This window comes from Maribacter sp. Hel_I_7, from assembly GCF_000688315.1.
Taxonomy (GTDB): domain Bacteria; phylum Bacteroidota; class Bacteroidia; order Flavobacteriales; family Flavobacteriaceae; genus Maribacter; species Maribacter stanieri.
This window is the reverse complement of the sequence record NZ_JHZW01000002.1, coordinates 804,210-1,265,582: the sequence shown is the minus strand read 5'-3', so window position 1 is coordinate 1,265,582 and position 461,373 is coordinate 804,210. Positions and strand designations below refer to the sequence as shown.

Below are 461,373 nucleotides of genomic sequence, written 5' to 3'. Positions count from 1 at the left end.
ACACCAGAATTGATACGGGAAACAATCTATTCTGAAGACGTAGGTCTCATGGATGCTAAACTTGCACAAAAGAAAGACCAGGGCAATTCAACACCAAGTTTTTATAGAATTCAGCTTAAAGACAAATCGTTTAAATACTTTTTAGCATATTCAGAATTGGTTTATAATGAAAATAACGAGCCTATAACATACCGTGGTACGGCAATGGATATTACCAAAAGCGTATTAGCTGAAGAAGCCCTCAAAGAAAGTCAAGAGAAATTCTCAAAAGCCTTTCAAACAAATTTAATAGGTATGCTAATGTTAGATAGTGAAAGAAGAGTTATTGAAGCTAATGAAATGGCATACAATATTCTAAATACTACAAAAAGTAAGCTTATTGGTAAGACAATGCTTGAGAATGGAGATATTATTATTAATGAAAATGAGCGTGAAAGATTATGGAAAAAACTTAATAAAGAAGGCGAAATTGTAAATGAAGAATATAAAATTGAATTAGAATGTGGTACCAAAAAAACCCTTCTACTATCTATGACTCCTCTGTATCTTAATGGAAAGAGAAGTTATCTTGTAAATATTTTTGACGATTCTAAAAGAAGAGAAGCGGAGAGAAATTTAGAAAATCAATATTTTGAGCTTCAAAAAACCAACTCAGAACTTGATAGTTTTGTTTATAGTGCCTCTCATGAATTAAGGGCTCCATTATCTTCTGTTCTAGGTCTAATTCATTTAATACAAATGGAGGAAATAGACCCTAAACTTTTTCAGCATATGAACATGATGGAAAAATCAATTGAAAGGTTAGACAGCTTCATTAAAGATATAATTGAATATTCTCGAAATAAACATGTTCAGGTTAAGCTAGAATCCATAAATTTTACTAATTTAATTGAACAGTCGCTTGAAAGCTTCTGGTATTTAGAAAACACCAGTAAAATAAATATAGAAATTAGCGTAGTTGAAATCATCGAATTTGTATCGGATAGTAAACGAATTTCAATTTTATTAAATAATTTTATATCAAACGCTATTAAATATCATGATGTGAATAAGGTTTCACCTTCAATTTGGATTAATGTAAAAACGACCAAAAAAGAGGCAATCATTGAAATTAAGGATAATGGTGTTGGTATGGCCAAAGATCAATTAGAAAAGATTTTTAAAATGTTTTACAGAGTCTCTTCTAAAGTTATGGGATCTGGTATAGGGCTATATATTGTTAAAGAAGTAATTGTAAAATTAAATGGTAAAATAGAAGTAAAATCAAAGCTTGGAGAAGGTTCAACTTTTACTTTAAAAATACCAAATGAATCAGGTAGATTATAATATGACCAAGGATATAAATATTTTATTGATAGACGATTCCGATGTGGATAATTTCATAAATAAAGCCATTATTTCAAAAGAGGATAACATTTCTCAAATTACCACTATGACCTCTGGTCAAGATGCCTTAAAATATTTAACCGGTATAGTGGAAAATACCGAAGCTTACCCAGATGTAATTTTTCTTGATATTAAAATGCCAGGCATGAATGGGTTCGAATTTTTAGATGAATATCAAAAAATGCCCGATTCAATTACCAACCATTGTAAAATATATATTTTAAGTTCTTCTATAGATTCAATAGATTCAGACAAGGGAAAACAATACCCTGTCGTTAGAAAACATTTAACTAAACCATTGGCTCATCATCAAATAGGGAATTTACTTGCAGAAGACTAATTACTTTAATGTAATTTGACATTGAAGTCCACGTAGTCTTTTATCTTGTTAAATTCAGTTTAGTAAGTACAAAATTAAAATTGTCCTTATAATCTGATGGTTAAATGATAATATCTTCTTAATATTTCTAAGATTACATGCACTTTTATTATTTTGCCCTTTATGAAAATTTATCCCGTTGAAACCGGTAATTTTAAACTAGATGGTGGCGCTATGTTTGGCGTAGTTCCAAAGACCATTTGGCAAAGAACAAACCCCGCAGACGATAATAATTTAATTGATATTGCAGCTAGAAGTCTTTTAATTGAAGACGGTGATCGATTAATTTTAGTTGACACCGGAATGGGCAATAAACAATCTGACCAATTTTTTGGATACTACTACCGTTGGGGAGATTTCAATATTGACTCGTCATTAAAAAAGCACGGGTTTCATAGAGATGATATAACCGATGTTTTTTTAACTCACCTTCATTTCGATCATGTTGGTGGTGCCATTCAATGGAACAAGAATAGAACAGGGTATGAACCTGCTTTTAAAAATGCCAAATTCTGGACCAATGAAAAGCATTGGAAATGGGCTACAGAACCAAACCCACGCGAGAAAGCATCATTTTTAAAAGTAAATCTAATGCCAATGAAGGAAAGTGGTCAATTAAACTTTATTGATCACACCAATGAAAGTTTCTTAAAAAATAGCCTCCTCGGTTTTGATATTCGTTTTGTTGATGGCCATACAGAAAAACAAATGCTACCCCAATTTTCTTATCAAGGCAAGACAATAGCTTACGTAGCAGATCTTATACCTACAGTAGGTCATATTCCTTTGCCATATGTTATTGGTTATGACACAAGACCGTTAATCACTATGACAGAAAAAGAGCTGTTTCTAAACGAAGCTGTTGAAAATAACTATTATCTATTCTTTGAACATGACGCACATAATCAACTTTGTACTTTAAAACATACAGAAAGAGGTGTGCGGTTAGATCAAGTTTTTACATTTGATCAACTCTTCAATTAACATTACACTAATAAACACAAACTATAAACATTTACTAAAAGTTACCCTCATATGACAAACACATATTTTAAATCAATTTTTGCCCTTTCTATTGCAGCAATATTAACTGGATGCGGAAGTACAAAAACTGCAGGTGGAAGCGGCTTGGTACTTACCCCTGTTGAAAACATTGATACAACACCTCTAAAAATTTCCGACTTAACCACAAGCGAGAAAAACAACTGGGGACATTTAGATTTGGTTACCGACACTATACCGGGTATGAGTGTTGCTAAAGCATACTCAGAAATCATTAAAAACAAAAAAGGAACAAAAACTATTGTTGCTGTTTTGGATTCTGGTATTGATTTAAACCATGAAGACCTAGTAAATGTATTATGGACCAACACTAATGAAAAAGCGGGTAATGGTATTGATGATGACGGAAATGGCTTTATAGATGATATACATGGGTATAACTTCTTAGGTGAATCTTACAATGAGCAATTAGAATATGTTCGTATGCTTCGTTTAAATATTGGAGATGCAGCGACCTTGTCTAAAGCAAAAGCAAAACTAGACTCAAAATATAATGAAGCATTACAAGGTAAAGAACAGTATGAATCTATATACCAAGCTGTAAAAAATGCAGATGCAGACGTTCAAAAATATTTAAAGAAAGATGTTTATACCAAACAAGATTTGTCTAGCATAAAAGCAACAGATGAAGCTATGCAACGTAACGTTGCCATATTAAATCAAATGTTCGGAATTAAAGAAACTATTCCAGATGTACTTAAAGATTTAAAAAATGGCCTTACTTATTATACAGAACAACTTAATTATAATTTAAATAAAGATTTTAATGGTAGAGAGCCTGTAGGTGATGATGCCTATGATATTACCGATGTTAATTACGGAAATGGAAACCCTATGAACAGGGTTGATGATGAAAGTCATGGTACCCACGTAGCAGGTATTATCGCTGCAGAACGTAATAACGATAAGGGTGTAAATGGGGTTGCTAATAACGTTGCAATCATGAGTATAAGAGCTGTACCTAATGGTGATGAATACGATAAAGATATTGCAAGAGGTATTAGATATGCTGTGGATAATGGTGCTCGTGTAATAAATGGTAGTTTCGGAAAATCTTTTTCACCGAATGCAGAATGGGTTAATGATGCTATAAAATATGCAGCAGATAACAATGTGCTTTTTGTTCATGCGGCTGGTAATGATGGCGCTAATTTAGATGATCCTATCAATGCGAATTTTCCTAATGATCAAATAAATAACGGACCAGAAATTGCCGACAACGTAATAACAGTTGGTGCTTTAAATCCTAAATATGGTTCTGAATTGGTGGCTAGCTATTCTAACTACGGTAAAATAAATGTTGATGTTTTTGCCCCGGGTACAGATATCTATTCTACTTACCCAAATAATGAATATGAATATTCTCCTGGTACTTCTATGGCTGCTCCTGGTGTTGCCGGTATTGCCGCTTTAGTTATGTCTCAATACCCAAGCCTAACGGCTGCTCAGGTTAAAAAAATAATTCTACAATCTGGTTTACCTATAAAGTCAAAAGTTGTTTTAGGCTCAGCGGGTAACAAAAGCGATACATTAGATCAAATATCTACATCTGGTAAAATTGCAAACGCATACAATGCATTGGTTCTTGCAAGTAAAGTAGCTGCAGGACAGGTAAAATTATAATAATTACACAACTCACATGACTAAATCATTTTTTACATTATTTACGGTATTATTTACAGTTGGATTGTTTGCTCAGAATAAAACCGACTATTGGCAACAACATGTAGATTATACCATGGCTGTAGATATGGATGTTGACAATTTTCAATATACCGGTACACAGACCTTGGTCTATACCAATAATTCTCCCGACGAGTTAAATCGCGTGTATTTCCATTTGTACTTTAATGCTTTTCAGCCAGGTAGTGAAATGGATATTCGTTTACAAACTATTGCAGATCCAGACGGACGAATGATTACCGTAGACAAAAAAAGTAGAATCTCTTTACTTACCGAAAGTGAAATGGGTTACCTACATGCTACCTCATTAACACAAGATGGTAGTAAAGTTTCTTATTCAGAAGAAGGTACCATTTTGGTTGTTGATTTAGCTAAGCCTATACCTGCAGGAGGAAAGTCTACTTTTAATATGGAATTTAAAGGTCAAGTTCCGTTACAAATTAGACGTTCTGGTAGAAATAGTGAAGAAGGTGTTGCCTTATCAATGAGCCAGTGGTTTCCAAAATTGGCTGAATATGACTTTGAAGGTTGGCATGCAGATCCTTATATAGCTCGTGAGTTTCAAGGTGTATGGGGTGATTTTGATGTAAAATTGACTATCGATAAAAATTATACAGTTGGTGGAACAGGTTATTTACAAAACCCAAACGAAATTGGTCATGGCTATGAGACACCAGGTACTAAGGTTAAAAAGCAAAAAGGTAAAACGTTAACTTGGCATTTTAAAGCCCCAATGGTACATGATTTTATGTGGGCTGCAGATCCAGAATACATTCATGATATTCAACAAGTACCTAATGGACCTGTACTTCATTTTCTTTATAAGGACAATCCTAAAATCTTAGAAAACTGGAAAAATCTTCAGCCTAAAACAGTAGAGGCAATGGAGTTTTTCAATAAGAACATTGGTCAATACCCTTATGATCAATATTCGGTAATTCAAGGTGGTGACGGTGGTATGGAGTATGCCATGTCAACACTTATAACCGGTGATCGTAAATTTGGAAGTCTTGTTGGTGTAATGGCGCATGAAATGGCTCACTCATGGTTTCAACATATTTTAGCAACAAATGAAGCTAAACACGAGTGGATGGATGAAGGGTTTACTTCTTTTATCTCAAAGCTTTGCATGAGCGAAATAATGGACTACGAAAAAGAAAATCCTTTTGAGAGTACGTACAAAGGCTATAGAAACTTAGCTCTTTCAGGTAAAGAACAACCTCAAGGTACATATGCAGATCGTTACGCTCTTAATTTTGCATATGGCATTTCTGCATATAGCAAAGGTTCTATTTTTCTATCTCAACTAGGTTATGTTATTGGTCAAGATAAATTAATGGAAACTATTCGTAGGTATTACGATGAGTTTAAGTTTAAACATCCAGTACCAAATGACGTTAAACGTGTTGCGGAAAAAGTATCTGGCTTTGAATTAGATTGGTATTTAACAGATTGGACACAGACAACAAATACTATTGACTATGCAATTAAAGAAGTTGCAACATCAGAAAATACTACCAAAGTTACCTTAGAGCGTGTTGGTTTAATGCCAATGCCTATGGATATTTTGGTTGTTTACAATGATGATACAAGAGAAACTTTTTATGCGCCGTTACGTATGATGCGCGGAGAAAAAGCAAACCCATATGATGGTATTGAAAGAACGGTTATAGATGACTGGACCTGGGCTTACCCTACCTACGATTTTGTAATCAATAAACCAATGTCTTCCATAAAAGCAATTGTTTTAGATCCTTCTCAGTTAATGGCAGATGTGAATTTAGAAAATAATGTTTGGCAAGCAGAATAGTATCTTCTTCTAAAGTTTTAGATATTTATGCCCCCTTATTGGGGGCAAATTCTTTTTAATATTTATTTTATAATGGATAAATCCTTCGGAAAAAAGGAAAAACTTAAAAGCAAAACACTCATCACACAATTGTTTGAAGAGGGTAGCGGTATTTCTGTATATCCGTTGAAATTAATTTATCTATCCGTAGAGAATATTGAAGTACCAATTAAAACCGGGGTTACGGTTGCCAAACGTAATTTTAAAAGTGCAGTAGACAGAAACAAGATTAAACGTTTGCTTAGAGAGTCTTATAGACTTAATAAAGCACTGGTTTTTAACAATACAGATGCAAACTTTGCGTTTCTATTTTTATACCTTGGTAAGGATATGCCCACCTTTGAGCAGTTAGATCATAAAATGAAGCTCGTTTTAAACAAGTTTAAGCTACAGATTGATGAAAAAAATAATAAGTAAAAAAGTACTTGTACCCATAATTGCCATTGCCTTTCTATTTATTGGAAGTAGTTATAAAAGTGACTTTTTTGAAATAGCTAAACAGATTGAAATCTTTACCACCCTGTTCAAGGAATTGAACATGAATTATGTGGATGAAACTAACCCGGCAGAATTAATGGATACAGCCATTAAAAATATGCTAGAGGAATTAGATCCTTATACCAAATTTTTAAACGAACAAGACGTAGAGACTTACCGAATAAATAATGCGGGAGAATACTCTGGTATTGGCGCAATGGTACGTTCTTTTGACGATAAATTACTAATTATTGAACCACACCAAGGTTACCCGGCAGATAAAGCTGGTTTAAAGGCCGGTGACGAAATAATACAGATTGGAGATATCAAGGTAGCCGATTTTGAAAATAATGCCAGTGAGCTTTTAAAAGGGGCTAATGGCTCTACGGTCAATGTAACATACAAAAGACAAGGGAAAATTAATTCTACAAGTATTACCCGTGAAGGAATAGAGGTAGATGCAGTTCCTTTCTTTAAAATGATCGACAACAAAACCGGATACATTGTTTTGGCCAAGTTCAATGCCAAAGCTACAGAGCAAACAAAATCTGCCCTATTAGACTTAAAAGGAAAAGGTGCCGAGAAAATCATTTTAGATCTAAGAGGCAACCCTGGCGGATTATTATCTGAAGCTATAAATGTTACTAATCTTTTTGTTCCAAAAGGAGAGTTAGTGGTTACCACAAAATCTAAGGTCAAGAAATTTAATCGTGAGTATCATACCAACAATCAACCTGTAGATGAAGAAATTCCATTAGTTGTTTTAGTAAATGGTAGTAGTGCTTCTGCCAGTGAAATTGTTTCTGGTAGTTTGCAAGATTTAGATAGAGCAGTAATTATGGGTGCACGAAGTTTTGGAAAAGGCTTAGTACAACGCCCTCTTAAATTAACTTATGGTACACAATTAAAAGTTACTATTTCTAGATACTATACCTCCTCTGGTCGTTGCATACAATCGTTAGATTATTGGAACAGGGATGATAGTGGTAACGCCGTTCGCAATACTACTTTTAATGATTTTACAACCCGTAACGGTAGAAAAGTACAAGATGGTGGTGGTATTTTACCAGACATAGAAGTAGCAACTTCCAAAACCAACGACCTTACTTTAGCATTGCTACAGAACAATGTCATATTCGATTATGCTACCAATTATCATTATGCTCATAATTTAAATAACGTTTCAGATTTTAAATTCTCTGATTCTGATTTTAATGAATTTAAAAATTATGTAAAGCAAAGTAGTTTCTCTTTTGAAACCAAGGCAGAGCAGGCAATTAAAAAGGCACTTTCAGGGGATGAAAACGACTTTTTAGGTTCTGATGTAAAGGATAGTTACAAAACCTTGTTAGCGAACATTGAAAAAGGTAAAATAAATGCATTAGATAAGTACCAGAGCGAAATACAAAAGAATCTAGAAGATGAAATCGTAAAACGTTATTTCTACAGAGACGGTCTTTATCAATATTACTTAAATAATGACGACGCTATTCTAGCGGCTACAGAATTATTAAGCAACAATTCTAAGTATAGCGCTATTTTGAAATAGTTTACTTTACTTAATTCTTAAGTGACCAATCTAATTATAGGTACATGCTTTTGTATCTGAAACATGGTAATACTCCTTATAATTACTTGCTTTTGGATCAGTGCACCCCTTTAGATTCCTGATTTTAATATCTCTAAAATCAATTGGCTGACCTTCACTTTGTAATGCAATAAAACCTTCTTTCAAAAGCTTACCATCTTGTTTCATTTTAGGATCATAACCATTTGCTACTTCACCCCCAATTTGTGGTTTTGTGTATTCTAACACTGTTTTACCATTAATGATGTGCTTAACTAACGAATCGTGATAAACTACTAACTCTGCTGTTACCCACTGATTCCCATAATACGTATCAGAAGTTGAATTGATACAATGTCTAGGATCAATTTTACCTTCAAAAACTACATCGGTACCTGGTGAACACATATTACCTGTTGGGCGTTCTTTACCCTCTTCTATACCTGCTAAAAACTGTATTTCTACACTTATAGGCCAATCTTGTTCTTTCAACATTGTCCGTGGGTCTTGCGAATGAAACATTACACCGCTATTCAAAATGGTATACTCTGGTGCGCCAGTATATAATTCCCCAACAAATCTATATTGTACCGTAAAATGAAAATCTGAAAAGGGTTTATCATAGTATAAATGTGAAAACCTATTATTAAAATCTCCCTCATATTTATCATATCTCACTTTCACCATATCATCTTCAGCGCGAAAGGTATCTGCATAATTATCCCCAACTTCATAGTGGTGAACTTTTGTTGTCCATCCGTTTAAATCATTTCCGTTGTACATGGTTTCCCACCCATCATTTGTTTCTTGAGAATTGATAACTCCGCAACCTAGTAACAATAAAAGGGAGGCACCTAGTACTTGCGATTTAAGTTGTTGTTTATTCATGTTGATGGTGTTTAGTTGAATTATTAAGAAAGGGAACTGAGGTAAAAAATACATATATAAATATACTCAATGTCCTGATATCTTAGATGAGGCGATTATTAAGACGTATTCCAATCAATACCAGAATATCCGTTCATATATTATCATTACTTTTAAAAGTACAAACTAACAATACCATCAATACTTTTACTCAAAATGAGAAATCTACTATTATTAGCTACCAGCCTATTGTTTCTTCAATTTTCGCAAGCTCAAGAACCAAAAAAGGAAACTAAAAAGAAACCCATACCAGAAGCAAAATCTTTTATTACCAAGCACAAAGGTGTTTTTGGTGGTACAGCTATGGACTATACCACAACAGCTAAAGAAACTTTTTTAACTAATAAGGATGGCGATTCTATTGCTACATTTTGGTCTGTGGCGTATACAAAATCCAATATAGGAGATGTTACCAAAAGACCGGTCACGTTTGTATTTAATGGTGGTCCGGGTTCTGCATCAATGTGGTTACATATGGGATTTTTTGGACCTAAAATTGTAAAAGTAGATTCTGATGCTAAAAACGATGATGGTGCAGCACCTTACAATTTAGTAAACAATGAACATGGACTATTAGACATAACAGATTTGGTTTTTATAGATCCTGTAGGTACAGGCTATAGCAGATTAGTTGGCAAGGGTGAAGGAAAAGATTTTTACGGTTTAAAAGAAGATGTAGATTCATTTGCACAATTTATAAGAAAGTGGGTTACCGAAAACGAACGTTGGTTTTCTCCTAAATACTTAGCGGGTGAAAGTTATGGAACTACACGTGCTGCTGCACTTGGAAAAACCTTAGAGGGTTCTGGGCAAAATATGGCTTTAAATGGAATGATTTTAATTTCTCAAGCATTAGATTATGCCGGGTCTACTTCTGTAAAGAACAATATTACTTCATTCATTACTTATTTACCCAGCATGGCTGCTACTGCTTGGTATCATAAAAAAGCAGGTCAGGGCAAGTCTTTAGAAAGCTTTACACAAGAATGTAGAGATTTTACATACAACACCTATATACCTTCTTTGTATAAAGGCAATTCTTTAAGTGAAGCTGAAAAGAACACGATAGCAGAAAAACTATCTTATTTCACAGGGTTGGAAAAGAACTATATTCTACAATCTGATTTACGAATTTTAATGGGCCGTTTTCAAAAACAATTATTGTCTGACAAGGGTTTAGCCATTGGTAGATTAGATGGACGGTTTATGGGTGATGAAGCTGATAAACTATCAGAAAATCCTCATTTGGGCGATGCTGCAAGTTATCAAATAAGTGCTGCCTACACTGCTAGCTTAAATCATTATTTTGCTTCAGAATTAAAGATTAAAATGGATAGACCCTATATAACTTCTGGTGGTGGGTCTAATTGGAGATGGAGAACAGTACCCGATGGTAAATATTGGGAACCTATGCCTGTAAATACTGCTCCAGATTTAGGTGAAACTATGCGTAGAAATACTGCAATGAAAATAATGGTTGCAAGTGGATATTATGATTTAATTACTCCGTTTTTTGATGCAGAATATACTTTTGATAGAAATGGTATAGTAAAAGAACGTGTTGATATGAAATATTATGAAGCGGGCCATATGATGTATACACATGAGCCAGATTTAATAAAATTGAGCAAAGACATTCGTGAATTTATTGCTTCAGAATAGATAATTTAAAAAGGAATTATTACTGGTTTTTCTTTAGGATAACCGCCTGCTGCTCATTACACTTAAGATTGTAAAAGTTGACTATGTCCTTAACATGTTTTTTCTTAAACTCTTTGTTCTGAATCTTAGTTACTAAAACAGGACAATCAGAAAAATATTCTGATGCTGCATTTTTAAAATTTTTGCTAAAAAGTTGATTTGAGCCTAAATGCGTAATTTCTCCACTGTTTCCTTTACTAACATATAAATTGTTTATGTCGTAAAAGTTGCTGAGCATCATATTCATTTGACTGTTTGCACCACCCACATACATTGGTGCTGAATAACCTCTTTGTTCAAGAACATATAAACTTACAGGTCCTATTTCTAATTCTCTAACAACATTAAAAAAACCTTTGCGAATTTCTAAATAGATATACGTGGAAGGTTCTTCCCTATCGTTGATAACTACCTGTGCTAAATCTTCAAAATGATATCGTTGGGCTTTCTCTCCTTTTGCGTTTCTAAACTTTACTTGATCGCCATTTATAAGCTTGGCAAGACCATGAAGTTTCCTACCATCCTTAAAATATAATGTACCAACATCGTTTTGAGCAATAGTTGTAAATGATCCTAAAAAACAGCAGATTAAAACAAATAATAACGTTTTTTTCATAGCAAGTTATTGATAGTGAACTATCATAAAACGAGCTTAACATAACAATGTTATAATTTTTATCTTAAAAACGATGAACTACCAATTCTATAAACTTAGGTTAATCTTTTAGCGGTTTAGTGATATTTAAATTCTTTAGTAGCGGATCTTCTTGATTTAATAATCGTTGCGTTCTTAAATAACGTCCAACATTAAATTCATCGTAATTTGGAGAATCTTTATCAACACTACTTATACGTACCATTTCAGATGCATGTATAAACTGATTATCACCGATCCACATACCAACATGAACTACCTTCTCTGAAGTTGTTTCTGTTGCTTTTCTTCCAAAGAACAACAAATCGCCTTTTTCTAATTTACTAAAATCTGAAACTGAATCTATTGGCATACCAGCATGTACTTGTTGCGATGCGTCTCGTGGTATTACCATACCGTTTAAAAAGTAGATGGTTTTGGTATACCCACTACAATCAACTCCTTTGGTAGAAGTACCACCCCATAAATAAGGAACACCTATTAGTGTTCTTGAAGTTTCTATAAGTGAATCTGCTTGGTAATCTAAGTTTGATAACCAAGTGTTATATTCTAGAGCCTCTTCTTTAGAAACATAAGCTTTTCTACTATCTGGAAATTCTACTTCAAAAAAATTATCATCACTATTCAAAACTTTTAATAAGCTTCCTGCAACTAGATCAGACACTCTATTTTTAGCATCTATAGATGTAAATGCATGCCCATATGTATTAGTATAAATAATCTTTTCTGATGCTGTCCATTGCGCTACATCCTCTTCTGTCATCAACTGTATTCCACCTGGATCTACCCATGCTAAATACATATCTGGTGTTTGTATCAAATACCAATCTCCTTCTTTCTTTAAAACATTAACAACAGTCCCCAAAGTAGCTTGTGTTGCCAACTCTGCAGAGTGTTTTGGATTGCTTCTAAGGTTTGCTGCAGAAATGTTGATAATTGCTTTTGTCATACCTTCTAAATCATTAGCAGGTAATATTCTTACTTCATTCTTAGCATTTATACCTTTTTCTTTTAAAACAATTTTCAATGAATCTATTGCTTTCGGCAAGTTGGTTTCGCCAACCAAAGTAAAACCTGATGGACCATCTAATACTTCTATATTAAAAAGAGCCGTTCGTTTATCTGGTGCAAAAACATTCTTGACACCTTCAATTTCATTTGCCATCATTTTTTTTTCGTCCATATGTACGCCACATGCAGTATTTAAAGCAATCAAAATCAACACAAAAGTCTTCTGTAACAGTATTCTCTTCATCTCTAAAATAATTTCTAGTAGTATTTACCATGTGAAATTATGTAATTTTATCGCAAATGAAGAAACTAAAGGTCATAGAGCTTTTTGCAGGTGTTGGTGGATTTCGCTTAGGATTGGAGGATACTGATAGCTATGAGGTAGTTTGGAGCAATCAATGGGAACCCAGTACTAAAACACAGCATGCCTCAAAGGTTTATGAAGCTAGATTTGGACCCCAAAACCATCGCAATAAAGATATTTCTGAAGTGCCTACCAAGGATATTGCCGATGCAGATATTCTAGTTGGTGGTTTTCCCTGCCAAGATTACTCGGTTGCATCAACCCTAAATAATTCTAAAGGTCTTATTGGTAAAAAAGGGGTTTTATGGTGGAGTATTCATAGAATTTTATCGGAAAAAAAGAACCCACCAAAATACCTATTTCTTGAAAATGTAGATCGATTACTAAAATCTCCTTCTAATCAACGCGGTAGAGATTTTGCCATAATGCTTAAAAGTTTAGATGACTTAGGTTATGCAGTAGAATGGCGGGTTATTAATGCTGCAGATTACGGAATGCCGCAAAGAAGAAGACGTATTTTTTTCTTAGGATACCATAAATCTACTCCGCTTTATAAACAATTTAAAAAAGCTACAGCCGAAGAGTGGATTTTTGAAAAGGGAACTATAGCAACCGCTTTTCCGATAACAAGCACTTCTTCAAAAATGACTTCTTTCGATATCACCGATAACTTAGTATCGCTATCTGAAAATTTTAATTTGGGTGAAAAATTATCTCCCTTTCAAAATACCGGGGTTTTTATAAATGGTAAAATACACACTACAAAGACAACTGCTAACTATACTGGAAAGCGAACAGTACTAGCAGATATTTTGCAAAAAGAAAGCATACCAGAAGAATTTTATATTCCTATTGAGGAGCACGATAAGTGGCATTACTTAAAAGGAGCTAAAAAAGAAACCCGAACTTCTAAATCTGGTTTTGCTTATCATTATAATGAAGGTAATATGATTTTTCCTGATGCTCTAGACAATGCTTCAAGAACAATTATTACAGGGGAAGGTGGTAAAAGCGCATCAAGATTTAAACACGTTATCAATACTAAAAAAGGACTGCGTAGATTAACACCTGTTGAATTGGAACGCTTAAATATGTTCCCTGATAATCACACATTACTAGATGGTATTTCAAATACAAAAAGAGCATTTTTTATGGGTAATGCACTAGTAGTCGGTGTTGTAAAAAAAATTGGTGAAACCCTTGCCGAAAAAATTAAAACAACCTAGTTAATCTTCTTTCTTTTCTTGTTTTTTAGGATATACTTGTTTTTTAAAAAAACGTACTTCTTTTTAATTTTTAACCACAACATATTGTTAATCAACGTTTAAAATTAGGAATTGTCCTTTTTTTTGTTATTTTATTAGGTATGGTAAAAGTAGAAAAGTCAGAAAATATAGAATTTTTAGAAAAATCAATTCAACATCTAGAAGCCACTGGGTTCGAGAATATAAAAGCTGATATGGAGGGTTACGAAACTCCTAAATCTTATTCTAGAAAAGGAAAAGAGGATAATATTACACCAGACATAGTAGCTATTAAAAATGGTAGAAAATATTATTTTGATATTAGTCTTAAATCTCCTAAAACGAGATTACTTAAATCTAAATGGCTCTTTTTAGATACCTTAAGTAGAATGAACTCTAACAGATTTAGAATTATTACTACCAGGGGCCATTATAAATTTACAGATAGTATGTTAGAGGATATTAATCTAACCAACAAAACACCAATTAAAATTTAAATATTCTATTTCAATAAAACTTATAAAAAAGCCCGCAAGTTGCGGGCTTTTTTATTTTTTGATCATTGCTATATGAGGTATACCGTCTTCTAAATACTCTTCTCCTGTTGCATTAAATCCTAAATCAGTATAAAATTTGGTAAGGTATTTTTGAGCTGAAATTTTTATTTCATTTTCACTAAAACGTTCTTCTACAGCTTTAATAGAAGCTTCCATAATTACTTTACCATAACCAAACTTTCTATGTTGTTTATGTACAGCTACTCTACCAATACTAGCCATATCAAAATAGATACCCGATTTAAAAATACGTGTATAAGCAACTACCTCATTATCATTTAGTCCTATAACATGAAGGGCCCTATCATCTTTACCATCTATATCTTGATAAACACAATCTTGTTCCACTACAAAAATCTCACTTCGCAATTGTAGTACTTTGTAAAGCTCTTGAATATCTAATTCTTTAAATTCTTTAATCTTAATATCTAGCATTAATTTGTTTATTTAACCAGTTATGTTCATATCTATAAACTAATAACTATTTAAAAATGAAATAGTTAAATATCTAATTTCAGGTTATTAACAATGTTAACAACAGATTATTGTAGTGGAATCTTTTCAATTCTGCGTTCATGCCTACCACCTTCAAAAGAAGTATTTAAAAAAGTAGAAACCATTTCAAGTGCTTGAGGTAGTGCTATATATCTAGCTGGTAAACTTAAAACGTTAGCATCATTATGTTCTCTAGCTAATTTAGTTATCTCTTTTGTCCAACATAAAGCAGCTCTAACATTTTGTTGCTTGTTTGCGGTCATACAAGCTCCATTACCACTACCACAGATTAAAATACCAAAATCTGCGTTACCACTTTCAACATCTAATGCAACGGGGTGCGCAAAATCAGGATAATCAACACTATTAGTGCCATCGGTACCATAATTTATAACTTCAACCTGTTTAGATTTTAATAGACCTATAATAGCTAACTTATATTCTGTACCAGCGTGATCGTTTCCAATAGCTATTTTCATATGCGTAATATTTAAAGGTTAATTGTTCATGATTTATATCCAGTGGGGGTGGAACTAAACCATGCTAAAGGTACAATAATCAGCGTTTCACAACAAAATTAGAGGGGTTGACAACAATAGTTACCTTGTAAATAATAATAATTGTTAATTAGTATGTTATAAGCGAGATTACTCCCTGCATAAATTGTTTAGAAAAAGTTGCTTAAAAATTTGGTTATTAAAGTTGATATCTGCTTACACTTTTAATCTTCTTAACACGAATTTAAATATTATAAAGTGTTAGATGATTTTCATCAAATTAACAACCCTAGTTAACATTAAAATTACATTTAGTTATTAATAAATTCATGTTAATAGCAGTTATAAACCACGTTTAATAACTTCTCAAAATACTGATTCTCAATTGTAGATTATAAAAATAGATCGTCAACAAGTATTAGTATCTCATAATGTCAAGTAATATCCAAATAAGTTATTGCAGATATTAACAAGCTATAATAATCATTAATATTTAATTTAATTTAAAAGAAAAAATGACATTTATGATATATATGTTAATAACAACTTATTTACTTAACTTTTCAATAAGAAGTAGACTAACAGGTAGTGAATTATAATTCGTAATTTTCCAATAAATTAAAAGTTTAATGTCAAAAAGAAATAAGAAGGCGAATAATCATAAAAAGAACGAAATTACCAAGGGTATTTTTACCGTTCTAGAGAAGGACCCGAATAAAAGTTTCAACTATAAGCAGATTGCTGCTAAGATTAATATTACAGAAGCTCAAGATAGAAATACCCTGATTAAAAGATTAACGGAGCTTAAAGAGAAAAAAAGAATTCAAGAAGTAGAAAGAGGTCAGTATAAAGTTTTAGAAAATACAAAATCCTATTACGAAGGCACAGTAGATGTAACAGGTAAAGGAAATGCCTATATTGTTGTTGATGGTATGGATGATGATATATTTATCCCTGCCAATAAATTAAACAAAGCTTTTCATAAAGATAAAGTAGAAGTTTATATCTACCCGAGAAGTAAAAGTAAAAAGCTTGAAGGTGAGATAGTTAAAGTACTTGAAAGATACAAAACCACCTTTGTTGGTATTGTTGATATGCAAAAGACTTTTGCTTTTGTAAGACCTTCTGACTTTAGAATGTATACCGATATTTTTGTTTCTAAAGATAAATTAGGTGATGCAAAAGATGGTGAAAAAGTACTGGTAGAAATTACAGATTGGCCAGATGATGTTGATTCTCCTTTTGGTAAAGTAACAGAAGTCTTAGGTATACCTGGAGAACATGATACTGAAATTCATTCAATTCTGGCTGAATACGGTTTACCATATTCTTTTCCAGCAGATGTTCAGAATTTTGCTGATGGATTAGATACAAGTATAAAAGAGGAAGAGATTAAAAAACGTAGAGATGTACGTGATGTGCTCACATTTACTATAGATCCAAAAGATGCCAAGGATTTTGATGATGCATTATCTTTTCAAAAATTAGAAAATGGGAATTATGAGATAGGTATTCATATTGCCGATGTATCTCATTACTTACAAAAGGATACTATTTTAGATGATGAAGCTTATGAAAGAGCCACATCTGTATATTTAGTTGATCGTGTGGTACCTATGTTACCAGAGGTTCTTTCTAATAATGCATGTTCACTAAGACCTAATGAAGAGAAATATACCTTTTCGGCCATTTTTGAACTGGATACAAATGCAATAATAAGAAATCAATGGTTTGGTAGAACTGTAATTGATTCTAACGAACGTTTTGCCTATGAAGAGGCTCAATATATCATTGAGACCGGTAGCGGCGATATACCGCAAGATATATCTATAAGAGATGCTGCTTATACAGTTTCTAAAGATGTTGTTGAGGCAACTTTGGAAATGGATAGGTTAGCTAAAATTATGAGAGATAAACGTATGGATCAAGGAGCATTATCCTTTGATAAAGTTGAAGTACGTTTTAATTTAGATGAAAACAGTAATCCAATAGGTGTTTACTTCAAAGAATCTAAAGATGCTAATAAGCTTATAGAGGAGTTTATGCTGTTAGCAAATAGAAAGGTGGCAGAATTTATTGGAAAACAAAAACCTAAAAAGACTTTTGTTTATAGAATTCATGACGATCCAGACCCAGATAAATTAATGGCTTTGAATGGTATCGTCTCTAAATTTGGTCATAAATTAGATTTCAAGGATAAGAAATCTATAAGTTCTTCTTTAAACCAATTACTACAAGATGTAAAAGGTAAAAAAGAACAGAATATGGTAGATACGCTAACAATACGTAGTATGAGTAAAGCTATTTATACAATTGATAATATTGGGCATTATGGTTTAGCCTTTGATTATTATACTCATTTTACTTCTCCTATTCGTAGGTATCCAGATGTTATGGTGCATAGATTATTACAGCATTATTTAGATGGTGGTAGTTCTGCTAATGCAGAGGAGTTTGAAAAGAAATGTAAGCATTCTTCAGATATGGAGTACTTAGCTTCTAGCGCAGAGCGAGATTCTATTAAGTACATGCAGATTAAATTCATGCAAGATCATAAGGATGAAGAGTTCCGTGGTGTTATTAGTGGAGTTACAGAGTGGGGAATTTATGTGGAAATAATTGCTAACAAATGTGAGGGAATGATTCGTATTAGAGACATAAAAGGAGATTATTATATCTTTGATGAGAAGCAATATGCTATTATTGGTGAACGTACCAAAAAGAAATATACTTTAGGTGACGAGATAACTGTTATGGTTAAGAGTACCGATTTAGTTAAAAGGCATTTAGATTTTGCTTTGATTCCGGATAGTAATAAATAGTTTGGAATGGATTTTGGTATATGATGGCTGAATAGGAAAAACTATTGTTAAAAAAGTTTTTCTACAAAAATTACACGTAAAAGAATGAAACAAGTTTTAGTAATAATGTTTCTCTTAGGATGTCTTTTGGTTACTGGCCAGGATAATAAGATTACCCAAAGTTTAGAACCTTTTAAAGAATTGAAAGGATTTGATGGGTTATCCATTAACTTAATAAAGTCTACAGAAAATAAAGTAATCATATCAGGTGAAAATACTGATAAGGTAGCTATCGTTAATAACGAAGGTGTTTTAAAAATCCGAATGCAAATCGGTAAAATCTTTAGTGGATATAAAACCTTTGTAGATTTATATTATGCTGGCGATATTTTGGTGATAGATGTCAATGAGGATGCTAGAATTGCAACTGAAGATTTAATTCAACAAGATGTATTAGAGTTAAAAGCTCAAGAAGGTGGAGAATTAATAGTTAGTGCCAATGTTGAACAGATGTTAATAAAGTCCGTTTCTGGTGGAATAATAAGAACTACTGGTACTTCTAATCTACAAGATGTTCAAATAAACACTGGTGGTGTTTATGAAGGTAAAAATTTTGAAACGAATTTTTCAACTATCAATGTAAATGCAGGATCACGGGCAGAGATTTATGCTAGGGATTATGTGAAGGCTACAGTTAAAGCTGGTGGTGAGGTATTAGTATTTGGTAATCCAAAAAAGTTAGAAGAAAAAACAGTTTTTGGTGGTACAATTAAAAGAATGTAATAGTAGATGTTAGAAGATATTCAGGCAGCAATTCCCTTAGGTTTTTTCTTAAGTTTTATGGTAGGTCCTGTATTCTTTGTTCTTTTACAAACAAGTGCTGTTAAAGGATTTAGAGCTGCTATAACTTTTGATTTAGGTGTTTTATTAGCGGATATTCTCTTTATATTAGTTGCTTATTTTAGTAGTTTTCAACTTCTAGAAAACTTAAGTAACCAACCAGGTTTATATGTTTTTGGTGGTGTTATTCTATTGATTTACGGACTTTTTACTTTTTTTAAAGTTGATAAAAAGGTTATACCGGTGGAGTCTAAAAAAATTAGAAAATCTGATTTTTTTAGTCTTTTTATAAAAGGTTTTTTGCTGAACTTTATTAATATTGGAGTATTAGTATTTTGGTTAGGTATAATTATTATTGTTGGTCCCAGTTTAGATAATCAACCCAATCGTTTCTTTACTTTTTTCTCCACGGTACTTCTCTCCTATTTTGTAACTGATATTTTCAAAATACTCTTAGCAAAGCAATTAAAGCGTAAGTTAACTCCTGCTAGAATATTATTGGTTAAAAAAATTATTGGAATCATTCTTATTATATGCGGACTAGTTCTTGTTGTAAAAGGTTTTTTACCTAAGAATAAGTTTAATATTGAACATGAGTTGGAAAGATTTGAAACCAATATTATAGAATAAAAAAAAGCCGGCTATTAACTGGCTTCTTTTATTCTATATGTTTTCGTTATTTCTTGTATTTATCGTTAAGAAGCTTAACAATATCAGCTGTAAGGTCATTTGCCTCTGTACCGTAAAGTACACTACCACCATCTCCTCCACCTAAAATATAAGAGTATCCATTAGATTTTCCGTAAGCTTTAATTTCTTCTTTTACTTTAGAAACTATGCTGTCCATTTCAGTTTGACCTTCCATTTGTAATTGTTGGTCTTGCTGTTGAAGTTGTTGACCAATAATTTGTCCTTTCTGTTGCATAGCGGCATATTCCTCTTGAGCTTTTGATTGAGACATAGATTGTGCTTTTGTTTGGAATGCTTGCGCTTCCATTTGAAAAGCTTGAGATATACTATCTCTAGTTTTAGCTAAGGCATCTGCCTTTACTTTGAATTTGGATTCGACATCAATTTTTTGTTGATATTCATCCATCAATTTTACGTTATCTACGTAACCAATTTTTTCTTGTTGGCAAGAAGCTAATAATGCAATAGCTAAAATTACAATTAGGTTTTTCATTTTTTCATTTTTGTGAGTTGCAAAAGTAATAAAGGTTTTAGAATGTAATTGTTTTAAAATTGATAATAGTAATGTGATTTTTGATTAAATAAGATATTCTTATATTAAACATTATTATAATAAATAAATCTTATTTTAAGTAGCTAATTTAAGTTGTATTTAAAAGCTTTTTATAAAATTTATGATAGAGTGTATGATAATGAATTCAAACCTCCTTAAATCGCTTTAAAATGGCTTTTTATTTCTTTTTAAGGATGTATATAAGAGAAGAATACTCACCATTTGATTTTGCCTTAATATTTGACATTAAACCTCTGTAAAATGCTTTTAGATAGTTTGACTTTCCATTTTTGTATTTCTCGGATAAAAGAGAAACATAAAAAGAATCAAAATACATAGGTAGTGTTTTAGTTACTTTAAAATTATGTTTCTTAAATAGTATTTTAATTGCATCTTGTGAGAAGTGCCATAAATGTCTAGGCGTATCATATGCTGCCCAAAATTCTTTATAATGTTTTGCATCATAGGATTTATAATTTGGTACTGCTATAATTAAAGTTCCATTGTCATCTAACTTTGTTTTTATAAGAGATATTTTTTCGTTTAAATTAGGCAGGTGTTCTAGTACATGCCATAAACTTATTATATTAAATTGCCTGTTTGGTAAATCTTCTAAGCTCTTATATATTTTAAGGTTTTTATTTGATGCTTTATTTCTTGCATTCTGATTAACCTCTACCCCAACAGTATTCCAATTTTTATTTTTAGCATAAGCTAAAAATTCACCTGTACCACAACCAATATCTAAAAGGCTTTTCTCATCTAATGAATATTGGTCGATTAGTTTTACCTTTTTGTTTAAGGTTATTTTTTTTACTTGTTGATATACTTTTTCTATAAAACTATTTTTGTCATCAGAGTGAGAAATATAGTTTTTAGGGTCGTAATATTTTTCTAAATTTTTAGGTTGTGGTTCAGTTATTAGCATGTCGGATTCTTTATCAAAAATTAGATTGAAATTTTCCTGGCTTACTAAATAATCTTTTGTTTTGAATTTTATTTTTTTATCAAGCATATATTTGGCTTGGTTGATGGATTTGATATTTATTAAATTTTCAATGTTCCACGTGGAACAATTTGTCCTACCTTCCGAGATATACTAAAAGAACACTGATGTCGCTTGGTGTAACTCCGCTAATTCTTGATGCTTGTGAAATGGTAACAGGTTGAATTTTTGTCATTTTTTCTCTTGCCTCAAATGACAAAGATTTCAATTTCGAGTAATCAAAATTGGCTGGAATCTTTACAGCTTCTAGTCTATGTAGCTTGTCTGCATTTACTTTTTCCTTTGCTATATATCCTGAGTATTTAATTTGTACTTCTGCTTGTTCTAATATTTCGCTATCAAAATTGTTTTCTTTTACAAACGTCGAAACAACTTCTAGTTGTAACATGTGGTCCATGGTAACGTTAGGTCTTGAAAATGCTTTGTACATTTTATCTGATTGTTTTACTAAAGAAGAATCAACGCTTTCAAAAATGGGATTAATATCTTTAGGAAGAACACTAGTTTCTCTAAAGAAGTTAATTAATGCTTCAGATTGCTCTAATTTTTCTTCCATCCTTTTCATGCGGGTATCTGTGGCTAAACCTATAGAATGACTTAATGGTGTTAATCTTAAATCGGCATTATCTTGTCTTAACAATGTTCTATATTCTGCCCTAGAAGTAAACATTCTATATGGTTCTTCTGTGCCTTTGGTAATTAGGTCATCTATAAGAACACCAATGTAGGCTTCATCTCTTTTTAATATTAAAGCATCTTTTTCTTGCAGTTTTAAATGTGCATTTATCCCAGCCATTAATCCTTGAGAAGCTGCTTCTTCGTAACCTGTAGTTCCATTAATTTGACCAGCGAAATATAAATTTTCAACTAGCTTAGTTTCTAAGGTATGTTTCAACTGAGTTGGTGGAAAGTAATCATATTCTATTGCATAACCAGGTCTAAAGAATTTTACGTTTTCAAAGCCAACAACAGATCTTAATGCTTTAAACTGTACATCTTCCGGTAAAGAAGTTGAAAATCCGTTGACATAGACTTCGACAGTTTCCCATCCTTCTGGTTCAATAAACATTTGGTGACTGTCTTTATCTGCGAATCTGTTTATTTTATCTTCTATGGATGGACAATACCTTGGTCCTAAACTTTTAATTCTCCCATTGAACATGGGTGATCTATCAAATCCTTCTCTCAATAAATCATGAACCATTGCACTGGTATGTGTCATGTAACAATCTCGCTGATGAGCTAATGGTTTTGTTTTGGTATAAGAAAATTTTTCTGGGATGACGTCTCCTGGTTGTACAATCATTTTAGAATAATCTAATGATCTACCATCCACTCTTGGTGGTGTACCGGTTTTCATTCTCCCACTTTTAAATCCTAATTCAACTAGTTGTTCGGTTATTCCTGTAGCTGCTCTTTCACCTGCTCTACCTCCACCAAATTGTTTTTCACCAATATGTATCAATCCATTTAGGAATGTTCCGTTAGTTAAAACAACAGATTTTGATTTTATATTTATTCCTAAGGATGTTTTAACTCCAACAACTTTATTGTTTTCTATTAACAATCCAGATACCATTTCCTGATAAAAATCTACGTTTTCCGTTCTTTCTAACATTAAACGCCATTCTTCTGTAAATCGCATTCTGTCATTTTGGGTTCTTGGACTCCACATTGCAGGACCCTTAGATTTGTTTAGCATCTTAAATTGTATAGCAGATTTGTCTGATATAATTCCGCTATAACCTCCTAGAGCGTCAATCTCTCTAACAATTTGCCCTTTAGCAATTCCTCCCATGGCTGGGTTACATGACATTTGTCCAATATTTTGCAGATTCATGGTTACTAATAAGGTTTTTGAACCCAAGTTTGCAGCTGCTGCTGCCGCTTCTGCACCGGCGTGTCCTCCGCCAACTACAATTACATCATATTCTTCTCCAAACATATCTTCTATTGTTCCACGTGGAACAGCTTTATTTTTTCTTCTTCTTTAGCGCGCATTTCGGTAGTAGCTGTATCCGATTTATCCGAATAACCCATAAGATGTAAAACCCCATGGATCATTACGCGCTTTAATTCGTTCTCAAAAGTTACATTAAATTCTGTTGCGTTCTCTTTAACTCGATCAATGGAAATATATAAGTCTCCAGAAATATTTTTTCCAGATACATAGTCAAACGTAATAATGTCGGTTAAATAATCGTGTTGTAAGTAATCTTGGTTGATTTTAAGTAGATAATCATCGTCGCAAAAAATGTAATTCAATTCTTGAATTTTATATCCTTCCGTTTGGCAAGATGCTGTTATCCATAAATTGAATTTATCTTCTACTTCTAATTTAAAATCGCTTAGGTAATTATAATTAATCATTTGCTTTAAAATACTCTTTAACCTTTGTTTGAAAATTTTGCCGCAAAGGTAAGCTTTGCCTATTTAAAATTTCAACTTCATTATGATAATTATCTAATAATGAGGGTTTAGTAGTAATGGGATTTGTGAAATTTTTAGTATTTCTACTACTTTCTCTTTCAGATTTCTCCCCTTGTTTTAAAGCTGCGTTTTCTAATTTTAATAATTCGTATTGTATAGTGTTGACTTTGTTTATAGTACGTTGTGTAATTCCGTTTTCTAGCAAGTCGTTCTCAAAATCTTCCATTTGTTTAATAAGCTTTTGACCAAGTTTTTGATCACCGCTATTAATCATATTTTTTAATTGATTTTCTAATTCTTGTCTAATTTTTTGTTGACTTTGGTAGATTTCGTAAATTTCTCTTAACTCAGCTTCACTCATTGAACCTTGTCCCTCCCCACCATTTATACCGTTTTGTCCATTTCCTTTCCCATCACTTCCACCTTTTCCATCTTTGCCGCCTTTTCCATTACCTTTTCCTCCATTTTCACCTTCATTTTTTCCCTCGCCGGTTCCTTGCCCGCTCTTTCCATTAGCGCCTTGTTTACCGCCTTCGCCTTGTTTTCCACCATCTCCTTTCTCCCCATTTTCACCCTGTTTTCCTTCACCATTTTTTCCTTCCTTGCCTTCTTTTCCGGAATCACCTTGCTGACCCATTTTTTCTCCCAATTCCTGTTGACCTTTTATAATATCTGGTAATTGAAATCCACCTTCGCTTTGTCCAGAACCTTTTCCCATTTGCATACTTTCTTGCATATTATCCATAACTCCTGCTAGGAAATCCGCAAGACTATTTGCAGCTGTTAGAACATATTTTTGATGGGATATTCCTTGAAACATCTGTCCATCGGCCATTGTTTCTAATGATTTATCGATATTGTAATAGACTTCAGTAATTTGTTCGTTCACAAATTCAGAAAGTTCTGCCTGTCTAAGTGATAGCGCGAAAAGGCTGTCATCTACATGTTCAAAAAGACCCCTTAATTCATTTTGGTCACGAACTGTTTCTGAATATTGAGTAGCATCTTGGTCTTCTCGTGCAGTAAGTTTATCAAAGAGCGTCTCTTGTTTAAATGAAAATATGATAAGGTTATCAAGAATTTGTCGAAGCATTTCTGCATCTTCGGCAACAGATGAACCACCTCCACCTCCAGAAGAAGATTCTCCTAATTGTTCACTCATTACCTTCATTTTATCCGCAGCAGATTTTTGTTTTTTACTCGCGTCAGATTTTGATTTGGATTCTGAAGATTCTTCAGAATTTTTTTCTTTTTCTAGTTGTTTAAGCGCATCGTTTAGGTCTTCTTTTACTGCTTCTTTCTTAGCATTGTCTAATTTTAGATCAATCGGTTTTTTGAGCTTTTCATTGTCTCTTTTTAGGTCATTCAGTTCCTCTGAAATCTTTTGAAATTCATCATTTAATTTTTCTTGTTTTTCAGGAGTATTTTCTTCTTTATTTTTTTTAGATAATTCTTCTTCCTTCTTAGCAATCTCTTCTAAATCTCTTGCTAATTGCGAAGCTTTTTCAGTAACATAATACCGTTTGGTCAATTCTAATAATTGCTCTAAACTTCTTTCACTATTTTGTTGCTTTTTTCCCAGTTCTTCTAGGCGTTTAGTTAAATCTTCCTTTTTGATTTTATCAGCAACTTTATTTAATTCTTCTAGAAGTTTTTGATTCTTTTTGGCTTCTTGTTCTTGACGTTCTAATCGCTCTTGTAACAATTGGTTTAATTTGTTATCCTTATTTTCATTATTTAGATTTTCTTTTAATTCCCTACTAAATTTTTGCATCTGTTCTTCTTGACGCTCTTGCTTTTTTAAGTAGTCTTTTATTTGAGTTTTATCATTAAAATTTAGACTGGTTTTTTCTCTCTGATTTTGGTTAATTTCTTTCAAAGATTCTTTTTGTTCTTTTGAACGTTCTAGAGAATTATCTAAATCTTTAATTAATGATTTTTGAGACTCAAGTTCGTTGTTTTTAAGTTGATTTTCATCCAGCAATACTCGTTGGTATATTTGACTTTTTGTTTTCTTACCATTATGTATTGCATCATTGTCAGTTACTTGAAAATAGAAACCGTAATTTTTTCCGGCTTCGATTTCTAACCCAGATGGAAAGGTGTAATAAAATTGTTGGTAGTTATTATTTGGTTTGGTAAGACTAATTGATTTTGATTCGTTTTCATTTCCAACCTCAAAATAAATTACATCTATATTAGTTAATCCGTAATCATCAGTTGCACTTCCTACATAGTATGATACATTCGGATTTATAGAATCCAAAACCTGATTCACTTTAATTGTAGGATAGCTATCTTTAATAACTTTAAAATCATAAGATAGTCGCTCATAATCTTGTGCGTTTTGGTTGGTGGTGGTTAATTCATAATTAAGGTTATTGTATACACGTTTTTCAATTGAAAACGTGTTTCCATCCTTATTAAATGGAATTATAGTGTCATTGGTTACTAGATTAATCTTATCGGTATTTTCTCCTAATATTTTCCAAGTAATTTTTGTCCCTTCCGGTATTACTGCGTTTCCGGTGCTTTTTATAGTTTCGTTTTTCTTTTTTAAATAGGAAGGATATGTTAAATCCATAATGAAATCTACAATAGAAGGAGTTTCTAATGCTATAAGGGAGTATTCTCTTGATGTAACTTCATTTGCACTGAAATTAAAGTTTGTGGTAGTAAGTGGCGGTGAAAAAGTATACTCAAAAAATCCATTTTGTTGTTGTAATAAAATTGATTTTCCATCAATTACAATAAATACATTTTCTGGTTTTACACTTCCTTTTGTAGCAACTTGAATAGTAAAAGATTCGTCTTGTAAAGTGCTTAGGTTATTTGTTAAAATTTCAAACTGAAATGGTGCAGGTTTTTCGTAAGCCATTTCATAATTAACAACACGCTCATAGGTTCCAAAAAAGTTATTCCAATTCCCAGAGATATATAATACCCCAATAATAAGAAGTGGGATAATTGCATACTTCAAATATTTTAATGAATCCTTAAATTCTATGGCACTAGAAAAAGGAATGGTGTCCATTTGTTTGGAACGTTGAGCAATACTTGCCAATAAAAGTTCTGATTGTTGAGGATTTTCGGCTAGGTCTAATAAATTGGTAAGCTTATCTCCTACTTCTGGGAAGTGCTTGCCTAAAATTGTAGCGGCATCTTTTGGACCAATTCCCTTTTTTAATTTTAGAAGATAGAAAATAGGAGTAAGTATATATTTAAAGAGTAAAAAGAGTTCGACACCTATAAAAATGGCAAATAATACCAATCGGCCTGTTGTATTTAACCATAGGTAGTACTCTATGCCTAATATTATCAGAAAAAACAACAATCCAAATGCAAAAAACAATAATACTCCTTTTAAAAGTACTTGAGAATAATGCTTTTGAATGAACTGATTTAACCGGTCTAAAATGTGCTTATAGTCTTGCAATTGCGTTTTTTATACCAAGATAACGGATTAAAAGACTGATTAGTAGGAATTATTTGTTAAAAGGAATTTCTAATCACTAACTGTTTATAAGAAAAAGGTGCGATATATATTAAATATACATAGCACCTTTTGTAGAAAATAATAATTGATAATTCTATTTAGTTTCCAAAATAACTTCATAATTAAGTTGGTTATCTACACCATTATCTTCAATAAGAAAGTAACCTGTTTTATTAGCAGCTATTGCGTTGTAGTTTTCTTCACTTAGAACGCTACTTGATACTGAAGAATTATAAATACTGTAGTTAGTTATTTCATAATTTACCGCAACCCATTTGTCAATATCAAAATTGACTAATTCTTCTGAGTAAGTAACGTTTAATTGCCCTGGAAAATACTGACTGTCCTGTGTAATTAATTTTGCCTCCCATACTGTTATATCTCGGTGTACTGGGTAATCGTTAGTGGTAGTGAAGGAAGCTGTAGATTCTTTGGTAATATAAGTATTTTGTGCTCTTGCGGTAACTATGACTTCATAGTCAGTATTTCTTTCAAAATCTGTTGGTAACGGACATGGCTCTTGAAAAAATGTAATTTCTTCTTCTGTTTCTGCCCCGCTATAGCTAATAGCTATAACTTTAATAGTGTGTTCTTCGCCCTCAGTAACAACCATTATAAAACCTGTGGTTTCTGTTGTGTAAGAACCGTAGGTCTTATGATATTCACCGTCTGTAAAAAGTTTGTAATAATAATCAGAACCATCTTCAATAGTAGGTGTTTGCCAGTCAATACCAACTACGTCACAAGTAATAAAATCATAGGTAATAGGAAAAGCAGATGGTGGCGTACCCAAAGTATGAAGCTCCGATGTATTTATACTGTCTTCTGCATCTTCAGCGGTTTCAATCACCTTTACTGTATAATTTCTAATTCCTCAACATTGTATTCTATTTCGCTAAGAATTTCTGCTAGTAATTCATCATCTAGAAACAAACTGTAACTTACAGTACTATTATTAGATGCGGTAACTTTTGTCCACATAATTTTAGCACTAGTTTGTGATATGTCTTGAAACTCAATTTCTAAAGAAGTAGTGTAATTTCATCGCGTGTGTTATCTACCTCAGTCATAGAATCGTCAGTAGAATCTGAGCTACAGCCTGTAACTAATAGAATTTAAAACACATAAAGGAAGTTCAAATAATATTTCATTTTTCTTGGTTTAAGATTTTTAATTAACGTTGAACAAATTGTATTCGTATATGTTTTTACAATTTTATAAATCAGATATTTCATATCGTTTTTATCTAGAATTTTCACTTGGTTTTTGGGGTCAAATATTCTTTTTTAATTCTAATCTGTACTAGATTATTGAATACTAGAGTTGTAAAGGGAATTTGTAAATATTTTTGATTTTCAGAAATTAATTAATGGACCGTAGATATATGGCTAAAGGTGTTTTTTATACCTTTGCCAAATGACAAAGAAAGTTCGTGTTCGTTTTGCCCCTAGTCCTACAGGGCCTTTACATATTGGTGGTGTGCGCACTGCCCTATTTAATTATTTATTTGCCAAAAAACATGGTGGAGATTTTATTCTAAGAATAGAAGATACAGACCAAAATAGATATGTTGAAGGTGCCGAGCAGTATATTATTGATTCTTTGAATTGGTGCGGAATTCCTTTTGATGAAGGTATTGGTAAAGATGGCGGCTTTGGTCCGTATAGACAGAGCGAGCGTAAATCGTTGTATAAAAAATATGCAGATGATTTGGTTGATAGCGGTAATGCATATTATGCTTTTGATACTTCTGAAAGTCTAGATGGGCACAGAAAAGATCATGAAGAAAAAGGTAAAACCTTTATTTACAATTGGCATAATAGATTAAAGCTTGATAATTCATTGTCTTTAATGCCAGAAGAGGTTAAAGCCAAGTTAGACAATGGCGATGATTATGTAATTAGATTCTTAACACCGCCAGATGAAACCTTACACTTACAGGATTTAATTCGCGGCTCAATTAAAATCGATACCAACGTTTTAGACGATAAGGTTTTATTTAAGAGTGACGGTATGCCAACATACCATTTAGCAAATATTGTTGATGATCATTTAATGGAAATTAGCCATGTAATTCGTGGAGAAGAATGGTTGCCATCTATGGCGTTACACAAACAATTGTATGATGCATTTGGTTGGGATGCTCCAGAATTTGCGCATTTACCATTGATTATGAAACCTGTTGGAAAAGGTAAATTAAGTAAGAGAGATGGTGAAAAAATGGGCTTTCCGGTTTTCCCTCTTTCTTGGAACGAATCGGTTGGGTACAAAGAATCGGGTTACTTCCCAGAAGCAGTTATAAATTTCTTGGCTTTATTAGGATGGAATCCTGGCACGGAACAAGAATTATTTTCTTTAGATGAATTGGTAAAAACCTTTAGTTTAGACCGTGTTAATAAATCTGGAGCGCGTTTTGACCCAGAAAAGACTAAATGGTACAATCAGCATTATCTTCAAGAAACAGCTGACAATGAGCTAGCTAAGTTATTCTTACCGACAGTAAAGGAGAACATTTCTGATGATGATAAACTGAATTTAGATTATGTTACCAAAGTGGTTACGCTTATAAAAGAACGTGCGGTTTTCGTTTCTGACTTTTGGAATTTGAGCGATTATTTCTTTGTTGCTCCTACTGAATACAATGAGAAAGCAGCGAATAAACAATGGAAAGAAGATACCGCTTCAATCATGAACGATCTTATTTCAGTCCTAAAACCTATAGAAGATTTTTCTTCAGAAAACACGGAAAGTATAGTAAAAGCTTGGATTGGTGACAAGGAGTTATCTTTTGGAAAAGTAATGCCTCCTTTACGCCTATTCTTAGTTGGTGATATGAAAGGACCTCATATTTTCGATATTATGGCAATGATTGGAAAAGAGGAAAGTGTTTCTCGTATAAAAACAGCCCTAAATAAATTAGGTTAATTATTAATTTTCAAGGAAATAAGCAATTTTTATTTCCTTGAAAATTTACCTAAACCTTATTACTGTCTTATTCTATATTTTTAGATACAAAGATTTGATTAAGTTAATTTGCTGTAACTAGATTGTTGTTCTCTCTGTACTACTTTAAATATACGCTAAAGGAATTAGTGACACTTTAAAATCGGTTTCTGCTGTTGTAGGAACGATTTTGCGGGTTTAAAAAATAAAAATCGACCCTTCGGGTCTTTTAATAATTTAGAACGGCTTAAAACACGGCTATTTTAAATTTATTAACGCTATTATTTATTTTCCCAACGTTCATCTGCCCATACTTTCATTTCGTTTGGTGATAGAAAGGTCCAAGCAATTATTCTGCTCATTTTGTTTCCCTGTCCCATTGGTGTAGTCTTATGTTCTACAACGCCAACTTTTTCTAATCGGTCGTAGAATGAACGTAGATTTGATTGCTTAGACACCAATGTAGAAAACCAAGCGGAATTTTTTGAGAATTGTGCGCTTTCATTGATCATGTTTAAAACAAATCGTTTTTCTCCCCCATCTGTCCACAGTTCTCCACCTTGACCGCTAAAATTCAGTTCAGCTTTTTTAACCCTCTTTTTCTTTAGATTACTCAACTTACGTAAAGTACCCGCCTCGGCTTCTGCTTGCGTAGCATGAAATGGAGGGTTGCAAATCGTTAAATCAACCTTATCGGATTCATTTAAAATTCCAGAAAAAATATGCTCAGGTTTTGACTGTAATCTAAATGCTACTTTACCGTGAAGAGAAGGGTTAGAGGTTACAATTTTTTGTGCAGCTTCAATTGCCTTTGCGTCAATGTCTGAACCAATAAAGGACCAACCGTATTCGCTATTTCCAATGATAGGATACACACAATTTGCTCCTACCCCAATATCTAAACATTTTATGGCATCCCCTTTTACTAAAACCCCGTCATTACTAGTGGCTAAAATATCAGAAATGTGATGTATGTAATCTGCGCGCCCTGGAATTGGCGGACAAAGAAAACCATTTGGTATATTCCAAAAATCTAATCCGTATTGAGATATCAATAATGCTTTATTTAAAGCTTTTACCGCTTTCGGATTAAAGAAATCGACAGTAAAATTTCCGTATTTATTTTTGGTAACAAACTCCTTTAGTTCAGGATTTACCAGCTTTAATTGTTTTAGATCGTAACGACCGGGATGTTTGTTTCTAGGGTGTAAAGTTGGTTTTTCTAATTCCTCTTTCTTCTTTGAGTCTGCCATAATAATAATTGATTATTGAGACTTCAAAGCTAAAGCTAATTTTTAAGCAGTAGCTTTATTTCTTCGCATCCTCTTTGGTCCATACCAAAGCCAGAATCCAGTAATAGTAAAAACTAGAAGGGCCACACCCATAACCGTTGTGTAAAATACTTTTATTTGATTATTGCTAGTACCTAAATAATCATCTAAAATAGAACCATCGTGTATTTGTTCAATAAGATCAGAGTATCTTCTTTCTACATGTAATATTTTACCTGTGGTGCCATCCAATTGCATACTCCAAATATGGTCGGTATAAATAAATTTTACCATCCCTTTTTCTTTTCTTATATCTATTCGGTCAATTTCTGTAGATAAATCAGGTGAAATAGAATCTAAAAGATAAGTATTTGCAATGGTGTGTAATTGATCAACGGGCATCCAATCTTTTAAGTTAGTGGATACTCCCTCATATGATTTAGATAAAATGATTCCGCCGCTATGTTTTTTCCAACCTAAAAGAAGTCCGCTAATGGCAATAAAGAAAAAGAAGACAAATAATGCAGCTCCCGTAAGCCTGTGTGCTTTTCTAAAAAGACGCAACCATTTAGCTTGTTTCTGTCTTTTAGTATCTTTTCGCATTATTTTTGGTTGGTGAACAGGCAATATAATCAGATTTATAAAAGCTATATAAGAAGGAATTGTTAAAATAAAATGTTTAACATTTAAGGGCTCTTTATAACCGGTAATCCTATTATTTAGTTAATTTGAAATTTGTTTTTGTTCTATGGATTTGACCTCAAGTTCTTTCTCTGTTTTTTCGTCTTCGGTAGTAGACCACTCTTCTAAAACTTCATGGTTTTTTGCGATAGAATTTGTGTATAACAACGCGTTGAATAAAGCTCTATAGGTTCCCATAGATTGTCCTCGCCATTGGGGCTGAAATCCAAAAAGAATAACATGTCCATCTTTATACCGAACATCTACAGCCGCAGCTTTGTCATTCATATATTCTTCACCTACCAAATAACCAGATAGTAGAGGCGAACCTTTTTCTTGATATTTTGATAGTATTTCGCCATCAAAACCATCAAGTGTTTTAAAAACGGGACTACCAAAAACAAATACACCAGATTTTTCTGGCATACCCGCCATAATAGGATGTTGATTATTATTGGTCACTTCTAGTATTGAACCGCCCGTGAAAAATTGACTTTTTGTTAATTCTTGTACATTGTTTTCTATTGGTAAGTGAAGTTCTTTTATTGCAAAATTTGTGCTTTTATTTAGGCAAACTAATGTTCCGCCGGCACTTACAAACGAGTCAATGTTTCTAACGCCCAATCCTTTTAATCCTCCTGCATACTGTGGTGGAGCCATACCTTTTTGAAAGCCATTTTCTATGACACCCGGTCTTTCCGAAGCCATTAAAACAACGTCAAACCTATCATTTAGATTTCCGTTATTAATATCTGCATTTCTAATTATAACATATGGTATATTAAAATTATCTAAGAGCCACCTTGTCCAGCCCATATCCATACTAGCGGTCCACGGATCATAAACTGCTATTCTAGAGTGCGCCTTGGTTTTAGGTTTGGTTGATGTAAGTCTAGCATTTACCGCATAATCTTTCACCCATTTTTGCATTTGTAATCTTGATGCATTACTTATAGCATACGTTTGTTGTTTTGGGTTAAAACCAATAGCTAGATTTTGGTTCATTGCATCGCCAATAATTCGAAATGAATTGTTCTCTTTTGGGTCAATAACCATGGTACCACCACTACCCTTTAAAGTTCCTGGTAACGGCACTATTCCTGCAGCTACTTCATTAGTGTCAAAACCCGCTCCGCCTATAAAATCTGCTTTACTTAAATCTATACTGGTATCTGTGTTTTCCTCTAATGCTATTCCCTTAACCGGAATTAAAGATGAAGATATTGATTCTGTTAAAGGAGACATGGCTGCAACAACTTCTACTTCCATTTGATATGGTAATGTCCAACCTGCAGCATCATAGGGTTGTTCTAAAGGACCGTCTGGAGATTCCCTTAAATCTGGATATTCTTGAATGTCTATTAATTGTCTTGCCAACTCTCCAAATTCCTGAGCCATAGGTATAACCCATGTCCCTTTCGGATAGGTATTTCCTTCGAAAAATGTTTCAGAATCTAATTGAGAAATTTTAATTCCGTTAAAAGCTAGTCTTTTCAAGAATTCTACCGGGCGTACGGGATCGCGTTGTTTTTGTTTAATAAAATAGGCATAAGGTGGTTCTTGCTTATATTTTTCAATTGTGGATACGCCTGCCTGATACTTGTTGAAAAGTAGGGTTTCTTTATATTTTGCCGCATAATCTAGAACAGCTATAGATGCTGTTTGCATATATTGAACAGCGTCTCCTAGACGCCACCACCCACCTTTCCATGGGCTAGAGTACAGAGATTCAATACGTAAATCTGCTCTTTCTTTCGGAAAATCCTTAATGGTATAAAAGTGCGGAGTTGCAAATTTATAAAGGGATGTTTCTGTCCAGAACGATGGTATGTTCTGCATCGTTGGCATGTAATCAATATAACCAGGGTACCAAGCATCAAAACCTTTACCCATATGTACAGCGCCTGGCAAGCCTTCCGTTTCTAATTCTTGTGCCATAGCCATACCAATCATATTTACTTCTCTGGCCATTAATGGCGGAGTTTGGGGAGCAACTGGTTCTGCAAAAGGTGGCAGCCATATTCTAGTAGGAAATGGGGAAGATTGATGATGTACATGAATAATACTTGGTTCCCACTCACGCCAAGTGCTACCAACAACACGAGATTCAAGCTGATTTAGCATATAGGCATCACGATTATTATCGTGACCTACATATTTTTGATATAGCCACGGTGTAGGCGCAGTTTCATAAGGGGTACCCACATTTCCTAAATACCAATTGGCAATGATATCTTGTCCATCAGGGTTTAAAGAAGGCCATAGAATAAGTATTACATCTTCAAAAATGGCCTGGTACTTTTCTGTTTTGGCATTATTTACCAATTCATAGGCTAATGTTATAATGTGTTGTGCTCCTGCTACCTCCGAGGCGTGTAGACCTCCACTAATATCTACAATTGCTTTTCCTTCTTTTGCCAATGCTTTTGCCATCTCTCTTGTTAAGTTTTCAGGATGTGCTAATTGTTGTGAAATAGATTTATAGTGATCTATCTTTTGTAGATTTTCTGGTGTAGAGATTAATACATATTGCCATTTCCGTCCTTCAGATGTTTTTCCGGCATATCTCATCTCTACCATATCACTTGTGGCAGCTAGTTTTTCAAAATAATTAATTGACTGATCGTAAGTTGCTAAATTAAAATCCGAACCTATTTCAAAGCCTATTACCTCGGTTGGATTAGGAACTACTTGAGCATTCGATTGCTGTATGAAGGAAAGAATTAGGAATAAGGGTGATAATATCAGATGTATAAATGCCACTTTTATTTTTGTGAATTTTGATAATATACTTTTATCAAATGATTTCATGAGGTTTGAATGTTAGTTTGTCTTACTAAATTATTAATTATGAGATAGCTAGTGTTATAAACAGGCTATAAGTGATTATCTTTATGATATTCTAATATTTACGGTAATAATTAAGTCAGTTTGATAATCGAATTGGCGTAACGCAAAACAATTAAATATTACACAATAGATTTTATCTATTTAAAACGAAATATTGATAAGTAAAATATTTATAATTTTACTATTGAGTAGTAAAAACAACTTAAAATTTATATAATCATGAGTAGTACTAACGGAAAAGGTGAAGCTTGGGATGTAAATGATCCCGCTGCAGCAAATTGTCCATTTTTAAATGGTGAAATGCATCAGGCAGCTGGTGGTGGAACAACTAACAAAGATTGGTGGCCAAATATGTTGAATCTTAATATTTTAAGATTGCATTCTAAAATGGCAGATCCAATGGATGATGATTTTAATTATGCTGAAGAGTTTAATTCTCTAGATTTAGCCGCCGTTAAAAAAGATTTGACAGATTTAATGACGAATAGTCAAGATTGGTGGCCTGCAGATTATGGTCATTATGGACCATTCTTTATACGAATGGCTTGGCACAGTGCTGGAACGTACCGTATATCTGATGGTAGAGGTGGTGCGAGCGCAGGTAACCAACGTTTTGCCCCATTAAATAGTTGGCCGGATAACGCCAATTTAGATAAGGCCCGTTTATTATTATGGCCTATTAAGCAGAAATATGGAAAGAAAATTTCTTGGGCAGATTTATTGATACTTACTGGTAATGTTGCTCATGAAAGTATGGGATTGCCAATGTTCGGATTTGCCGGTGGTCGTGAAGATATATGGCAACCAGAAGAGGATATTTATTGGGGATCTGAAACAGAGTGGTTAGGAAACAAACAACGTTATGATGAAGATGGCAATGAGTTAGAAAACCCTCTAGGTGCTGCACATATGGGCTTAATTTATGTAAATCCAGAAGGGCATAATGCAAATCCTGATCCACTAGAAGCCGCTCATTATATTAGACAGACATTCAAAAGAATGGCAATGGATGATTATGAAACCGTTGCGCTTATTGCAGGTGGACATACATTCGGAAAAACACACGGTGCTGCAGATCCAGAAAAGTATGTAGGTTCAGAGCCAGCTGCTGCAGATATTACAGAACAAGGTTTAGGTTGGAAGAGTACTTATGGTACTGGATCTGGTGCAGATACTATAACAAGTGGTATAGAAGGCGCATGGTCACAAACACCTACAAAATGGAGTCATTATTTTTTTGAAAATCTATTTGGTTTTGAGTGGGAATTAACTAAGAGTCCGGCTGGAGCTTGGCAATATAAGCCAGTTGGCGATGCCGGTGCGGGTGAAATGCCTGATGCTCATATACCAGGTAAGACACATCAACCATTTATGTTGGTTACTGATATGTCGCTACGTTTAGATCCTGAATATGAAAAAATTTCAAGAAACTTTTTAGAGAATCCAGACGAGTTTAAAGATGCCTATGCAAGAGCTTGGTATAAACTAACTCACCGTGATATGGGACCTACTAATCGTTATTTAGGACCAGAAGTACCAAAAGAAGTGCAGATATGGCAAGATCCAGTACCTGCCGTTGATTTTGATTTGATTAATGATGCCGATATTGAAAATTTAAAGACATTAATTTTAGCTTCAGGACTTTCTACGGCAGAACTAGTTTCTACTGCATGGGCTTCTGCATCCACTTTTAGAGGGTCAGATAAGCGTGGTGGTGCTAATGGTGGTCGTGTGCGTTTAGCTCCTCAAAAAGGTTGGAAAGTTAACAACCCTACACAGTTGGCTAAGGTTACCGCTACTTTAGAAAGAATTCAGAAAGAATTTAATGATAATCAATCTGGTAACAAAAAGGTGTCTTTTGCCGATTTAGTTGTTCTTGCTGGTTCTGCTGCTGTTGAAAATGCCGCAAAGTTGGCTGGTTTTGATACCAAAGTTGCTTTTAACGCTGGTCGTACAGACGCAACTCAGGAGAGTACCGATATTGAATCTTTTGATGCGCTTGAACCTATGGCAGATGGGTTTAGAAATTACACAAAACAAAAACTATCTGTTCAGGCAGAAGAGTTGTTAATAGATAGAGCAAACCTATTAACCTTAACTGCACCAGAAATGACTGTTCTTGTTGGTGGTCTTCGTGTACTTGGCGCCAATTATGATGGTTCTGATTACGGAGTATTTACTGATAAACCAGGATTGCTTACAAATGATTTCTTTATCAATTTATTGGATATGGGAACTACTTGGAAAGCTGCTTCTGACAACGATACAGTATTTGAAGGTAGTGACCGTAAAACTGGTCATGTAAAATGGAAAGGGACTAGAGCAGATTTAATATTTGGTTCTAATTCTGAATTACGAGCATTGGCAGAAGTATATGGTACGGAAGATGCGAAACAGAAATTTGTTCGTGACTTCGCAAGAACTTGGACCAAGGTTATGAATTTAGATCGTTTTGATATTAAGTAAGTAAACTTAACACCATATAAAAAAGGCAACTCGTAAGAGTTGCCTTTTTATTTTTAAATACTTCCATGTTTTTAGCCCAATGATTCTCCAAATGTTAGTAAGTTACTATCAGGGTCTAATAGAGCAAACTCCTTTTGTCCCCATGGCTTAATCTCTAGGCTGCCATTTGGATGAATGGGCACATTGTTTTTTAATAACGATTGGTATAAGGTTTCTATATCGTTTGTGCGGATATATAGCTGACCGTAGTTTTCTTTAGGATTAAGGGCTTTAAAGAGAAAGAAATGAATTTGAATTTCATCCTTTTCTACCATTAAATAATCAGGATAATCTACTGCACCAAATTCTTTAAAACCTAAAGATTCTACATAATAGCTTTTAGTTTTGGCTTTATCTCTCATTGGTAATTTGGGGTTTATAGAAGTCAACATACCGTTCAGATTAATGATTTTATTAAATGTAATGAACTTGTAGATATTCATTGTCGTCAAATCCAAAATATTAGATTATAGAAACCTGGCATTGTAGTGTATAGAATGATTATAATATATTTATAAATGCTTTATTGTAACAAATCCGTAAGAAATGCTACTAATAACTAGAAGGCTTTTAGTATCTTCAAATATTAACTATAAAAGAAATAATTATGGGCTCATTTATTTGGATTCCGATTGCGTTTTTAGTGATTGCCACTATTCTCTCGGGTGTATTTATTGTAAAACAGCAAACAGCGGTATTGATTGAAACATTCGGAAAATTTACTAGTGTAAGACAGTCGGGTATTCAGTTTAAAGTTCCCTTTGTGCAACGAATTGCTGCTCGTATTGGTTTAAAGATTCAGCAATTAGATGTTATTATAGAAACTAAAACCTTAGATGATGTTTTTGTTAAACTAAAAGTATCGGTACAATATGTGGTGATTAAGGAAAAAGTTTATGAAGCATATTACCAATTGGAATATCCACACGAACAAATTACATCTTATGTATTTGATGTGGTTAGGGCAGAAGTACCTAAAATGAAATTGGATGATGTTTTTGTTAAAAAAGATGATATTGCAATAGCGGTAAAATCTGAACTGCAACAAGCAATGTTAGATTATGGATTTGACATTATTAAAACTTTGGTAACAGATATTGACCCAGATGCACAGGTAAAAGAAGCTATGAACCGGATTAATGCTTCTGAGCGTCAAAAAACTGCTGCGCAGTTTGAAGGAGATGCTGCCCGTATTTTAATTGTAGAGAAAGCAAAAGCTGAGGCTGAAAGCAAAAGATTACAAGGTCAAGGTATTGCTGATCAAAGAAGAGAAATTGCTCGTGGTCTTGAAGAGTCTGTAGAGGTATTAAACAAAGTAGGTATTAATTCTCAAGAAGCTTCTGCGTTAATTGTGGTAACACAACATTATGACACTTTACAGAGTATTGGTGAGGCTACTAATACGAATTTGATATTATTGCCTAATTCACCTCAAGCAGGTAGTGATATGCTGAATAATATGGTTGCTAGTTTTACGGCAAGTAATATGATTGGTGAAACAATGAAAAAGACTAATAAGCCTAAACTTAAAGAATAAGTATTTTTAGTTTATTTTTCTATTATGTAACCCGAGAACATTTGTTCTCGGGTTTTTTTATGTTTTTCAAACACTATTCTTGGTAATATACTAATTTAGTTATCGAGCTTTCTTAAAAGTCTATTTTAAAGCCATTAGCGCTTGTTTTTATTTGAATTAATACCAATTAGTCTAAAAAAAGAAAACCACCTGTAGACATAACGTCTACAGGTGGTTTTTTATAGTAAACCTTAATAAAACTGAGGTTTTACAATAAGATATACTTATACTAAGTTATCTATTGAATTTTTGCCCAAGAATCGCGTAAACCAACAGTTCTGTTAAATACTAAATTATCGGTAGTGGTATCTGGATCAACACAGAAATATCCAATACGTTGAAATTGAAAACGATCTCCTGGTTGGGCATCTTTTAATGCAGGTTCAACATATCCTGTAATAACAGATAAAGAATTAGGATTAATAAAATCCATGAAATCTTTGTCTTTATGTGTATCTGGACTTTCATCTGTAAAAAGACGATCGTATAATCTTATTTCTGTTTTTACAGCGTGTTCTATAGATACCCAATGTAATGTTCCTTTTACTCTACGTAAGCTTTCTTCGGTACCGCTACCACTTTTACTTTTTGGGTCGTACGTACATTGTACCTCTATTATATTCCCATCGGTATCTTTGGTACAACTTTCCGCTTTAATAATGTATCCGTTTTTAAGACGAACTTCATATCCAAGCTTTAGACGAAAGAACTTTTTATTTGCTGCTTCTCTAAAATCTTCTTGTTCTATATATAGTTCTCTTGAGAAGGGCACTTGTCTTGTACCGGCATTTTCATCTTCTGGAGAATTTTCTGCTTCTAACCATTCCGTTTCTCCTTCAGGATAATTAGTGATAACCAATTTCAAAGGATTTAAGACACCCATAACCCTATGAGTGGTTTTATTTAGATCTTCTCTGATATTAAATTCAAGTAAGGAAACATCTATAAGATTGTCTCTTTTGGCTATACCTATAGTATCTACAAAATTGCGGATTGAATCTGGAGTATATCCTCTTCTTCTTAAACCAGAAATAGTTGGCATTCTTGGGTCATCCCAACCATTTACAACTCCCTTTTCAACCAATTGTGCCAACTTCCGCTTACTAACTACGGTATGGCTTAAGTTACGACGAGCAAACTCTCGTTGCTTAGGCCTTACTTTAGTTTCATCATATACTTGATCTAAAAACCAATTATATAACTCACGGTGCATTGCGAATTCTAGCGTACAGAAAGAATGTGATACTTGCTCTATATAATCACTTTCACCATGTGTCCAATCATACATCGGATAAATACACCAATCGGTATTTGTTCTGTGGTGCGCTTTATGTAATATACGGTACATGATAGGGTCTCTCATCAACATGTTAGATGAGGTCATATCTATCTTAGCTCTTAATACGTGAGTTCCTTCTTTAAACTCTCCGTTTTTCATCTTTTCAAACAGCTCTAAATTTTCTTCTATAGATCTATTTCTATTTGGACTATCTGTACCCGGTTCAGTAGGAGTTCCTTTTTGGGCAGCCATTTCTTCAGAAGATTGATTGTCCACATATGCCTTTCCTTGTTTAACCAATTCTACCGCCCAATCATATAGTTGCTGAAAGTAATCAGACGCATACCGTTCGGTATCCCACTTAAAGCCTAACCATTCTACATCTTTTTTGATAGCATCTACAAATTCTTGCTCTTCTTTTGCAGGGTTTGTATCATCAAATCTCAGATTTACAGGTGCATTATACCTTAGACCTAAACCAAAGTTTAAACAAATAGAGCTTGCATGCCCAATATGTAAATAACCATTAGGTTCTGGAGGAAAACGAAAACGTAATTCGTCTTTGGTATAACCATTTACCAAGTCCTCTTCAACAATTTGTTCAATAAAATTCAAAGACTTTGATGTCTCGCTCATGTCATTATATTTCAAGCTACAAAAGTAGCAAAAATGGCTTAAAGGATAGGTTTAAATTGGATACACCTTACATAAAATGAGTTTCACAACATAAATCTTCCTTCCGACAACATAAAATTTCACTTCGTCGTATTAAATAACATATTTGTCTATGAAATGATGGTATAGTGAAATAATTTATTAACCAACTTTTCAACCGTAGTGGCCCCCATAACTACAAATACCTATGAGAACTTTGAACAAACTTACCGTAATTACAGCACTATCCATGCTATTCTGCGCTTTTCAATTATCTGCGCAAGCAATAGTAATTAATGCTCCAGAACCTGCAGACAATCCAAATCTGTCAGGAAGTACACCATGGTCTGCCGTTTGCGCAGGTAATGGTGGTTTTAACGAATACTATGTAAATGTTACATGGATTGGAACTGCGAACGCAGGTAACGAGTTTATTCTCGAATTATCTGACGCCAGCGGTAGTTTTGCCAATGCACAAACATTGCAAACTATTACCGATCAAAATGCCGTAAAGGATTTTGATACCAGTTTTGCCATACCTACAGATACACGTGGTGAAGGCTATAAGATGAGGGTTAGAAGTACTGACCCGGTAAAGATCGGTAGTGAATCTCCTGCATACAATATGTATTACATGGATGTAACTTCTAATCTTAATATTAGTGAAAAAGGTGATGGAGTTCCCCCAGGTACTGTTTGTAGTACAGGACCGATTACTTTACAAGTTGATAATATAGCTAACCCAGAAACCTATCAATATATCTGGTTTCGAAGTGGGACAGAATTAACGTCGGAAACCGGACATACTTTGAATGTAACCCAATCTGGTATGTACAATGTATATATTAATTATGGACCGCGTTGTACTGGGTCTGGTAATACAGATTCAAATATAGTTGATGTAACTATTGGAGGGTCTGGAACTGGTATTGCCGTTACCGCACCAAGCAGGACTTCTTTGTGTAGTACGGACACCGAAATTTTAAGTATAGACCAAACCAATGCTTCATGGAGCTACCAATGGTTTAAAGATGACGCTGCAATTTTAGGAGCGACTGGAACAACTTATACAGTAAATGCTGCAAATGTAGGTTTTGAAGGAGATTATGCAGTTGAAATATCTGGTACTGGTATCTGTAATGAAAGATCAGCAGTAGTTTCTATGAATAATGCAGAACTATATACTGTTACTGTAGAAAATGAAATTAATACGGTTTTATTACCTACACAAACTCAATTGTTAAGTGTTAGCACAACAGCGAACACTCCAACCTATAAGTGGTTTAGAAACAATGTTGAAATAAGCGGAGAAACAAGTAATTCAATAACGATATCTCAAGACGGTGAATATTACGCCGAGGTAACCCAAACCGGTGGTGCATGTGCTATCTCTTCAAAAAATTCGGAAACTACTACTGTAGTATCTCCTGCTTCTTTTGAGATGACTATAAATTATACTGATGCGTATACTTCGTGTGAATCAACAACAACAACTTTAGGTGTTGAGCAAATATATGCTGTTGCAACAGATGGTACAAAAACAGATGTTACAAGTGCTTTAGTTGATGGGTTTACCTATCAATGGAGTAAAGATGGTGCAGATGTAAATGGTGCAACAAGTAACGTTATTAGTTTAGCATCGAACTTAGAAAATGGGGACTATGAATTAAATGCGACCATTGATAGTTTTGATATAGATTCTAACTCGTTATCAATACAGCTTTTAACTAACGAAACTATTTCTATTACCAGTTCTGGAACTGTTTTTTGTAGTGGCGGAGAAACTATTTCACTTAGCACCACCAGCGATTTAAGTTCATCTACTTATGAATGGCAATTAGATGGTACTTCAATTAATACAACTGATGCTGTTTTGACGGTTTCTACAGCAGGTACCTATAGACTGACAATAGATAAGGATGGCTGTTCTTTGATCTCTAATGAGATTGTAGTTACACCGTTAGATGAGAATCTTATAACCCTTGACCCAGGTACTGAAGTTGTAATGCCAGAAGGCACTACTAAAACAGTAACTGCAAGTGGAGGTACTGCTTATAGATGGTTAGATGCAAATGCCGCTGAATTAAGCAATTCTGACAGCGTAACTTTTACAGATGCAGGTACGTATACCTTGATAGCATCTATAGATAACTGTGAGATTGTTAGACAGGTAGAAGTATCTTACTTAGATACATTTAAAGTACCTAATGTAATAACAGTTAATGGAGATGGTATTAATGACCAATGGGTTATTCCAAACTCTTACTCTAATAAGGCCGATGTAAATGTTATTATTTACAACGAACAAGGTCAAGAGATCGTAAACGAATTTGATTATAAAAATAATTGGCCGCAGTCTACTACTGCATTCACTAAACAAAATATGGTATTCTACTATAAAATTAGAAATGCCAGTGAAGTACTTAAACAAGGTACGATCACAGTAATACGTTAAGCTCACCATGCTAAAGAAAAGTGTTTTATATCTATTGTTATTTGTGTTAGCTATCATGAAGGTTAGCGGGCAAGAGGAGAATCCGTTTGTATCATACGACGTTCCTGCCCAGAATCTATTGAAGTATAACCGATTTTTAATCAACCCAACGTTTTCAACGGTTAGGGAAGACAAATCTTATATTAACTTGTTACACCGAAACCAATCGGTACAATTTGATGATAACAATCAGAACTATTTCTTAAGCTATAGTGGTCGTATTAGTGACAAAACAGGACTTGGATTAAGCTTGTACTCACAAAGGGAAGGTATACTTAGTAACTTTGGTGTACTGGCAAATTATGCCTATGGTATTAAACTGAACGATAAGAGTAATTTTACGTTCGGTGCAAATGTATCGTATTACCAAAGTGGCTTTGATAATGGTAGGGCTTCAACAGTAGAGGAAGATCCTTTTTTATCTGGATTGCAAGATCAGAACTTGTTATCGTTTCAGCCAGGTTTCAACCTTTCTTATGGTAAGTTTGATGTTGGTATGTTCGCAGAAAACCTTTTCGATTATAACTTAAAAACAAGTGAATCGGTAACGGAGTTTAAAGACAAAACATATTCAGGTCACCTACAATATACCCATCAGTTTGAAAATCAAACAGGAATTTTTGAAGAGGGTAGGTTGATGCCTTTGGCAAGAGTTAGAAAAGTAGGTGAAGAAGATGTAACCTTAGGCGGTAGTTTAATTCTTGATCTACCAAAATTAGGATGGATTCAAGGTGGTTACGATAGCTTTTATGGTGCAGCTGCCGGTGTTGGTTTTAACTTAAACCAAAGGATTTCTTTAGGCTATACCATGGAAAAAGGATTGTCTAATAACTTCGATAATTTTGGAGTTACACATGAAATATCATTTGCATACTCATTCTCGCCAAATCTTACTGAGGATAGGGTTATGTTAGAAGATGAATATGAAGATGATTTGGTACAGAATGATGAAGAGCCAGAGAATATTGCTACTAATGAGGAGATTGAAGAATTGAAGATGAAATTGGCAGAAAACGATGCCATTATTGAGGAGTTAATGTTCCGTCAAGATTCATTAGAGGCTATTCGCCAATCTGATTTAGAAAGACGTTTTGCCATGGTAATGCGTATGGTTAGAAATGAAACCAACGGTGAAAGACCAGATCTTGAGAATAAAGCAAAAGAGCTTTTTCTTGATGAGAATAGCAATACCGAAATTGCCTCTAACTATAACCCGAGTAATTCAGGTGAGGCAGTTACAAATAATCAAGCAGCTAGTCAAACGCAAAAAGATAGGGTAGCAATACTAACAAGCGAAAGAAAAGACCCTGTTGCAGAAAGACAAGAAGTTGTCGAGTCTAGTTCAGATGATAATACTTCAGTTGATAACAGGTTAAATGAACAAGTTCAGCCAAAAGATGCCGTAGTTGCAAATAGACCTCGAAATACCGCTAAACCTGTTGCAAAAACAACAAGAGAGGTTGCGCAAGATGCTGTTAAAAGTAGAAGATTTAAAGATTTACCTGATGTTAACGATGGGTATTATGTAGTTGCAAATGTGTACAAAGGTGGTCAGTATATGAATAACTTTATTAATGACCTTAATGAGAAGGGTATTAATGCTGATTATATTGATAACCCTAATACTGGTTTAAAGTATGTGTATTTGGACCGTTTTGAAACCTTTGAAGATGCTGTTGCCGCACATAATTCTAATCTAAATGGTAGATATGATGGTGCCATGTGGATTATGAATGTAGACAACAAATACACTAATGAAGCATATGCAAGTAATGTAAACAAGATTAAAGAAAAGAAATCTAAATATGATGCTGATGTGCTTACCTCAAATGTCATAGTTCGGGATAATGTTGCCTCTACAGATACTGATTCTAAGAATATAGTTATTGACGGAGCTGGATCTGGTTATTACTTAATTGCCAATGTATTTGCAAACCCAAACAATGCTAAGAAATTTGTAGCGCTATTAAATTCATTCGGTTTAAGCGCTAGTTATTTTATCAACCCCAAGAACAATTACAGATACGTATATCTAAAGAAGCACGACTCTTGGACCAATGCGTTAATCTCATATTACTCTAAGCTGAATGATGCTTATAATGATAAAATGTGGATTATGCGGGTTAATCAAGAACTCCTGGTATAGCGCGACTGTTAAGTAACTCAACGATTACACAAAGACCTTATCATCTCAGATGATAAGGTCTTTGTTGTTTCTACTGCATACAATTTCTAAGCTATACACAATTGTATTTTGTTTAAATATACTCTTCATTATATTTTAATTGTTGTTCAATATTGATTCACTAACATTCATCAATAAAATTGAGTTGAAAAAAATAGAATATGATACCAATAAGTATTTTTATATATCACTTTTATTTGATTGTACTTTAAACCTAGATTGCATTTCTGCTCAAAGCCAAAATACCTTAAGTTTAAATTTATCAATTTCATAATTGCTAAATGCCATATATCGATTGAATATTGATTTTTTGATGCATTACTTCTTACTAATTCTTATCAAATGAATCGCGTTCAAATTACTGAGATATTCATCTTCCAAATACCAACGTATCTCCTCTTCATTAGGTAGCTGAAACCTGTCACTATTTGAAGTAATCAATAGGCGCTGTTCTTCTTTAAATTTAAAAGTAGTCCCAATCATTTCGCTAAAGTCATTTTGTAGGCAAACTCCTGTTCTAGTAACTTGAACTTTTTCAATCTTCCATGTACCGATTAATTCTTTCTTCAGTATAATATCAGACGCAACTTGACTTTTAATTAGTATAAGAAGTATTATTAGTATTCCTTTCATAAGTTCAAGATGAATGAAATCACCTTAAGTTACTTGAGATTAAAATTGAGGACCAACTTTGAAATACTAACTTATCATATTGCTAATTTGAAAGTACTTGTACATCGGTTGGAACGGTTCTTGTTTTTACCAATTTATGAGAAAACCAATAATCTTGCTAATCCTCTTTTTTGCTCAATTATGTTTTGGTCAAGAGAAAGAAATATCTAAATCTTTTCTAATTGATCGTTGGAAGGTTGATAAGACTATAAAAGAAGGTGATACTGAAATTACAGTTTATAGGCGGAGTAGGACTTTGAAAATTGGTAACGAACTTCGTTTTTTGAGTACAGGCGAATATCGCATAACCTTTAATTCAGGAAGGAGAATAGGGCGTCGGTGCGGAAATGAAATTAGGACGGAAGTGGTTAATGGATATTATCGTTTTAATTCCCAAGAACAATCAGTAACCCTTAAAAGCTACAATACTGATCCAATTGTTAACTGGGGTCTTGTGTGGATTGATGAGAATTCATTTGGAGTAAAAAAAGCAAAAGATAACATCACTTATAATTGAGGAAGTCTTTTTACTGTAGGTATTTGCCAATCGATATTAAATAAAAATACCTTGCAAGTTACCGGAAACCAAATAGATTTCCGGTTGTTATTTGTTATATTAAATCTTGAAAATCAAGGTTATTGTTTTTCCCTTTTAAATTGAAATTCCTTTTTTGAAAATCAACCTAGCCGATATTTATTTTCAATATTATCTACGCATTTTGTTTACAACGCTATACTTACAAATGCTGTTTGCCTCATACCTAATTCTATGTTCAGATAATAGTTGTGCTATTATTTCTCTTGTTTCATCTTCATCCAGTTGAATTCTTTCTCCAAGATCTAGTTCATTTAATTGGCCGTTATTTTCAACCAGAGCTTTAATGAATCTTTTTTTATTTTCCATTTTTAGTTTTTTTTACTGCTATCATCATATGTGGACTAAAAGGTAAAATGTAGCTGTCGTTTTCTGTAATTTGAATAAGATCCATTAAATTTTTCTTCTTTTTATTATTTAGCATATTAGTGAAATAGTCTTTATCTAGCCAAGCAATTCCTTCAACGGCATAGGTATTTAGGTATGTTAATTCCTGATTTATAAATTCATTTTTTAATTGTTCGGGTTTGTGATAATAAGCCTCAGCTAAAAGCTAAGGAAAATCATCTGGGGGATTGTGAATTCCTGTCGTCAATTCACTCTTACACATTTCAAAGAATGACTTTTTATGAATAAGACCATTTAATAGACCAACTAAAGTTGATGCCGTATAATTTATAGCAAAACCCAAAATGATTCCGTTATTCTTTAAAACACGTTTAGCTTCTTTAATACTTATATCTCTATCTTCCTTTTTTTGTGGGTGATAAAGTGGTCCATGAAGAATTATGAGATCTGCAAATTTATTAGGAAAGTCTAATTTTTTAGATTCACCTGATTTAACTTGAAACTTATTCTTAAGTTTATTAGTTCTTTGTTTTGCTATTTGTAAATGTTTGAAAACAGGCTCAACCAAATAAACCTGATGTCCTTTTCGAGCTAGCCATTCTGAATATTTTCCTGTTCCTCCACCTATATCAATAATTTTTGAAGTTGTTGAAGGGATATACTTTTCAATGAGAGATTTAATTCTTTCAAATTCAATTATACCCATACCTTTTTCGAGTCTAGTTTCTTCAGATGCTTTATTATAAAAGTCTTCTATATTTCTACTTATTAACTGTTTACTTTTCATTTTTAATTCATTGTAAGATTATCACAATTTGAAGAATTTAATATCATTCAAAGTGATGATTCAACTGATTTTTAATCAATTGACTTTGTTTAAAATTTGATAATATAATTGGGTGTATTTACCTAGGCACTGGAAGATATCCATGCACTATTTACTCGATTGTCGAGATCGTCTTTTTAGAAAGACTCAGATAATATGTAGAATTAGTATAACAGATTTTAAAGATAGAAAATCTTAATTAATATTCCTGAATTGATTTACATAACAAGTAATTAAAATATAAAGGCAATGTGGTCTTATTGGTAGGTGAGATATCTCATAGTCGAACAGAATTTATTGCAATGTTTCTTCAAGCAGGCGATAATGTAACTACTATTGGTAGCCAAACTTCAGGTGCTGATGGAAGTGTTGGTCGATTTGAAATGTAGGTGGCTATAAAACCATGATAACTGGTGTAGGTATATTTTATCCGGATAATACCTAAACTCAAAGAAAAGTTGTCAAAATTGATATGGTGTGTAAACCAACTATCGATGGTATTGTAGCAAAAAAAATGAAGTCTTAGAATGTGCTTTGAACTATATTAATTACTAAATGCTGCCCATTTAAATTTAAAGGTTTTAGAAAATGATATTTGCTTACAACTACATTATGCATTACTCGTAATAGGATAGCGCAACACTGTTTTTAAGCCCAAGGAAGTGTGCTTTTACAATTTCCCGTAAGAATTCGCTCGAGTATATGAAAAGCCGCTAAAACGGCTTATTTTAACTCCTCAGGCTTTTTTTAATGAAATTTCTCGTTCAAAATACACTTCAAAAGTGCTTTGTTTGATATTCAATTAGGTGATAAAGTGTAAGCTTATTTGATTTCAAAAACATTTTATTTTTCATTTCCTCTATAAAAAGCAAAGCGATTTCGCTAAAAATATAGTGTATTTATATGAGTGTTTTGGCTGTTTAAAACAGTACTTTTCAAGTCAATACTATAATATTTATTACTAAAATAGAACAATAAAAAAGAGCGATTATTTTGAATAAAATTGTTCTAGAAAACATGAAAGTTTACAACTCTTCAAAATTATTTTCATGCTATATTTTTTTGATATTACCTCAAACGATTAAATATTAATATTGCGCTACTAGGTGTATTATCGTTGAAATGCACTGTTTTTTTAAAAAACAAACCCATTCAATTTGCTGTTTCACAACAGAAAACATAGTTACTACAACAATAAATTCTTCACGTAACTACTAAGGTTAATATTTGTTATTGGAGAATTCCGCGAGGAACGATATGAAATTAATATCGCTTGAATGGATTCTTCAGAAATTATAGAAGATGACCAAACTGACTAGTTTTTTAGAATTTACCAAATACATTTCTCTTATGGGAAAACATTACTCAAAATGTTTATTTTTCATTTTATTCTTGGCATTAGGTTTGCAAACTGCGGTATCGCAGGTTAAAGAGCCTTTTCAAGTGCGATATGAGGCTGATATTCGTGGAGAATTAACATTCATTGCAAACAACATTGTTAACAGATACATACCAGAAAGTACAGGTGGTAGGTGGGTTAGAAATGGAAGAAGATGGAGATATGAAACATTTACAATTCCAGAGGTTTCTCCCAATGATCCGCTTAATGATACCGGAAACTCTTCTGATTACAATGATAATTACGACATGCAATATATTGATGTCGATAGTGATAGCAGCACATTTAGTTCTAGTAGTGCATATTTAGAAATACCCGATGTTGATTGTTCATTGGTACGTTATGCAGGATTGTATTGGTCTGCGGTTTATGTAAATTCTGATAGAAGTAACATTGATGATATTAAGTTTAGAACTCCGGGTGGAGCCTATCAAGACATAACGGCAGATGAGGTTATTTTTGATGGTAATGGAGATGCAGATTTTGGTTATTATAGTCCATACGCAGCCTATAAAGATGTAACCTCTATAGTATCTGGATTAGCAGATCCAAATGGAGATTATTTTGTTGCCAATGTAAGAGCTAGTACAGGAAACAGTATTTCTGGTGGTATTTCTGGTGGTTGGAAAATGGTGGTTGTTTATGAGAACCCAAACCTACCAGGAGATAAATTTATTACCACTTTTGATGGTTATGCAGGTGTAAAATCAGGCGAGAGTATTGATATCCCAGTAAACGGATTTACTACTTTACCAGCTCCATTTCCGGTTTATGCAAACATGGGTGTTGCTGCTTTAGAGGGTGATAATAGAATTGGTGGTGACGCATTACAAATAAATGCAAACGGGTCATTTACAACATTATCAAACGGACAAAACCCAGGAAACAATTTCTTTAATTCTAGTATAACTCAATTTGATACGCAGTATACAACAAGAAACCCAAACAGTATAAATACATTAGGTTGGGATGTTGACCTTTTTGAGATACCTAATGGTGGTGCTAGCAATACAATTATTCCTAACGGTTCAACTAGTGCTATTTTAAGGGCTAGTTCTTCTCAAGATAAGTACGATATCTTTTTTACTTCTTTTGATGTGGATATTATTGCTCCCAATATTGTATTGGAAAAAAGAGTACAGACTCCAGGAGGTGTAGATATTACAGGGCAAGGTGTACATTTAGGGCAAACATTAGATTATATTTTAACTTTTGAAAATATTGGTAACGATGATGGTGTAAATTATACGATTAGAGATGTATTACCAGTAAACGTTTCTCCTCCAGATGGCAGAAGTTTTTTCAACGCTACAGATTTTACATTTCCCGCACCTATATGTGAAGGCTTTCCAAGAACTTGTCATGAGATTACATATACGTATGACCCAGCTACGAGGGAAATAGTATTCAATATTCCAGATGTTTATGTTGATGATGAAGATGGTGAATATTCAATTGGTTTTAGAGTTCAAGTAGCTGAAAACTGTTTTGATTTCATAAATGCCTGTTCAGATTTAATTGAAAATTTAGCGTATAGTTCGTATAGAGGAGAGAACAACTCTGCTCAAGTTACAGATGACCCAAGTGTTACTGATTTTAATACTTGTGGATTTGTTGTTCCAGGAGCTACCAACTTCCTTTTAGATGATCTTTCTGATTGTAATTTTGAAAGAACGATAGAACTATGTGGTACTAGTGCTATTTTAAATGCTGGTGATGGTTTCGATTCATATATATGGTATCGAGATACAAACAGTAATGGAGAAATAGATGCTACAGATATTGAAATTAATGATGGTGATCCAGATAATGATCCAAGTACACAGGTTGTAACACTTGTTGGTCAATATATAGTAGATAAAATTGTTGCTGATCCTTGTAAAGGATTTAAAGAAATTATTAATGTAGAGCCATTTGGTTCTGGTAATTTACCAAATCCGGTAACAGAGTATTTTAATGAGGTAAATGGAGATACTGACCCAAGTAACGATATTCCTGGTGAAATAGTTTTCTGTAGTGATGACAGCTCTTTTTTACCAAAAATATTTTTATGTGGTATTAACGATTCACAACCATTAGCAGTCAACATTGTTGATGCTCAAAGTGTTTCTTGGGAATTGTTAGATGAAGGTAGTTGTGGTATTAATGCTGTTGTAGGTGAAGATTGTGCCAACAAAGCACTTACATGTTCTTGGACAGAGGTAGGTACTGGTAGTAATTACTTATTGAATGCGCCTGGTGAGTACAGACTTTCTGTAGTTTACCAAAATGGGTGTACAAGCCGTTTCTATTTTAAAGGTTTCCAGAACAACCTAGATATTGAATTTAATAATAGAGACATCGTTTGTGATACTGACGGTAATATTACTATTACAAATCTTGGAAGTGGATATGGATATCAACTTGTTGATAATGATACCAACAATACAATAGTTCCTTTTAGTGCTAATAATGGTCCAAGTTTTGACTTTACTACTGGCGAAAATGGATCATATAGAGTAGAGGTTACTCAATTAGATACAAACGGTGATGTTATTGAAGATGCATGTATTTTTACAACTCCTGTTATAGGTATTCGTGAGCGTGCAATAACATATGATGTTAACGTTACGCCAGAAACTTGTTTTAGTTTAGGGACTATTAATCTTCAAATTACAGATGCAGATGCACCATATGCATTTGAAATTAGAAGTAATGATGGTACAAATGGCGGACTTGGAACTTTAATAGATAGCCAAAATGGTCATGGAGATAACAACTACACTTTTACAGATGTAAGTGCAGGTGATTATATCGCTTATATTTCTACCGATGATGGTTGTTCTTACAGTGAAGAAGTAACTATTGTTGACGAAAATGACTTGGAGCTATCTGCTAGGGTTTCTCAACATATTACTTGTAGAGAAGGTAATATTTTAATGGATTCAAATGGCGGAAGTACACCACATACTTATGCTATCTGGTCGTATGATGATGAATCTGGTAGTACTGTTACATCTTATCCTACCTATGCCGATATTCCAGCTACAAATTTTCAAACCAGTCAAATATTCGACATTTTAGATCCAGGAGACTATGTGTTTGTTGTGCTTGATAGAAACGGTTGTTATGCAGAGTCAAATACGGTTAGTATAGAATTTCAACCAGCAGCAGAATTCGCAGCAACTACAGTTAATGATGTCTCGTGTTTTGGTGAATCTACAGGTAGTATTCAGTTTAATCTGATAGATGATAATGGATATCAATTAACTTTCTCCCTTTTTGATTCTGACGACCAACCCTTAGGAGAAAATACAACAGGTGTTTTTCCAAACTTAACAGATGGTGATTACAGAGTTGTAATAAATCAAAGAAAAGGTAGCGCATCATGTGATTATGAAGAGAACTATTCCATTTCCGCACCTGCTACTGCAGTTAGTGGAACTTCGGTTCTAATTCAAGATTATAACTGTTTACAAGAGGGTATTATCGAGGCACAAAATGTTACCGGTGGTACTGCTCCATATGAATATAGCATAGATGGAATTAACTTTATTCCAGATACGATTGTAAATGCAAATCGTTTTGAAAATTTAACAGACGGTTCTTATACCCTTACCATAAGGGATGCTAACGATTGTACTTTTGTTACTAATCAAACTGTAATAGACAGACCAAATCCACCAACGGATTTAACTATTGTTGAGTCTCAAATTTCATGTCCGGCGCAAACTGCTAATTTAACGATGAATGCTATTAATGGTACTGCACCTTATGTGTATTCAATTATAGCTCCCGCTACAATTACACCAACTAGCACAACAGGAAATGAAGCTGCTTTCAATGATCTTGCTCCTGATACGTATACGGTTAGGGTAACAGATGCCGATGGTTGTTTTTATGATGAAAATTACACGATTAATGCTATTAATCCAATGTCGGCAAGTGGTCAAACAACGCAACCGATTAGCTGTTTTGGTGCTGCAGACGGTATTATAAGTTTTAATGTAAATTTCCAGGCGGGTCAAAATTTCACTTACACGGTTACTGGTCCAACAGGAATTGTTAGAACCGGAGGTACAGAAGCTGTTATTGATAATATTAATGGTTTAGTTGCAGGTAATTATATAATTGATATTGTAGACACTGATACCAACTGTACATATACAGCTACCCATGAATTAGAAGGTCCAACTTCGGCATTGGCAATTTCTAGTTTAACAGAAATACAGCCAAGTTGTACTTCTGCCGGTAGTGTAAGTGTTCTTGCAACAGGTGGATGGGGTAGTTATGTTTACGAATTAAACAATCCAGATACTACAGTATTTGGTTCTAATTCTACAGGTTCTTTTAATGGGTTATCCCAATTTGGAACATATAACGGTACTATTATCGATGCAAACAATTGTAGTATTCCGTTCACGTTTGACCTTAATCCTGCAACAGCACCAGTTCTAGTTATAACCCCTAATCAAGAATGTTTTGATGATGCTGTATTATTAACGCTGACCGCTAGTGTTTCTTCTGGTGGCGATGGTACTTTTGAATATAGCTTAAACGGCGGTGCTTTTAGTAGCAACGGTGAATTCTCAGGTCTTGTAGCTGGTACATATACTATAGAGGTTAGAGACGGAAACAATTGTACCGGTACAGAAAGTATAACAATAGATCCGGCTTTGACTGTTAACGCAAGCGCAAGTAATATTACCGCTTGTGGTACCGATACGGATATTACTATCGTTGGTGCCGGTGGTGATGGTAATTATGTTTTCGCTGTAGTTGCTGACGGAGTTACGCCAAACGCTGGTGATTTTAATGCAAATAGCACAGTTACGGTTACCGGAACAGGTGATTATGATGTTTATGTAAGAGATAATAGTGGTAATACGGATTATTGTGAATCTACATATGACATAACTATCGATGAAGATGCTCCTTTGTCTATTTCTATTTCAAATACGGATATACTTTGTAGTGGGGAGAATCAAGCTAATTTAACGATAGTTGCATCTGGTGGCGAGGCGCCATTTATGTACAGTATAAACGATGGTACGACATATCAATCCGAAAACACCTTTAACAACCTTGGCGCAGGATCTTACAATATAAAAGTAAGAGATGCAAACCTTTGTGAGGTAGAAGAAATTCATACAATTTCTGAACCTTTTACATTATCGGCATCTGCATTGGTTGCAGAATTAGTTGAATGTAACCCATTTGGAGCAGAAGTAAGAATAATTAATGCACGTGGTGGCACAGCTCCATATTCATATAGCTTTGATGGCGGTGCTACTTACTTACCAAGTAATATTAATTACCTGATGTCTGGCTTGCACACTGTGGTTATAAGGGATGCAAATAATTGTACTTATGAAATGGAGGTAACTGTTTTACCGCCTTTTACACCACCAGTGGTTACCGCAACAGTAGATTATTTTTGTGATGGCGACGGTACAATTACGGTTACTCCTGATAATTCAGATTACACATATACTTATGAATTAGATGCAGTACTTAATACACCGGCTAATTCTAATGTATTTACAGATATTGCACCAGGAGCACATGTTGTTACTGTAAATTATGTTATTACCGAAGTAATTCCACCCAGCACGTTGCTTTTTGAGGATTTTGGTTTCGGAACCAATACAAGCATTACACAAATAGATACCGCATATTGTTACGAACCCGGTGATGGTAGCACTACCGCTTGTAATATTGGAGACTCTCGTTTATTTGACGGGGAATATGTTGTTACTAATGCTCTAGCACCTCTTCACGGAACTTGGATTAGTCCAAACAACCATGCCGGACCTGCTAATGGACGTTATTTGGCCATTAATGTGGGAGGAGTAGTTGGTGTTGGTGGTGTAGTATACTCTAAAAGAGATGTTGAGGTTCTGCCAAATCAAGATATTACCATTTCTTTTTGGGCATTGAACTTGTTGCGTACAGGTACCTCTGGCGGGGACCCGAGTATGGAAATACAGCTTGTTGATGGTAGTGGAAATATCATTGAAAGTTCTACTACTGGAAATGTACCTAAAAATAATGGACCTGATGATTGGAGAAATTATTCGGTAACCTTAAACCCAGGAGCGAATACTACCTTGGATATTGTTTTTAGAACAAATTCTGCTGTTGAAGAAGGTAATGATATAGCAATAGATGATCTTTTGGCAACTCAACCACCAGCAAAATGTCCTGCATCTGTCGATCTTGATGTTATTGTCGAGCCCGGCAATGCTTTCGAGGCATCTGTGCTCACCTATGAGGATTTGGACTGTAATGCCGACAACTCTGGCTCGATTACCTTCGAAGCGGAGAATTTCGGTGCCGGCGGGTTCGAGTATAGCCTTGATAATTTTGCGAGCATACTGGGCAGTACGACGGTATCGCCACAGACGATTTCCGGGCTTTCCGCTGGTAATTATACTATTTATGTCAGGGACGTTGACAATCCGATCGCCGGTTGTTCGGTAACCCTTGTACAAACGATACTTGAGCCAACGTTGGTAGTCGCCGATGCGAGCATTACGCAACAACATACCTGTGACAATGGCGGTGCCACCATTACGGCGAGCGCCTTGGGCGGTACACCTGGTTACGAATACCAATTGGAGGACAATGTGGGTGGTGTGATCACGGCATATCAAGCCGGTACAACATTTGGCGGATTAACAGCTGGCGATTATATAGTACGGGTTATGGACGCAAATGGCTGTATAGACCCTATAGACAGTGCAATTACAATAAATGCCCCAGTAACCCCTGTTTTCACGTTGACCGAAACTATCTGTTATAGCGGTAGCAACGATGCTACGATACAAGTAGATGTAACTGCGGGTAACGGAAATTACCAGTTCAGGATAAACGGAGGATCTTATGTGATACCAAGTCCAGTGAATGCAACGACGCATACTTTCACGGGCTTATCCAATGGAACGTATACGATAGAGGTTACGGATCAGTTTGGATGTGATACCGCACCACAGACCGTAACAATAGAACAACAATTAACTTTATCGGCAATCGCAGGCAGTATTACCGCCTGTGGTACCGATACCGATATCGACATTACCGCTGCAGGTGGCGATGGCAATTATGTGTATGCGGTGGTTGCCGATGGTGCGACACCAACGGCAGGTGATTATGCTACGATCAATCCTGTGACGGTTACGGGCGCAGGTGATTATGATGTATATGTCCTTGACAATAATGGAGGAACGGATGCCTGTCCTGCAATGTATGATATTACGATTGTACAGGATACACCGGTCGCTGCAACACCAACAGTTGTAGACGTAACCTGTTTTGGAGGCAATAACGGTAGTATTTCTTTGGCACCTTCTGGTGGTGAGGCCCCATATACTTTCAGTATTGATGGCGGTACGACTTTTGGTTCTGTAAGTACATTCAACAATCTTACGGCCGGCACCTATGATGTTAGGGTAAGGGACGTTAATAATTGCGAACTAACATTATCTATTCCTGTTGACGAACTTCCAGAATTAATAGCCGAGAGTGTTCAGACAGAAGACTATACGTGTAATCAACTTGGAGAGATTACCGTTGGCAGTATAACCCCTACAACAGGTGGTTCAAATAGTTATCAGTATAGTTTAAACGGAGGGACTTGGACTGCAGCGACTGCAGCAGGAGCAGTTTTCGCCAATTTGACCGATGGTACATATACCGTTCAGGTAAGGGATGCCAATAATACAGCATGTACGTTAAGTCTTCCGAATATTATAATTGCGCCTTTACCTATAGAACCGGCTTTGAGTAGCAGCGTTGCTTACAATTGTGACGGATCAGGGAATATTACGATACTTCCGAACGATCCAACGTATACGTATAGTATCGATGGTAATATTCCACAACCGGGCAATGTATTCAACAATGCGATCGTAGGCCAACATACCATCACGGTAGATTATGGTAGTGAGTGTACTACAGATATTATTGTAGATGTTCAAGATGGTAATGCTTTTGATGCTGCAATTTTATCTTATGAAGATTTAGATTGTAATGCAGATGGTTCTGGTACTATAACTTTTGAAGTTGAGAATTTTGCAGCGGGAGGTTACGAATATAGCTATGATAGTGCTTTTGCTACTATCGAAGGTAGCGATACAGCACCTACCCATCAAATTTCCGGGCTTTCCGCTGGTAATTATACTATTTATGTCAGGGACGTTGACAATCCGATCGCCGGTTGTTCGGTAACCCTTGTACAAACGATACTTGAGCCAACGTTGGTAGTCGCCGATGCGAGCATTACGCAACAACATACCTGTGACAATGGCGGTGCCACCATTACGGCGAGCGCCTTGGGCGGTACACCTGGTTACGAATACCAATTGGAGGACAATGTGGGTGGTGTGATCACGGCATATCAAGCCGGTACAACATTTGGCGGATTAACAGCTGGCGATTATATAGTACGGGTTATGGACGCAAATGGCTGTATAGACCCTATAGACAGTGCAATTACAATAAATGCCCCAGTAACCCCTGTTTTCACGTTGACCGAAACTATCTGTTATAGCGGTAGCAACGATGCTACGATACAAGTAGATGTAACTGCGGGTAACGGAAATTACCAGTTCAGGATAAACGGAGGATCTTATGTGATACCAAGTCCAGTGAATGCAACGACGCATACTTTCACGGGCTTATCCAATGGAACGTATACGATAGAGGTTACGGATCAGTTTGGATGTGATACCGCACCACAGACCGTAACAATAGAACAACAATTAACTTTATCGGCAATCGCAGGCAGTATTACCGCCTGTGGTACCGATACCGATATCGACATTACCGCTGCAGGTGGCGATGGCAATTATGTGTATGCGGTGGTTGCCGATGGTGCGACACCAACGGCAGGTGATTATGCTACGATCAATCCTGTGACGGTTACGGGCGCAGGTGATTATGATGTATATGTCCTTGACAATAATGGAGGAACGGATGCCTGTCCTGCAATGTATGATATTACGATTGTACAGGATACACCGGTCGCTGCAACACCAACAGTTGTAGACGTAACCTGTTTTGGAGGCAATAACGGTAGTATTTCTTTGGCACCTTCTGGTGGTGAGGCCCCATATACTTTCAGTATTGATGGCGGTACGACTTTTGGTTCTGTAAGTACATTCAACAATCTTACGGCCGGCACCTATGATGTTAGGGTAAGGGACGTTAATAATTGCGAACTAACATTATCTATTCCTGTTGACGAACTTCCAGAATTAATAGCCGAGAGTGTTCAGACAGAAGACTATACGTGTAATCAACTTGGAGAGATTACCGTTGGCAGTATAACCCCTACAACAGGTGGTTCAAATAGTTATCAGTATAGTTTAAACGGAGGGACTTGGACTGCAGCGACTGCAGCAGGAGCAGTTTTCGCCAATTTGACCGATGGTACATATACCGTTCAGGTAAGGGATGCCAATAATACAGCATGTACGTTAAGTCTTCCGAATATTATAATTGCGCCTTTACCTATAGAACCGGCTTTGAGTAGCAGTGTTGCTTACAATTGTGACGGATCAGGGAATATTACGATACTTCCGAACGATCCAACGTATACGTATAGTATCGATGGTAATATTCCACAACCGGGCAATGTATTCAACAATGCGATCGTAGGCCAACATACCATCACGGTAGATTATGGTAGTGAGTGTACTACAGATATTATTGTAGATGTTCAAGATGGTAATGCTTTTGATGCTGCAATTTTATCTTATGAAGATTTAGATTGTAATGCAGATGGTTCTGGTACTATAACTTTTGAAGTTGATAATTTTGCAGCGGGAGGTTATGAATATAGCTATGATAGTGCTTTTGCTACTATCGAAGGTAGCGATACAGCACCTATCCATCAAATTTCCGGGCTTTCCGCTGGTAATTATACTATTTATATCAGGGACGTTGACAACCCGATCGCCGGTTGTTCGGTAACCCTTGTACAAACGATATCCGAGCCAAACATTATTTCTGTTAGTAACGTAGATTCTCAGCCTAGTTGTGTTGATGACGGTTCAGTTGTAATAACCGCTACAGGTGGCACAGGAACATTCTCATATGAAATTCAATTGCCTGATACTTCCACAACTGGTGTACAAGGCAGTAATTTGTTTACCGGTTTAAATCAATTAGGGTTACATACAATAACCGTTACTGATGCAAATGGATGTTCAGCTACCGATACGTTTACTTTGGTTGCGCCATCTTTACCTATAGCTAGTATTGACCCAACTTCTGATTTGTGTTACGATTCATCTAATCCTGGTTCAGCAACTGTTGTCATCGGAGCTTCCGGTGGGTTGGCGCCATATGTGTATAGAATGAATACTGGTGCATATAAGACATCGAATGATTTTGCAAATCTTACACCTGGCAATTATACATTCCAAATAAGAGACGCTAATGGTTGTACAGACGATTTAACATTTACTATTGAACCACAATTAACTGCTCATGTGGTTTTAACTAAAGATATCGATTGTTCGATTTCACCAGATGCAATCTTAGATTTGCAGGTAAATGGTGGGTATTCACCTTTTACTTATGAAATGCAGGTTGATGGAGGAAGTTATACCGCATACGCGGGCTCTTTTCCTTACTCGACGGGAACACCTGGTGTATATAGATTTAGAGTAACAGATGTTCAAGGTTGTAGTGCTGAATCAAATGAAATTACGGTTACAGCAACAGTCAATCCTTTTGCGACCGCTACAATAACTCAACCAACTTGTTTTGGAGATACTAATGGTATTGTTGAAATTAATATTGATCCTAGCTTTGGGTCATCACCATATGAAGTAAGTTTTGATGGCGGTCCATATTCAAATCAAAGAATATACCCAGGATTAGCCGCTGGATCTTATACTTATATAGTTAGAGACACCAAAAGTTGTACGTTTACCGACACAGCTGTAGTAATCAACCCAGTATTATTTGACGCAAACGTAGTTGCTACGGATGTTAGTTGTGGCGCTTCTGGAGATATACCTGGTAAAATAGATATTACTATTACCAGCGGAGGGGAGCCTAACTTCACGTATACCTTATACGATAACCAAAATAACGTTGTAGTAACTACCGGGCCAAATCCGATTGTAAATACATCTGCAACAACCGCAACTTTTGATGGTTTGACATTTGGAGATTATTACGTTAGAGTTTTAGATGCTAATGGCTGTGAATTTTATCAAAATCCAGTACGGGTTTTATCTAATCCGTATTTAAGTATCGATGCAGTTGTTCCTGCTGTAAGTTGTATTAGTGGTGGCACGGTTGACTTATTGGCAAGTGGTGGTTCTGGAAATTATGATTTTACTATATATGGTGCAGGCACTATTCCTGATTCTGAAACTACTGGTCCTGGAACCAATGAAGAAAGCGCTACCTATAATGGTTTAAACCCTGGTCAAACATATGTATTTCAAGTAATAGATACAGGAACTAATTGTTCAAGTTATGTTGAAGTGGATATTCCTAGTTTATCATCAATTGACGTTGTTGCCAATCCAATAATTTCAGATGTAGCTTGTTTTGGAGATACAAATGGATCGATTGCATTTCAAATTGAAGGATATGATTCTTCAGTAAATGATATATTTTATGAAATTAGAGAATCTATAACAAATATATCTTTAGGAGGCGCATATTCAAAGACCATAATAGGAGCACCAAACGGTCCTGGTCCAACAGCTGTAGAAACAGTTACTAATATTCCTCCAGGAGATTATGTATTATTTTTTAGAGAAGACTCTACTCCAGATTGTACGAATACTTTTGAGTTTAGAATATTGGAACCAAACCCTGTTACTTTAGCTATAGTTGATCAGAATAATGGGTATTGTACTGAAGATGCTAACGTAACAGTTATTGCCGGAGGTGGTAATGGTTCTTACACTTATGCGTTTGTTGAAGATGGGGTGTCACCTGTTTCAGGGGATTATGGCACAAGTAATTATGCCGAACTAGACCCTTCTGTGAATACAGATTGGGATGTTTATGTAATGGATGGAAATGGCTGTACAACACCTAATTTAAACATTACAATTGCAGAAGACCCCTCTCCTGTAATTTCAGCAGTAGTATCTAACCAATGTGCTGCAGATGAAGGTGAATTTATAATTGAAATAACATTAGACGGAGAAGGAATTCAACCATATACATTAAGTGTAAATGGAGGGTCTTATCAGTCTTCCACGTTAACTACATTAGGTACTACCCACCAGTTCACAAATTTAAGTTCAGGTAATTATACAATAGAAGTACGTGATTTTAATGGTTGTGGTAATATACAGACCTTAGAAATTTTTAAGCCTACTTCAATTACTGCTGAAGTAACCACACAACCCTCTTGTATAGGAGGAGATGGTGAGGCTTTAATAACTGCTTATGGAGGTTCAGGTGTTTATATGTACGAATTATTTGATGGCGGTGTAAGTGTAAACGGTTCACCTCAAGTTTCTCCAGTTTTTACAGGTTTAGAACCAAAGATGTATCAGGCATTTGTATACGATCAAATTCTAACAGGTTGTGACAAATCTGTAGATCTTGAATTAGAAGTGCCAACAGCTGTTTCATTTACTACTTCTACAACAGAAGTAAGTTGTTTTGGTGGTAATGATGGTAGTATTGTAGCTACACTTAACCCAACTATGGATAATCATCCATATACGTACCAATTATTTACAGATCCTACACCACTATTACCTTATGATTCACTAAGGATGTTACCTGAGGGGCTAGTACAGTCTACAAATATATTTTCTAATTTATCGGCTAACGATAATTATGTAGTTAGAGTTTATTCAGATAGAGGATGTTTCTTAGATGTATATGAGGTGGTTTCTGAGGCAAATGAAATTCTTAACGTAAACGCTTCGGTAGTAGAGTTCGGTTGTACTGCTGGTAATAACCCGAACAATGCTACAATTACTGTTGACGAGACTGCCATTACCGGTGGTAGTAATACTTATGTTATTTACGAATTCGTAGATAGTAGTTCGGCTATCGTACAATCTGGAGCATCGAATGTATTGACCGTTACAGATAGAACTGGCGAGACTTATACTATTAATGTTTATGACGACAAGGGGTGTTCAGGTAGCACAACTGCTACGGTATTACCTTATGATGAGATGACAGGTGCAACGGCTGCGGTAACCACTACAGTTACGTGTGCTCCAGGAAGTGATGGTGTAATTACGGTTACAGCAACATCTTCTGCTAGCGATAATACAAAATATGAATACAGTATAGATAACGGAACTACTTATGTTCCTACTAATGTCTTTGGCGGATTATCTGCTGGAAATTATAATTTCTTGATAAGACATATCGATACCGGTTGTGTTGTAACAGCTTCAGCTATAATTGAAGAACCAAATACGTTTACTATTGATGTTGTTAAGACAAGTGATGTAGTTTGTTTTGGAACAGATACTGGCGAAGTAACCTTTGAATTGGTTGACGCAACGTATAACACAGGATTCGATTGGGAAATTTTCCGAACTGATAATACTTCTGTTGATAGTGGTTCGGAACTGGCAAATGGTCCAACTCCAATTATTAACTTAGGTGCTGGTGAATACTATGTTTCTATTTCACAGGCTAATAATCCTTTCTGTACCAATGTTGAATATTTCAATATTGCAGGTCCCGATGCTGATATTACCGGAAACACTGTAGTAACTGATATTACTTGTGTGCCAGGAAACGATGGAACAATCACTATCACTGATGTTATTGGTGGTTGGGGTGGCTATACGTATTATGTTGACACGGTAGCACCAACATTGCCAACTGATTTCGTAGCCAACGCTACTTTTGATTCGTTACCTACAGGTACATACCAAGCTTGGGTACGTGATGCTGAGGGTTGTGAGAAACTTATTCAAGATAATATTGTACTTGATGTTCCGGATCCGATTGCGGCAACATTACAGGTAAACATAGAGAACTGTACAAACCTACAGGGAGAGATAGAAGTGAGTTTGCCAACAGGTGGACAAGGTAGTAACTATACCTACCAATTGGTAATGGATAATGCTAACTTCCGTGCACCACAGAACACCAGAGTATTTTCAGGATTAGGTGCTGGGGAATACGAAGTAATTGTTACGGATCAGTGGGGTTGTACATTTACTACGTTACCTGTAGAATTATACGAACAATTAAGCGCAACTACTTCTGTAGACAAAGCAATTGATTGTACGGGGACAATTGGTGGAACAATATCAATAAATGTTACTGGTGGTTCTACAAACCTTGAGTTTGTAATGACACCTCCAACAGGTGCTGATGTAACTCAGGCGAATAATCCAATTTTTACCGATCTTGTAGATGATGGTACCTATAGTTTCTTAATTAGAGATTTAGATACTACAAACCCTGTTTGTCAAATAACTGTAACGCAAGAATTAGCTCCGGCTATTCAGCCAATATTTGCTGATACCCATATAGATATTACCTGTTTTGGAGCCAATGACGGTTCAATTACACTGACACAAACTGAAAACGGAGTAAATCCGCTAACGTTTACTATTGCGCCTGCGGCTGGTACATTTAACGTTACTAATAATACGTTCGAGAATTTACCTCCAAATACGTATGTAGTAACTGCAACAGGAACCAATGATTGTAGTTCAGTATCAGGTAATATTGTAATTGATGAACCTGCCTTAATTTCGAACATCGATACTTCGGTAGTAGAGTTCGGTTGTACTGCTGGTAATAACCCGTACAATGCTACAATTACTGTTGACGAGACTGCCATTACCGGTGGTAGTAATACTTATGTTATTTACGAATTCGTAGATAGTAGTTCGGCTGTGGTACAATCTGGAGCATCTAACGTACTTACTGTTTCTAATAGAGCAGGAGATACATATACTATTAATGTTTATGATGATAAGGGGTGTTCAGGTAGCACAACTGCTACGGTATTACCTTATGATGAGATGACAGGTGCAACGGCTGCGGTAACCACTACAGTTACGTGTGCTCCAGGAAGTGATGGTGTAATTACGGTTACAGCAACATCTTCTGCTAGCGATAATACAAAATATGAATACAGTATAGATAACGGAACTACTTATGTTCCTACTAATGTCTTTGGCGGATTATCTGCTGGAAATTATAATTTCTTGATAAGACATATCGATACCGGTTGTGTTGTAACAGCTTCAGCTATAATTGAAGAACCAAATACGTTTACTATTGATGTTGTTAAGACAAGTGATGTAGTTTGTTTTGGAACAGATACTGGCGAAGTAACCTTTGAATTGGTTGACGCAACGTATAACACAGGATTCGATTGGGAAATTTTCCGAACTGATAATACTTCTGTTGATAGTGGTTCGGAACTGGCAAATGGTCCAACTCCAATTATTAACTTAGGTGCTGGTGAATACTATGTTTCTATTTCACAGGCTAATAATCCTTTCTGTACCAATGTTGAATATTTCAATATTGCAGGTCCCGATGCTGATATTACCGGAAACACTGTAGTAACTGATATTACTTGTGTGCCAGGAAACGATGGAACAATCACTATCACTGATGTTATTGGTGGTTGGGGTGGCTATACGTATTATGTTGACACGGTAGCACCAACATTGCCAACTGATTTCGTAGCCAACGCTACTTTTGATTCGTTACCTACAGGTACATACCAAGCTTGGGTACGTGATGCTGAGGGTTGTGAGAAACTTATTCAAGATAATATTGTACTTGATGTTCCGGATCCGATTGCGGCAACATTACAGGTAAACATAGAGAACTGTACAAACCTACAGGGAGAGATAGAAGTGAGTTTGCCAACAGGTGGACAAGGTAGTAACTATACCTACCAATTGGTAATGGATAATGCTAACTTCCGTGCACCACAGAACACCAGAGTATTTTCAGGATTAGGTGCTGGGGAATACGAAGTAATTGTTACGGATCAGTGGGGTTGTACATTTACTACGTTACCTGTAGAATTATACGAACAATTAAGCGCAACTACTTCTGTAGACAAAGCAATTGATTGTACGGGGACAATTGGTGGAACAATATCAATAAATGTTACTGGTGGTTCTACAAACCTTGAGTTTGTAATGACACCTCCAACAGGTGCTGATGTAACTCAGGCGAATAATCCAATTTTTACCGATCTTGTAGATGATGGTACCTATAGTTTCTTAATTAGAGATTTAGATACTACAAACCCTGTTTGTCAAATAACTGTAACGCAAGAATTAGCTCCGGCTATTCAGCCAATATTTGCTGATACCCATATAGATATTACCTGTTTTGGAGCCAATGACGGTTCAATTACACTGACACAAACTGAAAACGGAGTAAATCCGCTAACGTTTACTATTGCGCCTGCGGCTGGTACATTTAACGTTACTAATAATACGTTCGAGAATTTACCTCCAAATACGTATGTAGTAACTGCAACAGGAACCAATGATTGTAGTTCAGTATCAGGTAATATTGTAATTGATGAACCTGCCTTAATTTCGAACATCGATACTTCGGTAGTAGAGTTCGGTTGTACTGCTGGTAATAACCCGTACAATGCTACAATTACTGTTGACGAGACTGCCATTACCGGTGGTAGTAATACTTATGTTATTTACGAATTCGTAGATAGTAGTTCGGCTGTGGTACAATCTGGAGCATCTAACGTACTTACTGTTTCTAATAGAGCAGGAGATACATATACTATTAATGTTTATGATGATAAAGGCTGTTCAGGTAGTACAACGGCGACCGTACTTCCTTTTGATGCCATAATCGATGTAACTGCAGATGTAACGAATACCGTTACATGTGCGCCAGGAAATGACGGCGAATTGACAGTAACCGTGAATTCAACATTAAGTGACCCAACCAGGTTCGAATATAGTATTGATAATGGTACCAACTACCAAGCTTCTAATGTGTTCGGTAGTTTGTCTGCGGGATCGTATACGATATTGGCAAGACACATAGATACAGGTTGTATTGTTTCCGCAGCACAAACTATAGCAGAACCAAATACATTTACTATTAACATTGTTAAAACAAGTGATGTCATTTGTTATGGAACTGCTACTGGTGTGGTAAATTTTGAACTAGTAGATACAACATACTCTGGCGGATTTACTTGGACTATTTATGATACCAATGGAACTTTAGCGAATACGGCTGATGATACGGTTGTAATTTCTAATACAGAAGCTGCAAACGGTCCTACCGCAGATATCAATTTAAACGCAGGTAGTTACTACGTTTCTATAACCCAAGATAATAACCCATTCTGTACAAATACAGAAGCATTCACTATAAATGGACCAACAGCTGATATTAGTGGAAATACTGTAGTAACTGATATTACTTGTAATCCAGGTAATGACGGTTCAATAACTATTACCAACGTAGTTGGTGGTTGGGGTGGCTATACGTATTATGTAGGTGTAGGTGTTCCTGTAACTACAGATTTCGTAGCAGGTGCTACTTTCTCTCCTCTTTCTGCAGGTACATACCAAGCTTGGGCACGTGATGCTGAAGGTTGTGAAAGATTGATCCAAGATAATATTGTACTTGATGTTCCAGACCCTATAGCAGCAACATTAATTGTAAACATAGAAAACTGTACAAACTTACAAGGAGAAATTGAAGTGAGTATGCCAACTGGCGGACAAGGAAGTAACTATACATACCAATTGATCAAAGACGGTACAGATTTCCGTGCGCCTCAGAATACTAGAGTATTCTCTGGTTTAGGTGCTGGTAGTTATGAGGTATCAATTATTGATCAATGGGGTTGTCCTTTTACAACTAATGCGGTGGTGCTTTATGAGCAAATGGATGTTTCTACGACAGTAGATAAGTCTATTGACTGTTCAACTAACCCAGGTGGTGAGATTACGGTAAATGTTAGTGGTGGTTCAACAAACCTTGAGTTTGAAATGACAACGCCATTAGGTAGTATTGTAACGCAAACTACAGGTGTTTTTACAAACTTAACCGAGCCAGGAACATACACATTTGAGGTTAGAGACCTAGATACAACAAACCCTGTTTGTGAAAGAGAAGTGACCCAAACACTAGATGCACCGGTAGACCCAGTCTTATTGGATGCTACGATAGTAAATGTAAGTTGTTTTGGAGATACTGATGGTAGTATTAGAGCCAATATTGACCCAGCTACCGACGATAACCCTATTTATCAATATGAATTATATGAAATAGCCGATTTGGTAAATCCGATTGTTCCAGCTCAAAATGACCCATTATTTACAGGTTTAGCGGCAGGAGAATACCAAGTAAGAGTAATTTCTAGTAGAGGTTGTGAGGGTATCAAGAATGAAACTATTACTGAGCCAACACAATTAACGGTTAGTGCGGTGGCAACAGAATTTAGCTGTTCTCCAAGTAACAGTGTGAACGCTGCAACCATAACGGCAACAGCTGGTGCAGGTACTGGTACCGCTCCATACTTGTACAGTATTGATAATGTTATCTTCCAATCATCGAACACATTCAATGTTACAGATAATGGAAGTGTTCAAACCATAGATGTTTATGTAAAAGATGCCAATGGTTGTTCTGAGCCTACGACTGTTACGATTCAACCATTAAATACATTTACGGCGACTGTCGCTCAAAATGTAGCTATTAATTGTACGGTTGATGAAACGATAACGATTACCGTTGCTGATAATGGTTTGGCACATAACTACGGTTATGAGTTGTTACCAATTGGTAATACCACAGGTTCATTGGTAAGTACTACAGCAACTTCTGCAACCTACGATTTAAACACTGTTGGTTCTTATGTATTTAGAGTTACAGATTTAGATACGGGTTGTTTTGTAAATACAGCTAGTTATACGGTTGCTCCGTTCGATTTAATTACGGCTACTGCAACTGCTATTTCAGAAGTAACTTGTTTTGGTGATACTAATGGCAGTTTAGAAATTGATATCGATGGATATACTGGTAATTATAATTACGAAGTTTTCAATGCTGCTGGTGTTTCAGTAATAGCATCGACTGCAACTGACACTAGTATTAACCCAAGAACAATAACAGGATTATCTGGTGGTAGCTACTACGTAACTATTACAGAGACTGATATTCCTTTATGTTCTGAAGACACGAACATAATAACGATTATATCTCCAGATAGACCTTTAAGTGGTGTAGTTACTCCGCTGGCAGAAGCTACTTGTACAGATGATCAAGGAGAAATAAGAGTTGCCGTACAAGGTGGATATAAGCCTTATGATATTGTTGTAACGAATACTACAACTGGTGATATATATACAATGGATGATGTTAATGAAGGAATCTTCACGGAACTAGCTGCGGGTGATTTCACAGTAAGCATTACCGATGATGCCGGATGTGTAGTAAACTATACAGAAACATTGACTCCTGCTACTCCAATAATAGCTAATGCAACTCCGCTTGTTACGGACTTAGCTTGTTACGGTGACACAGGAGCTGTGGTTACAGCAAATGTAACAGGAGGCGGTAGTGGTACATATGGATATCAGTTAAATTATTATGATGCAACTGGTTCAACCATTATAACTACAACGGGAGTACAAACGAATCCTAATTTTAGAGATTTAGGGGCTGGATTCTACAGTGTTACTGTTGTTGACGGATGGAACTGTGATACCACAACAAATACTGTTGAGGTAAGAGAGCCAACGGAAGTACAGGCTAGCTTAATTAGAACCGATGCATTAACATGTGCCCAAGGTGCAGAATTTGAACTTACCGCAACAGGTGGTAGTGGAACGTATGAGTATAGTGTTGACAATATCAATTTCTTACCAATGCCTGCATTGGGGGTAGTTTACTTGCCAGAAACGGGTACGTATCAAGCTGGTAGATACCAATTCTATGTGCGTGATGCCATTAACGGTTGTGAATCTGCGATTTCTAATGCAATTACTGAAAGTGAGATTCCTCCTTTGGAATTAACGGTTGATAGAACAGCAGCTGTACTTAACTGTACAGGAGAAAGTACTGCAATCATTTATGCAAGTGCTGATGGCGGATTAGGAAACTACCAATATGAATTGTTTACCGATAGTTCTTTAAGCGTAGCTTCAAGAATTTCAGGTCCTCAATCACAGGGAGTATTTAGAGGTTTAGGAGCAGGTACATATTATGTAACAGTAACAAGTGAAGACTGTGAAACTACAGCTGAAGAGGTGATAATTGTTGACCCTATTCCATTATCTTATACTGAAAATGTGATAGATATTACATGTTCTGGTGAGAATGATGGTGAAATTACGGTAACGTTATCCGGTGGTGCAGGAGGTTATCAATATGCAATTTCTCCGAATTTAAATCAATTCTATACTGAAGGGGTATTTACGGAATTGGCTCCTGGAGAGTATACTGTTATCGCTCAAGACCAAAATGGTTGTTTCGAATATTTGACATACACTATTTCAGAACCGGCAAGTTTAGCGGTAACCGTAGATACGACACCAGAAATTTGTGTTGATAGTCAAGATGGTTCTATCATACTTGAAATTACAGGAGGTACGGCACCATACAGTACGGCATTGAATTCTAATGATGATGCAGATTTTGTATTGAACAGAACAGAATTCTTTGACATGGCTGCAGGTAATTACCTAATCGTAATTAAAGATGCAAATGGTTGCGATACCAATGTTGTGGTTGATATTGAAACAGGTGTTAATTTAAATGCTACTATAGTGCCAGTTTACGAATGTTCAGGTGCTACTCCAGATAATTATATAAATATCACTTTAGAAGATGAAAGTGTAATTGGCGATGTGCTGTATGCTATAGATTCTGTTGATCCAGCGGCTTTACAATTGAATCCTGATTTTAGAAATATAGCACCAGGTAACCATTACATTATCATAGCTCATGCTAATGGATGTATTCAAACAATTGATTTTGTAATTGAAGCATTTGAGCCATTGACTCTTGCTCTAGAGCAAAATAATATGAACGAAATAACTGCAGTTGTAGAAGGTGGTAGAGAAGGATACACCTACTATTTCGATGGTTATGATAATGGGGATGATAATACATTCTATATTACAAGAACAGACACCTATGAGGTTCGTGTTGTTGATGAGAACGGATGTTCTTCCATCGCTAATATATTTATGGAGTTCATAGACATTGAAGTGCCTAATTTCTTTACTCCTGACGGTGATGGGCAGAACGATTTATGGATGCCTAGAAACATAGAACAATACCCACAAATACTAATAAAAATATTTGATCGTTATGGTAGAGTGGTTTCAGAACAATCTGTTGATTCAGAAGGTTGGGATGGAACATATTTAGACAATGAATTGCCAACCGGAGACTACTGGTATGTAGTTAAACTGAATGGCGATAGAGACGAAAGAGAATTTGTTGGACACTTTACCCTATACCGTTAAAACTTAACCTAAAAATGATGATGCGGAACAGTTTATTGACATTGGTATTATTTATAAGCGTTTTCTCCCTTAGAGGGCAGGAGCTTACGATACCTCAATTATCTCAATACCTTGCTGATAACCCTTTTGTAATGTCACCTACATACGCAGGTATTGGTGACCACGTTAAAATAAGACTTAACGGACTTACACAATGGGTAGGTATAAAAGATGCACCTGATACCCAATCTCTAGCTGCAGATATGCGAATTGGAGAAAAATCTGGTATTGGTACGTTATTATATAATGATAGTAATGGTGAAACAAAGCAACAAGGAGCAAGGTTTTCTTTTGCGCACCACCTTACTTTAGACCGTTATGATGATGAATTTTTGTCTTTCGGTATTTCATATAACTTTAACCAGTTTAGAATTGATAATACAAATCCAGATTTAGTTGCCGATCCTTCTTATGTTGGTGATAAGGCTACAACAAACCATAACTTTGATTTAGGGGTGTTGTACAGGTATGATAAATTCTATTTCAGTGTTAATGCATCTAATATTTTAGATAAGGATTTAAGTAATTTCAACGCTTTATATGAGCCTAATAGATTAAGAAACTATTACGTTTATACGGGTTACAGATACATGAAGAAAAGAACCAGTAAGATGGAAATTGAGCCTTCTGTGTTATTTCAATTGTTTGAAAGTGATGGGCGTTCTGTTACCGATTTAAACTTGAAATTCAGATTCTACGATTTTGAAGATTATTTCTATGCAGGTATCAACTATCGTTTCTTAAATGACCAAATTGGTAATCCGCTTTATATTGCTCCAATAGCAGGTTTAAAGAAGAGTAATTTTTACTTCGGATATTCATATCAGGTAATTCTAAACGAACTACTTGGTTATAGTTCAGGTACCCACGTAATCACCTTAGGGGTAGATTTATTTCAAGGTATCAGTAATTGTCGTTGTACGTATTAATCCTTCATGGAGATTCATTAAGTTTGTTCTCCAGAAAATAGCAAATGGGTAAAGTACAATTAGAGAATATAAAAGCATATGCCCATCATGGGTGTTTGGCTGAAGAAACGAATATTGGCAGTGACTATTTAGTCAATGTTTCTGTAGATACAGATTTACTGACAGCTTCTGTCTCCGATCAATTAAAAGACACGGTAGATTACGTACATATCAATCGGATAGTAAAGCAAGAAATGGCAATACCATCTAAGTTGTTAGAGCACGTAGCCAAAAGAATCATTGATCGTATATTCATTGAACTTCCAACGGTAGATACCGCAACAGTTTCTGTTTCTAAAATTAATCCACCTATTAATGGGGATGTAGAAAAGGTAACTGTATCATTGAATTTACAAAGAGGACAAACAGTAAACTAAGGCGTTAGACCTTAAATATCATATTTCCTATAATTTCTTGGTTTTGAATGCAGCTTAGATTGGGATAATTGTTTATTTTTGCTCTCGCTTAAAAATGGCATCGTGGCCGAGTGGCTAGGCACAGCTCTGCAAAAGCTTGTACAGCGGTTCGAATCCGCTCGATGCCTCCAAAACCCTCCAATTAGGAGGGTTTTTTGTTTCTTATCATTTGTGAATAAAATGATTCCGCGAATTATTAAGTCAGTTTTCTGCTCTTGAAAAAAGAAGTTTCTAAGCTTGCAAAAGGAATACCAGTATAATGGTGGGTATAAAATATACTGCAATGGTTTTAGCACCTTCGTAATCTTTGGCAATTCTTTGCCCAAATAACAACATAAGTAATGTTATACTAGATAGAATTGCGCCATAGAATGCAAATTCCGTTGCTCCAGAACTTAGAATTTGATAGATTCCAACAACACAAAGTAAACCGGCTACAACCTCCGTAACCAATATTATGCCTACTAATAACGGAACAATATTTTTAAATGGTGTTTCAGAAAAATGTCCTTTTAACCAAGAAATATTGCCGTTCCAATCTGTAATTTTATCAAAGCCACTTTGTAAAAAAGTGATAATCAAAAACAATAATAATAATATTTCAGTGGCATTATTCAAAACTGCATTCATATTGGTGGTTTATTTAAGTTCAGATTTTTTTCTGTGAAGTAATCGTGTTAGTTTAATAGAAAGATCGGTAAAAATTATTTTTGAATTTCCATTTCTTTCTACATGATATATGGCATCCTCTAATTCTTTGGTGATATCTAAAATATTGTTTTCATGCACAAAAGGCGCAAACTTTTTTAATTGAAATCCTTCTGCGTGAATTTTTAGATATGCGAGTTCTTCTGCTCCATAATTAATCATTAGGGCTTGCCTCATGACAGTTATGCAATAGCTCAAGAAGTTCTTTTGTGTCTCTCTACCTGTTTTTGCAACTTCTTCGCTCCATAATAACAATTCATGAATAGCTGCCTTATTACCTTTTGCTTTGAATGCAGTGCGCACCCATTGCACAAACCAGTTTTCGAACACTAAATCTTCAGAATCGTTATTTAAAAGATCAAGAGCTTTGTTAAAGTTACCGTTAGCTTCATGCGCAAGACGCATTGCTTCTGGTTTAGCGGCACCTTTTTCAATTAAAGCATTTGCAATGGTGTCTTCTGCCAAAGGAGGAAAATGAACTACTTGACATCTAGATTTTATAGTTTGTATAATCTGCTCTTCATCTTCACACAACAGTAAGAAAATGGTTTTATCTGGCGGTTCTTCTATAAGTTTCAATAGTTTATTTGAAGCTGCTGTGTTCATTTTTTCAGCCATCCAGATCAACATCACCTTGTAACCACCTTCATATGATTTTAAAGACAGCTTCTTTACAATATCCTGTGCTTCATCAACACCAATTTGTCCTTGTTTTTTTTCTATTTCAATATGGCGATACCAGTCAAAAAGGTTTCCGTAAGGTTGTTCTAAGATAAACTCTCGCCATTCTTTCATGTAATGATTGCTAACGGCATGAGATTTTACTCTATCAGAATTAGATACTGGAAATGCAAAATGTACATCTGGATGTGCAAATGACTTGAATTTTAAATTGCAGGCTTCATTTCCACCATTGTTTTCTCCATTCGCGTTTTGGCAAATAACATATTGAGCGTAGGCCAAAGCCATAGGCAGAAGGCCACAGCCTTCTGGACCCACAAATAATTGCGCATGAGGTATTCTACCAGCATCTGCACTTGAAGATAAGTGGTTTTTAATATGAGAAAGTCCTAGAATATCATTGAATAACATAGATTCAAATATAGTTGTTTAAAGCACAACAAATTTAATGGTATTAGGTGTAAATTATCCTATTTAGCACTTTACCCCAAGCCTTTTAATCTTTACATTTGCTACTTAATAAAAGGAAAATCACATGAAAGTACTGAATGACTTTAATTTTGAAAATAAAAAGGCGTTAATAAGAGTGGACTTTAATGTTCCATTAAATGACAAATTTGAAGTAACGGATACAAATAGAATAGAGGCTGCTAAACCTACTATTATTAAAGTTCTGGAAGACGGTGGTAGCGCTGTACTTATGAGTCATTTAGGAAGACCAAAAGGAGAACGTAATCCAGATTTGTCCTTAAGTCACATTGTAGATGCTGTATCGGCAATAATAGGAGTAACCGTAAAGTTTGTTGGAGACTGTGTTGGTGAAGAAGCTGAAAAAGCAGTTGCCGAATTAAAGAACGGAGAGGTACTTTTATTAGAGAACCTTAGATATTATAGCGAAGAAGAAAAGGGTGATGAAGCTTTTGCTGAAAAGCTTTCAAAACTTGGAGACATATATGTTAATGATGCCTTTGGTACAGCACACCGTGCACACGCTTCTACTACTGTAGTAGCTAAGTTTTTCCCAGACGCTAAATGTTTTGGCTATTTACTAGCGAAGGAAATAGAAGCTATTGAAAAAGTAATGGCTACGGGAGACAAACCGGTTTTGGCAATATTAGGGGGTGCAAAAGTTTCTTCTAAAATTACCATAATTGAAAATATACTTGATAAAGTAGATGATTTGATTATTGGAGGAGGAATGACGTACACCTTTATTAAAGCTCAAGGTGGCAAAGTAGGGGATTCTATCTGTGAAGATGATAAGATGGAACTTGCTATGGAGATTCTTGAAAAAGCGAAGCAAAAAGGAGTGAACGTTCATATTCCTGTAGATGTAATTGCTGCTGATGCTTTTGATGCGAATGCAAACACACAAGTGGTAGATGTAGACAAAATACCAGATGGTTGGCAAGGTTTAGATGCTGGCCCAGATACTTTGCAGAATTTCAAAAAAGTAATTCTAGCTTCTAAAACAATTCTTTGGAACGGACCAATCGGAGTTTTTGAAATGGAAAAATTTGCTGCCGGAACTATAGCTGTAGGTAATTATATTGCAGAAGCTACTAAAGCAGGTTCTTTTTCATTAGTTGGTGGTGGAGATTCTGTTGCTGCCGTGAAACAATTTGGCTTCGAGGACAAAGTTAGTTATGTATCAACAGGCGGAGGTGCAATGTTAGAAAGTTTAGAAGGTAAAACCTTACCAGGTATCGCTGCAATATTAGCATAGTAAAGGCGTTATCGACAAACGGCATATAACGAAAATTTGTGCATTTTAAGAGAATATATTTTATTCTCATTAAAAAATGTACGATTTTCGTTTGTTCCGTTAACATATTTTCGCCCCATGATAAATAAAGTAACCTATAATTGTTTTTATTTTTTAGGATTAGCACTGGTTCCCATCTTAGGATCAGCTCAGCAGACGAATCCTATTGCTACTGTCTCAGATTCCTTAAATACCAATATTGTAGTTGTAAATGACTCACTAAACAGTGTAGTGCCATTAAATCAATTAGATGTTGTACAAGGTTCCAAAACTGAAAAATTAGTATTATTTAAAGAAACAGAGGCATCTTCCTATAATCTTCAGGATAATGAACTGGCAGCAAAGTTTGATAGTCTATGGATGAAAGAACTTGTTGATGCCGCACCTCTTTTTGATGAAATGTATCAAGAGGTAATGGAGTTAGACACAGCTTCTACTATCGTTTTTGATCTTCCGACAGATACATTAAAAATGCGTTTGGCAAAATTAAACGCAAAGACGCCATTTAATGTAGAATACAATAAATCTTTAGAAAGCGTTATTAAATCTTTTTTAACTAGAAAAAGAGGTTTAATGGAACGTATGCTCACCATTAGCCAATTTTACTTTCCTTTATTTGAACAAGAATTCGACAATAAGAATATTCCATTAGAAATGAAATATTTATCTATTGTTGAGTCGGCTTTGAACCCTAAGGCACGTTCTAGAGTAGGGGCAACGGGACTATGGCAATTTATGTATGGTACAGGTAAAGAGATGAAATTAAACATCAACAGCTATGTAGATGAGCGTAGTGACCCTATTAAATCTACTGCAGCAGCTGCTAACTACTTAAATAGATTACATAGAATATATAATGATTGGGATTTGGCATTGGCAGCTTATAATTCTGGACCTGGTAATGTAAACAAAGCTATTCGTAGAAGTGGCGGAAAAAGAAATTATTGGAATATTAGACACAACCTGCCTAGAGAAACAGCTGGTTATGTTCCAGCTTTTCAAGCAACAATGTATATTTTCGAATATGCAGAGGAACATGGTCTAAAAGCAAAAAAAGCAGATCGCGCTTATTTTGAAACAGATACCATTCACGTAAAGAGTCTTATTACATTTGATCAGATTTCTGAACTAACGGATATAGATAAGGAGGAACTTACAGTTTTAAATCCTCATTATAAGTTAGATGTAATCCCTTTTGTAGAGGGAAAAATACATGCATTAAGACTACCCGTTCATAAAATGGGGAAGTTTGTTGCCAATGAAGAGGCTATATATGCACATGTTGAAAAAGAATTAAAGAGTAAGGAAAGCCCTATTGCAGAAATAACAAAGCAAGCAAGCGAAAACAGTATTCGATATAGAGTAAAGGATGGTGATTTTCTTGGAAAAATTGCTGAGCGCTTTGGGGTACGTGTAAGCCAATTGAAACAATGGAATGGTTTACGTAGTAATAATTTACGTATTGGACAACGACTTACAGTATACCCAAGAAAGAATAATACTTCATCAGTAAAACCTAGGGAAACACCATCTAGGACTGCAGTTGCCAATAATTCAAAAACACACGAAGTAAGAAGTGGAGATTCATTATGGACTATTTCTAGAAAATATCCTGGTGTAAGTATTGAAAATTTACGAAAGTGGAACGGTATTAGTGGTAATAACTTAAAACCGGGCACAAAACTTAAATTGTGCGACTGTTCATCGTAAACCAAAATACCAATGAAAAAAAGAATTTTACTTTGTTTTTTAGCAATTTTAGGATTGTCAATTGCCTGTAAAGAAGAAGGCAAAGCAGATTATCTTCCAGAATCTGTAGGCGCTATGAATACTTTAACGGTAGTTATAGACAATGATCTTTGGAATAGTAGCGTAGGTGATGCCATTCGTGAGAATTACACGGCAGCAGCTCAAGGATTAACTTGGGATGAAGCGCTATTTAGTGTTACACAGATTCCGCAACAAATTTTTTCAGGATCTATTCGTAATACTAGTTCTGTTTTATATGTAATGGAAGACACTTTAAATGTGGCCCACATGAAGTCCAATATGTACTCCAAACCACAAAAGGTAGGTGTAATAAAGGGGCGAGATAAAGAAGAACTAATTACAAATATTAACAAAACTGCTCCTGAGTTTATTGCTGATTTTAAAGAATTAGAAATTGGAAAAGCTCAAAAGCGATTTGAAAAGTCTTTAAGTAAAGAAAAAGCATTTCAAAATAAATTTGATATTTCCATGAAAATCCCATCTATATATAGAGTGGGAAGAGAAGAAGATAACTTTGTGTGGATAGATCGTCAGATTCAAAAGGGAAACATGAATATTATCGCCTATACCATGCCATGGGATAGCTTTAAAAACGATTCTACCTTTGTACAAGACATTATTAGAATGCGAGATTCTATTGGTGAACTTTACATAGGTGGTGAAGATATACCTGGCAAGAAGAATCATATGGTTACCGAAAAGGCTTTTTCTCCATATGTCTTCCCTGCTGAGGTTTCAGGAAAAAAGGCAGCAGAGGCAAGGGGTATTTGGGAAATGTCCGCTTACCCTATGGCAGGTCCTTTTTTAACCTATATTATCAACGATAAAGAGAACAACCGTAAGTTAATTCTTGAAGGTTTTGTTTTTGCTCCAGCTACTAAAAAGAGAGATTACATGTTCGAGCTAGAAGCAATAATGAAGTCTGTTCGGTTCAATGTTGGGGAAAAAGAGAAATAACTTAATTAAAATATAGTAAATGTAAAAGGCTCAGGAAATTCCTGAGCCTTTTTTATGTGGATCGGTGTAGAATAACTTGGTACACCTTTATGTTTTATAATTACTTATAAATTACTGAATGAAAACCCTGTTGACACTCTATAGATTAATGCATATGCTGCAAAAGCAATTAACAAGAAACATGACCAAGAGAATATCTTAAAGTAATTTTCTAAAATAAAACTTTTCCAATTTTTAAAGGCTTCTGTATAAATTTCTTTGACTAGAGTAATTTTTTCCATTTTCAATAATTTAGTTGTTGCTTGGGGTAAAGTTGTTGATTATTAGTGCCTTTATTGAATAGATCAGTTAAAAGGATAATTTACTCTATAAAATGTACGTAGTTAAATTGAAATTCTATGAACGGTAAATTAGGCAGGTAAACTACAACGTAGGCTAATTTATGAAAGTCGATAAGTAGTTTATAATATAGGATTAACGGAAGCCGTATACATTGATCACCAGATACTTATAATGCTGTGCTATCTAGTTAGAATCATTGTAAGCATTAAAATCAGATTTATATAAAACAAAAAGACCCGCCAATTTGCGGGTCTTTTATGATACCTAATTTTTATATTACATATTTACAATAATGAATTCTGATCTACGGTTAAGGTAGTGCTGCTCTTCTGTACAACGTACTGTTCCATCACAGTTGTTAAGTAACTGTTCTTCTCCATATCCAATTGCACTTTCTATTCTAGATGGGTCTATACCCTGCGCTATAATATAGTCTCTAGTAGATTTAGCACGCTTGTCAGATAAATACTTGTTATAGACTGCATCACCCCTAGAATCCGTATGAGATTCAATTTTAATTACCATGTTTGGAGAGTCGTTCATTACAGCAACTAACTTATCAAGTTCTAAGGCTGCATCTGTTCGTATATAAGATTTATCGAAATTAAAGTGAATCATCTCTGTCTTAAGTTTCTTGATGCCATTTTCAACAGCAATCATATCATTAAGTTTTCTCATGGAAACATCTACATTAACAATCTCATTCTCCTTCGTGGCAGCTTCCCTAGTGTCATCAAAGTAAGATCCTTTAGTTGTTTTTAATACATACCTAGTATCTGCGTCTAAATCTTCGAAAATAAAGTTACCGTTCTCGTCGGTCTCCATTTCTTTAAGTTTAATGTTGTTCTCATCCAATAACTGTACTAAAGCGTTCGGCATTAAATCTCCAGTAATCAGTTCTGTTACTATACCAGATATGGCATTAATACTGGTCGGTATTTCTTCAACCTGTAATGTTTTAAAAGAGTAAATATCATCATCTCCTTTACCACCATCACGGTTAGAGGCAAAGTATCCTTTTTGAGTTTCTTCATTTACTATGAAAGAAAAATCATCTTTTTTACTATTTACAGGCTTACCTACATTACGTACTTCTAAAAAGCCATCTTCGTCATCAAAGGCAACTTCAAAGACATCTAATCCACCTAATCCTACATGACCGTCAGATGAAAAGTATAATTTTTTATCATTTATAAAAGGGAACATTTCTTTATGTTCCGTGTTTATTTCAGGACCAAGGTTTCTAGGAGAAGAGAATGAACCATCTTCTAGTACATCTACAACAAAAATATCTGTTTCACCTATACTACCTGGCATATCCGATACAAAGTATAACTGCTTACCATCTTTACTTAGTGCTGGGTGACCGGTTGAGTAATCATCACTATTAAATGATACTTCTTCTGCTTCTAACCACTCACCATTTACTTTTTTAGAGCGGTATATTTTAAGGTGGTTAATTCCGTTTTTATCACGTTTTAATTTTTTACCATAATTATTTCTGGTAAAATACATCGTCTCGTTATCTGGAGAAAACGCTACAGATGCTTCATGGTATTTTGTATTTATCTTTTTAGAAAATTTAATAGCATCTTTAAAGTCTTGAGATTCTTCATTTACTTTAGCAACGAATAAATCTAAGTAAGGCTGATTGTTCCATTTGTACTTTCTAGTTGTAAATATGGATGAATCTTTTGCAGATGCATAAACCACTTGGTCTCCATTATAATACATTGGAGAAAATTCAGAATATTTTGAGTTGATATTAATGTTCTTTATATCAAACTTTTCTTCCATTCGTAAAAGTCCGTCCAATACAATTTCATTTTGTTTTGTAACTGGCTCAATCTCTTCGCCAGCTAATTTCTTGTTGTATAACTTTAAAAGTCGCTTAGACCTTTTATAGTTTCCAATTCCTTTAAGAGAGTGTGCATACTTAAATAAGTAGTCAGAACTCATTTCAGATTCATATTTCGTATAAAGAGTGTTGTACCATTTATACGCATTTTCCATATCCGTATTAAAGTAGTGCGCATCGCCAGCTTTTTTTAATACATCATATGAATATGCTTTTTCTCCCTTAGACAAAGCTTGCTCATATAATTTTGCAGCTTCTGCATACCACATTTTATCAAAATATTCATCTGCTCTTTTTATCAGTTTGGTTTTCGCTTCTGGACTATTGTCTTTAGCTTCACTTAACATATTATAAGTAACATCTTCAACAGGTATTGCATTGGTGTCATCAACAGATTCGGTTTCAAAAACTGTCAAATTTGTATTTTCAATTGGTTCAGATTCAACAACTATTGAATTAATGTCTTCAACTATTTCGCTTTCGCCGTTTAACATTTTAAGAACCCAAACTTCATCTTCATAACGGTTGTCAAATTTTGTTGAACAATCGTTTAAAGCATCTTTCCAAGAAGTATAATGGTTTAGATATAAATAGTATAATTCGTTTTGAGGATTTTGAAAATATCCTGCATCGAATCCTTTTTTATTTAGTTTCTTTACTTGTGATTTTAAATTTCTGCTTTTAGAGAAGGTTCCGGCAATTACGTAATATCCATTTTCTGTGCTTTCAATATTTTGAAAAGCTCTGTATGGAATAGCAATAGATTCTGCCGCTTTTTGGAATTCCTTTTTATCGTTTTCTGCAAACTCAGAATCTAGAGACGTATCAGTATTGGTGGATACATCTGTCACAAATTCACCTTGAATGTTTTGAGCTTGGGCAAATATGATAAAGACCAGAAAAAATAAGTTTAATACACTTCTCATAGACATAATTCTAAGCTAAGCTTTACGCTCAACAGGGGTTTTAAGTATAATACCAACGGTTATTAATAGATTTTTAGTACTATATGTCTAACGAAATTAGCCGTAAAGCGATATTCTAAATACTTATTGTTGTGAAAGAGGGATTTTTTGTCGTGTAAGTATGATAATTAGTAGCCTCATTGTTCTAGATGGTACCGTTTAACGGATATTTTGAGAGTTTTGTAGAGAAGTAATTACCATAGAAAGTAAGATGTTGAATGTGGAAGAAGTATACGCATAAAAAAAGTCCTGAAATACAGGACTTTATAATTTTATAAGTAGAAAAATTGGATTTAATCCTTTTTCTTTTCTTCTAATTGTTCATCTTCTTTGGATGCGTCTTTAAATTCTTTAATCCCACTTCCTAAACCTCTCATAAGTTCAGGGATTTTTTTTCCTCCGAATAATAGTAGTATAACCACTACTACTAGAATTATTTGCGGGGCACCTATAGCTAAAAAAGTAGATAAAATTGTCATAAGACTATAATTTATGAATAGATTTCAAAGATACTAAAAAGTTATTAGTTTGGTGTTAATATTAAAGGCAAGTGAAATTTATTTAAAATTCTAAATCCGAACCTCTTTTATTACTGTAAAATGGGTATTAAGAGCCTGTGATTATTAACATAATACGTAATGGTATATTTTTTTATTTAAAGGAAACGAGTTGATTTAATTCACATAATATTAGATATTAATTGAAAACAAAGAAAAATCTCATGAGTTCCAGAGTGATAAGTACCTAAGTTGTTCGTTGTTAAATCATATACATGACCCAAATTGAATTGTGGATTTAATTGAAAACTTTTTTAATAACGAATAACCACTTGAGGTAAGGTCGTGATTGTTGGCTGTTTTGTTGTGGTGCTAATATTTAAGTAGGAGCATCTTTAATTTGTGAGCAATTGGAAGAATATTGTACATTATACCAATCACTTATTTATTGAAAGTAAATAAGATAACAACTTGCATTTCTCGATTTTATAAATAATATTCTCATCAAAGTTGAATACACTTTATTGTAATAATAATACTTGCATCAACATATTCGCTACATAGAGCCATAATTTATAATTGTGTGATAAGATTTAGTCTGTATTCTGAATAAGTTTACCGTTGAAAATAAAAAATGATGCAAGAAACGCTTTATGTGTTGTGATATTTGAGTTTCTCATTATAATTGTTGGCAACAAACCTGGACTTTATCATGATAGCTTTTTAGGATAAAATATAATTAATTTTACTGTAAACCAGAAAGCGTATAAAACTTAAGTTAAGAAAAATTGAACTAGTCTTTTTAATAATTACTTTTAAAGACTGTCATAATTAAATTCTAAGTTTATCTTTGTTAGGATGGCCAAGAAAAAAGTCAAAAAACGTAAAGAAATAAAACGAAAGTTACTTCATAAGTACCGTTTGGTAATATTGAATGAAAGTACTTTTGAAGAAAAGATATCATTTAAATTAAGCAGACTCAATGTTTTTGTAACTGGGTCTCTTTTTATGATTACTTTAATTGGCTTAACTACCTTGTTAATTGCTTTTACACCATTACGTGAATATATTCCGGGATATTCCTCAACGAGATTAAAAAGAGAAGCTACAGAGTTAACCTATAAAACAGACTCTCTAATTAGAACCTTAAATTATACCAATAAGTATTTAGATAACGTACGTATGGTTTTAAAGGGTGATATAGAAAATACGGTAGTAAATAGAGATTCTCTATTTCAACAATTTAAATTAGATCCGGCATCTGTAGACCTTACCCCTATAAAGGAAGATTCCTTATTAAGAGCTGAAGTTGCGCTTGAGGACAAGTACAATTTGTTTGAACGAACTATTGACAAGAAAAACCTGGTTCTATTTACACCCGTTTCTGGATCAATTTCAATGGATTTTAATCCAAATGAAAAACACTATGCTGTTGATATCACTGCTGTAACCGATAGTCCGGTAAAAGCAATTGCCAATGGTACAGTTATCTTTTCTGAATGGACAGCTGATACCGGTTATGTGATAATTATTGAGCATGAAGGTGGTTTACTAAGCGTATACAAACATAATGGCTCATTATCTAAATATCAAGGGAATATAGTTAGAGGAGGCGAAGTTATTGCCGCGGTAGGGAATACCGGTGAACTTACCACTGGACCACACCTTCATTTTGAAATTTGGGACAATGGAACACCTATAGATCCTGTAAATTATATTGATTTTAATTAAAATTAAATGTCTTTAAAGACCATTGCTGCTAAAATATTTGCGCATCGCATTGCCAAAAGAACGGTGAAGTGGGTGAGCAACCCTATTGAGACTCAAGAAAAAGTTTTTAAAGAACTTATTTCTAAAGGGAGTACGACCAAATTTGGTAAGGATCACAAGCTGAGTAAAATACGATCGCATAGTGATTTTATAGCCCAAGTTCCAATTAGGGATTATGAGGAACTTAAGGAATATGTAAGTTTAGCTGTCAAGGGAGAAGAAAATATTTTATGGCCAGGTAAGCCATTATATTTTGCAAAAACTTCTGGCACAACTTCTGGTGCTAAATTCATACCAATTACCGAGGGTAGTATCAAAGAACAAGTAAAAGCATCAAGAAATGCAATTTTAAATTATATACACGAAACTGGTAATGCAGATTTTGTATCTGGTAAAATGATTTTCTTGCAAGGCAGCCCTGTTTTACAAGAAAAAAACGGTGTCAAGCTTGGAAGACTTTCAGGAATTTCAGCACATTATGTTCCTAATTATTTGCAGAAAAATAGAATGCCAAGTTGGGAAACAAATTGTATAGAAGATTGGGAAACCAAAGTGAATGCTATAGTCGAAGAAACCAAGAATGAAGATATGACCGTAATTGCGGGCATACCTTCGTGGGTTCAGATGTATTTTGAGAAGCTGAAAGAAAATACGGGGGAGTATGTGGGTGATTTATTTAAAAACTTTGAACTTTTTATTTACGGAGGTGTTAATTATGAACCATATAGAAAGAAATTTGAAACACTAATTGGAAGAAAAGTTGCCAGTATAGAATTGTTTCCTGCAAGTGAAGGGTTTTTTGCATACCAAAATTCCCAAAAGGAAAACGGAATGTTACTGTTGTTAGATGCAGGAATATTTTATGAATTTGTGAAATCTGATGAGTTTTTTAGTGAGCACCCTAAAAGAATTACTTTAAAGGATGTAGAAATAGGGGTAGATTATGTTATGATAATAACTACCAATGCAGGGTTATGGGCGTATAATCTTGGTGATACCATTCGGTTTATTTCTGCTTATCCTTTTAAAATAGTAGTTTCAGGGCGTATAAAGCATTTCATTTCAGCATTTGGTGAACATGTTATAGCCAAAGAAGTAGAAGAGGCAATGTTAGTAGCAACCAGTGCAACTGATGCTAGTGTAAGTGAGTTTACCGTTGCACCACAAATTACGCCACAAGAAAATGAATTGCCTTTTCATGAATGGTTTATAGAGTTTGAAAAAGAACCTAGTAACATGGCCCTTTTTATTCAAGAATTGGACTTGGCGCTACAAAAGCAGAACAGTTATTATTATGATTTGATAGTGGGTAAAGTTTTACAAACGCTAAAGGTTACCCCAGTTAAAAGTGGAGGGTTTTTAGAATACATGAAATCAATTGGGAAGCTTGGAGGTCAGAACAAAGTTCAGCGATTATCTAATGACCGTAAAGTGGTTGATGGTCTATCTAAATTTAAGAAGCAAAACAGCTAGTTTTAAATAACTAATTATAAATCGTAATTTTGTTTGAAATCACCAATGGGAAAAGCAATTACTACAACTAGGGCACAAGAGTCTACAAATGCAATAGAACGCATGTATATTACTATGCGTCATCTTTTTAATAGAGGTTTTTATAAACCTAACGGAGTTTCTGGTGAAGCTTTAAAAAATGCATTGCTGCAATTGAGACCTGAAATATACGGTTCGGTTGGTGAGGAGAAGGCTGAATTAAATGGTCTTATTTATGTACTTGAAAGGTTACCAGAAGGTATAGAACAGTGTTCGTTTATAAACCTGACTTCTGATGAAGGTTACGGTATTTCTCATATTAATCCAATAATTCCACCTAAAAGAAGAAGAAACTGCTACCGTATAGACGAAGAGCAAATGAATATAGAAATCACTAGAGGTAGGTCTGATATCTATGATATTCTAACACACTTAACTTTTCTTTTTATTGAATCAGAAAAAATATGTAATCGTGTATTAATAACCGATACTAATAGAACCATTAGAGATTGGACCAAACTAGAAAGTGCAGTTCAAAAGGATGAATTGACTCAAGCGGAACGAGAAATTGCTCTAATACATACGGCAAACATTTTAGGAAGATCTTTTGAGGAAATTTTAGATGTCTATAAAAAATTCTCGACGAAGAATAATCCTGATCGTTTCTTAAATGTTATTTATTGGTTAGGTAAGTTGGCTTTAGATGAGGAAATCTCTGGAGAGAAAAGAGCCGTTACTTTTAGTGCATTACTAAGAGAAAGACTAGGTCACCATATTCATGGAGAAAGGTGGGCTAATAATATTAAAGAGGTTTTAACCAAAAACAATCTTTTACATAGGCCTATTCATATCATTTCGGCCAATATGCATAGTGTGATGAATTCATTGTTTGCCAAAGTTGCTTTAAAAAGTGAATTTCCAAATACAGATTCCTTAGAAATTTACGAGGCGCTAAGTAGTACTGGCAATGCTGCACTTAGAAAAAAGGTTACTGATTTGGCAGAGAAAAACGGTATGATTTCTATGGATGATACCTCTGGAACTAATATTGATGTTCAAATTTTTGACACCGCTAAAATAAAAGTTAACAATTGCTCATATGAGTTTTCTGAAAAGGAGCTTGATAAGAAACCTGTTATATTCGTAATGGATTATGCATTTGGTGAGCAAGCGTATGAAACCATAGATGAGTTGTTAAAACCATATATTACTAAAAAGAACGCACCGTCTCTAATAAATGTGGACTCTGTTTCAATAATGGGGAAAGCAGGTATTCTAGAAGGTGGGAAAGGAGATTTAATGATTCCTTCTGCACATATTTTTGAAGGTACAGCAGATAATTATCCTTTTAAAAATGAATTGTGTGCTAAAGACTTTGAAGGTTATGGTTTAGAGGTTTTCGAAGGTACTATGGTTACTGTTTTAGGAACATCACTTCAAAATAAAGATATTCTTAAGTTCTTTCATAAATCAACTTGGAATGTAATTGGTTTAGAAATGGAAGGTGTGCATTATCAGAAAGCAATACAGTCAGCTTCTAAAATAAGAAAGAGTATAGGTGAAGATGTAAAAGTGCGTTATGCATATTATGCATCGGATAACCCATTAGAAACAGGAAGTACTTTAGCGTCTGGCGGATTGGGTACAACAGGAGTAAAGCCAACATATCTTATTACAGATAAAATTTTAAAGCAAATATTTAATACATAAAATGAACGAGAATCAAATACCAGATAAACAGAATAGTTCCGACGAAATTGATTTGGGGCAATTGTTTCAATTAATAGGCAATGGTTTTAATGCCATTTTTAATTGGTTTTTAAGAGTATTTCTATATCTAAAAAGAAATTTATTATTACTTATTGTTTTAGTTGTTATTGGTTTAGCGATTGGGTATGGTCTAAATCAGATTATTTCGGAAAAGTATAAATCAGAGGTAATTGTTAAGCCTCAATTAGAAAGTAAAAACTATTTATATGACGTTGTAAATGAGATACAATCTAACATACAAGCAAAAGATACTTTATTTTTTAATACTATAGGAATTGATGATGTTGATTTTACAGGTTTGAAAATTGAAATAGGTAGGGTAGCAGAGGCAAGCAATTCTGAAAGTGATTTAAAATATTTGGAGCTGCTACAAAGTTTTGAAAATACGGATGCAATTGCAGATATAGTTAGAGAAGAATTACAAAACAAAAGCTCTTTTAACCATAGAATTACTTTTTATTACAACAACGCTGCATTTGGTAAGGAGTTTGCAAAAAAGGTCTTAGATTATATTAACTCCAATTCATATTTTAACGGGCTATTAAAAATTTATAGAAATAACGCTCAGAATCGAATTGAACAGGATGAGAAATTATTGAAACAAGTAGACGAAATTATAGTTAATTATACTAATGGTCTAGTTAAAAAAGGAAATAACACAGCAACAGATAAAATTATTCTTGATAACCAAGAGCAAGTAAATATAGCTGATATTTTTGAATACAAAACGGGATTGATAAGAGATATAGAAACTAAAAAACTAGAATTAGAAGAACGTACTGTGCCAGTAAGTGTAATTAACCTTGGAGAAACACAGGTAGAGCATAAATCCTTTTTTGGCAAGAGTATAGTTTTGATTCCTATTTTACTTGTTTTAGGGTTTTTCATATTCTCAGCACTCATTTATTTAAATAAGAAGGCAAAATCTTTAATGTAGTTTATGACAGACCAGCCATCTAACAACACAATTCTAATTACTGGTGGTGCTGGTTTTATAGGGAGCAATTTTATTGTTTACTTATTAGCGAAATATCCGAATATTAGAGTAGTTAACTTAGATAAACTAACCTATGCTGGAGACGTACACAATTTTAGTGAATTGAGGAGTAATCCTAATTACACTTTTATTGAAGGTGATATTTGCGATGCAACCTTAGTTTCAAAATTATTTCATAAGCATCAAATAAAGGGCGTAATCAATTTTGCCGCAGAGTCACATGTAGATAATTCAATTAGCTCTCCTGGGCAATTCATAAAGACCAATATCGAAGGTACTTTTATATTATTAGAGGCAGCTAGAAGCTATTGGAAAGGTAAAAATTATAGATTTCATCATATTAGCACAGATGAAGTTTATGGGTCTTTAGGTGAAAATGGGTTTTTTACCGAAGGGTCAAATTACCAGCCAAATAGTCCTTATAGTGCATCTAAGGCTTCATCTGATTTTTTGGTTAGAAGCTATCATCATACTTATAGTATGAACGTAGTGACCAGTAATTGTTCAAATAATTTTGGACCAAAACAGCATGATGAAAAATTAATTCCTACCATTATTAGATCAGCTATAAAAGGATTAAAAATTCCGATTTATGGCAATGGTAAGAATGTAAGGGATTGGTTGTTTGTAGAGGATCATTGCAAAGGAATAGATCTTATCTTTTTTAATGGCATAGCTGGTGAAACCTACCTTTTGGGAGGAAATAATGAATATGATAATTTAACGATAGCTGAAAAAATTTGTGAATTTATAGATACAAAAGTGCCCAAAAGCAATGGCAGTTACAGAGACCAAATTAAATTTGTTGATGATCGATTAGGTCATGATTTTAGGTATGCCATTGATGCATCTAAAATTAAAAAAGAACTAGGTTGGAATGCTTTAGAAAGCTTCCATACTGGTTTAGAGAAGACAGTTGACTGGTATTTAAAAAAGTATCAATCTAAATAATTATGAAAGGAATTTTACTTGCAGGTGGTACGGGATCGCGACTTTGGCCTTTGACAAAAGCATTAAGTAAACAGTTAATGCCAATTTACGATAAGCCAATGATTTATTACCCGTTATCTACGCTAATGATTGCTGGAATAAGGGAGATTTTAATAATAACGACACCAGATGATTTACCGTTATTCAAAAAACTACTGTCGGATGGTAAGCAATTGGGTTGTACATTTCAATATGCTATTCAGCCAGAACCAAAGGGTTTGGCCGAGGCTTTTATTATAGGTAAGGAGTTTATTGGAAATAGTAAGGTTGCTCTAATTTTAGGAGATAATATTTTTTATGGTAATGGTCTGGAAAAATTATTAAAAGAAAATTCTAAGCCAGAAGGCGGAATAATTTATGGATATCATGTAAATAACCCAAATAGATATGGTGTGGTTGAATTTGATGAATTTGGAAAAGCTATTTCAATTGTTGAAAAACCTCAAATTCCTAAATCTAATTACGCTATTCCGGGAATTTATTTTTATGATAATAATGTAGTAAAGATAGCAGAGCAAATAAAACCGAGCAATAGAGGAGAACTGGAAATCACAGATGTAAATATTGCTTACTTAAATAAAGGTAACTTGAAAGTAAGTGTTCTTGATAAAGGAATTGCTTGGTTAGATACGGGCACCTTTAGTTCTTTGATGAACGCATCTCAGTTTGTGCAAGTAATAGAAGAACGTCAAGGTTTAAAAATAGGTTGTATAGAAGAGATAGCATATACCCAGGGCTTTATTAAAGCAAAACAACTGGAAAAGTTAGCTGAGCCGTTATTAAAAAGTGGATACGGAGAATATTTAATGCGCCTGATTAAATGAAAATATTTGAATCAAAATTAAAAGGATGTTTAATCTTGGAACCCCAAATTTATCAGGATGAACGAGGGATGTTTTTTGAGGTATTCAGAAAAAATGAATTGGAGTTCTTTTTAGGTTATAATATTGATTTTGTTCAAGAGAATACCTCTATTTCTAAAAAAGGGGTTTTACGTGGGTTGCACTACCAAAAAGAACTAGGAGCCCAGGCTAAATTAGTTTCCGTCCAAAGAGGAGAAGTAATAGACGTGGTGGTTGATTTAAGACCAAGCAGTGAAACTTTTGGGCAGCATATTAAGGTAAATCTATCTGATCAAAACCGTAAAAGCCTTTTTATACCAAAAGGTATGGCTCATGGTTTTGTAACACTTTCCAACGAAGTAATTTTCACTTATTTATGTGATAGTTATTACGACCCAGAATTGGAATCGGGCATTTTATATAGTGATCCAGATTTAAGAATAGACTGGAGCTACCCGATTTCAAAACTAATTGTCTCAGAAAAAGATATGCTTCTACCTAGTTTCAAAGATTTCGAAAAATGAAAAAAGTATTAGTAACAGGAGCCAATGGCCAACTAGGTCAATGTTTGCAAAAAATAGCCCCTTCATATAAAGAATTGAATTTTAAATTTAACAGTTCCAAGGAGTTAGATATTACTGATATTTTAGAAATCGAAACAGCATTTGTAAAGGGCAATTTTGATTATTGTATCAACTGCGCCGCATATACTAATGTAGAACAAGCTGAGAAAACACCGGATATTGCTTACAAGGTAAATGTAGAAGGTGTTAAGAATTTAGCTAATGTTTGTAAAAGTTATAACACAACCTTAATACACATTTCTACCGATTATGTCTTTGATGGTGAAAAAGATGAACCGTATACTGTTAAAGATGTACCTAATCCAATTAATGAATATGGTAAATCTAAATTACTAGGTGAAAAGCATATTCAAGAGATAATGGACAATTATTGTATTATAAGAACATCTTGGTTGTATTCTGAATTTGGTAAGAATTTCTATACTACTATTTTAAAAAAGGCTAAAGCTGGAGAAAATCTTTCGGTTACCGATGAACAGTTGGGTTGTCCTACTAATGCTAATAATTTGGCATTGCATATAATAAGGAAGTTGATTCAGAATAATATCTGCGGTATTGAACACTTTACGGATGGATATTCCTGTACATGGTTTGATTTCGCCAGAGAGATATTAATTGAGCATGAATTACAGATGATGGTTCAATTACACAGAGATAAGAATTATCGTACTTTTGTTAAAAGACCAGTAAACAGTGTGCTGAAATAGCATTTAATAAATCTGAATTATGAAAATACTTAACCTTATTGGAAGGGAAAGGGAGTTATTTGAGAATGATATTGCCACCCATGAAAACGAATTAAGTGAAATAGTAGGTAATTCCTCGTTTCTTGTCATTGGTGGTGCGGGATCTATAGGGCAGGCTGTGACAAAAGAAATATTTAAACGAAATCCTAAAAAACTCCATGTCGTTGATATTAGCGAGAATAATATGGTGGAATTAGTTAGAGATATTCGTAGTTCATTTGGTTATATAGACGGTGATTTTCAAACTTTTGCTTTAGATATTGGTTCTAGAGAATATGATGCTTTTATAGAAGCAGATGGTAAGTATGATTATGTGCTTAACCTTTCGGCTTTAAAACACGTTAGGAGCGAGAAAGACCCTTTCACATTAATGCGTATGATAGAGGTCAATATATTTAATACCGATAAAACTATTAAACAGGCAATAGCAAAAGGGTCAAAAAAATATTTCTGTGTATCGACAGATAAAGCTGCAAACCCGGTAAATATGATGGGGGCTTCAAAACGCATTATGGAAATGTTCCTAATGAGAAACAGTGCAGAGATACCCATATCCACTGCCCGTTTTGCAAATGTGGCTTTTTCTGATGGGTCATTATTACATGGTTTTGATCAAAGAATTAAAAAAGGTCAACCCATTGTAGCGCCTAATGATATAAAAAGATATTTCGTTATACCTAAAGAAAGTGGTGAGCTCTGTTTAATGTCTTGTATTTTTGGCGATAATAGGGATATTTTTTTTCCAAAGCTAGATGAAGGGCTGCATTTAATATCGTTTGCAGACATTGCAGTAAAATATTTAAGATCGCTAGGTTATGAGCCTTACTTATGTGAAAATGAACAAGAAGCTAGAGATTTAGTAAAAGTACTTCCTAAAGAAGGAAAATGGCCATGTCTATTTACTGGTAGCGATACAACGGGGGAGAAGGATTTCGAAGAATTTTTTACAAATTCGGAAACTTTGGATATGAATCGATTCCAAAAATTAGGGGTCATAAAAAACAAACTTGAGGTCAATCATAAAAAGTTGGAATATTTTGAAAACACTATTGACCAAATAAAACAGCAACGAACTTGGTCAAAAGAGCCAATTGTAGATTTGTTCTTTGAAATGATACCTGCTTTTGGCCATAAAGAAACCGGTAAGTATTTAGATAGTAAAATGTAGCTTTAATGATTCAAGAAACAATAGATTTTATTAGGTCGCATTATGAGAGCGAAGACTTTATACCTCTTCACGAGCCTTATTTTGCCGGTAATGAAAAAAAGTATTTAAATGAATGTATTGATACAACATTTGTATCTAGTGTAGGTAAATTTGTCGACAAATTCGAAAAGGATATAGCAAATTTTACGGGTTCAAAGTTTGCGATAGCCACTGTAAACGGTACTTCAGCTTTACATATTGCATTACAACTTGCAGGTGTAGAAAGAGAAGATGAAGTGTTAACTCAGTCATTAACGTTTATAGCCACTTGTAATGCAATCAGTTATATAGGAGCTAACCCTGTTTTTATAGATGTTGATAAAAATACAATGGGGCTGTCCCCTGAAAAATTAAAGCAATTTTTATCAGAGGAAACAATCATTAAAGATGAGGTTTGTATCAATAAAAAGACCAAACGCAAAATAAAGGCGGTAATACCAATGCATACATTTGGAATGCCAATTAATATTGATGATTTAAAAGCTGTTTGTGAGCCATATAATATTAAAATTATAGAGGACGCAGCAGAATCGTTAGGAAGTTATGATAACCATGTTCATACAGGAACGAAAGGTTTGGCAGGTACATTGAGTTTTAATGGAAATAAAACCATTACTACTGGTGGTGGTGGAATGATCTTAACAAATGACGAACATCTAGCAAGAAAAGCCAAACATATAACAACTACCGCTAAAATTCCTCATCGTTGGGATTTTAAACATGACCAGATTGGTTATAATTATAGAATGCCGAATATTAATGCGGCACTTGGTTGTGCCCAGTTAGAAAAATTACCTGAAATTTTACAGAACAAACGAGATTTAGCCCAAAAATATGTAGGCTTTTTTAATAATAAATCGGCACGTTTTGTTACAGAACCTGACAATACATCTGCAAACTATTGGTTAAATTCCATTGTTCTTGAGAATCCTAATGTTAGAGATGAGTTTTTGTCGGCTACTAATGATGCAGGAGTGATGACCAGGCCTATTTGGAAGCTAATGTCTAGCTTGCCCATGTTTAAAAAAGCTCAAAAGGGAAATCTGGACAATTCTATTTGGCTAGAAGAACGTGTAATTAATATTCCAAGTAGTGTCAAAAAATAAGCAAATTTATTTTTTAGGATATTCTGGACATGCATATGTTGCAATGGATGTCGCTTACGATAATGGTTTTGACATTAAAGGTTATTTCGATCGGCAAGAAAATTTAGATAATCCATATAAAATTCAATATTTTGGAAGTGAAGCTAATATAGATTTAAAAGATTTTGTAAAAGATTGTTATGTATTTCCAGCTATGGGGTCGAATACCATAAGAAAAAGATTATATTCATTATTAAATCAATTAAACATTAAACAATTGGTATTAGCACACTCTACTGCCTTTGTCTCTGATACAGCAGTAATAGGAGAATCTACTTTAATAAATCCTAACGTTTCTATCAATGCTTTGGCAAAAATAGGAAAAGCATGTATTATCAATACTGGAAGCATAATAGAACATGAATGTCATATTGGTAATTTTTCACATATTGCACCGGGAGCCGTGTTAGCTGGTAACGTTAAAATAGGAGAAAATTGTTTTGTAGGAGCAAGGGCCGTTATCAAACAAGGGGTATCAATAGCCGATAATGTTATTGTTGGTGCAGGTTCAGTGGTTTTGAACAATATAGATGGGAAAGGGACATGGGTAGGAAATCCTGCTAAACAACTAATAAAATAATGAAAAACAGAGTACTGATAATTGCTGAAGCGGGTGTAAACCACAATGGGGATATTACTTTAGCAAAAAAATTAATAGATGCAGCAGCAGATGCAGGGGTAGATTACGTTAAGTTTCAGACATTTAACTCTAAAAAACTTGTTAGTAAATCAGCTCAAAAAGCCGATTACCAAAAACAAAATACCAATGATGAAGTAGAATCTCAGTTAAAGATGCTACAAAAACTTGAACTAAGTAAAAACGACCACCTTATATTAATCGATTATTGTAAAACCAAGAATATTAAGTTTTTATCAACCGCTTTTGACCTAGATAGTATTGATTTTTTAGAAGAACTTAAAATTGATTTGTGGAAAGTACCTTCTGGTGAAATTACAAATTTACCGTATTTAAGAAAACTAGGGGGCTTAGGAAAACCGGTGATAATCTCCACAGGTATGGCCGAGATGTCAGAAATTGAAGAAGCAATAAATGTTGTTACTTCATCTGGTACAGATATAAAAGATATTACTGTTTTGCATTGTAATACAGAATATCCAACACCCATGCAAGACGTGAACTTGACGGCGATGAACACTATAAAAGATGTGTTTAAAGTGCCTATAGGTTATTCTGACCATACTTTGGGGATTGAAATCCCTATAGCCGCCGTAGCTCTTGGAGCCACCGTTATCGAAAAACATTTTACCCTTGATAACAGCATGGATGGTCCTGATCATAAAGCCTCGTTAGAACCCCAGGAGCTTAAAAAAATGGTGACTGCAATAAGAAATATTGAACAAGCTATGGGTAATGGAATTAAAGTTCCAAGCCCAAGTGAAACCAAGAACAAACCAATTGCTCGTAAAAGTATCGTTGCCAATAGAGAGATTTTAAAGGGAGAGATTTTTGATGAAAAAAATTTAACTATTAAACGTCCTGGAACGGGTATTTCACCAATGAAATGGGATAAGGTTATAGGAAGTAGAGCTAAAAAAGATTATAAAGCTGACGATTTAATATGAGAAATATTGCCGTTGTTACCGGAACTAGAGCAGAGTATGGACTTTTAAAACCATTACTGTACGCAATTAAGGAGACAGAAGGTTTTAAGTTACAACTTCTGGTGACAGGTATGCATCTTATGTCTGAATTTGGAAACACTTACCAACAAATAGAGAAAGACGGATTTGAAATAGACGCAAAAGTTGAAGATGGCTTAGAAGGGGATGATGCCCTTGCTATTTCATCTGCAGTGGGCAGAGCAGTAATAGGTTTTGCAGAAGCGTATAATCGCTTAGAACCAAACTTGATTGTAGTACTTGGAGACCGAAGTGAAATTCTTGCTGCCGTGACTGCTGCCATAATAGCAAACATACCGGTTGCACATATTCATGGAGGGGAGACCACTGAAGGTGCTTATGATGAGTTTATACGGCACGCAATCACTAAAATGAGTCATCTGCACTTTGCAAGTTGTGAAATTTATAGAAAGAGGATAATTCAATTGGGAGAAAACCCCACTACAGTTTTTAATGTAGGGGCTATAGGAATTGATAGTATCAAAAAATTAGAATTATTGTCTATTGATGAATTTGAAAAAGCTATAAACTATAAACTTAATAAAACTAATGTTTTAATAACATTTCACCCAGTAACACTGGAAGATGATACAGCTGAATATCAATTTCAAGAATTAATTGATGCTTTAGACATTTTGTCTGAAGTAACACTAATATTCACTAAACCTAATTCTGATAAAGGAGGAGCATCTATTGTTAAAATAATAGATAATTACGTTACCAGAAACCCCAATAAGGCTATAAGTTTCAATTCTTTAGGACAGCTTAGGTATCTTTCAGCGTTACAGTATGTTGATTTTGTTATAGGAAATTCCTCAAGTGGGATATTAGAAGTTCCAATATTTAAAAAACCTACAATAAATATTGGAGATCGCCAAAAAGGTAGAGAAATGACCAAAAGTATCATTAATTGTAAACCGAATAAAAAAGATATATTTCAAGCTATTCAAAAAGCTTTAAATGCTCAATTTAATATCGAAATTCAAAATCAATCTAATCCGTATGGCAATGGCACAGCAACTAATCAAATAATGGATGTTTTAGTGAGAAGTCATTTAAAAAATACTAAAAAGTCATTTTACGATCTTTACAATGAATTATGAAAAATATAATAATACATAAGAATAAATCAATTTTAGAGGCCTTAGAGCAGCTAAATTCTATCCGAGATGTAAGTCGCTTAATTCTTTTCGTTTATGATGATAATGAATCTATAATTGGATCGTTAACGGACGGCGATATAAGAAGAGCGCTTGTTAGAAATAAAGATTTAAATCAAAAAGTTTCTTTGGTTTGCAATATTAATTTCAAATTTATTCATTCAGATTATGACTTTCTGAATTTAAATGAATACCGAAAAAAAGATTTAAAAATTCTGCCAGTATTATCAGCAGAAAAACAATTAATTAAGGTATTGGACTTAGAACGAATAAAATCAGTTCTTCCTTTAGAATGTATGATTATGGCTGGAGGTAGAGGAAAGCGATTGAGCCCGTTAACGGACAATACCCCAAAACCAATGCTAATTTTAGGAGATAAGCCAATAATAGAACATAATATAGATAGATTAATATCATATGGAGTTACTAAAATTTATATATCTGTTAAATACTTAGGTGAACAAATAAAGGAATATTTCGGGGACGGAAGTTCAAAAGGAATTTCCATAGAATATATTTGGGAAAATAAGCCGTTAGGAACTGCAGGGGCATTGACTTTAGTAGAAAAATTCAACTCCAGAAATGTTCTATTAATGAATAGTGATTTATTTACTAACGTTGACTTTGAAGATCTTTATCTATCCTTTTTGAAATCAGATGCCGAAATGGCAGTGTCGTCAACAGAATACAAAGTGGATGTGCCTTATGCTGTTTTTGAAACTAATGGTGATGAAGTAATAGATTTTAAGGAGAAGCCAACATTTTTTTATCAGTCAAATGCAGGAATTTACATTTTGAAGAAAGAATTAATAGACGAAATTCCTAAAAATCAATACTATGACATAACTGATTTAATGGAAAAAATAGTAAAAGAAAAGCGAAAACTAATTTACAACCCTATAACTGGATTTTGGATTGATATTGGAAAACCTGTAGATTATGATTACGCTAAGAATTTTATAAAACATTTAGATCATTAATGAATAATTTAGTTGTTATCCCAGCTAGGGGCGGGTCTAAAGGAATTCCTGGCAAGAACATTAAAATTTTTAAAGGAAAACCTCTGATATTACACGCTGTAGATGCAGCAAAGAAAATTTTTAACGATAATGAAATTATTGTTTCCACAGATGATATTAAAATAAAAGAGGTGGTCGAAGATAGTGGCTTAGTGGTTCCGTTCATCAGACCTTCAAATTTGGCTACTGATACTGCTGGTACATATGAAGTCTTATTACATGCTGTTGATTATTTTGAGAAAATCCATGGAGAAATAGAAACATTGGTATTATTACAACCTACATCACCATTTAGAACCTCTGAACATATAAGAGAGGCCTTAGAGTTATACAATTCTTATAGCAATATTGATATGGTTGTTTCAGTATCAGAGACAAAATCTAACCCATATTATGTTCTTTTTGAGGAAAATGATGAAGGTTTTTTGAATCATTCAAAAAAAGGAAATTTTATAAGAAGACAAGATTGCCCTAAAGTATGGGAGTATAATGGTGCAATTTATATTATTAATATTAAAGCTTTAAAGAAAACTAAACTATCAAGTTTTAAGAGAGTAGTAAAATATGTAATGGATGAGAAATCTTCACTAGATTTAGATTCGCAAATAGATTTGTTATTTGCAGAATATCTTTTAAAATTGGAAAATGACATTTAAAGCATCGTTTGTAATATTTATCATAGGATTATTTGTTGGAGATAATCCAGAAGTCAAAATAATGTTATCAAACATTGAAGGAAGAACCACGATATTGACACAAAAAGGTTCGTCAAGAGCAACAGCTTACATAGATTCGAATAAAATAATAGAAACTGAGGAACATGTTTTCACAACCTATTTAATATATGAAGATGGTAAACATTTTATAGCTTTAAAATCTTTCTCTAAAGAAAATAAAAAATGGTCAAAAGAGATTGTTTTGGATGAAGTAAATGATAATCATGGTGGCGGTTCATTATCAATTGATAGTCAGGGTTATTTACATATAGCTTATGGTCCACATGTGGGTCCCTTTGTATATAGGAAATCTGTTAATCCGAACGATATTGGATTTTTTGGCGATCCGATGTTCGTTGGTAACAACATGACTTACCCTTCTCTTGCAATTGATAATAATGATAAAATTTATCTACTTGGTAGGCATACGATAATTAAAGGAAAGTGGAGCCTAAGATTATTTCATAAAAATGCGGAAGATAAAAATTGGTCATCAGGAAAGGATATTTTGTACTCTAATTATGCTAACTGGCCAGATATAAAAGATATTAAAAAAGGTGATCCAAAGTACTTATATGTAAAAAATGGATATTCTAGATGGAACAAATCAATAGTAATTGATAAATTAAATAATCTACATATTACTTTTAAAAATTATGAATATTTACCAAGAAATGAAAAATATAGTTTTACTAATAACGGTAATGGAGGTTCTTATTTAATTGGTTATTTAAAATCTGAAGATGGGGGGATGACTTGGAAAAATAAAGACAAGTTAATTACAACCCCAGCTTATCCATCAGAAATAGAAATAATAGATGGTAACTCAGACCCCAAAAAAGTTGAATGTAATTATGGCATAAGTAATCTAATTTTAGATAAACATAATACTCCGCATGTAGCATTTTCAAAAGAATATGATTCAACATCAACTTTTTATTTAGCTTATAAAAAGGGGGATATTTGGGAACGTAAATTAATAAATCACGATAAAACTAATCAAAGCTTTATGTATTCGCCTTCTTCAATTAGTTATTTTGATAATCATTTTTATATTGTTGCAACTGCAATAAATAAAAGTAATTACGATAGGCAGGAACTATGGGGTAAAGAGCAAAGACATTCCTTCTTACAGATATTTAAATTAAATTCAAGATATAAAATTGTTAAAGTTTTTAGTAGTCAAGACTTAATGGTGAGTAATCCATCTTGGCTTCCAAGCTTAGGTCGAGGAAATGAATATCCACCTAAATTATTATTTACTCAAGGTGATAGTAAGTCTAATAGTACGGTTGTGCATTATACCGATTTGAATTAAATTATTTTTAATGAGTCAACTAAACCGTATTGAGAAAGAATTCAATATTGCTAACATTAAACATGATGGGGTCTGTATTTGGCCAATCATTAAAAGTTATTTAATTACATTAGAACCAACCAAAAGTGAAATACTTAAAAAGCCTAAAAGCATAATAAAATTATTGTTGAAAAATCTATTTCTAGATATCTTTTCAACTCATAAAATTTTCAAATCTAAAATATGGGTATTCACAAATTCTGAAAGAAGATATGCAATTAATAATTCATATTTTGATAGAGTAACATCTGGTTTGTTAGATTACTTTGATAATTATGTATTATTTGAAAATCCCATTCCTAAAGGGCGTTCTTCTAAAAACAAACTTCAAAAAGGTGAATTTTTAATTGGAATGTCTTGGATTTATTTAATTCAATTTTTAATTCTCAAATTCTCAAAAACACCAAGAATAGAAGCTTTTGTAGATTTAGAAAATTACTTAGAACAGGATTTAAGTAAAATAAAAGATATTTATCATCGATATCATGCTGGATATTTATTTTATAATTTCTTGTTCAAATTCATAAAGCCCAAGGGGGTGTTTTTGGTATGTTATTATTCTAATTTTGGCTTGGTAAAAGCCTGTAAAAAAAATAGAATACCTGTTTTGGAATTGCAACATGGAATTGTAACCAAAAATCATAGGGCATATAACTTTGCTAAAACTTTAAACGGACCGTTTACACCAGATTATTTTTTAAGTTATGGTCCCTATTTTAATAGTATTGTTAAAAATGGAAATTTGGTGTTAAAAAAAAATACTTTAAACTACGGGTACTCTTTTTTATATGAGGCAAACAAAAAATTGAGAAAGACCGATGAAATAGAAAAGCTTTTAACAAAATTTAATAAAGTTATATGTATAACTGGGCAATTAGAAAATACTGACCGTAAACTACTTAAGCTTGTAGGAAATGTTTCAGATGAGTTTGCGGATATTTGTTTTGTTTATAAGCCAAGGAATAAAAATAATATGGTAACATTTAAAGAAAAAAGTAATTTTATTAAATGGGAAGATATTAATACTTATTTATTAATGAAGTATTGTGACTATCATATTACAATATATTCTACCTGTGCTATTGAAAGTATTGCACTTGGTACTCCTAACATCGCAATCAATATTGACAACCTTTATTCAGCCCATTTAAAGGACATAATAGGAGATAATGAATACAACCATGTGGTTGACAGTGAAAAGGAGTTAAATAAGCTTCTATTACGTTTGTCTAATACTAATTATGATAATAAAAAGGTTGTTCAATCCATAAGTAATGTAATTTCTCCAATGATATCAAAAGAACTTTTCTCTAATTTTTTTAATAAAGTAATGAAAGAGAAATCTAACCATCATTAAAAAACTTTTTAATTTACTGTAGCCTAACACTTTATTATAAAAATTAAAATTGTATTTAAGTAAATCAATTTTGTTTGAGGAAATAGAATCTTCATGTTTACGATAAAATGAAAGAGCTAATGGCAAATTATAAGCAAATTCAGATTTTTCTATTATGTTGATAAAAAGACTCCAATCTTGTCTTTTACGAATATTGGCCATATATATTTTCCCCAATTTTTTAGCATTATAAATAACTGTGGATGTGAGTATATAATTATTTTTTAAAAGATCATTTCTTGAAACAACTTTTTTACATCTAATATTTTTTTTGTTTTTTGTATTGAACTGAACATAATCGGTAAATGTAAAAGTGTAACTTCCGTCTAACATGAATTCTACTTGTTTCTCAAGCTTTTTAGAGTCCCAATAATCATCGTTGTCTAAAAAAGCGATAAACTCTCCCGTTGCCTGTCTAATTGCATTATTTCTTGCGACTGCAGCGCCTTTATTCTCATTATGAATAACTGGAGAAATTATTCTGTCATCATTATAGTTGTTAATTAATTCAACACTATTGTCGCTTGAATTATCATCACAAATTATTAATTCCCAGTTTGTATAAGTTTGATTTAAAACAGAATTTATACAGTCTTCAATATATTTTGCGCCATTATAATTAGGAACAATTATAGAAACAAGAATATTGTTAATCATTTATGTTGGGGTTTAATATATTACTTTTTGATGTGTTTTCTAATAGTGCGAAAAATATAACAAACAACATTATTCCTCTTTGTCTATAAAGTATACATTCCATCATTAATAGTAATGTAAAACTTATCCAGAAAAAAGCTAAAGCATAATTTTGTTTTTCTATTGCTTGTTTTATAACTAAAATAAGTAATAATGAGAGGGTAATTAAGCCTGCGTAACCCCAATCAATATAATTATTAATAAACTGATTGTGAGTATTATAGGTTTTGGTTTTGAATGGAAATTCGTTTTTGAACTTTTTAGAATATGTATTTTTAATTTTCTCTTCTGCTATACCAGTACCTTGAATTCCTCCATTACCTTCATTAATTACAGATGCCCCCAGAATATAAATTTTAATTCTATTATTTATAGAGTAATTTCTTTCTAATATATTATCTCTTTTACCATACCATTCAAATACTTGTGAGTACCTATTAAAAAGAAGAGTTTCCTTAAAAACATAAGTAATTGAAAACAAGCTGGCAATGCAAAATATATAAATTAATAGATATTTGAGGTGTTTTTTTTTAATAATTGCTAGGATAAAAAGGTAAATTAAAGAACCAAATAAAATTGAAATAATCATAGCTCTAGAACCTATCATGAAAAGGTGAATAAAGAAATAGGTTAAAGTGATCCACTTTAGCCTACTTGTGGTCAACTTAAATTGATAAATTAGCATAGCAGAGAAGAAAGTGTACAAGCTTAAATATATATGATTAAAGTAATTTGGGTTGGTATACCTGGTATATAAAAAGCGATAATATTCACGACCTTCTTTAACTATAAACAATGATTGATTAGTAATCATATCAATAATTGCTGATATATCAAGAAAAACTAATAAAATTATGTTGCCTAAAACAAAACATTTTATAAATAACATGTTCTTATTTCTAAGATCTTGAAAAATATAGAATAGAAAAGGACTAAATAAAAATGGCAATAATCTTGTTAAGTAATTTTTTTTGGATTCTGGATTAATAATTACCCCTGTAACTCCAATGAGAAAATAAGCCACCATTAAAACTATTATTATTTTAGATGTTCTTTGTAGTATAATGTTCTTCTTCTTCTCTATGAAATTAACTAGGGAAAAAAAAATGAACCCTATGAATAAAATAGCACTAATATTCTCTTTTAAGAATAACCCGAATATAGTTATACAGCCTAGAATTACTAAACAATTTTTTAAATTAAGATTTTTCAATTGTGTTTAGTTTTAAGTAAGGAATAGTCAAAATTGCTATAAAATTAAATAGTGCAAGTAAAATTCTCAAACTACTGGAATATGAAATTTCCGCCATCCCTATTAGATAAAACAAAATGAATAAATTCCACCATAAATATAATCTTCTATCAGGCATATTATCTGTTCCTTTAATGATGGGAAATATAATTATTAAAAATACTATGTAGGAAACTATGGTAAACATGAAACCATACCTAACATGAAGATCACCAAGAAAAATAGTGGGTGCAGCACCCTTTTCATTATATCCAGGATATATTTCTTGAAATGTTTCCTTTTTAATTACTTGATATTCGTAAATATCTCCTTTATATAAATTCCTTCTTTTCATTGAGATTCTGGTGATAAATCCTGAACCTTGCGTGACAAAAAACCTTCTTGGTGGCGATTCTAATAAGTACATGAAAGTTTCTTTATTAAATTCTTTGCCCTTACTTATTGTGTAAATAACCAACATACCCGAGATGGCAAAAAATCCTATCAAAATATATTTGAAATTGAATTTGATACCAGAAAATAACAATGCAAATATTATAAAAAAGGTTACCAAACCCTTATGACCCCCTGATGTAAGTATAAACACCACTATAAGTAGCAATAGAATCTTTGATATATTACCTTTAATATGTTTAATAAAAAAGAAATAACCCGAAGGAATAAAAATCATAAAAAATGATGAAAACGTATAGAAGAGCTTAACAGAGTCGGATTGATCAAACCTTTCTGGTAAATTACCTGTTAAAATAAATTTGACCAATGGTAGTTGATTTATATATACTAAAAGATATAATCCAACAAGTATAAACCAAAATAAAAAATATAGAAACATTAATTTTTGATTTCTATCTCTGTAGTTTTGAAAGTATTTATTAAGTATTGATTTTTTGGTATGCGCTAAAATATATGAATAAAATATTGAGATGGTAAATATAATTGTTCCATATATTTCAAAAACTATAACGTCCGGCCACTCAAAGCTATTGGAATAGGATATATAGCCTAATTCATAATAAACCGCCGGTCCGATAAATATAATAAACAGAAAGAAAAAATGAATTATATAGGAACTTGCAAAAAGATTTTTCTTTTTGAAATAATAAACGTTTAGAAGAAAAACGAACAATAGTAAATAAATCATAACTAACTTAATTAAAAAATTTTGAATTAGTCATCTCGATTAACCATACGTTTCTATTTAAGGTTAAATTGTTCATAAACTTCTATTGTGAGTTTTTTTTTCATACATCTAAATTCGGTAAATAATTATTATTTAGGATGGCTTTAATGAAGAATTAATATTCTTTATTATAACTGGGAATGTAAAATTAAATTAATAAGAGTGATTTATACTGTGGACATTTTAATAAGCCTACATCTCTTATTGTTATAATGTCAAACTTTTATGTGCGAAGTTAAAACTCTCCAAATAAGTGACTAAAACAATTTATGTATGTATTTTAAATTGATTTACCGGGGTGTCTGTTTTATTTGCACATAGTTTTTACCATTTCTTAAATTTTATTTGAGATGAAATTCAAATCATTATTATAGTTTACATGTTTAAGTACACCAATTTTCTTTTGTCTTGTTTCTGTCCCATTTTGTTTTATTTTTTGTCCCAACATTACAAAGTACTTTAATATAGACGTTTTTTTGAGGTAAGTTCGATTTTTAATCCTTGTTGGCTAAAATTTTAAGATATTATAATTTGATTTTCATAATGTTAGCTATTTTATATTGGTTTAAAATTACTGTTAGTAAATCTGAATAAATCAGTATTCTTGATTTAAGAATATTTAAAGGTCTTCATTTAGAATTTTCGATAATAATAGCTCCAATATTGTGTAGAGTACTATATATGAAACTAAGGTGGCAAAAGCTGCACCAAATAATCCCCATTTAGGAATAAGATAAAAATTTAAAATGATATTGATTAAAGCGCTTATGAAAGATAGACTAGCTATCCAACCTGTTTTTTCTTCAAAAAATAGTTGATTTACTTTAAATCTATATAAACCTTGAAAAAAGTAGCCCGATAATAGAGCTAAATAAATAGTATTTTCAACTTTATAATCTTCTCCAACATAAAATTTGTAAATAAGGGGCATAATAAAATAAATAATTATACCAAATATTAAAATTGATAGTGAATAGTATTTAAATGTTTTGTTGAAAATTATCATGAATCCTTTTTTGTCTATCGCCATGTTTTTCATAAAATATGGAGTCCATGCCATTGAAAATGAAGTAATTAATAAACTCATTACCATGCATAGTTGATAAATGACAGAATATTTGCCTAATTGCGCTGTTCCAAGATAATCGTTTATGAAATAGCGATCTGCGTAATTTAAAATGTTATTGAAAAAAGTGTGTAAAATTAGCGGTGATGAATAAATCAATATTTTATTCACTAATTTTTTGTCTATTAAAAAAGTAATGCTCTTATCTTTTAATAAGAGATAGCCAATGAATAATGCTGATAAGAAAGAAGAAGAAAAAAGTGAAAATATCCTTACATTATAATTATTGTATAGTGACAAGAAAATGATTGATAATATAATATCTAAACCTGCCTTACTTAACCTTATTATAGCAAATTGTTTCAAGTTTTCTTCATTTCTTTTTAAAATTAAAAACCCTTCGATTATTAAGTTTAAGAATACATAAAAAACAATTAATATCACTAATTGTTTTTTATCGGTATTAAGGTCGAAAATATTGAATGTATATGTGCCGAGTATAGACAAGAGTGTTGATCCTACGCCTAGAATTAGAATACATGTGAAAACAACAGAAATGTATTTGTTTCTATTTTCTATGGTAAAGTATAATTTACTAATAGATTGAATAATACATAAACCAATAATAGGAGTAAGAAAAAAGGTAGATGTTGTGAATAAGTCAATTACTCCAATATCATTTGAACTCAAATTCCAAGTTAGTATTGGTAAAATTATAAATGGAGTGAGGGAGTTTAAAAGATTTATAATTGTGTAACCGCTAAAATTTAGAAATAAGCTCTTTTTTTTAAAGTTCATAAAAAATTAATGATTCTATATTTTCCCGAATTAATTATAGTTGAAAACAAATGTAATTTTTTTATGACCAGTATAGTGATATTAAATTGGATTAAATTCAATTAGCGTATTTGATATATGGATGTTTTTGTTCTTTTATAATTGCATATGAGAATTGCCAATACATGTGATTTTTTACATAATGATATTGCTTAAAACATTGGGAATATTAGTTATTGGAGTATTCGTTAATGCTATAATTGTTTAAAAGTTCAAATAACATAGTTGTTTCGAATCAAAATCATTTAATTTGTAAAGTAATTTTTAAAAATAATTTTTCGGCTTGAAATATAAAAAAGGTAGATGGTCTAAATTAATTAAGCCATTAATGTCATTAGTTGATTTGACAATATTAGTATTTGGCGTTTTTTTATTTGAAATTAAATTAGTCAACTATTATGTATTTATTGGGTATGTAATTATTGCTTGGATAATCATATCATTAAAAAATGAATTTTATAACGTTGAGAGACAAGCAAGAGTTATTCAGTTATTTTCCCTCTTAATAAGACAGATTTTATTGTTTATAATTGTCTTGTATGCATATATGGGCTTTTTTAAACAACCTGAGGTTGGAAGACTAGCATTAGCAAGTTATGTTGTTTATGTTACTGTTGTAGTTTTTCTCTTTAAATATTTGGTATTTTTTCTTTTAAAGAAATTTCGGGTTTTGTTAAAGGGCAATGGTAGAAGTGTTATTGTAATAGGTGATAATGCGAAAACAAGGCAGCTTATAAAGATTTTTCAGACAAAATTGGATTATGGGTTAAATTTTAAGGCTAAATTCTCTGTTAGAGATAAGGATTTTTCCTTGATGAAATGTTTGGAATATGTTGTTGAAAATAATATTGATGAAATTTATTTTTCTGTGGCTGAGTTATCTAATGATCAAATAACAAATCTTGTTAATTTTGCAGAAAACAACCTAAGAACGTTAAAGTTTATACCAGATAATAAAGATATTTTTGCAAGAAATTTAAAGTACGAGTATTACGATTATATTCCAATTCTATCCTTGAGAAAGATAGCTTTGCATGACCCGATTAATGCTTTTGTCAAAAGATTCTTTGACATCATCTTTTCTTCATTGGTTATATTATTAGTGTTGTCATGGTTAACGCCATTAATGGCTATCTTAATCAAATTGGAGTCTAAGGGTCCTACTTTGTTCTTACAAAAAAGGCATGGTTTGGATAATCGGGAGTTTTATTGTTTTAAATATAGGTCGATGGCAGTTAACCGTGGTAATGATGCACTGCATGTTACGAAGAACGATATGCGAGTTACCAAAATTGGAAAATTTATCAGAAAAACTAGTTTAGACGAAATGCCACAGTTTTACAACGTATTCTTTGGTCAGATGTCTGTTGTTGGACCTAGGCCTCATATGGTATCCCTCTCTGAAGTATATATGAAGAAAGCTAATAGGTATATGCTACGACATAGTGTTAAACCGGGTATAACTGGCTTGGCTCAAGTAAGTGGGTTTAGAGGAGAAATAGAAGCAGATACAGATATAATCAATAGAGTTAAATATGACATTTTCTACCTAGAAAACTGGTCTTTATTATTGGATTTAGGTATTATTATTCAAACTGTTACAAACCTATTTAAGGGAGAAGAAAAAGCCTACTAGAATTATTATGAAAAAAATATTAATTACAGGTGCCGCTGGCTTTTTAGGTTCTCATTTGTGTGATCGTTTTATAGATGAAGGTTTCCATGTCATTGCAATGGATAACTTGATTACAGGAGATTTAAATAATATCTCTCATTTATTTTCGCTTTCAAATTTTGAATTTCACCATCATGATGTAACAAAATTTGTACATGTATCTGGTAAACTTGATTATATTTTACATTTTGCATCGCCAGCAAGTCCGATTGATTATTTAAAAATTCCAATTAAAACCTTAAAAGTTGGATCCTTAGGCACACTAAACCTTCTAGGCTTGGCGAAAGAAAAAGGGGCTAGAATTTTGGTTGCTTCAACTTCCGAAGTTTATGGTGATCCATTAGTTCATCCTCAAAATGAGGAATATTTTGGTAATGTTAATCCTATTGGTCCTCGTGGGGTTTATGACGAGGCTAAACGCTTCATGGAGTCTATTACTATGGCGTATCATAGACATCATGGACTGGACACTCGAATTGTACGTATTTTTAACACATATGGCTCTAGAATGCGTTTAAATGACGGACGAGTAGTACCTGCATTTATGGGACAAGCTCTACGTGGTGAAGATTTAACGGTTTTTGGTGATGGTTTTCAAAGTAGATCTTTTTGTTATATAGATGATCAAATAGAAGGAATATACCGTTTATTATTTAGCGATTACACTGACCCTATTAATATTGGAAATCCACACGAAACAACAATTAAGGAATTTGCTGAGGAGATTATTGCTTTAACTGGGACTAAACAGAAGGTAATTTATAAACCGCTTCCGCAGGATGACCCTACACAACGTCAACCGGATATCACTAAAGCGAAGGAAATTTTAGGATGGGAGCCAAAAGTGCATAGAAATGAAGGATTAAAAATCGTATACGATTATTTCAAATCGTTGTCTCCAGAAGACTTACAGAAGAAAGAGCATAGAGATTTCTCTACTAAATAAAAATTTAAAAGAGCAAGAAGTATTTTTGTAAAAATTGATAAAATGAATATTTTAATTCTAGGATCAGGAGGTCGCGAGCATACTTTTGCTTGGAAATTGGCACAGAGTAATAAATTATCAAAACTTTTTGTGGCACCAGGAAATGCTGGTACAGAAAAAATCGCAACAAACATACCAATTGGTGTAAATGATTTTGATGCTATTAAAAAATTAGTGTTAGAAGAAAATATAGAACTTGTTTTTGTTGGACCAGAAGATCCTTTGGTAAATGGAATTCATGATTTCTTTTTGAATGATGAAGAATTAAAAACTATTGCAGTTATTGGTCCAGAAAAATTAGCAGCAACTCTAGAGGGGAGTAAAGAATTTGCAAAGGAGTTTATGATGAGACATCATATTCCTACAGCTCAATATAAAAGCTTCACATCTGAAACCGTAGAAGACGGATTTAAATTTTTGGAAGAACTTAATCCTCCATTTGTTTTAAAAGCTGATGGATTAGCTGCAGGTAAAGGTGTGGTAATTCTTAATGACCTTAATGAAGCAAAAATAGAGCTTAAGTCAATGTTGGTTGATGAAAAGTTTGGAGCTGCAAGTGCAACTGTAGTTATAGAAGAGTTTCTTGACGGTATAGAACTAAGTGTTTTTGTACTAACCGATGGTGATAGTTATAAAGTTTTACCAACGGCAAAGGATTATAAAAGAATAGGCGAAGGGGATACCGGACTCAATACAGGTGGTATGGGGGCTATTTCACCCGTTCCATTCGCTGATAAAGCTTTTATGGATAAGATAGAACAGAGAATCGTTAAACCTACCGTAGAGGGTCTTAAAAAGGATAATATGCCTTATAAAGGTTTTATTTTTATCGGATTGATTAAAGTAGGTGAAGATCCTAAAGTTATCGAGTATAATGTTAGAATGGGCGATCCAGAAACTGAAGTTGTACTTCCCCGTATTCAAAACGATATGGTTGAACTGCTACAAGCGGTGGCTAATCAAACATTATCTAATATTGATTTAAAGTTAGACGACAGGACGGCAACAACAGTAATGACCGTTTCTGGGGGTTATCCTGGGTCTTATGAAAAAGGAAAGGAAATAAAAGGAATTGAATCTATTAAAGATTCTTTAGTTTTTCACGCGGGCACAACTTTAAAAGATGGTAAAGTAGTAACTAACGGTGGTAGGGTAATGGCAATTACTTCTTTTGGTACGGATTTTAAATCGGCACTTGCGCAATCGTATATAAATGTAGAAAAACTTTCCTTTGAAGGAATGAATTATAGAAAAGACCTGGGATTTGATCTTTAGGTAAAATGAATCTTATCGACTTTAAAACTCTTAAAGTCGATAAGATTCAACTTTATAATTATAAGTATGAATGAGAAGTACTTGATTTATCTTCTACTCCTTCATCGTTATACTTCTTTAATTCAAGCATCCAATAAACGAATGCTACAGAACCAATTAACATAAATATCCAATTAAGGATATTTGCCAAAGCCCAGCTATCGGCAAAACGTAAAAAATCTAACGGTGCAAATAGAACATTTACGAACAAATCTGCAATTCCTTCAAAAAATGATTTCATCTTATTACTATATTTACCAGCAAAAATATAAAAAGCTTAGATGATTTCAAGCATTTTTGAGAAAACAAAACCGGTGAATTTCATCATTCTTCTGGTTTTTTTGTTTCTATTCTACTGGTCAGTTCAATTTTATCTACTAGATTCAACGTTTAGTGAGGTAGAATTAGTGCCTTCAATAGGTGTTTTAGCTATTCTTTTATTCAGTGTTTTTATCGTTGATTTTGTAGTTAAACGTAATAAACTAACTGGATCCAATTCATTTGCCATTCTTTATTTTACACTACTCTTTGTAGTTTTTCCGGAAACTTTAGGCGATAACAAAGCTATTTTTACAAGTTTCTTTTTGTTGCTTGCCATGAGGCGTTTGTTAAGTATTAAATCTCTAAAAAATATAAAACTTAAAATTTTTGATGCCGGTCTTTGGATCTGTATTTCAAGTATATTTTATGAATGGGCACTCCTTTATTTACTTTTAGTTTTTGCGGCTATTTATATTTACGAACCTAAAAACATTAGAAATTGGCTGGTAATTATATCTGTCGGGGTTTGTTTCATTTTAATACTATATGGTATATTAATATTGTTAGATAAACCATATTTCATACAAGAGCATTATGATTTTGCTATAAATTATGATGCTATATTCCCTATAAAATGGTGGTCTAGCTTAAAAATGTCATTGTTTGCTATATTAAATATGGCACTAGCATTTTCAACATTTATACATTTAAGTAAATCTGGGGTAGGCAAGGTCATTATAATGAGATTAATAGCTTTTTCTTTTGTAATTGGACTCGTAGTTAATATTCTAGTTACTTCAGATAATAACAATGCGGTTATGATTACATTTTTTCCTTCAGTGATTTTTATAGTTAATTATCTGGAGTCTATTAAAAAGCCTAAGTTTCTAGAACTAGTACTTATTTCTAGTATTGTTGTGCCAATTATAGTTTTTGTAACCAAACTATAGGTTTCCTCTTTAAACTTTATCTTTGTAAAAAAGGACTCTATGTTTAGCGAATTCGCATTTAATATATTTAATACTAGTATTGAAAAATATCACGTTAAAGATGATGTGTATCAAAGTTTTGAAAATCCTTATTATAAAGATGATATAGAACATCTGTTATACAGAAAGAATTGGATTGATACTGTACAATGGCATTATGAAGATATCATTAGAAATCCTGATATCAACCCTAATGATGCGTTAGTTCTTAAACGAAAGATTGATGCTAGTAATCAAGATAGAACAGATTTGGTAGAATTTATCGATAGTTATTTTCTAAATAAATATAAGTCGGTAGAGATAAAACCGTCAGCTACTATTAATACTGAAAGTCCTGCTTGGGCAATTGATCGCCTATCTATTTTGGCATTGAAGGTTTATCATATGAAAGAGGAGGCAACTAGAGTAGATGCTTCAATGGAGCATAAAGAGAAATGTCAGGCAAAGTTGAATATTCTATTGGAACAAAAAAAAGATCTTTCCTTGGCTATCGATCAATTACTTAGCGATATTGAAAATGGTACTAAGTATATGAAGGTTTATAAGCAAATGAAGATGTATAATGATGAGGAACTAAATCCCATCCTTCGTGGCAATAAATAATTCTACCCACATTCTGGTTATTAGATTATCCGCTATGGGTGATGTTGCAATGACTGTTCCTGTTATTATAGGTTTAATAAAGAAGTATCCGCAGATTAAGATTACCGTTCTAACAAAATCATTTACAGCACCAATATTTGCAGATATACCTAACGTTTCTGTTTTTAATGCTGATGTAAAAGGTAAGCACAAGGGTTTTAAGGGACTTTGGAGGCTCTATAGTGAATTGAAATCACTTGATGCTGATGTTGTTGCAGATTTACACAATGTATTGCGTAGTACTATCCTAAAACAGTTTTTCAGATTTTCATCAATTCCATTTATTCAAATTGATAAAGGAAGAGCTGAAAAGAAAGAATTGATTAATCCTAATAGAGTTTTATTACAACCACTTACATCTACTTTTGAACGTTATGCAGATGTATTTAATAAGTTAGGATATCCAATTGCTACTAATGAAATGGAAATTCTATCTTCTAAACCTATTCCTGAAACATTATTAGATTTAAATGTTACTAAGGGAAAGATGCTAATCGGAATTGCCCCTTTTGCTGCGTTTCAGGGTAAAATGTATCCGTTGCCATTAATGGAAAAGGTTATAAAGGCCTTAAACGATACTGATAAGTATAATATTGTTTTGTTTGGAGGTGGGAAAAAGGAAATAGAAGTACTTAATACGTGGGAACAGCAATATAATAATTGCCACAATGCAGCGGGAATATTATCATTTTCTGATGAACTTAGTTTAATTTCAAACTTAAAACTGATGTTGGCGATGGATAGTGGTAACGCTCATTTAGCGGCTATGTACGGAGTGCCAACCGTAACTATTTGGGGCATTACCCACCCCTATGCCGGTTTTTACCCCTTTAGTCAACCTAAAGAGAATGCGCTACTATCCGATAGAAATAAATATCCTGCGATACCTACATCCATTTACGGTAATAAATATCCTGAGGGTTATGAAAATGTCATGGAAACCATTACACCAGAATCTGTTGTTGCAAAGTTAATAGAAGTAATAAACAGCAATTTTTAAGATATAACTTTTGATTCTATACTCTTAAAGTACTGACGCAACTGAGACATAAATCGATATTTTTTAGCTGCTGGTGCAGCACTTGTCATTAAAGTTCTTACTCCAAAATAAGAGCTCATTAAAAAAGTAGCTGCTGCTTCGCAATCTACATGACGATCTAAATACCCATTGAACTTTCCTTTTTGTAATGCCGTAACCAGATTTACTTCCCAAACAGTAACAATTTCGTTTAATTGACGCATGATTACCTCATTCTTGCCATTAAATTCAGTTAAGAAGTTACTAAGGATACAACCATAATCAAGTTCATTATGAACGGCGGTTTCCATAGCATCGTCAAAACATTTTGTTATCAAGGTTAGTGGATTATCATGACCTTCAATAGGTTCTATTAAAGTGCTGTAAATTTTACGTGCCAATAAATTTTGAATGATCTGTATGAAAAAGTCTTCTTTAGAATCAAAATGATAATAAAATGCACCTTTAGATAATTCTAGTTTTTTTAGAATATCATCTACACTGGTATCGTAATACCCTTTGGCATAAAACAATTCTAATCCGGTAGTCTGTAAACGTTGCATGGTTGCCATGCGTTTTAGGCTCTTGTTCATAATATTGAGATTTGGGTAAATCCGACCATATGGTCTGTATATAGAACTTCCGATTTATAATAAGCTTTAATATTTCTAGACTAGATGCATTTTTTTTCGATAAACGTACATTTTATCGGTGTTTAACATCCTTTTTACACTACTTAACAAACTAAGTGGTCAGTTTGAGAATAGGTTTTTAATAAATTGTTTTTTTAAAATTAAGCCTTGATCAATTGTTGATGAGCATATTTTTTCACCCTTCAACATTTATTACTTTAAACAATTTTTCTTAGGCGGGTTTGTATTATTTAAGTTCAATTAAGAAAAATTAAAACATTTCACTTGAAGTAAAACACTTTTCTTAATTTCACTTTTTTCAAGAGATGTTATCTGTTACTTAGTTTTATAAGATTTTGTATTTCAGGGAATCATAATGGGTGAATTATGTATGATTTTTCATATCGACATTAGCAAATATGTATTAAGTAATCTTAAGATTTTAATGTAGTTGTTTTGTTATTAAATTTTGGTTTAAAAATTTTATTTTATGAAGAGAAAACTCTTAGTATTTGTTTTAGTCGCTGTTTTGTTTTTAATGAATGCCTGTCTTCAACAAAGTCAAAATAGGAAATTAGACACTTCAACGTATAAAATAAAAACAGAAATAGATACGGTAAATTTATTAACAGATGTTTCTCCCATTTTTGAAGATGGTGATGTAAATGCAATAATTGAAATTCCTGCTGGAACAGTGGATAAATGGGAACTTAATAAATCAAATGGAAAAATAGAATGGGAATTAGTTGACGATAAACCGCGGATAGTTGAATATTTAGGGTATCCAGGTAATTATGGAATGATTCCAAGAACCTTACTTTCAAAGGAGAATGGAGGTGATGGAGACCCCCTTGATATTATTGTTTTAGGGTCAAGCATTGAAAGAGCAAGTATTGTTAAGTGTAAGATAATAGGTGTATTGTATTTGTTAGATAGGGGAGAAAAAGATGATAAATTAATAGCAATAGCGGAAAATTCAACATTTTATAAGGTCAATAATATTGCTGAATTGGATGAAAAATATAACGGTATTACAGAAATTATAGAATTATGGTTTTCTAATTATAAAGGTCCAAATAAAATGATTTCAAATGGGTTTGGAGAAAAAAATAATGCCCTTGATATTTTGAAAATTGCAATAAATGAATATCAACTAAATAAGAATAAAGTTATTAAGAAGTAGTTTTGAGTTACCAATCTTTTAGAATGTCAGTTTTTTTTGAATTGATTTTAAAAAAGCATGAAAAGTTATATTATATCGGCATCAATAGCTTATTTAAAAAAATAATTACTTCGCTAGGTGTATATTTAGATTATTAAACATAAGCTGTTTCAAATGGAAAAATCGGGAATACTTTTAAATTTGTTTAACCAAATAATTTTAATACAGAAGTTTGTCTTGGATTTTTTATAAGTATACTAAAAAATAAGTTTTATTTATTCAGAGATTTGGATAAATAAAAAAGTTTTAATGCTAGTAACAAGAATATGATTAGATGCCCAAGTTTCACCCTTGGATAAATTTTCTTTCTTAGGTTTTAGAGGTTTAATGTTAAACCAATTTATAGGCTTTATGAAACAAGTCGACCTTGCACTTTGTAAATATATTCTTTCAAAACCATTAGTAAGTATTAACTTTGTAAATTAACTAACAACCAGATTCTATACAATTATGAATGAATTACTCAGTCAATTTGAATTAAACTCCCAAGAAAATTTTTCAATTCTCACTTTTTTATTAAATATTATAATTGCGATTATTCTACTTTTTATCCTTTCTAAATTATATGTAAAATACGGAAATTCTATTTCTAATAGAGAACAATTATCACGTGTTTTTATATTAGTTGGTGTAACCACCTTTATTATAATATCAATTGTAAAATCTTCCTTAGCCCTTTCGTTGGGTTTGGTAGGGGCTTTATCCATAGTTCGTTTTAGAACCGCTATAAAGGAACCTGAAGAATTGGGCTTTTTCTTTATTTCAATAGCTGTAGGTCTTGGAATGGGGGCTAATCAATTTTTACCAACATTTACTGGTTTTGTATTACTTGCTTTAGTTATAGTTTTAATGAAAAAAAATAAATTAAGTGATTCTATTTCTCAAAATTTAATTTTAAGCTTACCTACAACAGACAAAAACGGAAATGAAATTATAGATCAAATTAGCTCAGTTTTGTCTATGCATACTACACAGCTAGAAATGAAAAGACTTAATATTACCAAAGAAAATTTTGATGTTAATTTTTTAATTAATCTGTCAAATTTAGAAGGATTACAAGTTATAGCAAAAGAACTAAAAAATTTAGATGCGGATATTAATATTACTTTTATTGATAGTGGCATTTAAATATGAGAGAAAAATTAATGTCTTTCTACTTCCCTTATATAAATTTTAAAAAATTGCTATGAGAATACAAAATAATAGAAAATCTTTCAAATTTGCTATTCCATTATTACTCCTTATCCCATTAATTCTCTTTTCCTTACAATTAGCTTTTAATAAAGAAAAGGTAACGAAAAAGACTGAAAACAATGTAAGTGATTTTATGTCTCCTACTGTTTTAAAAGACGCATTCAGCATAAATAAGATTATAGTTAATGACATAAATAATATTCATAAAGATTCAATCTGTTCCATACATCTCATCCATGAATTTGGTAGTACCAATTTATATTATGTATATAATGCGCCACTGACAGCAAGACAATTAAGTGATAAATTTTTTCTACATATTTATCTAAAAGATAATAAGGAATGGGCAAAATCTGGGAAAGGTAAATTTATCAATTTGGATTTTTATACCAAACCAGTGGAAACAACTATAAACGGAAAGACTTATTTTGTATTCAAAAGATTATTTGAACATAAATTAATGACACTTGATAATATAGATTATATAAACACTGGGCGTTTCAAAAAAGGAATTTCCGGAAGGTCATATGGTTTGAGTAAACTTAAAATTAACAATATTCCATTATCAAATAGATTAAATAATCTAGAAAACATCGTATTAACATTAAAGGAGAAAGATTATGACAAATTAAGCGACAAAAGAAAATCTGCATTAGAAATAGGGATTTTAACTTCCGAAGATAGTGATTTTGTTAAAGCTACTATTTCCTCTAAACACATTGGTAGATTAAAATCTGAATTGCGTTTAAAAGGAGATTGGACAGATCATTTAACTGATTCTGTCAAATGGTCGTTTAAAGTTAAATTGGAAGATGAGAATACTTTTTTTGGAATGCGAAAATTCTCTATTCAGCAACCAAAGGCACGAAACTATGTGTGGGAGTGGTTATTTAATAAATCAATGAAGGATAATGATTTAGTTGGCTTGCGATATGATTTTATAAATGTTGATTTGAAAATAGCAAAAAAGAATACTACGGTCAATAAAATGATGGGTATAATGGCAATTGAAGAATCCTTTGATAAGTATTTAATTGAAAACAACAAAAGAAGAGAAGGTATAATTTTAAATTTTGATGAATCTTTATTGTGGGCAGATAGAAGTAAACAAAGAGAGTTAAATTTACCTAGTTCTACTATAGATTCAGATTTGTCTTTAATCGATAATGCTCCTATCTCTGTTTTTAATGAGTCAAAAGTACTTTCTTCCCCAATTTTAAGAAAACAATTTAATATTGCAAAAAATTTATTGAATGGTTTGAGAAAAGGAGAATTGAAAATTTCAGAGGTGTTTGATCTTGATAAGCTAACTTTCTATGTTGCTTTGTCAAATTTGTTTGGAGGTCATCATGGTTTAATTTGGCATAACTTAAGAATATATTATAACCCTGTTACAAATAAATTGGAACCAGTATCTTATGACTCTAATTCTGGAACTAAAATAGATTATATAAGAAATTATATTTTTTATGAAAATGATGACCTATATAAACAGAAATTAGTAGAAAAGTTAGAGTTGGTTAGCAGTAGTGAATTTATTAACAATTTACTTAATTCAAATTATAATGAGTTAAATTCATTAATAGTTAATCTAAACACTGAATTTGACATTAATTTTGATAGGTCTATACTAGAGCATAACAGCAACTTTATTAAAAAGCAGATTCACCCCTCAGATGCTGTGATTACGCATCTATACAATCACACTTCAAATGAGATGGTGTTAAGGGTTTATAATATTTCTAATTATCCAATTACCATCAATTCCTTAAAAACATTTAAAGGAACAATTCTCTCAAATCAAATTCAAAATAGTATTATTTTGCCAGATGAGAAGAAAATTGTTTCAATTCCATTGAAGAGTTCTTTTATAAATGCTTTTGTTTCTAAAAAGAATAAAAAAGGAGAATTTCGTTACCCAAAGGATGTTAGTAAAATACATTTGGATTTTAATATTCTTGGTTCAAAGCATAATGACTTCGTAAATATAATACCATATAAGGAAGAGGATGCTGATTTTGTAAAAAAGTATAATCAATTTTCGGACTTAAGTTTATTTGAATTTATCACTGTTAATGAAAATGAAAAAAATATAGTATTTAAATCGGGTACTTATAAAACAAATAAAATAATTCGTATTCCTTCTGGGTATACCGTTCAAATTGAGAAAGGCTTTAGTTTAGATTTGTCAAATAAAGCTTCATTATTATCTTATTCCCCTATGATTTGCAAAGGAACCAAGACTGATCCTATTACATTTAAATCTTCGGACGGTACAGGGAATGGGATTTTTGTTTCCAATTGTGACCAAATTTCTATTTTAGATTTTTGTCATTTTAGCAATCTTTCTAACCCAAATGTTATGGATTGGAGCCTATCTGGAGCAGTAAATTTTAATGAAGCGAATGTTCGAATTACAAATTCAACTTTTGAAAATAATAGGTGTGAGGATGGATTGAATATTATAAGATCAGATTTCTATTTAGGGTCGGTCAATTTTAAGAATACCTTTTCTGATGCCTTTGACGGTGATTTTGTTACAGGAAAACTAGAAAACTGTTCTTTTTTAAATAGTGGGAATGATGGTATTGATGTTTCAGGTTCTTCATTGGAAATTAAGAATGTAGTCGTTACAAATGCTTCTGATAAAGCCATAAGTATTGGAGAAGGTAGTAAATTGACTGGAGGACAAGTGAAAATTGTAGGTGGGGAAATTGGAGTGGTGAGTAAAGATTTGTCAATTATAGAACTTGATAACGTGAATATCACAGATTCAAAATTAGCGATTTCTAGCTTTCAAAAGAAAAGTGAATATGGACCTGGCACTATCAGTCTTACTAATTTAACTTTAATTGATAATACTTTAGATCATTTAATTGAAGAAAATTCTGAATTAAGCATAGAGGGTAAATTAGTAGAAACCAAATCTTCTAAAGTAATTGATAAAATGTATGGCAACGAGTATGGAAAAAGTAGTAAGTAATACCGCAAAATCGTCAATACTTTCAGAGGATAATCTAAGATATGAACGTAAATACATTTGTTCCAGTGCTTATTTGGAAGATTTAGTACAAGATCTTTTTTCCAATAGTTATGGTTTTGAAGAGATATTTGAAAAACGTAGAATCAACAATGTTTATTTCGATGACTGTAATTACAATTTTTACAAGCAAAACGTTTCAGGTATTGGTACACGAGAAAAATATAGATTAAGATGGTACGGAGATAATTTTTCACTAATAAAAAACCCCTCAATAGAAATTAAGAAAAAGTTTGGTGAGGTTGGTGATAAAATAACCCATAAACTAGGTGATTTAGTCTTAGATATAAAGTCTTTAAGTATTTATAATCTTATGGAAATAGTAACTAATGAGATTGAGGATAATCCCCTTTTAAAAAATAGATTGCAACAATTACAACCCGCTCTTTACAACTCTTACGAAAGAAGATATTTCTTGTCTGATTGTAAAAAATTTAGGATTACACTAGATTTTCATCAAAGATTTTATGATCCATATTACACTAATTACGTTGCTTCTGAAAGACGTATTGAAGATGATATTGTGGTATTGGAGTTAAAATATAATCTTAATGATGACGGAGAGGCTAGAGGGATTTCTCAAGAATTTGAATATAGGGTTTCACGAAATTCTAAATATGTTCAAGGAATAGATTTAATTAAAGGGTTGTCTTTTTAAAATACCTTTTTAGATAATTCTAATTTTTTTAGAATATCATCTACACTGGTATCGTAATACCCTTGGGCATAAAACAATTCTAATCCGGTAGTCTGTAAACGTTGCATGGTTGCCATGCGTTTTAGGATCTTGTTCATAATATTGAGATTTGGGTAAATCTGACCATATGGTCTGTATATAGAACTTCCGATTTATAATAAGCTTTAATATTTATAGACTAGATGCATTTTTTTTCGATAAACGTACTATATATCGGTGTATGGCAATGTTTTTTAAGCCGTTTACAAACTAAACGGTCAGTTACTATTTCGTTATTTTATTAAATTAGGAGGGTGTTTTAAATGGTGTTAAGCAACAGTACCTTGGCAGCTACTACCTGCACCTGCTGTACAGCCATAACAATGTTGGGATATAATAATATTTCTATCGTTTAATAAATCTTCATTGTAGTCTTTAATGTGTTTCACCTTGCTAGCTACTTTTAAGTCGAGCATTTGGTTAAAATCACAATCATACAACCATCCGTCCCAACTAATGGAAATAGTATTGGTACACATTACATTTGCTACTGCAGAGGGGTTATATGCTTCAACCAGCGCATACATATAATCTTCATAATTCTCTGAGGCTATCAAATAATCTAAGAAACGTGCAATAGGTAAATTGGTAATTGCAAAAAGACTGTGGAATTGAATATTAAAATCTTCCTTTAAGGCTTTTTTGAAATCTTTTTCCATTGCTACTTGGTCACCTGGTAAATAAGCGCCTGATGGGTTGTATACCAAATCCAACTTTAAATCGCTACCTGGCATACCATAGCCTCTTTCATTCAATTCTTGCAATGCCTTTATCGACTTATCAAAAACTCCGTCTCCTCTTTGTTTATCCGTTTTACCACGGGTATAGTGTGGCATTGAAGAGATTACATGAACATTATGTTTTTTAAAGAAATCTGGTAAGTGATAGTATTTCTTGTTTGCCCTAATAATAGTAAGGTTAGAACGAACAATAAAATCTTTGATTCCGGCTTTAGCAGCTTCTTCTACAAACCACTCAAAATCAGGATTCATTTCTGGTGCTCCACCAGTTAAATCTAAAGTGTGGGCTCCTGTATTTTTTATGACCTCTAAGCATTGTTGCATGGTTTCACGAGTCATAATCTCTTTACGATCGGGACCAGCATCTACATGGCAATGTTCGCAAACTTGATTACACATGTAACCTACATTAATTTGCAAAATTTCCAACTTTTTTGGACGTAAAGGAAAATGTCCTATCTCGGCAATTTTGTCCTTAAAATAAGGCAATTCGCCATCAGCAAAGATTCCTCCGTTTAGTATTTCTAATTGCTTATTGGAAACTGCTAAATCGTTTCCTTTCGCTTTTAATGATTTTGTAGCCATTTTTTTAGTTGTTTGTTGTTCGCTTTTTATTGTTAGCATTTTATACAATGCTTCAAACTTTGACTTCACAACATTTAATTTCCTTTTCTTAATAATAGATGTTCATGATGAACATTCCATTTGCAATATTTTTATAAACTAACTTTAATTTCAATGTATTGATTATTAAAGAAGGCCGCTACGAACAACCATCAACGAACAACCAACAACGAAATTTACATTGACAATTTATTATACTTATTCATCATTTGTACACCATGAACCAATGTTGCTCCACTTTCAATTGCAGCCCCAACATGTACAGCCTCCATCATTTCTTCTTTTGTTATTCCCTTTTGTAATCCGTCTTTGGTATAGGCATCAATACAGTACGGACATTTAACAACATGAGATACAGCTAGTGCAATTAGAGACTTTTCTCTAGCACTTAGTGCGCCTTCTTCGAAAACCTTACCATAATAATCGAAAAATTTTGTTCCCAGCTCTTCGCTCCACTCTGTAATTTTTCCGAATTTTCTTAAATCTGCTGGGTCGTAGTACGTATTTGCCATCTTTTTTTGTGTTTTTGGTTTTATTGAATCTTTTTGTTCTTGGTTAAAATGAATCGGAATTCCCTGCCCCATTTTTTCTATTTCTGGAAGAATTTCCATGTTATCCCAAATGCCAGAAGTAAGGGTGTCTCCATAAGCTTCGGGTAAATGATTTTTGTACATTAATTTTTGTGCTATTTCGGCATCGTATTCAAATGATTGATGTGTGAAGCTTACTTCGCCATTAATCGCATCCAAAAGCATATACCAAACTCTAGTTGTACCATCATTTGCTGGCATACCAATTACGCCAGGATTAAGCCATAGCTGATCTTTTATAGATTGATGAAATGGTAGCCCGCAATGGCCTGCTATGATGATATCACTTTTAGTCTCATCAAAACAACGTTCTTTACTTTCGGTGGCATTTGACTTGAATACGAATTCAGAAGTATTTCCATAGTTTCCATGGACTACGGTTACTTTTTTGTCAGCATAATCAAAACTGATGTACTCCGGAATTTCTTTCATCCAATCTAAAGATTGTTGCGATAAATGTCCTTTAGTATACGGAAACCACATTTTTGAAAAATCATCGCAACGGCTACCACTTTTAAAATCGCATCCACAGTCTTCACTGTCACTAGCTAGTTGTAGTTCTACGTTACCTGCAATGCTTAATGCACCCCATTTTTGAAACAATTGAATAGTTTCTTCAGGTTGTGCACAGTAACCAGTTAAATCGCCGGTACTTATACAGTTCTCTGGTTTTACCCCAGCCTCCTGAGCAATAGAAATTAATTTTTCCAATGCTTGTAGGTTGCTATAAACCCCTCCAAAAAGCAATAGCTTTCCTTCTTTTACACCAATATGTTTTATTTCTTTATCCATGTAGGTATTATATAAACGAATAGGCAACAGATGATGCCCCAAAAATTAATCCAGAGTAAACTGGCGTATTTGCCAGTAGTAAATATCATATTTTCTGGAAACCAATTAAAAATTAAAAGGAAGCCAAATAACAATCCGACAAAAACACTTAAATGAAAACTGATTTTAGGAGCTTTGTCTTTCCAAAATATAAAAATAGGGGTCAAGCCTATGACCATAGTTCCGCTAATGGTAGTAGCAGATAATATTTCTGCATCTAAAAAAACAGGAATTGTGCCTAACACTGCAATAGCAACCATAGACCAGCGACCAAATTTTAAAGTGTTTCCTAAGTTTAAGTCAAGAGCCAATAGTTTAGAGAAAGACGAGAATGTGGAATCTAATGTAGAGGCTGCGGAAGTAATCATAATAAAATTGATGACCAACAATATTATAGTTCCAAAGGCTTTTCCAACTTGTACGGCTGCCTGCCCCTGCATACCTTGAGTTTGTGCGTAAACACCAATAATACTAAATAGAATTATACAAATAGCACCCAATACGCTAGCCCATAAAAAACTCTTTAGGGTTACTTTTGGACTACTGAGAAAACCTCTGTCTGTTAGCACAGGGTCATGAAAGGGATAGCTGAAGGATTGTAGAAGTGCTGCGAACAGTAAATTAAGACCTGTTTCAAATGACCAAATCCCAGTATTTGCAACTTCAGTTACAGATAAATCTGTTCCCTTTCCAAAAATTGTGAACAATATTACCGCCAAAAGAATAGAAAAGAGCCCCATTTGGACAACATCGGTAAAAATTGAACTACTCATACCTCCTTTTAGAACATAAGCCAAGGTCAAGGCTGTAAACACTAATATTGACCAATAGTAGGCACTAGTACCCATATCCCCAAAATAAGATCCTATGACCATAGTGTTACTCCACACTTCATTGAATAACCTAAATGCTATTAGTATAGAAAAGATGGTAACTGCTGTTTTACCAAACTTAGACGATAGAAAATGATGTATACTGGTGTATTTACCATGTAGCCTCATTTTATAAATGACGATACCCGCAACTGCAAAAGACAAATAATACCCTGCATAAGCTACGCCACCAACGATACCAAAATCTAATCCTAAATTTGCAGCATTAGTAATGCTCTTTGCAAAAATCCAAGAGATGATTAAGCTACCCATCAACATAAATGTATTGGGCGCCTTCTTTTTTTGGACTGCCTTAAAAAACTGGTTAGTGTCTTTTGCCCATGGGGAAAGGAAAAACAACACCAAACTAGATGCTATTATTAATCCCCATTGCCATATTTTCACTTCAGTCATAATTATTTTATTTTCCTAACTCCTAACTCCTAACTCCTAACTCCTAACTCCTAACTCCTAACTCCTAACTCCTAACTCCTAACTCCTAACTATTGCTCATCCCACCAAACAGGCACATTTATACTATTACCTTCCGTATTATTTGAAGCAGTGGTATAATTGACACTATTTAATGCTTCTTCTTCAGAAGGATAGGGCATGCGAATCGGAATTAAATTGTTATTTAAACTAGCCGATATCGTTTTCAATTGAGGGAAACCGGTTCTTCTATATTCTACCCAACCTTCATAGCCGTTTATGCTATTGGCAATCCATTTCTGAGTGATGATGTTTTCTAATGCGTCACCATCTTCCAGTGCAGCATCAACGGTTAAATAATCCGCAGGTAGGTCAACTTGCCAGTAATCAAAAGCTTGAGTAACTCCTGTGTTATACAACGTTTCTGTATCGGCTGTTATAAGCCCTTTTTGTGCGGCTTCAGCCAAAAGGAAATGTGTTTCCATGCTTGTCATGAAATTGGCGTCTAACAATCCTGTATTCTCTCTAAAAATTGTTCCTAATAAGGAATAATCGGCTAAGGAAACTCCGGCAGAGGCATCTATTCCATTTAAGAGTCCGTTGTATCCGTTATCTGAACTATTTGCAAATGGGCGGTAAAGACGATTATTACGCGGGTCATTTAAGTCGGTCAATATTTCGTCCATTGTTTCAGAAAGTACGTAATTGTTGAAATCACCTATTCTTAATCTGGCTAACCTAAAATTATTTGGTTCTCCATCGGTAAAGTTGAAAATGGCATTTTCACTATTATCATCAATGAAATTACCTTCGGCAACTATGATTTGTAATTGGGCGGCAACATTTATTTTGCTCGAAACTCGCATTAGATATTTAATCTTTAGCGAATTTGCAAAACGAATCCATCCCTCTAAATCTCCATTGAATAGAATATCACCGTCTAGTGCAATTGTACCTGTATAGTTTTCTATAGCAGCAATACCTTTATCAAGGTTATCAAAAACACCATTTTCATCCATGTAAATAGATTCTTGAGAATCGTAGACCGGAGTAACGGTTTCTGTATCACCTTTAAATGCTTCTGAATAAGGAACATCCCCAAATAAATCTGTTAACCCTGCTGCCATGTAGGCTTTCATTATTCTTGCAGGACCTTCATAGACCGCAAAGGCAGTATTTTCTTGAGATAAATTCAATATGATCTCATTGTCTCTTAGATTTTGATAGAATATTGGCCAAGGATTACCTCCTAGTTGAGGTGATTTTAAATCATGTCTATCAAATAAATTAAAATCAAGAGCAGTGCTATATTGCCCTAGTAAATTACCGGCAGTAAAACCTTCATAAGACATTTGTTCCCCATAATCATAGATTACTTGCCTAAGCAATAAACTAGGTTGCACTGTTACCGGTGCGTTTGTATTCGTATTAATTTCTTCAAAGTCTTTTGTGCAGCTAATGACCAACATTAAGACTAGAACGGTGTATATATATCTCATCTTCTTTTTCTTAAAAATTAAATCCTGCTTTAAAACCTATACTTCTTGTTGTTGCATATGACATATCTTCTACGCCACTTATAAATCCTTGTCCTTGCACCGCTAATTGCTCTGGGTCAAAATGCGGATTCTCTGTAATGGCAAACAGATTCTTTCCTATTAAGGATAAATTCAAGGTTGCATTTTGATTGAATACACTAAGATTTTCAAAAGTGTAACCAATAGATACTTGACGTAGTTTTAAAAAGGAAGCATCATACGTATTGTTTTCCTCATGGTTTCTATCATAAAACTGGCGATAGTAACTTTCTGCAGAAACCGCTACTGTATTTGGTGTGTAAACAGGATTTTCTTGAGTACCTATATTTACAACGCCTTCGGGCACAATTCCTTCTTCTGGTCTAAAAGCTGTTTCTGCCAGCTGACCACCAACATTACCCAATGCCCTAGTTCTAGAAACTATGATTCCGCCTTGTCGCCAATCGAAAAGGAAACCCATGTTCCAATTCTTATAATTGAACTGATTATTAAAACCTAGCATAAAATCTGGATTGTAATTCCCTAATTTTTGTAGTTCATTATCTGGAATATATCTGCCTTCATCCGTCAGGATAAAATCACCATTATCATTTTTTAGATATCCTGTTCCATATAAATCACCTACACGACCACCTTCTTCTGCCTGTAAAAATACCGTTTGGTTTTGACTGTCGTATATTCTTGAATATGCTAGTGTTAACCTGCCTTCATCTTGTGGTAAGCTTTCTACGGTAGACCTGTTTGTGCTAAAATTTAAAGTACTATTCCATTTTAAATTCTGACTTATTACTGGTGAAATACCGAGAATAATCTCTACACCTTTTGAACGTACTTCACCACCATTGACTACTTGTTGGGTAAACCCTGATGAAATACCTATAGGCAATGAAATAATCTGGTCTTTCGTTAATGCGTTATAATACGAGATATCAAAACGAAGCTGATCGCCAAACAACCGTACATCTGCACCTACTTCAAAAGAAGAAGTTGATTCTGGTTGAAGATTTGCATTTGCGATGGTATTTGAATTGCTGAAAGTAGGTTGACCATTAAAAGGTGTCTGTGCCACAAAAGCTCCTGTTGTTTGGTACGGATTTGTATCATTACCAACCTGTGCCCAGCTTGCCCGTAATTTTGCAAAAGAAATTGTTTTAGGTAATTCAACTACTTCCGATAGAATAAAACTACTGGATACCGATGGATAAAAGAATGAGGTATTATCTACTGAAAATGGGGTTGCCAATGCGCTTGACCAATCGTTTCTTCCTGTAACATCTAAGAAAAGGAAATCTTTATATCCGAATTTTGCCAAGCCGTAAAAACTGTTGATACGTTTATTTGATTCAAACTCGAATACTTCTATAGGGGATGCGGCATTAGATAATCTAAAAATACCTGGTTGCGCTAAACTTGTTGTCTGCGATTGTGAGGTAAATGCTTTTTGGTCTAAACGATTTCCACCAAGTGAAACATCTACACTTATATCATTAAATTTATTTGCATAGTTTAATAGAAAATCTGTGTTTACCTCTCTGTAGAACACATCATGTTCGGCATATCCGCCATTTGAGAATCGATTAGAACTATAGGCTCTTTTTAATTGACGTAGTTCACTAGAATAATCCATTCCTGTTCTAATAGACGCTGTTAAATTCTCTGTGATATCGTAGCTAGCTGAAATATTTCCAAAAACCCTATCCCTGTTAAAAGAGTTGGTGTTTTCATTAAGGATAAAATAAGGATTGTCAAAAAACGTATAGTTATAAGAATACTGTTGTATGCCTTCTAAGCCAGGTTGCCAATACTTTTTTAAATTTTCAATATTCAAGGAACGTGGTCCCCATGCTACCAAAGAATAATTCGCGTTTTCTGATCCGTAGCCATTAGAAGGTCGGTTGTCACTACTCGAATTAATATAACTTATGGATGAATTGATGCGGATCTTATCAATAGGTTGAAAACTCAATCGTGTACTAATAGTTTGTCTATCTAAATTAACCCCTGGAATAATCGACTCACTACGTAAATCTGTAAACGAAAGTCGATAGTTGCCTTTGTCAAATCCGTTTGAAATAGCAATATTATTAATCAAGGTAGTTCCGGTTTCATAGAAGTTCTTCAAGTTATCAGGATTCGATTTAAACTCCGTCGGTGTAATCGTATTCCCATTATAAAGAGCTGTATCTCCACCGCGCACTACGGTTCCATCTGCTAGTGTTACCGGACTATCATATTGGGGAATTAAGTTACCAACATCTAAACGAGGTCCCCAACTGTAGGTAATCAAGTCATTGGTGCCACCACCTAATCCGTCTACAAAAGCAAACTCACCAGAATTACCTTGTCCGTATTCATTTTGAAAATCTGGTAGTTGAAAAGCGGAATCCACAAAAAAGCTGGTGTTGTAGCTTACTCCCAATCCTTTCGTGTTTTTACCACTTTTAGTTTCAATAATAATAACACCATTAGAAGCTCTTGTTCCGTATAGTGCCGCAGCACTTGGACCTTTTAAAACGGATACTTCGGCAATATCATCAGGGTTTACCTCCATAGCTCCGTTACCAAAATCAATTTCTTGAAAGCCGGCAGCAGCTTCACTGGTAAAATTAAAAACCGAGTTATTATTTATCGGTACTCCATCTACAATAAACAAGGGATTGTTATTAGAGAAAGAAGCTTCACCACGAATAGTAATTTTTGAGGAAGAACCAACTCCAGTTGCGCCTTGGTTAATGGTTACACCTGCTAATTTCCCAGAAAGGTTATCCAAGAAATTTACAGATTTTACCTCCGTAACTCCCTTGGCATCTAAACTTTGTACGACATAACCCAATTCTTTGGTTTCCCGTTTTAGTCCTAATGCGGTCAATACTACTTCGTCTAAAACTTCAGAAGAATCATTTAAAGTTATATTAATGGTTCGTCTATTGTTTATCGAAACTACTTGAGTTTCAAATCCTAAAACGGAAAATTCAATTTCGCCTGATAGGTTGGGTACATTTATAGTATAAAAACCATTTTCATTGGTAGTCGATCCAGTAACGGTGCCAGACAATAGAATGTTTACGTACGGTATTGTATTGCCATCGGTATCTGTAACAATACCTGTAATTGTTTCTTGAGCATTGACCATGTTTATCATAAACAATGTCAACACTAGTATTAAGTGTTTCATATATAGCTTTGAACTGAGTTTTCATTTACCCAATTATTGGATAAAGGGGGATTTAGATAAATGAAACTACAGGAGAGCCTTTATTGTAAAGAAAGCTATTAGGTAATAGAGTTGAGAAGTTCTGTTTAGCGTAGAATAGACTTCTGTTTCTTATTAATAAACCTATAATCAACAATAACAAAGTGGATGATAGACCAAAGGAAAACGATAGTATGGAATGTAAATCTCTTTCGTTATCCAAATCCTGTAGAACAGGTAATTTTATTAATTCAGACGATTCTACTTGTAACCACAATGAAATTTGGTGGTATAAGCTGAATCGTTGCCATGGTAAATTTTGAAATTCAGCAACATCGAAGTTAGATTTTTGTAAACCTAATAAATAGAAACCGCCATCAATAGAAGGACCAATTACAGTTTTACCTAAAGCTAATTGATTAGCAGTATGTTCAAGATGTTGTGTTTTTAAATGGGGAGTATCATTACCAATGGTAATTAAATTAGAAAATCCTTTATCAAAAACAGTAGCAATAGCATTAGTAAAACGTTCGCCAAAAGTAGCGCCAACTTGATCTTTATCTGAAAAATGAAAAACAGGTAAACCTGTGTTTTTTGCTTTTTTAAGAGTGGTTTTGGTTAGTACATCAAATAATTGCTCACCTTTAGGAATTGACTTATTCGCCAAGTCTTCTTTGGCGGAATTGGCAAATACCAAAATTGCAGTAGTACCCTGTGAATTCAATTAAATTTTCTTTCTCGTTGTTAAACTTACGTAAAAATAAAGCAAAGGTTTTCTAAGTATAACTAATTTGTATCATTAAAATAGACGAAATATCTTACTTTAAGTCAAAATGTCAGTTTTAGACCATGTGGTCGGTTTCAAACAATAAGGTTCATTATCTAACTTATATAATTACCTATAAACATGATATATAATAGGATAAAGTACTTCTTTTTGAGTATTTGCCCATGCTAATTTTATGCTTACAGACCACTTAGTCTAAAAAATCCCTTAAAATTTCAAAAAGTTTTAGATTTTTTTTAGCATTGACAGGCATAGACATGGCATAGCTATTGCCGTTAAGACATCAGAAGAATTTTAAAAATTAATTATATATGAAATCAGACACAAATACCAAAGGCGCTTGGAAGGTTTACCTCTTCTCAGCGGTTATTGCCCTTGCAGTTAGTTTAGGGGTAATACAATTGAACAAACAAAACGAAAAAGAAAACACAGGAGTAACGGTTGTTGAATCTGTTCCTGGTGCACATGCTTTGTATACAAAGGATAACGAAGGAAATATTAAACCGTTAGATTTTACCGATACTTCAGAGAAGGTTTTAGATGCTGTGGTGCATATTAAATCTACCCAAACGGGATCATCCTATCAAAATCAAGGAGCTAGGGAATTGCCAGATCCTTTTAAAGAGTTTTTTGGTGATATGTTTAAAGGACAATCTCCAGAAGGTACGCGTTCGCAACCTAGGGTTGGTACGGGATCAGGAGTGATCATTAACGACAAAGGTTATATAGTAACCAATAATCATGTAATTGACAATGCAGATGAGGTTGAGGTTACCTTATATAATAACCAATCTTACAAGGCTACCGTAATAGGTACTGATCCAACTACAGATTTAGCACTTTTACAGATTAAGGCTGACAATCTTAAAACTATGTCATTGGTAAATTCAGATGATGTTGAAGTGGGAGAATGGGTATTGGCAGTAGGTAATCCGCTTGGATTAAACTCAACAGTTACCGCAGGTATCGTTAGTGCCAAAGCGAGAAATATTCATATTAATGCCGATAAATTTGCTGTAGAAAGTTTTATACAGACAGATGCAGCTATTAACCCTGGTAACAGTGGTGGTGCGCTAGTGAATCTTGACGGTAATTTGGTCGGAATTAATACGGCTATTGCTAGTACAACCGGTACTTACACAGGTTACGGATTTGCAGTACCTAGTAATATAGTAACCAAAGTGGTTGAAGACCTTTTAAAATATGGTAACGTGCAACGTGGTATGCTAGGGGTAACCATTAGAACGATGGATAGTAACTTGGCCAAAGAGAAAGATGTTGATTTTACCAAAGGAGTTTGGGTAGAGCAAGTTGGTGAAGATAGTGGTGCAGATTTGGCAGGTATTGAATCTGGAGATATTATTATTAGTGTAAATGGTAAAGAAACAGCTACATCACCTAGACTTCAAGAAATTATTGCAGGTAAACGACCAGGTGATAAAGTGACTATTGTAGTAATTAGAAACGGTAAAGAAAAAGAGCTAGAAGTAGAGCTTCATAACTCTCAAGGTGGTACCAATATCATAAAGAAAGAAGATAAAGAAGTATTTAACCTTCTTGGAGCCGATTTTGAGAATGTCAATAAAGAGATAGGAAAGAAGTTTGGTTTAGACGGTGCTGTTCAGGTGACTAAATTATATCCTGGAAAAATCAAGAAAGAAACTCAAATGCGTGAAGGGTTTATTATTACGCATATTGACGGTAAACGTGTAAAAGATATTGATGATGTAGCATCTGCGCTAGAGGGTAAAAAAGGTGGAGTTATGTTAGAAGGTATTTATGAAGACGGAAGTAAATATTATTATGCCTTCGGATTAGATTCATAGTCCGCATTAATGATTAATTTTATGCCGAGCGGATAATAGTATTCGTTCGGCATTTTTTTTGAATTAATTCTAGATAGATGCAAATAGGTTCTAAGTCCATAGGTTTGGTGCTTTCCGGTGGGGGCATTAGAGGCATGGCACATATAGGTGTTATAAAGGCAATGCAAGAGTTTGGTCTAGAAGCCAATGTTGTATCTGGAAGTAGTATTGGTGCTTTAGTAGGCGCTTTGTACGCAGCAGATAAACCAGTTATTGATATGCTCCGTTTTTTTAAGGAGACTCCGCTTTTTAAATACAATTATTTCGCGGTCGCAAAACCGGGTTTATTGAACAGTGAAAGTTACATATCTTCTTTTAAACAGTATTTTCCAGAAGATAGTTTTGAAGCTTTAAACAGAGAACTTCATGTGGTAGCTACCAACTTGCAAAAAGGCGAAGAACTATTCATTGATAAAGGTGAATTGATAAAACCGTTATTGGCTTCTGCAGCATTACCGCCAGTTTTTAGTCCAGTAGAATATAACGGTGAACTATACGCAGATGGCGGAATCATGAATAATTTTCCTTCAGAACCGGTTTTGTCTAAAGTAGAATATGTTATAGGTAGCAACGTTTCTGTCGTTTCTAAATTAGAGAAGAAACACCTGAATAATTCTTTTCAATTAACGGGTCGTGTAACCGGATTGATGATTTACGCCATCAACAGACAAAAAATTAATAATTGTCACCTTATTCTTGAGTCACAAGAGTTAGAACATATCGGTTTATTAGACAGAAGGGGAATTGAAAAGGCATATGCAATAGGTTATGAAACTGCTGTAAATAAATTTAGGGCAATTTTCCCTGAATAATTTAAATGCTTAAAGCATGGCACTTAATAATAAGGTACCAACAATCCATAGCACAAGAGAAATAACTCCTCCTATAACCAGAAAGTGTTTAAACTTATAAATTCCCATACTGTAGATAAGTGCGTTAGTTTGGTAGCCTAATGGTGTAAAAAAACTAAAGTTTGCAGCGAACATTACACAGAGTATAAAAGGTTTTGGGTCTAAGCTTAGACCGCTGGCTAATGAAATACCTATAGGAGCCATAATAATGGCAGTGGCATTATTAGAAACTACACTGCTTAAAACCATGGTGGTTAAAAACAATAAACCAATAATAAATATTGGTTGTTGCCCAGCCATTAGCGCTAACAATTCCTCTGTAATCCACGTATCTGCTTTTGCATTACTCATGGCAATACCTAACGGTATCATTCCTGCCAATAAGAATATAATTTGCCAGTTTATCTTTTCATAAATACGATTCAATTCTACACATTTAAAAAGTAGCATAGCTAGCGTTCCAGTAATTACACTAGTCATTACTTCAAACACACCAGTTGCTGCCATGGTTATGGTAGCAATAATAATTAAGATGGATAAGTTTCTTTTAAATGGGGTAGCAGGTGTACGGCCTTCATATTGGTTCAATACAGCTAAATTATTACTGTTTTCAAAATTTGAAACATATTCAGGTTTGGTTTGAATCAATAGTCGGTCACCAACATGAAGTTTAGTAAATTCATGGTTACTTTGGTGTAATCGATTTTTAAGAATTCTTAGTTTTTTTCTTTTATTGACCGCTAATGGAATTGCCCTAGGGATCAACATAGTTTTTAGTTCAGATAGGTTTCTACCAAGAAACTTAGACCCAGGTAATAACAATAATTCTAATAGTAAGTTTTCGTCTTTTGTCTCGTTAGTGTCTTCATCTTTTTTATTGGAATCGCTTACCTTTTTTATTTGTGTGTTTTTGGTGGATTTGAAATGGTCTTTTTCTTCTAAATCAATTTCAAAATAACCTTCGCCACGCATTTTTTGAAGATTTTCTAAACTGCAATGCAAAAGAATAATATCGTTCGGCTTAATGAGTAAATCATGATTTAATAAGTTTTGGTCGTACCCATTACGTGTTAAACGCAAAACGGTGATATCCACTTCTTTGAACATGAAGCTTTCACCAATGGGTTTTTCTGCCAAAGGGGAATCGGGTTCTATGGTCAAAGTTAATAGGTATCGATCTAGGTCATAATTATCAGACAGTTCGCCGTTGTCTTTTGGTAAAAAGCGATAAAAGAGTGCAATGATACCCATTGAAATGCCTAAGAAAGTAATCCCAAATAAAGAGAATTCAAAAAAACCGAGTTTCTCGCCCGTGTATCTGGCAGCAATATTACTGACTAATAGGTTAGTTGAGGTACCCATTAAGGTACAGCTACCACCAAGAATACTAGCGAAGGAAATAGGTAGTAAAAGCTTACCTGGAGGCAATTGATACTTCTCTCGTAATTCTGCAACAATTTTTATAAATACAATGACTACAGCCGTTGAACTTACAAAGGCAGAAATACTACCGGCAATTAGCATAATGGCAACCATTGCTAATACTACGGGCCAGTTTTTTAAAATTTTTAATCCTTTGGCGAGATAGGATATTGCTCCGTTCTCTTCTAGACCTATTGCTAAAATCATTAAGCATAATATGGTAATGACCGCTTTGTTAGAGAATCCACTAACGGCTTCCTCCGGTGAAACCAACCCTGTAAGTAATAAAGCGGCAATAATGCAGAAGGATATTTTATCCATCGGGAAAATCTCAAAAGCAAATAAGATAATTACCGCTGCGATTATTATGAATACACCTATGATTTCTATGGACATAGCTAGTGAGCGTTGAAAATACTATCAAAGGTATTTTAACGTCCCAGATAGAATAACTCTATCGAATAAATTTTAGCTTTTAAAAGAGTAAATAGGAGGTAAAAAAAAACGTCTTTGCATGGTACGAGGCAATCTGATAGATAATAACAATTATTCAACAGATTGCCGCGTTCGCAAAGACGTTACAATTAAGTTTGTTTAGCGCTTATCTAAACATCATCATAATCTACCTTAATAGTAGGTGTAGTAGCGTGTGCTTGGCAGGTAAGAATAAATCCGTCTGCTATTTCCTTATCGGTTAGAATTTGGTTCATCATCATTTCTGCTTTTCCTTCAGTTACTTTGGCAATACAGCTACTACATACTCCGCCTTGGCATGAATATGGTGCATCAATATTTTCTTTTAAAACAGCATCAAGAATCACTGTTTTCTTGTCCATCGTAAACTGAAATTCTTCATCGTCAACAAGTACCGTTACAGAAGTTTGGCCATCTGCCTGAACAGGTAATTCTTCTTTTATTTCTGTTGGAGTAAAAAGTTCAAAATGAATTTTATCTTTTTCAACTTCATTCTCAACTAAAGTATCTTGAACCAATCGAATCATCTCTTCTGGTCCGCATAAATAGTAGCCATCAAAATCAACATCCTTATGCTTGTTCAATAGGGCATAATTGACGGTGGAAGTATCTATTCTACCGAATAAAGCCTTGTCTTCACGTGTTTGACTGTTGGTGAAATATACAAAAAACCGATTGGCATATTCTAGTTCTAGTTTTACCAAATCGGTGTAAAACATTGTCTCTTCGTATGATTTGTTTCCGTAAACCAAAACAAATTTGTTCTTTGGGTTACTATCTAAGACAGATTTTGCAATACTCATTATAGGGGTAATACCACTACCTGCTGCAAAAGCAGCTATGTTCTGAACATTTTTAGATGTTTTAAAAACGAAACGACCTTCTGGCTCCATAACTTCTAGCGTATCACCAACTTTTAATTGTGAATTTGCGTAGTTAGAGAATCCGCCATTATCCACTTTTTTAATGCCAATGGTGATTCCGTCTTTTTCAGGAGAAGAACTAATAGAATATGCTCTTCTAAGTTCTTTACCTTTAATTTCTTTTTTTATGGTGATGTACTGACCTGCCGTAAAAGTGAAAGTCTGTGCCAATTCTTTTGGAATTGAAAATGTAACGGCAACTGAAGTTGGCGTTAATTTTTTAATATGTTTTACCGTTAATGGGTGAAAATGCGACATATGTTGGTTTCTTTAAATCGAATTACAAAATTAAGCATTGCTTTTACGATATAGAATGACATTTGTCAAAAAATCTGAATCTCTAAGTTTTTCAATGATAATTTCATCTAAATATTCCTTAATTTTTCTCTTTCGAAAAAAAAGTTCTAAAAAATGTCCCTAATTTGATTTTGGTAACGTCATGGGGTAAACAATGAGAACTTAGAGTGGGTTCTATGTAAAATTAAAACAGTTAAATTATGAAAGATTTTATGATGATTTTCATCGGTGCAGATTACCAAGAATTAGGTTTATCACCAGAACAACTACAAACACGAATGGGTAAGTGGTTCGCTTGGAACGAAAAAATGCAAAAGCAAGGAATTGTTAAGGGAGGTGAAGCTTTAGTACCTAGTGTAAAAAGAGTTTCTGGACCTAAACGTACCGTAACTGATGCTCCTTTAATAGAAGGTAAAGAATTGATCGGTGGTTACTATATTGTACAGGCTGAAAATGCCGATGCAGTGGTTAAAATTGCCGAAGATTATCCAGATTATGATTTAGACGGAACTGTTGAAATCAGGGAAGTAATGGTTTTTGAACAATAATATATTATGGAACATAAAGTAGTAGACCATCTTTTTAGACATCATTACGGGAAGATGGTCGCTATTTTAACCCGTTTTTTCGGGTTGTCATATATAGAAACCATTGAAGATGCGGTACAGGATACCTTTATAAAAGCAGCTTCGCAATGGCGGACTAAAATACCCGATAATCCAGAGGGGTGGTTGAACCGCGTAGCCAAAAACAGAACCATTGATATTCTTCGAAGTATACAGGCAGAAAAGAATAGAAACCTTAGCATTACAACTGGAGCATCATCTTTACAAATTGAGGAACTGTTTTTAGATCATGAGGTTGCAGACAGTCAGTTGCGAATGATTTTTGTTGCCTGTCACCCAAGTTTACACCCCAGCGAACAAATAGCCTTTGCACTTAAAACCATTTCCGGTTTTAGCATTAAAGAAATAGCCGCTGCCTTATTGACCAAAGAGGAAACAATAGTCAAACGATTAACCCGTGCTAAGAAATCCATTAAAGAGAATAACATTCAATTTAAATACCCAGCTCCCGAAGCTATTCCTGAAAGAATGGTACGAGTTATGGAAGTAATCTATTTGACATTTAATGAAGGCTTCCATTCTACAAACAAAGAAAAATTAATAAAAGAAGATTTGTGTGGCGAAGCTATTCGCCTTTGTCAATTACTTTTAAAAAAGGAACAATTTAGAAGTGGCAGTTTGTACGCACTTTTTGCATTGCTTTGTTTTCATATGTCACGACTAGAAAGCAAAGTTTCCTCTGACAATCAAATAGTTAATTTGAAACATCAAGACCGTACCAAATGGTATTTTCCATTGATAAAGATGGGAAACAGCGCCATGCTTAAAGCTATGGATTATGATGACACGTCAGTTTATCATTATGAAGCTGCCATAGCCTCGGAACATTTAAATGCCAAAACATTTAAAGATACCAATTGGAAAAACATCTCTTATTGGTACGAACAATTATATACGTTTGAACCTAATATGTTTACGTTGTTAAATCATGCAACAGTATGTCTTCAGTTAACTGATTTTGAAAAAACACATCAATTATTAAAAATAATTGATGTTGCAGAACTTGGTCAAAGAGCCTATTTATATTACGGTTGTTATGCGGAATATTATATGAAAATAGGTGAGAAAGATTTGTCGATTTCTTTTTTGGATAAAGCATTGGCTGAAACTACGAACTCGCTCGAGAGAGATTTTTTGATGAAGAAGAGGGATGATATAACTTGTTGATAATGAGTAATAAATAATATAAGTGAGGTCTTGTTTAAAGATATATTCAATAAGTCTTGTAACAAACTCAAGATTTTTCTTACTTATATTCTGAATACTAAAACCAACCGAATGTTTAAACGTTTTTCTTCATTACAATGGAAATCCTTTTTTAGGTCTTCTAACCTTGGTAAAAGTCTGGGGATAAAAATAGTAATGGGCTTTTTTGGCGTATATATGCTTTTATCACTTGCTGCTACAGGTGCAGGAATGTACTTTATCTTAAAAGAAGTATTTCCAGATCAGAGCCCTATGTGGAGCATTAGTCAATATTTCATTTACTGGATTTTAATTGAATTATTTTTACGATACTTCATGCAGAAATTACCGGTGATGGATATAAAACCATTCTTGACTACACCGGTCAAGAAAAGCACCATCGCACATTATATATTGGGTAGATCGGCGGCATCTATCTATAACTTATTGACACTATTCTTTGTCGTACCCTTTGCAATTGTTTTATTGTTTAATGGTTACCCTGCAGTAAATGTTTTATTATGGATAGTGGGTATCATGGGTATTATACTAAGTATTAATTATATCAACCTGCTTATAAATAAGAATGATAAAGTTCTTATTGGGATAGGAAGTATTCTTGCCTTGGGTTACGGGTTGGATTATTTTGGAATGTTCTCTGTTAAAGAGTTTTTTGCACCTGTTTTTCATGCGCTCTATGCATATCCAATTACGGTATTGATTCCGATTGCTTTAGCAGGAATAATATATTATGTCAATTTTAAATACCTACGAGATAAGATTTATCTAGATGCTAAGCTTCAATCGAAATCAGTAGAGGCAAATACTTCAGATATGTCTTGGACAAAGCGTTTTGGAGAAATGGGGTCTTTCTTGCAGCTTGATTTAAAAATGATTTGGAGAAATAAACGAACCAAGTCTCAAGTATTTATTTCCTTACTTTTTGTTTTTTATGGCTTGGTGTTCTATACCGTGGAAGCCTATAGTAGTATGATGCCAATGAAAGCATTTGTTGGTGTATTTATGACAGGAATTTTCTTAAGTAATTTTGGTCAATTTATACCAGCTTGGGATAGTAGCTATTATAGTATGATGATGTCGCAAAACATACCAATGCGAAAGTATTTAGAATCTAAAGTTATTTTGATAACTGTAAGTGTTGTGGGTATGTTTTTATTGACGATACCTTATGTTTACTTTGGTTGGGAGGCTTTAGCTATTAATTTTGGTTGCGCACTGTATAACTTAGGTGTAAATATACCGGTCATTTTATATTTTGGTTCATTCAACAAAAAAAGAATCGAATTGGATCAGAGTCCGTTTGGTAACATGCAGGGCGCAAGTGCTACTCAGTTTTTGGTAATGCTTCCGGTAATGGTGGTTCCAATAATTATCTTTTCCATCTTTTATTACATCTTTAATATAGAAGTTGCAGTCGGAGTATTATCGGTTCTAGGCATCATTGGTTTTGCCATGAAGAACTATTTACTAGGTTTAATCACGGATCAGTACAAGAAAAAGAAATACGGAATGATTGCTGGTTTTAAAGAAAAGGCGAGTTAAGCTTTTTCAGTTTATAACATCACAATTCATCTCTAATAAATTAGAATAACAAGATTATGATTACAATAGAAAATTTATCAAAAATATACGGTTCACAAAAAGTCCTTAATATCGAATCTTTAAACATTCCAACAGGGCAAAGCTTCGGTTTAGTAGGTAACAACGGTGCAGGTAAGACAACATTGTTTAGTTTGCTGCTTGATCTAATACAACCTACTACTGGTCATATCATTAATAATGATGTTCAAGTAAACACCAGCGAAGATTGGAAACCGTTTACTTCATCCTTTATAGATGAAACGTTTTTAATTGGATACCTGACTCCCGAAGAGTATTTCTACTTTATAGGTGATCTTCGTGGTCAAAATAAAGCAGATGTAGATGCATTATTGGCACAGTATCAAGATTTTTTCCATGGCGAAATTTTAGGTCAAAAGAAGTACTTGAGAGATTTATCTAAAGGAAATCAAAAGAAAGCTGGTATTGTAGCTTCATTTATAGGGAACCCTAAAGTGGTTATTTTAGATGAGCCTTTTGCAAATTTGGATCCAACCACTCAAATTCGTTTAAAGCAAATTATTAAAGAATTGGCCGAACAAAAAGACGTAACCGTTTTAGTTTCTAGTCACGATCTAATTCACGTGACAGAAGTATGCGAACGTATTGTGGTGTTGAACAAAGGTGAGGTGGTTAAAGACATAGAAACATCTGCTGAAACATTAAAAGAACTAGAGGTATTCTTTGGTGCGGAAAGTGCACAGGTAGTTATGAAATAAATAGAGGATTATATGGCCTTTAGAGTGCAGTCTAGAACTCCTTGTAGTTGAAAAATCAATTAGATTTCGATTTTCCTAAATCAGACAAACTGCATTATACACAAAACTTACAAAACCGACTTGATGGTCGGTTTTTTATTTCTATCATTTTACCAGATGTATTTTAAATTCCGATAAAGATGTTATTCGCTAGATAAAGTGCAAGAAATTGAATTGCGCTTCACAATTTTGGCTCAGAACAAACTACTTGGTCGGTAAAATTTAATGGTATAAGTTTAGAAGTGATGCAAATGCTTAAAAATAAATATGCGGTTTACCGATGAACGGCATAATATTCTGGTTGTTTTTAAGTTAAACATACATACGTAGATCATCTATTTTGAATCTTAGAAACAAACTTATTTTATCCGGTGTTTTGGCGAGTATGCTTTTTAATGCATGTTCGACCAAGAAAGATGCTTTTATTAATCGTAATTGGCATGCGCTAAACACTAAGTACAACACATTATATAACGGTAATATTGCTTTTGAAGAAGGGCGCAATACCTTAAATGACACCTATCAAGATGACTATTTTGAAGTCTTGCCTATAGAGCGTTTAAAGGTTAGCGGCGAAATTAAACTAGATTCAGAAGACAACAATCCTAATTTTCTTATTGCGGAAGAGAAAGCTACAAAAGCTATTCAACGCCATAGTATGGATATTAAAGATGAGGAGCGTAACCCGCAAATAGATGAAGCTTTTCTATTATTAGGTAAAGCCCGTTATTTTGATGAACGCTACATTCCTGCATTAGAATCATTTAATTACATCTTAAACAAATACTCTCAAAGCGATAAGCTTAACGAAGCTAGTATTTGGAGAGAAAAGGTGAATATTAGATTAGAGAACGATGATCTTGCCATTAAGAATTTAAAACGCTTGATGAAGTATGAGCGTTTAAAGGATCAAGAGTATGCAGATGCAAGAGCAATGATGGCGCAAGCATTCATAAATCTTAATGCACCAGATACAGCTGTTCAAAACCTAAAAATTGCATCGCATTACACAAGTAAAAATCCAGAAAAAGGAAGATACTATTATATAATAGGACAGTTGTACAATCAGCTAGGTTATAAGGATAGTGCTAATTATGCTTTTGACAAGGTGATAGATTTAAATAGAAAATCGCCTAGGGTTTACATGATCAATGCGAAAATTGAAAAACTAAAGAATACTGAAATTACCGCTGAAAATAAAGAAGAGGTTTTGGAGTATTTGACTAAAATGGAATTGAACAGGGAGAACAGACCCTTTTTAGATAACATATATAGACAATTGGCTGAGTTTCATTTAGCGCAGGAGTCTGATAGTTTGGCATTGGTGTATTTCAACAAATCTTTGCGTGCATCTCAAAACAAGCCAAAACTAAATGCGCTTAATTATGAGAATTTAGCAGAGTATAACTTTTACGAAAGTGTTTATAAACCTGCAGGTGCATATTACGATAGTGTACTTACTAACTTAAATGAGAATACGAAGAAGTTTCGTGCTATTAAAAAGAAGAGAGACAATTTAGAGGATGTTATTAAGTACGAAGACATCGTACAATACGCAGATAGTGTAATTACAGTATATCAAATGCCAAAAGATGAGCAATTGGCATATTTTGGAAAGCATATAGAGGAGTTGCAAAAAGCTAAAGAAGCTGCTCAGAAAAAAGAAAAAGAAAGAATTACAGATGGCTTTGCCGCATTTTCAAATAGTAAAGGTGGAAAGGAAAATAAAGGAAAATTCTATTTCTATAATATTACCAGTTTAGGTTACGGTCAAAACGATTTTAAAAACCGCTGGGGTAATAGAGAATTAACCGATGATTGGCGTTGGTCTGACAAATCGGTTGTAAATACTGATAATTTAGCGTTACAAAACGCTGTGGGAGCAAATGATAGTTTAAGTGTGGTTAGTGATGATGAGAAATTCTCATTAGAATATTATATGGATCGTTTACCAACCGATGTTGCCGTAATTGACAGTTTAAAAACAGAACGTAATTTTGCTAACTATCAACTTGGGTTAATATATAAGGAGAAGTTTAATGAAAATCTTTTAGCGGCCGGTAAATTAGAGAATGTTTTGGCATCGAATTCAGAAGAACGATTGATTCTACCTTCTAAATACAATTTATATAAAATCTACGAAGAAGTAGATAGTCCGTTAAAAGAAGCTATGAAGGCCGATATTATTGCCAACCATGGAGATTCTAGATATGCAGAGATTCTATTGAATCCGCAGGCGGTATTGGCAAATAGTTCTGATAGTCCAGAAAAGCGATACGAGAGTTTATTTAAACAATATAAGGACCAACAGTATTTACAGGTCATTACAGGGGCAGAGGAAAACATCAATAGGTTTACAGGAGATCCTATTGTTCCTAAATTTGAAATGCTGAAAGCAAACGCAATTGGTAGACTACAAGGTTTTGAGTTATTTAAGGAAGCACTTAATTATGTGGCTTTGACCTACCCTAACAATCCGGAAGGTAAAAAGGCAGAACAGATGATTGCTGAACAGCTTCCAAAATTAGAACCAAAGGAGTTTTCACCAGAGACAGATTCTAAGGGAACATCAAATTGGAAAGTAGTTTTCCCTTTTAAAAGAAGTAATACAGAGAAGGCATTAAAGCTGATGGAAATGTTAGATAAATCTATTGAAGATCTTAAATACAAAAATGTAGTTTCTAGGGATATTTATAACCTCGAAGATCAATTTGTAGTGGTTCATGGCTTTAAGTCAAAAGAATTTGCACTTGGCTATGCAGAGCTACTAAAAAACAATAAGGATTACCGCGTTGCTGATGAGAATTTTGTAGTTTTATCGGAGAACTATAAGATTATTCAAGTGCACAAAAATATAATCGATTATAGAAATACGCTTTTAACCCCAAAACCGTGAACAATGTTTTCAGACAGACAAAAACCTAAGACTATGAGTGAAGTAGGAGGGCAACCTAATAGAATTGAAAAGAATACAAAGATTAAAGGAGATATAATTTCTGAAGCAGATTTTCGTATCGATGGTAAGCTAGATGGTAATGTAAAAACTTCTGGTAAAGTAGTAATCGGTAAAGACGGTTATATACATGGTAAAGTAGAATGTGTAAATGCCGATATAGAAGGTAGCTTTAATGGAGAACTTTTAGTGTCTGATTTATTATCTTTAAAAGCATCTGCAGTAATAGAAGGTGTAGTTTCCGTAAGTAAATTAGCTGTGGAGCCAGGCGCAACTTTCAATGCATCTTGTAATATGGGTGGTAAAAAAGGAGCTGCTAACAATGAAGGTCATAAATCATCTAATAGTAATGGATCCACAAAAGCCTCGTAATGATAATTCTGAGCTTTTAAGAAATGCCGCAAGCTTATCTGGTGTAGCTATACAAATGGGCGTCACTATTTTCTTGGGCAATCTTTTAGGGGAATGGTTAGATCAAAAATTTGAAAAAACGTTTTTAGAGGATACATTTACATTGCTTGCTGTATTTTTGTCTATCTATTTGGTCATAAAAAAAGTTATGGCATTAAATAAATAAGCGTTGTTAAAAAATATCATATTATATATAGTCGTGTTCACTGTTGTGGGCGCGACTTCTTATTTTCTGCAAAATTTCGTTTTATCTACTCCACCATCCTATTTTGGTCCGTTGTTGATAAAAGCCTATAGTTTTCATTACCTGTTTTCATTAACCTTGGTTATAGTGTTCTTAATTGCATCAAAAAACAAATCTTTTTTTGAACAGTTGGGTTTTATTTATATGGGCGTGCTCGTTTTTAAGTTAACACTCGTTGCAGCTATATTCTATCCGTACCTTTTGGGTGAATTGGTTATGCCTCAATTATATAGGGGTTTGCTAATGCTCCCAGCAATTATTTTTTTGTTTCTAGAAGTGTTTTTTATTTCTAAAATTATGGGGAATAAAAGACTCTAAATTTTAAAGCTTTAAAATTGGGTAGTTTATGCAATAATTAACTACTTTTGCGCAAAATTTCTAGGGGCTTAATTTTTGACAAATAACTAATGATGCAAGTTTCAAATACGTTTAAAACCTTATTACAACTTCTAATACTTTGTTTTTCAATGCAAAGTTTTGCGTTCTCCGATACGGAGCAAGAAGGCGCAGTAAGTACTAAGGAACAGGTAGATGAGTATATTTTACATCACCTTAAAGATTCTCATGACTTTCATTTATTCTCTTATTCTAATGATGCAGGAGAAAGAAAGCACGTTGGTTTTCCTTTACCGGTAATTTTATGGTCTAGTAACGGTTTGGCGACTTTTATGTCATCAGAATTCCATCATGACGATAATGGTCAGGTTATAGTTGAGAGAAACGGCTCAAAGTTTGTAAAACTTCACAGTAAAATTTACGAATTAGATAATGGCGCATCTTCGGTTAGTTTTGACGAAGAGCACCATGCAACCAATGCTCATAAAGTTTTAGATTTTTCTATTACTAAAAGTGTAGTTGGGGTTTTATTGGTAGGTCTATTAATGTTATTGGCATTTTCTTCATTGGCTAAGCAATATGCAAAGAAAAGTATCCCTACTGGGTTCGGTAGAGTATTGGAGCCTTTAGTACTTTATGTTAGAGATGAAATAGCTAGGCCTAATATTGGTGAAAAGCATTACAGAAAATTTACGGGGTACCTATTAACCGTGTTCTTTTTTATATGGATACTAAACTTAATGGGTCTTACTCCTTTTGGCTTTAATGTTACTGGTCAGATTGCGGTAACTGCATGTTTGGCAATATTCACCTTAGTTATCTATACAGTTAGTGGAAATAAAGATTATTGGATGCACATTTTGTGGATGCCAGGTGTACCGGTTTTTGTAAAACCTATTTTGGCTATTATAGAACTAGCAGGTGCTTTTATCATTAAACCTTTTTCATTATTAGTTCGTTTGTTCGCAAACATATCTGCTGGGCATATTGTTGTAATGAGTTTAATTGCAATCATGTTTACACTTAAGAAAAGTTTAGGTGTGGTAGGTGCTACAGGTTTATCTTTGGTATTGTCATTTTTCATCACTCTTATTGAGGTGTTGGTAGCCTTTTTACAGGCATATATATTTACGGCACTTTCAGCTCTATTTATAGGTATGGCGGTTGCAGAACATGATCACGATCATGAGCATGATTCTCATGGTCATGAAGTGGCGGATGTTGAGGATGTTAGAGGAGATTTTATTTAACAAGAGTTTTTTTAATTTAATTATATAAATCAATTGGTATGGTAACTTACAATTTAATTGGAGCAGGATTAATCGTAATCGGAGCAGGTTTAGGTCTTGGTCAAATCGGTGGTAAAGCAATGGAAGGTATTGCTCGTCAACCAGAAGCGGCAGGAAAAATTCAAACTGCAATGATTATTGTAGCTGCACTTTTAGAAGGTTTAGCATTCGGTGCTTTGTTCTTAGGAAAATAAGAACTCGAAAACCCAAAGACATCTTCCTGTAACGGTTGGTTACAGGAAATGTTTTTTAATTATTGATTTAGATTTTAAAGATTTAAGATATGGAAGTTTTATTGAACGATTTTTCACCTGGTTTGTTTGTAGTACAGACAATATTATTATTAGGTTTAATATTCTTAATGGTAAAATTTGCTTGGAAACCTATTTTGAATTCGTTGAACGAAAGAGAGAGTGGTATACAAGAAGCATTAGCTGCAGCTGAAAAAGCAAAGGCAGATATGCAGAACTTACAGGCTGATAATGAAAAAATGCTTCAAGAAGCTCGTTCTGAGCGTGAAGCTATGTTGAAAGAAGCACGTGAGATCAAAGAGAAAATGATTTCAGATTCTAAAGAGCAGGCTAAGATAGAAGGAGATAAGATGTTGAAGCAAGCGCAAGCTGCTATTGAAAGCGAGAAGAAAGCTGCTGTTGCAGATATTAAGAGTCAAGTTGCAGAATTGTCTGTAGCTATCGCAGAGAAAGTTATAAAAGAGGAGTTATCTAGCAACGAAAAGCAATTGAAGTTGGTTGATACAATGTTGAGCGACATAAAACTTAACTAAAAAAAATAATGAGCGAATCTAGAGCTGCATTACGTTACGCAAAGGCGATATTGGACATGGCCAAGGAGAATAAAGCCTTGGTTGCTGTTGAGAAAGATATGCGTTCAATCGTCGCTACTATTTCAGATAGTAAAGAATTAAAAGATGTATTGGCAAGTCCGGTTGTATCTGGTGCTTCCAAAAAGAATGCATTACTTGAAATTTTCAAAGGATGCGATTCAATTACTGAAGGTACTATTAGCATGTTGGTTGATAACAAGCGTGTAGGTATGCTAAATGAAGTTGCTTTAAAATACATTATTCTTAATGAGCAATTAAAAGGAAAAGGTGTAGCTTATGTTACTACTGCTGTTCCTTTAGATGCTGCTACAGAGAAAAAAGTACTTAAACATATTGCTACCATAACTTCTGATCAGGTAACTATTGAGAATAAAATCGACGAAAGTATTATTGGCGGTTTTATCTTAAGAGTTGGAGATTTACAGTACGATGCTAGTGTAAGCAATAAGCTTAACAATTTAAAAAGAGAATTTTCTAATAGTCTATAATAACTATATAAGGCAAAAGACGATTTGTCAATAGCCTAATATCTTATACTAATTAAAAATGGCAGGAGTAAAAGCCGCTGAAGTATCAGCAATTTTAAAGAAACAATTATCAGGATTTGATGCTACCGCTACTTTAGATGAAGTAGGTACTGTATTAACTGTAGGTGATGGTATTGCAAGAATCTACGGATTAGCCAATGCTCAATACGGAGAATTAGTTGAGTTCGAAGGTGGACTTGAAGGTATCGTTCTTAACCTGGAAGAAGATAACGTAGGTGTGGTTCTTTTAGGACCTTCTAAATCTGTTGGTGAAGGTGATACTGTAAAACGTACGCAACGAATCGCTTCTGTAAAAGTTGGTGAAGGAATTGTTGGTCGTGTGGTTGATACTCTAGGTAACCCAATCGATGGTAAAGGACCTATAACTGGTGATACTTATGAAATGCCATTAGAGCGTAAAGCTCCAGGTGTTATCTACAGAGAGCCTGTAACTGAGCCAATGCAATCAGGTATCAAAGCAATTGATGCGATGATCCCGGTTGGTAGAGGGCAGAGAGAGCTTGTTATTGGTGACCGTCAAACTGGTAAGACTACGGTTTGTATCGATACCATTTTGAACCAAAAAGAATTTTATGATGCTGGTGAGCCTGTTTACTGTATCTATGTTGCCATAGGTCAAAAAGCATCTACTGTTGCCGGTATTGCTCAAGTATTAGAAGATAAAGGTGCAATGGCATATACTACCATTGTAGCTGCTAACGCATCTGATCCAGCACCAATGCAAGTATATGCACCATTTACTGGAGCATCTATTGGTGAGTATTTCCGTGATACAGGTCGTCCTGCTTTAATTATATATGATGATTTATCAAAACAAGCGGTAGCTTACCGTGAGGTATCTCTTTTGTTAAGAAGACCACCGGGACGTGAGGCGTATCCAGGTGATGTTTTCTACCTTCACTCTAGATTATTAGAGCGTGCAGCAAAAGTTATCAATGATGATGACATCGCAAAAGAAATGAATGATTTGCCAGAGGTATTAAAGCCAATGGTAAAAGGTGGTGGTTCTTTAACGGCTTTGCCAATTATTGAAACACAAGCAGGTGATGTTTCTGCTTATATCCCAACTAACGTAATTTCTATTACTGACGGACAGATATTCTTAGAGCAAGATTTATTCAACCAAGGTGTTAGACCGGCAATTAACGTAGGTATTTCTGTATCTCGTGTTGGTGGTAACGCTCAGATTAAATCAATGAAAAAAGTTGCAGGTACATTGAAACTAGATCAAGCACAGTTCCGTGAATTGGAAGCTTTTGCTAAGTTTGGTTCAGATTTAGATGCTGCTACTTTAAACGTAATTGAAAAAGGACGTAGAAACGTTGAAATTTTGAAGCAAGCACAAAATGATCCTTTTACTGTTGAAGATCAGGTTGCAATTATCTATGCTGGTTCTAAGAACTTGTTAAGAGATGTACCTGTTGAGAAAGTAAAAGAATTTGAACGTGATTATTTAGAGTTTTTGAACGCTAAGCATAGAGGTGTTCTTGATACATTAAAGGCAGGTAAACTTACTGATGAAGTAACGGATACATTGACCTCTGTTTGTAAAGAGCTTTCTGCAAAATATAAGAAATAAATAAGTACTGAGTTAGAGGTACAAACTTTTACTTAGTTGGTATTGGTTTGTACTTTTTGCTAAACACTGAATATAATGGCAAATTTAAAGGAAATACGAAATAGGATTTCATCGGTTTCTTCAACGATGCAGATAACCAGTGCCATGAAAATGGTATCTGCTGCTAAACTGAAGAAAGCCCAAGATGCTATTACGGCAATGCGTCCATACTCAGATAAGCTAACTGAATTACTACAAAACTTAAGTTCTAGTTTAGAAGGTGATACAGGTAGTGTTTATGCCGATAATCGTGTTGTAAATAAAGTTTTAGTGGTTTCTATCACTTCTAATAGAGGTCTTTGTGGCGCTTTTAACACTAATATTTTAAAGCAGTCAGTTAACCTTGCAGAAAATGTTTATGCTGGTAAAGAAGTTGACTTTGTAGCTGTTGGAAAAAAGGCAAACGACTATTTAGGAAAACGTTATAATGTCATTGCAAACCATAGTGGCGTATATGACGATTTAACTTTTGATAAGGTAGCTGATATTGCTGAAGATTTAATGGAACTTTTTACTGCAGGCACATATGACCGTATTGAAATTATATATAATAAATTCAAGAATGCGGCTACTCAAATAGTGATGACAGAGCAGTTTTTACCAATTGTTCCATTACAGGAAGTTGAGGTAACTGCAAGTGCAGATTATACATTTGAGCCTACAAAGATTGAAATCATTGAAGAATTGATTCCTAAGTCTTTAAAGACACAATTGTATAAAGGTATTAGAGATTCATTTGCAAGTGAACATGGTGCTCGTATGACAGCTATGCATAAAGCAACAGATAATGCTACCGAAATGCGTGATCAGTTGAAATTAACATATAACAAAGCAAGGCAAGCAGCTATTACCAATGAAATTTTGGAAATTGTTGGTGGAGCAGAAGCTTTGAATAATTAATTGCAGTTGCTAACATAGGCAAGCAATTATATATTTATCATGATATTTAACACCCCACTGTACAGTGGGGTTTTTCATTTTATACATTTTAGAGTCCTTTTTTTATCCGACTTTTGTCTTGACCATGAAATCTAACAAAACAGCCTTACTTTTTATTTTTATTACTATTCTAGTAGATGTTATTGGTATTGGTATCATCTTACCAATTATACCTGACTTGATCATGGACTTGACAGGAGAAGGAAATCACATGGCTATTATATATGGCATGTGGCTTACGACCGCCTTTGCTGGTATGCAATTTTTGTTTTCTCCGGTACTAGGGGAAATATCCGATAGATTTGGTAGACGACCAATTTTACTTTTGGCACTTTTAGGTCTTAGTATAGACTACTTAATTCATGCTTGGGCGCCAACGATAACATGGTTATTCTTAGGTCGGTTTTTAGCAGGAATTACAGGAGCTAGTTTTACGGTTGCATCTGCCTACATCGCAGATGTAAGTACAAAAGAAAATAAGGCAAAAAACTTTGGGTTAATTGGTGCAGCATTCGGAATTGGATTTATAATCGGTCCCGGTATTGGCGGATTTTTCGGAGAGATTAATATTCGATTACCGTTTTACATTGCTGCAGGCTTAACATTTGCCAATTTCCTATTTGGTTATTTCTTTGTACCTGAGTCGTTGACAGTGGAGAATAGGCGACAAATTAACTTCACCAAGATGATTCCTGGGGTTTCTTTGTTTGCATTGCGAAATTATAAAGGCATCCTTTTGTTGATATCTGCATTCTTTTTAGCAAATCTGGCAGGTCAGGCATTACCATCAACTTGGTCTTATTATGGCATTGAACGATATGATTGGAATCCTAGACAAATTGGGTTGTCACTGATGGTAGTAGGCTTATTGGTCGCAATAGTTCAAGGTTTTTTAGTAGGTAAGTTGGTTACAAAATTTGGGAAGCGTAAAGTCATTATTTTCGGATTTCTTTTGTGGACGGTTGGTATGTTTCTATTCTCTTTCGCAAAAGAACCTTGGATGCTGTATGCTTTCCTAATTCCATATGCACTAGGTGGTATTGCCGGTCCAACAATACAAGGTGTAATATCAAATCAAGTCTCTGAAAAAGAACAAGGAATTTTACAAGGTTCTATAACAGGTCTTGTGAGTATTACCGCAATTTTAGGGCAATTCATATTCGCTCCCGTATTTTATTATTTTATACGACCAGAGGCATCTATTTATTTTCCTGGTGCTCCATATGCCCTAGCGGCTATATTTCTTTTAGCGGCGTTTGTATTAGCTTTTACGGCTATAAAACGTATGGATGTAGAGCCAGAATAATTTTTTTTGATTTTTCATGTAACATTTTTTAATAATTGAATCTAAAGGGCAAACAAACAAAAACTCTTACGATGAAAATTATTAAAAAATTACTATTCGCGTTTCTAATTCTTTGCACTCTTTCAATCACTGCTCAAGACAATCCTTTTAAGGTTGATGTTGTTGGAGCCGGCGAACCAATTCTTTTGTTTCCGGGATTTGCATGTACAGGTGATGTTTGGAATGATACTGTAAGCGAACTATCTAAAAATTATGAATGTCACGTTTTTACTTTTGCAGGTTTTGGAAATGTTCCGGCTGTTGAAAAACCATGGCTTCCAAAAATAAAAGAAGGTGTTCTTTCTTACATTTCAGAAAATAAACTGGAAAACCCAATTTTAATTGGTCACAGTCTAGGTGGTGCGTTAGCTTTATGGATGGCCACTGAAAGTAGTTCTTACAAAAAGTTGATTGTTGCAGATGCCTTACCGTCAACTGGTGCCTTAATGATGCCTGATTTTAAAAGTGAATATATGGTGTATGATTCTCCTTATAACAAACAGTTATTAGAGATGAACGATGCCGATTTCGAAAATATGGCAATTCAGATGGCAGGTAGTATGACTTCCAATAAATCAAAACAATTACAAATTAAAGACTGGATGCTTCAGGCAGATAGAGAAACTTATGTGTATGGTTATACCGATTTATTAAAGCTAGATTTACGTGAAGATCTTTCTAAAATAAATACACCAGTTACTATATTGGCTGCCACGGAGCCTTATGGACTTGAAATGGCTAAATCTACTTATGATACACAATATAAAGCTTTAAATGATTATACTGTTGAATTTGCTAATGGTTCATCGCATTTTATCATGTATGATCAACCAAAATGGTTCATAGAAAACCTTAAAAATGTTTTAAGCAACTAATGGCTTCTAAAGAGAATACATACAAGAATATTTATAAGGAAAACTATGCTAAGGTTATGCGTCTATGTATGGGTTATACGGTAGGTGATGAAGCTCTTGCTAAAGATTTAGCTCAAGAAACCTTTATAAAGGTTTGGCAAAATCTAGATGGTTTTAGAAATGAGAGTGGAATTGGAACGTGGATTTACAGGATATGTGTAAATACCTGTCTAGCTGAAATTCGAAAACAGCGTAAAAAAGATAGAAATTTATCACTTGATACCATTCAGGTAAGCGATTCTGATGAGAATCCTAACGAAAAAGAAGATATGCTGGTTCAATTATATAGCTGTATCGATAAATTAAGTAGTATCAATAAAGCTATTATTTTATTGGAGTTAGAAGGTTTACCCCAACTAGAAATTTCTAAAATTATGGGGATAAAACATGAAGCTATTCGAACTAGAGTGCATAGAATAAAACAACAACTTACAAAATGTGTCAACAATGAATAATTTTGAAGAATTACAAAATAAATGGCAGAACCAATCTGGAATGTCTGCTACCGACAATGGATTCGAAGCCTTATTAAAAAGTGTAAAATCTATCGAGAACAAGCAAAAAACAGGAAACATTGTTTTAACGATAACAATCCTTATTCTCTTGTCTTTTTTAATCTACGTTTCTGGATATAATAGCAACACATTTTTACTAGGAATCGGCTTAATGGTTGGGAGTTTAGTGGTTAGAATTGCTATTGAATTGTATAGTTTAAAGAAATTAAGGGGTATAAATTTCAGTAAAGATTCTAATACTTTCAAAAGTGATTTAACCAATTATTATAGTTTCAGAAAATATACCCATTATCTAATTACGCCTTTAGCCTTGGTGACTTACGCTATCGGATTTGTAATTCTATTGCCGCAATTTAAAGCGACTTTATCTCAAGGGTTTTATCTATATATACTATTCTCAGCAATAGTGTTTCTTTTAATTTTCTGTGTATTTATATACAAACAGATTAAAAACGAACTCAGTAAATTGAAACAATTACAAGTACAGGATTAATTGTTATATGTGATAGCAATGTTAAATGACTTATTAAACCCATATTACTTATTATCTTTATAAGAATAATATGGGTCTAATGAAATACGTACTTAGTTACTTTTTACTTTTCTGTCTTTGTTTAACCAGTTGCACCTCGCAGAAAAAACTACAAACGGAAACTCCGTTCGAAATCGGTAAAGCTAGTAGCCAACCCTATGTTGGAGGACGAGAAGAAAGCGGTTCTGGTACTGAATTACGTATTCCGGTTTCATTACTTGAAAATTCTGATATAGTAATAAATGAAGTTTATTTTCGTGGTAAGCAGGTTAAGGCATTAGTGAATACGGTAGATAATCAAAATATGATTGTAGTTAGAATACCCAATGATAGTCCAGAATCGTCAGAAACAAAGGATTTATTATTAAATTCAGATGAAGCAGTTATAAGTTATCTTGATAATGGTGAAACTAAATATGCTAAGGTAAAGGGTGTAAAACAAAAGCAGCCTTTAATTTATAAGGGCGCACCTAAAAACTAACTTTGTAACTAGGCTTTTAATAGGTACTTTTATCACCTGAATTTATAGTGTTTGAATCCACTCAAAAAACTTTTTAAACAAACGGCAATTTATGGCTTGGCAACTGTCTTGCCACGGATGATTTCGTTCTTGTTGGTGCCTATTTATACAGATGTAATGGCGCCTGGGAAGTATGGCGAAGTCACCCTCATTTTTTCTTGGTTTGCCATTTTTAATGTTTTTCTGGCATATGGAATGGAAACTGCCTTTTTTAGGTTTTATAAGGAATCGGAGAATAGAAAGAAAGTAGTTAGTACTTCATTATTGTCTATAATGGGCTCTACGGCATTGTTGGTTTTAATTGGTATTCTATTTAAAGAAAAATTATCTGCAGCATTAAATATTGATTTGCCTTTCATGAATTATGTGTTAGGAATATTAGCTTTAGATGCATTGGCAATAATACCATTTGCATGGCTAAGAGCTAACGAAAAACCAATGCGATATGCTATTGTAAAAATTCTAAATGTTTCGCTTAATCTAGGTCTTACATTATTTTTCTTAATTCTGTTACCTAAAATTGCTCAAGAAACGTCGACAGCGTTTTTACATTCTCTCTATAAAGTCGACTATGAAATTCCGTATATTTTAATTGCTAATTTAATTGCAAGTGCAATAACATTGTTATTAATGATAAGGGTTTATATACGTAGACCTTATGAGTTTGATAAGGAGCTTTGGAAAAGAATGGTGCGTTATGCAATGCCTGTTATGGTAGCTGGCGTAGCATTTACTATTAATGAGGTTTTTGACCGTTATTTACTTTCCGAATTGTTACCTGAAGATATCGCTAAAAGTGAAATGGGAAAATATTCGGCATGTTATAAATTGGCGCTTTTTATGACACTTTTTGCGACGGCTTTCCGTATGGGAATAGAACCTTTTTTCTTTAGTCATTCCGATACTAAGAACCCTCAAAAAGCATATGCGCAAATCACAAATTATTTTGTGGTTTTAGGGAGTATTATTTTATTGTCAGTTGTAGTTTTTTCTGATATTCTTAAGCAACTTTTGGTGCTTAATGAGGCGTATTGGGATGCTATGCCAATTGTACCTTTAATTGTTTTGGCTAGTTTTTTTCTAGGTATCTATCACAATCTATCTGTTTGGTACAAGGTGACGGACCGAACTAAATTTGGTGCGTATATTTCATTAATTGGGGCAGTATTGACTATAATCGTCAACTTGATTTTTATACCTTATTTTGGATATATGGCATCGGCAGTGGCGACACTATTAGCTTATGGAACGATGATGTTTCTTTCGTTTTACTTTGGAAGAATGTATTATCCAATTCCTTATAACTTCAGAAAAATTATATTTTATTTAGTAGTATCCATCTTGTTTTCTACTATTTCATTTTACATTTTTGATAGAAACCTTTTAGTAGGTATACCGTTATTATTACTATTCTTAGGCTTGGTGTATAAGTTGGAATTTGATAATCTTAAAAAATTATATTTAAATAGATGAACATAAAAATTATAAATAAATCGAATCACGATTTACCACATTACGAAACTGAAGCATCTGCTGGGATGGATTTAAGGGCAAACCTTACTGAGCCCGTTACATTGCAACCATTAGGTAGAGCTATTATACCAACTGGTCTTTTTATTGAATTACCAATAGGTCTAGAGGCTCAGGTAAGACCTAGAAGCGGATTGGCTGCTAAAAAAGGTGTTACTGTACTGAATGCGCCTGGCACAATTGATGCTGATTATAGAGGCGAAGTCGGAGTAATATTGATAAATCTTGGTAGTGAAGATTTTATCGTTGAAAACGGTGAACGTATAGCACAAATGGTCATTGCCAAACATGAACGTGCAGAGTGGAATGTTGTAGATAGTTTGTCTGAAACCGCAAGGGGTGAAGGCGGATTCGGTAGTACGGGTGTAAAGTAATAGCTTATAGAACTGTATGAAGAAGTTAATCTTTTTGGGTTTAGTCATTGGAGTTTTCAATTCTCCAATGTCAAGTTATGCTCAAGAAGATCAAGATATTGATGTGGAACAGAGTGCAGAAGTTTTTCTAGAAGAATACTCTGACACTTTTCAAGAGAATTTTTTTGAGGGGTTAAAGCAAAAAGGAATTAGAAATTACGACCGGGCTATTACCTATTTCTTAGAGTGTAAAAAGTTGCAACCACAAAATACGGTAGTTTCTTTTGAATTGGCTAAGTTTCACTTGTATGATAAGCAATTAATCGTAGCTCAAGAATATGCTTTAGAGGCACTCAACGGTGAGCCAGAAAATTATTGGTATGCGGAAACGCTGATTAATATAGTTGAAGCTAGAAAATCGGTAATTGAAGAAGTGAAAGAAGAATTGCCATGGAACAATACTATTTTAAGAGGAAACATCGCTGAAATATACTTTTTAAAAGGTAATTATCTAAATGCAAAATCTGTATTAAAAGGGGTTAAAATTTCTAAGAAATATGAACGTTTAGAAATGAAAATTACAGATTCTATCGCTAAACAGTCAAAGAAAATCAATCCTATTGTACAGTCACCAAAGCCGGTTTCTAGTCAAGATTTAGATAGTGTAGAAGATTATAAAATTCAGATTGAAACACTACTTGGCGCTACTACCGATAATGTAAAGCTATTTCAAACCACAGAAGAGGCAATAGAGAATTTTCCGTCTCAACCTTATTTTTATTATGCTAATGGGGCGGCTTTAAATAGGGCTCAGAAACATAAAGAAGCTATAGATATTTTAGAGACAGCATTAGATTACCTTATTGATGATGTTTCTCTGGAAAATGCTATTTATAAAGAATTGGTAAATGCCTATACAGCTACCAACAATACGTCTAAGGCAAATATGTACCTTAGTAAAATTAAATCTTGATTTTAGATGATGAAGTTTTTGAGAACGATTAAATCAAAGCAAATTTTTACTGCAGTCATGATAATTTTTATGGCGTCTTGTAAAAGTACAAAGGTGGTTTCTGGAGGTACTGTAGATGAGAAATTATCGTCTAAATCTGTTATAAAGGCACACTACCAAAATGAAGCTGGCTTTAAAACATTGAGTGGTAGGGTAAAAATTAGCTACTCAGATGGTGAATCTACTCAGAACGTATCTGTAAGCATACGAATGGAAAAGGACAAAGCCATTTGGATGAGTGCTCCACTTGGTATTGTAAAGGCATACATTACTCCTGATAGGGTATCATTTTATAACAAGTTACAGAATGAATATTTTGATGGTGATTTTTCTTATCTGAGTGAATTGCTAGGTACCGATGTAGATTTTTCCATTTTACAAAATCTATTAACGGGTCAAGCAATCGTAGATTTAAGACAGGAAAAATATGATATTGATATTTCTGATGATTCTTATAGGTTAACACCAAAACAGCAAGGAACTTTATATAAGACCTTATTTAAAGTGGAGCCTAAGAATTATAAAATGGCCTTACAACAGCTTTCCCAACCTACTGAGAAGCGATTACTAGAGATAACCTATCAGAACTATCAGATTTTAGATAAGGAAATTTTACCTAATGAAATTATGGTAAGGGCAATTAGTAAAGACCAAGTTAATAATATTGACCTTGAGTTTAAGAATTTGGAATTGAATGGTGCGGTTAACTTTCCTTATTCAATACCAAAAGGTTTTAATGAAATAGAGCTTTAAACAGATGTTGTTCAAATTAAGATATATTCTTTTTCTGATAGTATTGATCACTACGGTGTCTGTCTTTGGGCAAACTAGTGAGCAAAAGGCTTTGGAGGAAAAACGTGAACAACTTCAGTCAGAAATTCGCGATATAAACCGCTTACTTTTTGCAGAAAAAAAAGAAAAAGGTAATGTCTTAGATCAAATGGAAGCCCTTGATAAAAAGATTACTGTTCGCCAGCAATTAATACGGGTAACCAACCAACAATCTAATTTGTTGAATAGGCAGATCAATACTAATATTAGAAATATTGGTAAACTAAAAACTGAACTACAAGAGGTAAAGGATGAGTATGCTAAGATGATTCAAAAATCATATCAGAACAAATCCAAGCAAAACAGATTAATGTTCCTGTTGTCTTCTGAAAGTTTTTTTCAGGCATTTAAAAGGCTTCAATACATGAAGCAGTATACGGATTATAGAAAAGAGCAAGGAGCTCAGATTTTAGCTAAAACCGAAGAGCTTTCACGTCTAAATGCAGACCTAAACGAAGAGAGAAAGGTAAAAGAAGTATTATTAGCTCAAAATAAGAAAGCAAAAGACCAATTATTTGGCGAGATACAAACGCAAAAAGCATTGTTAGGTACTATTCGTAAGAACGAGAGTAAGTATGCCAGTGCCATAGATGCAAAAAAGAAGGAAGCTAGAAAGATTGATCAACAGATAGAGAAGCTTATTAGAAGTGCAATTGCAGCTTCAAATAAAAAATCTGGTAGTACTACTAAGAACACTAGTAAGTTTGTATTAACTCCTGAGGCTACTATTATCGCAAATAACTTTTCTGCAAACAAAGGGAAGTTGATATGGCCGGTGGAGAAAGGAATTAAAAGTCAAGCATTTGGAGTTTATGCAGATCCAGTATATCCAGGAATAAAGCATCAAAGTAATGGTGTTATTATAGCAACAGATGAAGGTTCAAAAGCTCGTGCTATTTTTGAAGGAGAGGTTATTGCTATTTTGGCTGTACCAGGCGGTAACAAAGGAGTACAGATTAAACATGGTAATTTCATTAGCACCTATTACAATCTGTCTGAGCTATATGTAAAAAAAGGGGATAAGGTAACTAGTAAAGAAGAACTCGGTGTTGTATATACCAATAGGAATAATGGTCAAACCCGATTAAAATTTTACTTATATCAAGATACCTCTCGTCTTAACCCAGAAGATTGGGTGTATCGTCTTTAAAACTTTATAAGCATGAGTCAACAACACACTATATCAGATATTAAAGGAAGCTTTAAATTACGTAACGAGGTAAAGATGCCGTACTTAGGTTTGGGAACTTACCAATCAGATAATGACCAAGAAGTTGTAGATGCGGTAAAGAGTGCACTTCAATTAGGGTATCGGCATATTGATACTGCGGCAGCCTATAAAAATGAAGAAGGTGTAGGGCAAGGTATACGCGAAAGTGGAATAGATAGAAGTGAAATATTTTTGGTGACCAAAGTTTGGAATGCTGACCAAGGATATGATGAAACACTAAAAGCTTTTGATGCTAGTTTAAATCGTTTGGGTGTCGACTACCTAGATTTATACCTTATTCATTGGCCAGTTGCAGGAAAGTACAAAGAAACCTGGAGAGCTTTAGAACATCTGTATGCTCAAAAGAAAATCAGGGCTATAGGAGTTAGTAATTTTCTAAAACATCACTTAGAAGATCTGATGAGCGAATGTAAGGTGGTGCCTATGGTCAACCAAATGGAGTTTCATCCGTACTTGGTGCAGCAAGACCTTATCGATTTTTGTACTTCGAACGGAATTCAATACGAGTCTTGGTCTCCTTTTATGCAGGGTAAGGTGTTTGAATTAGATATTTGTGCGGACTTAGCTAAAAAACACAATAAGAGTGTAGCACAGATTATTTTACGTTATAATCTGCAAAAAGGTATTGTTGCAATTCCAAAATCAGTACATGCAAAACGTATAGCATCTAATGCCGATATTTTTGATTTTGAGTTGTCTATAGCTGATATTACTTTTTTAGATCGATTGGAAACAGGAGAACGTTCAGGACCTGATCCCGATAACTTCAATTTTTAGCAGCTAATTTTATCAATACTATTTTTCTGTTATTTTAATAATATGATATCTTTAATTCTGAGTTATCATATTGATTTTCATGTTATTATGTAAGTGTTGGTTGATTAATTTTTCCGAATTTTACTGTATTAATTAGTAAAAGGGAACTATTATGAGCAACACGATCACTTTAAATTCAGAGTCTACTCAAAATCAATTAGAGAAGAAAACTAAATCACCAAGTTTTAATTTCAACTGGTCTCTAAAGCCAATTGTGGTATATGTCGCTTTCTTAGCTATATGTTTGACTTTAGCTTACGGTGGACTAATTGCATATTCTATCTCCTTTTTCATAATAGGAAGCATTGGTCTGGCTGCACTTTATATTTGGAATAATGCAAACAAAATTGAAATGGACCTTTCTTTTAAAGTTGATTTGAAACAATCGGAGTTGGAAAAAGATTTGTACCGAGAGGTGGCTTAATAGAATCTTTATTAAAATAAGTTATAATATAGTTGCATCTTCAGCCCCTATATTTTCCGCGAAAATAACTCGCTAAGCTACTTATATTTTATTATGCGTATTACTTCGTAAACAAAGCTTTAAGTTCGGTAGCGTCATCAGGCTTCATTTTACCTGCTAAAACCAAACTTAATTGTTTTCTACGTAGAGCACCTTCATAACGGGTAATTTCTAATGGAGTCTCTGGAACTAGTTCTGGTACTTCTGTAGGTTTACCTGTATCATCAACTGCAACAAACGTATAAATAGCTTCATTTGCCTTGGTGCGCTTACCGTTAAAACGGTCTTCGATCCAAACATCTATGTAGACCTCCATTGAGGTGTTATATGCTCTAGAAACGGCTGCTTCAACTGTAACTACACTTCCCAAGGGTATTGCTAAATTAAAGGCTACATGATTTACCGATGCGGTAACGGTAATTCTACGACTATGTCTACCGGCAGCAATACTTGCAGCACGATCCATACGGGCCAATAATTCTCCTCCAAATAGATTTTGAAGTGCGTTGGTCTCACTTGGGAGTACCATATCGGTCATTGTAGTACGAGATGCTGCTGGAGTTTTTGTTTCCATTAATTAGAAATTTTCCGCAAAGATACGGGCATCAACAGTAGTTATAAAATGTGTGCAGGTTTATTTTTCAGATAATAACCAAGCGTCTTTTGATTGTGTACGCTTAATTTCACGCAAAGCATTTAATGCATCGGTAGAATTTGTATAACTGTCAAAAGTAACCATGTGAAGACCGTGCGCGTTTGTACCGTAATAGCCTGCATTAAATCCATTAGCCTTAAGCTGCTCAATTTTTCTGTCTGCGTTACCTTTTACTCTAAAAGCACCTGCAACTATATAATGGGTTTCACTATTATCGTTGGCTAAAGAAGTGACATTTGAGATAGTAGAAGCATCAACAGTAACTGTAGGTAACTCTAAAGGAGATAAATCAAAAAACGTAGCTTCTTGAATTTGTTTGTTTACAAACTCTTGAGCATCTTGTCTTGCAACTTGCTCATTAGTACGTTGCTGTTGAAAAGCACGATAACCGGTTACACCAGTAGAAAAGGCTAACATTAGTATAGCAGCATATTTTAAATAAGGTCTAAAACCTTTATTTTCTCTGCGCTCAGGACTAATTGTAAACGGTACTTTTTCTTCTATTTGAACAACTTCTTCTTTTAAAACTTCTCTTGTAACAGGAATAGAATTAAAATTTGAAAGTCCAAAAGATGAGGTTAGATAGTTTGTTTCATTAGCTGGTTGAAACAATATCTTGTCTTCATTATTTTTTGATAAAGAACCTATATTTTTTAAGTGTAGCGATGTTTCTTGAGATAAAACATCTTGCCATGCTTTTACTTGATTTTCAATTTCTACCAATGCTGTTTCAAAAGAAACTTTTTCTGCATTTGACACATAAGAAACCAATAGCCCGTCATTTATAGCAAGTTGTTTGTTGAATACAATAGACTTATTGGGCGCGCTAAACGTATTGGTAACCACGTTTAATTTGGCAGAATTTTTTTGGGTAAGGAATGCACCAAAACCTGGGACAACAACACAGTTGTACCTATAAAGTAAATCGCTGATATAGTGTTCTAGAACCATAGTTGCACAAATATGAAAAAAATAAAGAGGTATAAAAACATCTTTGGTAACTTTTTATTAACATATTTTTTCCCCTAATTTGTGAACAGGAAATGAAAACTATACAACACACTGCTGATGAACTCATTGCAATACTTAGGTTGCAACATGTTCCAAATATTGGAGATATCCTTGCAAAGAAATTAATTTCGAATTGCGGGAGTCCAACTGCAATTTTTGAAGACAAAAAGGAAAATCTGCTTAAAATTGATGGAATTGGGACACATACTATCAGACATTTATTTGACTTGGAACATTTAGAAGCTGCAGAAGCAGAATATAATTATGTTTTAAAGAACAATATAACATGTACGTATTTTTTAGACGATTCATACCCTACTTATTTAAAACATTGTATTGACGGACCTATTCTTTTATTCCAAAAAGGGAATATTGATTTGCACCAACGTAAATTGATTAGTGTAGTAGGCACTAGAAATATTACTAGTTATGGCATGGCTTTTTGCGAGCAGTTTATTGAGGAAGTAGCTCCGCTTAATCCTGTTATTATTAGTGGCTTTGCTTACGGAGTAGATATTTGTATTCAAAGAGAAGCAATAAAACACGGTTTGCAAACTGTAGGATGCTTAGCACATGGGCTAAACCAAATTTATCCAAAAGTTCATGCCAAATATCAGGCAGATATACTAAAGAATGGTGGATTCTACACTGAATTTTGGAGCACGAGTAATCCAGAACGAGAAAATTTTTTAAAACGGAATAGGATAATAGCGGGTGTTAGTGAAGCTACTGTAGTGGTGGAATCTGCGGAAAAAGGAGGGAGCCTTGTAACTGCAGATATAGCCAATAGTTATAATAGAGATGTTTTTGCAGTGCCTGGTAGAACAACGGATAAGTATAGTTTGGGATGCAATAATCTCATTAAACAGCAAAAAGCGCATGTAATGACATCCGCTGCAGATTTGATCTATTTACTAGATTGGGATATAGAAGAAAAGAAAAATAACCCCATTCAAAAGCAACTTTTTATAGATCTTGACGAAACTGAGCAGGGTATTTATACCTATTTGCAAAATAATGGGAAACAGTTGTTGGATAGTATTGCGCTAGAGTGTAAAATTCCAATTTATAAAACATCTTCAACCTTGTTATCTATGGAAATGAAGGGAGTCATTCGACCTTTGCCAGGTAAATTGTTTGAGGCTATTTAGATTTTTACAGACTGGCTAGTTTGTTTCTTAATGAGTAGTGTGATTAATTTTAATTAATAATTCCTTTCATCGATATTTTGTCATTCCAAATCGGATAATGAAATAAGGTGGTAAGTATATTAAAAACAAAAAACCGACCATTTGGTCGGTTTCGTTGTAATATCAATTTTTAAAGAATTTATTAGTAACCGAGTTTTTCACGAACTCGTTCCAAAACACCATCCGCTACTTTTCTAGCTTTTTCCGCCCCTAAAGCTAAAGCATCATCAATTTCATTTAGGTTGTTCATGTAATAATTGAATTTTTCACGAGGCTCTTCAAACTTGTTAACTATGACTTCGTACAATGCTTGTTTAGCATGTCCGTAACCATAATTTCCAGCTAGGTAATTTGCACTCATTTCTTCAATTTGTGGTTGTGAAGCTAAAATTTTATATAAAGCAAATACGTTGTCATTGGTTGGGTCTTTTGGTTCCTCCATTGGAGTACTATCCGTTTGTATTCCCATAATTTGCTTTCTTAATTGCTTATCCGTTTGAAAAAGACTGATTAGGTTTCCTTTACTCTTGCTCATTTTAGCACCATCAGTACCTGGTATGTACATAGTTTCTTCTTGAACCTTTCCGTCAGGTAGAACAAAAGTTTCTCCTAATTGGGCATGAAAACGAGAAGCTACGTCACGTGTCATCTCAATATGTTGCATTTGATCTTTTCCAACAGGTACGATATTGGCATCGTATAGTAAAATATCCGCAGCCATTAACATTGGGTAGGTAAAAAGACCGGCATTTACATCATCAAGTCTATCCGCTTTATCTTTAAAGGAATGCGCAAGTGTTAACCGTTGGTATGGAAAAAAACAACTTAAGTACCAAGATAACTCTGTAGTTTGTGGTACATCACTTTGTCTATAAAATACAGTATTCTCAATATCTAACCCAAATGCAAGCCAAGTAGCAGCCACAGCATAGGTGTTATGGCGTAATTCTTCGCCATTTTTTATTTGAGTCAAGGAATGCATATCTGCAATGAAAAGAAAAGATTCATTAGCAGGGTTATTAGCCATTTCTATTGCAGGCTTTATTGCTCCTAGTATATTTCCTAAATGTGGTGTACCTGTACTTTGTATACCAGTTAAAATTCTTGCCATTATCTTTATTTCTAAGAAAGCAAAGGTAAAACAAATACAAAAAAACTATCGTAAATAACTACTTTTGATTTATGCTTAAATTGGTTAAACAAACCGGTCAAACTATATATCGAATTTGGTTTTATATTCTAGTGGCCGTTCCTATTCTACTCTTTTTTCCATTTCTTGTCATTTTTGCTTCAAGGGAAGCGTGGTATCCACAGTTTTTTTGGATGGCCAGAAACCTCTGGGCTAGATTTATACTATATGGTATGTTTTGCTTTCCTAAGGTAACTTATGAGCAGAAGTTAGTTAAAAATAAGAGCTATATGTTAGTGGCTAACCATACCAGTATGTTAGATATTATGCTAATGCTCGTGGTTAGTAGAAATCCTTTTGTATTTGTTGGTAAAAAGGAATTGGTTAAAATTCCATTGTTCGGATTCTTCTATAAACGGGTATGTATTATGGTAGATAGAGACAATACCCAAAGTAGAACTGGTGTATATAGAAGGGCGCAAAAAAGACTTCAACAAGGTTTAAGTATCTGTATTTTTCCAGAAGGAGGCGTACCAGAAGAGCATGTATTGCTTGATAAATTTAAGGATGGTGCCTTTAAAATGGCTATAGCCCATAAAATTCCTGTAGTACCTATGACTTTTTATGATAACAAGAAACGTTTTTCATTTACTTTTTTTAGTGGAGGTCCTGGTAAATGCAGGGCTAAAGTGCATTCATTTATAGAAACTAAGTCACTGGAGGCAGAGGATACCATAAAATTAAGAGAAGGGGTTCGGGAAACAATTCTTAATGATTTAGTTAAAAACGGTTAAAATCTGTAGCCAAGATTAATACCGCCTTTACCTATTAATGTAAAATCTCTATCGTTTTTAAATAGATTACGACCTATACCTGCATCTATTTCTACGATAAAACCTCTTTTAGTAAGTAGTTTAACACCTGTGCCAATACCTAAGGCAAAATCGACTACATTTTCTTCGTAGCCAGAATTGGAATAATATGAGTCAGTTGGTTCGTCGTAATATGAATCAAAGATGTAATCATCAACAGAGTTCAACATTCCAAAGGCTTCAACAAAGAAACCAGAAGCATATTTCTTTCCAAAATATTGACGGTAGTAAGGTGACACATAATAGTTGACATCAATAGTCTCGTCATCATAAGTAAATAGAACATCAACACCAATACCAGATTCTTCGTTAAGTAAATATTGATAATCTAACTCAATAGCGCCTAAGATTAAAAAAAGACCATTTATTTTTAATTCTTGATTTTTATCTGAAGTAATTATTTGGTCATCTACATGTTGAGAATAGATAGAAACACTTAAAAGACAGATGCAAAACAGAATTATTTTTTTCATGTTTAATTTTTAAAACTTAAAAGTAAGACCACTATAAACTCCGACGGAATAAGGTCTAAAAGTTCCGTTAATTTCTGAAAAGGTATTCAATTGATATTTGAATATTGGCTCAACATTAAAACGGATTTTTTGCGAAAAATTATAGTTAAGTCCAAGTCCCATATTGGCACTAAAATTTAGGTCGTTTATGTTGTTCGCCTCCCCAATTTCAGTGGTAAGCTCACCGGCTGTCAAAGAAACAGAGTTATTTATAAGAAGAAGAGAGCTTACGCCGCCAATTATATTTACACCAAATTTTTTATCAATAAGTGCGTAGTTCAATTCTACCGGTAACTCTAGGTAACCAAATTGTTGGGACATATAACCTTCTCTAGTTGGGCTTTTTGCCGTTACATCTAGCGCAAAGTTTGCCGTACTATATTTATCTGAAGTAACTATCTTACTAGAGATAGTTAATGTGTTGGATGTTTCTGCATAATCGATGGTTGCTAATTGTCCATTGCTAGATGCGAAACTTGAAGAAGAAGAGAAAGCAACATCTTCGGTATCATATCCATAATCTACTTTATTAATACCTGATCTAATGGTAAGTTTCTTTGTAACGGCATAGGCTACAGAAACACCATAACTCATGTTTACATTTCCTGATTTGGAATTAGGTGTAAAGATTGAATTTACAGGGGATCCCTCGCCAAGAGCACTAAAATATACTGGTGCAACATTCGGTCCTGCAGACCATCTGTTACTTGCAACTTTTTCCTTTTTTAATTCCTCCTGATTTTCAATTTCTTCAAATATCGATTTCTTATTTGTATCAGGCTCTTCTACTATTTCTTTGATTTCAGTGTTTTTCGCAATAGTACTTTCTGCTTCCATTTTTTTGAAGTCTATCGCTTCTTTAGAGTTTTCATCAATTTTGGCAATACTTTCTTTTTTGATAATACTGTTTTCTGATGAATCTATGCTGTTGTTATCTTTTTCTTGTAAAGCGCTATTCTCTGCTATTAAAGCATGAGATGTGCTATTGTTAGAATTAGTATCCCTTTCACTAAATTTAACTGACGGTGGCGATTTATGAGTATTGCTCTTGGTATTTTTATTTGCTATGTTATTTACAATAGCGGACTCATTTTGCCCTTTTGGTTTAGGGTTGTCAGAATTGTTAACATCATTCTTCTCAATGTTGCTTTGTTCAACTAGTTCATTGATGTTTAGATTTAATGAGTCTAGAAGTATATCTTCTGCTGAATTTGATGACTTCTCACTATCTTCCTTTATAGGATTCTCAGTGTCAACCAATATTTCATTCATCGGTTGGTCGCTTGAAACTGAATTGAATAGGATTAGACCTATGGCCAAAGCAGCTGCAATACCACTTAATTGCCACCAGATTGGTATAACTCGTCTTTTTTTCTTCTTATTTAATGACGCATCAATTGCCCGCCAGACTTTATTGTCTGGTGTTTGCTTGAAGTCCGATAGCTTGTCTCGGAAAAGTTCGTCTAAATTTTTCTTCTGCATCTAGTACTTTTTCTGTCTATAATCTAAAAGATTATAAAAAGTGTGTTGTTATTATTATGAGGACGCTAATAATTGATTGCGTCAGCTTAGTCTCTATTTTTTCTTTTAACAATGCTCTTGCCCTGGCAAGATTAGATTTGGAGGTGCCTACTGAGGTTCCTAACAACTCGCTAATCTCTTTATGGGTGTATCCATCCAAAACATATAAGTTGAATGTAGCACGATACTTATTTGGTAATTCTTGTATAAAACCTAAAAGGGTCTGTAAACTTATATCGCTAAAGGCATCATCTACGGTAACTTCTTCTTCTGTGTTCTCAGAAACCACATTTAAGTACTCTTCTTTTCTATATTTTTGTAAAGCAGTATTTACGGTAATTCTTTTCATCCAACCTTCAAAAGAACCTGTGTTTTTAAACTGACCTATTTTATCATAGATAGTCATGAAACTATCATGTAGGGTGTCTTCTGCCTGCGATTTAGATTTGGAGTATTTTAAACATATACCAAAGAGGGTAGTTGCATAGGCTCTATATAATAGTTCCTGTGCTTTACGGTCTCCTTTTTTACAATTATGTATGAGTTCTTCTAGACTCACAAATGGTTGGTTGTTTTAAGATTTATTTACAGGAACGACAATTTCCATATACTGGGCTTCTCCTTCAGTATTGTCTCCAATATAAAATTTAAATGTGTAAGGATCGGTATAGATTACTTGAAAGTTGAAAGATGCCGTTTCTTGAACAGACTCTTCCATGCAATTATCAATATCCGTTCTGGTTGCGCCTACAGCAACAATACTTCTTACGGTCAAGGAATCTTTAACAACATCAAAACCTTCGTAATACGTACAAGTATCAGGTTTTAGGTAATTTACAGAAATCTTATAGGTTTTATTTAAATCAAAAGATTCTGGTACTTCTGCATCGACAATTTCTAAAGCAGTAAAATGGAAATTGGCGTCATCATCATCAATAGAACAACCATTGCATATAAATACTACGATCATGGTCAATAGTATTAACTTATTTCTCATCATATAATAGTTTTATTTATAAGATGAAAATGAAGTGCAATGGTTGCGTTAATTCATTTATGTTAACTTAATAAAGCTGAACTTAAGCATTTAAGGCAGCAATGGCCTCTCTAATTTTGCCATCTAATTCCTCAAAAAGTTCAGGGTTATCTAAAAGTAGGTTTTTAACGGCATCACGACCTTGACCTAATTTTGTATCGCCGTAGCTAAACCATGACCCACTCTTTTTTACAATTTCGTATTCAACACCTAAGTCGATAACTTCACCAACTTTAGAAATACCTTCACCATACATAATATCGAATTCAGTTGTACGGAAAGGTGGTGCCACTTTGTTCTTTACAACTTTAACTCTGGTCTTGTTACCTTGAACATTACCGTCTGTATCTTTTATTTGTGTAGATCTTCTAATATCTAAACGAACAGATGCGTAAAACTTAAGGGCATTACCACCAGTAGTAGTTTCTGGGTTACCGAACATTACACCAATTTTTTCACGTAATTGGTTAATAAAAATAACGGTACAATTGGTTTTACTGATAGACCCTGTTAGTTTTCTTAATGCTTGTGACATTAAACGTGCATGAAGACCCATTTTAGAATCTCCCATTTCTCCTTCAATTTCACTTTTAGGAGTCAATGCTGCAACTGAATCTATTACTACAATATCTATAGCTCCTGAGCGAATTAGGTTATCAGCTATCTCTAAACCTTGCTCACCATTATCTGGTTGAGAAATAATTAAGTTGTCTATGTCTACACCTAATTTTTGAGCATAAAAACGATCAAAAGCATGCTCTGCATCTATAAATGCAGCAATACCGCCATTTTTCTGTGCTTCTGCAATTGCATGTAGGGTCAATGTTGTTTTACCTGAAGATTCTGGTCCGTATATTTCAATTACCCTACCTCTTGGGTAACCACCTACGCCTAATGCAATATCCAAACCTAATGAGCCAGAAGGTATCACTTCAACATCTGCAACAACACTATCACCCATTTTCATTACGGCGCCCTTACCGTAGGTCTTATCCATCTTGTCAAGGGTCAACTTTAATGCTTTTAATTTTGCTTCTTTTTCAGAACTCATTTTCTATTTTTTTTGGAAAGCTAAATTACCAAATCTTTTTTGATTTGAATAATATTGAACCGATTACGCAACCATTTTAGTCAATAACTATCTTTTAGAAAATAGAAGTTACTTCATTGGTTATAAATCGCTGTTTTAGTGAATGCGATTATAGGTGGCTATATCCTTTTTATATTCTTTTAAGAATGCTATGAAAAAGAAAAAATGGAATAGTCGATAAAGAGTCTTGTTACAAACAAGGCACTTTTTTTATACTTTAAAGTGGTTAACCTTAATAAAATAGGTGCTTTTTTCAATATTATAGTTATTTTTGTCATTCGAATTTTTTCTATAAACCTTCTGTCTATTGGCAGACTTAAATTATTAGTATAGCATGCAACTGTACAATACGTTAAGTGCAATAGAAAGAGCAGCTTTAATCGAAGAAGCGGGTAAGGAACGCCTTACTATCTCTTTCTATACTTATGCACATATTGGTAATACCAACATTTTTAGAAATCACCTTTTTATTAACTGGAACGAGATGGATGTTCTTGGGCGAATTTATGTTGCTCATGAGGGTATTAATGCCCAACTTTCTGTACCAGCTGAAAATTTCAATGTTTTTAAAGAACATTTAGATAGTATTTCTTTTTTAGAGAATGTGCGTCTAAATATTGCCATTGAGCAAGACAATCTTTCCTTTTTAAAATTGAAAGTGAAAGTGCGTAATAAGATTGTAGCCGACGGATTAGAAGATAATTCTTTTGATGTCACCAATAAAGGTATTCATGTGGGTGCAGAACAATTTAATGAACTCATTGAAGATCCAGATACGGTTCTCGTAGATATGCGTAATCATTACGAAAGTGAAATTGGTCATTTTAAAAATGCGATAACACCAGATGTAGATACGTTTAGAGATTCATTGGATATTATTGAGCGAGATTTAGCCGATCATAAAAAGGATAAAAAATTGGTCATGTATTGTACTGGTGGAATTCGTTGTGAAAAAGCTAGTGCCTATTATAAGCATAAAGGCTTTGAGCAAGTATACCAGTTAGAAGGCGGAATCATTGAGTATACACGACAGGTCGAAAAGAATAATCTTGAAAATAAATTCAAGGGAAAGAATTTTGTTTTTGATCATCGCAGAGGTGAGCGAATTAGCGACGATGTTATTGCTAACTGTCATCAATGTGGTGAACCTTGCGACGAGCATGTAAATTGTGCTAACGAAGCTTGCCATTTACTATTTATTCAATGTAAATCTTGTGCTGAAAAAATGAACAACTGTTGTTCGGATAAATGTAAAGAGGTTCATGAACTACCTTTTGAGGAGCAAAAAGCCTTAAGAAAAGGTAAAGTTGTTAGTAATAAGATATTTAAAAAGGGTCGTTCAGAGGTGTTGAAGTTTAAAAAATAGAGGCTAGAATTTGAAGTTGAATAGGGAGATAATACCTGGTTTTAATTTTTTAAAAATAACAGATTTAAGGTTGTTGAATCTTGTTTTTTCAACTATGCCAAATTAAGGGTAAAGTCACTATTTAAAATAGTTGCCGTTAACTTAGCTTTTATTTCACATTAAAAAAACTGTATCTTTACCTATAAGTTTTTTATGAACCTTTTTTGGTGAATTTTAAAAGATTCGACCAAGTCAATATATATAATATGGGTTGTAGTAGTTGTTCTACCGGTAAGGATGGACAACCAAAGGGATGCAAGAACAACGGTACTTGCGGTACAGATGGTTGCAATAAATTGACAGTCTTTGACTGGCTTTCAAATATGTCGCTCCCTAATGGGGAACGACCATTCGATTTTGTTGAAGTACGATTTAAAAATAGTAGAAAAGAATTTTTTCAAAACACAGAGAATCTTTCACTTTCCATTGGCGATATAGTTGCCACACAAGCACAATCAGGTCATGATATTGGTATGGTTACCTTAACAGGTGAACTTGTACGTGTGCAAATGAAGCGAAAGAAAGAATCTTTCACTGTTGAAGATGCTCCAAAAGTCTACAGAAAAGCTAGTCAGAAAGACATAGATATTTGGCAGAAATGTCGTGATCGAGAAGAAGAAATAAAGAAAAGAGCGCGTGAAATTGCTATTATCTTAAAGCTTCAAATGAAGATTTCTGATGTTGAATTTCAAGGAGATGGCTCTAAAGCTACGTTTTATTATACGGCAGATGAACGTGTAGATTTTCGTCAGCTTATAAAAGACATGGCTAAAGCATTCGGTATTCGTATAGAAATGCGTCAAATTGGGTATCGTCAAGAAGCTCAAAGACTTGGTGGTATAGGGTCTTGTGGTAGAGAATTATGTTGTTCTACATGGCTAACAGATTTTAGGTCTGTAAGTACGTCTGCAGCTCGTTATCAGCAGTTATCATTGAATCCGCAAAAACTTGCTGGTCAATGTGGAAAATTAAAATGTTGTCTTAATTATGAGCTAGATGTTTATTTAGATGCTCTAAAAGATTTCCCTTCTCAAGATACTAAGTTATTTACCGATAAAGGACTCGCTTTTTGTCAAAAGACCGATATTTTTAAAGAGATGCTTTGGTTTTCATATAAAGAGGATCCGGGTAATTGGCACGTTCTTTCTAAAGATCAAGTAAATGAGATCTTAGAGAAAAACAAGAAGAAAGAAAAGGTAGCTAGTTTAGAAATGTACGCAATGGAAATTGTCGTAGAAGAAAAAGTAGTTTTTGAAAATGTTGTTGGTCAAGATAGCTTAACACGTTTTGATAAACCTAAGGGTAGCGTCAATAGGAACAAAAATAAGAATCGGAATAGAAACCGAAATAAGAACAAGAACAAAAACCGTAACAAAAATCAGAAAAATGCGTAGCTTATCTTGTTGCTTTTTAGCCTTAGTGCTTTTTGCATCTTGTGATAGTAATATTATAAAATCTGAATATCAAAGCTTAGAAGATGGTGTTTGGAATAAAGATAATGTACTAGAATTTTCCCTTTCCGAAATGGATACCGTTTCTGGGCATGATATATTTATTAATGTTAGAAACGACAATACCTTTCCCTATAGTAACTTATTTATTATAGCTTCTATAACTACGCCAGAAGGTGAAGTGACTAAAGATACTTTAGAGTATGCTATGTCACTACCAGACGGTACTTGGTTAGGAAAAGGTAGTGGAAGTATCAAAGAAAATAAATTGTGGTATAAAGAAAACATCGTTTTTTCATCTTCTGGCGTATATACTATTGAGGTATCACAGGCGATGCGTAAAAATGGTAATGTTTCTGGTGTAATTGGACTAGAAGGTATTACCGATGTAGGTATAGAAGTAACAAAAAGCACCCCTTAAAAATGGCAAAAGCGGTAAAGAAAAAAACAACCAATAATTTCTCCAAATTCATTATGTGGTTTTGGATTTTATTTGCGTCAGGTATTGCCTTAGTCGCATTAATATTCTTGTCTGCCTCTTGGGGTCTGTTCGGTGAACTCCCACCTTATGAGTATTTAGAAAATCCGCAGACGAACTTAGCCTCTCAGATTATATCTTCTGATGGTAATTTGCTTGGTAAATTTTATTTAGACGATAACCGTACAGATGTAAAGTTTGATGATTTGCCAGAGAATTTGGTAAATGCATTGATTGCAACTGAAGATGCACGTTTTAAAGATCATTCCGGTATTGATGCAAGAGGTACATTTAGGGCATTTGCATATTTAGGGAGCAAAGGTGGCGCAAGTACAATATCTCAGCAATTGGCACGTCAACTATTTGTTGGGGTTCGTTCTAGAAGTAAGTTCGATGCTATAAAACAGAAAATAAAAGAATGGGTTTTAGCAATTAGATTAGAACGTAGTTATACCAAAGAAGAGATTATAAGTATGTATTTTAATATATACGATTTTGGTAATAATGCTGATGGTATTCGTTCGGCAGCTCGTATTTATTTTGGTAAAGAACCAAAAGATCTGAAGACAGAAGAGTCGGCAATGTTAGTGGGTATGTTTAAAAACTCATCACTTTTCAATCCACTTCGAAGAGAAGAAATGGTAAAGAATCGTAGAGATGTTGTTTTGGCTCAAATGGCAAAATATGACTTCATTACAGAAGTAGAAAAAGATTCGCTACAGGCTATGAAAATGGATATTAATTACAATCCAGAAACACATAGTGTTGGTTTGGCTACTTATTTTAGAATGTATCTACAGCGTTTTATGAAAGACTGGATAAACAAGAATCCGAAACCAGCTATTGGAGACGAATCTGACAGATATAATCTTTACTTAGACGGACTCAAAATTTACACGACCATTGATTCTAAAATGCAAGCTAATGCAGAAGAAGCTGTCAATGAACATATGACAAAATTACAAGCTGAGTTTTTTCATCAGAATACCCCTGATAGAAATAAGACAGCACCTTTCTTAGATATTACACCTGAAGAAACTAAAGGTATAATGGAACGTGCCATGAAATCTTCGCCTAGATGGAAAATCATGGAAAGTGCTGGTAAATCTGAAAAGGAAATTCGCGAGTCTTTTGATAAGAAGACCGAAATGACGGTTTTTGATTGGAAAAGTCCTACTAAAGAAAAAGATACTATTCTTACACCGAGAGATTCTATTCGTTATTACAAAGCTTTTTTAAGAACGGCAATGATGTCTATGGAGCCACAAACTGGTCATGTTAAAGCATGGGTAGGTGGTATCAATTACAAACATTTTCAGTACGACAATGTTATTCAAGGTGCAAGACAAGCGGGTTCTACATTTAAACCATTTGTATATGCTGCGGCAATTGATCAATTGCGATTGTCGCCTTGTGAGACTCGCCCAGATACGCAATATTGTATAGAGGCTGGTAAGCATGGTAACGTTGAGCCTTGGTGCCCAAGAAACTCCGATATGAAGTATTCAGGAACTAGTTATACCTTAAAAAGAGCTTTAGCAAATTCTGTGAATACAGTTACTGCTCAATTAATAGATGAGGTTGGTCCAAAATCTGTGGTAAGCATGGTTCGTAACTTAGGGTTATCTGGAGATATTTTAGAAGTGCCTTCTATTGCGTTAGGAGCTTTGGATGTAAATGTCTATGAAATGGTAGGTGCATATGGTGCTTTTGCCAACCAGGGGGTTTATGTAAAACCAGTTATGGTTACACGTATTGAAAATAAAGATGGAACGGTATTGTATGAATATGTGCCAGAAACTAAAGATGTATTGAGCAAAGACGTATCGTACGCTATTTTAGATTTAATGAAAGGCGTAACTCAAGGTGGTTCTGGTACACGCTTACGAACGACAAATGCTAATAAATGGAGACCTGAATATGATGAAATTATTACAGGTTACCCTTATGAATTAACTAACCCTATTGCTGGTAAAACAGGTACAACCCAAAATAATAGTGATGGTTGGTTTATGGGTATGGTTCCAAATTTGGTTACTGGTGTTTGGGTAGGTGGAGAGGAAAGAGCCGTTCACTTTAAAAGCATTACTTACGGTCAAGGAGCATCAATGGCTTTACCTATTTGGGGTCTTTACATGACAAAAAATTATGCTGATGAAGAGTTAGGTATTTCTAAAGAAGATTTTGAGAAACCAAGTAATATGTCTATCGAGATTGATTGCGATAAGTTTGCTGAAGGTATTAAGAAAGACAATGATATTGAAGACGATTTAGAAGATTTAGATTTTTAATAGAACACCAAAGCATATTTGAAAAGGTCTTAGCATTCGCTAAGACCTTTTTTTATTTTATCCCATTTATAATCGGTATTTTAGTAACAAGATAATTAAGAATAAAATGATACGTAAAACAGTAACGAATGTAACCGATGCATTAGCTGGAGTACAAGATGGAATGACCTTTATGTTAGGTGGTTTCGGTCTTTGTGGTATTCCTGAAAATGCTATTAGCGAGTTAGTAAGATTAGGTGTAAAGGATATTACTTGCATTTCTAATAATGCTGGAGTAGATGATTTTGGCTTGGGATTATTGTTGCATCAACATCAAATTAAAAAAATGGTGTCCTCATATGTAGGTGAGAATGATGAGTTTGAACGCCAAATGCTTAGTGGGGAATTGGAAGTAGAATTAACTCCACAAGGTACTTTGGCAGAGAAATGTAGAGCGGCACAGGCTGGTTTTCCTGCATTTTTTACTCCTGCAGGTTATGGTACCGAAGTTGCCGAAGGAAAAGAAGTTCGTGAGTTTGATGGAAAAATGTACATTTTAGAAGAGGCTTTTAAGGCAGATTTTGCATTTGTAAAGGCGTGGAAGGGCGATGCTGCCGGTAATTTGATTTTCAAGGGTACTGCAAGAAACTTTAATCCTTGTATGTGTGGTGCAGCGACTATTACTGTGGCTGAGGTTGAAGAGTTAGTTCCTGAAGGGGAATTAGATCCTAACCAAATACATATTCCCGGAATTTTTGTGCAACGCATTTTTCAAGGAAAAGATTACGAAAAAAGAATAGAACAAAGAACTGTACGTCAAAAATAAGCTCATGTTAGATAAAAACGGAATTGCAAAAAGAATTGCACAAGAAGTGGAAGACGGCTATTATGTAAACCTTGGTATAGGTATACCAACTTTGGTTGCAAATTATGTTCGGGATGATATAAGTGTAGAATTTCAAAGTGAAAATGGAATTTTGGGTATGGGTCCTTTTCCTATAGAAGGAGAGGAAGATGCAGATTTGATTAATGCAGGAAAACAAACCATTACCGCTTTACCTGGTGCATCTTATTTTGATTCTGCTACTAGTTTTGCCATGATCAGAGGAAAGCACGTAGACCTTACTATTTTGGGTGCTATGGAAGTTTCAGAGAATGGTGACATAGCCAATTGGAAGATTCCCGGTAAAATGGTAAAAGGTATGGGTGGTGCAATGGATTTGGTTGCGTCTGCAGAGAATATTATTGTAGCTATGATGCATACAAATAGAGCAGGTGAGTCTAAACTTTTAAAAAGATGTAGTTTGCCTTTAACAGGTGTTGGTTGCGTTAAAAAGATCGTTACAAATTTAGCGGTGTTAGAAGTAACGGAAGATGGATTCTTATTATTAGAAAGAGCTCCTGGTGTAACCGCAGAAGATATTAAAGCTGCTACAGAAGGTAATTTAATTGTTAAAGGGGATATTTTAGAGATGAATGTTTAGGTAAATCATCGGTAAATTGTGCTTTTCAATTTTTTCACAACATGTTATAATCACTACACAACAATTATTGTAAAAAACGAGGATAACCAATGTATCTTTAAAACTCAATTATACCCCATAACCTATTAATTACTTAACCATCATGAATTCTCAAATTAACCACACCGCTAACGAAAACAAAATTCAAGTTTATAGAAATGACTTTTTTAGTGGATTCTTAAGACTAACTAAAAAGTTATTTATGTTATAAATTACTTTTTACAATTTTAAAAGAGCGACTTATTTAAGTCGCTCTTTTTTTTTGCTCAATTTTCACCTTAGTAGCTGTAATGCTTAAAAGTATTCATTCTATTATTCTGTGTGAAAAGAATTTATCTTTTCTGTTGATGAACTAACTTTATAAGATTCACCACAGTTTTAATACATTTTACCACAAATATTATTTTGTAAGAAAAAGACTACATATATTTGGAGTGTAATAAAGAGTGAATCCCAAATCGCTTTTTGAAACTTAACCTAAAATGAAGTATTTATTAAGTTGTCTTGTCTTGTTGGTAGTAGCTACCTCATGTTCAAAAATCGAAGAAAATAATGATCCTATTATTGGTATTTGGCAACATACGGTAAAAACCGCTACCAATACAAATAAGATGGTAGTTGATAATGAAGAATGGATATTTAACGATGTCTATTTAGGAAGGTTTCATGGTTATAAGAACGGTCAAGTTGTATACCTAACAGATTTCAACTGGAGTGTAAATGGTTCTATTTATACTGTAAGTTACCCTGGTACAGATTTTCCAGATGATTTTGTAGAAATGCAGAAAACCGATGAAGGAGTACTGCTGATTAGAACAGAAGGTAAAATATTCGCAGAAAAACAGTAATAAGTTCGCAATTGAAAAATGCCCATGAACACTTGTATTGTACATAATTGACAATACACAGTATAATAAATTACCAAATCAACCTTTTTATAACATTTCCCCCGAATAGGAGCAAAGTAATTTGCTCCTTTTTTTATTTTAGTGGTATGGAACTTACATATACCCTATGTTCATTAGAGGATCTGCAGCTACTAAGACAAATTTCTGAAGAAACTTTCTCTATTGCCTTTGCAAAAGATAACAATCCTATTGATTTTAAAAATTATATTGAAAAAGCTTTTGCATTAGAAAGAATTAAGGAAGAATTGTTAAACCCTAATAGTGATTTCTTTTTCGCATATCATGATAATGAACTAGTAGCGTATTTTAAGGTTAATGTAGAAGAAGCTCAATCAGATGTTAAAAGAGATGATAGTTTAGAGCTTGAGCGTATTTATGTATTATCACAATTTCAAGGATTAGGTATAGGGGAGAAACTTCTCGATCACATAAAAAAATTGGCTTCTGAAAAAAACAAGAAAATGCTTTGGCTAGGAGTGTGGCAAGAGAATAAAAAAGCTGTAAAGTTCTATGAACGTCATGGATTTGAAAAATTTGATACCCATCCCTATTTTATAGGTTCAGATGAACAAACAGATTGGCTAATGCGTTTCAATTTAAGTACCTTGTAATATCAAACTAACTCATATGAAATTTAATTACCTCGTTTTCTTCGCGCTTTGCGGTTTCTTAAATCTAAGTGCCCAAGAATATTATTTTCCTAAAGCAAATGCAGATTGGGAACAAAAATCTCCTAAAACCTATAAAATTAAAGATGCTCCGTTACAAGAGGCGGTTGCCTTTGCTGAGGCGAACGAATATTCAGGTTCTAGAGACTTGCGTATTGCAATAGTAAAAGGTTTTGAGCGCGAACCATTTCATCAAATACTAGGTCGTACTAAAAAGCGTGGTGGACCTGCTGGTATGATTATTAAAAATGGCTATATAGTTGCACAATGGGGAGATACCAAAAGAGTAGATATGACCTTTAGTGTAACCAAAAGTTTTTTAAGTACTATGGCCGGGCTTGCCGAAGATGAGGGAAAAATAGCTGACACAAAAGATTTAGTTATCGATTATATCTGGGACGGCACTTTTGGTGGTGCACATAATTCTAAGATAACTTGGGAACATTTATTACAACAAAACTCAGCTTGGTCAGGTGAACTTTGGGGAGGAAAAGACTGGGCAGATAGACCGCCAAGTGATGGTGATATTGATGATTGGAAATTAGCACAGCCAAAAGAACCTGGAACGGTAATGGAATATAATGATGTTCGTGTAAACGTATTGGCATACTCACTTACGCATGTTTGGCGCAAACCAATGCCTTTAGTTTTGAAAGAGAAAGTTATGGATAAAATTGGTGCCTCTACAACATGGCGCTGGTTTGGATATGATAATGCTTGGACGGAAATTGACGGACTTCAGATGAAATCGGTTACTGGTGGTGGTCATTCTGGTGCCGGTATGTTTATTAATGCAGAAGATATGGCGCGCTTTGGGCTGTTGTTTTTAAATAATGGAAAATGGAAGAATGAACAGTTGATTTCAGAAAAATGGATTAAGAAAGCAACTACGCCCTCAACACCCAATGCTAACTACGGATATATGTGGTGGTTGAACCAAAAAGGAGATAGGCATTGGAAGGGATTATCTGAAAATATTTATTACGCTGCCGGTTTTGGCGGTAATTTTATTGTGATAGATAAAGAGCATGATTTGGTCGTGGTAACCCGTTGGCTAGAACCTAGTAAAGTTGGGGAATTTATGACAAAAGTAAATGCTGCTTTTTAAATTTCAATAATTATAATTCACAGAGAATTTGAACTGCTTGTTCTAATGTATCTTGCTTTTTTGCAAAGCAGAATCTTAGCATATGGTCATTTCTATGATTAACGTTAAATGATGAAATTGGTATAGCAGCCAACTTGTTTTCGGTGATTAATCGTTTGCCTATAATTTCATCCTGTTCCATTGAAATAGTAGAATAATCCAATAACTGGAAATAGGTGCCTTTTGATGGTTTGAATTTAAATTTGGACGATTTTATTCCTTCTAGAAAGAAATCTCGTTTTTGCTGGTAAAAATTGTTCAAATCTAAATAATGCGATGGATTTTTCAAATACTCTGCTAATGCTCGTTGCACAGGGTGGTCTACACAGAACACCGCAAATTGATGCACCTTTCTAAACTCTTTCATAAATTCTGCCGGTGCTACGCAGTAGCCAACTTTCCATCCCGTTACATGATACGTTTTTCCAAAAGAAGCACAGACAAAACTTCTATTGGCTAAATCTGGAAATCGAGAGGCACTTTCATGCACTTGTCCATCAAAAATTATATGCTCGTAGACTTCGTCACTTAACAGAAGTATGTTGGTTGGTTTTAAAATAGTTTCTAACTGTTCCATATCCCATTTAGATAAAATGGTGCCACTAGGATTGTGAGGTGTGTTTAAAATGACCATTTTGGTCTTATCCGTAATTTTTTGTTGAAATACAGACCAATCAATTTTGTAATCTGGAGCATTTAACTGAACATAAACCGGAATACCGCCATTTAAGATTATTGCTGGCTCATAACAATCGTAAGCGGGTTTTATGACAATTACTTCGTCTCCCTTATTAATAAACGCTGTAATAGCCGTAAAAATAGCCTCAGTTGCACCTACTGTAACAGTTACTTCATTCTCGGGGTCATATGTGCGATTATGAAGTTTTTCTATTTTTTCTGAGATAACCTCCCTAAGACCAAAATATCCTGGCATTGGTGCATACTGATTATGACCATTATTCAAAGCATCTGTAACCAATGATTTTAATTTATCATCGGCTTCAAAATTCGGAAACCCCTGTGAAAGATCAATAGCATTATGCGCTCTAGCAAGATTACCTACTGTTGCGAAAATAGTTGTTTTAACATCGGGTAGTTTAGATGCCTTTATAAGTGGTCTATAATCCATAGCAGTAAATGTATGAATTTTGAGAATGCTCATAAAAAAAGCCCAACCAGTTGGTTGGGCTTTTCAATTCCATTAAAATGAATTATGCGTGTTGCATTTCATGTTTTCCTTCTTTTATTTCCTCAATTAATTTGGAATTAAAAGCAGGTAAATCATCAGGATTTCTACTTGTTACAAATCCTTCATCTACAACAACCTCTTGGTCTACCCAATTAGCTCCTGCATTCACTAAATCATCTTTAATAGAATTAAATGATGTCATTTTTCTTCCTTCTACTACTCCTGCACTAATTAATGTCCATGGTGCATGGCAAATAGCCGCTACAGGTTTCTTTAATTTAAAGAAATCGCGTACAAAATTCAATACAATTTCTTCTCTCCTAAGTAAATCAGGATTAATTACTCCGCCTGGTAAAACAAGTGCATTATAGTCTTCTGCCTTTACTTCACTTAATGTTTTATCCACTTTATAGCTGTTAGACCAATTTCCATCAGCCCAACCTTTTATCTCTCCTTTTTCTAAACTTACTATTTCAACATTGAAGCCTTCTTTTTCCATGGCTTCTTTTGGAGATTTTAATTCACTTTCTTCAAATCCATTTGTAGCTAAAATTGCTATCCTCTTCATATTATATAGTTTTAAACGATTATTAATTTGTTTGATACTAAGTTACAAATCAGTTAGGGTGAAAGTCGTTAAGGCTATATTAAATAAGGGTTGGCAACGGTTAAACATTTATTAAATGAACTTTATAAATCTCATTTAGTGCTCATTTGCACGCTGTTTAAGTGTTCAATTGTTTTAGTAATACATTCTTCAAGATTTTTTTTCACTTCAGTTTCCCAGAATCTAATTACTGTGTAACCCAAACGAATTAGTTCCTTATTTACTTCAACATCTCGTTGAATATTTCGCTCAATCTTTGCAATCCAAAATTCTCTATTGGTTTTTACTTTGGGTTTTCGTTCTTCCCAATTTTTACCATGCCAATATTCTCCATCAATAAATATGACAGTTTTATATTTTGGTAAAGCGATATCTGGTTTGCCTATTAATTTTTTATAATCAATACGGTAACGAAAACCTTCTGCATATAAGGCTTTTCTAAAAGCAAGTTCTGGTTTGGTGTTCTTGCCCTTTATCTTACTCATTATTTTTGAGCGTTGTGGAGTGGTATAGAAACCAGATTCCTCATTGAATCTAGGCACCTTGATTCGTTCTTTTGAATAGTCTTCTGGCATATTATAAAAATAAAAAATCCCGAACCTTTACGGTCGGGATTTTAAAAACTTTATGATAGTAAGCTTAACCTTTAACGTTAGCGCTTAAAAATTCTCGGTTCATTCTTGCTATGTTTTCTAAAGAAATTCCTTTCGGACATTCCACTTCGCAAGCACCAGTATTGGTACAGTTACCAAAACCTTCCAAATCCATTTGTGCAACCATGTTTTGAACACGATCTACAGCCTCTATACGACCTTGTGGTAATAAAGCATATTGAGATACTTTTGCACCTACAAATAACATAGCTGATGCATTTTTACAACTTGCAACACAAGCTCCACAACCAATACAAGTTGCGGCATCCATAGCCTCATCGGCAGCATGCTTAGAAATAGGAATAGAATTGGCATCTTGAGTATTACCGGAAGTGTTTACAGATATATACCCACCAGCATGTTGAATACGGTCAAAAGAACTTCTATCAACAACTAAATCTTTTATTACAGGAAATGCCTTAGCTCTAAATGGTTCAATGGTAATTGTGTCCCCATCTTTGAACATACGCATGTGCAATTGACATGTTGTTACACCTCTATCCGGTCCGTGTGCCTCACCATTTATGAACATTGAACACATACCGCAGATACCTTCTCTACAATCGTGGTCAAAAGCTACTGGTTCTTCACCCTTGTTAATTAGTTGTTCGTTAAGAACATCCATCATTTCTAAGAACGACATATGTTCAGAAATCTCTGTCACTTTATAATCGACCATTTTACCCTTAGCTTGGGCATTTGATTGTCTCCAAATTTTTAATGTCAGATTCATATTTTAAGTATTGAGTAGTGAGTATTATGTAATGAAGTAAATCATTTGTAATAGCTCAATACTATTTATTTATAACTTCTTTGTTTTAATTCGATTTCGTTGAACTCTAATTGTTCTTTGTGTAAAACGGCATCACCAGGTTCTCCTTTATATTCCCATGCAGAAACGAATGCGAAATCAACATCGTTACGTTTAGCTTCACCTTCTTGTTCGCCACCTAACTCTACAGATTCTTCTCTAAAGTGACCTCCACAAGATTCTTCTCTTGCCAAAGCATCTTTAGCGAATAATTCGCCTAGTTCTAAGAAATCTGCTACACGACCAGCTTTCTCTAACTCGGCATTAAGTTCGGTTGCAGTACCAGGTACACTTACGTTTTTATAGAAATCTTCACGTAAAGCTTTAATTTCAGCCATTGCTTCTTTTAAACCTTCTGCGTTACGAGACATTCCACATTTATCCCACATAATTTTACCTAATCTCTTATGGTAATAATCAACAGAGTGTGAACCTTTATTGTTAATGAAGAAATCAATTTTGTCTTTAACTGATTTTTCCGCTTCATCAAATTCTGGAGTATCGGTAGCTATTTTTCCAGTACGAATTTCATGAGATAAATAGTCTCCTATAGTATATGGCAATACAAAATAACCATCAGCTAAACCTTGCATTAAAGCAGAAGCACCAAGTCTGTTTGCACCGTGATCAGAGAAGTTAGCTTCACCTATACAGTAAAGACCTTCAACTGTAGTCATTAAGTTATAATCTACCCAAACACCACCCATTGTATAATGTACCGCTGGGTAAATCATCATTGGAGTTTTATATGGATCTTGATCAACAATCTTCTCATACATTTGAAATAGGTTACCATACTTCGCTTTTACGATAGCAGCACCTAATTCATATATTTTATCTGCAGAAGCATTAGCTATATTATGAATTTTAGCTTGTTCAATTCCGTAACGTTCTATTGCAGAAGCAAAATCCAAATAAACAGCCTCACCAGTTGCATTAACACCATAACCAGCATCACAACGTTCTTTTGCAGCTCTCGAAGCAACGTCACGTGGAACCAAGTTACCAAATGCAGGGTATCTTCTTTCTAAGTAATAATCTCTTTCATCTTCAGACAAATCGGTTGGCTTTTTCTTGCCTTCACGTATTGCCATTACATCATCCATATTCTTAGGAACCCAAATACGACCATCGTTACGTAAAGATTCAGACATCAACGTAAGTTTAGACTGATAATCTCCTGAACGAGGAATACAAGTTGGGTGAATTTGTGTATAACAAGGGTTTGCAAAAAATGCTCCCTTTTTGTGTATTTTCCAAGCTGCAGTAGCATTAGACCCCATTGCATTGGTCGAAAGGAAATAAACGTTTCCGTATCCACCAGAAGCAATAACAACAGCATGTGCAGAGTGGCGTTCTATTTCTCCGGTAACTAAGTTACGAGCAATAATACCACGAGCCTTACCATTTACCTTTACAACATCTAACATTTCATGACGGTTGAACGGGGTAATTTTACCACGTGCAATTTGTCTGTTCATTGCAGAATAAGCTCCTAGCAATAATTGTTGTCCGGTTTGTCCTTTAGCATAGAATGTACGGGAAACTAATACACCACCGAAAGAACGGTTGTCTAATAGTCCGCCATAATCACGTGCAAATGGTACACCTTGAGCAACACATTGGTCAATGATGTTTGCAGATACTTCTGCTAATCTATATACGTTTGCTTCTCTTGAACGATAATCACCACCTTTTACGGTATCATAAAATAACCGGTACGTAGAATCACCATCTCCTTGATAGTTTTTTGCAGCGTTAATACCACCTTGTGCAGCAATAGAGTGTGCTCTTCTTGGAGAATCTTGGTAGCAAAATGTTTTTACATTATAGCCTAATTCTGCTAAAGTTGCAGCAGCAGAACCACCTGCTAATCCAGTACCAACTACTATAACATCTATATTACGTTTGTTGGCAGGGTTAACCAAATCAATATGGTTCTTATAATCGGTCCACTTCGTTTTCAACGGACCTTTAGGTACTTTAGAGTCTAATACAGACATAAGTAATAGGTGTTAATGATGATTAAAATGATGAAAAAGGGCGATTACTATGAATCCCAAAGGAATTGCAATAGCATACACTTTACCAAACAATTGTAATTTTTCTTTTCTCATACTAGATGCACCGGCAGACTGAAATGCAGAACTAAAACCGTGCATAAGGTGTAGTGATAAGAAAATAAAGGCGATTACATAAGCGCCAACGCGAAGTGGGTTTTCAAACTTATGGGCTAGTTCTTCAAAATATCTGAAGCCTTCACCATTAGGCAATAAACCGGTCATGTCGCCTTGAATATACTTCGTGTTAATTTCTGGAATCCAAAAATCAATAAAGTGAAGTACCAAGAAAGCCAAAATGGTTAAACCGCTGTAAATCATATTACGGCTCATCCAAGATGAATTTGCTGCACCATTGTTTTTAGCATATTTTTTTACCCTAGCACCTCTATTTCTTGCTTCTAAAATGAAACCCATTACAAAGTGATAGATTACACCGAAAATTAAGACAGGTTGCAAGACATATTGTACGGCCCAAAAAGTACCCATAAAATGCGAAGCTTCATTGAACGCATCTGGACTGAAAACCGATAACATGTTAATTGCAAAATGCTGAAGTAGAAAAAACATTAGAAAGAAAGCAGAAAGCGCCATTGCGTACTTTCTACCAATCGAAGATTTAAAAAATCCGCTCATTAGTTGTTAATTTTATATGCGAATTTACATCACAAGCAAGTTATTAACAAGAATTAATGGGTTTTAGTATGTCTATTTAGATTGATTTTAAAATCAATTTTCAAGATGTTTAAGATTTATCTTGAATTAAGGCTTCGGAATTGTGAATCTTTCAACAAAACTCAGACTAAGAAGGAACCGAGTCTGCTGGATTTTTAGAAATTTTTAATGCCCAGTCAACAGCTTTGTCCAAATCTGTAAATTCTTTAATTCTTTTTGGAAAAATTAAACGTTTTAACATCAAGCTTACTATGTTACCACTTAAAGGACCTACTGAAGCAATATACTGCATGTCAAAACGGTTTTTATGAAACTTGAACCAATCAAATGTAGCTACATTATATCTATTGATTCTATTGGCAATATATATTAATGGAATTGTATTATCGTAAATTTCTTGAGCCGCGTAGACAGCTTTTTTGGCATTATCCCATTTGAAACGAACTCCTTCATGCATTTCAGATATTACAATACCTCCTTTGAAAAAGTAGAACACACCAAATTCAAACTCCCTAATCTCCTTGATTTGATTAAATAATTCGAGTTCTCGAATTCGTTTCATGCCTGTATCTTAACGGGAGGCAAAAATACTGATTATTACCTTAATAGCTTATAAAAACATCGATAAACGGTATGCTTATTAGCTAGAATCAGTTTTTTAAAAAGTAAAATTACTTTTCCATATCCTTTAACTGTATTTCTAAGGCCTTTGTAGACAATTGTACTTCTATTAATGATAGTACTAAAGAGATCATTAACGCAAATAGGCTAATGCTAAATATTAAACTAGCCCAAAAAATTAAATCTGCATAAATAAGTGCCATAGTTATAACAGCCAATAGAAAACTAACAATCGCTGTAGCTTGCATGTTTTTTATGATTGTAAGGCGCTTGCGCAATTTTTGAACTTGTAGACCAACTGAAGGTGATGCAGTTTCCTGGTATTTTTGATGCAATTGACGTATTAATGCTGCAATGGCTAAATAACGCGCATTATAGGCTAGCATAGTCAATGAAATAGCTGGAAAAAGTAGTGCCGGTATTCCTAATGTTAATTCCATAATTATTTCTTCTTAATCTGTGGCTATGCCAAAATAGGTCCATGTAACATCTATTGAAAAAGGATTGCTCTGTCCGTGAATCTCACCTGGTTCTATGGTTATACAATTACCAGGACCAACTTCATAATCTTTTCCTGAGATTGTAAAAATCGCTTTTCCCGTTTGAATATGAAATACCTCGTACATAGTGTCGTGCTGGTGTAATTCCACTTGCTGACCAGGTTTAAAAACGGCGGTACCGTACATCATTAATTGTGGTATTTCTCCACGATTTATCAAAGTTCTCTTTTTGATCTCTGGGTTATGGCTAACTCCTAAATCGGGTAGTGCATTCCAATCGACTATCTTCATTAGACTATTCTATTTCAAAAGTGATTTTTTCAGTTGTACCGTTCCCTTTAATTTCTACCGTATATGACCCTTTAGGTAGATATGTACTTCCGTTATTTGCCTGCTTCAATTCTGTTTTATGTTTTTTAAGGTAATTCAGCTTTCCAATTTTGGAGAATGCTAAATCGTAAGATAAAATATTCAATCCCTTATTGGCTATTACTTCAGTCTCGCTAACTACAATATCATCAGAAGATTTAATTTTAGCTTGGTACACATCATCTCTATCAGAATAAAAGGTAACGTCTAAGCCTGGTGTGCTTGCTTTGGACCATGAGCTCCATGAATTTCCCCAACGACTAGAATGCTTTATGTTTTCTAGTGGATAGGTGTGTAATGCCTTTTTTAATACCTCAGGAGACATCGTTTGTAATGTTGAAATATCTGCTTTGTAAATGCTTCTTCCGTGTGTGCCTACTAATAAATGCTTGGCTTCTTTTTGAATTACCAAATCATGTACCGCCACATAAGGCATTCCGTTTTGAAAAGAATTCCATGATGCCCCACGATCTAAGCTTACGTATAAGCCATTGTCAGTACCAACAAATAATACATTCTCATTTTCGGTGTCTTCAATTATTACATTTACAGCAGATGTAGGTATATTGTTTGAAATATTTTTCCAAGTAGCACCTTTGTCTTCACTAACATATACATAAGGTGTAAAATCATCTGAACGATATCCATTTAAGGTTGCATAAACTCTATTCTTTTGATGTTTAGATGCGATTACTCTACTTACCCATAAATTCTGAGGTAGGGTTTTAGATATAACCTCCCAGCTTCCACCTCCATTATCTGTTCGTTGTATGAGACCGTCATCACTACCGGTGTATATTAATCCAAATTTAAAAGGGGATTCAGATATAGTAGCTAAGGTTCCAAAGGCTACATTACCTTTTTTTCCGCCTTGGGTTAAATCACCCGAAATAGCTTCCCAAGTATCACCTTGATTCAATGAGCGATGTAACTTATTGCTCCCCATATATAATATGTCTTGGTTATGTGGAGATAATAGAATAGGGGATTGCCAATTGAATCGATACGGAGTCTCGCCCAATTCATGTTTTGGCTGAATGTAATTTCTCTGGTTTTTTTCTAAATCGATTCTAAAATAATTACCAAATTGATAGCCTGTATAAACTATATTGGCATTTCTACTATCTACTTTAACTTGCATACCATCTCCACCTAATATAGATTTCCAAGGGTACTGTCCTGTCTGTTGCCATTTTGTATTTTCTTCGGCATTATGTGGTCCCATCCAAACACCATTATCTTGTAGGCCTCCGTAAACATTGTACGGTTCTTTATTATCTACCGCAATGGCATAGAATTGACCAACGGTTGGCGAGTTGTTTTTAAACCAATTTTTACCATCATCATAACTAGTATTCACTCCACCATCGTTACCATTGATTAAGTGCCCTGGTAAATTAGGGTTGACCCAAAGTGAATGGTGATCAGAATGTACATTATCGCCATTAATAGAAACATATGTTTTGCCGCCGTCTTTAGATGAAATAATGGGAACACCGGATAGATAAATGGCATCTACATTATTGGGGTCTACACTTATTTGGGCAAAATAATAACCGTAGCTATAGAAAAGATCATCTATATATTCTTCGTTTTGCTTTGACCATGATTTGCCGGCATCATTGCTTCTGTATACTTCAGCACCTATTACAGGTGTATCAAATAACATAGAATTCGCATCTTCTAAATACAGTGCTAGATCTGCGGGTTGTACAGAATTACTTCGTACCAATTGTTTTACGTTGGCAGCTCTATATTTTTCCTGAAAATTATTGGTCTTTAGAAACTCGTTCAGGTCCTTATCATTCAAGTCTAGAAATTGTGCTTTTGTGAGGGATTTGAAATCGTCTTTTGTTAAGCCAGCTTGCTTTTCTTTCTTCTCAATAGATTTATTTCTTCTAAATTGATTGTCATGAACAGCATAAACGGTATTGTCGTCAAAGACAGCTAAGCCTATTCTACCAACACCATTACCTGTTGGGAACCCACTAGTTGGCGTAGAAATTTTAGACCAAGTATTTCCTGCATCCGTACTTTTGTAAATACCAGACCCTTCACCGTTTCCAATAAAGTCCCAAGCTTTTCTATCTTTTTGCCAAGCTGCAGCATATTGAATGTTATAATTATTAGGTGAAACCGCTACGTCTATAATACCTGTTTCTTCATTAATGAACAATGTATTTTTCCAAGTTTTACCTCCATCTGTGGTTTTATAGATACCACGTTCCTTATTTGGTGAATATAAATGTCCGGTTACACCAATTGTTACTTCGTTTGGATTGTTGGGGTTAATGACAATTCGCCCAATATGATGTGAATCACTTAAGCCCATATTTTGCCACGTTTTGCCTTTATCGGTAGACTTTAAAATACCGATACCTGCGTATGAAGAACGAGAAGAATTATTCTCACCTGTACCAACCCAAATTGTTCCACTTTGCCAGTGTACCGCTATATCACCAAGATTTTGGGTTTGGGTATCATCCATTACAGGAGTAAAAGTATTTCCGTTATTATTGGTATACCACAAACCGCCAGAAGCATAAGCAACATAATATTCTGTAGGATTATCTTTGTTTACCGCTAAATCTACTACTCGACCGCTCATTACAGACGGACCAATATTTTTCAACGGAATATTTTTAACCAAAGAATTGGCGTCCATGGCTTTTTTAGCCATTAAAGATTCATCTATTTTTTGTGAAGTAGTAGGCTGTATTTGTGCCGATGCGATTGAAATACTGGAAAGTAATAGAAAGTAGAACTGTTTCATTTTCATGTTTTGTATAGCTAACGGTAAGTTAATGATAACTTTTTCTCTTGGCAAAACTTGTGCTTATACTGCTATTTTGTCTCGCGTAGAGATTTAGTAAATTCATTAGATTTAGTGGTAATATTTAAATGCGCTTTTTTAATAGCATCTGATACTGTATCGTCTGTTTTAGGCACTATATCTTTTACTGTTGAGATGGCTTTTTTATACCAATCTTCCCAGGCTTTCAAAATGATAATTTCATCTTCAATTTTCTTTCCCAATTTAATGGCCTTAAGACTTAATTGATGTTCCTCTTCTAAACGTTCAATTGCTCTTCGTTCTAAATTTGAGATTTGATTCAATGCAAAATCAAATTTTGCATTTACCAATTCTAAACCACTAACTAAAGCAGCTGTGCCTACATTTTTTAAAGTTTCTTGAGATACTTTATCTATGCGGTCATTATCGGTATGGTAAAATTGATCTGTAAAATGCCAAAGTAGTAGTCCGGGTATATTTGCTTTCAAAAAAGGAGTGTGATCACTACCTCCTTCAAAAGGATTGGTTTCTACCACCCAATTGGCGTGTTTGCCTTGTTTTTTGAAAGTGGACAGGATGAAATCATTCAGGTAGTGTGGTTTCATTTCGTCAATAGATAAAATTTCACCACCCCATTCACTATGTTTGTCTTTCCCCCGGGTCCATATAGCACTTGGGTCTGGCATTTTTTCGATTAAAAATGTGCCTCCTGTAACAGCGGTATTTTCACCCACCATATCTAAACTAATTCCCCACTTAATGCCTTTAGCACGTTTAGAGTTTTCTTCAATATACCTACGGGTAGATATAATCTCATCTCCCCATAAAAAAGTCATAGTTCTGTCAAACTCAATTTTTCCTTCAGCGAATAATTTGGCAGCTGTTTTAGCCATTTCTAATTGAGCACCTACACCAGTTGCGTTGTCATTAGCACCAGGCTCTTGAATATGTGCACTGTATACTAAGCGTTCATCAGGTAATACGCTACCTTTTATATTAGCAATAATCGTTAGTTCTTCTGATGGATATCTTTTGGTCTGAATATTCACAAGAACTTCTGTTTTGCCTTTTTGAAGCTGTGTTTTTAGTTTCTCTTTTGCTTCGTAGGATAATGCAATGCCCCAAAAATTCCCATTATCTTGAGAAGGAAGACTTCTAAACTGAATTGAGATTTTGTTTTTCTCTGGCTGTAAATAATCCGGATTATCATAAGTAATAATGCCAATAGCACCTTTTTCAACCACTAGTTTATACAATCGTCGAACACTCATTTCTGCAAAGACTATTTTATCTTTTACTGAAATGTCATTTAAGTCTTCAATAGATTTTATCCAAACTACTTCAGCTTTAATTCCTTCTGTTGGAGTAGAAACGGAATTTAAATAGGTCATGTTACGGTTGGTTTCCGAAAGTAACAAAGGTTTCTCTTCGCTCGCAATTTGCAATGACGCAGATATGGGTTCCCAAGTTTGGTTGTTCATAGCCCGTTTTTCTATACGATAGGTAAGTCGGTCTTCAACCTTGGCATTTTCTTCCAAAATATAACCGGCAGCCTGTAAACTATCTGCAATTAGGTAGATGGTTTTATTAAAGCCTGTGTTGCCAACAACACGCCAGTAATCTTCTACAAAATCTGTGGTCTCGTATGCGAGCTGACCTGTAAATTCTGGACGAACAATATCAAAATAATCCAGTGGTTTTTCATCAGTATGCTGAGAGCATCCTGTTAAAAAAGAAAGGCAGAGTAGTGTGGGTACAATACCCTGCCTTATGATAATCTTTTTAACTGCGGTTATTCCTCCCATTTCCATTCGTTACCAATAATCAATTTCTCCTTTAGGTCATTTTTAATCATGAACTCTTTGGTGGTTTCGCTATCCATTTTTGTTGCTGGTAATTTATCGGCATTTGCAACCGCATATAACATCATAGTACCAAAGCGAGCTGTGTTTTTCATGTGGTCTTCGTTTACCAAATTAAAATCATCACAATCAGAATGATAACAACCATAAATAGAGCGGTCTAAATTACTGTTTACAGATAAAATAGGAACACCTTCTAACATAAACGGTTGGTGATCACTATGTAAACCAGATTTGTTAGAAAAGGTATTTTGGTAGATAGAATCCTGTTGCTGAATTGCAGCACCTAAATCGGTAAAAAATTGTTCGTCATCTAGCTTTCCGCCAGCGTTCATACCAATTGGGTTACCAGACATATCTAAGTTCATCATGTATTTAATGTTCTCAATAGTCTTGTTTTCAATAGCCTGCTCAACTAAAAATTTAGAACCAAGTAATCCTTGTTCTTCACCCATGAACATTACGAATTTTACCGTACGTTTTGGTTGTAAGTTGTTTGCCTTAAAAGCTCTTGCAATATCTAAAACAGCAAAAGAGCCAATACCATTATCTATGGCGCCAGTTGCTAAATCCCAAGAATCTAAATGACCTCCAAGTACAATTTCTTCTTGCGGTATTTCAGTTCCAGGTAGTGTTGCAACAACATTTCTTGCTTTAATGACATCACTGGTGTTAGTCATATCAATTTTGGCAGTGGCTTTTTTAGATTTTAATGTCTCTTTTAATGCCATACCATCTTCTTTGCCAATACATACAGCAGGAATAGGAATCAATTCTCCGGTTACAGAAGCCGTACCGGTTAATAAAACACCGTTATCTACTTGATTAATGATGATGATGCCAATTGCACCATATTTAATGGCTAAAGCTGTTTTTTCACTTCGGTGTAAATTACTTAATCCTTCTTCGCTACCTGGTAAAATGGAAATATAAACCAAGGAGATTTTTCCTTTTACTGCATCTGGTTTAGCTGCGTAATCTGCATCTAGACCATTACCCATATCTATTATTTCCCCTGTAACATTTGCTTTAATAGGTGCGTGACCTAATGTTACAACTTTAATATCTTCGTCATTAATCTGTAATGAAACTTCGCCTCTTGCCCATGCTTCTACTTCAAAAGTTTGGTAGGCAACATCTTCAAAACCATATTCCTTGAATTTATTGAACGTGTATTCTTCTGCCTTGGCTCCGTTTGTAGATCCAGTTAATCTATGACCAATAGTTTCTGTAGCCTCTTTTAAGGTGCTATAACCTTTAGAATTTTGTTTGATTTCTGTATCAATACGCGCAAAAAGTTCAGATTGAGTTTCTTCTTTTTTTGTTTCTGAACATGCCTGTAGACATAGAGCGCCTATTAATAGGTAAGCGATTTTTTTCATGAGTTGTTTGTGTTTGGTTTAGGTATACAAGTTAGCTAATTTGTAGCTAAGAATAAGAAAAGGTGTTCTTGCAAATCTGATAATTCGATGCCGTATTTTCTGAGGAAACAACACATTATGCTTAATTTTATATCAAAATAAGAATTCATGAAATACGATCAAATACCTAACTCCTTATTTATAAAGAACCGTAAGAAGTTTATGGACCGCATGCAGCCTAAAAGTATTGCTGTATTTAACTCTAATGATATTTACCCTATAGGAGCCGATAGTGTTTTGCCTTTTGAGCAACATAGAGATATTTTCTATCTGTCTGGAGCTGATCAAGAGGAAACCATTTTAATACTTTTTCCTGATGCTATTAATAAAAAGCATCGCGAGGTTCTTTTTGTTCGTGAAACCAATGAACATATTGCTATTTGGGAAGGCGAAAAATTAACGAAAGAGAAGGCTACAGAGGTTTCAGGTATTGAAACTGTTTGTTGGTTACAAGATTTCGATAAAATTTTCTTCGACCTAATGACCGAAGCTGAAACTATTTACTTCAATACAAACGAGCATTATAGACAAGCGGTAGAAACACAGACACGCGAAGATAGATTCATAGAGAAATGCAAGCGTGAATATCCTGCACATAAAGTTGCTAAAAGTAATCCCATACTTCAGGAGATTAGAGGAATCAAAGAACCCGAAGAAATTGATATTATGCAAACTGCCTGTAATATCACAGAAAAGGGATTTCGTAGACTTCTTAGTTTTGTGAAACCAGGGGTGATGGAATATGAGATTGAAGCAGAATTATTGCATGAGTTTATACGAAATAGATCTAAAGGTTTTGCATACCAACCAATTATTGCTTCCGGTAACAATGCAAACGTACTACACTATTTAGAGAATAATAAGCCATGTAATGATGGCGATTTAATTTTGATGGATGTTGCAGCAGAGTATGCTAATTATTCTAGTGACTTAACCAGAACTATTCCTGTGAACGGTAAATTTACGAAGCGCCAGAAAGAGGTGTATAATGCCGTTTTACGCGTTAAAGATGATGCCACTAAAATGTTGGTGCCTGGTACACTTTGGGCAGAGTACCATAAAGAATGTGGTAAACTAATGACTTCTGAACTTTTAGGGTTAGGTTTATTGGATAAAGCCGATGTGCAAAATGAAAATCCTGAATGGCCTGCATATAAAAAATACTTTATGCATGGTACAAGTCATCATATTGGGTTAAATACGCATGATTATGGTGCGTTAAAAACTCCTATGAAAGCAAATATGGTATTTACTGTGGAGCCAGGAATTTATATTCCGGCAGAAAATATGGGTATTCGTTTAGAAGATGATGTGGTAATTCAAGAAATAGGAGAACCTTTTAACCTTATGGCCAATATTCCGATCAAAGCAGATGAGATTGAAGATTTAATGAACAAATAAGAGTAGATGATGAAATTAGTATCGTGGAACGTTAATGGCATTAGGGCTTCAGTTAAAAAAGGATTTGAGGATATCGTAAAAGATTTTGATGCAGATGTGTTTTGTGTTCAAGAGACAAAGGCGCAAGATGATCAGGTTGCTGAAGCATTGAAAGATATTGCCGATTACGAGCTCTTTAGTAATAGTGCAGAAAGAAAAGGTTATTCTGGTACCGGAATTCTGTCTAAACAGAAACCCGTGGCATTCAACAAGAATATGGGGATCGAAATTCATGATTTAGAAGGAAGGATTACCCATTCTGAATTTGAACACTTTCATTTGGTTAATGTCTATATTCCGAATAGTGGTAGTGGATTAAAAAGGTTGGATTACCGTGCCGGATGGGATAAAGATTTTACCAACTACCTTAAAGAATTGTCAAAAACCAAGCCTTTGATTATTACGGGCGACTTTAATGTAGCGCATACCGCTAACGATTTGGCGAACCCAAAAAGTAATTACAACAAAACATCAGGATTTACACAAGTTGAGATTGATGGATTTGACCATATGCTAAAGGAATTGAACTTGGTAGATAGTTTTAGAAAATTACACCCTACTACGTTCGATAAATATACGTTTTGGAGTGCGAGAGGTGGTGCAAGAGGTAGAAATGTAGGTTGGCGTTTAGATTACTTTTTGGTAAGTGAATCTATTTGGGATAAAGTAACATCGTCTGAGATACACGATCAAATAATGGGTAGTGATCATTGCCCAATTAGTTTAGAAATAGAATTTTAGAATATGAGGTTGTTTTTATTAATGCAAGATGCTTCTGAGATTGAAAAAAAGATTCAGGAAGCACCTGATAACTCATATGAAATAGGTGTGGCTATTGGAACCTATTTGCCTTTTATGGCAATGGTTTTAATAGCTTATGCCTTTTATTATTATTCTAAGAAGAGAAAAAACCGATAGTACTTTTTTTGAAATTTATTCTGGCTTATTTCTGTATATAATGTTAGTGGCGATAAACACAACAAAAGCAGGCAATATCCAACCCAAACTATATTGCTGAAGCGGAATCCATGAAAATGTTTCTGTTGCAGGAGACAATGCACTTATGCTACCTAAGAAATCTGGAATACTAAAAAGTATAGTGGTAATCGTTACCGCCTTAAAAACTATAGATGTTGCATATTTATTTGGTACTACATTCAATAAAATAAGGATTATAGTAATTGGATAGATAAACATTAGTGATGGTATGGCTACAGCAATAATGTAGGCAACATTAAATTGCCCTACCAATACCCCAAGTACACTTCCAAGAATTGCAGTTATTGTGTAGACTGATTTCGAATCATTGAATCTAGATGCTGCAAAATCTGCAGTTCCGGTAACAATACCCACTGCTGTGGTAAAACATGCTAATCCGACCAGAATACTCAGAAACAAATTACCAATGTTACCTAGGCTTTGTTTAGCTAAACCAGACAATATCTCAGTTCTAGTAGTTTCCGCACTAAAAGCGATATGTGACAATGCACCAGAAAGAATTAGTCCCATATAAATTAAGAACAATGCTAGTCCAGCAAACCATGCCGCATTTCTGATTAATGTTTTCTTATCCTCATAAGATGCATGATTGTATTTCAAATTGATAGAAATAATGATTACGCCGCCAACTACTACAGCGCCAATAGCATCAAATGTCTGGTAACCTTCTAGTATTCCGTTAGTAAAAGGACTAGCTATAGAAGTACTGCCGAAGTCGAATGGGAATGAAAAAATGGTTATTCCAATTATTAAAATCAGGATGATAATGATTGCAGGCGTTAAAATTTTGCCCAATATGTTCAATATTTTAGATCGGTTTAATGCGAATAGTAAAACCAAGGCAAAATAAATACTGCTAGTAAACCAAGAAGAGATGTCCCAATACGGCTGTATGGCCATTTCGTGCGTTACAGATGCTGTCCTTGGGCTTGGTAAGGCAATAGCTATAGCGTAAATGAAGAATGCATAGATTAAACTGAACGTTGGTGAAACTTTATTTCCAAAATCAATTAATGTGCCTTGCAACTTGGCATGTGCCAAAATACCAAGAACAGGAATGGCCACTGCCGATAATCCAAAACCTATAGTTACGATAAGCCATTGATTTCCAGAATTAAAACCTAATAATGGAGGTAAAATAAGGTTGCCAGCCCCAAAAAAAAGCGAGAACAAAGCAAAGGCTGTAACGAGAGTTTCCTTCTTTTTAAACATGGGTACAAATTAAGTGAAAGATTATTAAAAAACAGGTAAGCCAAGGTTTTTGATTTTCTGAAACAGCAAAATAAAGCACATTGACAACAGGTTATGTAAAACTCACAACAAATAGTGGTACAGGCCTTTAATATACAGTACTTTAACTAAAGGAAAATAAGCGTATGCATATTTCCTTGAGTTTCAACCTAAAATATTAATCGCATTTTCTCGATCACCCAAATCGGAATTTTTGCAAAAATACCTACAGCATGAAAAAAATATTCTGCAGCATTTTCGGACATCACTATTCTATTTCCAAAAAAGTAACCTCTCATATTAAAGAGTACAAATGTATTCACTGCCAAAAAGAGGTAACAACAGATGTAAGTGGTAACCTATCTATTTTAACTCCTGAATTACAAGATATCAATAGAACTTTAGAGCATATTTACCAAAGAAGACATACTGCTACGCAACAAGTAGCATAATTAGCTTTCTTTTAGTTAAAAGAATTCCAACCCTGTGCGGTCAATGGAATCTTAGTGTTGTTCCTGGAAACCAAGAATGCTCCTTCGTCTTTTCCCGTGGTATGCCCTATGACGGTTAAGTTTGGATTGCCTTTTATTTTCGGGAATTCTTTTTGGTCAATAGTGAATAACAGTTCATAATCCTCACCGCCACTTAGTGCAACAAGGGTACTGTCCATTTTAAACTCTTCACAAGCAGAAATAACCGTTGGGTCTAGTGGAATTTTATCCTCATAAAGATCAAAACCTATTCCGCTGCTTTTGCTTAAGTGTAAAATCTCAGATGAAAGTCCGTCACTTATATCGATCATCGATGTAGGGTGAACATCTAATGTTTTCAATAAATCGGTAATATCTTTTCTAGCTTCAGGCTTTAACTGTCGCTCTACTATATAAGAATACGGCTCTAAATCTGGTTGACTGTTCGGATTTACTTTAAAAACTTCTTTTTCGCGCTCTAAGACTTGTAGTCCCATGTAAGATGCGCCTAAATCTCCTGTTACTACTAACAGGTTATTCTCTTTTGCCCCTGATCTATAGGCAATATCTTCTTCATTAGCGACACCAATAGCGGTTACACTAATCATTAACCCAGTTTTTGATGAGGTAGTATCACCACCAACTAAATCTACGTTGTAACTTTTGCATGCTGTAGCTACACCTGCATAAAATTCTTCAAGCGCTTCTAAAGGAAATCTATTGGAAACGGCAATTGAAATAGTTACTTGTGTAGCAGTTGCATTCATGGCATAAATATCAGATAGATTTACCATTATAGACTTATAGCCCAAATGTTTAAGCGGCATATAAGCAAGATCAAAATGTACGCCCTCTATTAAGAGGTCTGTACTTATGACTGTTTTTTTATTTTTAAAATCTAAAACCGCAGCGTCATCACCAATCGCCTTGATGGTAGATTGTTGTTTGATTTTGAAATTTTTGGTAAGGTGTTCTATGAGTCCGAATTCACCTAATTTCTCTAACGAGGTTCTTTCTTGATCTTTATCTTCTAGCATATTGCAAAAATAAGAAGTAATACCAGATGTATGGCATAAAAAAAACCGAAGCTTTTCAACTTCGGTTTTAGTGTAAAATTTATGTTGTGTTTTTAAAGTCTATCCTACTGAATAACCATCTCTATAGGTACGTTTTACATATTTGTTTGCTGGCTCAAAATTGGTAATTTTCATATTTGCAGCATCCCACTGTAGGCGTTTTCTACCGTGATATTGTTTTCCACCACCCCAGAAACTCTGGTTTTCAACAGTTGGGTCTACTTCAAAATAAGATTTAAGTGCCAAATTACCGATGAGAATACTTTCTGTAAATGGTCCTGCGTAATCAAAAGAAGAACTGGTTTCTGCATTTCCGTAACCGGCCATACAGGCATTAACCCATTGTAAATAATGACCTTCTGGTACACGAGCAATCGTCTGTTCTACTTCAAACTGTTCGTTAAGTGTCAATGGTAATAAACGTGGATTGGCGCCATAGCAATCTGCCATTAGTTTCCCTTTTGTACCAATAAATAGTACGCCACCATCCCAGTTTCCTAGTGCTTCATCATCACCTAATTCTTCTGGTCTTTCCGGTAGTAATCCACCATCCATCCAAGTAACTTTTATTTTTCCTTTCCCGTCAGTTCTTGGGTAGCTTAAATGTATTTTACTTGAATTCGGGAAACTTTTTGGGTAATCTTTATATTGGAAATTACCACTGAAAGAATCGGAAACACTGCATTCTACAGTATCTGGATATAATATTGGCAATATTCTATATACAGGGTCCATAATATGGCAAGCCATATCGCCAAGTGCACCTGTTCCAAAATCTGACCAACCTCTCCAGTCAAAAGGTAAATAAGCATTATTGTAATCTCGCATCGCTGCAGTACCTAACCAAAGATCCCAATTTAATCCTTTTGGTACGCGGTCTTTTTTAGTAGGAGTTTGTAGTGCTTGTGGCCAAATTGCTCTGTTTGTCCAGCATTTTACGGTATGCACTTCACCAATAATCCCTGTATCATAAATTTCTTTCATGGTACGTACACCATCTCCAGAACCGCCTTGGTTACCCATCTGAGTAACTACTTGAAACTTTTTAGCTGCTTCTGTCAACATTCTTGCTTCCCAAATATCATGGGTCAACGGTTTTTGAACATAAACATGCTTGCCCATAGACATTGCCTGGTAAGCTGCAACGGCATGGTTGTGATCTGGTGTAGATACTGATACGGCATCAATATTTTTGCCTTCTTTATCTAACATCTCCCGAAAGTCATTGTAATAGCTTGCTTTAGGAAATGCCTCTCTGGAAGCAATTGCCTGTCTGTCATCAACATCGCATAAGGATACAATGTTTACATTAGGGCTCTCGGCAAAGGATGCAATATCGCTTTGACCTTTACCACCTGCACCAATACCGGCAATATTTAGTTTATCGCTTGGTGCAATATAACCGGTGCCGCCTAGTACGTGTCTTGGTACGATCATAAAACCGGCAGCGGCCATGCCAGTGTTTTTCATGAATTTTCTTCGAGTGTTGTTTTTGTCGTTTGATTTGTTGTTTGACATAGGTTGTTGTTGTTTGATTTAGTATTGAAGGTAATTTAATTCTTTGAATTTAAGGAAGGTTGATAGGATTAATGGATTCCTTATCATAACAATTTAAAACGTTAAGTTTTGAAAATTAATAATTTATATAATTATTTTGATTTGTCTTTTAACATTTTCTTTACTTTTTAAAATGTGTAGTCTGTGGCTTGCAAAAGCAAAATCAGGTATTCTTAGGAAGGTTTTAAGTTAATTATGATGGTTTTTTAGAAAGCAAATTGTTTGGATTACTAGTAATATGCAGGCAGAGCACTAGTAGTGGTTGTTGGGTAGTTTGGGTAATTCTTTCACTAATCAACATTAAAAGAAAACGTATAATTTATCCTATATAAATTATACTAATACCGCTCTTTTCAATTATAGTATTTCTCTATCAACTTATACTTTATATTAATGTTAGGTTCTATGGAAAAAACCTACTTATGACGTATATTTGTAAACTATTTAGATTAAATCTAGTTAATTATGATTCAAGTATCAGAAACGGCTAAACAGAAAGTTATCAACCTTATGACAGAAGAAGGTTTTGATGCTACAACGGATTTTGTTCGTGTGGGTGTCAAGAGTGGCGGATGTAGCGGATTGTCATACGAGTTAAACTTCGATAATAAGAAAGACGATGCAGATAAAGTGTTCGAAGACAACAATGTACGTATCATTGTAGATAAAAAAAGCTTTTTATATTTAGTGGGTACGGTTTTAGAATACTCTGGAGGTCTTAACGGAAAGGGTTTTGTATTCAACAACCCTAACGCACAAAGAACGTGTGGTTGTGGCGAGAGTTTTTCATTATAAGAATTGAAGTTTTAAATATGTAAAAGACTAGGTGGGTAATTTTTTGAACTCATTTGTTTTTACTTATTAACTATAATATATGGCATATACAGAAGAAGAATTAAAGAAAGAATTGGAAACCAAGGAGTATGAATATGGTTTCTATACAGATATAGAATCTGATACATTCCCTATTGGCTTAAACGAAGAAATTGTTATTGCTATTTCAAAGAAAAAGGAAGAACCGGAGTGGATGACGCAGTGGCGTTTAGAAGCTTTTCGAGTTTGGGAAAGTATGGAAGAGCCTAACTGGGCGAATGTACACTATGATAAACCAGATTTTCAGAATATTAGTTATTATTCTGCGCCAAAATCTGCTGATCCTAATAAAACCTTGGATGATGTAGATCCAGATTTGTTAGAAATGTATCGTAAGCTTGGTATTTCTGTTGATGAGCAAAAGAAATTACAGAATGTTGCAGTAGACATCGTGGTAGATTCTGTTTCTGTAGCAACAACTTTTAAAAAGACGTTGGCAGAAAAAGGAATTATTTTTATGCCAATTTCAGAGGCTATAAAAGAGCACCCGGAGTTGGTGAAGAAATATATGGGTACTGTTGTGCCACAAAAAGATAATTTTTATGCTGCTCTAAATTCTGCGGTATTTACCGATGGTTCATTTTGTTATATACCAAAAGGTGTTAGATGCCCAATGGAGCTATCTACGTACTTTAGAATTAATCAAGCAGGTACAGGTCAATTTGAGCGTACATTGCTTATTGCAGATGAAGATAGTTATGTAAGTTATTTAGAAGGTTGTACCGCTCCTTCAAGAGATGAAAATCAATTGCATGCAGCGGTTGTAGAGCTAATTGCTTTGGACGGTGCAGAAATAAAATATTCTACCGTTCAAAACTGGTTCCCTGGAAATAAGGAAGGTAAAGGGGGGGTTTACAACTTCGTAACTAAAAGAGCAATTTGTGAAAAGAACGCTAAAGTATCTTGGACACAAGTTGAAACAGGTTCGGCAGTTACATGGAAATATCCTTCTTGTATTTTAAAAGGAGACAATTCTATCGGTGAATTTTATTCTATAGCCGTAACCAATAATTACCAACAAGCAGATACAGGTACCAAAATGATTCATCTTGGTAAAAACACTAAGAGTACTATTATATCTAAAGGTATTTCTGCAGGTAAATCTCAGAATAGTTACCGCGGATTGGTACAGGTGAATAGTCGTGCCGATGGGGCTCGTAACTTCTCTCAATGCGATTCTTTGTTAATGGGTAACGAATGTGGTGCACATACCTTCCCGTATATTGAGGCAAAGAACAAAACTGCAATGATTGAGCATGAGGCTACTACTAGTAAAATTGGTGAAGACCAAATTTTCTATTGTAACCAAAGAGGTATAGATACAGAAAAAGCAATTGCATTGATCGTTAACGGATTTAGTAAAGAGGTACTGAATAAATTACCAATGGAATTTGCTGTAGAAGCACAAAAACTATTGGAAATTAGTTTAGAAGGTTCTGTAGGATAAAAAGCAATTAAGATTATAATAAAACGCCGTAGGCACGAGAATATTTAAAGTAACATATTATGTTGAAAATTAAAGATCTACATGCTAATGTAGAGGGTAAGGAAATATTAAGAGGAATTAACCTAGAGGTAAAAGCAGGTGAGGTACATGCCATAATGGGACCTAACGGTTCTGGTAAAAGTACATTAGCTTCTGTAATTGCTGGTAACGATAATTTTGAAGTTACTCAAGGTTCAGTTGAGTTAGAAGGAGAAGATTTAGAAGATGTTTCTCCAGAAGAAAGAGCGCATAAAGGTGTTTTTCTTTCTTTTCAGTATCCTGTTGAAATCCCTGGTGTTTCTGTAACCAACTTTATGAAAACGGCTATTAATGAGTCTCGTAAGGCGAAAGGTTTAGAAGATATGCCGGCAAAAGATATGTTGAAATTGATTCGTGAAAAATCTGAGTTATTAGAGATTGATCGTAAGTTCTTATCAAGATCTTTAAACGAAGGTTTCTCTGGTGGAGAAAAGAAGCGTAACGAGATTTTTCAAATGGCAATGTTAGAGCCGAAAGTGGCAATTTTGGATGAAACCGATTCAGGATTGGATATCGATGCATTACGTATTGTTGCTAGTGGTGTTAATAAATTGAAGAGTAAGGATAATGCAGTAATCTTAATTACGCACTACCAACGTTTGTTAGAATATATCGTACCTGATTTTGTTCACGTTTTACACAATGGAAAAATTGTAAAATCTGGAGGTAAAGAACTTGCCTTGGAGCTTGAAGAAAAAGGATACGATTGGTTAAAGCAAGAAACTGCGGTATAATTAAGTATACAGTAGCAGCGAACATTCTGTAGAATGATTTTCTGCCACTGCCAACTGGCAATTGAAAAAATATGGATTTAAAAGATAAATTAATTTCCTCTTTTATGGCGTTTGAGAACAACGTGGATGTGGAGCATCCCGTACATGATGTTCGTATGGCCGCCATTAAGAATTTTGAGGAAAAAGGATTTCCTTCTAAAAAGGAAGAGGCTTGGAAGTATACTTCATTAAATAATATTCAGAAAATAGATTTTAGCATTTTTCCTAAACAGGAAAATTCGTTGGAGTATAAAGATGTAAAACGCTATTTTATTCACGAAATTGATACTTATAAAATTGTTTTCGTAGATGGTATTTACAGTTCTTACTTGTCTGAAACAACTCATGATGGTGTAGATATCTGTTTAATGAGTGCAGCGCTTACAAAGCCAATGTATAAGCAGGTAATTGATGTGTATTTTAATAAAATTGCATCTAAAGACGAGTCTTTAACAACTTTGAATACAGCATTTAGTAGAGAAGGGGCTTACATATATATCCCTAAAAATAAGATGCCTAAAAAACCAATTGAGATTTTACATTTCTCAACAGGTAATGAGGCTTCTCTTTTGTTACAACCAAGAAATTTAATTGTAGTAGAAGAAAATGCCGAGGTTCAGATTATTGAGCGTCACCAGAGTTTAACTTCTAACGAAGTTCTTACTAACGCGGTAACCGAAATATTCGCTGCTAAAAGTGCTATCGTTGATTTATATAAAATACAGAACGATGTTGCTACGGCATCATTGATTGATAATACGTATGTAGATCAGAAAGATAAGAGTCTTGTAAAGATTCATACCTTCTCTTTTGGTGGTAAATTAACGCGTAACAATCTTAACTTTTATCAGAATGGGGAGTATATAGACTCTACAATGAAAGGGGTTACTATTTTAGGAGAAAAGCAACATGTTGATCACCATACATTAGTACATCACATTCAACCTAACTGTGAAAGTCACCAAGATTATAAAGGTATTTACGGAGATAGTTCTACAGGTGTTTTTAATGGTAAAATTATAGTAGATAAGATTGCTCAAAAAACAAACGCTTTTCAGAAGAATAATAATATTCTTATTAGTGATAAGGCAAGCATCAATTCAAAACCACAATTAGAGATTTTTGCAGATGATGTAAAATGTTCTCACGGTTGTACTATTGGTCAATTAGATAAAGATGCATTGTTCTACTTGCAATCTAGAGGAATTCCAGAAAAAGAAGCTAGAGCATTATTAATGTATGCTTTTGCAAATAACGTATTGTCTTCAGTTCGTATTCCTGAATTAAAAGCTAGAATCAATAAATTGATAGCGAAGAAGTTAGGGGTAAACCTTGGGTTCGATTTGTAGAGATATTCATTATTTATTTAATAAAAATTAACGGTTCGTTAGGTTGTTCTTAACGAACCGTTGTATTTTCCTACGCCAGTATAATCTATTTTAGCTTTGTTAATTCTCAACTAAACTAAATATGAACAAAGTTATTCTAGCCTCTTTTTTAGTTTTCGCTTCTTTTATAGTGCACGCTCAAGACCAGAAATGGAGTATTGAGGCTAATTACCCATTTACATTAAATGATGGAGCTTTTACTAATAATGATGGGGCAATTGATTTGGGAGTAAAGTACCGTTTCTTCAGAACAGACTTGGTTCGTTTGGGTATTGACCTTAACGGTGGTTTTGTATATGATAAAGCAGGGAAGAATAATGAAGATTCGTTCAAAGCTAAAACATATCTTTTTCAACCGAAGGTATTTGCGGAGTTTGATGTGCCGTTTGCACCAAAATTCCATCCTATGATAGGTTTAGGTTATTCAGTTGTGAGTAATAATTTTAGTGGAACAATTTCAGGTACAGATTTTTCAGATCGTAGTGGTGCGGACGGAGGTTTCAATTTTGATATTGGTATTGCTTACGACTTTTCAAAAAGACTCTTTTTACAATTAAAGTATGAAATGATATTACTTCAAGTTAAAGATGAGGTAGTATTTGATAATGAAAGAATTAGTATAGATTTTAGAGAAAACATAAATCGATTAAAAATAGGTTTAGGATTTAGATTCTAAAATTACATTTACGATACGCTTCATACCCAATATGTTTTCATTATCGGGTATCTTTGTATATAAGAAGATTGACTATGTTAGATATTAAAAAAATAAGAGAAGATTTTCCAATTCTTAAGCGAGAGGTAAATGGTAAGCCATTGGTCTATTTAGACAATGCCGCTACATCGCAAACTCCGCAACAGGTTATAAATGCGATTGTAGATTACTATCAAAACTACAACGCAAACATTCACCGTGGTGTACATACACTTTCTCAAGAAGCTACAGATAAGTATGAGCAAGCTAGATTAAAGATTCAAAAGCATTTTAATGCTGCGAAGTCTTATGAAATCATATTCACGTCGGGAACTACCCACAGTATAAATCTAGTTGCCAACGGATTCTCTGCCTTGATTAAAAAAGGAGATGAGGTTTTAGTTTCTGCAATGGAGCATCATTCTAACATTGTGCCATGGCAAATGTTATGCGAACGAACCGGAGCAATCTTAAAAGTAATTCCGATGAACCAAGAAGGGGAATTGCGAATGGATGTTTATGATGAATTACTTTCAGATAAAACAAAACTGGTTTTCTGTAACCATATTTCTAATGCGTTAGGAACCATTAACCCTATTGAAGAAATTACTGAAAAAGCTCATAAAGTTGGTGCTGCAGTTTTAATTGATGGCGCACAAGCTGCTCCCCATTTAGTTGCCGATGTACAAGCTTTAGATGTAGATTTCTATACTTGTTCTGCACATAAAATATGTGGACCAACCGGTGTTGGTATGTTATATGGTAAAGAAGAATGGTTAAATAAGTTACCGCCGTACCAAGGAGGTGGTGAAATGATAGCCGAGGTAACTTTTGAAAAAACAACTTATGCCGATTTACCGCATAAATTTGAAGCTGGTACACCTAATATCTGTGGTGGTATCGCTTTTGGTGCAGCATTAGATTATATGAATGCTATTGGCTTTGAAGAAATTGCCAAGTATGAGCATGAACTATTGGAATATGCTACACAAGAGCTATTAAAAATAGAAGGTTTAAAAATATACGGTACAGCAAAGAATAAAACATCTGTTATCTCTTTCAATATAGAAGGTGTTCACCCATATGATATGGGTAGTATTTTAGATAAACTAGGTATTGCAGTGCGTACAGGACACCATTGTGCACAACCTATAATGGATTTCTTTAAAATACCTGGAACGGTACGTGCAAGTTTTGCTTTTTATAATACAATAGAAGAAGTAGATATTCTTGTTGCGGGTATTACTAAAGCTAAAAGTATGTTGTTGTAAACCAAAGAGTCATAGATAATGTTAAGGTTTGAAATGCTTCAATTGTTATCGTATTTTTGCATAAAATAAAGCAATGGAAATTAAAGAGATACAGGAAGAGATTATAGATGAATTTTCTATGTTCGATGATTGGATGCAGCGATATGAGTACATGATCGATCTTGGCAAATCACTTCCATTAATTAACGAAGAGTTTAAGACAGACGATAACATTATTAAAGGTTGTCAAAGTAAGGTTTGGGTGCACGCCGAATTAGAAGATAATAAACTGATTTTCACTGCAGATAGTGATGCTATTATTACAAAAGGTATTATTGCCATTCTAATACGTGCATTTAGTAACCAAAAACCGCAAGATATCTTAGATGCCGATACGGATTTTATTGATGAAATTGGGTTGAAAGAGCATTTGTCGCCAACACGGGCAAATGGTTTGGTTAGTATGATCAAACAATTAAAATTATACGCAGTAGCGTATCAAACACAAATTGAAGATTAAGATTATGAGTGAAGAAAATATTGCTGAAGGCAGTGCAGATTTAGGGGAGAAAATCGTTAAGATTTTAAAAACCATATATGATCCAGAGATTCCTGTAGATATCTATGAATTAGGGTTAATTTATGATGTTTTGGTCAATGAGGATAATGAAGTTAAAATTCTAATGACGCTTACATCACCTAATTGTCCGGTTGCTGAGTCTTTACCTGCAGAGGTTGAGGAGAAGGTAAAATCGTTAGATGCGATAAAAGATGCGGAGGTAGAAATTACCTTTGATCCACCTTGGACACAAGATTTAATGAGCGAAGAGGCAAAATTAGAGTTAGGGCTACTTTAGGTTAGTGCTGATTTAAAAGAAGCTTATGCAAGATGAAATTGTAAATAAAGTTGCTCAAAGCAAACTGATTACTTTTAACCTAGAGGATTACTACCCTAAAGGAGACAGAATGGTATTGGATATCAAAGATTGGCTTTTTGAGGGTTTTATCTTAAAGGAGAAAGAATTTAGAGCTTTTGTAGAAGAACACGATTGGTCTCAATATGAAGGGGCTTATGTTGCTATGCATTGTTCTACTGATGCTATAGTACCTGGTTGGGCTTACATTTTATTAAGTGTTAAACTTAGCGGAATAGCCAAGAAAATTATCCAAGGTTCATTAGTAGATTTAGAGACTAGTATCTATCAATCTATCATAGAACATCTTGATATTTCTGAGTATCAAGATAAATTGATCATTATCAAAGGGTGCAGTAAAAAGCCTGTGCCCGCAAACGCATATCTGTTTCTTGCAGAGCGTTTAAAACCAGTGGCAAGGTCCATTATGTATGGCGAAGCATGCTCTTCAGTACCGTTATACAAAAGAAAATAACATAATCCTACTTATAGAAGTTGCGACTTATTATTACCTTTGCGCCACTATAAACTATAAACATTAATTATTATGAAGAAAATTGTATTAACACTAGCACTTGCATTTGTTGCAACCGTTGGTTTTTCTCAGACAGAAGAAGAACTTAAAGGTCAATTAGGTGCTGCTAAAGATTCAATAGCTGCTATTCAAGGAAGAGCTGATGCTATTCAAGGCGCTATAGATGCATTACCAGGATGGAAAAAAGGTGCATTTGGTACTATTGGTGCTAACTTAAGTAGCTTTAACAACTGGTACGGTCAAGGTACTCCAGATTTATCTTCTGGTAACATTGGTGTAACCGTAAATGCATTTGCTAATTTGAACCAAGAGAAATTCTTTTGGAGAAACTCTGGTAACATCAATTTAGGTTGGGTAAAGTTCGACGATAAGAATGACGATACTGACGATGACAGTTTCAAACAAGGTACTGATGTATTCAATATTAGTTCTCTTTACGGAAGAAAGCTTAACGAAAAATGGGCTATTTCTGGTTTAGGTGAGTACAGAACGACAATATTGAATAACTTTAACGATCCAGGATACCTTGATTTAGGTGTTGGTGCTACTTGGACTCCTATTGCTGATTTAGTTGTTGTAATTCACCCATTAAACTACAACTTTGTATTTAGTAATAACGATGCAGTTTTTGAATCTTCATTAGGTGCTAAGATTGTTGCTGATTACACGAGACAAATAGGTGCGGTTAACTTTAAGTCTAACCTTTCTATGTTTCAAAGCTATAAAAGCGGTGACCTTTCTAACTTAACTTGGATCAACTCTTTTGGTTACACGTTATGGAACGGTATCGGTTTAGGTTTTGAATTCGGTTTACGTGATAACAAGCAAGAAGCTTTAAATTTCGCATTAACTGATACGCCTACTGAAACGTTTGATACTGTTGACAACAAGTTACAGACATACTTCTTAGTTGGTCTAAACTACTCTTTGTAGTCTTAAAACGTATTTTAGAAAATAGTGTATAATAAAAAAGCCCTCTTTATAGAGGGCTTTTTTCGGTTAAGTAATTATCGTAAAATTTGGGATTTTACTTCGTAGTTTTCATAAGTTAAATATCGATTTGGGGTCAAGACTTATACTTATTTACACTGTAAAATTAATGCATAAGGTCTTGTTGAGAACAATTTATGTTGTGAACTGAACTCAAAATGTGGTGAGATTTACCAACGGTTTCATTTCATCGATAAAATACACGAAATCCATTAAAATCGGCATTTAATACTCGTCTAAATGTTCTGGATAAAGGAAGTTGTTATATGGGAAACGAGTAATGTGAATATCTCTTACCTCATCATAAACACGTTTTCTAAATTCATCTAGATTTTCCTTATTTAAGGCAGATATAAATATAGCACGGTCACCAACCTTTTCCATCCATGTTTGTTTCCAATCATTAATGGTAAAATGTTTACCGGTACGTTCTGTAATTAAATCATCATCATCAATGGTTTCATGCTCATATTGATCAATCTTATTAAAGACCATAATCATTTTCTTATCAGAACTTTTAATTTCTGAAAGAATTTGATTTACAGAGGCTATATGCTCTTCAAACTGAGGGTGGGAGATGTCTACTATATGTAATAGCAAATCTGCTTCACGCACTTCATCTAAAGTACTTTTAAAGCTTTCTACTAACTGTGTTGGTAGTTTTCTAATAAATCCTACCGTATCGCTTAAAAGAAAAGGCAGATTACCTATAACAACTTTTCTTACTGTGGTATCTAATGTTGCAAATAACTTATTCTCTGCAAATACTTCACTTTTGCTGACAACGTTCATAAGTGTAGATTTACCAACATTGGTATACCCTACCAAGGCAACTCTTACCAAAGCACCACGGTTACCTCTTTGGGTTTCCATTTGGCGATCTATCTTTAGAAGCTTCTTCTTTAATAAGGTAATACGGTCACGTACAATACGTCTATCCGTTTCAATTTCCGTTTCTCCAGGACCACGCATACCAATACCACCTTTTTGACGCTCAAGGTGCGTCCAAAGTCCGGTAAGTCTAGGTAATAAGTACTCGTACTGTGCAAGCTCTACTTGTGTTCTAGCATAACTTGTTTGTGCACGCTGTGCAAAGATGTCTAGTATTAAACTGGTACGGTCAATAATTTTACAACGCAATTGTTTTTCAATATTACGTTGTTGACCAGGCGTTAGCTCATCATCAAAAATTACAGATCCTATTTCATGCTCTTCTACATACTTCTCAATTTCTTCCATTTTCCCAGTTCCGATCATGGTTTTGGGGTTGGGTATATCCATTCGTTGGGTAAAGCGCTTGTACACTTCTCCACCAGCGGTATAGGTAAGGAACTCTAGTTCATCTAGATATTCTTTAACCTTTTCCTCATTCTGCTCCTTATTGATTATACCAATAAGAACCGCTTTTTCATAATCTACCTTCTTCTTTTCTATCATAATAATGTAAAGTGCAAAATTAAGCAATTACCGATAAGCTATTTCGTATTTTTATTGACTCGATAATCGAGATTTTATGCTCTGAAACTTATCGTGGCGTTTTAAATTAACTTTCCCCGATATTTTCTTTGCATCCTTGGTGCGAATTATTCATTAATATAATACATGCGATTTCCATTCTTCAAGAAAAAGACAAAAAAGCAGCGTTATACGGTTGCGTTCTACAATTTAGAAAATCTATTTGATCCAAAGCGTAATTCTAAAATTCTAGATAAGGATTATACGCCAGATGGTGCTAAAAAGTGGACTGTAGAGAGATATCAACGTAAATTGGCTAAACTCGCCAAAACAATTGTCAATATTGGTGAAAAGGATCATCCATATCCTCCTGCTTTAATCGGTGTTGCTGAGGCAGAAAATAATAGTGTTTTAACAGCACTATTACATACAGACCCGATGGATGATTTAGATTACGGATTTATTCATTTTGATTCGCCAGATGAACGCGGTATAGATACAGGGCTAATTTATAGAAAACGTTTTTTTAAAGTTTTACACTCAGAACCATTGGTTTTATTGGTAGATAACCCAGGGGGCGTTAGAGATACTACTAGAGATATACTATATGTAAAGGGAGAATTAAATAAAGAATTGGTTCATGTATTCGTAAATCATTGGCCTTCTAGAAGAGAAGGTGATGTAGCAACGGAGTATAAGCGGGTTATAGCTGCTAAAGAGATTGTTCTGAAAATAGAGCAAATTAGGTTAGAGGAATTAGATCCTAATATTATTGTTATGGGAGATTTTAATGATGACCCTTCTTCAAAAAGTCTACAAGATTTAAAAGAAGGTGCAGCGCTATTCAACCCAATGGAGACATTACATATTCCAGATAGCCAAGGTTCATCGGTTTATGGGAACAAGTGGAATATGTTCGATCAAATCTTGGTATCCAATTCCTTTTTCAACTATGAAAAGAATACACATAGTTTTGATTCTGCAGCTATCTATGATGACAAATCGTTGAAGGAGAAGAAAGGGAAGTATAAAGGGTCGCCCTACAGAACATTCGTTTCAGATAGATATATGGGTGGTTACAGCGATCATTTTCCGGTCTATGCTATGTTTACATTTAATTCTTGATAGGTTTTAAAATAGAAAGAAAAATCTTACACAACAGAAATTGACGTTTTCACAACAAGGTCAACGTAATGTCTAGGTAATTCATCGAATAAAAGTGTTCATTCACCGAACACAGCATATGGTTTTTATATTTGTAGTCCAAATCCTACAATCTTAACCTAACGATGAATACCTCTAATTTCACCTACCGTACAAGTAGTATTCTAATACTACTATTTTTAGTGTTTTCTGCAGCGAATATCGTTAATGGACAAACTTCTAAGCAACGATTAAGCATCGCAGCAAATGATAAGAAGACCGAATTGGCAAATTTCAAATCTAACTTAGTTTCTGAGTATACTCTTGAAAAGACGCATCTTCATGAGGTTGCAAAGCAAAACAATTGGAAATTAAAGGAAACACTTGCAAGCGGTAAAAAAATTGAATTGCAAGGTATTGGTACAGATGGTAGTCCTTTATACTATGAAACGTATTCAGATGAAGCTGGTTTGGTTTCTAGAGCAAGCACATTAAATACAGATGGTATGATGGGATTGCATTTAGATGGTGACGGAATGAAAGTTGGTGTTTGGGATGCTGGTGTTGCTTTAAATAACCATATTGAATATACTTCTAGATTAACAATAGGTGATGAAAATGCTGATGTAGATGCACATGCTACAAGAGTTTCTGGTAGTATTATCTCAACCGGACTTAAAAAAGATGCTAAAGGTGTTGCTAGTATGGCTAAAATTGTTTCTCATGATTGGACAAGAGATAAAATAGAAGTTGCCGATGCTGCTGCCGATGGTCTTCTTCTGTCTAACCACTCTTACGGTATTAAAGCAGACCGTGTACCAGATTGGTATTTTGGTGCCTATACTAAGGTTGCTCAAGATTGGGATAAAATAATGTATAATGCTCCTTATTATTTAATGGTAACCGCTGCTGGTAATGCACAGAAAAGTAGAGATAATGAAACACCTACTTATGGTAAGACTGCTGATGGTTTTGATGTTTTATTAGGCTTTACCATTTCAAAAAATAATATTACGGTTGCAGGTGCAAATTCTGATATAGATAAAAATGGAAATTTAAAAAGTGCCGATGTTTCTACTTACAGTAGTTTTGGTCCTGTTGATGATGGGCGTATTAAGCCAGACATTGCAGGTAACGGTGGTTCTGTTCTTTCTACAGATTCTGCTAGTAATACAAGTTATAACACATCTTCTGGTACTTCTATGGCAACACCGGGCGTTACTGGTTCTTTATTATTATTGCAACAGTATAACATGGAGTTATACGGTTCATATATGAAAGCAGCTACCTTAAAAGGGCTGGCTTTGCACACGGCAGATGATATAGATGCTCAAGGACCTGATTATAAAATGGGTTGGGGTATCATGAATTCTAAAAATGCCGCTGAGGTATTAAATAATAAAGATTTTTCTAGTCATGTTGCTGAGGAGTCTTTAGAAAATGGCGAAGAGTTTTCTTTTGAAATTACAGCAAATGGTAATGAAACATTAATTGCTTCTATTTCTTGGACAGATGTAGAATCTAGTTTTATCAATTCTGGTGAATTAAACAATACTACTGCTGCATTGGTAAATGACTTGGATATTAGAATTACTAAAAACGGACAAACATTTTTACCTTGGAAATTAAATCCTGCACAGGCTAACAATGCTGCTACTAAAGGAGATAATAGAGTTGATCCTTTTGAAAGAATTGAAATTCCTAATGCAGAGGGTACGTATACTATTACGGTATCGCATAAGGGAGACCTTGTAAATAACGCACAAGATTTTTCATTGATTGTTTCTGGTGTTCAAATGACTACATGTTCTATTAATGCTCCTGAAGATATTAGTCTTGAGGAAACTGAAGCTTCTAGTGTAAACTTAACTTGGAATGCTTCTGAAGATGCGCTTTATGAAATTCAGTACAAAGAAGTTCACCAACAAAATTGGACTACAGAATACATTTCAGTAAATAATTTTAACTGGAAGGGGTTATTACTTGATACTACGTATTCTTTTAGATTGAGAACTTTCTGCTCTCAGAACATCGCTTCTGAATTTAGCGAAGTAGCTACATTTACTTTTAGCGGAGAAGATACAGTATTAGAAACGCTTAATGCTTTGAGTGCAGATTCTGAAATTCCTTTCAGCGTGTATCCAAACCCTGCGGTAGATGAAATTCAATTAAACGTTCAAACTTCAGAAACCTCGGTTTATAGAATAATGAGCACTAGCGGCGTAGAATTGAAAATGGATTCAGCTACAAATTCAAGAATAAATGTTTCTGATCTTCCATCTGGACTTTATGTATTACAGATTCAAGATTTCAACGTAAACAAAAGCACAAAATTCTATAAGTACTAAATAGCATTATTTTATTCTTCTTGATTGTGTAGTAAATGAAAGACCTTGTTGGCCAACGGTAGAGTTCATAACACCTTCAAATAATGGCTCTGGGCAATCTTTTGGTGCTTGCCATTCAAAAATAAAGTTAGAACCGGTACCACCTTCCACGTCCATTTCGTCAATAATAATTTCAGCAGTTTCTAAAGGAGCCAAATAAATAGGGTGGTTAAAGTAATTTCTTAACGAAACCCCATGTGTGTCAAAATACTCAGCTTTAGAAAGGTAAATAGTGTCTACATCACTTGTATTTCGTAAGCTGACCATGGCGGTTAAATTATGGGTCTTATGTTCAGAGCTACTATAGATTTGAGAATAGATCGATAAATAAGACTTACCATGCTCTAAAGAATCTTGAACCTTCATGGTAATTTTTCTCTTCGCCCAATTTTCAGGATGTATAGAGCTTATCTCTTTTTCTTGTATACAGCTAATAAATACGGTAACTATGGAGAATAATAAGATGATTTTTTTCATAAATATGGCTCGTTTTTGAACAAATGACATTACTAACAAAATTACATCATTAGTGCTGTTTTTATATGGATGGATGCTAATTTTAACGCGATTCTATTCATTAGCAACTTTCTTTACTTCATTATCGGCTAAAAGTTCTTGATTTCTTAATCTTAAATAGACCTGTGCGGTAGTTAATACGTCTAATTCGCAATAAGTGACAATACGGTTTAAATCATTTTCTTCATAATAGACTACACGTACCATACTACCATCAATATCTTCTTTAGGGGAAGGTATGCCCAACACATGCGCCATGAGTTTTAGTGAAGTAAAATGCTTGTAATCACCAAATTTCCATAGCTCCATGGTGTCTATATGCGGTATCTCCCATGGTTTTTTACCAAATAAATCCAGTTTTTGAGGTAAAGAAATACCATGGATAATCATTCTTCTAGCGATGTACGGAAAGTCGAATTCCTTGCCATTGTGCGCACAAAGCACATTTTTAGCATGATTAAAATGCTCGTCTAATAAGATTTTAAAATCAGCCAACAGTTTGGCTTCATCTCCGTGAAAAGTGGTTATTCTAAAATTTCTAACACTTTTTTGAAACGTAAAATAACCAACGGATATGCAAACAATCTTACCGAACTCCGCCCAAATTCCGGCACGCTCGTAGAATTCTTCGGCAGTTACATTATCTTTTCTTTGGTATTGAGATTTGTGTGCCCACAGTTCTTGCGTGGTTGTATCTAACTGGTCAAAAGAACTTTTTTCTGGTACGGTTTCTATATCTAAGAAGAGTATATTTTCTAATTGTAATTTGTCAGGCATAGAAAAGTAAGTTACTAATAAGTAGTAAATTATGATAATTTCTTTGCTATCCTTCTTAATATAATATAAAGTTCTTCAGCTCTTACTAATAGAAATTTAAAATATGTTGCCAAATTTGAGGTTAATGATTTGGATTCTGTAATTGAAATCTATTGTTCCTTTTGGATTGTTATTGCAGTTTTTCCATTTATTAAACCTGTATTAATCAATGTACCATAACCAGGTTCATTATTTGTTATCGCAGCTAAAAAAATAGTTGGCATTCTTTTATCGCCTAAATAGGCAAATACCGCGTCATTTTGTTTTGATATGCCCATAGAACCTTGTATTCTTCCATTAGAAACAGAGGCTTTAGAATTTAAATTGGTAAAATTTATTATTGTATTTGCAGGTATAACTTCATTTCCATTTATCCATATAAGGTCATTTTCATCAAAACCAAAATGATTTCCATTCCATTCAGAATCTGTAAAACGAATTTTTAAATTTGGTGAGATGTCTACGTTAGTTCTAATAGAAAATCCATCATTATTTGTTGATTGCATTGAAACGAAAGAAATACTTCCTGTTTTTAATAAATTATTAGTGCTATTGAAATTAATATTGGATAACATAATGATTAAAACTAGAAACACGGATATTATATTTAGTTCTTTCACTTGTAATAGTTATTTAAAGCGAAAATACTTGGCATTCTTAATTTGAAGGTTACGTAGAAATCATTAAATAATTAATTTATTTTCCAAGTGTTTCTTTAATGTTATTTAAATATAGACTTTGTTGTCTTATCAATGGATGATTTGAGTGTCCTTCCCAAAATTTTATAAATATTCCAAACACCAATTTCCTCATTTTGATATTTTATGTATAACCCTCAAATTATGAATGGTTTAGGTCAAAGAAAACAATTTCGTTTCGGTCTGTACCTGAAACTAAAGCTTATTGTTTAAATTTTTTTCTTGTCGATAGTTAAATCCATGAGATTTAGATGTAAAGTCCGCATTACGTTTTGGCTTTGTTGAACACGAGTTTTTTAACCCAATACATCTGTTAAGTAAACAATTCCGAAAATCCAACCAAGATACAATGTCGTATAACCGAGAGAATAAATTGCTGAAATTCCTATATCTCCTTTAGTGTCTTTTGATTTAGAGAAAACAAATTTTAGCGCTCTAAAAAACACCCAATAGAGCATTGTCAAAATTATAAATATTGAAATCCAGAAAACTGCTTCTATAAGAATAAGAAGAACGAAGAGAATTATTGTCATTGCAATCCATAGTAGTATTGACATTATAACTCCGCTAATGCCATCACCAACCTCTATACTTGGTAAATTTGCTCCATTTCCTGAATTTGCAATCCACTCACCAGTTTTAAATTCTCTGAATTTTGGAAAGTTGTCAGTTAATCCTATTCCTTTATAAAGACCATAGGTGATAAACAAGAAAAGTGCTGTTCCAATTACAAACAGGGATAAATAAAGATTTGAAGTTATAGTTCTGTTATAGTTTTCGCCTGTTAGGTAAACGGTCGTTATTGTAATTACAATAACGACTAATGAAACTTTAAAAATTGACTTTCCTTTTAGATATGTTTGTTTGGCTTTCAATAGTTTTTTAGCTTGTGCTTACGTCAATTTTCTGAATTGATTTTATCAATCTCCATAGTTACCAATTCTAAGGATTCTAATTACCATTCTATTTGTTTGTAATGATGATAAACTTCATCAAGAAATTCAGTCAAATGTTTTGGTTCTATTTCACGAAATTTTCCAGTTCTTCTTTCGAAACTATATTTTTACTTTAAAATGCTATGCAACGTCCAGTTATGGCACGTGTTATATCATCTGTTAGTAGCGTTACTTTTCAATAGTTATTTGTTCATTGAGCCAGTTGTCTATATTGTATTCTAAAACATCTAATGGAAGTGATCCACTACCAAGAACAACATCGTGAAATGCTCTAATATCAAATTTATCTTTCAGAGTTGTTTCGGATCGGTTTCGAAGTTCTTTGATTTTTAGTTCACCAATCTTATAAGCTAAAGCTTGCCCTGGCCAAGCGATATATCGATCTACTTCAACCGTAATATCATTTTCGCTTTTTCCTGAATTCATTTTAAAATAATCTATTGCATCTTGTCTAGACCATCCAAAAGAATGTATACCAGTATCAACAACCAACCGTATGGCGCGCCACATTTCATAAGTTAATTGCCCGTATTTAGAATATGGATCATTGTACATTCCAAGAGCTGGACCCAAGCTTTCGGAATAAAGTCCCCAACCTTCTATAAATGCAGTGAAGTTTAACATGGTTCTAAACTCTGGTACGTTCTCTAATTCTTGAGCAAGAGCAATCTGCAAGTGATGACCAGGAACTGCTTCATGAATACTTAAGGCTTCCATTTCCCATTTGGGACGACTTTTTAGATTGTAGGTATTGGCAAAGAAATATCCTGGTATTCCTGCTTGCAATGAACCCGGATTATAATACGCCGTTGTGTTCCCTTGTTCCGAATATGCGGGAACTCTCTTTACGCCATAAGTGAGCCTTGGCAGTTTTCCGAAAAGTTTAGGTAAAACGGGGTCGATTCTTTTACATATATCGCGGTAAGCGGCTAATAATTCTTCAGGGGTATCAAAATAAAATTGAGGGTCTTCCCTTAAGAAATCGTTGAAATCATTGATATCTCCATCAAATTTAAGTTCTGATATAATTTTTTGCATTTCAAGTCTGATGCGTGCTACTTCAGAGAGTCCTAAATCGTGAATCTCCTTAGCGGTCATATCTGTGGTGGTATTATACTTTATGCGTTCATTGTACCATGCCTCTCCGTTTGGTAATTCCTTGAGGCCATAGGTTTCACGTGTATTTGGCAGGTATTTTTCTTCTATAAAAGAGGTGAAGCGATTTAATGCAGGATTAATGCTCGTAACAATAATTTCCCTAACATTCTTCTGAATAGGCTCCTGGTCTTCCAGATTGGCGAAAGGCATATAAAACACACTTTCTTCTGGTTTTTCAGCATTGATGTTTCTTAATTGATCAGGTACTAATACCACCGTATTTTTTGGCATTACGATTCCTTTTTCAATTCCTTCTGAAAGGATCGTTTCAACTCCTTCCAAAAGTGCTGGAATCCCCTTAAGTCTAGATATAATGTTTTTAATAGCTTCTGGAGAATTGGTGGGCATCATTTGAATAATCGTAGGAATGATAGTATGAATGCCCTGAATTTGATCTAAGATTAAATATTGTTCTGGAAATTGACTGTTAAGAGAATATTGGTTTCCTATGGATATATTAAAGATGTTGAAATTGACTTTGTCATCTTCTGTTAACTCATCGAGGTTAAACCAATCTTTAGATTCGTCAAAAATTTTCAGGACAGATAAATTTTTCTCAAATCCATCAGGTGAAATATCATCCCAAAGGTGATCATATCCGGGTTTGCCAAAAAATGTAGCCAGTACTGGAGAAGACTCTATTTGGTATTGAGAGTACGTTTCAAAAAGTAGTTTTAGACGCTCGCTCTCACTATTGAAATTCTTAGGATTCTTAATAAAGTTAAGCTTTTCAATAATTGTACCTTCTGGCAATGCTGTGGGTAGCGTACTTATTGGAGTATAAGAAAACAGTAGTAAAGCCAGTGCTACTACGGTAAGGTTTAAAAGGCGATTATTCATAAGATTTATTTTTTGATGCTAACGCCTGAGCTAAGCATAGCGGGGGAGGTAAGGAAACTTTTCGTTTCCGTCTGTGCAAGGAGCTAAAGCTTATTGCCCGCCCGTATCGAAAAGGCACGTTCGGGCGGGTTTAGTTTTTTTCTTGTCGAAAGCTAAATCCATAAGATTTAGCGGTCGTCATAAAAATACAAAAACCTTTCGATTATGTGCAAAGATCGTATTGTTTATATGTTGTGTTACAGGTGGTTATTCATTTTTATTAAAGGGCAGACAATAAATGACATATATAATTTCGCTATCTTCAATAAAAATAAAAATGGCAAAAAACTCGAAGGCTGGCTATAGAGTAATTCAAATATTAATTGTGTTTTGCTTTACATTTATAGGCTCTCAAACCAGCGCCCAAGATAGTGAAGCAGTAAGCATTAATGAAAAGCTTGATGTGATACGCAACTATCCATTTGATATGCCGTTCGAGCGAAGTGATATCAATCTCCTTAATTGGCAGTATTGGCCTTATAGCCGATACGCAAGTCATCACCCACGTGAGTTTATACCAATGGTTACTATCCACGCTGACCCTGAAGCAGCAGCACTTGAAGAAGTAAAAAATGACCCCTTCAATCTTATGGCGCTAAATGTTTCTGTTGATACGGAAAAAGATGTGCTATTGATAGATCTTCTGAAGTCCATACAAATGAAAGGTTTTGCTGTGATGCATAAGGGTAAATTAGTTTTTGAAACCTACGACCAAGGCATGCAAAAACATGATATTCAAATTTTACAATCTACTTCTAAAACATTCACCGGTATGTTAATCCATAAGTTGGCAAGCGAGGGCCTATTAGATTTAGGCGCTAATGTAGACAAATATTTACCTGATTTGAATGCCGATGTTTTCAAGGGTTCTACGCTACAAAATATGCTTGATATGGAAGTGGGGTTTCCTGATTTTGGTAGTTAGCACAATGCAGATGATTTTGGCTTTATGAGTGAAGTTCATATGGGGCTGAAGCCAAAGGTGCTAGGCGTTGAACATCGTTCAACTTTGTTATTTATTCAACAATTTCAAAAACCATCGTTCGCAGCTGGCAGCAAATTTTCATATAATGATATGAATACTCAGGTGTTGGCTATGGTTGCTGAGCAGGTTACAGGTAAGCAATATGCACAGTTGATAGAAGAAAACTTTTGGCACCCCTTACAAGCTCGCTATGATGCAGCTATTTCAATTGATGAAGACGGCATTGCAGGCGCTAGTTGGGGTATGGCCATAACACTACGAGATGCTGCTAGGTTTGGTCAAATGATGTTAAATAGAGGTAGTTTTAATGGTACAAGGATAATACCCGAGAGTTACTTTGAAGCAACATTTGACCAACCACCTACAGAACCCTTATCGCCTTATTTCGTACTTGGACAACAGGAAGATTACAGAAATCAAGTCTGGATGCTGCGAGATGATGGGTTGATGCATACGATAGGTTCATTTGGCCAGTTTATTTTTGCGGATTACAAGAACGAAATCGCCATAGTTTTCATGGCAAATTGGAAGCATACTAGTCACTTAGAAAGCAAAGAGCATTTGATCCGAATTGTCCGTGCAGTAGGCGAACAAATTAATCGTTAACCATTTTATTGATAACTTCTCTATAGCAGGGTTCTTTATCGCTTTGTTAAGTTCTCTTATTTCATTATTCTTAGATAAAGAAATAAGAGATACAAATAAGAAAATACTAATTGCTCTGATGTAATTTAGTATTTTTTAATGACTTGTAATGGTCTCGTATAACAGCAGTGCCGGTTTTAAGACCACAGTCTTTTCCACCAAGACCGACTTTTGTTTTTATTACTATCGTTTGTTTTATCAGTTTGCCCGCCATAGCTTTTTTGCTTTGTAGACAGCTGATTTTTTTCTTTATTATCAAATTGATTCAGCAAAGTGTCTTCTCCGTCCGGTTTGTCGAAAGCATCAGCTTCAGTTACATGTCCATCTTGGTCGCTTATCCTAGTAAGTTTTTTTCCTTGTCTAAATACCAATTGAAGTCCGTGTTCTTGTTCCCATTCGCACTCACAGGTCAAATTGATATAAATATCTTCATCTCTTCGATGCCTTTTAGTTACGTAAATGTCTTGTGGATAAATGAAATTCCATATTTCACTTTGGTCTTTGATGTCCCAGAGTGGTTTGTCGGCTTCATCGTATTCAACTGCATTTAAGTATTCAATACAATTTTGATAAGCAAGTTCACTAAGTTCTAGTCTGTCATTCGATTTCTTTTCCAAGAATGATTTTAAAGCTTGGTCAGCTTCATTGATAAAATTTTGATTGCTTTTAGGAATCAAGTCTATAAATGTAACTTTCAGTTTTTTCTTGTCAAAGAATGGTATTTCAATTGGCTCGCTTTCCCACCAATCATGGAATTGGTCGTTTTGGAAAAGTATTCCAATAACTTCACTTGTTATAAATTTTCTTGTATTAGATTCCCATTCGTTCTCAAAATCAGTTTTTGAGATTTCAAATTCACTAAATTCTTCTAAATCCAAATCTTGGTCACCTAACATTCCGAATTCGTCTTCAGTTTTTTTATCACCATATTTAAGAACGATTCCGTTATCATATTTCTCAATCTGCCGTGATGGATTACCTGAAACATCAGTTTCAACAAAAAATGTTGAAGTTCCCCAATTATCGTATTGGTCTCCTCTTGTTTCATTCCATTTTCTTTTGAAATATCTCATTTGTTATCGTTTCTTTATTCTAGCTACCAACGTGTTAGGCTATGATTATTGAGGCGCAGAAATCCAGCGGATTTCCCGCTACGCACGAAGCAAAAGTTTATAGTTTTGTGTTTTTCTTTTTTGTCTTAAATGCAAAATCCATTAGATTTTGCGACTTCATAAATATACACCAACCTTTTGACTAAGCCCTAAAGTCCGCATTACGTTTAGGTTTTGTTGGCATTAGTTTTCTTTCTTTCCAAACAAACTGAAAAGTCCAAAAAACGCAAAACAAAGTATTGCATTTAGTGCATAATTATAATTTGGGTTTCCAAAAAGAATAGGAATAAAAGAAAATACTTTTGCAAAAATCCATGCTAATCCGATTAGAAATGGTTCTATCAACAATAAAATCCCAATAGACTGAACTAAGCTATTTGACTTATCAATTACAAATACAATAGGCATCATCAGAATTAATATTATCCATATCCAAGAAGAAGTTCCGAAATGCCACCAATAAGACCTCTCTTGGCTAATTTCTTTAGATTTTTCAACACTAATTTCAATAAAGTTTTCCGATTCAGAACTGAAGCCCATTTGAGAGATAAAATCCCATGATCTGTCTTTCCAAGTCTTTCTATCAATGATTTGACTTCTTAAGTTTTGTATTTTTCTTTCCTCACTAGGTTTTAAGGTAGCATTTTTTAATAATTTATTTAATTCGGAAATTTGTTCAATTTTATTTGAAGTATTGTAATAGTAAGAAAAGCTTAAAGTGTTATCAATAAAAACGATTAGTACAAGAACAAATATAGTTAGTACAGCTTTGTGAGATAATCCTCTTGATTTGTCTGTGAAAAAATGAAGTAGTGAGTTGAAAAATTCCAATATCTATAATTCTTTTTAATTTAATGCCAACGTACGTATAAACTGACCAGGGTACGTTTATTTCTTGTTTTGGTGGTTAAAGGGTACCTAGCTAATATAGTACTAAAGAATAAAGCTACAATTTATAGGTTATATTCTATTACTGAAAACCACAATCGCTATAAAATCTATGTAGGTATTTGGTTATTCATAGAACTCAGTAGAGAATTGCCTTAAAAATAGCGAACCGACCACGTAGTCGGTTTTTTACTTGTAGCATGTGTTTACAATTGTGGAAAGTAACGACAGCACTCGTAATTGTATCGATAAAATGCAACGAGTACTTGGTTTAGAAGGTGTTTTGGGCACTTAACAAACCAAGTAGTTTGTTTTTTGTTGGCTTAATCAAGCTGGTTTAGAACAAACTTTGCTGTTTAAACGGACTCTCATGGTTTAATAACCACTGTTTTCTGTGTAAGCCTCCGGCATAGCCCGTAAGAGAACCATCAAGACCAATAACGCGGTGACATGGTACCACAATCCATAACGGATTTCTGGCATTTGCAGAAGCGGCAGCTCTGGTGGCATTAGGATCTCCTAAAGATTTTGCCAGTTCTAAATAAGATGTAGATTTCCCGTAAGGGATGTTTTGCAACGCTACCCATACCTTCTTTTGAAAAGTTGTTCCTTCAGGGTTTAGTTTTAGATCGAAGTTGGTTCTTATCCCTTCAAAATATTCATTTAATTGATAAACGGCATCTTCTAAAGATTCAGGAATAACATCGGTAAGAGGTTCGTCGGAATTCAGTACGGTTATAGAGGTAAGTCCGTCAGCATCACCAATAATTTTGGCAACTCCCAATGGTGTATTTATATAAGCAATATCCTCTTCCATGGTATTCTTGAAGTTTATTCGTCTGGCGAAGTAGGCTTTTCGATGACTCCCGTTGCTTGAGCGCGTTTTTCCCAGTTTTTACGAGCAAGACTCTGCAAATCGGCAATATTGTCGCTCTCATCCATTATTTCAAGCCCTAGAAGCGTTTCTATAACATCTTCCATAGTTACAATTCCACTAACAGAACCATATTCATCAACAACCAACGCAATAGCTTCACGTTTTTCAATGAATATTTCAAATAGGGTAGGTATAGGCGTACTTCTTCGCGTTACCAGAATTTCGCGCTTAATATCCTTCAACGGAATTTCCCCATTCTGATTGATCATTTCTTCTAGAACATTATCCTTCAAAACAAAACCGGTAATATTATCAATGTTTTCAGTATAAACAGGAATTCTAGAAAATCGCAATTTTGGATTATCATTAAAGAAATTAGCAATCGTTTTTTCGTCAGATGCTACTTTCATAACCGCTCTTGGCGTCATAATATCTTTCACCAGAACTTCATCGAACTTTAATAAATTTTTAATGATGGTAGATTCAGATTTTTCAAAAACACCTTCTTCATGTGCCATATCTGTCATGGCATGAAAATCTTCTCTACTTAAAACACTACCATGGTGTTGGCCACCGCCTACCATTTTGGTGAAAAGGCGTAATAACCATAACAAGCCAGTGTATTTTAGGCCCAAAACCATAATATTCAGAGCTTTTGTGGAGAAATTAGCAAGTTGTTTCCAGTATGTTGCTCCAATAGTTTTAGGGATAATTTCAGACGCTACCAAAATAAGAATGGTCATAATGGTAGAAACTACCCCAACCATTAGATCCTCTGTAAAAGATATACCAAGTATTGTTTTGGTTTCGCTACCATATAATTCGGCGTATGCCACTTTTGCTTGTACACCAACTAAAATTGCGCCAACAGTATGGGCAATAGTATTTATGGTTAAAATAGCAATTAAGGGTTGGTCTACATCTTTTTTAAGTGCCTCTAAGGTTTTGGCATAAGAATGGCCTTCTTTCATTTTTACATTTATGAAAGTAGGAGTAATACTCAATAATACTGCTTCTAATATAGAACACAGAAAAGAGAAGAAAATAGAAATAAACGCGTAAAATAGTAGTAAGCCCATAGGGTTGTTTTATAAATCGAAGATATTAATAAATATACTAAGGTTTGTGCTGTTTTGATTTATCAAATGCCTGATAAAAGATTTGTTGTATTGCTGGTCTAATATTTAAGTCGTAAATATTACGATTTTCTCTAGTAGGATACACTCTATTCGAAAGAAATATATAAATCAATTGATTCTCTGGATCTGCCCAGACAAAGGTGCCTGTAAAACCACTGTGACCAAAACTCGTTGCACTAACTTCTGGAGCAGGATAAGCATTTGCCAATGTAAATTGATCATTATTTAAATAAGGCTTATCGAAACCTAAACCTCTTCTATTGTCATTTTCTGGATATTGAACTTGAGTAAATTCCTCCATGGTTTTTTTTGAGATGTATTGCTTTCCTGCATACAACCCATTTTGCGCGAACATTTGCATGATAATAGCCAGGTCATTTGCCGTACCAAAAAGACCTGCATTACCAGAAACTCCTCCTAATAATGATGCATTTTCATCATGAACCCAACCTTGTGTTAGGGTATGTCTGAAAATTGTATCCTCTTCTGTAGGGACAATTTTATTCGAGAAATCTTTAGTACTTGGTAGAAATCCAAAAGTTTTCATACCAAGTGGTTTGTAAAATTCTCGGTCCATATATTCCGCATAGGGCATACCCGTGATTTGAGAAATTAACTCGGGAAATATTAGAAATGATAAGCCAGAATATTTGTATTTCTTATCTGCTGAAACTTCAGAACGATTTATGATTCTGTACATTTTTCTATGGAATCTATTTTTTACGTAGATGCCTTCAAATGCTTGGTTTTTGAATTTATTATTCGATTTCTTACGAATAAACCTTTTTTTAAACCGACCGTTATTTTTTAAGGTTTCACTGAGAAAAACAATGTAAGGTTGCAAGCCAGCCTGATGTGCTAAAATCTCGCGAAGCGTAATATTTGCTTTATCCTTCTGTCTTCTCCAAGGTTTCCAATAGGTACTAAAAGGAATATCTAAATCTAGCTTGCCTTCATCAACCAATTTCATAATTGCAGGCAGCGGACCTAAAATTTTAGTTACAGATGCCAGATCATAAATATCATTTAATGCAACTGGTTGAATACTATCATAAGTGTGAAAACCGTAAGTATTATGAAAAATAATATTACCCTCTTTTGCAACTAAAATTTGAGCTCCGGGAAAGGCTTTATTTTTTATACCATTTGTTATGATGCTATCTACTTCTTTATAAATCTGCACAGAGTCAAGTGTGTATTTAGCCATATTGGATTCCTGTAAACTGGAACCAATAGGTAGAAATAGCTGGTTATTCTTTTCTTCTTGTGCAACAAGAAATAAACTGAATAAACCAAATAGTATAAAAAATATTTTATTCATTAAGTGTATATGAACTTTATCCTAGAAGCTTAACGGCATCTTTAGCAAAGTAGCTTGCTATAATATTTGCTCCCGCTCGTTTAATAGCTGTTAGTTGTTCCATCATTACAGCATCATGATCTAACCATCCTTTTTCGGCAGCAGCTTTTACCATGGCATATTCACCAGAAACTTGATAAACGGCAACAGGTACATCTACTTCGTTTTTAATTTCACGTACAATATCTAAATAGCAAAGTCCTGGTTTTACCATAACGATATCTGCGCCTTCTTCAATATCCATTTGGGTTTCTCGAATAGCTTCAAATCTATTCGCATAATCCATCTGATATGTTTTTTTATCCTTAGGTACATTTTTAATATCTACCGGCGCAGAATCTAGAGCATCTCTAAAAGGACCATAAAAAGCACTGGCATATTTAGCGCTATATGCCATAATACCGGTGTTTAAATATCCTTCGTCTTCCAAAGCTTCACGAATGCTGAGTATTCTACCATCCATCATATCGCTTGGGGCAACAAAATCTGCACCAGCTTTGGCGTGAGATACGCTCATTTCCGCTAAAACTTCAACACTTTCATCGTTTAAAATCTGTCCGTCTGCAACAATACCGTCATGACCATAAGAAGAATAGGGGTCTAAGGCAACATCTGTCATCACCAACATTTCAGGACACGCAATTTTAACCGTTTTAATAGCCAATTGCATTAATCCGTTTTCATTTAATGCTTCAGAACCGCTGTTATCTTTTAAATTATCTGGAACTTTTACAAAGAGTAAAACAGAATGTAAACCCATTTTCCAAAGTTCTTTTACCTCTTTGGTAAGGTTGTCAAGACTTAGGCGGTAGTAATTGGGCATTGAGGCGATTTCCTCTTTAATACCTTTACCTTCAACTACGAAAAGCGGGACTAAAAAATCACTTGGCGAAATTATAGTTTCTCTTACCAAACTACGTATAGCTTCTGAACTTCTAAGTCTTCTATTTCTAATAAGTGGGTACATAATTCTATTTTTTTCAATATTTATTCAGATTCCTTACTTTTTCTGATAATGCTTTTTAACCGTTCTTTTCTAAGCGCAGCTTCTTTTTTCAATTTGTTCTTCTTCCTATCCATTAGCTTGGCATGCTTTGCTTTGTTCACTGTATTTTTAGCCTTGCCTTTTTTTGCCATATCCGAACATTTATATTCAATCTCTTTCTTGCTTATAGTAAGTAAAATCTATGGTTTACTTAATCAAAGCATATATATCTTGAAGTTCTACAAAAATAGGGGAATTTGAATAATTGCTACAGCCGTTGTCACTTATTTTTATGAGGAAGTCGCTAAATGATTCCTTTAAGAGAACCCTAGTAAAGCAGTTTACTTTCAATTTAAATGACTTTTACGATTTGAATAAGAATAATTACCGCTATTTTGTAAGTGAAGTAATATGAAATAAGTAAAATTCTTATTCGCTGGTGTAACTTTTTAATAATTTTAAACACATATTAGATATCTAGATACTAACCTTGAAAACCAATTAAATTATGCTTTCAATTACCAATTTAAACAAAACCTATCCTAACGGAACAAAAGCCTTAAATAATGTCAACTTAGAAATAGGCACCGGTATGTTTGGACTACTTGGACCAAACGGTGCTGGTAAATCATCTTTAATGAGAACTATTGCTACGTTACAACAAGCAGATAGTGGTGATATTAAATTTAATGATATTAACGTTTTTACCGAGCCAGATGAACTTAGAAAGGTATTGGGGTATTTACCTCAAGATTTTGGAGTATACCCAAAAGTTTCTGCCGAGATGATGTTAAATCATATTGCGAAAATAAAAGGGATACAGAGTAAAACGGATCGTAAGGCATATGTTGCCGATTTATTGAACAAAGTAAATCTGTATAAATTTCGCAAACGTAACCTCGGCGATTATTCGGGTGGTATGAGACAGCGTTTTGGCATTGCCCAAGCATTGATAGGTAATCCTAAACTGATTATTGTAGATGAGCCAACTGCTGGTCTTGATCCATTAGAACGTAACCGTTTTCATAATTTATTAAGTGAACTTGGCGAGGATGCCGTAGTAATATTGTCAACACATATTGTAGATGATGTAATTAACTTATGTACGAATATGGCTGTTTTTAATGAGGGTAGTGTAGTGGTGCAAGGGCATCCGTTAGAACTCTCAAATACATTAAATAACAAAGTATTCCGTAAAAATATTGCTAAGGAAGAAGTTGAAATATACCAGTCAGAATATAACGTGTTATCTACTTACTTACGTAGTGGTAATCTATATATAAATGTATATGCAGAAGGCGTGCCAGGTGAAGGGTTTGAAGAAGTTGCCAATAACTTAGAAGACTTCTATTTCTATAGTATTAACCAACCTCAAACTGTTTAATATGAAAGAAATATTCTTATTTGAGCTAAAGTATAGGCTTAGACGACCGGTCACTTATATCTACATATTTATTATGTTTCTAATACCCTGCTTACTTGGTGTATTTGATGAATCTGTAACTGCAGAATTCACGAATAGTCCGAATAATATAACTGGTGTTTTTGGAGTGTTAAGTGTATTTGCATTGTTCTTTTATGCCGCGATTATGGGTGTACCTGTGTATAGAGATGAAGAACATAAAACAGCCCAGACCTATTTCACTTTTCCTATTTCTGAAAAGAACTATATATTGGGTCGTTTTTGGGGTAGTTTTACTATCGTCACTATTATGAACATTGCCGCTATGCTTGGTGCAATGTTTGGTTATGTATTAGGTGCATTATTAGATAGGCCCGACTATGGTACGTATATCGATTTTAATTTTTGGTCTTACTTTTTTCCGTTTTTATACCTATTAGTTTTTAACTCCTTTTTTATAGGTAGTCTTTTCTTTTGTCTGATGACGTTTTTTAAAAGAATGCCAATCTTATATTTAGGAGGTATTTTTAATATTTATTGGTACATCGGTATCGGGGCAATTACTATCTAGTTTAGATACAGAATGGCTCAGTATTTATGTTGATCCTTTTGGGCAATCTGCTTATAGTTTTTTAACAAAATACTGGTCTGTAGACGAGTTAAACACTACCCAATTGGCTTTAACAGGTAAGTTTATGCTAAATCGTTTACTATGGTTGTCTTTAGGTATTTTGATATTTGTATTTACACTATTTAAATTTTCATATAAAGGGTTTTTATCCTCTAAGAAAAAGAAGAATGTAAAAGAAGATAATGATCTATTAGCAACTACAGAAACAATTAGTGTTGTTCAAGAGTTTAGTGAAAAAGCGCAAAGACAAAATCTATGGTCTTTAAGTAAAATAGAATTTTTATCTATCGTTAAAGAACCTGTATTTCTTGTGTTAATCATAATAGGGGTTATAGTAGCAGGATTTATAACCTATCAAAATAATCAATATAATGGTACGCCGTCATTACCGCTTACTAGGTTTATGGTTGCCTATGTCTCTGGCGGGATAGCTTTATTTTCCACAATTATTCTAATTATTTATTCTGGTGAAGCAGTGCATCGTACAAGAAGTAATAAGACTTTTGAATTTTATGATGCGCTACCGGTAAGTAATACTACACTATATCTTTCAAAGATTATTTCACTTATTGGTGTTGCCGTTTTGTTGACATTAATTAACATACTGGTTGGTATTATGTATCAGACAGGTAATGGTTATTTTGATTATGAATTGGGTATGTATCTTACCTATAATTTTACGACTCTTTTTCCTTTGTATGTTTCTACATTGTTATTGGCATTTTTTATTCATGTACTGGTAAACAATAAGTTTTTAGGTCATTTTATTGTGATTATAATTTATGTAGGTATACCTATTTTGGTGGGTTTAGTGTTAAAAATAAATAACCCACTTTTAGCTTTTGGAGAAACAACACCCGGTTTTATAAGTGATTTAAATGGATTCGGACATTACTTAACTGGTCAATTTTGGTTGAACTTATATTGGGTTCTTTTTACAGGTACATTGGCTGCTATTGGTAGTGTATTCTGGAGTAGAGGGTTTTATTCTTCAGCGAAAGAGCGCTTAAAATTAGCTAAAAGTAGATTTAAGGGTAAAACAGTTGCCTATACTTTATTCTTCTTATTCGCTTTTATTTCTGTAGGTGCTTATAGCTTTTATAATATAAAAGTTCTGAACCATATGGAAGATAGCGATTCTAGTGAGAAGCTTTCTGCTGATGCTGAAAAGGCATATGGTAAGTATATAGATAAGCCCCATATTCAAGTAATCGATTTAAAAGCTGAAATAGATATTTATACAGATACACGTGGTGTAGATGCAAAGGGAGTGTTTACAGTTATTAATCCTTCAGAAGTGCCAATTGACACGGTTTTAATGGAAATTATGTTTCCTACTTATGATACTAAGATTACAAAGGTGGTTTATAATGACCAAGAGTTAAAACCGTTTTTAAGCGATTCATTGTATCGTTTGTTCATTTACAAACTACCAGAATCTTTACAGCCGAAAGACACTGCTAATTTGGTTATTGAAACTAAGGCAAGAACACATGGGTTTGCTATGGATAGGGAAACTGCAGTGTTGAATAATGGTTCTTTCTTTAATGATGCTATTTTTCCAAGCTTTCATTATGATATTGCTTTAACAGAGAATGGTGCTCGTGAAAAATACGGTTTAGAGAAATTAGACTTTCTTTTTCCGCCAAGAACAGATAGCATTGCTTTGAAAAAGAATTTATTTAATGAGGATAGCAATTATATGGATTTTGAAGCAACAATTAGCACATCAAAAGGTCAAACAGCTGTTGCGCCAGGTGTATTAGTTGAGACATGGGATCATGAAGATAGAAGCTATTTTAATTACAAAATGGAAGATAAATCTGATTACTTCTTCAATTTTGTTTCTGCAACTTATGATATTGAAAAAGATGTTTGGATTGCACCTAGTGGAAAGAAAGTTGCTATTGAAGTGTATCACTCTCCGAAACACAAGAAAAACTTAGCTTCATTTATAAAAGGGATTAAAGTTTCGTTAGATTATAATTCTAAAAACTTTTATGAATATCCATATTCTGTAATTAGAATCATTGAGTTTCCGGCACACACGACATTTGCACAATCTTTTGCGACAACGATACCTTACTCAGAAGATTTTGGCTTCGTAGCAGATTTTTCTAACGAAGGAGATTTTAATTATGCTTTCAGGGTAACAGCTCATGAAATTGCACACCAATGGTGGGGTCATATCGTTACGCCAAGTAAAACAAGAGGGGCAAATATTATTTCTGAAACTTTGGCAGAGTATGTTTCATTAATGGCTTTAAAGCATGAATATGGTGAAAATGGTATAAAAGGATTTTTAAAGCCTTCTTTAGATACCTATTTGTCTAGAAGATCATTCAGTTTTAAGCCAGAACGTTCGTTAATGGATGTTGAAACTGGTCAGCACATTTGGTACCAAAAAGGATCCATGATTATGTATGATTTGCAAGATGTCATTGGTGAAGATGTTATAAATGCGGGACTTAAAACATTCTTGAATGAATATAAGTATTTTGAAAAGGGAGTATATGCCACTTCTGAAGATTTCTACAAAGCTATTTATAATGTTACTCCAGATTCCTTAAAATATAAGGTTGACGATGGTTTCAAAGAGATTGTTCTTTATGAAAATCGTGTGATGGATGCTAAAACCAAAAAGCTAGATAATGGCAAATGGGAAACTACATTCACGGTGAATTCTAAGAAAATTTATTATGATGATACGGGTAAAGAGAAATTGATTGATGATAAGAAGAACTTAGTAGATGTAGGTCTCTTTGGAGAAGATATTACCGGTGACGATGGTGTTACTATCAAGAACCCATTTTACTTCGAAATAAAGTGGCTTTCTGCGGGTGATAATACTTTTACTATCGTAACTGATGAAAAACCATTAAAAGCGGGTATAGACCCGTACAATAAATTAATTGATCGTAATTCTGATGATAATTTAGAAACGGTAGAAGAGTAATTTTTTCAATTTAGTTAAGTATAAACCTGTTCGTAAATGGCAATTGTCATAAAACGGACAGGTTTTTACTTTTTTATTGTACTATTTTCGTCGTTTTCATGTTTAATAGAAGTATCAAATCAACCATGTTGTATTGCAAAAATTAAGTGATAATCTAAAATTCAAATATACCTGGCGAAACTACCAGCAGAAGTTTTTAGATGGTTTTCAAGAGCATATAAAAGACGGACATTTACATGTTATTGCACCACCTGGTTCGGGGAAAACTATACTAGGTTTAGAAATTTTAAAACGGATAGGAAAACCTACCTTGGTTTTATCACCAACGTTGACCATTAGAAATCAATGGCGAAGTAGGTTGTTGGAGTTTTTTACGGTTAATGGCAATTTTGATAACTACTCATTAGACATAAAATCTCCTGAACTAATTACTTTTTCAACATATCAATCCTTATTTGCACTTTCTAAATCTTTCGGTGAAAATGGCAAAGAGCAATTATTGGCGTATATAAAAAAACATCAAATTGAAACGTTGGTACTAGATGAAGCACATCATTTAAAGAATGAATGGTGGCATTGTCTGTTTCACTTAAAAGCAATTGAGGGGTTAACCGTAGTATCGCTAACGGCAACGCCACCTTATGATAGTACGGCAACAGAAATTCATCGCTATTTTAGTTTGTGCGGTGCTATAGATGACGAAATCGCTGTTCCTGACCTTATTAAGAACGGAGACCTTTGTCCACATCAAGACTTTATCTACTTCTCAAAACCAGATGAGGCGCAAATTAAATATATTGTCAATTATCGTGAACGGATATTGAATTTTACCAATAACCTTCTTGCAAATATAGATTTACAAGAAAAATTAATTACACAAGATTTCTACGTGAACCCTAAGAAGTCTTTAGATTATATTTATCAATACCCAACTTTTTTCTCCTCGATAATTATTTATCTGAATTCTTGTGGATTTGCCTTAAATGAGATGAATCTTAAAATACTAGGCTTCGCTAATAACGATGTAACCTTTCCAAGTTTCAACTATGAATGGTCAGAAATTTTGTTACAGCATTTATTAGTAGATCAACGAGAAAATTTTATTTCTTTTGAGGATGTTTTAATGCCTTTGGAAAAGGATTTAAAGCGAATTGGTGTGCTTGAGAACAAGCGGGTCAATTTTATTGGTGATGAGGTCTTGTATCGAAATCTATCTAATAGCCCAAGTAAATTAGAAAGTATATTTAAAATTGTCAACCACACAGACCTTAATTTACAAGAAGATGCCCGAACCGTTATTTTAACTGATTTTATTCGAAAAGAATTTTTAAATCTTGAAGGTGACGATACTAAGCTTATAAATAAACTAGGCGTTGTTCCTATTTTAAAATATATACTTGCTAAGCAACCTACCAATGCTTCATTAGCGGTTTTAACGGGTTCTTTAGTAATTGTTAATGAGAATGCCCTATCACATTTAAAGGAATTACTGGTAATAGCGCAACTTGTTGTAAAACCTTTAGAAGGTTCAGCGGGGTATATATTCATTCAAGTTCCTGATGCACTAAAGAATAAAATTGCGGAATCTGTTACCCAGCTTTTTAAGGAGGGAATCATTAAAACACTTATTGGCACAAAAGCTTTCTTAGGTGAAGGTTGGGATGCTCCGTGCATAAATACGTTAATACTCGCTTCTTATGTGGGCTCTTTTGTTTCTTCTAATCAAATGCGAGGTCGTGCTATTAGAGTTGATGCTGATAACCCAAATAAAACCGGTGCCATTTGGCACCTTGCCTGTTTAGACCCAACTGCAATTGATGGTGGTAAAGACATGGAAAAGCTTCAGCAACGTTTTGAGGCTTTTAACGGTGTTTCAATCCGTGATGAAGCTTATATTTCAAATGGAATAGACCGATTGGTATTACCTTTGAACTGGTCAGAAACATTCGATTTATCGGCGATTAATGAAGATATGCTCTCTAGAGCGCAACAAAAATCTGTTTTTACAGAAAGATGGAATGAAGCTATTGCTAATGGAAATGTTTTGGTACGCGAATTAAATATTCCGTTTTCCGAGGCACAGTCTTTTGCCAGACAAAAACAATTAAATGCATTAAATGCAGGCAAGTATGTAATGCTTGAAGTTGTGTTAGGTGTTTCCTTTTTTATTCCTGAATTTTTAATAAAGAATTTTGGTGCGGTTTTGAATAAAGGAATAGTTCAGGTTATTTATTTATTCTGTGCTGCTCTTATTTTTGGCTTTGGTCCTAAAACGTTTAAAGCATTGAAACTCTATTTCTTATTCGGTAATCAATACAAGAAAACTAAGAAAATAGGAAAAGCACTATTACATTATCTGTTGCATGAAAAAACATCAAATTTTGAGTCTAAAAACGCAAAAATTTTTGCAGAACAGAATTTGAAGGGAACTTTTTCTATTTACTTAAAAGAAGCTAGCCAGCATGACTGTAATGTTTTTATTTCTTTGTTAGAGGAAGTGATTGCACCTATTGACAACCCTAGATATTTATTGGTCAATGGTAATTTTATAAAGAGAAGACTCGGTATTAGAAATTATTATGTAGTGCCAAAGGATATTGGAAAGAACAAAATCGAAGCATTAAGGTTCAAGGGATATTGGAACAAACATGTTGATGGTTCTAAAATTTTATTTACACGAACATTAAAGGGTAGAAAAGAGTTGTTGAAGGCTCGTTTTTCCCATCTTAAATATCAATTTGAAGAGGTTTCTAAAAAAACAATTACTTGGAAATAATTACGTGCAATATATTTCTATTTCACCTACTAAATAGCAAACTCCATGTCCAGATATTTTTACTCTATCTCCATGAAATTCACATTCTAATTCGCCACCACGTTCAGATAATTGTTTGGCGGTTAATATTTTCTTACTCAACTTCTCTGACCAATACGGTGTTAAAGTTGTATGCGCAGAACCGGTAACCGGATCTTCTGGAATGCCACATTGTGGCGCAAAAAAACGAGATACAAAATCAACATCGTTTCCCTTAGAAGAAACGATAACTCCTCTACAATCTAATTCATTTAATAAATGAAAATTTGGGGCAATAGCTTCTATTTCAGCCTGAGATTCATAAATAAGCATGTAGTCAGTTTTGCCTTTATAGGTTTCTAAAGGTTGCTTTCCTATTGCTTTTGAAATGTTGAGTTGTTCTGGTACGGTAATTAAATCGTCCGTTGGGAAGTCCATAGTTAATAGTCCCTCTTTATTTTTTTGCACTAATAATTCTCCACTTCTTGGAGAAATAAACCGAAGTGTATTTTCTGTGAAACCGTAGTAGTTAAAGATAACATAGGCGGTTGCCAGGGTTGCATGACCACATAGGTCAACTTCAATTTCTGGTGTAAACCAACGCAATTCATAATGGTCATTTTTATTGACAGCAAAAGCAGTTTCGGCTAAGTTATTTTCTGCCGCTATTGTTTGCATCAATTCAGTATCTAACCAGCTATCAAGAATACAGACTGCTGCCGGGTTCCCACCGTATAATTTAGTTGTAAATGCGTCTATTTGATATATTTTCTGTTGCATGGATAGCTAATATTATTCTATCCCAAATTTACGACTTATCTCATCGGCTTTGGCAATCCACTTTTTTGGAGCATCAAAACGGTATCCTACATAAAATTCTAGAAAACTAATAGAATCATCTAAAATGAAGTTGTCTGCAGAGGTGTGTGTTAGAAGTTGTGTATTAATATTTACGCCACTAAAAAAAGATTCTGAATTATAACCGCCTGTTAATCGAAAAACCAATTGTGCCAATCCGTTAAAGGAAGTTACCCCTTGAGATTTTGATAGATTAAAGCCTAAACCACCAGTTGCACCGGCAGATACAAGATAGTTCTCGTCAAAAACCCAATTGTAATAATACCCAGGACCAATAGCTAGTTTGAAAGAATGTTCCAATTGATTCTCTATGATAGGGTCTTCTAATTTAAACTTGGTGTAATAGTAAGAAATACTAGGGATAAAACTGCCTACACTTTCTTTCTGCCATTCGTTTTGAAACCCGATAGCACGAAAAGAAAAATCTGAATTAAAAATATAACTAGATGTCCCACCTATCTTAAACGTTTTCAAATCATTTATTGGCAAGGTCAGATCTGAGGTACGAATAAAGAACCCCTTCTGTTTATAGATATCTACGGTTTGCATGTATTGACCGAAAAAGGTGCGAATATTAAACGTAATTAACTTAGAGTCGCCGTTATCTTTGTTTTCTGACAAAAAGTTAGGGGCATAACCAAAATCGACTTCTAAAAATCGAAATAAAACGGACAAGCCTAAATAGCTTTTATCGTTAGGTATAAATTCGGTTTTACTACGTGTTATCTTGTCTCTAAGCGTGAAATTATTAGAAGTGGTCTGTAAAGACAGTCTAAGGGTAATCTTATCAGGAAACGCTTCTTTGTAATGAGAGTTTTGGGCAGAACAAAAATGTATTGCGCAAAATATGCACAAAAAAAGAACTGTTCTTATACCCATTGTTTTGGAGCACTTAGAATGTTCAACAACCTTTCTTCTTCACTTCCTTCCTCAGCTTGATGGTCATATACCCATTGCACATGTGGAGGTAGGCTCATTAGAATACTTTCTATTCTTCCGTTGGTCTTTAAACCAAATAAGGTGCCCTTGTCATGAACTAGATTGAATTCTACATATCTACCTCTTCTAATTTCTTGCCAATCCCTTTGTTCCTTACTGTATTCAAGGTCTTTTCTTTTTATAACAATTGGTACATAACTGTTTAAAAAGCTATTGCCAACTTCGGTTACAAAATTATACCAGTCTGGTATACTTGTAGTTTCGGTAGCTTTGCAATAGTCGAAAAATAAACCTCCAATACCACGCGCTTCGTTTCTATGTGTATTCCAGAAATATTCATCGCAGCGTTTTTTATAGGTGCTGTAAAATGTTGGATTATGTTTATCGCAGGCAGATTTGCAGACTTCATGAAAATGTTTGGCGTCTTCATCAAATAAGTAATATGGAGTTAAATCTTGACCTCCTCCAAACCATTGATCTACTATTTCTCCATTTTTTCCATACAATTCAAAATAGCGCCAGTTAGCATGAACCGTAGGTACCATTGGGTTTATTGGGTGAAGCACTAAGCTAAGGCCGCAGGCGAAAAAATTAGCATCTTCAACTTTGAAATAAGCTTTCATGCTATCTGGAAGTTCTCCATGTACACCAGAAATATTAACGCCACCTTTTTCAAAAACGGCACCATTTTCAATAACACGTGTACGGCCGCCACCACCTTCTGGACGCACCCAAATGTCTTCTTTAAAAGTGGCTTTACCATCTATCTCTTCTAATTTTGCGGTAATGGTATCTTGAAGTTTTTCTATATAAGCGTAAAATCTATCTTTCATTCTTTAAAACGTAAAGTTCCATATCTAATGGGTCTTCATTAGGCGGAGTATGTTCTTTCAATAAGGTTTCTTTCCAAATATAACCACAATTTTCTGCTACCTTAATACTGCCAATATTAGATTTATGAACTATGATTCTTAGTTGCTTTAAATGTTGCTCTGTAAATCCCCATTCAGAAATGGCTTTAACGGCTTGTGATGCAAATCCTTTGTTTTTATGTGGATATGCGATGCAGTACGCAAGTTCTGCTTCTTTGGTTATTCTTTTCAGCTCTTTTAGATATACCAAACCAATAATTTTTCTGTGCTCGGGTTCTTTAAGCGTAAATAAATACTCTTTGCCAGACAGAAATTCTGATACCTTATCTAAAACAAAAATGTTTGATAAAGTCGGATTTAGGTTTGCGGCAACGGTCTTTGGAAAGTACCTTTTTATATAATCAGCATTTGCGGAAATAAAATCACACAATCGCCACCCATCTCTTTCAGAGATAGGGTTGATTTCAAAATGTGGCAGTAGAATTGAATTCATAGATTTCCTATAATTTCGGCTACAGTTTAATTCCCGTAATGGAAGGTAATATTAAGCTTGCTTGTATTCCTTTACAGCATCAATAAACGCTTTTGCATTTTCAACTGGTACATTTGGTAATATACCATGCCCTAAATTTACAACATAGCTATCCTTACCAAACTCATTGATCATTTGGTGTACCATCTTCTTAATATCTGAAGGTGGCGATAACAATCGTGCAGGATCAAAATTACCTTGTAACGTAATTTTTCCACCACTTAAGTAACGCGCATTTCTTGCGGAACAGGTCCAATCTACACCTAATGCAGAAGCACCTGATTTTGCCATATCACCTAAAGCGAACCAGCATCCTTTACCGAAAACAATTACAGGGGTTTCATCTTTAAGCGCGTCAATAATTTGTTGAATATACTGCCAAGAGAACTCTTGATAATCGGTAGGAGATAACATACCGCCCCATGAGTCAAATATTTGCACAGCATTGACGCCTGCAGCAACTTTTGCTTTTAAGTATGCAATAGTAGTATCTGTAATTTTTTGCAATAATTCATGTGCAACTACTGGTTGTGTAAAACACAATTCTTTAGCCTTATCAAACGTTTTGCTTCCTTGACCTTGTACGCAGTAGCATAAAATAGTCCAAGGAGAACCTGCAAAACCAATTAAAGGAACTTCATCGTTCAATTTTTCCTTGGTTGCCTTTATAGCTTCCATAACGTAACCTAATGTTTCATGAACATCTGGTACAATTACACTATCTAAATCTTTTTGATTACGAATAGGGTTCGGTAAATACGGACCAAAATTAGGCTTCATTTCTACATGTATGTTCATTGCCTGTGGTATTACCAAGATATCACTGAACAAGATAGCGGCATCCATACCATATCTACGAATAGGTTGTACGGTAATCTCTGATGCCAATTCCGGAGTCTGACATCTGGTGAAGAAGTCATATTTTTCTTTGATTGCCATAAATTCTGGCAAATATCTACCTGCCTGACGCATCATCCACACTGGTGGTCTTTCTACAGTCTCACCTTTTAAGGCTTTTAGAAATAAGTCGTTTTTTAAGCTCATAGTTTATGTTGTTCGTCATTGCGAGGAGCCTTTTCGCTCCGAAGCAATCTGTTTATTTGATGTTCCTAAGAAACAGATTGCTTCGCTATGCTCGCAAAGACGTTATTTTTATTTTTTTTGGCCAACAGCCAAAGGCTAATCTTGATAATCCTCATTAACCAATTCTATAACACTTTCTACAGTTGGTATTTTAGCAACCTTAACTTCCTTGAAATGTTCTCTAGCTACTTTTGCCGTGGTTTCACCAATACAATAAGCAACTTTATTTGTTGGATTCTCTTTTAGATAACTTTCAACATTAGACGGACTATAGAACATGATACCTTTTGTGGATTCTGGTATAGATTTACCAGAAAGTTTTGTTCTATAAGCTTCTATTGCATTTACTGTAATATTGTTCTCTTCTAAAATGCTAGGCAATTCATCTAAACTTAAATTTCCGTGGAAATAAGTAACCTCAGCACCATCAATGAATTCTACCAAGTGGTTTGCTAAATCTTTAGCATTGTTTTCAAAGTGAGTAATTTTCCCAAACTTGTTTTTAATGAATCGGCGGGTTTTTCTGCCAACACAGTAAATGTTTTCAAAGTCCAATTCTGCCGCACTTCTACTAGATAACACGGCCTCTACAGCATTTTTGCTGGTAAAAACAACATTTTTATGCGCCTTCTTAAGAATGATTGGTGAAATACGGTTCGGATTAATTTTTATAAAATCATCTGAATCTGCATTTACAGAAATGTTCAATAGTAATTGTTGTGGCGGAGTCAGCTTTTTAGTAGAAAAGATGTTTATTTCTAAGTTAGCATTAGCCAACTCGGTCATAAGTCTTTTACCGCCTCTTGCTAAAATACTCTTAGCGCAATCAATACCTAAATTTTGATGTTTGCCTAAAGGTGCGGTTAATTCTGCCTCTAACTTTTTACTTCCATCAACATTAAGTAAGACACCTTTAAGGGTAACAATGTTTTCTTTATTGATATACGATAACGCTCCGATCGGTGCGCTACAGCCACCTTCCAATTCTCTAAGAAATTCTCTTTCTAAGGTAACACAGGTATCAGTTTCTTCATGGTTTAATTGGGCACATGCTTCACGGATTTCCTCATCATCCTCCATTGCAACTACCATAATGGCACCTTGGGCGGGAGCAGGTAACATCCAAGTTAAACCAATAGTGTTTTCTGGTTCCAAGCCAATACGTTCTAAACCTACAGCAGCGAAAATAGCACCGTTCCAGTCATTGGTATATAGCTTTTCTAAACGGCTATTAATATTTCCCCTTAAATCAACAACAGTATGTGTTGGGTATCTATTTAACCATTGTGCTTGCCTACGTAAACTACCAGTTGCAATTACAGCGTCACGAGAGCCTAAAAACTCTTCGTTATCATTGAACGCCATAATGTCCATGTAGTTGCCGCGCTTTAAAACAGCGGCCTTTACAATACCTTGTGGTAAAGCAGTAGGTACATCTTTCATAGAGTGTACGGCAATATCAATATCGCCATTGATCATGGCAACATCCAATGTCTTTGTAAAAACACCTGTAACACCTAATTCGTATAGGGGTTTGTCTAAAATTAAGTCGCCAGTAGATTTTACCGGAACTAATTTAACAGTGTGTCCTAAATCTTGAAGTTGTTTTTTAACGGTATTCGCCTGCCATAGCGCTAATTCGCTATCGCGTGTGCCTAATCGTATTACTTTACTCATTTTTCGTCCAATTCTAATTGAAATACTTTTTGGATAAATTCTAAACTTGAATTGGAATCTACCGTGTCATCTTTAAGATGATTTGCAAATTGCTTGGTTATTTTTTGAATGATGCGATTTGTAACCACATCTGCTTGATGCGAATTAAAATCGACCGTTTTTTTGGATTGGTAGTCAAGCTCCTCATCCTTTATAGTCTTCAATTTCTTTTTTAAAGCTTTAATAACAGGAGCAAATTTTCTAGTTTCTAACCATTGGTTAAAATCATTCTTAACTTCTTCGTTTATTGCTTCTGCCTCAGGAATAAATTGTTTTCTACGCTCTAAAGTTTCATCGGTCATTTGAGATAAATGATCTAAATGAATTACCGTAACGTTTTCCATATCTGATATGGATGCGTCTACATTTTTAGGAACCGAAAGGTCTAAAATCAATAACGGTTTGTTCGTATAGATCAATTCTTTGGTAATCGTAGGTTTTTGAGCTCCTGTGGCAACTACCAAAATATCTGAAGTCCTTATTTCTGATTGTAAATCTCCATAATTTTTCACCATAAGGTTAAACTTACCAGCTATTTGCTCGGCTTTTCCTTTGGTTCTATTGATTAGGGTAATATGCGGATTTTTAGTGTGCTTAATTAAATTTTCACACGTATTGCGACCAATTTTTCCTGTTCCGAATAAAAGAATATTCTTCTCCGCTACATTTTCAACATTGCGTAAAATATATTGAACCGATGCAAAAGCTACAGATGTAGCTCCTGATGAAATTTCGGTTTCATTTTTAATACGCTTGCTCGCTTGTATAATACTGTTGCAAAGACGTTCTATAAAAGGATTGGCAATACCCAATTCTTTTGAACGCTTAAAACTCTGTTTTAATTGACTTATAATTTCAAAATCTCCTAGAATCTGACTATCCAATCCTGTTCCTACTCTAAATAGGTGGTTGATAGCTTCTTTATTTTTATATACATATGCAACTTCTTGAAACGCCTCAACGGTTCCGTTAGAATGATCACATAATAATTTGATAAGTTGAAAAGGATGTTGAGCAAAACCGTGCAATTCTGTACGGTTGCAAGTAGACGTAGCCAGCAAACCATCTATACCTTGGTTCTTAGCTTCTACTAAAAGTGAATTTACAGCGACCTCGTCTAAACTGAATTTACCACGAGCCTCAGCATCAGCCTTCTTATAGTTGAGGCCAATGGTGTAAAAGGAGTTGTGTTTAGAAATGTGATAGTCCTTCATAAAGCGGATACAAAAGTATGGGCATACTTTCAATAAAAACAACGCTAGAGGTACAATTAATGTCGTCTGCCGAATTTTTAGACAAAAAATGATATTTATCAGTTAATTAGCTATAATTTTATGGAGCTGTCAGAGAATTTCATGTATTTTATTTAGATGCTTTCTAAATAGATTAAAATAGAATTAATAAAATGGAGGTTAAAAGTAACGCTCAAGGGTCGTATGATGAAGTTTTGATTGAGGACGGATTTTACGTACTCAAATTTCAAAATGAAGAGGATGCTGTAGTACAGTATACACGAGAAATTAATAAACGTTTCATTCAATTTCATTTCTGTTTAAAGGGTAGCGGAACCTATATTTTTAATCAGGGGAATTATAGTTTAGATGTAAAGGAAGAGAATTCTTTATTGTTGTATAACACGCAGTTAGACCTTCCTTTGAATTTAAAACTAGACCCAAAATCATCTTTGGTATCTGTGGTAATGACGTTGCGAAAATTTCATTCCCTATTTACTGCAGAAGCAGATTATATTCCGTTTTTAAGTGCAGATAATACAGAGAAAAAGTACTATGCTCAAGAACCTTTTTCACCTTCAATAGCAGTTATTTTAAGTCAGATTGTCAATTTCAACTTACACCCTTCCATAAAATCTTTATATGTAAAAGGGAAGATTTATGAATTAATAGCATTGTATTTTAATAGAAGCCCCAATGCAGATATTGAGCAATGCCCATATTTGGCAGATGAAGAAAATGTCAAGAAAATAAAAAAAGCAAAAGAAATTATTTTAGCGAATATGGCAGAACCTCCAACGTTAGCAGAATTATCTAGCGAAATAGGATTAAGCTTAAAACGCTTAAAAGAAGGCTTCAAACAGATTTATGGCGATTCGGTGTACAGTTTTTTATTTGATCATAAAATGGATTATGCGAAACGTCTTTTAGAAACCGGTCAGTATAATGTCAATGAAATCGGGCTAAAGGTAGGGTATAGTACCTCAAGTCATTTTATAGCGGCATTCAAGAAAAAGTATAATACTACGCCAAAGAAATATTTATTGGCGCTTGCAGGAAGTTAGAACTTTATAACGGTCTTGCCACCATAATACCCGTATTGCTTTTAATACCTTTTAGGTAATCTGCAAGTGGTAATTTGGAAACCTCAACTTCCATAGATCCGGTTGATGCATGTAATAAATGAATTCTACCATCTTTTTCGCGGGTTGCAATTCCTGTATGGGTAACATCTAGTCCATTTATTGATGTAGCCAAAGCTATTATATCTCCTGACTGAATTAAATGCTCGTTCTCGGCAATTTTACCTTGTGCTAATACACAAATAGCCTGGCTGTTCAAATAATTTTCTGAAGCTTTAATTTTACCATAGTTGACATCATCACTTAAAAATGGATAGAGGTCTCTATGGGTACTCATGAAATTGATGTCTTTGGTAATTTCTGCACCACCAATTTCTCCGGTGATATCTTTAAGAAGTCCTTTCTCTGCATTGTTGGCAATCCATTCAGAAAAGTAATGCAATCTAGAGGCGTATCCATCTAGCTCTCCATTTTTATATCGAACAACTTCTAAGTTTTTTACGAATGCTTCAAAAGAATCATCCTCTTTTCTTAGCAGCTTTGAGAATGCCAGTACATTTTCTACAAAGGTTGTGCAATCTAAACCCTGAAGGTTTACTACAAGAGTTTCGGTATCACCAATTTCCAACGTTTTGGCTACATATGGCATTTTCATGAAAGTTTTACCAACATTAACCATGGTTTCTCCGAAGTTGTCGTGATACATTCCGTCAATTTCTAAAAGCTTGTTTTCAACAGCTGCTTTGTCTTTTGGTGAGCAGGTAATTTGTTGGGAATAGCTAAAAGAAAGGAACCCCAAAAGAAAGAAGAATGTTAATATCTGTTTCATTTTGCTAAATTATGAATTGTTACTTTCATCCGAAGATTTTTCCAATAAAACCCTATTCCGAGCTATACTCTCTGGGTAGTTTTGTTGCAAGAAAGTGATTAATTTTTCACGTACAAGAACACGTAGATCCCATGCGGTAGGCGAATCTTTGGCACTCATTAAAGCTCTTATTTCTACACTGTTTTGTTTACTTTCAGTTACTTGCAAAACATTTACCTCTTTGTCCCAAAGGTCTGTACTTTCCAATATTTTGGTTAATTCTTCACGAATAGCATCAAAGGGTATATTGTAATCGGTGTAAAGAAAAACGGTCCCTAAAATATCTGAAGAAGTCTTGGTCCAATTTTGAAAGGGTTTTTCAATAAAATAGGGGGTAGGGACAATCAATCTACGTTTGTCCCAAATTTTTACGACAACATAGGTCAGGGTTATTTCTTCAATTCTGCCCCATTCTCCTTCAACAATTACAACATCATCAATTTTAATAGGCTGTGCTATGGCAATTTGTATACCTGCTAACACTGTCCCTATCATTTTTTGGGCAGAGAAACCAATGATAATTCCTGCAACACCTGCAGAGGCAAAAATACTTACACCTAGCTCTCGTATACTTTCAAAACTCATTAATACTGCACCAATGGCTAATAGAACAATGACAAACATGAAAATGCGTTCCAGAATATTGAACTGTGTATATATTTTTCTTGCTTTTAAATTGTTTTCCACATGAACATCATAATTGCTAACGATAATTTTTTTGATGATTTTCAAAAGATTCAACATTAGCCAAGTAACCGAGAAAATAAATAGAATGGTACTTGTCTTTTTAAAGAAGTATTGGTGTTCGTTAAGATTTAATATGGTGCGTAATGCTTCAGAACGAATGAGTATTGAGATAAAAACGAAAAATATAGGCCAACTCAGTTTTCTGAAAGTGCCTTCTGGCAATAAGTATTTAGGGTCCCTGCCAAATTTTCTAAGAAAGTAGGATATGAGCCAATACGCAAATAGGATGGCTATGAGGGAAACTAGAAAGAGATAAAGTTCACTTCTGGGGACGGTATCAAAAAATGTATTCATTTAAATTATGTTGTGGTTTTTGATCTACTACAACTTACTAAAATTAAATAGGACTAAAAATTTATTGGTCAGTTATTAGATTGCTTTATGAGAGTATAGAAAAACTATTGCCTAAAATTAAAATTTCATCGATTTGCATGTGTTATTTTTGCAATCGAATAACAAACATATACGCTATGAAAGGAGTATTATTGGTCAATTTGGGTTCGCCAGAGAGTCCTACCGCAAAAGATGTTAAGCCGTATTTAGATGAATTTCTAATGGATGAGCGCGTAATTGACGCTCCTAAATGGTTAAGAACTATACTTGTAAGAGGAATAATTTTACAGACTAGACCAAAAAAATCTGCAGAAGCATATGCTAAAATATGGTGGGAAGAAGGTTCGCCGTTAGTTGTTATTTCTGAACGTTTCTCCAATAAATTAAAAACACAGACTGAAATGCCTGTGGCTTTAGGTATGCGTTATGGCACCATGTCTATTAAAAAGGCCATGCAAGAGTTGAAAGATAAGGGAGTTGATGATGTGTTATTGGTACCACTATACCCACACTACGCAATGTCTAGTTTTGAAACTGTAGTAGTAAAGGTTTTGGAAGAACAAGAGGCTGGTTTTCCAGAAATGAAAATTACCACATTACCTGCTTTTTATAAGCATCCGGAATTTATTAAAGCCCTCTCTGAAAGTATTAAGGACGGATTAGAAGGGTTTGATTATGATCATATTTTGTTTTCATACCACGGTATTCCTGAGCGTCATATCCGTAAAAGTGATCCTACCAGTTTCCATTGTAAAATTGATGGCACTTGTTGTAACGTAAATTCTGTTGCGCATAATACGTGTTATAGACATCAAGTATATGATACAACAGAAATGGTAAAAGCATATTTGGGATTAAAGGAAGAGCAAGTGAGTTCTTCGTTTCAATCGCGTTTGGCCGGTGATCCATGGTTGAAACCATATACCGATTATGAGTTTGAACGATTAGCAAAAGAAGGTAAGAAAAAACTAGCTGTTATTACTCCTGCCTTCGTAAGTGATTGTTTAGAAACCTTGGAGGAAATTGCTATGGAGGGTAAAGAACAGTTTATGGAAGCCGGTGGTGAAGATTATAAGCATATTCCTTGTATGAATGATAATGATGCTTGGGTTAATGTAATGGCTAAATGGGTGAATGACTGGCAAGCAACTGATAAACTAGATGTAGTACCAAGCACCTAGTAAAATGAAATTCTAAGAAAATCACTGCTATGAAAATCGAAGAAATAGAAATTATATTACAACCGTTAAGAGAAAAATTAAGAAATCATGCGCTTTATGCGGAGTTGAAATCAGTATCTGATATCCAGATATTCATGGAGAGTCATGTGTATGCCGTATGGGATTTTATGTCGCTTTTAAAGGCATTGCAAATTAACTTGACCTGTACTTCATTGCCGTGGAAACCGGTAATCAACACAAATACCGCTCGGTTTATTAATGAGATAGTTTTGGAAGAAGAAACTGATGTTAATGAGCTTGGAGTTTTAAAAAGTCACTACGAAATGTATTTGGACGCTATGGTTGAAGTAGGTGCAGATACTACTAAAATATCAGAATTTCTCAATAACATTGATCAGTTGGATAGTGTTTTGAAAACAATTCAAAATTCTGATTTAAACGCTGCCGTTAAATCCTTCTTGAGCTTCACTTTTGAAATGATTAATACGCAACAACCACATAAAATTGCCGCTGCCTTCACTTTTGGTAGGGAAGAGTTAATACCAGATATGTTCTTGAAGATTGTAGAAAGTGCAGGTAAAGATGCATATCCTAAACTTGAATATTATTTAAGAAGGCATATAGAGTTAGATGGTGATGAACATGGTCCGCTTTCCATTAAAATGATACAGGAGTTGTGTGGTGATGATGAGGTTAAGTGGCATGAAGTTCTAGAATGTTCAGAAAATGCATTACAACAACGCATCAATTTATGGAATCATATTGCAGAAGCTATTCAAGAACATCAACAAATTACAGCCTAATTTGCGATGGTGTTTTAAACAAAATCAGTAATCAATAAATTCAACAAATAATGGCAAACGTTTCCGCAGAACAACTGGGTACGGAATCAATTTCGAGTTTGCTCATTAAACAAGCAGTACCCGCTAGTATAGGCATTTTGGTAATGTCGTTGAATGTTTTGGTAGATTCTATTTTTGTAGGTAATTGGATAGGGTCAATTGCAATTGCGGCAATCAATGTTGTTCTTCCAATTTCTTTCTTTATTGGTGCTTTAGGTATGGCTATTGGTATTGGTGGAGCCAGTATTATATCTCGTGCTTTGGGTGCGGATAATAAAGAGAAGGCATTGCGCACTTTTGGCAATCAAATATCCTTTACCATTTTGATTACCACCATTATGGTTACAGTGGGTCTTACATTTGTAGATACACTAATTCCTGCATTTGGTGGCAAAGGTTCTATTTTCGAATTTGCTAAAATCTATTATGTTATCGTTCTATATGGTGTGCCTTTTTTGGCACTTAATATGATGGGTAATACGGTTATACGGGCAGAGGGCAAACCTAAATTTGCCATGATTGCCATGATAATTCCGTCCATAGGAAATCTTGTATTAGATTATCTATTTATTAATGTACTTGATTATGGAATGGAAGGTGCTGCTTGGGCTACTACTATTAGTTACTTTCTTTGCTTTAGTTATATCCTATATTTCTTTCTGTCAAAGCATTCAGAACTAAAACTGAATCTACAGTATTTTAGAATTGATTTTTCCATTTTAAAAGAAATTAGTTCCCTTGGATTTGTGACCCTTTCTAGGCAGGCGGTTGTAAGTATTATTTATTTGTTGATGAATAATATTCTCTTTGATTTGGGTGGCGAGGCAATGGTAGCGGTATATGCTATAATTGGAAGAATGCTAATGTTTGCACTGTTTCCGGTGTTTGGTGTTACACAAGGTTTTTTGCCAATTGCAGGATTTAATTACGGTGCGGGCAAATATGATAGGGTAAAAGAGTCAATTTATACAGTCATAAAATTTGCGGCTATATTAGCAACTATAGTTTTCACCGGACTCATGATTTTTCCAGCAGAAATTGCAGGGCTCTTTTTAAGCCAAAAGGCAGACATGAGCGATTTGGAAATAGCAACAAACGCTTTTGTTCTTGAAAACACACCTTCTGCCATGCGTTGGGTGTTTGCCGCTACACCAATTATAGCACTACAACTTATTGGTGCTGCCTATTTTCAAGCAATTGGTAAGGCTGTACCGGCATTACTATTAACGCTATGCCGACAAGGTTTTTTCTTTATCCCATTAATTCTAATCTTGCCGAATTATTTGGGAGAGTTAGGTGTTTGGATCTCTTTTCCTATTGCAGATGTGCTTGCTACAATAGTAACTGGTTACTTTTTGCGAAAAGAAATCAATACCAATTTGCTTAAATCCACATAAAAAGCAAACCTAAGTGGACATTTATCGTAGATAGCTTTAGAAATACTAAAGAATACTATCATGAATTTTATTTTGTCACAATTAATCACTGCTGCCATTTTCTTATTGATATGGAAACTTAAAGAATTGGTTAATAATCAAAATGTATATGTCGAACTACTAAGGGAAGAGTCCCCTAGCAATTCAAAATTTAAATAATGTGATTAGTTTGCTGGTTTAGCATGCAGCAACTCCATACCGGTTGAAGATCTAGGTTTAAAACCCGTCCAGTCTTTGTCATTAGAATTTTCTTGAATATCTAAGAACTTGGCATTATCTTGATTTTTAAGGTGTTTACCTATAAATGCAGTTACAAAATGTTGATTTACATTGTTTAGCTTACGCTGGTCCCATGAAGGTTCTGCATATCTATAGTATTCATCTATATGTAAACTTGGTGCCAATGCTTCTACTGGTGGAGGATTTGGAGCAACGTTATGTCTTGCATTTTTATAAGTCAATAAATAACGATCTGCATTTACAGCACCTTCGTAAATTGCTTTGATACCTTTTTCATAACCAGATATATCATCTTGATTTCCTGCAATAAAGAATGTGGGTGTTTTTAACCCTTTTAATCCTTCTACATCCCAAACACCACGTTCCATTCCCCATGGGGCAAAAGCTACGATGGCTTTAATTCTAGAATCAGCCTTTTTTTCGTATTCTGCGTTACCTGCTGTATTTATCGTGATTGCAGTACTGCCACCTGTCATGCCTGTAAAAAACTGAGCTAAACCTTGACTATATCCTGCTCCGCCAACATTTAAAACTCCGTAACCACCCATAGAATACCCTATAATCGCCGTGTTATTGGCATCTACAAGTCCCGCTATTTTATTTTTGGAGCCTTTTGCTCCTAATTTTTCCATTTCGTTAATTACGAAGCGAATATCTTTTGATCTATTTAAAAGGGTGCTTTGAAATGCGTTGGCATCTTTAAATGTTGAATCTGTATGGTCAATTGCTGCTACAATATATCCTTTAGATGCCAAATTTTCGGTCAGGTAGGTCATCAAATATCTTGAGCCAACATATCCGTGAGATACTACAACCAATGGAAATTTGCTTCCTTTTAAAGCTTCGGCATCTCTATATGCTCGTCCTTTAAAAGTAAATGGTGTTATGGGCCGCAATGTGTCGCCTGCTGTTCCCATTACTTCGTTGTAGATTACCGTTTTTGCGTTATTATCTACACTGGCAGGATACCAGATTTCTATAGTTATCGGTCTGTCGTAGCTAGGGTCTTTACCATCTTTAGATTTTAAAATATCGACTTGGTTTGTATTGATAAGGTTTACTGTTTGTACGCCCACAGCATATTCTCCTTTTTTACTTAATTCAGGCGCATCAGGTAACGCATCGCCATACAAAAAGTCTTTAGTTTGGGCGTTAATTGAAGTAAGAGCAAGTCCGTTAAAAAGAAAGGCTAATAAGAATAAGGAAAATAATAGCGGTCTAATTTTCATAATTGTTAGTTTGTTTCCTTAAATATAGGAATACTTTAAATATCGAATATCTTTTTTTCATTTTGTTGAACTTAACTGTTTTGGTTAAAAGTGCTTTTAATTACACTTGACTATCACAAGAGGTTGAATGTGTAATTGATTTAATCATATATCAGAATTTCAAAAACAGCTTTTGATAATTAATAACTAAAAGAATACTTAAATTGATGATTTGATAAATATGATTCTATACCACTCCCAATAAAATCTTAAAATCAACATTTTTACAACTATTTGTTTAATTTTAGAGGAGACTAATATCAAACTATCAAAATGAAAAAGCACCTTACCAATGCTAGCATTATCATGCTAGCACTTTTACTATTGCCCCTATCCTTGTTATCTCAAAGAAGGAATAAATCTCAAAATAACACACCAACGTATCCAGAAGAATTATATTCTAGTTTAGAGTATAGGTCCATTGGTCCGTTTCGTGGTGGTCGTTCTGCAGCAGTAACTGGTGTGCCAGGCGAGCCTAATTTATTTTACTTCGGTGCTGCCGGTGGTGGAGTATGGAAAACATTAGATGGAGGACGTTCTTGGGATAATATTTCTGACGGATATTTCGGAGGAAGTATTGGTGCTATTGAGGTTGCTAAAAGCGATCCAAATGTTATTTACGTTGGTGGTGGTGAAAAAACCTTAAGAGGTAACGTTTCTTCTGGCTACGGAATTTGGAAAACAGAAGACGGTGGTAAAACATGGGTTACCGCAGGTTTAGAAAAAAGTAGACATGTACCAAGACTTCGTGTACATCCTACAGATTATAATACTGTTTATGCAGCGGTCTTAGGTGATATTTATAAACCAACAAAAGAACGTGGTGTTTACAAAAGTACAGATGGTGGTAAAAACTGGAAGCAAGTTCTTTTTGTAAATGAACAAGCTGGTGCGGTCGATTTGACTTTTGATCCTAATAATCCAAGAATTTTATATGCATCTACATGGCATGCACAACGTACACCGTATAGCTTAATTAGTGGTGGTGATGGCTCTGCATTATGGAAAAGTATGGACAGTGGAGAAACTTGGACAGAAATTTCTAAGAACGAAGGTTTTCCTAAGGACACATTAGGAATCATTGGTGTAGCAGTTTCGCCAAAAAATTCAGAGAAAGTTTGGGCTATAGTAGAGAATAAAGAAAAAGGTGGTTTATACCGTTCAGAAGATGGTGGTAAAACATGGGCTGTTGTTAATGAAGAGCGAAAAATTCGTCAACGTGCTTGGTATTATACTAGAGTATATGCAGATACACAAGACGAGGATGTAGTTTATGTGTTGAATGTAAACTACCACAAGTCTACCGATGGTGGTAAATCGTTCAATACGTTTAATGCACCACATGGCGATCATCATGATTTGTGGATATCTCCAGAAGACTCTCAACGTATGATTATTGGTGATGATGGTGGTGCGCAAATTTCTTATGATGGTGGAGAAACGTGGAGCACGTATTACAATCAGCCTACGGCACAGTTTTATAGGGTTACCACAGATAATTCTTTTCCATATAGAATTTACGTAGCACAACAAGATAACTCAACATTACGTATAGATCACAGAAGTGATGGGCGTACTATAGATGATAGTAACTGGGAGGAAACTGCTGGTGGAGAATCTGCCTGGATAGCGGTTGATCCTAAAAATGATGATATTGTTTATGGAGGTAGTTACGGAGGATTTTTAACTCGTGTTAATCATGAGAGAGGTACTGTTAGAGGTATTAATGTTTGGCCAGATAACCCTATGGGTGCTGGGGCAGAATCTATGAAATATCGTTTTCAATGGAATTTCCCTATCCTATTTAGTAGACATAATCCTAAAAAATTATACACCTTTTCTAACTACGTACATGTATCTGAAAATGAAGGTCAAAGTTGGGAAGTATTAAGTGGGGATTTAACCAGGAACGATCCAACAAAACTAGGGTCTAGTGGTGGTCCAATTACTCAAGATAATACGAGTGTTGAATATTACTGTACCATTTTTACGGCTAATGAGAGTCCTTTGAAAGAAGGTCTTCTTTGGGTAGGTAGTGACGACGGATTAATTCATGTTTCAAAAGATGCTGGTGCCACTTGGGATAATGTGACCCCACCTAATATGCCAGAATGGAATATGATCAATAGTATTGAGCCTTCTAATTTTGATGAGGGTACCTGCTATGTAGCCGCTACTAGATATAAGCTGGGCGATTTTCAACCATACCTATACAAAACCACTGATTACGGTAAAACTTGGACAAAAATAACGAATGGTATTAATTCAGAACATTTTACAAGAGTAGTTCGTGAAGATCCAAAGAAGAAAGGGTTGTTATATGCAGGAACTGAGACAGGAATGTATGTTTCTTTTAATGACGGTGCTAATTGGTCTCCTTTTCAGATGAATTTACCTATTGTTCCTATAACAGATTTAACCATTAAAGATGATAATTTAATTGTAGCGACCCAAGGTCGTAGCCTTTGGATAATTGATGATTTGACTGTGTTACATCAGTTAGATGATAGTAAGAAAAATGCTAATTCTATTCTTTTTAAGCCTAAAGATTCTTATCGTACAAAAGGGAGGTCCGCTAAAACACCATCTAAAACTAGTGGTCAGAATTTAGCAAATGGAGTAATTACTCATTTTATGCTTAAGAATTATACAGAGAAAGACACTGTTCAGCTTACTTATACAAGTATGGCAGGAGATACTTTGGCAAAGTATAGTACTTCAGCAAAGAAAAAAGAGGAAAAGTTAGCTATTAAAAAAGGTGGTAATACTTTTGTTTGGGACACTCGCGGTAAAGGTGCAGAGAAGTTAAAGGGTATGATTTTATGGGGTGCAAATTTAGATGGTGCAAAAGCTGTACCTGGTAATTATAAAGTCCATTTGAATGTTAATGGAAATAATAGCTCTGAAACATTTACAATTTTGCCTGATCCAAGAGCAGAAAGTACGGTTGCTGAAATGCAAAAGCAGTTTGATTTCATTACCGATGTTAATACTACTATAGATAATGCGCACCAATCTATAAAAAAGATTAGAAATGTAACCGAACAATTGACTGCGTTTATGGAGCAGTATAAGGATGATGAGAGAACGAAAGATTTAAGAGAGAAGGCTAAGACCATGAAAGATAAGTTGGGTGAAGTTGAAAAAGCATTATACCAAACTCAAAATAGAAGTGGTCAAGATCCTCTTAACTTTCCTATTAAACTGACGAACAAATTAGGTCATTTGAATAGATTGGTTTCTATGGATAATTTCCAGCCAACAGATCAAGATGTTGCAGTTAAAAATGAGTTGACCACGGCAATTAACAAGGAACTTCAAATTTTTGATAATGTAATATCATCTGAACTTCAAGAATTTAATAAAGGGTTTAACGAACTGAAATTAAATTACTTGTTCATTGACGAAAGCAAATAATTAAAATTTAAAATCCTCTCCATTTCAAGAGAGGATTTTTTATATAATCTATCCAGATAGTATTGACAACAACCAATCATTGAATAATGAAAAAACTACTACTTTTTTTTATGGCGGTTCTATTGACTACCATAACATTCGCTCAAGCTGCTAATGATTATTTTCAGCCTTTAAAATATCGAAATATTGGTCCGTTTAGAGGAGGGCGATCGGTAACTGCTACGGGAGTTATTGGTGACCCAATGACCTATTATATGGGAACAACTGGTGGCGGTGTCTGGAAAACAGAATCTGCAGGACAACGTTGGGAGAATATTTCTGATGGCTTTTTTGAATTAGGGTCTGTTGGTGCGGTTTCCGTATCGGCATCCAATCCTAATATTGTATATGTAGGTATGGGCGAACATGCGCCACGTGGTGTAATGACATCTTACGGAGACGGAGTGTATAAATCTACAGATGCCGGTAAAACGTGGAAGAAAATGGGTCTTGAAAAAACCCAACATATTTCTCGTATCATTATTCATCCTACAAATCCAGAAATTGTTTATGTGGCTGCGCAAGGTGCACTTTTTGAAGGTAATGCCGAACGTGGAATATACAAAACTACAGATGGAGGTAAAACGTGGACAAACACCTTATTCGTAAATAATTTAACGGGTGCATCAGAACTTTCAATGGATGCCAATTATCCTGAAATTATGTACGCAGCCATGTGGGAACATCAACGTATGCCAAACATGGTTGTAAGTGGCGGACCAGGTAGCGGATTATACAAATCTACAGATGCAGGCGAGACATGGAAGAAAATTCATAAAGGTCTACCTGAAGAAAAAGGAAAAATGGCAATCTCTGTGAGTCCGTCGAATTCTAACAAGGTATATGCATTAATAGAAAGTGATTCTAATGCTGATAAAGGCGGTCTCTTCGTTTCTAACGATGCAGGTGCGTCTTGGTCAATGGTAAGTGGAGATAATAGATTGGTACAGCGTGCTTGGTACTATATAGAGGTTTTTGTGGATCCTAATGATGAAGATACCGTGTATGTATTAAGTGCACCGGCATTACGTTCTGAAGATGGTGGTAAAACATGGGAAAATGTTGAGGTTGCCCATGGAGATACACACGATTTATGGATTAACCCTAGCAATTCTAAGAATATGGTTTTGGCAGATGATGGTGGTGCTTCTGTTTCTTTTGATTATGGTAAAACATGGTCTACACAAAGCAATATGCCTACTGCTCAGTTTTATAGAATTAGTGTAGATAATTTGTTTCCTTATAATATTTATGGCGGTCAGCAAGATAATAGATCGGTAAGAATAGCAAGTTTGTCTACCGGAAGCGGTAGTATTACGACGAGAGATTGGACAGATTCTGCAGGTGGTGAAAGTGCTTTTTTAGCATTTGACCCAGATAATCCAAGATATGTAATGGGCGGTCAATATTTAGGAACTGTTGAAGTTATGGATATGGAGTCTAAAGCTGCAACGCAAATTATGCAAGCACCTATTCAATATTTAGGTCGTGAGGCACGAGACATGAAATACCTGTTTAATTGGAATGCTCCTATAATTGCTTCTACTCACGAACTCGGGACTTTTTATCATGGGGCCCAATTTGTGTTTAGAACTAGGGATATGGGTGAAACTTGGGATAAAATATCTCCAGATTTAACAAGAGATATCGATGCAAAACAAGGTAACGGTGGTGGACCATATACTAACGAGGCTGTAGGTGCTGAGAACTATGGTACGCTTGCGTATATTTTAGAATCTCCACATGAAAAAGGATTTATTTGGACCGGTAGTGATGACGGATTGGTGCACTTAACTAAAAATGGAGGGGAGACATGGGAAAATGTAACACCTAAAGGCTTAAAAGAATGCTTGATTAATGCAATTGAGGTTTCTCCGCATGACCCTGCCACTGCTTATATTGCTACAACTAGGTATAAGTTTAATGATTATACGCCAGGTTTCTATAAAACAACCGATTACGGTAAAACTTGGACTGCTATCAACTCCGGTATTCCTTACGGTGCGTTTACACGTGTAGTTCGTGAAGATGAACTTAAGAAAGACTTGTTATATGCAGGTACCGAAAAAGGAATATATGCCTCTTGGAACGGGGGTAAATCTTGGGAGCCATTTCAATTGAATTTGCCAAAGACCCCTATTACCGATTTAAAGGTGCATAAAGGTGATTTAGTGGTGGCTACATCGGGGCGCTCTTTTTGGATTCTTGATGATATTGTTACTCTTGGGCAGTATCAACCTTCAAAAACGGGACTTCAGATTTTGAAACCAAAAGACGCTTATAATGGTTCTTGGGGAAGCCCTTTAAATGGTAATTCTGAAAAGTTTACGGGTAGTGATGCTTTTGAAGGTATTAACCCTGCTAATGGTGTGGTATTGTATTATGAGCTTCCAAAATTAAAAGATAGTACGGCTATAATTTTAGAAATATCAGATGCTAAAGGAAAAGTAATTAGAACTATAAGCTCAGAAAAAGACCCTAGTTATATTCCTCATAATGGCGGTAGTGCTCCACCTGCACCAGTTTTAAGCAAAGAAGAAGGGTTAAACCGTTTTGTTTGGGATATGAAATATCCAATTATGCCAGGTATACCAGGCGTGTATATTGAAGCAGGTTTTAGTGGACATAAGGTTTCACCAGGTTCATATACTTTTTCCCTTAGTGTAGATGGTCAAAAAGTTTCTACTACAGGGGTAATAAAAGTGCTGCCTACATATGAAACTAAACCAGGACAATATGAGGCTTTTGATACTTTTATGACCAATACAGAAACAGAATTGACTGCTATGCATAATATGGTTAATCAATTATATGCTGCTCAAAAAGGTTTGACGGAGGTATTGACGAAAGTTACAGATGCTGAAGTTAAAAAAGAAGGAGAGAAATTATTGGCAGATATGAAAGCATGGGACAGTGAAATGGTACAACGTAAATCTCAGGCTTATGACGATGTTGAAAATTTCCCGAATAAATTTACGGCAGAGTATATATTTATGATTAATCAAACCAATAGTGGCATTCCAAGATTAAACAGGTCTAGTAAAGAGCGTAAAGCCGAACTAGACGCACAATGGATAGGTTTAAAAGCTAGAGGTAATCAGTTTATAAATACTGCTGTTCCTTCATATAACAAGCTACTTTGGAATGTCGGAATTGGAGCCATAAGATTATAACATAGAATCTATTCGCTTTTGCTAACTTTGAACTTGATTCAAGAGTTTCAACTTTGAATATTATGAGCGAATATTACAATTATATAAAATCCCTGCATCTCATCTTCGTTATAACGTGGTTTGCAGGGCTTTTTTATATTCCTAGATTATTCATTTATCATATAGAAGCCAATCAAAAACCATCTCCTGAAAAGGAAATTCTTTCAAAGCAATTAAAGTTAATGACCAAACGGCTATGGTTTATAATTACCTGGCCATCTGCAGTTTTAGCAATATTCTTTGCTATTTGGTTGCTCGTTATTTATCCTGGTTGGTTAGCACAACCTTGGATGCATGTAAAACTTGGTTTTGTGCTATTATTGATTTTGTACCATTTAAAAAATCATCAAATTTTTAATAGATTTCAGCATGATGATATTAGATATACTTCTAACTACATGCGTATGTGGAACGAAGGTGCAACTCTTATCCTTTTTGCTATCGTATTCCTTGTAATGCTAAAACATACCTTCAACTGGATTTTTGGAGTCGTAGGAATCATTGTATTGGGTATATTGTTGATGCTGGGGATTAAGCTCTACAAGAGAATTAGAAACAAGAACCCAGAAGCATAACAAATCTTAATTTTTTTCGCTCTAAGAAGTCAATGATATTTTTGCTAATTGTGCAGCAATTTTGGCTTTTGGTAGAATCAGCTTAAAGGTTGTTCCTTTTCCTTCACCTTCAGATTCTGCAATTATGGTTCCACCATGGGTAACAGCTATTTGTTTAACCATATAAAGACCTAATCCAGTTCCCTTGATATTTTCGTGAAAACGCTCGAAGGGTGTAAATAGTTTTTTTAATGCATGTTCATTCATTCCTAGTCCGTTATCTCGTATAAGGAAGCTATTCGTTTCGCCATTATCCTCGTAATCTACAGATATGACCGGATTTGGTTGGTCTCCCATATATTTAACTGCATTGTCTAAGAAATTACCAAAAACTTGAATTATTCTATTGCGATCACCAAAAATGTCGGGTAAATTATCGGCTATATTAAGCGTTATGTTTTCCTTTTTAAGCTTACTCTTGATGAGGTTTCTTGAGAGGTCTAATATCTCATTGGTTTTTAATAACTCGTTTTTATTCTCTACTTTACCAAGTCTTGCTATTTCGGTAATATCTAAAATTAATTCGTTCATATTAGTACATGAAATATTAATAAGGTTCAGATACTCTTCTACATTTGGATACTCCTTAACCGGAATTTCTATAGGAATAAGACTAGCGAGTCCTTTTATATTATTTAATGGACTTTTTAAATCGTGAGAAACCGCATAGGTAAATCGTTGTATTTCCTCATTTTTTGATTCTAGATTACTTGCAGCTTCTATGAGTTTGTTCTTTTGAAATTCTAACTCTTTTGTACGTTGCGCTACGTTAAGTTCAAGTCTTCGTTGATTTTTTTTAATGTTTCTCAGTTTAATATGATGGGCAATATAGAATAACAATAAAATTAGCGCAATCATTAAGAACTTAAACCACCACGTCTGCCAATAAGGGGGGGTTATGGTAATGAATAGGTCTTTTTCGTTATCGATCCAGACACCATCAGAATTAGTAGATTTAATCTTTAATGTGTATTCTCCAGGATTTAAGTTTGTATATGTAGCACTCGGTTTATTGCCTACATAATTCCAATCCTTTTCAAAACCTTCTAAATAAAAGGCGTAATTAACACTTTCCGGATGCCTAAAAGTTAGTGCCTTGAAATCTATATTTATTACAGATTGATCGTAATTAAAGGTTAGAGAGTCTACTTGACTAATGTCTCTTTCTAATATACGAAAATCATCATTAGGTAAAACTGGTTGATTGAAAAGTTTTAATCCAGAGACAAATAAGGTAAGTGTGTCTTTTCGTTTTTCTACATCACTTGCAGTAAAAATATTAAAGCCGTTAATACCTCCAAATATATATTCTCCTTTTTTTGTGGTAATTGACGAACTTGCGATAAATTCTTTAGACTGAAGACCATCGCCTACATCATAATTAATTGTTTCTCCGTTATTGGTATCATATCTTATGATACCATTTTCTGTACTTAACCATAGGTGTTTATCTTTATCGTCAATAATTCCTTTTATGGCATCATTCTTTAAGCCATCGGATTTTGTTATAGATAAGAAAGAATCGGTTTCGGGCAAATATTTGTTTAGACCTCCTTGTGTACCTACCCAAATGGTATTCTTATTATCTTGAATTATTGCATTGATAAAATTGTTACTTATTGAATTTTTTGTATGATAATGAACAGATGACCATTCATCACCTCTTTCTGTCAATTTAAACAAACCAGTGTTCAATGTTCCAATCCATATATTACCTTGGTTATCTTCAAAAATCTGATATATGGAGTTGATTATACTACCATCAATTTCTGATTTTAGTGTTATATTTTGATGAGTTTTTGTTTTGGGATTATACACTTGCACTCCTGCAAAGTAGTTTACAATCCATATCCTTCCTTTTTTATCCTTTAATAGGTCAATAACTATATTCGATTTTAAAAATGAATTTTCTGCAGTTAATGCACTAAATTTTTTAGTTCTTGTATTGAGTACAGCTATACCTTGAGTCCATGTTCCTGCCCATAACTCGTCTTCTTTTGTCTGTAAAATTGAGAGTACTACATTACTGCTTAAGGTTTTATTCGTTAATGAATAGTTATCGAAAGTATCTAAAGATCTGTTCCAGTAATCTATGCCTCCACCATCCGTGCCAATCCATAAATTTCCTTTTTTATCTTCAATAAAACAGTTTACTAATTTGTTACTTAGCGATTTAGGGTTGAATGGGTCAGAATTTATATGTTTAAATTTATAATACTCTTTATCATAAATATTTAGCCCGCTTTTGTAAGGCGCTATCCACATTGTGCCGTCTCTTGTACATAATAAAGCCCATATGGAATTACCAGAAATGGAATTGGGTCTTGTAACATTGTACTCTATATGTCTTATAAAATCTAGATTTTCATTGTAAATATGTAAACCGTTATTTTCGGTGCCTATCCACAATTCATTATCTAAGTTTTTTTCTAAAGAGCGTAAACTAAAACCTGGGCTGATATCTTTTTCTTTATTTATATGAATTGAATTTGCATCTATGACCAATTTAAATAGCGAGCCCCTGCCTGATCCTATTAAAAGAGTATTTTCTGATGAATTTATACCAGTAACAATTTCTTCTGTTTGCAATATTTCACTAATAATCTCCATCTCATAATTTAGTATCAGAGTATTATATGTAAAAACAACAAGAATGCGGTTATCATCTAAAACATTAATTTTAACAACTTTATTAAGTCGAGGGTTATCAATATTTATATATTCATTGGGTGGAGCAAAATGGTTTACTTTTCCAGTTTCTAACTCATATCTATATAGACCAATAGACTCAGATCCTAACCATAAAATTTCTCCATGTTTAGCAATGGTCTCAAATACAACATCTTTAATCGATTGACCTTCATTAATAAACGGGTAAGGAGTTATAATATTTAAACTACGATTATAAAGGCTTAGCCCTTCATTTGTGCCGATAATTATATTTTGATCATCTTCATGCAACGCCGTAATATATTCATGTTTGAGTCCGGTTATGCCATCTAAACTTTTGGTGTAAATTTCAAAATCTTTTCCATCATATCTGTTTAGTCCATTTCTAGTTCCTATCCAAATAAAGCCAAAAGTATCTTCTAAGAGTACGGTTGCACTACTTTGAGACATGCCTTCTTGAATATGCTGAAAGTTAAGCGATTCTGAGTATTGAGATTGTACTAAAATAGGGGTGCAAAGGGCAATGAATATGGTGAATAAAGTTAATAGTGACTTATATAGCATGCCTAAATTTAATAAGAAAGGTAAATTACAACATAGTATTAACGTAAATAAAAGTAAGAAATTACTTTCAAATATTATTTTTTATGAATTTTTGACTCTTGTTTCAAAAGAATTGATTCTAGAAATGAGAGTTAAAAATTATAACTAAGTGATATATGATTTAATTTGATCAATCTACAATTGATTAATCTGCTATTTTATAAGTATCACAGACTTAATTCATTTCCCTATTAGGTATCCGATAATATCTGTTCCACTTTAACAAGTTGTTCTGTCGGATATACGAGCGGACCAAATTGATTGAAAATAGCAACATCGGCAGCATCACGTCCGAAACCAAGAATAACATACCCGCCAGGCGAATTTATTTGTGTTGCATCAAATGTATACCATCGATCTCCAACATAAGCTTCAAACCAAGCATGCATGTCCATAGGCTCTAAGCCATACAGATAACCAACAACAATACGGGCAGGAATGCTTAAACTGCGGCACAAGGCAATCCCCAAGTGAGCAAAATCTCGACAAACACCAAACCTTCTAATATTAACCTGACTTGCAGATAATGGTTGATTATTGCTTCCTGGTAAATAGCTTATATTGTCACGTAACCAATTAGTAATTGCAGAAACTTGATTATAACCGTATAAATGACCATTAGTTATACTTGAACTCATTTCATAAAAGCAATCAGATTCGCAGTATCTACTTGGTAATAGGTAACTAAGAACAGCGTCTGGTAAATTCTGTATATCTACAAATGATGCACCAAAACCTTGGTCTATAAAATTTGAAGTTACAATTTCTGAAGAAGTCGATATTAAAAACTGCCCTGGTTGAGCAATTAATCGTTGACATAGATTTCCGTAGTTATCGGTAAATTCCATAACTGGAATGCTCGGAGTGATTTTATATTCCTCTCTTTCTACCCATTGTTGGCTACCACTACGCGGTCTCAACATAAGAATAAATGGTGTTGGTTCAGAAATCTCGAACTTTATATTGCAACTGGTACGTAAACGCATATATCTGAATTTTTGAATACTTAAATTATGGCGCATCGACGAACCTAGTATTGAAGATAACATTTAAAGTAACACCTTATACTTCTCTCCATTAAACCTTAAAACCTTATTTGATAATTTTGGTGCGATATTTGCTAACTTTAAACGAAATAGTAGAATCTTGTTAACGAGAGTATCTTTACGGTCACGCATTTTCTTATCCATGATATTTTTGGTGCTTATAGCATCGGTATTAATTGCTGGGGTAACGGTGTATCAATATCGCGAGCAGTCTAAGGATTACCATGAAAATAGAATGGAACGTAAAGAGGAGCAAATACGACAAAGTATTGACCTCGCTATTCAAAAAACAACGTATCCCGTAACAACGGAAAACCTTGATCTAATTTTTAAGAATGAGATTTATGAAATTGCCGTAGTGCAGAACATGAATTTCAATATCTATAGTTTAGAAGGAGAACTTATAAAAAGTTCGCGACCTAAATTTGCCAATGATTCTATTTCTATGTGCTTAGATCCTGAGGTATTGAACAAATTGGAGATAAGTCCAGATAAACGTTACATACGTGAAAATGCTTTGGCAGGTGATAAATACCAAGCTTCATTTACCTATATCGCAGATCAAAAGTTTAAACCTATAGGTATTCTTAACCTCCCTTATTTTGAAGACAATTCTTTCAACGATTATGAATTGAAAGAGTTTTTATTTCGCTTGTCTGGTGTGTACTTGTTAATGCTGTTATTGGCTATTGCATTTGCTTTTATCATATCTAAATACATTACCCGTTCCTTAGAAACCATTTCGACTATGATGGGGCGTACCAATCTAAGTAAACAAAACAAAAAGATTTACATAGACAACCCTGGGGAAGAAATAGAAAAGCTAATTGCAGCTTATAATGGTATGATTGACGAGTTAGGTCAAAGTGCCGTAAAATTAGCTCGTAGTGAACGAGAACAAGCATGGCGCGAAATGGCAAAACAAGTAGCGCATGAAATTAAAAATCCGTTGACGCCTATGCGATTAACAGTTCAAAGTTTTGAACGAAAGTTTGATCCAAACGACCCGCAGATTCATGAAAAATTAAGGGAATATTCAGACACTTTAATTCAGCAAATAGATACTATGAGCAGTATTGCATCTGCTTTTTCAAATTTTGCAGAAATGCCAGCGCAGCAAAATGAGACGTTAAATGTGGTGAAAATAGTAAAATTAGCGTTAGATATTTTTAACGAAGATTTTATACATTTCATTGCTGATGAAGAAGAAATTATTGCGAAATTAGACCGTACACAACTTATTAGGGTGGTTACTAATTTGGTTAAAAATGCCATACAAGCCGTGCCAGATGTGGATTCGCCTAGAGTTTTGGTAAGCGTAGCATCAGAAGATGATATGGTTAAAATATCTGTAGCGGATAACGGTCATGGTATTGAAAAGGATAACGAAGAAAAAATATTTGAACCTAAGTTTACTACTAAAACTAGTGGAATGGGATTAGGATTGGGAATGGTGAAAAATATTGTGGAAACGTATAAAGGAACCATCAAATTCACATCTCAATTGGGCAAGGGAACCGTTTTTTGTGTAAAGTTTCCAAAAGAGAACTTATAAAATTTAAAAATTACTGCTATGTCATACGAGACTATTTTAATAGAAAAAGATGCGTCAACTGCAATAGTCACAATTAACCGTCCAAATAAATTGAATGCGTTAAACAAGAAAACTATTGGTGAATTACATGATGCATTTAAAGATTTGCAGAAACATAAAAACATCAAAGCCATCATTTTAACGGGAAGCGGGGAAAAGGCATTTGTAGCAGGTGCAGATATTTCAGAGTTTTCGGACTTTAGTGAAAAGGAAGGAAAAAAATTAGCCGCAAAAGGTCAAAAACAATTGTTTGATTTTGTTGAAAATTTAAATACTCCTGTAATTGCAGCAGTTAATGGTTTTGCCTTAGGTGGCGGACTAGAATTGGCAATGGCATGTCACTTTAGAGTTGCAAGCGATAATGCTAAAATGGGTCTTCCAGAAGTATCTTTGGGGGTAATACCTGGTTATGGTGGTACACAGCGCTTACCTCAATTAGTAGGTAAGGGTAGGGCTATGGAAATGATTATGACTGCAGGTATGATTTCTGCAGAACAGGCACATGCATATGGTTTAGTAAACCACGTAACTACGCAAGAAGATTTATTGCCTTTGTGCCATAAAATAATTTCAAGAATAACCAATAACTCATCAGTTGCTATTTCTCATGCAATAAAAGCAGTAAATGCTGGTTTTAAGAATACTGTAAATGGTTATGAACAGGAAATTGAGGCTTTTGGTGCCTGTTTTGGAACAGATGATTTTGCCGAGGGTACTACTGCTTTTTTAGAAAAAAGAAAAGCAGATTTTCCAGGTTCATGACATAAACCAAACTGGTTATGTTAAAACGTAGCGCTTTCTTATTTCTTTTCATTATCAATGTTTTAAGTTCCTTTGCTCAAGAAGAGCTTGTTTCCTATACCATTGGCGAAAAATTCCACGATAAATATCGATATTCAAACATGCTTGCCATCTCAGATGATGGAAATGAAGGTACAGTGGTGGTTCGTGCATATTACACGGGAATTGTTTTAAAGCCTAAGGGATATTTTATTGAGCATTACAATAAAGATTTAGAACTGGTTTCTGAGTATAACTATAAGTTGAAAAATGCCAATTTTATAGATGCGTATGTTAGAAACGGTCAGGTCTACTTATTGTTCTTAGAGTACAATTATAATAACAGAAGCTACCAATACGAAGTTCATAGAAGTCCGTTCTCTCAATTTCAATTTACAAAAGAAACTATTTTATCTATTGCATCTGAACCTGTAGAGCAGCCTTTAGACAGAAATTTTTATAATAGAAATTTTTCATCTGGCTTTACAACATCTATTTTATTTAATGACGAAAAATCAGCATTTGCTATAACTACCCATTATAAGAAAAGAAAAGTAGATCAACACATTATTCATGTGTTCAATGCTAATTTGAACAAGATAATGGAGCATGATTTTTCTGATGAGGTGGAGGAAAAGAACTATGCTTTTGAAAATATAGCATTTTCTAAAGATTTACAGAATGTATACCTAGTAGGTAAAGCTTACTTCAAGAAAAAACGTTTTAATGCAACAGAGCGTAAGTTTCAATATGAAATGGTAAGAATTTCTAACAGTAGCAGAAGTGTACAGTCTTTCTATACTCCGGGGAAGTTCCCAGAAGCCTTGAAACCTATTTTTAGAGGTGACGAACTACTTTGTGTCGGGTTTTATGCAGATAGAAAAGATAATAGATATAATGGTATTTCATTCTTTAGTTTAGATTCAAAATCTCTAGAAATCAAAACCGAAAAATTCAATCCGTTTTCTGAGCAGTTTATGATGGATAAATTTGGAAGGGAAGATGATAAGGCTATTAAAGATTTAGTTTTTAAAGGAATGGACATTACCAAAGAAGGAAACATCCTCTTTAATGCCGAAGAATATTTTACTAGTAATAGTGTACAGTCTAACTCTAGTGGCGGTCGTGTAATGGTAACTAGATATCACCATAATGATATTATTAGTGCAAAGCTTAGTGTTACTGGAGATTTGGTTTGGGCTAGAAATATCAATAAAACAGAAGTTACCCAAGGTGACGGTGCTTATGCATCTTACAGCTCTTACACTAAAAACAATACAACATACTTTTTTATTAGTACCTCTTCAGAAAATCCGCAGCAGCTCAGTGATGATCGTATTATGTTTAAACAAGGTTTAAGCAGAAACAGAAATGTTTTCTTAATACGTTTGGACGAAAACGGACATATGAAGTACAGTAAGGTTATAGATGATACTGAAGCTCGTTTACCTTTAATGGTTTCTGTACCATACATTGATAGTCTGAATGATGAATTAATGTTCTACGCTAAAAGAGGAACTAAAAAACAACTGGTTCAAGTAGGTGTTAAATAAATATAATATTAGGATTTATTCCATAATTTTGGAATAAATCCTAATATTAATGAATTCTGTTTCTCCGGTTAAGGGCAGAGGTGCCCAAAAAAATACGAACAATAAATTTTCTGCGTACAGTTATGAAACCCGAGACGATTTCCTCGAATTCTGCCGTGTAGAAGGGGAAATTGCCGATAGAAACAAAACTCAATACATTCCCATTTTTCCAAAATCAATATTGAATAAAGTAACTAGCCCAGATGTGGGTATGAGTTACTCTATGAATATGTATCAAGGTTGTGAGCATGGGTGTATCTATTGTTATGCCAGAAACGCTCATGAATTTTGGGGTTATAGTGCCGGATTAGATTTTGAACGGAAAATTTTAGTAAAACATGATGCTCCAAAACTTTTAGAAGCGAAACTTAAAAGCAAAAAATGGAAAGCTTGCACTATTGTAATGTCTGGGAATACGGACTGTTACCAGCCAGCTGAACGGGAATTTGAATTAACTCGAAAATCTTTAGAGGTGTTTTTAAAGTATAGACACCCCGTAGGTATCATCACCAAGAATGCTCTTATTTTACGAGATTTGGATATACTTAAGGAATTAAATGCACACGGATTAATTGGAGTAAATATTTCCGTTACCTCATTATCTGAGGAAACAAGAAGAATATTAGAACCTAGAACTACAACAATAAAAAAAAGGCTTGAAGCTATTAAGGTGCTGTCGGAGGCTGGTATTCCGGTTAATGCAATGCTCGCTCCTATTATTCCGGGTATAAATACTCATGAAATATTGAATTTGGCAAAAGCCGTTTCTGAACATGGTGCTGTTTCAATGGCTTTTACCGTAGTACGATTAAATGGAGCTATCGGTGAAATATTCACAGATTGGATTCGTAAAACTCTACCTTACAAAGCAGAAAAAGTATTACATCAAATTCAAGATTGTCACGGTGGGTCATTAAACGACAGTAGGTATGGGGTGCGAAGTAGAGGAGAGGGTATAATTGCTACTCAAATTCATGATATGGTAAGTTTAGCCAAACGTAAATATTTTAAAGGAAGAAACTTTCCTAAACTGAATATCAGCTTACACGAGTCTTATAAAGACGGTCAATTAAAATTATTTTAAAACTATTGCATCTTTCTTGGGTGAATAGATTGGCCTACCAACTTCCAACTACCTTCTATTTTTTCTAAAATGCGTATTTCATAAGTGTAAGCTTTTACACCTTCTGTATTGGTAGATTCCTCATCATGACTGACCCAAGCATGATTACCATTAATATTCATTTTGTAATTAGAATTCTTAGATGTCCCACCTTGACCCATCATATTTTCTGGCGGATTGATCATCATTGCTGGGGGTACATCTATACTATTTCCATCTCCCGTAGATACAAATATTCTACTATATGGTTGTATTGACCAACAATCTGCATGAGCAGCTACATCGCCAGAACGCCAAGTGGCAGATTCTTTCTCAAGAAGTGAAATAATCAGTTGTTCATCAGTTTGTCCATATCCCAAAGAAACGGTTAAAAGAAGTAGTAGAAATACGTGTTTCATTTAAAATTTATTTATGTTTTTTAAATATAGGTTAAAATGAGGTATTTCATAAATAATTGATTTAACTGTATGAGAATGAGAGAAATATTTGGAATAAGTTAAAATTTTACTGTTTTAAATTAGCATGTTAATTTTAAATAGTGTGCATTAGTTTAGTGCTAAAAAAATCTTTAAAAACTTTTGTTAAAATAAAGTCCAAAAGCTGAGTACGTGCGTAAATAGGTGGAATGTTATAAATATTAGAACTATTTATGAAAACCAAGAACACTACCAAAAACGATATGAAAACGTTAAAAAATAATACCGAAAAAAATGAGAAGAAATCTTTCTTTTCTAGAATCAAACATCTAATTGAAAATGCCAATGCATGGGGTATTTTCGTAATGGGTAGCACTTTTGTGCTAATGTTCGGTTCGGCTTACTTAGCTTATATATTACAAAACGATTTTACTCAATTACATCTAGAGAGAAGAAGCACAATGATTGGATTAATTTTCATGATTGTGGCCGCTGTTTTTTTCGTTTTTAAATTGAGCTTCTTCATTTATACTTTTATAAGATTTTTAAAATATAAAGCAATACCATCGGTATCAAACGAAGAATTACCAACTGTTACGGTAATTGTACCAGCATACAATGAAGGAAAACAAGTTTGGGCAACTTTAAAGAGTTTGGCTGAAAGTGATTATCCAGAACACAAAATTCAATTATTAGCTATCGACGATGGTAGTAAAGATGATACTTGGAACTGGATGTTAGAAGCTAAGAAAGAATTAGGAGATAGAGTTTCGGTTTGTCAGCAACCTAAGAATATGGGTAAGCGTCACGCCTTGTACAGAGGTTTTAATGAAGGTACGGGTGAGATATTTGTAACGGTTGATAGTGATTCTATCGTTGATAAGGATACGTTGAGAAATTTAGTAAGTCCTTTTATTGTAGATGAAAACTGTGGTGCTGTTGCAGGTAACATTCGTGTTTTAAATAATGACAAGATTTTACCTAAGATGTTAGACGTTAGTTTTGCACTTAGTTTTGAATTTGTTCGTTCTTCTGAAAGTACTTTAAATTCAGTTTTATGTACTCCAGGTGCTTTAGCAGCTTATAGAGCTACTGCAGTATTCGGTTGCTTAGATGAGTGGATCAATCAAACATTCATGGGTCAAGCATCAGATATTGGTGAAGATAGAGCAATGACGAACATGATTTTAAAGCAAGGCTTCCACGTATTATTTCAAAGAAATGCATTTGCTTATACTAATGTTCCTGAAAAATATCAAGGACTTTATAAAATGTTCATTAGATGGGGTAGAAGTAATGTACGTGAGAACATTCAAATGTCTAAGTATGTATTTACTAACTTTAGAAAAGGACCAAAAACTGGTACAAGATTATTATTCTTTAGCCAATTCTCAAGAATTGTACTTTGTTACCCATTTGTGTTGTTCATGTTAGTATTTGTACTTACACATCCATTATTATTTTTAAGTTCTACTTTCGTAAGTATATTGGTTTTATCAACTTTCCCAGTAATATTCTATGCAAAAAGATATTCTTTTTCAGAATCTATATGGGCATATTCTTACAGCGTACTTTTTACGTTCGGTTTATTCTGGATTACTCCTTATGCTATTGTAACAGCAAGTAGAAGTGGTTGGTTAACAAGAGAGTTACCACAGAAGTAAGATTACGATATAAAATTAGTAAAGGGTCTCAATTTAAATTGAGACCCTTTTTTTTATACTGTATTTTGAAAAAAATGAAACTAGCTTAGATTTTTTAAAGGATTCCATTCTTGATAAAACTGCTCTAGAAAGTCAATCATATATTGATGCCGTTCTGCTGCAAGTTGTTTTCCTGTTTCGGTATTCATTTTATCTTGTAGCAATAACAATTTTTCGTAGAAGTGATTAATTGTTGGCGCTTCAGACTTTTTATATTCCTCCTTGGTCATGTCTAGGTTAGGTGGTATGCTTGGGTCATAAAGGGCTCGATTTTTAAATCCGCCATAATTAAATGCCCGTGCAATACCAATTGCGCCAATTGCGTCTAAACGATCCGCATCTTGTACTACTTTAAGCTCTTTAGATGAGAATAGTTTCTTCTTCATCTTACCATCGGTTAAACTAGCCTTAAATGAGCTATACTTGATAATATTAGTAACGTGGTTGATAGTTCTTTTTGGAACACCAAGGCTTAGTAAAAAATCTTCGGCCATTTTAGGACCAAGAGATTCGTCACCGTCATTAAATTTTGCATCAGCAATATCATGAAGAAGAGCACCAAGGCTTACAACCAAAATATTTACATCTTCCTCTTCCTTTGCGATTAACATGCTGTTGTTAAAAACACGCTGAATATGAAACCAATCATGCCCTCCTTCGGCATTTTTCAAAGTTTCTTTGACAAAGGTTATGGTTTCTTCTACAATTTCTGAGTTGGTCATTTAAAGGAATTTATCCCGCTAACTACGGAAGCTTCAATTTGTTCTATAAGTTCATCATAGTTTCCATTGTTTTCAATGGGTTGTTTTACGTCTAATTGAACTTTTGCACCTAAACCCATTGGGAACTGTCCAAAACGTACAAGCTTCCAAGAATTATTTATGCTAATTGGAACAATCAATGCAGATGGTGCTTTTTTAAGAAGCATTTTAAGTCCCATAGGTTTAAATGCCTTTGGATGCCCGTCTCTGCTTCGCGTTCCTTCAGGAAATATTACTGCACTTCTCTTATGCTCTTCAATATAGGTACCTAACCTACCTATTTCAAGTAAGGCAGATTTACCATCGTTACGATCAATAAGCACAGAGCCACCATGAACAAGATTAAAGGATACACTTGGTATACCTTTTCCCAATTCTTTTTTACTCACAAATTTTGGGTGGTGTTTTCGCATATACCAAATTAATGGTGGAATGTCATACATGCTTTGATGGTTGGTAACTATAATCAAAGGTCTGTTTGTAGGTAAGTCAAAGTTATTTGTAAACTTATATGTAGTTCCTAATATGTTAGTACTACGCATTAGGAAAAAATTTAACTTACTAACTACAGGTTTTAATCCGCCATACCCAAATATTTTAAAACCCAACCATTGTATGGGATGAAAAATAAGTAAACATAGCCCAAAGGACACGAAAAAAAATGGCGTAAGAATATAAGAAAGCAACTTCTGCATATTACAAAAATAAAAAACCGCTCTATTAGAGCGGTTTTTTAATCCTATTATTTTATTAGAATATAGCCTAGGCTATAAATTTTAGCAAAACTCGTCGTAAGCTTGTGCTAAATTCTGAGCTATCATTTCAGCTGGTCTACCTTCAATATGGTGACGCTCAATCATATGAACTAATTCACCATTTTTAAATAATGCCATAGATGGAGAAGATGGAGGAAAAGGAACCATAAGGTTTCTTGCCGCATCAACAGCTTCTTTATCTACACCAGCAAATACAGTAACTGCAAAATCTGGTTTTTTATCGTTCTGTAGGCTCATTTTAGCCGCAGGTCTTGCATTAGCCGCTGCACAACCACAAACAGAGTTAACAACTACTAAAGTTGTTCCTTCCTTATTGATTGCATTTGCTACTGCATCTGCTGTATATAATTCTTCAAATCCGGCAGAAGCCAGATCATCTCTCATTGGTTTTACTAATTCTGCAGGGTACATAATCTTAAATTTTAATTAATCTATTACAAAGATAATCAATTAGTCGTAGGAGTGATCCACACCTTAACTTTTCATTGGCCTAACTTTCTATTGGTAATATTTTATCTTTGGCAAAATTGAAAATACGAAATGATTAAATGGTTGGGAGCCGTAGTTGGTTTTTTTATAAGAGGTTTGTCCGGAGCGGTTTTAGGCTTTTTTGCCGGTAGTATAATAGATAATTTTTTTGGCTCTAGTAAAGGTAACGCACGTAGCGTATTTGAAGACTATACAAGACCTAATGTGACAGCTGCAGATTTTGAGCTTAATCTACTGTCATTATGTTCAATTGTCATTAAAGCAGATGGGCAAGTTAGCCAGACAGAAATGGACTATGTACGTCAGTATTTTGTGAGTACGTACGGTAAGGACAAGGCAAATGCTATTTTTAGAAGTTTTAATGAAATAAATAAAAAAGGACAGATATCTGCACAAAAGGTATGTACTTTTTTGGCACAGCGAACACGGTACGAGGTGCGTTTGCAATTGCTTCATTTCTTATTCGGTATAGCGCAGGCAGATGGTAGTATTAGTAATCCTGAAATTCAAAAAATTCGTGAAATTGCTGGTTACCTTAGGGTTTCGTTAAACGAGTTCGATAGTATTAAGGCAATGTTTGTGAAATCTGCGAACAACTCTTATAAAATTTTGGACATCTCAAAATCTGCTACAGATGCTGAGGTTAAAAAGGCATATAGGGAAATGGCTAAAAAATATCATCCAGATAGAGTAAACACTCAAGATGAGGCCATAAAAAAAGGTGCTGAAGAAAAGTTTAAACAAGTGCAGACAGCTTACGAGACTATACAAAAGGAGCGTGGTTTAAATTAAGGGAATAATCGTTTAAAATTAGAATAATGCAAGAATTTTGGTTTTATATAGAATTAGGGTTACAACATGTGTTGGACATAAATGCATATGATCATATATTGTTTTTAGCAGCCTTGGCACTTCCTTTTACTTTTAAAAGTTGGAAAAATGTTTTGTTGCTAGCTACTGTTTTTACTTTTACACATTGTTTAGCCTTAGTGTTCTCAGTTTATGAGATATTAGTTATAGAAGCAACATGGATCGAGTTTTTGATTCCCGTAACCATAGTAAGTACGGCATTGTTCAATTTGGTTGATAGTAATGATAAGCTAGAAGATAGGACAATATGGTTCCATGTACTGGCAACAGGTTTTTTTGGACTGATACATGGTTTTGGATTCTCTAATTATTTTAAAATGATGATTATGGGAGCAGAAGATAAATTAGCGCCTTTATTGGGTTTTGCTGGCGGTATTGAAATTTCTCAAGTAATCATAGTTCTTTTGGTATTAGTGTTAGCATATGTAGTTCAAACTATACTAAAGGTCAAACAAAGTATATTCATATTGGTAGGTAGCATTTTAATTATATTAATAACACTTCCGTTACTTTATGAAACATTTCCTTTTTAAGACTGTTAAATTTTAGTTTAAGCTATTGCCTTGCATAGTAAAGCGGGTACCTTAGAGTTATGTGCTTTTTTAAAGCCGATTATAGATGAAGAAAGAAAAACAATTAAAATATGATAGGGCCTATTTAAGAATGGCCAAAGAGTGGGGTATGTTATCTTCTTGTAAGCGAAAGCAAGTGGGTGCCATAATTGTAAAAGATAGAATGATTATTTCTGACGGATACAACGGTACACCTACCGGCTTTGAGAATTATTGTGAAGATGAAGAGGGGTATACCAAATGGTATGTTTTGCATGCGGAGGCTAATGCCATACTTAAAGTAGCAGCTTCTACACAGTCTTGTCAAGGTGCTACTTTATACATCACATTATCGCCTTGTAGAGAATGTAGTAAGCTTATACACCAATCTGGCATTAAACGTGTAGTGTATCAAGTTGGGTATAAAGATGATTCTGGTTTGCAGTTTTTAGAAAAAGCCGGGGTCGAATTACAACACATGCCAGAAATAAATGTTACTATCTAACGTTTACACTAATGATGAATAAAAAATACAGTGCTCTATTCCCTTTAATTATCGCTTCTGCGCTTGCATTAGGGTTTTTTATTGGTGGAAAACTGAATTTTAACGATTCTCCAGAAAGGCTTTTTTCGACCAATTCAAAAAAGGATAAACTCAACCGACTTATAGATTACATTGACTATGAATATGTAGATGATGTTAATACGGATAGCATTGTTGATGTTACCGTAAATAGTATTTTAGAAAAACTAGATCCGCATTCAGTTTATATTTCTGAAAAAGAGATGTCTGGTGTAACTGAAAATATGAAGGGTGATTTCGTAGGTATTGGTATTAATTTTTACTCATATCACGATACTATTGCAGTTATAAAAACAGTTAAGGATGGTCCAAGTTTTGTAAAAGGCATACTACCTGGCGATCGTATCTTAATGGCAGATAAAGACACCTTATACGGTAAAGATTTTCCTAGCGAAATTATTGTAGATAAATTAAAAGGTATAGAAGGTTCTTCTGTTACTCTTACGGTATATAGAAAAGCAGAAAATAGAACGTTTGATGTAAAGGTTAGGAGGGGAATTGTTCCTTTAAAAAGTGTTGATGCGTTTTATATGCTAACCAAAGACATTGGGTATATTAAGGTCAACCGATTTGCAGAATCAACTTACAAAGAGTTTAAGGATGCCTTAGTAAGATTACAAAAGCGTGGTGCTAAGAAATTAGTGCTTGATCTGCGAGATAACCCTGGTGGCTATTTAGGTATGGCAGAGGAAATGGCAGATGAGTTTCTAGAGGATGGTAAACTTATCTTGTTCACCAAGAACAAAAAAGGTAAAATAAACAAGAGTTTTGCTACGGATGAAGGTAGTTTTGAAGATAAGCCTATTTATGTGCTTATCAACGAAAGGTCTGCATCTGCAAGTGAAATTGTTGCTGGAGCATTACAGGATAATGACGTGGGTACAATTGTAGGTCGTCGCTCTTTTGGAAAAGGATTGGTACAACGAGAAATGGCACTAGGCGATGGTTCGGCAGTAAGACTTACTGTTTCTAGATATTATACGCCTACAGGAAGAAGTATTCAAAAAACGTATGCTAACGGTACTAAAGATTATTATCAACGTTTTACAGATAGGTTCCATAGCGGAGAAATGATTTCTGTAGATAGTATTAAAGTAGCGGATTCACTAAAATTCACTACACCTAAAGGAAAAGTGGTTTATGGTGGTGGTGGTATTATTCCTGATGTGTTTGTGCCTATTGGAAGTAATGAAGAGGAAGCGGTTGAAAGTATGGATAATTTAGGTTTTCTTTCCTTCTTTGTATTTGAGCATTTAGAAGATGACCGTGAAAGATATGCTCAATATTCCCAAGAGGAATTTGTGAACGATTTTAGGGTAGATGATATTCTTTTTGAAAAATTTGTAGAGTATTCTGTAAATAGAAATTTAAGAATGAATTTTTATGACTACGAGAAAAGTATCAAGCAGTTTTTAAAAGCTAACATTGCTGAACAGTTATTTAATACCAATATACACGCTAAAATAAAAGCAGATGAAGACCTCATGCTTCAAAAGGTATTAGAATTAGATAGTGGTAGTATTATTGAGCAAGAAGAATCTAGCCGTATAAAAGCCAGTAATTAATCCTTATTTATTTTGTCTTGAATCTTTTTGCTGGTAATAAATACCAATAGAAGAACTATAGCGCATAAAGAAGCCATAATTCCTATAAGTGCTATTGTGCTGTTTTTTTCAAATGGGTCTGCAAAATTTACCAAGGTTACATTATAGGCTATAAGACCTATTGCAACTACTATAAAAATAATGGATATTGTCTTGCTCATAAACTTGTTTTTATAAAAATACAACCTTCTAGTGGTCTAGAAAAGTTCATTAATGTTTGCTGCAAATAATTTAACAGCAATTGCCATAAGAATTACACCAAATACTTTTCTAATAACATTTACTCCGTTTTTACCCAACATTTTTTCAATTTTTACCGACGATTTAAGTACGATAAAAACAAAAATAATATTTACGATAATTGCGATAATAATGTTTTCTACAAAGTATTCAGCTCTTAAAGAAAGTAAAGATGTTAGCGTACCCGCTCCTGCAATTAATGGAAAGGCAATAGGCACTATAGAAGCACTTTCAGGTTCATCATCTTTATATAGCTGAATGCCTAAAATCATTTCAATAGCTAAAAAGAATATGATGAATGCACCGGCAACAGCAAATGAATTTACATCTATTCCTATTAAATTTAAAATCTCTTCTCCAAGAAAAAGAAACGCCACCATAATAACAGCGGCAACAACAGATGCCTTTTCAGATTGAATATGACCTACCTTTTTTCTAAGCCCAATAATAATAGGAATACTACCTAAAATATCAATTACAGCAAACAACACCATACTTGCGGTAGCGATCTCCCTTAAATCAAAATGAAATTCCATCCTTCAAATTTTTTGCAAATTTACGTTTATAAATATGCACTTGGATGTTTATTCTTAAAATTTTCTAAGACCATTGCCTTTTAAAAAAATGTATCTTGCGCCCTTTAAATTAGGTCATGTTTCAATTAGGGAAAACTATAGTATCGGAAGAAATAATCGAAAACGATTTTGTTTGCAATCTTAGTGCATGCAAAGGTGGTTGCTGTGTTGATGGTGAAGCAGGTGCGCCTGTAGAAGATTCTGAAACAGAAATCATGGTTGACATCTATTCAAAAGTTAAACCTTTTTTACGCCCAGAAGGTATTGCGGTTATTGAAGATCAAGGTGCTTTTGTAAAAGGTGAAGATGGTGAATGGGAAACCCCGTTAGTTAACGGAAGTGAATGTGCCTATGTAATTTTTGATGATAAGAAGATTGCTAAATGTGGTATAGAAGAGGCGTATAATCAAGGAAAGATTAAGTGGAAGAAACCTGTTTCATGCCATTTGTACCCAATACGTGTGCGTGAGTATACTGAACTGACTGCAGTTAACTACCATAAATGGCAAATTTGTGACCCTGCTTGTGCTTTGGGCGATGAGTTGAAAGTTCCGGTGTATAAATTCGTTAAGGAAGCCCTAATTAGAAAATTTGGTGAAGATTGGTATACTGAGCTAGAAGTGGTTGCAAAAGACCATCTTAAATAGTAGGTATATAAATTACTATTTGTGTTCCAATAGGTTTGGTATTGTCATCAAATTTGTCAATAATATCTACATGGAAGTAATTTTCATAATCCCGAGAAAAATTTGCCAATCGTTCTTTAGTAATATCTATACCCACAGATTTTCTCTTTAGAAGTTTATTGTCCTTAATTTTTTCTGCAGCATCTCTACCTACACCGTTGTCTGTAATAACGATTTCTATAAAACCGTTTTTACCTTTTTTAATTTCTAAATCTATATTTTTTGATCCATCTTTAGATGATAGCCCATGCCATAAGGCGTTCTCTAAAAAAGGCTGTAGAATAAGCGATGGTATTTTTATGTTATGTGTATCAATATCATCTTTAATATGAATATTAAAATTGATCTCATTTGAGAATCTAATATTCTCGATATTCATATATAACTCAACGGTCTCTAATTCGTCTGCCAATGAAATCTCTCGTTGAGATGATGCTTCTAATATCTTTCGTACCAATTTAGAAAACTTGTTTAAATAATGAACGGCATTCTTTTTTTCATTATTTATAATATATAATTTAATGGAGTTCAGTGAATTAAACAAGAAGTGCGGATTCATTTGACTACGTAGCATACTCTGTTCAAGAGTTAACAGCTTTTTATCTGCATTCAACTGGCTCTGGCGGTATAAAATGTATAAGATTCCTATTAGTAAGATTAAAAATATACCGATGATGGTCAGCATAGTCCTGTTTTTCTTAAGTTTTAAACGAACCGTTTCATTTTCTTCGGCAAGGCGCTCTAATTGGTTGGCTCTCATTTGCGACTCATAACGCAAAATCATATCATTTACATAACGAAGGTTAAGTGAATTGGTAATGCGTTCCTCGTACTTCCTAGATTCCTTAAAGTAGCTCATCCCCTTTTCATAATCATCACGCTTAATCCAGAGTTCAGATAGAAACTTGTTTGCTTCTGCTATTTCGGAATTTAAATTATTAGTTTTAGCCAAGGCAAGACCAGATTCAAGATTAACCTCTGCGTTGTCATAATCTCCTAAGCGTATTAATGCCCAGCCTAAATTTATATAAATGGTCGTAATTATTTTTTCGTCTCCAAGCGAAATAGCTTTTAATAAATTATTCTGTAAAATAGTGGTTGCTTCGTCTATTTTTCCTAAATGAACATAAACATGAGCAATGCTATAATTACATATTATTTTCCCTCTATTAGAGCCAACCATTTCATTGTAGACAAGAGATTTTCTAAAATTCTTTAATGCATCTTCTAATTTTGCTTGAGATTCATAGCATTCACCCAAATTTTGATGATTTACTGCTAAAGCTTCCTTATCGTCTAATTGCTTTTCAAGAATCATAGAATTCTCGTATTTTTCAATAGCAAGATCATATTGTTCTAACATTTGATAGATGCCAGCAATACTATTAAGGGATGTTATGATACTTTTTTTTAAGCCAATATTTGGTTCAATTACAGTTTCCGCTAGTTCTAAGGCTTCTTGACTATAGTCTAATGCAGATTTAACAGCTTCTGTACGTCTGTAGACCGTACTGATCATATTTAGCGTATAAACTCTAAACTCAATATTATCTGCCTCAACAGATGCTCTTAAAGCTTTTTGATATAATTCTAGTGCTTTGGTGTATTGCGTTAAGTCTCTGTAAATACTACCTAGTTGATTTAATGCATATGCTTGCCCTAATAAGTACTTTTTAGAGATAGATTTGGTTTCTATGTACCGTAAAGAAATGCTGTCATTGCTAAATGGTTCTAAAAACATATCAATCTCTTGGCATGTTTTTGGAGTTTTCAATAGCAGGCTATCTACTTTTTCCTTTAAAGTATCAGGTATTTCTTGTGAGTAACTAAGGTGTGATAGCACTAAAGTGTACAATAAGAAGAATAGAAATTTGCACTTGGATTTATACACTATAATTTTTGAGAATATGCTTAATTGTTAGATGAATAAAAACTTTTTAAAGGATTATAACAAATCTAAGAAATCTGATTTTTTTTGTCTAGATACGGGTATTTTGTGGTTCGATTTCAACACGACATAACCATCGGTTTTTAAGAACTCTTTTATTTTATTGAGATTGATGATGTATGAATTGTGAATTCTAAAAAATGAGTCTGATGGTAGTAGGTCATTGACCTCTTTTAATTTTTTGGTCAATACTATTTTTTGACCGTCCGTTAAAAAAATGGTACTATAATTTCCGTCAGATTCTGCATATAGTATTTCATCACTTTCAAGAAATAAGAGTTTACCATCCGTATTTAGGGTAATACGTTTATGTACAGATCTAGAGTTATAATTTAAAAGAGCCATTTCTAATTTTTCAACAGAGAAATTTTTGCTATTAAATTTTTTGATCTTAACGATTGTCTCCTCAAGATCATCTGTATCAATAGGTTTTAATAAATAGTCTAACGCTTGACTTTTTATTGCTTTGAGTGCATATTGGTTATATGCTGTTGTAATAACTACCGGAAAATTCTTGTTGGTTAGTTTTTTGATAAATTGAAAGCCGTCCATAGTCGGCATTTCTATATCTAAAAATAGACAATCTGGGGTGTTCTTATCTAAATAGGAAAGTGCTTCATTTGGATTTGTAAATGAGGCAATTACATTTATTTCATCACTAAAATTAGTAAGCTCCCATGTTAAGCTTTGTAGTGCTTTAATTTCGTCATCAACTATTACAGCTTGTAGCATAAAAGATTCGGTATCAAGTTAGAAAGTTATGAAATTTTAAGCGCTTGTACTGCTTTCATGAGCTATTTTGTATCAATGGATGTAATTATAGTGTAATCGGTATATTTTGGATTAAAGGTGTAAAAATTACAACTATCACTATTAAAAGAAAGAAAAATACTACAAATTATATATTTGATTCATTTTCTAAGATTTGTGCCTTCCGTTTATACATAAAAAGATGCAGGTTATACAAATTAGGGTAATGAGTTTTCAGCTTAAAATTACCTTTAGCAGAGAACATCAATATGTTATAGAGAAATTGATATGAGAAAGTGCAGCATAATGTTGGCATTGTTAATAGTAGTCTTAGTGATTGCTTCTCAGTTCATGAATGAAGATGAAACTTCGAATGAAAATTTAACCATTGCTTTTGAAGAGCAAAAACATCTAATAGATAAACCATAACTATAAATCTAATTTCATACCATGTTGAAAATGATACAGGTTTTAGGAAAGTCTTTAAAAATGTTTTGCTTTGGTGTTATACCATTTATTCTTGTGTCAGGTGGTTCTAAATGTGATGTTAATAATTCTATTATAGAGTTAGGTACTTGTAGTTTTAATGTTGACGGAAGTTTAAGTTTTCATATTGATGGTGCCGCAATATTCACAAGCAGTATTGAAGAAGATAAAGATGGTAATAAGATCGATAAGCTATTATTAAATTTTACCACATGTGGTGTTGATCAAATTCAGAAATTTGAATTTGTGATCGCAAATAATAAGAAAAAACAGCATGGCGTGCCAGCTGGGGTATATAAAATAAAAAAACTAGACCATCTAATTAATAATTTTAGAGGGGTCTATGGTTTTGCAGATTTAGCTGGTGTAAGCGAGCTGCCATATTTTGTGAAATCAGGTGATATTACTATTACTGAAAACTACACTGACAATGTTGGTGGAAAGTTGGAGGTGCAACTAGAAAATGCCAATGGAGAATCTTTGAAAGTCAAGGGTTCTTTTAGTGCGGATCTAAAAATTTAAATTTAGTACGGTTCTTTATAGGATAGTGTATGTTATCTTATATCTAATGTTTGAGCGCCAAAATAAGTATAACTACGATTCGTCGTATGATTACGTTCTAAGAAAAGGTTTCGGGGGAACTACCTTTATTAGACTTGGTGGGCATTTTTCATAAAAGAAACATTAGTGGGACCGTACATTTTTTATCTCCACAATCAACTTAGCTACATTTTATAATTTAATTTTTATATGCTTACTTTATAAAAGAGTAGTAGTCTATTCAGTTAATTAATTTGCTATTGACGCTTCTATCGCATAAGATTTTATAATTTTAAATCGTAATGAATAACTATTAGCTAAATTGGTGGAGGGATGATTTTTACTTTAGGAATATAACTTAGATAGAACAATTATCCCTTTGTTCCATCAGATATGAAAGCCTCGCTCTAAGTTGTTAGCGTACATTTTAAGATAGAGAATAAAAAAGACCCCAAATTAAGGGGTCTTTTTTATATACGGCTAAGCCGAGGTTAAGTAAGGGGAATCTTATTTATCGTTTATGATATAGGGCTTTAATACTGTCGTAAAAATTAACGCAGCTGCATATATCATTAATATTGTTATATAGTTTTCCATAGCTTAAGTATTGGAGTATAAGTTATATACGGACAAATTTTTATTTTGGATTACGGAAACTTGATCGTATCATTAAATAAACTATGAAAACTTACTTTTAGTATATTTTTAAAGTTAAACCATTTAGCCATTAATTTCATTTGTAGTAATTCAAATGAATTTGACTTAATACCCTTATAGATATAAAAGGATAATTTTGAGGCTAGAAGCAATCCAGCGTAGACGAATAATGTTTGTAGGTATTGGGACATATACAAAAGAACGAATAAGTAAGTTAATTCTTACATACTGATATTGCATTTCATCGAATTGTGCTTATTTATTCGATGAAATGCATATTATGCTCTTTTGTACAATCTAAATATCAAAAAAATGATAGTTTTTGTTTATAGAAAATTATCTACTTTTTTATATGCTTCTATGACTGCAAGTTCACCTTCTTTACCATCTCTAGAATTACCGTGTTCCATTCCTAAAACTCCATTGAACTCTTGTTCATGAATCCATTTGAATACATTATAATAATTAATTTCGCCTGTAGTCGGTTCATTTCTACCAGGATTGTCACCAATTTGAATATATGCGATTTCTGACCAAGCGGCATCCATATTCGGAATTAGATTACCTTCTTGAATCTGCTGATGATAGATGTCAAATAAAATTTTACAGGCTGGTGAATTCACTGCTTTGCAAATTTCGTAAGCTTGTGGCGAGTCGGTTAGAAATAACCCAGGATGATTTCTAAAGTTTAAGGGTTCCAATACCATAACTATACCATGAGGTTCTAATAAAGCAGATGCTTGTTTTAAGCTTTCAACTACGTTAGCTGTTTGGTGACCCATTCTTAGTTTTAAATCTAAATGTCCTGGCACTACGGTCATCCATTTAGCGTTAACTCGCTTGGCTACCTCAATGGAGCTTTTTATATCGTTTAAAAATTCTATACGCTTATCTAAATCCCCTGAGGCTAAATTTGGCTCTTTCCAGTAAATTTCATGAGCTACAAATACCCCCATTTCTAAACCACGTTTTTTCATGGTATCAGCCATTTTTTCTTGAACATCTATAGGGCGTTTACGCATTTCATTATCCTCAAAAGCAGTAAAACCTTGGTCTGCCATAAAATTGAGCTGAGCAATAGGGTCATCTCCAGCAAGGTGTTTGAACATGCCAATATGTGGTGCGTATTTTAAATTAAATTGATGTGCATTTGTAGTGTTGGTCAACGAGTTGGCGTATGTCAATGTACCGGTCATTGTTAAGGCACCTGTGCTTAATGCAGATTTTTGGATAAAACTTCTTCTTTTCATGAGTAGTGCATTTAAATAAAAATAGCCAAGAGCGATTAAAATTCACGCTCTTGGCTATTAAGTGTTAGCATATTATTTGGTTATAAGGACCATGCCTTACCGCCAGTAAGCTCTTGAGCATCTCCACATGGCACATATTCACCTGGCACAGGTAAATAAGCCAAAACCTCTTCACCAACATACTCAGAAGCCTTATAGCCCCATATAGTCATGCCTCTAAGATTATTTGCAAATGCAAACCTCGTAATCTCGTCATCTAATTCGGCAGTTTTACCTTCGGCTATAGCTTCAGTATAACTATTAATAGACTCAAACATCTCAGTTTGCTGATCTTTTGTATATTTTAATGAGCTTGCTAAAACTGGTTCTAAATCTTCTACAGTTAAGTCTTCGACATTTTCTTTACCAGAATCTGCCAATGCTTTGTTGGTAAACTTATTCATTGACATTTTAAGGAAATCTTGTTGTTCCTTTTCCATGACATCTTTTGAAAATTTGTCAATAAAAACATGAACTTGAACTTCTGAAGCAGAAGGTGTATCTGTTTTAGGTAAAATGATGTCTACCAATTTAGAAAGTACAACACCTTCATTTGGAGCTAAAAATTCTGGTGTCCAAGTAATAGCTGGTTCACTTTTACAACTTTGAACGATTGATAATAATGTTGGGGTGGCCACCATATATCCAAGTGACATTCCCATATTTTTTAATACGCGTCTTCTATCCATTATATGTTTCCTTTTTTAAGTTCTTTAACTGCATGGTCTGCAGCTCTTGCCGTAAAGGCCATGTAAGTTAATGATGGGTTTACGCAACTTGCAGAGGTCATAAACGATCCATCGGTTACATATACATTAGGTACATCGTGCAATTGGTTGTTTCCATTTAAAACAGATGTTTTTCTATCTCTACCCATACGAGCAGTTCCCATTTCATGAATACCTAAACCTAAGGCACTTTCATTATCATATCCTTGAACATCTCTAAGACCTGCTTTTTCTAGCATTTCAACAGCAGATTCTAAAATATCTTTACGCATCTTAAGCTCATTCTCTTGAAGCTCGGCATCAAATGTTACGGTAGGTAAACCCCAATCATCTAATTTGTCATAATCTAAGGTAAACCTATTGTTTTCATAAGGTAATACTTCTCCAAAGCCCATCATTCCAAATGTCCATCCACCAGGTTTTAAAACAGCTTCTTTTAAATCTTTACCATGGGAAAGTTCAGCAATAGATTCTTCCCAATTTCCTCTAGAGGCGCTGCCTTGGTAACCAAATCCTCTCTTATAATCTTTTCTATCAGAATCTCCGCCTAAGTTTCTAAATCTAGGAATATAGATACCACTAGGCTTTCTACCTTTATAATATTTATCTTCAAATCCATCAAACTTACCAGAAGCTCCAACCTGTAGTTGGTGATCCATAATATTACGACCTAACTGATCAGATGCATTACCCATACCATTAGGGAATGTTTCAGATTTAGATTGCATTAAAATTGAAGTAGAAGCAATTGCAGATGCACAAAGAAAAATTACTTTCGCTTTAAACTCAAATGTTTCTTTTGTGTTCGCGTCTATGACTTTAACACCTGTTGCTTTTTTGGTTTTTGGATCGTACATAACTTCATGTACGATAGAGTCTGGTCTAAGGGTCATATTTCCAGTTGCTTCTGCTGCTGGTAACGTAGACGATAAACTACTAAAATAAGCTCCAAAAGGACACCCTCTAATACATCTATTTCTAAATTGACATTTACTTCTACCGTCAAATTGTTTAGTACCGGTAATATGTGCTGTTCTACCTGCAGTTACCACACGACCGTCAAAATTTTCGGCAACCTTTTCTCTAAACTCCTGTTCTACACAATTAAGTTCCATCATTGGTAAAAACTGACCATCAGGTAATTGCTTTAAACCTAAATTTTCACCACTTACACCAATATATGTTTCTACTTTATCATACCAAGGTGCAATATCTTTATAACGTACTGGCCAATCTACAGCAATACCTTCCTTTTTGTTTGCTTCAAAATCGATATCACTTAATCTATAACTTTGACGACCCCATTGTAGAGAACGACCACCGAGGTGGTAACCTCTCATCCAATCGAACCTCTTAGTTTCGTTATATGGATGTTTAAGGTCATTTACAAACCACATGCTACTTGCTTGGTTTGTTGTATAACCTGTTCTATTTTGCTTTGGTTGTTGTTCTATTATTTCTTTAGTAGGTGCACCTGCATTTGGAAAATCCCAAGGATCTTTATTTGCAGTTTCATAGTCTTCTATATGCTTTACCATTCGACCACGTTCTAAAACCAATGTTTTAAGGCCTGCTTCACATAATTCTTTTGCGGCCCAACCACCACTAATTCCCGTTCCTACTACAATTGCGTCGTAGGACTCCTGTTCTTCGTTATAATAAAATTTGCTCATGAAAGTTGTTTATTCTCTAAATTTATTAAATATAAAATTAATTCTATACATTTAATGCCCATTCTTCTTGCGAAATTCGCTAAACCAAGCTTCTTGTAAGATTAATGAACCAAACAATAATTTTAACGTTAACTGTTAAGGTTATATTTCAAACAACAACAAACTACCAAAAATGAAAAGAAAAAATTTTATTCGATTTGCCTCAGCAATAGGTATTGGAATCTCGTTACTAGGAACTTACGCTTGTAAGGAAACGAAAAAAGAAAAAGTAGAAAATTCTGAAGTCGTTGCAGATAACAGTGATGCTGAGCCATTTTTTGAATTGTCATTGGCTCAATGGTCAATGCATAAAATGATTAGAGAAGAAGGTGTTGATCCTTATTCTTTTGCAGAGAAGGCAAAAAATTGGGGGTTTACAGGGTTGGAATATGTGAGTCAATTATATAATCCTGAATTGGAAGATGCCGGTTACTCTGAAGAGGCAATGGCAAATTTCGTAGCAAAGTCTAATGCAGAGGCAGAAAAATACGGAATGAAAAACGTTTTGATCATGATCGATGGTCAAGGTGATTTGGCTGTAAACGATGAAGCCGAAAGAAACGAAACGGTTGAGAAACATAAGAAATGGGTAGATGCTGCTGCGGCTATGGGTTGCCATGCTATTAGAGTTAACCTTAATGGTAGTAATGTGCCAGAAGAATGGATCAAGAATTCTGTAGACGGATTGACGAAACTAGCTACTTATGCAAAAACCAAGAACATAAATATATTGGTTGAGAACCATGGTGGATTATCCTCTAACGGTGAACTTCATGCAGAAGTTATGAAAACTGTTAATATGGATAACTGTGGAAGTTTACCTGATTTTGGTAATTTTTGTATAGAACGTAAACCAGAAAGTTGGGATTGTTTAAAGGAGTATGATAAGTACAAAGGTGTTAAAGAATTAATGCCGTACGCTAAGGCGGTAAGTGCAAAATCTAACAATTTTGATGCAGATGGATATGATACTGGTATAGACTATGTTGAAATGCTAAAAATTGTAAATAAAGCTGGATATACTGGTTTTATAGGTGTGGAATATGAAGGTTCAGAAATTAGTGAGGAAGAAGGAATAATCGCTACTAGAGATCTTTTGTTAAAAGCCGCAAAAGAAATTCAGTAATCTAGAATATGATTTATGGAAGCTTTTTTTAATGAAATATTCGATTATAATTTTCACTGCAATAAAACATTAATAGAGGAATGTTTGGCGTTAAATGCGTTACCGCCTAAAACAATGCGTTTATTTAGTCATATTTTAAATGCACATCATCTTTGGAACGCTAGAATTTTAAATAAACCTAGTGAATTTGAAGTATGGCAGGAGCACGATATAAAAGACTGGGCAGATATTCATTATGAAAATCAGCGCAGTTCTTTTGAAATTGTTTCCAATGCCGATAATTTTGATCGGCGTATTGACTATGAAAATACAGAAGGGCGTTTATTTACGAATACCTTGCAGGATATTTTATTTCATATCATAAATCATTCTACGAATCATCGCGGACAAATTGCTGTAGATTTCAGAAATAACGGCGCAAACCCTATTGGTTCAGATTACGTTTATTATAAAAGATAGATGAAAAATAAAGTCAGAGCGCAGCTATGCTTCATGATGTTCTTAGAATTTTTTATTTGGGGTGCATGGTTTGTAACCCTTGGTACATTTTTAGGAAACAATTTAAAGGCAACGGACGGCGAAATAGCATTGGCATTTTCAACACAATCATGGGGAGCTATCATTGCTCCCTTTGTTATTGGAATAATTGCAGATAGATATTTTAATGCAGAGAAAATCTTGGGGATTTTACATCTTCTAGGCGCTGTTCTTATGTATTTTATGTACCAAAGTACAGCCTTCGATGGGTTCTATATTTTGGTATTGGCGTATATGATTTTATATATGCCAACCTTAGCGTTAGTTAATTCGGTTTCTTTTAATCAAATGACAAACCCGGCCAAAGAGTTTTCTATGGTTAGGGTATTTGGAACTGCTGGGTGGATAATTGCTGGTCTTTCCATCAGTTATGTTTTTAACTGGGATCAAGGTCAGAATATTGGAGAAGGACTATTAAGAAACACCTTCTTAATGACAGCTATTGCATCATTAATTTTAGGATTGTTCAGTTTTACATTACCTAAAACACCACCAAGAGCGGTTAGTACTGGTGAAGTCAATATCAAAGAGATTTTAGGATTAGATTCATTGAGCCTTTTTAAGGATAAGAACTTTTTAATATTCTTTATTTCTTCAGTGTTAATATGTATTCCTTTAGCGTTCTATTATCAAAATGCAAATCCTTTTCTAGTAGAAATTGGGATGGATAACCCGACAGGTAAAATGACATTAGGTCAAATTTCAGAAATTGCCTTTATGTTATTGTTACCCTATTTCTTTACCAAATTCGGATTTAAGAAAACTATTCTTGTTGCCATGGGAGCTTGGGTAGTGCGTTATTTATTATTTGCATTTGGGGATGTTGAAGAGCTTGGTTTCATGTTGATAGTAGGTATTGCGCTACATGGAATATGTTATGACTTTTTCTTTGTCTCTGGGCAAATTTATACGGATAGTAAAGCAGGTGAGAAATTTAAAAGTTCTGCCCAAGGACTTATAACATTGGCAACGTATGGAGTTGGAATGTTAATAGGGTTTTGGATTGCAGGAAAAATATCTACTGCTTACCTCTTGGAAGACGGAAAACACGTTTGGGAAACCATTTGGATGTATCCTGCTGGTTTTGCGTTAGCTGTGTTTATTTTGTTCGCTATTTTCTTTAAAACAGAGAAAATAGAATATCAGTCTTAGATAAATTCTTTAATTTAAACGCCTGAAAATTGTCACTTAAAGATTGCAGTACTTGTTTTTAACGAGTAAATGCGGCAGATAATTTTCAAATTATAATAATAGAATAAATCCTTAGGGATTTTGAACAATAATATTTTCAACTTAAACAACAACAAAAATGCCAAAGAAAATACGATTAGGAATATTAGGTGGAGGAGGAGATTCCCTTATTGGAGTGTTACATAGAGTAGCATCATTTATTAATGATAATTATCAAATTACAGGAGCTGTTTTTAATCCTGATTTTGATGCTAGCATGGCTTTTGCCAAGGAAATAGATGTCCCTTTAAATAGAATTTATAAGGATTTTGATACTTTAATAGAAGAAGAATTAAAATTGCCAGAAGATGAACGTATTCAAGTATGTTCAATTTTAACGCCAAACTTTTTACATTACCCAATGGCGAAGAAATTATTGGATAATGGTTTCCACGTAATTTGTGAAAAGCCAATGACCACTTCTTTGGCAGAAGCAAAAGATCTTCAAAAATCTCACGAAAAAGCAGGTACGGTTTTCGCTTTGACACATACTTATACGGGTTATCCAATGGTGCGTCAAATGCGTGAAATGATCAAAGCTGGGGCTTTAGGTAAAATTCATAAGGTTGATGCAGTTTACTATCAAGGTTGGATCAATACTATAATTCATGATAAAGAGAAAAGATCTTCTGTTTGGAGGTTAGACCCTAAGAAAGCCGGTATAAGCTCATGTATGGGAGATATAGGTGTTCATGCCTTTAATCTTGTAGAGTATACTACGGGTCTTAAGATCAATGAACTACTGTGCGACTTCAATTACCTTTATGAAGATAATAAAATGGATGTTGATGGTACTGTACTTGTACGTATGGGAGATCATGTTAAAGGTGTAATTAGAGGTAGCCAAGTTGCAACAGGTGAAGAAAACGGACTTGCCATTTCAATCTACGGTGAGAAAGGTGCTTTTCGTTGGGAGCAAGAACGCCCTAACTTTTTATATAAATTAAGTGATACTGAGCCAACGCAAATATATAAGCCAGGTCATGCTTATAATTCAGAACTGTCTTTAGACGGAACTAAATTGCCAGCTGGTCATCCAGAAGGTATTTTTGATTCTATGGCTAATATTTATAAAGGTGTAGCCAAAGCTATTAGAGGTCAAGAATACAACGACGGCGAATTCCCTACAATGACAGATGGTGTTCGTGGTATGAACTTTATTGAAGCAACGGTAGATTCTCATAAAAGTGGAAATACCTGGGTAGCTTTAGAGAAATAATCAAGAACATTTTTGATATAAAAAGAGCCGCATAATGCGGCTCTTTTTGCTTTTTATAAAGAGATAATTTTTAGTATACTTTTTCAAATTCTTGGCATATAACTATCATACTTTCCCTAGGCTCTCTTTTAAATTTTTGTAGTTCATTGGTAAAAAGATTCCAATAATAACTTTTCCATTGCTCTAATGATTTATCACCATAACCCTCTTTTTGGACATATGTTGAGTCAATACTAAAATATGGTTTAAGGGAAACTGATTTTGTACGAACGATACATTGTGCTTCGCCGGCCCAATTTGTAAGTACAATAAAATCTCCTATTTTGGGTAAAGGCTCATTTCTATTTTGCAAACCTAATAACGAATGGGAAACTGCTTTTTTAGTCTCCTTTTTGGTCATTTCTGCAAAATTATTGGCATCTGTTTCATTGTCGCCAAAATAGCAAGTTTTAGGTGCGTGTTCAAAAACGTGCTCTAGGTGGGTTTTTAAATATTCTCCCCACATATTTCTGGCAGAAGCGTTTTCCATAAGTTGATATTTACTTTAATCTATTGGATTTACTAAACGTTATAGTTCGTGTTTAATTTTAAAATCATAAAAATTTACCTGATTTTAATTGTTCTGCAGCATGGTTTGCCGCTCTTGCCGTAAACGCCATATATGTTAAAGATGGGTTTACACAGCTAGAGGATGACATAAATGCGCCATCGGTAACATAAACATTGGGAACTAAATGTACTTGATTATTCTTATTTATTATAGAGGTCTTTGCACTGTGCCCCATTCTTGCGCCACCCATTTCATGTATACCCAGTCCTGGTCCGCTTGCTTCTTCATATGATGATACGTCTTTAAAACCTGCGGCCTCAAACATAGAAACAATTTCTTTCTTTATGTCTTCACGCATTTTATATTCGTTTTCTTTAAACTCAACATCAAAAGCTAACTGTGGTAAACCCCATTTGTCTTTTTCCGTAGGACTTAGTGTAACTCTATTATCATCATATGGTAAAAATTCACCAAAACCGGTAACACCAATGGTCCATCGCCCTGGTTTTAAAACTGTTTCTTTTAAGTCTTTCCCGTATCCTAATTCACCTATTTCTTTAGACCAATCTCCTCTGCTAGCGGTACCTTGATAACCAAACCCACGCAAATAGCCTTCACGTTTGGTTTTTTCGTCTAAATTGACAAATCGAGGGATATAGAATCCGTTTGCGCGTCTTCCCTTGTAGTATTTATCTAAATAACCATCAACCTTTGCAGTTGCACCTAATTTATAATGATGGTCCATAATACCTCTTCCTAAAGCATCAGAATCATTACCAAGACCATTTGGGAAACGCTCGGATTTAGACTGTAGTAAAATACCAACAGAAGCCATTGCAGAAGCACAAAGGAATATGACTTTGGCTTTAAAAACTATTTTTTCGTTTGTTTCTGCATCAATCACTCTTACTCCTGTAGCTTTTTTGGTAGTGTCATCATAAATAATTTCATGCACTATAGAATTTGGTCTTAAGGTCATGTTACCAGTTCGTTCCGCTGCTGGTAAAGTAGATGAGTTGCTACTAAAGTAACCGCCAAAAGGGCAACCACGCCAACAGCGATCTCTGTTTTGGCACGTTCCACGACCTTTAAACGTTGCTTTTGGATCAGTTATATGTGCTGTTCTGCCTATGGTCACTAAACGACCATCGTCAAACTTAGCTGAGGTAGTTTTTTTAAAATCTTCTTCTACACAATTTAATTTCATAGCTGGTTGAAAAATACCATCCGGTAATACTTCCAAGCCTAATGCTTCACCACTAACCCCAATATATTTTTCAACTTTATCGTACCAAGGCGAAATGTCTTTATACCTAACGGGCCAATCTACTCCAACACCTTCTTTTTTGTTGGCATCAAAATCAATATCGCTCCATCGGTAGCTTTGTCGTCCCCAAGTAAGTGATCTTCCGCCTACTTGATATCCACGTATCCAATCAAATCGTTTTGTTTCTACATATGGGTGGTCAAGATCATTTACAAAAAAGTGCTTAGAGTCTTCTGTAGGTGCCCAATTTACTCGTTTTTGTACATGATATTTTTTCTTGTCTTCTTTTGATAATTGTCCTTTTAACGGATAATCCCAAGGGTCATCATTCATGGTAGGATAATCTTCGATATGTTTTACCATTGGACCGCGTTCTAAAACAAGTGTTTTTAAGCCCTTCTCTGTTAATTCCTTAGCGGCCCACCCGCCGCTTATTCCTGTTCCGACAACAATTGCATCGAATATTTCGTCTTGATTCATGCTTGAATTTTTATCTTTTTTTGATGGTATTGCCTATATTTATGGCAAATCTCCAAAGTATTGAGAAGAACCCGATACAATTCTTAAATATAAGATTATTTGACACACTTTATGTGTCAAAACCAACAACTAATTCAAACAACAACAGATAGTATATTTTATGAAAACAATCAAAGGACCAGCCGTATTCTTGGCACAGTTTGTAGACAGTAAAGCCCCATTCAACTCATTGGACGGAATGTGTAAATGGGCATCTGATCTTGGATATAAGGGAATTCAAATTCCAACTTGGGAATCTTTTTTGATCGATTTAGACAAAGCTGCTGAAAGTCAGACCTACTGCGATGAGCTAAAAGCTAAAGTAAACTCTTATGGTTTAGAAATCACAGAGCTTTCTACGCATTTACAAGGGCAGTTAGTAGCGGTACACCCTGCATATGACTTAATGTTCGATTCTTTTGCTCCTAAAAATGTTCACGGAAATCCAAAGGCGAGAACTGAGTGGGCAATAGAAACCGTAAAAAAAGCAGCTACTGCAAGTAGAAGATTAGGGTTAAATGCTCATGCAACTTTTTCTGGTTCATTATTATGGCATACAATGCACCCATGGCCACAGAGACCTGCAGGTTTAGTAGAAATGGGTTTTGAAGAACTGGCAAAAAGATGGACTCCGATCTTAAATCATTTTGATAAAGAGGGCGTAGATGTTTGCTATGAAATTCACCCTGGTGAAGATTTGCATGATGGTGATACTTTTGAGCGTTTTCTAGAAGCTACTGGTAACCATAAAAGAGTTAATATTCTTTATGATCCTAGTCACTTTGTATTACAACAGTTAGATTATATTACATATATCGATCATTACCATGAGTTTATAAAGTCTTTTCATGTGAAGGATTCTGAATTTAATCCAACAGGAAAAAAAGGAGCTTTTGGTGGTTATAACGACTGGGGCGATAGAGCAGGTAGGTATCGTTCTTTGGGTGATGGCCAAATAGATTTTAAGACCATATTTTCTAAATTAACCCAATATGGTTGTGATGTTTGGGCAGTTATGGAATGGGAATGCTGTATTAAAAGTCCAGAACAAGGTGCTCGAGAAGGTGCTAAATTTATTTCGGACCATATTATAGAAGCGACGGAAAAGACTTTTGATGATTTTGCGGGTGCAGAGATTGATAAAGAGATGCTGAAGAAAATGTTAGGACTTTAAATAGAAGGAAAATGAAAAAAATTATAGTAAGTATAGCTTGTTTACTAGCATTTGTTGCATGTAAACAAGAGAAGAAAGAAACATCTGAGGTAACTGTTGAAGAAGTTGAAGTTGTTCAAAACGAATGGGAAGTTTTATTTGATGGAACATCTTTAGATCAATGGAAAGAATTCAAAACCGATGGTGTCAGCGATGCTTGGAAGATTGAAGGAGATGCTTTGGTTTATACTCCACCTGCTGAAGGGGAAGAGAAGAAAAATCATGATTTAGTTACTAAGAAAGAATTCACTGATTTTGTTTTAAGTTTAGATTGGAAGATTTCAGAGGCTGGTAACAGCGGTGTATTCTGGGGTGTTAGTGAAGATGAGCAATTTGGTACAGGTTATCAAACCGGTCCAGAAATCCAAATTTTGGATAATGATAAACACCCAGATGCAAAAGCAGGTACTACGCACCAAGCAGGTGCTTTGTATGACATGGTCTCACCAGCAAAAGATGTAACAAAACCTATTGGCGAATGGAATACTATGGTCATTACAGTAAATCATAAGGAACATGTTGGTAGTGTTACGTTAAACGATACGGTAATGGTTACATTTCCTGTTGCCAATGAGGAGTGGAATGCTATGGTAGCAAAATCTAAATTCGCAGGCTGGGAAGGATTCGGCAAGTTTACCACTGGTAAAATTGGGTTACAAGATCATGGAAACGTAGTTGCTTTCAGAAATATAAAAATCAAACAACTTTAATAGCAATAACATATGAAAAATAGAAACGTTTTAATTTTGTTAGTTGCTTTTTTGGGTATTATATCCTGTCAAGAAAAAGTAACAGTTGATGCTGGTGGTGATGCTATAGTAGCAAAGGACAGTGTCATAGTTTATGAGGAATATATGGGCGATGAGCCTACTACACCAGAAGAAACTGAGTTTTATGAACCAAAGGTTGCGGTAGTTAAGCCAGGCGGTGCTGGTTCTGCACCAAGTGATGCCATTGTCCTTTTTGATGGTACTAGCTTAGATAATTGGATCAGTGCAAATGATAGTACAGCGGCTAAGTGGCATCTAAACAAGGATGGCAGTATGACTGTAAATGACAAGACAGGAAATATACAGACCAAACAGAATTTTGGCGATGTACAATTGCATATTGAATGGAAATCTCCTTTACCCGTACAGAGAGAAGGTCAAAACAGGGCTAATAGCGGTGTTTTCTTAAATGGAATTTATGAAGTACAGGTTCTAGATCAGAATGATAATCCTACGTATGTAAACGGACAAGTAGGTTCTATTTACAAGCAACATGTGCCATTGGCAATGGCTTCTGTGCCAACAGGTGAGTGGAATACGTACGACATAATTTATCATGCACCAGAATTTAATGTGGATGGCGGCAAGATAAAATCTGGCGATATTACTGTTATACATAACGGTGTGTTGGTTCAAGATCATGTTGAACTTAAAGGAACAACACCCTATGTTGGTTGGCCAAAGAATCCTGCCCATGGTAAAGGTCCTTTATTGTTACAAGATCACGGTGATGATAGCCGGGTTAGTTTTAGAAATATTTGGGTCAGAGAACTTTAATATGATTTAACTTGAAATAAAGGAGTAGACAAAAAAATACCTTGTTTGCTCCTTTATTATTTATGTTGGGTGACTGTTTTACATTAAATTTTTCAATTACCTTACCTTTGTCTTATTCTAAAATGTATTTATGATTCAATCCATGACCGGCTTTGGAAAGCATGTAGTTCAATTACCTAATAAAAAAATTACGGTAGAAATAAAATCTCTTAACAGCAAGAGCATTGATTTAAATGCACGTATGCCTTCTAGTTATCGTGAAAAAGAATTAGAACTAAGAAAATTGGTGGCTAATTCTTTGCTTCGAGGTAAAGTAGATTTTAATCTATATGTAGAGCTTACTGGTGATACTACTTCTACTCAAGTGAATGAAGTTGCCGTTAAACAATATATGAATCAGTTGAAAAACATTGCCGATGGTGATGATTTAAGATTGCTAGAAATGGCATTACGTTTTCCTGATGCTATGAAAACGGATAAGGAAGATATTGATGAGGAGGAGTACGAAGCTATCAAAGAAGCTTTGCAAGGTGCATTAGTAGAAATCAATGAGTTTAGATCTGAAGAAGGAAATGTATTAGAAAAAGACTTTTTAGATAGAATTACTTCTTTGAATAAATTGTTAGAAGAGGTTATTGCAATTGACCCAGATAGGCAAGCTACCATTCGTGAGCGCTTGGAAAAAGCGGTACAAGATTTAAAAGCAGATGTAGATGAAAATAGATTTGAGCAAGAGCTTATTTACTATTTAGAGAAGTACGATATTACCGAAGAAAAAGTTCGCTTGGCAAATCATTTAGATTATTTCAGCAAGACATTACAGTCAGACGATAGTAATGGTAAAAAATTAGGATTTATCTCTCAAGAAATAGGTCGTGAAATCAATACTATTGGTTCTAAGGCAAACTTTGCACCCATGCAACAGATTGTGGTACAAATGAAAGATGAGTTAGAGAAGATTAAAGAACAAATGTTAAACGTATTATAGATGAAAGGTGGAAAACTAATCATTTTCTCTGCACCCTCTGGAAGTGGGAAAACAACCATTGTTCGCCATCTTTTGGCACAACCCGAATTAAATTTAGCTTTTTCTGTATCTGCAACTTCTCGTCCTAGAAGGGGAAAAGAAAAAAATAAAGAGCATTATTACTTTATGTCTGTTTCAGAGTTTAAGAATCATATTAAGAATGATGATTTTTTAGAGTGGGAAGAGGTGTATAGAGATAACTTTTATGGCACTTTAAAAAGTGAAGTAGAACGACTGTGGGCTGAAGGAAAAAACGTAATTTTTGATATTGACGTTGTTGGAGGTTTAAGAATTAAAAAGAAATTCCCAGATCAAACATTAGCGGTTTTTGTAAAGCCACCTAGTGTTGATGAACTTAAGATCAGACTTAAGAAACGTAGCACAGAAAGCGAGGATAAGATAAATATGCGTATAGCTAAGGCTTCAGTTGAATTGGCAACAGCTCCGCAATTTGATAAGATTATAAAAAATTATGATCTTGACGTTGCATTAAAAGAAGCTGTAGATTTAGTTGCTTCTTTTATTGCTGAAGACAAAGAATAATTGCGCATGAAAAAGGTAGGATTATACTTTGGTACCTTTAACCCTATTCATATAGGTCATTTGGTCATTGCAAACCATATGGTGGAGTTTTCAGATTTAGATGAGGTTTGGTTTGTGGTAACACCACAAAGCCCGTTTAAGACCAAGAAAACACTTCTAGACAATCATCAAAGATTTGAAATGGTGTATGAAGCTACGAAAGAGTATGAGAATTTGAAACCTAGTAATATTGAATTTAATCTGCCACAACCCAATTACACTATAAATACCCTAGTTCATTTGAATGAAAAATACCCGAAGGGTTATGAGTTTTCATTGATTATGGGTGAGGATAATTTAAAGGGACTTCATAAATGGAAGAACTACGAAACTATTTTAGAGCTGCATAATCTGTACGTATATCCAAGAATTTCTGAAGGAACTATAGAGCACCAATTCAAAGAGCACGATAAAATAACGCGTGTAAATGCTCCTATTATGGAAATCTCTTCAACCTTCATCAGAAGAGAACATAAAAACGGTAAAAACATTAAGCCTTTACTGCCACCGGAAGTGTGGAAGTATATGGATGAAATGAATTTTTACAGATAGAAATTATCTTTGTTACTTTAGATTATTGAACAGGGACTAAATTTGTTGGAATAACATTCTTGGTCTTGGCAAAAGCAAGGGATAATTGCCCATCTTGGATGTCATCTAAAACCCAGTTTCCATCGGTATATTCCATTACCCAAATTTTTTCTTCATCATCAAACTTACTACTACCTTGAACAATTTTATTGGTGTCTTTGTTTTTGAGGTAATCCATAATGTTTGCTGTAATTAAGAAAGCGATTCTTGAACCTTCTAAGTTTGCGTCATCTGTAATCTCTAAGTAGAGCGGCTTAACAGATTTGATACCATCTACTTTACAAACATTTACAAGGTTTTCTTTTTTCCATTCATCCAAATGTACCAATTGTTGATTTTGCCAATACCAGTGACTTATATAGCTAGAAGCTTCTTTTAGGTCTTGATTATTCCATGCAATATACACTCTGCTAAAAATATTACGGACGTTTTTATCAAGGTTTAGCCAAGAGAAATCTCTATTTTTTTTACCTAAGACTAATAATTCCTTTTTACATTTTTTTATTGCAAGGAACTCTCTGAAGTAAACATAGATAATAAGCGGAAGCAGAATTATTCCTATAATTGACATAAGTACTTTTCCCCACCATGTCTTAAATATTGCTTTTACAACTGTACCGCCTGGACCGGCAAACATAGGGTCAATATCAAAAAGGACTAGGGTAATAACCATAACTAGAATTATAAAATGACTCTTTCTCATTGTTAAATGGAATTAGGGTTCATTTAATAACTAATAAAGGCTACTATTTAGTATGTTTCTGCTAAATTAAAGAGAGTTTGCTTTACGTAAATTATCTGTAGCAAGAAATACATCTCCTTTATTATAATACCACTTGCGAACTTTAGGAATTTTAATTCCGTTTACGGTAATCATTTCTGAAAGTAAAATGTATTCTCCGTCATTTTTGCTTTCGTCATGAAAGAATTGATATACTTCCATGGCATACGTCTTGGGGTCAAAATAGAAATACCAAGTATCACTACCTACTTCTTTGTCATAACCGGCTTTCAACACTAAATATTCTTTTCCTTTAAATGTTTTTTTAATGACCTTAGAATCTATTATAGTCCCAGGGTCCTTCAATTTCATAGGAAGTCCATATAGGTATGTATAATAGTTTTTCATCATTTTAGCGCGATCACAGCTAATGTTTAAACTATCTTTTATTTTAGGAAAAATAGAAGTGCTGCCATTTAATTTTAAAGTGCATTCACCATTATCCAATTCAGACTCTATAGTGTAATTGTCTTTTTTTACCGTTGTTTTAAAATAGTTGTTGGGTAGTTTCATTTCAACAACCGTAGATCTAGGGCTGCTTTTTGGATTTTCCATTTCTATCAACATCTTCCCTTTAAACGTAGACCAGTTATTTTCTGGGTCGTGATAGGAAATAGCTTTTTCAAGAAGTTGTTCTCCTGTAAGTTCTTGAGAAGAAAGAGTAATAGTTAGAAGTAGTGAAATGGATAAAAAAAAGTACCTGATCATCATTTTAGTTTATGATGACAAGGTACTTATAATTTTAATTTTTAAAAATAGGTTTTACTTTTTTAATTGCTCTATTTTAGCTGGTGTTACAGAGCTATCGTGCTCGTTATGATACTGTTGTAATAAATTCATAACAGAGGTCATTAAATCTTTCGTTTCTAAAAGTAAAGAGAAGTATAGTGTCGTGTTTTTCGGACTTGATTCTTCTGTTCGTGTTCTAGCGACTTGTGTTTGAATTTTATCAGAAACCATATCAAACAATTCTTGTTTTTTGTTTAATACAACTCCAATTTGTTCAAATGACTGATTGGAAAAAGCATCTTGAGTCTGATTTAATATTTCTTCTAATTTTAAATCAATTTGCTTAAGCTCTTTTATCTGATTGTATTTTAATTTTTTATGGTTGTTGTTAACGTGTTTATGGCTGACTTTACCAATGTACTCTAAAGATTGAGCGATATCGGTCAAATAACCAAGGGTGTTAATGTAAAAGTTACTTGCACCAATACTATTGTCATCAAGGTTTTTAATGAAATAGAAAATATGGTCACGAAGATCATCTATTTCATTTGAAAGTTTCTCTCCTTGTTTCTTATTCTTTTTCAATAGGCTAACATCTTGTTTCGCCAGTCCATTAATAGAGTTCGTGAAAATCTTATTAGTTCTCTTTAAAACGTTAGAGATATTCATGGCACTTTCAAATATCACCCCTTGAATAGAACTACTTTCTGCTCTGTTCAATGAATCTTCTGCTTTAAGCTCTTTAGCTTTTTTGTTATGAGAGATATAGTTTCTAGCCAATAACAATACTGCAGCAAATAATAATACAGCAAGTGCGGCACCTTTACCAAAGCTAATAAGCGTTAATATGATACCTGAAGCGATAAACGCTATAATAGCGGTACCAAACCATCCACCGATAACATTAAGTACGCCTGCTACTCTGTATACTGCGCTCTCTGCTCCCCAAGCTCTATCGGCAAGTGAAGTACCCATTGCCACCATAAAAGTAACATAGGTAGTAGATAACGGTAATTTATATGATGTAGCGATAGAAATCAAAATACCGGCAACCATTAAATTTACCGCAGCACGAACCATGTCAAATGCAGGTAGTTCATGTACTTTATTCTTAGATAAGGCAATTACAGGTTTGTTAAATTGCGTGTCTATTTTAGCTTGTAATGATTTCGGCATTACCGATGTAATTATCTCTGAAGCTGAAATAGCTATGCGTACCAGCCCTCTTGATAAGAAATTGGGTTGAAATCTTTCTTTAGTATCCTCTTGACTAGATAAATCTATAGAGGTCTTAACAACGCTTTTTGCTTTGCTAGAAAACCATAAGGTGAGTACCATAACCATACCTGCAATGAATAAAAGTAGGGTTGGAGTAGGAACTTTTTTAGCTAAAATACCCATACTAAATTCTGAAGCTGCAACACCAGAAGCAACCCATGCTTCATACGATTGCCAAGCAGCAATAGGTACACCAATAAAATTAACTAAATCATTACCTGCAAAAGCCAAGGCTAGGGCAAACGTACCTACACCAATAATTAACTTGTAAATATTGACTTTGGCAGCTTTCATTAAAATAAAAGAAAGTAAAGACCATACTAAAAAGTTTACAAGTACCAGTGCAATCAATTGAGTCTCTAAGAATTCTTTAATTGTTATGCCTCCAATAATATCATAGCTTTCGCCGGCAAAAGCAGTACCTCCAATACCTTTCATTAATATGAAATAGGTAATTGATGATAAAGCAAAACCACCAAAAAGAGCACCTACCCAAGTTGGTTTTTTATCAAAATTATAAGATAATAGTAATCTCGATACCCATTGTACCAATGCGCCAATAGAAAAGGCAACTACGACAGAAAGTAGTATGCCGAATATAATTTGAATGGCTTTATCATTATTGATATAATTAACAACATCTGTGAAGCTACCGTTATCTGCACCAATTTTAATTAATGACATAGCAACTGCCGCTCCTAACAATTCAAATACAATTGATACCGTTGTTGAGGTTGGCATACCAAGCGTGTTAAAGAAATCTAATAGCAAGATATCGGTAATCATTACGGCCATGAAGATGAACATAATCTCATCAAAGTAAAATTCACCAGGATTAAATATTCCTTTTCTGGCAACCTCCATCATACCGCTTGAAAATAATGCACCTGCTGCGATACCAAAACTTGCGACAATCATTATCGTTTTAAAAGAAATAGCTTTAGAACCAATAGCTGAATTTAAAAAATTCACTGCATCATTACTAACTCCAACAACAAGATCCGCTACAGCTAAAACAGCTAATGCGATAAGCATTATAAAATAAATATTATCCATAATTGAATTACTCTATTAATTTGCAAATATCATTATCGCTATTTGCTATTGTGTTATGTTAAGGTTATTATTTTCTAAAAATGAACTTCTAATTGTAATCTATACATTAAGCGATCTTGATCACCATCTTCCGATAGGTAACTAAGATCTGTTTGCACTTTTAATTTATGGCCTACAATGTATTTTGAAAACCCTAAAGTATATTGGTCTTGAGGGTTTCTACCCGTTATTTCTTCGTCTAATTTAATGTTTGTATAGCGACCGGATACCTCCCAGTTATTATGGAATAAATACCCTGTTTGAAGATTAAGTCCGTCTCCTATTAGAACTACATCACCAGTTAATGACCCGTCTAAATTTGTAGCTATAGGATTGTCGGCAGTTCTATGTGCATACTCCCCCATGAAAGAAAATCCATTGTATTTAAACATGGCATCAATGAATATTGTGTTGATGTCGGTTTCGAAAAAACCACCATCGGTAAACATATAAGACCCTTGGTTGCTTCTGGTTTTTACTGCATTTTGATTACTGTCAAAAGTAGCTGCCAGCATTAATTTAGGTGTTTTTTCCCTTTTTTGATCACTGCCCTTATATTCACCTTTGCTTAAAAATTCACCAAAAGGTAATAGCTCTAAACGTGTTGTAAATTGATGACCTCCAATATTTCCGCTCGTAATATTTCTTCCTTCTCCTTGCGAAACTGCAAATATTTCACGAATTAAGAATTTTTCAGAAAGGTTAAAATGATGTCTTAGTTGAAAGCCCATGTCGCGATCAATATTAAACCTGCTGTTTAATAAAGAGCGATCTACTTGCATTAAATTTGCCGATGAAATAACACGTTCAATATTACCTGGCAATTTGGTTTGTCCAAACCATAGCACAAAATTCTCGTAGAAATTCCATTTCACTACGGCATCTAGTATATATCTGGGTGCGTTACTAGTAAACTGGGAAGCTCCTGAAATATCTCTGTTAGATAGACCAAGTTCTATTTTGTATTCTAGTTTTGGCGAATAAGCGAATCCGTCGAACTTAAGACGTGCTCTACGAATAAGAAAGTTTTGCTTGGAATTTTGTAGACCTCCATCGGTGACATCCCAATCAGAAATTGCTAAAATTTGCATTCTAGCACTAACAATCATTGTCCATGTACTGTCTTTACCAACAAGGTTGAACAGACCTTTTCCAAAAGTTGGAGCGTTAGATTCTTGGCTTTGACCTATAATTGAAATTAAAAAAAATAGGCATACCCAGAACGGATTGATTTTCATCAAGTATTAGTTTTTGTCGATTGCAAATTACTTAAATGAATGTTAAGTTAATGTATTCTTAATATTAACTCTTGGCGTGTGTAATATTATTAGGTAAGAATATTGGTAGAGGATAAGAGAAATTGGGAACAAAAAAAGCTACCTTGTACAAGGTAGCTTTAGGATTTCTAAAAACTAGTCGACAAAAACTAATAGTAACAGAAATCAATTGTGTCTTTAGACAATTACGAAGATCAGATATATTGTTTACCTGTGTGTAACGCTAATATTAAGTAATCTTTAATTCTTGAACTTTGCCTTTAGGGACAATAGTCCTTTCATTAGCTAGATTTTTATCTATTTTGATGCGGTTTTTACAGCCATCAAATCAGTAATGTTTAAGGTTTTTGCTTTTAAGCTAGCTTGAATATTTGTTGTTTCACCTGGGGCAACAGTTACAGGTAGCTCCATTGTTTCATATCCTAGAAACTGAACTACAATATTATATGAACCTGGTGTTAAATCATCAAATTCAAAATTTCCTCGAAAGTTAGTGTGTGTAGAAATAGATGTGTTTTCTATGGAAACATTTGCCATTAGCAATGGTTCGTTAAATAGCTCCCCGTCTAAGATGTTACCTTGAATAGAACTGGTTTCTTGACCAAAAGTTAAAGAGCTAATGATAAGCGTAAATACGAAAAATATGGTTTTCATGGTTGCTTGTAAATTTCTTTTACAAAGAAACTGTGACAACGTTAACTTAAGGTTAGCTAGTGATTATCAATATATGTAGAAATTGTTAAGGTATTGTTTATCATTTTTCATTTATAGATTGTTGATCCTATAATGAAATAGCAAAAAATGTATCTTGCAGTCTTCAAAAAAGATGTACATGAATTGGGAGCAATTACTTTCTCTGCGCAGACAAGGCGATACAAATAAACGTTTACGAAATGAACAAGATGAAACTCGTTTAGGATTTGATGTTGATTATGATCGTATCATATTTTCTGCTGCTTTTAGAAGTCTTCAAGATAAAACTCAAGTAATTCCGCTCTCAAAGACAGATTTTGTACATACCAGATTAACTCATAGTCTTGAGGTTTCTGTAGTAGGTAGAAGCTTGGGGAGATTAGCTGGTAAAAAAATAATAGAAAAGCATCCTTATCTTAAAGAAGTTCATTGTTACCAATTTAATGATTTTGGTGGAATCGTAGCTGCGGCAGCACTAGCGCATGATATAGGTAACCCACCTTTTGGACACAGTGGGGAAAAAGCAATTGGCGAATATTTTAAAACGGGTAATGGACTTAAATTCAAGGACCAGTTATCTGAGGTTGAATATCAAGATATAATCGATTTCGAAGGTAATGCGAACGGATTTAGATTAATGACACAAGACAGGGCAGGAGTTCTGGGAGGTCTTCGTTTAAGCTATGCTACATTGGGTGCTTTTATGAAATACCCAAAAGAATCTTTGCCTAAAAGACCCACAAATCATATTTGTGATAAGAAATTCGGATTCTTTCAAAGTGAGAAATACATATTTGAAGAGGTAGCCAAAGATTTAGGTTTGCCAACTAGAGAAAATGAAGGAACGGTTTCTTACGGCAGACACCCTTTAACTTTCTTAGTTGAAGCTGCCGATGATATTTGCTATACTATTATTGATTTTGAAGACGGTATAAATTTAGGACTCATTTCTGAAGACTATGCTTTAGAATATCTAATTAAACTAGTGAAGGACACCATAAATACCAAGAAGTATAATTCTTTGGAATATATGGAAGATAGGCTTAGCTACTTGCGGGCACTGGCTATTAATACACTAATACAAGACGCTGTTTCTATTTTTATAGAGAATGAAGAAAGTATCTTAAATGGAAATTTTGAGGTGTCTTTATTGGATAAAAGCGGATTTAAAGCGCAGATAGAAGATATCATAAGCTTAAGTGTTCAGAAAATATACCAATCTCAAGAAGTTGTTGAAAAGGAGATAGCGGGTTACACTATTATTTCTGATATTTTAGATGTGTATATAGATGCTCTTATTGGTAAAAGAAACAATAATGCATCTAACTATCATAAACTTATTTTAAGAACTTTACCGGGCTTTTATCAACAAACCGATGCGTCTCTTTATGAAATAATTTTGAATACGTGTTGTTATGTTGCTAGTCTATCTGATAGCGCTGCCGTACACATGCATAATAAGATAAAAGGGAAACAACTTTAGAACCCGTATAAGATACCTACGCCTAATACTTGTTTGAACTGTATTTTAGGAACACCTGGGTTAACAATGGTACCATTATCATTTTTAACGATATCAAAAAGTATGTCGTCGTCATAAATAACTTGTGTACCTAAACTAGTGCTTATAAACTTATTCACTTTCATGTTTAGGGTAAGCTCCCAATCAACATCTACGTTTCCAAAACTTTTTATATAGTCTGTATATAAATTAAGTCTACTTTTTAATTCAATATTATCAGCAACGTTGATGTTAAGGTTATTGGTAATTAGAATACCTAATTCTAATAAATGATTTTCCCCAGGCGTAATAACATTGCCGTCTGCATCTAAAATCGCCTCTTGTACACCAAAAGAACCACTATCTGCTAAATCTTGATCTAGTACAAATGTCGATTTTTGTGTTAATGGTGATAAGTAAAGATTGAACTTTTCATCCTTGGTAATGTAAGATGTACCAGCACCAAATAGTAAATAACCTGGAGCCATAAATCTAGAAATAGGCACGTCCCTATCAGGATATTTGTAACCGTTAGAAAATTGTGTATTGAAATTTAACTGAACGGAATAAAACCAATTACTAGTATTGCTTTTTTTGAAACCCAGATTTGAACTCAAACGTATTACATCTTCTGTTTTTCTAAGTTTGCGTCCTTCTTGTGCATTTAAACCATAGCGTAGTTCTAGGTTATTATCCCATTGAAAATTGCTGAACTTATACTTTCTGGCAAATTTTAAAAACCCTAAACCACTAACGGCATTATCACCACCGGCGTTCCAGTTAACAAAGGCAACTTCGCTTACATTAATACCAAAGCTATTTTCGGTTTCCCAGAAAGAAGGTACTCTAAAACGCTGAAAACCTTTTTGTAAAGTTTTTGTCTTTTTAAAATCTATATTGGGTATTTGAAGATTTACATCTTTTCTGGGAGAATAAATTTTATCTACTGTTCTACGGATTACAATAGTATCTACAACAATGCTGTCTACAGTAACACTATCAACAATAATAGGTGCTGGTATTGTATCTTGACCTTTAGCGACTAAGGTTACCAGAAATAGTAACGGAAATAAACATTTAAGCAATTTTGAAGCCATTATTTTCATAGAAATTGTTGTACATATTGTTTTACGGACATCTTATCTATCCCTGCTTTTTTATACAGTTCTTTGGTAGCACCGTGAGTTATAAAGCTATCTGGAATGCCAAATATCTTAATTATTTTATGGATTCCAATATTATTTGCAAATTCTAACAATCCACTTCCAAATCCGCCAATTGCTGAACCATCTTCTAATGTAATAATATGATCAAAATTCTGTAGTATTTCTTCCAATAAAGCCGCATCTAATGGTTTTATAAATGGGAAGTTATAATGGGCGATTGCGGGGTTATTATCCAATTCTTTTAGTATTTCAGTAACCATATTACCGATAGGTCCTGTGCTTAGAATGGCAATTTCACTACCTTCTTTTAGAAGTTGACCTTTGCCAATATTTAGCTTTTTCATTGTTAGTTGCCAATTGACTTCTTGTCCACGACCACGTGGGTATCTTATGGCTATAGGATGATCTAAACCAAGCTGAGCTGTGTACATGATGTTTCTAAGCTCAATTTCATTTAATGGAGAACAGATAATTAGGTTTGGTATACATCTTAAATATGAAATATCGAATACACCATGATGCGTTGGTCCATCTTCGCCAACTAAACCCGCACGATCCAAACAGAAAATTACGGGTAAATTCTGTATAGCTACGTCGTGTATGACTTGGTCATATGCCCGCTGTAAAAAAGTAGAGTATATATTACAGAACACAATTAAGCCGTCAGTTACCATACCTGCAGCCATAGTTACTGCATGCTGTTCTGCAATACCAACATCAAAAGCTCTTTCTGGTATAGTTTCCATCATATACTTTAATGAGCTACCAGTTGGCATGGCAGGTGTTATTCCTACTATTTTTTCATTTTTTAGTGCAAGTTCTACTAAAGTTTTACCGAATACATCTTGAAACTTAGGAGGTTCAATGGTACTGGTTTTCTTTTGTAGCTCACCTGTTTGTTTGTCAAATTTACCGGGTGCGTGGTAGGTGACTTGATTCTCTTCTGCCTTTTGTAACCCTTTGCCTTTGGTGGTAATTACATGTAACAATTTAGGGCCTTCTATCTTTTTTAATTGTTCTAATTCATTAACTAAAGCGGGTAGGTCATGTCCATCTATTGGGCCAGTATAGTGAAAATTTAAGCATTCAAATATGTTCTCTTCTTTTGCTGTTCCTGTTTTTACATTGGTGAGGTATTTTTTTAATGCACCTACACTAGGATCTATACCCATGGCATTGTCATTAAGTACTACCAACATGTTTGCATTGGTAACACCTGCATGATTAAGTCCTTCAAAAGCCATACCACTTGCAATAGAGGCATCGCCAATGACGGCTATGTGTTGCCTCTGAAATTTACCTTGCAATTGTGCAGCTAACGCCATACCCAACAATGCAGAGATAGAGGTAGAGCTGTGGCCAGTACCAAAAGCATCATATTCACTTTCTTGCATTTTTGGGAACCCACTAATTCCACCAAATTGTCTATTGGTTTCAAAAACGTCTTTTCTACCAGTAAGTATTTTATGTCCGTATGCTTGGTGGCCTACATCCCATATTAACTTGTCTATGGGTGTATTGAAAACATAATGTAATGCTATGGTCAATTCTACTACGCCTAAACTGGCACCTAAATGTCCTTCTTTAACTGAAACAATATCAATAATAAACTCACGTAGTTCAACAGCCAATTGTTCTAAATCCTTTATGCTTAAAGTTTTTAGGTCAATAGGTGAATTGATATGTTCTATAATTGATTTCAAATTGCGGGTATAATGGACACAAAAATACTTTTTTAAAAATGAAACTATCGTATTTTTGAAGCTATGGTTTTACCTTACGATGACACTTATTTTATGAAGAAGGCACTACAAGAAGCAGAATATGCACTTGAATCTGGTGAAGTGCCCGTTGGTGCAGTAATTGTTGTACAAGATAGAATTATAGCAAGAGCACATAATTTAACTGAAAAATTGAACGATGTTACCGCCCACGCAGAAATGCAGGCAATTACTTCGGCAGCAAATTTTCTTGGCGGAAAATACTTGAAAGATTGCACGTTGTATGTAACCCTAGAGCCTTGTCAAATGTGTGCAGGTGCCCTATATTGGAGTCAAATAGGTAAGATTGTGTATGGCGCTAAAGATTTGCAACGTGGTTGCGGTGTAATGGGTACTACTTTACATCCTAAGACTAAAATAACGGGTGGTATTCTTAAAGATGATGCTGCGCGTTTACTACAAGAATTTTTTGCAAAAAAAAGAACATAGAAAATTAGGTCTAAATGTAAAACCACGCAAGAGCGTGGTTATCTAATTTTTAATAAAGCGGGAATTATTATAGTACTTGCACTTGTCCAGCAACGGTACCTTTTCTTCCTTCTTCCTCTTCATAGCTCACTTTATCACCTTCTCTAATTTCAGTGCCATGTAAAGCAGTGGCATGAACAAAAATATCTTTTCCAGTTTCTTCATTGGTTATAAATCCATAACCCTTAGATTCATTGTAAAATTTAACGGTGCCAATCATTGTATTGAAATTTTAATATTATCATTCTAATTTAATATAATTTTACGTTGATTGGTAGAGAATTGGACTATTAATTTTTTGGAGTATCTTGATTATCAGTGTTTTTAGGCTTTTTACCTTGCATTTTTCTCACATTTTCATCGGTAAGCATATAGTCGTTAAATTTTTTACCCTTACTCTCTTTTATTAGAAATAGCGGCATAGCCACTAAAAATAGAAGCAAAGTACCTGATCCAATATATTTATGCGATAAATTTTCTTGACTAACATCTAAGTTGAATCCGTAAATAATTAGCCCAAAGGAGATTAAAACTATAGCAATAATGATGTATTTCATGACGGTCTCTTTTACTTGGTAAATTTTATCAATTCTCTTCTGTAAGCGGTCAATAATTTAGACTTAGAAACAAAACCCATATATTTTCCGTTTTTTACTACAGGTAGATTCCATGCACCACTATCTTGAAATTTTTGCATTACAATTTGCATACTATCCAATCCGTAATATATATGGTCGGGAGCTTTATGTGTAAAGGTCTCAACCTTTGTGGTGTCGTACAGCTTGGTATCAAACATAAATTCTCTAATATCATCTAATAAAATAATTCCAAGAAATTTATGGTCAACATCTACAACGGGGAAAATGTTTCGTGTAGATTTTGCAACAGAATCGTGCAGCATTTCACCAAGGGTCATGTCTGGGTGCACAATTTTGAAATTAGTTTCTATAACGGTATCTAAATCCATAAGAGTTAATACTGCTTGATCTTTATTATGGGTTAAGAGGTCTCCGCTTTCTGCCAATTCTCTAGTGTAAATAGTATAATCGACCGTATTTTTTGTAATAATATATGAGATAGAAGCAGTAATCATTAAGGGTACAAATAATGCATAACCACCGGTAATTTCCGCAATTAAGAATATTGCGGTTAAAGGTGCGTGTTGCACACCGGCAATTAGACCTGCCATGCCTATTAAAGTGAAATTACTTTCAGAAACAGAAAAACCTAAACCAGAATTATTAATTAGTTTGGCTACAACATTTCCTAATGCACTACCCATTACCATAGTGGGGATAAAAATTCCACCAGCTCCACCTGCGGCCAGAGTTGTAGTCATCGCAACTGCTTTAAAGATGGTTATGCCAAATAGTAAAGCTATTACCACCCAAATATTACCAATGTAAGCGTCAAAAGGAGTTTTGCCCAAAGCTTGAATATGGTCACCAATTAGTAGGTTGTTAATGAAGGTAAAACCTTCACCATATAGTGGAGGGATCATATATAGCATGATTCCAATAGCTAGTCCGCCTACTAGAAGTCGATATTTAGGACTTTTTAATGGTTTAAATAGATTAATAATGCCAAAGTACATCTTGGTAAAGTATATAGATGCAACGGCTGTACCTACGCCTAGAAGAACGTAAAACAATGTATCCTTCACTTCAAATGGCTCACTAATGGAAAAATTGAACAATACCTCGTTACCCATAAAAAAATAGGAGGTAAGTACACCACTAATTGATGCCAATAAGAGCGGAAGCATAGAGATCATCGTTAAATCTAAACTGAACACTTCTACTGCGAAAATAATCGCGGCAATTGGCGATTGAAAAATAGATGATATAGCACCTGCAGAAGCACAGGCAATCAATAATGACCGTGTTTTGCTGTTGATGTGAAAAAGGCGACCTAAATTGGAGCTTATAGCGGCACCAGTAGCCACAGCAGGACCTAATAACCCCACAGAACCACCAAACCCTACTGTTAGTGGAGCTATAATTAATTGGGTATATACCTGTTTTACATCTATACGACCCTTATTTTTTGAAAGGGAGAATAGAATGGAAGAAACGGCATGTTTCAATTTCTCTTTATGAACATATTTTACGTACAGGTAAACCAGCGTAAGACCAATTATAGGTAGAATGAAATATAAATGATTACTTGAAAAAATGATTCCGGTTTCAAGAGATGCTTCAATGAAGTACGTAATATTTTTAAGTGTTACCGAGGCTAACCCTGCCAACAGACCAACCACAACACTTAATATATAAACAAAGGTCTTTTGGGAGATATGTTTATATCTCCACTTGTAAATACGTTTTAAAAGTTTGTTTTTTTGAATGGGCATTTTCTAACCAAATCAGTAATAGTATTCAAAGGTATTTAATTACTAGCTATGATTTTGGTTTTGAGTTCTCCTAATTCTTTAATATAAGTTTGGCTTAAAATTTTTATCTAGCCCCTATTGTTCAAGTTTGTATGGTTAAGACAAAAAAAATCCTGCACAGAGGCAGGATTTTTTTTCAATATGATTTTGTCAAGATTAACTATTCTTGAATATCTAACTTCAAATTCAATTCTTTCAATTGCGCATTATCAATTGGTGCAGGAGCATCGATCATTACATCTCTACCGCTGTTGTTTTTAGGGAAAGCAATGAAATCTCTAATGGTTTCTTGTCCGCCTAAAATTGCTACCAATCTATCTAAACCAAATGCTAGTCCGCCATGTGGTGGTGCACCGTATTGGAAAGCATCCATCAAAAATCCAAATTGTGCTTTTGCTTCTTCTGGGGTAAAACCTAAATGCTTGAACATTGTTGCTTGCATGTCCTTGTCGTGAATACGAATAGAACCACCGCCTATTTCATTACCGTTTAGTACCAAGTCATATGCATTGGCACGTACTGCACCTGGATCTGTATCTAACAATTCTAACTGACCTGGTTTTGGTGATGTAAATGGGTGGTGCATTGCATGGTAATGACCTGTTTCTTCATCAAGTTCCAATAAAGGGAAATCTACTACCCACAATGGTGCAAATTCGTTTGGTTTTCTTAGTCCTAGTCTGGTAGCCATTTCCATTCTCAAGGCACTTAACTGCGTTCTTGTTTTATTGGCATCACCAGAAAGTACGCAGATTAGGTCACCTGGTTTAGCACCAGTTGCTTCTGCCCATTTAGTTAAATCGTCTTGGTCGTAGAATTTGTCAACGGTAGATTTAAAGCTTCCGTCTTCATTACATTTTACATAAACCATTCCGTTAGCACCAACTTGTGGACGTTTTACCCAATTTACCAAGGCATCCAACTCTTTTCTAGTATATGATGCGGCACTAGGTAGTGCAATACCAACTACCAACTCTGCAGAGTTAAAAACTCCGAATTCTTTATGCTGGGCAAAGCTATTTAATTCAGCGAATTCCATCCCAAAACGAATGTCTGGCTTATCATTACCATATTTAGCCATGGCATCATCATAAGTCATTCTTGGGAATGAATCGATCTCTACACCATTGACTTCTTTTAAAAGGTACTTCGTTAAGTTTTCAAAGACATTTAAAATATCTTCTTGCTCTACAAACGCCATTTCACAATCTATCTGAGTAAACTCAGGTTGTCTATCGGCACGTAAATCTTCGTCTCTAAAACACTTTACAATCTGAAAGTATTTATCCATACCACCAACCATTAATAATTGCTTGAAGGTTTGTGGCGATTGTGGTAAAGCATAAAACTGTCCTTCGTTCATACGGCTAGGTACAACGAAATCTCTTGCGCCTTCTGGTGTTGATTTTATTAAGTATGGAGTCTCAACTTCTATAAATCCTTCGCCAGATAAAAACTTACGAACCTCCATAGTTACCTTACTTCTAAAAATAAGGTTGTTCTTTACAGGATTTCTACGGATGTCTAAATACCTATATTTCATACGAAGGTCTTCACCTCCGTCTGTTTCATTTTCGATAGTGAATGGTGGAGTTTTAGATTCATTTAAAATTGTTAATTCAGAAACTAAAACTTCTATATTCCCAGTAGGGATATTAGCGTTTTTTGAAGTTCTTTCAATAACCTCTCCTTTTATCTGAATAACGAATTCGCGACCTAAATTTCTTGCTTGCTCTAATAATTCTTTAGAAGTACGATCTTCATCTAAAACAAGCTGTGTAATGCCATAACGGTCTCGTAAATCTACCCAAACAACGAAACCTTTGTCTCTAGTCTTTGCTACCCAACCAGATAGGGTAACTGTTTTGCCAATGTGTGATTCTCTTAACTCCCCGCAGGAATGGCTTCTATACATAATACGTGCTTTAATGAAAGGGCAAATTTAAGAAGTCTATTTCATTATAGGTCTATTTAGTACCTAGGTTTTGCTTAATGATCGGTATCGTAAATTTTAATAAAAATAATATACTTAATACATTAATATTCAGTATTTTACAGCTTCAATGTTAATTTAATGTTATGTAATGGTTATCTTAACATTGATTAATTAGGAAATATATGTATATTTGTAACGTTACTGTTAAGCAAATTATCAATTTAAAAATATATACTATGAAAAAAATTCTAATTATAGCCGTATTGGCATTGTCTTTTGGAGCATATGCTCAAGTTGATCCAACCTTTGTAAAAGATGGAGAAAAAGTGAAAGCTACTTATTTTCATGCCAATGGGGAGAAATCTCAAGAAGGTTACTTTTTAAACGAAAAGTTAGATGGACAGTGGAAAATGTTCAATGAAAAAGGAGATAAAATTGCTATGGGTAATTATGAGAACGGTGTTAGAACTGGAAAATGGTTATTCTGGGAAGGTGATGTGAAAAGTGAAGTAAATTTTGACAACAATAAAATAGCTAGCGTTTCTAAAGCAAATTCTAAATCGCCAGTTGTTACTAATTAATAAACTCAACTAACTCAAATAAAAAAGCCCGTATCAATTTTGATACGGGCTTTTTTAAATTCATTATTGTAAAGGTGCAATTAGGCAACACCTTCTAGTTGTTCATTACTTTCAGCACTTTTGTTTCCGATGTTACTGAACTTAATTTTAATACGGTACACAATATTAAATAATACCGGAACTATAATTAAAGTCAAGAATGTTGCGACGATTAATCCGAAGATTACCGTCCAAGCCAATGGTCCCCAGAATATTACATTATCACCACCAATATAGATATGGGGATTAAATTCTGAAAATAGGGCAAAGAAATCAATATTAAGACCAATTGCCAGAGGTATTAAACCTAATACTGTTGTAATCGCGGTCAAAATAACTGGTCTTAATCTAGCCTTACCACCAACAATCATAGAATCTGTTGCATCTTCAATGCTCAATAGATCACTATCTTCCATGCCTAGTCTTAACTTTTTACGGTCAACCAAAATTTGGGTGTAATCGAGCAGAACCACCCCATTATTTACAACAATACCTGCCAATGAGATAATACCCATCATTGTCATCATAATTACAAAAGACCATCCTGTAATCATCAATCCACCAAATACGCCGATGAAACTTAAGAAAATGGCAATCATTATAATTAACGGTTTTGAAATTCCACCAAATTGAAAGATTAGAATAAGCATAATCAATCCTAAACCAGAGAAAAACGCACCTACCAAGAATGCTTGTTGTTTTGCTTGTTCTTCTAATTGACCTGTGTAATCAATTTTGACTGTTGTTGGTGTCCCTTCAAAACTATCCATCTCTCTTTGAATTTCAGCAACAATAGCACCTGCATCTGTAAAGCCAGGTTTCAATCCGGAGTAAATAGTAACTACACGTTTACCATCACGGTGCTTTATGGCACTAAATCCTGATGTATTTTTCTCCGTAGCTACTGCAGAAATAGGAATTTCCTTAATCTGACCATTCGCAGGATCTCTAAAAATGATATTCTGATTGAATAAGGCACTCTTATTATATCTTAAATCTTCATTAAATCTAATGTTGATGTCATAATCCTCACCATCTTCTTTATAAACACCTGCTTTTTCACCAAAAATAGAGCGTCTTAATTGGTTACCAACTTGACCTACGGCAACACCAAGTTCACCTGCTTTCTCACGATCTACAATTACTTGCATTGCTGGTTTACCTTTGTTTACATCAATTTTTAGTTCTTCAATACCAGCTATATTTTTGGTATTTATAAAATTCTTAATGTCTTCTGCAGTGTTGATCAATTCATCATAGTCGTTACCCTCTAACTCAATGTTAATAGGGAAACCTGCTGGCGGACCATTGGCATCTTTCTCTACGGATATAGCAACACCAGGGTATATGCCTTGTAGTGCCGCTTGAACTCTACCTCTTATATCTTCTGTATTTAAACCATTACGATATTTATACTCACTAAAGTTTACGGTTACCTTGCCTTTATGTGGCATTTCTGCAGAAGAACCACCATCTGTAAGTGGATTACCGGCACCTTCACCAACTACTGAAACAGCAGAAGTCATCATAAAGTTTTCTCCGTCCTTATTTTTGTATTTAGGGTCATCCATTATGGCGTACACCTGGTTTTCAACCTCTTTGGTGATTTCGTTGGTTTTCTCTATAGATGTTCCTTCAGGATATTCTACATACACATAAATTTCATTCGGTTTATTATCCGGGAAGAATTCAATTTTAGTACGACCGCTACCTACAGACATACCAAATAGCATAAATACACCAATTAACATTAAGAATGTGATACCAAAATACCAGTACACGTTACTTCCTCTTAGCGCATGCTTAAGTCGTCTCTCATACCAATTCTCGAAACGAGACATGGTTCTCTTTTGAAATCTTATGGCAGAACCTTTAATGATATATTTATAGGCCCAGAACATAATTCCTGTAAGAATTAGGACGGAACCTAAACCGCGCATAGCACCACCGAAAATTAAAATTAATGTACCTAGAACTCCTAGAATAACACTCATTCTAATCAATTGCTTAAGAGTAAGCTCCTTTTCATCGGTACTCATGAATTTAGAAACTAACATAGAGTTCATGAATATTGCTACGAACAGAGAGGATCCTAATACCACAGAAAGTGTGATAGGGAAGTAAATCATGAATTGTCCAAATATACCTGGCCAAAGACCTAACGGTACAAAGGCAGCAACAGTTGTCGCTGTTGATATAATTATTGGGTAGGCTATTTCACCAATACCTTTTTTAGCAGCCTCTGTTCTTGACAACCCTTCGTCCATTAAACGGTATACGTTTTCCACTACAACAATACCGTTATCCACCAACATACCAAGACCCATGATCATTCCGAAAAGAATCATAGTATTAAGTGTGTACCCAAGCCATGACAGTATTACGAAAGACATGAACATGGACATAGGTATGGCGAAACCAACAAATAGTGCATTTCTAAAACCTAAGAAGAACATTAGTACGGTTACCACCAAGATGATTCCGAAAATAATATTGTTTACTAAATCATCTACTTGATTTAATGTACGGGTAGATGAATCATTGGCAATAGAAATATTTAAATCTGGCGGAAAGTATTCAGCTGTTTCTTTCTTTACCAATTCCTTTATTTTATCTGAAGCGGAAATGGAGTTTCTACCAGCTCTTTTTTTCACATCTAGCATCACTACATTTTTCCCAAATTCACGAGCATAAGTAGTTTTGTCTTTTGCCTGAAAATTGATTGTTGCGATGTCTTTTAAATAAACAGCACCATTTTCTGATTTTACAACAAAATTGTTCAATTCTTTAGGGTCTTCAACTTCACCAAGAATACGAATGGTACGTCTTTGCCCTACGGTTTTTAAATTACCTGCAGACATCGTCATATTACCATTGCTAATGGCACTGATAACATCTTGAAAGCTGATTTTTGCAGCCATCATTTTGTAAATGTCAACACCCACTTCAACTTCTAAATCTTGTGCTCCTCTAATATCGGCCTGTTTAATTTCAGGAAAATCTTCTACTTCATCTTGTAAGTATTCAGCAAATTCTTTCAGTTTCTCTACAGGGTAGTCACCTGTAAAATTGATGTTCATAATAGGAACTTCTTCAGAGAAATTCAAGTCAAAAACATTAGGTTCTACCTTGGCACCATTAAATGTTGGCCAGTCTTCACTTGCCTTCTCACTGTCTACTTCATCTTTAACCTTTTGTTTTGCTTGTTCGACTGTAATTTCCTCATCAAACTCTACAGTTAAAATGGCATAATCTTCTTGAGACGTAGAGGTTACTTCTACTACGTTACTAATATTCTTTAACCTATCTTCTAAAGGATCTGTAATCAGTTTTTCAATATCCTCAGCAGTGTTACCTGGGTACGGTGTGCTAATGTAGATTTTGGTCTCTATTATTTCAGGAAAATCTTCTCTGGGCATAGCCATATAGGCGCTAAATCCCAACCAAAGAAAAATGGCTATCATGACATAAATAACCGAAGGGTTATCAATGGCCCAAGACGATAGACCGAATTCTTTATCGGCGTTCTTTTGTACTTTGCTCATCGATCTTTATTTTTTTATTTTAACTTTTTGACCATCTTTAACACTTCTTGCCCCTTCTTTGATAATATGATTTCCGTCCTCTAAACCAGATAAGACTTCTATATTGGCACCTTGTGTTTTTCCTGTGGAAATGATTACTCTTTTTACGATAGATTCACCATCAGTATTTGGCTCTTCCGCAACAAAAACATACTGTTCTCCATCAGCATTCTCAGATATTATACTGGTTGGTATAAGTATTGCATCTTCACTAGTATAGTCGTTGATGTTAACTTTAGCACTTAAGTTCGGTTTTATCTTACCTTCTTTGTTAGGAACTGCAATTTCAGCTTCAAAAGATCTATTTGAAGGATTAATGAAGTTGCCTGTTTCTCTAATTTTAGAAACAATGCTGTCACCTAAAACTGGAAAATAAACTACGGCTTCTTTCCCTTTTGCAACACTACCTAAATATGATTCTGGTACTTCTACTTCAATGTACATGTCTGATAAATTTACAATACGAAAAACCTCAGAACCTTGCCCTGGAGCCACTACGGTTCCTTGATCTTTAATAACTTTATCTATAATACCTGAAAATGGCGCTCTTATAGTAGATTTTCCTAATTGACTTTGTGTTTGAGAAACCATATTTTCAGAAGCTTCGTAATTGGTCTTAGCTTGTAGATATTGAATCTCTGAACCAATGTTCTGGTTCCATAAACGTTGTTGGCGCTCAAAAGTAGTTTTGGCTAAAGCTGCTTGTGATTTTAATTGACTTAATTGACTTGACATACCGCCATCATCGATAGTAGCTAAAATTTGACCTTTAGATACTTTATCGCCCTCTTTAACATATACTTTTTGAAGTGTACCTGCCATTTCTGGGTAAATTAGAACATTCTGTTTTGTACTAACATCACCTTGTAATTCTAGATAATGATTAAATAGCTCTTTTTTAGCGGTCAATGTATTAACCAACGGCAACTTTTCTTCATTTCCTAAAACTGCAATTGCAGAGTCTAATGATTTTAGTTGTGTTTCAATTAGTTTTTGTTGAGCTGTGATTTCGTTCTTTTTGGCTCTAATGGCATCAAGATTCTGCTGCTCAATAATTTCATTTACCGATTGCTCTCCTCCGCCACAAGAAAATAGGCCGATGCTTGCAATTAATAATACTAGTATTTTTTTCATGATTGTATTTTTAATGATTGATTGTTTAGGCTTTCGTATTTAAAATAATTTCCAATTCGGTTTTTTTGTTGATGACCTCTACCATAGACTGTAAGAACTCTTGTTGAGTAGCATACAATTGCGTCTGTGCTTGTCTTAGCTCAAAACTGGTAGCAAGACCTTCCTTGTATTTTATTTGATTTTTATTTTCAATACGCTCAGATAACATGAGATTTTGTTTTGCTGTTTCATAATTATCGATGGCTAGCGTATAGTTGTTCTTTGCGTTTTCTAACTGCAATCTAATTTGTTGTTCAGCTTCGGTTAGTTGCGTTTTTGCCTTTTCTAAAGCAATTTTTGCACGCTGAGTAGAAGCACTCCTTTTAAAAGAGCTGAAAATAGGAATGCTAAGATCAAACCCTAAAATAGAAGAGTCAAACCATTGTTGGTCACTGCTCAGAAAATCAAAATCGTTTGAATATGCAGAGCTACCGTAATTAACAAAGGCATTTAATGTTGGTAGTGCACGGCTTCTTGCCAACTTCCATTCAAAAAAACGTTGTTCGTTTAAATTTTCAGCTAGCTTATAATCAACATTGTCGTTAATATTAAAATCTGTACCGAGAATACTTAAATCCATCTTAGATAGCGTTAAGTCTTCTAACTCTTCTTGCAATTGTGTTGGGGCATTCAAATCTAGACCCATGCTAACATTTAGCATTTGTAGCGTAATCTGCTTAAGTCTAATTGCATTTTGTAATTGATTTTCTATAGACGAAAGCGTAATTTGAAGTTGATCTACGCTCTCTTCTTCTCCTAGTCCATTTTCATACAGCTTAGAAGTTTCATATAGATTCTTTTCAAGTGTAGCTTTGTTTTTCTCCAAGATTTCAACACTTTCTTCTGCTAACAGTACATTGCCGTATGCTTCAACAACTTGTTTTCTAACATCTAATTCTGTTTTTTCCTTGTTGTTAGCACTATAGCTTAAGAATGCTTTTGTCGCTTGAACACCAACGATATATGATCCATCAAAAATTTGTTGGGTTAAGGTTGCGGTTGCTGTAGCTGACTGCGGTTGAGAGAATACAACTGGTATAAATTCCCCCGCTGCACCACCTGCAAGTTCGGCAGGTAGTAAAGACACTGGTTGTTTCAATTGGTTTTGATAGCTAATAGCACCGTTTACCTGAGGTAAACCACTTGCTATGGTTTCCCATTTCTGTTTTTGTGCATCTATAATATCCCTATCTGCATTTATGGCGGTATAGTTATTTTCTAACGCAAATTGTATAGCCTCTTCGAGTGTAAAACTATTGGCTTGCTCTTGTGAATACCCCAAGCTAATGCTTAGAAAGGTAATGAGTATTAAGAATTGATTTCGCATTTATTCTTGATTTGAATTGATGATTTTATTTAAAATTGCTTTGCCTTTTGGGGTGACGATACCTCTAATGTGGTATTCTAAAAAAGAGTCCATTAATTTTCCTATCGGAAATTGTTCTAACGGAAACATGTTTTGGTCCTTAATACTATTAAGACCGGTAAAATATATTCGAGCAACAAACTCCGGATTTATATTATCTCTAAACAAGCCTTGTTTTAAACCACCTTCAACATTCAATAATATGCATTTATGCATTTTTTCGAATTGCATTAGCTTCAGGTTTTTATGAATTTTCGGATAGTATTTCATTAATTGGTACTGTGGAGAGCTCTTTTCATCATTTAAATGAGACATTACATACTTTTTTATCTCATACAATTCTTCAATAGCGTTTTTCTCCATCGCTATAATTAAGTCAATACCATTGCTTAAATCACAGAACTTATTCATTACGCAATCTTCTACTAACGAAGTCTTATTACTGTACTCGCTGTAAATGGTTTTTTTAGACATGCCAATTTCATTGGCAATATCGTCCATGGTAATACTCTTAAAACCACGTTCTAAGAAAAGCTGTGAAGCTGTATCCCTAATTTTTTCTTTCATAACGGCTGCAAATATACATCAGGAAACTTTAGAAACTACAAAAGTTTCCAAAGTTTTACAATTTTTTAATGTTGACTTTCACTTAATTACAAACTTTTAATTACATATTTTGTGCTCAATCGATTAAGAGGCAGGGTTTTCACTGCTATTTTCAGTGTTTAATTTTTTAACATAATCTAGATAGGATTGTTCTCCTTCTGCTTGCCAAAATTCATCATAATGTTTCCATTGAGAAAAATCCTTTCTCATTTTAGAGCATGCATTCACCCTATTTTTATTTTTGGATTTCTTGTTTTTACTACGACCATCTCCACCGCCACCACCAAAACCAAAAATGATTTTAGATAATAGAAGTATTCCAAGTGCTTTCCAATAATCAATTTGCGGTAGTCCAAATAAATCTGGCATTAACCAGTTCCATAAGCGCATAACTATATATCCTACTAAGAATGCTATACATACGCCAAGTATGATATAACCTAGAATTTTGAATGCTTTATAAACATAAAATTTAACTGCGTTCTCCATGTTTTTTTCAATTTTAGATTTCATAAGTATGTTTTTTAATGTTTTGTATTTCAATATCTTTTAATAGAATAGACAATGCCCTGTGTCTTCTAGACATCAATGTACCTTGAGGTATGCCTGTTTCTTCCGAAATTTCTTTATAGCTATAATTTTCAAAATCGACAGCTATAATAATATCTCTATATGCTGGTTTTAAATTGAAAATTGCAGATTGTAATTTTTTCCGAATATTATCGGAGTATTCTTGTGAAGAATTATCATAAAAATTTTGGGTAAAGTCTATCCAAAGGTTTTCTAATTCATCTTGATTATCAAGACGTTTTTTCTTGGATCGCAGTATATCTGTAATTTTATTTTTAACTGCGTTGTACACAAAACCACCAATATTATGAATAGGTAAGGCATCAATTGGTCTTGAAAAAATACGTAACGCAACTTCTTGAATTATATCTTCGGCGTCACTTTCTGAAGTTTGTTTAATTTTAGATTGAACATAGCGCCTAAGGGAGCTATACTCTTCTTCAAAAAAACTGTTAAGGTTATTATTATTTTGTTGGTGGGATGCCATCCAAAGGTTTTTCAATTGGTCTTCATTAATAAAGACGAGAATTTTGAAGGCTATTGCATTTTTGGGGAAATTTTTTAATTTTTTTTCACCTTTTTAGAAAAGTAAAGGTTTTTTAATTTCTTGGCCACCTCATTCTATAAAATATGAATATTACTAAAATAGCTAATAAAACAGCGCTTAAAATGTACCAAGTAAAACTAGATTTTTTTTTAGATGGATTAATCTCAACAATTTCTAATTGTTGGTTGGTATTTAGATTGGTTAGTATTTGAGTATTACCACCTGTCCAGTTTACAATAACCGAATCAACTACAGTAGTGGCTCCCAAACCAAAGTGAGCTATCACAGAATTTTGCGATAAGTGGCTAGATCCACCACCGTCTATTTCTCTAATTATTCTTTTCCCGTTCGCAACTACGGTAACTCTAGAGCCAATACCATTTGCTTCTGATGCTTGCCCTATAAGTGCAACTTTTAACCAATTACCCTTTGTTAAATCATTTCTAAAAAGGCGTGTAATTGATGTTGTTGGGTAATTTAAAATAGGTTTTTGATTTACAACCAATAAGTCCATATCTCCATCATTATCCATATCAAAAATTACCGATCCTCTACCTATTCCATAATCATTAATGGCTAGTTCCCTTCCTTTTTCGGTGTATGTGTTATCATTGTTCTCAAAATAGAAATTACCCATAGGCGTGCAATTTGGATTCAGATCTCCGTTAGAAACAAATAGATCCAAATCTTTATCATGGTCAAAATCTGCAAAATTTGCGCCCCAACTAATGGCCAAATTATAGGTGCCCAAATCTTTTGCTTTGTCAACAAATGGCTTGCCAATGCCTTGATTTTCCATTAGCATATTGAACTTAATGTTGGTAATGTAATAATCCATCCAACCATCACCATTATAATCACCAACCGCCGCTCCCATGGCGTTAATTTTCAAGTCCATTTCAGTTTCCTTACTAACATCTATAAAATTGTCATCAGGATATTCATTTTGGTATAGAAAATTGGGTACTGCTTTATACCCAAAATCTTGGTTGACCAATAAATCTTGGTCATTATCATTATCATAATCGGTGAAAACACCTCCAAAACCAAAGCCTTTATGACCTAAACCGTAATCCTTATATACGTTTTTAAATTTTTTACCTTCTTTATTTTCTAGTAAATAACTTTTAGCCGTTTGGTTGGCACTTACAATGGTAGCATCTTTAATAATACCGAGTTTACCGGTAAATTCTTGAAAATAATTACCTACAAACAAATCAGGATATCCATCTGAATTAAAATCACCAAAACTTGGTCCCGTACTAAAGGAGTTTAAATCTTCTAAGCCATATTGATTGGTGACATCTTTAAATGTAGCATCTCCATTATTTAAAAACAGTAAATTTTTAGCTCTAGGTATAACACTTTTTCCGTCTGTAGTAGTTATGGTGGTGATGAATAGATCTCTATATCCATCTTTATTAATATCGGCACTTACAACACCTTGGGTAACATAATTATTGGTGATTTCTAAACCAGAACCATTGAAAGTATTTTTGAAAGTACCGTCGCCATTGTTGAGATATAGTCTATCCGATTTTATACCACTCGTTATATATAAATCTTCAAAGCCATCATTGTTGACATCAAAAACTGTAACGCCACCACCAAAAGTACCCTCGTAGACTTCATACTGGTGGTCTATGCCAGCATCTTCGGTGACATCAATAAATGTTTGTTGTGCATTACTGATCCATCCATTGAAAAAAAGGAGTATACCTAAGTTTTTTATAAATATTGAGATGTTATTTTTCATTTTTGATCTTCCATTCTAAGGCGTAAACATTTTTTGCTATTTCTACTCCTTTTTCTAACCCTACTTCGTTATCTAATTGTGTGTGAATTCCGCCGTAAAATCTTGAATCTGCGGTTTCTTGAGCAGCATCCCAAAAGGTGTTAAACGAGCGGATGACAAAATCTGTCTCTTTTAACTCGTCGCGCTTCCTGCCTTCATGTGCCCTATCTGTAAAAGTAAATTCTTTTCCAAAATTATGCTCTAACACTGTTGCCGCTGCCGCCGCTTGTATGGCATGTCCTGACGGAAAAGATGGAAAAGGAGGGTCTGGCCAAAATGATTCCCATTCTTCATCAATAAATCTTGGTATAAAGGTATTAGGACGTTCAGTAAAAAACTGATATTTCCATTTCCAGCAATTAACAAATGCATCAGATACCGCCATACCTACTTGGGCATATGTTTTTGCGCTTTCAATCATAGAGATATCATGACCATCAATAGCTAGCGTGGCAAAATAATAGGAGTGACCTGGTGGTGTAAAACTGACATCAGGATCATCGCCCCACCAAATAGCCGCTTCTTTTTCTAACTGGGTTAACTCTTGATCTTTTAGATATACATTTTCGAATTGTTGGTAGTATGGAGATCCAGGGGTAGTATCATACGGAATCATCTTTGGGTCTTCAAGTTGTTTATTCTTTGAAGCAAAGGTTCTATTTTCTCCCCAGTGTGGATGCAATGGATAATGACTGAAAGATTGAGCAAATAATGGAGGTTTCCAAGCACCCGGTCTGTTCGGATGCACCATAGTTTTGTCAAAATTATTCAGATATCCTCTATGACCGCCATCGGTTTTAGACCATTCAAAAATAATTTGCGCAACAGATTTACCAAAAGCTACTGATCTTGAAACAGTTTCTTTATCTAAGGTTGAAGCAAGTTGATCGTAAATTACCTGCTCAAGAGAATCAATTTTTTTAATATTTTCTTCGGATGTTTGAACGTAGATATTCTTTAAAATTTCTGACTGACCAGCGTTTAATGACAAAACCCAATTGTATTCTTTTGAATCATCTGCCACAGGAAGTAATTCTAAGCCTTTTAATTGACCGTTCATTGATTTGTAATAAGGAAACCCTTGCACTATAGATTCGTACATTGTGAGACCGGTATATCCAAATGCTCTAGAGGCGAAAGTGGGGGAGTTTGATGGTGTATATCTTGTAATAAATAAGGTCATATTAGCCCATTCTATAGCAACTTCTTTATCGCTCATTTTTGGCTCCTCTTTTGTAGAACACGCAGTAATGGTCAAAAATACTAGGGATAAAAGAGTAATTGTATAAATCAGTTTTTTGTAAATAGTCATGGTTTAATTAAATACTATTTTAAGAGTTTATAGGTTTCGGTAGCTGTGCCGTAACTAGTTAGAATAAGTTGGTTATCTATGAGCAGCGCATGAGTGTTACTTCCTTTAATTGATAGCCCAGATTTGGTTTGGGGTAAATAGTTGAAAGTATTATTGTCAACACCTAAAAGCACTGTACCATAGTTGGCATCAAATTTCCCTATTCTAAGTTTGTAATTATCATTGTTGCCCAGAAGAAGTAAATCAATAATACCATCATTATTGAAATCTGAGCTTATAATTTCTGAAATAGGGGAGTATTGAGCTTCAATTGGCAGTGAAATGTTTTGATATATGTCGCTATTAGTGCTCATTAAAACTGTAGTTTTTTGATGTTTAATCGTTAATTTATTCGCCTTCTGTAATTCACTTGACTTGAAAATATCGTTTACAGTTGCATTAGCATATTTTTCATAGCTATTGAATTGTTGTCTTTTGCCTGAAAGTTGACCCAATAGTTCATCTCTAGTTACATATGGGTAGCTGACACTATCCATGTAGAAATTTAAAATAGGATCTACCGAACCATTATTATCAAAATCAGTATAGTATAATTCAGCGGGTGTATCATTACTCACTTTAAATTGAGTATTGGTTCCAATATTACCCGCAATAATATCTGGTTTGCCGTCTTTATTGAGGTCGGTTATATGGAGACTCGTCCATAAACCAGATAAAGATTTATCAAAAAACCGATCAGTTTCATTAACTAATTTGCCATTTTTATTCAGGTAGATAGAAATTGGCATCCATTCACCAAGTACAATTAAATCCTCTTTTTTGTCACCATCCATATCTGCCCATACAGCATCTGTGACTATACCCAAATTGTTCAGTTCTGGCTGAATATTATCTGTCTTGTCCGTGAAATTGCCTTTGCCATCATTTATTATTATATAACTTTTAGATGATTGTGGAAATCGTCCTGGAGTTACATATCCACCAACGAAAATATCTAAAAATGCATCGTCGTTAACATCAGAAAAAGCAACTGAACCAGAATTTGTTAGCATGCTTGGTAGGGCAGATTCAGATTTTTTAAAATTTCCTTTCCCGTCTCCTAAATATAGTCGGTCTTGTAAAAGTGGGTCGTTTTTAGTAAAATTATGATAACCACCACTAGCAATATATAGATCTAAGTTACCATCATTATTTATATCAGAAAGTGCGATATCTGAATCGAACTGTTCTTTGTCTACATCAAAACTAGTATTTATCTTTTGAGTAAATTTCTTATTCTTAGTTTGTATGAATATGGATGTTGGTTGCCCAATGCCACCACCAATTACAAAATCTTCTAATCCGTCATTATTAATATCACCCTTAGCCATTGGCGGACCATCATGCGAGAATTGTTTCAATAAAAGCGACTGCCTTTTAAAGTCATTTACTGATGATGATTGGTGCTGATATGTAATAACATTCGCGATCTTTGAAAATAAGACTTCTTTTTTGTCTTTTACTAAATTTGATTTTTTTGCGTTGCTTTCTTCAAGTACTAATAATTGGTTTGTTGAAACTTGTGAAAGAATTTCTGTTTTACCAGAATTCCAGCCAATTATTAGAGAGTCTATTGTAGTGTTATCAGCCAATCCAAAATGTAATATTGGCGAAACAGTTGAAAGGTAACCTTGGGTTGGCATTTGTTCAACTACTTGTGTTTTTCCATTATTGAAAACACTTACTTTAGAACCTATGCCATTTGTATTTTTATCGGAGCCGTAAAGTTTTACGTTCAAATAATTGTTCCCTTCTTTGGCTGTATCATTTCGGTATATAAATGCGGGTTTGTTAATGTTGTTTATTACTAAATCTAAATCACCATCATTATCTAAATCAACATAGATTGCGCCATTGCTATTAGCTGGTTGATCCATACCTGCAACTCTAGTATTGTCCGTGAAATTTATACCATTTTTATTACTGTAGTAGAAATTGGTAAGGTTAGAGGCCGGCATTTCTTTTATCAACTCTAAAACATCTTGTCTTTGTAGTCTTCCTTTAGATTTTACATAACTATCCATGTAGTTGATGAAATCTAAATTGGTATAGTCTCTAAAATATCCGTTAGAAATAAACAAATCTTTAAATCCGTCATTATCAAAATCTGCAAATAGGGGAGCCCAGCTCCAGTCTGTATTCGAGATACCAGATAGCTGTCCAATTTCACTAAAGGTGTTATCACCATTGTTTAATTGCAACATGTTACGCATGTACTGATGGTGAAATCCGCTTCTAATATTCAAATCGAATTTTTCATAATTATCTGGTGATAATAAAAGTTTTTGGCGTTTGTTGTCTTTGGGTAACATGTCTAAAGTGAATATGTCTTGTAAACCGTCATTATTAATATCCGCCACATTATTTCCCATAGAAAAGTGACTTGTGTGACCCATTTGTGACCCTAATTGGTCTGTAAATGTTCCGTTTTGATTATTGATATATAAATAATCTGGTACAGTGTAATCATTGGAAATGTAAAAATCTTGCCATCCGTCATTATTAATATCACTTATGGCGATTCCTAATCCGTAGGTTAGGGCAGAACCGCTAATGCCTGCTTTTTTGGTGATGTCATAAAACTTATTAGCTCTTTGTTCAAACAGTCGTGTACCTTGATGTGGGTCGTCTTTTTTCAAAAATTCTTTTGTGCTAACTTCATTTAAAACTGGCAAAGATTTTGGATTATGATTTAGTAACAGCATATCTAAGTCGCCGTCTTTATCATAATCAAAGAAATAACCTTGATTGCTGAATGCTGCACTTGCTAAACCATATTCTTCAGCTTGTTCTTTGAAAATAGGAATGTTATTGGAATCGTTTCCCTGATTAATAAATAGTTGATTTTTACGTTTAGCATCAGGTAATGCTCCTGAATAACATAAGTAGAGATCTAATTTTCCGTCACCATTTACATCTGCAGAAGTAATCCCTGTTTTCCAGGGTCCAGGTCTGCCTTCGATTTTAGAAATTGTGGTAACATCTATAAAAGATAAATCACCTTTATTCAAATAGAACTTATTTTTACCCATGTTAGAGGTGAAGTATAAATCTTCTAATCCGTCGTTATTAAAGTCTCCGGTAGCTACCCCACCGCCATTATATAGATACTCATATACCAATACATTAGCGTTAAGTCCTTCTTTTAATGTGTTCTGGAATGTAATATTTGTTTCACTTTCCGGTAAAAGTGTAAATAATGATGGTTTTTCAACGGTATTAATAGTAGGTGTTACTTGATCTTCGATAGCCTTCTCTTTGCAACTTTGAAGAAGTATACATACTATAAATAGATAGAGAGTTAGATTTTTTGTCATTTCCTTAAAAGTAAAAGATCTATCCTAAAAAGGGATAGATCTTTAAATTAACTCAATTTAAACTAAACTAATAACCTGGATTCTGAATCAATAGGTTATTTCTGTTGATTTCATCTCTGCTAATAGGCATGAAATACATTTTGTCATCCCAAGTTCTTGTTTCATTATCATTGTTATCAACAACGGTATATGTATAATCATATACTGTTGGATCATATTGATAAGGTGTTCTTGGTGTAGCACCTGCTTTAAGCGTTGCAGTTACTTTCATCACCTTAATACCTCTGCCAAGTGTTTGGTCTGCGATCATCCATCTTCTGGCATCATGGAACCTGTGTTCTTCATAAGCTAATTCAACCCTTCTTTCATTGATGTAAGCATCTAAAAGTTCTGAACCAGATGCAGTAATTGCTGGCATGCCTGCTCTAAAACGAATCTTGTTCAACCAATTTCTAGCTTCACCTTCATCCCCTAGGGCAATAGATGCTTCAACATAATTTAAGATTATCTCAGTATATCTAATAAATGGCCAAGGCACCACTTGAGCGCTAGATTGATTGTCAACCAAAGATGGATCTGGATCAATAAATTTACGCACGTAATAACCTGTTCTACTACCGTTCCAGTTTTCAATTGGTGAATCGCGCATGTCAACCCCCGCAATTATACCACCGCTACCATCTGCGTACGTACCTGTTTGAATTTCATCATAAGGATCTATTGCAGCTACATCATCTGGTCTTGGTTTCCAAGCAGCTCCATCATAAAGAACTGTTGCGGCCAATCTTGGATCTCTGTTTTCATAAGGAGCCGAAGCCTGCTCCGGATTGCTCCAATCGAAATCGGTTCCATCCATCATTTGGTAATCGTCTACCAATTGTTGAATAGGTGTATTACCCGCCCAGTTATGATACCCGTTAGGGCCGTTATTTATTCCTTGGTGAATACCACCTAAAGGCCAGTTACTTTCAGCAGTAAATAAAGGAGAATGTGTTCTTTCAAACAATAGTTCTGATCTTGCGGCAGCATCGCCAACAGCACTACCACCTCCCATAGCAATGGAGATATAGGTTTGTTTAGCTTCTTCAGCAGTTGCTGGTGCTGTTAAATCTAATTTGTAACCAGTTGTTGCATCTAATACTGCCTTGGCTGCAGTTTTAGCTAAAGTCCATCTGGCATCTCTATCTCCAGAAGTATAAGCAACTAGTTCTAGATTTGAATAGCCACCTAAAACAGATGATTTTGCGCTAGCTGTTGGGCCATCTCGTAAATCACTTGCTGCATAGGTAAGTACTCTAGATTTTAAGCCCATAGCGCTTAACATTGATGCTCTACCAGGTGTAACATCTTTACCATCTAACAATGAAATTGCTTTGTCTAAATCATCGGTTACGAATGTTACGTTATCGGCATAAGTATCTCTAGCTATTGTATAATCATCATCTAGCCCGTAAGGAGCATCTATTAATGGTGCGCCGCCATAATAACGCATTAGTTGATGATAGTAATAAGCTCTTAAAAAATAAGATTCACCTAATAATCTATCCTTTAAGGTTTGGTCATCAAAAGCAGCGTTAGGCAATTCTTGTATGGCGATATTCGCTTTACGAATAGCTAAATACAATTCATTCCATTGCGGAATTATATTTATATTCCCCGTACCTGACGGTGAAAGTGAACCTTCTGTGATTACATTTACTCCTCTACCAGAGTGGGTAAACATTGCTTCGTCTGTTAATGAAGATAAACCTTCTTCCTCAAATCCTCCATAGCCTAGAGATGAGTAAACATTAAATACAAAAGCTTCTGATAATGATCCATCTGCCCAAGTAGCATCAGCTGAAATTGCATCTAACGGGGAAGTTTCTAAAAAATCTTCATTACACGAAATAGGAACTAACGCGAGCGTTAGTATGCCTAAGAGTACTAATTTTCTTTTTTTCATGATTTTTTTTTAAAATGTTAAACTAAAACCTGTGTTAATAATTGACTGTTGTGGATAGAACTGACCACTATTACTAGTCGACTCAGGGTCATAGATATCTTGAGCTGCCCATGTAGCCAAGTTAAGCCCGCTCATATATATCTTGAATTTGGAAAGGCCAAATTGGTCTATTAATTCTGATGGGAAATTATATGCCAATTGTACGTTTTTAAGTCTTAAATAATCCTTACTAAATAGATTGTAGGTATTGTTCCCATAATCACCGCCTGTGTAATATGTATCTCCACGACTTGCTAGTCTTGGATGAACACTACTTGGGTTTTCTGGACTCCATCTATTATCATAACTATACTTTAGAAAATTACCGATATCACCCGATTCTGTTTGTATAAACAATTTAGCACCAGTGGCACCTTGCAACAAAACGGAAAGGTCAAAATTCTTGTAAGAAGCATTGAACGTAACACCAAAATTAAAGTTAGGATTAATGCTATTCTTTAATCTTACTTGATCTAAATCATTGATAGCGCCATCACCGTTGATATCTTTAAATTTCATATCACCAGGCTCTAATTGTGGCTTAACTGCGCTGTAGTCCAAAGTATTTGCATTAACTGCCGCTTCATCAATGAATACACCATCTGATTCATATACCAAGTATGATCCAATTGGTTTTCCTTCTTGTAATTGATAGTCTGGAGCTCCAGGAATTTCATCTAAAAATACTACACTGTTTTGAGCATAACCTCCGTTTACACCAACATCCCATTTGAAACCATCTACACTTCCACCGAAATAATTTAAAGCAAATTCAAAACCTTCGTTATTAACTTTACCTGCATTTACAGGAGGCAATAAGTCGGAAATACCGGAAGAACCTGGTGTAGATCCTGTTTTTTGAATAAGAATTTGATCACGCTTGTTTAAAAAGTATTCTAATGTGAAACTTAGTTTACCATCTAGCACTATACCATCCAAACCAATGTTATAATTTTTAGCGCGCTCCCATGTGAAACTTGGGTTAGCTAAAAGGTTTTCAAATAAAGTCGTTTGAACTTGTCCGTTTATTGGATACTGCCCAAACTCATAAATTGACTGATATGCATATTCTTGTAATTCATCATCCGTAATTTCTCCATCACCATTAGTGTCAAATGAAACTTGATCATTACCCATTTCTCCGTAAGATGCTCTTAGTTTTAAATAACTAATGGAATCAACATTGAACCAATCTTCGTTATTTATGTTCCAACCAACTAATAAACCTGGGAAGAATCCGAAACGGTCATTACCTGGAAAAATATAAGAACCATCATATCTCCATATAAACTCAGCTAAATACTTTTCTTTAAAATTATACTGAGCACGCCCATAATAACCTAAACGAGTTCTATTATACCCAAATCCATCCGTTTCTTGTGCAATTTCGCCACCAACGCCTAGTTGATCTACAGCTGTAGAAAGATAGTTTCTTCTAAATGCTGAGAAAAATTCACCTTGAAAATTTTCACGGGTTATACCAGCTAAAAGACCAATGTTGTGGTCCTCACCAAAAGTTTTATCATAGGTTAATATACCGGTAAGGTTAGTGTTCAGTATATTATTAGATGATTGTAATAATCTTGCATCAGTAAAATTGGAGCGAATAGATCCACTTAGTTCAGGAACACCTGTAGCGATATAATTCGCACGGTCTAAAGAATATAGTGTCCAAGGTGTTTGCCATAATTTTCTGCGTAACTGGCTTTGATCCACACCTGCGGTTAAGTTTAGCTTAAGACCTTCAACCCATGGGTTTGTAATATCAACAGACCCTGTAAATTGTAGGTAATCTGTAGGTTGCTTGTCATAACCAGTGGCATTGGTTGTTACCACTACTGGTTGTTGACCATTTTCAATATCTGGACCAGGTAATCCGTTTGGCCATATTGCAGGTTCGTTAGGTCTACCTCTCATTAACATTCTAAAAATAGCACCTGCACCTTCAGTTGGGAAAGTTCTATCTTCTTTTCTATAAGCCATGCTTAATTTGGTAGAAATGTAATCGTTAATTCTTGCATCGGTATTCAATCTAAAATTGTATTGCTGATACCTGTTCGCTGAATTCTTGTATATAGCGCCTTGGTCTGAATACCCTAAAGAAGCATAGTATTTTAAATCTTCATTACCACCACTTATAGATAGATTGTGTCTTTGTTGTTCTGCCCAATCTTTAAAAGTTGCACCAAACCAATCTGTATCAGGATATAACCATGGATCTGCACTAGTTCTGTAATTATTAATTGTCTCTGGACTAAAAGCTGCATTTACAGTTTCTGCAGGACTACTGCCAGGTATTGTATAGCTACCAGATGTTTGAAATGCAGTGTTTGCTGTACCCCATTGCGATGCTGGTATGTTACTATTGTAAATTGCTAGTTCGTTCATTATGGTTTGGTACTCAACGGCACTAGCCATTTCTGGAGTTCTTGTCGGTCTTGTAAGTCCGAAATCGGCTTTATAGTTTATTTGCATTTTGCCAACTTTACCAGTTTTAGTGGTAACGATAATAGCACCGTTAGCTGCTCTAGCACCATAAATTGCAGCTGAGGCATCTTTAAGTACAGAAATATTTGCAATGTCATCTGCATTTATACGCCCAATACCACCATCTCTATCAGGGATACCATCTATTACTACTAATGGTTGGTTGTTTCCCAATGTATTTGTACCACGAATACTTATAGTTGATTCGTCGTTACCAGGCTCACCACTGGTTTGTACAATTACTACCCCTGGTAGTCTACCCGCAAGTGAGTTAGATACACTTATTGCAGGGGAACTTTCAAGTACGGGACCTTGTACTGCTGTTACCGCACCCGTTACAGTTGCTTTTTTCTGAGTACCATAACCAACAACAACGACTTCGTCAAGGTTGGCAACATCTTCTTCTAAAGAAACATTGATAGTACTTTGATTGTTTACAGGTACAACCACGGCTTTAAAGCCAATGTAGCTAAAACGTAAACTAGAGTTGCCATCTTCGATAGTAATAGTAAAATTACCATCAAAATCTGCTTGTACTCCCGTTGTTGGGTTGTTTGCATCAATGACCGATACCCCGGGTAACGGCATGTTATCTGAAGCAGATGTTACTGTTCCAGAAACGGTTGTTTGTGCGTGGAGACTTGTTAAGAGAAATCCACTAAAAAATAAAATCATCGTTAAGCCTACATGATTCCGAACCATGGAAAACTTAGGAAAGTTTTTTTGATAATTCATAAAGTTAGTCGTTACAGTTGTTAGTTATTCTATGTAGGCATAAGTATTAAAATCTCTTTTGGTACCTTTTTAAGGTCAAGAGACTATGATACACTATGCTACTATAAACAAATATATAAATAAATGTTAATTTAATAAATTTTGTAAGTATATTTTTTGAGATTGTGATTTATATCATAAAATATCATCAATATATTATATTATGATAAATGCAACATTTAATATTTAATGGTAGAAAGGGCTGATGTTTGGTGAATATTTTAATGATTAGTTAGGTGTTTTATAGTTATGGGTGATGTAGTTTTATGTTCCTTTTTTTGATTACAATAATTGTGTTTTATTAGCTTTAATTTCTAAGTTTCTTTTTTGTTCTTTACACCCTTGTCATATTCAATAAAAGGTATAGGATTTTAAAATCTTCTTTTAAATTGTATATTGACCGATACAAATTTCATATATTATTTATGCAGGTTATTAGTAATATTTTAAGCTTAACCCACAATAATAACCTTACAAAACATGAGCAATTGGTTCAAGGAGTTATTGAGTCTATTGAAGATGGGAAATTAGCTGTGGGAGATCAGTTACCCTCTATAAACATTATGGTTGAAGAGATTGGTTATGCAAGAAAGACCATCTTTAAAGCATATGAAGAACTTAAGAATAGAGGCTTAATTGAGTCCAGACAATTAAAGGGGTATTTTGTGATTAGCCAAGCTACAAATATTACAAAAAGAATGGCCTTATTATTGTTCGCTTTTCAAAGCTATCAAGAAGAATTTTACAAAACATTCAGAAAAGAAATGGGTAAACGATTTCAAATCGATGTTTTTTTTCACCACAATAATCTTAGTGTTTTCGAAACTATTATTACCAATATTAATGGTAAATATGGAATGTATATAATTGCTCCAATTCAAAACCAAAAAGTTGCACAGCTATTACAACATATTGAACCTAAAAAATTATTATTAGTAGATCGATACTTAAATTTAGGAAAATCGTATTCTTATATTTCTCAAGAATTTGAAAATGTAATTTATAAATCATTGGTTCAATTGCTTCCTGACATAAAAAAGTATTCTAAAATCATACTATATTTTAATGAGGAGAGCGATTTTTCTCCTGTTTCCATAAAAAATGCATTTGAAAGATTCTTAGAAGAATATTCTGTAAACGGTGAGGTGAAAAACCATTACGTAATAGGTTCTGCCGTTAAGGGTAATCTTTATTTTGCTTTAGGAGACACTATATTATGGCATATTCTTCGAGATTCGGTTCGTAAAAAGTTGAAAATAGGCGAGGATATCGGTATTTTATCTCAAAATGACAATGTTTCTAAAGAGATTGTTTTTGGGGGTATTACTACCATTTCTACAGATTTTTATGAAATGGCTAAGTTGGCAGCAAGACATATAAAAAATGAAAATACCACTCAGGTAATTATGCCATCTAGATTAATTAAAAGAGCTTCTTTGTAATATATTCTCATTCATCTTTTAAGCTTAAACGATTCCTTTAAATTGTCTAGGTAATATTTTGGTATAGCGTTTTGTTTCTTCTAGTAACAAAAGCACCTTATTTCAATCTTATTTATTCTATTTTTGAAGAAAATTGCTAGTAATGCATACTATTGAAGAATATCGAGAAGAGTTTATTGCTTATTTGGATTCAAAGAAAATTACGAAGGAACCTAGAAACCTTTACGAGCCCATTACCTATATTCTTGGTTTAGGAGGCAAAAGATTAAGACCAGTTTTAGTTTTGATGACCGCAGAAATATTTAAGGCTGATTATAGAAAAGCATTGGATGCAGCTTTAGCAGTTGAAGTCTTTCATAATTTTTCTTTAGTGCATGATGATATAATGGATGATGCCCCTGTTCGTAGAGGGCAAACCACGGTTCATGAAAAATGGGATATTAATACGGGTATTCTTTCGGGTGATGCTATGCTAATTATGGCTTATCAGCTTTTTGAAAATTATGAGCCAAATGTTTTTAGAGATTTGGCTAAACTTTTCAGTAAAACGGCATTGGAGGTTTGTGAGGGTCAACAATATGATGTTGATTTTGAGACAAGAGACGATGTAATGCTGCCTGAGTATTTAAAAATGATTGAATATAAGACAGCCGTACTTGTTGCTGCAGCATTGAAAATGGGTGCTATTGTTGCCGGTGCATCTGATGCTTCGCAAGAACAGATGTATAATTACGGATTGAACCTTGGAATTGCCTTTCAATTACAAGATGATTATTTAGATGTTTTCGGAGATCCAGAAACTTTTGGAAAGCAAGTTGGGGGAGATATTATTGAAAATAAGAAAACATATCTTTATCTAAAAGCTTTGAATTCAGGTTCTGAGGTAATGTCAAAAGAACTGGAGCATTTATATTCTATACAACCAAAGGAGACAGATTCTAAGGTTAAAGCGGTGCGTTCTATTTTTGAAAAGACAGGAGCGGACAATGCTACCAAAGGAGCTATTGCAGATTATACCGCTAAGGCTTTTGAGGTTCTTGTTGACATGGATATTGAACAAGAAAAGAAAGATCTTCTGCGTCAATTTGGTAAAAACCTTATGAATAGAACTGTTTAAAAAAGACGCTTAAACAATGCTTTTATAAACGGAGTTTTAGGGCAAGAATTTATATAAACAATATCTTCTTTTAAACTTGTTTTTTCATCAAGAAATTTAAATACCATTTGTGGTTTTAAAGATTTAAAAATAGATTCAAAAATCACATGCCCATTTCCATTGTCATGATGTAGTACATCTAAAAAAAGCATGTCATAAAACCAGAATTTATTTTTCAGTTTCATTTTCTTTAGCGGTGTACCTTGCTTAATATGCTCAATTAGTTTTGGAATTTTATTAGCAGTGCTCATTAGGGTGTAGCCTGTACTGGGTTTTGCCCAACCGCCAGCGGTACCTATATATCTAACTCTCTTAGTGTGGTGATCTCTAAAATCATAAGCGGTCATTGGTATACTACCAGCTTCCTTTTCAATAATCTCATAAGTTTTACATTGAAAACGGTCTACTATATACTCTTTTATAGCAGCTTCATATTCGGCTTTTGGTAATAATTGTTCTGAGAACAATGTGTATTCAATTAATGCAGTATTGTTAGAATAGGGTAGTACATACATAAACCGAGTATTACCTTTTTGAGGAATGGAAAAATCCATATATGTAACCTCTGAAGCATTGAAAATGGGTTTTTCGGTTTTTATGACCCAACCTACGAAATGCTGTTGCAACACCGGATATTTTTTTTGCCCCATTGCCATTTTATAGTCAAAAAGGCTATTGAATATGAACTTGCCAGAATACGTGTTATTCGTAGTTTTTACGGTAACCTCGGTGGCTGACTCATTTAAGTCAACCATACCTTCTTGAACAAAAGTGATATTAGATGATTCTTTTATACGACCTAAGTAATATTTGTAAAAATCAATACTCCTAATCATCTTATAGGAATAAGGACTTATGTTCGTTCTTTTTAAAACGTCATCACCTTGAAAATGAATAGCGTCCCATTTTTTATGGACAATTGCCTCAAACTGACCATTACCTTCTTCCCAGAAACACCATGTTCTATCATTAGTATTTTTAGCATCTTTGTCAAGAAGTAATATTTTTTTATTATCAAAAAACGAATCATTAAGCATGGCATCAGCCAGTAATAAACCAGATGCGCCTGCGCCAATAATGATATAATCGTATTCGTTCATGACTTTCAAACTATTTCAGGAACTATATCCCTGATAACACCAAAAATACGAAATAGCAGTTGGCTTTTGTGCTTAATTCAATGTGTAACGTAATCCGAAAAATGTACGTATGCCTTGGTTGGGTCCGTATACGTAAGATGGGTCAAAAGTTAACCCATTTGGGTTGTCTGGTGTAGCCACAGCGTTGTCATTAGTATCAAAAGTAACTTCTTTGTCAAATGGGTCATTTGCACGTGCTATTATAAATGGATTTCCTCTATTAGGAGTCCAATCTAATAAGTTTTTAACTCCGCCATAAAATTCAAAATTCTTTAAACCATCATACGTAAATTGAATGTTTTGAATACTCCATACTGGTGAGAAATCTCTTCGTGGATCATTATCACCTAAAGTTGGTAAACGCATAGGACCGTATAGATTTCCAGTATAATCAACAGTTAGATTTAAGTTGCGAATATTATAACCAATACTCCAGTTTGCAGAATAACTTTCAGTAAGAATTTGTCTTTGTTTTATTCCATTTTCGGTATTACTTACATTTTGTAAAGTACCTCCTACCATTACCTTTATACCGTTGTAGAAGGAAACATCAACATTTGCACTAATACCTTTTGAAATGGATTTTCCATTTAGGTTATCATAAATTATTTGATTGGGATTAGTGTCGTAATCGGGGATAATTACATTCTGAAAATTGGTATAAAATACAGAGGCGTCTAGACTAACAAAAGTGCCTTTGTCCCCATATATTTTCTTTAAGTAATTAAGGTTGATATTAAATGAACGTTCTGGTTTTAATTCTTCAGCGATTATAACATCTCGTGATCCGGTTAGTGCAGCATGTTCTTCAGTAAATAGGTTTACAACCCTAAATCCTGTACCAGCATTTATCCGGATAATATCATTATCAGTAAATTTAAAACGGTATGCACCTCTAGGTGTAATAATGCTTCCGTGGCGCTCATCATAATCATATCTACCGCCTAAAAGCAACGAGTGTTTTTTATTGAAAGCAATTTCATCTTGTACAAAAAGACTTGGAATTACTACTTCATCTGGTTTGTTGCCATTGGCGTCTAAAGTAGCAGGTGTATTATCATCGTAATAATTGTATCGTAAAGCGGTACCTGCCAAAAGGCTATGTTTACCTATTGTTTTGTCCCATGTTAGTTGAGTAAAACCAATACGTTGGTCTGCTAAATAAGGTACATCTCCGTAAACTGAATTTTGCTTATGGTCGTTATAAGAAAAAGACAGCATCAATTGTTCTTCTACGGGTAATTGATATTTACCTAATATTTCCCATCTACGGGTATAGATGCTTTCGCCATAAATTTCATCCCCTCCTCTAAATTCAGGAGTCCATTGCATTTCTCCACCCCATCTGTCTTCGTAAAAAAAGCGTCCGGCTAAAGAGAGAATTCGAGAGTTTTTTCTAGTGAAATTCCACTTCTGAAAAACTGAAATTCGGTCTTGTAAGGTTAGGTCGGTAAAATTATCTCCGTTATTATCTATTGGGTTATCAAATTTAAAATAGTTTACTCCTAAGAGCACATTAGTCTTTTTGCCAATATTAAATTTAGTACCTACATCAAGGTTAAATTCTCCCCATGAGGTAACAAAACTATCCGCGAAAAAATCTGGTGCAGATAGGTTATTTTTTGTGATGATATTTATAAGTCCGCCAACAGCTTCACTTCCGTAAAGTGTAGAAGCGGGACCTTTTACAACTTCAATTTGTTCAATTAACGAGTTTGGAATCCCAGATAGCCCATATACGGTTCCTAGACCGCTAACAATTGGCATGCCGTCTATAAGTACTAAAGTATAGGGACCTTCTAAACCATTAATATGAATGTCGCCGGTATTACAAACGTTACAGTTTATTTGAGGTCGTACACCATTTACATTCTGTAGTGCTTCAAAGATACTTGCAGTAGGGTTTTTCTTGAAGAAGGTAGGCTTGTAGACTTCTACCGGAACGGGACTTTCTAATCTACTTACGGGTTTTAGCGTTCCTGTAACTACCATTTCATCTAAAGATTCTGTAGAAGGTGATAAGCTAATATTAACAATTAGGTCTTCGCCTTCGGCAATTATAATTGTTTTGTAAAATCTCTCAAAGCCAATGGTAGAAGCTATTAGTGTGTATTTTCCGGAGGGAATATTCTTTAAAGTGTATTGCCCATTTTCATTTGAAGCAGTACCTACTTCGGTTCCCTTTAAATAAATATTTACATAAGCTTCTGTACCGTCTTTTGAGGAAATAGTACCTGATATAATAGAATTTTGAGCACCAACTACTGTAACTGATAAAATAGTTAAGGCAAAAAATATAATTTTAATCATCTAAATAAAATTTTAGACAAACCTAAAAAATTGTTTTTACATATAAAAATGTATTTTTGCACCTATATTGTTTTTCCATGACACTATCAGAAGAAGATTACATTAAAAGTATTTATCACTTAAGCGAGTTTAATAGTAAGTCTGTTGCCACCAATGCAATAGCAGAACAAATGAAGACCAAGCCATCTTCTGTAACGGATATGGTTAAAAAACTATCTGAGAAGTCTTTAGTTAATTATAAAAAATACCAAGGTGTTTCGCTATCAGAAAAAGGGAGATTGGTGGCTTTATCTATTATAAGAAAACATCGTTTATGGGAGGTGTTCTTGGTTGATAAATTAAATTTTTCTTGGGATGAGGTACATGTAGTGGCAGAGCAATTGGAGCATATAAAAAGTGATGCTTTAATTGATAAATTAGATGCTCATTTAGGGTATCCTAAAGTAGATCCGCACGGCGATCCAATTCCAAATAAGGATGGTGTATTTACAAAATCAGTTAAAAAATTGATTAGCGAATTACCCGTTGGAAGTCAAGGAGTTTGTGTAGGAGTAAATGATTCGTCTGCAGCATTTTTAAAGTTTTTGGATAAGAATAAAATTGCTCTTGGCGATACTTTTAAAATTTTGGAAAGAGAAGAGTTTGATGGATCAGTAACGATTTCTACAAGGTCAGGATCTATTAATATTTCCAAACAAATAGCAACGAATTTATTTTTAGAGATAGTAGATGAAGAATAATGTTTTAATTAATTAACATTTAAATTATGGATCAAGTTATAGCATATTTTGAATCGATTGACCCAGTATTGGCAGCGTTTTATGCGACGTTATTTACATGGGGACTTACTGCGGCTGGGGCTGCATTGGTTTTTTTGTTCAAAACAATGAATCGAGCCGTATTAGACGGAATGTTAGGGTTTACCGGCGGAGTTATGGTAGCCGCTAGTTTTTGGAGTTTGCTGGCACCTGGTATTGAAATGAGTCCAGGTGAAGGGTTTGTAAAAGTTATACCAGCAGCGGTAGGCTTTTTTCTTGGTGCTATGTTCATTTTTGGACTAGATAAAGTGTTGCCTCATTTACATATAAATTTTAAAGAGAGCGAAGCGGAAGGTGTAAAAACCCCATGGCGTAGAACTACATTGTTGACTTTGGCAATTACACTACATAACATTCCTGAGGGTTTAGCTGTAGGTGTTCTTTTTGGTGGAGTAGCCGCTGGGTTTGAAGGTGCTTCTATTGGTGGTGCCGTTGCGTTGGCGCTTGGTATAGGTTTGCAAAATTTCCCAGAAGGTTTTGCTGTTGCTATGCCATTGCGTAGACATGGTTTAAGTAGAACCAAGAGTTTTATGTTTGGTCAGGCATCTGCACTTGTAGAGCCTATTGCTGCTGTTCTTGGTGCTTGGGCGGTTATGACCTTTCAACCTATTTTACCATATGCGCTTTCATTTGCAGCTGGTGCTATGATTTTTGTTGTAGTAGAGGAAGTAATACCAGAAACACAACAAGATAAATATACAGATATTGCCACTATGGGCTTTATAGGTGGTTTCATAATTATGATGACCTTAGATGTAGGTTTGGGTTAGGCCTAAAGACCTTAACTTTTCATCAAATGATTGAAAAGTGTTTTTCAACTATACAATAATTTAATGTCATTTTTACCGTTTAAGGTTATAGTATTGTTAACTTGATACTTTAAATTTTTATGCACTCTTCTAAGAAAAATTGGGTCTGGACAATTGCGTTGATAATAACTGTAATCGTTTGTGCTTTTGTTTTAACACTTCATATTAAAAACTGGGTAGATGATGATGTAAATAGCCTAAGTCTTCGCTCAGGATTTTACAATGTTGAAATTCCGTTAAATGAACTTGACAGTGTTGTTTTGGTAGAGAGGATTCCCCCAATGCAGCGATTACATGGTTTTTCTGCATTCGATAAGGAGAAAGGTGTTTTTAGAGAGTTTAAGGATTCTTTGACAGATAAGAAAGTGCGTGTCTTTGTTGACAATATCAATCAGAACAAGGTAAAGTTGGTCTATAAAGATTCTGCTTATGTATACTTTAATTTAAAAGATTCTGTTGGGACGGTTCAATTATTTCAAAAGTTAAGTTCCAGAATAAGTTCTTTGAGTACGCCTAATTAGGATTTTATAAAACGCTAAAGCAGCAATAGCTTTGGCATAACTATTGAATCTATTTTGGTTTTAAAATTTATAGAATGATTAAAAGAAATCTACTGTTGCTATTGGTTTTAGGGTTGATGTCTACTGGAGTTTTTGCGCAGCACAAGCTTAGTTTAAACATCGAAGGTGTAGCCTCTGAAGATGGTAATATCTGTTTTGCCATTTATAATGATGAGGTATCTTTTTTAAAGTTTGATAAAGTTTATAAATCTGGATCAGAAAAGGCGGTGAAGGGAAAGACAGCTGTTAATATTACAGATTTACCCGATGGAGATTATGCTATTGCAATTTTTCATGATGCAAACGGAAATAAGAATTTGGATACCAATATGCTAGGTATTCCAAAAGAACAGATTGCTTTTTCTAAAGGTAAAATGAAAATGTTTGGTCCTCCAAAATTTGATGAATGTGTCTTTACATTAAATTCAAATATGGAAATGAATATTAGTCTACAGTAATTTATTTTTAATAGCTGGTTATTTTAATAACTCCATTAGACCCTTGTGTACCATAACTTGCAGCATCTGTACCAAAAAGAATTATGATTTTCTTTACGTTATAACTATCAATTAGTTCATTGACGGAATTAAATGAATTTCCTATAACTTGATTGTTTAGAACATATAAAGGTTCTTGATTACCACCAGAATCAAAAGAGTTGGTTGTTTTATTTAAAATAGGAACATTATTTTGAAGTATAACACCTGGCTTTTGTCTTATTCTTTGTAAAAGCGAAAGGTTGGCTCTATTTTTTTCTCTTAATTCTGTGTCTAAGGATGTATTGTCGCTTTTGCTGGTATTTGTGGCGCTACAACTAACCATTAATATGATAGCGACTATACAAGCAGATGTATATATTTTCATTTTTCAAAGATTAATGATTTTAGTAAGGTATACATTTAATTTGATGCAGTTATCTTTGAAATAAAAATTATATGGTATTAGTAGCACAATTAGTAGGAGCTTTATTAGGGTTGTTGGCAGTTATTTTTGGTGCTTTTGGAGCACATCTTTTAAAGAAAACTTTCACCGCAGATCAATTAAATAGTTTTGAAACAGGAGTGAAATATCAAATGTATCACGCACTGTTGATATTAATGCTAAGTTTTAATCTTAACCTAGAAACGAGCTTAGAGAAAAGTATAATCTATTGCCTAGTTATCGGAACCATCTTATTTTCTTTCAGTATTTACGGATTATGTATTACAGCATCCAAAGGAAAAAAAATGAAAATATTGGGTCCTATAACCCCTCTTGGCGGACTCTTTTTAGTAATAGGTTGGGGATTGTTATTCTACAGCTTCATTAAGAATTTTGTGTAGCTTATTTCGATGAAACAGACTTAAATTCCTTAATAGCCGAATTGGGTTCCATAATAGCATAACCTTCCCAGAAAGTTGGGTCATATTTTGGTAAATAAGTAGGCAACACGGCATTATTTTCTGTAAAACCATCAAATGTAGCCTGAGATATATTTTCTGTCTCAAAAACTATCATTTCATTTTTTTCAACATTGATAAAAACAAAATCCATATCTCCAGATAGCTCGTTCTGCTTATTTTTGCCTTTTACTATTTTGTTCTTTTCAATAATTTTCAAAGGTCTTCTAACACCAATTCGTTCTCCTACTTCAGACTCATAGTAACGTAGTCCATAAAAACCATCTGTACCTTTGTTAAATATGACTTTTCCTTTAGACAGGTATTTATTGGTGGAAATACCCAATAAATTAAATTTACTAATGGGTTTAACGTTGCTATAATCTACTTGTATTACTGCAAAATCATCTGCATTTATATACAATGTGCCTTCAAAATCTGCAGAGCCACTAGGTTTAAATGAAATTACATATACGGCATCATTGCCCAAATATGTAAACTCGTTTAGAGTAAAGTCATACTTCCTAGATTTGGTAATAAAGTTTAAATCACTGTCTTCTTGGGTTGGTAATCCATTTAAAATGGAACCCAAATTATTTCTTTTCCAGTAGGCAAAGTTTTTCTGTCTTTCTTCTTTTTCCTTTTTCTTTTTTTCTAGTTCTGCATTAACAGCTGCAACATCTGTAGAATCTATATCTTCTTCAAACAGCTCGCTAACCTCATCAGCATCTATTTTAAAGGATAGTAACCCAGATTTAATTTTAAAATAAGAACCAGGCTTAACGTTCTCTTTTAGTATACTATTAAATTTTTCTTCTATTTTTTCCTGATCAAGTGCAGTATTTTTATCGTATAATTTAGATGCTTTTAATAAATCTAGTTTTTGTACCTCTTCGTCATAATTACAGTAAAGATCACCTACTAATTCTTGATAATAAGCATCATTTTTGGGAACGGTAGATATGATGCTATCAATAAATTTCTGGTTTAATATATCAATGGAAGACTTTTTGACTTTGAAATTACTTTTTGTCCATCTATCAAAATAAGATGATCTATGAAACAACCTTTTTTTAGTAAGGTCATTGTTATAGTTCTTTTCTAGATTATCCTCAACTAAATCTATTATCTCTTCTGCTGTATAGTTTTTGTTAGAGACTATAACTTCTCGTAGTTCTATTGCTTTAGGTACAAGTAAAATTTTAGTTGTAGTAAATTCAGATATAGGTTTTGATAGGGTTTCGTAACCCATTGAAGAAATGGTTAGAGAATCAGACTCTGTAATGGTCTCGTTTAGTATGAAATTGAAGTTACCTTCTTCATTTGTAATAACACCTTTTTCTTTTAATTGTACGGTAGCGAAGGGTATAGGCTCTTGGCTAATACTATCAATAACAAAGGCGGTTAGGTTCTGCGCATTGGTATTAAATAGGTTGAGAAATAGTAATGTAAAAAATGAAAGAAGAAATTTTTTAGTGTTCATGGTGTTAGATTATTCCTACGCAATCTAAACGAACCAAAGAAAGAATCGTTACAATTTTAGAAACTGTTATGAGTCTTTTTTATTTAATTTAACTAAAACCTGAAATTTAGTGGCAAGCGCAATCGTTTTGTCCACAAGCTTTTGAGCTACTCTTTTTGCTAGACCAAAGAGATTTTGGAATAAAAAATTTTGTAGCTATATAACCTACAGAAATAGCTAAAGTGATGTAAACTAAAATGTGTTGAAGTATATCCATTTTATTTTAATAATTGATAAGCAATGAAAGCAACAATATAAGCAAATAAGCTCATAAAAACTAGTTGTCCGGCAGGCCATTTCCAAGAATTGGTCTCTCTTTTTACTACTGCTAAAGTGCTCATGCATTGCATTGCAAAAGCATAGAATAGAAGCAGGGAAATTCCAGATGCTAAATTAAATAAAGGTTTTTTTGTTCTTGGGTTTATCTCGGCAGCCATTCTGTTTTTAATGGTTTCTTCTTCGTCGTTACCAACACTATAAATAGTAGCAAGGGTGCCTACAAAAACTTCTCTGGCAGCAAAAGACGTTAGAACGGCAATACCAATTTTCCAATCGTAGCCCAAAGGTCTTACAATTGGTTCTATAGCTTTACCCATATAGCCCATATAGGAATGTTCTAATTTATAACCAGCTATTTCTTGGGCCAAAGCTCGTTCTTCTAATTCTTTTTGTTGATCGGTTGCGCCTGGATCGTTTATATCCAAACCATTTTGGTGCGTTTCAAAATAAATTTCACTGCTACTACTAAAACCTTGTTCATTTACCCTATTTGTAACAATGGTTTCTGCGTTTTTGAATTCATCTGAAAATCCGTTAGAACCTAAAAACCAAAGTATAATTGAAATAGCTAGAATAATTTTACCCGCTCCAAAAACGAAACTTTTAGTTTTTTCAAGAACAGTATATCCTACATTTTTAAGTAAGGGCAATTTGTAGTTTGGCATTTCAACTACAAAGAAAGATTTGCTCTTGATATTTAATATTTTATTTAAGATAACAGCAGATAAAATAGCCGCCCCAAAACCCATTAGGTATAACGACATTAAAGTCAGTGCTTTATAGCTTAATCCTAAAAAGCTGCCTTCTGGTATTACCAATGCTATAATTATCAAGTAAACTGGTAAACGTGCAGAGCATGTGGTAAACGGAGTTACCAATATCGTAATTAGTCGTTCTTTCCAATTCTCTATGGTTCTAGTGGCCATTACAGCAGGTATGGCACATGCAGTACCGGAAATTAATGGAACAACACTTTTACCGCTTAATCCAAACGGGCGCATTATTCTATCCATCAAAAACACCACTCTACTCATATAACCTGTTTCTTCTAACAAGGCTATAAATAGAAACAAGAAGGCTATCTGAGGGATGAATATGACAATACCCCCAATACCGGCTAAAATGCCTTCAGCAATTAGATTAGTAAATACGCCTGGTGGTAATGTATCTTTAACCCATTCTGTAGCCGAAGCAAAGAATCCATCAATGAGATCCATTGGGTATTCGCTCCAACCATAAATGGCTTGAAATATGGTTAAAAGGATTAAAAAGAATATTACATAACCAAAAACCTTATGGGTAAGTACTTTATCTAAAGTAGCCCTAAAACCTTTCGCGGCATTAACATCAATCTTATAGGTCTCTTTTAGAATGCCATTAATAAACTGGTATCTAAGAATAGTTTCTTTTTGTTGTAATCGTTTAAGCTCAGATTTTGATTTGGTGGCGAACGATGATGCGTCTTTAAACAATTTCTTCTCAAGAGGCATAAAGTTGACATCTTGGGTAATAACCAACCACAGTTTGTAAACATCCTCTTTTGGAAAAGTCTCTCTAAGTTTTGCAAAATATTCAGGTGCAATTACAGAAGTATCTACATTTTGTGTTTTTGATAAATTCTTGTAATCGGCAATTAACTCTTTTAATTTATCAATACCTGTTTCTTTACGGGTACTGACTAAGGCAATTTTAGAGTTTAGCTTTTTTTCTAATAAATCAATATCAATTGAAATACCTTTTCTAGACATGCGATCGGACATGTTAATGACCAATATCGCAGGTATTTTTAAATCTTTAATCTGAGTAAAAAGGAGAAGATTTCGTTTTAAATTTTCAACATCGGAAACAACTACGGCAACATCTGGGTGATCCTTGTCATTTTTGTTCAACAACAACTCTACAGCTACACTTTCATCTAATGATGTTGTATTTAAACTATAGGTGCCTGGTAAATCTAAAATATGCGCCTTTACCCCACGTGGTAACTTACAAATACCTTCTTTCTTCTCTACGGTAATACCTGGGTAATTACCAACCTTCTGGTTAAGTCCGGTTAATTGATTAAATACAGATGTTTTACCAGTGTTTGGATTTCCAATTAGGGCTACATTAATTTGTTTGCTCATATAGCTACATTATCTTCAATAATATCAAGTGCTATATGTAGCGCCATTTCTCTTCTAATGGCAATATGCGACCCATTAACGTTTATGTAAATAGGGTCTTTTAAAGGAGCTACTTGCACAAGTTCCACTACATTGCCAGGCAAACAACCTAGTTCAAGTAATTTAATAGGCAGTAAGTTCTCGGTGAATTCTTTTATGATTCCCTTTTGACCTCTCTTTAAATGTGCGACTGTAGTTTCCAATCTTTATTTAGATTCATTATAAGTAAGGCAAAAGTAAAGGAAATAATTCAATTAGGAAATTAATACATCCTAAAACTAACGCTGTCCTAATGTCTTATTAGTTTGTGCTATTTACTATGTTCGTCGTAAGACTTTTTCAAAATTTCAATGTCGGTCAAAATCTTCTCAATATCTTCTTTTTTGGTGCCGTCATAAAAACCTCTAATTCTTTTCTTCTTATCGACTAAAATGAAGTTTTCTGTATGTATCATATCAAATGGTCCGCCATCACCATTAGTTTTTACGGCTAAGTAAGACTTACGGGCAAGATCATAGATTTGTTTTTTATCACCTGTCACTAAATTCCATGTAGCATCATCCACTCCTTTTTCTAGAGCATATTTTTTCAATTGTGCTACAGAATCAATTTCGGGGGTTACTGAATGTGATAATAACATTACCTCGCTATCGTTGCCCAATGCTTTTTGTAACTCCGCCATATTTTTTGTCATTATAGGGCAAATAGTGGGGCAAGTGGTGAAAAAGAAATCGGCAACATAAATTTTATCCTTGTAGTTTTCTTGTGTAATAGTTTCTCCGTTCTGGTTGGTCAGCGAGAAGTCGCCAATAGTGTGATATTTTCTAACATGCTGAATCTCTTCAGAAACCAATTCTGCATTTACCATGGCAGGTGAATACACCGGTAGCAGTTTTACAGGTTTTAATGCATTATAGAATAGGTACATTATTACTGCAGAAATTGGCAGTAGCACCAGACCGAATAACTTGAATTTAGCAAAAAAAGAACGCATACGAATTTTTTACAAAGGTACGCTAGGGTGCTTTATTTTTCAAGCAAATAGGTAGGTTCAGGTTATAAATTATTCATAAAATACCACTACCTCAGTGTGTTTCTTTTTTTTAGCGGTTGTAAAAATGTACTTTTGTCCGATTTTAATTTTCAGGAAAAAAGAATGAGCCCTATTATTATAAAGACAATACAATTTTTTTTAAGCCTATCTATACTTATTGTACTACACGAGTTAGGTCATTTTATACCAGCAAAATATTTTAAAACTAGAGTAGAGAAATTCTACTTATTCTTTGATGTGAAGTTTTCACTTTTCAAAAAGAAAATAGGGGAAACTGAATACGGAATTGGTTGGTTGCCATTAGGCGGATATGTGAAAATATCTGGAATGATAGATGAAAGCATGGATAAAGAAGCCATGGCAGAAGAACCTAAGGAATGGGAGTTTAGAAGCAAACCGGCTTGGCAACGTTTAATTATCATGTTAGGTGGTGTTACTGTCAATTTTGTGCTAGCGGTAATTATTTTTATTGGTTTAGCATATGCTTATGGAGAGCAATATATTGCAAACGATAGTTTAAAAGATGGTGTTTGGATAACTGACACAACCTTAGGAAATGCACTTGGAATAGAAACAGGAGATAAGGTTATAGCTGTTGATGGTAAGAAGATTAAGGCTTTAAATAGTATTATGCCCGAAGTTGTTTACGGAGAAAAAATAACCTTGGAGCGTAATGGTAATACTATTGAAAAAGAAATTCCTGTAGATTTTATAGAAACTATATCCGATAATAGGGAGAATGCTAGATTTATCAATTATAGAATTCCATTTGTCATTAGAGATATACCAGAAGACTCACCGAATAAGAATAGTGGATTACAAGCAGGAGATGCAGTTGTGGAAATTGCAGGTAATCCTGTAAAATTTCAAGATCAAGTAATACCTGTTCTTGAGGTTAATAAAGGGAATGAAGTCCCTGTTAAAGTTATTCGTGAAGGACAAAATGTTTCTTTAAATGCAAAAGTGTCAGATGAAGGAAAATTTGGTGTCTATGCAGGATTAAGTTCCTTGGAAGAGTATCAGGAGCAAGGTTACTTTAAAGTAGAAACGTTAAATTATACGTTCATAGAATCCATCCCTGCAGGATGGAACAAAGGAGTTAAAACCCTTACAGACTACATTAAAGGGATGAAGAAAATCTTCAATCCTGATACTGGTGCTTATAAAGAGGTTGGTGGTTTTGCTGCCATAGGTGGTATGTTCCCAGATACTTGGAACTGGCCACAGTTTTGGGCAACAACTGCTTTTATATCCATTATTCTAGCATTTATGAACATATTGCCGATTCCTGCTTTAGATGGCGGACACGTTATGTTCTTGCTCTATGAAATGGTTACCGGTAGAAAACCAAGCGATAAGTTTTTAGAATATGCACAGATCACAGGATTCTTTATTTTAATAGCTCTATTGCTGTTCGCAAACGGTAATGATGTTTACAAATTGATATTTAAATAAAAAAAATAATTTATTTATTTGGCGACTTTCAAAAAACCACTATATTTGCACCCGCTTTAGGAAACTAAAACGGGTTATTTTCCTCCTTAGCTCAGTTGGTTAGAGCATCTGACTGTTAATCAGAGGGTCCTTGGTTCGAGCCCAAGAGGGGGAGCAAAAAGCGAAATCCAATCTATTTATTTAGGTTGGATTTTTTGTTTTTGGTCAATTCTGCTGGTGGTTAACGCTGTTTTGTTTTACACGTCTACTCTTTCTTATATTATTAATTTCTCGCTGTTATATTAATAATTGTGTTTTGTATTAGGTTTATCAATTTAAATTCTAGTAATCCATTTTATTCAAATGATAAATAGAAAGGTTCATTATAATTAGCCTTAATCTATCCCCAATCTTTTTCGATATATTTGATTTACTTAACTATTGTATTTATAAGATCCAAATATGTCAAATTACCTGATTACCGTAAATAAAGAAGAATTACAATGTAGCATTAGCAACGTAGATTCTTTAGATAGTATAATGGTCAATGAGAATACGCTTCATGTTTTAGATAAGAATAGCGCTTTTGACGTAGAAATAATTCATTCCAATTTTTTGAATAAGACCATCTCACTTTCAATTAACGGAAATATTTATGATGTTAAACTTGAAGATAAGTACGATCAACAAATTAAAAAGATGGGATTGCTGGCGGTAACCACTCAAAAACTAAATCAAGTGAAAGCACCCATGCCCGGTTTAATTGTTGATGTTTTGGTAGAGGTGGGGCAAGAGGTTATAGAGGGAACTCCTTTACTAGTACTCTCAGCTATGAAGATGGAGAATGTTATTCTTGCTCAGGGCGAAGGCAAAATAAAATCAATTGAAGTTAAAAAAGACGATGCAGTAGAGAAAGGACAGTTGATTATTGAAATGGAATAAGAACAATACTATAACCGCCATGGTTGAAAAAGAAAATTAAGTTCTAATGAAAAAAGTACTAATAGCCAACAGAGGTGAAATAGCATTACGGATAATGAAGACTGCCCAAAAAATGGGTATAAAAACCGTTGCTGTATATTCTGAAGTTGACCGTCATTCGCCACATGTAAAGTTTGCAGATGAGGCAGTTTTACTTGGTCCTGCTCCTTCATCAGAATCTTATCTAGTGATGGAAAAAGTAATTAATGCAGCTAAGGGTACAGGCGCAGATGGTATTCACCCAGGCTACGGATTCTTAAGTGAAAATGCGGCTTTCGCACAAATGGTAGAGGACAACGGTATCACTTTTATTGGGCCAAAGCCTCATGCCATTAAGGTAATGGGAAATAAACTGGCTGCAAAAGAAGCGGTTCGTGATTATGATATTCCAATGGTGCCTGGTATTGAAGAAGCCATAACAGATGTTGCCTTGGCTGAAAAGGTAGCAAAGCAAATCGGTTTTCCTATCCTAATAAAAGCATCTGCAGGTGGAGGAGGTAAGGGAATGCGCGTAGTTGAAAATTTGAAGGATCTACCGGAGCAAATGCAACGGGCTATCAGTGAGGCACAAGCTGCTTTTGGTGATGGTTCCGTATTTATAGAAAAGTACGTGGGCTCGCCCAGACATATAGAAATTCAAGTCTTGGCAGATACGCATGGTAATATTGTTCATTTATTTGAACGCGAGTGTAGTGTTCAAAGAAGGCATCAAAAAGTAGTTGAAGAAGCCCCATCGGCAGTTTTGACTCCAGAAATTAGAAAAGCGATGGGAGAAGCTGCAATTAAAGTAGCTAGAGCTTGCGATTATGTTGGTGCAGGTACGGTTGAGTTTTTGTTGGATGAACAGAAGAATTTCTACTTTTTGGAAATGAATACTAGGCTTCAGGTTGAACATCCTGTATCTGAGTTAATATCAGGTATTGATTTAGTTGAGCAGCAAATTAAAGTTGCACGTGGCGAAAAATTGGCATTTACACAAGAGGATTTGAAAATTAAAGGTCATGCACTTGAGGTACGTGTATATGCAGAAGACCCATTAGCTGATTTTATACCGAGTATTGGTACGCTATCAACCTATAAAACTCCCGTTGGTGATGGTATTCGCGTTGATGATGGTTTTGAAGAAGGTATGGAGGTTCCTATTTACTATGACCCAATGCTTTCTAAGTTGATTACCTATGGTAAAACTAGGGAAGAAGCTATACAATTAATGATAACAGCAATCAATAATTACAAGGTAGAGGGTGTTGCCACAACCTTGTCTTTTGGAAAGTTTGTTTGTGAACATGAAGCCTTTACTTCTGGGAATTTTGATACTCATTTCGTTAAAAACTATTATTCTCCAGAGCTTTTAGAAAAACAGTATGCCGAAGAAAGAAGAATAGCGGCCTTAGTAGCATTGAAATTGTATTTAGAAAATGATAAGACATTAAAAATGCCGACTAAGGTTGCTTCTAATTGGCAGAAGAGTAGGATGTAAAATTGCAATAAGGATTTGAACGATTACAATGAAAAATAATAAAGAGATATTAGCAGAGAAACTGGCGTTGGGTAAAATGGGTGGTGGTCAAGAACGTATTGACAAACAACATGCCAAAGGAAAGTTAACTGCATATGAACGTATTCATTTTTTGTTAGATGAAGGGTCATTTGAAGAAATGGGTGCTTTGGTAACCCACCGTACTAAAGATTTTGGTATGGAAAAACAAGTCTTTTATGGTGACGGAGTAGTAACGGGATACGGAACCATCAATGGAAGACAAGTTTGTGTTTTTGCACAGGATTTTACTGTTTTCGGTGGTGCGTTATCTGAAACCCATGCCGAGAAAATCTGTAAGATTATGGATATGGCCATGAAGATTGGTGTGCCTATGATTGGTTTAAACGATAGTGGTGGTGCACGCATTCAAGAAGGAGTTCGTTCTTTAGGTGGTTATGCTGATATTTTTCATAAGAACGTAATGGCATCAGGAGTAATTCCACAAATTTCTGCCATAATGGGTCCATGTGCCGGTGGTGCTGTATATTCACCTGCAATGACCGATTTTACTTTGATGGTAGAGAACTCCAGTTATATGTTTGTAACTGGACCAAATGTGGTTAAAACGGTTACAAATGAAGAGGTGACTTCAGAAGAACTTGGTGGCGCGTTGACCCATGCTACTAAATCTGGGGTAACACATTTAACGGCTGCTAACGATATTCAGTGTATCAACCAAATTAAGCAGATAATTAGTTACATGCCTCAGAACTGTGAGGATAAACCAGCTGATATTCCATTTGTACTTGGTAATGAGGTTCGTGAAGTATTAGAAGAAATTATACCTGAGAATGCAAATCAACCATACGATATGCGTAACGTCATCAACGGGATTATTGATCAAGATTCATTCTTTGAAATACACGAAGCCTATGCTGATAATATTGTGGTAGGTTTTGCAAGACTTGGAGGTAAAAGCATTGGTGTTGTTGCCAATCAGCCTATTAGTTTGGCTGGTGTGCTTGATGTCGATAGTTCTAAAAAAGCAGCACGTTTTACTCGTTTTTGCGATTGTTTCAATATTCCGCTTTTAGTATTGGTAGATGTTCCAGGATTTTTACCGGGTACAGATCAAGAATGGAACGGTATTATTACAAACGGTGCTAAATTGTTGTATGCGTTAAGTGAAGCAACAGTACCTAAAGTAACCGTTATTACGCGAAAAGCATACGGTGGTGCGTATGATGTTATGAACTCCAAACATATTGGAGCCGATTTAAATTATGCGTGGCCAGGTGCAGAAATTGCGGTTATGGGCGCAAAAGGGGCAAGTGAAATTATATTTAGAAAGGAAATAAGTGCTGCTGATGATCCAGAAGCAAAACTCGCCGAAAAAGAGGCGGAGTATGCAAAGTTATTTGCTAATCCGTATAGTGCTGCGCAAAGAGGATTTATAGATGAGGTTATTCTGCCGAAAGATACTAGGAGAAAACTCATAAAAGCGTACACTTTGCTCGAAAACAAAGTAGCGGTTTTACCTAAAAAAAAACATGGCAATATTCCATTATAGTAGTATGGTGGCATTTTAAACTCGTAATGAAGAATCCCTTACTATAAGGCTAGTCTTAATTTCTACCGTTTTAGTCATTACATCATTACTAGGGGCTTCAATCTCCTCTATTAAGAATCGTACGGCTGTACGCCCAATTTTATCTCCTGGCTGGTCTACCGTAGTTAATGAGGGACTAATTATGGTTGAGTTAATAGAGTTACTGAACCCTACCACAGCAATTTCTTCAGGTATTTTGACCTTAAATTTATGTAGCGATTTAATGGCACCAATTGCGGCATTGTCGGTAATTGCAAAAATAGCATCCGGGCGTTTTTTCATGCTTAATAGAATATTCGTCAATCGTCTACCATTGGCTAATGAAATATCTTCGGTACTTAAAATTAGCTTGTCCCGTACAGGAATATTGTATTGGTTTAATGCACGTAAGTAACCGGCATATCTCTTTTCAGAATTATATGAGTTTTCTGTTTCTTTAATAATGGCAATTCGTTCTTTTCCTAATTCAATTAAATGTTCAACCGCATTAAATGCTGCTTCTTCTTCATTGATAACTATTTGTGTACATGGAATTTTACTAGATACTTTATCAAACAATACTAATGGAATCCTATTAAAAACTTTTAGTACCTCTTCTAATTTAGTTGTTTTACGAGCCAAAGACATTAAAATACCATCAACTCCAAATTGGGTCATCGTATTCAACATTTCTACCTGTTTTATTTCATCATTGTTAGATTCTGATATAATAACCCTGTAACCGCGTAGTTCTGCTTCTTCTATAACCCCTTTTAAAATAGTGGATGTGAATAGATGGGAGATGTTGGGTACTATAACTCCTAATATATGTGTTTCGCGAGAACGGAACCCTCTTGCAAATAAGTTAGGAACATAATTCATTTGCTTTGCCAACTTTTTCACTCTATCCTTTGTGTCTTGGCTTATATCTGGGTGGTCATTTAATGCCCTAGAAACTGTTGAAATAGAAAGATTTAGCTCTTTTGAAAGTTCCTTTAAAGTGGTATTTCTCTTTTTGCTCATAATTGTAAATCAGTTAATTATGATGTTTTCCTCTGAAATACAATACTACAAAATAAATTGCAAACGTTTTCGCAATCGTTTGCATAGGTATCTCGTTAATTTTTGGTTAACAGAATATCATATTCGTATAATTTAGCTTCATAATCAACGATTTGATAATATTAATCGACTCAACTTAAAAAAAACTCAAACATTATGAAGAAAATTATTTTTGCGGTAATCGGACTTCTTTTAAGTGCAAGCTCCTTTGCACAGACCGATATTTCAGGAACTATAACAGACAGTTCAGGAGCACCAATTCCCGGTGCTAATATTTTAATTGCAGGTAGTACATCGGGTACAACATCAGATTTTGATGGTAATTTTACTTTTTCTACAGACTTAACTGGTGCTCAAGTATTGCGTATATCTTATATAGGGTTTACATCGGTAGATAAGCCGTTAACTTTAGACGGCACTTCACAAACTGTAAACATTGTACTTCAAGAAGGTGGTCAGTTATTAGATGAGGTAGTTTTAACCGCATCCAGTACTTTTCGTTCTCAGAAGCAGGCTCCTTTATCTATTAGCTCTGTGAAGATGAAAGAAATTACTAAGCTATCCGCTAACAGTCAGGCAGATATTCTTAGAAGTGTGCCGGGTATTACCGCTGAAGGTGGTGGAGGTGAAACGGCAAGTAACATATTTGTTAGAGGTTTGCCTTCTGGTGGTCAGTATGTTTTCAATCCTTTACAATATGATGGTATGCCTTTGATTAGTTCTTTTGGACTAAATTCTTCTGCGCATGATGTCTACGCAAGACCGGATATTGGTTTCAAAGGTGTTGAATTTGTGCGTGGTGGTGCAGCTGTATTATATGGTGCAGGTTCTGTTGCCGGTATTATCAACTACACTAGTAAAACAGGTGATACAAACCCGGGTAATATTATCAATATAGAAGTGGCTAACCAAGGTAGAATTAAAACGGATTTTTATTCTGGTGGTCAATTAGGTGGCGAAGATTCTAACACGTACTATGCATTTACAGGTTTTGTTCGTCATGATAGAGGTCCTATAGATGTTGGTCTTCCAACTAAAGGGGTTCAGTTTAGAGGTAATATTAAAAAGAAATTTGATAATGGTTCTTTTACTTTAAGCGGACAGTTTATTGATGATAAGGCACAATTTTATCTTCCAATTCCATTAAGTGGTGGTAGTAGAGAACGTATAAATGGTAATGATGGAAACCCTGTAGAGCAACTTTTGACTGGTGCTTTAGCGAATACTTCATTTAATACGCCTGGTGGAACATATAACAGTCCAATAGCGGATGGTGTTGCAACTACAGGTGGTTATTTAATGGGTGATTTCAATTACAGATTCGAAGACGATCTTAAGTTGACTTCTAAAATTAAGTATGCTAATTACAAGCATAATTTCGCTCTTTATGTAGGTGGTAATGGTGTTAACGGAAACCCTATCACACTTGATAATTATGTGGAAAGTATTGCTCCTGGTAATTTAGGGTATACTGCAGCTTACCAAAGTGGTTCGGGTTCTCAAATTAACGGTAACGATCTAGTGATTGATAATTTACATGTGGATCGTTTACGTCCGATGACAGATTACTCTGGTGAAATCAATTTGACAAAATCTATAGAAACTGCAAATGGTGGTAACCATAACATAACTGTAGGTTCTTACATTGCTCGTACAGAGGCTGAAGATGTTAACTATCAGTATAGAGTATTGACAGAATTCAACAATAACCCTCAATTGGTAAACTTAAATTATACCGATGCTAGTGGTAATAATGTGGTGTATTCGCAAGGCGGACTTTATAATCGTATTGGTCAAACAGCTAATAACTTTCTATCTCAAAATAGAGTAGCATTATATGTTACAGACGAGATGATTTTGGACAGATGGCGTTTTGATGTTGGTTTCAGATGGGAGCATACAGATGGTATAAATAGTCGTGGTGGTATAATGAGCGAAACAGTTTATACTACACCAGATATTACTACAGAATTAAGCGATGTACAAACTGCAGATGGTACTTTCTTAAGAACGGAAGTTAATGCAAGTGCATGGGCATTGTCGTTAGCTGGTTTATATGAGCTAACTGAAACAACCAACCTTTATGCTAACTTCTCTAAAGGATATTTCTTTCCACAATTAAGAGGTTTTGCTCCTGTAGCCGGTATTTCTGAAAGTCCTTATGATGCAGAAAATATTATACAGTTTGAAGCTGGTGCCAAGTTTGGAAATCAAAAATTCTCTGGTTCGGTAGCTGGTTACTACGTAGGTCTTAAAGATCGTATTTCTATTCGTCAGGCAATTGTTGCAGGTCAATTAATAGATGAGACAAGAGCGGAGCAAAACACAAGAACAATAGGTATAGAGGCTACTTGGGATTACAACCTTGCACAGTATTTAAATCTTCGTGTTAATGTAACTTATCAAGACCATGAGATTACAAAAAATACCGATTTCGATTTAGTTAACGGTACTTCTACAGAGGCTAATGTTGGTAATGAGTTGGCAAGACAACCTAATTTATTGGGTGGTTTAGGTCTGTATTATGATAATGCAGCATTTGATGCCAATTTCGGATTCAACTATACAGGCGCAAAGTTTACAGATGATACGAATAATATAGAATTAGATGCCATTACAATTGGTAGGTTAGGTGACGGTTATACATTTTCTAAAGAGGATAACAACCAATCGGTTCGTTTAGGGGTATCGATTTTCAACCTTTTTGATAGCGACGGTATTACAGAAGGTAACCCAAGAGCAGGTTCAGCAGGTCAAACAGAATCTGAATTTTTTGTTGGTCGACCAATTTTACCTAGAAGATTGTTTTTAACGGCAACTTTCAATTTTTAAAAAAGTTTGTTAGTTTAAGTTTAATTGATTGCACATTGGCAATTGGAGAATTGTCAATGTGTTTTTTTACCAGTAAAATATGAAGGAAAATTTATATAAGAAAGCTATTGCAGTATTAGATGCAAATTTTCAAGATGGAGGTTTTACCATACCAAGCGCAGGTTTATATCCTTTTCAATGGAAATGGGATTCTGGCTTTATAGCCATTGGTTTTGCCCATTATGATGTGGAAAAGGCTAAAACAGAAATGAGGACTTTGTTAGATGCCCAATGGAAAAATGGCTTTATCCCACATATTGTTTTTCATACAGAGAACGATTCTTATTTTCCTGGAGCAGATTTTCATCAGTCAGAATTACACCCATTATCTTCTAAAAAATATAGATCTACGGGTATGACGCAACCACCGGTAACAGGTTTTGTTTTGCAAGAAATGTACCGTATTGCCGACGATAAAAAAGACATGCTGAATTTTATCAAAGAAGAAATTGATAAGGTGTATGCAAATCATGAATATTTCTATAAAAATAGAGATCCACAAGATGAAGGTTTAGTGTACATCTACCATAACTGGGAATCTGGTACTGATAATTCTCCGGTTTGGGATGATATATGGAAAACTATGAATCCGCCAGAATACGATTTTGTTCGAAAGGACACTACCCATGTAGATGCTTCTCAAAGACCTTCTAAGAGGGAGTACGATCATTATTTACATATTATAGATATTGCTAAGCAAAACAATTATAACGATGCTAAAATAGCTGAGCTTTCTCCGTTTTTAGTTCAAGATCCATTGTTCAATGCCATGTTGATCAAATCTAACCAGGCATTAATAGATCTGTATATACAGATAGGTGGTAATGAAGAAAGGATAAAGAATATTATAAAATGGCAATCTAAAAGTATTAAAAGTTTTAATGATAAGTTATTTGATGCCGACTTGGGTGCTTATGTGCATTACGATTTAAGAAATGAAAAACCTATTAGGCATATAACGTCTTCATCTTTTTCGCCATTATTCGCAAACATTCCTTCTCAAGAAAGAGCTGAGGTCTTAGTGAAAACAATGATGAACAAATTTGGCGGAGAGGATAAATACTTATGTGCTTCTTTTGATCCTACAAATGATCGATTTAATCCTAAAAAATATTGGAGAGGTCCTGTTTGGATCAATATGAATTGGATGCTCTTTTTAGGACTTAAAAATTATGGTTTTACCGATGTTGCTGCACGTATGAAGCAAGATAGCATTGAGCTTATCGAGAAATATGGTTTTTACGAATATTTTGATTGTAGAAAGGATACTGGAGATGAAAACCCTACTGGCTACGGCGGTAATAATTTTTCATGGAGTGCTGCTTTATTTATTGATATGGTAAATACGGATTAAAGCTTTCGTATGCCTCTAAAAAGTTAAATTATGAATTACATTGACTACATTATAATTGCATTTTATATTCTAGGGATCTTAGGAGTTGGTTTATTGATCAAAAAGAATAAAAGCTAGATTATGAATTATATAGACTATATCATTATCGTTGTTTACCTAGTGGGTTTTTTAGGACTCGGCTTTATGTTCAAAGACAATAATACTGGGGGAGATTATTTTTTAGGAGGCCGTAAAACATCTTGGTTGCCCTTAAGTTTATCTGCAATGGCAACCCAACTGTCTGCAATCAGCTTTATTTCAGCTCCTGCATTTGTAGGTCTTAAAGATGGTGGTGGTATGCAATGGCTTACCTATGAATTAGGGGTTCCTCTTGCAATGGCATTTCTGTTAATTGCGGTATTGCCAACACTATATAAATCTGGTATTGTTAGTGTATATGAATACTTAGAAACTCGGTTCGATGCTTCTTCACGTTTATTGATAAGTTTTGTTTTTCAAATAAGTAGATCGGTAGCTACCGGAGTTATGGTGTATACTATGGCATTGATATTACAAGCTACTATCGGATTAGAATTTTGGATATCTATTTTGATAATAGGTCTTATTACCATGGTCTACTCTTTTCAAGGAGGAATGAAGGCAGTTATTTGGGGCGATGTTATTCAAATGAGTATTCTTTTTATTGGTATTATTATCTGTCTTTATTTCGGATTTAGCGAGCTTGGCGGAGTAGATAATTTTCTTACTCATGTAGATACCGATAGAATTACTGCTGTAAATTTTAATAAATGGGGTTTCAATAATGCCGATGGAAATGATGAATTCGGATTTTGGCCCATGGTCATTGGTGGCTTTTTTCTTTATGCATCTTATTATGGAACCGATCAAACACAGTCACAAAGGCTGTTATCCTCAATTAGCATGTCTAACCTGAAAAAGTTGATGATGGCGAACGGACTTCTACGTTTTCCTTTTACATTGACTTACTGTATTATGGGGCTTGTATTAGGTACATTGTTATTACAAGATGTAAGTTTTCAAGAACAGATGGAAACTGTTTATCAAGCTAATATTGGTTCTCTTCAAGGAAAAAAAGCCGATTTAATGGTGCCTGTTTTCATTATCAAATATTTACCTAATGGTGTTATTGGAATTTTAATTGTGGCTATAATGTCTGCAGCGATGTCTACCCTTAGTTCAACGGTAAATTCATTATCTGCGGTAACTATGGAGGATTTTGTCAAAAGATTCAATCCTAACATGCCCGATAAAAAATACATGATGTATTCAAAATTATTGTCCATTTTTTGGGGTCTGGTATGTTTGTTCTTTGCATTTTTTGCAGGTAATATAGAAGGTACGGTAATAGAGGTAATCAATAAAATAAGTTCTGTCTTCTACGGTCCCATTTTAGCAGCTTTCATTTTAGCGATTCTTACCAAGAGAACACATGCACTTGGTGCAAATATTGGTATCGTAGTAGGGGTATTGTTTAATGTTTATCTATGGCTTTACGTACCTCAAATATTTTGGTTCTGGTGGAATGCTCTTGGTTGCTTAGTAACTATAGTGGTTGCTTTAGCGGTTAGTTACACTGTTAAAAGACAGGTTAACGAAGGTTTAGAAGTAACGTACTATTCTGGTAAAAAAGAGGTTGCCATTTTACTCGCTTACTTTGTGGCTATTGTTCTGTTCAGTATCTCTCTGCCAAATATGTTGAATTAATACGATAGCTATGAAATTTGTAATTGCACCAGATAAGTTTAAAGGATCCTTAACCGGATTCGAGTTTTGCGATGCGGTAGCAGAAGGACTTCAAATGGTTTTTAAGGATGCTAAAATTATCAATAAACCTTTGGCAGATGGTGGTGACGGGACTATAGAAGTTGCCAAATACTATATTAATGGAGAGAAGATTACCATAACCGTAAGCGATCCGCTTTTTAGACCCATTAATGCTTCTTATTTGTATTCAGAAGAGACTAAAATCGCATATATAGAAATGGCAGAAGCATCTGGCTTAAAATTATTGGGCGATGATGAACGTAATTGTATGATAACTACAACATCTGGTACTGGGGAATTAATTTATGATGCACTTGATAAGGGTGCTAAAGAAATTATTCTTGGTATAGGCGGCAGTGCTACCAATGATGGTGGTATGGGTATGGCAAATGCATTGGGCTATCAATTCTTAGATGAGCATGGTAAAGAATTGGTACCTATTGGTCAAAATCTTTCTAAAGTAAAATCGATAGATGATTCAAACAAACACGTAAGACTAAAAGAAGTAAAAATAAAAGTCGCTTGCGATGTTACTAATCCCTTCTACGGATTAAATGGAGCTGCCTATATTTATGCAGCACAAAAAGGAGCTTCTGAAAATGAAATTATAGTATTGAATAATGGTCTGCATAATTTAGCTGAAGTTATTAAAAGCAACTATAATATAGATTTACAAAAAATAAATGGTGCCGGCGCAGCTGGTGGCGTAGGAGGTGGTGCACTTACTTTTCTTGATGGGGAACTAATTTCTGGGATTAATCTTATAAAAGAATTGGCAGATTTTGATGCCACAATAGATGGTGCAGATTGGATTATTACGGGTGAAGGTCAGCTAGATGAACAAACGCTGTCCGGTAAAACTATAGATGGTGTAATAACTTCAGCCAAAATAAAAAATATACCCGTGGCAGCATTATGTGGTTCCGTGAGTATAAGTGTAAATCAGCAAAATAAATTTGGTCTCACATATGTTTCTTCAATTGTGAGAGGTATTTCTACGTTACAAGAAGCTATGAATAATAGTCATGAAAACCTTGTAAACGCTACTTACAATTTCGCTAGTTTACTTAAATGATTTTTTATTGTTTTAGAATATTTGCGATTCTGTAACTTGATATATCAGAAATTATAATCCATGAACTACAAACTTTTTTGGCTTTTAAAACATCGTTTTGAAAGAAATCTATCCTTAGGTATTTCTGCGTTTACATTTCATATTCTACTATTGACAACGTTTTATTAATGGGCTGGTGCCCTAGCATTACCTATAAAATACATATGTAATCAGTATGCGCAGATGGTGAACAAAAACAAGTTAGCGGATAATTTTGAACATTATGCGTATATGGGTAATGAATCTAACTATGAAGAGTCAGATTTTGCTCCGTCATTTAATAATAAGTTCTTAGTGTTTTATACGGGTAGAGACTTAGAAACTACCTCTAGAAGTTCTACACCTTATTTAAATCTGTATAAAACTACAATGCCAGGAACATTAGGGGCTTCAGATATTTTTATGGTAGAGGTATATAATGTTGGTAGCTATGGTATTCCTCAAAATTTAGGTTCTAAGATTAATACGGAGAGTAAGGAAACCTTTCCTTTTATTTCCGATTCTGAAGTTCTGTATTTTGCATCAGACGGTCATCCGGGTTTAGGAGGTTTAGATATTTTTTCCATCGATTTGAAAAACCAAGGAAAGGTTAAGAATTTAGGAAACCCAATCAACAGTCCTAATGACGATTTTTCATTAATATTCGATGATGAAACCAGTTCGAGTTTCTTTGCTTCTAACCGAACAGGTGGTATTGGTGGCGATGATATTTATGCTTTAAAAACTATTGACTGTATAGTAAGTATTTCTGGGAATGCTGTTGATAAGGATTCTGAAAAACCATTGCCATTTGCAACTATTAATGCGAAAAACATATCAAGAGGAAATATCGGTGAAGCACAAACAGATGCGCAAGGTAATTATACTATAGAAATACCGTGTCAAGAAAGTCAGTACTCCATTGTCGCTAATTTAGAAGGGCATGAAGAAGGGTCGCTTTTTATGATTACTACACCTGATGAAAAAAAAGTTAAGAACGCACGTGTAATTCTTGAAGAGAGCAGTAAGGTTGCGGTTATTGGTGCAGATTTAGTAAAAGTTCTGAAACTAGCACCTATATATTTTGATTTGAATAGTTCTTACTTACGTAATAATGCTTTTGAGAATCTAGATAAAGTAGTGGCGTATATGAAGAAAAGACCAGAGGTAAAAGTGGAAATAGGGGCGCACACAGATAGTCGCGAAGAGGATGACTATAACTTATGGCTTTCTGACCGAAGAGCTAAGAGAACAGTTGCCTATATTATTTCTGAGGGTATAGACAGTAGTAGAATTACCGGAAAAGGATATGGGGAGACCGAATTGATTAATAAATGTGTAAACGGTGTCATTTGTTCGGACAGAGACCATCAATTAAACAGGCGTTCTGAGTTTATTCTTATAGAGTAGGTCTATAAATGTTAATCTCAAAGATTCTTTAGTCTCCTTTTAATACTTCAATTTCCTTAATTATACTTAAAGGTTTTCCGTATGTAGTAAAGCCGTTTAAAATTATTTCATAGGTACCTTCTAGATCAGAGGTGTAAAATTCAAAATCATAAGTACTATTGGCAATATTAAATTGTGGATTCCAGTATAACAACCTTCTGTAATCTGGTACTCGGTCAAAAGTTGTATCACCTAATTGGTATGTTTGAACGAAGTAGTTTTTTTTAGATATAGGTTGTTTGAAAGGTACCACTAAACTGTTTTTTGAAGTATAACTATCTAGAAAATTACCTTTAAAGGTTTCTATTGAAATAATACCTTGATACTCTTTTGAACCTAAACGAAATTGATCCCTTGTCAAACTTATTTTTTCAATCTTACGTGCGTCATATGTTCTTATTTGCTCGTGATTGGGAATGTACACTCCATCAATTAGAACAATTGCAGGAAAGTCGTTATACTCTTCGTCATATGATTTAAAATCTTGCCCAATTCTAATATATGCATCATTAGTATTTCCTTTTCTAAACCCTGCAAATTTGACCACTTCTACCAACGACTCTTCAAGCGTAGGAAATCGAGTATAATCATCTAAAATAATTACTTCTGGTATGCCTCCATTAAAGATATCTATAGGATTACTCTCTAATATCGAATCTGGTTTTGAACCAAAAAATTGATTTTCAATTTGATTTAAAACACTTCTATTTTTAATATATTCTTCTTGGTCTCTTGATAGGTTAAAATCTGAAAATTTTAAATCGCTTAGGTCTATATTTTTTGGTACACCTTTTTCTATTATATATGTTCCATCTTGGTTTTCAACTTGTATTACGGCAAAAGGATTTTTACGGTCTTTACGTATGTAAGAATAGAAATTTCCGTTTTGGTCCGTTTCTGAGAATTTAAGTAACGATTCTTTTCCAGGTATAGAAATATCTATAGGAAGGTTTTCTGTCGGTAATCCTGTTTCAGTATTTTTTACCGTTCCATATATCAGTTCTCCTCTTTGTTCCGGTAAAAAAATACTGTCTCCAATGGTTTGTTTTATTTCTTTATCGGCATTGAAGTATGCGTTACCATATGTGATGGAGTTTATAGCCGATGCTATGGCTATTTCTTCTTTTCTTTTCACTTTTATGGTATAAGAACCATGACCTAACGCCCCTTTGAAATTTTTGATATTGAGATTTACTATTTCCCTAGGGAGATAAGTAGATTTATTTGTGCGAATGATTAGCGTTGACGAATCTGAAATTATAGTTGATTTCACAGTATTGGGCAAGACATCTTCACGAGATATGTCTAACAATGTGGATTGGTCTGCTAAATACGGATTAATGATTACGATGTCATCTTTAAATACTTGAGATAATCCTGAGTTTTTCATCCACTGGGTATATCCTAATAATTTATACCTGCCTGAAGGTATTTCTGTAGAAACAAAAAAATCGCCATAGCCATGTCCCTTTTCTAATTTTACTTTATGCTCAAATATAAATTTTTTAGATTCGTTTACAAGAGCAACATATCCAATCTTACTTACATTGGTAGGGTTGTTGGTCTGTGCATTAAAACAATGCAAAGAATAAACTAAATATTCCCCAGCGAACACTAATGGTCCGTTATGGTCAACATATGACTTTTCTTGAGGTACTTTTTTTAAATTTAAAAGATCAGATCCATCTTTTATTACATATTGGGCATGGCTCAAACTGGTAATAATGATTAGAAAAATAGTAAGTATTTGTCTGTTTTTCATTTGCTAATATTATTCTACCCAAAAAGCAGGTTCTACATTACTGCCTAAAACTGTACAGTCACCACAGATTTTTGGAACAAAAATATGTGGTCCTTGACATCGCCCTTCGTTAACATTTGGTTTAACGTAACTAATTAAATTTAAATCTACCTGTTGTATTACTGATTGTGGACATGGGTTAGGTCCTCTTGGCCCACTTAAACAAAAGGAATCGTGAGATTCTGGTGCAGTTAATTCGCTACAATTAAATGGGTAAGGAGGTAATTCTTCGTCAGCATAAAAATCAGAGTAATTAAAGAACAGCCTATTTTTTGATACAGAAACTACATCGAAAAAACCTATTACCGAGCCTTGTCTACCATCATCTGATGAAAGATTTCCTTCTAAAAAACCTGGTTGTACTTGAGAAAAAATACTCCCAGTCTGGCTAAAATTATTCAATTGGTCATAAAAGCTGTAAGATGTAGAACCAGAAACTAACTGAGTCACCTCAATACTGTATCTATGACTGATTATGAAGTTCTGCTTATCTATGAACCTAACCATGAATTTTTTAATATTATCCTTACCCAAATTACTTTGTCGAGCTTGTATAATACTATTAGATAAATTATTGCCATAGCATATCTGTTGCTCTTCTTCCCTTTCAATGATTTCAAGGTCATAAGTAACTACCGGCAAGGCACAAGGGTCATAATTAGTAAGTTTAAAATCATTTGGCACCCAATTTGGAGCTATGATTTTATATGTTTCATCATAAGTATAGCGTAAGTTTTGCACGTTACCTGTTTCAACAGTATTATCTACAAAAATACCAATGCCCTCGGCACCAGATTCACTAGTTGTTTTTTCGGCATATATATTCGAAATACTTGCCAACCCTTCAATTTCCATATCGGTAGAAGTATATTTTTTTCCATCTGATGTTACAATACTCAACTGATAAGAGTTACCCATTTCAGCGGCAAACTGAATATCCGATTCATAAATTCCTGGGCTAGATTCATTAAAGGAATATGTGGTGCCATTACTGTTTTCAATGGAAACCGTAGCATTGGTTTCATAACGTACCAAGTCTCTATTAATATCTCGAATGGGTGTGTATGGGTTGTAAACGGAGTCAATACCTAAGTCTACCAACGTATCCATTCTACTCAATGCTACGGTATGGTTTTTTAATTCATTGGTGAGAGTAGCCTCTATAATCAATATTTTAAGCACTTCGTCATCTGCTTCTATTCCTAAATCAACTTCTTCAATACAAGAAGCTAATAAGGAAATACACGTTATAAAAAGAAAGAATTTTTTCATCGATAAGGGTATTGCTTCTGTATTGTTAAAATTTAAAATTATAAGTGATAGATGGAATCGGAATAGAGAAAATAGAACTTTGTAGCGCCTTTACCTCACCGTCATCGGTTACAAAAAATACCGAATACGGATTATTTCTTCCTAATACGTTATATACCGATATGGTCACGAAACTATGAGCCAATTTCTTTTTCTTGTGATTTCCCTCAATATTCAAGCCCAAGTCTAGCCTATAGAAATCTGGAATTCTAAATTCATTTCTTTCGCTAAAAGCAACATAATCTGAATTATTGAATCTAAATGTACCTACAGGGTAAGTGATCGGTCTACCAGTCTGGTAAACAAAATTTGCTGAAACACTATATCTTTTGGTAAAGCGATAGTTGGTTATAACGCTAACATCATGCGGCTTATCAAAATTAGAAGGAAAAAACTCTCCGTTATTAATCCGCTCTTCGCTAAATTCACTATCAAAACGGTATAAAGACCTTGAGTAGGTGTAACTCAACCACCCATTTAACTGTCCGCTTTTTTTCTTTAATAAAAATTCTACTCCGTAAGCTTTACCGTCGCCTTGTAGTACTTGAGTTTCTACATTTTCATTTAGAAATAAATTAGCGCCTGTTTTAAAATCGAGCACATTCTCCATTTTCTTGTAATACCCTTCAACACTTACTTCATACTCATTTTCTTTAAAGTTTTTGTAAAATCCTAGCGAAGCTTGGTAGCCCTTTTGTGGCTCAATATTTAAATCTGATAATTTCCATGTGTCTATCGGTGAAACAGTTGTGTTATTTGAAAGAGTGTGTAAAAACTGATAAGAATTATTTAAGCTTGCTTTGACCGAAAAATCTGGGGTAAATAAATATCTTGTTGATAGCCTAAGTTCAGGTCCGCCATACGTTTTAATATTTTCACCGCTAGAATAAGAGATAGTGTCTTGCACTGTAGATTCATTCTTGGGCATGCCGTTTTCGTACGTGCGTTGGGTAGATTTACCCATGGCGGCAAAAAAGGCATAACGTACACCTAAATTTACCGATAGTTTATCATTGAAAGTAATTTCATCACCTACATAAAGAGCCCCTTCTATGGCTTGTTCTTTATCAATAAACTGACTGTTTACATCAGATTGGTCACCATCAGGTTCAATGCTCCCAGGATTAACGGAGTAGTATTTTGCAGATCCCCCATAATCTAAGGTGTTCTTATCATTCAATAAGGTACGAAGTTTGTATTTTAATTCTGTCTCGTTAATACTATAGTCTAAATTAAAATCTGTATTGGTTTCTCCGTCAAAATCAATTCCAAAGCCATAATTGCTATTATCAACAATTAAGGCGCTATTGGTTTTGTCGTTTATTCTGTGGTCCCAACGAACGGAAAATAGACGATTATCATAATTGTACAGTGAATCTGAAGTAATGCTAAAAGCATCTCTACTGTAATATGCAGTGGCTTTCACCTCATTTTTCTCATTTATTTTATTGTGATACTTTAGAATACCGTCAAAAAAAGAAGCGTTACTATTATTTAAAGCTTCATCATCTAAAGATCTTAAAATCCAATCTGCATAAGCACCCCTTGCACCTACAATAAGTGAAGATTTATCTTTTTCTAACGGAATTTCTAACGCCAAATTTGCGGTAACAGGACCAATAGAACCTTCACCTGATACTTTTTCTTCATTTCCATTTTTTGTTCTAATGTCAAAAACTGAAGAAAGTCGCCCACCAAACTCCATGGGTATTGCACCTTTATAAATATCGACACCTTTTGTTGTAAACGGATTTAATGCCTGAAAAATTCCAAAAAAGTGTTGAGGGTTGTAGATAACTGCATCATCTAATAACACTAGGTTTTGGTCTGTTTTACCGCCACGAACGTTAAGACCCATTGCACCTTCACCTGCAGATGAAATACCAGGCAAGGCTTTAGCCACTTGAAGAATATCTCGTTCACCTAATACTAAAGGAATGTTTTTTGAATTTTCAGAATCTATCTGTTCACTACCAGTTATTGCTTCTTCAACATTTTTAAAAGCGTCTGCCTCAACTACAACTTCATCTAATTGTTGCAACCCTTCTTCCATCAGTAAATCTAAATTACCATTATTGAACATTATGAGTTCACGCTCAGTAGATTCAATCCCCATGGCACGTACACTTAATATATTGTAGCCTGCAGGTAGTTCTAGTTTATAGTTTCCAGTGACATCGGTTACTGTAATTTGGTTTGTTCCTTTTACTCGAATTGCTAAATCCTGAATTGGATCCCCGGTTTTAGAATTTATTGCCCTGCCTGTAAGAAGGTATGTCTCTTGTAAATTATTAGGATCACTTTTGCCTACTTTGGCAACATCATATTCTCGTTTTGTACGCTTGGTAGTGTTATAAAAAGTAGGTGGTGGAGCATTATTCCTGTCCTGTGAATTGCTATTTGCGCTAACAATTTCTTCATTTCCAAAAAAACCTTTAGGTAGTTCATCATACACGATTGTATTTTCTAAGAGAATAATCCGTTTAGATGAGGTTAATATGTAGTAGTTTAAAGTGGTATTGTCAAGAATTGATTGTAAAACACTGTTTAAACTCTCGTTCTTATAGCTCGATGAAACTGTAATGCCTCTTGTCCATGAGTCTAAAAAATAGAATTTGTAGTCGGTTTGTTTTTCTATATCTAGAATGACTTCTTCTAAAGGTGCAGCTGCATATTGACCACTTATAGTGCTTAAATCTTGAGCATGACTATAAAATAGTGGTGCTAGCAATAGTAAAATTAAAAGCAGGTTTGCATTAAGTTTTAAAATTCTAAATGACAAATTCTGCGTAATAATTGCATGTGGTTTACAATCATTGTTGCGATGGTTGATCATGTTGGTTGGTTGGATTGTTACAAGATATGAAAAAGTAGAAGATCATGAAATTGGATGCTTAAAATAATATGCCTGTTTTTTTGCGAAAAAGAAAATTAGAGACTTGGTTTATATGAATTTAATAATTTGTTCTTAACCCATTTGCTTGAAGGTGATTAAAGGGTGTTCGTTTAGTTGTTGATATGTCTTATTTTACAAAAACATATTAAAAAGCAAGCTCTGTTTTTAGATTAGCAAAATTTTATTTAGTACAGATTTTTAATACAGTATCAATTTTGCATTTCATTATATATCAGTAATTTATTACTATTTTTAACAGATATTCTTGTTAAAACATAAAAATTGGGTCAATCTCATTCTAATATAATGCTTCAAGAAAAGCACCATCAAATATTTATAGAACAAACACCTACAGCTATAGCTATGTTAGATGTTAATATGGTGTACCTAGCAGCTTCTAAAAGATGGATAAAAGATTTTAAATTAGAGGATGAGGGTATTGTAGGAAGATCTCATTATGATATTTTTCCTGAAATAGGAGATGATTGGAAAGAGAAACATAAAGAATGTCTTAACGGTGCCATTGATATTTGTGATGAGGCACCTTTTTACCGAAAAGATGGCTCTTTGCAATGGATATATTGGGATGTTCGTCCGTGGTATAAGCAAAATGGTGAGGTAGGCGGTTTGTTGATGCATACAGGTGATATTACAGCCCGTAAAGAAAAAGAATTAAAAGAAAAAAGGTTTAAGTCAATCTTAAGTGATACTAGTGAAATTGCACGTATTGGTACTTGGGAAATTGACCTTATTCTGGAAAAAGTGACCTGGAGTAGTATGGTGTATGAAATTCATGAGGTTCCACCAGAATATGAGCCAACAATAGCTTCGGGATTAACATTTTTTGAAGATGAAGCAAGTCGTAATAGCATTCTACAGTCTCTTGAACAAGCTAAAGAAAAAGGTAGTTCTGTTAATTTAAATTTAAAACTCAAGACAGCGAAGGGTAATATTCGTTGGATAAAAACTATAGGAAAAGTAGAGCTTACCAATAATATTCCCACAAAAATTTTTGGGATAACGCAAGATGTTACTTCATCAATGCTTTCAGAACAAAAATTAAATATTGCACATGCAGAATTGGAAGCTATTTTTTACTCAGAATCTATTGCAGTGATTTCTACGGATAAAGATGGAATAATTAATCGCTTTAATAGTGGAGCTGAAAAGATGCTTGGTTATTCGGCAATGGAAATGATAGGGTTTAAAAAGCCTGAAATTTACCTATTGGAAGAAGAATTGAATGTCTTTAAACAAGATATGGAACTTGAATTTACAGGAGATTCTAATAATGCAGATTTTAACTATCGAAATGAGAAGATTTTTAATACTAAGCAATGGACATTTAAAAGAAAAGATGGATCAACTTTCCCAGGTCTAAAATCTTTAACAGCCATTCAAGATAAAGATGGATTAAATGACGGTTTTATAGCAGTTATTACTGATATCACCAAAATCAAGGAAGTTAAAGATGAATTGCGTAAAAAGAATGACTTATTAAAACTTGCAGAACGTCTCAGTTTATTGGGGCATTGGCAGTGGAATATTATAGAAGATGTAGCTATTTGGTCGGATAATCTTTTCGCGCTTCTAGACTACGAGGGTGAACAATTCACTTTGGATTTTGCTACGTATTTCGCAATGGTTCATGATGATGATAAAGATGAGGTTCTAAAGCATTTTGAACTTGCTAAAAGGGAACAGGAGTTTAAGAATATTACTCACAGAATCATAACTTTTACTGGCAATCTCAAAACTATAAAGATTATTGCAAATGTCATTTCAAATCAAAAAGGCGAAGCAGTTGAAATGGTCGGTACTTGCCAAGATGTAACCGAATTTAAAATAGCAGAAAATAAACTGATTAATGCTAAGGAAGATTTGGAAACAGTAGCTCAAAAATTATCATATCAGAATAAACAACTTGCAGATTTTACACACATTACCTCGCATAATTTAAGAGCACCGGTAGCTAATTTAAACTCGTTAATGGAGATTTATAAGCTTTCAGATGATGATGAAGAGCGATTAGACATATTCGGTAAGTTCGATACTGTTATTAATCGCCTTACTTTAACATTGAATACACTAATAGAAGCTTTAAAAACAAAAATAAGCGATACCGAAGAAGAACTAGAGCAAATTGATTTAAACGAAATTCTTGATAATACGATCCAAACTTTAAGCGGCGTAATTCTAAAGTCAGGGGCGGTTATTAATGGGGACTTTAAAGAATTTTCAAATATTATTTATAATAGAATTTATTTGGAAAGTATTTTTCTCAATTTAATAGGAAATTCAATAAAATATAAGGCTGAGGATAGAACTCCAGAGATAATGATAACTGCTAAAATAAAAGATGGTAGAAATATTATTATATTTAAGGATAATGGACTTGGAATTGATTTAAAAAAACATGGACATAAACTTTTTGGACTTAATAAAGTTTTTCACAGGCATCCGGATGCAAAGGGTGTAGGTTTATTTCTGACAAAAACACAAATTGAGTCAATGGGAGGTACTATTACAGCTACCAGTGAGGTTAATGTAGGTACTACCTTTACAATAAAATTTAATTAGGCTTGCTTATGAATGACGTTTTAAAAACTTGTATTGTCGATGACGATTCTATATACCGCTTTACAATGGTAAAAGCATTGGAATCTACAAAATTACCTATGGAAATCATGGCTTTTTCTGATGGGGAAGAGGCTATAGACTTTATGTTAGATAATTTAGATCAAAACTCTGTATTTCCAGATGTAATTTTCTTAGATATTGACATGCCAGTTATGGACGGATTTCAATTCATGGAAGAATACGTGAAAATTAAACCTAGGGTTGGTAAAAAAATTACCATTTATATGGTGTCATCTTCTCTTGATCCAGTAGATATTGAAAGAGCCAAAAAGATAAGTGCAATTTCAGATTACATAGTTAAACCAATAGGTCTAAGTAGGTTAAAATCGATTATTGAAGAATTGCTTGAAGACCGAAAGAATTAGGTTTTTAAAAGTAGGGTAATGCTATTTTTAAGGTTATCATTCAAATGATTTGAGTTAAGCGTAAGTGCATAATTCAAGTACTTTTGAATGAACCAAAAAAAATAAAATATGTCATTACTTACTATAATCTTAAATATATTATTACCACCATTAGCTGTTTTTATGAAACATGGCGTTGGTACTACCCTTTTAATAAGTATTGTTTTAACCTTATTAGCGTGGTTACCGGGTGTAATTCATGCCTTTATCGTAAATCAATAATGTAGTTATCTATACCTCAAGTAGAGGTATTACAAGAGAAGCCGAAAAGCCATCAAAGACTTGATAGCTATTCGGCTTCTTTTTTTTGATAAACATTTTATAATGGTTCGGCTATTCATGTTAACATTTATTGTGAATAGGTAATTGCCACCTCATTAATTTAAAATATAACTTTGAAGCGTTAGTAGTTACCAACTAATTCGACTATTTTCTTTTAATCGTTAATTTTGGTTGTAGTAACTTCTAATCATTCAACCCTTAATTTTTATTTCAAAGAAATGAGCAAATTTTTTAAGATAGTTTTCGGCATCGTTTTTATTACAATTGTTAGTTGTAAAGACCATAAGAAAAATGATAAGAATTCAATGGTTAATGAGAAATCTACAGAAGAGATTAATCAAAATAATACGCAGTCTATTGTAAAAAATGCTATTATAGCGCATGGTGGTTCCTCTTATGATACAGCTAATTATGAATTTGTTTTTAGAGATAAATTGTATAGGTTCAATAATACCAATGGTTATGCTTACCAAGTTAATTTCAAAGATAGTTTAGGGAATAAAATTGAAGATAATATTCTTAATGGGGAGTTCAATAGAACTGTTAATGAAAAGCAGGTAGAACTATCAGAGAAGGATATCGCAAAATATAGCAACGCTTTAAATTCGGTTATATATTTCGCAACTCTACCACATAAATTAAGTGATAAGGCGGTTCAAAAAGAAGGAATTGGTGAAACCGTTATTAAAGGTGAGGATTATGATGTGGTTCGTGTAACCTTTGGTAAAGAAGGTGGCGGTACTGATCACGATGATATTTTTATGTACTGGATAAATAAAAAATCACATTACATTAATTACTTGGCCTATAGCTACAGTGTTAACGAGGGCGGTGTACGATTTAGAAGTGCTTATAACCCTAGAACTGTTGATGGTATCCGTTTTCAAGATTACATAAACTGGGAAGCTCCTGTTGGCACACCTTTAAATGAATTACCAGCTTTATTTGAAAAGGGTGAATTGAAAGAGTTATCTAGAATTGAAACACAGAACGTGCGGAACCTTAATGCCACTGAGCCTGTAGAATAATCTACTTTGTAGAACACAATTTACTTATCGTATCTTTGAAAGACTGTGTTTGATTTGCGTATAATACGATTATCAAACTAACTAGTTTTATAATTAAACTCCGTCTTATATGAAGGGTGAAACCTTGTTCGAAAATTTTAGGGCCATTTCTGCAAAAGAGTGGAAACAAAAAATTCAATATGATTTAAAGGGAAAGGATTATAATGAAGAGGTCGTATGGAATTCCCCAGAAGGTATAAAAGTAAAACCTTTTTACCATGCAGATGATTTAGAACATATAACTAGTGAGCCCACAACTGTTACTTCTTGGAAATTAGGCCAGATTATTTATGCAGGTAATGCGATAATGGCTCATGAAAAAGCGCTGAAATGTATTGGAAAAGGAGCAGAAGCGTTAAGGTTTTTAATTCCGTCAGAGAATATAGATATTTCTATTATTTTGAACAATATTGATTTAAATACCATAAAAGTGTATTTAGATATGCAATTTTTGTCTAATAGCTTTATTTCTAATGTGCTTAATACAATTCCCTTTTCTAATACTATTAAATTTCAAGTAGACCCAATAGGCCATTTGGCAAGAACAGGAAATTGGTATGAATCTTTGTCTTCAGATTTTAAGGTTTATAATGAATTATTAGCATTAAATGCGGATAATATTACAAGTATAGATGTTGGTCTTTATGAAAATGCCGGCGCAGATATGGTACAACAATTGGCATACGCAATATCTCATGCCAATGAATATTTAAATACATTAGAGGAAAAGGAGAACCTTAATAAACTTAAAAGTATAACGTTTAAAGTAGCAATTGGCGGTAATTATTTTTTTGAGATAGCAAAACTGAAAGCACTTAGAAATCTCTGGAAAATTCTTGTTGAAGCATACGGTATTTCAGTTCCATGCCATATTACATCAGCACCATCTAAACGTAATAAAACGATATATGATTATAACGTAAATATACTTAGAACTACTACAGAATGTATGTCTGCAGTATTAGGAGGGTCTGATTCCGTTTTTAATATGAACTATAATTCTGTTTATAAAAAAGACAATGATTTTGCAGAACGTATTGCTTTAAATCAATTAATATTATTGAAAGAGGAAAGCTATTTCGATAAGGTTGAAAATCCTGCGGAAGGCAGTTATTACATTGAAACTTTAACGAATCAATTAGCGGAGAAAGCTTTGATTTTATTTAAAGCTATAGAAAAAGATGGAGGGTTTCTTAAACAATTAAAAAATCATACAATTCAAAATAGAATTGCTGATAGTGCTAGAAAACAGCAAGATAGATTCAACACTAAAAAATCAGTTTTAGTTGGTACCAATGCATACGTAAATGTAGATGATAAAATGGCTCAAGAATTAGAATTGTATCCATTTGTGAAAAAAAATCCACGAAAGACATTGATTACACCAATAATAGAAAAACGTTTGGCAGAAGAATTAGAGCAAAATCGATTGTCACATGAGTAGAAAAGACTTGCAACATATTCGTTTAGATGCTACCGATTTAAATAGTTCAAAAACTAAGAGAAAAAAATCAGAAGCATCGACTTTTACAACTGCCGAAACAATAGCTCTTGAAAACAGATATTCGGCGGAAGATATTTCGGATGCCGAGCATTTGAATTTTGCAGCGGGAATGCCGCCATTTCTACGTGGACCGTATGCAACAATGTATGTACAACGACCATGGACAATTAGGCAATATGCAGGTTTTTCCACAGCCACCGAAAGTAATGCCTTTTATAGAAAGAACTTAAAAGCTGGTCAAAAAGGATTATCGGTAGCATTTGATCTGCCTACACATAGAGGTTATGACAGTGATCATGAACGTGTAGTTGGTGATGTTGGTAAAGCTGGTGTTGCTATAGATACCGTGGAAGACATGAAAGTGCTTTTTGATGGTATCCCATTAAATGAAATGTCCGTTTCCATGACCATGAACGGTGCCGTGCTTCCTATTATGGCGTTTTATATTGTTGCGGCAGAAGAGCAAGGTGTGTCGCTAGATAAATTATCCGGAACAATACAGAATGATATTCTTAAGGAATTTATGGTGCGTAATACGTATATCTATCCGCCAAAACCTTCTATGCAACTAGTGGCTGATATATTTGAGTATACCAGTAAATACATGCCTAAATTTAATAGTATAAGTATTTCTGGCTATCATATGCATGAAGCTGGTGCTCCTGCTCATTTAGAACTGGCATATACCTTGTCTGACGGGCTCGAATATATTAGAACAGGAATTAAAGCAGGGTTACAAATTGATGATTTTGCACCTCGACTTTCTTTTTTCTGGGGTATAGGAATGAATCACTTTATGGAAATTGCTAAAATGCGCGCTGCAAGAATGCTTTGGGCAAAAGTGGTAGCGAAATTTAATCCGAAGAACGAGAAATCATTAATGCTTAGAACGCATTGCCAAACCAGTGGTTGGAGCTTAACTGAGCAAGATCCATTCAACAATGTAGCAAGAACGACAATAGAGGCTGCAGCGGCTGTATTTGGTGGTACGCAAAGCTTACATACCAATGCACTAGATGAAGCCATTGCGTTGCCAACAGACTTCTCTGCACGAATAGCAAGAGAGACGCAATTGTATTTGCAGCACGAAACCAATATCACTAAAACGGTTGACCCGTGGGCAGGTAGTTATTATGTGGAAAAGCTTACCCACGACCTGGTACATAAAGCTTGGGAGTTAATGGAAGAGGTTGAAAATCTTGGTGGTATGACTAAGGCTATAGAAACCGGAATACCAAAAACAAGGATAGAAGAAGCAGCAGCAAGAAAACAAGCAAGAATAGATAGCCAACAAGATGTGATTGTTGGGGTTAATAAATATCAATTGAGCGAAGAGGATGAATTACAAATTTTAGAGGTCGACAATAAAGAAGTGCGCAGGCAGCAATTACAACGATTAGATGATGTAAAAGCTTTCAGAAATACAGAAGAGGTTAATGAAAAACTAAAAGCGCTTACCAATACAGCCAAGAATAAATTGGCAGGTAGTGATTCAGAAGAAAATTTGCTAGCTTTAGCAGTAGCTGCAGCTAGGGACAGAGCAACGCTAGGCGAAATCAGTAGTGCTTTGGAAGAAGCCTATGGCAGACATAAAGCTATTATAAATTCATTTACAGGAGTGTATTCAAGAGAAATCAAAGAAGATGTGAGTTTTAAAAAAGCACAAGAACTAGCAGATCGTTTTGCAGAACAAGATGGCCGTAGGCCTCGTATTATGGTTGCTAAAATGGGGCAAGACGGTCATGATCGTGGTGCAAAAGTAGTTGCTACGGGTTATGCGGATCTTGGGTTCGATGTAGATATAGGACCACTTTTTCAAACACCAAAGGAAACCGCTAAACAAGCGGTAGAGAATGACGTGCATATATTAGGAATTTCTTCTCTTGCTGGCGGACATAAAACCCTAGTGCCAGAAGTAGTTAAAGAACTTAAAAGCTATGGTCGCGAAGATATAATGGTTATTGTTGGCGGGGTAGTGCCAAAACAAGATTATGAATTTCTAAAAGAAGCTGGTGCTACCGCTGTATTTGGTCCTGGTACTAAAATTAGTGATGCAGCGATACAGTTGTTGGAAATACTGTTGAATTAAATGAGATAAAAAAAGGACCTTTTAAAGGTCCTTTTTACTTTAATACTATCAACTTAATTGAGTGGTTTCAGTATTTTTCTTTCTGTTTTTCATCCAGAAGTAAAGAATGGTGAAAAGTACAATCAAGGTTGCCGGAAAAGCAATCATTGTCTTAAGAGTTTCTTGACCTGCAGCTAACTCTAATGCGTCTCCGGTAAGACCCATTGAAGTTGCTTTTGTACGAGCTTGGTCTATCCATCCACCAAATACAGGTTGCATATTTGCTGTCATGAACATTCCTATTGCTCCAATGACTCCCATTCCTAAAGCACCGCTTTTCGGTATCTTTTCAGCGACAAAACCAATCATGTTTGGCCAGAAATAACATAATCCCATTCCAAATACTGCGGCAGCTACATAAGCCATTATTCCTGTTTGCGTACTTAATAGAAACATTCCAATGGTTGCTATAACTGCTGAACCTAAAAGAACACCTGTCTGGTCAAATTTGTTTACAAAGTTTCCGCCAAAATATCTTCCAACTGCCATTACACCGGTCATTAATGCTAGTATAAGCATGGAATCAGCTCCAGATTTATCCAAAATTAATCTAACCCATTGTCCTGGTACAAATTCACTAATTGCGGTCAAAGCCATACATACAGCAATGAAAATGAAAAGTGGTGATGCCATTCCTTTCAAATTACCTTTAATTGACCTTGCCTCTTGTACTGTTGGCTTTGGAAATTTTTGTCCAAAAAATAAATATGCATATACAACAGTTGGAATAAGAATTATCCAAATTTGAGGTTTCCAACCTATACCCATACTGGTCATGAATGTTGAAATAAGACTTCCAATTACAATACCGCCTGGGAACCACATATGAAATCTATTTAATAATATATTCATTCTGTTTCCGGTAGCACTATCTGCAATCATTGGATTACAAGCGGCCTCGGTACATCCATTGCCCAGTCCAATAAAAAGAGTTGAAATAATGAGGCCCCAATATCCACCTGAATATATTGTTAAGATAATGCCTAAAGTGTGTGCAATAAATGCAAATTGCATGATTTTTTTAGGACCTACAGTGTGATATACTAAACCGCCCACTATCATAGCAATTGGAAAACCAAAAAACCACATAGAGTTAATTGTACCTAATTGAACTGCGGTTAAACCAAACTCTTCTTGTAGTTGAGGTAAAATACCTGCTCTTATACTATATGAGAATGCAGTTGTGATTAAAGCAAAGCAGCTGCCATAAAAAAGGCGGAGCGTATTCACATTTGAAGTTGAGTTAGAACTTTCCATATTTAAATTGATTTAGTTGTTGTTTTGGTTAATTTGCTAAACTAATGAAAATGAAATAATATCAATGCTTTTTTAGCAAAATGATACCTTAAGTGCGACAGAATGCACAAAAAATAGTATTTATATAATTTTTCATGTTTTTTATGCAATATGAATTTAATGGTTTTTGCCTTATTGTGTTGATACTGAAGTATTAGCTAACTTGTAAGTCTAAATTCCATCTTTAAATTTATAATTATGAAATACTTTATTCTAATGTTTTTGCCTTTTTTTATGATTAGTTGTGGTGATGTAAACCAAAAAACCACCAAAGATTTAAAAAATCCTACAAGCGAAGTAGATAAAAATTACAATCCTGAAGCTGTTTTAGATAGTTTAGGAATTATATTAAGAGATCAAGGTATTCCTGTAGCAAATTATGTACATGCGGTAAGAACAGGCAATCTTTTGTTTTTAGCGGGTAAGGGTCCAAAACAGGCTAATGGTGAAAATATTATAGGGAAGCTGGGCGATAGCTTAACTATTGATCAAGGTTATCAAGCTGCTCGAGAGGTTGGTATTAATCAGTTGTCAGTTTTGAAAGCAGAACTTGGCAATCTTAACAAAGTAAAAAGGATTGTAAGCGTACATGGCATGGTCAATGCCTCACCAGATTTTACGGATCATTCTAAAGTAATTAATGGATATTCAGATTTAATGGTAGCGGTTTTTGGAGAAAGTGGAAAACACGCAAGAGCTGCAGTAGGTATGGGTTCATTGCCGGGAAATATGGCCGTTGAGGTTGAAATGGTTGTAGAGGTCTATGAGTAAAGTAGTTAGCTTAGCTTGTTTTCATTATAATATAGTTTAATAGTAATGCTATAAAAGATTAAAATTTCATATTATAATATAAAAAACCGAGAGTTAACTCTCGGTTTTTACTGTTTAAATGAGAATGAATCGGGTTAGATTAGACGACCGTTATGTGATATTGCAATAGTATAGTACACAGTTTTTGTATTATTAGATTGTGTACCGGTTATAAAATATCCAAATCGTTCTTTTGTGATTTTTACATTAGAAAGTTCTACATTTTGGCTCCAGGTATGAAATTGCATTTTTACTTTCACATTGTTTCCTGAAGAAGAAATAGACATACTTTCTACGGTCTTTTTACTTTGAAAATTGTTACGGTCATTGAAGGAAGTTTCAATATTTTCAATTTTAATGATATCGCCTTTAGTCAAATTTAGAGGTCCAGAACCAAAAGTGGTAAACGGTAATTCTACATTGCCATCTTTTTTAACTGTTGAAGAACTTACATGGGCGTTGAAAATAAAACCTTCATTTATTTTAGAGACCAAACGCGCAAACACCGCATTGGTATAATCTGAATTTACACACGGTAGCGTTGATTTCAATACTGCGGAATTATTTGCTGCTAGACTAATGTTAGAAGTGCATACCGCTAAAGTGAATACCCCTAATAGAATTGTTTTTTTGTAATTTTTCATAATTTCTGTTTTTATAGTTTATTAAATAATTATTCAATCCAGATTTTTGATATCGCCATATTGCAACCGGTTTTACTTCTAGAATCAAATTGAAGTCTTATATAATCGATATCAGAAAAGGTGAAGCTTTCTCCTGTTGGTTTTATTTCTGTAAAAGGAATAGTGAATACGAATTTACCCTCACGAGCCGGTACATGCTTGCCATAGGCAGCATATGTGTTATTAGTGAAAAGATTTAAGTTAATGCCGTTAATGGTGCTTTTAGCGTCAAACTCAACCTTTAGGGATTTGTATTTACTTAAGTCAAGGTTTAAGGGGGCATTTCCACTTTTATTAATGCCGTAATTAACATATGTTGTACCACGGGTATCATAAGTATAACTCATAATCAATAGACCTTTTTTAATACTTAAGTTCATATTTTGTTTATGTGGATTTTGGTTTAGTTTCGCATAAATTTGGCGGTAACTACCTATTATATTTTTGCCAGATTGTATTTTTCGTTGGTCTTTCATATCTGTAAAAATCAAATTATCTACTTCACCTGTTGTAAAGTCATCAATTACCAGTTGTGAATGCATTACATTGGTTATTATAATTGCAATTAATGGGAGTACTATTCTCATAATTTTGTTTTCAGTTATATCAATTCATGTTGTAACAAACAAAAGGTTAACATTCACTTTAATTTTTTTACTTTTAAGTGTTAACTATTTATCCATAAATACATTAAATGGAAAATCATTCAGATACATCTTTATTTGATGCACTAAAAAAAGGCTCTGAATCTGCTTTTAAAAAAGTGTATGAAGACAATAGAGAGCTGTTTCTAAATTTTGCGAAACGATATTCTCTTGCAGATGAAGAAGTATTAGATGCTTATCAAGATGCCTATGTGGCGTTATATGAAAATATCCAAAATGGAAAGTTGGTAACGTTGAATAGCTCTTTGAGTACATATATAATAAGTATTGGTAAGTACAAGATTATGGAGCGATTAAGAAAGAGAAATAAGCATATCAATAATGAATTATTATTGAGTAGGATAGAAGAGGTAGATGCTGAAATTGAAGAATTTGATATTGACTCGGAGCAACTATCTCCTGAACAAAAATTATTGCGTATGTATTTTGGGAAACTAGGAGAAAAATGCAAGCAAATTTTGAAGCTTTTCTATTATCAACGGTACAATATCAAAGAAATAATGACAGAAGGAAATTACAATAGTGAAAATGTGGTAAAAAGCCAGAAATCTAGATGTTTAAAAACATTAAAGGAAGCCATTAATAATGCCCCCAAACTATGATGGACAAAGAAATTTTATTATTAAAATATTTTGACGGATCATTATCCGAAGAAGAGAAGGTTGTATTTAACCAGTTTTTAGAAGAGGATGATGAGTTTAAGTCGCAATTTCTTCTTGAAAAAGATGTGCAAGCGGTAATTAGAGAAGAGAGCCGAATTGGATTAAAGAAAAAATTACAGCGTTTTGAAACAGAAAGAGAGACCGTTTCTACTGGCAATAAACGAACCTGGTGGAAACCATTAAGCATTGCAGCAAGTATTATACTTTTATTAGGGGCAAGTTGGTTACTATTTAATTCTAATGCCTTTAATGGACAAGAACAATTGTTTGCTAATAATTATGAAAAATACCCGAATACGGTATATACAATTACACGTAGCGATGTTTCAGATGATTCTTTGGAACGTATGGCTTTTGAAGCCTATGAAACCAATAATTATGATGCAGCGATTGAATATCTTCTAGACTTAAAAGAAAAAACTAGATTGGATTATGTCGATTTCTACCTAGGGCAATCATACCTGGCTAATGAAAACTATTTAAAAGCCATAGATAGATTTCAGGAAATTATAGAGATTAATAGCGAATTTAAACAGGAAGCATATTGGTATGCTGCTCTCGCAAATTTAAAACTTGATCAAAATAAGGAAGCCAAGCAGTTATTAGAGGAGCTTGTGCAGAACAAGAAATATAAATTTAAAGAAGCCTCTGAATTACTTAAAAAGTTGGACTAATTGCTTTCTACCTAAAAAAAGAAGCAAGATTACTATACTGCCATAAAGAATCCACTGCCATTTTGAAGATGATATTAAAGGTTTTGTGTTTCCTTGAATAATATAGCCAGACCACCAGTATGGATGAGATAAACCGTTCTCTTTATTCTTTTCTAGAAAAGTAAGCTTGGCTTCTCTTAAAGATTCGTCCTTCGCTTTTCCTTCGGCAAGATTTAAATAAAAATTCCCCATTAAATCTGAAGAAGAGTTGTCGTTTATTTTCCAAAGTGTACTGGTAATGCTAGCTGCACCGCTATAGAAAAATCCTCTAGCTAGACTCAAAAAACCTTCTCCACGTTTGAGTTCGCCAATACCACTTTCGCATCCACTTAAAGTAACGAGACTAGCATTTAAGGTTAAGTTATATAGGTCTTTTACAAAAAGCAAGTCGTCAGATGCTGTATTAGGTGTAAAGGCTAAATAAGAATATTCTGGATATTTATCATCAAATACAGCATGTGTTGCCAAATGTAAAACCGAATAATCAGATAAAGTAGCAGTGAAATTTTGAAGCGTAGCTTGGTCATCAATAAATGACTTACCAGTAAAAGATGTCAATATCTGCTGGACTTCATTTCTGTTGTGCGGTAAATGACCTAATAGTTGAGAACGGGAGTCGTCTGAAGGTATATTAGCATCAAAACTAGGTGCAAATGCTAGAAGCTTAGCACTGTTTTGCTTTTTGCCATTTAATTGAGTCCATAATGTGGCTGAGTTCACATAACTGATTATTTTATCTTCTATCAAGTAGCGACGCTCTCTCTCATTAGTAACCAGACTGCCAAAGGGAATATAATTTAACAATCCATCTGGGGCAAGTATAATTCTTTCTTGAGGATGCAATTTTAAAATTGGCCCTAGTATCTTTTGATACAGTTTATGACTCAACTTGGAAAGTAAATCTGGGTTCGATTTAGCATTCGAGAGCATAGCATGAACTTCACTAATATGGTTTTCAAGCTCCTCTGTAATCGTAATACTATGAAAGAACTTGTCATTCTTTGAAATAGCAATTGTATAAATATTCTGGTTACCGTAGAAGTAGGAAATAAAGAGGTCATTTTCTGTGAGGTTATCTTGTACTTCAGTTAGTGTTTGTATTTTATTATTGTACTTTAAGTCATAGTATGCCGGGTAGTTGGTTTCTAAATCTACAATTAAATTAATATGTTCTTGACGTAAATTGAAAAGCTTGTCTTCAAGCCCAACTTCAATATTTCTCGAAGAAGAAAGTTCTTTTTCAATATTTGTAATTTCAGATTTCAGCTGATTTTCATAAGTCACTTTTTCTTTTGGAATCTTGGCGAAAGTCGTTGCTTGTGAAGATAATAATGCTTCTAATAATAATACTGATTTACTTTTTTCAAAGTATCTAAAAGCTTCTTCAATATAATAATCATTTTTAGAAGATTCGTACAAACTATGAGCAGCTATTAGTCCTGATTCAAAAAGAGGAAACGCATTTTCAATTAATCTTAATTTATCATTATTATTTAGGAAACCTGTTTTAAGATCATCTAAAATTTTGATACTTAAATCAGTGGTGTTAAATGCTGATAAATGACTTTCACTTGTGTTTAAAGTGTTTAACACAATAGCCTTATTTCTATATACTTGAAATAGTTTATTTTGACTATTTTCTGAACTTGAATTAGAGAGTAATAATATTGCCTTGTCGTAAGTGTTAAGAGCTTTGTGATAATACTGATATTGGTTTTGTAACAATCCTATTTTATTAAGTATATGCGCCTTCTTAAAAGAACTATTTCCGCCCCAATTTGTACTGACTAATGTTAAAGCCTTTTGAAATTCTTTTAAGGCTAAATCGTAATTGCCATTTTTTTGTTGAGTTTCGGCACTGACTTGATAAAAACTAGATTCTTCTGGATCATTTTTCTTAAGTAAGCTTCTAGCTATATTGACATAATATTTTGCTCTATCAGACTGTGAAAGAGAATTGTAATTCTGGGCAATATTCAAGACTGTCAATAAATCATTGTCTTTACTGTTTTTTATATTAAAACGATATGTTTTAAAAAGGAATGAATTCGCTTCTTCGTAGTTTTTTTGCCTTTTTAATACTTCTGCTAAAAGATTATAATTCGCGTGCAGCGAAGATTTATCCTCTGAGTTATTCTTTTTTAAATTTCGAATATTTCTTTCGTAATATTTTCTAGCAAGATTTAGTTTTCCTTCATTGCTATACATTTTGGCTAAATAACCATAAGCTGTAGATAGATACGTATGTAAATCAACATCCATTAATTTTTTTGGTTGTTGCTCTATAATATTGATTATTTCATTGAAAAAGACACGCGATTTTTCAAATCTATTTGTAATGTAATAGTAGTTTCCTTTTTGGTATGCAAAATGAACTCTATAAAAAATACCATCATCAACGTTGGTTATAAAATTGTAATGGGTTTTAAAAAGAGAATCAAGCTCAATAAGTGTTGAATCAAGTTCAGATAGATCACGATGGTATTCTAAAACTTCAGCTTTGGCAGTTTTGGCATCAATGATTGATTCAATATCATCTAATGCATAAGTCTCCATTAAATCAAAATAAAATAAAGCGGAGTCTTTATTTATATAGAAATGCTCATATCCTTTTTCATAGATTAAATCTAAATTTTCGGTTTTATCTTGAGCTTTGGCAACGATTATAACAAAAAATGCAAATACTATTAAATTGAAATTTTTAATAATGAGATAGCCTTCAATCCTAAGGTTGAAGGCTATCATTAAACTTTGAATGCTCATTTATTTTTGAACTATAGTTGAAATTGAATATATGAAATTCATACCATTTTTATCTTTTCGTTCTATACTTAAAGTAATATTTTCATTTACTATTAATTCATTCACATTCACTTCTTGAATTTGTATATATCCCTCAGTTCCGGGTAATGGAGAAAGGTACCCATTATCAGATTCTAACACGACTTGATTATTTTCATTAGATCCTTGAACTAGGATCGATTCTAAGTTGTACCCTAAAATGTATCTTAGTTCATTTGGTAAAACATCTGGGCGAGGAGGTCTTGGGATATTGGGGCCTCGACGACCTAATTCATCAAGTATATCTGAAAAAGATGGTACTGTTCCATTAAATGCTACTAACTCTGCATGTAATTGATTAGTTTTTTCCAACTCCTCTTCTAATGACAAACCTTTGCCAGAAATTGATTTAAGCTCCTTAATACGTGCTTCAAGTGAATCGATATCTTTATTTAAAACAAATTTTAGAAGCTCTCCTTCATAAATGTAGTTGTTTTCAGTAAGGATTATTTCTTCATCTTTACCAATGTCCTCTTTACCTATATCTCCATATGGTAATTTTGAACATGCGCATAAAACAATACTGCACATTACAATTAATAATAATTTTGATTTCATGATGTAGTTTTTAAATTTAATAAATAGATTTAATTAGAGTTTAAAGGTCAGTTGGTTATACTCAAAAATATATGGTTTGCCATCTAGTATCTATGAAATATGTAACAGGTGCTATATGGTATGTAACACTGGTAGGTATTACGGAATGTTTGATATCAGCTAAGTTTTTTTAACATCAAGAAAAAGTACTTTTAGACTTTCTTGTTTTAGATGTCTCTGTAACTGAAATACCATTATGGTAACCTGAATTGTGCGTAAAATTGTTTTCATCTTCCTTGTTTTAATTGTTATTTACAATTAATGCAGTTAGGTGAAAAAGGTTAACATTGTTCAGAAAAAAATCAAGAGCATGTTGACGCTACATTGCTTTTTCTAGGACATGATTATTATTGTCTTTTAGTTTAAAAGAGACTTGATTAAAAAAAGTTTCAAACGCTTGTCTTAAATCTTTTCTTAAGTTTTTGGAGTAATCTTTATGAATTGGTTTTTGGTCTTTTCTTGCAAATTTTCCACTTATGGTTATACCCTGTACCTTAAATTGAATGGTATCGGCAGTTTTTATAGGGTTGAGTAAAAAACTAATATAGGTGTCACCAGACCATTGAACTATATGTGATGACGAATCTGAAGTTCTGTGAACACATGAGTATTCATTTAGTTGACTTCTAATGTTTATAATGTCTTGCGTACTAAATTTTAAAGTCAAAAAAATATTTCCGTATTTATTAGCTCTAAAATTGGTTTCAATACTGGTGGCAGGCTCAAAATTGTATTTGAAGTATATTGGACCAGCTTGTCTATTTTTCGTTTGTTGTATTGGTTTTTTTATTGTGGTAGAGTCAATTTCTGGTGAATTATCTAGCTTATTTTTAATAGAAAGAACAGTAGTTTCTTGGTGCCATTTTAGTTCGGTCTTAATATCTGTAGAAGTCACTTGAATGTTGTTTGTCGCCTCATTATTTAAAATTTCAACAAGATCTAGAACTTCATTTTGTGTCATAGATTGACAGTAGCAACTAAATGTTGATAGTATCAGAAGTATATGTGATATTACTCTTTTCATTATTTAATACGTTTCTTTTTTTAGTAATTGGTCTATTTTCTCTCTTGAATATATTCTTCGGTATACATGGGTGAAACCATCATGCATTTCATCACGTATATATAATATATTGTTGTAAACAGTAAATGAGCCCCAAAAAGTAAATTTATCATCTATTTGAATATTGTACACGCTATCTGTACTACTATATATTGATGTGGATTTCCATAAATTAAAATTTGAAGAGGATTTTAATGTGTTTTTTAAATAGGCCTTGAATTTGCAGTCAGATGAAAATATAATAGCATTGTGATTTGGTTTTGAATGGTCATTTCCACCTAATCCACCACTTATTTGTATAAGTTTCCAAGCACCAAATAAACTGTCTGGTAAAGATTGTGAGTATGCAGATTTTGTGCAGATGAGACTTGTTATTAAGCTTATATAAAAAAATGTTTTTGACATTTTATACTATTTATGTGCTAATTAGGTAAAATCAAAACGTCTACTCTTCTATTCTTGGCCCTATTTTCATCGGTGTCATTTTCGACCATGGGTTGTGATTCTCCAAAACCTTTTTCTTTCCAACGGAAACTACTGCTAGGAATTAGTTTTTTCAATTCGGCAGAGACGCTTTTGGCTCTAGCTAATGATAGTTTTTGGTTGGTTTCTGCGCTTCCTACATCATCTGTATGACCTTCTACTATTACATTACCTTTTTTAAGTACGACTATATTTTCCGCAAGCTCTTTTAAAGCAATAATACCTTCTGGTTTTAAATTAGATTTTCCTGTTTCAAATAATACTTTACTATCAAGATTTAAGCGCATAGCAGCGCCAATTGCTGCAATGGCATCAACATCGGCACCTGGTAATCCACTTTCTTTCTTTAAATCGGTAAGACGTACATAATAGAAAAGTTCCCCTTGTTTTACAAATGGTGAAATATCTACTTCGGCAACACCACCATCAATTTTACCAACATGAATCCATTCTTTGCCGTTTTTAGAGATTTCTAGATCGGTCGGCTCAATTTGTCCTATTTCAAAAATGTACAAATCGGGTCCGTTTACATCGGTCAATGCATTATCAGTGAATTGTACTGTAATAGTACCACCTAATCCAAGACTGTGAATTCCTGTAATATCTTCTATGTCATAACCTTGTAGCACATCTGGTTCTCCAAGTACATTCTTTACTTGCTGCGTTAGTAATAAGGGATGATTGTAGTCTACAACAGCATCAGCGAACGATAATTCTCCTAGAGGCAGGTATACTGCCTTTTTCATATGCCCAACATATGTTTCACCGGCTTCATCACCAAAATAAAGATCTGGGTTTAATTTTTGGAATTTATCCTTCGCTGCTTTAGCCTTTCTCTCGAAATCTTTTTGGAATACCTTGACAATTTTCTTACGATATTGTATGGTTTCTTGATATCTAGAACTCGCTTTTAATGTGCCAGAGTTGATGTCATTTTCAGTTTTTTCAAGATCAGCCAAAACGCTATTTGCTTCTTTGACACTATGTAACTGTCCCGTTACTTTTTTCAGCACTTCAATTTTCTTGGTTTCTTCGACAGTAGGTGGTTCTTCATTTTTGCGTTCAATATCGCGCATAACATATCCTGCTTCGGTCAAGTCCAATTTTTCCATAACATTGGTGCCCGCTAAAGAATCAATAGTCTTTAGTTTTGCCATGGTAGCTTCAGGTCCAGATTCTGCTTGTACTATTAAAATAGCTTCTTCAAGCGAAACTCCCGTTGGTGTATTATTAGAAGTCAACTGTTCTTTTGATAGCTTACCTTTTAATTCTGGTTCGTTTTTAAGCTCTAACTCTCTATTCTTCATCGCTTCTTGAGCTAGAAGCTTTAGACTATCTGGGTTGTTTATCAGTTTTTGCATTTCTTCTCTAGACACACCGCTTGCTTCTAATAAATCAAGTATGGCATCTGATTTTAGCATATCACCAAAAGAACCTAGGTCTTGTGAGCCATGAGAATCAGATCCGCTCATTTCTAAAAGCTTCTTTAAGGCATTTGTTTCTGGTAAATCATTGCCAGAACTATCATCTTGGTTGCCCATATTTAAGAATCCACCTAATTGCTCTATTGATTTTTCTAGATCAGTCACAGATATGTCCAAATTTTCTTCTGGGTTGTCGATATGGGAAGTGCTTTCTGGTTCTGATACGGATTCGGTTTTAGTATTCTCAGCACACGAGAAAACCAAACACACCACTATAATTATTATGTATTGTTTCATTTTTATGTTTTTATTCCATGATCTTAGCTCTACGATAGTGCTCTACAATTCGGCTTGCCTGTTGTTTTAATAAGCTAGTTGAGCCTCCTCTTGTGCTATTCATTGGGTTGCATTTTGCGTCCATAGCTTCAAAATCATTTATCATAGATTCTATATAATCATCAAATTTGTCTGAATAGGCTTTTCTTAGCTGATTCATAGCTGGTTCAATTTTATTATGTAAGGTGCCCTGCCAAGCAATTGCAGTTGCAGCATGAACTTGAGAACCAGCGTTGCCGTAATGAATAAGTCTTTTAAGTTCTTTTATTTCGCTGCTATAGAAATCCTGAAGGAATCTGAAGTAGGCTTCGGTTCTAGTAATATTAGCCATTAGTCCGTGATGACAATTCCTGCAAGAGTTAAGTTCCTCACAATAAATTACTATCTGATTTTCATTAAACCCTCCATCATTATCATCCCAGTCATCGTCAAAATCTTCATCTTCTTCTGATAATAATTCGACTTGGCTCTTGAGTTGCTGAACTTGTCTACTTAGTTGCTCCAATTGTTCGCCATTAAAATCAGGAGGAGGCACTCTTTGTCCACCTTCTGTGGGTTCGCCAGGCATATCTTCATTATATTCCCTGTCAAATGCCTCATTTGCTTCTTTTATTCTTGTCATTACTACCGCAGATTCTTCACCATTTAATACCGTTGCTCCTGAATTATGGTCAATTTGTATGGCTCTTGTATCTGTTGATCCATTATTCCTATAGTTGGTGAGTTGAGCTTTACCAGAAGTCATTGCCGTATTTTTTGGCGCTGGGGTTTGATCCGCAACATTAGAAGTTCCATATTCATAAAAAACAGGAGATGCTCCTTGTCCATCAACAGGTACTAATTTTGGTTCATTTTGTGCCATTAAGTTGTTTATGGAAATAAGGGTAATAAATATGAATAGTGTATGCTTTGAATTTTTTTTGAGCAATAAGAAGAGGACAAGTAAAACTATAATTAAGCTAAGCAACCCAATGATAATGTACATCACAGTACCTCTGTTTCTTCTGGCTGCAGATACCGCGGAAGTATTGTTCTCAATTGTAGCACTAGATATACTTCCTGCAATACCTAATTTTTGTAAATGAAGATTGTACTCTTCTATATCATCTGTGATTCGAATAAGAGATTTGGTTGATGGAAACTGTAAACCTACTTTAATAATTATTACATAAGGTATTCCACCAACTTTAGAAGACACTCCTATTCCTGCCATATTCATAGTCCTAAAAATTTTATCGACAAATTTATCTTCTCCTGTAGACACCTTAGATTCAATTTTATCCCAACCAGATTTATGAAAACTAATATCTATATTATGTTTGGGAGCCTTACTTATAATTCTAACTAATACTGGAGCTTTTACCGAAAGACCTTTTACAACAAATCGCTGAAGGGAATCAATTCCACCAGACGTCCATTCCATAGCGCCCATAAAGCTGCCATCATTCAGCTTGGTCAATTTTATTTCGTGCGTTTTTACCTTTCCGAAAGGGTCTATTAATTGGGCATTTCCTAAAACTCCAAATAATAAAAATGATAGGATAAAAATTGTTCTCATAATCCTCTTATTTTCTATGTTTTTGTAATAAATAGTTCGCTAAATCTGTCATTTTAAGCCGTAACTCTTCGTGCTGCTCGGTTGTACGGTCTGTATTTGCACTTCTAAATCCATAATGAAGTAAAAAGGCGTCATCATAATTTTCATTGTAAATGATTATTCTTCCATGAGCAGGTTGGTATGCTAAATAACAGTCTCCTGTATCAGCGAGTTCTATATCCATACCCATAATTTTTAATTCTTTTTCTTTTCTTTCTAAGTAACTGCGAATTTCTTTCTTGTTCTGTTTTTTTGAACTTGGAGCGGTGCCCCAGGAAATTTTTGAGCCTTCGCCTAAAGTATTTTGCCCAAAACCATTAAGGTTAAATGCGCATTCATTTTGTCTACTATTATTAGAAAGACTAAGGCTTGTCTCGGGAACTTTTAGCACGTTTGCTATTTCAGAAATATCCATTTCACATTTAAAATGAGAAAGGAGGCTGGTGTAGTCGGCTGAATCCATATTTTCAGATTCACTCTGCTCAACAGGCTTATCCTCTAATTTAGAAGTACTGTTGTTGTTTGTTTCTTTTTTTGAAGATGTGTTGCAGGCAAAAAGAAATGGTATTGTTAAAAGGACAATTAAGTATTTCATACTATTTGTTTTAAAATGATTTTTCATAATCTAAAGTGTTAATGCTAAAGTCTTTCTCTATAAGTTGTGTACAGATCATATGAACTGGTTTCGCATTTTTCTGTGAATAATCGATCATATCCATTTCAAGTACTAAACCGTCTATAATACTTAACCATGATGGGTCAATTCCCTTTTTTATGTTTTTAAATTTCTTTTTTCGTAAACTTGAATATGCGGTATTGAATGAAATATCTGCATCTTGTGTTATCCAAACAGTACCAGATAATTGTGGACCGGTAACTTGATATTCATCACACTCATATCCTAAAATATCTTTGGTTTGGCCTGTGTTCGATACTGAATAATCATCGCTATCCATGTCCAATTCAGGCGCATCTTCTAAATCTAATTGTACCGAATTTGTTGTTCGCTGTCCGCCCATGTTCATAAAGGTGTGTATGGCCTCATTGGGTAAATCCATAACGGTTACGAATTCAGAAGCATCTTTCATATTAAAAGAGCTTCCTATATATTCATCATCATTGGTTAAATAGTAGGTGATGTCGGTCGTGCTTCCATCACTCTCAATTTCCATTACATATTCGTGGCTAAATGAATAAAGCTCTAGCTTTTCGGCTTTTTTGTTTTTAAACATTCTACCTTTATTGTTAAAGACAGTGTCGAAAGATTTTTCTGTTTCACGCTCTGTTTTTTCAGCTACTTTTCTCTCTATAGTTTGTGCTGCAGCTTCCTGTGCACGTTCTTTAAGTTTTTTAAAAAATTGTGCGTTAGCATTGGTAGTTATGCTGAATACAAACAAAATCGCTATTAGTTTACATGTTTTCATGATGTTCTTTTTTAGTCGTTTGTCTTTTAATGACACGATTTAAAAAAGGTTAACATCAATCTTTTTTTCGGAACGATATTTTTTTGATCACCTTACTGTCATGAAGGATCTTTAATATGTAAAGCCCTTCTTTTAAATGATTAATATTCAAGTAAATCTGTTTTTCAGGTAAACTGTCAATTGAGCCTTTAAGACTATTATCGTCTTTCTTCATAGTCAGTTTGACTTTGCATTTTGAAATACACGAGTTTTATTAAATGTGAAATTAATACAGGTGTTTTTATGGTACTACATTGTATGTAACAATTACTATATAATATGTAACCAATTGGTAGGTAGTCTGTTATTGTATTTTAGTGTTGTGCGAAGCAATATATTCTGAAGGAGTGCAATGATATACTTCTTTAAAGCATTTGCTGAAATATGCGTGATTATTGAAACCAACGCTATAGCCGACTTCTGATATATTTATACCAGGTTTTTTTAGCATTTGTGTAGCTAGTTTTAAACGTTGAGAACGTATGAATTCTGTAGTGGAGAGACCTGTAAGCGCTTTTAGTTTTCTGTGAAGTTGCATTCTGCTCATGTGAATTGCAGCACTAAAATCAGCTGCGTTAAAGGCGGGGTCTATGAGTTTGTTATCAAGAATTTTTTGAAGTTTGCTCAAGAATTTTTCGTCTACAGACGATATCGCAATTTCTTTTGGTCTTAGAATTATTTCTTGACTGTACCTTGATTGCAACTTTTTTCTAAGCGCTACCAAAGAAGCGGTTTTACGCTCTAGTATTTTTTGATTAAATGGTTTTGTAATATAATCATCTGCACCAAATTCTATACCCGTTAATTCGTTATCTTCACCAGCTTTTGCCGTTAAAAGTATAATGGGGATATGACTGGTACGTTCATCATTCTTTAAGGTTTTTGTTAGCTCTAGACCATCTTTTTTAGGCATCATCAAGTCTGAAATAATAATATCGGGTATTTTATTAAGTGCTATTTGAATACCTTCTTCACCATCAGATGCCTGTATAATATAGTACATGTTTTTAAAGGTGTTATGAAGAAAAGTTCTTACATCTTTATTGTCTTCCACTATAAGTAAAATGGGCAAATCGTTCTTAGGTAAAATTTCTTCTTGAGTAGTTTTAGATTCAGTAATCGTGGTAACTTTTGAATGTCTAGGCTCAATACTTTTAATGACCTCTATATTTTTAAGCTTTTTCTTGTCGATACATAGAGATACATCGAAAAGCGTCCAGTTTAGTTTGTCGCTGCTAACGTTTATTTTACCACCATGTAGTTCAGTAAGTTCTTTTACTAGTGATAAACCAATACCAATACCTTCGTTATGATTACTGGTCTGATAAAATCTATTGAAGATGGTTTTCATCTGTATAGTAGAAATGCCATTACCGGTGTTCTTTATTGTTATCTTTAAGTTATTTTGAACGATCTTCGAACTAAGAAGAATGGTACCTCGCTCTGGCGTATATTTTATGGCATTACCCAATAAATTTATGACAATGTTCTCTACAGCATTATGATCAAACCAACACAGTTTATCGGTATCTGAAATTTGAAGTTTAAAAGCTATATTCTTTTGCAAGGCAAGAAATGAAAAAGACTCGCTCCAAGCTGAAATCAGTTGGGTGGCATACCCTTGTTGTATACGTAATTTTCTATTGCCGCTATCAATTTTAGATAATTCTAGTAGTTGATCTACTAAAGAAGATAGTCTTACAGTACTTTTTTGAGCAATCTCTAAATGGTTTCTTTGATCATTGCTGAGTTTTGTATTGGTCAGTGCTTCTTGAATTGGTGCCGAGATTAAATTTAAAGGAGTTCTAAATTCATGAGATATATTCGTAAAGAAGTCGGTTTTTAAGGCGTCAACTTCTTGTAATTTGCGATTCACTTTTATTCTGTTACGATATAGAACAAATACTAACAGGGCAACTAAAGAGGTAAAGGCTATGATCCCGAATAGAAAATTACGCTGTGCTTTTTGTAACATATCGGTCAGTTCGTACTGTGCTTTTAAAAGGGCTACTTCTTGTTGTTGCTGCTCCTTAAAACGTAATTGTTGATTTAATATAAAACCGTTGGCGTTTTCTTGCTGATTGAGATACTCGACTTGTTCGTCGTAAGCTAGTTTAGTTCGGTATGCGTTGGCATAATCCTTCACTAAATCATAATACTTAATTTCTACCCTATTTAGTTCTGTTTTAAAACCTAATCGATCTGTAACATCAGGATGCAATCGGGCTTTTTCTAAATGAAACAAGGCTTCTTTTGGTTCATTGAGCGCTATAAAAAGCTCTGCCCAATGTAAGTGAACTACTCCTGCTAAAGTAGAAGCTTGTGGTTTCTCTATTAAATAACTTACGTTGGTCAGGTATTTTTCCGTTTTGGCATACTCCTTTTTTTTAAAATGCATTTTGGCAAGTCCTATGGTTGCTACTACTATTGCTGTTGGATCACCAATATTGTTGCCCTGAGTTAATAGCTGTTCATATAATTGAATGGCTACATCAAAATTATTCTCTTGAACGGCAAGTTTAACCAAAAGTCTATTGGCTTCATATTCACCAGGCGGATAATCTACTTCTTTAGATATGGCTATGCATTGCTCTATGTAGTTCTTTGCTAAATCATTATTTCCTTTGGCATCCAAATAAATTTCCGCCATATATCCTTTTACCCTTGCCAATAAAGAAGTTTGAATATTGTTGGTTGTGTAAAGGGAATCTATCTTTAAATAAAGATTCATTTTTTTGCTAAGATCTGGCTCTGCCGAAGCAAACATGCTGTATGCCGAAGCTATGCCTTCTAAGTAGTCTACTTTTTTAGAAAGCGCAAGAATATCTTCATATCTCAAGAGACTCTTTTCCATTTCACCTTTAAAGTATTCATGGTTTGCCAACCAAATATTACTGTTTATGGCTAAAGAGTCATTGCCTTGTAAACTACTAATATCATATGCCTTTTTATAATGATGTTCAGAAGAGTCTAATTGACTTACAAAGAAATAATATTGACCAAGGTCTTGGTGATAATAGTAAGATGGAAAAAATGAATTTGTTGCATCTTTTTCAATCTTTAATTTTTTAACATAGTGCAAAGCCGAATCCGGATTTTTGAAAATTAAATCTTTGAAGTTTTTATGATTGACTGTATAATTATTTGAATTTTGGCCATAGGAAACTAGAGAGCAGAAAAATATAAGTATAATTAGTAGTTTCCTCATACTATGATGATTTGTACTAAATATAAGAATAGGATATAAAAGGAGAAGCCTAGAATTTATTTTTCGACCTTAAATTGACTTATGAAACAATTAGCGTATAAGCGAAATCAACTCTGTGGCATATAGCGGCATCAATTTGGTAACACATTCTTTACCTACAAATTACTTTATAGCTAGGTAAGAGCAATAGTTTTGTAGCGCCTTTTAGGAGGATACGTTCTTAGTTTGAGTTAGTTTGGTAAAGCCGATTTATTCAATCGGCTTTTTTATTGCGATATAGTGAAGACCAATGTCTTTAAAACAACTAACCTGTGCAGATTTAATTCTTGTTCTCACTAAAAAAGAACACCCATAAAAAGGCGACAATAAGACAAATAGCGAAAAACCCAAAGAGATTAATGTAATTAGACATAAGTAGGAATTTTCGGCTAAACTATAAAAACTAACATGGGGAAAGGTCCATATCAAATTATTTTCGATGAACGGTACGCTGGCATAAGTTATGTTTAATTGCCTAGTAATCAGTCAGTATTAGGTATTAACAAGCTGAATATTAGTGATGTTTTCATATTTAATTCTTCGTAAAATGCAGACTAAAGTCTTTTACTCCAAATTTCATACATGGGTTCTCCTTTACTGTTCTTACCCGTATGGTGCCAATCGTTACCCTTAAGTTTGTAATTGAATTCTAGCTCTGCACCAACTCTTGAGTTGTCTTTTGAGAAAAACTCAATTTGTTCTTTATATATTTCATTTAGGGAACTGTAGCTGCCGCCTCCGGTTCCAGAGAATTTAAAATATTCTGTATCGTAAGCAATCCATTGAAATGTATTGTCCATTAAAAACTTTAAAGTTTTTCTTGAACTTTCTTCACCTCTTCTGTCTTGTCCAGTATCTGGTCCTCTAGTAGCAAATAACCATGTTCCATCTAAATCTTGAGTACTTGGAAATTGAGGTTTAAGGGCAAATTTTTTGAACCAATTCATTTTAAGTATTTTACCAACCATTTCAATAGGTATAGAAAGTTTTTGAATTTTGTCTTCACTGTAATTAGAATTGAATTCTAAAAGTACTACCAAAAGACTGTGCGCTGAAGTCTCTTCTATTTGTATAAATCCTCCTAAAGTTCTAATGAAATTTGCGGGTTCAATTTCATACTCGTTATAGATGAAATAATCCTCATTTATTTTTACTTGATGCACTCTTTTAGAACCATTAATTTCTAGGGTATCTGCATAAATTCCAGTTGGAATTTGGCTGTTAGCGACAAAACTTACAGCAAAAAAGAAGAATGCAATTATGAAATGACTTTTTATATTGAAATTATTCATTTTATTAATTTTGGAAATTTATTTTTAATAATCTAAAAATAAAACAGTTATGCTTTATTTTATAGTTTTTTTTAAACAATAATTTAAAATTTCACCATAGGTCGTAAAAAAAATAAAAACCCTTGTTTTTTCAATTTTTTTGATTTCATTTGTCCTGTCCTAATACACTACTTAGTGCGTTAGGGATTTCAAGCTTTTAGCTGAACATTATGTATCGTTATTCTATGTTCGGGTTTGAGGGAAATTGGAAGTTTTTCCCACAAATGGCTTATAAGATAGGTTGCCGATTAGTAAAGCACACTTCCATTACTTATTCTACAATCATGCAAAGTCAGCATGATTACTTCTTTATTCCTACCACACAGATGCAAATCTTGGTGTGATCCTTTGCTTAAGATGGTTACGTTTTCTTAACTTTAAGTCTTTAGGCTTGTTACTATATTTAACAAATATCAAATTTCATTATAATTCAATTTCATGAATACCAAATACATTGATCTAATTGATCAAACTTATTATTTTCCCCAAGAAGAGTTTAATTTAGATGGTGAGCACTTACAATTTCACGGCATACCATTAAATGAATTAGTTAAGGAATACGGGAGTCCTTTAAAATTCACGTACCTGCCAAAAATTTCTGATAATATACTTAGGGCTAAAAATTGGTTTGCAAACGCTATAGAAAAAAACAACTATAAGGGTAAATACCATTATTGTTATTGTACAAAAAGTTCTCATTTTCAGCATGTAATGCATGAGGCTTTAAAAAACAATATACATATGGAAACCTCCTCTGCTTTCGATATTAATATTATTGAGAAGCTTAAAGCAGATGGCAAACTAACAGATGAAACATATGTCATCTGTAACGGATTTAAACGCGAAAAGTACATTGACAACATTGCTAGATTAATTAATAATGGTCACCAAAATTGTGTTCCTATTATTGATAATTACGAAGAAATAGATTTGCTGTCAGAGGTTATAAATGACACTTTTAAAGTAGGTATCCGTATTGCATCTGAGGAGGAGCCTAAATTCGAGTTCTATACGTCTCGTTTAGGTATTGGCTACAAGAATATTGTACCTTTTTATGAAAATCAAATAAAGGATAATGATAAGGTTGAGCTTAAAATGCTTCACTTTTTTATTAATACCGGTATACGTGATAATGCGTATTACTGGAACGAGCTTGTAAAGTGTTTAAAAGTATATGTTCGTTTAAAGAAAATCTGTCCTTCTCTAGATAGTTTAAATATTGGTGGAGGTTTTCCTATTAAAAATTCATTGGCTTTTGAATATGATTATCAATACATGATCAATGAAATTTTAAACCAAATCAATATTACGTGTTCAGAAGCAGATGTGCCTGTTCCTCATATTTTTACTGAATTTGGTAGCTTTACTGTAGGTGAAAGTGGTGGTGCCATTTATGAAATCTTATACCAAAAACAACAGAACGATCGTGAAAAATGGAATATGATAGATTCTTCTTTCATAACCACATTGCCAGATACTTGGGCTATAAATAAGAGATTTATCATGTTGCCAATTAACCGTTGGAACGATGAGTACGAAAGGGTGTTGTTGGGCGGACTTACTTGTGATAGTGATGATTACTACAATAGCGAACAAAACATGAACGCCATTTATTTACCCAAATATAAAAGAGAGAAGCCATTGTATATTGGGTTTTTTAATACTGGTGCATATCAAGAATCAATTGGAGGTTATGGAGGGCTGCAACACTGTTTAATTCCGCAACCAAAACATATTTTGATTGATAAAGATGAAAACGGTAACTTCACTTACAAACTTTTTAGAGCCCAACAAAAGGCAGAAGATCTATTGGGTATTTTAGGTTATGATGTTGAAGGAGGGACTGAATAAAATTAGTTTGGCGGCAAAGGCCGATGAACATAGAATTACGTATATAAAATTAAATAGATTACTAAAAAACCACTTAACAATAGCTAAAATATCATGAGTACATCTAAGAATTATGCCGGAATTTCCGATGAATTCGCACAACTAGAAAAATCCAAAGTTATCTTAATACCTGTTCCTTATGACGGAACAAGTACTTGGGGTAAAGGAGCGGATAAAGGTCCTGAAGCTTTTTTAGAAGCATCAGAAAACATGGAATTGTATGATATTGAAACCGATTCTGAAGTTTATAAACAAGGAATTCATTTAACAGCGCCAGTTACAGAGAACAGTTCTCCAGAGGCAATGGTTAATGCGGTGCATAACATTACAAAAGACTTTATTAAACGTAATAAGTTTGTAACCTTGTTTGGCGGTGAACATTCTATTTCTATTGGTTCTATACGCGCCTTTAATGAATGTTTCGATAATTTAACGGTATTGCAGATAGATGCTCATGCCGATTTAAGAGAATCTTACGAAGGTACAAAGTACAACCATGCTTGCGCAGTATATGAAGCTAACCAGACCACTAATTTGGTTCAGGTAGGTATACGTTCTATGGATATTATAGAAAAGACCTTGATGGATGAAGAAAAAACATTCTTCGCCCATGATATGATAGCTGATGAGTATTGGTCAGATAAAGTGATTGAGGCAATGACAGAAAATGTGTTCATTACTTTTGATCTAGATGCTTTTGATCCTTCGATTATGCCTTCTACCGGTACTCCAGAACCAGGCGGTTTGCTTTGGTATGAGACTTTAGAATTCTTAAAGCAGGTTTTTGCGGATAAGAATGTTGTAGGTTTTGATATTGTAGAGCTATGTCCTAACAAAAATGAAAGGTCGTCAGATTTCTTGGCCGCAAAATTATATTACAAAATGCTTAGCTATAAGTTTGCTGGGCAAGACATAGATCAAGAGTATGATAATACTTTTGATGTAGATTATAAAGCAATCACAAATTCAAAATTTGAAGATGACGAAGACTAAAGGTGCAATCACCAATTTTATAGAAAAATATTATTTACATTTTAATGCTGCTGCCTTGGTAGATGCCGCTAAAGGGTATGAAGAGCAATTAGATAATGGTGCCAAAATGTTGGTGTCCTTAGCTGGTGCAATGTCTACTGCAGAATTAGGTAAAATTTTTGCAGAGGTAATACGTCAAGATAAAGTTCAGATTATATCTTGTACAGGTGCCAACTTAGAAGAAGATATCATGAATCTGGTAGCGCATTCTCATTACAAACGTGTACCTAATTACAGAGATCTTACGCCGCAAGACGAGTGGGATTTGTTAGAAAAAGGATTAAACCGTGTAACCGATACTTGTATTCCAGAAGAAGAAGCATTTAGAAGATTGCAAGAGCATATCTTCAAAATCTGGAAAGATGCAGATGATAAAGGAGAGCGTTTTCTACCGCATGAATTCATGTACAAAATGCTACTTTCAGGTGTTCTAGAGGAATATTATGAAATAGACCTTAAAGACTCTTGGATGTACGCTGCTGCAGAGAAGAATTTGCCTATTATCTGTCCAGGATGGGAAGATAGTACTATGGGTAACATTTTTGCCAGTTATGTAATGAAAGGGGAGCTGAAGGCTAGCACTATGAAATCTGGTATCGAATACATGACTTTCTTGGCAGATTGGTATACTGCAAATTCAGAAAATGGAATTGGATTCTTCCAAATAGGTGGTGGTATCGCAGGCGATTTCCCTATTTGCGTAGTACCAATGTTATACCAAGATATGGAGCGTACAGATACTCCGTTTTGGAGCTATTTCTGTCAAATAAGCGACAGTACAACTAGTTATGGTTCTTATTCTGGTGCCGTACCTAATGAAAAGATAACTTGGGGTAAATTAGATATTAATACTCCTAAATATATTATAGAAAGTGATGCGACGATAGTTGCGCCCTTAATTTTTGCTTACCTATTAGATATGTAATTATGGACAAGAACGCACATTTAAATAGAGTCATCGTTGACTTTAAAAAATTGACGCCAGAAGTTCTTAAACTTTTGGTAGAAAGATATCCAGATGGATATGACGACCGTAACATTATCTCCTTTAGAAATGCACAAGGAGAACGTATAGAGGCTGTTGAGGTTTTAACCGAGGATACTAAGTATTTGGTGAAGATCAGTGCTAAACTTGAGTATACTATGGAGAATTATGACGAGGATGATTATGAAGATTTCGATGATGATGATCCAACAGCAGTAGTAGAGCCAGACCCAGAAGATATGGTCGATGGTGAAGACGAAGATTAGATCTTTCGTCTTGTTAAAAGAATAGTTCACAAATTACAATTCCGGTTTGCAATTAGTAAACCGGATAATATAGTATTACCATAAAAAATAAATTAAATATCGTTGTGCTTACAACAGGTATATGAAAATTGATGAAATTGAAAATATTGAATTAAAGTTTTTAGATCTTGATGACTATCAAGAATTGAAAACAGCTATGATTTCTGCATACACCAATATGCCAGGTTCATATTGGAAAGAGGAACATATAAAATCTTTAATCGATAAATTTCCAGAAGGCCAAGTAGTTATAAAAATTAACGGTCAATTAGCGGGTGTAGCATTATCTATTGTTGTTGATTATGATGCTTTTGATGATACCCATACCTACGAGCAAATTACAGGTAAATATAGTTTTGATACTCATGATGATGAAGGCGATGTACTTTATGGTATTGAGGTTTTTATAAAACCTAGCTTTAGAGGTCTTCGTTTAGGTCGTCGCTTATATGATTACAGAAAAGAACTTTGTGAGAAGTTGAATTTAAAAAGTATTGCTTTTGGTGGTCGTATGCCAAATTATCATAAGTATGCGTCAGAACTATCGCCAAAAGAATATATCGATAAGGTTCGTCGTAAAGAAATTCAAGATCCAGTACTCAATTTTCAAATCAGCAATGATTTTCATCCTGCCAAGGTAATGAAGGGGTATTTAGATGGTGATAAGGCATCACAAGATTTTGCTATTTTAATGGAGTGGGATAATATCTATTATCAAAAACCATCAAAGAAAGCGGCAACTAAGAAAACGGTTATTCGCCTTGGATTGATTCAATGGCAAATGCGACCTTATAAGGATTTAGATGAATTGTTGGAGCAGGCGGAGTATTTTATAGACGCCGTATCGGGCTATCGTTCAGATTTTGCATTGTTTCCAGAATTCTTTAATGCGCCGTTGATGGCAGGTAATAATCATATGTCTACGGCAGATGCTATTAGGGAACTTGCAAAACATACACAGGCAATTGCTCATAAATTTTCAGAATTCTCCATTTCATATAACATAAATATTATAACTGGTAGTATGCCAGAAATGATAGACGGTCGTTTGTATAATGTTGGATATTTATGCAGACGTGACGGTACTATGGAGCGTTATGAGAAACTTCATGTTACACCAGACGAAGCCAAAGTTTGGGGTATGCAAGGTGGCAATCAGATTAAGGCGTTTGATACGGATTGCGGTAAAATAGGGGTGTTGATATGTTATGATTCTGAGTTCCCTGAACTTAGTCGTTTATTGGCAGATGAGGGCATGGATATTTTATTTGTTCCTTTCTTGACCGATACGCAAAATGGGTATTCTAGAGTTCGTCATTGTGCACAGGCAAGGGCTATTGAAAACGAATGCTATGTGGCTATCGCAGGTAGTGTAGGAAACTTACCAAATGTTCAGAATATGGATATTCAATTTGCGCAATCTATGGTATTTACTCCGTGTGATTTCTCTTTTCCTACTAACGGAATAAAAGCGGAGGCTACACCGAATACCGAGATGATATTAATTGCAGATGTAGATATAAGTTTACTTCGCGAGTTAAATCAATTTGGGGCAGTACATAACCTTCGTGATAGAAGAACTGATTTATTTGAATTAAAAAAGAAATAAGATAATTCCGGTAAATCGGAGTCAAAAAAAACAAATATTGGATAATTTACAGATTATAGGTAGTGAAGAATGGTGTGTGTTTAATGAGTTAGGCATTCCTGCAATTAAGGCAAGAGTAGATTCTGGCGCAAAAACATCTTCTATTCAAGCAACCAATTTAAAAATAATTATAAAAGGCGGTCATGAATGGGTAAAGTTTGAGGTTAGTCCTTTACAAGAAAACCGAAGTATTGGTATTGAATGTCAAGCAAGATTGGTAGATCGCCGTATGGTTAAAAGCTCATCGGGTATTTCTGAAGAGCGCTTGGTTATTAAAACACCCGTTACAATTGGCGATTCTACTTTTGATATAGAATTGACATTGGCAAATAGAGATACGATGGAGTTTCGCATGCTATTGGGTAGGGAAGCTTTAAATGATCGTTTTATAGTAAACCCAGCTTTAAACTACCAATTACAATCTTTTGAAGACAGTGAGGTAAATAAAAAATACGCTCCTTATTTTAAGGAAAAAACGGGATTGAAAATTGCGTTATTGGCAAGTAACCCAAACTTGTATAGCAATAAAAGAATTATGGAAGCCGCTCAAGCAAGAGGTCATGAAATTGATTTTTTAAATGTAGAGCAAGCCTATATGAAACTTGATGCACATTCTCCAGAAATCAGATACCGTGGTGGTATTATTTTAAAGGATTATGATGCTGTTATTCCACGTATTAAGCCTTCAGTAACTTTTTATGGTTGTGCATTAATTCGTCAATTCAACAATCTAGGTGTCTATTGTCAAAACTCTGCAGAGGCTATTACGCAATCTAGGGATAAGTTGTTCGCTTCTCAGTTATTCTCGAAAAATGATATTCATATACCTATAACTGGTTTTGCAAAGTCTCCAATGGATACCAAAGACTTGATTAAAATGGTTAATGGTGCTCCTTTGATTATAAAACTTTTAGAAAGCACCCAAGGTAAAGGTGTTGTTTTAGCAGAAACGAATAAGGCTGCAGAAAGTGTTATTAACGCCTTTAAAAGTGTTAATACTAATATTTTGGTACAAGAGTTTATTAAAGAAGCAAACGGTCAGGATATACGATGTTTCGTGGTAAACGGAAAAGTAGTGGCTAGTATGCAGCGTCAAGCTCAAAAAGGCGAGTTTAGAGCCAATATTCACCAAGGCGGTACGGCTTCTATTATTAAAATAACTGCAGACGAAAAGAAACTGGCTTTAAAGGCAGCAAAGGTTTTAAATCTAGCAGTTGCCGGTGTAGATATTATTCGTTCAAACAAAGGTCCTTTATTGTTAGAGGTAAATTCTTCTCCAGGACTTGAAGGTATAGAAAATGCTACAGGTAAAGATATCGCCAATGCTATGATAGTAGCTATTGAAAAGCGATTGAAGTTTATAATTTAAAAATTAAATAAATTTGAAGAACAGGCTAAACTCTGTTCTTCAAATTTTCTAACATTGTTTCCGTAGTTTTTTGAAGGTTGAATTCTGCCTTCCAATTCCAATCTTTCTGTGCAATTGAATCATCAATACTACTTGGCCATGAATTGGCAATTTCTTGTCTAAAATCTGGCTCGTATGCTATTTTGAATTTTGGGATAACAGTTTTAATGCTTTCCGCCATTTCTTTAGGCGTAAAACTCATTGCAGCTAAGTTATAAGCAGATCGTTCTTTAATTTTTTCTGCAGGGGTTTCCATAATCTGTAACGTGGCGCGTATAGCGTCGTCCATAAACATCATTGGTAAATTAGTGTCTTCTTCTAAAAAACACGTGTATGAGCCTTCAGATAAAGCTTTGTGGTAAATTTCAACTGCGTAATCTGTCGTTCCGCCACCTGGCATAGTTTTCCAACTTATAAGTCCTGGGTAACGAATGCTACGGACATCAACATTAAATTTATTAAAATAATATTCGCACCATCTTTCACCACTCTGTTTACTTATACCGTAAACAGTACTAGGTTCCATAATGGTATTCTGTGGTGTATTCTCCTTTGGAGTAGTTGGTCCAAATACAGCAATACTTGAAGGCCAGAAAATCTTCTCTATTTTTTTCTCCTTTGCTAAATTCAATACATTGAAAAGTGTATTCATGTTAAGATTCCAAGCACGCATAGGAAATTTTTCTGCAGTAGCGCTTAACATCGCCGCCATTAAATAAACCTCTGTAATATCATGATAGGCGATGACCTCTTCTAAGGCATCATAATTGGTGGCATCTAAAATTTCAAACGGTCCAGACTCCATTAAATCGTCGTTACCTTCTCTAATGTCACTTGCAATAATCTGATCATTGCCATATTTTTCTCTAAGTGTTAAGGTAAGTTCTGTTCCTATTTGACCACAGGCCCCAATAATCAATATATATTTTGACATTAAAATTTGCGTTAAATGAATTTGAGATAAAGATACCTTTTCTTAAAATTTGTACATTCGCTTATGTCCAAAATTTTATATTTTTTAGTACTAGTAACCTTGGTCGCATCTTGTAAAGATGCTGTATCGGATACTGCAATTGTTCATGAATCTCGTTGGGAAGATGTTACGGACAGCTTACCAGGTAAGATTAGAGTTGATGCAAAAGCCCAAACCATCTTAAATGATTGGCTTGAATACAATGCATTGGAAAAGAGTTTTGACAAGATATATACTTCTGAATATATAGAGGATTTTGAGCTTGTAATGGATGAGCTGGTTGAGAATCAAAAGAAAATGGAGATGGGTGAATACCCTAAAAAATTTGATATTCAGCAAATAAAAGGGCGTCAGAAAGTATTCAAGACCTATATTTTAAAAACGAAGGGTGATTTGGAGTACAGACAAAACCCTAAGGAATCTATGCTGCAAATGATTACTGCTTTCAACGATTTAAGAAATCAATTTAATGTTGTAATCAATAACACCTTACCAGATGAATTACTCGCAAATGATGAAAATTAGCCTATTACTAGTTCTTGTTTCAACCGTACTTTTTGCTCAAGATGACAAGAAAACACAGATTATTAAAACATTAGATGATTGGCACGCTGCTGCTGGTACTGCGGATTTTGATACTTACTTTGAACTAATGACCAGTGATGCCGTGTTTATTGGTACTGATGCTACTGAAAATTGGCAACGAGATGAGTTCATGAGTTTTTCTAAACCTTATTTTGATAAAGGTAAAGCTTGGAATTTTACAGCTGTAGAACGAAACATTTATATAGATGACACTGCAGATATAGCTTGGTTCGATGAATTGTTAGACACACAGATGAAAATTTGTCGTGGATCTGGAGTTCTGAAAAAAGAAGATGGAGAATGGAAAGTAGCCCATTACGTATTATCCATTGCCGTGCCAAATGACTTGGTAGATAAGTTGGTAGAACTCAAAACTGAAAAGGATGATGCTCTTTTAAAAGAGGTTAAAACAAACTAATAAAAAAAGCGAATCTTAATGATTCGCTTTTTTTATTTCAATAACACTCGGTTATTATTTTTTCTCTTCCGGAGCCTCTTTTCTAGAGGTTAAAGCTTGCTTGCTTAAACTTGCCAAATTAAAACTTGGGTCTATTGCTAAAGCTTCGTCCAAGGTAGCAATGGCTTGATCAATATTATTTTTGTCCATGTTATACTGTATAAGTGCCTTAACATGAATAAAAGCTGCTTTCAAAGAAACTTCATAAGGTTGTTGACGCTCGTAAAAAGCATATTTCATGTCATCTGTTGCATTGGCAATACCATATTCAACATGTTTCATAGCACCAACGTTATCGCCTGTTTGTACTTTTAAGTCGGCTAATTCATAAGCTAAGTAAGCATTAGGCTCTCTTGCATTTAAGGCTTCAAACTGCTCTAAAGCTCTTTTTGGTTGATTTAGCGCTTTTAAAGAAACGGCTTTAACTTGAACCGCTAGGTCAGAATCAGTGTCTAACTTCTCAATGCCAATGATATTTAAAGCTTGTAAGTGCTGATTGTCATTTGCGTAGATATACGCAAGTGTATCATTTCTTTCTTGTGATGGAGATAGAATATTTAAATGGGTAAGTGCATTTATTACACCATCAACATCGCCTTGTAATCGCATTTGATCATAAAAGGCTTCGTAATGTTTTAGTAATTCTGAATTTGTCTGTGAGTATCCATAACTACCGGAGAATAAAACGGCAATGATTACTATTAAAACTGATTTTTTCATTTTTATTGTTCTTTTTAAAGTGCGCTAAACTATTAAAATATTCTGTATGATCTTGTTAAGGAAAGGTTTAAATGTTATAAATGAAAAAAGACGCCTATTAAGGCGCCCTTTTATAACTACTATAACTTTAAATTTTTTAAGCTAATTCTAACCTATTGTTAGATTTTTTGAATGTGCTCAATAACTGTGTGTAAAAACCAATACTCTTATTGTCTTTTTCTACACAAGATATTAGAAACTTACATAAATTATTAAACAATAGATTCGTGTAAAAAGTTGGTAAATAAGTGTTTACCTTTTTAGGATCGTAGAAACTATCATCTTCAATTACCTCCATTTTTATTCTATGGCGGTGATAATCTATTGTTACACTAGTGGCATTATAGTATTTTTTTAATAATGCGATATGTAAATCTTCATACTTTTTAAACCCATTTGGGTTCTTGCAACTTAGGGAGATGAGCTTCTCTAATTCAACCAAAACCTTCTCCCGTAATTTATCTTTCTTCATGATATTATGGTTTATATTGTTATACAAAGGTATGTCATACGTCGATAAGTAACTGAAAACCAACAATATATTAACGCTGTTTTTGCGTATTTGTTGTCAAAGAAAGGTTTTATGTTGTAAAGGCTTAATTTATAGTTGTAAGAAACTTAAACTCATTAATAAGAAAAGGACTACAAAAAGTTATTAATTTGTCCGTTTTCCCAGAAGGTGTGGTGTATTGAGGTGCCGCTATACCTCTTTTTAGGGCTTCATTGGTATAATATTCTTTTTTTGTGGGATGTGCGGGATAGACGGCATTTAGAACATCGTTAAAATGCTGATGTTCTATGATAGTTTTTATAATACCGATACAATCATCTAAATGAATTAAGTTAATAGGTGCATCACCACCAGAAAGGTTCTCTCTTCCAGAAAGCATGGTTACAGGATGCCTGGTTGAACCAATTAAACCTCCAAAACGAATAATAGTGGTTTGTAATTCAGGATCGTTTTTCAATAATTCCTCGCACTGTAATAATTGAATGCCAGACTCTGTATTTGGTTTTGGTTCTGTTTGCTCTGTTATTACACCTTTTGCATCACCATACACTGCTGTACTACTAGCAAATATTATCTTTCTTACCTGAGATTTTTTAATTGCTTTATGTAATAATTCTATTTTTGAAATGTAACTTTCCTTTGGTCCTTTTCCTCTTAATTTGGGAGGAATGTTAATAATTAGAATATTCAACGAATCTAAAAATCCGTCAATATTTCCGGTTATACCATTCTCAGATAGTGAAATATGAAATGGAACAATACCTCTTTCTTTCAGCAGAGCTAATTTTTCTTCTGAAGTAGAAGTACCATTTACTCTATGCCCTTGATCAATTAAACTTTCAGCCAAAGGTAGTCCTAGCCATCCACAACCAATAACCCCAATTCTATTATTCAAATTTTACTTTTTGTATCGTTAATATAGCATCGTTCAAAACAAATGGCATAGGAATTTGATCTTCCTTCCGTTCTGGAATGGTAAACAATGCATTATCAAGAAGGTCGTTAGAAGCTTCATAAATGGTAAGTTCAAATTCCTTGTCTTTAGGTACCTCAAGTGTTATATCTGTATAATTCTTATCGCTAATATAATTGGTTATTAACCTACCGCTATTTCTATTTTGTAGAAAGTGCTCTGATAATTCTACACCATTTACGTTTGCCTTTAATACATCAATATCGTTAGTGAATAATTCTAAACGATTAATTGGTCTATTAGGGGTAATGCAAAGTCGAATGTTACGTATTGCATTAATTACCGTATCTAATTGTACTTCTATGGTAGGTTTTGGGACATTTTTTAGAGGAGCATCATTAGTATATGTAAAATTAGACCCGTATTTACTGCTAATGACCTTTTTGGTAAGTTTATTATCCACGACCTTTTTGGTTATGTATTGTGAGGTCCAATCTGATAGTTGATGCTCATACGTCGCCCACATGGCTTCATCATCATCTACATTTAATAAGTACAGTAAACTGGTAGGCTTTGGGCGTTCTTTTGAGAAGCTAGAGTTCATATGGGCAGAAACCATAAGTCCTGCAAACAACAAGAAACTTAGAAATGCCAAAGCACCTTTTTTTCTGTATTTGGTTACTAACGGTAATAGTAAAAAGAAAATCATTGTCGTTAAAAGGGTAGAAGCGACCATCATCTTAAGTCCCAATCCGACCGGGAACATTTGCACTAAGGGCGCGAATATGAACAACGCCGGAATTCCTAGAAAAACCAATAAAAACGGATTTGGATTCTTTTGATTAATATGCACGTAAAAAGCAACTAAGAAACTGTAAAGTGGTATTATAAAAAATGCAGCTCCTTTCAAGTATATAGCTACTAGACCACAAATAAGTATCCAGATGATAAATGGCGCTACTAATAGATTTGCTGTTTTTATCACTTTAAACTTGTAGTAGGCGTAAAAACAAGTTCCTAATGAAAATAAGGTGAATGCTAAAATATATGCATGACCATTGTAGGTAAATCCGTGTAGAATATCTCTGTAAGCTGGGTACACCCATTTTAAAAACGTCCAGCTGTAGTAACCTACAATTCCGTTGATAATCAATGTAAAGAGCACCGGTATAAACCCCTTTAGAATATCTTTTCCTTTTAATACTTTTTTCTTAAATCCGGATATTAGAAGGATTATAAAAAATATGATCGCAAGAATAAGCATAGGCATTATCCAAGTAAATGGATAGGATACCATTTTAAAAAACGGAATATTAAAATATACATTATCATCCAAGCTTTTTAAATTGGTTAGATCAGCATTACTAAAGTGTATTAATAATGGCATTAGGTAACTACCTTGATGTGCTAAGGTCTTTCGGTCTAATCGTTCATAATTATCCATAGCGGTATGGTAGTCAAAATGATCATCTATAAAAGCGAAATTAAACCCCTCAACATCACCCTCTTCTCTAAAAACTGTTAGATCGGTATCATTAGGCAACATTTTATAAATGCTGTATGCAAGTGAATTAGCTACAGGAAACTCAGGATTTGCAGCAATAAATTCAGATATAAGTTTGCTGTTACCTTTGTTCGTTTCCATGAGCATGTAACTTGGGCCACCACTACCACGAGCTTCAAAATTTAAAACAAGACCAACATCTTTCAACCATTCATGCTTGTCAACGAATAAACCTGCACCGTTAAGCCCTAATTCTTCAGCATCGGATATTAGGATTATAATATCGTTCTTTGGGGTTGTATTGGTTTTTAGAAATGCTCTTACACTTTCTAGAATTGTAGCAACGCCACTACCTGCGTCACTTGCACCATGAGAAGAATGCGGACTACTATCATAGTGACTAAGTAATAATAAGGCTTTGCCAGACTCACTACCTTTTATTCGGGCAAGTATATTCTCTGCTTTGCTCAAATTTCCCCAATCACCAGATGTATATCCTTCTTGTAAAGAAGTTTCCAAGCCCAAATTTTTGAGCTCATTGGTAATATAGTTACGTACCGTAGTATGAGTAGGGAAACCAACACCATGCGGTTCTTTTGAAATTTCTTTTACATGTTGTAAAGCCCTATTTGTAGAGAATTCGGTATCGACAACAACTTCATCTGGATTATAATGCGGTAATAAAACTCTAAAACTCCAATAAGTGGCAAGAATAACAAGTAGTAAGGTTAGTACGGTTGGTGTTTTTTTCATGATTACGGTATTCTTTTAATTAAGCATAAAATATTAAAAATAACACTATAAATATTGACTTTTATTAGCAAATGTCAATTATTTTATTATCTTTAGTAATTAACCTCTAAACAAACTATCATGGGAATCAAAAGCTTTCAAGGCGTTAGAAAGGTATTTAAAAAGGAATTTGAAGCCCCAATTTTGGTAGCGGATTACATGACTACTAAGTTAATCACTTTTTCGCCAGAAGAATCAATTTTAGCCGTAATGGAAAAATTTGCCAAACATCGTATTTCAGGTGGACCGGTTTTAGATAAGAACGGTTTTCTCGTTGGTATCATTTCAGAAGCGGATTGTATGAAGCAAATTTCTGAAAGTAGGTATTTTAATCAACCAATTTTAGATAAAAGTGTTGAAAGATTTATGACTAAAACCGTAGAAACCATTCCACACGATATTTCGATTTTTGATGCTGCTGGTATTTTTGCCCAACATAACAGAAGAAGGTTGCCAGTTATGCGAAATGATATTTTAGTTGGTCAAATTAGTAGAAAAGATATTGTTATTGCAGCCTTAAAACTAAGCGGTCATAACTATAAATAAGAATTTTCTTTTAAAGAGTTATATAAAACAACAAAAGCTTGCCTACTGGAAAGCTTTTGTTGTTTTTAGTAGTCCGTAGCTTATTCCCTTTTTACGATCATATAAAAATCATTGTCTAACGGTAGATATCCTAAATCGTATAAAAAGTAATAGGTAGTGCCTTTTTTGGTTGTGTATAGGTTAGTGACATAATCAAAATCGAATCCTTTATCCAACAAGCGGGTACGTGTTGTTTTTGTCTTACCATCCGTTAATTTGTAACTATCAAGAACGCGGTAATTTTTACGTAGTCTGTTGTTAATGTTTCTAATAAGATTTTTACTATCTGGGTTTACTTTGTTGTTATAGGCATTGCGACAGTAGTCATTGCAGAATTTTTTATCAATTCTACCAATGACCTCTTTACCGCATTCTAAACATTGCTTATTCATCTATTGTCTGTGGTAGTTAAATTTTACTTCGTTTGAAGTTCCGTCTTCATCCCCAACTTCAACATACATATTAATTTCCTTGTCAGATATATATTCAATAGTAAAATCATCAAAATAAAAGCGGTTCTCTTCAACTTTTACCAACTTGAAATCAATGTTTTCATCTCTTTCTTCCCAACCGCTTAAATTGGCATCAAAATGTTTTAGTTGAAGAATTAAAGTGGCATCTATTTCAATTAAATGTCCGAATTCATAAAAGCTTACTTCACCTTTATCAAGTAAACGAAAAGAGAACATCATAGAGCCATCTAATGGTGGACTCCATATTTCTTCTGCAATTCCGCCAAAGGCTTCTCCTTTCCAATGCCCCGCTAACCATTCTATATCGTTTAAAGTTGCGGCAGGGCTCATCATCATACCTTCTTCAAAAGAAATTGTGTTTTGTGACTGTAGTAAACAAGTAGTAGAAAGAAAGAATAGCAATAATAATTTCATGTAATCGTATTTGTAACAAGATACAAATTAAACGTTTACAAACGCCTTTGTTTACTTTTCGTAAAATTCAATAGGAAGGTCGTCTGGATCAGCTATGAATGTAAATCGTTTATTAGTGAATTCATCTATTCGAATAGGTTCTGCAATAACATTATATAGTTTACACTTAGCAATTATATCTTCTATATTATCCACTTCAAAAGCAATATGTCGTAATCCGCATGATTCTGGTCTAGATGGTCTTTGCGGCGGATTAGGGAATGAAAATAACTCAATGATATATTCGCCCTGTAATGCCAAATCTAACTTGTATGACTGCCGTTCTTCGCGATATACTTCACGAATAATTTCTAAACCTAAGACTTCAGTATAGAAGTGTTTAGAAACCTCGTAATTAGAGCAGATTATAGCGGTGTGGTGTACTTTGTTCATAGTTTTAATTTAGAACCATTTATCTAAGAATTATAATAGAATTACTGTTAGAACAGGAATTCCGCAACAAATAAGAAATAGGGGATACCCTTCTTTAATGCCTTTTATAATCTTTTTATGGAATTTGCTTTTGAAGAGCATATTAAATTATATAGTTATAAAATAACAAGGGCGGTTTACAAATTTGTAAACCGCCCTTGTTTATTAATATAAAAATTGTTCTTATAACTTATAAGTGATTCCGATTCTACCTCCACTTACAACGTTTCCTCCACCAACTTGAAGGTTAATGGCAAAGTTATCATCAAAGAAATAGCGACCACCTACTTGTAGACCTATGCCAAAATTATCTGCGCCACCATAATCAAAGGTGTCACCATCAAGTTTGGTACTCCAGCTATAATAACTCAAATTAGCACCTGCATACAAATCCCACTGACTTGGAATTTCAAAAACTTCATTAAAGTGGTAATTACCATTTCCTGTAATACCAAATATAGAACTCTTAAAATCATTGCCAAAACCACTACCATGATTGTAGGTTTGATACGATAATTCGCCGCCAACAGAGATATTTGGTGCTACGCCATATTCTAATCCTGCGTAAATTGGAGTTCCCCATCCAGAAAAGCCAAATCCTGCATTTGCCTGTAATGCCCCTTCTTCTAATGGTGATTGTGCATACGTAAAGCCAATAGTAAATATGGCTAATAATAAAGTGATTTTTTTCATGGTTAATGTTTTGATTAACAATTAGTTAATTAATGTTGTTTTGATATTTGAAGTGTAAATATCTGCGAAAGATAATTAAATATTTTAATTGTTAAAGTTTTAACCTTGTCAAAATTTAAAGGAGATAAAGGCAAATGCATATCTTAGTTTAGATAGTCATATCTATCTTAAATATTGGTTTTTTGAATGCGTAATAAAATTATTTTCTGCCAACCTGAAGATTATTCAAGGGCTTCGTACAATTCAATAGCTTTTATATAATTGATTGCGCCTTTCATAGTCATGTCATTAATAAATCCATTTAAAGTCTGGTGATTTAATTCTACCCAATTCTCTAACGAGTCTCTTTTTTGTGTCCAATCATTCCAGTTGACGTCAATGTATTCTAACTCTTCAATTCGTGAGATTTTTTCATTCTCAAAGGTTACTTTGACCTTAAATTTTAGTGGGTTGTTTTTTAAAAACTCATTACGAATATTTTTCTGAGTAATTGTAACGATGACATCAGTGTTCTTTTCCTCTAAATCTAAAATCTGATATGAGGGTTTAAATATTGAATCCCATTTAAAAAAAACATGAAAGCTGTCATGATTGTAATTTGTGGTAAAATCACCGGAAACTATGGTGATGCTATCATTTATTACCGCATTTAATGCATTGAAATTGCCAGCATCAAATGCGTTGTAATATTGTTTGACTGTTTCTTTGTGGTTTAATTGTAGATTATCGCAACTGGTTAATATACCTATTGTAACCAGTAAAATAAATATGTTTTTCATTATGCGATTTTATCAACTAAAACTAAATCCTTAATTTTTTGTGCTTTTTCAAAATGATTTAATTTGTGCTCTTGAATCCACCAGGTGGCGACTTCCATTAAGAGCTTTGGATTGTCATTTTTGTTCTTGAAAAAGGCATAGAACGAAAGCCCTACGTTTTCTCCTTTTGTAGCAATTTTGGCATCACATACATCAATGATTTTTAGTCTGATTTCTTTGTTCATTTTCCTATTTGGTTTTTTTCTCAAAAATCAATTCAAAATAAGCTGCTTTACCATAACCTGATATTGCAGGAGCAAATATTTGAACAAAACGCCAACCTTCTTTAGCATGGTTCGCTATTATAGTTTTGTAATCAGTATTTGGATTTGTAGTAAATAAACCAGACAAACCTATTTTTACATATTTGTATTCGAACATGGGATATTATTTTAATAATTCAAAAGCAAGTTTTTATCATTTCACAATCTTTAGCTTATACTTCTCTAAAAGTCCACTAAGATTATCGGTAGAGAAAATGGCTCCTGTCATTGTATTGTTTTCTGGGTCAAGACTATAATTGGTAGCGGAACTAAAATCGGCTTTTTGCAGATTGGTTCTTGAAAAGATTGCACGATCTAAATTGCATTCATCGAATTTTGCTTTACTAAGGTCGCAGTCTCCGAAGTCAACCTCGTTAAGTTTGCAAAGCATGAATAATTGCCCTATAAGTTTCAATTCTCTGAAGATTGCAAAGCTTAAGTTACAATCAAAAAAAGACAGGTCCATTAAAAAAGTATTACAGGTGTTGAATGCTAAACCTACAAGCTTACAATGCGAAAATTTCACTTCTTTAAACGTAGTATTAACAATATTTACATTGCTTATATTACAGTCAATAAACTCACATTCCAAAAATGTCTGATTGTTTAAATTTCCTTTAGAGAAATCACATCCTTCAAAAATGCAATTTTCGTATTCCGCCCTTGGTAATGGGGTGTCTGCATATTTTTTTCCTTTAAAAGTTTGATCTAGAATTAATTTATCCACTATTTTTTAATGTTGTTTTTTAGATAATATAATCGCAGGAATTTCTAAACTTTGAAATAGTGAATTATATGCTTTCATTTCAGTATTAATAATTGCGTCGTGTTCTGTTGAAAATGTTCTCCATGTGTTCAACAAGTCAGTTAAACGCTCTTTTGCGCCAGCGGTAACTTTGGGTTCGGCAGCATCAATATAACCTCTTAGATTCAGTAATTGTGCATTCAGTTTATTTTCAAAATTTATAACATCTTGAAAAGTTTTCTGGTTAGGCTGTATCAAATTTTCTTCCCAGATGTTTATTCGTTTTACTAATGAATCTCCTTTCTGTAAAAGTTCTGTAGCTTCCGCATTGCTAGAAAGTAGTTTGTTGTATTGGTTTAATTGAGATTTGGCCGATCGCATATCATTGACAGAGGTGTGTATATTAAACACGGTAGACTCAATGGTCTTCATTATCGCTTGTTGCTCTGCATAATCTACCATGCTAGCGTTTACTTTTGGGTGAGGTAATATGGTAACCATTGTTTCAGTAGTTGATTCCCCTAAAGTTAATTTTAGTTGGTAATCACCAGGACCAACTGTTGAACCATTTAAGCCTCCAAGTACAAATACTTTTTCCACTGAGGGTAAAGCGTTTCTTTTAAAGTCCCAAGTAAAACGATTGTATCCTTTTTTAGATGTTAGTACAGAAGGTTTAGAAGGTCCTCCAGGCCAAGATTTAAAATCTTTATCTTTTTGGTTGGTAATAGTACGTATTACTTCACCATCTTTTAGAACTTCTAGCTTTAGTTCAGTACTGTCTTGTGCTTCACTCAAATAATAGTCAAAAGTTACTCCGCTTTTAGGATTGCTTCCCAATCCAGGAATTGGTTTATCACTTGATCCTCCTATAAACAAATACGTGTCTTTAGGTTTAAAGATATTTACCTTTTGCTTTGGCGTAGTACTATTCTGTAATGCAGCAAGATCATCTAATATCCAAAAAGCTCTACCTGCAGTTGCCGCCACCAAATCATTATCTTGAATGATAAGATCATTAATAGGGGTTAGTGGTAAGTTTAATTGTAATGGCTGCCAGTGCAATCCATCATTCAAGGAAACGAAAAGTCCTGTTTCCGTACCTGCATATAATAGGCCTTTTACTTTTTTGTCTTCACGAACAACACGTGTAAATGTGTTGTCACCGTTTATGCCATTGACAATTTTTGACCAAGTAGAACCATAGTCGGTAGTCTTGAAAATGTAGTTTCCAAAATCCATCGATTTGTATCTCATCAATACTATGTAGGCAGTCGCTGGGTCATGCGGAGAAACTTCAATACTATTAATTATTCCTTCTTTAATTCCTGTTGGTGTAACGTTCGTCCAATTGGTACCTCCGTCTTTAGTAACGTGTACCAAACCGTCATCACTACCAGACCAAATAACACCTTCTTCATGTGGAGACTCTGTTAAATAGGTGAGCGTGTTATATATTTCACCACCTGCGGCTTCATTAGTAAAAGGACCGCCACCTAAACCATGCTTGTCTTTTTCGTCTCTTGTTAAATCTGGACTAATGACTTGCCAACTATGACCTTCATCTGTTGATTTGAATACTACGTTACCACCATGATAAATAGTTTTTCTATCGTGTGGTGATGTGATAATGGGAGCATTCCAATTATAACGATATTTAGCATCTTCAGGAGAGATGCTTAAACCTAGCTCCGGATACTCTTTTATAGACTTAGACTCTTTTGTTTCTGCATCCCACTTATCAATATTACCTTGATATGTGCCACCGTATATTAGTTTCGGGTTATCTGGGTCAAAAGCTAAAAAGGCACTTTCACCACCGGCGACTGCATACCAATCTTTCCAATCTATACCAGCGTCATTAGTTCTAGAGGCTATCGCAACGGTAGAGTTGTCTTGCTGACCTCCATAGACATTGTAAGGCACTAGGTTATCTGTAATAACTCTATAAAATTGCGCTGTATTTTGATTCTCTTGTGTACTCCAACTTTTTCCACCGTTGTTTGAAACATTAGATCCACCATCATTTGAATTAATCATACGTTGATTTTTCAAAGGGTCTATCCACAAATCATGATTGTCACCATGTGGAGTTGATAGCGTTGAAAACGATTTCCCCCCATCTATAGATTTTGTTACCGGTGCATTTAGAACATAAACGATATCTTCATTTTGGGTATCTGCAAAAATTTCCATGTAATACCATGAACGTGTAATGTTGATACGGTCTTTATTAATTAAGGTCCATTTTTTACCAGCATCATCTGACCTATAAACGCCTCCTTTTTCTCCTTCGGCCTCTATTACCGCAAAAACGCGTTCTGGATTGGCACGAGAAACAGAAATACCTGCTTTACCCATTTCCTTGGGTAAGCCTTCTGTCAATTGTTTCCAAGTATCTCCACTATCGGTAGATTTATAGATGCCCGAATTTTTTCCACCAGACTCCATGGTCCAAGGAAATCGCCTGTGTTGCCACATAGCGGCATATAGAATGGTTGGGTTGGTCATATCCATTGATAATGCCGATGCTCCTGTGATATTATCTACAAAAAGTACGTTTGTCCAAGTTACACCACCATCTATAGATTTATAGATTCCTCGTTGAGAGGAGGGACCATATTGTGCTCCTTGCGCAGAAACAAAAACAATATCAGGATTGGTTGGATCTATAATAATATCAGAGATATGTCTTGTTTGCTCAAGACCCATATGTTTCCATGTTTTTCCGGCATCGGTAGATTTGTAAACTCCGTCGCCCATAGAAGTCATTACACCTCTTGCGGCATGCTCGCCCATACCGGCTATTATAATATTCGGGTTGCTTTCAGCTACCGATATGGCGCCAACGGTTGCTGTTTTTAAAAATCCGTCAGAGATATTTTTCCAACTAATTCCGTCATCTGTGGTTTTCCAGATTCCGCCACCTACGGTACCCATGTAATATACCATTGGCTGACCAACTACCCCAGTTGAAGCAACACTTCTACCACCTCTAAACGGACCAATATTTCGCCACTTTAACCCTGTATAAAGAGAATCTTCTAGCTTAATTGCTGGTTCGGTTATTTTACTCTTTTTTCTTTGAGATTGTAATGTCAATGGAGCTAAGATAATTAGCACTAGCAGAAGTCTAATGGTTTTCATGGTGTGGCCTGTTTGGTTGTTGAATAAGGGAAGGTAATAAAAGCTTAGGTAAAATGGTAGTACTGAATTTGAATTCGCTATTTCTGATTTTAAAGGGCGAATTTTTATGGTTTTAAACAATATAGATTTATTAAAATGATAAATTGGTTTTAATAGGTCTGCAGTTTCTTTTTTTACTTTAAACTGGCTAAGTTAGAAGGTGTATGGCACACCAGACTAAACTTTTAAAACAAGAATTAAGTACAGAAAAACTAAAAGAATACTTCCCTAACGGGCAAGTCAATACCTATTCTAAAGGATATATAATTAGTTATATCCATAAAAAAGTAAGCACATTTAGGTGGTTATTAGAGGGTGGTGTCAACTATTATATTTCGTTTGAAAACCCAGAGAGCGATATTTTGGTTTGTCAAAATTCAGAGCCTTTTTCCACCATAGGTTTAAATGGTTTTAATACACCGCAAAGGTTTACTTATAAAGCTGTGGTCTCATCGCCAAAAGCTACATTTTTTGAAATACCTTTTATAGCGCTTGAAGCATATTTAAAGAAAGGGCATCAAAACATTCTTTTAAAGAATATAGGTGCTAAATTATATCGTGTTCTACAAACAGCTTTATTAAAGCAGACCGAATTATTGAACCCGGTAAGGTTTCAGCCTTTTGTAGAAGATCGTCAATTCTTTATTTCGCCAGTTGCAGAACACGAAGAGATTGTATCGTTAATGAGACGTTCTCCTTTTCTCGATTATTTTGAAGAGGAAAATCTAATGGCATTGGCAGGCTTGGCAGAACGTAGAGAATATGAACCAGATGAGGTTTTGTATGTACAAGATGGTTCAAGTAATGGTTTGTTTATATTAATTCACGGAGAGGTTACTATAAAACGAATAGAGAATACCATTGAAATTAAGCAACGTTCCATAAAAAATGCTGGCTTTGTTTTCGGTTGGTCATGTTTATTGAAAGAAAAGGATATCTGCTCTGCCATTACAAATACTAAAACATCTGCCTATTTTATTCCTGATGGGGAACTCATGAAATTATTTCGTAAGGATGATGCTTTTGAAGGTCAATTTTTTAAAAGGCTTTTATGGCTAATGGGCAATCAACTTAACGCAGCTTTTGTACGTTATATTGGTTTGTTGGGTGAGCACAGTATAGAAGCGGTTTATCAACTTATTAGTAATAACAAATCTCGCTTATTGTTATCATCTCCATTACATCAAGTACCACACCTATTAAAAAGTAATACTACCAAGCAATTTGCTTATGATGCCTTAATTGGCTTAGTTAAAAAAGGGACTTCTTTAGAGAGACATATTGCGTCTTTAAGTTTAGAGTTGTTAAGCGAAGACCAGAAAGAGCATGAGTTTATCAGTGGGTTACAACAGATATATGAAAATGTTGCAGAAAAGGAAAGTCAGAACCCGAAAATGAACAGGAAAGTATGTGCAGAACTTACCGTAAAGGTTTTTGATAAAGTACCCTACATAATTGAAGGATTGGAGAATTTACCAGAAAGTACCGGTAATATTTTCATTTATAATCATTTGGTAAACGATCAACATTATGTGCTGAATAATAATTTTCAAATAACTCTAGACTCTCATTTTCTAAGTGCCATGGTGTTATATAAAAAATATAATGAACCGGGAATTAGAACAGTTAGAATTGGAAAAGGGCAAGAATACGGACACCAGAATTACTACGATAATTTAGGGTATATCAATGTATACACGCAAGAATCTGAACAGCAAACAGCTACCTGCAAAAAAGAATCTCGAAGTATTTTTTACAGTGAAGCTTCTAAGTACCTTCAAAATGATTATAATCTAATTATTAGTCCAGAAGGAACTTCCTACAGAACAGATGAATCTCCTGGCCCATTTAAAATGGGAGCATTTAAATTAGCCTTGAATACAGTGCCAGAACCTTATATAATACCTGTGGTAATGGTAAATTTTGACCATAGAATAGGTAAGTCGTTATACTACTGTGCTATAAAGGAACCTTTTAAATTGAGTGAAAAAGTGCCTTCTAGAAATAATGCCGATTTGTATGCCTTTGTACAGCAGTATGAAAACAATTATAAAGGATATGTGCAAACTGCGATTAAAAGAGCAGAACAGTTGAATGTGTCATCTTCAGGAGCTGATAGTTTAGAAGAGCCACCTGCTATATGGTGCAATGAAATAAAAAGACTGAAGAGACGTGTTGATAAACTGGAAACGCAAGAAAATCTTATTGCTTTCTACGGTAGTTCGTCTGTGCGTTTATGGGTGAATATGAAGCGTGATTTAAGTCCGTTCAATGTAGTGAATCTTGGCTTTGGCGGATCTACATTTGCGTGGTGTATTCATTATTTCGATGAGATTTTTAAAGAAGCAAATCCTTCAAAAATTGTTTTGTACGCAGGCGAAAATGATTTGAATGATGGTAAGACACCACAAGAAGTATTATCAGGATGTATGGAATTGGTGCAGTTGGTTAAAAACAAATATCCTGATATAGAATTGGCATTAATAAGTTTGAAGCCAAGTGTAGAGCGCGAACATCTAATTCCTTTAATTATGGAAACAAACCTCATGTTGTCCAAGTATTTTATCACCGAACTTAATGCACAATATATCAATGTATTTGCACAAATGATTACTACGGATAATAGACCTATTCCAGAATTATATCTTTCTGACGGATTGCATTTAAATAAGCAAGGCTATGCGCTGTGGAGTACTGCTATTAAAAAAGCACTACAAGCAGCGGATAGCCTTGAACTTGAAATCTAATTATTGTTTGGAGAACCTATTCGTCTTGGCCACCTTTACGTTGTGGAGATCTTGGCGTTGGCCATTCTCCTTTTTCGCCAGATCTAGGATTAATACCTAAAACGGCTTTTTCACGAGATGTTTTTTCAGGATCCTCACATGCCATATAGGTTAAAATTGCAGTAAGAATTGCGTTGTTACGCACATCATCAAATACAATTTTATCATAGGTGTCTAAATTTGTATGCCACGTGTAATTCCAGTAGTCCCAACTTAAAGAGCTTAATGAAAAAGCAGGAGCACCCGCCGCTACAAAAGATGCATAATCTGATCCACCACGACCAGGCGAACCTGGGAAAGTAGTTTCAATCTCATTCTTGTATGTTTCAGGAACTGCTTCTAACCAACGTCCTAAATAATCATAGGCATGTAAGAAACCTTGTCCAGATAAACGAACAACTCTTCCTGTTCCATTATCTTGATTGAAGACAGCTTGTACGCCGGCAACAATTTCTGGATGATCTTCTACAAAAGAACTTGAACCGTTTAAACCTTGTTCTTCACTACCCCAATGTCCAATTAAGATTGTTCTTTTTGGATTTGGGTATACTTTCTTTAAAATACGGGCAGCCTCTAACATGGTAATGGTACCTGTACCGTTATCTGTTGCTCCTGTTCCTCCATCCCAAGAATCAAAATGCGCAGACAAAATCACATATTCGTCAGGGAACTCGGTTCCTGGTATTGTTGCAATTGTATTGAACGTTGGTACTACACCAAGATCTTTTGATTCGGCTACTATTTTAATTTTGGTATCGGCACCATGTTCTACCATTCTGTATAGCATTCCGTAGTCTTCTAAAGAGATATCTACTGCAGGAATTTTTTCTGTACCTGCACTAAATATTTTGTTTGCTCCAAAACCTTCAGACCATCTAGATTGTGCAATACCAACAGCACCCGCTCTTTCAAAAGCCGAATTAATATTTCTACTGTTATAGCCAGTATTACTAATATTCTGTCTCCATTCTTTTTCTATTGAATCACGTTCCGATTTCATTTTCTCGAACGATTCTTTAGTAGCATACTCTTCCCAGTTTTCATCTGGTCTACCCGTTGGTTGCAACATGCTTACCATAACTATTTTTCCTTTAACGTTAGGAAGCCATTTTACGAAAGCTAAAGAGTCGGTAAAAGTAGGTAGTGTAATTAATGATGCCGTAACGCCTTTAGAACTTGTGCCTGGGTTCCAGGCTAATTGTGTAGCGTGTAGTGAAGCTACTCGTGGTGATACCATATCTACATGGGTAATGCCTCTTTGCCAACCTTTCCAGGTTCCCCATTGTTGGTTTTCTGAGGAAATACCCCATTTTTTATAGGTATTTATTGCCCAATCATGTGCGTTTTTCATTTCTGGAGTACCTACCAAACGTGGACCGTTGAGGTCCATTAATTCGTAAGCCAATTGCTCTAATTGAGAATTTTCAATACCTTCTTTTTCGATGGCAGTAATAATGTCTTTTGTGGTTTGTGAAATTGCAAATGTGGTGCATAGCATATATGCACAAATGAGTAGTCCTTTTTTCATGTTCAAGATAGTTTGTTAGATGAACTAAGGTACTAATTTAAGGTCGTAAGAAGGATGTTAAAAGTTAATGGATTTCTCTATGAATTTAGGAAGACTTTCCTTAATTAAATATTCCCAACCAGCTGCACCACTTTCTCTTTTAAATTCTGGGATATCGGTTGGAAAATCTGTTATGATTTCACTTTTAACCGTTAGAAGGGTTTGTTCCTCTTTTTTTGATATTTCAAAGGTAGAAATACTCTCTCCAGGGTATTCATTGAAGGTCCAGTGATAGCAAATTTTTAAATTGGGAACTACTTCCGTAACGCTCCAATTATGTGTAAAATTATGTTCACCGGAACTTACTAGAAATTGAGTTTTAAATCCAACTTTTGGCTCAAAATTTGGAATAACATCAAAATACCATTTACGCATGTGTACTACATTGGTCAATGCTTCCCAGACTTGTTCAATTGATGCATTTAATAGTTGCTCTACAATAATGGGTTCATTCTGTTTCATGGTACTATGCTTTAGCTTATCCCTAGTTCTTTTCGATTAAAAATACAATTTGCCATTGGTTGTTCATTTCGTAGAATAGCGAGTGTATTTTCAACTGTCATAGTACACATTTTTGTGTAGGTGGTTTTAGTTAAGCTTCCCAAATGAGCAGTAACCAAAACATTATCTAATTGAAGTAACGGGTCGTTTTCATTGGGAGGTTCTTGCGCTAATACATCTGCTGCGAAACCTGCTATTTTCTTGTCATTTAAAGCAATCAACAATTCTTTTTGGTCAATAATTCCGCCTCTTGCCGTATTGATAAGTAATGCGGACGGTTTCATTTTTGAAAATGCCGAAGCATTGATGAGGTTTTCTGTTTTTGAAGTCAACGGAAGATGTAAACTAATACTATCCGATGTATTTAAAAGCTGGTTAAATTCTACAAAGGAGTAGGGGACATCTTCTTTTTTAGAACTCCAGTACACAACATGCATACCTAAAGCAGTGGCAATCTTTGCAACTTTTTTACCTATGTTTCCCATCCCGATAATACCTAATGTTTTACCGTGAGATTCATCTCCTATGTACGAACCTCTGTCCACCCATCTGTTATCTTTTACCATGCTTACCGCATTGTACAAATTCCGTTGAAGCATTAGTAATAGGGCAATGGTATGTTCTGCAATAGTATCGGCATTGGAATTTGGCGCATTCACCACTTTAATCCCTTTTTTTGTAGCCGAAGACACATCAATATTATCTAGTCCAACTCCGCAACGCGAAATAACTTTTAAGTTGGGCAATTGTTCCATTAACGATTCACGAACCTGACCTTTACCTCGTGTAATGATAGCATCAATAGCATAGTTTTCTAGCTGATGATTCAGTGATGCTTCATCATAAGCGGTTAGAATGTTCATATCCGTAGCATTCTCTAACATTTGCATCGCATCATCGGCAACCGTTTCTAGTAAAAGGATGTTCTTATTCATCGGATTTGTGGTAAAGGGTTGCGTCTTTAGATTTATACCCTCGGAAATCATTTCGCCCAGAGACATAGATTCCTTCTTTGTACAATTCGTCTTCAAAAATCTTCGGGTCAATATAATCCCCGGGTACAGAAGAAAGTTCTACCAAATTACCTGATGGGTCACGAACAAACATTTGAATGGCACCATCGGGTAATTGACGCACATTTCCCCATGGTTTAATATCAATAACACCCAGTTCCTTCATCCGAAAGAACAATGTGTTAATATCATCTACTTGAACACAGATATGACCTCTAAATGAATATGAATCTTCCCACTCCGTTAAGTGCAATTGTTGCTCTTCGTTGAATTTAAAAAATGCAGTTGGGTAATCGAACAAGAATGCGGGTATGGCTTCTAAACCCAGTTCTTCTTCGTAAAATTTGCACGCTTCTTCTAAGTTGCTTACCACTAATGCAACGTGATTAATATGTACTGCCTTTGCCATAATTTATTGTTTAAAATCTTTTACAAAATCCCAATTAGGTGTTAAGCCTAAACCTGGTCTATCTGGAGCTTTGAGCATTCCTTCCTTATCCACTGTAATGTCTTCTTCCACCAAATCGTACATCATAGGATTACCGCCCAATGAAAATTCAATAACATTTGCAGAAGGAGAAGCGAACGCAACAGAGAGTCCCGCCATAAAAGAAAATGCAGACCCCCAACAATGTGGTGCCAGTTCTAATTGATAGGTATGAGCTAATTGCGATACACGCATGGCTTCTGTAATACCTCCAATTATAGCACAATCTGGTTGTAAAACATCTAAGGCACGTTCTGCAATTAAATCGCGAACATCAAAAGCTGTGTATTCGCTTTCGCCTGCAGCAATGGGTATAAAGGTGTTTGCACGAACTTCTGCAGTGCCAATTTTATTATCGGGACTTATAGGTTCTTCAAACCAATATAGATTACAATCTTCTACGCCTTTTGTAAATTGTTTGGCTTCCGGTACACTAAACGTTCCATGGGCATCGGTCATTAATTTTATATGATCTGGTAATGCCTCTCGTGCAGCCTTAACCCGTTTTATACTTTCGGCAACGGTTTGATCCATAATACCAACACGCATTTTTACTCCGCCAAATCCTTTTTTCGTGTAGCCTAATAATTGTTCGCCAATAGCATCGGCTTTTGCCCAACCACCACTTGCATATGCTGGCATTTTATCGCGACAGCTTCCGCCTAACAATTCTACAACAGGTACGCCTAAGACTTTTCCTTTAATATCCCAAAGGGCAGTATCAATTCCGCTCATTGCAGAAATGGTTAATCCTCTTCTTCCTAAAATTGGGAATTTACGCCCTCTAGAAAGTGAATAGTGGTCTCTGGTGCCATTGTAAACATGCTCCCAAATTCGGGAAATATTACGGGCATCTTTACCAACCAATTGTGGTTTCAATTCATTTTCGATGCAACTCACAATAGAGGCACAGGACCCAGAGGAACCTACTGCTGCTTTTGCTTCGCCAAAACCTTGTAATCCCGTATCGGTTGTTACTACGACTAATGTCATATCAAAGTTTGTTAATAGACCGTAATCAGAAAAATGTTGTTTTTCTTTAGGAATAGGGCAGCGTAACCAAAAGGCTTCTATATTGGTAATTTTCATTTGATAAGGTCTTTTAAGGTGTCTATTGATTTTTTGGTAAGCATGGTATAAAACTCATCGGTAGTAGCAGAACTACCATGGTCTTCCAAGAATTTCTTTTGTTCAGCGGTCAGTCCTTCCGGATTGGTTTCAATTGAGTTTGGATATAGATTTGCAGGGGTACGGTCTAATGGAGCGCAAAACTCTACCGATAATACTTTGTTATACTCAATTTCTTTAAGAGTGTCAATAATTTTAGTCCAGTTGAGGTGGCCCATGCCAGGTGCCATTCTGTTATTGTCCGCAACATGAAAATTTACCAATCGCTTGCCGACTTTCTTCATCGTTTTGAACATATTTTCCTCTTCTAGGTTCATATGAAACGTATCTAAACAAACTCCACAATTAGGACCAACAGCTTCGGCTAATGCCAAAGCTTGTTCCCCTCTATTTATAAAATATGTTTCAAAACGGTTGATGGGTTCAATACCAATTTTCAGCCCATGGTCTTCCGTATACTTATAAATTTCTTGGATACCTTCAACAGCCCATTCCCATTCTTCGTCGGGTCTGGCATCGGGTACAATTTTACCTACCGTTGCTGGTACTAATGAAATGACTTTACCACCCAATTCATAAACCATTTTAGCAACGTCTTTTACATATTGCACAGACATTTTACGTTGAGCAGGGTCTTTAGCAAGTAAGTTTCGCTGTTCTAACATTAAGGTTACAGATCCCCAACATTTTATACCGTATAAGTCTAAGAGTAATTGAGTCTTTTTTATATCATAACTCTCAGGAGCACCTTGTATTTCTAAATGAGTGTAATCTAATTTGTTGATTCTGCTTAGTGTGTGCTCTAAAGATTCTGCACGCATCCAATTATGTATTGCTAATTCCATTGGTAGGTAAGGTTGTTTTGTTTATCCAGTATATTCTATCTTTCTATGAAATCCATCACAGAATGGTTTGTTGTCAGAAACTCCACATCTACAAAATCCTGTAGTGCCCTCTTTTGTAACAATCTCGCCAGATGCCAATTGTATTTGTAAGTTTCCTTTAATTTTTAATGACCGTTGTTTGCTACAATGTATCTGTAACGCATTGGTCTTTAGATGTAATTTCTTCCATTTAGTTTGTTCATTTTTATAAGCTTTTAAGGTAGGTAAAAAATATTTCTTTTGCCTACTTACAGGTACAACCAATTGCTAAATTTTGTTATTATTTATATAACCGAGTATGAAAAGATATTGGTGGAACTTGAATATTTCAATTGTTGTTTATTTAATTTTACGTTTTATAATTTACGCTAATGGCAGACTTAGAAGAACAACTTAATAATCCGGTTTGGTATTCCTTAAATGAAACTCATAAAAGGTTTGCTGTGGAATTTGATGGTGTTCAGTTTTATGATCAAGAGGTATGTACTTTTGGGTCCTTTTTTGATGATTCAAAAACGATTGTAGCTGCGAACAAATATTCAAAAACTACAGGTAGTTTTTTCTTTGTTTCAGAGAATCAAACTCCGAAAATAGACGCAGCTAGAATTGTGTTAGAGAAAAAGATTGATGGTTGTCAAATGGTTTTAAATGAACTACCAGAGGTGTCGATAACCGAAGAGATTGTGCTTTTAGGCGATGAGTATATTGATGAAATATATAATTTAGTCCAGTTAGTAATGCCTGGTTATTATAGAAGAAGAACTTTTGAAATGGGGAATTACTATGGTATATTTAAAGAAGGCAAATTAGTTTCAATAACCGGTCAACGAATGCAAACTAATCTTTTTATAGAAGTTAGTGCAGTAGTTACACACCCTGATTATACACGAAAAGGATTGGCAAAACAGCTAATTGCACATACTACAAAACAAATTTTAAAAGCGCATAAAACACCCATTTTGCATACCAATAAAGGAAACCTTGCTATTCCTCTTTATGAGAAATTAGGATTTCAATTAACCAGAGATATGAACTGGTGGTTGTATCGGAAAAAATAGAATCTTATTTTTTTAATGCCTTTAGGATATCGATTATTCGTTATTATTTGATGCTTATTTCTCAATTTTCCTTTTCTATTAAGTTTAATAATTGTAGGTAACTATATTTAAATCAATATTATAAAAGTTTTCAAACGACTGTAAACGATTACAAACGATAGTAAGTGTTTATAACCCGATTAAAGTTTCAATGCTGTTCTAGGTTTGCAGTGTCGAGTCAATAAGGCTTGATAGTATAAACTGTTAAACCATTAATAATAATAAGATGAACGCATTAAAAAACAAAGTACAGTTAATTGGAAACTTGGGGCAAGACCCAGAAATTATTAATCTAGAAGGTGGTACCAAATTGGCAAAATTTTCCATTGCCACTACCGATAGTTATAAAAATGCTAAAGGAGAAAAAGTAGATGATACCCAATGGCATAATGTGGTTGCTTGGGGTAAAACGGCAGAGATAGTAGAGAACTTTTTAACTAAAGGAAAACAAGTAGCCGTAGAAGGTAAACTTACCCATCGTTCTTATGAAACCAAAGAAGGTGAAAAAAGATACATTACCGAAGTTAGATGTAACGAGTTATTGATGTTGGGTAAATAACGTGAACGTCTTCACGAGGAGGAACGACGAAGTGATCTGTAAGTTTGGAACACGAATTGGTAGATTGCTTCGTGCCTCGCAATGACGTCAATTTTAATTAAATCGAAATGAAAATTTCATATATTTATTTCATGACGAATAAAAATCATACAGTTATTTATACTGGTATAACAAGTAATTTGTTGAGGCGAGTTTACCAACATAAAACCAAGTACTTTATAGGATTTACTTCCAAATATAATTGTAATTTTTTAGTGTATTATGAAGAGTTTTTTGATGTTAATTTGGCAATTGAAAGGGAAAAACAAATTAAATCGGGGAATCGAAAAAGAAAAGAAGAATTGGTGAATTCAGTAAATCCTAATTGGGAGGATTTATCTGATGGATGGATATTTGAATGTAAATAACGTTTTAACGAGGCTTTACGATAAAGTAATCAGTTTAATTTTAAACACGAATTTCGTAAATAACTTTCTGCCTCTTGAAAATTTCATTCTTAGATTATCCCGAGTAAAGACAATTTCAAACACTATTTTTGCATAACATGATTTCAATAGAACAAGATTTACTCCCTTTATTAAAAAAGCACTTTGGTTACGATTCTTTTAAGCCAAATCAATTATCAATTATTGAAGATGCTTTAGGTAAAAAAGATGTATTGGCAATTATGCCTACTGGTGGCGGTAAGTCTCTTTGTTATCAATTAACGGCATTGGCATTAGAAGGAACTGCAATAGTAATTTCTCCGCTAATTGCTTTGATGAAAGATCAGGTTGATGTTTTAAAGGCGAACGGTATTGCAGCTGAATATTACAATAGCTCGCAATCTCAAGAAACCCAACAAGAGATACTTAAAAAGTTAGAGAAAGGGGAGTTAAAACTATTCTATGTGGCTCCAGAAAGTCTTGGATTCTTCAACGGAATTTTAGAAAATCTGAATATTAGTCTTTTTGCTGTAGATGAGGCTCATTGTATTTCTTCATGGGGACACGATTTTAGAACTGCATATACACAATTAGGTGGGTTAAAAAGAAGGTTTCCCAATATCCCGGTAATGGCTCTTACTGCGACTGCCGATAAAACAACGCAAGACGATATTGTTGATCAATTAAGAATACCTCACGCAGAGCGTCATTTAGCATCTTTTAATAGACCTAACCTATACTTGGATGTTAAACCTGCTCAAGATCGTATAAAGCACATTTTAGATTTTTTAGATGACCGACCTTTTGAAAGCGGTATTATTTACTGTTTAAGTCGTAAGAGCACAGAGTCTATTGCTGAAAAATTAAAGAATGCAGGTTTTAAGGCAAAAGCGTATCATGCGGGTATGTCATCTGATGAGCGTTCTAGTGTGCAAGAAGAATTTATTACCGATAAAGTGCCAATTATTGCTGCTACCATTGCTTTTGGGATGGGTATAGATAAAAGCAATGTACGTTGGGTTATTCATTATAACCTTCCGAAGAATATAGAAGGATATTATCAAGAAATTGGTCGTGGTGGTCGTGACGGACTCCCAGCTCATGCATTATTATTTTACAGTTTTGCCGATGTGGCTCAATTACGTCGGTTCATTACCCAAAGTGAAAATGCCGATGTTGAATATGCAAAATTAGAGCGTATGCAGCAATTCGCCGAGGCATTGAGTTGTCGCAGAATTGCTTTGTTAAATTACTTCGGAGAGCAAGTAACAGAAGGTTGTGGTAATTGTGATATCTGTAATTCTCCCCCTGCTTATTTTGACGCAACCTTGTTGGCGCAAAAAGTATGCTCTGGTGTTGCTCGGTTAAAAGAGCGAGAACCGATGGGTATGGTGATCGATGTTTTAAGGGGTGCGCAGAATGCACACGTTTTAGAGAAAGGCTATCAGAACATAAAAACTTATGGCGCGGTAAAAGATATCTCTTGGTTAGACTTACAGCAATATGTAATTCAATTGCTGAATCAAGGGGTTTTGGATATCAACTTTAGAGAAGGAGCGCGACTTGGGTTAACTGCACTTGCAAAAGATGTGCTGTTTTCTAATAAAAAAATAGAGCTTGCTGTCTTGCAGAAAGAAACCGAAAAGAAAAAGGTTGCCTCTAAAGCACGAGCTAAAAAGACAGATTTATTTGAAAAGCTTCGCTTGTTAAGACAACAAATTGCAACTGAGCAAAATGTACCAGCATATGTGGTTTTCGGTGATGCAAGTTTAAAAGATATGGAAGTTAAACTCCCGAAGAATAAAGCAGAATTTATGGAGGTTTCTGGGGTGGGGCAAGCTAAATTAGAAAAGTATGCTGATATTTTTATTGATGAAATAGCTAAGCATGCTCCAAAGAAGAAATCAAAAAAAGCGACCCATGATAAAACGTTTGAACTGTTTAGCAAAGGATCAACGGTTTCAGAAATAGCAACTGAACGAAATTTATCTGAAAATACTATTTACGGACACCTAATGAAAAAGCATGCTGAAGGTGAGGATCTCGATTTAAATCAATTTGTAAGTGCTGCAGAAATAGCTGAAATAGAGAAGGCTAAATCAGAGTTAACCGAAGCAACTGGTTTAAAGGACTACTTTGAATTCTTTGAAGAAAAAGTACCATATTGGAAAATTAAGTTTGCTCTTTATATGTTAGATTCATAATAATTATGATTTCAACACTATTTACCTGTCAATATATAAGTATCCTTGTAAAACAAACTCACCGCCATTAACGGCTGCTATGTAATAATATATTCCTTGAGCCAATCCTGAATCTCGATCTATAGCAGCAATACTTTTTCCTGTTTCTCCATTGAATTCATTAATATAATTTTCTGCTTCATAAACAAGTAATCCATTTCTATCATAAATTTGGAGCACATTATTTTCAAATTCGGCGAGTTCTTCAATTACAAAGAAATCGTTAATTCCATCTCCATTAGGACTTATTATATAGTGATATCCATCTAATGGAAGTTTTGGTTGTTCAACTTCATCTATTGGTAATACTCCAAAAGTGATAGCTGCATATTCATCTGGTATAAACGACGATGAAGTTAAAAAACCGCTTGCTAAATCACCTGTATTTCTAATTCCCCCAAGGTTTTTCCATTCAGATGTAGAAATTTCGAAACCTACGATTCTGAGTTGATTAATATCCTCTGTAATACTTTCAATACTACTTCGGTCGTTCCAATTAATTGTAATTGAAACCTTATTTGATCCTTCTAAAATCCAGTATTCGTTGGTATTTATATTAGCAACTTCTTGATTGTTGCTGAAAGGGTACGTATTTGTACTATCCTCAAAAAGATAACCGGCTGTAAATTCTGAGTTTATATCTGTAGTTTCTGCGGATAAGGGTCTTAAATAATCAGCATCACCAATAGGAAACATAAATCGATCAGAGACATCTGCTTTTACAAAACCATTTACTTTAGAAAAATCAGATGCTCCATTTGAAAAAGCTGTAGGTGTAAAATCTAAATGATTTGAACTTTCCACTTTAGAGGTTTGTAAATCTCCGATAATAAAATTAGCATTATTGCTAACCACAATCGGAATATTTAGAAAAATATTACTGGCATTTGCAATTTCTAAATCATATAATTTTGGTGTAATAACTCCAGAAACATTAAAATAAGTTTCGCCATAAAAACCTACTAAACCACTATTACTAAAAAAATATCCATCATTTTCCAATGAATTGTAAAGTCCGATTTGACCGTCAGTATGAACTTCTAAGTCCCCATAATTTTTCATTTTTTGACTATACAGATTTGACCCTGTAAGAAAGAGTAGTATTAGAATGGTATAGGTGTATTTTTTCTGTTTCATAAAATGGAATGTCAATTTGTATCGACCTATAATGATCTTCTTAGTTTCAATTCTGCATTTAATACATGTAATACACCAGTTGATAATAGACTTCTAGACATTCTTAATTCTATTACGTCGCTACCGGTACTTGTATATTCAAAGAATCTATTAGTTGGGGCTGAAGTAAGGTTGATAACATTGGGCCATATATTTAAAACAGGAGTTACTCTTGTCCCGTTTACATAAATAGCAAACCTATTCTTGAATATCCCTACAGTTTCTAAAATTTCCCATTGTATTTCTCCTACATATTTTGCTCCGGATATATTACTTATTACGGGATTAAAAGTATGAGCCACTATACTTAAATCAACAGCGTCGTGGCCAAGAATGTCAGAAGTACTAAATGCACTTGCTTGAGTTAGAATTTCTGTTTTTAAGTATGAAGCAAGTGCTGAAGTGCTTAAAGTCGTATCAGTAGTGGGACTGTCTAGATTTTGAACTATAGCTGTAGTTCCATCTATTCCATCTGCTCCATCATCACCTTGCAGACTTGCTAGCCATTGTGCTTCAGTTCCCGAGAATCCGTTATTCGTTGCTATTTGGAAAGCGCTTAGTCCATCGTCTCCGTCGGAGCCAGCAGAACCAGTTGCTCCGTCATCGCCATCCTGACCGTCAGTTCCATCGGTACCTTCCAGGCTTACTAGCCATTGTGCTTCGGTTCCCGAGAAGCCGTTATTTATGGCTATTTGAAATGCGCTTAGTCCGTCGTTACCATCAGCTCCATCAGCTCCATCATCACCTTGCAGACTTGCTAGCCATTGTGCTTCGGTTCCTGAAAATCCGTTGTTCGTTGCTATTTGAAATGCACTCAGTCCGTCATCGCCATCTTGACCGTCAGTTCCATCGGTACCTTCCAGGCTTGCTATCCATTGTGCTTCGGTTCCTGAGAATCCATTATTCGTGGCTATTTGAAATGCACTCAGTCCGTCATCACCATCTTGACCGTTAGTTCCATCGGTACCTTCCAGGCTCGCTATCCATTGTGCTTCGGTTCCTGAGAATCCGTTATTTGTGGCTATTTGAAATGCGCTTAGTCCGTCGTTACCATCAGCTCCATCATCACCTTGCAGACTTGCTACCCATTGTGCTTCAGTTCCCGAGAATCCGTTGTTCGTTGCTATTTGGAAAGCGCTTAGTCCATCGTCACCATCGGTGCCAGCAGAACCAGTTGCTCCGTCATCGCCATCTTGACCGTTAGTTCCATCGGTACCTTCCAGGCTTACTAGCCATTGTGCTTCGGTTCCTGAAAATCCGTTGTTCGTTGCTATTTGAAATGCGCTTAGTCCATCGTCTCCATCGGTACCAGCAGAACCAGTTGCTCCGTCATCGCCATCTTGACCGTCAGTTCCATCGGCACCTTGCAGACTTGCTAGCCATTGTGCTTCGGTTCCTGAGAATCCGTTATTTGTGGCTATTTGAAATGCACTCAGTCCGTCATCGCCATCCTGACCGTCAGTTCCATCGGTACCTTGCAGGCTTACTAGCCATTGTGCTTCTGTTCCCGAGAATCCATTGTTTGTGGCTATTTGAAATGCACTTGATCCGTCCTCACCATCAGTTCCATCGGTACCTTGCAGGCTTGCTAGCCATTGTGCTTCAGTTCCTGAAAATCCGTTGTTTGTGGCTATTTGAAATGCGCTTAGTCCGTCGTTACCATTTTCTCCCTTTAAACTCTCAGAATTAGGTTATGTAAACGTTGTGCCGTCTGATGATGTTAAGGTGTAAGAACCATCATTATTATCAGTAATTGTAATTGCATTGTTAGAACTATTACATATGTTTTGCCATAGGGTTCCATTAAATAAGTGCACGCATTTGCTATCTATATTATAAACTAGGGCACCTTTCAAAGGCATTATACTCAACATTTGAGCATTAGTAACCCTTGTTAATACTAGTACCTTAGAAGTACTTTCAAGTTCTAAAAGTGATGTGGCATTAATTGTGCTAACATCGTCTCCAATTTTTACTTGTGCGAAGGTGTTTACATATGTAAATAAAAGTAGGAAAAATAAGATGTAAGTTTTGTTTGATATCATAGCCTTTTTTATTTTAAAGGCTAATTACATTATTATAAGGGGATTATGTAATTATATGTTGTGAAATGTAAGAAATAACATCTGAAATAATGTAATTTTGTTGTAAGAATAAACTTATAATTGTTTATAATTATTTTTAAAGAACTACATCCATTAGCTAATGAATTTTAAAAAATAACTACATAACGCTATCAAAAATTTACCGTAACTCCCATTTGACCCGGGCCAAAATTTAAATTCCAACTTACCATTTTTTGTTGGTTATTGTATTTTTCGTCATACTTTTTATCGAGATATCTATCAATAGATTCTACAGTTGCAATACTAATGGCAAATGCAAACACCATATCGCTTAACCAATGTTGGCCATCCCATACACGAGAGACACCAGGTATAGCTCCTAAAGTATAAATACCGGCTTTTACCCACGGATTTTTAAATTGCTTACCAATGGCATATGCATTTGTAAAAGCTAATAAAGCATGTCCGGATGGAAAGGAATGAAAATTTCTACTTGAGTTAAATGGATCAAAAGTATCTTTACCTAAGTCTGCTAATGGTCTTGCTCTACCTACAACAGATTTTAAGACTTGTTGTAGAAGTCCGGCAGATGTTGCTGATGAAATTAATAATACCCCTGTTCTTCTTAGTTTTTCATTTTTAGTAATCAATCCCGCCGCATACACTCCTGATGTGGCTAAATAATTATTTGCGGGACTACCATAAAACTCACCATAATCACGTATAAATTTTGGAATACCTTCTCTATTGTTTCTAATGAACCTAGAAGTATTGTCATCTGCCAAATAAACAAGACCTGTTCCACCAACGACAGCACCAAATTGAGCCCATTGTTTTCCTTGCCAATGTAAAGGTCTGGCGTATGAATAACCTACACCCTTAAACATATTTTCGACATCGTATTTAACCATATCCCAACGCGTTTCGGTAGAATCCTTACTAGAATTTTGCGCAGTTAAAGAAATACAAAGGGTTATAACTAAGAGGGTTATTAACTTTTTCATGGGGTAAATTTAAACTTATCGGTTATTTAAAAATAATCTGTATCAATTATTTTTAAATTCAAAAGAGAATTATGTATCGTAATTATATAGGTTTCTATTGAAAAGAACGTAATGTATATGTTTTATGATAGGCATCATAATTTCCAAGAATATAGGCATTATTCATTTTAAAAACGGTTCTACCGTTAGGGGAAATATTATGTTCAACTTCAAACGCTTCTATCAAATCGAAGCGGTTTTCTTTCAATTGTCCATTTTGGTGTTCAAAATTTGAATTGAATAATGCATCTACTTGAATAGCTTTTGTAGCAGTATAAGACTGGTAAGCAAAAAAAGTAGGGTTAAAGAAAACAGTTACAGCGCCAAAGGTAGCAATAGGTATACCGAAACCTGGCATCATAGCCATTGCATTACTGCTTCGTTCAATTACGCCACCATATGAAATTTGTTTAAGGTTATCGTGATTCTGTACAGCTATACCTACTTTACCTCTACTCATTTTTCTTAGTAGTACGCCGGTGTCCTCAAAAGTTCTGTGGTTATCAAAGGTGCCGCCAGTCTGTATTATTGATGAATTTTTAAATTTAATCTTTTCGTTCTCATGGGCACTGTACTCATTAATTAACTCTCCGGTTCTAAAATTTAGAGCCCTCAAATGAAAGGCTCTTTTAGTACTTACGATTTGATACAAAATATCCTTATCCACAAATGAGTTGCTGGTCTTTTCTTTATAACTCCAATTCCCCATAGCTTTTTGAAAGCTTGTGGCGTACCCTATTAATTTTTCTAAATCTATGTCTACTATTTGGGTGATATCATTATTACTGTCAAAAGTTATTGTGATAAAATTTTCATTTTGATAAATTTTAGTAGAATTACAGGCAATTTCTAGCGTTGTTGGATTTTCTTTTTCAATCTTCACTATATCAACAGACTTATCTAAACCATACAGTCCAGTATTTATGGTCATCATGTCATATAAATCTTTAACCTTCTGTTTTTTGTTTAAAAATGAATGGTGGGAGAAGTCTATAGAATGTTTAGTAAAATCTGTTTGATTGTTGAAACGGTATATGTTAATTATTGCTGTATTAGGAAGAATTGTAAGAACATGAAATTTATTATTGTATTCTGCAGTTTGTATTATTTCTTCATAGCCTAGGTCTAGGTCTATTTCATTAAATTCAACTATATTCTTCTCAAATGAAAAATGTGAAGATGCAAATTTACGTCGGTTTTTAGTAGTCAAATAGACAACAAAATCTTGATTTTTTAAAATGGTTTGTCCCAATACTTGTTTGAACGCTCTTGCCTTATCTTGAAAATTTAGCTCGGCAATAATTTCATTTGATTCATCAAATAAATAACCGTCAATTACTTTTCCGCGTAAAAAAATGAGAGCAAATCTGTTTTGCGTTTCATCTACTAAGGGTAGTACTTCGTCCGGAGTAATGATTCTATTTTCATAAACATTATTTATTTTGGCAAATTCTTCTTGAGCCATACTTTTATTGATGAAAACCAATAAAATTAATAATAGGGGATACTTTATATGCATTAAGAACCATTTATTGTTTAACGAACCAATAACTACTATTATTTTCAATGGGTAATTAAAAATAAACAGATTGAGCAAGTCTAAATGTATTTGAATGCGCTTCTACAATAACCTTTATATCTGCCGAATAACCACCGCCCATACTGCATTGTACAGGTATAGAATGTTCTTTACAGGTATTTAGTACAAATTCATCACGTTTTTTACATCCATTTAAAGTGAGGCTAAGTGTACCTAATTTATCACTTTCAAGAACATCAACGCCACATAAATAAAAGATGAAATCTGGCTGTAGGTTCTCTATTAATTTAGGTAAGTTATCTTTTAAAATGGATAGATAGATGGCGTCATCGGTTCCTTTGGGTAAAGGTATATCCAAATCTGACTGTTCCTTTTTAAATGGGTAATTACCTGCTCCATGCATTGAAAATGTAAATACAGAATCATCATTTTTAAAAATTTCTGCGGTGCCATTACCTTGGTGTACGTCTAAATCAACAATAAGCACTTTTTTAGCGAGTCCTTTGTTTATTAAGTATTTTGCGCCAATGGCTTGGTCGTTTAGCATGCAAAAAGCTTCACCATGGTCACTATATGCATGGTGAGTTCCTCCGGCAATATTCATAGAAATACCATACTCTAAAGCGTATTCAGATCCTTTTATGGTTCCATCTGCAATTATACGCTCTCGTTCAACTAAATCTTCTGAAAGTGGAAAACCTATTTTTCGAGCCATTTTTGGCGAAATCATGATATTCAACAAATCGTAGAAATATTCAGGGTCATGAACTGCTACTATATGTTTATCATTGGGGATCTCAGGCTCAAAAAAATTGGCTTCTGTACAAGTGCCTTCATGTATTAATTGCTGTGGTAACAATTCATACTTCATCATCGGGAAACGATGCCCTTCTGGTAATGGATGTTTATATATAGGATGATAGGCTATTTTTAGCATCACCTGAATTATTTATGTAGTTTCAATTGAATTCTCTTTCGGGAAACATCAACTTCTAAAACTTTTACAATAATTTGTTGATGAAGATGCACATGTTCATTTACATCTTTTACAAAAGAATCTGATAGGTTAGATACATGAATTAATCCGCTTTCTTTAATACCTATATCTACAAAGCATCCAAAATTGGTAATATTGTTTACAATACCAGGTAATAACTGCCCACTATGTAAGTCGGTAATAGATTTAATGTTTTGGTCAAATGTGAAAACCTTGGCTTTTTCACGACGGTCTAATCCTGGTTTTTCAAGTTCTGCACGTATGTCTTCTAGAGTGGGCAAACCAACATCTGTTGTACAATACTTCTGTAATTCTATCTCTTTAAGGACAGTCTTATTACCTATCAAAGATAGAATTTCTGTGCCAGTATCTTTCGCCATTTGCTTGACAATACCATAACTTTCTGGGTGTACGGCAGAATCATCTAACGGATTTTCAGCATCTTTAATACGTAAAAAAGCCGCCCCTTGTTCATATGCTTTTCCGCCTAAACGAGGTACATCCATTATTTCTTTTCTACTTTTAAATGCACCTTTTTCTTTTCTTTGGGCAACTATATTTTCCGCTAATTTTGGACCAATACCAGAAACGTAACTTAACAGGGGAACACTAGCGGTATTAATATTTACGCCAACGGAATTTACACAACTTTCAACAACGGTATCTAGTGAAGTTTTCAATTTGGTTTGGTCGACATCATGTTGGTACTGCCCAACACCAATAGATTTTGGGTCAATTTTCACTAGTTCTGCAAGTGGGTCAGCCAAGCGTCGACCAATAGAAACTGCACCACGTACTGTTACATCGTAATTAGGAAATTCATCCCTAGCTATTTTTGATGCTGAATAGATAGAAGCTCCTGCTTCACTCACAATAAAAACTTCTACAGGAGTATTGAATATTACTTTCTTTACAATCTGTTCTGTTTCTCTTGAAGCCGTTCCATTACCAATAGCTATAGCTTCAATTTTATAAGCATTTGCTAATGAGCTTAATTTTTTTATAGCCCCGCCAACATCATTTTGTGGTGCATGTGGATATATAGTTTCATTATGTATTAAATTTCCTTGGGCATCCAAACAAACTACCTTACAACCCGTTCTAAAGCCAGGGTCAATGGCAAGAATTCGCTTTTCACCTAATGGTGCTCCAAGTAATAATTGTCTTAAATTGTTTGAGAAAACACCAATGGCATCATCATCTGCTTTTTCTTTGGCAGCTTTTAGTAGTTCGTTAGATAAAGAAGGAAACAATAGTCTTTTGTATGCGTCTGCAATTGCTAACTCAATTTGCTTTCCGCATGCATTATTAGATTTTATAATTCTATTTTCAATACGATCCAATAATCTTTCGTCGTCTAGCTCAATTTTAACCCGGATAAATTTTTCTGATTCGGCACGTAAAATGGCAAGTAATCGGTGAGACGGACATTTATTTAAAGGCTCGCTCCACTCAAAATAATCGCGGAATTTCTGTGCCTTTTCATCATCTTTTTTAGTACCTATTACTTTTGTACTAATAATGGCAAATCTTGCTAATTGTGATCTTATGGAACTTCTTACATCTGTACGTTCATTAATCCATTCAGAAATAATGTGTCTAGCACCTTCTAAGGCATCATCTTCATTTTCTACCTCTTTGCTTAGGTATTTAGATGCCGTAAATTCTATGTCATCATTGCGCTGCGCCATAATGATTTTTGCCAATGGCTCTAATCCATTTTTACGCGCAACCTCTGCTTTGGTCTTTTTGCTTTTTTTGAATGGGAGGTATAAATCTTCTAACTGGGTAAGATCTTCAGAATTATTGAACTTTTGTTTTAGCTCAGCCGTTAAGACGCCTTGTTCGTCAACAGCCTTTATAATGGCTTTTTTTCTCTTTTCTAATGCTTCAAACTGTTCTTTAAATTGAACGATAGCACCAACTTGTACTTCATCTAAATTACCAGTTCTTTCTTTACGATACCTAGAAATGAAAGGTATGGTACAATCGGCATTTAAAAGCTCAATAGTATTTTGAATTCCCTTCTCTGGTAGTTGGGTGTGCTTGAGTATATAGCCAACAATTTGGGCCGAGTCCAATTTTGCCATGTGTATTGTAATATTTTTAGAGGGGGATTTAGTTTATTCCTTCCCCGTTGCCAACACTATCTTCATCAGGATTAACGAACACTAATTTTCCATCAGCATTTTCAGTCATTAAAATCATGCCCTCACTATCAACACCACGAAGTGCACGAGGAGCTAGGTTGACAAGTACAGTAACTTTTTTGCCTACAATTTCTTCCGGAGTAAAACTTTCCGCAATTCCAGATACAATAGTTCTAACATCTAAGCCCGTATCAACTTTTAGAACTAAAAGCTTTTTGGCCTTAGCCATTTTTTCGGCTTCTATAATAGTACCCACACGCATATCTAGTTTAGAAAAATCGTCGAATGTAATGGTATCCTTTTGTGGCATTAGTTTTTTATTTTCGTTTTCATTAGCCTTTTTAGTGGCTTCCAATTTATCTAATTGAGTTTGTATTTCACTATCCTCAATTTTTCTAAATAATAGCTCTGCTTGATTTATTTGATGGTCGGCAGTTAGTAAGTTGCTATTTGTTGCAACATCGTTCCAATCAAAACCTTTGTCTGCGCTTTGCGCTATGTTTAATATATTTTTAAGTTTACTAGATGTAAATGGTAAGAAAGGCTCACTTAAAACAGCTAAGCCTGCCGCTATTTGCAAAGCAACGTTCATAATCGTTTTTACACGTTCCTCATCTACTTTTATCACTTTCCATGGCTCTGCATCGGCTAAGTATTTATTACCTAAACGAGCCAAATTCATTAATTCTTGACCTGCTTCTCTAAAACGATAGCGCTCAATAGAACTGGAAATTATATCTGGGTATTTGCCTAATTGTTCTAATGTTTCGGTATCTACATCAGATAAAGTTCCTGCTGCAGGTACTTTTCCATCATAATACTTATTAGTTAACACAACTACTCGGTTAATGAAATTACCTAATATAGCTACTAGTTCATTATTATTTCTAGCTTGAAAATCTTTCCAAGTAAAATCGTTATCCTTGGTTTCTGGTGCATTTGCAGTTAAGGTATAACGCAATGAATCTTGCATTTCTGGAAAATCCACTAAATACTCGTGTAACCAAACTGCCCAGTTTTTAGATGTAGATAGTTTATTTCCTTCTAGGTTTAAAAACTCATTTGCCGGTACGTTTTCTGGTAAAATGTAACTTCCTTCTGCCTTCAGCATAGATGGAAATATAATACAATGAAAAACAATATTATCCTTACCAATAAAATGAACCAGTTTTGTGCTTTCGTCTTTCCAGTATGGTTCCCAATCTTTTCCTTCGCGGGCTGCCCATTCTTTGGTAGATGAAATATAACCTATAGGTGCATCGAACCAAACATATAATACTTTGCCTTCGCCACCCTCTACAGGTACTGGTATTCCCCAATCTAAATCCCTAGTTACAGCTCTTGGTTCTAATCCGCCATCAATCCATGATTTACATTGACCGTAAACGTTAGGTTTCCAATCGTCTTTATGTCCTTTTAGAATCCAATCGGTTAAAAATTCCTCATATCTATCTAAAGGTAAAAACCAGTGTTTTGTTTCTTTAGTTGTTGGTACGGTTCCGGTTATAGTTGATTTCGGATTTATTAAATCTGTCGCATTTAAACTAGACCCACAATTTTCACATTGATCTCCGTACGCCTCTTCATTACCACATTTAGGGCATGTGCCTATTACAAAACGGTCAGCCAAAAACTGTTGTGCTTCTTCATCATATAATTGTGCCGTAGTTTCTTCAATAAAATCTCCTTTATCATAAAGATTTATAAAGAATTCTGAAGCCGTATCATGATGTACTTGTGCAGAGGTTCTTGAATAATTGTCGAACGTTATACCGAAATCCACAAAAGACTGCTTAATAATTGCATGATATTTATCGATAATATCTTTAGGGGTTACGCCTTCTTTTTTTGCTTTCATTGAAATGGCAACACCATGTTCATCGCTACCACAAACAAAGGCAACGTCTTTACCTGTTAATCTTAGGTAACGAGCGTAAATATCTGCTGGCACGTAAACGCCGGCTAAATGACCAATATGAATTGGGCCATTTGTGTATGGTAATGCAGCAGTAATCGTATATCTAGAAGGTGATTTAATATCGGACATCAAAATAAATTAAGCTACAAAAATACTGAATTTGAAGTGAGAATTACTAATTACTTAAGATTAGTAGTAAGCTACTAGATGAAAATTATAACCGTGTCTAACTATGTCGTTCATGGATATTTTATACTAAAAACATTTAGAATCTGTTATAATGTAAGAAAATACCTATTTATAAACTAAAACATAGATGTTATGGCTGTTGGTAATTCAAGAAAGTTAAAGCTTGATGAAAGCTTAGAGAAATTTAATGCAGGAATAGAAGATGCACAAACAAGTAAAGAAGATGTTGTGCGGCTTTACAAAGACAAGAACCATAGAGTAAAAAAAGAGTTGCGGTTTGAGTCCAAAATGAACAAATCGAAATTGGCATAAAATAAAAAGCCCTATTCAATTTAATTGAATAGGGCTTTTTACATAGTGGGAAACAGATTAAACTACCATCACTGATTTACTCATTTTTTGGTTTTGTACATTAATACGATAAATGTACTTTCCTGTAGATAGTTGTTCGGGCATGCGCTCTCGTATATTTATTTCGGTAGAACCTTCAAACATCATTTCGTTAAAAACGGTGCCTACTTTCTGACCAAGAATATTAAAAAGTTGAATGTCTACATGTGCCGAAAATGGCATTTCTAAGTAGATATGTGGTGTACTGTCCGTTGGATAAAATGGTTTGTGAACAACGGCATTCAATAAATCTGGATTAAAAGGTGTTTCAGCTTCTTCTCCAGGTGGTACTGGTGGTGTAACCTCACCATCACTGTACACTATATCTGGAAATGCTTCGCCACTACAGCTAAAACCTAAATCTACTGGTACATATGGTTTATAATTCAATAAATGTGCTTCTACCAAGGGTACATCTACACAAAGCCATTCTGCAAGAACAGTAGCATAGAGATCTCTAAAATCCATTGTGTATTCTAAATTACCTCTACCATCTGGGTCATCTAGTGTTGGGTGGTCGCCAACAAAGGCACTACCATTTAAACCGGATCCAAAAAATAAGGTTGGCGTAGCTTTACCATGATCCGTACCATTTGATCCATTCTCGAAAATACGTCTACCAAATTCTGAAAAAGTCATACTCAATACTTTATCATCTTGTTGGGTAAAGGCTAAATCTTCATAGAAATTATTTACCGCTACAGATAAATTAGTCATTAGTTGAGCGTGAGCTTGCGGTTGATTACCATGAGTGTCAAAACCACCCATAGAAATCATAAAGACTTTTGTCCCTAAATTTCCTTTTATCAATCTGGCAATAAGTGCCAATTGACGTGCAAAGCTATTTTCTTGATATTCTACTTGATTTTGTCCACGTGTGTAAGCATCATGTATTACACCAGAATATTCATACGTAGTATTTGCAACCCCTCTTAAAAACTTAAGTTGGTCGCCATACATACAATCATTAAATAAGGTCTCTTCTAAACCGTAAACGACTCCAGATTCCGCTATTTCCTCTAATTGATCAATGTTTGAGGTAACAAATGCATAATTGGTTTCATCTCCTTGAAATACCAAACTTCCAAACTGACCAATTTGAATGGCAGCAGGCGCCGCTGGTGGATTTATCAAATAATCTGGGTACATATTTTCAAAATGTCTACCCATCCAGCCAGTGTTTAAACCACTAAATCCTGTAGTTTCTATATCTGTATTGGCAAAAATATCTGAACCTGTAAAGTGCGATAAACTTTGTCCTTCATAACCTACACCGTGTACCGCTTTAAATTGACCTTCTTCCCACATAGGTGCTAAAGAATTCATGTAAGATGGAACCCCAAACTCATCGGTCAATTTTAAAACCTTACTTTCTGGGATGTAGATATTAGGTCTGGCATTGGCATAACTATCATATTGTTCAATAGGAATAACAGTACTTAGTCCGTCATTACCTCCAGAAAGGCGAATTAGAATTAAAATATTGTCTGTTTCAGCACCTGCGATAGCCGCCGATAGTGGTGATGGCGCAGAAGCTGATAACATGTTAGAACCTAGCATCATTGAGCCTGATCCAGCAATTCCCATTGCTTGTAAAAAAGAGCGTCTGCTCCATGTTTTATGTTCATCATCATGACCTTCATGTTGAAGACCTTTAAATGGGGAGTGGTGTGTATTGCACATAGCAGTAGGTGTTATTTTAATTGAAACTCTGGTTGTCTAGCTAAATATTGAAATAGGAGGTATACTTGAAAAGGACCTTGTTGCCAAGTGGCCAACGTCCAAGATTCTTGATTACCACCTTCATAGTAGACATCCTCTACATCGCTTCTAAATATGGTGAATGCTTTATTGTATTCTTCTTCGTTTAGAAGTCCTTTGGGGAGAATAAAATCTATAATAAGTCTTGCAACATCATCAGGATTTGAACTGGTTAAACCGGCATTTCCTGAAATTTCTAGACCTAGTGTTCTAAACTGCTCATTGTCGGCCATATAGAATTCCTCTAAAATGCTTTCAATGGTAAGCCATCGCCCAATCATAAAATTGGTATTGATCCAAGACCTGTTTCTTTGCCAACCGGCAACATCAAAAGGTTCAAATATTTCTTGACTTAATAATGCGCTATAATTTACCATTTCGGCAACATTGGTATCTGTATAGCTAAATCCTGATTCGTTTAGTGTATTAAAATAGAAATCTATAGGGCTCTTTATAATTACGCCGATAGCCTCATCGTCAAAAAAGTGTTGACTTTTAAAAAGAAGTCTTAATACCGGTGCCAACTCAAAATTATTAGAAACAAATGTAGCAGCTAAACCATCAATGATCAACTGTGCATTATTTGCTTCGTCTTTTGAATCTGGGTGTACAAAGAACTCATACAATTTACGGCAGATGAATTCTGCAATTTCTGGTGCTCTTTGTTCAAAGAGAATATTTATAACATCGTCATAACCCCAGTTACCAGTTTGTCCTAAAATAGTTTTAGTACTGCCATCATGTTTAGTTGGGTCAAAAGCAACTGGAGAACATCCAATTTCACCACGTTCTACATAGCCACTTAGAGCTTTTGCGGTCTCAATGATATCTTCTTCAGTATAGCCGTTGCCTTCACCAAGTGTAAAGAGCTCATAAAGTTCACGGCCATAATTTTCATTAGGATTGTTACCATTATTGTAAACACCATCTAAGTAATATAACATGGCATTCGTTAACCCAATTTCACTGGTAAAGGTTTTGAAATTGCCCAAAGCGTTACGTTGTAAGCAATCTATGTATTCGTATAAATAAGAGTTACAGTTATATACGTCTAATTCCGTAACAAAATGATTGCTCCAGAAAAAGCTTAATCTATCACGTAAATTGTTATTCAACAAGCCATTGGCATACGCCAATTGAAACTCAGATTTCTGCTCTCTTTTTAATTGATTGCTAGCATCGCTATCTGTTGGGTAATTGGCATTGGTCCAATTTGCCCAAGCAGGAGTAGCTATTCCTGGCATGCTTAAGGCTTCATCAACCAAGCTATCTACCAACGCAGCGGCAGATTGACCGGTAGCCTGGTTTATGGTGGCGACAGAGGCACTAAATCCTAATCGTCTGTATAAATGTGATGCTCTTAGCTGATCTAGATTAGCTGTATACGGAGCAAGAGTAGAAGTATTACAATTAATGAAATATTCCATATCTTAAAATAGGCGTTTGTATTACGTTCGTAGAGTTGGGGCTTCTATGCTAAACGTCTCGAAATTTGGTATAGTATTTAAAACTATCTATTTTCGATAATCAGAAGTCAAATAACGAGATTTATTGGTAAAAAGGCGTTAAAATTCCAATATTTTCGATGAATTGCACAATCCACAAACAACATCATGGGAAAACACAATGAATTTGGAAAAGAAGGGGAACAGATAGCGGTTGATTTTCTCAAAAAGAACGGATATACAATTACATATAAAAATTATAGATACCTGCAGGCCGAAATTGATATTATAGCACGAAAGGGTGATATTTTGGCGATTGTTGAAGTTCGTTCAAGAAGTTCAGATTTTATAGAGAATATAGCTGAAACGGTTACCGTTAAAAAAATTAAACTATTGGTTATGGCGGCAGACCACTATATAACAGATAATAATCTTGATGTTGAAGTGCGTTTTGATATTATTACCATCCTCAAAAATAAGAGTAAATTTGAGTTAGAACATTTAGAATCTGCCTTTTATCATTTCTGAGTAATCTACTAAAAAAGTAGATTTATTAAAAAACATTTTGTTTTATTTATAACAAGTTGTTATATTTGCACAACAACCATACAGTAAAATGAAAACAATATCATCAGTCGTTGAAGAGTACATTAAGAAAAAGCCATTTTTACAAAGTGCTCTAGCACAGGGTATCATCAATCTTACATCACTATCTAGGATAGTAAAACCAGAGATTGAGCATGAATTAGGTAAAGACATTCGTAATGGTGCAATCGTTATGGCATTGAAACGCCTATCTGATGATCTTGAATTTAGGGCAACCCATAAAATTTTAAAAGTTCTAAAAAATATAGGAGAGATAACTGTGCGTTCTTCACTAACGGATTATACTTTTTTAGCTTCGGATAAAATATTGGTACATCAAGCTAAATTGCTAGAAGAAATCAATAATAATCAAGATGTTTTTTATACTTCTAGCCGTGGTGTAAATGAGATTAACATTGTAATAAGCAATGTGATGGATAAAACAGTTGAAAAACTGTTCAAGGATGAAAAATGCACTCAAAAAGCAGAAGAGCTTTCTTCTATTACGGTAAAGTTACCTGCTGAGAATGTTTCTGTACCTGGTATCTATTACTTTATCTTTCAAAGATTAGCTTGGGAAGGTATTGTGCTTTACGAAGTAATATCTACAACTAATGAGTTTACCATTTTAGTAAATGACGAACAAGTAGATATGGCCTTTAAAACAATAAAGGATTTAAAATCTCTTTAGTTTTCTAGAAATTCTACTACTTCTTTATCAGATTCAGGTTTAGCTAAGAATCTTTTCTCACTGTCAAGAATAAAATAGGTAGGTGTGCTTTGAATGCCAAAAGTTTGTGCATAATCGCTCTCCCATCTGCCTAAAGCGATGGCGTGATTAAATGCCGGTAAAGTAGCAGATACTTTTTTCCAGTTAATGTTGTCATCTTCTAAGCCAACAGCTATTATTTTAAGGCCTTCGTAATCTTTCAATTCTTTATGAAGTTGAGGAAGTTCTTTAAGACAATGAGAACAGGTACTGCTCCAAAAAACAAGCAAATAATTTTCAGCTTTCTCCATGGTCAAAAGTGAGTGTTTTTTGCCATTTGCTTCCCAGGTAATATCTGGGGATACAGCGCCTATTCTTAATCTAGATGCTATCTCAATCTCATCGACTAATTTTTGATTGTCATTAGCAAGTGCCGATTTCTTTAAATGGTTCTTGAAAATAAAATCTTGTACTGAGCCCATTTCATTGACCTCAGCAATTTTCCATAATTGATGAAGCGCCTTAACTTGAAATCCGTTAGGTGTGGTTTTAATGAAATCTGCAGTAGTTCTAATGTTTTTGTTAATTTCAATTTCTAGCTGCTCTTTTGTTTTAATGTCAGCAGGAAGTGCAGAGAAAACATAGCTAGCGAACTTATCGGTTAAGAAATTAGACCCTTGTAAAATAGGATCATTGATGTTTAGATTATCGAAATGATGCTGCTTCTTGTTTTTTAGAAAAGTTTCTAAATTTTCGAATTCAGTGGGTATGTAACTTCTATTTGCTTTAATAAATTTATGTGCTATGCTACTAGCATGTTCTTCTTCAAAATTGGTTTGTATCGTTTTTAGTTCTTTTAAAATTGCCCCATATTCTTTTTTAGAATCATTACCGGTCTCATAATATTCTAACAATCTATCTTGTGCTGCGGTTATTTTAGAAAAATATTCATGATACCATTTATTTTCTTCTGAATTAGTAATTGTCAATCCATTTTGAAGATTGAAATTAAATTTCACATCTTCTTTTTTATTGTAAATAACATCAATATAAAACTCATCTTGTGGTACGGCATATACTAATCTATACATACCCGCTTGTGCCGTAGCTGGCATTTCTAGTGTAAAAGAACCTTCTTTTATAGCAGTATCAGTACTATAGCGTTCCCCGTTTGGTGTTAACTCATATGCTATAAGCCATTTAAAATCTTTTGGAGGAGAAAAATTTCCTGAGATTGATCCTTGTGCTAATATATTTAGGGAGGTAAGTAAAAGGCAAAAACTAGTTATAACTTTCATGATGATGTAAAAACAATTATCGGACCAACATTGATAGAATCGTTCAAAAATTTTGGCTATTCTAATTCTGAAATTCCTTATTCATTAGTATTGGAGTGAAGTATATACTTTTCAATGAATAAAAGTAATAATCAAGAGGCAAATGAGGGCTTTAATTCTGAAAAGGTTATGATAATTCTTTTTCAATTCCCATGTGACTTAGTGCTTCAGATATTTTAATAAGTTCCTTTTCATGAACATAACCATCAGAAATGGCCACATCATCTAATAATTTAGCTAACTCTTGTTTCTTAGGTAAAGACATTAGTTTAATAATATTGAATGCTTTGTCTTTATCTAGATTACGAGCTTGACCTACAAAGAAACTATCAAAAGTAAAACGCTCCATTAATTGCGTAAGAAATCGCATTTCTGCCGGTGCCACTTTGCTATCGGCTAGAATAACGTAATCAACCATTTTCACGACGGCTAATTTCTCTTCTTTTGTAAAATCTATTATACTACTCATTACTCTGTTTCTTCTCCTAATCCAATGTTTATGAATGTTTCTATGATAAGATCCATTTCTTTTTTATGGACAGCTCCATCTGCAATTGCAACTTCATCTAGAATATCTGCCAAAGCTTTCTTTTGTTCGTGCGGTAAATTGTAAAGTGTAACTATTGCATTGTCATAATCTAGCAACTTTGCGCGCTCTAAGAATGCGTCGTCAAAACCAATTGTACTTTTTAGTTTGTTCAATGTTTCTAACTCAGCCGGGTGAACTTTACCATCTGCCTTTATAACTTCATAAATCATCTTAACAAAGGCTGCTTTTACAAACTCTTCAAACTCCATGCTTTTTATTTTGGAGTTGAAAGATAAGGAAAAGGACAGTACTTTTAAATAACTCTTTAAATGAGTTTCTCTGCAATATTAAAAATTAACAGCTAAAATCATTAAAATGGGTATGGACCATAAACTGCATCTCTAAATTGTTTGTGCAAACCTATTTGATCATATGGAAATAACTGTACAAACATAACGGCAGTTAACTCATTTACCGGGTCGACCCAAAATAAAGTAGAGGCAGCTCCATCCCAATAAAATTCACCTACTACACCATGGTTTTCTTCTGGAGTTTTTGGTGGTGCTACACGAACGGCAAAGTCAATACCAAATCCTACCTGCCCTTTAGTTGGTAACCATGAACGTTCTGTAATACTATCTGCCAATTGGTTGGTAGCCATTAATTTTATAGTTTCAGGTTTAAGAATTTGCACAGTATCTAAACTACCTTCGTGTACAAGCATTTGGGCAAAACGCATATAATTATCTAAAGTAGAAGTAAGACCAGAACCGCCACGTGTTAATGGCCAATGTACTGTATAATTGCTGTATGTTATTGTGTCTTGTACTAATACACCTTCATCTTTTCTAATGTATAGTTTGGCGAACCGGTCTCTATCTTCTTCAGGAATATAATATCTGGTCTCGTTCATCTCAAGAGGACTTAGCAGATGTTTTTGTACATATTCGCCATAAGGTTTTCCGGAAATTCTTTCAACCAGTAAAGCTTGCACATCTACACTTGGTCCATATTCCCATTGAGTACCAGGCTGAAACCATAAAGGAACTTCTCCCATTTTTTTTCCCATTTGGGTAAGGGTGTTTTCTCGGTTCATTGCGTCTGCATCCTTAAATAACTTGCTTAAGCCAGGTATGTCATCTCTATTTGGGAAACCTGCAGTATGTCTTGTAATATCTCTAATAGTTATTTCTCTATGTAACGGTTCGGTTAACACATTTCCTTTAGCATCTACCCCTGTGTAAACGGTCATGTTTGCAAATTCAGGAATATACTTAGAAATTGGTTCGTCTAACTTAAATTTACCTTCTTCATATAGAGTCATCAAAGCAGTGCCTGTAATTGGCTTAGTCATAGAATAGATTTGAACAATCGTATTCCTGTCCATCAGTTTATTTGCAGCAATGTCTGCGTAACCAAATGCATTGTAATATACTTCTTCTCCTTTTTCGAATATTAGTGCAGAAACACCAGCTATGTTTTTTGCATCTACAAAACTTTTAAGAACAGAATCTATTCGAGCTTTTGCAGTTGTTGTAATTATTTCTGGTTCTACAACGGCCTCTTTTTTTGCAGATTCTTTGCATGAGGTTACAATTAAAAGTAGCGTAAAGTAATAAAGTAATTTTTTCATGATTGTTAGGTTGATATGAGTGTTTTGAAAGTACGAAAATAAAATAAGCGAGTTTAAGTCTAGTTTTACAATTGAAGTACTTGTTCCCATATTTTAGAATTTACCATCATGCCTTCTTTTTGATTTTTTAATCTAGTAGAGAGGGTTCGTTCTCCTGGGTAAAAGGTTTTATTACCCATTTTCATTGGTGGACCATCATGGGTGAATTGGATAATCTCGTTCAATAAGTTTTCTTGGATTTCGGCATCTGAAAAAGTTGATGGGTCTATACACATAAACACCTGTGATAATGCGGCCTCATTTTTTTTCAGTCCAATTTTATAAGTAGAATTACCCGCAGAAAGTAAAGTTGCCAGCATATCTAAAATCATAGAAAGGGCAGATCCTTTCCAATATCCTACAGGTAATGCTCTACCAGAATTCATAATGTCTTTAGGATTCTTACTCAATTGATTATTAGAATCCCATCCACCATTAAAAGGAAGCTCTTCGTTTTTTAAATCTAAACTTTGCATTTTCCCGAATGAAAATTGAGATAATGCCATGTCTAATACTACATGTCCTTCTTTTCTAGGTATGGAAATCACTAAGGGATTATTACCAATTCTATTTTCTTGACCGCCCCACGCTGGCATATTGGGAATTGTATTGGTGAACATAATAGAAATGCAACCTTGTTCTGCAGCTCGCCAACCGTAGGTGCCGCCGCGCATCCAATGATTAGTATTTCTAAGCGCAACTAAACCCATACCATTTGCCTTTGCCAAATCAATTGCTCTATCGGTACATTTTAAGGCATTTAATATCCCTGAGCCTAAGTTTCCATCCCAGCGTTCTATACTGTCCATAGAAGTTACTTTACCTGCTATAGCATCTATATCTATTAAACCTTTGTTGATGTAGTCTATAAAAACTGGAACTCTATTAATACCATGCGAGTAAATACCATCTATGGTACTTTCTGTGTGAATTTTTGCAAGTGTTTCTGCTTGTACTTTAGAGAAGGAATATTTAAGGAACAATTTGGATAGAACCAATTTCATTTCCTCAGATGAAACTTTGATTTCGCTCAAAACGATGTATTTATATTAATTACAACCGTAAGATACGCAAGAAGTTTTTGCTTTAAAACTTAAATGGACTTATGCTTTTTTGAAATTCCGATTTCCGAAAAAACGTGTCTAATTATATTGTTTTCTTTTTCATGATAATGACCATCTGAAACTGCGACATCCTCTAAAATTTCGGCCAACTTGCATTTCTTCTCTTCAGACATGTCTTTTAAAATATTCGTGCTTTGTTCAATATCAATAGCACGTGCCTGAATCATAAAATTACTATCAAAATCTATTACGGACATTAATTTGCTTAAAGCGTTAATCTCGCCTTTATGAACTTCACCATCAGCTACAATTACAGAATCTATTAAATGGACCATTGCCAGTTTTTCTGATATTTCAAATTCCATATTACGCATTTGTTTTTTCTTTTGTTTCAAACGGCTTTAAAGCCAAATATGCTCTATCGGCAGAATGTATGCCTTCAAAAACTAATAATAACCTTAACCCATTGCGGGTCTTTTTTTCTTTGATCTTACATTGCTGTGCATGAGATTGTACATATTGCAATACTCTAGTAAAAGTTGATGTCTGGTAAAATTCTGATTGTTGGTCGCTTATAAAGTACCCAATCATTTTCCCTTGTTTCATTACAATTTTCTCTAAACCAATACTGTTCGCTATCCATTTTATGCGAACAGAGTTTAGTAAATCTTGTGCTTCATCAGGTAATTCCCCAAAACGATCTACGAGTTGTGCTTCAAATTTTTGAAGTGCTTTTTCATCCTTTACTTGGTTAAGATTGGTGTATAAGGTAAGCCTTTCTGTAATATTGTTAATATAATCATCTGGGAAAAGCAATTCAAAGTCAGAATCTATCTGGGTTTCTTTGACGAAAACCTTTTCATGTTTGCCTTCTACTTCTTCATAAAGGTCCTTGAATTCATTCTCTTTTAACTCGTCAATTGCTTCTGCCAATATTTTTTGATAGGTTTCAAAACCAATCTCATTAATAAAGCCACTTTGTTCACCGCCTAATAAATCTCCGGCACCACGAATTTCTAAATCTTTCATGGCAATATTAAAACCGCTACCTAATTCTGTAAACTGTTCTAGAGCTTCAATACGTTTACGGGCATCACTAGTCATAACTTCGTAAGGCGGAGTAATGAAATAACAGAATGCTTTCTTATTGCCACGACCAACACGACCTCGCATTTGGTGTAAATCGCTCAATCCAAAGTTATTGGCGTTGTTAATGAAAATGGTGTTGGCATTGGTGACATCTAGACCGCTTTCGACTATGGTTGTAGATACTAATACATCAAATTCACTATTCATGAATCCTAGCATTAAAGCTTCTAGCTTCTTGCCTTCCATTTGACCATGTCCTATGCCTACTTTAGCATCGGGCACCAATCTTTGGATCATGCCTGCAACTTCTTTAATGTTTTCAATACGATTATGAATAAAGAATATTTGACCACCTCTTTCTATTTCATAACTAACAGCATCTCTAATAGTCTCTTCATTAAAGCGTATAACCTGACTTTCTATTGGATATCTATTTGGCGGAGCTGTTGTAATTGTAGAAAGGTCACGAGCTGCCATTAAACTAAACTGTAATGTACGTGGTATAGGTGTTGCCGTCAATGTAAGTACATCTACATTTTCTTTAATAGATTTTAATTTGTCCTTTACGGCAACTCCAAATTTTTGTTCTTCGTCAACAATTAAAAGTCCCAAGTCTTTAAATTGAACATTCTTGTTCACCAATTGATGTGTGCCAATTATAATATCAACTTTACCCTCACCTAAACGCTGTATAGTATCTTTTTTCTCTTTCGCCGTTCTAAATCGATTCAAATAATCTACCGTTACCGGCATATCTTTTAATCGTTCTGCAAATGTACGGTGATGTTGAAATGCCAATATGGTGGTAGGTACTAAGACTGCCACTTGCTTACCATTATCAACAGCCTTAAAAGCTGCGCGAATAGCGATTTCAGTTTTTCCGAATCCTACATCACCACAAATTAAACGATCCATAGGACGCTCACTTTCCATGTCTCTTTTGACATCTTCGGTAGCCGTACTTTGATCAGGGGTGTCTTCGTAAATAAATGATGCTTCTAATTCATTTTGCAAATAACTGTCAGGGTTGTACTGAAACCCTTTTTCTAGTCTTCGTTTTGCATAAATTTTGATAAGATTAAACGCGATTTTCTTAACACGCGATTTGGTCTTTTCCTTTATTTTTTTCCAAGCACCTGAACCTAATTTGTAAATTTTAGGTGGTGCACCATCTTTACCATTGAATTTTGATATTTTGTGTAATGAGTGTATGCTTACGTAAAGGATATCACGCTCGCCATACATCAATTTTATGGCCTCTTGTTTTTTACCTTCTACATCAATTTTTTGGAGTCCGCCGAATTTACCGATACCATGATCTATGTGCGTTACGTAATCACCAATTTCAAGCTTGTTCAATTCCTTTAAAGTAATAGCTTGCTTTTTAGCGTAACCATTCTTCAAATGGAACTTGTGGTAACGTTCAAATATTTGATGATCTGTATAGCAAACTAGTTTTTGATCATCATCTACAAAACCTTGAAAAAGGGGAAATACAATTATTTGATAGTGTACCTGCTCGTTAACTTCCTCAAAAATATCATGAAAACGCTTGGCTTGCTGCTCACTGGCACAAAATATATAGTTAGTGTACCCTTGATCTTTATAGCCGTTTAGATTCTCAATTAGTAAATCGAACTTTTTATTGAAAGAAGGTTGAGGTTTTGAATGAAACTCAACAAGATGCTCAGCATCTCGTTTTGCATATTGTGTTAATAAAGTGAAGCCAGCAAGTTGTTGCTTAAATTCTGCGCCGCCCATAAATAATTCTTCGGGCTCAGCATGTTTTATGTCTTTAGATAATTTAGTAAAAGCTTCTTTTGCCTTATTAAAAAAATCATCTAATCGGTCGTAAAGTAAGTCGGTGTTTTTTGCAAATACCAATGTATTATTGGCAACGTAGGTTAAAAAACTTTGTCTTTTTTCAATCAAAAACTTATCTGCCATATTCGGCACTATAGTAATTGATTTTACTTTTTCTTTTGATAGTTGCGTCTCAACATCAAAAGTTCTTATACTATCAATTTCATCGCCAAAAAATTCTATCCTATATGGTTCATCATGAGAGAAAGAATAAACATCAACAATACCACCACGTACAGAAAACTCCCCAGGTTCTGTTATGAAATCTACACGTTTAAATTTATATTCAAATAAAATTTCGTTTAAAAAATCTAATGAAAGCGTATCCCCTAATTTCATTTTTAGGGTATTCTTATCCAGTTCTTTTCTAGTTACTACTTTTTCAAAAAGTGCGTCGGGGTAAGTGACTATTACAGCAGGCTTTTTTCTAGAATTTATCCTGTTTAAAACCTCTGCGCGTAATAATACATTCGCATTATCGGTTTCTTCAATTTGATAAGGTCTTCTGTAACTACCAGGGTAGAACAGCACTTTATCTTCACCAATAAGTCTTTCTAAATCATTTAAATAGTAAGCAGCTTCTTCCTTGTCATTAAAAATAGCCAAGAAAGGGCGTGACTCTGTATTAAAGATACTTGAGAGTACAAATGAAAGTGATGATCCTACAAGACCTTTTAATTGAATGTTTTTAGATTCTGAATTTTCAGAATCGGCAATAGTATTTTGCAGTTTCCCTATTTGGGGAGACTGATTGTACCGTTGTTGGATAGAAGAATGACTCAACAGTTTAAAATTTGTGCAAATATAAGCATACCTAAGAAATGGATACGATTCATTATTATCGAATATGGGTTACCTATTGCCCTTAAAAAGTTGCATTTTGGTATTCAGCAAAAAAAGGTAGTGTTATGGATGAGAATGAATTTGATGTTTTTGTAATAGGAAGCGGTATTGCAGGGCAAACTGTTGCCAAAGCTTCTATAGAACAGGGGATGAAGGTTGCCATTGCCGATAACCGAGAATTTGGCGGTACTTGTGCAAATAGAGGTTGTGATCCTAAAAAGATATTACTTGGTGCCCTAGAGGCTTATGAGTTAAGTGCAAATTTAAAAGGAAAGGGAATAGATAAGGTTGTAAAAGTCAATTGGAAGCAATTACAAAAATTCAAAAGAAAGTTCACCGCTAAGATACCGGAATCTACTGAACAAAATTTAAATGGGAAAGGAATGAAGTTGTTTCACCAATCTCCTGAATTTTTAGATGAGAATACGCTTTTGGTAGAGGGGAAAAAAGTTAAGGCCAAGAAAATAATTATTGCCACAGGGCAAATACCACGAAAACTGGAAATTCCCGGAGCCAAACATTTTAAGAATAGCGATGATTTTCTAAATCTTAAAAAATTACCGAAACAAATCGTGTTTGTAGGTGGTGGCTATATTGGGATGGAATTTGCTCATATGGCTGCACGGGCTGGAGCGAAAGTCACTGTTCTAGATACAGGAAAACGACCTTTGCATGCTTTTGATGCTGATTTAGTAAGTGAACTAAAAAAGTATTCAGAATCTCTAGGGATAAATTTCATTTTTGAAGCGAACCCGACTAAGCTCGAAAAGAAAAGAAAGAAATTTACTTTAACATATGAAATAAATGGAGAGGAAACTCTTGTTGAGGCAAGGACAATCTTTAATACGGCAGGGCGTGTTCCTGCGTTAAAAGGTTTAAATTTAGAAAAAGGAAATGTTGATTTTGATGAGAGTGGTGTAACTACAAATAATTATCTGCAAAGTACTAGCAATACAAATGTTTATGCATGTGGTGATGTATCTGATAAGAACTTGCCGTTGACTCCACTTTCTGGGAGACAGGGCTATGTTGTAGCGGAAAATATTATTAACGGAAACAAGAAAGTTTTAGAAGTTCCCGTAATTCCTTCAGTGGTATTTACATTGCCGAATTTGGCTACTGTTGGTTATTCTGAAGATGACGCTCGTAATAGATATAAAAATATACGGGTAAACTATGAAGTAGCTGTAGATTGGTTTAATGCTAAACGTATAAATGCTCCATTATATGCCTATAAAGTCATAATAAATGATAGAACAGGGGAGGTTGTTGGAGCTCATGTTCTTGGACCAAATGCAGGAGAAACCATTAATATCTTTGCAATGGTTATCAATAATAAAATGACAGATAGAGATATTAAGTCCACCATATTTTCATACCCGTCTTGGGTAAATGATGTAAAAAGTATGGTCTAAGGTTTTTCACGAAACCGTTCTTGCAACTTTTTTACCGGACTGGTTTCTCGATTTTTTAATGCATGAAAGGCAATGGCAATAAAAAGAATTACGGTTCCTGTCATTGCTGCGTATGCGATGTAAATATTCGATTCATTATGTCGTACATAAATAGCGAATAATGCCCAAATACCAACAAGGGCAAATTCTCGCATATTTCTTTTCCAAATCATTAATAGGTTAATTACCGTTGCAGCTACAATCATATTAATGGTCCAAGCTTGTTCAGATAATACGCCGCCGTTCCAATCTAACTTACTTAAAAACGCAGAAATATTGGCAATGGTCGCTACTGAAATCCATCCGCTATAAAAACAAATGGGCCACCAAATAAAAGCTATAACTGTAATGGGAGCATCCCATCGCTCCATATTTGTATTCAGTATAATTTTAATTAGAGAAAGAAGAATCCCGAACATGATTACTACGGATAATCCGGTGTAATTATACATAAAGGCAAAAACCCAACAACAGTTTAAAATGTTGGCTAAAAAGAACCAATATCCTGTTTGCTCAATAAAATCGCTTGATTTCTGACTAAAAAATGCTCTTCGTACTTGAAAAATACCATAAGCCAATAAGCCTAAAAATATAACGCCCCATATAGCAAAAGCATAACCTGCTGGCGTAAATAAATTTTCGTACTGGGCACTCATTTCACCAATAGTGGTGTCGTTAAATGAAAATGCCTGCGAAATATAGTTAACGGCAATCACCAAAATAACGGATGCTAAATTGAGAACGGATAATTTCTTTTTCATAATGATAAAATTATTATGATTATCTCATAAAGTTATGCTCTTTAGCACATTAAACGAACTATTTTCGGAAAGAACGTTTCTTTTTTACCTCTTTTATAGGAACAGGTAGTACAGCATCACCTAAAAGGGCGAAAACTTCACAACCCTCACAAGGTTCTAGGGTGTAAGTACCTGTAAATTCACCAAATGCCGGTACTATCATTTGATGTTCTGTTTTGTAAAAGCAAGGTAATCGAACAGATTGTCTTCCTAGTCCGTTAAGTTTAATAGCTGGATGTATATGTCCTGAAAAGTTGAATAAACCATCTCGTTCTTCTGGATGATGGGTTAAAAGAAAAGATTCTAATACTAATTCTGGTATTATTTTTATATGTAATTCTTCATATTTCAGTGGAGAAATAATATCGTGATTGCCGCTCACTAAAATTATTTCTTGTGGAGTAGCCTTAACCCATTGTTCAAAAAGAAGCCATTCTGTGTTTAATGCGGAATGAAACAAATCGCCTAAAAAAAGTATTGATTCTGGTTTAAAATGATTCACTACCGAGGTTAATGCATCAAAATTCTGTTGCACTGCCTGTTGTGGAACTGCAGCACCGTATTTTCTAAAATGCGAAACTTTACCCAAATGAACATCACTAATTATTAACATTGATTTTTCTACCCAAAAGAGCGCGCCAGAAAAGTGCATTTCAAAAGTTTGATTATGAAGGGTAATTGAATGGGTCATCGATGCAAAATTACCTATTTCTTCATCAATAGTGCAGCCATTTTTTTAATTCGGTCAGCCAATTTTTCACTTGATAATTTTTCGCGCCCCACACGTTCCGTAATCAAAGGGAAAGAAAATGGTGTAGGTTGCTCGCACGCTTTCCAAACAATATCTTGAGTGGCAATACGCTCTAATGAAAGTCTTAAACGACCTTCTTCTAACTGGTGTTCAAAAGTCTCGGTAAATGCTTGTTGAAACAATAAATTATCTGGTTCGTAATCTCTAAAAACATCGAACAATAATTGAGAACTGCTTTGTAAATGCTTCATTTTAATCCCTTTTTCAGGGTAGCCAGTAAATACCATTCCGCTAATAATAGCAACATCCCTAAATCTGCGGCGTGCCATTTCGGTGGCATTCAAACTTTTTTGTAAATCATCCAGCATAAAATCTGTGGTAAATAAATCATTATCTAACACTTGTTGAATATCTATGGGCTGATCTGATAAAAGTTCAAAACCATAATCGTTAAACGCTAATGAAAAGGTAATAGGGGATAGTAGGCTAATTCTATACCCTAATAAGCTGCCCATTGCCTCATGTACAAATCTACCTTCAAAAGGATAAAAGAGATGATGGTAGCCATCGCGAGTTTTAAAGGTTTCAATTAGAAATTCTGATGGTTTGGGTACTATACTATCTCGTCGTTGTCTGTCAAAAAGAGGTTTCAATGCTCTTATTTCTGCAGATTGATTTTTTATTGGTTCGCCCGAGCTGTACAGTTCATTTCTGAGCAGCTCAGACATTTGTGCGGATAGGGTTAGACGACTTCCCATCCAACTAGAAATTTTATTGGTTTTCTTATTGGAATTTTGCACCTGTACGGTCATTTCTTTAATTCGAATAAATTCTAAATTTCTGCCAGCAAATGTGAATACATCACCTTTGTTAAGTTTAGAAATGAAAAATTCTTCAATAGAACCTATATAGCCTCCTTTTTGATACTTTACTGCTAAATTGACATCGCCTACTATGGTGCCAATTTGAAAACGATGCCGCATTGCTACGCCACGATTGTTGACCTTGAATTTTCCATCTTCTTCAACTTCTACTTTTTTGTATTCGTCGTAGCTCTGTAAACTTTGACTACCCATAACCAAAAAGTTCAATAACCATTGCCATTTATCTTCGGTAAGGGCTTGATAGCAAAAAGTCTGTTTTACTTCTTGGTAAATTTCTTTAGGATAGAATCCGTCTGAAATCGCCAATGTGGTTAAATACTGTAAAAGCACGTCATAACTATTAAGATAGGGCATGCGGTCTTCTACCGTGTTCAACTTTACCGCTTTTTGTAATGCCGATGCTTCTATAAGTTCTATGGCGTGAGTTGGTAGAAAATAAATTACACTTTCTTTACCAGGTCTATGACCGCTACGCCCTGCACGTTGTAAAAAACGGGCAACACCTTTTGGACCTCCTATTTGTACAACTGTTTCAACAGGTGCAAAATCTACTCCCAAGTCTAAACTAGAGGTGCAGACCACCGCTTTTAATTCCTCATTTCTAATGGCATTTTCAACCCAAACTCTTGTCTCTTTATTTATACTGCCATGATGCATTGCCATTTCACCTGCATATTCTGGATGCTTTTCTAAAATTTTCTGAAACCAAATTTCGCACTGACTTCTGGTATTTGTGAACAGCAGGGTGGTTTTGCTATTGTTTATAATGGGTATTACTTCTTCCAACAAATGAAGTCCTAAATGACCTCGCCAAGGAAAGGTTTCCATCTTTTTCGGAATAATACTCTTTACGGTTATCTTCTTATTGATATTGGCTTTGATGAGAACGGAGTTTTCTAGAGCTTTAGATTCAATACCCAGTAATACATCTCTGGCTTGTTCTAAATTACCAATAGTTGCAGATATGCCCCAAATTCTTAATTGAGGGGATACATTTTTAAGCCGAGATAAGGCAAGTTCCATTTGTACACCTCGTTTTGTGCCTAATATTTCATGCCATTCATCAACAATTATAGCTGAACAATCTTTGAAAATTTTATCGTACCCCTTTGTAGCCAATAGTAATTGTAGACTTTCGGGAGTGGTAATTAGCAGATCTGGCATTTGCTTTTTTTGCTGTGCCCTTTCTTTTGTTGAAGTATCACCAGAACGGATGCCTACTGTCATTTGCGTGCCTAGATCTAAGGTAATACGTTCTGCAGATTGTTTTATTTCTTGGGATAATGCACGCAGCGGAGTAATCCAAATTGCCTTTAAGCCCTTATTGTGTTTAGTTTTATAATTAGGATTGTTCTTAATGTAATTCAGTACAATAGGAAACCACAATGCATAGGTTTTACCACTGCCTGTTGGGGCATTTAATAGTCCATTTTTACCCTGTAGAAAAGCCTTCCAAGTATCTTTTTGGAATTTAAAAGGTTTCCAATTTTTTTCTTGAAACCAATTTTCGGCGATAGTATAAAGCTCCTCTCTATTCATTATGGAATTAACCCCTTTAAATCTTCAAGTGTATTCGCTTCGTGAATGTTCTTGTCCTTTCGCCATCGTAACATTCTTGGAAAACGTGTGGCAATTCCACTTTTATGACGTTTTGATAATGCAATACCTTCAAAAGCGATTTCGAATACATGATGCGGAGTAACACTACGAACAGGACCGAAACGTTCTAACGTATTCTTTTTAATCCATGCATCAAGTTTTCTAAATTCTGCATCTGTTAGTCCGGAATAGGCTTTTGCAAACGTAACCAGTTCTTTTTCTCCTTCTTCATTATCCTTCCAAAGAGCAAAAGTGTAATCTGTAAAAAGATTGCTTCGTCTTCCATGTCCGCGCATAGCATAAGTAAGTACCGCATCTATAGTTAATGGGTCTACTTTCCATTTCCACCAATCACCCTTTTTTCTGCCTACTAAATAAGGAGAATCCTTTCTTTTAAGCATGAGTCCCTCACTATGCATTTCGCGAGAGCGATCTCGTTCATCTGCCAATTCATTCCAAGAATTAAAATGCATTGTTTCAGATAGATGTAATGGTATCTTAGCTTGATTCTGTTCAGATACCACGTTTTTAAACATATTCTCTAATATATATCTACGCTCAATAAAAGGTAGCTGACGAATGTCTTTACCTTCCCATTCTAAAATATCATAGGCTTTTAAAATAACAGGAACTTTTTTTAAGAGTGCTGCTGATATATTTTTGCGACCTATACGCGTCTGTAAATCATTGAAAGTGCCGATAGTTCCTTCAATATAAGGTAGAATTTCTCCGTCTATAACGGTGCCGTTTGGTATAACGTTTACAAATTCATTAAACTCCGGGTACTTATCCGTTACCAATTCTTCTCCACGGCTCCATACAAATAGTTCATCATTTCTAAGAATTACCTGAGAGCGAATGCCATCCCATTTATGTTCTGCCGACCATTCATTAATATCACCTAAATCTGCTGCTTCGCCTTCTATAGCATAGGCTAAATAAAAAGGGTAAGGTTTAGATAGGTAATCGCTTTCGTTTTCTTCGAGAACCAACTGTTGATAAGATATCGTATTTGGGTCCCAGTTCCCCATCAATTTATAAGCTAAAATATCCTCGTCTATTTCAGTTGCTTTAGCCAATGCGCGGGTCATTAATTTCTGACTAACGCCAATTCTGAATCCGCCAGTAATGAGTTTTGTAAAAACAAAGCGTTCATAATAGTTAAGCACTTTCCAGTTTTCATAGAGATATGCTTTTTTATCATCATCTGTCTTCTTTTTTAGGGCTATCATTTCCTCAAGAAAAACTGTCAAACTCTTGTCTGATGATTGATTTGCCGCAGGTATCACCAAAGCGATAGTTTCGGCTAAATCACCAACGATATGGTAACTCTCTTCAAATAACCAAAGTGGAATATTAGCTAATTCTGATGCCCAGGTTCTAAGCAGGGTAGTGTTCACCGGTCTTGGTGGTCTACGATGCGAGAGTATGGCAATTGTCCATACTTTATCCTCGTCACTGGCTTTTAGAAAGTAGTCTGTTAAGGCCTGTACTTTTATAGTTGTCTTGTTGGTACTATCTAGTGTTTTTATAAGGAGTGCGAAGTTTTTCATGCTGTTATAGATGATTTTGAAGCTACGGCAGCTTCTATTTCTTCCTCTCCATATTGTGTTGCTTCGGTGCGGGCATCATAGCCTTGTTCGCGAAGGTATTTTGAAAATATATCTGTATATCCGTGGGTGCAAATAATCTTTTCGGCTCCTGTAGCTTCAATACTCTTTAGAAGTCCTGGCCAATCGCAATGGTCACTTAATACAAAGCCTTTGTCAATTGCTCTTCTTCTTCGGGCACCTCTAAATGTCATCCATCCGCTGGCAGATGCAGTTACATATGGTACCATTTTTCGAATCCATGTACTGCCATGTGCACTTGGTGGTGCCAGTACAATATTACCTAACAATTGCTCTTTCTTCGTTTCTCTAGTAATAAGAGTTGTTTTTGGAAAGTCTACCAAAGGTCTAAGAACTTCTGTCATATTTTCAATGGCACCATGGGTGTATATTTCACCAATATCAGTATTCAAATATTTTAATAGACGTTGTGCTTTACCTAAGCTATACCCAAAAAGAATTGATGTTTTGCCTTCAGCTTTATTTTCTGCCCACCAATTATTTATATTTTCTAGAACTTCTGCTTGAGGTGTCCATTTAAATGCCGGCAAACCAAAAGTGCATTCGGTAATAAACGTGTTGCATTTAATGGGTTCGTACGGAGTGGAGATACCGTCGTTTTCAGTTTTATAATCTCCAGTAAATACCCAAACCTCGCCTTTATGCTCAACTCGTATTTGTGATGAACCAATAATATGACCTGCTGGGTGAAGACTAAATTTTACATTATTGATAACAAAAGACTCTCCCCATTCTTTTCCTTCAACATTAATTTCGCCTAATCGATGCAGAATAATCGGAACGTTTCTGTGGTGGGTAATATATTTTTTGTGACCATACCTACTATGGTCGGCATGTCCATGTGAGATTATTGCATGGTCTACAGGTTTCCATGGGTCAAGGTAAACTTTAGCCTTTTCGCAATAAATGCCATTATCTGTAAATTGTAATAGAGGAGTTTTCATAGCAATGTCAAGTTACAAATTTCACATGCAAACAAAGTTGATGACAAACTAAACTATGACCTCTAAAAAATTTATATTTGCTCAATAATTAAAAAATAAGATATGTCTTTTGCAGATTTATATACTAGTGGTGAGCACAGAAGAAACTTAGCTCATTTTGCAGCTTTGGCAACTTTAGCGTCTATTGACGGTGAAATTAGTACTGAAGAAAGAAAGTTGTTAGATCGGTTTGCTAGTAAACTAGATATAACCGAGTCTGAGTATGAAGAGGTTTTAAGAAAAGAAAATAAGTATCCAATTGATTCTACTCCGGATTCTGAGAAAAGATTAGAGCGTTTGTATGATTTGTTCAGAATTGTTTATTCTGATCATGAAATTGATGACGAAGAGAGAATCTTAATTAAAAAGTATGCTATTGGTTTAGGTTTTACTGGTGAGAAAGCAGATAGTATTATTGAGCGTTCAGTTGCCATTTTTGGAGGTAAATTAGATTTTGACGATTACTTATATCTTGTAAAGCATTAAGTTTTATAAAAAAAAAGAAATAAAAAAGGGAGCAATTAGCTCCCTTTTTTTAATGATACTTATTTAAGAATTCTTGTAGTTTTTCTACCATATTTCTACTTCCGCAGAAGAACGGAACCCGTTGATGGAGTTCTGTTGGTTGAATATCCATAATACGATTTTTACCGCCTATAGCTATTCCGTTTGCTTGCTCGGCTAAAAAAGCCATAGGGTTGCATTCGTATAACAATCTTAATTTACCGCTTTCACTAACACTACTTTTTGGGTACATATATATACCACCTTTAATCATATTTCTGTGAAAGTCAGAAACTAAAGAACCTATATATCTAGAAGTATAAGGTCTGTCATCTTCTTCCATTTGACAGTATTTAATGTAATCTTTTACACCTTGGTGAAAATGAACATAGTTTCCTTCGTTTACCGAATAAATTCTGCCATTTTCAGGAAATTTCATGTTAGGGTGAGATAGATAAAAAGTACCTAGTGCCGGGTTTAAGGTAAAACCATTTACACCATCACCTGTGGTGTAAACCAACATAGTAGAGGTGCCATACACTACGTAACCGGCGGCAACTTGTTTGTGACCGGGCTGTAGAAAATCCTCCATAGTAACAGGTGTACCAATAGGGGTAACCCGCCTGTAAATAGAAAAAATGGTACCCACAGAAACATTCACGTCAATGTTAGATGAACCGTCTAATGGGTCTATTAAAACAACATATTTATTTTGATGGTTATCATCATTACTGTTGATGCTGATAAAACTATCTTCTTCTTCAGACGCAATACCGCAAACAATTTCTCTATTCTTTAGGGTTTGTATAAACTTGTCATTTGCAAAAAGATCTAGTTTTTGTTGATCTTCGCCTTGTATGTTAGTTTCACCTACACCGCCTAAAATATCAATTAAACCTGCTTTACTAACCTCATGGTTTACAACTTTGGCAGCTAATCTAATGGCATTGATAAGTTTTGATAATTCACCTGAGGAATATTGAAAGGAATCTTGATTTTCAATAATAAACTCCCCTAGGGTCTGATTTCTTTTTGGAGACATTTCTTAGTTTATGGTTATATACAAATATCGTGTATTTTGTTAAACGTTCAATTTTGGTTTTAATTACATTTTTTAAATTTATAACTTTGTGTTTTATTTGTAACAATTATGAGCTATACAATTCGAGTTGCCCAAAGAGAAGACATGAAGCAGGTGCTTCAATTAATTCAAGAATTAGCCACTTTTGAAAAGGAAGATGATGCCGTTGAAGTAAGTGTGCAAGATTTAGAAGAAGATGGTTTTGGTAAACAGAAATTGTTTCACTGTTTTGTTGCTGAGAAAAATGAAAAAATTGTTGGTATGGCTTTGGTTTACCCAAGATATTCAACTTGGAAGGGGGCGGTAATACATTTAGAAGATTTAATTGTAACCAAAGACATGCGTGGTACCGGTTTGGGTACAGCACTTTTAGATGAAGTAGTTAAATATGGAAATGACCTTGGTGTAAAAAGAATATGTTGGGAAGTTATAGATTGGAATGAACCAGCCATTGGTTTTTATGAAAGTAAGGGTGCCAAAGTAATGCGAGATTGGGATGTTGTTCAATTGGATGAAGCTGGAATAAAAAATTATTTAAGCGCAATCGCTTAATAGAAAAAGAATTAAAAAATTATAGATATAAATTGAGTATGAGAGTTTTTAAATTTGGAGGAGCATCGGTTAAAGATGCAAATGCGGTTAAAAATGTAGTTGAGGTTTTAAAAGAAGTAGGGTATGAGAATACACTAGTGGTAATATCGGCAATGGGTAAGACTACCAATGCCATGGAAGATATTATCAATGCTTATTTCAACGATAAAAAAGAGATACCATCTAAAGTTGCTGAAATGGTAGACTATCACCATAGTATAGTATCAGAATTGTTTCCAAACGCACAGCATTCCATTTATAAGGAAATTAAAGTGCTAGTAGATGAAATTAATGGCTTTTTAGTTTGGAATAAATCGCCTAACTATAACTTTGTATACGATCAAGTTGTTGGTTATGGTGAATTGCTGTCTACGACTATTATAAGTGCTTATTTTAAGGAAATAGGTATTACTAATAATTGGTTAGACGTAAGAAATTTTATTAAAACGGATAGTACTTATAGAGATACTACGGTAGATTGGGAACGTACTCAAAGTAATGTTACCAAAATAGATCAAAAAGTTCTGAATATTACCCAAGGTTTTTTGGGTAGTGATGATAACAACTTTACCACTACTTTAGGTCGTGAAGGGTCCGATTATACTGCTGCTATTTTGGCTTACTGTTTAAATGCCGATTCTGTTACTATTTGGAAAGATGTACCGGGAGTTTTAAATGCGGATCCTAGGTATTTTGAAGAAACTCAATTACTAAATAATATTTCTTATAGGGAAGCTATCGAGTTGGCGTTTTATGGGGCATCTGTAATTCACCCAAAAACGTTACAACCTTTACAGAGAAAGGAAATTCCACTTCACGTGAAATCGTTTTTAAATCCATCAGGTAAAGGAACCACAGTTGGTAAAGGAGTTGGTATTGAGCCAAAAGTGCCTTGTTTTATAGTAAAGAAGAATCAGGTTTTAATGAAATTATCATCGCTTGATTTCTCTTTTATCGTGGAGGATAGTATCAGTGAACTTTTTAAATTATTTCATCAGCATAAAATTAAGGTTGGTTTAATTCAAAATTCGGCCAT

General features: G+C 34.3%; 380 protein-coding genes, 2 tRNA genes and 4 pseudogenes (2 of these 386 running past the window's edge). 193 read left to right on the top strand and 193 right to left on the bottom strand.

Annotation, left to right across the window (positions count from 1 at the left end; translation table 11 throughout):
- The 7 genes from P178_RS22585 to P178_RS0106900 form a co-directional block, all read left to right on the top strand.
- Positions 1-1,326 carry the final stretch of a PAS domain S-box protein gene (locus P178_RS22585; protein ID WP_081819399.1) on the top strand. It extends 3,258 nt beyond the left edge of the window, so the window shows 1,326 of its 4,584 coding nt (coding positions 3,259-4,584); the start codon falls outside the window, past its left edge; the stop codon is at positions 1,324-1,326.
- Entirely contained in the window at positions 1,307-1,726 is a 420-nt protein-coding gene (locus P178_RS0106925) for a response regulator (RefSeq protein ID WP_051638194.1), read from the top strand. The genes P178_RS22585 and P178_RS0106925 overlap by 20 nt, the downstream gene beginning before the upstream one ends.
- A gap of 162 nt (positions 1,727-1,888) precedes the next feature.
- Positions 1,889-2,749: an MBL fold metallo-hydrolase gene (locus P178_RS0106920; RefSeq protein ID WP_027065530.1), complete on the top strand. Its 861-nt coding sequence runs from the start codon at positions 1,889-1,891 to the stop codon at positions 2,747-2,749.
- A gap of 51 nt (positions 2,750-2,800) precedes the next feature.
- Complete coding sequence (locus P178_RS0106915) at positions 2,801-4,450, top strand: S8 family peptidase (protein ID WP_027065529.1); 1,650 nt, start codon at positions 2,801-2,803, stop codon at positions 4,448-4,450.
- A 16-nt stretch (positions 4,451-4,466) separates the two neighbouring features.
- The gene (locus P178_RS0106910; protein WP_027065528.1) at positions 4,467-6,320 is read left to right on the top strand and encodes a M1 family metallopeptidase; all 1,854 of its coding nucleotides are present in this window, start codon (positions 4,467-4,469) and stop codon (positions 6,318-6,320) included.
- 72 nt (positions 6,321-6,392) lie between these two features.
- Positions 6,393-6,776, top strand: coding sequence for a ribonuclease P protein component (rnpA, locus tag P178_RS0106905; protein ID WP_027065527.1), 384 nt, complete (start codon positions 6,393-6,395; stop codon positions 6,774-6,776).
- Positions 6,757-8,385 carry a S41 family peptidase gene (locus tag P178_RS0106900; protein WP_027065526.1) on the top strand — a complete coding sequence of 543 codons (1,629 nt, stop codon included), beginning with the start codon at positions 6,757-6,759 and terminating at the stop codon, positions 8,383-8,385. The genes rnpA and P178_RS0106900 overlap by 20 nt, the downstream gene beginning before the upstream one ends.
- Before the next feature lie 30 nt (positions 8,386-8,415).
- On the opposite strand, the gene P178_RS21605 is transcribed toward P178_RS0106900, so the two are convergent.
- Complete coding sequence (locus tag P178_RS21605) at positions 8,416-9,291, bottom strand: DUF1080 domain-containing protein (RefSeq protein WP_051638267.1); 876 nt, start codon at positions 9,289-9,291, stop codon at positions 8,416-8,418.
- Between the two features lie 195 nt (positions 9,292-9,486).
- Here P178_RS21605 and P178_RS0106890 point away from each other — a divergent pair, with 195 nt between their 5' ends.
- Entirely contained in the window at positions 9,487-10,992 is a 1,506-nt protein-coding gene (locus P178_RS0106890) for a S10 family peptidase (RefSeq protein WP_027065525.1), read from the top strand.
- A 19-nt stretch (positions 10,993-11,011) separates the two neighbouring features.
- Here P178_RS0106890 and P178_RS0106885 read toward each other — a convergent pair whose 3' ends face one another.
- Both P178_RS0106885 and P178_RS21600 read right to left on the bottom strand, forming a co-directional pair.
- Positions 11,012-11,647 carry a hypothetical protein gene (locus tag P178_RS0106885; protein WP_027065524.1) on the bottom strand — a complete coding sequence of 212 codons (636 nt, stop codon included), beginning with the start codon at positions 11,645-11,647 and terminating at the stop codon, positions 11,012-11,014.
- Between the two features lie 100 nt (positions 11,648-11,747).
- Positions 11,748-12,941 carry a C40 family peptidase gene (locus P178_RS21600; RefSeq protein ID WP_036145833.1) on the bottom strand — a complete coding sequence of 398 codons (1,194 nt, stop codon included), beginning with the start codon at positions 12,939-12,941 and terminating at the stop codon, positions 11,748-11,750.
- A 56-nt stretch (positions 12,942-12,997) separates the two neighbouring features.
- On the opposite strand from P178_RS21600, the gene dcm reads away from it, so the two are divergent.
- Together dcm and P178_RS0106870 are read left to right on the top strand one after the other, a co-directional pair.
- Entirely contained in the window at positions 12,998-14,227 is a 1,230-nt protein-coding gene (gene dcm / locus P178_RS0106875; RefSeq protein WP_027065523.1) for a DNA (cytosine-5-)-methyltransferase, read from the top strand.
- A 140-nt stretch (positions 14,228-14,367) separates the two neighbouring features.
- Positions 14,368-14,742, top strand: a complete 375-nt coding sequence (locus P178_RS0106870; protein WP_027065522.1) for a hypothetical protein — start codon at positions 14,368-14,370, stop codon at positions 14,740-14,742.
- Positions 14,743-14,793: 51 nt separating this feature from the next.
- On the opposite strand, the gene P178_RS0106865 is transcribed toward P178_RS0106870, so the two are convergent.
- Together P178_RS0106865 and rpiB are read right to left on the bottom strand one after the other, a co-directional pair.
- Complete coding sequence (locus tag P178_RS0106865) at positions 14,794-15,237, bottom strand: GNAT family N-acetyltransferase (protein WP_027065521.1); 444 nt, start codon at positions 15,235-15,237, stop codon at positions 14,794-14,796.
- Between the two features lie 107 nt (positions 15,238-15,344).
- Entirely contained in the window at positions 15,345-15,776 is a 432-nt protein-coding gene (gene rpiB, locus P178_RS0106860; protein WP_027065520.1) for a ribose 5-phosphate isomerase B, read from the bottom strand.
- Between the two features lie 647 nt (positions 15,777-16,423).
- Between rpiB and rnr the strand changes: the two genes are divergently transcribed.
- The 3 genes from rnr (at position 16,424) to P178_RS0106845 (ending at position 20,065) form a co-directional block, all read left to right on the top strand.
- On the top strand, positions 16,424-18,616 hold the full coding sequence (rnr, locus tag P178_RS0106855) for a ribonuclease R (protein ID WP_027065519.1): 2,193 nt from the start codon (positions 16,424-16,426) through the stop codon (positions 18,614-18,616).
- A gap of 84 nt (positions 18,617-18,700) precedes the next feature.
- Complete coding sequence (locus P178_RS0106850) at positions 18,701-19,378, top strand: head GIN domain-containing protein (RefSeq protein WP_027065518.1); 678 nt, start codon at positions 18,701-18,703, stop codon at positions 19,376-19,378.
- A 6-nt stretch (positions 19,379-19,384) separates the two neighbouring features.
- Positions 19,385-20,065, top strand: coding sequence for a LysE family translocator (locus tag P178_RS0106845; RefSeq protein WP_027065517.1), 681 nt, complete (start codon positions 19,385-19,387; stop codon positions 20,063-20,065).
- Between the two features lie 46 nt (positions 20,066-20,111).
- Here P178_RS0106845 and P178_RS0106840 read toward each other — a convergent pair whose 3' ends face one another.
- The 7 genes from P178_RS0106840 to P178_RS23635 form a co-directional block, all read right to left on the bottom strand.
- The gene (locus tag P178_RS0106840; protein ID WP_027065516.1) at positions 20,112-20,618 is read right to left on the bottom strand and encodes an OmpH family outer membrane protein; all 507 of its coding nucleotides are present in this window, start codon (positions 20,616-20,618) and stop codon (positions 20,112-20,114) included.
- Between the two features lie 238 nt (positions 20,619-20,856).
- Complete coding sequence (locus tag P178_RS0106835; RefSeq protein ID WP_027065515.1) at positions 20,857-21,693, bottom strand: class I SAM-dependent methyltransferase; 837 nt, start codon at positions 21,691-21,693, stop codon at positions 20,857-20,859.
- Between the two features lie 67 nt (positions 21,694-21,760).
- Positions 21,761-23,629 (bottom strand): tRNA uridine-5-carboxymethylaminomethyl(34) synthesis enzyme MnmG, encoded by a 1,869-nt coding sequence (gene mnmG, locus P178_RS0106830; protein WP_027065514.1) that lies wholly within the window; start codon positions 23,627-23,629, stop codon positions 21,761-21,763.
- A 5-nt stretch (positions 23,630-23,634) separates the two neighbouring features.
- Positions 23,635-24,054, bottom strand: coding sequence for an rRNA maturation RNase YbeY (gene ybeY / locus P178_RS0106825; protein WP_027065513.1), 420 nt, complete (start codon positions 24,052-24,054; stop codon positions 23,635-23,637).
- Positions 24,047-27,550, bottom strand: a complete 3,504-nt coding sequence (locus P178_RS0106820) for a DUF4175 family protein (protein ID WP_027065512.1) — start codon at positions 27,548-27,550, stop codon at positions 24,047-24,049. The genes ybeY and P178_RS0106820 overlap by 8 nt, the downstream gene beginning before the upstream one ends.
- 154 nt (positions 27,551-27,704) lie before the next feature.
- Positions 27,705-28,460, bottom strand: a complete 756-nt coding sequence (locus P178_RS0106815) for a hypothetical protein (RefSeq protein ID WP_027065511.1) — start codon at positions 28,458-28,460, stop codon at positions 27,705-27,707.
- A 2-nt stretch (positions 28,461-28,462) separates the two neighbouring features.
- The gene (locus P178_RS23635) at positions 28,463-28,591 is read right to left on the bottom strand and encodes a hypothetical protein (RefSeq protein WP_262493281.1); all 129 of its coding nucleotides are present in this window, start codon (positions 28,589-28,591) and stop codon (positions 28,463-28,465) included.
- 435 nt (positions 28,592-29,026) lie between these two features.
- On the opposite strand from P178_RS23635, the gene gltX reads away from it, so the two are divergent.
- Positions 29,027-30,535, top strand: coding sequence for a glutamate--tRNA ligase (gltX, locus tag P178_RS0106805; protein ID WP_027065510.1), 1,509 nt, complete (start codon positions 29,027-29,029; stop codon positions 30,533-30,535).
- A 299-nt stretch (positions 30,536-30,834) separates the two neighbouring features.
- On the opposite strand, the gene rlmF is transcribed toward gltX, so the two are convergent.
- From rlmF to P178_RS21595, 3 genes are all read right to left on the bottom strand, one after another.
- Positions 30,835-31,806 carry a 23S rRNA (adenine(1618)-N(6))-methyltransferase RlmF gene (rlmF, locus tag P178_RS0106800; RefSeq protein ID WP_036145832.1) on the bottom strand — a complete coding sequence of 324 codons (972 nt, stop codon included), beginning with the start codon at positions 31,804-31,806 and terminating at the stop codon, positions 30,835-30,837.
- A gap of 42 nt (positions 31,807-31,848) precedes the next feature.
- Positions 31,849-32,427 carry a PepSY domain-containing protein gene (locus P178_RS0106795; RefSeq protein ID WP_410477200.1) on the bottom strand — a complete coding sequence of 193 codons (579 nt, stop codon included), beginning with the start codon at positions 32,425-32,427 and terminating at the stop codon, positions 31,849-31,851.
- Between the two features lie 120 nt (positions 32,428-32,547).
- Positions 32,548-35,316, bottom strand: a complete 2,769-nt coding sequence (locus P178_RS21595) for a M14 metallopeptidase family protein (RefSeq protein WP_081819398.1) — start codon at positions 35,314-35,316, stop codon at positions 32,548-32,550.
- A 258-nt stretch (positions 35,317-35,574) separates the two neighbouring features.
- Here P178_RS21595 and katG point away from each other — a divergent pair, with 258 nt between their 5' ends.
- Complete coding sequence (katG, locus tag P178_RS0106785; RefSeq protein WP_027065507.1) at positions 35,575-37,821, top strand: catalase/peroxidase HPI; 2,247 nt, start codon at positions 35,575-35,577, stop codon at positions 37,819-37,821.
- Between the two features lie 71 nt (positions 37,822-37,892).
- Here katG and P178_RS0106780 read toward each other — a convergent pair whose 3' ends face one another.
- The gene (locus P178_RS0106780; RefSeq protein WP_027065506.1) at positions 37,893-38,252 is read right to left on the bottom strand and encodes a bleomycin resistance protein; all 360 of its coding nucleotides are present in this window, start codon (positions 38,250-38,252) and stop codon (positions 37,893-37,895) included.
- A gap of 215 nt (positions 38,253-38,467) precedes the next feature.
- On the opposite strand from P178_RS0106780, the gene P178_RS0106775 reads away from it, so the two are divergent.
- The gene (locus tag P178_RS0106775; RefSeq protein WP_036145831.1) at positions 38,468-39,397 is read left to right on the top strand and encodes an SPFH domain-containing protein; all 930 of its coding nucleotides are present in this window, start codon (positions 38,468-38,470) and stop codon (positions 39,395-39,397) included.
- Between the two features lie 277 nt (positions 39,398-39,674).
- On the opposite strand, the gene P178_RS0106770 is transcribed toward P178_RS0106775, so the two are convergent.
- The gene (locus P178_RS0106770; RefSeq protein ID WP_027065504.1) at positions 39,675-41,351 is read right to left on the bottom strand and encodes a glutamine--tRNA ligase/YqeY domain fusion protein; all 1,677 of its coding nucleotides are present in this window, start codon (positions 41,349-41,351) and stop codon (positions 39,675-39,677) included.
- A gap of 226 nt (positions 41,352-41,577) precedes the next feature.
- Here P178_RS0106770 and P178_RS0106765 point away from each other — a divergent pair, with 226 nt between their 5' ends.
- Together P178_RS0106765 and P178_RS0106760 are read left to right on the top strand one after the other, a co-directional pair.
- Positions 41,578-43,824, top strand: coding sequence for a gliding motility-associated C-terminal domain-containing protein (locus P178_RS0106765; protein WP_027065503.1), 2,247 nt, complete (start codon positions 41,578-41,580; stop codon positions 43,822-43,824).
- A gap of 7 nt (positions 43,825-43,831) precedes the next feature.
- The gene (locus P178_RS0106760; protein WP_027065502.1) at positions 43,832-46,009 is read left to right on the top strand and encodes a type IX secretion system membrane protein PorP/SprF; all 2,178 of its coding nucleotides are present in this window, start codon (positions 43,832-43,834) and stop codon (positions 46,007-46,009) included.
- Between the two features lie 357 nt (positions 46,010-46,366).
- Here the strand turns inward: P178_RS0106760 and P178_RS0106755 are convergent, their stop codons facing one another.
- The gene (locus P178_RS0106755; RefSeq protein WP_027065501.1) at positions 46,367-46,681 is read right to left on the bottom strand and encodes a hypothetical protein; all 315 of its coding nucleotides are present in this window, start codon (positions 46,679-46,681) and stop codon (positions 46,367-46,369) included.
- 154 nt (positions 46,682-46,835) lie between these two features.
- Between P178_RS0106755 and P178_RS0106750 the strand changes: the two genes are divergently transcribed.
- Positions 46,836-47,237, top strand: coding sequence for a hypothetical protein (locus P178_RS0106750; protein WP_155941590.1), 402 nt, complete (start codon positions 46,836-46,838; stop codon positions 47,235-47,237).
- Positions 47,238-47,426: 189 nt separating this feature from the next.
- Here P178_RS0106750 and P178_RS0106745 read toward each other — a convergent pair whose 3' ends face one another.
- Complete coding sequence (locus P178_RS0106745) at positions 47,427-47,624, bottom strand: hypothetical protein (RefSeq protein ID WP_027065499.1); 198 nt, start codon at positions 47,622-47,624, stop codon at positions 47,427-47,429.
- Positions 47,625-47,868: 244 nt separating this feature from the next.
- Positions 47,869-48,450 (bottom strand): class I SAM-dependent methyltransferase, encoded by a 582-nt coding sequence (locus P178_RS21590; RefSeq protein WP_231500512.1) that lies wholly within the window; start codon positions 48,448-48,450, stop codon positions 47,869-47,871.
- 287 nt (positions 48,451-48,737) lie between these two features.
- On the opposite strand from P178_RS21590, the pseudogene P178_RS22880 reads away from it, so the two are divergent.
- The 5 genes and pseudogenes from P178_RS22880 to P178_RS0106715 form a co-directional block, all read left to right on the top strand.
- Positions 48,738-48,878 (top strand): annotated as a pseudogene (locus tag P178_RS22880) (hypothetical protein); the annotation flags it as partial.
- Positions 48,879-49,839: 961 nt separating this feature from the next.
- Positions 49,840-71,328 carry a T9SS type B sorting domain-containing protein gene (locus P178_RS0106730; protein ID WP_231500511.1) on the top strand — a complete coding sequence of 7,163 codons (21,489 nt, stop codon included), beginning with the start codon at positions 49,840-49,842 and terminating at the stop codon, positions 71,326-71,328.
- A 20-nt stretch (positions 71,329-71,348) separates the two neighbouring features.
- On the top strand, positions 71,349-72,296 hold the full coding sequence (locus P178_RS0106725) for a type IX secretion system membrane protein PorP/SprF (RefSeq protein ID WP_027065497.1): 948 nt from the start codon (positions 71,349-71,351) through the stop codon (positions 72,294-72,296).
- A 44-nt stretch (positions 72,297-72,340) separates the two neighbouring features.
- Entirely contained in the window at positions 72,341-72,712 is a 372-nt protein-coding gene (gene folB / locus P178_RS0106720; RefSeq protein WP_027065496.1) for a dihydroneopterin aldolase, read from the top strand.
- A gap of 96 nt (positions 72,713-72,808) precedes the next feature.
- Positions 72,809-72,882: transfer RNA gene (locus P178_RS0106715), tRNA-Cys, on the top strand.
- 100 nt (positions 72,883-72,982) lie between these two features.
- Here P178_RS0106715 and P178_RS0106710 read toward each other — a convergent pair.
- Positions 72,983-73,381 (bottom strand): DoxX family membrane protein, encoded by a 399-nt coding sequence (locus tag P178_RS0106710; RefSeq protein WP_027065495.1) that lies wholly within the window; start codon positions 73,379-73,381, stop codon positions 72,983-72,985.
- Positions 73,382-73,390: 9 nt separating this feature from the next.
- The gene (locus P178_RS0106705; protein WP_027065494.1) at positions 73,391-74,551 is read right to left on the bottom strand and encodes an ATP-binding protein; all 1,161 of its coding nucleotides are present in this window, start codon (positions 74,549-74,551) and stop codon (positions 73,391-73,393) included.
- A gap of 124 nt (positions 74,552-74,675) precedes the next feature.
- Between P178_RS0106705 and P178_RS0106700 the strand changes: the two genes are divergently transcribed.
- The 3 genes from P178_RS0106700 to P178_RS0106690 all read left to right on the top strand — a co-directional run bounded on the left by P178_RS0106700 (position 74,676) and on the right by P178_RS0106690 (position 78,632).
- Positions 74,676-75,866 carry a phosphoglycerate kinase gene (locus P178_RS0106700; protein WP_027065493.1) on the top strand — a complete coding sequence of 397 codons (1,191 nt, stop codon included), beginning with the start codon at positions 74,676-74,678 and terminating at the stop codon, positions 75,864-75,866.
- A 117-nt stretch (positions 75,867-75,983) separates the two neighbouring features.
- A complete protein-coding gene (locus tag P178_RS0106695) occupies positions 75,984-77,615 on the top strand; it encodes a LysM peptidoglycan-binding domain-containing protein (protein ID WP_027065492.1) in 1,632 nt (543 codons plus the stop codon).
- A gap of 12 nt (positions 77,616-77,627) precedes the next feature.
- Positions 77,628-78,632, top strand: coding sequence for a DUF4837 family protein (locus P178_RS0106690; protein ID WP_027065491.1), 1,005 nt, complete (start codon positions 77,628-77,630; stop codon positions 78,630-78,632).
- A 104-nt stretch (positions 78,633-78,736) separates the two neighbouring features.
- Here P178_RS0106690 and P178_RS23675 read toward each other — a convergent pair whose 3' ends face one another.
- The 4 genes and pseudogenes from P178_RS23675 to P178_RS23695 all read right to left on the bottom strand — a co-directional run.
- Positions 78,737-78,913 carry a DUF6747 family protein gene (locus tag P178_RS23675; protein WP_177214914.1) on the bottom strand — a complete coding sequence of 59 codons (177 nt, stop codon included), beginning with the start codon at positions 78,911-78,913 and terminating at the stop codon, positions 78,737-78,739.
- Positions 78,914-79,250: 337 nt separating this feature from the next.
- Positions 79,251-81,758, bottom strand: a complete 2,508-nt coding sequence (locus P178_RS0106680) for an OmpA family protein (RefSeq protein WP_155941589.1) — start codon at positions 81,756-81,758, stop codon at positions 79,251-79,253.
- A 332-nt stretch (positions 81,759-82,090) separates the two neighbouring features.
- A complete protein-coding gene (gene tatA / locus P178_RS0106675) occupies positions 82,091-82,276 on the bottom strand; it encodes a twin-arginine translocase TatA/TatE family subunit (protein ID WP_027065489.1) in 186 nt (61 codons plus the stop codon).
- A gap of 200 nt (positions 82,277-82,476) precedes the next feature.
- Positions 82,477-82,590 (bottom strand): annotated as a pseudogene (locus tag P178_RS23695) (hypothetical protein); the annotation flags it as partial.
- Positions 82,591-83,152: 562 nt separating this feature from the next.
- On the opposite strand from P178_RS23695, the gene P178_RS0106670 reads away from it, so the two are divergent.
- From P178_RS0106670 to P178_RS0106590, 17 genes are read left to right on the top strand one after another with little or no spacing between them, the layout of a single operon-like run.
- The gene (locus tag P178_RS0106670; RefSeq protein WP_027065488.1) at positions 83,153-84,025 is read left to right on the top strand and encodes a M23 family metallopeptidase; all 873 of its coding nucleotides are present in this window, start codon (positions 83,153-83,155) and stop codon (positions 84,023-84,025) included.
- A gap of 6 nt (positions 84,026-84,031) precedes the next feature.
- Complete coding sequence (locus P178_RS0106665) at positions 84,032-85,537, top strand: GH3 auxin-responsive promoter family protein (RefSeq protein WP_027065487.1); 1,506 nt, start codon at positions 84,032-84,034, stop codon at positions 85,535-85,537.
- Positions 85,538-85,582: 45 nt separating this feature from the next.
- On the top strand, positions 85,583-87,265 hold the full coding sequence (locus P178_RS0106660) for a DUF6909 family protein (RefSeq protein WP_027065486.1): 1,683 nt from the start codon (positions 85,583-85,585) through the stop codon (positions 87,263-87,265).
- 1 nt (position 87,266) lies between these two features.
- Positions 87,267-88,262 (top strand): hypothetical protein, encoded by a 996-nt coding sequence (locus P178_RS0106655; protein ID WP_027065485.1) that lies wholly within the window; start codon positions 87,267-87,269, stop codon positions 88,260-88,262.
- Positions 88,263-88,265: 3 nt separating this feature from the next.
- Positions 88,266-89,273: a dTDP-glucose 4,6-dehydratase gene (gene rfbB, locus P178_RS0106650; RefSeq protein WP_027065484.1), complete on the top strand. Its 1,008-nt coding sequence runs from the start codon at positions 88,266-88,268 to the stop codon at positions 89,271-89,273.
- 2 nt (positions 89,274-89,275) lie between these two features.
- Entirely contained in the window at positions 89,276-90,136 is an 861-nt protein-coding gene (gene rfbA, locus P178_RS0106645; protein ID WP_027065483.1) for a glucose-1-phosphate thymidylyltransferase RfbA, read from the top strand.
- Positions 90,133-90,678, top strand: coding sequence for a dTDP-4-dehydrorhamnose 3,5-epimerase (gene rfbC, locus P178_RS0106640; RefSeq protein ID WP_027065482.1), 546 nt, complete (start codon positions 90,133-90,135; stop codon positions 90,676-90,678). Before rfbA ends, rfbC begins: the two co-directional genes overlap by 4 nt.
- On the top strand, positions 90,675-91,445 hold the full coding sequence (gene rfbD / locus P178_RS0106635; RefSeq protein WP_027065481.1) for a dTDP-4-dehydrorhamnose reductase: 771 nt from the start codon (positions 90,675-90,677) through the stop codon (positions 91,443-91,445). The genes rfbC and rfbD overlap by 4 nt, the downstream gene beginning before the upstream one ends.
- A gap of 19 nt (positions 91,446-91,464) precedes the next feature.
- Positions 91,465-92,652 carry a UDP-N-acetylglucosamine 4,6-dehydratase gene (locus P178_RS0106630; protein WP_027065480.1) on the top strand — a complete coding sequence of 396 codons (1,188 nt, stop codon included), beginning with the start codon at positions 91,465-91,467 and terminating at the stop codon, positions 92,650-92,652.
- Between the two features lie 5 nt (positions 92,653-92,657).
- Positions 92,658-93,797, top strand: coding sequence for a LegC family aminotransferase (locus P178_RS0106625; protein ID WP_027065479.1), 1,140 nt, complete (start codon positions 92,658-92,660; stop codon positions 93,795-93,797).
- Complete coding sequence (locus P178_RS0106620; protein ID WP_027065478.1) at positions 93,784-94,416, top strand: acetyltransferase; 633 nt, start codon at positions 93,784-93,786, stop codon at positions 94,414-94,416. Before P178_RS0106625 ends, P178_RS0106620 begins: the two co-directional genes overlap by 14 nt.
- Complete coding sequence (gene neuB, locus P178_RS0106615) at positions 94,416-95,420, top strand: N-acetylneuraminate synthase (protein ID WP_027065477.1); 1,005 nt, start codon at positions 94,416-94,418, stop codon at positions 95,418-95,420. Before P178_RS0106620 ends, neuB begins: the two co-directional genes overlap by 1 nt.
- Complete coding sequence (neuC, locus tag P178_RS0106610) at positions 95,417-96,580, top strand: UDP-N-acetylglucosamine 2-epimerase (RefSeq protein ID WP_027065476.1); 1,164 nt, start codon at positions 95,417-95,419, stop codon at positions 96,578-96,580. The genes neuB and neuC overlap by 4 nt, the downstream gene beginning before the upstream one ends.
- On the top strand, positions 96,574-97,617 hold the full coding sequence (locus tag P178_RS0106605; RefSeq protein WP_091901580.1) for a nucleotidyltransferase family protein: 1,044 nt from the start codon (positions 96,574-96,576) through the stop codon (positions 97,615-97,617). Before neuC ends, P178_RS0106605 begins: the two co-directional genes overlap by 7 nt.
- Positions 97,617-98,312, top strand: coding sequence for a cytidylyltransferase domain-containing protein (locus tag P178_RS0106600; RefSeq protein ID WP_027065474.1), 696 nt, complete (start codon positions 97,617-97,619; stop codon positions 98,310-98,312). The genes P178_RS0106605 and P178_RS0106600 overlap by 1 nt, the downstream gene beginning before the upstream one ends.
- Complete coding sequence (locus P178_RS0106595; RefSeq protein WP_027065473.1) at positions 98,302-99,690, top strand: BNR-4 repeat-containing protein; 1,389 nt, start codon at positions 98,302-98,304, stop codon at positions 99,688-99,690. The genes P178_RS0106600 and P178_RS0106595 overlap by 11 nt, the downstream gene beginning before the upstream one ends.
- 10 nt (positions 99,691-99,700) lie before the next feature.
- Positions 99,701-101,086 (top strand): DUF354 domain-containing protein, encoded by a 1,386-nt coding sequence (locus P178_RS0106590; protein ID WP_027065472.1) that lies wholly within the window; start codon positions 99,701-99,703, stop codon positions 101,084-101,086.
- On the opposite strand, the gene P178_RS0106585 is transcribed toward P178_RS0106590, so the two are convergent.
- From P178_RS0106585 to P178_RS0106565, 4 genes are all read right to left on the bottom strand, one after another.
- Positions 101,024-101,782 carry a glycosyltransferase family 2 protein gene (locus P178_RS0106585; RefSeq protein ID WP_027065471.1) on the bottom strand — a complete coding sequence of 253 codons (759 nt, stop codon included), beginning with the start codon at positions 101,780-101,782 and terminating at the stop codon, positions 101,024-101,026. The genes P178_RS0106590 and P178_RS0106585 overlap by 63 nt on opposite strands.
- Positions 101,775-103,034, bottom strand: coding sequence for an O-antigen ligase family protein (locus P178_RS0106580; RefSeq protein ID WP_027065470.1), 1,260 nt, complete (start codon positions 103,032-103,034; stop codon positions 101,775-101,777). The genes P178_RS0106585 and P178_RS0106580 overlap by 8 nt, the downstream gene beginning before the upstream one ends.
- Positions 103,021-103,479: a hypothetical protein gene (locus P178_RS23175; RefSeq protein ID WP_155941586.1), complete on the bottom strand. Its 459-nt coding sequence runs from the start codon at positions 103,477-103,479 to the stop codon at positions 103,021-103,023. The genes P178_RS0106580 and P178_RS23175 overlap by 14 nt, the downstream gene beginning before the upstream one ends.
- 1,393 nt (positions 103,480-104,872) lie before the next feature.
- On the bottom strand, positions 104,873-106,117 hold the full coding sequence (locus P178_RS0106565; RefSeq protein ID WP_027065468.1) for a lipopolysaccharide biosynthesis protein: 1,245 nt from the start codon (positions 106,115-106,117) through the stop codon (positions 104,873-104,875).
- 322 nt (positions 106,118-106,439) lie between these two features.
- Here P178_RS0106565 and P178_RS0106560 point away from each other — a divergent pair, with 322 nt between their 5' ends.
- From P178_RS0106560 to purD, 3 genes are read left to right on the top strand one after another with little or no spacing between them, the layout of a single operon-like run.
- On the top strand, positions 106,440-107,792 hold the full coding sequence (locus P178_RS0106560; RefSeq protein ID WP_027065467.1) for an exopolysaccharide biosynthesis polyprenyl glycosylphosphotransferase: 1,353 nt from the start codon (positions 106,440-106,442) through the stop codon (positions 107,790-107,792).
- 7 nt (positions 107,793-107,799) lie between these two features.
- Positions 107,800-108,777: a UDP-glucuronic acid decarboxylase family protein gene (locus tag P178_RS0106555; protein ID WP_027065466.1), complete on the top strand. Its 978-nt coding sequence runs from the start codon at positions 107,800-107,802 to the stop codon at positions 108,775-108,777.
- 42 nt (positions 108,778-108,819) lie between these two features.
- Positions 108,820-110,091, top strand: a complete 1,272-nt coding sequence (gene purD / locus P178_RS0106550; protein WP_027065465.1) for a phosphoribosylamine--glycine ligase — start codon at positions 108,820-108,822, stop codon at positions 110,089-110,091.
- Positions 110,092-110,149: 58 nt separating this feature from the next.
- Here purD and P178_RS0106545 read toward each other — a convergent pair whose 3' ends face one another.
- Complete coding sequence (locus P178_RS0106545) at positions 110,150-110,371, bottom strand: DUF6341 family protein (protein ID WP_027065464.1); 222 nt, start codon at positions 110,369-110,371, stop codon at positions 110,150-110,152.
- 40 nt (positions 110,372-110,411) lie between these two features.
- On the opposite strand from P178_RS0106545, the gene P178_RS0106540 reads away from it, so the two are divergent.
- The 3 genes from P178_RS0106540 to P178_RS0106530 are packed head-to-tail and all read left to right on the top strand — an operon-like array spanning position 110,412 to position 113,022.
- A complete protein-coding gene (locus P178_RS0106540) occupies positions 110,412-111,341 on the top strand; it encodes a DUF6427 family protein (RefSeq protein WP_027065463.1) in 930 nt (309 codons plus the stop codon).
- A 39-nt stretch (positions 111,342-111,380) separates the two neighbouring features.
- Positions 111,381-111,983 (top strand): DUF4254 domain-containing protein, encoded by a 603-nt coding sequence (locus P178_RS0106535; protein WP_027065462.1) that lies wholly within the window; start codon positions 111,381-111,383, stop codon positions 111,981-111,983.
- Positions 111,970-113,022, top strand: coding sequence for a glycosyltransferase family 9 protein (locus P178_RS0106530; protein ID WP_316929998.1), 1,053 nt, complete (start codon positions 111,970-111,972; stop codon positions 113,020-113,022). Before P178_RS0106535 ends, P178_RS0106530 begins: the two co-directional genes overlap by 14 nt.
- Here the strand turns inward: P178_RS0106530 and P178_RS0106525 are convergent.
- Positions 113,019-113,633 (bottom strand): TetR/AcrR family transcriptional regulator, encoded by a 615-nt coding sequence (locus tag P178_RS0106525; RefSeq protein ID WP_027065460.1) that lies wholly within the window; start codon positions 113,631-113,633, stop codon positions 113,019-113,021. The genes P178_RS0106530 and P178_RS0106525 overlap by 4 nt on opposite strands.
- Positions 113,634-114,162: 529 nt before the next feature.
- On the opposite strand from P178_RS0106525, the gene P178_RS0106520 reads away from it, so the two are divergent.
- The 4 genes from P178_RS0106520 to P178_RS0106505 all read left to right on the top strand — a co-directional run bounded on the left by P178_RS0106520 (position 114,163) and on the right by P178_RS0106505 (position 119,786).
- The gene (locus tag P178_RS0106520) at positions 114,163-114,855 is read left to right on the top strand and encodes an inorganic diphosphatase (RefSeq protein WP_027065459.1); all 693 of its coding nucleotides are present in this window, start codon (positions 114,163-114,165) and stop codon (positions 114,853-114,855) included.
- Positions 114,856-115,344: 489 nt separating this feature from the next.
- Positions 115,345-116,022, top strand: coding sequence for a DUF4956 domain-containing protein (locus P178_RS0106515; protein ID WP_027065458.1), 678 nt, complete (start codon positions 115,345-115,347; stop codon positions 116,020-116,022).
- Between the two features lie 58 nt (positions 116,023-116,080).
- Positions 116,081-119,071, top strand: coding sequence for a right-handed parallel beta-helix repeat-containing protein (locus P178_RS0106510; protein WP_027065457.1), 2,991 nt, complete (start codon positions 116,081-116,083; stop codon positions 119,069-119,071).
- Positions 119,052-119,786: a polyphosphate polymerase domain-containing protein gene (locus tag P178_RS0106505; protein ID WP_027065456.1), complete on the top strand. Its 735-nt coding sequence runs from the start codon at positions 119,052-119,054 to the stop codon at positions 119,784-119,786. Before P178_RS0106510 ends, P178_RS0106505 begins: the two co-directional genes overlap by 20 nt.
- Here the strand turns inward: P178_RS0106505 and P178_RS23170 are convergent.
- The 8 genes and pseudogenes from P178_RS23170 to P178_RS0106470 form a co-directional block, all read right to left on the bottom strand.
- Positions 119,783-119,923 (bottom strand): TetR/AcrR family transcriptional regulator, encoded by a 141-nt coding sequence (locus tag P178_RS23170; protein ID WP_155941585.1) that lies wholly within the window; start codon positions 119,921-119,923, stop codon positions 119,783-119,785. The two genes, P178_RS0106505 and P178_RS23170, sit on opposite strands and share 4 nt — an antisense overlap.
- A 210-nt stretch (positions 119,924-120,133) precedes the next feature.
- On the bottom strand, positions 120,134-121,189 hold the full coding sequence (gene arsS, locus P178_RS0106495; protein WP_027065455.1) for an arsenosugar biosynthesis radical SAM (seleno)protein ArsS: 1,056 nt from the start codon (positions 121,187-121,189) through the stop codon (positions 120,134-120,136).
- A 215-nt stretch (positions 121,190-121,404) separates the two neighbouring features.
- A complete protein-coding gene (locus P178_RS22875) occupies positions 121,405-121,740 on the bottom strand; it encodes an arsenosugar biosynthesis-associated peroxidase-like protein (protein ID WP_081819435.1) in 336 nt (111 codons plus the stop codon).
- Positions 121,741-121,989: 249 nt separating this feature from the next.
- Positions 121,990-122,610 (bottom strand): annotated as a pseudogene (locus P178_RS21585) (metallophosphoesterase family protein); the annotation flags it as partial.
- Positions 122,595-123,935 carry a sodium:solute symporter gene (locus P178_RS0106485; RefSeq protein WP_027065454.1) on the bottom strand — a complete coding sequence of 447 codons (1,341 nt, stop codon included), beginning with the start codon at positions 123,933-123,935 and terminating at the stop codon, positions 122,595-122,597. The pseudogene P178_RS21585 and the gene P178_RS0106485, both read right to left, overlap by 16 nt.
- An 89-nt stretch (positions 123,936-124,024) precedes the next feature.
- Positions 124,025-125,452, bottom strand: coding sequence for a SusD/RagB family nutrient-binding outer membrane lipoprotein (locus P178_RS0106480; RefSeq protein WP_036145823.1), 1,428 nt, complete (start codon positions 125,450-125,452; stop codon positions 124,025-124,027).
- Between the two features lie 10 nt (positions 125,453-125,462).
- A complete protein-coding gene (locus P178_RS0106475) occupies positions 125,463-128,666 on the bottom strand; it encodes a SusC/RagA family TonB-linked outer membrane protein (protein WP_027065452.1) in 3,204 nt (1,067 codons plus the stop codon).
- Between the two features lie 52 nt (positions 128,667-128,718).
- Positions 128,719-129,408, bottom strand: a complete 690-nt coding sequence (locus P178_RS0106470) for a DUF2064 domain-containing protein (protein ID WP_027065451.1) — start codon at positions 129,406-129,408, stop codon at positions 128,719-128,721.
- A gap of 374 nt (positions 129,409-129,782) precedes the next feature.
- Here P178_RS0106470 and P178_RS0106465 point away from each other — a divergent pair, with 374 nt between their 5' ends.
- Both P178_RS0106465 and P178_RS0106460 read left to right on the top strand, forming a co-directional pair.
- Positions 129,783-131,297 (top strand): Do family serine endopeptidase, encoded by a 1,515-nt coding sequence (locus tag P178_RS0106465; RefSeq protein ID WP_051638192.1) that lies wholly within the window; start codon positions 129,783-129,785, stop codon positions 131,295-131,297.
- 77 nt (positions 131,298-131,374) lie between these two features.
- A complete protein-coding gene (locus P178_RS0106460) occupies positions 131,375-132,148 on the top strand; it encodes a patatin-like phospholipase family protein (protein ID WP_027065449.1) in 774 nt (257 codons plus the stop codon).
- A 9-nt stretch (positions 132,149-132,157) separates the two neighbouring features.
- On the opposite strand, the gene P178_RS0106455 is transcribed toward P178_RS0106460, so the two are convergent.
- Together P178_RS0106455 and P178_RS0106450 are read right to left on the bottom strand one after the other, a co-directional pair.
- On the bottom strand, positions 132,158-134,005 hold the full coding sequence (locus P178_RS0106455) for an SLC13 family permease (protein ID WP_027065448.1): 1,848 nt from the start codon (positions 134,003-134,005) through the stop codon (positions 132,158-132,160).
- Positions 134,006-134,214: 209 nt separating this feature from the next.
- Positions 134,215-135,264 (bottom strand): ferredoxin--NADP reductase, encoded by a 1,050-nt coding sequence (locus tag P178_RS0106450; RefSeq protein ID WP_027065447.1) that lies wholly within the window; start codon positions 135,262-135,264, stop codon positions 134,215-134,217.
- Between the two features lie 239 nt (positions 135,265-135,503).
- On the opposite strand from P178_RS0106450, the gene P178_RS0106445 reads away from it, so the two are divergent.
- From P178_RS0106445 to P178_RS0106320, 26 genes are all read left to right on the top strand, one after another.
- On the top strand, positions 135,504-135,851 hold the full coding sequence (locus P178_RS0106445) for a YciI family protein (protein WP_027065446.1): 348 nt from the start codon (positions 135,504-135,506) through the stop codon (positions 135,849-135,851).
- A gap of 6 nt (positions 135,852-135,857) precedes the next feature.
- Positions 135,858-137,096 carry an RNA polymerase sigma factor gene (locus P178_RS0106440; protein WP_027065445.1) on the top strand — a complete coding sequence of 413 codons (1,239 nt, stop codon included), beginning with the start codon at positions 135,858-135,860 and terminating at the stop codon, positions 137,094-137,096.
- Between the two features lie 111 nt (positions 137,097-137,207).
- Positions 137,208-138,677, top strand: a complete 1,470-nt coding sequence (locus P178_RS0106435; protein ID WP_027065444.1) for a DUF5687 family protein — start codon at positions 137,208-137,210, stop codon at positions 138,675-138,677.
- Between the two features lie 56 nt (positions 138,678-138,733).
- A complete protein-coding gene (locus P178_RS0106430) occupies positions 138,734-139,453 on the top strand; it encodes an ABC transporter ATP-binding protein (protein ID WP_027065443.1) in 720 nt (239 codons plus the stop codon).
- A gap of 424 nt (positions 139,454-139,877) precedes the next feature.
- Positions 139,878-142,388, top strand: coding sequence for a tetratricopeptide repeat protein (locus P178_RS0106425; protein ID WP_410477205.1), 2,511 nt, complete (start codon positions 139,878-139,880; stop codon positions 142,386-142,388).
- A gap of 3 nt (positions 142,389-142,391) precedes the next feature.
- Positions 142,392-142,817, top strand: a complete 426-nt coding sequence (locus P178_RS0106420) for a polymer-forming cytoskeletal protein (protein ID WP_027065441.1) — start codon at positions 142,392-142,394, stop codon at positions 142,815-142,817.
- Positions 142,795-143,022 (top strand): AtpZ/AtpI family protein, encoded by a 228-nt coding sequence (locus P178_RS0106415; RefSeq protein ID WP_027065440.1) that lies wholly within the window; start codon positions 142,795-142,797, stop codon positions 143,020-143,022. Before P178_RS0106420 ends, P178_RS0106415 begins: the two co-directional genes overlap by 23 nt.
- A 3-nt stretch (positions 143,023-143,025) precedes the next feature.
- Positions 143,026-143,418 carry a DUF6168 family protein gene (locus P178_RS23690; protein ID WP_394365293.1) on the top strand — a complete coding sequence of 131 codons (393 nt, stop codon included), beginning with the start codon at positions 143,026-143,028 and terminating at the stop codon, positions 143,416-143,418.
- Between the two features lie 89 nt (positions 143,419-143,507).
- Positions 143,508-144,686 carry a F0F1 ATP synthase subunit A gene (gene atpB / locus P178_RS0106405; RefSeq protein ID WP_410477199.1) on the top strand — a complete coding sequence of 393 codons (1,179 nt, stop codon included), beginning with the start codon at positions 143,508-143,510 and terminating at the stop codon, positions 144,684-144,686.
- 38 nt (positions 144,687-144,724) lie between these two features.
- Positions 144,725-144,919 (top strand): ATP synthase F0 subunit C, encoded by a 195-nt coding sequence (gene atpE, locus P178_RS0106400; RefSeq protein WP_027065438.1) that lies wholly within the window; start codon positions 144,725-144,727, stop codon positions 144,917-144,919.
- A gap of 89 nt (positions 144,920-145,008) precedes the next feature.
- Positions 145,009-145,509: a F0F1 ATP synthase subunit B gene (locus P178_RS0106395; protein WP_027065437.1), complete on the top strand. Its 501-nt coding sequence runs from the start codon at positions 145,009-145,011 to the stop codon at positions 145,507-145,509.
- Positions 145,510-145,517: 8 nt separating this feature from the next.
- Complete coding sequence (atpH, locus tag P178_RS0106390) at positions 145,518-146,057, top strand: ATP synthase F1 subunit delta (protein ID WP_027065436.1); 540 nt, start codon at positions 145,518-145,520, stop codon at positions 146,055-146,057.
- Positions 146,058-146,115: 58 nt separating this feature from the next.
- Positions 146,116-147,696: a F0F1 ATP synthase subunit alpha gene (atpA, locus tag P178_RS0106385; RefSeq protein WP_027065435.1), complete on the top strand. Its 1,581-nt coding sequence runs from the start codon at positions 146,116-146,118 to the stop codon at positions 147,694-147,696.
- A 75-nt stretch (positions 147,697-147,771) separates the two neighbouring features.
- On the top strand, positions 147,772-148,635 hold the full coding sequence (gene atpG / locus P178_RS0106380) for an ATP synthase F1 subunit gamma (protein WP_027065434.1): 864 nt from the start codon (positions 147,772-147,774) through the stop codon (positions 148,633-148,635).
- A gap of 124 nt (positions 148,636-148,759) precedes the next feature.
- Positions 148,760-149,980, top strand: a complete 1,221-nt coding sequence (locus P178_RS0106375) for a TCR/Tet family MFS transporter (protein ID WP_027065433.1) — start codon at positions 148,760-148,762, stop codon at positions 149,978-149,980.
- A 71-nt stretch (positions 149,981-150,051) separates the two neighbouring features.
- Positions 150,052-150,894, top strand: coding sequence for an alpha/beta fold hydrolase (locus tag P178_RS0106370; protein ID WP_036145820.1), 843 nt, complete (start codon positions 150,052-150,054; stop codon positions 150,892-150,894).
- On the top strand, positions 150,894-151,388 hold the full coding sequence (locus tag P178_RS0106365) for an RNA polymerase sigma factor (RefSeq protein ID WP_027065431.1): 495 nt from the start codon (positions 150,894-150,896) through the stop codon (positions 151,386-151,388). The genes P178_RS0106370 and P178_RS0106365 overlap by 1 nt, the downstream gene beginning before the upstream one ends.
- Positions 151,381-151,941, top strand: coding sequence for a hypothetical protein (locus P178_RS0106360; protein WP_027065430.1), 561 nt, complete (start codon positions 151,381-151,383; stop codon positions 151,939-151,941). Before P178_RS0106365 ends, P178_RS0106360 begins: the two co-directional genes overlap by 8 nt.
- A 79-nt stretch (positions 151,942-152,020) precedes the next feature.
- Positions 152,021-152,461 carry a hypothetical protein gene (locus P178_RS0106355; RefSeq protein ID WP_027065429.1) on the top strand — a complete coding sequence of 147 codons (441 nt, stop codon included), beginning with the start codon at positions 152,021-152,023 and terminating at the stop codon, positions 152,459-152,461.
- Positions 152,462-152,512: 51 nt separating this feature from the next.
- Positions 152,513-153,973 (top strand): lipopolysaccharide biosynthesis protein, encoded by a 1,461-nt coding sequence (locus P178_RS0106350; RefSeq protein WP_027065428.1) that lies wholly within the window; start codon positions 152,513-152,515, stop codon positions 153,971-153,973.
- Entirely contained in the window at positions 153,970-154,404 is a 435-nt protein-coding gene (dut, locus tag P178_RS0106345) for a dUTP diphosphatase (protein ID WP_027065427.1), read from the top strand. Before P178_RS0106350 ends, dut begins: the two co-directional genes overlap by 4 nt.
- 16 nt (positions 154,405-154,420) lie before the next feature.
- A complete protein-coding gene (locus tag P178_RS0106340; RefSeq protein WP_027065426.1) occupies positions 154,421-155,356 on the top strand; it encodes a tetratricopeptide repeat protein in 936 nt (311 codons plus the stop codon).
- 6 nt (positions 155,357-155,362) lie between these two features.
- Entirely contained in the window at positions 155,363-156,148 is a 786-nt protein-coding gene (locus P178_RS0106335; protein ID WP_027065425.1) for a DUF4292 domain-containing protein, read from the top strand.
- A 4-nt stretch (positions 156,149-156,152) separates the two neighbouring features.
- Positions 156,153-157,376, top strand: a complete 1,224-nt coding sequence (locus tag P178_RS0106330; RefSeq protein ID WP_027065424.1) for a murein hydrolase activator EnvC family protein — start codon at positions 156,153-156,155, stop codon at positions 157,374-157,376.
- A 12-nt stretch (positions 157,377-157,388) separates the two neighbouring features.
- Positions 157,389-158,234 carry an aldo/keto reductase gene (locus P178_RS0106325; RefSeq protein ID WP_036145819.1) on the top strand — a complete coding sequence of 282 codons (846 nt, stop codon included), beginning with the start codon at positions 157,389-157,391 and terminating at the stop codon, positions 158,232-158,234.
- A 151-nt stretch (positions 158,235-158,385) separates the two neighbouring features.
- Positions 158,386-158,697: a hypothetical protein gene (locus P178_RS0106320; protein WP_027065422.1), complete on the top strand. Its 312-nt coding sequence runs from the start codon at positions 158,386-158,388 to the stop codon at positions 158,695-158,697.
- Between the two features lie 100 nt (positions 158,698-158,797).
- Here the strand turns inward: P178_RS0106320 and P178_RS0106315 are convergent, their stop codons facing one another.
- Positions 158,798-159,310, bottom strand: a complete 513-nt coding sequence (locus tag P178_RS0106315) for an acyl-CoA thioesterase (RefSeq protein WP_027065421.1) — start codon at positions 159,308-159,310, stop codon at positions 158,798-158,800.
- 60 nt (positions 159,311-159,370) lie between these two features.
- Positions 159,371-160,342: an SPOR domain-containing protein gene (locus tag P178_RS0106310; protein ID WP_027065420.1), complete on the bottom strand. Its 972-nt coding sequence runs from the start codon at positions 160,340-160,342 to the stop codon at positions 159,371-159,373.
- 92 nt (positions 160,343-160,434) lie between these two features.
- On the opposite strand from P178_RS0106310, the gene dprA reads away from it, so the two are divergent.
- On the top strand, positions 160,435-161,553 hold the full coding sequence (dprA, locus tag P178_RS0106305) for a DNA-processing protein DprA (RefSeq protein WP_027065419.1): 1,119 nt from the start codon (positions 160,435-160,437) through the stop codon (positions 161,551-161,553).
- 181 nt (positions 161,554-161,734) lie between these two features.
- Here the strand turns inward: dprA and trpS are convergent, their stop codons facing one another.
- On the bottom strand, positions 161,735-162,703 hold the full coding sequence (trpS, locus tag P178_RS0106300; protein WP_027065418.1) for a tryptophan--tRNA ligase: 969 nt from the start codon (positions 162,701-162,703) through the stop codon (positions 161,735-161,737).
- Positions 162,704-162,774: 71 nt separating this feature from the next.
- On the opposite strand from trpS, the gene P178_RS0106295 reads away from it, so the two are divergent.
- Positions 162,775-163,515: a lysophospholipid acyltransferase family protein gene (locus P178_RS0106295; RefSeq protein ID WP_027065417.1), complete on the top strand. Its 741-nt coding sequence runs from the start codon at positions 162,775-162,777 to the stop codon at positions 163,513-163,515.
- Here P178_RS0106295 and P178_RS0106290 read toward each other — a convergent pair.
- From P178_RS0106290 to recA, 5 genes are all read right to left on the bottom strand, one after another.
- Positions 163,512-164,066: a DUF3575 domain-containing protein gene (locus tag P178_RS0106290; protein ID WP_027065416.1), complete on the bottom strand. Its 555-nt coding sequence runs from the start codon at positions 164,064-164,066 to the stop codon at positions 163,512-163,514. The two genes, P178_RS0106295 and P178_RS0106290, sit on opposite strands and share 4 nt — an antisense overlap.
- A gap of 9 nt (positions 164,067-164,075) precedes the next feature.
- A complete protein-coding gene (locus P178_RS0106285; protein ID WP_027065415.1) occupies positions 164,076-165,587 on the bottom strand; it encodes an outer membrane beta-barrel protein in 1,512 nt (503 codons plus the stop codon).
- Positions 165,588-165,618: 31 nt separating this feature from the next.
- Positions 165,619-166,185, bottom strand: a complete 567-nt coding sequence (locus tag P178_RS0106280; protein ID WP_027065414.1) for an RNA polymerase sigma factor — start codon at positions 166,183-166,185, stop codon at positions 165,619-165,621.
- Between the two features lie 15 nt (positions 166,186-166,200).
- A complete protein-coding gene (locus P178_RS0106275; RefSeq protein WP_036145816.1) occupies positions 166,201-166,626 on the bottom strand; it encodes a hypothetical protein in 426 nt (141 codons plus the stop codon).
- Between the two features lie 79 nt (positions 166,627-166,705).
- On the bottom strand, positions 166,706-167,713 hold the full coding sequence (gene recA / locus P178_RS0106270; protein ID WP_027065412.1) for a recombinase RecA: 1,008 nt from the start codon (positions 167,711-167,713) through the stop codon (positions 166,706-166,708).
- A gap of 373 nt (positions 167,714-168,086) precedes the next feature.
- Between recA and P178_RS0106265 the strand changes: the two genes are divergently transcribed.
- From P178_RS0106265 to P178_RS0106225, 9 genes are all read left to right on the top strand, one after another.
- Positions 168,087-169,118 (top strand): rhodanese-related sulfurtransferase, encoded by a 1,032-nt coding sequence (locus tag P178_RS0106265; protein ID WP_027065411.1) that lies wholly within the window; start codon positions 168,087-168,089, stop codon positions 169,116-169,118.
- A gap of 245 nt (positions 169,119-169,363) precedes the next feature.
- Complete coding sequence (locus P178_RS0106260; protein WP_027065410.1) at positions 169,364-170,551, top strand: stage 0 sporulation family protein; 1,188 nt, start codon at positions 169,364-169,366, stop codon at positions 170,549-170,551.
- Entirely contained in the window at positions 170,544-171,029 is a 486-nt protein-coding gene (locus tag P178_RS0106255; RefSeq protein ID WP_027065409.1) for a gliding motility lipoprotein GldH, read from the top strand. The genes P178_RS0106260 and P178_RS0106255 overlap by 8 nt, the downstream gene beginning before the upstream one ends.
- A gap of 2 nt (positions 171,030-171,031) precedes the next feature.
- A complete protein-coding gene (locus P178_RS0106250) occupies positions 171,032-173,377 on the top strand; it encodes a transglycosylase domain-containing protein (RefSeq protein ID WP_027065408.1) in 2,346 nt (781 codons plus the stop codon).
- Positions 173,378-173,483: 106 nt separating this feature from the next.
- Entirely contained in the window at positions 173,484-174,182 is a 699-nt protein-coding gene (locus P178_RS0106245) for a CoA transferase subunit A (protein WP_027065407.1), read from the top strand.
- A 4-nt stretch (positions 174,183-174,186) separates the two neighbouring features.
- The gene (locus P178_RS0106240; RefSeq protein WP_027065406.1) at positions 174,187-174,840 is read left to right on the top strand and encodes a CoA transferase subunit B; all 654 of its coding nucleotides are present in this window, start codon (positions 174,187-174,189) and stop codon (positions 174,838-174,840) included.
- A 521-nt stretch (positions 174,841-175,361) separates the two neighbouring features.
- Positions 175,362-175,727 carry a hypothetical protein gene (locus tag P178_RS0106235; RefSeq protein ID WP_027065405.1) on the top strand — a complete coding sequence of 122 codons (366 nt, stop codon included), beginning with the start codon at positions 175,362-175,364 and terminating at the stop codon, positions 175,725-175,727.
- Between the two features lie 146 nt (positions 175,728-175,873).
- Positions 175,874-176,398: a GNAT family N-acetyltransferase gene (locus P178_RS0106230; protein WP_027065404.1), complete on the top strand. Its 525-nt coding sequence runs from the start codon at positions 175,874-175,876 to the stop codon at positions 176,396-176,398.
- Between the two features lie 16 nt (positions 176,399-176,414).
- Entirely contained in the window at positions 176,415-177,563 is a 1,149-nt protein-coding gene (locus P178_RS0106225; protein ID WP_027065403.1) for a serine hydrolase domain-containing protein, read from the top strand.
- A gap of 10 nt (positions 177,564-177,573) precedes the next feature.
- Here the strand turns inward: P178_RS0106225 and P178_RS0106220 are convergent, their stop codons facing one another.
- The 12 genes from P178_RS0106220 to P178_RS0106165 all read right to left on the bottom strand — a co-directional run bounded on the left by P178_RS0106220 (position 177,574) and on the right by P178_RS0106165 (position 191,125).
- On the bottom strand, positions 177,574-178,731 hold the full coding sequence (locus tag P178_RS0106220) for a methionine aminotransferase (protein ID WP_027065402.1): 1,158 nt from the start codon (positions 178,729-178,731) through the stop codon (positions 177,574-177,576).
- An 82-nt stretch (positions 178,732-178,813) separates the two neighbouring features.
- Positions 178,814-179,359: a type 1 glutamine amidotransferase domain-containing protein gene (locus P178_RS0106215; protein ID WP_027065401.1), complete on the bottom strand. Its 546-nt coding sequence runs from the start codon at positions 179,357-179,359 to the stop codon at positions 178,814-178,816.
- A gap of 131 nt (positions 179,360-179,490) precedes the next feature.
- Positions 179,491-179,973 carry a very short patch repair endonuclease gene (locus P178_RS0106210; protein WP_027065400.1) on the bottom strand — a complete coding sequence of 161 codons (483 nt, stop codon included), beginning with the start codon at positions 179,971-179,973 and terminating at the stop codon, positions 179,491-179,493.
- 64 nt (positions 179,974-180,037) lie between these two features.
- Positions 180,038-180,784 (bottom strand): succinate dehydrogenase/fumarate reductase iron-sulfur subunit, encoded by a 747-nt coding sequence (locus tag P178_RS0106205; protein ID WP_027065399.1) that lies wholly within the window; start codon positions 180,782-180,784, stop codon positions 180,038-180,040.
- 65 nt (positions 180,785-180,849) lie between these two features.
- Complete coding sequence (locus tag P178_RS0106200) at positions 180,850-182,865, bottom strand: fumarate reductase/succinate dehydrogenase flavoprotein subunit (RefSeq protein ID WP_027065398.1); 2,016 nt, start codon at positions 182,863-182,865, stop codon at positions 180,850-180,852.
- A gap of 12 nt (positions 182,866-182,877) precedes the next feature.
- Positions 182,878-183,558: a succinate dehydrogenase cytochrome b subunit gene (locus P178_RS0106195; protein ID WP_027065397.1), complete on the bottom strand. Its 681-nt coding sequence runs from the start codon at positions 183,556-183,558 to the stop codon at positions 182,878-182,880.
- A gap of 166 nt (positions 183,559-183,724) precedes the next feature.
- Positions 183,725-184,159: a hypothetical protein gene (locus tag P178_RS0106190; RefSeq protein ID WP_027065396.1), complete on the bottom strand. Its 435-nt coding sequence runs from the start codon at positions 184,157-184,159 to the stop codon at positions 183,725-183,727.
- Positions 184,160-184,268: 109 nt separating this feature from the next.
- Complete coding sequence (locus P178_RS0106185) at positions 184,269-184,658, bottom strand: DUF2721 domain-containing protein (RefSeq protein WP_027065395.1); 390 nt, start codon at positions 184,656-184,658, stop codon at positions 184,269-184,271.
- A 12-nt stretch (positions 184,659-184,670) separates the two neighbouring features.
- Positions 184,671-185,009 (bottom strand): cupin domain-containing protein, encoded by a 339-nt coding sequence (locus P178_RS0106180; RefSeq protein WP_027065394.1) that lies wholly within the window; start codon positions 185,007-185,009, stop codon positions 184,671-184,673.
- Positions 185,010-185,013: 4 nt separating this feature from the next.
- Positions 185,014-187,860, bottom strand: a complete 2,847-nt coding sequence (locus P178_RS0106175) for a VPS10 domain-containing protein (RefSeq protein ID WP_036146384.1) — start codon at positions 187,858-187,860, stop codon at positions 185,014-185,016.
- A gap of 71 nt (positions 187,861-187,931) precedes the next feature.
- Positions 187,932-189,686: a M28 family peptidase gene (locus P178_RS21580; RefSeq protein ID WP_051638262.1), complete on the bottom strand. Its 1,755-nt coding sequence runs from the start codon at positions 189,684-189,686 to the stop codon at positions 187,932-187,934.
- Positions 189,674-191,125, bottom strand: coding sequence for a M20/M25/M40 family metallo-hydrolase (locus P178_RS0106165; RefSeq protein WP_027065392.1), 1,452 nt, complete (start codon positions 191,123-191,125; stop codon positions 189,674-189,676). The genes P178_RS21580 and P178_RS0106165 overlap by 13 nt, the downstream gene beginning before the upstream one ends.
- A 147-nt stretch (positions 191,126-191,272) precedes the next feature.
- On the opposite strand from P178_RS0106165, the gene P178_RS0106160 reads away from it, so the two are divergent.
- Genes P178_RS0106160 through P178_RS23370 form a run of 3 tightly spaced genes read left to right on the top strand, consistent with a single transcriptional unit; the run spans position 191,273 to position 193,522 of the window.
- Positions 191,273-192,565 (top strand): aminopeptidase P family protein, encoded by a 1,293-nt coding sequence (locus P178_RS0106160; RefSeq protein WP_027065391.1) that lies wholly within the window; start codon positions 191,273-191,275, stop codon positions 192,563-192,565.
- Positions 192,566-192,571: 6 nt separating this feature from the next.
- Positions 192,572-193,345, top strand: a complete 774-nt coding sequence (locus tag P178_RS0106155; protein WP_316929997.1) for an exodeoxyribonuclease III — start codon at positions 192,572-192,574, stop codon at positions 193,343-193,345.
- A gap of 3 nt (positions 193,346-193,348) precedes the next feature.
- Positions 193,349-193,522, top strand: a complete 174-nt coding sequence (locus tag P178_RS23370; RefSeq protein ID WP_197026789.1) for a hypothetical protein — start codon at positions 193,349-193,351, stop codon at positions 193,520-193,522.
- Positions 193,523-193,537: 15 nt separating this feature from the next.
- Here the strand turns inward: P178_RS23370 and P178_RS0106145 are convergent, their stop codons facing one another.
- Positions 193,538-194,815 (bottom strand): branched-chain amino acid transport system II carrier protein, encoded by a 1,278-nt coding sequence (locus tag P178_RS0106145; RefSeq protein ID WP_027065389.1) that lies wholly within the window; start codon positions 194,813-194,815, stop codon positions 193,538-193,540.
- A 251-nt stretch (positions 194,816-195,066) separates the two neighbouring features.
- Between P178_RS0106145 and P178_RS0106140 the strand changes: the two genes are divergently transcribed.
- Positions 195,067-195,285, top strand: a complete 219-nt coding sequence (locus P178_RS0106140) for a hypothetical protein (protein WP_027065388.1) — start codon at positions 195,067-195,069, stop codon at positions 195,283-195,285.
- Between the two features lie 11 nt (positions 195,286-195,296).
- On the opposite strand, the gene thiL is transcribed toward P178_RS0106140, so the two are convergent.
- Both thiL and P178_RS0106130 read right to left on the bottom strand, forming a co-directional pair.
- Positions 195,297-196,340, bottom strand: a complete 1,044-nt coding sequence (gene thiL / locus P178_RS0106135; protein ID WP_027065387.1) for a thiamine-phosphate kinase — start codon at positions 196,338-196,340, stop codon at positions 195,297-195,299.
- A 99-nt stretch (positions 196,341-196,439) separates the two neighbouring features.
- Positions 196,440-197,897, bottom strand: coding sequence for a Gfo/Idh/MocA family protein (locus tag P178_RS0106130; RefSeq protein WP_027065386.1), 1,458 nt, complete (start codon positions 197,895-197,897; stop codon positions 196,440-196,442).
- Positions 197,898-198,401: 504 nt separating this feature from the next.
- Between P178_RS0106130 and P178_RS0106125 the strand changes: the two genes are divergently transcribed.
- The 10 genes from P178_RS0106125 to P178_RS0106080 all read left to right on the top strand — a co-directional run bounded on the left by P178_RS0106125 (position 198,402) and on the right by P178_RS0106080 (position 206,821).
- On the top strand, positions 198,402-198,731 hold the full coding sequence (locus P178_RS0106125; RefSeq protein WP_027065385.1) for a HesB/IscA family protein: 330 nt from the start codon (positions 198,402-198,404) through the stop codon (positions 198,729-198,731).
- Positions 198,732-198,810: 79 nt separating this feature from the next.
- Positions 198,811-200,256, top strand: a complete 1,446-nt coding sequence (gene sufB / locus P178_RS0106120) for a Fe-S cluster assembly protein SufB (protein WP_027065384.1) — start codon at positions 198,811-198,813, stop codon at positions 200,254-200,256.
- A 59-nt stretch (positions 200,257-200,315) separates the two neighbouring features.
- Positions 200,316-201,068: a Fe-S cluster assembly ATPase SufC gene (sufC, locus tag P178_RS0106115; RefSeq protein WP_027065383.1), complete on the top strand. Its 753-nt coding sequence runs from the start codon at positions 200,316-200,318 to the stop codon at positions 201,066-201,068.
- Between the two features lie 71 nt (positions 201,069-201,139).
- Positions 201,140-202,456 carry a Fe-S cluster assembly protein SufD gene (gene sufD, locus P178_RS0106110; protein WP_027065382.1) on the top strand — a complete coding sequence of 439 codons (1,317 nt, stop codon included), beginning with the start codon at positions 201,140-201,142 and terminating at the stop codon, positions 202,454-202,456.
- Positions 202,457-202,577: 121 nt separating this feature from the next.
- Positions 202,578-203,171 carry an outer membrane protein gene (locus tag P178_RS0106105; protein ID WP_027065381.1) on the top strand — a complete coding sequence of 198 codons (594 nt, stop codon included), beginning with the start codon at positions 202,578-202,580 and terminating at the stop codon, positions 203,169-203,171.
- Between the two features lie 74 nt (positions 203,172-203,245).
- On the top strand, positions 203,246-204,460 hold the full coding sequence (locus tag P178_RS0106100; protein WP_027065380.1) for an aminotransferase class V-fold PLP-dependent enzyme: 1,215 nt from the start codon (positions 203,246-203,248) through the stop codon (positions 204,458-204,460).
- 73 nt (positions 204,461-204,533) lie between these two features.
- A complete protein-coding gene (locus P178_RS0106095; RefSeq protein ID WP_027065379.1) occupies positions 204,534-204,959 on the top strand; it encodes a SufE family protein in 426 nt (141 codons plus the stop codon).
- A gap of 4 nt (positions 204,960-204,963) precedes the next feature.
- On the top strand, positions 204,964-205,296 hold the full coding sequence (locus tag P178_RS0106090; RefSeq protein ID WP_027065378.1) for an SUF system Fe-S cluster assembly protein: 333 nt from the start codon (positions 204,964-204,966) through the stop codon (positions 205,294-205,296).
- A 25-nt stretch (positions 205,297-205,321) separates the two neighbouring features.
- Positions 205,322-205,828 (top strand): DUF2480 family protein, encoded by a 507-nt coding sequence (locus P178_RS0106085; RefSeq protein ID WP_027065377.1) that lies wholly within the window; start codon positions 205,322-205,324, stop codon positions 205,826-205,828.
- A 72-nt stretch (positions 205,829-205,900) separates the two neighbouring features.
- Positions 205,901-206,821 carry a DUF3078 domain-containing protein gene (locus tag P178_RS0106080; protein WP_027065376.1) on the top strand — a complete coding sequence of 307 codons (921 nt, stop codon included), beginning with the start codon at positions 205,901-205,903 and terminating at the stop codon, positions 206,819-206,821.
- A 282-nt stretch (positions 206,822-207,103) separates the two neighbouring features.
- On the opposite strand, the gene hflX is transcribed toward P178_RS0106080, so the two are convergent.
- A complete protein-coding gene (gene hflX / locus P178_RS0106075; protein WP_027065375.1) occupies positions 207,104-208,315 on the bottom strand; it encodes a GTPase HflX in 1,212 nt (403 codons plus the stop codon).
- A 165-nt stretch (positions 208,316-208,480) separates the two neighbouring features.
- Here hflX and P178_RS0106070 point away from each other — a divergent pair, with 165 nt between their 5' ends.
- A complete protein-coding gene (locus P178_RS0106070; RefSeq protein WP_027065374.1) occupies positions 208,481-209,458 on the top strand; it encodes an endonuclease/exonuclease/phosphatase family protein in 978 nt (325 codons plus the stop codon).
- A 164-nt stretch (positions 209,459-209,622) separates the two neighbouring features.
- Positions 209,623-211,824 carry a S8 family serine peptidase gene (locus P178_RS0106065; protein WP_027065373.1) on the top strand — a complete coding sequence of 734 codons (2,202 nt, stop codon included), beginning with the start codon at positions 209,623-209,625 and terminating at the stop codon, positions 211,822-211,824.
- Between the two features lie 6 nt (positions 211,825-211,830).
- On the opposite strand, the gene P178_RS0106060 is transcribed toward P178_RS0106065, so the two are convergent.
- The 5 genes from P178_RS0106060 to P178_RS21575 all read right to left on the bottom strand — a co-directional run bounded on the left by P178_RS0106060 (position 211,831) and on the right by P178_RS21575 (position 216,847).
- Positions 211,831-212,340 carry a DUF3124 domain-containing protein gene (locus P178_RS0106060; RefSeq protein ID WP_027065372.1) on the bottom strand — a complete coding sequence of 170 codons (510 nt, stop codon included), beginning with the start codon at positions 212,338-212,340 and terminating at the stop codon, positions 211,831-211,833.
- A gap of 93 nt (positions 212,341-212,433) precedes the next feature.
- Complete coding sequence (locus tag P178_RS0106055) at positions 212,434-213,156, bottom strand: 3'-5' exonuclease (RefSeq protein WP_027065371.1); 723 nt, start codon at positions 213,154-213,156, stop codon at positions 212,434-212,436.
- Between the two features lie 149 nt (positions 213,157-213,305).
- Entirely contained in the window at positions 213,306-213,770 is a 465-nt protein-coding gene (locus P178_RS0106050) for a hypothetical protein (RefSeq protein ID WP_027065370.1), read from the bottom strand.
- A 419-nt stretch (positions 213,771-214,189) separates the two neighbouring features.
- The gene (locus tag P178_RS0106045) at positions 214,190-214,768 is read right to left on the bottom strand and encodes a hypothetical protein (protein WP_027065369.1); all 579 of its coding nucleotides are present in this window, start codon (positions 214,766-214,768) and stop codon (positions 214,190-214,192) included.
- A 249-nt stretch (positions 214,769-215,017) separates the two neighbouring features.
- A complete protein-coding gene (locus P178_RS21575; protein ID WP_051638191.1) occupies positions 215,018-216,847 on the bottom strand; it encodes a DUF885 domain-containing protein in 1,830 nt (609 codons plus the stop codon).
- A 277-nt stretch (positions 216,848-217,124) separates the two neighbouring features.
- Between P178_RS21575 and P178_RS0106030 the strand changes: the two are divergent.
- A pseudogene (locus P178_RS0106030) lies at positions 217,125-218,477 on the top strand (serine hydrolase domain-containing protein).
- 176 nt (positions 218,478-218,653) lie between these two features.
- Here P178_RS0106030 and P178_RS23530 read toward each other — a convergent pair.
- The 7 genes from P178_RS23530 to P178_RS23365 all read right to left on the bottom strand — a co-directional run bounded on the left by P178_RS23530 (position 218,654) and on the right by P178_RS23365 (position 225,029).
- On the bottom strand, positions 218,654-219,589 hold the full coding sequence (locus P178_RS23530; RefSeq protein ID WP_231500510.1) for a DUF6985 domain-containing protein: 936 nt from the start codon (positions 219,587-219,589) through the stop codon (positions 218,654-218,656).
- Positions 219,590-219,811: 222 nt separating this feature from the next.
- Positions 219,812-220,459, bottom strand: coding sequence for a hypothetical protein (locus P178_RS0106015; RefSeq protein WP_027065366.1), 648 nt, complete (start codon positions 220,457-220,459; stop codon positions 219,812-219,814).
- A 394-nt stretch (positions 220,460-220,853) separates the two neighbouring features.
- Positions 220,854-221,333, bottom strand: a complete 480-nt coding sequence (locus P178_RS0106010) for a methylated-DNA--[protein]-cysteine S-methyltransferase (RefSeq protein ID WP_027065365.1) — start codon at positions 221,331-221,333, stop codon at positions 220,854-220,856.
- Positions 221,334-221,347: 14 nt separating this feature from the next.
- The gene (locus tag P178_RS0106005) at positions 221,348-222,472 is read right to left on the bottom strand and encodes a CNNM domain-containing protein (RefSeq protein ID WP_027065364.1); all 1,125 of its coding nucleotides are present in this window, start codon (positions 222,470-222,472) and stop codon (positions 221,348-221,350) included.
- A 37-nt stretch (positions 222,473-222,509) separates the two neighbouring features.
- Positions 222,510-223,853 (bottom strand): serine hydrolase domain-containing protein, encoded by a 1,344-nt coding sequence (locus tag P178_RS0106000; RefSeq protein ID WP_027065363.1) that lies wholly within the window; start codon positions 223,851-223,853, stop codon positions 222,510-222,512.
- Positions 223,854-223,869: 16 nt separating this feature from the next.
- Positions 223,870-224,859 (bottom strand): porphobilinogen synthase, encoded by a 990-nt coding sequence (gene hemB / locus P178_RS0105995; RefSeq protein ID WP_027065362.1) that lies wholly within the window; start codon positions 224,857-224,859, stop codon positions 223,870-223,872.
- 20 nt (positions 224,860-224,879) lie between these two features.
- Entirely contained in the window at positions 224,880-225,029 is a 150-nt protein-coding gene (locus tag P178_RS23365) for a hypothetical protein (RefSeq protein WP_170861926.1), read from the bottom strand.
- 356 nt (positions 225,030-225,385) lie between these two features.
- On the opposite strand from P178_RS23365, the gene P178_RS0105985 reads away from it, so the two are divergent.
- The 4 genes from P178_RS0105985 (at position 225,386) to P178_RS0105975 (ending at position 232,642) form a co-directional block, all read left to right on the top strand.
- On the top strand, positions 225,386-226,261 hold the full coding sequence (locus P178_RS0105985) for an ABC transporter ATP-binding protein (protein ID WP_036145802.1): 876 nt from the start codon (positions 225,386-225,388) through the stop codon (positions 226,259-226,261).
- A 1-nt stretch (position 226,262) separates the two neighbouring features.
- Positions 226,263-226,850: an ABC transporter permease gene (locus P178_RS23525; RefSeq protein WP_231500509.1), complete on the top strand. Its 588-nt coding sequence runs from the start codon at positions 226,263-226,265 to the stop codon at positions 226,848-226,850.
- A 124-nt stretch (positions 226,851-226,974) separates the two neighbouring features.
- Positions 226,975-229,866 carry an ABC transporter permease/M1 family aminopeptidase gene (locus P178_RS21560; protein WP_231500508.1) on the top strand — a complete coding sequence of 964 codons (2,892 nt, stop codon included), beginning with the start codon at positions 226,975-226,977 and terminating at the stop codon, positions 229,864-229,866.
- 133 nt (positions 229,867-229,999) lie between these two features.
- Entirely contained in the window at positions 230,000-232,642 is a 2,643-nt protein-coding gene (locus P178_RS0105975; protein ID WP_027065360.1) for a DEAD/DEAH box helicase family protein, read from the top strand.
- Here the strand turns inward: P178_RS0105975 and P178_RS0105970 are convergent, their stop codons facing one another.
- From P178_RS0105970 to hemA, 7 genes are all read right to left on the bottom strand, one after another.
- Positions 232,643-233,440 carry a PhzF family phenazine biosynthesis protein gene (locus tag P178_RS0105970; protein WP_027065359.1) on the bottom strand — a complete coding sequence of 266 codons (798 nt, stop codon included), beginning with the start codon at positions 233,438-233,440 and terminating at the stop codon, positions 232,643-232,645.
- 12 nt (positions 233,441-233,452) lie between these two features.
- Positions 233,453-234,397, bottom strand: coding sequence for a DUF4421 family protein (locus tag P178_RS0105965; RefSeq protein ID WP_027065358.1), 945 nt, complete (start codon positions 234,395-234,397; stop codon positions 233,453-233,455).
- Entirely contained in the window at positions 234,388-235,290 is a 903-nt protein-coding gene (gene hemF / locus P178_RS0105960; RefSeq protein ID WP_027065357.1) for an oxygen-dependent coproporphyrinogen oxidase, read from the bottom strand. The genes P178_RS0105965 and hemF overlap by 10 nt, the downstream gene beginning before the upstream one ends.
- Positions 235,280-235,822, bottom strand: coding sequence for a GNAT family N-acetyltransferase (locus P178_RS0105955; RefSeq protein ID WP_027065356.1), 543 nt, complete (start codon positions 235,820-235,822; stop codon positions 235,280-235,282). The genes hemF and P178_RS0105955 overlap by 11 nt, the downstream gene beginning before the upstream one ends.
- Before the next feature lie 51 nt (positions 235,823-235,873).
- Positions 235,874-236,905, bottom strand: a complete 1,032-nt coding sequence (gene hemE, locus P178_RS0105950) for a uroporphyrinogen decarboxylase (protein WP_027065355.1) — start codon at positions 236,903-236,905, stop codon at positions 235,874-235,876.
- Positions 236,906-237,040: 135 nt separating this feature from the next.
- Complete coding sequence (gene hemC / locus P178_RS0105945; protein WP_027065354.1) at positions 237,041-238,621, bottom strand: hydroxymethylbilane synthase; 1,581 nt, start codon at positions 238,619-238,621, stop codon at positions 237,041-237,043.
- Positions 238,618-239,874 carry a glutamyl-tRNA reductase gene (gene hemA, locus P178_RS0105940; protein ID WP_027065353.1) on the bottom strand — a complete coding sequence of 419 codons (1,257 nt, stop codon included), beginning with the start codon at positions 239,872-239,874 and terminating at the stop codon, positions 238,618-238,620. Before hemA ends, hemC begins: the two co-directional genes overlap by 4 nt.
- Positions 239,875-240,065: 191 nt before the next feature.
- Between hemA and P178_RS0105935 the strand changes: the two genes are divergently transcribed.
- Entirely contained in the window at positions 240,066-240,956 is an 891-nt protein-coding gene (locus tag P178_RS0105935; protein WP_027065352.1) for an AraC family transcriptional regulator, read from the top strand.
- A 4-nt stretch (positions 240,957-240,960) separates the two neighbouring features.
- On the opposite strand, the gene P178_RS0105930 is transcribed toward P178_RS0105935, so the two are convergent.
- Together P178_RS0105930 and P178_RS0105925 are read right to left on the bottom strand one after the other, a co-directional pair.
- Positions 240,961-241,803 carry an N-acetylmuramoyl-L-alanine amidase-like domain-containing protein gene (locus tag P178_RS0105930; protein WP_027065351.1) on the bottom strand — a complete coding sequence of 281 codons (843 nt, stop codon included), beginning with the start codon at positions 241,801-241,803 and terminating at the stop codon, positions 240,961-240,963.
- Positions 241,804-241,812: 9 nt separating this feature from the next.
- The gene (locus P178_RS0105925) at positions 241,813-242,883 is read right to left on the bottom strand and encodes a mechanosensitive ion channel family protein (protein WP_027065350.1); all 1,071 of its coding nucleotides are present in this window, start codon (positions 242,881-242,883) and stop codon (positions 241,813-241,815) included.
- Positions 242,884-243,059: 176 nt separating this feature from the next.
- Here P178_RS0105925 and hemH point away from each other — a divergent pair, with 176 nt between their 5' ends.
- Genes hemH through P178_RS0105910 form a run of 3 tightly spaced genes read left to right on the top strand, consistent with a single transcriptional unit; the run spans position 243,060 to position 246,342 of the window.
- On the top strand, positions 243,060-244,103 hold the full coding sequence (hemH, locus tag P178_RS0105920; protein ID WP_027065349.1) for a ferrochelatase: 1,044 nt from the start codon (positions 243,060-243,062) through the stop codon (positions 244,101-244,103).
- A gap of 29 nt (positions 244,104-244,132) precedes the next feature.
- Positions 244,133-244,906 carry a DUF3050 domain-containing protein gene (locus P178_RS0105915; protein WP_036145794.1) on the top strand — a complete coding sequence of 258 codons (774 nt, stop codon included), beginning with the start codon at positions 244,133-244,135 and terminating at the stop codon, positions 244,904-244,906.
- A gap of 50 nt (positions 244,907-244,956) precedes the next feature.
- Positions 244,957-246,342 (top strand): MATE family efflux transporter, encoded by a 1,386-nt coding sequence (locus P178_RS0105910; RefSeq protein WP_027065347.1) that lies wholly within the window; start codon positions 244,957-244,959, stop codon positions 246,340-246,342.
- Positions 246,343-246,545: 203 nt separating this feature from the next.
- Here the strand turns inward: P178_RS0105910 and P178_RS0105905 are convergent, their stop codons facing one another.
- Positions 246,546-247,850, bottom strand: a complete 1,305-nt coding sequence (locus P178_RS0105905; RefSeq protein WP_027065346.1) for an alpha/beta hydrolase family protein — start codon at positions 247,848-247,850, stop codon at positions 246,546-246,548.
- Positions 247,851-248,162: 312 nt separating this feature from the next.
- Between P178_RS0105905 and P178_RS0105900 the strand changes: the two genes are divergently transcribed.
- From P178_RS0105900 to P178_RS0105890, 3 genes are all read left to right on the top strand, one after another.
- Entirely contained in the window at positions 248,163-251,306 is a 3,144-nt protein-coding gene (locus P178_RS0105900; protein ID WP_027065345.1) for a VPS10 domain-containing protein, read from the top strand.
- Positions 251,307-251,392: 86 nt separating this feature from the next.
- Positions 251,393-254,518, top strand: coding sequence for a VPS10 domain-containing protein (locus P178_RS0105895; protein ID WP_027065344.1), 3,126 nt, complete (start codon positions 251,393-251,395; stop codon positions 254,516-254,518).
- Between the two features lie 62 nt (positions 254,519-254,580).
- Entirely contained in the window at positions 254,581-255,132 is a 552-nt protein-coding gene (locus P178_RS0105890) for a CopD family protein (protein WP_027065343.1), read from the top strand.
- A 21-nt stretch (positions 255,133-255,153) separates the two neighbouring features.
- Here P178_RS0105890 and P178_RS0105885 read toward each other — a convergent pair whose 3' ends face one another.
- Complete coding sequence (locus P178_RS0105885; protein ID WP_027065342.1) at positions 255,154-258,405, bottom strand: two-component regulator propeller domain-containing protein; 3,252 nt, start codon at positions 258,403-258,405, stop codon at positions 255,154-255,156.
- Positions 258,406-258,635: 230 nt separating this feature from the next.
- A complete protein-coding gene (locus P178_RS0105875; protein ID WP_027065341.1) occupies positions 258,636-259,430 on the bottom strand; it encodes a transglutaminase domain-containing protein in 795 nt (264 codons plus the stop codon).
- A 202-nt stretch (positions 259,431-259,632) separates the two neighbouring features.
- Here P178_RS0105875 and P178_RS0105865 point away from each other — a divergent pair, with 202 nt between their 5' ends.
- The 4 genes from P178_RS0105865 to P178_RS0105850 are packed head-to-tail and all read left to right on the top strand — an operon-like array spanning position 259,633 to position 264,540.
- On the top strand, positions 259,633-261,045 hold the full coding sequence (locus P178_RS0105865; RefSeq protein WP_027065340.1) for an ATP-binding protein: 1,413 nt from the start codon (positions 259,633-259,635) through the stop codon (positions 261,043-261,045).
- A gap of 18 nt (positions 261,046-261,063) precedes the next feature.
- The gene (locus tag P178_RS0105860; protein WP_027065339.1) at positions 261,064-261,846 is read left to right on the top strand and encodes an enoyl-CoA hydratase/isomerase family protein; all 783 of its coding nucleotides are present in this window, start codon (positions 261,064-261,066) and stop codon (positions 261,844-261,846) included.
- A gap of 17 nt (positions 261,847-261,863) precedes the next feature.
- The gene (locus P178_RS0105855; protein WP_036145789.1) at positions 261,864-263,417 is read left to right on the top strand and encodes a hypothetical protein; all 1,554 of its coding nucleotides are present in this window, start codon (positions 261,864-261,866) and stop codon (positions 263,415-263,417) included.
- A 49-nt stretch (positions 263,418-263,466) separates the two neighbouring features.
- Complete coding sequence (locus P178_RS0105850) at positions 263,467-264,540, top strand: PA0069 family radical SAM protein (RefSeq protein WP_027065337.1); 1,074 nt, start codon at positions 263,467-263,469, stop codon at positions 264,538-264,540.
- A 2-nt stretch (positions 264,541-264,542) separates the two neighbouring features.
- On the opposite strand, the gene P178_RS0105845 is transcribed toward P178_RS0105850, so the two are convergent.
- A complete protein-coding gene (locus P178_RS0105845) occupies positions 264,543-264,977 on the bottom strand; it encodes an endo-arabinase (protein ID WP_027065336.1) in 435 nt (144 codons plus the stop codon).
- A 251-nt stretch (positions 264,978-265,228) separates the two neighbouring features.
- Here P178_RS0105845 and P178_RS0105840 point away from each other — a divergent pair, with 251 nt between their 5' ends.
- Positions 265,229-266,659, top strand: coding sequence for a glycosyltransferase (locus P178_RS0105840; RefSeq protein ID WP_051638188.1), 1,431 nt, complete (start codon positions 265,229-265,231; stop codon positions 266,657-266,659).
- Positions 266,660-266,739: 80 nt separating this feature from the next.
- Here P178_RS0105840 and P178_RS0105835 read toward each other — a convergent pair whose 3' ends face one another.
- The 3 genes from P178_RS0105835 to P178_RS0105825 all read right to left on the bottom strand — a co-directional run bounded on the left by P178_RS0105835 (position 266,740) and on the right by P178_RS0105825 (position 268,646).
- Entirely contained in the window at positions 266,740-267,420 is a 681-nt protein-coding gene (locus tag P178_RS0105835; RefSeq protein WP_027065334.1) for an HD domain-containing protein, read from the bottom strand.
- On the bottom strand, positions 267,417-268,001 hold the full coding sequence (locus P178_RS0105830; RefSeq protein ID WP_316929996.1) for a lysophospholipid acyltransferase family protein: 585 nt from the start codon (positions 267,999-268,001) through the stop codon (positions 267,417-267,419). Before P178_RS0105830 ends, P178_RS0105835 begins: the two co-directional genes overlap by 4 nt.
- A gap of 234 nt (positions 268,002-268,235) precedes the next feature.
- The gene (locus tag P178_RS0105825; RefSeq protein ID WP_027065332.1) at positions 268,236-268,646 is read right to left on the bottom strand and encodes a BrxA/BrxB family bacilliredoxin; all 411 of its coding nucleotides are present in this window, start codon (positions 268,644-268,646) and stop codon (positions 268,236-268,238) included.
- A 129-nt stretch (positions 268,647-268,775) separates the two neighbouring features.
- On the opposite strand from P178_RS0105825, the gene P178_RS0105820 reads away from it, so the two are divergent.
- The 4 genes from P178_RS0105820 (at position 268,776) to P178_RS0105805 (ending at position 272,293) form a co-directional block, all read left to right on the top strand.
- Positions 268,776-269,516: a TerB family tellurite resistance protein gene (locus P178_RS0105820; protein WP_027065331.1), complete on the top strand. Its 741-nt coding sequence runs from the start codon at positions 268,776-268,778 to the stop codon at positions 269,514-269,516.
- Between the two features lie 26 nt (positions 269,517-269,542).
- The gene (locus P178_RS0105815) at positions 269,543-270,127 is read left to right on the top strand and encodes a HupE/UreJ family protein (RefSeq protein WP_027065330.1); all 585 of its coding nucleotides are present in this window, start codon (positions 269,543-269,545) and stop codon (positions 270,125-270,127) included.
- A gap of 85 nt (positions 270,128-270,212) precedes the next feature.
- Positions 270,213-270,650 carry a deoxycytidylate deaminase gene (locus tag P178_RS0105810; protein WP_027065329.1) on the top strand — a complete coding sequence of 146 codons (438 nt, stop codon included), beginning with the start codon at positions 270,213-270,215 and terminating at the stop codon, positions 270,648-270,650.
- A gap of 14 nt (positions 270,651-270,664) precedes the next feature.
- Positions 270,665-272,293 (top strand): S41 family peptidase, encoded by a 1,629-nt coding sequence (locus P178_RS0105805; RefSeq protein ID WP_027065328.1) that lies wholly within the window; start codon positions 270,665-270,667, stop codon positions 272,291-272,293.
- Here P178_RS0105805 and P178_RS0105800 read toward each other — a convergent pair.
- Together P178_RS0105800 and P178_RS0105795 are read right to left on the bottom strand one after the other, a co-directional pair.
- Complete coding sequence (locus P178_RS0105800; RefSeq protein ID WP_027065327.1) at positions 272,290-272,493, bottom strand: hypothetical protein; 204 nt, start codon at positions 272,491-272,493, stop codon at positions 272,290-272,292. The two genes, P178_RS0105805 and P178_RS0105800, sit on opposite strands and share 4 nt — an antisense overlap.
- Positions 272,494-272,529: 36 nt before the next feature.
- Entirely contained in the window at positions 272,530-273,108 is a 579-nt protein-coding gene (locus tag P178_RS0105795; RefSeq protein ID WP_027065326.1) for a MarC family protein, read from the bottom strand.
- 116 nt (positions 273,109-273,224) lie between these two features.
- Here P178_RS0105795 and P178_RS0105790 point away from each other — a divergent pair, with 116 nt between their 5' ends.
- Positions 273,225-273,794 (top strand): DUF3109 family protein, encoded by a 570-nt coding sequence (locus P178_RS0105790; protein ID WP_027065325.1) that lies wholly within the window; start codon positions 273,225-273,227, stop codon positions 273,792-273,794.
- On the opposite strand, the gene P178_RS0105785 is transcribed toward P178_RS0105790, so the two are convergent.
- Positions 273,787-275,676, bottom strand: a complete 1,890-nt coding sequence (locus P178_RS0105785) for a tetratricopeptide repeat protein (RefSeq protein WP_231500507.1) — start codon at positions 275,674-275,676, stop codon at positions 273,787-273,789. The genes P178_RS0105790 and P178_RS0105785 overlap by 8 nt on opposite strands.
- A 102-nt stretch (positions 275,677-275,778) precedes the next feature.
- Positions 275,779-276,513, bottom strand: a complete 735-nt coding sequence (locus P178_RS0105780; protein ID WP_027065323.1) for a LytR/AlgR family response regulator transcription factor — start codon at positions 276,511-276,513, stop codon at positions 275,779-275,781.
- Between the two features lie 306 nt (positions 276,514-276,819).
- Between P178_RS0105780 and P178_RS23165 the strand changes: the two genes are divergently transcribed.
- The gene (locus P178_RS23165) at positions 276,820-276,960 is read left to right on the top strand and encodes a hypothetical protein (RefSeq protein ID WP_155941584.1); all 141 of its coding nucleotides are present in this window, start codon (positions 276,820-276,822) and stop codon (positions 276,958-276,960) included.
- A gap of 30 nt (positions 276,961-276,990) precedes the next feature.
- Positions 276,991-277,539 carry a hypothetical protein gene (locus P178_RS0105770; protein WP_155941583.1) on the top strand — a complete coding sequence of 183 codons (549 nt, stop codon included), beginning with the start codon at positions 276,991-276,993 and terminating at the stop codon, positions 277,537-277,539.
- A gap of 1,001 nt (positions 277,540-278,540) precedes the next feature.
- Here the strand turns inward: P178_RS0105770 and P178_RS0105760 are convergent.
- The 3 genes from P178_RS0105760 to P178_RS0105750 all read right to left on the bottom strand — a co-directional run bounded on the left by P178_RS0105760 (position 278,541) and on the right by P178_RS0105750 (position 281,904).
- On the bottom strand, positions 278,541-279,464 hold the full coding sequence (locus tag P178_RS0105760) for a hydroxypyruvate isomerase family protein (protein ID WP_027065320.1): 924 nt from the start codon (positions 279,462-279,464) through the stop codon (positions 278,541-278,543).
- 80 nt (positions 279,465-279,544) lie between these two features.
- Positions 279,545-280,192 carry a gluconate 2-dehydrogenase subunit 3 family protein gene (locus P178_RS0105755; protein ID WP_027065319.1) on the bottom strand — a complete coding sequence of 216 codons (648 nt, stop codon included), beginning with the start codon at positions 280,190-280,192 and terminating at the stop codon, positions 279,545-279,547.
- A complete protein-coding gene (locus P178_RS0105750; RefSeq protein ID WP_027065318.1) occupies positions 280,192-281,904 on the bottom strand; it encodes a GMC oxidoreductase in 1,713 nt (570 codons plus the stop codon). The genes P178_RS0105755 and P178_RS0105750 overlap by 1 nt, the downstream gene beginning before the upstream one ends.
- Positions 281,905-282,076: 172 nt before the next feature.
- Between P178_RS0105750 and P178_RS0105745 the strand changes: the two genes are divergently transcribed.
- The 4 genes from P178_RS0105745 to P178_RS0105730 all read left to right on the top strand — a co-directional run bounded on the left by P178_RS0105745 (position 282,077) and on the right by P178_RS0105730 (position 286,055).
- Positions 282,077-283,069: a sugar phosphate isomerase/epimerase family protein gene (locus P178_RS0105745; RefSeq protein ID WP_027065317.1), complete on the top strand. Its 993-nt coding sequence runs from the start codon at positions 282,077-282,079 to the stop codon at positions 283,067-283,069.
- Positions 283,070-283,084: 15 nt separating this feature from the next.
- Positions 283,085-283,528: a DinB family protein gene (locus tag P178_RS0105740; RefSeq protein WP_027065316.1), complete on the top strand. Its 444-nt coding sequence runs from the start codon at positions 283,085-283,087 to the stop codon at positions 283,526-283,528.
- The gene (locus P178_RS0105735) at positions 283,529-284,758 is read left to right on the top strand and encodes a nucleoside permease (RefSeq protein WP_027065315.1); all 1,230 of its coding nucleotides are present in this window, start codon (positions 283,529-283,531) and stop codon (positions 284,756-284,758) included.
- A gap of 157 nt (positions 284,759-284,915) precedes the next feature.
- The gene (locus tag P178_RS0105730; protein WP_027065314.1) at positions 284,916-286,055 is read left to right on the top strand and encodes a Gfo/Idh/MocA family protein; all 1,140 of its coding nucleotides are present in this window, start codon (positions 284,916-284,918) and stop codon (positions 286,053-286,055) included.
- 70 nt (positions 286,056-286,125) lie between these two features.
- On the opposite strand, the gene P178_RS0105725 is transcribed toward P178_RS0105730, so the two are convergent.
- Together P178_RS0105725 and P178_RS0105720 are read right to left on the bottom strand one after the other, a co-directional pair.
- Positions 286,126-286,584, bottom strand: coding sequence for an ASCH domain-containing protein (locus P178_RS0105725; RefSeq protein ID WP_027065313.1), 459 nt, complete (start codon positions 286,582-286,584; stop codon positions 286,126-286,128).
- A 64-nt stretch (positions 286,585-286,648) separates the two neighbouring features.
- A complete protein-coding gene (locus P178_RS0105720) occupies positions 286,649-288,352 on the bottom strand; it encodes a GMC oxidoreductase (RefSeq protein WP_027065312.1) in 1,704 nt (567 codons plus the stop codon).
- 160 nt (positions 288,353-288,512) lie between these two features.
- Between P178_RS0105720 and P178_RS0105715 the strand changes: the two genes are divergently transcribed.
- The 6 genes from P178_RS0105715 (at position 288,513) to nadD (ending at position 293,312) form a co-directional block, all read left to right on the top strand.
- Positions 288,513-289,565: a sugar phosphate isomerase/epimerase family protein gene (locus P178_RS0105715; RefSeq protein WP_027065311.1), complete on the top strand. Its 1,053-nt coding sequence runs from the start codon at positions 288,513-288,515 to the stop codon at positions 289,563-289,565.
- Positions 289,566-289,576: 11 nt separating this feature from the next.
- Entirely contained in the window at positions 289,577-290,314 is a 738-nt protein-coding gene (locus tag P178_RS0105710) for a DUF1080 domain-containing protein (RefSeq protein ID WP_027065310.1), read from the top strand.
- A 12-nt stretch (positions 290,315-290,326) separates the two neighbouring features.
- On the top strand, positions 290,327-291,151 hold the full coding sequence (locus P178_RS0105705; RefSeq protein WP_027065309.1) for a DUF1080 domain-containing protein: 825 nt from the start codon (positions 290,327-290,329) through the stop codon (positions 291,149-291,151).
- 130 nt (positions 291,152-291,281) lie between these two features.
- Positions 291,282-292,139, top strand: coding sequence for a YicC/YloC family endoribonuclease (locus P178_RS23160; protein ID WP_027065308.1), 858 nt, complete (start codon positions 291,282-291,284; stop codon positions 292,137-292,139).
- Entirely contained in the window at positions 292,140-292,721 is a 582-nt protein-coding gene (gene gmk, locus P178_RS23155) for a guanylate kinase (RefSeq protein ID WP_027065307.1), read from the top strand.
- Positions 292,722-292,727: 6 nt separating this feature from the next.
- Positions 292,728-293,312, top strand: a complete 585-nt coding sequence (gene nadD / locus P178_RS0105690) for a nicotinate (nicotinamide) nucleotide adenylyltransferase (protein ID WP_027065306.1) — start codon at positions 292,728-292,730, stop codon at positions 293,310-293,312.
- A 22-nt stretch (positions 293,313-293,334) separates the two neighbouring features.
- Here the strand turns inward: nadD and P178_RS21555 are convergent, their stop codons facing one another.
- The 5 genes from P178_RS21555 to P178_RS21550 all read right to left on the bottom strand — a co-directional run bounded on the left by P178_RS21555 (position 293,335) and on the right by P178_RS21550 (position 299,165).
- Entirely contained in the window at positions 293,335-294,054 is a 720-nt protein-coding gene (locus P178_RS21555; RefSeq protein ID WP_155941582.1) for a hypothetical protein, read from the bottom strand.
- A gap of 66 nt (positions 294,055-294,120) precedes the next feature.
- A complete protein-coding gene (locus tag P178_RS0105680; protein WP_036145783.1) occupies positions 294,121-294,840 on the bottom strand; it encodes a DUF6503 family protein in 720 nt (239 codons plus the stop codon).
- A 54-nt stretch (positions 294,841-294,894) separates the two neighbouring features.
- Positions 294,895-297,195: an inorganic phosphate transporter gene (locus P178_RS0105675; protein WP_036145780.1), complete on the bottom strand. Its 2,301-nt coding sequence runs from the start codon at positions 297,193-297,195 to the stop codon at positions 294,895-294,897.
- A 74-nt stretch (positions 297,196-297,269) separates the two neighbouring features.
- A complete protein-coding gene (locus P178_RS0105670) occupies positions 297,270-298,472 on the bottom strand; it encodes a porin (RefSeq protein ID WP_027065303.1) in 1,203 nt (400 codons plus the stop codon).
- A 336-nt stretch (positions 298,473-298,808) separates the two neighbouring features.
- Positions 298,809-299,165 carry a carboxypeptidase-like regulatory domain-containing protein gene (locus P178_RS21550; protein ID WP_051638186.1) on the bottom strand — a complete coding sequence of 119 codons (357 nt, stop codon included), beginning with the start codon at positions 299,163-299,165 and terminating at the stop codon, positions 298,809-298,811.
- Between the two features lie 178 nt (positions 299,166-299,343).
- Here P178_RS21550 and P178_RS0105660 point away from each other — a divergent pair, with 178 nt between their 5' ends.
- Positions 299,344-300,687: a deoxyguanosinetriphosphate triphosphohydrolase gene (locus tag P178_RS0105660; RefSeq protein ID WP_027065302.1), complete on the top strand. Its 1,344-nt coding sequence runs from the start codon at positions 299,344-299,346 to the stop codon at positions 300,685-300,687.
- Here the strand turns inward: P178_RS0105660 and P178_RS0105655 are convergent.
- On the bottom strand, positions 300,684-301,802 hold the full coding sequence (locus P178_RS0105655; RefSeq protein WP_027065301.1) for a DUF3078 domain-containing protein: 1,119 nt from the start codon (positions 301,800-301,802) through the stop codon (positions 300,684-300,686). The genes P178_RS0105660 and P178_RS0105655 overlap by 4 nt on opposite strands.
- Positions 301,803-301,807: 5 nt before the next feature.
- The gene (locus P178_RS0105650) at positions 301,808-303,574 is read right to left on the bottom strand and encodes a 1-deoxy-D-xylulose-5-phosphate synthase (protein ID WP_027065300.1); all 1,767 of its coding nucleotides are present in this window, start codon (positions 303,572-303,574) and stop codon (positions 301,808-301,810) included.
- A 63-nt stretch (positions 303,575-303,637) separates the two neighbouring features.
- Here P178_RS0105650 and P178_RS0105645 point away from each other — a divergent pair, with 63 nt between their 5' ends.
- Complete coding sequence (locus P178_RS0105645) at positions 303,638-304,081, top strand: nucleoside deaminase (RefSeq protein WP_027065299.1); 444 nt, start codon at positions 303,638-303,640, stop codon at positions 304,079-304,081.
- A gap of 67 nt (positions 304,082-304,148) precedes the next feature.
- On the opposite strand, the gene P178_RS0105640 is transcribed toward P178_RS0105645, so the two are convergent.
- The 4 genes from P178_RS0105640 to aspS all read right to left on the bottom strand — a co-directional run bounded on the left by P178_RS0105640 (position 304,149) and on the right by aspS (position 308,427).
- Complete coding sequence (locus tag P178_RS0105640) at positions 304,149-304,340, bottom strand: cold-shock protein (RefSeq protein WP_027065298.1); 192 nt, start codon at positions 304,338-304,340, stop codon at positions 304,149-304,151.
- 70 nt (positions 304,341-304,410) lie between these two features.
- A complete protein-coding gene (locus P178_RS0105635) occupies positions 304,411-304,677 on the bottom strand; it encodes a hypothetical protein (RefSeq protein ID WP_027065297.1) in 267 nt (88 codons plus the stop codon).
- 11 nt (positions 304,678-304,688) lie between these two features.
- The gene (locus tag P178_RS0105630) at positions 304,689-306,473 is read right to left on the bottom strand and encodes a chloride channel protein (RefSeq protein ID WP_027065296.1); all 1,785 of its coding nucleotides are present in this window, start codon (positions 306,471-306,473) and stop codon (positions 304,689-304,691) included.
- A gap of 199 nt (positions 306,474-306,672) precedes the next feature.
- Positions 306,673-308,427: an aspartate--tRNA ligase gene (gene aspS / locus P178_RS0105625; protein ID WP_027065295.1), complete on the bottom strand. Its 1,755-nt coding sequence runs from the start codon at positions 308,425-308,427 to the stop codon at positions 306,673-306,675.
- A gap of 257 nt (positions 308,428-308,684) precedes the next feature.
- Between aspS and P178_RS0105620 the strand changes: the two genes are divergently transcribed.
- Positions 308,685-309,029, top strand: coding sequence for a toxin-antitoxin system YwqK family antitoxin (locus P178_RS0105620; RefSeq protein WP_027065294.1), 345 nt, complete (start codon positions 308,685-308,687; stop codon positions 309,027-309,029).
- 80 nt (positions 309,030-309,109) lie between these two features.
- Here the strand turns inward: P178_RS0105620 and P178_RS21545 are convergent, their stop codons facing one another.
- The 11 genes from P178_RS21545 to P178_RS0105565 form a co-directional block, all read right to left on the bottom strand.
- Complete coding sequence (locus P178_RS21545; RefSeq protein WP_036145776.1) at positions 309,110-312,613, bottom strand: efflux RND transporter permease subunit; 3,504 nt, start codon at positions 312,611-312,613, stop codon at positions 309,110-309,112.
- Positions 312,614-312,619: 6 nt separating this feature from the next.
- The gene (locus P178_RS0105610) at positions 312,620-313,786 is read right to left on the bottom strand and encodes an efflux RND transporter periplasmic adaptor subunit (protein ID WP_027065293.1); all 1,167 of its coding nucleotides are present in this window, start codon (positions 313,784-313,786) and stop codon (positions 312,620-312,622) included.
- A 25-nt stretch (positions 313,787-313,811) separates the two neighbouring features.
- On the bottom strand, positions 313,812-315,152 hold the full coding sequence (locus P178_RS0105605) for a TolC family protein (RefSeq protein ID WP_027065292.1): 1,341 nt from the start codon (positions 315,150-315,152) through the stop codon (positions 313,812-313,814).
- A complete protein-coding gene (locus tag P178_RS0105600) occupies positions 315,153-315,758 on the bottom strand; it encodes a TetR/AcrR family transcriptional regulator (protein WP_027065291.1) in 606 nt (201 codons plus the stop codon).
- A 123-nt stretch (positions 315,759-315,881) separates the two neighbouring features.
- Positions 315,882-316,310: a hypothetical protein gene (locus tag P178_RS0105595; RefSeq protein WP_051638184.1), complete on the bottom strand. Its 429-nt coding sequence runs from the start codon at positions 316,308-316,310 to the stop codon at positions 315,882-315,884.
- Positions 316,300-316,854 carry an RNA polymerase sigma factor gene (locus tag P178_RS0105590; protein WP_027065289.1) on the bottom strand — a complete coding sequence of 185 codons (555 nt, stop codon included), beginning with the start codon at positions 316,852-316,854 and terminating at the stop codon, positions 316,300-316,302. Before P178_RS0105590 ends, P178_RS0105595 begins: the two co-directional genes overlap by 11 nt.
- A 112-nt stretch (positions 316,855-316,966) precedes the next feature.
- Entirely contained in the window at positions 316,967-318,670 is a 1,704-nt protein-coding gene (locus tag P178_RS21540; RefSeq protein ID WP_051638183.1) for a CRTAC1 family protein, read from the bottom strand.
- Positions 318,660-319,928 carry a phosphatase PAP2 family protein gene (locus P178_RS0105580; RefSeq protein WP_197026786.1) on the bottom strand — a complete coding sequence of 423 codons (1,269 nt, stop codon included), beginning with the start codon at positions 319,926-319,928 and terminating at the stop codon, positions 318,660-318,662. Before P178_RS0105580 ends, P178_RS21540 begins: the two co-directional genes overlap by 11 nt.
- Before the next feature lie 107 nt (positions 319,929-320,035).
- Positions 320,036-323,377 carry a VCBS repeat-containing protein gene (locus P178_RS21535; RefSeq protein WP_051638182.1) on the bottom strand — a complete coding sequence of 1,114 codons (3,342 nt, stop codon included), beginning with the start codon at positions 323,375-323,377 and terminating at the stop codon, positions 320,036-320,038.
- Between the two features lie 67 nt (positions 323,378-323,444).
- Entirely contained in the window at positions 323,445-325,322 is a 1,878-nt protein-coding gene (locus P178_RS0105570; RefSeq protein ID WP_027065287.1) for a RagB/SusD family nutrient uptake outer membrane protein, read from the bottom strand.
- Positions 325,323-325,331: 9 nt separating this feature from the next.
- A complete protein-coding gene (locus P178_RS0105565) occupies positions 325,332-328,583 on the bottom strand; it encodes a SusC/RagA family TonB-linked outer membrane protein (protein ID WP_027065286.1) in 3,252 nt (1,083 codons plus the stop codon).
- A gap of 464 nt (positions 328,584-329,047) precedes the next feature.
- On the opposite strand from P178_RS0105565, the gene P178_RS0105560 reads away from it, so the two are divergent.
- Positions 329,048-330,064, top strand: coding sequence for a GntR family transcriptional regulator (locus P178_RS0105560; protein WP_027065285.1), 1,017 nt, complete (start codon positions 329,048-329,050; stop codon positions 330,062-330,064).
- Positions 330,065-330,206: 142 nt separating this feature from the next.
- Complete coding sequence (locus P178_RS0105555; protein ID WP_027065284.1) at positions 330,207-331,181, top strand: polyprenyl synthetase family protein; 975 nt, start codon at positions 330,207-330,209, stop codon at positions 331,179-331,181.
- On the opposite strand, the gene P178_RS0105550 is transcribed toward P178_RS0105555, so the two are convergent.
- Positions 331,178-332,320 (bottom strand): lycopene cyclase family protein, encoded by a 1,143-nt coding sequence (locus tag P178_RS0105550; RefSeq protein ID WP_027065283.1) that lies wholly within the window; start codon positions 332,318-332,320, stop codon positions 331,178-331,180. The genes P178_RS0105555 and P178_RS0105550 overlap by 4 nt on opposite strands.
- Before the next feature lie 72 nt (positions 332,321-332,392).
- Entirely contained in the window at positions 332,393-334,669 is a 2,277-nt protein-coding gene (locus tag P178_RS0105545; RefSeq protein WP_027065282.1) for a TonB-dependent receptor, read from the bottom strand.
- 77 nt (positions 334,670-334,746) lie between these two features.
- Here P178_RS0105545 and P178_RS0105540 point away from each other — a divergent pair, with 77 nt between their 5' ends.
- The 4 genes from P178_RS0105540 (at position 334,747) to P178_RS0105525 (ending at position 337,314) form a co-directional block, all read left to right on the top strand.
- Entirely contained in the window at positions 334,747-335,409 is a 663-nt protein-coding gene (locus tag P178_RS0105540) for a metal-dependent transcriptional regulator (RefSeq protein ID WP_027065281.1), read from the top strand.
- A 26-nt stretch (positions 335,410-335,435) separates the two neighbouring features.
- Positions 335,436-336,257: a ZIP family metal transporter gene (locus P178_RS0105535; protein ID WP_027065280.1), complete on the top strand. Its 822-nt coding sequence runs from the start codon at positions 335,436-335,438 to the stop codon at positions 336,255-336,257.
- Between the two features lie 119 nt (positions 336,258-336,376).
- Positions 336,377-336,817: a hypothetical protein gene (locus P178_RS0105530; protein WP_027065279.1), complete on the top strand. Its 441-nt coding sequence runs from the start codon at positions 336,377-336,379 to the stop codon at positions 336,815-336,817.
- 74 nt (positions 336,818-336,891) lie between these two features.
- Positions 336,892-337,314, top strand: a complete 423-nt coding sequence (locus P178_RS0105525) for a DUF2141 domain-containing protein (RefSeq protein WP_036145768.1) — start codon at positions 336,892-336,894, stop codon at positions 337,312-337,314.
- A 7-nt stretch (positions 337,315-337,321) separates the two neighbouring features.
- Here the strand turns inward: P178_RS0105525 and P178_RS0105520 are convergent, their stop codons facing one another.
- Entirely contained in the window at positions 337,322-337,720 is a 399-nt protein-coding gene (locus tag P178_RS0105520) for a TonB-dependent receptor plug domain-containing protein (RefSeq protein WP_155941581.1), read from the bottom strand.
- A gap of 71 nt (positions 337,721-337,791) precedes the next feature.
- On the opposite strand from P178_RS0105520, the gene P178_RS0105515 reads away from it, so the two are divergent.
- Positions 337,792-338,178, top strand: coding sequence for a DUF423 domain-containing protein (locus tag P178_RS0105515; protein ID WP_027065276.1), 387 nt, complete (start codon positions 337,792-337,794; stop codon positions 338,176-338,178).
- A gap of 1 nt (position 338,179) precedes the next feature.
- Here P178_RS0105515 and P178_RS0105510 read toward each other — a convergent pair whose 3' ends face one another.
- The 4 genes from P178_RS0105510 to P178_RS0105495 all read right to left on the bottom strand — a co-directional run bounded on the left by P178_RS0105510 (position 338,180) and on the right by P178_RS0105495 (position 343,195).
- On the bottom strand, positions 338,180-339,718 hold the full coding sequence (locus P178_RS0105510; protein WP_027065275.1) for a carboxypeptidase-like regulatory domain-containing protein: 1,539 nt from the start codon (positions 339,716-339,718) through the stop codon (positions 338,180-338,182).
- A gap of 257 nt (positions 339,719-339,975) precedes the next feature.
- Positions 339,976-342,162: a ferrous iron transport protein B gene (gene feoB, locus P178_RS0105505; protein WP_027065274.1), complete on the bottom strand. Its 2,187-nt coding sequence runs from the start codon at positions 342,160-342,162 to the stop codon at positions 339,976-339,978.
- Positions 342,159-342,404: a ferrous iron transport protein A gene (locus P178_RS0105500; RefSeq protein WP_027065273.1), complete on the bottom strand. Its 246-nt coding sequence runs from the start codon at positions 342,402-342,404 to the stop codon at positions 342,159-342,161. Before P178_RS0105500 ends, feoB begins: the two co-directional genes overlap by 4 nt.
- 107 nt (positions 342,405-342,511) lie before the next feature.
- The gene (locus P178_RS0105495; RefSeq protein WP_027065272.1) at positions 342,512-343,195 is read right to left on the bottom strand and encodes an SCO family protein; all 684 of its coding nucleotides are present in this window, start codon (positions 343,193-343,195) and stop codon (positions 342,512-342,514) included.
- 162 nt (positions 343,196-343,357) lie between these two features.
- On the opposite strand from P178_RS0105495, the gene rseP reads away from it, so the two are divergent.
- The 5 genes from rseP to P178_RS0105470 all read left to right on the top strand — a co-directional run bounded on the left by rseP (position 343,358) and on the right by P178_RS0105470 (position 348,720).
- On the top strand, positions 343,358-344,710 hold the full coding sequence (gene rseP / locus P178_RS0105490) for an RIP metalloprotease RseP (protein ID WP_027065271.1): 1,353 nt from the start codon (positions 343,358-343,360) through the stop codon (positions 344,708-344,710).
- Positions 344,711-344,790: 80 nt separating this feature from the next.
- A tRNA-Asn gene (locus P178_RS0105485) sits at positions 344,791-344,864 on the top strand.
- A 287-nt stretch (positions 344,865-345,151) separates the two neighbouring features.
- Entirely contained in the window at positions 345,152-345,631 is a 480-nt protein-coding gene (locus tag P178_RS0105480; protein WP_027065270.1) for a biotin/lipoyl-containing protein, read from the top strand.
- 46 nt (positions 345,632-345,677) lie between these two features.
- The gene (gene accC, locus P178_RS0105475; RefSeq protein ID WP_027065269.1) at positions 345,678-347,150 is read left to right on the top strand and encodes an acetyl-CoA carboxylase biotin carboxylase subunit; all 1,473 of its coding nucleotides are present in this window, start codon (positions 345,678-345,680) and stop codon (positions 347,148-347,150) included.
- A 28-nt stretch (positions 347,151-347,178) separates the two neighbouring features.
- Positions 347,179-348,720 carry an acyl-CoA carboxylase subunit beta gene (locus P178_RS0105470; RefSeq protein WP_027065268.1) on the top strand — a complete coding sequence of 514 codons (1,542 nt, stop codon included), beginning with the start codon at positions 347,179-347,181 and terminating at the stop codon, positions 348,718-348,720.
- A 15-nt stretch (positions 348,721-348,735) separates the two neighbouring features.
- Here P178_RS0105470 and P178_RS0105465 read toward each other — a convergent pair whose 3' ends face one another.
- On the bottom strand, positions 348,736-349,761 hold the full coding sequence (locus tag P178_RS0105465) for a LacI family DNA-binding transcriptional regulator (protein WP_027065267.1): 1,026 nt from the start codon (positions 349,759-349,761) through the stop codon (positions 348,736-348,738).
- A gap of 195 nt (positions 349,762-349,956) precedes the next feature.
- Between P178_RS0105465 and P178_RS0105460 the strand changes: the two genes are divergently transcribed.
- The 5 genes from P178_RS0105460 (at position 349,957) to P178_RS21530 (ending at position 358,313) form a co-directional block, all read left to right on the top strand.
- Positions 349,957-352,632 carry a TonB-dependent receptor gene (locus tag P178_RS0105460; protein ID WP_027065266.1) on the top strand — a complete coding sequence of 892 codons (2,676 nt, stop codon included), beginning with the start codon at positions 349,957-349,959 and terminating at the stop codon, positions 352,630-352,632.
- Between the two features lie 79 nt (positions 352,633-352,711).
- On the top strand, positions 352,712-354,025 hold the full coding sequence (locus tag P178_RS0105455) for an amylo-alpha-1,6-glucosidase (RefSeq protein ID WP_027065265.1): 1,314 nt from the start codon (positions 352,712-352,714) through the stop codon (positions 354,023-354,025).
- Between the two features lie 120 nt (positions 354,026-354,145).
- Positions 354,146-355,750, top strand: a complete 1,605-nt coding sequence (locus tag P178_RS0105450; RefSeq protein WP_027065264.1) for a sodium:solute symporter — start codon at positions 354,146-354,148, stop codon at positions 355,748-355,750.
- Positions 355,751-355,760: 10 nt separating this feature from the next.
- On the top strand, positions 355,761-356,885 hold the full coding sequence (locus P178_RS0105445; protein ID WP_027065263.1) for a glycerate kinase: 1,125 nt from the start codon (positions 355,761-355,763) through the stop codon (positions 356,883-356,885).
- Between the two features lie 222 nt (positions 356,886-357,107).
- Positions 357,108-358,313 carry an OmpA family protein gene (locus tag P178_RS21530; RefSeq protein ID WP_051638181.1) on the top strand — a complete coding sequence of 402 codons (1,206 nt, stop codon included), beginning with the start codon at positions 357,108-357,110 and terminating at the stop codon, positions 358,311-358,313.
- A gap of 28 nt (positions 358,314-358,341) precedes the next feature.
- On the opposite strand, the gene P178_RS0105435 is transcribed toward P178_RS21530, so the two are convergent.
- The 3 genes from P178_RS0105435 to P178_RS0105425 are packed head-to-tail and all read right to left on the bottom strand — an operon-like array spanning position 358,342 to position 364,300.
- A complete protein-coding gene (locus tag P178_RS0105435; RefSeq protein WP_027065262.1) occupies positions 358,342-360,114 on the bottom strand; it encodes a hypothetical protein in 1,773 nt (590 codons plus the stop codon).
- Between the two features lie 9 nt (positions 360,115-360,123).
- On the bottom strand, positions 360,124-361,425 hold the full coding sequence (locus P178_RS0105430; protein WP_027065261.1) for a DUF4249 domain-containing protein: 1,302 nt from the start codon (positions 361,423-361,425) through the stop codon (positions 360,124-360,126).
- Between the two features lie 25 nt (positions 361,426-361,450).
- The gene (locus P178_RS0105425) at positions 361,451-364,300 is read right to left on the bottom strand and encodes a TonB-dependent receptor domain-containing protein (protein WP_081819395.1); all 2,850 of its coding nucleotides are present in this window, start codon (positions 364,298-364,300) and stop codon (positions 361,451-361,453) included.
- 342 nt (positions 364,301-364,642) lie between these two features.
- Between P178_RS0105425 and P178_RS22575 the strand changes: the two genes are divergently transcribed.
- The 6 genes from P178_RS22575 to scpA all read left to right on the top strand — a co-directional run bounded on the left by P178_RS22575 (position 364,643) and on the right by scpA (position 372,346).
- A complete protein-coding gene (locus P178_RS22575; RefSeq protein ID WP_051638180.1) occupies positions 364,643-366,940 on the top strand; it encodes a PAS domain-containing sensor histidine kinase in 2,298 nt (765 codons plus the stop codon).
- A gap of 8 nt (positions 366,941-366,948) precedes the next feature.
- Positions 366,949-367,365 carry a response regulator gene (locus P178_RS0105415; RefSeq protein WP_027065258.1) on the top strand — a complete coding sequence of 139 codons (417 nt, stop codon included), beginning with the start codon at positions 366,949-366,951 and terminating at the stop codon, positions 367,363-367,365.
- A 108-nt stretch (positions 367,366-367,473) separates the two neighbouring features.
- Positions 367,474-367,626: a YqaE/Pmp3 family membrane protein gene (locus P178_RS0105410; protein ID WP_027065257.1), complete on the top strand. Its 153-nt coding sequence runs from the start codon at positions 367,474-367,476 to the stop codon at positions 367,624-367,626.
- Positions 367,627-367,904: 278 nt separating this feature from the next.
- Positions 367,905-368,714, top strand: a complete 810-nt coding sequence (locus tag P178_RS0105405; protein WP_027065256.1) for a DUF6503 family protein — start codon at positions 367,905-367,907, stop codon at positions 368,712-368,714.
- A 109-nt stretch (positions 368,715-368,823) separates the two neighbouring features.
- On the top strand, positions 368,824-370,197 hold the full coding sequence (locus tag P178_RS0105400; RefSeq protein ID WP_027065255.1) for a methylmalonyl-CoA mutase subunit beta: 1,374 nt from the start codon (positions 368,824-368,826) through the stop codon (positions 370,195-370,197).
- Positions 370,190-372,346 (top strand): methylmalonyl-CoA mutase, encoded by a 2,157-nt coding sequence (gene scpA, locus P178_RS0105395; RefSeq protein WP_027065254.1) that lies wholly within the window; start codon positions 370,190-370,192, stop codon positions 372,344-372,346. Before P178_RS0105400 ends, scpA begins: the two co-directional genes overlap by 8 nt.
- Positions 372,347-372,394: 48 nt before the next feature.
- Here the strand turns inward: scpA and P178_RS0105390 are convergent, their stop codons facing one another.
- Positions 372,395-373,642, bottom strand: coding sequence for an MFS transporter (locus P178_RS0105390; RefSeq protein ID WP_027065253.1), 1,248 nt, complete (start codon positions 373,640-373,642; stop codon positions 372,395-372,397).
- 237 nt (positions 373,643-373,879) lie between these two features.
- Between P178_RS0105390 and P178_RS0105385 the strand changes: the two genes are divergently transcribed.
- A complete protein-coding gene (locus tag P178_RS0105385; protein WP_027065252.1) occupies positions 373,880-374,452 on the top strand; it encodes a RidA family protein in 573 nt (190 codons plus the stop codon).
- 134 nt (positions 374,453-374,586) lie between these two features.
- Here the strand turns inward: P178_RS0105385 and P178_RS0105380 are convergent, their stop codons facing one another.
- Together P178_RS0105380 and P178_RS0105375 are read right to left on the bottom strand one after the other, a co-directional pair.
- Positions 374,587-375,135, bottom strand: coding sequence for a hypothetical protein (locus tag P178_RS0105380; protein ID WP_027065251.1), 549 nt, complete (start codon positions 375,133-375,135; stop codon positions 374,587-374,589).
- A gap of 29 nt (positions 375,136-375,164) precedes the next feature.
- The gene (locus tag P178_RS0105375) at positions 375,165-375,761 is read right to left on the bottom strand and encodes a hypothetical protein (RefSeq protein ID WP_027065250.1); all 597 of its coding nucleotides are present in this window, start codon (positions 375,759-375,761) and stop codon (positions 375,165-375,167) included.
- Between the two features lie 107 nt (positions 375,762-375,868).
- Here P178_RS0105375 and P178_RS0105370 point away from each other — a divergent pair, with 107 nt between their 5' ends.
- Together P178_RS0105370 and P178_RS0105365 are read left to right on the top strand one after the other, a co-directional pair.
- The gene (locus P178_RS0105370) at positions 375,869-376,441 is read left to right on the top strand and encodes an RNA polymerase sigma factor (RefSeq protein ID WP_027065249.1); all 573 of its coding nucleotides are present in this window, start codon (positions 375,869-375,871) and stop codon (positions 376,439-376,441) included.
- Positions 376,438-377,175 carry a tetratricopeptide repeat protein gene (locus tag P178_RS0105365; protein ID WP_155941580.1) on the top strand — a complete coding sequence of 246 codons (738 nt, stop codon included), beginning with the start codon at positions 376,438-376,440 and terminating at the stop codon, positions 377,173-377,175. Before P178_RS0105370 ends, P178_RS0105365 begins: the two co-directional genes overlap by 4 nt.
- Here the strand turns inward: P178_RS0105365 and P178_RS21520 are convergent.
- From P178_RS21520 to P178_RS0105305, 10 genes are all read right to left on the bottom strand, one after another.
- Complete coding sequence (locus tag P178_RS21520; protein ID WP_051638179.1) at positions 377,155-379,977, bottom strand: CHAT domain-containing protein; 2,823 nt, start codon at positions 379,975-379,977, stop codon at positions 377,155-377,157. The genes P178_RS0105365 and P178_RS21520 overlap by 21 nt on opposite strands.
- Positions 379,978-380,613: a hypothetical protein gene (locus tag P178_RS0105355; protein WP_027065247.1), complete on the bottom strand. Its 636-nt coding sequence runs from the start codon at positions 380,611-380,613 to the stop codon at positions 379,978-379,980.
- Positions 380,614-380,971: 358 nt separating this feature from the next.
- Positions 380,972-381,613, bottom strand: coding sequence for a hypothetical protein (locus tag P178_RS0105345; RefSeq protein WP_027065246.1), 642 nt, complete (start codon positions 381,611-381,613; stop codon positions 380,972-380,974).
- A gap of 66 nt (positions 381,614-381,679) precedes the next feature.
- Complete coding sequence (locus P178_RS0105340) at positions 381,680-382,120, bottom strand: hypothetical protein (RefSeq protein WP_027065245.1); 441 nt, start codon at positions 382,118-382,120, stop codon at positions 381,680-381,682.
- A 17-nt stretch (positions 382,121-382,137) separates the two neighbouring features.
- The gene (locus P178_RS22570; protein ID WP_081819394.1) at positions 382,138-383,919 is read right to left on the bottom strand and encodes an OmpA family protein; all 1,782 of its coding nucleotides are present in this window, start codon (positions 383,917-383,919) and stop codon (positions 382,138-382,140) included.
- Positions 383,920-383,929: 10 nt separating this feature from the next.
- Positions 383,930-385,516, bottom strand: coding sequence for a hypothetical protein (locus P178_RS0105330; protein ID WP_027065244.1), 1,587 nt, complete (start codon positions 385,514-385,516; stop codon positions 383,930-383,932).
- 7 nt (positions 385,517-385,523) lie between these two features.
- A complete protein-coding gene (locus tag P178_RS0105325) occupies positions 385,524-386,150 on the bottom strand; it encodes a hypothetical protein (RefSeq protein WP_155941579.1) in 627 nt (208 codons plus the stop codon).
- Positions 386,151-386,160: 10 nt separating this feature from the next.
- Entirely contained in the window at positions 386,161-386,979 is an 819-nt protein-coding gene (locus tag P178_RS0105320) for a DUF4412 domain-containing protein (protein WP_027065242.1), read from the bottom strand.
- 343 nt (positions 386,980-387,322) lie between these two features.
- On the bottom strand, positions 387,323-390,226 hold the full coding sequence (locus tag P178_RS22565) for a response regulator (protein WP_027065241.1): 2,904 nt from the start codon (positions 390,224-390,226) through the stop codon (positions 387,323-387,325).
- A 593-nt stretch (positions 390,227-390,819) separates the two neighbouring features.
- Positions 390,820-391,557: a hypothetical protein gene (locus P178_RS0105305; RefSeq protein ID WP_036145761.1), complete on the bottom strand. Its 738-nt coding sequence runs from the start codon at positions 391,555-391,557 to the stop codon at positions 390,820-390,822.
- 477 nt (positions 391,558-392,034) lie between these two features.
- On the opposite strand from P178_RS0105305, the gene P178_RS0105300 reads away from it, so the two are divergent.
- From P178_RS0105300 to rimK, 6 genes are all read left to right on the top strand, one after another.
- The gene (locus P178_RS0105300; RefSeq protein ID WP_027065239.1) at positions 392,035-393,447 is read left to right on the top strand and encodes an arginine decarboxylase; all 1,413 of its coding nucleotides are present in this window, start codon (positions 392,035-392,037) and stop codon (positions 393,445-393,447) included.
- Positions 393,448-393,540: 93 nt separating this feature from the next.
- On the top strand, positions 393,541-394,479 hold the full coding sequence (speB, locus tag P178_RS0105295; protein WP_027065238.1) for an agmatinase: 939 nt from the start codon (positions 393,541-393,543) through the stop codon (positions 394,477-394,479).
- Positions 394,466-395,443: a deoxyhypusine synthase family protein gene (locus P178_RS0105290; RefSeq protein WP_027065237.1), complete on the top strand. Its 978-nt coding sequence runs from the start codon at positions 394,466-394,468 to the stop codon at positions 395,441-395,443. The genes speB and P178_RS0105290 overlap by 14 nt, the downstream gene beginning before the upstream one ends.
- 2 nt (positions 395,444-395,445) lie before the next feature.
- Complete coding sequence (locus P178_RS0105285) at positions 395,446-395,769, top strand: hypothetical protein (protein WP_027065236.1); 324 nt, start codon at positions 395,446-395,448, stop codon at positions 395,767-395,769.
- 121 nt (positions 395,770-395,890) lie between these two features.
- Entirely contained in the window at positions 395,891-397,417 is a 1,527-nt protein-coding gene (locus P178_RS0105280) for a bifunctional GNAT family N-acetyltransferase/carbon-nitrogen hydrolase family protein (RefSeq protein WP_027065235.1), read from the top strand.
- A gap of 34 nt (positions 397,418-397,451) precedes the next feature.
- Positions 397,452-398,825, top strand: coding sequence for a 30S ribosomal protein S6--L-glutamate ligase (rimK, locus tag P178_RS0105275; RefSeq protein ID WP_394365303.1), 1,374 nt, complete (start codon positions 397,452-397,454; stop codon positions 398,823-398,825).
- 25 nt (positions 398,826-398,850) lie between these two features.
- Here the strand turns inward: rimK and P178_RS0105270 are convergent, their stop codons facing one another.
- Positions 398,851-399,798: an NAD-dependent epimerase/dehydratase family protein gene (locus P178_RS0105270; RefSeq protein ID WP_027065233.1), complete on the bottom strand. Its 948-nt coding sequence runs from the start codon at positions 399,796-399,798 to the stop codon at positions 398,851-398,853.
- A gap of 63 nt (positions 399,799-399,861) precedes the next feature.
- Between P178_RS0105270 and P178_RS0105265 the strand changes: the two genes are divergently transcribed.
- Both P178_RS0105265 and P178_RS0105260 read left to right on the top strand, forming a co-directional pair.
- The gene (locus tag P178_RS0105265) at positions 399,862-400,362 is read left to right on the top strand and encodes a hypothetical protein (RefSeq protein ID WP_027065232.1); all 501 of its coding nucleotides are present in this window, start codon (positions 399,862-399,864) and stop codon (positions 400,360-400,362) included.
- Positions 400,334-400,840 carry a nuclear transport factor 2 family protein gene (locus tag P178_RS0105260; protein WP_231500506.1) on the top strand — a complete coding sequence of 169 codons (507 nt, stop codon included), beginning with the start codon at positions 400,334-400,336 and terminating at the stop codon, positions 400,838-400,840. The genes P178_RS0105265 and P178_RS0105260 overlap by 29 nt, the downstream gene beginning before the upstream one ends.
- A gap of 54 nt (positions 400,841-400,894) precedes the next feature.
- On the opposite strand, the gene P178_RS0105255 is transcribed toward P178_RS0105260, so the two are convergent.
- The 4 genes from P178_RS0105255 to P178_RS0105240 form a co-directional block, all read right to left on the bottom strand.
- On the bottom strand, positions 400,895-401,599 hold the full coding sequence (locus tag P178_RS0105255; protein ID WP_027065230.1) for a hypothetical protein: 705 nt from the start codon (positions 401,597-401,599) through the stop codon (positions 400,895-400,897).
- Positions 401,600-401,735: 136 nt separating this feature from the next.
- Positions 401,736-402,110 carry a hypothetical protein gene (locus P178_RS0105250; RefSeq protein WP_027065229.1) on the bottom strand — a complete coding sequence of 125 codons (375 nt, stop codon included), beginning with the start codon at positions 402,108-402,110 and terminating at the stop codon, positions 401,736-401,738.
- A gap of 124 nt (positions 402,111-402,234) precedes the next feature.
- Entirely contained in the window at positions 402,235-403,044 is an 810-nt protein-coding gene (locus P178_RS0105245; RefSeq protein ID WP_027065228.1) for an SDR family oxidoreductase, read from the bottom strand.
- Entirely contained in the window at positions 403,037-405,319 is a 2,283-nt protein-coding gene (locus P178_RS0105240) for a M28 family peptidase (RefSeq protein WP_027065227.1), read from the bottom strand. Before P178_RS0105240 ends, P178_RS0105245 begins: the two co-directional genes overlap by 8 nt.
- A 120-nt stretch (positions 405,320-405,439) precedes the next feature.
- Between P178_RS0105240 and P178_RS0105235 the strand changes: the two genes are divergently transcribed.
- Positions 405,440-405,904 (top strand): CBS domain-containing protein, encoded by a 465-nt coding sequence (locus tag P178_RS0105235; RefSeq protein ID WP_027065226.1) that lies wholly within the window; start codon positions 405,440-405,442, stop codon positions 405,902-405,904.
- 80 nt (positions 405,905-405,984) lie between these two features.
- Here P178_RS0105235 and P178_RS0105230 read toward each other — a convergent pair whose 3' ends face one another.
- From P178_RS0105230 to P178_RS0105190, 9 genes are all read right to left on the bottom strand, one after another.
- Positions 405,985-406,335, bottom strand: coding sequence for a hypothetical protein (locus P178_RS0105230; protein ID WP_027065225.1), 351 nt, complete (start codon positions 406,333-406,335; stop codon positions 405,985-405,987).
- Positions 406,336-406,830 (bottom strand): DUF6265 family protein, encoded by a 495-nt coding sequence (locus P178_RS0105225; RefSeq protein ID WP_027065224.1) that lies wholly within the window; start codon positions 406,828-406,830, stop codon positions 406,336-406,338.
- A 51-nt stretch (positions 406,831-406,881) separates the two neighbouring features.
- The gene (locus P178_RS0105220) at positions 406,882-407,262 is read right to left on the bottom strand and encodes a VOC family protein (protein ID WP_410477198.1); all 381 of its coding nucleotides are present in this window, start codon (positions 407,260-407,262) and stop codon (positions 406,882-406,884) included.
- 222 nt (positions 407,263-407,484) lie between these two features.
- The gene (locus P178_RS0105215) at positions 407,485-407,994 is read right to left on the bottom strand and encodes an outer membrane beta-barrel protein (RefSeq protein ID WP_027065222.1); all 510 of its coding nucleotides are present in this window, start codon (positions 407,992-407,994) and stop codon (positions 407,485-407,487) included.
- 221 nt (positions 407,995-408,215) lie between these two features.
- Positions 408,216-408,773 carry a hypothetical protein gene (locus tag P178_RS0105210; RefSeq protein WP_027065221.1) on the bottom strand — a complete coding sequence of 186 codons (558 nt, stop codon included), beginning with the start codon at positions 408,771-408,773 and terminating at the stop codon, positions 408,216-408,218.
- Positions 408,773-408,997, bottom strand: coding sequence for a DUF6500 family protein (locus P178_RS0105205; protein WP_027065220.1), 225 nt, complete (start codon positions 408,995-408,997; stop codon positions 408,773-408,775). The genes P178_RS0105210 and P178_RS0105205 overlap by 1 nt, the downstream gene beginning before the upstream one ends.
- Before the next feature lie 4 nt (positions 408,998-409,001).
- On the bottom strand, positions 409,002-409,193 hold the full coding sequence (locus P178_RS0105200; RefSeq protein ID WP_027065219.1) for a DUF4177 domain-containing protein: 192 nt from the start codon (positions 409,191-409,193) through the stop codon (positions 409,002-409,004).
- A 36-nt stretch (positions 409,194-409,229) separates the two neighbouring features.
- Positions 409,230-409,802, bottom strand: coding sequence for a pentapeptide repeat-containing protein (locus tag P178_RS0105195; protein ID WP_036145757.1), 573 nt, complete (start codon positions 409,800-409,802; stop codon positions 409,230-409,232).
- A 6-nt stretch (positions 409,803-409,808) separates the two neighbouring features.
- Positions 409,809-412,964: a WD40/YVTN/BNR-like repeat-containing protein gene (locus P178_RS0105190; RefSeq protein WP_027065217.1), complete on the bottom strand. Its 3,156-nt coding sequence runs from the start codon at positions 412,962-412,964 to the stop codon at positions 409,809-409,811.
- Positions 412,965-413,167: 203 nt separating this feature from the next.
- Between P178_RS0105190 and P178_RS0105185 the strand changes: the two genes are divergently transcribed.
- On the top strand, positions 413,168-415,750 hold the full coding sequence (locus tag P178_RS0105185) for a cyclic nucleotide-binding domain-containing protein (RefSeq protein WP_027065216.1): 2,583 nt from the start codon (positions 413,168-413,170) through the stop codon (positions 415,748-415,750).
- A 16-nt stretch (positions 415,751-415,766) separates the two neighbouring features.
- On the opposite strand, the gene P178_RS0105180 is transcribed toward P178_RS0105185, so the two are convergent.
- From P178_RS0105180 to P178_RS23520, 7 genes are read right to left on the bottom strand one after another with little or no spacing between them, the layout of a single operon-like run.
- Positions 415,767-417,317: a M20/M25/M40 family metallo-hydrolase gene (locus tag P178_RS0105180; protein WP_036145754.1), complete on the bottom strand. Its 1,551-nt coding sequence runs from the start codon at positions 417,315-417,317 to the stop codon at positions 415,767-415,769.
- Positions 417,318-417,374: 57 nt separating this feature from the next.
- A complete protein-coding gene (locus P178_RS0105175; RefSeq protein WP_027065214.1) occupies positions 417,375-417,818 on the bottom strand; it encodes an SRPBCC domain-containing protein in 444 nt (147 codons plus the stop codon).
- Positions 417,819-417,829: 11 nt separating this feature from the next.
- On the bottom strand, positions 417,830-418,792 hold the full coding sequence (locus P178_RS0105170; protein ID WP_027065213.1) for a 2-hydroxyacid dehydrogenase: 963 nt from the start codon (positions 418,790-418,792) through the stop codon (positions 417,830-417,832).
- On the bottom strand, positions 418,785-419,279 hold the full coding sequence (locus P178_RS0105165) for a VOC family protein (RefSeq protein WP_027065212.1): 495 nt from the start codon (positions 419,277-419,279) through the stop codon (positions 418,785-418,787). Before P178_RS0105165 ends, P178_RS0105170 begins: the two co-directional genes overlap by 8 nt.
- Positions 419,280-419,282: 3 nt before the next feature.
- Positions 419,283-420,446 carry a mandelate racemase/muconate lactonizing enzyme family protein gene (locus P178_RS0105160; protein WP_027065211.1) on the bottom strand — a complete coding sequence of 388 codons (1,164 nt, stop codon included), beginning with the start codon at positions 420,444-420,446 and terminating at the stop codon, positions 419,283-419,285.
- On the bottom strand, positions 420,443-421,330 hold the full coding sequence (locus P178_RS0105155) for a sugar phosphate isomerase/epimerase family protein (RefSeq protein ID WP_027065210.1): 888 nt from the start codon (positions 421,328-421,330) through the stop codon (positions 420,443-420,445). Before P178_RS0105155 ends, P178_RS0105160 begins: the two co-directional genes overlap by 4 nt.
- Before the next feature lie 21 nt (positions 421,331-421,351).
- Entirely contained in the window at positions 421,352-421,633 is a 282-nt protein-coding gene (locus P178_RS23520) for a CDGSH iron-sulfur domain-containing protein (RefSeq protein WP_036145751.1), read from the bottom strand.
- Between the two features lie 107 nt (positions 421,634-421,740).
- Here P178_RS23520 and P178_RS0105145 point away from each other — a divergent pair, with 107 nt between their 5' ends.
- From P178_RS0105145 to recQ, 4 genes are all read left to right on the top strand, one after another.
- Positions 421,741-422,427, top strand: a complete 687-nt coding sequence (locus P178_RS0105145) for a GNAT family N-acetyltransferase (protein WP_027065209.1) — start codon at positions 421,741-421,743, stop codon at positions 422,425-422,427.
- A gap of 265 nt (positions 422,428-422,692) precedes the next feature.
- The gene (locus tag P178_RS0105140) at positions 422,693-423,025 is read left to right on the top strand and encodes a single-stranded DNA-binding protein (RefSeq protein ID WP_027065208.1); all 333 of its coding nucleotides are present in this window, start codon (positions 422,693-422,695) and stop codon (positions 423,023-423,025) included.
- Between the two features lie 107 nt (positions 423,026-423,132).
- Positions 423,133-423,432 carry a GIY-YIG nuclease family protein gene (locus P178_RS0105135; RefSeq protein WP_027065207.1) on the top strand — a complete coding sequence of 100 codons (300 nt, stop codon included), beginning with the start codon at positions 423,133-423,135 and terminating at the stop codon, positions 423,430-423,432.
- A 137-nt stretch (positions 423,433-423,569) separates the two neighbouring features.
- A complete protein-coding gene (gene recQ, locus P178_RS0105130) occupies positions 423,570-425,654 on the top strand; it encodes a DNA helicase RecQ (RefSeq protein WP_027065206.1) in 2,085 nt (694 codons plus the stop codon).
- A 21-nt stretch (positions 425,655-425,675) separates the two neighbouring features.
- Here the strand turns inward: recQ and P178_RS0105125 are convergent, their stop codons facing one another.
- The 8 genes from P178_RS0105125 to metG all read right to left on the bottom strand — a co-directional run bounded on the left by P178_RS0105125 (position 425,676) and on the right by metG (position 436,712).
- Positions 425,676-426,830 carry a gliding motility-associated C-terminal domain-containing protein gene (locus P178_RS0105125; protein ID WP_036145748.1) on the bottom strand — a complete coding sequence of 385 codons (1,155 nt, stop codon included), beginning with the start codon at positions 426,828-426,830 and terminating at the stop codon, positions 425,676-425,678.
- 26 nt (positions 426,831-426,856) lie between these two features.
- A complete protein-coding gene (locus P178_RS0105120; RefSeq protein ID WP_027065204.1) occupies positions 426,857-427,171 on the bottom strand; it encodes a hypothetical protein in 315 nt (104 codons plus the stop codon).
- 1,389 nt (positions 427,172-428,560) lie between these two features.
- Positions 428,561-428,914 carry a hypothetical protein gene (locus P178_RS0105115; RefSeq protein ID WP_027065203.1) on the bottom strand — a complete coding sequence of 118 codons (354 nt, stop codon included), beginning with the start codon at positions 428,912-428,914 and terminating at the stop codon, positions 428,561-428,563.
- Between the two features lie 191 nt (positions 428,915-429,105).
- Positions 429,106-429,939 carry a phosphatase PAP2 family protein gene (locus P178_RS0105110; RefSeq protein ID WP_027065202.1) on the bottom strand — a complete coding sequence of 278 codons (834 nt, stop codon included), beginning with the start codon at positions 429,937-429,939 and terminating at the stop codon, positions 429,106-429,108.
- Between the two features lie 94 nt (positions 429,940-430,033).
- Positions 430,034-431,443, bottom strand: a complete 1,410-nt coding sequence (locus P178_RS0105105) for a hypothetical protein (protein ID WP_155941578.1) — start codon at positions 431,441-431,443, stop codon at positions 430,034-430,036.
- 109 nt (positions 431,444-431,552) lie between these two features.
- Entirely contained in the window at positions 431,553-432,455 is a 903-nt protein-coding gene (locus P178_RS0105100) for a histone deacetylase (protein WP_027065200.1), read from the bottom strand.
- 8 nt (positions 432,456-432,463) lie between these two features.
- The gene (locus tag P178_RS0105095) at positions 432,464-434,605 is read right to left on the bottom strand and encodes a Tex family protein (RefSeq protein ID WP_036145746.1); all 2,142 of its coding nucleotides are present in this window, start codon (positions 434,603-434,605) and stop codon (positions 432,464-432,466) included.
- Positions 434,606-434,633: 28 nt separating this feature from the next.
- Positions 434,634-436,712, bottom strand: a complete 2,079-nt coding sequence (metG, locus tag P178_RS0105090) for a methionine--tRNA ligase (RefSeq protein WP_036145745.1) — start codon at positions 436,710-436,712, stop codon at positions 434,634-434,636.
- A 192-nt stretch (positions 436,713-436,904) separates the two neighbouring features.
- Here metG and P178_RS0105085 point away from each other — a divergent pair, with 192 nt between their 5' ends.
- Entirely contained in the window at positions 436,905-437,084 is a 180-nt protein-coding gene (locus P178_RS0105085) for a hypothetical protein (protein ID WP_027065197.1), read from the top strand.
- 57 nt (positions 437,085-437,141) lie between these two features.
- Here P178_RS0105085 and P178_RS0105080 read toward each other — a convergent pair whose 3' ends face one another.
- Both P178_RS0105080 and P178_RS0105075 read right to left on the bottom strand, forming a co-directional pair.
- Positions 437,142-438,845, bottom strand: coding sequence for a DUF1501 domain-containing protein (locus P178_RS0105080; protein ID WP_027065196.1), 1,704 nt, complete (start codon positions 438,843-438,845; stop codon positions 437,142-437,144).
- A gap of 11 nt (positions 438,846-438,856) precedes the next feature.
- Entirely contained in the window at positions 438,857-440,350 is a 1,494-nt protein-coding gene (locus P178_RS0105075; protein ID WP_027065195.1) for a DUF1800 family protein, read from the bottom strand.
- A gap of 186 nt (positions 440,351-440,536) precedes the next feature.
- Here P178_RS0105075 and P178_RS0105070 point away from each other — a divergent pair, with 186 nt between their 5' ends.
- Both P178_RS0105070 and P178_RS0105065 read left to right on the top strand, forming a co-directional pair.
- Positions 440,537-440,896 carry a YraN family protein gene (locus P178_RS0105070; RefSeq protein WP_027065194.1) on the top strand — a complete coding sequence of 120 codons (360 nt, stop codon included), beginning with the start codon at positions 440,537-440,539 and terminating at the stop codon, positions 440,894-440,896.
- An 88-nt stretch (positions 440,897-440,984) separates the two neighbouring features.
- Positions 440,985-441,644, top strand: coding sequence for an aspartate kinase (locus tag P178_RS0105065; RefSeq protein WP_027065193.1), 660 nt, complete (start codon positions 440,985-440,987; stop codon positions 441,642-441,644).
- Here P178_RS0105065 and P178_RS0105060 read toward each other — a convergent pair.
- The 7 genes from P178_RS0105060 to mfd form a co-directional block, all read right to left on the bottom strand.
- A complete protein-coding gene (locus tag P178_RS0105060) occupies positions 441,641-442,960 on the bottom strand; it encodes a TlpA disulfide reductase family protein (RefSeq protein WP_027065192.1) in 1,320 nt (439 codons plus the stop codon). The two genes, P178_RS0105065 and P178_RS0105060, sit on opposite strands and share 4 nt — an antisense overlap.
- 166 nt (positions 442,961-443,126) lie before the next feature.
- Complete coding sequence (locus tag P178_RS21490; RefSeq protein ID WP_051638176.1) at positions 443,127-443,468, bottom strand: TerB family tellurite resistance protein; 342 nt, start codon at positions 443,466-443,468, stop codon at positions 443,127-443,129.
- A complete protein-coding gene (locus P178_RS0105050; protein WP_027065191.1) occupies positions 443,468-443,797 on the bottom strand; it encodes a hypothetical protein in 330 nt (109 codons plus the stop codon). Before P178_RS0105050 ends, P178_RS21490 begins: the two co-directional genes overlap by 1 nt.
- A gap of 101 nt (positions 443,798-443,898) precedes the next feature.
- Complete coding sequence (locus tag P178_RS0105045) at positions 443,899-445,161, bottom strand: serine hydrolase domain-containing protein (RefSeq protein WP_027065190.1); 1,263 nt, start codon at positions 445,159-445,161, stop codon at positions 443,899-443,901.
- A gap of 65 nt (positions 445,162-445,226) precedes the next feature.
- On the bottom strand, positions 445,227-446,234 hold the full coding sequence (gene yiaK / locus P178_RS0105040) for a 3-dehydro-L-gulonate 2-dehydrogenase (RefSeq protein ID WP_197026784.1): 1,008 nt from the start codon (positions 446,232-446,234) through the stop codon (positions 445,227-445,229).
- Between the two features lie 59 nt (positions 446,235-446,293).
- Positions 446,294-446,629 (bottom strand): TerB family tellurite resistance protein, encoded by a 336-nt coding sequence (locus tag P178_RS0105035; RefSeq protein ID WP_036145743.1) that lies wholly within the window; start codon positions 446,627-446,629, stop codon positions 446,294-446,296.
- A 1-nt stretch (position 446,630) separates the two neighbouring features.
- Complete coding sequence (gene mfd / locus P178_RS0105030; protein WP_036145740.1) at positions 446,631-449,999, bottom strand: transcription-repair coupling factor; 3,369 nt, start codon at positions 449,997-449,999, stop codon at positions 446,631-446,633.
- A 125-nt stretch (positions 450,000-450,124) separates the two neighbouring features.
- On the opposite strand from mfd, the gene P178_RS0105020 reads away from it, so the two are divergent.
- On the top strand, positions 450,125-451,474 hold the full coding sequence (locus tag P178_RS0105020) for a dihydrolipoyl dehydrogenase family protein (protein WP_027065186.1): 1,350 nt from the start codon (positions 450,125-450,127) through the stop codon (positions 451,472-451,474).
- Here the strand turns inward: P178_RS0105020 and P178_RS0105015 are convergent.
- From P178_RS0105015 to P178_RS0104995, 5 genes are read right to left on the bottom strand one after another with little or no spacing between them, the layout of a single operon-like run.
- Complete coding sequence (locus tag P178_RS0105015; protein ID WP_027065185.1) at positions 451,471-452,274, bottom strand: hypothetical protein; 804 nt, start codon at positions 452,272-452,274, stop codon at positions 451,471-451,473. The genes P178_RS0105020 and P178_RS0105015 overlap by 4 nt on opposite strands.
- A gap of 58 nt (positions 452,275-452,332) precedes the next feature.
- Positions 452,333-453,004, bottom strand: coding sequence for a ligase-associated DNA damage response endonuclease PdeM (gene pdeM / locus P178_RS0105010; protein WP_027065184.1), 672 nt, complete (start codon positions 453,002-453,004; stop codon positions 452,333-452,335).
- Positions 453,005-453,018: 14 nt separating this feature from the next.
- A complete protein-coding gene (locus P178_RS0105005; protein ID WP_027065183.1) occupies positions 453,019-455,487 on the bottom strand; it encodes a ligase-associated DNA damage response DEXH box helicase in 2,469 nt (822 codons plus the stop codon).
- Complete coding sequence (locus P178_RS0105000) at positions 455,487-457,100, bottom strand: ATP-dependent DNA ligase (protein ID WP_027065182.1); 1,614 nt, start codon at positions 457,098-457,100, stop codon at positions 455,487-455,489. Before P178_RS0105000 ends, P178_RS0105005 begins: the two co-directional genes overlap by 1 nt.
- The gene (locus P178_RS0104995; RefSeq protein WP_027065181.1) at positions 457,097-458,122 is read right to left on the bottom strand and encodes a ligase-associated DNA damage response exonuclease; all 1,026 of its coding nucleotides are present in this window, start codon (positions 458,120-458,122) and stop codon (positions 457,097-457,099) included. Before P178_RS0104995 ends, P178_RS0105000 begins: the two co-directional genes overlap by 4 nt.
- Before the next feature lie 102 nt (positions 458,123-458,224).
- On the opposite strand from P178_RS0104995, the gene P178_RS0104990 reads away from it, so the two are divergent.
- The gene (locus tag P178_RS0104990; protein ID WP_027065180.1) at positions 458,225-458,647 is read left to right on the top strand and encodes a TerB family tellurite resistance protein; all 423 of its coding nucleotides are present in this window, start codon (positions 458,225-458,227) and stop codon (positions 458,645-458,647) included.
- A 49-nt stretch (positions 458,648-458,696) separates the two neighbouring features.
- Here P178_RS0104990 and fbp read toward each other — a convergent pair whose 3' ends face one another.
- On the bottom strand, positions 458,697-459,707 hold the full coding sequence (fbp, locus tag P178_RS0104985; RefSeq protein ID WP_027065179.1) for a class 1 fructose-bisphosphatase: 1,011 nt from the start codon (positions 459,705-459,707) through the stop codon (positions 458,697-458,699).
- 108 nt (positions 459,708-459,815) lie between these two features.
- Here fbp and P178_RS0104980 point away from each other — a divergent pair, with 108 nt between their 5' ends.
- Together P178_RS0104980 and P178_RS0104975 are read left to right on the top strand one after the other, a co-directional pair.
- A complete protein-coding gene (locus P178_RS0104980; protein WP_027065178.1) occupies positions 459,816-460,298 on the top strand; it encodes a GNAT family N-acetyltransferase in 483 nt (160 codons plus the stop codon).
- A 38-nt stretch (positions 460,299-460,336) separates the two neighbouring features.
- Positions 460,337-461,373, top strand: partial view of an aspartate kinase gene (locus P178_RS0104975; RefSeq protein WP_027065177.1) — the 5' portion only. Its footprint extends 211 nt past the window's final position; 1,037 of the gene's 1,248 nt are visible here — the first part of the coding sequence; it begins with the start codon at positions 460,337-460,339; the stop codon falls past the right edge of the window.

Coding starts and splice junctions, on each gene's coding strand:
- P178_RS0106745 (WP_027065499.1), bottom strand. CDS start 47,624: ATGGAAAATAAAAAAAGATTCATTAAAGCTCTGGTTGAAAATAACGGC.
- P178_RS0106250 (WP_027065408.1), top strand. CDS start 171,032: ATGGCAAAAGCGGTAAAGAAAAAAACAACCAATAATTTCTCCAAATTC.
- P178_RS0106780 (WP_027065506.1), bottom strand. CDS start 38,252: ATGTTGACTTCTATAAACCCCAAATTACCAATGAGAGATAAAGCCAAA.
- P178_RS0106445 (WP_027065446.1), top strand. CDS start 135,504: ATGAAAGATTTTATGATGATTTTCATCGGTGCAGATTACCAAGAATTA.
- P178_RS21555 (WP_155941582.1), bottom strand. CDS start 294,054: ATGAGAAAGAGTCATTTTATAATTCTAGTTATGGTTATTACCCTAGTC.
- P178_RS0105380 (WP_027065251.1), bottom strand. CDS start 375,135: ATGAAAAATTACAAAAAAACAATTCTATTAGGGGTATTCACTTTAGCG.
- P178_RS22565 (WP_027065241.1), bottom strand. CDS start 390,226: ATGAGGAAACTACTAATTATACTTATATTTTTCTGCTCTCTAGTTTCC.
- P178_RS23525 (WP_231500509.1), top strand. CDS start 226,263: ATGAAAGAAATATTCTTATTTGAGCTAAAGTATAGGCTTAGACGACCG.
- P178_RS0106520 (WP_027065459.1), top strand. CDS start 114,163: ATGAAGAGAAAACTCTTAGTATTTGTTTTAGTCGCTGTTTTGTTTTTA.
- P178_RS0105210 (WP_027065221.1), bottom strand. CDS start 408,773: ATGAAAAACATATTTATTTTACTGGTTACAATAGGTATATTAACCAGT.
- P178_RS0106760 (WP_027065502.1), top strand. CDS start 43,832: ATGCTAAAGAAAAGTGTTTTATATCTATTGTTATTTGTGTTAGCTATC.
- P178_RS0105240 (WP_027065227.1), bottom strand. CDS start 405,319: ATGAAAAAAACACCAACCGTACTAACCTTACTACTTGTTATTCTTGCC.
- P178_RS23635 (WP_262493281.1), bottom strand. CDS start 28,591: ATGTGGACAAAAGTTACCGCATCTAATAATAGTACTGTAAGTTACAGT.
- P178_RS0105555 (WP_027065284.1), top strand. CDS start 330,207: ATGCATACTATTGAAGAATATCGAGAAGAGTTTATTGCTTATTTGGAT.
- P178_RS0105820 (WP_027065331.1), top strand. CDS start 268,776: ATGATTAAATGGTTGGGAGCCGTAGTTGGTTTTTTTATAAGAGGTTTG.
- P178_RS0105800 (WP_027065327.1), bottom strand. CDS start 272,493: ATGAGCAAGACAATATCCATTATTTTTATAGTAGTTGCAATAGGTCTT.
- P178_RS21520 (WP_051638179.1), bottom strand. CDS start 379,977: ATGAGCATTCAAAGTTTAATGATAGCCTTCAACCTTAGGATTGAAGGC.
- P178_RS0106335 (WP_027065425.1), top strand. CDS start 155,363: ATGATGAAGTTTTTGAGAACGATTAAATCAAAGCAAATTTTTACTGCA.
- P178_RS0106210 (WP_027065400.1), bottom strand. CDS start 179,973: ATGCCAGAAGACTATTCAAAAGAACGAATCAAGGTGCCTAGATTCAAT.
- P178_RS0106485 (WP_027065454.1), bottom strand. CDS start 123,935: ATGACTGAAGTGAAAATATGGCAATGGGGATTAATAATAGCATCTAGT.
- P178_RS0106775 (WP_036145831.1), top strand. CDS start 38,468: ATGGGCTCATTTATTTGGATTCCGATTGCGTTTTTAGTGATTGCCACT.
- P178_RS0105850 (WP_027065337.1), top strand. CDS start 263,467: ATGAATTCTGTTTCTCCGGTTAAGGGCAGAGGTGCCCAAAAAAATACG.
- P178_RS0106695 (WP_027065492.1), top strand. CDS start 75,984: ATGATAAATAAAGTAACCTATAATTGTTTTTATTTTTTAGGATTAGCA.
- P178_RS0106540 (WP_027065463.1), top strand. CDS start 110,412: ATGATTTCAAGCATTTTTGAGAAAACAAAACCGGTGAATTTCATCATT.
- P178_RS0106425 (WP_410477205.1), top strand. CDS start 139,878: ATGCTTTTTAATGCATGTTCGACCAAGAAAGATGCTTTTATTAATCGT.
- P178_RS0105900 (WP_027065345.1), top strand. CDS start 248,163: ATGAAAAAGCACCTTACCAATGCTAGCATTATCATGCTAGCACTTTTA.
- P178_RS0105925 (WP_027065350.1), bottom strand. CDS start 242,883: ATGAATACATTTTTTGATACCGTCCCCAGAAGTGAACTTTATCTCTTT.
- P178_RS0106080 (WP_027065376.1), top strand. CDS start 205,901: ATGAAGAAAATTGTATTAACACTAGCACTTGCATTTGTTGCAACCGTT.
- P178_RS0105095 (WP_036145746.1), bottom strand. CDS start 434,605: ATGGCAAAATTGGACTCGGCCCAAATTGTTGGCTATATACTCAAGCAC.
- P178_RS0105345 (WP_027065246.1), bottom strand. CDS start 381,613: ATGACACAAAATGAAGTTCTAGATCTTGTTGAAATTTTAAATAATGAG.
- P178_RS0105495 (WP_027065272.1), bottom strand. CDS start 343,195: ATGCGTTCTTTTTTTGCTAAATTCAAGTTATTCGGTCTGGTGCTACTG.
- P178_RS0105445 (WP_027065263.1), top strand. CDS start 355,761: ATGAAATTTGTAATTGCACCAGATAAGTTTAAAGGATCCTTAACCGGA.
- P178_RS0105610 (WP_027065293.1), bottom strand. CDS start 313,786: ATGAAAAAAATACTAGTATTATTAATTGCAAGCATCGGCCTATTTTCT.
- P178_RS0106090 (WP_027065378.1), top strand. CDS start 204,964: ATGAGTGAAGAAAATATTGCTGAAGGCAGTGCAGATTTAGGGGAGAAA.
- dcm (WP_027065523.1), top strand. CDS start 12,998: ATGAAGAAACTAAAGGTCATAGAGCTTTTTGCAGGTGTTGGTGGATTT.
- P178_RS0105145 (WP_027065209.1), top strand. CDS start 421,741: ATGGCAGACTTAGAAGAACAACTTAATAATCCGGTTTGGTATTCCTTA.
- P178_RS0106355 (WP_027065429.1), top strand. CDS start 152,021: ATGAAATACGTACTTAGTTACTTTTTACTTTTCTGTCTTTGTTTAACC.
- P178_RS0105080 (WP_027065196.1), bottom strand. CDS start 438,845: ATGTGCAATACACACCACTCCCCATTTAAAGGTCTTCAACATGAAGGT.
- P178_RS0105855 (WP_036145789.1), top strand. CDS start 261,864: ATGTTAAAACGTAGCGCTTTCTTATTTCTTTTCATTATCAATGTTTTA.
- P178_RS0106770 (WP_027065504.1), bottom strand. CDS start 41,351: ATGAGCGAGACATCAAAGTCTTTGAATTTTATTGAACAAATTGTTGAA.
- P178_RS0105865 (WP_027065340.1), top strand. CDS start 259,633: ATGATATTTTTGGTGCTTATAGCATCGGTATTAATTGCTGGGGTAACG.
- P178_RS0105725 (WP_027065313.1), bottom strand. CDS start 286,584: ATGGAAAACGCTTCTGCCAGAAATATGTGGGGAGAATATTTAAAAACC.
- P178_RS0105580 (WP_197026786.1), bottom strand. CDS start 319,928: ATGAGCGATAAAGAAGTTGCTATAGAATGGGCTAATATGACCTTATTT.
- P178_RS0105100 (WP_027065200.1), bottom strand. CDS start 432,455: ATGCTAAAAATAGCCTATCATCCTATATATAAACATCCATTACCAGAA.
- P178_RS0105560 (WP_027065285.1), top strand. CDS start 329,048: ATGCAGGTTATTAGTAATATTTTAAGCTTAACCCACAATAATAACCTT.
- P178_RS0106195 (WP_027065397.1), bottom strand. CDS start 183,558: ATGAGCGGATTTTTTAAATCTTCGATTGGTAGAAAGTACGCAATGGCG.
- pdeM (WP_027065184.1), bottom strand. CDS start 453,004: ATGACCCATTCAATTACCCTTCATAATCAAACTTTTGAAATGCACTTT.
- P178_RS0106055 (WP_027065371.1), bottom strand. CDS start 213,156: ATGCCTGACAAATTACAATTAGAAAATATACTCTTCTTAGATATAGAA.
- hemB (WP_027065362.1), bottom strand. CDS start 224,859: ATGTACCCACTTATTAGAAATAGAAGACTTAGAAGTTCAGAAGCTATA.
- P178_RS0105805 (WP_027065328.1), top strand. CDS start 270,665: ATGAATAAAAAATACAGTGCTCTATTCCCTTTAATTATCGCTTCTGCG.
- P178_RS0105890 (WP_027065343.1), top strand. CDS start 254,581: ATGAGCGAATATTACAATTATATAAAATCCCTGCATCTCATCTTCGTT.
- recQ (WP_027065206.1), top strand. CDS start 423,570: ATGATTTCAATAGAACAAGATTTACTCCCTTTATTAAAAAAGCACTTT.
- P178_RS0106325 (WP_036145819.1), top strand. CDS start 157,389: ATGAGTCAACAACACACTATATCAGATATTAAAGGAAGCTTTAAATTA.
- P178_RS0105645 (WP_027065299.1), top strand. CDS start 303,638: ATGGTTTTACCTTACGATGACACTTATTTTATGAAGAAGGCACTACAA.
- P178_RS0106140 (WP_027065388.1), top strand. CDS start 195,067: ATGAAAAAAATATTCTGCAGCATTTTCGGACATCACTATTCTATTTCC.
- P178_RS0106265 (WP_027065411.1), top strand. CDS start 168,087: ATGCAACTGTACAATACGTTAAGTGCAATAGAAAGAGCAGCTTTAATC.
- P178_RS0105780 (WP_027065323.1), bottom strand. CDS start 276,513: ATGCTACAAGCTGTAATAGTTGATGACGAAATTAAAGCACTACAAAGC.
- P178_RS0105735 (WP_027065315.1), top strand. CDS start 283,529: ATGAAAAATAAAGTCAGAGCGCAGCTATGCTTCATGATGTTCTTAGAA.
- P178_RS0105320 (WP_027065242.1), bottom strand. CDS start 386,979: ATGAAAACATGTAAACTAATAGCGATTTTGTTTGTATTCAGCATAACT.
- atpB (WP_410477199.1), top strand. CDS start 143,508: ATGATGCAAGTTTCAAATACGTTTAAAACCTTATTACAACTTCTAATA.
- P178_RS0105415 (WP_027065258.1), top strand. CDS start 366,949: ATGAATGACGTTTTAAAAACTTGTATTGTCGATGACGATTCTATATAC.
- dut (WP_027065427.1), top strand. CDS start 153,970: ATGAACATAAAAATTATAAATAAATCGAATCACGATTTACCACATTAC.
- P178_RS0105535 (WP_027065280.1), top strand. CDS start 335,436: ATGGATCAAGTTATAGCATATTTTGAATCGATTGACCCAGTATTGGCA.
- P178_RS0105005 (WP_027065183.1), bottom strand. CDS start 455,487: ATGAATAGAGAGGAGCTTTATACTATCGCCGAAAATTGGTTTCAAGAA.
- P178_RS23175 (WP_155941586.1), bottom strand. CDS start 103,479: ATGTACTTATTAGAATCGCCACCAAGAAGGTTTTTTGTCACGCAAGGT.
- P178_RS0106395 (WP_027065437.1), top strand. CDS start 145,009: ATGGAAGTTTTATTGAACGATTTTTCACCTGGTTTGTTTGTAGTACAG.
- rfbB (WP_027065484.1), top strand. CDS start 88,266: ATGACAGACCAGCCATCTAACAACACAATTCTAATTACTGGTGGTGCT.
- katG (WP_027065507.1), top strand. CDS start 35,575: ATGAGTAGTACTAACGGAAAAGGTGAAGCTTGGGATGTAAATGATCCC.
- P178_RS0105305 (WP_036145761.1), bottom strand. CDS start 391,557: ATGAATAATTTCAATATAAAAAGTCATTTCATAATTGCATTCTTCTTT.
- P178_RS0105000 (WP_027065182.1), bottom strand. CDS start 457,100: ATGAAAAACTTCGCACTCCTTATAAAAACACTAGATAGTACCAACAAG.
- P178_RS21580 (WP_051638262.1), bottom strand. CDS start 189,686: ATGGGAGGAATAACCGCAGTTAAAAAGATTATCATAAGGCAGGGTATT.
- P178_RS0105460 (WP_027065266.1), top strand. CDS start 349,957: ATGAAGAAAATTATTTTTGCGGTAATCGGACTTCTTTTAAGTGCAAGC.
- P178_RS0105670 (WP_027065303.1), bottom strand. CDS start 298,472: ATGAAAATCAATCCGTTCTGGGTATGCCTATTTTTTTTAATTTCAATT.
- P178_RS0105470 (WP_027065268.1), top strand. CDS start 347,179: ATGAAAAATAATAAAGAGATATTAGCAGAGAAACTGGCGTTGGGTAAA.
- P178_RS0106095 (WP_027065379.1), top strand. CDS start 204,534: ATGGAAATTAAAGAGATACAGGAAGAGATTATAGATGAATTTTCTATG.
- P178_RS0105480 (WP_027065270.1), top strand. CDS start 345,152: ATGTCAAATTACCTGATTACCGTAAATAAAGAAGAATTACAATGTAGC.
- P178_RS0105365 (WP_155941580.1), top strand. CDS start 376,438: ATGATGGACAAAGAAATTTTATTATTAAAATATTTTGACGGATCATTA.
- P178_RS0105520 (WP_155941581.1), bottom strand. CDS start 337,720: ATGAAAATATATACATCTGCTTGTATAGTCGCTATCATATTAATGGTT.
- rseP (WP_027065271.1), top strand. CDS start 343,358: ATGAGCCCTATTATTATAAAGACAATACAATTTTTTTTAAGCCTATCT.
- P178_RS0105430 (WP_027065261.1), bottom strand. CDS start 361,425: ATGAAAAAATTCTTTCTTTTTATAACGTGTATTTCCTTATTAGCTTCT.
- P178_RS0105905 (WP_027065346.1), bottom strand. CDS start 247,850: ATGAAAATTAGACCGCTATTATTTTCCTTATTCTTATTAGCCTTTCTT.
- P178_RS0105830 (WP_316929996.1), bottom strand. CDS start 268,001: ATGCGTAGTACTAACATATTAGGAACTACATATAAGTTTACAAATAAC.
- P178_RS0105105 (WP_155941578.1), bottom strand. CDS start 431,443: ATGGCTCAAGAAGAATTTGCCAAAATAAATAATGTTTATGAAAATAGA.
- P178_RS0105915 (WP_036145794.1), top strand. CDS start 244,133: ATGAAAATCGAAGAAATAGAAATTATATTACAACCGTTAAGAGAAAAA.
- P178_RS0106600 (WP_027065474.1), top strand. CDS start 97,617: ATGAATAATTTAGTTGTTATCCCAGCTAGGGGCGGGTCTAAAGGAATT.
- thiL (WP_027065387.1), bottom strand. CDS start 196,340: ATGCTAGAAGATAAAGATCAAGAAAGAACCTCGTTAGAGAAATTAGGT.
- P178_RS0105280 (WP_027065235.1), top strand. CDS start 395,891: ATGAAAATTGATGAAATTGAAAATATTGAATTAAAGTTTTTAGATCTT.
- P178_RS0106000 (WP_027065363.1), bottom strand. CDS start 223,853: ATGAATAAAATATTTTTTATACTATTTGGTTTATTCAGTTTATTTCTT.
- P178_RS0106730 (WP_231500511.1), top strand. CDS start 49,840: ATGGGAAAACATTACTCAAAATGTTTATTTTTCATTTTATTCTTGGCA.
- sufB (WP_027065384.1), top strand. CDS start 198,811: ATGGCATATACAGAAGAAGAATTAAAGAAAGAATTGGAAACCAAGGAG.
- P178_RS23160 (WP_027065308.1), top strand. CDS start 291,282: ATGATTCAATCCATGACCGGCTTTGGAAAGCATGTAGTTCAATTACCT.
- P178_RS21600 (WP_036145833.1), bottom strand. CDS start 12,941: ATGAAGAGAATACTGTTACAGAAGACTTTTGTGTTGATTTTGATTGCT.
- hemC (WP_027065354.1), bottom strand. CDS start 238,621: ATGAGTAAAGTAATACGATTAGGCACACGCGATAGCGAATTAGCGCTA.
- P178_RS0106220 (WP_027065402.1), bottom strand. CDS start 178,731: ATGGATTATAGACCACTTATAAAGGCATCTAAACTACCCGATGTTAAA.
- accC (WP_027065269.1), top strand. CDS start 345,678: ATGAAAAAAGTACTAATAGCCAACAGAGGTGAAATAGCATTACGGATA.
- P178_RS0106225 (WP_027065403.1), top strand. CDS start 176,415: ATGAAATTTAATTACCTCGTTTTCTTCGCGCTTTGCGGTTTCTTAAAT.
- sufD (WP_027065382.1), top strand. CDS start 201,140: ATGGATTTAAAAGATAAATTAATTTCCTCTTTTATGGCGTTTGAGAAC.
- P178_RS0105075 (WP_027065195.1), bottom strand. CDS start 440,350: ATGGAATATTTCATTAATTGTAATACTTCTACTCTTGCTCCGTATACA.
- P178_RS0105525 (WP_036145768.1), top strand. CDS start 336,892: ATGATTAAAAGAAATCTACTGTTGCTATTGGTTTTAGGGTTGATGTCT.
- P178_RS0105540 (WP_027065281.1), top strand. CDS start 334,747: ATGACACTATCAGAAGAAGATTACATTAAAAGTATTTATCACTTAAGC.
- rnr (WP_027065519.1), top strand. CDS start 16,424: ATGTCAAAAAGAAATAAGAAGGCGAATAATCATAAAAAGAACGAAATT.
- P178_RS0105215 (WP_027065222.1), bottom strand. CDS start 407,994: ATGAAAAAAATCACTTTATTATTAGCCATATTTACTATTGGCTTTACG.
- P178_RS0105045 (WP_027065190.1), bottom strand. CDS start 445,161: ATGAAAAAATTACTTTATTACTTTACGCTACTTTTAATTGTAACCTCA.
- P178_RS0105180 (WP_036145754.1), bottom strand. CDS start 417,317: ATGAAAAAAGGACTACTCATTTGTGCATATATGCTATGCACCACATTT.
- P178_RS0104995 (WP_027065181.1), bottom strand. CDS start 458,122: ATGAAAACTCCTCTATTACAATTTACAGATAATGGCATTTATTGCGAA.
- P178_RS0105740 (WP_027065316.1), top strand. CDS start 283,085: ATGGAAGCTTTTTTTAATGAAATATTCGATTATAATTTTCACTGCAAT.
- aspS (WP_027065295.1), bottom strand. CDS start 308,427: ATGTATAGAAGCCATTCCTGCGGGGAGTTAAGAGAATCACACATTGGC.
- P178_RS0106230 (WP_027065404.1), top strand. CDS start 175,874: ATGGAACTTACATATACCCTATGTTCATTAGAGGATCTGCAGCTACTA.
- P178_RS0106840 (WP_027065516.1), bottom strand. CDS start 20,618: ATGAAAAACCTAATTGTAATTTTAGCTATTGCATTATTAGCTTCTTGC.
- P178_RS0106460 (WP_027065449.1), top strand. CDS start 131,375: ATGCAAATAGGTTCTAAGTCCATAGGTTTGGTGCTTTCCGGTGGGGGC.
- P178_RS0105600 (WP_027065291.1), bottom strand. CDS start 315,758: ATGAAAGAAAAAATTAGGGATACAGCTTCACAGCTTTTCTTAGAACGT.
- P178_RS0106725 (WP_027065497.1), top strand. CDS start 71,349: ATGCGGAACAGTTTATTGACATTGGTATTATTTATAAGCGTTTTCTCC.
- P178_RS0105050 (WP_027065191.1), bottom strand. CDS start 443,797: ATGGAGTTTGAAGAGTTTGTAAAAGCAGCCTTTGTTAAGATGATTTAT.
- P178_RS0105355 (WP_027065247.1), bottom strand. CDS start 380,613: ATGAAATCAAAATTATTATTAATTGTAATGTGCAGTATTGTTTTATGC.
- P178_RS0105140 (WP_027065208.1), top strand. CDS start 422,693: ATGAACGCATTAAAAAACAAAGTACAGTTAATTGGAAACTTGGGGCAA.
- atpH (WP_027065436.1), top strand. CDS start 145,518: ATGAGCGAATCTAGAGCTGCATTACGTTACGCAAAGGCGATATTGGAC.
- P178_RS0105640 (WP_027065298.1), bottom strand. CDS start 304,340: ATGATTGGCACCGTTAAATTTTACAATGAATCTAAGGGTTATGGATTT.
- P178_RS0106310 (WP_027065420.1), bottom strand. CDS start 160,342: ATGGTTCTAGAACACTATATCAGCGATTTACTTTATAGGTACAACTGT.
- P178_RS0106900 (WP_027065526.1), top strand. CDS start 6,757: ATGAAAAAAATAATAAGTAAAAAAGTACTTGTACCCATAATTGCCATT.
- hemH (WP_027065349.1), top strand. CDS start 243,060: ATGAAAGGAGTATTATTGGTCAATTTGGGTTCGCCAGAGAGTCCTACC.
- atpA (WP_027065435.1), top strand. CDS start 146,116: ATGGCAGGAGTAAAAGCCGCTGAAGTATCAGCAATTTTAAAGAAACAA.
- P178_RS0105200 (WP_027065219.1), bottom strand. CDS start 409,193: ATGTTCGAATACAAATATGTAAAAATAGGTTTGTCTGGTTTATTTACT.
- P178_RS0106910 (WP_027065528.1), top strand. CDS start 4,467: ATGACTAAATCATTTTTTACATTATTTACGGTATTATTTACAGTTGGA.
- rfbC (WP_027065482.1), top strand. CDS start 90,133: ATGAAAATATTTGAATCAAAATTAAAAGGATGTTTAATCTTGGAACCC.
- P178_RS0106290 (WP_027065416.1), bottom strand. CDS start 164,066: ATGAAAAAAATAATTCTGTTTTGCATCTGTCTTTTAAGTGTTTCTATC.
- mnmG (WP_027065514.1), bottom strand. CDS start 23,629: ATGTTTGGAGAAGAATATGATGTAATTGTAGTTGGCGGAGGACACGCC.
- P178_RS0106010 (WP_027065365.1), bottom strand. CDS start 221,333: ATGGAAGAGGATATTGCTTATATAAATACACCATTGGGAGTTGCCAAA.
- P178_RS0105390 (WP_027065253.1), bottom strand. CDS start 373,642: ATGGAAAGTTCTAACTCAACTTCAAATGTGAATACGCTCCGCCTTTTT.
- P178_RS0105425 (WP_081819395.1), bottom strand. CDS start 364,300: ATGATCAACCATCGCAACAATGATTGTAAACCACATGCAATTATTACG.
- P178_RS0106065 (WP_027065373.1), top strand. CDS start 209,623: ATGAATACCTCTAATTTCACCTACCGTACAAGTAGTATTCTAATACTA.
- P178_RS0105910 (WP_027065347.1), top strand. CDS start 244,957: ATGGCAAACGTTTCCGCAGAACAACTGGGTACGGAATCAATTTCGAGT.
- folB (WP_027065496.1), top strand. CDS start 72,341: ATGGGTAAAGTACAATTAGAGAATATAAAAGCATATGCCCATCATGGG.
- P178_RS0105065 (WP_027065193.1), top strand. CDS start 440,985: ATGAAAACAATATCATCAGTCGTTGAAGAGTACATTAAGAAAAAGCCA.
- P178_RS0105710 (WP_027065310.1), top strand. CDS start 289,577: ATGAAAAAAATTATAGTAAGTATAGCTTGTTTACTAGCATTTGTTGCA.
- P178_RS0105465 (WP_027065267.1), bottom strand. CDS start 349,761: ATGAGCAAAAAGAGAAATACCACTTTAAAGGAACTTTCAAAAGAGCTA.
- P178_RS0106315 (WP_027065421.1), bottom strand. CDS start 159,310: ATGGAAACAAAAACTCCAGCAGCATCTCGTACTACAATGACCGATATG.
- P178_RS0105595 (WP_051638184.1), bottom strand. CDS start 316,310: ATGAAATCTAAAATTGAAAAAAACATGGAGAACGCAGTTAAATTTTAT.
- P178_RS0106155 (WP_316929997.1), top strand. CDS start 192,572: ATGATGAAATTAGTATCGTGGAACGTTAATGGCATTAGGGCTTCAGTT.
- P178_RS0105745 (WP_027065317.1), top strand. CDS start 282,077: ATGAAAAGAAAAAATTTTATTCGATTTGCCTCAGCAATAGGTATTGGA.
- P178_RS0106365 (WP_027065431.1), top strand. CDS start 150,894: ATGGCTTCTAAAGAGAATACATACAAGAATATTTATAAGGAAAACTAT.
- P178_RS0105985 (WP_036145802.1), top strand. CDS start 225,386: ATGCTTTCAATTACCAATTTAAACAAAACCTATCCTAACGGAACAAAA.
- P178_RS21535 (WP_051638182.1), bottom strand. CDS start 323,377: ATGACAAAAAATCTAACTCTCTATCTATTTATAGTATGTATACTTCTT.
- P178_RS0106625 (WP_027065479.1), top strand. CDS start 92,658: ATGATTCAAGAAACAATAGATTTTATTAGGTCGCATTATGAGAGCGAA.
- rpiB (WP_027065520.1), bottom strand. CDS start 15,776: ATGAAAATAGCTATTGGAAACGATCACGCTGGTACAGAATATAAGTTA.
- P178_RS21595 (WP_081819398.1), bottom strand. CDS start 35,316: ATGAAATCATTTGATAAAAGTATATTATCAAAATTCACAAAAATAAAA.
- P178_RS0106165 (WP_027065392.1), bottom strand. CDS start 191,125: ATGAAAAAAATCGCTTACCTATTAATAGGCGCTCTATGTCTACAGGCA.
- P178_RS0105285 (WP_027065236.1), top strand. CDS start 395,446: ATGGACAAGAACGCACATTTAAATAGAGTCATCGTTGACTTTAAAAAA.
- P178_RS0106070 (WP_027065374.1), top strand. CDS start 208,481: ATGCGATTTCCATTCTTCAAGAAAAAGACAAAAAAGCAGCGTTATACG.
- P178_RS0105270 (WP_027065233.1), bottom strand. CDS start 399,798: ATGTCAAAATATATATTGATTATTGGGGCCTGTGGTCAAATAGGAACA.
- P178_RS0106340 (WP_027065426.1), top strand. CDS start 154,421: ATGAAGAAGTTAATCTTTTTGGGTTTAGTCATTGGAGTTTTCAATTCT.
- P178_RS0106505 (WP_027065456.1), top strand. CDS start 119,052: ATGGAAAAAGTAGTAAGTAATACCGCAAAATCGTCAATACTTTCAGAG.
- P178_RS0106285 (WP_027065415.1), bottom strand. CDS start 165,587: ATGCAGAAGAAAAATTTAGACGAACTTTTCCGAGACAAGCTATCGGAC.
- rfbA (WP_027065483.1), top strand. CDS start 89,276: ATGAAAGGAATTTTACTTGCAGGTGGTACGGGATCGCGACTTTGGCCT.
- P178_RS0105125 (WP_036145748.1), bottom strand. CDS start 426,830: ATGAAACAGAAAAAATACACCTATACCATTCTAATACTACTCTTTCTT.
- P178_RS0105265 (WP_027065232.1), top strand. CDS start 399,862: ATGTCCAAAATTTTATATTTTTTAGTACTAGTAACCTTGGTCGCATCT.
- P178_RS0105370 (WP_027065249.1), top strand. CDS start 375,869: ATGGAAAATCATTCAGATACATCTTTATTTGATGCACTAAAAAAAGGC.
- P178_RS0106320 (WP_027065422.1), top strand. CDS start 158,386: ATGAGCAACACGATCACTTTAAATTCAGAGTCTACTCAAAATCAATTA.
- P178_RS0106450 (WP_027065447.1), bottom strand. CDS start 135,264: ATGTCGCATTTTCACCCATTAACGGTAAAACATATTAAAAAATTAACG.
- P178_RS0106415 (WP_027065440.1), top strand. CDS start 142,795: ATGGATCCACAAAAGCCTCGTAATGATAATTCTGAGCTTTTAAGAAAT.
- P178_RS0106455 (WP_027065448.1), bottom strand. CDS start 134,005: ATGTCCATAGAAATCATAGGTGTATTCATAATAATCGCAGCGGTAATT.
- P178_RS0106545 (WP_027065464.1), bottom strand. CDS start 110,371: ATGAAATCATTTTTTGAAGGAATTGCAGATTTGTTCGTAAATGTTCTA.
- P178_RS0106275 (WP_036145816.1), bottom strand. CDS start 166,626: ATGATGAGAAATAAGTTAATACTATTGACCATGATCGTAGTATTTATA.
- gmk (WP_027065307.1), top strand. CDS start 292,140: ATGAAAGGTGGAAAACTAATCATTTTCTCTGCACCCTCTGGAAGTGGG.
- P178_RS0105455 (WP_027065265.1), top strand. CDS start 352,712: ATGAAGGAAAATTTATATAAGAAAGCTATTGCAGTATTAGATGCAAAT.
- P178_RS0105175 (WP_027065214.1), bottom strand. CDS start 417,818: ATGAAACAGAATGAACCCATTATTGTAGAGCAACTATTAAATGCATCA.
- P178_RS0105205 (WP_027065220.1), bottom strand. CDS start 408,997: ATGAACAAAGAAATCAGACTAAAAATCATTGATGTATGTGATGCCAAA.
- P178_RS0105730 (WP_027065314.1), top strand. CDS start 284,916: ATGCCAAAGAAAATACGATTAGGAATATTAGGTGGAGGAGGAGATTCC.
- P178_RS0106105 (WP_027065381.1), top strand. CDS start 202,578: ATGAACAAAGTTATTCTAGCCTCTTTTTTAGTTTTCGCTTCTTTTATA.
- P178_RS0105860 (WP_027065339.1), top strand. CDS start 261,064: ATGTCATACGAGACTATTTTAATAGAAAAAGATGCGTCAACTGCAATA.
- P178_RS0105895 (WP_027065344.1), top strand. CDS start 251,393: ATGAAAAAACTACTACTTTTTTTTATGGCGGTTCTATTGACTACCATA.
- P178_RS0105410 (WP_027065257.1), top strand. CDS start 367,474: ATGTCATTACTTACTATAATCTTAAATATATTATTACCACCATTAGCT.
- P178_RS23170 (WP_155941585.1), bottom strand. CDS start 119,923: ATGAACAAGATCCTAAAACGCATGGCAACCATGCAACGTTTACAGACT.
- sufC (WP_027065383.1), top strand. CDS start 200,316: ATGTTGAAAATTAAAGATCTACATGCTAATGTAGAGGGTAAGGAAATA.
- P178_RS0105220 (WP_410477198.1), bottom strand. CDS start 407,262: ATGAACAAAGTACACCACACCGCTATAATCTGCTCTAATTACGAGGTT.
- P178_RS0105790 (WP_027065325.1), top strand. CDS start 273,225: ATGTTTCAATTAGGGAAAACTATAGTATCGGAAGAAATAATCGAAAAC.
- P178_RS0106660 (WP_027065486.1), top strand. CDS start 85,583: ATGGGAAAAGCAATTACTACAACTAGGGCACAAGAGTCTACAAATGCA.
- nadD (WP_027065306.1), top strand. CDS start 292,728: ATGAAAAAGGTAGGATTATACTTTGGTACCTTTAACCCTATTCATATA.
- P178_RS0106125 (WP_027065385.1), top strand. CDS start 198,402: ATGATTCAAGTATCAGAAACGGCTAAACAGAAAGTTATCAACCTTATG.
- P178_RS0106330 (WP_027065424.1), top strand. CDS start 156,153: ATGTTGTTCAAATTAAGATATATTCTTTTTCTGATAGTATTGATCACT.
- P178_RS0105770 (WP_155941583.1), top strand. CDS start 276,991: ATGATACAGGTTTTAGGAAAGTCTTTAAAAATGTTTTGCTTTGGTGTT.
- metG (WP_036145745.1), bottom strand. CDS start 436,712: ATGTCCGATATTAAATCACCTTCTAGATATACGATTACTGCTGCATTA.
- P178_RS0106130 (WP_027065386.1), bottom strand. CDS start 197,897: ATGTCAAACAACAAATCAAACGACAAAAACAACACTCGAAGAAAATTC.
- arsS (WP_027065455.1), bottom strand. CDS start 121,189: ATGGCTACAAAATCATTAAAAGCGAAAGGAAACGATTTAGCAGTTTCC.
- P178_RS0105300 (WP_027065239.1), top strand. CDS start 392,035: ATGAATACCAAATACATTGATCTAATTGATCAAACTTATTATTTTCCC.
- P178_RS21530 (WP_051638181.1), top strand. CDS start 357,108: ATGGTGAACAAAAACAAGTTAGCGGATAATTTTGAACATTATGCGTAT.
- P178_RS0105375 (WP_027065250.1), bottom strand. CDS start 375,761: ATGAGAATAGTACTCCCATTAATTGCAATTATAATAACCAATGTAATG.
- P178_RS0106700 (WP_027065493.1), top strand. CDS start 74,676: ATGAAAGTACTGAATGACTTTAATTTTGAAAATAAAAAGGCGTTAATA.
- recA (WP_027065412.1), bottom strand. CDS start 167,713: ATGAGTTCTGAAAAAGAAGCAAAATTAAAAGCATTAAAGTTGACCCTT.
- P178_RS0105170 (WP_027065213.1), bottom strand. CDS start 418,792: ATGAATAAGAACATCCTTTTACTAGAAACGGTTGCCGATGATGCGATG.
- P178_RS0105550 (WP_027065283.1), bottom strand. CDS start 332,320: ATGAACGAATACGATTATATCATTATTGGCGCAGGCGCATCTGGTTTA.
- P178_RS0106200 (WP_027065398.1), bottom strand. CDS start 182,865: ATGTCTGTATTAGACTCTAAAGTACCTAAAGGTCCGTTGAAAACGAAG.
- P178_RS0105825 (WP_027065332.1), bottom strand. CDS start 268,646: ATGTACCCTGCAGAATTAGTAAAACCAATGAGAGATGATCTGGCTTCT.
- P178_RS0106175 (WP_036146384.1), bottom strand. CDS start 187,860: ATGAAACAGTTCTACTTTCTATTACTTTCCAGTATTTCAATCGCATCG.
- P178_RS0106835 (WP_027065515.1), bottom strand. CDS start 21,693: ATGCTTGATAAAAAAATAAAATTCAAAACAAAAGATTATTTAGTAAGC.
- P178_RS0105510 (WP_027065275.1), bottom strand. CDS start 339,718: ATGAACACTAAAAAATTTCTTCTTTCATTTTTTACATTACTATTTCTC.
- P178_RS0106370 (WP_036145820.1), top strand. CDS start 150,052: ATGAAAATTATTAAAAAATTACTATTCGCGTTTCTAATTCTTTGCACT.
- fbp (WP_027065179.1), bottom strand. CDS start 459,707: ATGTCTCCAAAAAGAAATCAGACCCTAGGGGAGTTTATTATTGAAAAT.
- P178_RS0106360 (WP_027065430.1), top strand. CDS start 151,381: ATGAATAATTTTGAAGAATTACAAAATAAATGGCAGAACCAATCTGGA.
- P178_RS21490 (WP_051638176.1), bottom strand. CDS start 443,468: ATGAGTAGTATAATAGATTTTACAAAAGAAGAGAAATTAGCCGTCGTG.
- P178_RS0106665 (WP_027065487.1), top strand. CDS start 84,032: ATGTCTTTAAAGACCATTGCTGCTAAAATATTTGCGCATCGCATTGCC.
- P178_RS0105015 (WP_027065185.1), bottom strand. CDS start 452,274: ATGAAAAAGAAATTATCCGTTCTCAATTTAGCATCCGTTATTTTGGTG.
- P178_RS0105330 (WP_027065244.1), bottom strand. CDS start 385,516: ATGAGAACAATTTTTATCCTATCATTTTTATTATTTGGAGTTTTAGGA.
- P178_RS0106185 (WP_027065395.1), bottom strand. CDS start 184,658: ATGGAATTAACATTAGGAATACCGGCACTACTTTTTCCAGCTATTTCA.
- P178_RS0105340 (WP_027065245.1), bottom strand. CDS start 382,120: ATGTCAAAAACATTTTTTTATATAAGCTTAATAACAAGTCTCATCTGC.
- hflX (WP_027065375.1), bottom strand. CDS start 208,315: ATGATAGAAAAGAAGAAGGTAGATTATGAAAAAGCGGTTCTTATTGGT.
- rlmF (WP_036145832.1), bottom strand. CDS start 31,806: ATGGCAGACTCAAAGAAGAAAGAGGAATTAGAAAAACCAACTTTACAC.
- P178_RS0106060 (WP_027065372.1), bottom strand. CDS start 212,340: ATGAAAAAAATCATCTTATTATTCTCCATAGTTACCGTATTTATTAGC.
- P178_RS0105565 (WP_027065286.1), bottom strand. CDS start 328,583: ATGAATTATCAAAAAAACTTTCCTAAGTTTTCCATGGTTCGGAATCAT.
- P178_RS22570 (WP_081819394.1), bottom strand. CDS start 383,919: ATGAAACAATACATAATAATTATAGTGGTGTGTTTGGTTTTCTCGTGT.
- P178_RS0106205 (WP_027065399.1), bottom strand. CDS start 180,784: ATGAATCTGACATTAAAAATTTGGAGACAATCAAATGCCCAAGCTAAG.
- P178_RS23675 (WP_177214914.1), bottom strand. CDS start 78,913: ATGGAAAAAATTACTCTAGTCAAAGAAATTTATACAGAAGCCTTTAAA.
- P178_RS0106430 (WP_027065443.1), top strand. CDS start 138,734: ATGATTACAATAGAAAATTTATCAAAAATATACGGTTCACAAAAAGTC.
- P178_RS0105660 (WP_027065302.1), top strand. CDS start 299,344: ATGAATTGGGAGCAATTACTTTCTCTGCGCAGACAAGGCGATACAAAT.
- P178_RS0105965 (WP_027065358.1), bottom strand. CDS start 234,397: ATGGGTATAAGAACAGTTCTTTTTTTGTGCATATTTTGCGCAATACAT.
- P178_RS0106235 (WP_027065405.1), top strand. CDS start 175,362: ATGAAGTATTTATTAAGTTGTCTTGTCTTGTTGGTAGTAGCTACCTCA.
- P178_RS0106920 (WP_027065530.1), top strand. CDS start 1,889: ATGAAAATTTATCCCGTTGAAACCGGTAATTTTAAACTAGATGGTGGC.
- P178_RS0106260 (WP_027065410.1), top strand. CDS start 169,364: ATGGGTTGTAGTAGTTGTTCTACCGGTAAGGATGGACAACCAAAGGGA.
- P178_RS0105160 (WP_027065211.1), bottom strand. CDS start 420,446: ATGAAAATTACCAATATAGAAGCCTTTTGGTTACGCTGCCCTATTCCT.
- P178_RS0105655 (WP_027065301.1), bottom strand. CDS start 301,802: ATGGCTTCAAAATTGCTTAAATGTTTATTTCCGTTACTATTTCTGGTA.
- P178_RS0105250 (WP_027065229.1), bottom strand. CDS start 402,110: ATGAAGAAAGATAAATTACGGGAGAAGGTTTTGGTTGAATTAGAGAAG.
- P178_RS0106915 (WP_027065529.1), top strand. CDS start 2,801: ATGACAAACACATATTTTAAATCAATTTTTGCCCTTTCTATTGCAGCA.
- P178_RS0105165 (WP_027065212.1), bottom strand. CDS start 419,279: ATGGCAAAGGCAGTACATATTAATCACGTTGCATTAGTGGTAAGCAAC.
- P178_RS0105590 (WP_027065289.1), bottom strand. CDS start 316,854: ATGGCATCCCACCAACAAAATAATAATAACCTTAACAGTTTTTTTGAA.
- P178_RS0105225 (WP_027065224.1), bottom strand. CDS start 406,830: ATGAAATTATTATTGCTATTCTTTCTTTCTACTACTTGTTTACTACAG.
- P178_RS0106590 (WP_027065472.1), top strand. CDS start 99,701: ATGAGTCAACTAAACCGTATTGAGAAAGAATTCAATATTGCTAACATT.
- P178_RS0105290 (WP_027065237.1), top strand. CDS start 394,466: ATGACGAAGACTAAAGGTGCAATCACCAATTTTATAGAAAAATATTAT.
- feoB (WP_027065274.1), bottom strand. CDS start 342,162: ATGAGCAAACAAATTAATGTAGCCCTAATTGGAAATCCAAACACTGGT.
- P178_RS0105060 (WP_027065192.1), bottom strand. CDS start 442,960: ATGAAAGTTATAACTAGTTTTTGCCTTTTACTTACCTCCCTAAATATA.
- P178_RS0106845 (WP_027065517.1), top strand. CDS start 19,385: ATGTTAGAAGATATTCAGGCAGCAATTCCCTTAGGTTTTTTCTTAAGT.
- hemE (WP_027065355.1), bottom strand. CDS start 236,905: ATGAGCTTAAAAAACGACTTATTTCTAAAAGCCTTAAAAGGTGAGACT.
- P178_RS0106435 (WP_027065444.1), top strand. CDS start 137,208: ATGTTTAAACGTTTTTCTTCATTACAATGGAAATCCTTTTTTAGGTCT.
- P178_RS0105515 (WP_027065276.1), top strand. CDS start 337,792: ATGGTATTAGTAGCACAATTAGTAGGAGCTTTATTAGGGTTGTTGGCA.
- P178_RS0105435 (WP_027065262.1), bottom strand. CDS start 360,114: ATGAAAAACAGACAAATACTTACTATTTTTCTAATCATTATTACCAGT.
- P178_RS0105810 (WP_027065329.1), top strand. CDS start 270,213: ATGAAGAAAGAAAAACAATTAAAATATGATAGGGCCTATTTAAGAATG.
- purD (WP_027065465.1), top strand. CDS start 108,820: ATGAATATTTTAATTCTAGGATCAGGAGGTCGCGAGCATACTTTTGCT.
- hemF (WP_027065357.1), bottom strand. CDS start 235,290: ATGAAAGATAGATTTTACGCTTATATAGAAAAACTTCAAGATACCATT.
- P178_RS0105570 (WP_027065287.1), bottom strand. CDS start 325,322: ATGAAAAAAAGAAAATTAGTACTCTTAGGCATACTAACGCTCGCGTTA.
- P178_RS0106375 (WP_027065433.1), top strand. CDS start 148,760: ATGAAATCTAACAAAACAGCCTTACTTTTTATTTTTATTACTATTCTA.
- P178_RS0106555 (WP_027065466.1), top strand. CDS start 107,800: ATGAAAAAAATATTAATTACAGGTGCCGCTGGCTTTTTAGGTTCTCAT.
- P178_RS0105840 (WP_051638188.1), top strand. CDS start 265,229: ATGAAAACCAAGAACACTACCAAAAACGATATGAAAACGTTAAAAAAT.
- P178_RS0106585 (WP_027065471.1), bottom strand. CDS start 101,782: ATGATTAACAATATTCTTGTTTCTATAATTGTTCCTAATTATAATGGC.
- P178_RS0106535 (WP_027065462.1), top strand. CDS start 111,381: ATGTTTAGCGAATTCGCATTTAATATATTTAATACTAGTATTGAAAAA.
- P178_RS0105750 (WP_027065318.1), bottom strand. CDS start 281,904: ATGAGCAAATTTTATTATAACGAAGAACAGGAGTCCTACGACGCAATT.
- P178_RS0105875 (WP_027065341.1), bottom strand. CDS start 259,430: ATGCGTTTACGTACCAGTTGCAATATAAAGTTCGAGATTTCTGAACCA.
- P178_RS0105230 (WP_027065225.1), bottom strand. CDS start 406,335: ATGAATAAGCAATGTTTAGAATGCGGTAAAGAGGTCATTGGTAGAATT.
- P178_RS0105235 (WP_027065226.1), top strand. CDS start 405,440: ATGGGAATCAAAAGCTTTCAAGGCGTTAGAAAGGTATTTAAAAAGGAA.
- P178_RS0106480 (WP_036145823.1), bottom strand. CDS start 125,452: ATGAGATATATATACACCGTTCTAGTCTTAATGTTGGTCATTAGCTGC.
- P178_RS0106870 (WP_027065522.1), top strand. CDS start 14,368: ATGGTAAAAGTAGAAAAGTCAGAAAATATAGAATTTTTAGAAAAATCA.
- P178_RS0105110 (WP_027065202.1), bottom strand. CDS start 429,939: ATGAAAAAGTTAATAACCCTCTTAGTTATAACCCTTTGTATTTCTTTA.
- P178_RS0106890 (WP_027065525.1), top strand. CDS start 9,487: ATGAGAAATCTACTATTATTAGCTACCAGCCTATTGTTTCTTCAATTT.
- P178_RS0106050 (WP_027065370.1), bottom strand. CDS start 213,770: ATGTTATCCAATATTAATTTCAATAGCACTAATAATTTATTAAAAACA.
- P178_RS21605 (WP_051638267.1), bottom strand. CDS start 9,291: ATGAATAAACAACAACTTAAATCGCAAGTACTAGGTGCCTCCCTTTTA.
- P178_RS0106595 (WP_027065473.1), top strand. CDS start 98,302: ATGACATTTAAAGCATCGTTTGTAATATTTATCATAGGATTATTTGTT.
- P178_RS0105715 (WP_027065311.1), top strand. CDS start 288,513: ATGAAAACAATCAAAGGACCAGCCGTATTCTTGGCACAGTTTGTAGAC.
- P178_RS0105675 (WP_036145780.1), bottom strand. CDS start 297,195: ATGGATAATATTTATTTTATAATGCTTATCGCATTAGCTGTTTTAGCT.
- P178_RS23365 (WP_170861926.1), bottom strand. CDS start 225,029: ATGGCAAAAAAAGGCAAGGCTAAAAATACAGTGAACAAAGCAAAGCAT.
- P178_RS0106795 (WP_410477200.1), bottom strand. CDS start 32,427: ATGCGAAAAGATACTAAAAGACAGAAACAAGCTAAATGGTTGCGTCTT.
- P178_RS0106755 (WP_027065501.1), bottom strand. CDS start 46,681: ATGAAAGGAATACTAATAATACTTCTTATACTAATTAAAAGTCAAGTT.
- scpA (WP_027065254.1), top strand. CDS start 370,190: ATGAGTAGAAAAGACTTGCAACATATTCGTTTAGATGCTACCGATTTA.
- P178_RS0106190 (WP_027065396.1), bottom strand. CDS start 184,159: ATGAAACGAATTCGAGAACTCGAATTATTTAATCAAATCAAGGAGATT.
- P178_RS0105760 (WP_027065320.1), bottom strand. CDS start 279,464: ATGAAAAGAAGAAGTTTTATCCAAAAATCTGCATTAAGCACAGGTGCC.
- P178_RS21545 (WP_036145776.1), bottom strand. CDS start 312,613: ATGAGCAAAGTACAAAAGAACGCCGATAAAGAATTCGGTCTATCGTCT.
- P178_RS0106850 (WP_027065518.1), top strand. CDS start 18,701: ATGAAACAAGTTTTAGTAATAATGTTTCTCTTAGGATGTCTTTTGGTT.
- P178_RS0105795 (WP_027065326.1), bottom strand. CDS start 273,108: ATGGAATTTCATTTTGATTTAAGGGAGATCGCTACCGCAAGTATGGTG.
- P178_RS0105400 (WP_027065255.1), top strand. CDS start 368,824: ATGAAGGGTGAAACCTTGTTCGAAAATTTTAGGGCCATTTCTGCAAAA.
- P178_RS0105085 (WP_027065197.1), top strand. CDS start 436,905: ATGGCTGTTGGTAATTCAAGAAAGTTAAAGCTTGATGAAAGCTTAGAG.
- P178_RS0106215 (WP_027065401.1), bottom strand. CDS start 179,359: ATGAAGAGGATAGCAATTTTAGCTACAAATGGATTTGAAGAAAGTGAA.
- P178_RS0106510 (WP_027065457.1), top strand. CDS start 116,081: ATGAGAATACAAAATAATAGAAAATCTTTCAAATTTGCTATTCCATTA.
- P178_RS0105955 (WP_027065356.1), bottom strand. CDS start 235,822: ATGAATTCAATTCTACTGCCACATTTTGAAATCAACCCTATCTCTGAA.
- P178_RS0105755 (WP_027065319.1), bottom strand. CDS start 280,192: ATGGATAGAAGACGCGTATTAAAAAATATGGGAATGTCACTTGGATAT.
- P178_RS0105115 (WP_027065203.1), bottom strand. CDS start 428,914: ATGATATCAAACAAAACTTACATCTTATTTTTCCTACTTTTATTTACA.
- P178_RS0105405 (WP_027065256.1), top strand. CDS start 367,905: ATGAGCAAATTTTTTAAGATAGTTTTCGGCATCGTTTTTATTACAATT.
- P178_RS21575 (WP_051638191.1), bottom strand. CDS start 216,847: ATGAATAATCGCCTTTTAAACCTTACCGTAGTAGCACTGGCTTTACTA.
- P178_RS0106690 (WP_027065491.1), top strand. CDS start 77,628: ATGAAAAAAAGAATTTTACTTTGTTTTTTAGCAATTTTAGGATTGTCA.
- P178_RS0105630 (WP_027065296.1), bottom strand. CDS start 306,473: ATGCCCATTCAAAAAAACAAACTTTTAAAACGTATTTACAAGTGGAGA.
- P178_RS0104990 (WP_027065180.1), top strand. CDS start 458,225: ATGTCTTTTGCAGATTTATATACTAGTGGTGAGCACAGAAGAAACTTA.
- P178_RS21550 (WP_051638186.1), bottom strand. CDS start 299,165: ATGAAAACCATATTTTTCGTATTTACGCTTATCATTAGCTCTTTAACT.
- P178_RS0106680 (WP_155941589.1), bottom strand. CDS start 81,758: ATGAGAAGTGTATTAAACTTATTTTTTCTGGTCTTTATCATATTTGCC.
- P178_RS0105530 (WP_027065279.1), top strand. CDS start 336,377: ATGCACTCTTCTAAGAAAAATTGGGTCTGGACAATTGCGTTGATAATA.
- P178_RS0106565 (WP_027065468.1), bottom strand. CDS start 106,117: ATGAACTTTAAAAAAAAGAGCTTATTTCTAAATTTTAGCGGTTACACA.
- P178_RS0105720 (WP_027065312.1), bottom strand. CDS start 288,352: ATGAATCAAGACGAAATATTCGATGCAATTGTTGTCGGAACAGGAATA.
- P178_RS23165 (WP_155941584.1), top strand. CDS start 276,820: ATGAGAAAGTGCAGCATAATGTTGGCATTGTTAATAGTAGTCTTAGTG.
- P178_RS0106765 (WP_027065503.1), top strand. CDS start 41,578: ATGAGAACTTTGAACAAACTTACCGTAATTACAGCACTATCCATGCTA.
- P178_RS0105255 (WP_027065230.1), bottom strand. CDS start 401,599: ATGAAAAAATCAGTTTTAATAGTAATCATTGCCGTTTTATTCTCCGGT.
- P178_RS21540 (WP_051638183.1), bottom strand. CDS start 318,670: ATGAAAAATAACATCTCAATATTTATAAAAAACTTAGGTATACTCCTT.
- trpS (WP_027065418.1), bottom strand. CDS start 162,703: ATGGCAAGAATTTTAACTGGTATACAAAGTACAGGTACACCACATTTA.
- P178_RS23370 (WP_197026789.1), top strand. CDS start 193,349: ATGAGGTTGTTTTTATTAATGCAAGATGCTTCTGAGATTGAAAAAAAG.
- speB (WP_027065238.1), top strand. CDS start 393,541: ATGAGTACATCTAAGAATTATGCCGGAATTTCCGATGAATTCGCACAA.
- P178_RS0105705 (WP_027065309.1), top strand. CDS start 290,327: ATGAAAAATAGAAACGTTTTAATTTTGTTAGTTGCTTTTTTGGGTATT.
- P178_RS0105035 (WP_036145743.1), bottom strand. CDS start 446,629: ATGGAATTTGAAATATCAGAAAAACTGGCAATGGTCCATTTAATAGAT.
- atpG (WP_027065434.1), top strand. CDS start 147,772: ATGGCAAATTTAAAGGAAATACGAAATAGGATTTCATCGGTTTCTTCA.
- P178_RS0105935 (WP_027065352.1), top strand. CDS start 240,066: ATGGAGGTTAAAAGTAACGCTCAAGGGTCGTATGATGAAGTTTTGATT.
- gltX (WP_027065510.1), top strand. CDS start 29,027: ATGACAAAGAAAGTTCGTGTTCGTTTTGCCCCTAGTCCTACAGGGCCT.
- P178_RS21590 (WP_231500512.1), bottom strand. CDS start 48,450: ATGAAAAGTAAACAGTTAATAAGTAGAAATATAGAAGACTTTTATAAT.
- P178_RS0105020 (WP_027065186.1), top strand. CDS start 450,125: ATGGATGAGAATGAATTTGATGTTTTTGTAATAGGAAGCGGTATTGCA.
- P178_RS0105385 (WP_027065252.1), top strand. CDS start 373,880: ATGAAATACTTTATTCTAATGTTTTTGCCTTTTTTTATGATTAGTTGT.
- dprA (WP_027065419.1), top strand. CDS start 160,435: ATGAAAACTATACAACACACTGCTGATGAACTCATTGCAATACTTAGG.
- P178_RS0105835 (WP_027065334.1), bottom strand. CDS start 267,420: ATGACCAACTCAGAAATTGTAGAAGAAACCATAACCTTTGTCAAAGAA.
- P178_RS0105930 (WP_027065351.1), bottom strand. CDS start 241,803: ATGAAACAGATATTAACATTCTTCTTTCTTTTGGGGTTCCTTTCTTTT.
- P178_RS0105260 (WP_231500506.1), top strand. CDS start 400,334: ATGAATTACTCGCAAATGATGAAAATTAGCCTATTACTAGTTCTTGTT.
- P178_RS0106885 (WP_027065524.1), bottom strand. CDS start 11,647: ATGAAAAAAACGTTATTATTTGTTTTAATCTGCTGTTTTTTAGGATCA.
- P178_RS0106295 (WP_027065417.1), top strand. CDS start 162,775: ATGCTTAAATTGGTTAAACAAACCGGTCAAACTATATATCGAATTTGG.
- P178_RS0105815 (WP_027065330.1), top strand. CDS start 269,543: ATGCAAGAATTTTGGTTTTATATAGAATTAGGGTTACAACATGTGTTG.
- P178_RS0106925 (WP_051638194.1), top strand. CDS start 1,307: ATGAATCAGGTAGATTATAATATGACCAAGGATATAAATATTTTATTG.
- P178_RS0105450 (WP_027065264.1), top strand. CDS start 354,146: ATGAATTATATAGACTATATCATTATCGTTGTTTACCTAGTGGGTTTT.
- neuC (WP_027065476.1), top strand. CDS start 95,417: ATGAGAAATATTGCCGTTGTTACCGGAACTAGAGCAGAGTATGGACTT.
- P178_RS0105885 (WP_027065342.1), bottom strand. CDS start 258,405: ATGCTATATAAGTCACTATTAACTTTATTCACCATATTCATTGCCCTT.
- P178_RS0105970 (WP_027065359.1), bottom strand. CDS start 233,440: ATGCAACAGAAAATATATCAAATAGACGCATTTACAACTAAATTATAC.
- P178_RS0105545 (WP_027065282.1), bottom strand. CDS start 334,669: ATGATTAAAATTATATTTTTTGCCTTAACTATTTTATCAGTTACAGTA.
- P178_RS22875 (WP_081819435.1), bottom strand. CDS start 121,740: ATGGCAAATACGTACTACGACCCAGCAGATTTAAGAAAATTCGGAAAA.
- hemA (WP_027065353.1), bottom strand. CDS start 239,874: ATGAAGGACTATCACATTTCTAAACACAACTCCTTTTACACCATTGGC.
- P178_RS0106705 (WP_027065494.1), bottom strand. CDS start 74,551: ATGTTATTCAATGATATTCTAGGACTTTCTCATATTAAAAACCACTTA.
- P178_RS0105845 (WP_027065336.1), bottom strand. CDS start 264,977: ATGAAACACGTATTTCTACTACTTCTTTTAACCGTTTCTTTGGGATAT.
- neuB (WP_027065477.1), top strand. CDS start 94,416: ATGAAAAACAGAGTACTGATAATTGCTGAAGCGGGTGTAAACCACAAT.
- P178_RS0106440 (WP_027065445.1), top strand. CDS start 135,858: ATGGAACATAAAGTAGTAGACCATCTTTTTAGACATCATTACGGGAAG.
- P178_RS0105680 (WP_036145783.1), bottom strand. CDS start 294,840: ATGATCAGGTACTTTTTTTTATCCATTTCACTACTTCTAACTATTACT.
- P178_RS0106085 (WP_027065377.1), top strand. CDS start 205,322: ATGCAAGATGAAATTGTAAATAAAGTTGCTCAAAGCAAACTGATTACT.
- P178_RS0106245 (WP_027065407.1), top strand. CDS start 173,484: ATGATACGTAAAACAGTAACGAATGTAACCGATGCATTAGCTGGAGTA.
- rfbD (WP_027065481.1), top strand. CDS start 90,675: ATGAAAAAAGTATTAGTAACAGGAGCCAATGGCCAACTAGGTCAATGT.
- P178_RS0104980 (WP_027065178.1), top strand. CDS start 459,816: ATGAGCTATACAATTCGAGTTGCCCAAAGAGAAGACATGAAGCAGGTG.
- P178_RS0106465 (WP_051638192.1), top strand. CDS start 129,783: ATGAAATCAGACACAAATACCAAAGGCGCTTGGAAGGTTTACCTCTTC.
- rnpA (WP_027065527.1), top strand. CDS start 6,393: ATGGATAAATCCTTCGGAAAAAAGGAAAAACTTAAAAGCAAAACACTC.
- P178_RS0106160 (WP_027065391.1), top strand. CDS start 191,273: ATGAAATACGATCAAATACCTAACTCCTTATTTATAAAGAACCGTAAG.
- ybeY (WP_027065513.1), bottom strand. CDS start 24,054: ATGATTAATTATAATTACCTAAGCGATTTTAAATTAGAAGTAGAAGAT.
- P178_RS0106525 (WP_027065460.1), bottom strand. CDS start 113,633: ATGAACAAGAGCCTAAAACGCATGGCAACCATGCAACGTTTACAGACT.
- P178_RS0106180 (WP_027065394.1), bottom strand. CDS start 185,009: ATGAAGATAGTCGATTGGAATGCACTACCCGATTTAGGAGTTAGCCAT.
- P178_RS0106420 (WP_027065441.1), top strand. CDS start 142,392: ATGTTTTCAGACAGACAAAAACCTAAGACTATGAGTGAAGTAGGAGGG.
- P178_RS0105190 (WP_027065217.1), bottom strand. CDS start 412,964: ATGAAAACCATTAGACTTCTGCTAGTGCTAATTATCTTAGCTCCATTG.
- tatA (WP_027065489.1), bottom strand. CDS start 82,276: ATGACAATTTTATCTACTTTTTTAGCTATAGGTGCCCCGCAAATAATT.
- P178_RS0106630 (WP_027065480.1), top strand. CDS start 91,465: ATGAAAATACTTAACCTTATTGGAAGGGAAAGGGAGTTATTTGAGAAT.
- P178_RS0106515 (WP_027065458.1), top strand. CDS start 115,345: ATGAATGAATTACTCAGTCAATTTGAATTAAACTCCCAAGAAAATTTT.
- P178_RS0106005 (WP_027065364.1), bottom strand. CDS start 222,472: ATGGGCTTACTACTATTTTACGCGTTTATTTCTATTTTCTTCTCTTTT.
- P178_RS0105070 (WP_027065194.1), top strand. CDS start 440,537: ATGGGAAAACACAATGAATTTGGAAAAGAAGGGGAACAGATAGCGGTT.
- P178_RS0105185 (WP_027065216.1), top strand. CDS start 413,168: ATGGCACACCAGACTAAACTTTTAAAACAAGAATTAAGTACAGAAAAA.
- P178_RS0105605 (WP_027065292.1), bottom strand. CDS start 315,152: ATGCGAAATCAATTCTTAATACTCATTACCTTTCTAAGCATTAGCTTG.
- P178_RS0106255 (WP_027065409.1), top strand. CDS start 170,544: ATGCGTAGCTTATCTTGTTGCTTTTTAGCCTTAGTGCTTTTTGCATCT.
- P178_RS0106100 (WP_027065380.1), top strand. CDS start 203,246: ATGTTAGATATTAAAAAAATAAGAGAAGATTTTCCAATTCTTAAGCGA.
- P178_RS23530 (WP_231500510.1), bottom strand. CDS start 219,589: ATGAGATATTTCAAAAGAAAATGGAATGAAACAAGAGGAGACCAATAC.
- P178_RS0105155 (WP_027065210.1), bottom strand. CDS start 421,330: ATGGAATTAGCAATACATAATTGGATGCGTGCAGAATCTTTAGAGCAC.
- P178_RS0106865 (WP_027065521.1), bottom strand. CDS start 15,237: ATGCTAGATATTAAGATTAAAGAATTTAAAGAATTAGATATTCAAGAG.
- P178_RS0105635 (WP_027065297.1), bottom strand. CDS start 304,677: ATGAAATACATCATTATTGCTATAGTTTTAATCTCCTTTGGGCTAATT.
- P178_RS0106670 (WP_027065488.1), top strand. CDS start 83,153: ATGGCCAAGAAAAAAGTCAAAAAACGTAAAGAAATAAAACGAAAGTTA.
- P178_RS0106240 (WP_027065406.1), top strand. CDS start 174,187: ATGTTAGATAAAAACGGAATTGCAAAAAGAATTGCACAAGAAGTGGAA.
- P178_RS0106710 (WP_027065495.1), bottom strand. CDS start 73,381: ATGAATGCAGTTTTGAATAATGCCACTGAAATATTATTATTATTGTTT.
- P178_RS0105325 (WP_155941579.1), bottom strand. CDS start 386,150: ATGAAATACTTAATTGTCCTTTTAACAATACCATTTCTTTTTGCCTGC.
- P178_RS0106475 (WP_027065452.1), bottom strand. CDS start 128,666: ATGAAACACTTAATACTAGTGTTGACATTGTTTATGATAAACATGGTC.
- P178_RS21560 (WP_231500508.1), top strand. CDS start 226,975: ATGCTAAATCGTTTACTATGGTTGTCTTTAGGTATTTTGATATTTGTA.
- P178_RS0105135 (WP_027065207.1), top strand. CDS start 423,133: ATGAAAATTTCATATATTTATTTCATGACGAATAAAAATCATACAGTT.
- P178_RS0106145 (WP_027065389.1), bottom strand. CDS start 194,815: ATGTTTAAAAAGAAGGAAACTCTCGTTACAGCCTTTGCTTTGTTCTCG.
- P178_RS0105620 (WP_027065294.1), top strand. CDS start 308,685: ATGAAAAAAATTCTAATTATAGCCGTATTGGCATTGTCTTTTGGAGCA.
- atpE (WP_027065438.1), top strand. CDS start 144,725: ATGGTAACTTACAATTTAATTGGAGCAGGATTAATCGTAATCGGAGCA.
- P178_RS0106655 (WP_027065485.1), top strand. CDS start 87,267: ATGAACGAGAATCAAATACCAGATAAACAGAATAGTTCCGACGAAATT.